At 52.7% G+C, this 461,373-nt stretch carries 386 protein-coding genes, 2 tRNA genes and 1 riboswitch (1 of these 389 only partly in view); of the genes, 181 read left to right on the top strand and 207 right to left on the bottom strand.

Annotation, left to right across the window (positions count from 1 at the left end; genetic code table 11):
* From F7231_RS13290 to F7231_RS13275, 4 genes are all read right to left on the bottom strand, one after another.
* Positions 1 to 544, bottom strand: the start of a protein-coding gene (locus F7231_RS13290; RefSeq protein ID WP_229369893.1) for a SusC/RagA family TonB-linked outer membrane protein. Its footprint begins 2,555 nt before the window's first position; the window shows 544 of its 3,099 coding nt (coding positions 1–544); the start codon lies at positions 542 to 544; the stop codon falls past the left edge of the window.
* 561 nt (positions 545 to 1,105) lie between these two features.
* A complete protein-coding gene (locus F7231_RS13285; protein ID WP_166692232.1) occupies positions 1,106 to 1,606 on the bottom strand; it encodes a hypothetical protein in 501 nt (166 codons plus the stop codon).
* Positions 1,607 to 1,639: 33 nt separating this feature from the next.
* A complete protein-coding gene (locus tag F7231_RS13280) occupies positions 1,640 to 2,860 on the bottom strand; it encodes a RagB/SusD family nutrient uptake outer membrane protein (protein ID WP_510186189.1) in 1,221 nt (406 codons plus the stop codon).
* A gap of 217 nt (positions 2,861 to 3,077) precedes the next feature.
* Positions 3,078 to 6,062 (bottom strand): SusC/RagA family TonB-linked outer membrane protein, encoded by a 2,985-nt coding sequence (locus F7231_RS13275; protein ID WP_166692230.1) that lies wholly within the window; start codon positions 6,060 to 6,062, stop codon positions 3,078 to 3,080.
* A gap of 142 nt (positions 6,063 to 6,204) precedes the next feature.
* Between F7231_RS13275 and F7231_RS13270 the strand changes: the two genes are divergently transcribed.
* A complete protein-coding gene (locus F7231_RS13270; RefSeq protein ID WP_229369890.1) occupies positions 6,205 to 7,533 on the top strand; it encodes an amidohydrolase in 1,329 nt (442 codons plus the stop codon).
* Between the two features lie 98 nt (positions 7,534 to 7,631).
* On the opposite strand, the gene F7231_RS13265 is transcribed toward F7231_RS13270, so the two are convergent.
* Positions 7,632 to 8,429, bottom strand: a complete 798-nt coding sequence (locus F7231_RS13265) for an SDR family oxidoreductase (protein WP_166692229.1) — start codon at positions 8,427 to 8,429, stop codon at positions 7,632 to 7,634.
* 82 nt (positions 8,430 to 8,511) lie between these two features.
* Positions 8,512 to 9,144, bottom strand: a complete 633-nt coding sequence (gene pyrE / locus F7231_RS13260; protein ID WP_208295595.1) for an orotate phosphoribosyltransferase — start codon at positions 9,142 to 9,144, stop codon at positions 8,512 to 8,514.
* Between the two features lie 148 nt (positions 9,145 to 9,292).
* On the opposite strand from pyrE, the gene F7231_RS13255 reads away from it, so the two are divergent.
* From F7231_RS13255 to rodA, 3 genes are all read left to right on the top strand, one after another.
* A complete protein-coding gene (locus F7231_RS13255) occupies positions 9,293 to 10,318 on the top strand; it encodes an SMP-30/gluconolactonase/LRE family protein (RefSeq protein WP_229369888.1) in 1,026 nt (341 codons plus the stop codon).
* A gap of 240 nt (positions 10,319 to 10,558) precedes the next feature.
* Positions 10,559 to 12,547 (top strand): peptidoglycan D,D-transpeptidase FtsI family protein, encoded by a 1,989-nt coding sequence (locus F7231_RS13250; RefSeq protein ID WP_166692228.1) that lies wholly within the window; start codon positions 10,559 to 10,561, stop codon positions 12,545 to 12,547.
* Between the two features lie 94 nt (positions 12,548 to 12,641).
* The gene (rodA, locus tag F7231_RS13245; protein WP_166692227.1) at positions 12,642 to 13,919 is read left to right on the top strand and encodes a rod shape-determining protein RodA; all 1,278 of its coding nucleotides are present in this window, start codon (positions 12,642 to 12,644) and stop codon (positions 13,917 to 13,919) included.
* On the opposite strand, the gene F7231_RS13240 is transcribed toward rodA, so the two are convergent.
* The 10 genes from F7231_RS13240 to lysA all read right to left on the bottom strand — a co-directional run bounded on the left by F7231_RS13240 (position 13,912) and on the right by lysA (position 23,727).
* Positions 13,912 to 14,133, bottom strand: a complete 222-nt coding sequence (locus tag F7231_RS13240; protein ID WP_085413425.1) for a cysteine-rich CWC family protein — start codon at positions 14,131 to 14,133, stop codon at positions 13,912 to 13,914. The two genes, rodA and F7231_RS13240, sit on opposite strands and share 8 nt — an antisense overlap.
* 8 nt (positions 14,134 to 14,141) lie before the next feature.
* Positions 14,142 to 14,840 carry a Dph6-related ATP pyrophosphatase gene (locus F7231_RS13235; protein WP_208295594.1) on the bottom strand — a complete coding sequence of 233 codons (699 nt, stop codon included), beginning with the start codon at positions 14,838 to 14,840 and terminating at the stop codon, positions 14,142 to 14,144.
* Between the two features lie 118 nt (positions 14,841 to 14,958).
* On the bottom strand, positions 14,959 to 16,059 hold the full coding sequence (locus F7231_RS13230; RefSeq protein ID WP_166692226.1) for a DUF5074 domain-containing protein: 1,101 nt from the start codon (positions 16,057 to 16,059) through the stop codon (positions 14,959 to 14,961).
* Positions 16,056 to 18,011 carry a TonB-dependent receptor plug domain-containing protein gene (locus F7231_RS13225; protein WP_166692225.1) on the bottom strand — a complete coding sequence of 652 codons (1,956 nt, stop codon included), beginning with the start codon at positions 18,009 to 18,011 and terminating at the stop codon, positions 16,056 to 16,058. Before F7231_RS13225 ends, F7231_RS13230 begins: the two co-directional genes overlap by 4 nt.
* A gap of 83 nt (positions 18,012 to 18,094) precedes the next feature.
* Positions 18,095 to 18,318, bottom strand: a riboswitch (cobalamin riboswitch).
* Between the two features lie 163 nt (positions 18,319 to 18,481).
* The gene (locus F7231_RS13220; protein ID WP_085413428.1) at positions 18,482 to 18,886 is read right to left on the bottom strand and encodes a hypothetical protein; all 405 of its coding nucleotides are present in this window, start codon (positions 18,884 to 18,886) and stop codon (positions 18,482 to 18,484) included.
* Between the two features lie 109 nt (positions 18,887 to 18,995).
* Positions 18,996 to 20,210 (bottom strand): alanine dehydrogenase, encoded by a 1,215-nt coding sequence (locus F7231_RS13215; RefSeq protein WP_166692224.1) that lies wholly within the window; start codon positions 20,208 to 20,210, stop codon positions 18,996 to 18,998.
* A gap of 16 nt (positions 20,211 to 20,226) precedes the next feature.
* The gene (gene tsaE, locus F7231_RS13210; protein ID WP_166692223.1) at positions 20,227 to 20,652 is read right to left on the bottom strand and encodes a tRNA (adenosine(37)-N6)-threonylcarbamoyltransferase complex ATPase subunit type 1 TsaE; all 426 of its coding nucleotides are present in this window, start codon (positions 20,650 to 20,652) and stop codon (positions 20,227 to 20,229) included.
* A 110-nt stretch (positions 20,653 to 20,762) separates the two neighbouring features.
* Positions 20,763 to 21,512 (bottom strand): hypothetical protein, encoded by a 750-nt coding sequence (locus F7231_RS13205; RefSeq protein ID WP_085413431.1) that lies wholly within the window; start codon positions 21,510 to 21,512, stop codon positions 20,763 to 20,765.
* A gap of 157 nt (positions 21,513 to 21,669) precedes the next feature.
* The gene (locus F7231_RS13200) at positions 21,670 to 22,383 is read right to left on the bottom strand and encodes a YebC/PmpR family DNA-binding transcriptional regulator (RefSeq protein WP_085413432.1); all 714 of its coding nucleotides are present in this window, start codon (positions 22,381 to 22,383) and stop codon (positions 21,670 to 21,672) included.
* Between the two features lie 99 nt (positions 22,384 to 22,482).
* Positions 22,483 to 23,727: a diaminopimelate decarboxylase gene (gene lysA, locus F7231_RS13195; protein WP_166692222.1), complete on the bottom strand. Its 1,245-nt coding sequence runs from the start codon at positions 23,725 to 23,727 to the stop codon at positions 22,483 to 22,485.
* A gap of 246 nt (positions 23,728 to 23,973) precedes the next feature.
* Between lysA and F7231_RS13190 the strand changes: the two genes are divergently transcribed.
* The 5 genes from F7231_RS13190 to F7231_RS13170 all read left to right on the top strand — a co-directional run bounded on the left by F7231_RS13190 (position 23,974) and on the right by F7231_RS13170 (position 28,690).
* Entirely contained in the window at positions 23,974 to 25,323 is a 1,350-nt protein-coding gene (locus F7231_RS13190) for an alkaline phosphatase D family protein (protein WP_229364910.1), read from the top strand.
* Positions 25,324 to 25,377: 54 nt separating this feature from the next.
* Positions 25,378 to 25,860, top strand: a complete 483-nt coding sequence (locus tag F7231_RS13185; protein ID WP_166692221.1) for an RNA polymerase sigma factor — start codon at positions 25,378 to 25,380, stop codon at positions 25,858 to 25,860.
* Entirely contained in the window at positions 25,857 to 26,681 is an 825-nt protein-coding gene (locus F7231_RS13180; protein ID WP_085413436.1) for an anti-sigma factor, read from the top strand. The genes F7231_RS13185 and F7231_RS13180 overlap by 4 nt, the downstream gene beginning before the upstream one ends.
* Before the next feature lie 112 nt (positions 26,682 to 26,793).
* On the top strand, positions 26,794 to 27,375 hold the full coding sequence (locus tag F7231_RS13175; RefSeq protein WP_166692220.1) for a PD-(D/E)XK nuclease family protein: 582 nt from the start codon (positions 26,794 to 26,796) through the stop codon (positions 27,373 to 27,375).
* A gap of 94 nt (positions 27,376 to 27,469) precedes the next feature.
* Positions 27,470 to 28,690, top strand: coding sequence for an MFS transporter (locus tag F7231_RS13170; RefSeq protein WP_166692219.1), 1,221 nt, complete (start codon positions 27,470 to 27,472; stop codon positions 28,688 to 28,690).
* On the opposite strand, the gene F7231_RS13165 is transcribed toward F7231_RS13170, so the two are convergent.
* The gene (locus F7231_RS13165; RefSeq protein ID WP_208295593.1) at positions 28,687 to 29,772 is read right to left on the bottom strand and encodes a hypothetical protein; all 1,086 of its coding nucleotides are present in this window, start codon (positions 29,770 to 29,772) and stop codon (positions 28,687 to 28,689) included. The two genes, F7231_RS13170 and F7231_RS13165, sit on opposite strands and share 4 nt — an antisense overlap.
* Before the next feature lie 120 nt (positions 29,773 to 29,892).
* Between F7231_RS13165 and F7231_RS13160 the strand changes: the two genes are divergently transcribed.
* Complete coding sequence (locus tag F7231_RS13160; protein WP_085413440.1) at positions 29,893 to 30,654, top strand: hypothetical protein; 762 nt, start codon at positions 29,893 to 29,895, stop codon at positions 30,652 to 30,654.
* A gap of 95 nt (positions 30,655 to 30,749) precedes the next feature.
* Here the strand turns inward: F7231_RS13160 and F7231_RS13155 are convergent, their stop codons facing one another.
* Complete coding sequence (locus F7231_RS13155; protein ID WP_229369886.1) at positions 30,750 to 31,895, bottom strand: spore photoproduct lyase family protein; 1,146 nt, start codon at positions 31,893 to 31,895, stop codon at positions 30,750 to 30,752.
* A gap of 215 nt (positions 31,896 to 32,110) precedes the next feature.
* Between F7231_RS13155 and F7231_RS13150 the strand changes: the two genes are divergently transcribed.
* The 4 genes from F7231_RS13150 to F7231_RS13135 are packed head-to-tail and all read left to right on the top strand — an operon-like array spanning position 32,111 to position 37,559.
* On the top strand, positions 32,111 to 34,222 hold the full coding sequence (locus F7231_RS13150; protein ID WP_166692218.1) for a TonB-dependent receptor family protein: 2,112 nt from the start codon (positions 32,111 to 32,113) through the stop codon (positions 34,220 to 34,222).
* Between the two features lie 49 nt (positions 34,223 to 34,271).
* Positions 34,272 to 35,276 carry a DUF8465 domain-containing protein gene (locus tag F7231_RS13145; RefSeq protein WP_085413442.1) on the top strand — a complete coding sequence of 335 codons (1,005 nt, stop codon included), beginning with the start codon at positions 34,272 to 34,274 and terminating at the stop codon, positions 35,274 to 35,276.
* Positions 35,224 to 36,696, top strand: a complete 1,473-nt coding sequence (locus F7231_RS13140; RefSeq protein ID WP_166692217.1) for a DUF4403 family protein — start codon at positions 35,224 to 35,226, stop codon at positions 36,694 to 36,696. Before F7231_RS13145 ends, F7231_RS13140 begins: the two co-directional genes overlap by 53 nt.
* A gap of 59 nt (positions 36,697 to 36,755) precedes the next feature.
* On the top strand, positions 36,756 to 37,559 hold the full coding sequence (locus F7231_RS13135; RefSeq protein WP_166692216.1) for an alpha/beta fold hydrolase: 804 nt from the start codon (positions 36,756 to 36,758) through the stop codon (positions 37,557 to 37,559).
* A gap of 197 nt (positions 37,560 to 37,756) precedes the next feature.
* On the opposite strand, the gene F7231_RS13130 is transcribed toward F7231_RS13135, so the two are convergent.
* Positions 37,757 to 38,209: a GNAT family N-acetyltransferase gene (locus F7231_RS13130; RefSeq protein ID WP_085413444.1), complete on the bottom strand. Its 453-nt coding sequence runs from the start codon at positions 38,207 to 38,209 to the stop codon at positions 37,757 to 37,759.
* The gene (locus F7231_RS13125; RefSeq protein ID WP_166692215.1) at positions 38,206 to 39,231 is read right to left on the bottom strand and encodes an RluA family pseudouridine synthase; all 1,026 of its coding nucleotides are present in this window, start codon (positions 39,229 to 39,231) and stop codon (positions 38,206 to 38,208) included. Before F7231_RS13125 ends, F7231_RS13130 begins: the two co-directional genes overlap by 4 nt.
* Before the next feature lie 35 nt (positions 39,232 to 39,266).
* Between F7231_RS13125 and F7231_RS13120 the strand changes: the two genes are divergently transcribed.
* The 3 genes from F7231_RS13120 to cobT all read left to right on the top strand — a co-directional run bounded on the left by F7231_RS13120 (position 39,267) and on the right by cobT (position 42,625).
* A complete protein-coding gene (locus F7231_RS13120) occupies positions 39,267 to 40,187 on the top strand; it encodes a 1-aminocyclopropane-1-carboxylate deaminase/D-cysteine desulfhydrase (RefSeq protein ID WP_166692214.1) in 921 nt (306 codons plus the stop codon).
* Between the two features lie 125 nt (positions 40,188 to 40,312).
* A complete protein-coding gene (locus F7231_RS13115) occupies positions 40,313 to 41,431 on the top strand; it encodes an ArsO family NAD(P)H-dependent flavin-containing monooxygenase (protein ID WP_166692213.1) in 1,119 nt (372 codons plus the stop codon).
* Positions 41,432 to 41,596: 165 nt separating this feature from the next.
* Positions 41,597 to 42,625, top strand: a complete 1,029-nt coding sequence (cobT, locus tag F7231_RS13110) for a nicotinate-nucleotide--dimethylbenzimidazole phosphoribosyltransferase (protein WP_166692212.1) — start codon at positions 41,597 to 41,599, stop codon at positions 42,623 to 42,625.
* A 33-nt stretch (positions 42,626 to 42,658) separates the two neighbouring features.
* Here the strand turns inward: cobT and F7231_RS13105 are convergent, their stop codons facing one another.
* Entirely contained in the window at positions 42,659 to 43,522 is an 864-nt protein-coding gene (locus tag F7231_RS13105) for a diacylglycerol/lipid kinase family protein (RefSeq protein ID WP_166692211.1), read from the bottom strand.
* A 59-nt stretch (positions 43,523 to 43,581) separates the two neighbouring features.
* On the opposite strand from F7231_RS13105, the gene F7231_RS13100 reads away from it, so the two are divergent.
* From F7231_RS13100 to F7231_RS13035, 14 genes are all read left to right on the top strand, one after another.
* Positions 43,582 to 44,655: an App1 family protein phosphatidate phosphatase gene (locus F7231_RS13100; protein ID WP_229369881.1), complete on the top strand. Its 1,074-nt coding sequence runs from the start codon at positions 43,582 to 43,584 to the stop codon at positions 44,653 to 44,655.
* A 38-nt stretch (positions 44,656 to 44,693) separates the two neighbouring features.
* Entirely contained in the window at positions 44,694 to 45,479 is a 786-nt protein-coding gene (locus F7231_RS13095) for an adenosylcobinamide-GDP ribazoletransferase (protein ID WP_166692210.1), read from the top strand.
* A gap of 87 nt (positions 45,480 to 45,566) precedes the next feature.
* Positions 45,567 to 46,358, top strand: a complete 792-nt coding sequence (locus tag F7231_RS13090; RefSeq protein WP_166692209.1) for a HipA family kinase — start codon at positions 45,567 to 45,569, stop codon at positions 46,356 to 46,358.
* Complete coding sequence (locus tag F7231_RS13085; RefSeq protein WP_085413453.1) at positions 46,336 to 46,719, top strand: DUF3037 domain-containing protein; 384 nt, start codon at positions 46,336 to 46,338, stop codon at positions 46,717 to 46,719. Before F7231_RS13090 ends, F7231_RS13085 begins: the two co-directional genes overlap by 23 nt.
* Entirely contained in the window at positions 46,719 to 47,312 is a 594-nt protein-coding gene (gene cobC / locus F7231_RS13080) for an alpha-ribazole phosphatase (RefSeq protein ID WP_229369878.1), read from the top strand. Before F7231_RS13085 ends, cobC begins: the two co-directional genes overlap by 1 nt.
* A gap of 55 nt (positions 47,313 to 47,367) precedes the next feature.
* Positions 47,368 to 47,910: a DUF6580 family putative transport protein gene (locus F7231_RS13075; RefSeq protein WP_166692208.1), complete on the top strand. Its 543-nt coding sequence runs from the start codon at positions 47,368 to 47,370 to the stop codon at positions 47,908 to 47,910.
* 392 nt (positions 47,911 to 48,302) lie between these two features.
* The gene (locus F7231_RS13070; protein WP_166692207.1) at positions 48,303 to 49,337 is read left to right on the top strand and encodes a glutamine synthetase beta-grasp domain-containing protein; all 1,035 of its coding nucleotides are present in this window, start codon (positions 48,303 to 48,305) and stop codon (positions 49,335 to 49,337) included.
* A gap of 183 nt (positions 49,338 to 49,520) precedes the next feature.
* The gene (locus tag F7231_RS13065; RefSeq protein ID WP_085413456.1) at positions 49,521 to 51,710 is read left to right on the top strand and encodes a glutamine synthetase III family protein; all 2,190 of its coding nucleotides are present in this window, start codon (positions 49,521 to 49,523) and stop codon (positions 51,708 to 51,710) included.
* 95 nt (positions 51,711 to 51,805) lie between these two features.
* Positions 51,806 to 53,014 (top strand): M28 family peptidase, encoded by a 1,209-nt coding sequence (locus tag F7231_RS13060; protein ID WP_229369875.1) that lies wholly within the window; start codon positions 51,806 to 51,808, stop codon positions 53,012 to 53,014.
* A gap of 27 nt (positions 53,015 to 53,041) precedes the next feature.
* Positions 53,042 to 53,605, top strand: a complete 564-nt coding sequence (locus F7231_RS13055; protein ID WP_085413457.1) for a hypothetical protein — start codon at positions 53,042 to 53,044, stop codon at positions 53,603 to 53,605.
* 131 nt (positions 53,606 to 53,736) lie between these two features.
* Positions 53,737 to 54,576: an AAA family ATPase gene (locus tag F7231_RS13050; RefSeq protein WP_085413458.1), complete on the top strand. Its 840-nt coding sequence runs from the start codon at positions 53,737 to 53,739 to the stop codon at positions 54,574 to 54,576.
* A gap of 55 nt (positions 54,577 to 54,631) precedes the next feature.
* Entirely contained in the window at positions 54,632 to 55,873 is a 1,242-nt protein-coding gene (locus F7231_RS13045; RefSeq protein ID WP_310589320.1) for a vWA domain-containing protein, read from the top strand.
* A 77-nt stretch (positions 55,874 to 55,950) separates the two neighbouring features.
* Positions 55,951 to 59,241, top strand: a complete 3,291-nt coding sequence (locus tag F7231_RS13040; protein WP_166692205.1) for a carboxypeptidase regulatory-like domain-containing protein — start codon at positions 55,951 to 55,953, stop codon at positions 59,239 to 59,241.
* A 118-nt stretch (positions 59,242 to 59,359) separates the two neighbouring features.
* The gene (locus F7231_RS13035) at positions 59,360 to 59,974 is read left to right on the top strand and encodes a deoxynucleoside kinase (protein ID WP_085413461.1); all 615 of its coding nucleotides are present in this window, start codon (positions 59,360 to 59,362) and stop codon (positions 59,972 to 59,974) included.
* 79 nt (positions 59,975 to 60,053) lie between these two features.
* Here F7231_RS13035 and F7231_RS13030 read toward each other — a convergent pair whose 3' ends face one another.
* From F7231_RS13030 to F7231_RS13005, 6 genes are all read right to left on the bottom strand, one after another.
* Positions 60,054 to 60,671 (bottom strand): AlbA family DNA-binding domain-containing protein, encoded by a 618-nt coding sequence (locus tag F7231_RS13030; protein ID WP_166692204.1) that lies wholly within the window; start codon positions 60,669 to 60,671, stop codon positions 60,054 to 60,056.
* A gap of 39 nt (positions 60,672 to 60,710) precedes the next feature.
* Positions 60,711 to 61,634, bottom strand: a complete 924-nt coding sequence (locus tag F7231_RS13025) for an EamA family transporter (protein ID WP_166692203.1) — start codon at positions 61,632 to 61,634, stop codon at positions 60,711 to 60,713.
* A 76-nt stretch (positions 61,635 to 61,710) separates the two neighbouring features.
* A complete protein-coding gene (locus tag F7231_RS13020; protein WP_166692202.1) occupies positions 61,711 to 64,041 on the bottom strand; it encodes a T9SS type A sorting domain-containing protein in 2,331 nt (776 codons plus the stop codon).
* Positions 64,042 to 64,202: 161 nt separating this feature from the next.
* Positions 64,203 to 67,628, bottom strand: coding sequence for a DUF7133 domain-containing protein (locus F7231_RS13015; RefSeq protein WP_166692201.1), 3,426 nt, complete (start codon positions 67,626 to 67,628; stop codon positions 64,203 to 64,205).
* Between the two features lie 374 nt (positions 67,629 to 68,002).
* Complete coding sequence (dnaK, locus tag F7231_RS13010) at positions 68,003 to 69,940, bottom strand: molecular chaperone DnaK (protein ID WP_085413466.1); 1,938 nt, start codon at positions 69,938 to 69,940, stop codon at positions 68,003 to 68,005.
* A 356-nt stretch (positions 69,941 to 70,296) separates the two neighbouring features.
* On the bottom strand, positions 70,297 to 70,848 hold the full coding sequence (locus F7231_RS13005; protein ID WP_085413468.1) for a DUF937 domain-containing protein: 552 nt from the start codon (positions 70,846 to 70,848) through the stop codon (positions 70,297 to 70,299).
* A 181-nt stretch (positions 70,849 to 71,029) separates the two neighbouring features.
* On the opposite strand from F7231_RS13005, the gene F7231_RS13000 reads away from it, so the two are divergent.
* On the top strand, positions 71,030 to 71,497 hold the full coding sequence (locus F7231_RS13000; protein WP_166692200.1) for a nuclease A inhibitor family protein: 468 nt from the start codon (positions 71,030 to 71,032) through the stop codon (positions 71,495 to 71,497).
* 54 nt (positions 71,498 to 71,551) lie between these two features.
* On the opposite strand, the gene rplT is transcribed toward F7231_RS13000, so the two are convergent.
* The 7 genes from rplT to rlmD form a co-directional block, all read right to left on the bottom strand.
* Complete coding sequence (rplT, locus tag F7231_RS12995) at positions 71,552 to 71,893, bottom strand: 50S ribosomal protein L20 (protein ID WP_085413470.1); 342 nt, start codon at positions 71,891 to 71,893, stop codon at positions 71,552 to 71,554.
* A 112-nt stretch (positions 71,894 to 72,005) separates the two neighbouring features.
* On the bottom strand, positions 72,006 to 72,203 hold the full coding sequence (gene rpmI / locus F7231_RS12990; RefSeq protein WP_085413471.1) for a 50S ribosomal protein L35: 198 nt from the start codon (positions 72,201 to 72,203) through the stop codon (positions 72,006 to 72,008).
* A gap of 148 nt (positions 72,204 to 72,351) precedes the next feature.
* Positions 72,352 to 72,909 carry a translation initiation factor IF-3 gene (gene infC, locus F7231_RS12985; protein ID WP_085413472.1) on the bottom strand — a complete coding sequence of 186 codons (558 nt, stop codon included), beginning with the start codon at positions 72,907 to 72,909 and terminating at the stop codon, positions 72,352 to 72,354.
* Positions 72,910 to 73,046: 137 nt separating this feature from the next.
* The gene (gene thrS, locus F7231_RS12980) at positions 73,047 to 75,005 is read right to left on the bottom strand and encodes a threonine--tRNA ligase (RefSeq protein ID WP_166692199.1); all 1,959 of its coding nucleotides are present in this window, start codon (positions 75,003 to 75,005) and stop codon (positions 73,047 to 73,049) included.
* A 93-nt stretch (positions 75,006 to 75,098) separates the two neighbouring features.
* On the bottom strand, positions 75,099 to 76,316 hold the full coding sequence (locus tag F7231_RS12975) for a tetratricopeptide repeat protein (protein WP_085413474.1): 1,218 nt from the start codon (positions 76,314 to 76,316) through the stop codon (positions 75,099 to 75,101).
* A gap of 126 nt (positions 76,317 to 76,442) precedes the next feature.
* A complete protein-coding gene (locus tag F7231_RS12970; RefSeq protein ID WP_166692198.1) occupies positions 76,443 to 77,330 on the bottom strand; it encodes a class I SAM-dependent rRNA methyltransferase in 888 nt (295 codons plus the stop codon).
* Between the two features lie 91 nt (positions 77,331 to 77,421).
* Positions 77,422 to 78,870, bottom strand: a complete 1,449-nt coding sequence (rlmD, locus tag F7231_RS12965; protein WP_166692197.1) for a 23S rRNA (uracil(1939)-C(5))-methyltransferase RlmD — start codon at positions 78,868 to 78,870, stop codon at positions 77,422 to 77,424.
* Positions 78,871 to 79,045: 175 nt separating this feature from the next.
* Between rlmD and F7231_RS12960 the strand changes: the two genes are divergently transcribed.
* The 3 genes from F7231_RS12960 (at position 79,046) to F7231_RS12950 (ending at position 85,992) form a co-directional block, all read left to right on the top strand.
* Positions 79,046 to 81,313, top strand: a complete 2,268-nt coding sequence (locus tag F7231_RS12960) for a T9SS type B sorting domain-containing protein (protein ID WP_166692196.1) — start codon at positions 79,046 to 79,048, stop codon at positions 81,311 to 81,313.
* 109 nt (positions 81,314 to 81,422) lie between these two features.
* Positions 81,423 to 82,484 (top strand): PepSY-associated TM helix domain-containing protein, encoded by a 1,062-nt coding sequence (locus tag F7231_RS12955; protein ID WP_166692195.1) that lies wholly within the window; start codon positions 81,423 to 81,425, stop codon positions 82,482 to 82,484.
* A gap of 151 nt (positions 82,485 to 82,635) precedes the next feature.
* Positions 82,636 to 85,992 carry a ThuA domain-containing protein gene (locus F7231_RS12950; protein WP_166692356.1) on the top strand — a complete coding sequence of 1,119 codons (3,357 nt, stop codon included), beginning with the start codon at positions 82,636 to 82,638 and terminating at the stop codon, positions 85,990 to 85,992.
* Positions 85,993 to 86,076: 84 nt separating this feature from the next.
* On the opposite strand, the gene F7231_RS12945 is transcribed toward F7231_RS12950, so the two are convergent.
* Positions 86,077 to 88,020, bottom strand: a complete 1,944-nt coding sequence (locus tag F7231_RS12945) for an alpha-amylase family protein (RefSeq protein WP_166692194.1) — start codon at positions 88,018 to 88,020, stop codon at positions 86,077 to 86,079.
* A 401-nt stretch (positions 88,021 to 88,421) separates the two neighbouring features.
* Here F7231_RS12945 and F7231_RS12940 point away from each other — a divergent pair, with 401 nt between their 5' ends.
* Positions 88,422 to 89,393 carry a trypsin-like serine peptidase gene (locus tag F7231_RS12940; RefSeq protein WP_198172098.1) on the top strand — a complete coding sequence of 324 codons (972 nt, stop codon included), beginning with the start codon at positions 88,422 to 88,424 and terminating at the stop codon, positions 89,391 to 89,393.
* 31 nt (positions 89,394 to 89,424) lie between these two features.
* Positions 89,425 to 89,667: a carboxypeptidase-like regulatory domain-containing protein gene (locus F7231_RS12935; protein WP_166692193.1), complete on the top strand. Its 243-nt coding sequence runs from the start codon at positions 89,425 to 89,427 to the stop codon at positions 89,665 to 89,667.
* A 52-nt stretch (positions 89,668 to 89,719) separates the two neighbouring features.
* On the opposite strand, the gene dnaB is transcribed toward F7231_RS12935, so the two are convergent.
* Positions 89,720 to 91,357 carry a replicative DNA helicase gene (gene dnaB / locus F7231_RS12930; RefSeq protein WP_085413482.1) on the bottom strand — a complete coding sequence of 546 codons (1,638 nt, stop codon included), beginning with the start codon at positions 91,355 to 91,357 and terminating at the stop codon, positions 89,720 to 89,722.
* Positions 91,358 to 91,758: 401 nt separating this feature from the next.
* Between dnaB and F7231_RS12925 the strand changes: the two genes are divergently transcribed.
* Genes F7231_RS12925 through F7231_RS12910 form a run of 4 tightly spaced genes read left to right on the top strand, consistent with a single transcriptional unit; the run spans position 91,759 to position 96,663 of the window.
* Complete coding sequence (locus F7231_RS12925) at positions 91,759 to 92,712, top strand: PhoH family protein (protein WP_085413483.1); 954 nt, start codon at positions 91,759 to 91,761, stop codon at positions 92,710 to 92,712.
* Positions 92,693 to 94,048 (top strand): T9SS type A sorting domain-containing protein, encoded by a 1,356-nt coding sequence (locus F7231_RS12920; RefSeq protein ID WP_085413484.1) that lies wholly within the window; start codon positions 92,693 to 92,695, stop codon positions 94,046 to 94,048. The genes F7231_RS12925 and F7231_RS12920 overlap by 20 nt, the downstream gene beginning before the upstream one ends.
* Before the next feature lie 21 nt (positions 94,049 to 94,069).
* Positions 94,070 to 94,540, top strand: a complete 471-nt coding sequence (locus tag F7231_RS12915) for a GNAT family N-acetyltransferase (protein ID WP_085413485.1) — start codon at positions 94,070 to 94,072, stop codon at positions 94,538 to 94,540.
* 2 nt (positions 94,541 to 94,542) lie between these two features.
* Positions 94,543 to 96,663 (top strand): ComEC/Rec2 family competence protein, encoded by a 2,121-nt coding sequence (locus F7231_RS12910; RefSeq protein WP_166692192.1) that lies wholly within the window; start codon positions 94,543 to 94,545, stop codon positions 96,661 to 96,663.
* Here the strand turns inward: F7231_RS12910 and F7231_RS12905 are convergent, their stop codons facing one another.
* On the bottom strand, positions 96,664 to 97,629 hold the full coding sequence (locus tag F7231_RS12905; RefSeq protein WP_085413487.1) for a lysylphosphatidylglycerol synthase domain-containing protein: 966 nt from the start codon (positions 97,627 to 97,629) through the stop codon (positions 96,664 to 96,666).
* Between the two features lie 32 nt (positions 97,630 to 97,661).
* Here F7231_RS12905 and ruvC point away from each other — a divergent pair, with 32 nt between their 5' ends.
* The 4 genes from ruvC (at position 97,662) to F7231_RS12885 (ending at position 102,611) form a co-directional block, all read left to right on the top strand.
* On the top strand, positions 97,662 to 98,240 hold the full coding sequence (gene ruvC, locus F7231_RS12900; RefSeq protein ID WP_085413488.1) for a crossover junction endodeoxyribonuclease RuvC: 579 nt from the start codon (positions 97,662 to 97,664) through the stop codon (positions 98,238 to 98,240).
* 399 nt (positions 98,241 to 98,639) lie between these two features.
* On the top strand, positions 98,640 to 99,674 hold the full coding sequence (locus F7231_RS12895; protein ID WP_166692191.1) for a glycoside hydrolase family 76 protein: 1,035 nt from the start codon (positions 98,640 to 98,642) through the stop codon (positions 99,672 to 99,674).
* 81 nt (positions 99,675 to 99,755) lie between these two features.
* Positions 99,756 to 101,174 (top strand): glycoside hydrolase family 125 protein, encoded by a 1,419-nt coding sequence (locus tag F7231_RS12890; RefSeq protein ID WP_085413490.1) that lies wholly within the window; start codon positions 99,756 to 99,758, stop codon positions 101,172 to 101,174.
* 93 nt (positions 101,175 to 101,267) lie between these two features.
* Positions 101,268 to 102,611, top strand: a complete 1,344-nt coding sequence (locus tag F7231_RS12885) for an alpha-L-fucosidase (protein WP_085413491.1) — start codon at positions 101,268 to 101,270, stop codon at positions 102,609 to 102,611.
* 33 nt (positions 102,612 to 102,644) lie between these two features.
* On the opposite strand, the gene F7231_RS12880 is transcribed toward F7231_RS12885, so the two are convergent.
* The 5 genes from F7231_RS12880 to F7231_RS12860 all read right to left on the bottom strand — a co-directional run bounded on the left by F7231_RS12880 (position 102,645) and on the right by F7231_RS12860 (position 108,097).
* Positions 102,645 to 103,703, bottom strand: coding sequence for a glycosyltransferase (locus F7231_RS12880; protein WP_166692190.1), 1,059 nt, complete (start codon positions 103,701 to 103,703; stop codon positions 102,645 to 102,647).
* Positions 103,697 to 104,674, bottom strand: coding sequence for a glycosyltransferase family 2 protein (locus tag F7231_RS12875; RefSeq protein WP_310589319.1), 978 nt, complete (start codon positions 104,672 to 104,674; stop codon positions 103,697 to 103,699). Before F7231_RS12875 ends, F7231_RS12880 begins: the two co-directional genes overlap by 7 nt.
* 322 nt (positions 104,675 to 104,996) lie before the next feature.
* A complete protein-coding gene (locus F7231_RS12870) occupies positions 104,997 to 105,950 on the bottom strand; it encodes a glycosyltransferase (protein WP_166692189.1) in 954 nt (317 codons plus the stop codon).
* A gap of 12 nt (positions 105,951 to 105,962) precedes the next feature.
* Entirely contained in the window at positions 105,963 to 107,231 is a 1,269-nt protein-coding gene (locus F7231_RS12865) for an ABC transporter ATP-binding protein (protein WP_166692188.1), read from the bottom strand.
* 5 nt (positions 107,232 to 107,236) lie between these two features.
* Complete coding sequence (locus tag F7231_RS12860) at positions 107,237 to 108,097, bottom strand: ABC transporter permease (RefSeq protein WP_166692187.1); 861 nt, start codon at positions 108,095 to 108,097, stop codon at positions 107,237 to 107,239.
* Between the two features lie 189 nt (positions 108,098 to 108,286).
* Here F7231_RS12860 and F7231_RS12855 point away from each other — a divergent pair, with 189 nt between their 5' ends.
* On the top strand, positions 108,287 to 109,009 hold the full coding sequence (locus tag F7231_RS12855) for an EcsC family protein (RefSeq protein ID WP_166692354.1): 723 nt from the start codon (positions 108,287 to 108,289) through the stop codon (positions 109,007 to 109,009).
* Between the two features lie 80 nt (positions 109,010 to 109,089).
* Here F7231_RS12855 and F7231_RS12850 read toward each other — a convergent pair whose 3' ends face one another.
* The gene (locus F7231_RS12850; protein WP_085413502.1) at positions 109,090 to 110,052 is read right to left on the bottom strand and encodes an alpha-E domain-containing protein; all 963 of its coding nucleotides are present in this window, start codon (positions 110,050 to 110,052) and stop codon (positions 109,090 to 109,092) included.
* A gap of 248 nt (positions 110,053 to 110,300) precedes the next feature.
* On the opposite strand from F7231_RS12850, the gene F7231_RS12845 reads away from it, so the two are divergent.
* Positions 110,301 to 111,062 (top strand): NIPSNAP family protein, encoded by a 762-nt coding sequence (locus tag F7231_RS12845; RefSeq protein WP_085413504.1) that lies wholly within the window; start codon positions 110,301 to 110,303, stop codon positions 111,060 to 111,062.
* A gap of 84 nt (positions 111,063 to 111,146) precedes the next feature.
* On the opposite strand, the gene F7231_RS12840 is transcribed toward F7231_RS12845, so the two are convergent.
* Both F7231_RS12840 and F7231_RS12835 read right to left on the bottom strand, forming a co-directional pair.
* Positions 111,147 to 112,676 carry a sulfatase family protein gene (locus tag F7231_RS12840; RefSeq protein ID WP_166692186.1) on the bottom strand — a complete coding sequence of 510 codons (1,530 nt, stop codon included), beginning with the start codon at positions 112,674 to 112,676 and terminating at the stop codon, positions 111,147 to 111,149.
* Between the two features lie 122 nt (positions 112,677 to 112,798).
* Positions 112,799 to 113,458: a DUF6766 family protein gene (locus tag F7231_RS12835; RefSeq protein ID WP_166692185.1), complete on the bottom strand. Its 660-nt coding sequence runs from the start codon at positions 113,456 to 113,458 to the stop codon at positions 112,799 to 112,801.
* A 603-nt stretch (positions 113,459 to 114,061) separates the two neighbouring features.
* On the opposite strand from F7231_RS12835, the gene F7231_RS12830 reads away from it, so the two are divergent.
* Together F7231_RS12830 and F7231_RS12825 are read left to right on the top strand one after the other, a co-directional pair.
* Positions 114,062 to 114,514, top strand: a complete 453-nt coding sequence (locus tag F7231_RS12830; protein WP_085413510.1) for a hypothetical protein — start codon at positions 114,062 to 114,064, stop codon at positions 114,512 to 114,514.
* Positions 114,515 to 114,772: 258 nt separating this feature from the next.
* Positions 114,773 to 116,839: an alpha-1,4-glucan--maltose-1-phosphate maltosyltransferase gene (locus F7231_RS12825; protein WP_166692184.1), complete on the top strand. Its 2,067-nt coding sequence runs from the start codon at positions 114,773 to 114,775 to the stop codon at positions 116,837 to 116,839.
* Between the two features lie 54 nt (positions 116,840 to 116,893).
* Here the strand turns inward: F7231_RS12825 and F7231_RS12820 are convergent, their stop codons facing one another.
* The 4 genes from F7231_RS12820 to F7231_RS12805 form a co-directional block, all read right to left on the bottom strand.
* A complete protein-coding gene (locus F7231_RS12820) occupies positions 116,894 to 117,136 on the bottom strand; it encodes a hypothetical protein (protein WP_085413513.1) in 243 nt (80 codons plus the stop codon).
* A 99-nt stretch (positions 117,137 to 117,235) separates the two neighbouring features.
* A complete protein-coding gene (locus F7231_RS12815; protein WP_166692183.1) occupies positions 117,236 to 118,708 on the bottom strand; it encodes a M48 family metalloprotease in 1,473 nt (490 codons plus the stop codon).
* A 12-nt stretch (positions 118,709 to 118,720) separates the two neighbouring features.
* Complete coding sequence (gene chrA, locus F7231_RS12810; RefSeq protein WP_166692182.1) at positions 118,721 to 119,920, bottom strand: chromate efflux transporter; 1,200 nt, start codon at positions 119,918 to 119,920, stop codon at positions 118,721 to 118,723.
* Positions 119,921 to 120,061: 141 nt separating this feature from the next.
* Positions 120,062 to 121,018, bottom strand: a complete 957-nt coding sequence (locus F7231_RS12805) for an isopenicillin N synthase family dioxygenase (protein WP_166692181.1) — start codon at positions 121,016 to 121,018, stop codon at positions 120,062 to 120,064.
* A gap of 222 nt (positions 121,019 to 121,240) precedes the next feature.
* Here F7231_RS12805 and F7231_RS12800 point away from each other — a divergent pair, with 222 nt between their 5' ends.
* Positions 121,241 to 122,761: a sensor histidine kinase gene (locus F7231_RS12800; RefSeq protein ID WP_229369872.1), complete on the top strand. Its 1,521-nt coding sequence runs from the start codon at positions 121,241 to 121,243 to the stop codon at positions 122,759 to 122,761.
* Positions 122,762 to 122,852: 91 nt separating this feature from the next.
* On the opposite strand, the gene F7231_RS12795 is transcribed toward F7231_RS12800, so the two are convergent.
* On the bottom strand, positions 122,853 to 123,539 hold the full coding sequence (locus F7231_RS12795) for a superoxide dismutase (protein WP_166692179.1): 687 nt from the start codon (positions 123,537 to 123,539) through the stop codon (positions 122,853 to 122,855).
* A gap of 161 nt (positions 123,540 to 123,700) precedes the next feature.
* Positions 123,701 to 124,450, bottom strand: coding sequence for a peptidoglycan editing factor PgeF (gene pgeF, locus F7231_RS12790; protein ID WP_166692178.1), 750 nt, complete (start codon positions 124,448 to 124,450; stop codon positions 123,701 to 123,703).
* Between the two features lie 118 nt (positions 124,451 to 124,568).
* On the opposite strand from pgeF, the gene F7231_RS12785 reads away from it, so the two are divergent.
* Entirely contained in the window at positions 124,569 to 125,456 is an 888-nt protein-coding gene (locus F7231_RS12785) for a LytR/AlgR family response regulator transcription factor (RefSeq protein WP_166692177.1), read from the top strand.
* 91 nt (positions 125,457 to 125,547) lie between these two features.
* Here F7231_RS12785 and F7231_RS12780 read toward each other — a convergent pair whose 3' ends face one another.
* From F7231_RS12780 to F7231_RS12755, 6 genes are all read right to left on the bottom strand, one after another.
* A complete protein-coding gene (locus F7231_RS12780; protein ID WP_085413525.1) occupies positions 125,548 to 126,471 on the bottom strand; it encodes an aspartate carbamoyltransferase catalytic subunit in 924 nt (307 codons plus the stop codon).
* A 132-nt stretch (positions 126,472 to 126,603) separates the two neighbouring features.
* Positions 126,604 to 128,148, bottom strand: coding sequence for an alpha-amylase family glycosyl hydrolase (locus tag F7231_RS12775; protein WP_166692176.1), 1,545 nt, complete (start codon positions 128,146 to 128,148; stop codon positions 126,604 to 126,606).
* 125 nt (positions 128,149 to 128,273) lie between these two features.
* Positions 128,274 to 129,584 carry a SusE domain-containing protein gene (locus F7231_RS12770; protein ID WP_166692175.1) on the bottom strand — a complete coding sequence of 437 codons (1,311 nt, stop codon included), beginning with the start codon at positions 129,582 to 129,584 and terminating at the stop codon, positions 128,274 to 128,276.
* Positions 129,585 to 129,706: 122 nt separating this feature from the next.
* Positions 129,707 to 131,281, bottom strand: coding sequence for a RagB/SusD family nutrient uptake outer membrane protein (locus F7231_RS12765; RefSeq protein ID WP_166692174.1), 1,575 nt, complete (start codon positions 131,279 to 131,281; stop codon positions 129,707 to 129,709).
* 104 nt (positions 131,282 to 131,385) lie between these two features.
* The gene (locus F7231_RS12760) at positions 131,386 to 134,445 is read right to left on the bottom strand and encodes a SusC/RagA family TonB-linked outer membrane protein (RefSeq protein WP_166692173.1); all 3,060 of its coding nucleotides are present in this window, start codon (positions 134,443 to 134,445) and stop codon (positions 131,386 to 131,388) included.
* A 254-nt stretch (positions 134,446 to 134,699) separates the two neighbouring features.
* Positions 134,700 to 136,367, bottom strand: coding sequence for a helix-turn-helix domain-containing protein (locus F7231_RS12755; RefSeq protein WP_166692172.1), 1,668 nt, complete (start codon positions 136,365 to 136,367; stop codon positions 134,700 to 134,702).
* A gap of 143 nt (positions 136,368 to 136,510) precedes the next feature.
* Between F7231_RS12755 and F7231_RS12750 the strand changes: the two genes are divergently transcribed.
* The 3 genes from F7231_RS12750 to F7231_RS12740 all read left to right on the top strand — a co-directional run bounded on the left by F7231_RS12750 (position 136,511) and on the right by F7231_RS12740 (position 138,356).
* Positions 136,511 to 136,876 (top strand): hypothetical protein, encoded by a 366-nt coding sequence (locus F7231_RS12750; protein WP_085413534.1) that lies wholly within the window; start codon positions 136,511 to 136,513, stop codon positions 136,874 to 136,876.
* A gap of 104 nt (positions 136,877 to 136,980) precedes the next feature.
* Positions 136,981 to 137,754 (top strand): hypothetical protein, encoded by a 774-nt coding sequence (locus tag F7231_RS12745; RefSeq protein WP_166692171.1) that lies wholly within the window; start codon positions 136,981 to 136,983, stop codon positions 137,752 to 137,754.
* A gap of 11 nt (positions 137,755 to 137,765) precedes the next feature.
* The gene (locus F7231_RS12740; RefSeq protein ID WP_166692170.1) at positions 137,766 to 138,356 is read left to right on the top strand and encodes a nucleotidyltransferase family protein; all 591 of its coding nucleotides are present in this window, start codon (positions 137,766 to 137,768) and stop codon (positions 138,354 to 138,356) included.
* 55 nt (positions 138,357 to 138,411) lie between these two features.
* Here the strand turns inward: F7231_RS12740 and F7231_RS12735 are convergent, their stop codons facing one another.
* From F7231_RS12735 to F7231_RS12720, 4 genes are all read right to left on the bottom strand, one after another.
* Positions 138,412 to 139,374 (bottom strand): AAA family ATPase, encoded by a 963-nt coding sequence (locus F7231_RS12735; RefSeq protein ID WP_085413538.1) that lies wholly within the window; start codon positions 139,372 to 139,374, stop codon positions 138,412 to 138,414.
* A gap of 92 nt (positions 139,375 to 139,466) precedes the next feature.
* Positions 139,467 to 140,915, bottom strand: coding sequence for a peptidylprolyl isomerase (locus tag F7231_RS12730; protein ID WP_085413540.1), 1,449 nt, complete (start codon positions 140,913 to 140,915; stop codon positions 139,467 to 139,469).
* Positions 140,916 to 140,978: 63 nt separating this feature from the next.
* Positions 140,979 to 143,357, bottom strand: coding sequence for a peptidylprolyl isomerase (locus F7231_RS12725; protein ID WP_166692169.1), 2,379 nt, complete (start codon positions 143,355 to 143,357; stop codon positions 140,979 to 140,981).
* Between the two features lie 72 nt (positions 143,358 to 143,429).
* Positions 143,430 to 144,107, bottom strand: a complete 678-nt coding sequence (locus F7231_RS12720; protein WP_166692168.1) for a hypothetical protein — start codon at positions 144,105 to 144,107, stop codon at positions 143,430 to 143,432.
* Between the two features lie 3 nt (positions 144,108 to 144,110).
* On the opposite strand from F7231_RS12720, the gene F7231_RS12715 reads away from it, so the two are divergent.
* The 4 genes from F7231_RS12715 to F7231_RS12700 are packed head-to-tail and all read left to right on the top strand — an operon-like array spanning position 144,111 to position 147,522.
* Positions 144,111 to 145,571 carry a TlpA family protein disulfide reductase gene (locus F7231_RS12715; RefSeq protein ID WP_166692167.1) on the top strand — a complete coding sequence of 487 codons (1,461 nt, stop codon included), beginning with the start codon at positions 144,111 to 144,113 and terminating at the stop codon, positions 145,569 to 145,571.
* Positions 145,572 to 145,595: 24 nt separating this feature from the next.
* On the top strand, positions 145,596 to 146,366 hold the full coding sequence (locus F7231_RS12710) for an exodeoxyribonuclease III (protein ID WP_166692166.1): 771 nt from the start codon (positions 145,596 to 145,598) through the stop codon (positions 146,364 to 146,366).
* Between the two features lie 48 nt (positions 146,367 to 146,414).
* Positions 146,415 to 147,041 carry a pseudouridine synthase gene (locus tag F7231_RS12705; RefSeq protein ID WP_085413547.1) on the top strand — a complete coding sequence of 209 codons (627 nt, stop codon included), beginning with the start codon at positions 146,415 to 146,417 and terminating at the stop codon, positions 147,039 to 147,041.
* Positions 146,992 to 147,522, top strand: coding sequence for an AAA family ATPase (locus F7231_RS12700; protein WP_166692165.1), 531 nt, complete (start codon positions 146,992 to 146,994; stop codon positions 147,520 to 147,522). The genes F7231_RS12705 and F7231_RS12700 overlap by 50 nt, the downstream gene beginning before the upstream one ends.
* On the opposite strand, the gene F7231_RS12695 is transcribed toward F7231_RS12700, so the two are convergent.
* From F7231_RS12695 to F7231_RS12665, 7 genes are all read right to left on the bottom strand, one after another.
* Positions 147,499 to 148,089 (bottom strand): phosphatase PAP2 family protein, encoded by a 591-nt coding sequence (locus F7231_RS12695; RefSeq protein ID WP_166692164.1) that lies wholly within the window; start codon positions 148,087 to 148,089, stop codon positions 147,499 to 147,501. The two genes, F7231_RS12700 and F7231_RS12695, sit on opposite strands and share 24 nt — an antisense overlap.
* The gene (locus F7231_RS12690; RefSeq protein ID WP_085413552.1) at positions 148,086 to 149,045 is read right to left on the bottom strand and encodes a methylenetetrahydrofolate reductase; all 960 of its coding nucleotides are present in this window, start codon (positions 149,043 to 149,045) and stop codon (positions 148,086 to 148,088) included. The genes F7231_RS12695 and F7231_RS12690 overlap by 4 nt, the downstream gene beginning before the upstream one ends.
* Before the next feature lie 28 nt (positions 149,046 to 149,073).
* Positions 149,074 to 149,979 carry a phosphatase PAP2 family protein gene (locus F7231_RS12685; RefSeq protein WP_166692163.1) on the bottom strand — a complete coding sequence of 302 codons (906 nt, stop codon included), beginning with the start codon at positions 149,977 to 149,979 and terminating at the stop codon, positions 149,074 to 149,076.
* Positions 149,976 to 153,344 carry a UvrD-helicase domain-containing protein gene (locus tag F7231_RS12680; RefSeq protein ID WP_166692162.1) on the bottom strand — a complete coding sequence of 1,123 codons (3,369 nt, stop codon included), beginning with the start codon at positions 153,342 to 153,344 and terminating at the stop codon, positions 149,976 to 149,978. Before F7231_RS12680 ends, F7231_RS12685 begins: the two co-directional genes overlap by 4 nt.
* Positions 153,345 to 153,438: 94 nt before the next feature.
* Entirely contained in the window at positions 153,439 to 153,972 is a 534-nt protein-coding gene (locus tag F7231_RS12675) for a hypothetical protein (RefSeq protein WP_085413556.1), read from the bottom strand.
* A gap of 86 nt (positions 153,973 to 154,058) precedes the next feature.
* Positions 154,059 to 155,126 carry a histidinol-phosphate transaminase gene (hisC, locus tag F7231_RS12670; RefSeq protein ID WP_166692161.1) on the bottom strand — a complete coding sequence of 356 codons (1,068 nt, stop codon included), beginning with the start codon at positions 155,124 to 155,126 and terminating at the stop codon, positions 154,059 to 154,061.
* Between the two features lie 197 nt (positions 155,127 to 155,323).
* The gene (locus F7231_RS12665; protein WP_166692160.1) at positions 155,324 to 157,591 is read right to left on the bottom strand and encodes an aconitate hydratase; all 2,268 of its coding nucleotides are present in this window, start codon (positions 157,589 to 157,591) and stop codon (positions 155,324 to 155,326) included.
* Between the two features lie 292 nt (positions 157,592 to 157,883).
* Here F7231_RS12665 and F7231_RS12660 point away from each other — a divergent pair, with 292 nt between their 5' ends.
* The 3 genes from F7231_RS12660 (at position 157,884) to F7231_RS12650 (ending at position 160,185) form a co-directional block, all read left to right on the top strand.
* Positions 157,884 to 158,555 carry a hypothetical protein gene (locus tag F7231_RS12660; RefSeq protein WP_085413560.1) on the top strand — a complete coding sequence of 224 codons (672 nt, stop codon included), beginning with the start codon at positions 157,884 to 157,886 and terminating at the stop codon, positions 158,553 to 158,555.
* Between the two features lie 181 nt (positions 158,556 to 158,736).
* Complete coding sequence (locus tag F7231_RS27730) at positions 158,737 to 159,537, top strand: CHRD domain-containing protein (RefSeq protein WP_166692159.1); 801 nt, start codon at positions 158,737 to 158,739, stop codon at positions 159,535 to 159,537.
* A gap of 165 nt (positions 159,538 to 159,702) precedes the next feature.
* The gene (locus tag F7231_RS12650; RefSeq protein WP_085413563.1) at positions 159,703 to 160,185 is read left to right on the top strand and encodes a CHRD domain-containing protein; all 483 of its coding nucleotides are present in this window, start codon (positions 159,703 to 159,705) and stop codon (positions 160,183 to 160,185) included.
* A gap of 117 nt (positions 160,186 to 160,302) precedes the next feature.
* Here the strand turns inward: F7231_RS12650 and hisB are convergent, their stop codons facing one another.
* Positions 160,303 to 161,451: a bifunctional histidinol-phosphatase/imidazoleglycerol-phosphate dehydratase HisB gene (gene hisB / locus F7231_RS12645; RefSeq protein ID WP_166692158.1), complete on the bottom strand. Its 1,149-nt coding sequence runs from the start codon at positions 161,449 to 161,451 to the stop codon at positions 160,303 to 160,305.
* A gap of 321 nt (positions 161,452 to 161,772) precedes the next feature.
* On the opposite strand from hisB, the gene F7231_RS12640 reads away from it, so the two are divergent.
* The 6 genes from F7231_RS12640 (at position 161,773) to F7231_RS12615 (ending at position 168,097) form a co-directional block, all read left to right on the top strand.
* Positions 161,773 to 162,813: an NYN domain-containing protein gene (locus F7231_RS12640; protein ID WP_085413567.1), complete on the top strand. Its 1,041-nt coding sequence runs from the start codon at positions 161,773 to 161,775 to the stop codon at positions 162,811 to 162,813.
* The gene (locus tag F7231_RS12635) at positions 162,810 to 164,123 is read left to right on the top strand and encodes an anthranilate synthase component I family protein (RefSeq protein ID WP_166692157.1); all 1,314 of its coding nucleotides are present in this window, start codon (positions 162,810 to 162,812) and stop codon (positions 164,121 to 164,123) included. Before F7231_RS12640 ends, F7231_RS12635 begins: the two co-directional genes overlap by 4 nt.
* A 42-nt stretch (positions 164,124 to 164,165) precedes the next feature.
* Positions 164,166 to 164,507 carry a DoxX family protein gene (locus F7231_RS12630; RefSeq protein WP_085413569.1) on the top strand — a complete coding sequence of 114 codons (342 nt, stop codon included), beginning with the start codon at positions 164,166 to 164,168 and terminating at the stop codon, positions 164,505 to 164,507.
* 139 nt (positions 164,508 to 164,646) lie between these two features.
* Positions 164,647 to 165,249: a DUF6992 family protein gene (locus tag F7231_RS12625; protein ID WP_085413570.1), complete on the top strand. Its 603-nt coding sequence runs from the start codon at positions 164,647 to 164,649 to the stop codon at positions 165,247 to 165,249.
* A 99-nt stretch (positions 165,250 to 165,348) separates the two neighbouring features.
* Positions 165,349 to 165,864, top strand: coding sequence for an acyl-CoA thioesterase (locus F7231_RS12620; RefSeq protein WP_085413572.1), 516 nt, complete (start codon positions 165,349 to 165,351; stop codon positions 165,862 to 165,864).
* A gap of 196 nt (positions 165,865 to 166,060) precedes the next feature.
* Positions 166,061 to 168,097, top strand: a complete 2,037-nt coding sequence (locus F7231_RS12615) for a M3 family metallopeptidase (RefSeq protein ID WP_374757377.1) — start codon at positions 166,061 to 166,063, stop codon at positions 168,095 to 168,097.
* Between the two features lie 112 nt (positions 168,098 to 168,209).
* Here the strand turns inward: F7231_RS12615 and F7231_RS12610 are convergent, their stop codons facing one another.
* Positions 168,210 to 168,758 (bottom strand): YceI family protein, encoded by a 549-nt coding sequence (locus F7231_RS12610; protein ID WP_166692155.1) that lies wholly within the window; start codon positions 168,756 to 168,758, stop codon positions 168,210 to 168,212.
* A gap of 254 nt (positions 168,759 to 169,012) precedes the next feature.
* On the opposite strand from F7231_RS12610, the gene F7231_RS12605 reads away from it, so the two are divergent.
* Complete coding sequence (locus tag F7231_RS12605) at positions 169,013 to 169,837, top strand: porin family protein (protein ID WP_166692154.1); 825 nt, start codon at positions 169,013 to 169,015, stop codon at positions 169,835 to 169,837.
* 66 nt (positions 169,838 to 169,903) lie between these two features.
* Here F7231_RS12605 and F7231_RS12600 read toward each other — a convergent pair whose 3' ends face one another.
* From F7231_RS12600 to cobA (F7231_RS12585), 4 genes are all read right to left on the bottom strand, one after another.
* Complete coding sequence (locus F7231_RS12600; RefSeq protein ID WP_166692153.1) at positions 169,904 to 171,361, bottom strand: rubredoxin domain-containing protein; 1,458 nt, start codon at positions 171,359 to 171,361, stop codon at positions 169,904 to 169,906.
* A 125-nt stretch (positions 171,362 to 171,486) separates the two neighbouring features.
* The gene (locus tag F7231_RS12595) at positions 171,487 to 175,056 is read right to left on the bottom strand and encodes a nitrate reductase (protein WP_166692152.1); all 3,570 of its coding nucleotides are present in this window, start codon (positions 175,054 to 175,056) and stop codon (positions 171,487 to 171,489) included.
* Between the two features lie 100 nt (positions 175,057 to 175,156).
* Complete coding sequence (locus tag F7231_RS12590; protein ID WP_166692151.1) at positions 175,157 to 176,470, bottom strand: NarK family nitrate/nitrite MFS transporter; 1,314 nt, start codon at positions 176,468 to 176,470, stop codon at positions 175,157 to 175,159.
* A 45-nt stretch (positions 176,471 to 176,515) separates the two neighbouring features.
* Positions 176,516 to 177,301, bottom strand: coding sequence for a uroporphyrinogen-III C-methyltransferase (cobA, locus tag F7231_RS12585; protein WP_085413580.1), 786 nt, complete (start codon positions 177,299 to 177,301; stop codon positions 176,516 to 176,518).
* A 260-nt stretch (positions 177,302 to 177,561) separates the two neighbouring features.
* Between cobA (F7231_RS12585) and nirB the strand changes: the two genes are divergently transcribed.
* The 9 genes from nirB (at position 177,562) to F7231_RS12540 (ending at position 191,629) form a co-directional block, all read left to right on the top strand.
* Complete coding sequence (gene nirB, locus F7231_RS12580) at positions 177,562 to 180,081, top strand: nitrite reductase large subunit NirB (protein WP_166692150.1); 2,520 nt, start codon at positions 177,562 to 177,564, stop codon at positions 180,079 to 180,081.
* A gap of 84 nt (positions 180,082 to 180,165) precedes the next feature.
* The gene (gene nirD, locus F7231_RS12575; protein ID WP_085413584.1) at positions 180,166 to 180,516 is read left to right on the top strand and encodes a nitrite reductase small subunit NirD; all 351 of its coding nucleotides are present in this window, start codon (positions 180,166 to 180,168) and stop codon (positions 180,514 to 180,516) included.
* Positions 180,517 to 180,644: 128 nt separating this feature from the next.
* On the top strand, positions 180,645 to 182,525 hold the full coding sequence (locus tag F7231_RS12570) for a glycoside hydrolase family 13 protein (protein WP_166692149.1): 1,881 nt from the start codon (positions 180,645 to 180,647) through the stop codon (positions 182,523 to 182,525).
* A gap of 418 nt (positions 182,526 to 182,943) precedes the next feature.
* Entirely contained in the window at positions 182,944 to 185,394 is a 2,451-nt protein-coding gene (locus F7231_RS12565; protein WP_166692148.1) for a TonB-dependent receptor, read from the top strand.
* 36 nt (positions 185,395 to 185,430) lie between these two features.
* The gene (locus F7231_RS12560) at positions 185,431 to 186,042 is read left to right on the top strand and encodes a hypothetical protein (RefSeq protein WP_166692147.1); all 612 of its coding nucleotides are present in this window, start codon (positions 185,431 to 185,433) and stop codon (positions 186,040 to 186,042) included.
* Between the two features lie 155 nt (positions 186,043 to 186,197).
* Positions 186,198 to 187,073 (top strand): PIG-L family deacetylase, encoded by an 876-nt coding sequence (locus F7231_RS12555; protein WP_085413590.1) that lies wholly within the window; start codon positions 186,198 to 186,200, stop codon positions 187,071 to 187,073.
* 109 nt (positions 187,074 to 187,182) lie between these two features.
* The gene (gene pgmB / locus F7231_RS12550; protein WP_166692146.1) at positions 187,183 to 187,869 is read left to right on the top strand and encodes a beta-phosphoglucomutase; all 687 of its coding nucleotides are present in this window, start codon (positions 187,183 to 187,185) and stop codon (positions 187,867 to 187,869) included.
* 68 nt (positions 187,870 to 187,937) lie between these two features.
* The gene (locus F7231_RS12545) at positions 187,938 to 190,271 is read left to right on the top strand and encodes a glycoside hydrolase family 65 protein (protein WP_085413593.1); all 2,334 of its coding nucleotides are present in this window, start codon (positions 187,938 to 187,940) and stop codon (positions 190,269 to 190,271) included.
* 113 nt (positions 190,272 to 190,384) lie between these two features.
* Complete coding sequence (locus F7231_RS12540) at positions 190,385 to 191,629, top strand: glycosyltransferase family 4 protein (protein ID WP_166692145.1); 1,245 nt, start codon at positions 190,385 to 190,387, stop codon at positions 191,627 to 191,629.
* On the opposite strand, the gene F7231_RS12535 is transcribed toward F7231_RS12540, so the two are convergent.
* The gene (locus F7231_RS12535; RefSeq protein WP_166692144.1) at positions 191,616 to 191,927 is read right to left on the bottom strand and encodes a GNAT family N-acetyltransferase; all 312 of its coding nucleotides are present in this window, start codon (positions 191,925 to 191,927) and stop codon (positions 191,616 to 191,618) included. The two genes, F7231_RS12540 and F7231_RS12535, sit on opposite strands and share 14 nt — an antisense overlap.
* Positions 191,928 to 192,055: 128 nt before the next feature.
* Between F7231_RS12535 and F7231_RS12530 the strand changes: the two genes are divergently transcribed.
* From F7231_RS12530 to F7231_RS12515, 4 genes are all read left to right on the top strand, one after another.
* Positions 192,056 to 192,499 (top strand): rhodanese-like domain-containing protein, encoded by a 444-nt coding sequence (locus F7231_RS12530; protein ID WP_166692143.1) that lies wholly within the window; start codon positions 192,056 to 192,058, stop codon positions 192,497 to 192,499.
* Positions 192,500 to 192,505: 6 nt separating this feature from the next.
* A complete protein-coding gene (locus F7231_RS12525; RefSeq protein WP_166692142.1) occupies positions 192,506 to 193,993 on the top strand; it encodes a S8 family peptidase in 1,488 nt (495 codons plus the stop codon).
* Between the two features lie 3 nt (positions 193,994 to 193,996).
* Positions 193,997 to 194,218 (top strand): hypothetical protein, encoded by a 222-nt coding sequence (locus tag F7231_RS12520; protein WP_166692141.1) that lies wholly within the window; start codon positions 193,997 to 193,999, stop codon positions 194,216 to 194,218.
* Positions 194,219 to 194,352: 134 nt separating this feature from the next.
* Positions 194,353 to 195,639: an OmpA family protein gene (locus F7231_RS12515; RefSeq protein ID WP_166692140.1), complete on the top strand. Its 1,287-nt coding sequence runs from the start codon at positions 194,353 to 194,355 to the stop codon at positions 195,637 to 195,639.
* A 112-nt stretch (positions 195,640 to 195,751) separates the two neighbouring features.
* Here F7231_RS12515 and F7231_RS12510 read toward each other — a convergent pair whose 3' ends face one another.
* The 5 genes from F7231_RS12510 to F7231_RS12495 all read right to left on the bottom strand — a co-directional run bounded on the left by F7231_RS12510 (position 195,752) and on the right by F7231_RS12495 (position 200,840).
* Entirely contained in the window at positions 195,752 to 197,398 is a 1,647-nt protein-coding gene (locus F7231_RS12510; protein ID WP_166692139.1) for a DUF8832 domain-containing protein, read from the bottom strand.
* 20 nt (positions 197,399 to 197,418) lie between these two features.
* Positions 197,419 to 198,648, bottom strand: coding sequence for a hypothetical protein (locus F7231_RS12505; RefSeq protein WP_166692138.1), 1,230 nt, complete (start codon positions 198,646 to 198,648; stop codon positions 197,419 to 197,421).
* A gap of 164 nt (positions 198,649 to 198,812) precedes the next feature.
* Positions 198,813 to 198,947, bottom strand: coding sequence for a hypothetical protein (locus F7231_RS27640; RefSeq protein WP_257788927.1), 135 nt, complete (start codon positions 198,945 to 198,947; stop codon positions 198,813 to 198,815).
* Positions 198,944 to 199,453: a hypothetical protein gene (locus F7231_RS12500; RefSeq protein ID WP_166692137.1), complete on the bottom strand. Its 510-nt coding sequence runs from the start codon at positions 199,451 to 199,453 to the stop codon at positions 198,944 to 198,946. The genes F7231_RS27640 and F7231_RS12500 overlap by 4 nt, the downstream gene beginning before the upstream one ends.
* 112 nt (positions 199,454 to 199,565) lie before the next feature.
* Positions 199,566 to 200,840, bottom strand: a complete 1,275-nt coding sequence (locus F7231_RS12495; protein ID WP_085415182.1) for an asparagine synthetase B — start codon at positions 200,838 to 200,840, stop codon at positions 199,566 to 199,568.
* A 195-nt stretch (positions 200,841 to 201,035) separates the two neighbouring features.
* Between F7231_RS12495 and F7231_RS12490 the strand changes: the two genes are divergently transcribed.
* Both F7231_RS12490 and F7231_RS12485 read left to right on the top strand, forming a co-directional pair.
* Positions 201,036 to 202,274, top strand: a complete 1,239-nt coding sequence (locus F7231_RS12490; protein WP_166692136.1) for an ABC transporter permease — start codon at positions 201,036 to 201,038, stop codon at positions 202,272 to 202,274.
* A gap of 267 nt (positions 202,275 to 202,541) precedes the next feature.
* Complete coding sequence (locus F7231_RS12485; RefSeq protein WP_229369866.1) at positions 202,542 to 205,280, top strand: TonB-dependent receptor; 2,739 nt, start codon at positions 202,542 to 202,544, stop codon at positions 205,278 to 205,280.
* A 65-nt stretch (positions 205,281 to 205,345) separates the two neighbouring features.
* On the opposite strand, the gene F7231_RS12480 is transcribed toward F7231_RS12485, so the two are convergent.
* On the bottom strand, positions 205,346 to 206,086 hold the full coding sequence (locus F7231_RS12480; protein ID WP_166692134.1) for a class I SAM-dependent methyltransferase: 741 nt from the start codon (positions 206,084 to 206,086) through the stop codon (positions 205,346 to 205,348).
* Positions 206,087 to 206,229: 143 nt separating this feature from the next.
* Here F7231_RS12480 and F7231_RS12475 point away from each other — a divergent pair.
* Positions 206,230 to 206,313 (top strand) — tRNA-Leu (locus tag F7231_RS12475).
* Positions 206,314 to 206,466: 153 nt separating this feature from the next.
* On the opposite strand, the gene F7231_RS12470 is transcribed toward F7231_RS12475, so the two are convergent.
* The 3 genes from F7231_RS12470 to F7231_RS12460 all read right to left on the bottom strand — a co-directional run bounded on the left by F7231_RS12470 (position 206,467) and on the right by F7231_RS12460 (position 211,348).
* The gene (locus F7231_RS12470) at positions 206,467 to 207,627 is read right to left on the bottom strand and encodes a glycoside hydrolase family 43 protein (RefSeq protein ID WP_166692133.1); all 1,161 of its coding nucleotides are present in this window, start codon (positions 207,625 to 207,627) and stop codon (positions 206,467 to 206,469) included.
* A 261-nt stretch (positions 207,628 to 207,888) separates the two neighbouring features.
* Positions 207,889 to 208,425, bottom strand: coding sequence for a pyridoxamine 5'-phosphate oxidase family protein (locus F7231_RS12465; protein WP_085413629.1), 537 nt, complete (start codon positions 208,423 to 208,425; stop codon positions 207,889 to 207,891).
* A gap of 160 nt (positions 208,426 to 208,585) precedes the next feature.
* Positions 208,586 to 211,348 (bottom strand): hypothetical protein, encoded by a 2,763-nt coding sequence (locus F7231_RS12460; RefSeq protein WP_166692132.1) that lies wholly within the window; start codon positions 211,346 to 211,348, stop codon positions 208,586 to 208,588.
* A gap of 296 nt (positions 211,349 to 211,644) precedes the next feature.
* Here F7231_RS12460 and F7231_RS12455 point away from each other — a divergent pair, with 296 nt between their 5' ends.
* The 9 genes from F7231_RS12455 (at position 211,645) to F7231_RS12415 (ending at position 220,717) form a co-directional block, all read left to right on the top strand.
* Positions 211,645 to 212,172, top strand: coding sequence for a hypothetical protein (locus F7231_RS12455; RefSeq protein WP_166692131.1), 528 nt, complete (start codon positions 211,645 to 211,647; stop codon positions 212,170 to 212,172).
* Between the two features lie 10 nt (positions 212,173 to 212,182).
* Positions 212,183 to 212,998: a fimbrial biogenesis chaperone gene (locus F7231_RS12450; protein ID WP_166692130.1), complete on the top strand. Its 816-nt coding sequence runs from the start codon at positions 212,183 to 212,185 to the stop codon at positions 212,996 to 212,998.
* Complete coding sequence (locus F7231_RS12445; protein WP_166692129.1) at positions 212,995 to 213,498, top strand: hypothetical protein; 504 nt, start codon at positions 212,995 to 212,997, stop codon at positions 213,496 to 213,498. The genes F7231_RS12450 and F7231_RS12445 overlap by 4 nt, the downstream gene beginning before the upstream one ends.
* A gap of 188 nt (positions 213,499 to 213,686) precedes the next feature.
* Positions 213,687 to 215,312 (top strand): aldehyde dehydrogenase family protein, encoded by a 1,626-nt coding sequence (locus F7231_RS12440; protein WP_166692128.1) that lies wholly within the window; start codon positions 213,687 to 213,689, stop codon positions 215,310 to 215,312.
* 110 nt (positions 215,313 to 215,422) lie between these two features.
* A complete protein-coding gene (locus tag F7231_RS12435) occupies positions 215,423 to 216,217 on the top strand; it encodes a DUF2490 domain-containing protein (protein WP_166692127.1) in 795 nt (264 codons plus the stop codon).
* Positions 216,218 to 216,339: 122 nt separating this feature from the next.
* Positions 216,340 to 216,885 carry a hypothetical protein gene (locus F7231_RS12430; RefSeq protein WP_166692126.1) on the top strand — a complete coding sequence of 182 codons (546 nt, stop codon included), beginning with the start codon at positions 216,340 to 216,342 and terminating at the stop codon, positions 216,883 to 216,885.
* Positions 216,886 to 217,115: 230 nt separating this feature from the next.
* On the top strand, positions 217,116 to 218,237 hold the full coding sequence (locus F7231_RS12425; RefSeq protein WP_166692125.1) for a hypothetical protein: 1,122 nt from the start codon (positions 217,116 to 217,118) through the stop codon (positions 218,235 to 218,237).
* Between the two features lie 3 nt (positions 218,238 to 218,240).
* On the top strand, positions 218,241 to 219,131 hold the full coding sequence (locus F7231_RS12420) for a hypothetical protein (RefSeq protein ID WP_166692124.1): 891 nt from the start codon (positions 218,241 to 218,243) through the stop codon (positions 219,129 to 219,131).
* Between the two features lie 50 nt (positions 219,132 to 219,181).
* Positions 219,182 to 220,717 carry a phosphatase PAP2 family protein gene (locus F7231_RS12415; protein ID WP_166692123.1) on the top strand — a complete coding sequence of 512 codons (1,536 nt, stop codon included), beginning with the start codon at positions 219,182 to 219,184 and terminating at the stop codon, positions 220,715 to 220,717.
* A 140-nt stretch (positions 220,718 to 220,857) separates the two neighbouring features.
* On the opposite strand, the gene F7231_RS12410 is transcribed toward F7231_RS12415, so the two are convergent.
* The 12 genes from F7231_RS12410 to F7231_RS12355 form a co-directional block, all read right to left on the bottom strand.
* Positions 220,858 to 222,132 carry a hypothetical protein gene (locus F7231_RS12410; RefSeq protein ID WP_166692122.1) on the bottom strand — a complete coding sequence of 425 codons (1,275 nt, stop codon included), beginning with the start codon at positions 222,130 to 222,132 and terminating at the stop codon, positions 220,858 to 220,860.
* Positions 222,133 to 222,164: 32 nt separating this feature from the next.
* Positions 222,165 to 222,836: a hypothetical protein gene (locus tag F7231_RS12405; RefSeq protein WP_166691992.1), complete on the bottom strand. Its 672-nt coding sequence runs from the start codon at positions 222,834 to 222,836 to the stop codon at positions 222,165 to 222,167.
* A 21-nt stretch (positions 222,837 to 222,857) separates the two neighbouring features.
* Positions 222,858 to 224,222, bottom strand: coding sequence for an ethanolamine permease (gene eat / locus F7231_RS12400; protein ID WP_166692121.1), 1,365 nt, complete (start codon positions 224,220 to 224,222; stop codon positions 222,858 to 222,860).
* Positions 224,213 to 224,953 carry a hypothetical protein gene (locus tag F7231_RS12395; protein ID WP_166692120.1) on the bottom strand — a complete coding sequence of 247 codons (741 nt, stop codon included), beginning with the start codon at positions 224,951 to 224,953 and terminating at the stop codon, positions 224,213 to 224,215. Before F7231_RS12395 ends, eat begins: the two co-directional genes overlap by 10 nt.
* An 81-nt stretch (positions 224,954 to 225,034) precedes the next feature.
* Positions 225,035 to 225,253, bottom strand: a complete 219-nt coding sequence (locus F7231_RS12390) for a YgaP family membrane protein (RefSeq protein WP_085413646.1) — start codon at positions 225,251 to 225,253, stop codon at positions 225,035 to 225,037.
* 104 nt (positions 225,254 to 225,357) lie between these two features.
* On the bottom strand, positions 225,358 to 226,236 hold the full coding sequence (locus F7231_RS12385; RefSeq protein ID WP_166692119.1) for an N-acetylmuramoyl-L-alanine amidase-like domain-containing protein: 879 nt from the start codon (positions 226,234 to 226,236) through the stop codon (positions 225,358 to 225,360).
* A 36-nt stretch (positions 226,237 to 226,272) separates the two neighbouring features.
* Positions 226,273 to 228,009 carry an alpha-amylase family glycosyl hydrolase gene (locus F7231_RS12380; RefSeq protein WP_166692118.1) on the bottom strand — a complete coding sequence of 579 codons (1,737 nt, stop codon included), beginning with the start codon at positions 228,007 to 228,009 and terminating at the stop codon, positions 226,273 to 226,275.
* Between the two features lie 120 nt (positions 228,010 to 228,129).
* Entirely contained in the window at positions 228,130 to 228,894 is a 765-nt protein-coding gene (locus F7231_RS12375; protein ID WP_166692117.1) for a GLPGLI family protein, read from the bottom strand.
* Positions 228,895 to 228,984: 90 nt separating this feature from the next.
* A complete protein-coding gene (locus tag F7231_RS12370) occupies positions 228,985 to 231,840 on the bottom strand; it encodes an outer membrane beta-barrel family protein (RefSeq protein ID WP_085413651.1) in 2,856 nt (951 codons plus the stop codon).
* 328 nt (positions 231,841 to 232,168) lie between these two features.
* Positions 232,169 to 233,128 carry an oxygen-dependent tRNA uridine(34) hydroxylase TrhO gene (trhO, locus tag F7231_RS12365; RefSeq protein ID WP_166692116.1) on the bottom strand — a complete coding sequence of 320 codons (960 nt, stop codon included), beginning with the start codon at positions 233,126 to 233,128 and terminating at the stop codon, positions 232,169 to 232,171.
* A gap of 19 nt (positions 233,129 to 233,147) precedes the next feature.
* Complete coding sequence (gene cobA, locus F7231_RS12360; RefSeq protein WP_166692115.1) at positions 233,148 to 233,906, bottom strand: uroporphyrinogen-III C-methyltransferase; 759 nt, start codon at positions 233,904 to 233,906, stop codon at positions 233,148 to 233,150.
* A gap of 99 nt (positions 233,907 to 234,005) precedes the next feature.
* Positions 234,006 to 236,147, bottom strand: a complete 2,142-nt coding sequence (locus tag F7231_RS12355; protein ID WP_166692114.1) for a nitrite/sulfite reductase — start codon at positions 236,145 to 236,147, stop codon at positions 234,006 to 234,008.
* Positions 236,148 to 236,520: 373 nt separating this feature from the next.
* On the opposite strand from F7231_RS12355, the gene F7231_RS12350 reads away from it, so the two are divergent.
* The 3 genes from F7231_RS12350 to F7231_RS12340 all read left to right on the top strand — a co-directional run bounded on the left by F7231_RS12350 (position 236,521) and on the right by F7231_RS12340 (position 240,484).
* Complete coding sequence (locus F7231_RS12350) at positions 236,521 to 237,054, top strand: (2Fe-2S)-binding protein (RefSeq protein ID WP_166692113.1); 534 nt, start codon at positions 236,521 to 236,523, stop codon at positions 237,052 to 237,054.
* Between the two features lie 44 nt (positions 237,055 to 237,098).
* Complete coding sequence (locus F7231_RS12345) at positions 237,099 to 238,130, top strand: FAD binding domain-containing protein (RefSeq protein ID WP_166692112.1); 1,032 nt, start codon at positions 237,099 to 237,101, stop codon at positions 238,128 to 238,130.
* A 104-nt stretch (positions 238,131 to 238,234) separates the two neighbouring features.
* Positions 238,235 to 240,484, top strand: coding sequence for a xanthine dehydrogenase family protein molybdopterin-binding subunit (locus F7231_RS12340; RefSeq protein ID WP_166692111.1), 2,250 nt, complete (start codon positions 238,235 to 238,237; stop codon positions 240,482 to 240,484).
* Between the two features lie 64 nt (positions 240,485 to 240,548).
* Here the strand turns inward: F7231_RS12340 and F7231_RS12335 are convergent, their stop codons facing one another.
* The 12 genes from F7231_RS12335 to F7231_RS12280 all read right to left on the bottom strand — a co-directional run bounded on the left by F7231_RS12335 (position 240,549) and on the right by F7231_RS12280 (position 253,903).
* Positions 240,549 to 241,136, bottom strand: a complete 588-nt coding sequence (locus tag F7231_RS12335; RefSeq protein WP_166692110.1) for a nucleotidyltransferase family protein — start codon at positions 241,134 to 241,136, stop codon at positions 240,549 to 240,551.
* A gap of 106 nt (positions 241,137 to 241,242) precedes the next feature.
* Positions 241,243 to 242,487 (bottom strand): sulfate adenylyltransferase subunit 1, encoded by a 1,245-nt coding sequence (locus F7231_RS12330; protein ID WP_166692109.1) that lies wholly within the window; start codon positions 242,485 to 242,487, stop codon positions 241,243 to 241,245.
* 91 nt (positions 242,488 to 242,578) lie between these two features.
* Complete coding sequence (cysD, locus tag F7231_RS12325; protein WP_262889663.1) at positions 242,579 to 243,559, bottom strand: sulfate adenylyltransferase subunit CysD; 981 nt, start codon at positions 243,557 to 243,559, stop codon at positions 242,579 to 242,581.
* A gap of 24 nt (positions 243,560 to 243,583) precedes the next feature.
* Positions 243,584 to 244,318, bottom strand: a complete 735-nt coding sequence (locus tag F7231_RS12320) for a phosphoadenylyl-sulfate reductase (RefSeq protein ID WP_166692107.1) — start codon at positions 244,316 to 244,318, stop codon at positions 243,584 to 243,586.
* Between the two features lie 46 nt (positions 244,319 to 244,364).
* Positions 244,365 to 245,459: a Gfo/Idh/MocA family protein gene (locus tag F7231_RS12315; RefSeq protein WP_085413664.1), complete on the bottom strand. Its 1,095-nt coding sequence runs from the start codon at positions 245,457 to 245,459 to the stop codon at positions 244,365 to 244,367.
* Between the two features lie 11 nt (positions 245,460 to 245,470).
* Positions 245,471 to 246,661, bottom strand: coding sequence for a trans-sulfuration enzyme family protein (locus F7231_RS12310; RefSeq protein ID WP_166692106.1), 1,191 nt, complete (start codon positions 246,659 to 246,661; stop codon positions 245,471 to 245,473).
* Positions 246,662 to 246,781: 120 nt separating this feature from the next.
* Positions 246,782 to 247,849, bottom strand: coding sequence for a sulfite exporter TauE/SafE family protein (locus tag F7231_RS12305; protein WP_085413667.1), 1,068 nt, complete (start codon positions 247,847 to 247,849; stop codon positions 246,782 to 246,784).
* Positions 247,850 to 248,071: 222 nt separating this feature from the next.
* Positions 248,072 to 249,190 carry a DUF819 family protein gene (locus tag F7231_RS12300; protein WP_166692105.1) on the bottom strand — a complete coding sequence of 373 codons (1,119 nt, stop codon included), beginning with the start codon at positions 249,188 to 249,190 and terminating at the stop codon, positions 248,072 to 248,074.
* An 81-nt stretch (positions 249,191 to 249,271) separates the two neighbouring features.
* Entirely contained in the window at positions 249,272 to 249,976 is a 705-nt protein-coding gene (locus F7231_RS12295; protein ID WP_166692104.1) for a uracil-DNA glycosylase family protein, read from the bottom strand.
* A 420-nt stretch (positions 249,977 to 250,396) separates the two neighbouring features.
* The gene (locus F7231_RS12290; protein ID WP_166692103.1) at positions 250,397 to 250,924 is read right to left on the bottom strand and encodes a GNAT family N-acetyltransferase; all 528 of its coding nucleotides are present in this window, start codon (positions 250,922 to 250,924) and stop codon (positions 250,397 to 250,399) included.
* Between the two features lie 120 nt (positions 250,925 to 251,044).
* Positions 251,045 to 252,283, bottom strand: coding sequence for an NCS2 family permease (locus F7231_RS12285; RefSeq protein WP_229369933.1), 1,239 nt, complete (start codon positions 252,281 to 252,283; stop codon positions 251,045 to 251,047).
* Between the two features lie 123 nt (positions 252,284 to 252,406).
* The gene (locus F7231_RS12280; RefSeq protein ID WP_166692101.1) at positions 252,407 to 253,903 is read right to left on the bottom strand and encodes a helix-turn-helix domain-containing protein; all 1,497 of its coding nucleotides are present in this window, start codon (positions 253,901 to 253,903) and stop codon (positions 252,407 to 252,409) included.
* Positions 253,904 to 254,060: 157 nt separating this feature from the next.
* Here F7231_RS12280 and F7231_RS12275 point away from each other — a divergent pair, with 157 nt between their 5' ends.
* On the top strand, positions 254,061 to 254,930 hold the full coding sequence (locus F7231_RS12275) for an SDR family oxidoreductase (RefSeq protein ID WP_085413676.1): 870 nt from the start codon (positions 254,061 to 254,063) through the stop codon (positions 254,928 to 254,930).
* Between the two features lie 191 nt (positions 254,931 to 255,121).
* Positions 255,122 to 255,796, top strand: a complete 675-nt coding sequence (locus tag F7231_RS12270; RefSeq protein WP_085413677.1) for a DUF3267 domain-containing protein — start codon at positions 255,122 to 255,124, stop codon at positions 255,794 to 255,796.
* An 88-nt stretch (positions 255,797 to 255,884) separates the two neighbouring features.
* Here the strand turns inward: F7231_RS12270 and F7231_RS12265 are convergent, their stop codons facing one another.
* From F7231_RS12265 to F7231_RS12250, 4 genes are all read right to left on the bottom strand, one after another.
* Positions 255,885 to 257,090: a dipeptidase gene (locus F7231_RS12265; RefSeq protein ID WP_166692100.1), complete on the bottom strand. Its 1,206-nt coding sequence runs from the start codon at positions 257,088 to 257,090 to the stop codon at positions 255,885 to 255,887.
* 225 nt (positions 257,091 to 257,315) lie between these two features.
* Positions 257,316 to 258,365, bottom strand: coding sequence for an SO2930 family diheme c-type cytochrome (locus F7231_RS12260; protein WP_166692099.1), 1,050 nt, complete (start codon positions 258,363 to 258,365; stop codon positions 257,316 to 257,318).
* A complete protein-coding gene (locus F7231_RS12255; protein ID WP_310589317.1) occupies positions 258,362 to 259,570 on the bottom strand; it encodes a parallel beta-helix domain-containing protein in 1,209 nt (402 codons plus the stop codon). The genes F7231_RS12260 and F7231_RS12255 overlap by 4 nt, the downstream gene beginning before the upstream one ends.
* 212 nt (positions 259,571 to 259,782) lie before the next feature.
* The gene (locus F7231_RS12250) at positions 259,783 to 260,667 is read right to left on the bottom strand and encodes a helix-turn-helix domain-containing protein (RefSeq protein WP_166692098.1); all 885 of its coding nucleotides are present in this window, start codon (positions 260,665 to 260,667) and stop codon (positions 259,783 to 259,785) included.
* 191 nt (positions 260,668 to 260,858) lie between these two features.
* Here F7231_RS12250 and F7231_RS12245 point away from each other — a divergent pair, with 191 nt between their 5' ends.
* The 3 genes from F7231_RS12245 to F7231_RS12235 all read left to right on the top strand — a co-directional run bounded on the left by F7231_RS12245 (position 260,859) and on the right by F7231_RS12235 (position 263,498).
* Positions 260,859 to 262,184, top strand: a complete 1,326-nt coding sequence (locus F7231_RS12245; RefSeq protein ID WP_166692097.1) for a neutral/alkaline non-lysosomal ceramidase N-terminal domain-containing protein — start codon at positions 260,859 to 260,861, stop codon at positions 262,182 to 262,184.
* A gap of 245 nt (positions 262,185 to 262,429) precedes the next feature.
* Positions 262,430 to 262,942: an RNA polymerase sigma factor gene (locus F7231_RS12240; protein WP_085413683.1), complete on the top strand. Its 513-nt coding sequence runs from the start codon at positions 262,430 to 262,432 to the stop codon at positions 262,940 to 262,942.
* A complete protein-coding gene (locus tag F7231_RS12235; RefSeq protein WP_166692096.1) occupies positions 262,932 to 263,498 on the top strand; it encodes a hypothetical protein in 567 nt (188 codons plus the stop codon). Before F7231_RS12240 ends, F7231_RS12235 begins: the two co-directional genes overlap by 11 nt.
* A 137-nt stretch (positions 263,499 to 263,635) precedes the next feature.
* On the opposite strand, the gene F7231_RS12230 is transcribed toward F7231_RS12235, so the two are convergent.
* The 9 genes from F7231_RS12230 to F7231_RS12190 form a co-directional block, all read right to left on the bottom strand.
* Positions 263,636 to 264,769, bottom strand: a complete 1,134-nt coding sequence (locus F7231_RS12230) for a glycoside hydrolase family 76 protein (protein ID WP_166692095.1) — start codon at positions 264,767 to 264,769, stop codon at positions 263,636 to 263,638.
* A gap of 195 nt (positions 264,770 to 264,964) precedes the next feature.
* On the bottom strand, positions 264,965 to 266,098 hold the full coding sequence (locus F7231_RS12225) for a SusE domain-containing protein (protein ID WP_166692094.1): 1,134 nt from the start codon (positions 266,096 to 266,098) through the stop codon (positions 264,965 to 264,967).
* A gap of 52 nt (positions 266,099 to 266,150) precedes the next feature.
* The gene (locus F7231_RS12220; RefSeq protein WP_166692093.1) at positions 266,151 to 267,770 is read right to left on the bottom strand and encodes a RagB/SusD family nutrient uptake outer membrane protein; all 1,620 of its coding nucleotides are present in this window, start codon (positions 267,768 to 267,770) and stop codon (positions 266,151 to 266,153) included.
* 14 nt (positions 267,771 to 267,784) lie between these two features.
* Positions 267,785 to 271,234 (bottom strand): SusC/RagA family TonB-linked outer membrane protein, encoded by a 3,450-nt coding sequence (locus F7231_RS12215; RefSeq protein WP_166692092.1) that lies wholly within the window; start codon positions 271,232 to 271,234, stop codon positions 267,785 to 267,787.
* A complete protein-coding gene (locus tag F7231_RS12210) occupies positions 271,231 to 272,229 on the bottom strand; it encodes a FecR family protein (RefSeq protein ID WP_166692091.1) in 999 nt (332 codons plus the stop codon). Before F7231_RS12210 ends, F7231_RS12215 begins: the two co-directional genes overlap by 4 nt.
* A gap of 64 nt (positions 272,230 to 272,293) precedes the next feature.
* Positions 272,294 to 272,965: an RNA polymerase sigma-70 factor gene (locus F7231_RS12205; RefSeq protein WP_229369863.1), complete on the bottom strand. Its 672-nt coding sequence runs from the start codon at positions 272,963 to 272,965 to the stop codon at positions 272,294 to 272,296.
* 267 nt (positions 272,966 to 273,232) lie between these two features.
* The gene (locus F7231_RS12200) at positions 273,233 to 273,694 is read right to left on the bottom strand and encodes a type II toxin-antitoxin system VapC family toxin (RefSeq protein ID WP_085413693.1); all 462 of its coding nucleotides are present in this window, start codon (positions 273,692 to 273,694) and stop codon (positions 273,233 to 273,235) included.
* On the bottom strand, positions 273,691 to 273,882 hold the full coding sequence (locus tag F7231_RS12195) for a hypothetical protein (RefSeq protein WP_085413694.1): 192 nt from the start codon (positions 273,880 to 273,882) through the stop codon (positions 273,691 to 273,693). Before F7231_RS12195 ends, F7231_RS12200 begins: the two co-directional genes overlap by 4 nt.
* Before the next feature lie 364 nt (positions 273,883 to 274,246).
* Positions 274,247 to 274,331, bottom strand: a tRNA-Ser gene (locus F7231_RS12190).
* A gap of 193 nt (positions 274,332 to 274,524) precedes the next feature.
* Here F7231_RS12190 and purL point away from each other — a divergent pair.
* The 3 genes from purL to F7231_RS12175 all read left to right on the top strand — a co-directional run bounded on the left by purL (position 274,525) and on the right by F7231_RS12175 (position 278,677).
* A complete protein-coding gene (purL, locus tag F7231_RS12185) occupies positions 274,525 to 276,816 on the top strand; it encodes a phosphoribosylformylglycinamidine synthase subunit PurL (protein ID WP_310589316.1) in 2,292 nt (763 codons plus the stop codon).
* A 124-nt stretch (positions 276,817 to 276,940) separates the two neighbouring features.
* Positions 276,941 to 277,708, top strand: coding sequence for a tRNA pseudouridine(38-40) synthase TruA (gene truA, locus F7231_RS12180; RefSeq protein WP_166692090.1), 768 nt, complete (start codon positions 276,941 to 276,943; stop codon positions 277,706 to 277,708).
* 78 nt (positions 277,709 to 277,786) lie between these two features.
* On the top strand, positions 277,787 to 278,677 hold the full coding sequence (locus tag F7231_RS12175) for a glycerophosphodiester phosphodiesterase family protein (protein ID WP_166692089.1): 891 nt from the start codon (positions 277,787 to 277,789) through the stop codon (positions 278,675 to 278,677).
* A gap of 62 nt (positions 278,678 to 278,739) precedes the next feature.
* On the opposite strand, the gene F7231_RS12170 is transcribed toward F7231_RS12175, so the two are convergent.
* On the bottom strand, positions 278,740 to 279,303 hold the full coding sequence (locus tag F7231_RS12170) for a PEGA domain-containing protein (RefSeq protein ID WP_085413697.1): 564 nt from the start codon (positions 279,301 to 279,303) through the stop codon (positions 278,740 to 278,742).
* 175 nt (positions 279,304 to 279,478) lie between these two features.
* Here F7231_RS12170 and F7231_RS27635 point away from each other — a divergent pair, with 175 nt between their 5' ends.
* Entirely contained in the window at positions 279,479 to 279,865 is a 387-nt protein-coding gene (locus F7231_RS27635; protein WP_229364921.1) for a ribosomal maturation YjgA family protein, read from the top strand.
* A gap of 906 nt (positions 279,866 to 280,771) precedes the next feature.
* Here the strand turns inward: F7231_RS27635 and F7231_RS12155 are convergent.
* Positions 280,772 to 282,361 (bottom strand): bifunctional GNAT family N-acetyltransferase/carbon-nitrogen hydrolase family protein, encoded by a 1,590-nt coding sequence (locus F7231_RS12155; RefSeq protein ID WP_166692087.1) that lies wholly within the window; start codon positions 282,359 to 282,361, stop codon positions 280,772 to 280,774.
* A 204-nt stretch (positions 282,362 to 282,565) separates the two neighbouring features.
* Here F7231_RS12155 and F7231_RS12150 point away from each other — a divergent pair, with 204 nt between their 5' ends.
* From F7231_RS12150 to F7231_RS12120, 7 genes are all read left to right on the top strand, one after another.
* Complete coding sequence (locus F7231_RS12150; RefSeq protein WP_166692086.1) at positions 282,566 to 283,006, top strand: OsmC family peroxiredoxin; 441 nt, start codon at positions 282,566 to 282,568, stop codon at positions 283,004 to 283,006.
* A gap of 98 nt (positions 283,007 to 283,104) precedes the next feature.
* The gene (locus F7231_RS12145) at positions 283,105 to 283,965 is read left to right on the top strand and encodes a sterol desaturase family protein (protein ID WP_166692085.1); all 861 of its coding nucleotides are present in this window, start codon (positions 283,105 to 283,107) and stop codon (positions 283,963 to 283,965) included.
* A 132-nt stretch (positions 283,966 to 284,097) separates the two neighbouring features.
* On the top strand, positions 284,098 to 284,373 hold the full coding sequence (gene rpsO / locus F7231_RS12140) for a 30S ribosomal protein S15 (protein WP_085413704.1): 276 nt from the start codon (positions 284,098 to 284,100) through the stop codon (positions 284,371 to 284,373).
* Positions 284,374 to 284,687: 314 nt separating this feature from the next.
* Entirely contained in the window at positions 284,688 to 286,823 is a 2,136-nt protein-coding gene (gene pnp, locus F7231_RS12135; protein WP_166692084.1) for a polyribonucleotide nucleotidyltransferase, read from the top strand.
* Positions 286,824 to 286,897: 74 nt separating this feature from the next.
* Positions 286,898 to 287,761, top strand: coding sequence for a sigma-70 family RNA polymerase sigma factor (locus F7231_RS12130; protein WP_085413706.1), 864 nt, complete (start codon positions 286,898 to 286,900; stop codon positions 287,759 to 287,761).
* Between the two features lie 109 nt (positions 287,762 to 287,870).
* Positions 287,871 to 288,224, top strand: coding sequence for a VOC family protein (locus F7231_RS12125; RefSeq protein ID WP_166692083.1), 354 nt, complete (start codon positions 287,871 to 287,873; stop codon positions 288,222 to 288,224).
* 92 nt (positions 288,225 to 288,316) lie between these two features.
* Positions 288,317 to 288,763 (top strand): hypothetical protein, encoded by a 447-nt coding sequence (locus F7231_RS12120; RefSeq protein ID WP_166692082.1) that lies wholly within the window; start codon positions 288,317 to 288,319, stop codon positions 288,761 to 288,763.
* Between the two features lie 53 nt (positions 288,764 to 288,816).
* On the opposite strand, the gene F7231_RS27240 is transcribed toward F7231_RS12120, so the two are convergent.
* The 8 genes from F7231_RS27240 to F7231_RS12075 form a co-directional block, all read right to left on the bottom strand.
* On the bottom strand, positions 288,817 to 289,881 hold the full coding sequence (locus F7231_RS27240; protein WP_208295592.1) for a carboxymuconolactone decarboxylase family protein: 1,065 nt from the start codon (positions 289,879 to 289,881) through the stop codon (positions 288,817 to 288,819).
* 73 nt (positions 289,882 to 289,954) lie between these two features.
* Positions 289,955 to 290,530: a DapH/DapD/GlmU-related protein gene (locus F7231_RS12105; protein ID WP_166692081.1), complete on the bottom strand. Its 576-nt coding sequence runs from the start codon at positions 290,528 to 290,530 to the stop codon at positions 289,955 to 289,957.
* 65 nt (positions 290,531 to 290,595) lie between these two features.
* Positions 290,596 to 292,026 carry a PQQ-dependent sugar dehydrogenase gene (locus F7231_RS12100; RefSeq protein WP_166692080.1) on the bottom strand — a complete coding sequence of 477 codons (1,431 nt, stop codon included), beginning with the start codon at positions 292,024 to 292,026 and terminating at the stop codon, positions 290,596 to 290,598.
* A 138-nt stretch (positions 292,027 to 292,164) separates the two neighbouring features.
* Positions 292,165 to 294,399: a xanthine dehydrogenase family protein molybdopterin-binding subunit gene (locus tag F7231_RS12095; RefSeq protein WP_208295591.1), complete on the bottom strand. Its 2,235-nt coding sequence runs from the start codon at positions 294,397 to 294,399 to the stop codon at positions 292,165 to 292,167.
* A gap of 2 nt (positions 294,400 to 294,401) precedes the next feature.
* A complete protein-coding gene (locus F7231_RS12090; RefSeq protein ID WP_166692079.1) occupies positions 294,402 to 295,421 on the bottom strand; it encodes an FAD binding domain-containing protein in 1,020 nt (339 codons plus the stop codon).
* Positions 295,418 to 296,062: a (2Fe-2S)-binding protein gene (locus F7231_RS12085; protein WP_166692078.1), complete on the bottom strand. Its 645-nt coding sequence runs from the start codon at positions 296,060 to 296,062 to the stop codon at positions 295,418 to 295,420. Before F7231_RS12085 ends, F7231_RS12090 begins: the two co-directional genes overlap by 4 nt.
* Positions 296,063 to 296,097: 35 nt before the next feature.
* Positions 296,098 to 296,289, bottom strand: coding sequence for a cyclophilin-like fold protein (locus F7231_RS27420; protein ID WP_229369861.1), 192 nt, complete (start codon positions 296,287 to 296,289; stop codon positions 296,098 to 296,100).
* A gap of 79 nt (positions 296,290 to 296,368) precedes the next feature.
* Positions 296,369 to 296,779, bottom strand: coding sequence for a cupin domain-containing protein (locus tag F7231_RS12075; RefSeq protein WP_208295590.1), 411 nt, complete (start codon positions 296,777 to 296,779; stop codon positions 296,369 to 296,371).
* A 339-nt stretch (positions 296,780 to 297,118) separates the two neighbouring features.
* Between F7231_RS12075 and F7231_RS12070 the strand changes: the two genes are divergently transcribed.
* Positions 297,119 to 298,093, top strand: coding sequence for an AraC family transcriptional regulator (locus tag F7231_RS12070; RefSeq protein WP_166692076.1), 975 nt, complete (start codon positions 297,119 to 297,121; stop codon positions 298,091 to 298,093).
* An 84-nt stretch (positions 298,094 to 298,177) separates the two neighbouring features.
* On the opposite strand, the gene F7231_RS12065 is transcribed toward F7231_RS12070, so the two are convergent.
* Positions 298,178 to 298,576, bottom strand: a complete 399-nt coding sequence (locus tag F7231_RS12065; RefSeq protein ID WP_085413720.1) for a hypothetical protein — start codon at positions 298,574 to 298,576, stop codon at positions 298,178 to 298,180.
* A gap of 196 nt (positions 298,577 to 298,772) precedes the next feature.
* Here F7231_RS12065 and F7231_RS12060 point away from each other — a divergent pair, with 196 nt between their 5' ends.
* Positions 298,773 to 299,138, top strand: a complete 366-nt coding sequence (locus F7231_RS12060; RefSeq protein ID WP_085413722.1) for a DUF1304 domain-containing protein — start codon at positions 298,773 to 298,775, stop codon at positions 299,136 to 299,138.
* A gap of 94 nt (positions 299,139 to 299,232) precedes the next feature.
* Positions 299,233 to 299,706: a helix-hairpin-helix domain-containing protein gene (locus F7231_RS12055; RefSeq protein WP_166692075.1), complete on the top strand. Its 474-nt coding sequence runs from the start codon at positions 299,233 to 299,235 to the stop codon at positions 299,704 to 299,706.
* Positions 299,707 to 299,714: 8 nt separating this feature from the next.
* Here the strand turns inward: F7231_RS12055 and uvrA are convergent, their stop codons facing one another.
* From uvrA to F7231_RS27830, 4 genes are all read right to left on the bottom strand, one after another.
* Complete coding sequence (uvrA, locus tag F7231_RS12050) at positions 299,715 to 302,249, bottom strand: excinuclease ABC subunit UvrA (RefSeq protein WP_166692074.1); 2,535 nt, start codon at positions 302,247 to 302,249, stop codon at positions 299,715 to 299,717.
* A gap of 94 nt (positions 302,250 to 302,343) precedes the next feature.
* A complete protein-coding gene (locus F7231_RS12045; RefSeq protein ID WP_166692073.1) occupies positions 302,344 to 303,564 on the bottom strand; it encodes a DUF1501 domain-containing protein in 1,221 nt (406 codons plus the stop codon).
* A 13-nt stretch (positions 303,565 to 303,577) separates the two neighbouring features.
* Complete coding sequence (locus tag F7231_RS12040; RefSeq protein ID WP_166692072.1) at positions 303,578 to 305,035, bottom strand: DUF1800 domain-containing protein; 1,458 nt, start codon at positions 305,033 to 305,035, stop codon at positions 303,578 to 303,580.
* 62 nt (positions 305,036 to 305,097) lie between these two features.
* Complete coding sequence (locus F7231_RS27830) at positions 305,098 to 305,418, bottom strand: hypothetical protein (RefSeq protein ID WP_166692071.1); 321 nt, start codon at positions 305,416 to 305,418, stop codon at positions 305,098 to 305,100.
* Positions 305,419 to 305,652: 234 nt separating this feature from the next.
* Between F7231_RS27830 and F7231_RS12030 the strand changes: the two genes are divergently transcribed.
* The 5 genes from F7231_RS12030 to aac(6') all read left to right on the top strand — a co-directional run bounded on the left by F7231_RS12030 (position 305,653) and on the right by aac(6') (position 308,431).
* Positions 305,653 to 306,258, top strand: coding sequence for an RNA polymerase sigma factor (locus F7231_RS12030; RefSeq protein ID WP_166692070.1), 606 nt, complete (start codon positions 305,653 to 305,655; stop codon positions 306,256 to 306,258).
* Positions 306,259 to 306,279: 21 nt separating this feature from the next.
* Positions 306,280 to 306,588 (top strand): hypothetical protein, encoded by a 309-nt coding sequence (locus F7231_RS12025; protein WP_157510658.1) that lies wholly within the window; start codon positions 306,280 to 306,282, stop codon positions 306,586 to 306,588.
* A 4-nt stretch (positions 306,589 to 306,592) separates the two neighbouring features.
* Complete coding sequence (locus F7231_RS12020; RefSeq protein ID WP_166692069.1) at positions 306,593 to 307,075, top strand: Spy/CpxP family protein refolding chaperone; 483 nt, start codon at positions 306,593 to 306,595, stop codon at positions 307,073 to 307,075.
* Positions 307,076 to 307,284: 209 nt separating this feature from the next.
* A complete protein-coding gene (locus F7231_RS12015) occupies positions 307,285 to 307,701 on the top strand; it encodes a DUF4890 domain-containing protein (protein WP_166692068.1) in 417 nt (138 codons plus the stop codon).
* Between the two features lie 289 nt (positions 307,702 to 307,990).
* Positions 307,991 to 308,431 carry an aminoglycoside 6'-N-acetyltransferase gene (gene aac(6'), locus F7231_RS12010; RefSeq protein WP_166692067.1) on the top strand — a complete coding sequence of 147 codons (441 nt, stop codon included), beginning with the start codon at positions 307,991 to 307,993 and terminating at the stop codon, positions 308,429 to 308,431.
* A 35-nt stretch (positions 308,432 to 308,466) separates the two neighbouring features.
* Here the strand turns inward: aac(6') and F7231_RS12005 are convergent, their stop codons facing one another.
* The 3 genes from F7231_RS12005 to proS all read right to left on the bottom strand — a co-directional run bounded on the left by F7231_RS12005 (position 308,467) and on the right by proS (position 312,598).
* Positions 308,467 to 310,338, bottom strand: a complete 1,872-nt coding sequence (locus F7231_RS12005; protein WP_166692066.1) for a TlpA disulfide reductase family protein — start codon at positions 310,336 to 310,338, stop codon at positions 308,467 to 308,469.
* 3 nt (positions 310,339 to 310,341) lie between these two features.
* Positions 310,342 to 310,998 (bottom strand): thioredoxin family protein, encoded by a 657-nt coding sequence (locus F7231_RS12000; RefSeq protein WP_166692065.1) that lies wholly within the window; start codon positions 310,996 to 310,998, stop codon positions 310,342 to 310,344.
* 127 nt (positions 310,999 to 311,125) lie between these two features.
* Positions 311,126 to 312,598: a proline--tRNA ligase gene (proS, locus tag F7231_RS11995; protein ID WP_166692064.1), complete on the bottom strand. Its 1,473-nt coding sequence runs from the start codon at positions 312,596 to 312,598 to the stop codon at positions 311,126 to 311,128.
* Between the two features lie 284 nt (positions 312,599 to 312,882).
* Between proS and F7231_RS11990 the strand changes: the two genes are divergently transcribed.
* The 4 genes from F7231_RS11990 (at position 312,883) to F7231_RS11975 (ending at position 317,396) form a co-directional block, all read left to right on the top strand.
* A complete protein-coding gene (locus F7231_RS11990) occupies positions 312,883 to 314,175 on the top strand; it encodes a hypothetical protein (RefSeq protein WP_166692063.1) in 1,293 nt (430 codons plus the stop codon).
* Between the two features lie 191 nt (positions 314,176 to 314,366).
* Positions 314,367 to 315,965 carry a hypothetical protein gene (locus F7231_RS11985; RefSeq protein WP_166692062.1) on the top strand — a complete coding sequence of 533 codons (1,599 nt, stop codon included), beginning with the start codon at positions 314,367 to 314,369 and terminating at the stop codon, positions 315,963 to 315,965.
* A 151-nt stretch (positions 315,966 to 316,116) separates the two neighbouring features.
* A complete protein-coding gene (locus F7231_RS11980) occupies positions 316,117 to 316,935 on the top strand; it encodes an aldo/keto reductase (RefSeq protein WP_166692061.1) in 819 nt (272 codons plus the stop codon).
* Positions 316,936 to 316,991: 56 nt separating this feature from the next.
* Positions 316,992 to 317,396 carry a glyoxalase gene (locus tag F7231_RS11975; protein ID WP_229369858.1) on the top strand — a complete coding sequence of 135 codons (405 nt, stop codon included), beginning with the start codon at positions 316,992 to 316,994 and terminating at the stop codon, positions 317,394 to 317,396.
* A 92-nt stretch (positions 317,397 to 317,488) separates the two neighbouring features.
* Here F7231_RS11975 and F7231_RS11970 read toward each other — a convergent pair whose 3' ends face one another.
* The 3 genes from F7231_RS11970 to argH form a co-directional block, all read right to left on the bottom strand.
* Positions 317,489 to 319,087 (bottom strand): hypothetical protein, encoded by a 1,599-nt coding sequence (locus tag F7231_RS11970; protein WP_166692060.1) that lies wholly within the window; start codon positions 319,085 to 319,087, stop codon positions 317,489 to 317,491.
* A gap of 127 nt (positions 319,088 to 319,214) precedes the next feature.
* Positions 319,215 to 320,090, bottom strand: a complete 876-nt coding sequence (locus F7231_RS11965; protein ID WP_085413748.1) for a carbon-nitrogen hydrolase — start codon at positions 320,088 to 320,090, stop codon at positions 319,215 to 319,217.
* A 122-nt stretch (positions 320,091 to 320,212) separates the two neighbouring features.
* Positions 320,213 to 321,472 carry an argininosuccinate lyase gene (argH, locus tag F7231_RS11960; RefSeq protein ID WP_229369927.1) on the bottom strand — a complete coding sequence of 420 codons (1,260 nt, stop codon included), beginning with the start codon at positions 321,470 to 321,472 and terminating at the stop codon, positions 320,213 to 320,215.
* Positions 321,473 to 321,781: 309 nt separating this feature from the next.
* On the opposite strand from argH, the gene F7231_RS11955 reads away from it, so the two are divergent.
* Complete coding sequence (locus F7231_RS11955) at positions 321,782 to 322,774, top strand: type I phosphomannose isomerase catalytic subunit (RefSeq protein WP_166692058.1); 993 nt, start codon at positions 321,782 to 321,784, stop codon at positions 322,772 to 322,774.
* Between the two features lie 105 nt (positions 322,775 to 322,879).
* Positions 322,880 to 323,707 carry an energy transducer TonB gene (locus F7231_RS11950; RefSeq protein ID WP_229369855.1) on the top strand — a complete coding sequence of 276 codons (828 nt, stop codon included), beginning with the start codon at positions 322,880 to 322,882 and terminating at the stop codon, positions 323,705 to 323,707.
* 36 nt (positions 323,708 to 323,743) lie between these two features.
* Here the strand turns inward: F7231_RS11950 and F7231_RS11945 are convergent, their stop codons facing one another.
* The 3 genes from F7231_RS11945 to F7231_RS11935 all read right to left on the bottom strand — a co-directional run bounded on the left by F7231_RS11945 (position 323,744) and on the right by F7231_RS11935 (position 326,004).
* Positions 323,744 to 324,577 carry a TIGR02757 family protein gene (locus F7231_RS11945; RefSeq protein ID WP_166692057.1) on the bottom strand — a complete coding sequence of 278 codons (834 nt, stop codon included), beginning with the start codon at positions 324,575 to 324,577 and terminating at the stop codon, positions 323,744 to 323,746.
* Complete coding sequence (locus F7231_RS11940; protein ID WP_085413754.1) at positions 324,574 to 324,786, bottom strand: hypothetical protein; 213 nt, start codon at positions 324,784 to 324,786, stop codon at positions 324,574 to 324,576. The genes F7231_RS11945 and F7231_RS11940 overlap by 4 nt, the downstream gene beginning before the upstream one ends.
* A 99-nt stretch (positions 324,787 to 324,885) precedes the next feature.
* Positions 324,886 to 326,004, bottom strand: coding sequence for a LysM peptidoglycan-binding domain-containing protein (locus tag F7231_RS11935; RefSeq protein WP_166692056.1), 1,119 nt, complete (start codon positions 326,002 to 326,004; stop codon positions 324,886 to 324,888).
* A gap of 93 nt (positions 326,005 to 326,097) precedes the next feature.
* Between F7231_RS11935 and kdsB the strand changes: the two genes are divergently transcribed.
* The 3 genes from kdsB to porX all read left to right on the top strand — a co-directional run bounded on the left by kdsB (position 326,098) and on the right by porX (position 329,588).
* Complete coding sequence (gene kdsB / locus F7231_RS11930) at positions 326,098 to 326,856, top strand: 3-deoxy-manno-octulosonate cytidylyltransferase (RefSeq protein WP_166692055.1); 759 nt, start codon at positions 326,098 to 326,100, stop codon at positions 326,854 to 326,856.
* Between the two features lie 114 nt (positions 326,857 to 326,970).
* Positions 326,971 to 327,855 (top strand): glutamate--tRNA ligase family protein, encoded by an 885-nt coding sequence (locus tag F7231_RS11925; RefSeq protein WP_166692054.1) that lies wholly within the window; start codon positions 326,971 to 326,973, stop codon positions 327,853 to 327,855.
* Positions 327,856 to 328,010: 155 nt separating this feature from the next.
* Positions 328,011 to 329,588, top strand: a complete 1,578-nt coding sequence (gene porX, locus F7231_RS11920) for a T9SS response regulator signal transducer PorX (protein ID WP_085413759.1) — start codon at positions 328,011 to 328,013, stop codon at positions 329,586 to 329,588.
* A 78-nt stretch (positions 329,589 to 329,666) separates the two neighbouring features.
* On the opposite strand, the gene F7231_RS11915 is transcribed toward porX, so the two are convergent.
* The 5 genes from F7231_RS11915 to F7231_RS11895 all read right to left on the bottom strand — a co-directional run bounded on the left by F7231_RS11915 (position 329,667) and on the right by F7231_RS11895 (position 335,844).
* Positions 329,667 to 330,404, bottom strand: coding sequence for a hypothetical protein (locus tag F7231_RS11915; RefSeq protein WP_166692053.1), 738 nt, complete (start codon positions 330,402 to 330,404; stop codon positions 329,667 to 329,669).
* A 182-nt stretch (positions 330,405 to 330,586) separates the two neighbouring features.
* Positions 330,587 to 330,985 (bottom strand): DUF2267 domain-containing protein, encoded by a 399-nt coding sequence (locus F7231_RS11910; protein WP_085413762.1) that lies wholly within the window; start codon positions 330,983 to 330,985, stop codon positions 330,587 to 330,589.
* A 125-nt stretch (positions 330,986 to 331,110) separates the two neighbouring features.
* Positions 331,111 to 332,190 carry a class II fructose-bisphosphate aldolase gene (fbaA, locus tag F7231_RS11905; RefSeq protein WP_085413763.1) on the bottom strand — a complete coding sequence of 360 codons (1,080 nt, stop codon included), beginning with the start codon at positions 332,188 to 332,190 and terminating at the stop codon, positions 331,111 to 331,113.
* A 200-nt stretch (positions 332,191 to 332,390) separates the two neighbouring features.
* Entirely contained in the window at positions 332,391 to 333,026 is a 636-nt protein-coding gene (locus F7231_RS11900) for a SanA/YdcF family protein (RefSeq protein WP_085415189.1), read from the bottom strand.
* A 175-nt stretch (positions 333,027 to 333,201) separates the two neighbouring features.
* A complete protein-coding gene (locus F7231_RS11895; protein WP_166692052.1) occupies positions 333,202 to 335,844 on the bottom strand; it encodes a DNA gyrase/topoisomerase IV subunit A in 2,643 nt (880 codons plus the stop codon).
* A gap of 306 nt (positions 335,845 to 336,150) precedes the next feature.
* Here F7231_RS11895 and F7231_RS11890 point away from each other — a divergent pair, with 306 nt between their 5' ends.
* Positions 336,151 to 337,983, top strand: a complete 1,833-nt coding sequence (locus tag F7231_RS11890; protein WP_166692051.1) for an ABC transporter ATP-binding protein — start codon at positions 336,151 to 336,153, stop codon at positions 337,981 to 337,983.
* A 7-nt stretch (positions 337,984 to 337,990) separates the two neighbouring features.
* Here the strand turns inward: F7231_RS11890 and F7231_RS11885 are convergent, their stop codons facing one another.
* The 4 genes from F7231_RS11885 to F7231_RS11870 all read right to left on the bottom strand — a co-directional run bounded on the left by F7231_RS11885 (position 337,991) and on the right by F7231_RS11870 (position 343,424).
* Positions 337,991 to 338,833, bottom strand: a complete 843-nt coding sequence (locus tag F7231_RS11885) for a M23 family metallopeptidase (RefSeq protein ID WP_085413767.1) — start codon at positions 338,831 to 338,833, stop codon at positions 337,991 to 337,993.
* A gap of 102 nt (positions 338,834 to 338,935) precedes the next feature.
* Entirely contained in the window at positions 338,936 to 339,856 is a 921-nt protein-coding gene (locus F7231_RS11880; RefSeq protein WP_166692050.1) for a PhzF family protein, read from the bottom strand.
* 44 nt (positions 339,857 to 339,900) lie between these two features.
* Positions 339,901 to 340,521, bottom strand: coding sequence for a hypothetical protein (locus tag F7231_RS11875; RefSeq protein WP_166692049.1), 621 nt, complete (start codon positions 340,519 to 340,521; stop codon positions 339,901 to 339,903).
* 197 nt (positions 340,522 to 340,718) lie between these two features.
* On the bottom strand, positions 340,719 to 343,424 hold the full coding sequence (locus F7231_RS11870) for a sodium-translocating pyrophosphatase (RefSeq protein WP_166692048.1): 2,706 nt from the start codon (positions 343,422 to 343,424) through the stop codon (positions 340,719 to 340,721).
* A 190-nt stretch (positions 343,425 to 343,614) separates the two neighbouring features.
* Here F7231_RS11870 and F7231_RS11865 point away from each other — a divergent pair, with 190 nt between their 5' ends.
* Both F7231_RS11865 and F7231_RS11860 read left to right on the top strand, forming a co-directional pair.
* A complete protein-coding gene (locus F7231_RS11865) occupies positions 343,615 to 344,889 on the top strand; it encodes an N-acetylmuramoyl-L-alanine amidase (RefSeq protein ID WP_166692047.1) in 1,275 nt (424 codons plus the stop codon).
* A gap of 118 nt (positions 344,890 to 345,007) precedes the next feature.
* The gene (locus tag F7231_RS11860) at positions 345,008 to 347,539 is read left to right on the top strand and encodes a PIG-L family deacetylase (RefSeq protein WP_166692046.1); all 2,532 of its coding nucleotides are present in this window, start codon (positions 345,008 to 345,010) and stop codon (positions 347,537 to 347,539) included.
* 132 nt (positions 347,540 to 347,671) lie between these two features.
* Here the strand turns inward: F7231_RS11860 and F7231_RS11855 are convergent, their stop codons facing one another.
* Positions 347,672 to 348,385 (bottom strand): DUF2461 domain-containing protein, encoded by a 714-nt coding sequence (locus tag F7231_RS11855; protein ID WP_208295588.1) that lies wholly within the window; start codon positions 348,383 to 348,385, stop codon positions 347,672 to 347,674.
* An 82-nt stretch (positions 348,386 to 348,467) separates the two neighbouring features.
* Here F7231_RS11855 and F7231_RS11850 point away from each other — a divergent pair, with 82 nt between their 5' ends.
* Together F7231_RS11850 and F7231_RS11845 are read left to right on the top strand one after the other, a co-directional pair.
* Positions 348,468 to 350,651 (top strand): TonB-dependent receptor plug domain-containing protein, encoded by a 2,184-nt coding sequence (locus F7231_RS11850; protein ID WP_166692045.1) that lies wholly within the window; start codon positions 348,468 to 348,470, stop codon positions 350,649 to 350,651.
* A 77-nt stretch (positions 350,652 to 350,728) separates the two neighbouring features.
* Entirely contained in the window at positions 350,729 to 350,932 is a 204-nt protein-coding gene (locus F7231_RS11845) for a hypothetical protein (protein WP_085413774.1), read from the top strand.
* Between the two features lie 81 nt (positions 350,933 to 351,013).
* Here F7231_RS11845 and recR read toward each other — a convergent pair whose 3' ends face one another.
* The gene (recR, locus tag F7231_RS11840; protein WP_085413775.1) at positions 351,014 to 351,631 is read right to left on the bottom strand and encodes a recombination mediator RecR; all 618 of its coding nucleotides are present in this window, start codon (positions 351,629 to 351,631) and stop codon (positions 351,014 to 351,016) included.
* A 107-nt stretch (positions 351,632 to 351,738) separates the two neighbouring features.
* Positions 351,739 to 352,017: an ATP-dependent Clp protease adaptor ClpS gene (locus F7231_RS11835; RefSeq protein WP_085413776.1), complete on the bottom strand. Its 279-nt coding sequence runs from the start codon at positions 352,015 to 352,017 to the stop codon at positions 351,739 to 351,741.
* 105 nt (positions 352,018 to 352,122) lie between these two features.
* Between F7231_RS11835 and F7231_RS11830 the strand changes: the two genes are divergently transcribed.
* The 9 genes from F7231_RS11830 (at position 352,123) to F7231_RS11790 (ending at position 361,473) form a co-directional block, all read left to right on the top strand.
* Positions 352,123 to 353,625, top strand: a complete 1,503-nt coding sequence (locus F7231_RS11830; RefSeq protein ID WP_085413777.1) for a sodium:solute symporter — start codon at positions 352,123 to 352,125, stop codon at positions 353,623 to 353,625.
* Positions 353,626 to 353,697: 72 nt separating this feature from the next.
* Positions 353,698 to 354,498: a hypothetical protein gene (locus F7231_RS11825; protein WP_166692044.1), complete on the top strand. Its 801-nt coding sequence runs from the start codon at positions 353,698 to 353,700 to the stop codon at positions 354,496 to 354,498.
* Positions 354,499 to 354,536: 38 nt separating this feature from the next.
* A complete protein-coding gene (locus F7231_RS11820) occupies positions 354,537 to 355,835 on the top strand; it encodes a glycerophosphodiester phosphodiesterase (protein WP_166692043.1) in 1,299 nt (432 codons plus the stop codon).
* Entirely contained in the window at positions 355,822 to 356,604 is a 783-nt protein-coding gene (locus F7231_RS11815; RefSeq protein WP_166692042.1) for a hypothetical protein, read from the top strand. The genes F7231_RS11820 and F7231_RS11815 overlap by 14 nt, the downstream gene beginning before the upstream one ends.
* Positions 356,605 to 356,741: 137 nt before the next feature.
* Positions 356,742 to 357,584: a metallophosphoesterase family protein gene (locus tag F7231_RS11810; protein ID WP_262889660.1), complete on the top strand. Its 843-nt coding sequence runs from the start codon at positions 356,742 to 356,744 to the stop codon at positions 357,582 to 357,584.
* 117 nt (positions 357,585 to 357,701) lie between these two features.
* Positions 357,702 to 358,622: an alpha/beta hydrolase gene (locus F7231_RS11805; protein WP_166692041.1), complete on the top strand. Its 921-nt coding sequence runs from the start codon at positions 357,702 to 357,704 to the stop codon at positions 358,620 to 358,622.
* A gap of 224 nt (positions 358,623 to 358,846) precedes the next feature.
* Positions 358,847 to 360,322 carry an META domain-containing protein gene (locus tag F7231_RS11800; RefSeq protein ID WP_166692040.1) on the top strand — a complete coding sequence of 492 codons (1,476 nt, stop codon included), beginning with the start codon at positions 358,847 to 358,849 and terminating at the stop codon, positions 360,320 to 360,322.
* Positions 360,323 to 360,364: 42 nt separating this feature from the next.
* Positions 360,365 to 360,820, top strand: coding sequence for a hypothetical protein (locus F7231_RS11795; protein WP_166692039.1), 456 nt, complete (start codon positions 360,365 to 360,367; stop codon positions 360,818 to 360,820).
* A 26-nt stretch (positions 360,821 to 360,846) separates the two neighbouring features.
* The gene (locus F7231_RS11790; protein WP_166692038.1) at positions 360,847 to 361,473 is read left to right on the top strand and encodes a hypothetical protein; all 627 of its coding nucleotides are present in this window, start codon (positions 360,847 to 360,849) and stop codon (positions 361,471 to 361,473) included.
* Positions 361,474 to 361,622: 149 nt separating this feature from the next.
* On the opposite strand, the gene F7231_RS11785 is transcribed toward F7231_RS11790, so the two are convergent.
* The 6 genes from F7231_RS11785 to F7231_RS11760 all read right to left on the bottom strand — a co-directional run bounded on the left by F7231_RS11785 (position 361,623) and on the right by F7231_RS11760 (position 373,483).
* Positions 361,623 to 364,307 (bottom strand): MGH1-like glycoside hydrolase domain-containing protein, encoded by a 2,685-nt coding sequence (locus F7231_RS11785; RefSeq protein WP_085413786.1) that lies wholly within the window; start codon positions 364,305 to 364,307, stop codon positions 361,623 to 361,625.
* Positions 364,308 to 364,428: 121 nt separating this feature from the next.
* Positions 364,429 to 367,488, bottom strand: a complete 3,060-nt coding sequence (gene polA, locus F7231_RS11780) for a DNA polymerase I (RefSeq protein WP_166692037.1) — start codon at positions 367,486 to 367,488, stop codon at positions 364,429 to 364,431.
* 220 nt (positions 367,489 to 367,708) lie between these two features.
* On the bottom strand, positions 367,709 to 368,662 hold the full coding sequence (locus F7231_RS11775; protein WP_229369850.1) for a fasciclin domain-containing protein: 954 nt from the start codon (positions 368,660 to 368,662) through the stop codon (positions 367,709 to 367,711).
* Between the two features lie 282 nt (positions 368,663 to 368,944).
* Positions 368,945 to 369,463: a Rad52/Rad22 family DNA repair protein gene (locus F7231_RS11770; RefSeq protein WP_085413788.1), complete on the bottom strand. Its 519-nt coding sequence runs from the start codon at positions 369,461 to 369,463 to the stop codon at positions 368,945 to 368,947.
* 150 nt (positions 369,464 to 369,613) lie between these two features.
* Positions 369,614 to 371,968, bottom strand: coding sequence for a glycoside hydrolase family 20 protein (locus F7231_RS11765; protein ID WP_166692036.1), 2,355 nt, complete (start codon positions 371,966 to 371,968; stop codon positions 369,614 to 369,616).
* 81 nt (positions 371,969 to 372,049) lie between these two features.
* Positions 372,050 to 373,483, bottom strand: coding sequence for a protoporphyrinogen/coproporphyrinogen oxidase (locus tag F7231_RS11760; RefSeq protein ID WP_310589314.1), 1,434 nt, complete (start codon positions 373,481 to 373,483; stop codon positions 372,050 to 372,052).
* A 110-nt stretch (positions 373,484 to 373,593) separates the two neighbouring features.
* Between F7231_RS11760 and F7231_RS11755 the strand changes: the two genes are divergently transcribed.
* The 7 genes from F7231_RS11755 (at position 373,594) to F7231_RS11725 (ending at position 379,519) form a co-directional block, all read left to right on the top strand.
* A complete protein-coding gene (locus F7231_RS11755) occupies positions 373,594 to 374,184 on the top strand; it encodes an anthranilate synthase component II (protein WP_166692035.1) in 591 nt (196 codons plus the stop codon).
* Positions 374,181 to 374,960 (top strand): alpha/beta fold hydrolase, encoded by a 780-nt coding sequence (locus F7231_RS11750; protein ID WP_085413791.1) that lies wholly within the window; start codon positions 374,181 to 374,183, stop codon positions 374,958 to 374,960. The genes F7231_RS11755 and F7231_RS11750 overlap by 4 nt, the downstream gene beginning before the upstream one ends.
* A 187-nt stretch (positions 374,961 to 375,147) precedes the next feature.
* Positions 375,148 to 375,816, top strand: a complete 669-nt coding sequence (locus F7231_RS11745) for a CBS domain-containing protein (RefSeq protein ID WP_085413792.1) — start codon at positions 375,148 to 375,150, stop codon at positions 375,814 to 375,816.
* A 99-nt stretch (positions 375,817 to 375,915) separates the two neighbouring features.
* Complete coding sequence (locus F7231_RS11740) at positions 375,916 to 376,791, top strand: NAD kinase (RefSeq protein WP_085413793.1); 876 nt, start codon at positions 375,916 to 375,918, stop codon at positions 376,789 to 376,791.
* Between the two features lie 142 nt (positions 376,792 to 376,933).
* Complete coding sequence (locus tag F7231_RS11735; protein ID WP_085413794.1) at positions 376,934 to 377,950, top strand: hypothetical protein; 1,017 nt, start codon at positions 376,934 to 376,936, stop codon at positions 377,948 to 377,950.
* Positions 377,951 to 377,953: 3 nt separating this feature from the next.
* Entirely contained in the window at positions 377,954 to 378,640 is a 687-nt protein-coding gene (porG, locus tag F7231_RS11730) for a type IX secretion system protein PorG (protein ID WP_310589313.1), read from the top strand.
* A gap of 93 nt (positions 378,641 to 378,733) precedes the next feature.
* A complete protein-coding gene (locus tag F7231_RS11725) occupies positions 378,734 to 379,519 on the top strand; it encodes a M23 family metallopeptidase (protein WP_208295587.1) in 786 nt (261 codons plus the stop codon).
* Between the two features lie 89 nt (positions 379,520 to 379,608).
* Here the strand turns inward: F7231_RS11725 and F7231_RS11720 are convergent, their stop codons facing one another.
* The 4 genes from F7231_RS11720 to F7231_RS11705 form a co-directional block, all read right to left on the bottom strand.
* Entirely contained in the window at positions 379,609 to 379,812 is a 204-nt protein-coding gene (locus F7231_RS11720) for a hypothetical protein (protein ID WP_085413795.1), read from the bottom strand.
* Positions 379,813 to 379,931: 119 nt separating this feature from the next.
* Positions 379,932 to 381,395, bottom strand: a complete 1,464-nt coding sequence (locus F7231_RS11715; RefSeq protein WP_166692034.1) for a CCA tRNA nucleotidyltransferase — start codon at positions 381,393 to 381,395, stop codon at positions 379,932 to 379,934.
* A 36-nt stretch (positions 381,396 to 381,431) separates the two neighbouring features.
* Positions 381,432 to 381,956 carry an L-threonylcarbamoyladenylate synthase gene (locus F7231_RS11710; protein WP_166692033.1) on the bottom strand — a complete coding sequence of 175 codons (525 nt, stop codon included), beginning with the start codon at positions 381,954 to 381,956 and terminating at the stop codon, positions 381,432 to 381,434.
* A gap of 61 nt (positions 381,957 to 382,017) precedes the next feature.
* The gene (locus F7231_RS11705) at positions 382,018 to 383,652 is read right to left on the bottom strand and encodes a hypothetical protein (RefSeq protein ID WP_166692032.1); all 1,635 of its coding nucleotides are present in this window, start codon (positions 383,650 to 383,652) and stop codon (positions 382,018 to 382,020) included.
* 158 nt (positions 383,653 to 383,810) lie between these two features.
* On the opposite strand from F7231_RS11705, the gene argS reads away from it, so the two are divergent.
* From argS to F7231_RS11680, 5 genes are all read left to right on the top strand, one after another.
* A complete protein-coding gene (argS, locus tag F7231_RS11700) occupies positions 383,811 to 385,613 on the top strand; it encodes an arginine--tRNA ligase (RefSeq protein ID WP_166692031.1) in 1,803 nt (600 codons plus the stop codon).
* 29 nt (positions 385,614 to 385,642) lie between these two features.
* Positions 385,643 to 386,263, top strand: coding sequence for a glutathione peroxidase (locus F7231_RS11695; RefSeq protein WP_166692030.1), 621 nt, complete (start codon positions 385,643 to 385,645; stop codon positions 386,261 to 386,263).
* Positions 386,264 to 386,369: 106 nt separating this feature from the next.
* Positions 386,370 to 387,263 (top strand): 1,4-dihydroxy-2-naphthoate polyprenyltransferase, encoded by an 894-nt coding sequence (locus F7231_RS11690; RefSeq protein WP_085413801.1) that lies wholly within the window; start codon positions 386,370 to 386,372, stop codon positions 387,261 to 387,263.
* A gap of 30 nt (positions 387,264 to 387,293) precedes the next feature.
* A complete protein-coding gene (locus tag F7231_RS11685) occupies positions 387,294 to 388,409 on the top strand; it encodes an efflux RND transporter periplasmic adaptor subunit (protein ID WP_085413802.1) in 1,116 nt (371 codons plus the stop codon).
* Positions 388,410 to 388,427: 18 nt separating this feature from the next.
* Positions 388,428 to 391,550: an efflux RND transporter permease subunit gene (locus F7231_RS11680; RefSeq protein WP_166692029.1), complete on the top strand. Its 3,123-nt coding sequence runs from the start codon at positions 388,428 to 388,430 to the stop codon at positions 391,548 to 391,550.
* 127 nt (positions 391,551 to 391,677) lie between these two features.
* On the opposite strand, the gene F7231_RS11675 is transcribed toward F7231_RS11680, so the two are convergent.
* Positions 391,678 to 392,937: an aspartate aminotransferase family protein gene (locus F7231_RS11675; RefSeq protein WP_166692028.1), complete on the bottom strand. Its 1,260-nt coding sequence runs from the start codon at positions 392,935 to 392,937 to the stop codon at positions 391,678 to 391,680.
* A gap of 128 nt (positions 392,938 to 393,065) precedes the next feature.
* Here F7231_RS11675 and F7231_RS11670 point away from each other — a divergent pair, with 128 nt between their 5' ends.
* On the top strand, positions 393,066 to 394,196 hold the full coding sequence (locus F7231_RS11670; protein WP_166692027.1) for a hypothetical protein: 1,131 nt from the start codon (positions 393,066 to 393,068) through the stop codon (positions 394,194 to 394,196).
* Here F7231_RS11670 and F7231_RS11665 read toward each other — a convergent pair whose 3' ends face one another.
* The 5 genes from F7231_RS11665 to F7231_RS11645 all read right to left on the bottom strand — a co-directional run bounded on the left by F7231_RS11665 (position 394,197) and on the right by F7231_RS11645 (position 398,932).
* Positions 394,197 to 395,414, bottom strand: a complete 1,218-nt coding sequence (locus F7231_RS11665; protein WP_166692026.1) for a hypothetical protein — start codon at positions 395,412 to 395,414, stop codon at positions 394,197 to 394,199. It abuts the gene before it with no gap.
* Between the two features lie 109 nt (positions 395,415 to 395,523).
* The gene (locus F7231_RS11660) at positions 395,524 to 396,330 is read right to left on the bottom strand and encodes a type 1 glutamine amidotransferase (RefSeq protein WP_166692025.1); all 807 of its coding nucleotides are present in this window, start codon (positions 396,328 to 396,330) and stop codon (positions 395,524 to 395,526) included.
* A gap of 14 nt (positions 396,331 to 396,344) precedes the next feature.
* Positions 396,345 to 397,445: a carboxylate-amine ligase gene (locus tag F7231_RS11655; RefSeq protein WP_085413808.1), complete on the bottom strand. Its 1,101-nt coding sequence runs from the start codon at positions 397,443 to 397,445 to the stop codon at positions 396,345 to 396,347.
* A 63-nt stretch (positions 397,446 to 397,508) separates the two neighbouring features.
* A complete protein-coding gene (locus F7231_RS11650; RefSeq protein ID WP_166692024.1) occupies positions 397,509 to 398,513 on the bottom strand; it encodes an ABC transporter ATP-binding protein in 1,005 nt (334 codons plus the stop codon).
* 26 nt (positions 398,514 to 398,539) lie between these two features.
* Entirely contained in the window at positions 398,540 to 398,932 is a 393-nt protein-coding gene (locus F7231_RS11645; RefSeq protein WP_085413810.1) for a hypothetical protein, read from the bottom strand.
* Positions 398,933 to 399,253: 321 nt separating this feature from the next.
* Between F7231_RS11645 and F7231_RS11640 the strand changes: the two genes are divergently transcribed.
* Genes F7231_RS11640 through F7231_RS11630 form a run of 3 tightly spaced genes read left to right on the top strand, consistent with a single transcriptional unit; the run spans position 399,254 to position 401,619 of the window.
* The gene (locus F7231_RS11640; protein WP_085413811.1) at positions 399,254 to 399,544 is read left to right on the top strand and encodes a PAAR domain-containing contractile injection system baseplate protein; all 291 of its coding nucleotides are present in this window, start codon (positions 399,254 to 399,256) and stop codon (positions 399,542 to 399,544) included.
* Positions 399,545 to 399,549: 5 nt separating this feature from the next.
* Positions 399,550 to 400,425: a TssN family type VI secretion system protein gene (locus F7231_RS11635; protein ID WP_166692023.1), complete on the top strand. Its 876-nt coding sequence runs from the start codon at positions 399,550 to 399,552 to the stop codon at positions 400,423 to 400,425.
* A gap of 42 nt (positions 400,426 to 400,467) precedes the next feature.
* Positions 400,468 to 401,619, top strand: a complete 1,152-nt coding sequence (locus F7231_RS11630; RefSeq protein WP_085413813.1) for a hypothetical protein — start codon at positions 400,468 to 400,470, stop codon at positions 401,617 to 401,619.
* Between the two features lie 46 nt (positions 401,620 to 401,665).
* On the opposite strand, the gene F7231_RS11625 is transcribed toward F7231_RS11630, so the two are convergent.
* The 13 genes from F7231_RS11625 to F7231_RS11565 form a co-directional block, all read right to left on the bottom strand.
* The gene (locus tag F7231_RS11625) at positions 401,666 to 402,052 is read right to left on the bottom strand and encodes a hypothetical protein (protein ID WP_157510663.1); all 387 of its coding nucleotides are present in this window, start codon (positions 402,050 to 402,052) and stop codon (positions 401,666 to 401,668) included.
* Between the two features lie 531 nt (positions 402,053 to 402,583).
* Positions 402,584 to 403,864 carry a hypothetical protein gene (locus tag F7231_RS11620; protein WP_166692022.1) on the bottom strand — a complete coding sequence of 427 codons (1,281 nt, stop codon included), beginning with the start codon at positions 403,862 to 403,864 and terminating at the stop codon, positions 402,584 to 402,586.
* 54 nt (positions 403,865 to 403,918) lie between these two features.
* Positions 403,919 to 404,116: a LapA family protein gene (locus F7231_RS11615; RefSeq protein WP_166692021.1), complete on the bottom strand. Its 198-nt coding sequence runs from the start codon at positions 404,114 to 404,116 to the stop codon at positions 403,919 to 403,921.
* A gap of 5 nt (positions 404,117 to 404,121) precedes the next feature.
* On the bottom strand, positions 404,122 to 404,607 hold the full coding sequence (locus F7231_RS11610) for a hypothetical protein (RefSeq protein WP_166692020.1): 486 nt from the start codon (positions 404,605 to 404,607) through the stop codon (positions 404,122 to 404,124).
* The gene (locus F7231_RS11605) at positions 404,608 to 405,480 is read right to left on the bottom strand and encodes an OmpA family protein (RefSeq protein WP_166692019.1); all 873 of its coding nucleotides are present in this window, start codon (positions 405,478 to 405,480) and stop codon (positions 404,608 to 404,610) included.
* Positions 405,481 to 405,510: 30 nt separating this feature from the next.
* Entirely contained in the window at positions 405,511 to 405,918 is a 408-nt protein-coding gene (tssD, locus tag F7231_RS11600) for a type VI secretion system tube protein TssD (protein ID WP_085413819.1), read from the bottom strand.
* A 34-nt stretch (positions 405,919 to 405,952) separates the two neighbouring features.
* Positions 405,953 to 407,332, bottom strand: coding sequence for a DUF5458 family protein (locus tag F7231_RS11595; RefSeq protein ID WP_085413820.1), 1,380 nt, complete (start codon positions 407,330 to 407,332; stop codon positions 405,953 to 405,955).
* A 52-nt stretch (positions 407,333 to 407,384) separates the two neighbouring features.
* Positions 407,385 to 407,837, bottom strand: coding sequence for a hypothetical protein (locus tag F7231_RS11590; RefSeq protein WP_085413821.1), 453 nt, complete (start codon positions 407,835 to 407,837; stop codon positions 407,385 to 407,387).
* Between the two features lie 180 nt (positions 407,838 to 408,017).
* Positions 408,018 to 410,585 (bottom strand): ATP-dependent Clp protease ATP-binding subunit, encoded by a 2,568-nt coding sequence (locus F7231_RS11585; RefSeq protein ID WP_166692018.1) that lies wholly within the window; start codon positions 410,583 to 410,585, stop codon positions 408,018 to 408,020.
* 47 nt (positions 410,586 to 410,632) lie between these two features.
* A complete protein-coding gene (gene tssR, locus F7231_RS11580; protein WP_166692017.1) occupies positions 410,633 to 413,059 on the bottom strand; it encodes a type VI secretion system protein TssR domain-containing protein in 2,427 nt (808 codons plus the stop codon).
* 13 nt (positions 413,060 to 413,072) lie between these two features.
* Positions 413,073 to 413,930 (bottom strand): PKD domain-containing protein, encoded by an 858-nt coding sequence (locus tag F7231_RS11575; RefSeq protein ID WP_085413824.1) that lies wholly within the window; start codon positions 413,928 to 413,930, stop codon positions 413,073 to 413,075.
* Positions 413,931 to 413,943: 13 nt separating this feature from the next.
* The gene (gene tssO, locus F7231_RS11570) at positions 413,944 to 414,480 is read right to left on the bottom strand and encodes a type VI secretion system TssO (protein WP_085413825.1); all 537 of its coding nucleotides are present in this window, start codon (positions 414,478 to 414,480) and stop codon (positions 413,944 to 413,946) included.
* Between the two features lie 57 nt (positions 414,481 to 414,537).
* A complete protein-coding gene (locus F7231_RS11565; RefSeq protein ID WP_085413826.1) occupies positions 414,538 to 415,011 on the bottom strand; it encodes a type VI secretion system TssO in 474 nt (157 codons plus the stop codon).
* Positions 415,012 to 415,115: 104 nt separating this feature from the next.
* Between F7231_RS11565 and F7231_RS11560 the strand changes: the two genes are divergently transcribed.
* On the top strand, positions 415,116 to 416,072 hold the full coding sequence (locus F7231_RS11560) for a type VI secretion system baseplate subunit TssG (RefSeq protein WP_085413827.1): 957 nt from the start codon (positions 415,116 to 415,118) through the stop codon (positions 416,070 to 416,072).
* 14 nt (positions 416,073 to 416,086) lie between these two features.
* On the opposite strand, the gene F7231_RS11555 is transcribed toward F7231_RS11560, so the two are convergent.
* Genes F7231_RS11555 through F7231_RS11545 form a run of 3 tightly spaced genes read right to left on the bottom strand, consistent with a single transcriptional unit; the run spans position 416,087 to position 420,109 of the window.
* Positions 416,087 to 417,679: a porin family protein gene (locus F7231_RS11555; protein WP_166692016.1), complete on the bottom strand. Its 1,593-nt coding sequence runs from the start codon at positions 417,677 to 417,679 to the stop codon at positions 416,087 to 416,089.
* On the bottom strand, positions 417,676 to 419,658 hold the full coding sequence (locus tag F7231_RS11550; protein ID WP_166692015.1) for a type VI secretion system baseplate subunit TssF: 1,983 nt from the start codon (positions 419,656 to 419,658) through the stop codon (positions 417,676 to 417,678). The genes F7231_RS11555 and F7231_RS11550 overlap by 4 nt, the downstream gene beginning before the upstream one ends.
* Before the next feature lie 19 nt (positions 419,659 to 419,677).
* Positions 419,678 to 420,109 (bottom strand): GPW/gp25 family protein, encoded by a 432-nt coding sequence (locus F7231_RS11545; protein ID WP_085413830.1) that lies wholly within the window; start codon positions 420,107 to 420,109, stop codon positions 419,678 to 419,680.
* 179 nt (positions 420,110 to 420,288) lie between these two features.
* On the opposite strand from F7231_RS11545, the gene F7231_RS11540 reads away from it, so the two are divergent.
* The 3 genes from F7231_RS11540 (at position 420,289) to F7231_RS11530 (ending at position 423,586) form a co-directional block, all read left to right on the top strand.
* Positions 420,289 to 422,037, top strand: a complete 1,749-nt coding sequence (locus F7231_RS11540) for a type VI secretion system Vgr family protein (RefSeq protein WP_085413831.1) — start codon at positions 420,289 to 420,291, stop codon at positions 422,035 to 422,037.
* A complete protein-coding gene (locus F7231_RS11535) occupies positions 422,037 to 422,678 on the top strand; it encodes a hypothetical protein (RefSeq protein ID WP_166692014.1) in 642 nt (213 codons plus the stop codon). The genes F7231_RS11540 and F7231_RS11535 overlap by 1 nt, the downstream gene beginning before the upstream one ends.
* 113 nt (positions 422,679 to 422,791) lie before the next feature.
* Positions 422,792 to 423,586, top strand: a complete 795-nt coding sequence (locus F7231_RS11530) for a DUF2490 domain-containing protein (RefSeq protein WP_085413833.1) — start codon at positions 422,792 to 422,794, stop codon at positions 423,584 to 423,586.
* A gap of 268 nt (positions 423,587 to 423,854) precedes the next feature.
* On the opposite strand, the gene F7231_RS11525 is transcribed toward F7231_RS11530, so the two are convergent.
* The 6 genes from F7231_RS11525 to F7231_RS11500 form a co-directional block, all read right to left on the bottom strand.
* Positions 423,855 to 424,670: a universal stress protein gene (locus F7231_RS11525; RefSeq protein WP_166692013.1), complete on the bottom strand. Its 816-nt coding sequence runs from the start codon at positions 424,668 to 424,670 to the stop codon at positions 423,855 to 423,857.
* 31 nt (positions 424,671 to 424,701) lie between these two features.
* Positions 424,702 to 427,200 carry a cation-translocating P-type ATPase gene (locus F7231_RS11520; RefSeq protein ID WP_166692012.1) on the bottom strand — a complete coding sequence of 833 codons (2,499 nt, stop codon included), beginning with the start codon at positions 427,198 to 427,200 and terminating at the stop codon, positions 424,702 to 424,704.
* A gap of 19 nt (positions 427,201 to 427,219) precedes the next feature.
* Positions 427,220 to 428,056 (bottom strand): universal stress protein, encoded by an 837-nt coding sequence (locus F7231_RS11515; protein WP_166692011.1) that lies wholly within the window; start codon positions 428,054 to 428,056, stop codon positions 427,220 to 427,222.
* A 220-nt stretch (positions 428,057 to 428,276) separates the two neighbouring features.
* Entirely contained in the window at positions 428,277 to 428,954 is a 678-nt protein-coding gene (locus F7231_RS11510; RefSeq protein WP_229369847.1) for a hypothetical protein, read from the bottom strand.
* A gap of 28 nt (positions 428,955 to 428,982) precedes the next feature.
* Positions 428,983 to 430,185, bottom strand: coding sequence for a THUMP-like domain-containing protein (locus tag F7231_RS11505; protein ID WP_166692010.1), 1,203 nt, complete (start codon positions 430,183 to 430,185; stop codon positions 428,983 to 428,985).
* Between the two features lie 27 nt (positions 430,186 to 430,212).
* Positions 430,213 to 431,133: an alpha/beta fold hydrolase gene (locus F7231_RS11500; RefSeq protein ID WP_229369846.1), complete on the bottom strand. Its 921-nt coding sequence runs from the start codon at positions 431,131 to 431,133 to the stop codon at positions 430,213 to 430,215.
* Positions 431,134 to 431,243: 110 nt separating this feature from the next.
* Here F7231_RS11500 and F7231_RS11495 point away from each other — a divergent pair, with 110 nt between their 5' ends.
* Positions 431,244 to 432,041, top strand: a complete 798-nt coding sequence (locus F7231_RS11495) for a sterol desaturase family protein (RefSeq protein ID WP_229369922.1) — start codon at positions 431,244 to 431,246, stop codon at positions 432,039 to 432,041.
* Between the two features lie 51 nt (positions 432,042 to 432,092).
* On the opposite strand, the gene F7231_RS11490 is transcribed toward F7231_RS11495, so the two are convergent.
* Together F7231_RS11490 and F7231_RS11485 are read right to left on the bottom strand one after the other, a co-directional pair.
* The gene (locus F7231_RS11490; RefSeq protein WP_166692008.1) at positions 432,093 to 432,584 is read right to left on the bottom strand and encodes a GyrI-like domain-containing protein; all 492 of its coding nucleotides are present in this window, start codon (positions 432,582 to 432,584) and stop codon (positions 432,093 to 432,095) included.
* 57 nt (positions 432,585 to 432,641) lie between these two features.
* The gene (locus F7231_RS11485; RefSeq protein WP_166692007.1) at positions 432,642 to 433,604 is read right to left on the bottom strand and encodes a helix-turn-helix transcriptional regulator; all 963 of its coding nucleotides are present in this window, start codon (positions 433,602 to 433,604) and stop codon (positions 432,642 to 432,644) included.
* 342 nt (positions 433,605 to 433,946) lie between these two features.
* Here F7231_RS11485 and F7231_RS11480 point away from each other — a divergent pair, with 342 nt between their 5' ends.
* Positions 433,947 to 435,329 carry a S8 family peptidase gene (locus F7231_RS11480; RefSeq protein WP_166692006.1) on the top strand — a complete coding sequence of 461 codons (1,383 nt, stop codon included), beginning with the start codon at positions 433,947 to 433,949 and terminating at the stop codon, positions 435,327 to 435,329.
* Positions 435,330 to 435,536: 207 nt separating this feature from the next.
* On the opposite strand, the gene F7231_RS11475 is transcribed toward F7231_RS11480, so the two are convergent.
* Positions 435,537 to 436,535, bottom strand: coding sequence for an MBL fold metallo-hydrolase (locus F7231_RS11475; RefSeq protein ID WP_085413843.1), 999 nt, complete (start codon positions 436,533 to 436,535; stop codon positions 435,537 to 435,539).
* A 70-nt stretch (positions 436,536 to 436,605) separates the two neighbouring features.
* Positions 436,606 to 438,228 (bottom strand): FG-GAP repeat domain-containing protein, encoded by a 1,623-nt coding sequence (locus tag F7231_RS11470; RefSeq protein WP_166692005.1) that lies wholly within the window; start codon positions 438,226 to 438,228, stop codon positions 436,606 to 436,608.
* A gap of 285 nt (positions 438,229 to 438,513) precedes the next feature.
* Between F7231_RS11470 and F7231_RS11465 the strand changes: the two genes are divergently transcribed.
* The 6 genes from F7231_RS11465 to acs all read left to right on the top strand — a co-directional run bounded on the left by F7231_RS11465 (position 438,514) and on the right by acs (position 446,046).
* A complete protein-coding gene (locus tag F7231_RS11465; RefSeq protein WP_166692339.1) occupies positions 438,514 to 438,933 on the top strand; it encodes an IS1/IS1595 family N-terminal zinc-binding domain-containing protein in 420 nt (139 codons plus the stop codon).
* Between the two features lie 308 nt (positions 438,934 to 439,241).
* Positions 439,242 to 440,825 carry an MFS transporter gene (locus F7231_RS11460; RefSeq protein ID WP_166692004.1) on the top strand — a complete coding sequence of 528 codons (1,584 nt, stop codon included), beginning with the start codon at positions 439,242 to 439,244 and terminating at the stop codon, positions 440,823 to 440,825.
* Positions 440,826 to 440,865: 40 nt separating this feature from the next.
* Complete coding sequence (locus tag F7231_RS11455) at positions 440,866 to 441,087, top strand: DUF6814 family protein (RefSeq protein WP_166692003.1); 222 nt, start codon at positions 440,866 to 440,868, stop codon at positions 441,085 to 441,087.
* Between the two features lie 570 nt (positions 441,088 to 441,657).
* The gene (locus F7231_RS11450) at positions 441,658 to 442,035 is read left to right on the top strand and encodes a response regulator transcription factor (RefSeq protein WP_166692002.1); all 378 of its coding nucleotides are present in this window, start codon (positions 441,658 to 441,660) and stop codon (positions 442,033 to 442,035) included.
* A 2-nt stretch (positions 442,036 to 442,037) separates the two neighbouring features.
* Positions 442,038 to 443,951 carry a propionyl-CoA synthetase gene (locus F7231_RS11445; protein WP_166692001.1) on the top strand — a complete coding sequence of 638 codons (1,914 nt, stop codon included), beginning with the start codon at positions 442,038 to 442,040 and terminating at the stop codon, positions 443,949 to 443,951.
* Positions 443,952 to 444,135: 184 nt separating this feature from the next.
* Positions 444,136 to 446,046 (top strand): acetate--CoA ligase, encoded by a 1,911-nt coding sequence (gene acs, locus F7231_RS11440; protein ID WP_085413850.1) that lies wholly within the window; start codon positions 444,136 to 444,138, stop codon positions 446,044 to 446,046.
* 91 nt (positions 446,047 to 446,137) lie between these two features.
* On the opposite strand, the gene F7231_RS11435 is transcribed toward acs, so the two are convergent.
* The 4 genes from F7231_RS11435 to F7231_RS11425 form a co-directional block, all read right to left on the bottom strand.
* Positions 446,138 to 446,617 carry a response regulator gene (locus F7231_RS11435; RefSeq protein ID WP_166692000.1) on the bottom strand — a complete coding sequence of 160 codons (480 nt, stop codon included), beginning with the start codon at positions 446,615 to 446,617 and terminating at the stop codon, positions 446,138 to 446,140.
* 425 nt (positions 446,618 to 447,042) lie between these two features.
* A complete protein-coding gene (locus F7231_RS27630) occupies positions 447,043 to 447,141 on the bottom strand; it encodes a DUF892 family protein (RefSeq protein WP_262889669.1) in 99 nt (32 codons plus the stop codon).
* Positions 447,142 to 447,151: 10 nt separating this feature from the next.
* Positions 447,152 to 447,277 carry a hypothetical protein gene (locus F7231_RS27625; RefSeq protein WP_262889658.1) on the bottom strand — a complete coding sequence of 42 codons (126 nt, stop codon included), beginning with the start codon at positions 447,275 to 447,277 and terminating at the stop codon, positions 447,152 to 447,154.
* Positions 447,270 to 447,848, bottom strand: coding sequence for a hypothetical protein (locus tag F7231_RS11425; RefSeq protein ID WP_166691999.1), 579 nt, complete (start codon positions 447,846 to 447,848; stop codon positions 447,270 to 447,272). The genes F7231_RS27625 and F7231_RS11425 overlap by 8 nt, the downstream gene beginning before the upstream one ends.
* A gap of 1,166 nt (positions 447,849 to 449,014) precedes the next feature.
* Between F7231_RS11425 and F7231_RS11420 the strand changes: the two genes are divergently transcribed.
* Both F7231_RS11420 and F7231_RS11415 read left to right on the top strand, forming a co-directional pair.
* Entirely contained in the window at positions 449,015 to 450,415 is a 1,401-nt protein-coding gene (locus F7231_RS11420) for a PQQ-dependent sugar dehydrogenase (RefSeq protein ID WP_166691998.1), read from the top strand.
* Positions 450,416 to 450,554: 139 nt separating this feature from the next.
* Positions 450,555 to 451,202 carry a Pycsar system effector family protein gene (locus F7231_RS11415; protein ID WP_229364927.1) on the top strand — a complete coding sequence of 216 codons (648 nt, stop codon included), beginning with the start codon at positions 450,555 to 450,557 and terminating at the stop codon, positions 451,200 to 451,202.
* Here the strand turns inward: F7231_RS11415 and F7231_RS11410 are convergent.
* From F7231_RS11410 to F7231_RS11400, 3 genes are all read right to left on the bottom strand, one after another.
* Positions 451,199 to 452,326, bottom strand: a complete 1,128-nt coding sequence (locus F7231_RS11410; protein ID WP_166691997.1) for a hypothetical protein — start codon at positions 452,324 to 452,326, stop codon at positions 451,199 to 451,201. The two genes, F7231_RS11415 and F7231_RS11410, sit on opposite strands and share 4 nt — an antisense overlap.
* A 14-nt stretch (positions 452,327 to 452,340) precedes the next feature.
* Positions 452,341 to 453,465: a hypothetical protein gene (locus tag F7231_RS11405; RefSeq protein ID WP_085413857.1), complete on the bottom strand. Its 1,125-nt coding sequence runs from the start codon at positions 453,463 to 453,465 to the stop codon at positions 452,341 to 452,343.
* 234 nt (positions 453,466 to 453,699) lie between these two features.
* Entirely contained in the window at positions 453,700 to 454,215 is a 516-nt protein-coding gene (locus F7231_RS11400) for an RNA polymerase sigma factor (RefSeq protein WP_310589324.1), read from the bottom strand.
* 304 nt (positions 454,216 to 454,519) lie between these two features.
* Here F7231_RS11400 and coaE point away from each other — a divergent pair, with 304 nt between their 5' ends.
* Positions 454,520 to 455,104, top strand: coding sequence for a dephospho-CoA kinase (coaE, locus tag F7231_RS11395; protein ID WP_166691996.1), 585 nt, complete (start codon positions 454,520 to 454,522; stop codon positions 455,102 to 455,104).
* Between the two features lie 112 nt (positions 455,105 to 455,216).
* On the opposite strand, the gene lgt is transcribed toward coaE, so the two are convergent.
* Entirely contained in the window at positions 455,217 to 456,065 is an 849-nt protein-coding gene (gene lgt, locus F7231_RS11390) for a prolipoprotein diacylglyceryl transferase (RefSeq protein WP_085413860.1), read from the bottom strand.
* 123 nt (positions 456,066 to 456,188) lie between these two features.
* Between lgt and yidD the strand changes: the two genes are divergently transcribed.
* The 7 genes from yidD to F7231_RS11355 form a co-directional block, all read left to right on the top strand.
* On the top strand, positions 456,189 to 456,398 hold the full coding sequence (gene yidD / locus F7231_RS11385) for a membrane protein insertion efficiency factor YidD (RefSeq protein WP_085413861.1): 210 nt from the start codon (positions 456,189 to 456,191) through the stop codon (positions 456,396 to 456,398).
* 98 nt (positions 456,399 to 456,496) lie between these two features.
* Entirely contained in the window at positions 456,497 to 456,877 is a 381-nt protein-coding gene (locus tag F7231_RS11380; RefSeq protein WP_085413862.1) for a co-chaperone GroES, read from the top strand.
* Positions 456,878 to 456,932: 55 nt separating this feature from the next.
* A complete protein-coding gene (locus tag F7231_RS11375; protein ID WP_166691995.1) occupies positions 456,933 to 457,373 on the top strand; it encodes a DUF4174 domain-containing protein in 441 nt (146 codons plus the stop codon).
* Positions 457,374 to 457,428: 55 nt separating this feature from the next.
* The gene (locus F7231_RS11370; RefSeq protein ID WP_085413864.1) at positions 457,429 to 458,118 is read left to right on the top strand and encodes a winged helix-turn-helix domain-containing protein; all 690 of its coding nucleotides are present in this window, start codon (positions 457,429 to 457,431) and stop codon (positions 458,116 to 458,118) included.
* 19 nt (positions 458,119 to 458,137) lie between these two features.
* Positions 458,138 to 459,502: a HAMP domain-containing sensor histidine kinase gene (locus F7231_RS11365; RefSeq protein WP_166691994.1), complete on the top strand. Its 1,365-nt coding sequence runs from the start codon at positions 458,138 to 458,140 to the stop codon at positions 459,500 to 459,502.
* A 116-nt stretch (positions 459,503 to 459,618) separates the two neighbouring features.
* Positions 459,619 to 459,996, top strand: coding sequence for a TerB family tellurite resistance protein (locus tag F7231_RS11360; protein WP_229369843.1), 378 nt, complete (start codon positions 459,619 to 459,621; stop codon positions 459,994 to 459,996).
* A gap of 756 nt (positions 459,997 to 460,752) precedes the next feature.
* Positions 460,753 to 461,373 (top strand): PKD domain-containing protein (locus F7231_RS11355; protein ID WP_208295586.1); only part of this gene is annotated, 621 nt, incomplete at its 3' end.

Genomic DNA, 461,373 nt, shown 5'->3' with positions numbered 1-461,373 from the left:
CGATATCGTTCGGGGCGATGTTGGCGATACTTGCCGTGTAAGGCACGCCGTCGACAACGTAAAGGGGATCGTTTGACGTAGAGATTGAGCCGAAACCACGAATACGAATATCTGGAGCACTACCTGGCTGTCCGCTACCTGCGGTTGTCTGCACACCAGCCGCTGAACCCGTCAGTGCCGAACCCAAGTTTGTAATTGGCCTAATTTCTAGGTCTTTCGCTGAAATAGAGGCGGCTGATCCGGTGAATGCAGCCCGCTTTTCCGAGCCGAACGTCGTCACAACGACTTCGTCAAGGTTGGCCACATCGGGCGCTAGTTCAATATTGATTGTTGTGCGGTTGCCAACGACTACCTCCTGAAGACCATAGCCAATAAAGCTGAATATTAACCTGGCACTGGGATTAGCGCTAATCTGATAGTTACCGGCGGCATCTGTCACCGAACCGCGCGTTGATCCTTTTACCTGCACACTCACACCGGGCAGTGGAGTCTTGTCATCTGATGATGTAATCTGGCCACGAATTGTAATGTCTTGTGCCAGCATGGGCAAGGACACTAACATCAGAAGTAACCAACATCCTGTAAAAAGTTTTCTCATGAATTTTTGTGATGAACTGGGTGATTAAGTTAAGTATTTTACGCGCGACCAATCAATAATTTGCCTAGTAACCTGGAAAAATCCCATCCAAAAAAATAGGACATATCGTACAATTCTTTGGCGACATTGATATGGACCAAAACAAAAATAAGGTTAACAGAAATATAATCAAACTTTAATTCTGTTTTATAAACAACAGCTGCAGCTGCTCATTTAGGCTCTTTAAATACCGTAATTCTACTTTCTTAAAAGTGGGGTTATTGTGGTCTGCTATAGTTCATAATTCATCTGTTAATTGTCTTATCAGTGGCGCTAATGGAATAGCAACCTTGAACGTTAGTAAACAGATAGCTGATTTCGTTTCAATACCATGGCTTGCTGTGATGGCATAAAAAAACCGTGACTGAATTCAGCCGCGGTTCTTTATAATAAAATAAACGGGTCTACTACCGGAAAGAATACAACTGCCAGAGATTAATCTATGGTAGTTGAAAAGGCAGTATGCATTTATTTAAGAATTGTGAATGTAAACGTTTTGTAGTTTTCACTAGGCAATGTGCCATCTGAACCAGTCAACGTCATAGCAAGACTAACAGTCTGCGTAGCAGGTGCGGCGGCCGGAATGCCAGCTAGAAACTGCGTGACGATATACGTAGAGCTACTGTTTGCTGGGATCACTACGCTGCCCTTAGTTCCGACAATAGAGTAGTTAACTCCCTCTACGGCTGTGCTTGTAGCTGCGATCGTGTAGCCAACGGTTGTTGGCGTAGAGCGCTGTGGGCCGACTAACTGCACCAGAATGCTATCCCGGCCAACTCCCTGACGAACTGTACGTGCCCGAATGGTATTCGCGACGTTGTTGGTAGGTTGGGTTGCGAAACCTGCTCTTGGATTTTTGAATTCAACTACAGGGGCACCTTCGTATATCCAGCTTGGACTTTCAAAACATCCCGTCAATGACAAGGCAAGCCCTATGAACAAAAGCAACAATGATGACTGCTTATACATGATTTTCTCTTTAGAGGTGGAGAGGTTATGTGGTTAATAACCTGGATTTTGTTGCAGTTTAGTGTTCAATTGAACCTGCGCAGTAGGAATTGGAGCCAGAATTCGGTAGTCGGTATAGGGGACAACTGCCGATAAGCTAGCCTTAGTGATCGTTAAGCCCCGGCGTTTCAGGTCGAAGAACCGATGTCCCTCAAGTACCAATTCAAGCCGACGTTCAGTCAGAATGGCATCGATGAGTGCCTGACCGGTTACGGTAGCAGCTACTGGCGTTACACCTGCACGAGCGCGAAGTGTATTGAGATCAGCCTGAGCCTTTACATTATCACCCGATGCTGCGTAAGCCTCAGCACGAATAAGCAGAAGTTCTGAATAACGCATTACAGGCACGTTGTCAGTGAAAGCTCCGCGTGCGCCAGAATATTTGCGGCTGAACGTAACAGCCTCTCCTGATTTCGTGGAAGCGTAGAAGGCCGCCCGCCGTGCATCAGCTGCATCATATAGATTCAGCAGTTCGGTCGTGAAAACTACATCCCCCCAGTTACCAGTCGTAACCGATGGGGGGTTTGTCAATGAATGCAACGACTCGTTCGATCCCAGTGATTCCGTTGCCTGAACATAGTTGATTTCGAACAACGATTCTGGATTGGGCGAAGCCGTGAACGCAGCAGCATACTGCGCCCCTGTTACCAGACGGGCAGCTGGACTGGCCATTGCATCAGTAGCAAGCTGAATACATTCTGGATATTTCTCCCAATACAGATACAAGCGTGATAACAAACCTTGGGCAGCCGCTTTATTGGCCCGCTGACGGTTGGTAGCAGCTGCCATAGCTGGTAATAGCTCGATGGCATCTTTCAAATCTTTTTCAATTTGTTGATACGTCTGTTCTACCGTAGCTCGTGCCTCAAACGTTGCCTTTGACGCATCATCGGTAGGCGTAGTGCGTAAGATTAGCCCTTTATCGAACCCATTTACTATTTTCTTTGGCTCATAGGCGAACACACGGGCCATATCGAAATATAGTAAAGCTCTGAGAAATAAAGCCTCTCCTTTTATCTGGGTTTTCTCTACACCTGTGGTGTTGGCCCCATCGATACCTGAAAGTATGAAGTTTGCTTCATTTATTCCGCCGTAGTTATCCCAGTACTGTTGCATGTGCGCATTGGGGGCATTTACGCGCTCATTGAAGTAACGGTTCGAATTTTGGTTGGCTAGTCTTACATTGTCAGCCATGATCTCCGGTGCAATCATCATTCGTTGACCATAGTATGTAGCTGGTTGAAGACGGTCATAAACGGAGATCAGCAATGATCGAAGACCAGTAATATCTGTTAGCGCAACCGCTGAACTGATGGACTGCTTAGGTTCAGTGACAAGCAGGTCAGAGCATGAGCTCGCCCCCAGTAGTACCAGTGAACCTGTAAGAACTAATTTATATGGCTTAAACATGAATGTTGCGAAGAGTTGTTGATTAGAAACCAATCTGAATGCCACCCGTGATTTGTTTGCTTTGTGGATAGCGCCCAATGTCGAACGTTACAATCTCCGGATCTAGGCCTGTGTAGGCTGTCCAGGTAAGCAGATTGATCGCCTGTGCAAAGAAACGTACCTGAGAAAGGCCAGCGCGGCTTACCAATGTGGTAGGTAGCGTGTAGCTCAACGTAACCTGCTTTAAACGGAGGTATGAACCATTCTCAATTTGCTTAGTAGAAAATGTCTGAATTGACTGGCTACCCGGTTCCGTGCCACCTTCATATGGGCGTGGAACCCGCGTAATTTGGCCAGGAGTAGTCCACCGCGCTAATTGGCTACTCATGTTGTTCCAGCCAGCTGAAGCTGAGCTTTCCATGAAGAAGCCACTATTGTTAAGGAATGTGTTGCCCCATTGGCTCTGGAAGAATACCTCTAACTCCAAACCTTTATAAGAGATCGAGTTGGTGACACCACCATATCCTTTAGGTAGTGGAGAGCCCTGGATGCGGGAATCCCTGCCTTGAAGCGTGTATGTAATATTATTCAGTGAATCCAACCACATAGACCGGCCATCGGCTGGGTTAACACCAGCGTAAGTAGGATACCAGTTGATAGAGATAGGAGAGCCAACGAAGTAATCATTGCCAATCCGATTCTGACCTGGTAACAATTCCAGGATTTTGCTCTTCAAGAATGTAGCGTTCCAGCGTGTTTCCCATTTAAAACCACCTTTATTAACGTTTACATGGTTGAACTGAAGTTCTAGGCCCGTGTTTTCAGCCTTACCTAGATTCTCGAAAATCGATCCAAACCCACTGTCAGAAGGCAGTGGACGGGCAAGCAGAAGCTTATCATTAACCTTTCGGAATACTTCAACAGTGCCACTAATACGGCCATTCCATAGCGAATAGTCTACACCTAAGTTTAGTGTACGAGCGACTTCCCATGATAGATTGTCGTTTCCTAGTTGAGAAGGCCTAATACCCGGTAAATCAAGGTACTGACCACCAAGCCCAAATAGAGCACGAGATGCAAAGTTGCTAATTAGGTTATTTCCTGCTTCACCATAACTAGCGCGGAGCTTAAGATCCGAAAGTACTGTCGATCCTTTAAGAAATGGTTCTTCGGAAATACGATAGCCAGCGGAGATAGCGGGAAATAAACCAAAACGAGTATTTGCTCCAAAACGAGAAGAACCATCATACCTCAGCGTACCACCTAGCAGAAACTTTTCCTTGTAAGCGTAGTTGCCCGATAAAAAGACACCGCCTATACGCCAGGTCGTATAATCACCAGTTGTGGTAATAGGACGGGCAGCAGCAGCTAACGTTCTGAACAAACCACTCGAGAAACCCTGACCAGTAGTACCCACTGTTTCACGAATCTCTTCACGATATTCACCTCCTAGAAGAGCTGTGATGTTGTGATCCGCGCCAAAGCTGTGGTTGAAGTTGAAAACCTGACTTGTGTTCCAGTTTAGTGTATAGCGGTTGTTAACTGTCAACGAACCACCGGTGCTTGTGTATTGTGGAGCTGTTGGATCACGATAGAAATCGTCACGGTTAGTAGCATAATCAAGACCATAGAAAGACCGAAAGCGAAGACCTGGGACAATCTCGTAGCTCGCTGCAAAATTACTGACCGTTTGAATCGTTGTATTCGCCCGTATCTCATATTCTGCATTCTGGACGGGATTATAACTAAACGAGCCAGGTAAGGGTGCATTATAAGTTCCATCAGCCTTGTAAATAGGCTGATTAGGTAAAATCAACGCAGCCGCAAAGAAGGGGCTGTTTATGTTTGCGCCATCGGCTATCGCACCGTTTTGTTTAACAAAAGATAGGCCTATGGTTGTTTCAAGCTTCAGTTTTTTGCTGGCTTGATGATCGAGGTTCAAACGGAAAGTACCTCGCTTAAAGTCGGATTTAATAACTTGTCCATCCTGAAAGTTGTACGAACCTCCCACATAAAAGTTGGTCTTCCCATCACCACCTCTTGCCGATAAATCATAATTGCGCAGTTGCCCACGACGGTAAACAGCGTCTTGCCAGTTTGTGTTTACAACTGTAGCTGGATCTCCATATTGTGCGATTGAAGCGGCCCGAGCTGCGTCTACGCCTTGGTTTGTAGCAATGGCGCGGTTCACGAAGCCTTCAATTTTTAGTTGAGCAAACTCAGCAGCGGTCAAGACATCGAGCTTTTTTATTACGTCAGTAAAGCCAGTCTGTACAGAGGCGTTAAACTTTGTACGACCTGCCTTTCCACGTTTAGTTGTAATAATCACTACACCGTTACCGCCTTGTGCCCCGTAAATGGCAGCTGCAGCTGCATCCTTCAAAACGTTGATTTCTTCAATATCATTTGGATTAATCGACGCTAAGACGTTTGAACTAGCAGCAGTTGATAAGCCGCCGTTGGCCACCTGTACACCATCTACAATGTAGAGTGGATCATTACCGGCATTGATTGATCCAACGCCGCGAACCCGAACGCTGATAGCACCACCAGGTGCTCCACTTGCTGCTGTAACCTGTACGCCAGCTGCTCGGCCTTGAAGGGCACGGTCGAAGCTTTGTAGAGGTAGATCTTCAATAGTCTTTCCACTTACATTTGAAACTGCACTTGTTACGTCACGGCGCTTGGTTTCACTACCATAAGCTGTCACAACAACCTCGTTGAGATCGTTGCCAGTCGCCACTAATGTAATGCTAACATTAGTACGGTTATTTAAGAGAACCTCTTGGGAAGTATACCCAATGAAGCTAAAAATCAACCGGCTATTAGCTGGGGCATTTATTCTGTAATTACCCATCGCATCCGTTGTAGCACCACGTGTAGTGCCCTTTACCTGTACACTGACGCCTGGCAAGGCTGAGTTATCATCGGATGAGGTTACCCGACCACTGATTGCTATGTCCTGTGCCAATGAAGGCAGTGTGACCAGCATTAACAGCAGCCAGCTTCCAAGTAAGAATTTTCTCATAGAAGTTTGACGATAGAATTGGTTTGTTGATTTTGATTAAACGGTTGCAAAATTATTTAAACTAACGTTAACACAGCAATTTTGTTCGGAAATATTTAATTTTCGTGACCATTTGTATGTTTCCTGTAAACCAAGGCCAAATATGACTATTTCAAGAAAATCGACCTTTTCATTGCGTACGATAGGATTAATTTGTGTTTGTGTAAATTGTGTGTATGCACAGACAATCCCGTTAAAGTCACAAATAGATAAAGCGGCAATATCCGTAGAGAGAAAAGTGGTTACGTGGCGACGCGATTTTCACCAAAACCCAGAGTTAGGCAACCGGGAAACAAGGACAGCTGGTATCATTGCCGCTCATCTTCATTCCTTAGGTATTGAAGTGAAGACGGGTGTTGGGAAAACAGGGGTCGTTGGTATTTTAAAGGGTGGAAAGCCTGGTCCGGTGGTTGCCCTACGGGCCGATATGGATGGCCTGCCTGTGACAGAGCGGGTAGACCTCCCGTTTAAATCGACGGTGACCACCGAGTATAACAATCAGCAAACCGGTGTTATGCATGCCTGCGGTCACGATACGCACGTAGCTATGCTCATGGGAGCGGCTGAGGTGCTGGCGTCGATGAAGGCTGATCTGAAGGGAACAGTGAAGTTCATTTTCCAGCCAGCCGAAGAGGGAGCGCCCGTTGGTGAAGAGGGGGGAGCGGCCCTGATGGTAAAAGAGGGTGTACTGGAAAACCCTAAAGTTGATGCGATTTTTGGGTTGCACATCAACTCCCAAACAGAGGTTGGCACCATTAAGTACCGACCAGGAGCCACCATGGCAGCCGTTGATCAGTACGCTATCAAAATTCGGGGTAAGCAGACGCATGGTGCTGCTCCCTGGTCAGGTGTCGATCCGATCGTGACTGGCGCACAGGTAGTAATGGGCCTGCAAACGATCGTCAGTCGAAATGTGGTGTTGACTGACAACGCCGCCGTCGTTACAGTTGGGGCTTTTCATGGTGGAATTCGGCAAAATATCATTCCGGAAGAGGCCAATATGATCGGTACCATCCGTACATTCAGCCCAGAGGCTCAGCAATTGATTCATCGTCGCATCAACGAAATCGCGACGGGCATTGCGGGGAGCGCTGGTGCCAAAGCCGATGTGAAGATCGATATCATGTATCCCGTCACCTACAATGACCCGGCCCTGACCGACCGTATGGTGCCAACGCTGGAGGCTATGGCGGGTAAGGCCAACATCAAACTGACGCCTGCCCAAACAGGTGCTGAAGACTTCTCATTCTATCAGCAGAAAGTACCCGGATTCTTTTATTTCCTGGGCGGCATGACAAAGGGTAAGAAACTGGAAGATGCTGCACCACACCATACGCCCGATTTTCAGATCGACGAGAGCTGCTTCACGCTGGGCGTTCGTTCACTCTGCCATCTGACAGTTGATTACATGGAGCAGAACAGTAAAAAATAGCCGATCGATTTGTAGGGAGCAGTCGGTGGCCGAAATATGAGTAGGGAACGTACCTGCGTAAGTAGTTGGCCAGTGGCTACTCCCGGCAAGTCGAAGTTTTAGGCTTCTACCGCCCTGTTGCGGAGTATGCGTGATAGTAGGCGGGGAAAGAACCGTTTCAGGTAGACACCTATGAGCTCGCGGCCGCCAATGTAGACTTCTTCTCGCTGGTTGACTACTGCTGTTATTAGCTTATGGGCAAACACCTCAACGGCCATGCCCTGTTCCTGATGCTTGTCTGACCGGCCGTATGCTCCGCCGGTGGCATCGAGGGCTGATTTGGAAATGGGCGTACGGATATAGCCGGGACATACCAGAGTAACGTGCAGTCCATCGCTGGCGACCTCAGCCCGCAACGAGTCGAAGAAGCCGTGTAAGGCGTGTTTAGACGCACAATAGCCCGACCGCTGTTTCACCCCGATCTTGCCCGAAACGCTGCTGGTGACCACAAAATGGCCACTTTTTTGCCCTAGCATTACTGGTAAAACAGCCTGTGTCAGGGCTACAACGCCAAAAAAATTAACCTCCATCAGTCGTCTGTAAACAGCGAAGTTGGTATCGTTGACGAAACTGCGCTGAGTGATGCCCGCATTCTGAAACACGTAGTCGATCCGGCCGAAGCGAACCAGCACAGCCGCTACAAGCGCGGGGATTGACGTCTCGTCAGTAACATCGAGCGGGAGAATCATAATCCGGTCTGAGGGTAAGCGGGTGGCGTCGGCTACCCGCTGTAATTCCCCCTCCCGACGTGCCGACAAGACAAGTCTGGCCCCTCGACGGGCTAACTCCAGAGCTAATGCCTCGCCAATGCCCGACGATGCGCCGGTGATCCAAGCTACTTTATCTTGAAAAGACATACTGTATAGTTTCAGCTGCGCTGCTGACTAATAAAGGGCAAGTTAGCAGCGCAGCTGAAACTTGAAACCTGACACAGTAAAGCTACTTTCCCCAGTCTGCGGGGTTTTTACGCCAGTCGGCCAGTGATTCCAGTGCATCAACTGGAATGTAGTGTAGCGTTTGAGCCTCCTGCACCAGCGTATCGTATTGGCTGAGACACACCAGTTTCACTCCTGCCTGGTTGAAGTTGTCATCGGCAATGGTAAAGCCGTAGGTGAAAATGGCGATCATGCCAATGACCTCAGCGCCTGCCTGTCGCAATGCCTCTACCACTTTGAGGGAACTGCCTCCCGTAGAAATCAGGTCTTCAACTACGACTACTTTCTGCTGATTGTCGAGTCGTCCTTCGATTTGATTGCCCATGCCGTGTTTTTTAGGCTCAGGGCGAACATAGCAGTAGGGGAGGTCTAACGCGTCGGCTACCAGCGCGCCTTGCGGAATTCCCGCCGTGGCTACGCCTGCAATGACCTGTACATCGGGAAACTGCTCCCTGACAACATCAGCCAGCGCCTGCTTGATGTAGGTACGTACCTGAGGATACGCCAGCGTGACCCGGTTGTCACAATAGATGGGCGATTTCCAACCCGAACTCCAGGTAAAGGGGTCGGCAGGGCGAAGGCGAACGGCCTGCACATCGAGTAAATGGCGGGCAACAGTTTGAGCAACGGATGACAAAATGGATGACTTGGCTTGATTGAACTGCAAACTTTGCCAAACTTCCTCGCTTTGACAAAAGTAGGTTATGGATGAACGCTATTTTTTACTTGGCCGACCAGACGCTGCGCCGTTCATAGCCTGGTCAACAACCTAGTCTTAAACCACCATGCTCAAGAAACTGATTCTTCTGGCTACCCTACCCGTAGCGTCACTTATGGCCCAACCGTATCCAACTATCGGTGAAATTGTCCGGCTCGATCCACGGCTGGATCAGTTACTGGCGAAAAACGCTAAAGTGGAGGTACTGGCATCCGGTTTCATGTGGGCCGAGGGTCCAGTCTGGGTTAAGGGCAAACCCGCAGGTTCATCCACAGGGGGCTTTCTTCTTTTCTCGGACGTACCCAAAAATACGATTTACCGCTGGACGGCGGCCGATGGTTGCCAGCCCTTTCTAATTCCCTCAGGCTATACGGGGCGGGGTGAGTATAGCGATGAACCAGGGTCAAACGGGTTAACGATCGATGCGCTGGGGCGGCTCATCATCTGTGAACATGGTGATCGGCGGATATCAGCCATGCCATTGCCGGGACCAGGCGGGAAGCTAACCCTGGCAGACCGGTATCAGGGGAAACGATTCAATAGTCCTAACGATGTAGTAACTCACCCTGACGGGAGCTACTATTTCACCGATCCGCCGTATGGGTTGGCGGGGAAGGAAAAAGACCCTTCCCGCGAGACACCACTGTTTGGCGTATATAGGGTGTCGGCAACGGGCGACGTATCGTTGCTAGTGAGTGATCTGGTTCGTCCGAACGGTCTGGCGTTTTCGCCTGATTATAAAACGCTTTACGTGGCACAATCAGACGAGAAACAGCCCATCATCCGGGCGTATCCGGTACTGGCCGATGGATCGGTTAGCACTGGCCGTACGATTTTCAACGCAACCGAACTTTGGAAACAGGGTTTACAGGGAGCTCCTGATGGCCTCAAAGTTGACCAACAGGGCAACCTATGGGCAACCGGACCGGGTGGTATACTGATACTATCTCCGCAGGGTACGTTGTTGGGGCGTATTCATACTGGTGTGGCTACGGCCAACTGTGCGTGGGGGGATGATGGCCGCACATTGTACATTACTGCCGACATGTATCTCTGCCGAATTCAGGTACTAACGAAAGGGGCAAACTTTTAATTAAAGTTGGGTTCAGTGACGCACACGTATCAACTTTTTAATGAAAGAATGGTGGGATAAAACAGGATTTTTGTTGCTGTACTAACCGTCTGGTAATGTAATCACGTAAACAACTCTCAAAACCCACAAACTTGTGTCTCATCCTGCGTTCTGATCGCGACGAACTTCGTAGATTTGTAGTACAATTCGGAAACCGTAATTCGAATTAGTTTAGGAGCGTGTCTCAGGAGTTGAGAACCAATGATTGAAAACCGGAAGTTTATTATTATCGGCGTCTTCTGCTTAGTGGGCCTGATTTACGCCGCCCGCCTGTTCTACCTGCAAATTCTGGATGATAGCTACTCCCTTGAATCCTCCAGCAATTCCATCAAGCGTGTTATCGAGATACCCTATCGCGGTCAAATATACGACCGGAATGGAGAGCTAATTGTTTATAATACACCCGTTTATGATCTGTACGTGACCCCCAAACGGGTGCGTATACCTGACACGCTGGCCTTTTGCCGCATGATGGATGTTACCCGTCCTGAATTTGATAGCATCATGGATCTGGCGAAAGCGTATTCGTACGTGAAGCCCTCGGTTTTTCTCCGACAATTATCCAAAGAAGACTACGCTCGCATCCAGGATGCGCTAGTCGATTACCGGGGGTTTGAACCGATGATGAGTTCCATGCGGACGTACCCGGCCCACACGCTCTCCAACGCGCTCGGGTACGTGTCGGAAATCAGTAAGAAGAAGCTGGAGAACCAGGAAATTCTCTATTACCGACAGGGCGATTATGTAGGGCATAACGGCCTGGAAGAGCAGTATGAAGAGCAATTGCGCGGGTTGAGGGGTATCAAGTACGTGATGCAGAACGTGCATGGCGTTGCAAAGGGGTCATTCAAAGGAGGTGAGTTCGACACCGCCGCTGTTGCCGGTAAAAACTTGTACACAGGTATCGATGTAGAGGTGCAGAAGTACGCCGACAGCCTGATGGTCAACAAGGTAGGGTCTATTCTGGCCATTGACCCATCGAGCGGCGAAATTCTGGTCTCGGTCTCGGCGCCTACCTATGATCCGAACCAGTTGTCATCGCGGTTTTTCTCGAAGAATTACCGAAAATTACTTAAAAACCCGTATAAACCGTTGATTAACAGGCCGATTATGGCTAGTTACCGACCCGGTTCTACGTTTAAGCTGATCCAGGCGTTGATCGCCCAGCAACAGGGGTCATTGTTTACTAATACCGTGTATGGCCACGCAGGATCGCCCATGCGTTGCCACTGTCATGGCGGAAACAACCTGACCGGTGCGGTGCGCTTCTCCTGTAATCCGTATTTCTATCAGGTATTTCGAAAATACATTTATCACAACGGTAATCCAAACACATTTAAAGCGTCAGCGGCGGGTTTAAAAGAATGGCATGACCATGTGGTGAAGTTTGGTGTTGGTCAGAAACTCGGTCTTGATTTGCCAAGCGAATTTCCAGGCAAATTACCGTCTGTTGAAACGTATAATAAGCTGTATAAAAGTGAGTTCAGCTGGAAGTTCTCTAATATTTACTCACTTAGTATTGGCGAGGGAGAGCTACTTATCAGTCCACTGAAACTAGCTAACCTGGCCGCCACTATTGCTAATCGGGGTTGGTACATTACGCCGCACTATGTAAAAGGCATTGGCAAACTGAACGAAGGGATACCGGCCGAATACAAGGAGAAGCATTATACGGATATTGATCCTAAATACTTTACACCGGTTATTGAAGGAATGCGGCTGGCAGTGATGGCCGGAACGGTAAAAAAGGATGCCGACATTCCAGGCATCGAGCTGTGCGGGAAAACAGGTACGTCGCAAAACGCTAAGTTTGGCCATGCCCATGACCACTCCATCTTTATCGGGTTTGCGCCGATGAACAACCCTAAAATTGCCGTAGCTGTGTTTGTTGAAAATGCAGGCTGGGGTGGCGTGGCTGCGGCATCGGTCGCTGCGCTGGTGGCCGAGCGGTACTTGAAGCGTAAGAATGAAGCGCAGGGCCTGAAATTACAGGAGTGGCTGATGAAGCAGAATTACATGCCGCCGCTCTCAATGCTGCCTAAGCCGAAGATTGTGGCTCCTAAGAAGCCGGATTCATCGGCTCGTAAGCCGTTAGGTAACGACACGATCCGTAAACCGGAAAGCCGTCCGGTTCGTCCACTGATGACCCGGGCAGAGGGCGCAACCAGAAGCACGGTAGGAGGAAATTAAAGACGTACCCAATAGGGAATTAAGATAGGTACAGGCACAGGTCAACCTGTGCTTGTGGCTGCCAGTCTGAATTCTGACTTTATATAGTAGACCAATGCCCCGTAACGCCGAATTAGCCAGAAACATTGACACCATCACGTTAGTCCTTTACATCAGTTGTGTGCTGATGGGATGGCTGAATGTGTATGCGGCAGTATACAGCCCGGAAGATCAAACTAGTCTGTTCGATTTTTCGAGCAATGCCGGCAAACAGCTTATCTGGATTGGCACTGCCGTGCTACTGATTATCTGCGTGCTGGTCATCGACCACAAATTTTACGACACGTTCGCCTTTGTTTTCTACCTGTTCATGATCGCCATGCTCTTGCTGGTAATGGTGGCGGGAACGAACATAAATGGGTCGCGGTCGTGGTTTAAATTTGGCTCGTTTACGCTTCAGCCGGCCGAATTTGCCAAACTGGCCACCAGTCTGGCGCTGGCCAAGTACATGGACCAGCCAGGCATTAACCTGACAAAACAGAAGGATTTGCTTTGGATCGGCGGCATCATTGGCCTGCCCGCCATCCTGATCATTCTGTCGAACGAAACAGGATCGACGCTGGTCTTCTCGTCATTCGTGATTATGCTTTACCGCGAAGGACTACCCGGCTGGATTCCGCTGACGGGGATTACGCTGGCCGTCTTGCTGATTTTAGCCTTGGTTGTACCGCCACTTTACCTGTTTGCCGGCATTGCGGTATTGTGCGTAGTGGTGATTCTATTGCTGCCACGCTATAACCGCACAGCCCGTAGCATGATAGGTATTGGCCTGATTGGGGGCGCCATGATGTTAACCGCCACCGGCGTCGACTTCTTCGTGAACAAGGTATTGCAGCCACACCAGCGGAACCGGATAAAAGTGCTGATCGACCCGAATTCTGACCCTCGGGGTGTTGGCTGGAACGTGATTCAGGCCAAGATCGCGATTGGATCGGGCCGGTTGGATGGGAAAGGATTTCTGGAAGGTACCCAGACGAAGTTCGACTTTGTTCCCGAACAAAGTACCGACTTTATTTTCTGTACTATTGGTGAAGAGCACGGCTTCATCGGTAGTGTTATCGTGATTGTGCTTTTTGTGTCACTCCTGACCCGCATTGTTATTCTGGCCGAAAAGCAGCGAAGTAAATTTGCGCGGATATACGGATATTGCGTGGCCGGAATCATGTTTTTCCACATGCTGGTCAACATCGGAATGACTATTGGCCTGATGCCCGTTATTGGTATTCCGTTGCCTTATTTCAGCTATGGCGGCTCGTCGCTATGGTCGTTTACGCTGCTCCTGTTCATCTTCCTGAAACTGGATTCCCGCCGGACCAACTCACTGTTTAATTAGCCGGAACTGCGTTCCGTTCAGCCTGTAAGTCGCGCAGGCACTTCACGCACAGGCATGTGTATTCGCCAAACGTGATCTCGGTGTACTCCCGGATGTAGGCGAGGTCGGCGGGCGCAAGGCTTAACCACATGCAGTCGCATTTCAACACTGAATTAACGCCGCAGGTAAACAGATTACCGCAACGGGGACAACTGGTTGAGGCGTGTTTTTCCATGGGTTGATTTACGAAGGAAGTAAGTCGGCAAAGTAATACGTCGATGTACGTTCCTGCTTGTCGGCATCGGTGAAGGTGTAGGTACGTTCCACCACGTCGCCCAGGGTGAAGCGAACCGGGCTGCTAAAATAAGGCGCATTGAAGACAAAGGTGTGAAACTCACCGTTCTCGCCGCACGGATCAACGCCGGCCGGTAAATCCGCCACAAACTGCTGATCGAGCACCCGTCCGCAGAAGGATTTGTCAAGCTGCTGGCCATTCACCGCCACAACGATGGTTTGGAAACCTGCCGCCCAGAATTCGTGTAATAGGGTCATTGAGGCAGTTTGCCAAAGCGGAAAAACGCCCGTCAGACCAATTGATGCCAGTTGTTCTTCGCGCCATTGCCGTAGGTCTTCCAGAAAAATATCACCAAAAACAGCCTGCTCAATGCCATTTTCTATCAGGAGGCGCAATGCGTCGTTCATCGTGGTCTGATACAATGCCATGCTGGCCGTTTCGGGGAGTCGCACGGTAGTCAGCGGTAAACCCAGTCGATCAGCCTGCGCCTGAATCAGTTCCTCACGAACACCGTGCATCGATACCCGGCCATAAGCCCCGTTGATGGTCGTCAATAGTTGGGTAACCGTACTCTGGCCCTGCTGTTGAATTCGATAAAGTGCCAGTGCCGAATCTTTACCACCCGACCAGTTTATAAGCGTTTGCATCGATTGTAGGTCAATAGAACAGTTGACCGACAAGCTGTGCAATACCTGAGGGTATAAGTCCCGCACCATCACACAGCCTGCCGGTCAGCAACATAGTCCGCGCCGATAGCGCATCAGGCTACTTGAAATAGAACTCGCTGGGGGCAATTTCAACCCGGACGGAATCGATCACCTGGCCGGTTGCCTGGTAGCGATACACGTACCCAGCCTGTTTGTAACTTGGTGTCACCCCGGCATAAATCGTGTTCGTAGCCGGATCGAAACCTAAGCCGGTGAATCCGGTGAATGAACGGTTGACGACGGGGGTGGTAGGGGTAATGGCCACATCGGAAATGCCAAACCGGTATAACTGGCCCACCACGTTATAACTGGCATCGTAGCCGGTATACTTATAATAGAACGACCGGCGGTCGGCACTTGCGGTAAGGTCACCAGGTGAACTCTGGTTAGTAGCCGCCCCTACCGGAATGGTAGCTTCAATTGAACGGGTATACGGGTTGATACGAACCGCGTTTTTACCGACGAATCCCCAAAGCTTAGTGTCAGCATCAGCAACAAGCTCGCTGATATCTGTGGGTACCGCCATGCTTCCGACGATGGCGTCAGTAGCTGTGTTGATGACCTGCACCAGTTTTTCGCCACCAGCGCCCGTCACAAATACTTCATTGCCGACTACCGTAATGCCCTCGGCACCCTTCTGTACCGCAATTTTTTTGGTAACGGTGTTCGAGGTTAAGTCAATGACTGCCACGTACCCGGGGTTGACGTAGAAGTTGGGATACGTTCCGGTTGCGCCCCAGCAGGTCACGTACACTTTGGTGTCGCTGATGCGCACGGCAGCTCGCGGGTTTTCGATGTCGGGTGCACCAAGGGTTTTGATCGACCGGAGTGAGTCGCTGGTCACGATTTCCACTTTATCGAGACCAGCCGACATGTTATCGACCAGAATAATGCCCCGGTTGCCTGCTTCTACATACCCCTCGACCAGCCCGGTGAGAGGCCGCCGGTTACGTGTTTGAAAAACGTCGGTTTGCGCAGTGCTGCCTGTCCGGGTTAGCCATGACAGGGTGCCATTATTGTCGGAGAAGTTACCGGCGTTCAGAACAAACACACCATTGGTAAAGGGACCTGTAGGTTGGGGTTCGGTTTCTTTGGTACAAGCTGCTAAAATCGACGCTGAAAGGAGCGCGCCGAAAAGGCTCACGCGGGTTGTTTTCATAAGTTGTGATCTGTTTTTGTCTTCGCCGTTAAAACAAGTGTTAACGCCACACTCCGGCCCGGCATGGCGTTTCGTTTTACATTAAGGTAAAATTCATTCAGCAGATTATCAACCTGCAGGATAGCCCTGCCCTGCCACCGTCCTGTACTGACGGTAGTCTGAAGCAATAGGTTAACCAATTGATAATCGGGAAGATACTGACTATTGTCGAATGTATAAGGCCTGCGGTCGGTACCTTGCCAGGTTAACGTCAGGCGGTGCGGACCATGCTGTAAAAAAGCATTGACCGAAGCTGTATGCAGGGGCAAATAGATGAGTTGCTTGCCAATTACGCTTAAGGCTGCCGGTGAATAAGTCGCCAATTGAAACGAACGGGTATAGGCATACTGGCCAAACCCGCCGAACTGCCAACTACCCAGCTTACGAGTAAATTGTCCCTGAATTTCCAGGCCCTTTGCCAGCACTTCCTGCAAATTTTCTACACGGTAGCCCTTTTCCGGATTCCAGTAAGTCCAGTCCATCACGTGATTGCGGAATACACTCATGCCGAGCGACGCCACCAGGCCGGGGACGTTCCGATTCCAGGTTAGCCCTGCATCCTGCGAAACGCCACGTTCAGGCCGCACATCGGGATTTCCCAGCGTTTTCCAGTACCGCTCGTTGAGGGTGGGCACCCGGTAGCTTCGGCCCAGGTTAGCCCGACCGACCAATCGCCACCGAAGCCGTTCGATCAGGCTGTATTCAATACCAACCGAGGGGGTAAAAGGCGGATTGTAGCGGGTAACAAATGCCTGACGGAGATTGAGTGACATAACCAGCCGACTTACCGGCTGATACCTCGTCAGTGCATATAGATCAGCCCGTTGTTCGTACAGAAGCCCGCCTGTATACCCGTCGACGCGGGCTGTGTAGTGGGCCCATTCGGCACCGGCGCGAACCGTCAACGTACCTGACCCAACGATTTGCTGTACTTCGTGTTCAGCGCGCACCAGTACTTTGTCGGTCTCGGCATGGCTGGGGTCGGTCTCAAACGTTTTTCCTTTGCCATAATCGGTAATGTCCCGGATAAAGCCCGCCCGGAGCAACGTGTGCCCCGACAGCCATCGACCGGACCGGGCTTCGCCTGTCTCAAAGCTGGTCAGGAAGCGATAAGCCTGGGTACGTGTGGTCTCGCGACCAACCGAATCGGCGGGCGAGGCGGTTAATTTGTTGTCAGTCAGCCAGATGTTAAGGGCCAGCTGTTGCTGTCGTTTATTCCGGTAAAAAAGATCTTGTATAAAGCCACGCTGGCCGGTTTCTGAGGGCTCAATCGGGTATCCGTCGCGCTCCCGGTAGTTGGGTACGTAGCGATTGGTACCACCGTAAACCAGCGTTTTTCCCGCCAGTTGCCCGCCACTCCCTGCCGTGCTGAACCGCGCGCCTACCTGTGCCTGTTCACTGCCCCAGGCTCCAAACTGGTACCCCGCTGTGGCTGTGAGGCCGGGTTGTGCCCAGCTGGGGGCCGAGTTGAGCAGAACGCTACCACCTACGGCATCGCTGCCAACTACCGAGGCAGCCGAACCATACTGGATACTGAGCTGGTCGAACCCATTGACCGGAATTGTTGAAAAATCGGTTTGACCCAGTGTGGGAGGATTGATGTTGATGCCATTCCACAACACGGCCGTATGGCTGGCCGACGTACCCCGCAGCCCGACTGTAGTGAGCTGGCCGGGGCCGTAACTTTTAAATTGCATCGGAGCCTGGAGCGCCAGCAGATCGGCCAGTGTCTGGTAGCGATACGCTTCGGTCAGGGCGGAGTCTATTCGTTGGACTTTTAGCCCAGCCATGAAGTGTAGGGGCACAAAACCACGCACAGTAACGGCTTGTAATTGCCTTACCGACGATGAGTCCTGAGCGTATGATGTACACAACGCGCTGAACCACAGCAAAGTAGCTGTGAAACGAAACATGGTAACTGGTCAATCAACAACGACCCTCCGGCGAATGGGTCTGGGTATTCGGGCGGTAGGTGGCACATCCTCCGTGTGGCCCCTGCAGCAGCGAATTAGGGGTAGGTCTCCTGGCTTCGCTCACCGATTTGCACCTTCCCAGACTGCATGAATCCAGTGGCGATGTAGATCAATCGGCTCGTACTAAGAGCGTTACAGTTGCGGGGACAGCCCCGGATTGACCATGTCTGGTTTCACCGATGTTCCCTATTAAGCCGTCGGGCCAGTACAGAGACTAGCATTGGGCACCCATAATCTGCTGCAAAAGTAGCGAGTTTTCAAGTAAACCCGCATACTTTCCGAAAATGGATTGGCAACGCGATTAACTTTTGGGCGGGCTCAGTAGAATGAACGGGCCGCCGCCGGTGCAAATAGACTCTGCATAAGACCTGTTCACTCTGCAAGCTTTGCCGGCAATGAGACAGCCGACGTTAATCTTCCGGGTAGGGAATGTAGATGAAGCCGGTGAACTCACCAATGAGCACGAACAGGCAGCAATACTCGTCGGGGTTCTTATAGTGCTCTTTCCACAGCTCATACGAGTCTTCGCCTATGAGTTCGCGTTGTACAAACTCATCGTAAAACGAGGCATTGTATGTAAATGAGTTGCCCAGATCACCTTCCGCATACAAAAGCTGGCCAATGGGTACCTCTTTTTTCGAGGCCACGAAAACCGGATAGTCTGAGAAACCCCGTTTGCGAATCTGATACGAGGCTTCCTTTAGCTGATCGGCGACCTTGACAAAATCGGTCGATACAATGCCCATCAATTTTTTATTCAGATCGGGCGAATTGGCATCGTCCAGCAGGACGTTTTCGTTGCTGTTGTTAATCAAAGCTGTATGTAGTTTGTCGTTTGAGGTTTATGGTTACGTTGCCTGTTTACGGATTGGTAATTTAGCAGCGCAACTATAGATGACAAACGACAAACCACGAACAAACCGTTCAAAACCTCGATGCGCCAAGCAACAGTTCCAGGTCTTTGAAGCGCATCCCGAATTTGCGGGCCATATACAGGTTTGTCAGTGAGCCTTTGTGGCAATATACTCCTTTCATAAACCACCGGTTGGCGTAGATCATCGCTTCGATTCCACCGTTGGTGCCCGTCTGTAGTAAAAAGGGTAGAAAAATGTTGCTGAGGGCTATGCTGGCGGTATGTGATACGCGCGCAGCAATATTGGGGACGCAGAAGTGAATGACATCATGCACCCGATACGTGGGATGCTTGTGTGATGTCATTCGCGAAGTTTCGAAATTTCCCCCCTGATCGATCGCCACGTCGATGATAACCGAGTTTGGTTTCATGCGGCTGACCATGGTGTCGGTCACTACAACCGGGCTATGTCCATCTTCGCCCCGCAATGCACCAATGACCACGTCGGCCCGTTCAATAGCCTCCGTCAGGGTATCTGAATCCAGAATAGAGGTGTACACCGATGTACCTACGGCATACTTGAACCGTTGTAGTTTATATAAGTCTTTGTCGAATACCTTCACATCGGCACCCATACCGAGTGCCGTGCGCGTGGCGTATTCGGTTACCGTTCCCGCCCCCAGAAACACAACTTTGGTGGGAGGCACCCCTGTGATACCGCCCAGAATGATACCCCGACCGTTGGCACTGCTGCTGAGGTATTCGCCCGCGATCAGCATGACAGTACTACCTGCCATCTCACTCATCGACCGAATGACGGGCATACCGCCCGCTTGATCTTCAATGTATTCGTAGCCGATACCGGTAACGTTACTGGCGTTTAGTTTCTCGAAGTACGCCCGTTCGCGTGCCGGTAGGTTAAGCGCTGAAATAACGGTTGTGCCATTTTTAAGATGCTGAAACTCATCGTCGACCAATGGTTCAATCTTCAGAATCAGGTTGGCTTCGAATACTTCTTTGGGCGAATAAGCGATCTGAGCGCCTGCCTCGCTATAATCTGAATCGCTGAATTTGGCTCCGACGCCCGCATTGGTTTCAACAATAACCTGATGACCATTCCGAACCAGAATAGCAACGGCTTCGGGGGTGAGTGCAATGCGATTTTCCTGCAGCGATACTTCTTTGGGCAGGCCAATCAGCAAACTGCTCTGGGTAGTTCTTACCGTGGCGGGAGACTCCTTTGTGTAAAGGGCTGTTTGCTTGGCTAATTCTTCAAAACCAGTCATAGTACGTGGGCAACTGCTACTTAAGTTGGGTTGTTACCGTACGAATGCCGGCAGGATCAGAGGATAAGCTGATGTGGTAATAGTGCGTGGGCCAAAGTGATTCGATGCGTTCGGGCCACTCGACGAAGCAATAGCTGCCCGAATCGAGGTACTCTTCCAGGCCAATGTCCATCGCTTCAGCTTCGTTCCGGAGGCGATAGCAGTCAAAGTGATAAACCGATTCTCCGGCGCGGGTAGTGTACTCATTAACCAGCCCATATGTGGGACTTTGTACCACGCTGACCACGCCAACAGCCCGGCAAAGCGCTTTAATTAATGTCGTTTTCCCTACGCCCATCTCGCCTTCGAAGAGCCATACGTGTTGATTCGCTGCTTCCTCAATGAGTTCTTGAGCTACGGTATTCAGTTCGTCGAGTTGAGCAAAGGTCTTTGTCACAGGCATTGTCGTTGGCCCGTAAAGATACAAAAATCGCTGGGCAGCTAAGCAGAGAGGCTCCGTATTTGACGGCAGGCTGGCAACTGCTTATGTACCGGTCGGTCAGCCCGGCGATGTTACGCGGTAAAGGAGCGTAGCAATTGCCGGATCGATGAGTGACCGAGCACCAAAAGGTATTTGCCCGTGATGAACCGCTTTTCACCCTCAACCCTAACCAGGCCCGCCTCGTAAACCAGCTCATTGTAATACTCATCCGTGGCTTTAAATAGGGTTGGCCACTGACTGCTGATATCGGCGCGAATAGGATTGCAATGCACCACCAGCTGATTGTCTACCGGCTCTTGAAACCGGCGAACCGTGCGAACAAACTGCTGGGCAAATTGCAGCACGTCGGGTGTCAGCAAGTCATTTTTATAATGCACTAGCTGGTGCTGTACTGCCAAAATCTGAATGAGCCTGGGCGTTGGTGTGCGGATGGCAAAAGCATACTTACGGAGAAAGAAGAACCTGCCAATCGTATGCTGCATGTAAAAGCGACTTAGTCGATAGCCTAGCCCACGGCCAGCTACAGAATTGTCCTGAAAGGCTAGTCCGCCGTAGATGAACGGTACAGATTTACGGAAAAAAGGTGTTTTTATCCGATAGGTATTGTATGACTGAAAACCAACCAGCTGTTGACCTTGATGTGCCAGCACGAGCGTTGGATTGTGCTCAAAATGCGCACGCTCCAGGTACCCGCTTTCCAGTGGAAATCCGGTTTGGCGGGCCAGATCGTACAAGCCCATGACCTCGTTAGGTGATAGGTCAGAGGCTAATTTGAGGGTAATCGTGAGCACGGTTAGCTGGTCGAGTAGATCAACCAACAATATACGAAAGTAGGTAATTCGTCACAGTTACCGTTTAATTAATTGATGTATACAACCAGCGGGAACGTTTAACAGGCAGACAAAAAAATGGCTGATGAACGTACCTGGCCCTACACATCCAGGTACGTTCATCAGCCAGCCAAAAACTGCGAATGGCTTACCGCATGTTGTGATAAACCATTTGCACATCGTCGTCTTCTTCGATCCGCTCAATGAGTTTCTCTACATCGGCAACCTGCTCGTCGGTCAGTTCTTTGTAGTCGGTTGGAATTCGTTCGAATTCAGCCCCTTTCAGTTCATACCCTTTTTCTTCCAGGTATTTTTGAAGGGCCCCGAAGGCTGTGAAATCGCCGTAAATGACAATCTGATTCGTTTCTTCGTCCAACTCCAGTTCGTCGGCACCCAGGTCAATCAGTTCCAGCTCCAGTTCCTCCATATCTATACCCTCGGCCGCAATGCGGAACACCGATTTCCGGGTAAACATAAAGTCGAGCATACCCTGCGTGCCTAGGCTACCGCCCAGTTTGTTGAGGTAGCTGCGGATGTTGGCTACAGTACGGTTCAGGTTATCGGTGGCCGTCTCAATGACCAGACCCACGCCATGAGGGGCATAGCCTTCGTATACGATCTCCTTGTAGTCTTCCTGCTCTTTCGATGATGCCTTTTTGATAGCCCGCTCCACATTCTCTTTGGGCATGTTGGCGGCCTTGGCATTTTGAATGATGGCCCGCAGACGTCCGTTGGTATCGGGGTCTGGACCACCTGCTTTTACAGCAATAACAATGTCTTTACCAATACGGGTGAAGGTTTTGGCCATTTGCCCCCACCGTTTCATTTTTCGGGCTTTCCGGTATTCAAATGCGCGTCCCATTTTTTTAGGAATAGTTTGTTGCCTGTATTTTTAGGGTTGTGGTTGTGCTGCTAAGAGCGAAGCAACTGCAGACCTCGAAAGACAAACTTCAAACCCTTTTTAAATTGTTTCAACAGTTGTAAATACATCAATATCCACCATGCCCCGTGTCAGATCCTCGAAGGTGTCACGCTGGCGAATCAGGTGTGCCTGGCCTTCATAGACCATTACTTCAGCCGGCCGTTCGCGGAGGTTATACGTTGAAGCCATACTGAATCCGTAGGCGCCGGCATTTTCAAACGATAGTACATCACCGGTACGTACCTCGGGTAACAGGCGGTCTGTGGCAAATGTGTCAGTTTCGCAAATGTAGCCCACTACGTCGTATAGAGTAGGCTCGCCATCTGGATTTGACACGTTGACAATATCATGCCAGGCGTCATACATCATCGGACGAATCAGGTGGTTCAGACCCGAATCGACCTGCACGAAGCGGCGGGTTGGATGCTGCTTCACTATGTTCACTTGCGTTAATAGATGGCCGGCTTCGCTCACCAGGTATTTGCCCGGTTCGAACCACAGTTCCAGTTCGCGGCCGTAGCGCTGGCAAAAAGCCTGAAAGGCCGCCGATACCCTGGTCCCCAAATCGGCAAGGTCAGTCACGATGTCACCTTCCCGGTAGGCCACTTTAAAACCGCTGCCAAAATCAATGAACTGAAGATCGGGGTAGTCGGCGGCCATATCAAACAGCACCGAAGCCCCCTTCAGGAACGTACCTGCATCTTTAAAGTCCGATCCGGTATGAATATGCAGGCCAATAACGACCATATCATATTGAGCCACCACAGCGGCAATACGGTCCCGGTAGTCATTAGGAATACCGAACTTCGAGTTGGCGTGCCCCGTCTGTATTTTAAAGTTACCACCATCGGCTACGCTTGGGTTGATGCGCAGGCAAACGGGCACACTGGCCCCGTAGTTCTGGCCAACCTGTTCGAGCAACGGCAGGCTGTCGACATTCAGTCGCAGCCCAAGCGAAATGGCTTCCTGAATTTCAGACCAGGCATTGCCGCTGGGCGTGTACATAATCTGTTGTGGCGTATAACCCGCCAGCATGGCCAGTCGCGCTTCATTGACCGACACTACATCGACGTCTACGCCCTGCGTGCGCATCAGCTTTAGGATCGACAGATTAGTGAGGGATTTTGCGGCATATTTTATTTTCAGATTGACCCCTGTGAACGAGGAACGAAACGTGTCGATCTGCCGGATGATCCGGTCAGCATCGTATAAATAAAGGGGCAGGCCAAATTGCTGAGCGATAGTCAGTGTATCGAGGCCTTGTATCTGATAAGGAGCGTGCATAGTCAGGCAAAAGAGATCGCAAATATACAATTTGATCGACGGAGGGCCAAGGTGCGGTGGCTATGGGGTTTGTTCTACCTGAACACACGGCGCCGGCGAGCGCTGCCTCACTAGGAAGAAAAAAAACTGACTTACATTTCAGTTATTATCGGTGACAATTGCCTAATCCTTTATTTTAGCCCGTCAACAAAGGTGAATCGTCTCATGCTTAATGCCAGTAGCTGGTTACTTTTTAGTTTATTTAGTGTGCAAACCCTTTGTGCACAGCCACTACGGGTCTCTGCTAAGCGATCCGATCGTACTACTACGAAGCAGGTCGGTTCACTGATTCAATCGGGACCAATGCTGGGGTATGCCGATATGCGGGAGGTAATGCTATGGGTACAAACTAGACAGCCTGCCCGGGTTCAGATCAGGTACGCTGAGCGCGGAACAAAAACCCCCGCCAAGGTGACGGCAGAGGTAGGCACCACGGCAGCTACATTTTTAACCGCTCACCTTGTGGCCGATGACCTGGAGCCGGGGAAGCAATATGACTATACTGTCCTGGTGAACGGAAAGGAGATAAAGCGGCCCTACCCAACTACGTTTAAGACACAACCGCTCTGGCAATTTCGCTCCGACCCGCCCAATTTTACGTTTGCCGTTGGCAGCTGCACATATGTGAATGAACCTCCCTACGACCGGCCTGGAACCCCATACGGCGATAAATATGGCATCTTTACCAGCATCAGCGCCCGAAAGCCTGACTTTATGCTTTGGACCGGCGATAACACCTATACCCGCGAAGTAGACTGGAATTCGCGAACAGGTGTGATGAAGCGGTATACGCACACCCGTTCACTGCCCGAGATGCAGCCCCTGCTTGCCAGCACACACAACTACGCCATCTGGGACGATCACGATTACGGCCCCGATGATTCGGATCGAAGTTTCTGGATGAAACCGGTCACGCTTGAAGCCTTTAAACTCTTCTGGGCGAATCCCAATTTTGCGTTTGACGAAGGGTGTGCCGGTACATTTACGTGGGGCGATTGCCAGTTTTTTATGCTTGATGACCGCACTTTCCGGGCACCAAATGCCCAGCCCGACGGGGGAGTCACTGGGGCGGCTAAGCCCTATTTCGGTAACCGGCAACTTGAGTGGCTGATCGATGCTCTTCGGTTCAGCAAGGCTACGTTTAAGTTTGTGGTCACGGGTGGGCAGATCATTAACCCGGCTGCTATTCATGAAAACTATGCTAACTACAGTGCTGAACGTACCCAATTGCTTACCAGACTGGCCGAAGCGCAGGTTCCGGGTGTACTGTTCATTACTGGTGACCGTCACCATAGTATTATCCACAAGTTGGCACGACCAGGTACGTATCCCCTCTACGACATCACTATCTCGCCACTGACCTCCGGGCCTGCGAAACCAACCGCCTCTGAATTGGCTCAGCCAACCGTTGTTGCCGGAACCCTGCTAACCGAACGCAATTTTGCCACAATGGAGCTGAGTGGCCCCATCAGTGCCCGTTTGCTAACGATTCGAGCCTATGACGTCAGCGGAAAAGAAATGTGGGTTCGTACCATTAAAGCCGATGACCTACGCTAATCAACCCCAAGAATTCGTTCATTTGGCTATATTTGACCACCATACCCACGTATCGTGAAGACTCAGGCATTTCTGGTACCAGAAGATTTATTGCTCCGTAAGCTGAGTAGGCGCGACGAAGTGGCCTTTCAATGGTTATACGATCAGTACGCTCATGTACTCTACGGGGTTATTCTTACGTCGTTGGGTGAACCAGCAGCCACTCAGGTTGTAGAAGACGTGTTTGTGAAAGCCTGGACTGAATTTGACCAGTTTAATCCGCGAAAAACAAGGCTGTTGACCTGGTTGTTGAATCGTGCCCGGGCAGAGATAGCCGCTACGCTGGCAAGGAGGGAACCAACAGCTGATGTCTCTACGATCGATTACGAAGTGATCGACAATCCAATTACAGAAGAACAACGTACTTTAATCAATGCAGTTTATTTTCGGGGAGAATCTGTCTCTCAATTAGCTGAGTCTGGACAGGAAACTGAACATTCACTACTTAATCGACTACGCACTGTTCTACAAGAACTTAAATTTTTATTTAGCCAATGAATATTCCCGACTACGTAACCTCCGGTATCCTGGAATCCTACGCATTAGGTGCCGTCAGTGATCAGGAACGGCGTGAGGTGGAGTGTCTGTCGGCGATTTATCCCGAGCTCCGTCAAGAACTCGATCGGTTGACCCTGGCGCTGGAAAACTATGCGCTTATGCACAGCGTAGCCCCCCCGGCTAGTTTGCAGGAGAAAATCCGGCAGCGGCTGACATTTGCCGATCAGGAACTGCCCGCTGTCTCGGCCGAAGAGACGAAAGTGATTCCCCTTCAGCGAGAGCGCCCCGTGTTTCAGATTGCGTGGGTTGCAGCAGCAGCGGTTGGCCTGGTGCTGATTGCCTTTGCTTACTTCCTGATAAATCAACTACAGCAAAAACGAGCGTTTGCCGACCAGATGGCTCAGACAAACGTACAGCTACAAGCTGAAATGGGGCTCTTACGTCAGCAGCAGAATCGCGATACGCAACTGCTGGCGCTGTTGCGGCAACCGGATGTTAAAACAATACGGCTGGCAGCAGCTCAACCAGACGGTGATCCTGCCGATGTAATTGTATACTGGGATCGTCAGAAAAAGCAGGTGACCCTGGAAGTAGAGCGTTTACCTGACCTGCCGGCCGATAAGCAATATCAGCTTTGGGCTTTGGTAGATGGAAAACCAGTAGATGCTGGTGTGTTTCAGAACCGGATAGAGCGGTACTCGCTCCAGCAGACCAATCGTCCTATTCAGTCAGCCGATACGTTCGCGATCACCGTTGAAAAATCAGGGGGCAGCCCGGTGCCTACCCTCACGGCCCTGGTGGCACTGGGTAAGGTCGGGTAACTTTGTAAGCTGGTTTCAGGTTTCAAGTAACAGGCTTCAGGTACTATGCTATTTACCTATTTGGTTGATCAGCATAGCACCTGAAGCCTGTTACTTGAAACCTGAAACTTTTATGCTGCCAACCTACCGGTTTTATCCTACGTTATTAAATACCTTTTCCCGTTTCCTGAACGGAGGCAACCTCACCGAGCAGCAGGTACTTGATGCGATCAATCGGGTGCCCTCACCCACAACACAAGCCCAACAGCGGGGGATTTCGTTTGAAGAGACGTTGATCAAAGGCACTGGCGAGGAACAGTTTGACGCGAGCATTCTTCAAAAAATGCGTAAGTTACTGCCTCGTCCCATTGTAGATACCCAGGTTTACTGTCAGTGGCAGATTGATGATGTACTTTTTTATGGGTACGTTGACCTAATCGGTAAATACAAAGCAGTTGACATAAAAACGACTAGCTCCTATCAGCCCGGCCGTTACTTGTTCAATCACCAGAATCTGTACCTGCACGCGCTGAAACGGCACGGAATAAAACTGATGGAGTACTTGGTTACCGACTTCAACGACGTATACGTGGAAAGTTACGCCCTTACCCATTCGATTGAGCGGCAGCTTGAGGAGATACGCCTTTTCAAAGCATTCATCGACGAACACCGGGAGCAGATCACAGATAAAAAGATTGTCAGCAATCAGCAATAATAAAATAGCACCCAACCTAATCTCGGTCGGTTCGAACCTGCTTGGTTATTGGTAGCCTTGTACGTTCTTCGCTGCTGGTTGATCGTTGTCTTATATGGTGCTACAACTTTATCGGAATGCGTATGCGGGGCTACCCCGGTCTGTCTGGCTGTTAGCAGGCGTAATGCTGATCAACCGGTCGGGTACGATGGTGTTGCCATTCCTATCGCTGTATCTGACCCAGCATCTTCACTTTTCGGTTGAGCAGACGGGTGTAGTGCTGGCCCTGTTTGGTATCGGTTCACTGCTGGGTACGTTTCTGGGGGGCAAGCTCACCGATCGAATCGGGTTTTACAGCATTCAGGTGGCCAGCCTGTTGTTTGGCGGGCTCATGCTGATCTTTCTCCAGTTTATCACTCAGTTTGAATGGCTGTGCGTTACCGTATTCATCTTTACCGCGCTCGGCGATGCGTTCAGACCCGCCAATTCAGCGGCTTTTGCCTATTACAGTACGCCCGACAACCGGACCAGAGCCTTTTCGCTAAACCGATTGGCCATCAACCTGGGTTGGGCCGTGGGTGGTGGCTTGGGTGGGCTGTTCGCCGGAATCGATTACCGACTTTTATTCTGGGTGGATGGGCTTACCTGCATTAGTGCGGCCGTATACATGCTTGCTGCCCTGCCTCGACCTAACCACGCTCAGACGGTTGCCAATGCGCGTGAGGCATACAGCACCGTTGCCCGATCTGCCTACCGCGATGGGGTCTATCTGGTATTTACCGCCTGTATGTTTCTGTATCTGACCGCTTTCATGCAGTTTTTCAGCCTCTTGCCGCTTTACTTCAAAAAGCAGCTGGGTGCTGGTGAAGGGCAGATCGGGTTGTTTATGGCGACTAATGGCCTGCTGATTGTAGCGCTGGAAATGGCTTTAGTTTATGGCCTGGAACGTCGTGTGCAACAGCAGCTGCTTATTTCGGTAGCGGGAGTTTTGCTCACCGGCGTATCACTATTTGTGCTGACGTTTACCCAGTGGCCCGGCATTGCCTGGGTGACCATTATACTAATCACGGTCGGCGAGATGCTGGCTATGCCTTTCCTGCTTACGTTCGCTGCGAATCGATCCGACGATCGAAATCGAGGGCAGTATCTGGGTTTGTATTCCATGGCCTGGGCATTGTCGCAAGTATGTAGCCCACTTGTTGGTACACAACTGGCCGAGCGGTTTGGCTTTCAAACATTATGGTCGGTCATGTTGGGGCTCACCATGGTGTCGGCATTAGGCCTGCTGTGGGTGAATAGACACGAATCAGCACTGCTTGCACCTGCTGAAGTTTAACTGGCTTGTACCAGTTGGCTCTTCCTGTTTGCCAGGCTACGCTGCAAAACGAGGTATTCCAGCAGTAATACACGGCAATGATCGTCGCAACGCCATTTGATATGCCAGAACGGACGATCTGCCCAGCGATGTAGCCAGGGCTGCGTATAGGCTGATAGCAGGCCTGCGATAAAAAATGAGAAATGGGCAAACTCATCCTCAATGCCCGGTATAGGCACGTCGGCTGGTGGTGTTTCACCCAAGTGCATCAGCGATATAGCCAGCAGCAGTTTATCAAGTCGGCTGGTCGTTTGCCCAAAATCGGTAAGCAGATCGGCAATGAGTTTTGGGCGGACTGATTGGAACGGAGCGGGATTAAACCTACCCACGAGCCGGGACAGATGATACTGGATTAGTGGAGCACGGGCGTAATTAGGCGCGCAGCGAAACGGATCGGTGCGGTAGCGGTCAGTCGCCAAAATATCGGCCAGATAAGCCAGACTATCCTGGGCGTGCACATCGAGCGGTAGACCATATTCATACACTACATACAGCATGTTGGCCATTGCACAGGCGTCGAATTCGATCGGCATATTGAGGCCAAACCAGGTTGAGTATGCACGCAAATTGCGGTAGTCCGGAAATGTAGTCTGACTAGTCAACCGGGTTCTGTTGGCGTGTTTACCTAGTTTTTCGGACAAAAACCGAAGCGCCTCGTCCGATGGCTGTGTGGTCAGGTACACCATTGCCGTATCATCGATATCGTCGGGAAGCTGAAAATGCCGCAGCCGGTGCATTAACCAGCCATTCGGGAAATGGTCAGTGGGGGTGGTGCCGTAGAAATTATACGTTTCCAGTCCATCCTTATTCTTAAAGCGCCCGAAGAGTGGCGTAGCTAACGTGCAGATAGGCCCGGCCAGTGCACGCTCATCGGGCGTTAGGAAGGGCATCAACCGTTGTAGGGCGAAAACGCTGATTGCCGTAAAAAACAGATTTGAGTCGGGCCGTACGTAGCTCCATGCTGGATTATAGCGGTAGGAAGGTAGTAAGCCTTTACTAAAAAAAGGGCTGTTATTCTGTTGATTATCAGATAGTAAAGTCAATATGTTGATGGTGTTGAGGGCAGGCATGGCAAGTGGGAAATCAACCGTCCGCTAATTGTGGCATTGCATTTGTGAAGAGTCTGGTACACTGGTATGTACAGTAACAAAACACGCTACTCGATGAAACGGACCTCTTTACTTTTTCTGATGATGTTGACCGCCTCAATGGCGATGGCGCAAAAAGCGTTTATTTTCAACACCCTCCAAAAGAACGGATTTATTTCTATTTCGGCAGGTATCAGCCAGCCGATGGGCACGTTTGGCAAGCTCACTGGTGAACAAAGCAGTGGTATGGCTATCCGTGGGCAAGTAATGAGCGTGTCGGGTGGGTACCGTATGGCCGGGCCACTTGGGCTGATGGCGCGGTACGAACAGACGGCCAACGGAATTGACCCTACTGCCATGCTTGGCCGCTATAGTCAGTTGCCAGGCGATCAATTGACTGTAGCTCCCGCCACCGGGCGTGCCGGTCAATGGCAAACGCGCAGTATCATGCTGGGGCCATACGTCACCATTCCAGTTGGTCGTGTTTCGCTTGACATCCATGCTTTAGCAGGACAGATCTGGGCTACCTGTCCCGAAACCTGCATACAGGGAAAACTCAATCAGCAGGCTACGATAATACGTGCCGACAACCAGGAATCAAAAACAATTTCGGCGGGTATTGGCCTCACAGCTCGCTACCGACTGACGCCAGCCATTGCGCTCCACATGAATGGTGACTACAGTTCGTCATCGTTTACGTTTGCAGACGTTCCACTGGAGTCAACAGTCGGGGCGGTAGCGAAGCAGACTACATTTACCAGCTCTAAAACGTTGAGCATGGCCACTGTATCACTCGGCCTGACCATTCAGTTCCGCGCCCGTAATTACGTGTTCTGAAAAGAGGAGTGAATCTAAGGCTGGCTGATCAGTCATCACGTAGGAATTATGCGAATCATATCCCTGCGAGATGGCTGATCAACTGCATATAGTGATTAGGTCCAGTACAGGATAGGGGCTGCCGGGAACCGCTTCGCCCACTCGTCGTAGAAGAACCGTTTCAACTCCTGCATGTCGGTAGGCTGATACACGTACTTGGTACCGCCGAATTTGTTGCGTTTCTGCGCTCGTCCTGCCTCATCCATATCGAGCGATGTATTCGGGTACCACTGCATGAGCACGTCCTTGGAACCGGGCGTGAAGCGATGGCTGATAAATTCCACGTTCAGGTCGAGTCTGGTGCCAATTTCGCCATAGTCGAGGGCTGCGTATAGGCGATCGAGCAGGCTGGTGTACTCTTCCCGCCAGTTCGGAATAGGCATGATGGGGGCTATTATTACACCGACCGGATAACCTCCGCCGCCCAATTCGCGGGGCACTGCCAGCTTGCGCAACGCCTGTAAGCGGGCTTCAACAGACGCCGTACCACCTTCCAGCTTCCGCGCTACCGACTCTGCGTTCAGGCTGAACCGGGCCCTTGTCTGTCCGTTATGCGGCAGGTCGATCAGGCTGTCAACCTGATCGTATTTGGTCACGAACCGAAGCTGCCCGTTGTCGCGGGTACCGTAATAGCGGATACACTCGGCCAGTCCGCCGGTCAGGTGTTCAATGCCCAGCACGTCGGTATAGCAGCTTACCTCGAATGTAGTTGGCCGATGCTGGTCTGTGGTCTGCCAGCTTTTGTTGGGTGGGTACGTGCCTTCGTAGGTAGCCGTGTGAGCCAGCATGGTAGGTAAATTAGCGTAGACCCGCACAACAGGTGGTCCCTGCAGACTACCCGCCAGGTAACAATACTGACAGTGGGCCGGGCAGCCTTCTGCCAGGTTCATTTGCCAGTCGGCCGAGGGGGGGATGGGCTGCAACCGCATGGCCGAGGGGGGCGCGTTCACAACCGCCAGCGTGTTCTTGGCAATCCGATATGTCTCGCGTTCGTCGGCACCGCGAAGGCCCGTAAGGCGGTTGTTCTTCATCACCTCGATGGGCAGATTCAGCGCCGATACCCGCTCATAAATCTGTTGACCAAAGGGCTCATTCAGGGCGTCGGGCGTAAATAACACCCGCTTTGGTATCCATATCCGCGCCGACCGACCGTCGGTTTTCAGCGCACTCTCCACACGATTCTCCAGCACGTTTTCCATCATATAAAAAACACCTGAATGGTGGTAAACGGTCCATTTTGGCCGATTTTAAGCTAAAATAATAAGGTTTAACAGCGGTTATCCGGGTAGCTCTCAATCGATAAGCGTGCGCGAAAATTGATCGGTGGCGGACCATAGGCGGGGATATCGTGTTACATAGGGAAAAAGAGTACCTCCTAAACGTACTTACAACTGGCTGGCTGTACTTTTACCGATCTATGACCACTTTACCTGTATTAAGCGGCTTATTACTCCTTGCCATCGCTCCTGCATTAGCCCAGTCACCCGTTGATGGGCTAGCCAATACGCAAGATACCCTAACAGCCCGGTCACTTGATGAAGTGGTAGTTCGGGCATATGAAAGTAACCGATCATTGCTCACAACGGCCGCATCGGTCGGCCTGCTGTCGCGGCGTGAACTGGTGCAGCGGTTCGCCACGCCCTCCCTCGTTTCGTCGATGAATACGCTGCCCGGTGTGCGCATGGACGAGCGGTCGCCGGGTAGTTACCGCCTATCGATTCGCGGCAGCCTGATTCGATCACCGTTTGGTATTCGAAATGTAAAAGTCTATTACCAGGACATTCCCCTGACCGACGCTGCGGGCAACACGCCATTGAACGCGCTCGATGTACGCATGTTGGGGCGGGTAGAAGTAATCAAGGGGCCGTCGGGTAGTCTGTACGGCGCCAACACAGGCGGAACCGTTCTGCTCAGCGGCCCGGCAGTAGCCCCCGGTACCAACCGCGTTGAAGTGAACGCCCTGGGCGGGAGCTATGGTCAGGTAGGCTACGGCGTACTCGCGCAGACGGCCACAGACCGGTCGGCAATCTCAGTCAGCGTAAATCATCTGCAGGCTACCGGCTATCGGGAGCATAGCGGGATGTCGCGCGATAATGTAGCGCTCTCGGGAAGCTTCCGGCCCGACGACCGGCAAACGCTGACAGCCCTGTTTATCTATTCTGATTTGGCCTACAAAACGCCCGGTGGCCTTACCGAAGCGCAGTTCAGGGCCAACCCGCAGGCATCGCGTCCAGCCACGCGCACCATACCCGGCAGCGCCGAACAGGGAGCCGGTATTTACCAGAAACTTGGTTACCTGGGATTGTCACACACAATGGCCTGGAACAGCCGCTGGCAAACTACCAACGTAATATACGGCTCATCTACTGAATTCAACAACCCATTCATCACCAACTACGAGCGCCGTACTGACCAGGGAATTGGGGTACGTTCGGTGACACGCTTTGCGCAGACAGACGCAAAAGGCAGTGTGCCGATGACGCTGGTATTCGGGGGTGAATGGCAAACGAACCGAACCAGCTCCCGCAATTTTGGCAACCGGCTGGGTAAACCTGATACCTTGCAAACCGATGATGAGCTACGGGCGAAGCAGTGGAACGTGTTTGTTCAGGAGGAGGTAACAATGACGCCACTTGGCCTGGTACTCACCGCTGGGTTAAGCCGCAACGAAACAAACTACGACTTCACCCGCTTCTCTGTTGCCGGTAAACCGGGTCCGGGACCACAGCAACGGTCCTTTACACCCGCTTGGTTGTTGCGGGTTTCGGCGCTGAAAACGCTGGGTCAGAACATGTCAGCATTTTTTAACGTCAGCAGCGGATACTCGGCCCCAACAAGTCAGGAGGTGTTGTCGTCGGCTGGTTTCTTCAACGCCAATCTGAATCCTGAGCGGGGCATACAGGCCGAACTGGGTCTGCGTGGTCGCCTAGCCAACCGTCTCCAGTTCGATCTGGTGGGCTACTCGTTGCAGTTGCGGGAAACGATCGTTCGTCGCTCGCAGGCCAATGGCGCCGAATTTTTCGTGAACGCGGGCAACACGCGGCAAACGGGTCTGGAGACATCGTTGCGCTATGACCTGCTCCGGCAGTCGGAAACGGGACAAGGGTCGCGCTTTACAGTTTGGCAAAGCCTGACGCTGGCCGACTATACGTACCTGAACTACCAGCAACTTGCCACTGATCTGTCGGGAAACAAGGTACCAGGGGTCGCGCCGTTCACCGGTGTTTGGGGTGGCGACTATGTGCATTCGAGTGGATTGTATGCGTATGTGACTTTCCAGTTCCTGCCCCCGTTTGCCCTGAACGATGCCAATTCTGCCATGGCCGACCCAACACGGTTGTTACAGGCTACGGCAGGTTATCGCCGCAGTCTGAGCAAGCATCTGGCCGCCGATCTGTACGTGGGCGGCGACAACCTGCTCGACCAGACGTACAGCCTGGGTTATGACCTCAACGCGGTTGGAAACCGTTATTACAATGCCGCCCCTCGCCGAAACTTTACGGTAGGGCTCCGGCTGGAAATTAAATAAGCAAACTGATTGGCGTATACGTCAGCCTGTTTGCCAACTACCAGAAACTATGAATATTGGAGATAGAGTCCGGATGATCCGGGCAAAAGAGCAGGGCGTAGTGGTCCGTTTTCTGAGCGGAAACCGCGTGGAAATTGAAATTGAGGATGGTTTCCGTATTCCGGTGATGCAGTCTGAATTGGTTGTAGTATCACCCATGGAGGCCGAGCGGTTCAAGCCCTCGGGGCAGGCGGCAGAGGTGCGCGAGACCTTCGCTCCGCAGCGAACAGCTGCGCCGCTGGGTACGTCGTCGGGGCAGATTCTGTCGAATGTGGGGCTGTATCTGGCTTACGTACCGCAGAACGATCGCGACATTGCTCTGCATATCGTGAACAACACCGACTGGGATATTCTGCTGACGGTAACGGAAGAGCGCGATAGTAAAACACGCGGTTTGCAAAGCGCCACACTTAAGGCTAAGACCCAGATCAAGCTCAACGAAATGTATTTGATTGAGCGGTTCGAGCAGTGGCCCACGTTGCTATTTCAGGCGCTTTATTTCCGGCCGGGTGCGGGTCAACCTCCGCGTGTACCGCTTGTAAAACGATTGAAGCCGCGTGCACAGACGTTCTTTAAAAGTAAACAGAACGTACCTGTGCTGGCCCAGCCGGGCCACCTCTTCCAGCTCGACGATGAGGCCAGCAACGCCTCCATGAACCCACAGGCCGACTCAATTAAAACAGCGCTGCTCGAACCTAAGTCGGAGCAGGGGACCGTCACCGTAGATAAGCCAGCTGCCGTGGTTGATCTGCATATTGAAAAACTGCTACCGGATGGACAGTTTGGTAAAACACCGGGCGACCTGGTGGATGTGCAGCTCCGGGCGTTTGAGAAAAACCTGGAGAATGCTATTGCCAGCGGGATGTCTGATATCACGTTTATTCATGGTGTCGGCACTGGCAAACTCCGGCAGGAATTACACCGGCATTTGAGCCGCCACCCTAATGTTCGTTTTTTTGAAGATGCCCAAAAACAAAAGTTTGGTTACGGTGCCACCAAGGTCACGCTTAAGTAACTGGCGGCAGGCACTATTGCTTGCGGGTTGCCTGCTGGCGATGGCCGCCTGCGAGCCCGGAAAACCAAATCGACTTAACCCCACCGCCCCAAAAGCGAACTACACCAACTCGAATATGGACGTACGAACCGATGCCCTTATTTCGACCGTCAACGTTCCGGTTGCCATATCTCTTGCCGACGTGGAGCGCCAACTCAATACACAAGTGAGCGGGCTCATTTATGAAGACAATACATTCGACGATGATGCGGGTGGTACGCCGTTTATGACCAAAGTATGGAAACGGGGTCCCATCAGCGTAAAAGCAGGAATGGTACAAGGCGACAGCCTGTTTTATTTCAACGTACCCCTGAAAATCTGGGCGAAAGCTGGTAAAAAGGTACTGGGTTTTATGCAGTCGGGCGAGACCACGTTCGAGATTGATCTGCGCTTTGCTACTAGGTTTTCTATCGAAAAAGATTGGACGGTGAGCACTAAAACAACCGCCGATGGCTTCGATTACATCACCAAACCAACCGTCCGCGTGGTGGGTATCGACATACCTATTACCGGCCTGGTGAGTAAGGCCATTACTAATAATCTGGGTACGATTACCCAAACGCTCGATAAGCAGGTACGGGAGAAGATTGACCTGAAAACGCCGGTACTGCGGGCCTGGAACCTCATTCGGGAGCCCTATAGCGTTTCTGATGAGTTCCGTACCTGGCTGCAGGTGGTGCCTCGTCGGGTGCTGATTACCCCCCTGCGGTTCGAACAGGGCGAAATCCGCACGACTATCGGATTGGAAGGGCACACCCTGACAACTGTTGGTGCAAAACCCGCCGTTCGGCCGGTTACCGATTTACCCGATCTGACGGTGGTATCGACTGTGAAGGATGATTTTCGGGTGGGTATCATTGGCGAAGCAACCTACCCGGAAGTGGCGGAACTGGCCAAAAAACAGCTGGTTGGTAAATCGTTCAACTTCAGCACGTATTCGATTACCATCACCGACCTGGATTTGTACGGCCAAAACGAAAACCTGATCATCAAAGCGGGCATTTCGGGCAGCGTTTCCGGCGATATTTACCTGCGTGGTCAACCGTATTACGATGTGCAGACCCGATCGGTGACGCTGCGGAATCTGACTTACGATCTGGAGACCAGAAACCTGTTGCAGAAAGCAGCCAGTTGGCTGCTAAAGAGTACACTGGCTAAAACCCTCGAGAAAAACCTGACTTTTCCCGTCGGCGATCAGATCGATGCCGTTCGACAGTCGATTCAGGAACGAATGGCGAATTACCCGTTGGCAAAAGGCGTCATGCTGTCAGGCAAGATTGATCAGGTAAGCCCGGATCAGGTGTACCTGACACCTACCGCGATGGTGGCCGTCGTTCATGCGAACGGTAAAGTAAATGTTCGCGTCCAGGGCCTTGAATAGAATGATTTGCAATTTTCATAATTACCGGAGCTGGAGCTTCGTCGCTACATAAAACGCCCATGAAAGCCGTATTTCTGGTACTCATACACTTGTTAATTGCCTCCGTGTCGGTTGCCCAATCTGACCGCGAGCCACTCTTTACAACCGCTGACGGGGTAAAAATCCATTACGACAAAATCGGTGCTGGGCCATCCGTTGTACTCATTCACGGGTTTATTGGAAACGGAGAATCGTGGAAACGCACCTCCCTCCGCACTATGCTGGCTGATTCCGGGCATACCGTTATCACGCTCGATCTGCGGGGTAATGGGCGTTCAGATAAGCCACATGAAGCCTCGGCCTACGAAAAAGATATCGAGGCGTATGATGTGATAGCTCTGATGAAGCATCTCGGGTTTTCGCATTACGATGTGGTTGGCTATTCGCGCGGGTCGATCGTTGCGGCGAAGCTGCTGGCCGTTGCGCCCGCCAATCAGGTACGTCGTGCGGTGCTGGGCGGAATGGGACTTGATTTCTCCGACCCAAACTGGATTCGTCGGCGTAATTTTTACGAAGCACTAGCCCGCCCCGGTAGTCATCCCGATTTGCAACCGGCTGTCGATTATGCGGTTAAATCGGGAGCCGATACGACGGCGTTGAAATATATGCAGCAGTTTCAGCCGGTGACGTTGCCGAGTGAATTGAAGCGGATCAAACAGCCGGTTCTGGTTATTTCGGGCGATCAGGATGAAGACAATGGCAAAGCCGTTGATCTGGCCAAAGTCCTGCCTAACGCCTCTCTGGCTACCGTTCCGGGAACACACAACTCAACGATGGGCACCGCCGAGTTCGCCAAACAAGTCGTGAGGTTTTTGAGAAAGTAGGGTGTAGGTACGTTGCTAAAAAAGGCTTCGTGCCCAGGCATTTCGACTCCGCCCAGGGTGACAATTCACATCCAGATGTTCATGACGAACCTGAGTGGGAGTGGGACGCTATCCCGGTGTCACCCCGAATCTGTGGAAGGGCCTAGAGCGCGAAGCTCTTTTTGTAATTTATACTGTAAAAGAGTCTATTACCCCCTTTAAAAGTCGAGGTGGCAGTTTGTCCAGCCGTCGTCGAAACGGGTGCCGAACTGTTTGTAGAAACCAATGGCGGGTTCATTCCAGTCGAGTACCTGCCACATCATACCGGTGCAGTTCAGCTCACGGGCTTTGGCGATCGTCGCGTCGAGCAACTCTTTGCCTAGACCCTGACCACGGTGGCTTTCCGTGATAATGATGTCTTCCAGATACAACCGCTTTCCTTTCCAGGTCGAGTAGCGGAAGTAATACAGCGAGATGCCAACGAGTTTCTTCGTTACATCATCTTCGGCAACCATAAAATGAAACAACGGGTTAGGCCCAAAGCCATCTTCGAGCAACTGCTCAACGCTGTTGGTTACCTGATCGGCAGCTTCTTCATAAACGGCCAGTTCAACAATCAGGTCAAACACTTGGGGGATATCGGCTTCGGTGCCGGTGCGGATCTTAATCATACTTTGTTGCGCCACTTGTCTAAAGCGGCCTGAAAATCAGCTGGTAGGGGTGAATCAAATTGATACCATTCCTGGGTACGTGGGTGCTCGAAGCCCAACGAGCGGGCATGCAGCGCCTGTCGGGGCAATAAGGCGAAGGCGTTGTCGACAAAGGCTTTGAAGGTGCCATTGGGGTTGCCGCGCAGAACACGGTCACCGCCATAGGTAGCGTCGTTGAACAGCGGGTGGCCAACGTGGCGGAAGTGCGCCCTGATTTGGTGGGTACGTCCCGTTTCCAGGTTACACTGCACCAGCGACACGTAATTCAACGCCTCCAGGGTCTTGTAATGCGATACCGACCATTTGCCTTTGGTCTCGTCGTCATACACGGTCATCACTTTCCGGTCGCTGGTCGAGCGGCCAATGTAGCCGGTAATCATGCCGTTTTCCGGGTCGGGCACCCCCCAGACAAGCGCATTGTAGGTACGTTCGATGGTGTGCTCAAAAAACTGGCGGGCCAGGTGACTCATGGCAAAATCCGTCTTGGCAATTACCATCAGGCCCGATGTGTCTTTGTCGATGCGGTGCACCAGACCGGGGCGGCCTTCACCGTTGCGGGTCGTTGGCAGGTTTTGGAGGTAATACACCAGCGCGTTCACCAGGGTGCCGTCCCAGTTGCCGTGGGCGGGGTGAACCACCATACCGGCGGGTTTATTGACAACCATGAGGTCGTCGTCTTCAAAGACAATATCGAGCGGAATATTCTGCGGGATAATATTGGTGTCGCGGGGCGGATGCGGAAGCGACACGGTAATTAAATCGACGGGTTTTACTTTGTAGCTGGCCTTAACAACCTGGCCATTCACTTTTACGCCGCCGGCATCAATGGCCGACTGTAGTTTGGTTCGAGACGTAGTCGCTAATTTCGTATCTAAAAACCGGTCGATTCGAAGCATTGCCTGACCCGCGTCGACGACGATTCGGTGATGTTCAAAAAGGTCATCGTCTTCTAGCTCGTCGGGCTGGGTGTCTTGATCGATCATAAGTAATTGGTACGTTTCCCGTAAAATTACGCAGCATGTCTGATTTACTGGCCCAACTGGCCCAGATTGTCGGGAAGTCGCCTCTCGTTTTTCTGCCCGACCCGTTTCCCGAGCCTGTTCCGATTCGCCTGTATCTGAAGCGCGATGATCTACTGCACCCGCTGGTATCGGGCAACAAATGGCGCAAGCTGAAACACAACCTGCTCGAAGCCAGGGAGCAGGCCCTGGGTACGTTGCTGACGTTTGGCGGGGCCTACTCCAACCACCTGTATGCCACAGCAGCAGCGGGACGCGTATTCGGGTTCAACACGATTGGTGTGGTGCGCGGCGATGAACTCGCCGGGAAGCCGCTGAATACTACGCTGGCCTTTTGCCGGGAGCAGGGCATGACGCTGCACTTCGTAGACCGGGCGACGTACCTGCGGGCCACCGAACCTGCTTTTCAAGCCGACTTACAGGAACGGTTTGGGCCATGTTATATCGTGCCCGAAGGCGGAACAAACGAACTGGCTATCCGGGGAACAGCCGACATACTGCCCGAAGTGCATGTGCAATTGGGTACGTGGCCCGATACCGTTGCCTGTGCCGTGGGTACGGGCGGCACACTGGCGGGGCTGATGCTGTCGGCTCCGGCGCGGGTGCAGGTGCTGGGTATTTCGGCCCTGAAAGTGCCCGATGCAGGGAACGCTCACTTTGCTGGATTGCCCGATTGCCTGCCCGACAATGTCGTGATCCGAACCGATTTTCATCAGGGCGGTTATGCCCGAACTACACCTGATTTGCTTCAGTTTATTCGGGATTTTGAGGTCAGAACGGGCATTTTGCTGGAACAGGTGTACACAGGGAAACTGCTCTTTGCCCTGTTCCAGCTAGCCCGTACCGGCTACTTCCCAAACCAGGCAACGGTGGTGGCAGTGCACACGGGTGGGCTACAGGGGCGTAGTACGCTGATCTGAGGGCGGCGGGCCTGATAACGATCAGCCGCCGCCATGACCGGCTTCGGTGACGTAATTACCTGGCGGTGTTACGTTTGTGGCGACGCTAGCAGGAGCGAAGTAAGAGGACAAAATCAGTTTGGAAGATGGTGCATGAGATAGACGTTGTGGTGATTGGCGGTGGGCAGAGCGGCCTGGCGGTCGGGTATTTTCTCCGTCGCACGCCCCATTCATTTGTAATTCTCGACGCGGCTCCCGAGCCGGGCGGTGCCTGGCTGCACGGCTGGAATTCGTTACGCCTGTTTTCTCCCGCCGAGGCATCGTCGCTGCCGGGCTGGCCAATGCCCCGACAGGTGGCAGCAGAGGACGACGGCTTTCCGAAAAAAGACGAAGTTGTTAACTACTTGACCGCCTATGAAACCCGCTATAGCCTGCCTGTTGAACGGCCGGTGCGGGTTGATTCGATTACCCGCGACCATGAGCACTACCTGATTCATACCGATGGGGGTGTATGGCGGGCCGGGGCGGTAATTTGCGCGACGGGCACCTGGACTAAGCCATATAGTCCCACGTACCCAGGCCTGGCAACGTACACCGGTTTTCAGGTTCACTCGGCTGCCTATACAGGTCCTGAACCCTTTGCTGGTCGGCGAGTGCTGATCGTTGGTGGCGGCAACTCAGGGGCTCAACTGCTGGCCGAGGTCTCGAAGGTAGCAACCACCGTTTGGGTAACGCTCACCGAACCCGCTTACCTGCCCGACGATGTAGATGGTCGGGTGCTGTTCAACCGCGCTTCCCAGCAGTATCAGGCAGTACAGGCTGGCGAAGCAACAACACCAATTCGTTCGCTGGGCGCTATTGTAATGGTGCCTGCCGTGAAAGAAGCACGTGATCGAGGTGTGTTGAAAGCTGTTCGCCCCTTCGAATCCTTTACCCTGACTGGCGTGCGCTGGGCCGATAGTTCGCCCAACGGCGCGCCCATCGGGAGGGAGGAGGCCTTTGATGCGATCATCTGGTGCACCGGATTTCAGCCGGCTACTGACTATCTGCGTCCGCTTGGGGTTGTAGACGAGGGCGGCCGTGTCGCCACAGACGGCACCAGAGCAACTCAGCTACCGGGCTTATGGCTGGTTGGCTTCGGAGCCTGGACGGGTTTTGCCTCGGCCACGATCATTGGCGTTGGCCGGTCGGCACGTGCCACCGTCGGGCAGGTGACGGCCTACCTTCAGCAACGTACCCAACCTGCCTCCGTTACACACAGCTAACACCACTGTCAGAAGTTTCCGCGCCCGTATTGGCAGCTATGTGACCAGAGCCGGGCGTCTTTTGGCGCGGTGCAGGCGCGATTGCCGCGCACCTATCGCACCCGGCAGCGCCGACAATCAAAGTAGTTTCGCCAACTTTGCAGGTACGTTCACTTTGTCATCAACATGCCTGCTTTATCACTCGACCGTTCACTACAAGCGCGTTTACAACACCTCATCGATCATAAAACCAAGCCGCTGGGTGCGCTTGGGCAGGTGGAAACCCTGGCCCTGCAAATCGGGCTGATTCAACAAACCGAAACGCCTGCGCTGATTAATCCGCATGTGCTGGTTTTTGCGGGAGACCACGGGATTGCTGCCGATGGGGTGAGCGCCTATCCTGCCGAAGTGACTTATCAGATGGTGCTGAACTTCATGAGTGGGGGGGCGGCTATCAACGCGTTTACCCGTCAAAATGGCCTGCGACTGGTTGTTTGCGACGTGGGCGTTCGGGGTACGTTCGAATCGAATACGCCTGAGTTTGTCAAGTTCAAGGTGCAGCCCGGCACACAGAATATGCGCCACCAGCCCGCCATGAGCTCCGATGATACCGACGCCGCCATGGACGCGGGCCGGTTACTGGTCGATGGGGTACATCATCGGGATTGCAACATCGTTGGTTTTGGCGAAATGGGCATCGGCAATACTTCATCGGCAGCCTTACTCATGCACCGGATGCTGCATATCCCACTGGCCGACTGTGTTGGGCGCGGTACCGGCCTGACCGACGAGCAACTGGCACACAAGCTGACCGTTCTGACCGAAGTGGCAGCCCGGTACGCCGACCTGACCGACCCAACGGCCATGCTGGCGGCGATGGGCGGGTTCGAAATAGCGGCGATTGTTGGTGGTATGCTGCGAGCCGCCGAAAACGGGATGGTTATTCTGGTCGATGGTTTTATTACAACCGCCGCCCTGCTGGTTGCCCGCGCCATTGACCCTGCTGTACTGGACTATTGCGTGTTTACGCACCAGTCAGACGAAGCCGGTCACCAGCTTATGTTGCACCACCTGCGGGCTACGCCGTTGCTGACTCTCGGCCTGCGTCTGGGTGAGGGTACTGGCTGCGCGCTGGCGTATCCGCTTGTACAAGCTGCCGTTACCATGCTGACCGATATGGCCTCGTTCGAATCGGCGGGCGTGTCGAACAAATAACCGGTGCCACTGGCGGATGAGCTGGTAGCGTTTTTAAGGCTCTACAAGTATTTTGATGGCGCCGGGCCGGATGCGGGCGATGAGTTTGGTGATGAGGCCCCGGTATTCACCGTCGACCTGGAAATAGGCCCGGCGCTGCGTCTCAATCTTGACCGACGTAGCCGTGAACACTTCAATGTGCCGTGGATCGAAAGGCCGGTACCGCCAGAATAGCTTCAACAGTCCCCAGAACGTCAGCTGCCGGAAAACGACAACTTCAAACTGCCCGTCAGACAGATCTCCGTCGGGATTGATGACGGCGCCGGTGCCGTACATACGTGCATTGGCCAGCACGATCATTAAGGCCTCCCGCTGAACACAATCCTCGCCTGTATCGATCTCTACCCGTAACCGGCGGCGTTTACGCAGCGCTTTCAGCACGCTACGCAGGTAGCCCGACATGCCGCGCCAGTTATTTTGCTCGTAGTGTTTCACGACCTGTGCGTTCAGGCCAATGTCGCTAAGGTGCAGGCAGATGTCATCGTTAATTGAGATCAGGTCTACCGGTTTTGGTTCACCATTCACCACCACATTCAGGCTGCCCTCCATGTCGGTGGGAATGTTCAGTTCGCGGGCCATACCGTTTGCCGAACCAGCGGGCAACACTCCGAGCGGAATGTTGGTGTCGAGTAGCTGCTCGGCTACAAGTTTAAGGGTGCCATCACCCCCAACGGCTACTACCCGGTCTGGTCTCAGATCGGCAAGCGCCTGGCGAAGCAACTCTTCGTCGTTTGTACCATCGAGGTACAATAACTCAGCTGTGTGGGGCAGGTTGGCAAAATGGGCCTCAATGCCATCGGTCCAGGTGGTTTTGTCTGTTCCGCCCGAAACAGGATTGATCACAAATAAAAATGTCAACTTATGTGTGGATTACAGGTTGTAGAATGGCGAGTGCTGAGTGAAGCACAGAAAACGGTATGACTAGTAACCCATCAACGTTCACTCCCAGACCAAACAAAGGTCTGATCGGACTGGTAAAGAAATATTTGTTAACGGGCATGCGACTGAGCGACCAGCCCACGGTAAAGCTATATCGTGGCTTTGGTAATGCAACCGAACTGACTATCCACGGGAGTGTGCTGCGCCGAAGTGCGTTGCCCCGCACCAAATACCGTAATTACGTATGGGTGAACATGCTGGCTGTTCTCCGACTCTTTATGGTCCGACCTTTTCCGAATGCTTCTGTGCGGGTACGTTTCGGTGACCAGACGGCCGACACAGAAACAGCCGAAGATGGCTATTTTCGGGTGACCTTACCCTTAGCGCAGCCGCTGTCGTCCGGCTGGCATCCGGTCGAAGCGGAACTACTGGCGGGGGAAACAACGGCTGAAACAGTACTGGCACAGGGTAGTAGCCAGGTGCTGGTGCCGCACCCAACGCAGATTGCCTGCATCTCCGACATCGACGATACATTTCTGGTATCGCACTCGGCCACTATTCTGAAACGATTACAGGTACTACTGACCCAAAACGCCTTCAGCCGACAGCCGTTTGAGGGCGTAGTGGCGCACTACCAGCTATTAGCTGAAGCGGATAGTGGTCCTGGTCAAACCAATCCGTTTTTCTTTGTGTCGAGTAGTGAGTGGAATCTATACGATTACATTCTGGATTTCTCAACCAAGTATGGCCTGCCCGACGGAGTCTATCTGCTCAGTCAGTTAAAACAGTTTAACGACCTGCTGAAGACGGGGCAAGGCAAGCATATTACTAAATTTGCCCGCATTGTTCGGATCATTGAAGCGTTTCCTGAACAGCAGTTTGTCCTGTTGGGTGACGATACGCAGGAAGATCCTTCCATTTACGCGTCGGTGGTCGAACATTTTCCCGGTCAGATACGCTGTGTCTATATCCGGCAGGTGCACCCAAAAAATCAGCCTCAAACCCGCGCTACCCTCGATCGGATAGAAGCGGCTGGCGTGCTTTGCTGTTACTTTGCCCACAGCGCCGATGCCCGTCAGCACTCGATCGACAATGGATTGGTAGCGAGTTGAGGGGGCTTGTCGGCTGATTTCCCACTATACCTGTAAAAATGCGTACACTTTTTTTTACTGCGTTGATGTTTTACACCCGATTGCCGGTGCCCAAAGACATCGATCATTCGGCTGACCTGCTAAACCGATCAACGCTTTTCTTTCCGCTTATCGGCTGGATTATTGGCGGCATCGGCGTAGGTACGTACTGGGTCGGCAGTATCCTATTTCCGCCCGAACTGGCCGTGCTGTTGAGCATGGTGTCAACCATCTGGGCCACGGGTGCCTTCCATGAAGATGGCTTTGGTGATGTGTGCGACGGGTTCGGCGGTGGCTGGACCAAAACCCAAATCCTGACCATTATGAAAGACAGTCGGCTGGGTACGTATGGCGTGGTCGGATTGGGGCTGTTGCTGGCGATCAAATTCTTTGCCCTGATGAAGCTTCTACCCGGCGAAGTATTCGGCTGGAAACTGGCGTTGAAATACATCTCGGCGCATACCCTGAGCCGGTGGGTGGCCACAACGCTCATTGCGAGTATGACCTACGCCCGCGAAGACGAAGAATCGAAGGCGAAGCCGATCGCGAAAGGCGGTATCACGGGCATGCCTCTGGCCGTTGCCACATTTTTCGGCCTGGCACCAACGCTGGCATTAGTTGCGCTGAGCGGCTTGTGGGTCTACCTCACCTTCCTGATCCCGCTCTGGTTGGTGCGCTGGCGGCTGATGCGCTTCTTCACCAAATGGCTCGGCGGCTACACCGGCGACTGCCTGGGGGCAACCCAGCAACTAACCGAAGTGGTCGTTTACCTGTCTTATGTGTCGCTGGTTTGGGTTAGTCTTTAACGAAACGTCATCTTGCTGTGCTGTCATTCGGGCGTCAGTATTGTCATTTCTGTTTGGCATACTCACCGAATGACCTGATCAATTACTATGAACGAACTACAGCTTAGAACTGTCAATGTAACCAGGTACGTCACTCCGCTGCGCGAGGGTGGATCGTTGCCGGCGCTGGTCGAGGCCGACGACGATTTTCTGTACGTCCTGAAATTCCGGGGAGCCGGGCAGGGGACAAAAGCCCTCATTGCTGAACTGATAGCTGGTGAACTGGCCCGAACGCTGGGGCTGCGGATTCCCGAATTGGTATTTGTGAACCTGGACCCTGCGTTTGGCCGTACCGAACCGGACGAAGAAATTCAGGACCTGCTGAAAGCCAGCGCCGGTCTGAATTTGGCCCTGCATTATTTGTCGGGAGCCATTACCTTCGACCCGCTGGTGACCAGCGTCGATGCCCGCCTGGCGTCGCAGATTGTCTGGCTCGATTGTTTCATCACCAACGTGGACCGCACTGCCCGCAACACCAACATGCTGATGTGGCATAAGGAACTGTGGCTGATCGATCATGGTGCAGCGCTGTATTTTCACCATAGCGGCCAACCCTGGGAAGAGCAGGCCCGCCGCCCGTTTGCGTCAGTAAAGGATCATGTACTACTGCCGCGTGCTGCTGAACTGACCGCTGTAGACGCTGAATATCGTGCAAAGCTGTCGACCGAACGCATTCAGGAAATTGTTGCCCTGATTCCCGATGACTGGCTGATGACCGAGGGGGCCGAGCTCTCGGCGGCCCAACAGCGGGATGTGTACATTCAGTTTTTAACGACCCGGCTTGCTGAGTCAGAACGATTCGTTAACGCCGCCAATGATGTCAGAAATGCACTTGTTTGAGTACGCCGTCATCCGCGTAGTGCCGCGCGTGGAGCGTGAAGAGTTTATCAATGTGGGGGTTATCGTGTACTGCGCCTCACAGGGATTCCTGCAAACTCGCTACACCCTGCCCACAGACCGCTTACTGGCGTTCCCGAACGTACCTGATCACACGGAGATTGCGGAGCGGCTGCAGGCGTTTGAGCGAATTTGCGGCGGCCGAAAAACAGGTGGCCCCATTGGGCAGTTACCCATTGCCTCCCGGTTTCGCTGGCTCACCGCCACCCGCAGCACGGTTGTGCAAACATCATCGGTTCATCCCGGCCTGTGCGCCGACCCACAACAAACCCTCGACCGGCTGTATGAGCAGTTGGTGCAATAATGATGACAATCTATCTGATTCGACATACTGAAGTGGCCGTTGGTAAATCGGTTTGCTATGGAAGTTCTGACGTGGAACTGGCCAGTACCTACCTGGAGCAGGTTAGTATGCTGATGAACAATATGCCTGTCTCCGCCCCCGATCTGATATTCTCCAGTCCGTTGACCCGTTGCCGTAAACTGGCAGAAGACCTATCGTTAGTCACAAAGCGGGATTACGTGCAGTACGACGACCGGCTGCGTGAATATAATTTTGGTGATTGGGAGATGCTGCCCTGGAGCGCTATTCCCCGCGATGCGCTCGACGTCTGGATGGCTGATTTCGTGAACCTGGCCCCGCACAACGGCGATTCGTTTCAGGCCGTATTTGATCGGGTACGTTTATTCTGGGAGGAGCGGGTACTGCCACTTGCCGCGTCTGAAACCCCCAAAACAGTATACATTGTCAGCCACGGGGGCGTAATCCGTGCTTTGCTGTGTTTATTCCTGGAGTTACCTTTGCAAAATGCCTACCGCCTCCATCTTGACTATGGGGCTGTTTCTAAGCTCACTGTTCAAAACGGAACATACACGGTAGCATACATCAATCGTTAAACAAAACAGCCCTTTCTGGGGCCTGAACGTAGATCTATAAACGTCACTTTTTTCTATGAAACCACTTCATATCCGCCTGACTACCACCGCTTCACTCGTGCTGCTTATTGCGCTCTCGCGGTTTTTACCCCACCCGCCCAACGCAACACCAGTAATGGCAATGGCCCTGTTTGGCGGTGCCCTGTTTGAGCGGAAATGGCTGGGTCTGGTGGTGCCTGTTCTGGCGATGTTATTAAGCGATGCCCTTATCGGTTTCCACGGTACAATGGGTGCCGTGTATGGTTCACTGGCCCTGGCCTGGCTGATTGGCGCGGTTGCCCTGCGCAAGCCAACGTTCGGTTGGGTTGTGGCGGGTTCTGTGAGCGCATCGATCCTGTTTTTCCTGATCACCAACTTTGCCGTCTGGTACGGCAGCAGCTATTACCCACAAACGGCGGCGGGCCTGCTTGGCTGTTACACCGCCGGTCTGGCATTCTATAACAATCAGTCGTTTTTCCTGAATGGGCTGGTTGGCGACCTGTTCTTTAGCGGCCTGCTGTTTGGCGGGTATGCTCTACTGCAACGCCGTTTCCCCGTGCTACGCCCTTCGCTGGCCTAGCACGTACCTGTATAATTTCTTGAAAAGCTCTGCCAGTAACTGGTAGAGCTTTTTTTATGAGGTGCGTCGGTTAATCAAGCCTATTCAATTTTTGGTGTACAGACCGCCAAAGCGAGTCATATGAAGTAAGGCTAGTTTGAGTTAGGCTCAACTTATTCAACAAAAGTGATTTTTACCGTAAAAACTGTTTCACTTAAATTGAGTAGTTAAACAGATAATAAATCGCATAAAATTGTATTTAACAAACAATAATTGTAATCTACTGTATAGACCTCTATAAAATCCTGCCGTTTACGATATTGGCCTTTTTTTATTTTGAAAAGAGGGGTCTATATTTGATGCCGACAGTATCTACCAGTACCGCAAAACAATAAAACGTCCTCTCCAAACACATGGCAAAGTCTAAATTAGAGTACATCTGGCTCGACGGTTACAAGCCCACCCAAAGCCTTCGGTCAAAAACTAAAATTGAAGATGATTTCTCAGGCAATCTGGAAGACTGTTCGATGTGGTCATTTGATGGCTCATCAACCGAGCAGGCTGCCGGTGGTTCATCAGACTGTTTGTTGAAGCCCGTTTACATTTGCCCAGACCCACAGCGTAAGAGTGCCTATCTGGTAATGTGTGAAGTGTTGAATGCCGATGGGACACCACACGAAACTAACGGCCGTGCCACAATTGAAGATGATGATAACGACTTCTGGTTCGGTTTCGAGCAGGAGTACTTCCTCTACGATACAGCGACAAACAAGCCACTGGGCTTCCCCGAAGAAGGCGATCCAGCTCCACAGGGTCCTTATTATTGCTCGGTAGGTGCCAACAACGCATTTGGCCGTAACATCATTGAAGAACACCTTGACGTATGCCTCGATGCAGGTCTGAACGTAGAAGGTATTAATGCCGAAGTAGCCCCAGGTCAGTGGGAATTCCAGATTTTTGCTAAAGGTGCCCGCGAAGCTGGCGACCAGATCTGGGTAGCCCGTTACCTGCTGGAGCGTATCGGCGAAAGCTACGACGTTGCCATCAACTGGCACTGCAAGCCCCTGGGCGTCGATGCTGACTGGAATGGTTCAGGTATGCACGCTAACTTCTCGAACACGGCCCTCCGTACGTCGGGTAGCAAAGAAGTGTACGATGCCATCTGCCAATCATTCTCGCCAGCCGAGGTAGTGAAAGCACATATTGACGTTTATGGCGCCGACAACCACCTACGGTTGACTGGTAAGCACGAAACGCAGTCGATCGACCAGTTCTCATACGGTATTTCTGACCGGGGTGCGTCGATTCGTATCCCTATCGCCACGGTTCAGCGCGGCTGGAAGGGCTGGCTGGAAGACCGTCGTCCAAACTCAGCGGCTGATCCATATAAAGTAGCTGCCGTAATCATCAAAACGGTTAAGTCGGCGGCTTTGCCTGAAGTAGCTTAATTTACAGCTCATTCCTATTTATTGCTAAAACGACCCGTCGGCAACGACGGGTCGTTTTTTTTGTATGTTTGGCAGGAAAAATGTTATTCTTTAGAGCGTAAAAGTGAAGCTTACGCTTCTTAGTACAGAACTCTAGACGCAGAGGGCAACTTTGCGACCTACTTCAACCACCAAACTGATCGAATGGCTTACTTACGATTTAATGCCCTTGAAACGGCGCAGGGCAGACAACCGCTGCCCGTGATTGCCCCCACCGAACGCCTCACCGACTATTATGGAGTACATACGTTCAGTAAAGAAGTTATGCGTGCCCTGCTCTCGCCGGAAGCGTACCTGCGCATCGCTGAAGCTATTGACACCGGTGGACGAATAGACCGGGATATTGCCGATGAGGTAGCTAACGCCCTGAAATCATGGGCGGTCAGCAAAGGAGCCACGCATTATACGCACTGGTTTCAGCCCCTGACAGGATCGACCGCCGAAAAGCACGATTCATTTTTTGATCTGGCCAGCGACGGAAAAGCCATCGAGAAATTCAAAGGCTCAGCGCTCGTGCAGCAGGAACCCGATGCGTCGTCTTTCCCGAGCGGTGGATTGCGCAACACATTCGAGGCGCGGGGCTACACCGGTTGGGACCCATCGTCGCCGGCATTTTTGATGGACAACGGGGCGGGAGGGAAGACTCTCTGCATTCCCTCGGTTTTTATCTCCTACACCGGCGAGGCGCTCGACTATAAAACGCCCCTGCTCAAATCACTGGCTGCCATCGATAAAGCTGCCACGGCTGTTTGCCAGTATTTCGATCGGAACATCGACAAAGTGACGCCCACGCTGGGTATCGAGCAGGAATATTTTCTGGTCGACAAAGCGTTATTTGTGGCCCGTCCCGATTTGGTTATGGCGGGGCGCACGCTGTTCGGGCATTCGCCGGCGCGGGGACAGCAGCTCGAAGACCATTATTTTGGTACCATTCCGCCGCGCGTTAATGCGTTTATGGTCGACTTTGAGTTTGAAGCGCTTAAGCTGGGTATTCCGGTACGTACCCGGCACAACGAAGTAGCGCCCGGCCAGTTTGAGGTTGCGCCGACGTTTGAAGAGGTTAACCTGGCGATCGATCATAACGCCCTGTTGATGGATCTGATGCAGAAAATTGCGGAGAAGCATGGGTTCAAAGTGCTGTTTCACGAGAAGCCTTTTGCCGGTATCAACGGGTCGGGTAAACATAACAACTGGTCGCTGGGCACCAATACGGGCGTAAACCTGCTGGGACCGAGTAGCAAACCAAAAGAGACGTTGCGCTTCATTGCGTTCATTGTCAATGTGGTAAAGGCCGTGCACGACCACGCCGATCTGCTGCGGGCCAGTATCGCGTCGGCGGGCAACGAACACCGGCTGGGGGCCAACGAAGCTCCACCGGCTATCATGTCGGTCTTTCTGGGCGATACGCTCACCAAAGCACTCGACGATCTGGAGAACAAATCAGAGATATCGCTGAGCAAGGGCGACAACGTGTATTACAAGCTGGGTCTGAACCGGATTCCGTCGCTCATACGCGATAATACCGACCGGAACCGGACCTCTCCCTTTGCCTTTACAGGCAACAAATTTGAGTTCCGGGCGGTGGGTGGAGGGGCCAATTCAGCCTCGACCATGATTGTACTGAACACGATCGTGGCCGATCAGCTTATCCAGTTCCGGCGCGACCTGGAAGCTCGGTTAGAGAACGGCGAGAAAAAAGAACTGGCCGTCGTCGAAGTGCTGAAACAGTACTACCGGGCCTCGAAACGTATCTTGTTTGAAGGTAATGGCTATTCCGACGAATGGGTGGCCGAAGCTGAGAAGCGCGGTTTGTCAAACATCAAATCGACTCCTGATGCGCTGAAGGTTTATTTAAAACCTGAATCGATCGATCTGTTTGCCCGGCTCAACGTAATGAACCATGCCGAGGTGGAAGCCCGCTACGAAATTGAACTGGAGAAATACATCAAAAATGTACAGATTGAGTCGCGCGTCATGGGCGATCTGGCGATCAACCACGTCGTATCAACTGCACTCAAGTACATGAACCAGCTGGCAACCACGGCGAAATCGCTGGTCGATCTGGATATGATCAACGAAGCACAGCCGGTGAAAGCCATTATCCGCGAGCTATCGGCCCGAGTAGTCGTAATCAAGAAAAACGTGGAGGCCATGATCGAGTCGCGGAAACGGGCTAATAACCTGACAAACTCGGCTGAAATGGCGCGCCAATATGCCACTGAAGTAAAAGACTACTTCGACGTGATTCGCTATGAGGTAGATAAGCTCGAACTGCTGATCGATGATGACGATTGGCCGCTGGTAAAATACCGTGAGATGCTCTTTGTGAAATAAGTCGTTGGCAGACAGACGGGAGCCGTAACCCTATCTGGCGCATCGTAGCGTTGGGTACGGTTACGGCTCCTCTGTTTATGCCTACTTTTACGGCCATGCATGCTCTACTTACTGCTCTTTGCCGATTACCACACCGGGGCGCGGCTACCCCCAATGAACGCGAAGCCGCCCGACTACTCGCTGAACACCTGAAAAGCCGGGGTGCCGCTGTTCGGCTTGACGCCTTCAGCACGCCGCAAACCTACGCCACGGTCATTTACTGGATCAACGGCCTGTTGCTGGCCGGCATCGGACTGGCACTTAGTGGCGGCTTTCTGGTGGGGCAGCTTGGTCTGTTTCTGGGTGGTTTTGCGCTGAGCCAGGCCTGGCTATACATCAATTGGCGCGAGGCATCCGTCACCCGTTTCCCCGGACAGCACCGAGCCGTTAATGTAACCGCCCAATGGCCACTACCGGCAACAGCATCGGCCGACGTGGATACGTCTACCCGGTTGCATGTTATCCTGATGGCTCATTACGACACAGCCCCCATTTCTGTCTTTCATGCCGTAAAGTGGCAAAAATCGCTACGTACTCTGTTCATAGCTACCCTGGCCATGATGACGTCGGGCGTTCTGCTCTCGGCGGTGTATACCTACGGGGGAAAAGCGCCGGTAATTTTCTGGTCGCTGGTCTCCATAGCCGTATACCTGATTGTGCAAACGGTTTTCACTACGATCGGCTACCGATCACGGGGATACGCCAATGGGGCCAGCGATAACGCAACAGGTGTAGTAGCTGCGATTGAAACGGCCGACCGCCTCCGTAAAGCCAGTCGGTCGGGGGCACTGCCGGGTACGTTGGTGGAGGTAGTGCTGCCCTCGGCAACAGCAGTCGGCTTGCTGGGATCGCTGGCCTATCTGAAAAAGAACCGCGCAAACTGGCCATTCAACGGTGAAAAAACCATTGTTATCAACTTCGATACGCTGGGGGTGGGTAAATTGTCCGTGATCGAACAAACGGGTACTGTCGAGGTTATTCGGTATACCAATGCCTTAACTAGCCTGGCCGGCCAACTGGTAGCTACTCCCGATTATTCAGCGCGTGTGCAACGCGCCAGTTGCCATAGCACTGGGTTCGATAGTGTCTGGTTCGAGCGGGCCGGTGTTCCCACGCTGGCTCTGAGCGCACTCGACGCTGACGGTACAATGCCGCGAAGCCATCGGCCCGACGACGTACCTGAGCGGGTCGACGAGCAGCCTATGGAGTTGGCTATTGAGTTGGCGGAGGCGGTAGTAAGACATTGGTACGAACAGTTTCACTAACTTGCAGGAAACGAAAGTTGCTTAGTCATGAATTACAAAAATGAAGGATATTCTCCCGACGAGATTGAAGGTCTTCGGGAAGAGTGCCGCGAAACAGGGCGCTCATTTATATATGTAGAAGATGAAGACCTCGACGTGCTGGAATCAGGCGAGTGCGCTCATATTCAGTTCGTCGGCAAAGATTTTGGTGATGAAGTAATCTACGACGGATTGGTGTATACCCTCCGGCTACATCACAGCAGCACCGTGTATGAAACGGCCGTTGAACAGATTCGCAAGACACATCCCGAATACGTACCACCCGAAGAGCGGCAACCCGGCTATTCAATCGACGGAGCCAAAGATGAGGAAATCGAGGAATTGCTCACGGAGCTAATCGAAGAACTCGAAGAGACCGAAGCGGTGAAAGTTCAGGAACACGTTGAATTGGAGCATGACTTCGAATATGGCATCGGCATTGATGTGTGCCTGAACGTAGAAGAAATCAACGACGAGGTGATCGAGAATTTCATTACTCAGTTCAATGCAGGTACGTTGAAACTCGATAAAACCATGTACTCGTTCACCAGCGACGAAGTAGACGAAGAGTAACCAACAATGATCAATTGGCCGTGATCGACGCCCCCATTTATCAGGTATAAATGGGGGCGTTGCGTCGCCAGTTCAGGCTGGGGCGCAGCGATTAGTTGTGCTGGTTGATCACGCCTAATTGATCATTGTATATGACCTTCCAGGGAACAGAATCCTACGTAGCCACGCGGGAACTGAGTGTCGCGGTCAATGCGGCCATTCAACTGCAAAAACCACTGCTGATTAAAGGCGAGCCCGGCACGGGGAAAACCCTGCTGGCGTTCGAAATTGCGCGTGCCCTGAACAAACCGCTGTTCACCTGGCATGTCAAATCAACGACCAATGCCCAGCAGGGGCTGTATGAATACGACGCCGTATCGCGCCTTCGCGATTCGCAACTGGGCGATAGAGAGGTGGGCGATATTTCGGCCTACATCAAAAAAGGCAAGCTGTGGGAAGCATTCGACACGGATGAATCGTCGGTGCTGCTGATCGACGAGATCGATAAGGCAGACATTGAATTTCCCAATGACCTGCTACAGGAAATCGACCGGATGGAGTTTTACTGCTACGAACTGCGGCAAACCATAGCGGCCAAACATCGGCCGGTGGTTATCATCACCTCGAATAACGAAAAAGAGTTACCCGATGCGTTCCTGCGCCGGTGTTTTTTCCATTACATCCGCTTTCCCGATCGCGAAACGATGCAAACCATCGTCGACGTGCATTTTCCCAACCTGCCAGCCGAATTGATGGTGAAAGCGCTGTCTGTGTTTTATGGCATTCGGGAGGTGAAAGCCTTGAAGAAGCGTCCGTCGACCAGCGAACTCATCGACTGGATTCGCCTGCTGATGGTTTCCGGCGTAACGCATGATGACCTCACTGATCTTGAAAATCTGCGGGAAGTGCCCCCGTACCTGGGTGCTCTGCTCAAGAATGAACAGGACGCCGACCTGCTGACAGCCCTACGCACCAAGGGGAGAAGCTATTAGCAGTCGTCGATGGTCCGGACCTGTTATCCGTAAACTGTTTAGCCGGGCAACAACTGTGAACGTTACCCGATCATTGCTATCTGCTATGTTTCTGCCATTCTTTCTGCTGCTCCGGCAGCACGCCATGCCGGTGACCCTGCCCGAATACCTGACCTTGCTCGACGCACTGCGGGGCGACGCAGGCTGCGTGACGATCGACGATTTTTACTACCTCAGCAAAACAACGTTGGTCAAGCGCGAACAGCATCTCGACTTGTTCGATAAGCTGTTTGGTGAATGGGTAGACGCTACACTAGGTACGTTGCCGCCAACCGCCGATGGCCTGTCTGAAGTACCGCCCGAGTGGCTGCGCAATGCATTGGCGCTAAATCTGACCGACGAAGAAAAAGCAGCGTTGGAAGCCGCTGGCGGCCTTGATGCGCTCTACGAGCGGCTACGCCAACTCCTGAACGAGCAAAACGAACGGCATGAAGGTGGATCTAAATGGATTGGCACCGGTGGTACATCCCCATTCGGTACAGGTGGATATGCGCCGGAAGGGGTCAAACTAGGCAATTCGGCCGAAGGGCAGGGCAATCGGCAGGCCTCGAAGGTTTGGGAAAACCGGACCTATAAAAACCTCGACGATGGTGTTGAACTGAACACCCGCAACATGAAAATGGCGATGCGGCTCCTTCGGATTCTTACCCGAGAAGGAGCCGCCAATGAACTGGACCTTGATGAGACCATCGCCGAAACCAGCCGGAATGGGGGGTATTTGGATATTAAGCTGCATCCGTCGAGACAGAACCGGGTTAAGGTGCTGATTTTATTTGATGTGGGCGGGTCTATGGACGAACATATCGACCTGTGCAGTCAGTTATTTTCGGCGGCGCGCTATCAGTTCAAGCATCTTGAATTCCTGTATTTCCATAACTGCGTGTATGAAACGCTCTGGAAGGACAACGCTCGCAGAAGTGCGCGGCTACCTACCTACGAAGTGCTGCATACGTACAACAAAGACTACAAGGTGATCTTTGTGGGCGATGCAGCGATGTCGCCCTACGAAATCACGCAACCGCGCGGTAGCGTGGAGCATTACAACGAGGAAGCGGGTATTGTCTGGCTCGATCGCTTCAAAAAACAGTATCCGCATCTGGTCTGGCTCAACCCCTCGCCGGCGGGTTACTGGCAGTACACGCACAGCACCAACATCATTCGCGAGTGGGCGGAGAATCGCATGTTCCCCCTTACGCTTGCCGGGTTAGGGCAGGCTATGAAATCCCTTAAAAATCCGAAGGTTACGTTCGAGGGCTGAGCGGTCTAATGGCGACAGGTCCGATCATGATGCAATGCTGAAGTTGGGCTGAAAATGGTTAAGTTGCTTCTGAATTTATGAGCACCATGCCTTTGCTTCGTCAAACCGGTTTACTTTTTTTCCTGCTCTTGCTCGGTAGCGGCAAGCTGATCGCGCAGGGGCCGGTCGCTGTACAACGGGCAACCCTCACCGGGCAGGTTACCAACGGCAGCGATGGTAGGCCTCTGCCGTTTGCCAGGGTATACCTGAACGGAACCACGCGCGGTACTACCGCCGATGAGAATGGGCAGTTTAGCTTGCCCGAAGTGCCTTACGGGGCTAACGAATTGGTAGTTTCCTATACCGGTTTTGCTGCCGTCCGGCAGGCAATTCGAATCGCCGAACTAAAGCCGCGCCCCCTGGCCATTGCGCTGCTACCAATAGCTAACCAACTCACCGATGTAGTGGTGACGGCTAAAAAAGATAAAATTTGGCTTCGGCAGGTCGAGCAATTCGAGCGTGGCCTGATCGGTACGTCGCCATTTGCCCGGCAGTGCGTGTTGACTAATCCTGACGTGCTTCAGTTCGAGGAAGTAAACGGCCTGCTGAGTGCTACAGCCCGCGCGCCACTGGTGATTGACAATCAGGCGCTGGGCTACCGGCTAACGTACACGCTGCACGCTTTTCGCAGCCAAAGCCGGACCGGGCGCGTAGTGTTTGGCGGCACAACGCTGTTTAGCGAACTCAAACCCGATTCACCGAAGCAGACTAAACTGTGGCAACGTAACCGGCAACAGGCTTATCAGGGGTCGCTGCGCCATCTGCTGGCCAGTCTGGCGGCGGGTACCCACGAGCAACAGGGTTTTTTAGTCTACCAGACCGATCCCGCCCGACCGCTGCTCAGCAACCCGCCACCCCTGCTTGCTTCCGAAGTAGGGCGACATCTGCGGCCGTTCGACGCAACTGTGCTAATTGCGCCGGGTACGTTGGCGCACGAACGCTGGCTGGTGAGTAATAGCCCGCTCGAGGTGTTCTACACGCGGGTTGTTTCTAACGAATCGCCCTACCGTGATGCGCAGTATGCCTTTTCGCAACTGGTGTTACCGCAGCAATCCATCGGCTTTACCCTTGCCGGTCAGATCACCGCCCCCCGGGGGTTCGATGCCATGGGGTATTTGAGCAACGACCGGCTGGCTACCACCTTACCCGACGACTGGGAGCAGGGTGCCATCGTCGCCGCTCGCCCCGATTCGACACGTACCCAGCCCACTCAGCGCCCCGGTGCCGATGCTTCGCTCGATTCGCTGATGAAGCGCTGGAACCGAGAGTCGGCAGGCCTGGCACCGGCAGTATTTGTGCATATTGATAAGCCGCTTTATCTAACAGGCGATCGCCTCTGGTTGAGTGGGTACGTGCTGGACCCCCAGACCCAGCGCTGCGACACTGCCTCGTTTGGCCCCGCGCTGGCTGTTGAGCTATGGTCATCGGCGAATAAGCTGATTCAACACCAGTGGCTGCCGGTCGAAGGGGGCCGAACGGCAGGTGCCTTTCAGTTGGCCGATTCGCTGACCAGCGGAACCTACTGGCTGCGAGCCTATACCGACGTGGATCGAAAATTACCTAAAGTAGCTTTTCAACGCCCGTTATGGATCGCTAACCGACAGGGTCAACCAACAACGTACACAGCAGGTGACCAGCCTCTTATGCTCCCACCAGGCACGCTGTCTTTTGAGGGCGGGTATGTGGAAGAGGCGCCGGGTGCACCGTACCGTATTCAACTGACAAGCGATAGTGCCCAGTTGATAGTAGCACTCGATTCGCGGTCAAAGACAAGGTTTCCGGCTGCTTTCATGCTGGTCGAAAGTCGTGGAAAATTGGTGCATGCCGCCCGAATATCCGCTCGTACTGCAAATCAGACAGTACGTTATTCAACGCTGACCTGGCCTTCCGGAACAGCCTGGCTATCACTAATGGACAGTACAGGCTGGGTGTGGGCAAAGCGCTCCGTACGGGTGCCCGATCGGGCTGGCTCAGTTGTAGCCAAGGTTACCCGCCGTTCTGCAGCAGCGGATGCAACACCCTTGGAAGGGGTGCTCATCACCTTGCAAGATCAGGCTGGCCGGCCTATCATGGCTGAGGTCTCAGCCGCCATTGTCGATGCCGATCAGGTGCCGGTCGATTCACTGGTCGACTCGTTTGCAGCCTATCTGATGTCGATGGAGAGCCGGCGGGTAACGTACCCAACAGCAGGGACAGTGGCCGCCGATATTACGCTCTACGGGAGGGTGCTGACTACTGAGAAGATGCCAGTCAATGTGCTGGTGCTTACGGCTGACCGGCAGGGTGTGGTCAGTCGGGCCACGCAAACAGATAGCAACGGGAATTTTCAGCTGAACCAGCTTGCCCTGCCTGATACCGCTCAGTTGATTGTGCAGGTAACAAACCGGCGCGGTAAGCCAATTAATGCCAGCATCTCGTTCGGGAATACGGCGTCTTCATTTGGCGCGTTGCCAAGCTGGCCGGATGCACCCCGATTGCTGGGGCAGTGGCGAACACAGATCGAAGCGGGGAAACAGCGACAACTTGCCGAAGCCACCCTGTACCGGCAAACGGAAGCCCGGCAGTTACAGGAAGTCGTTGTAAGAACTGCGCGGCCCATCGACGGCCGCCCCGCCGATGTGCGGCTTCGAAGCTTGCATAATCAGGTCGATCAAACAATTGTGCTCGACGAGCGGACCGTGCCGCTGGAGAACCTGTATTACCTGATTCAGGCTAGAGTGCCGGGTATTCGGGTAGAACCGGGGCTGGCAAACGGACGAGCGGCCTATTCCGTGAAGTTCCCGGGAGCCTCGTCGATCATGAATGCCAAAGTGGTTGCTCAGACCAGTTTTAGTCCACCACCGCCTAAAGCGCCGGCCGACGCCACGATGCAGAATCCGCTGTTCCTAATGGATGGTTTTCCGATCAACGACACAGATGGGACGCAACTACTGGCTTTTTCGCCGTCGTCGATCGAGCGCATCGAAGTGTTAAAATCAGGGTCTATTGCATCGATCTACGGGGCCAGTTCGAGTCGGGGTGTGATTGCTTTTTATACGAAAACGAATCGCGACCCGGCCAAATCGAAAGGCGTCAGCCGCCATACTGTTACGGGATATGCCAACCCCCAGCCGTTCCCGGCCGTGTCGGCCATGACCGACGCCCGGCTTAGCCTGCGTGATGTGTTGGCGTGGGAGCCGTTGGGCAGCACAAACGAACGTGGCCAGCTCACGCTTTCCGTTGTGATCCCCCAGCGCGTGCGTACGGTGCGTATAACCATCCAGGGCGTTTCTACAGATGGCCAGGCAATTTCCTGTGTGCAGACGCTGCCGGTTGCTGCGTTGAAATAAGTGGCCCGAATCATGTCGCTATTAATTCCCGATACGAAGCCATTGATTTAGGTTGCGAAAGCCGACGTAAAGCCAGAATTTTGATCCCTAACTTGTACCATCAATCGCCCCTGCATTCATGCACATTGCCATTACCGGAAATATTGGGGCCGGCAAAACCACGCTGGCCCAACTTTTAGCTGCTCATTACGGCTGGGACGTTCTATACGAAGCTGTTGAAGGGAACCCCTATCTGGCTGACTTTTACGGTGATATGGCTCGCTGGTCGTTTCATCTTCAGATCTACTTCTTAAATAGTCGTTTTGAGCAGGTTCAGAAAATCAGGGCGTCGGGGCGAAGCATCATTCAAGATCGAACCATCTATGAAGATGCCTACATATTTGCCAAGAACCTGTACGATACCGGAAAGATGATTCCCCGCGATTACGAAACTTACCGGAGTCTGTTCGATAACATGGTCGGTCTTGTGCGTCCTCCCGACCTGATGATTTATCTCCGCGCCGAACTGCCCAAGCTAACACGGCAGATCCAGAAGCGGGGGCGTGATTTTGAACAGTCGATCAGTCCCGATTACCTACAAAGTCTGAACGTGTTGTACGAAGAATTCGCCCACACGTATTCGGCTGGCGATATGGTCATTGTCGATGTGAATGATCTCGATTATGCCAACCGTCCTGATGATCTTCAGCATGTCATCTCTCTTATCGATAAGCAGTTGACCGTGAAAGTGTGATCGTAGTTTCAGGTTTTCTGTCTTGAGTGTCAAGTGCGCTGCCTGCTGATCGTCTGGCTGGTACCACTGCACTTGACACTTATTTTAACGAGTAACGGGCGGGGCGGGGTTTATCGACCATCAGCAATATACCCTGGGTGGTAAGTTCGCGCAGGAGCTTGGTGGCCCGATAGGCCGAAATGTTCACCAGCTTAGCCATACGGTCGGCGGTGATGCTGTCATTCTTACGCAGAAACTGAAGCAGATTTTTTACCATCGGCGTTTGCATCAGTTGCTTGTCTACAGCGTGAAAATCGAGCATCAGCCGGGTAGTGGGCACTGACTTGTCGCGCTGCCGAACGTAAATTGTCCGGTCGCCGCGTTCATTCAGGGCGGTGTGTGGCTTTTCATCACTTTCAGTAATAGTCAGCAACAACACTGTTTTGCCGTCTTGCCGCCGCACTTCATAGCTGACTGCAATGGGTGGTTCAATCAGGAAATCGGTGGCTCGTTCTATTTTCTGCATCTCCCGGTATTCGGAGTCGATACCAACTATTTTTCCATCATCGGCCACGCCAATCAGCAACGTACCCCCACTAGTGTTCGAGAACGCCGTGAGTGTTCGGGCAATTCGGTAGGGTGTCGATAGGGTACTTTTAAATTCGAGTTGTGTGCCTTCGCCCTGTGCAATCAGGTCAGCTAAAGAGGATGCAGCCATAGCTCTTAAACACGATCTGGCTGGCAGTGTTCCGCTGGCTTACCGTCTGCCCAGCGTCATCAGCGTAACGCCGACCAGGGCCACCGCCGCCCCAATCAGCGAACGGGCCGAGAACACTTCACCCGCAAAGGTAACGCCGAGTAAGACAGCAATAATGGGGTTCACGAAGGCGTAGGTAGCGAGTAAGGCTGGCGGCGCATGGCGGGCCAGCCAGGCATAGGCCGAGAAGCCAATGATACTGCCAAAAATGACCAGATACAGCATGGAGCCGAGGGCTTTTTGTGGCGCATCTACAATGCTCAGCAGATGCACTGGCTCGGTGGTCAGGCTAATGATCATCAGGAAGAAGCCGCCCATGAGCATCTGCATGCCGCTGGCCAGTGTCTGATTCGGTTGGTTGAGCCGTGGCGTCAGTAACGTACCTATGGCCCACGACAGGTTGCCAAGCGCCACCAGTGCAGTCCCGATCAGGTTGGCATCGGCACCGCCCGTGCCGACCATCCGATCGGGTTTTATCAGCAAATAAATGCCCGTAAAGCCAATAGCTACACCAATCAAAGATAGTTTCCTGGGACGTACCTGTCCGAACGAAACCCAGTTAAGCAGCAGCAGAAAGATAGGGAGCAGACCGCCAAGCAACGCGCCCACCCCCGACGGAATGTATTGTAGTGCCATCGTCAGTGCGCCGTTGGCAACGGTTAGCAGGAAAAAACCAATTAGCGAAGTTGACTTCCAATGGGCAATATTTGGCCGTTCGGTACCCGTAAAGCGAGCGTAAGCGTAGAGGATGCTACCGGCGACCAGATACCGCATCGATGCCATGTAGAGGGGGGGCATCTGCTCGGTCATGAAATGAATGAACAGGTACGTTGACCCCCATAATACGTAAACGGCTGCTAGTGATAGCCAGAGGCGCGTGCCGCTGGTTACGGTGGCTGGTGCCGAGTCAGAAGAAATAGCCATAGTACTTTACTAATGCACCTTTGTTCGTAATAGTGCCAGCGCCGGGCGGAATTGGCATTTTTTTAAGAACAGACCATCACGGCTGGCGCATAATCTTCTTGATGAATAAAGCTTCGCCGACTCGGATCTGAATAAAGAAGACGCCTGCCTGTTCGAGTTCTATCGGCAGTTTACCGGGGGTTGTTCCACCGCTAAACTGCCGCGTAAACACTTGACTGCCCCGACTGTCGAACACCTGAAGGGTAACCGATTCTGTTTCTTTCTGGAGGAAGTCAACCCATACCTGACTTGATGTAGGATTCGGATAAATTCGGATCCGGCGGTTATCGGGTTCAACAGCCGTCGGTAAAAGTCCGCTCAATTCACCGGCAGCGAGCACGGTACCTATCCCGCAGGTGTTTGACACGCTCGTTAGCCGGGTGATACCTACCGGAAGGGATGGAAACGTAATGATCGCCGGTTGAGTGGTTGCCGTGGCGGTAGTGCCATCTGAAAAAGTCAGTTGCCACGGCGCATCGCCCGTGAGGTTCACCGTAACCGAAGCGGGCTGGCCAATCAAAGCCGTAGTCGAGCCCGTTACTGATGCTGTTGGACCGCTACGTACACTAAAAGCAGGACCCGGTACACTTTCCGCGTAGGTTATCTCGCGGGGCACAACGCGCAGCCGATAGCCTGTGCCAGCACCAAGGTCGGCGGGCAGCCGTCCCGTCAGTGCCGATAACGTACCTGAGCCGATTACGCGTGGCGCTGTAAAGTTGCCTGCCGCATCCGATAGCTGAATGTCGTAAGTCCAACTGGCGGCGCGTGTGGTATTCTCGGGGGTGGCTGTCAGTGTGACTGTGTTGCCTGGGCAGTATGCCGGAGCCGCCAGCGCAGAAACGGTCAGTTTGGGGCGTGGCGCAACGGTCACGGTATACTCATCAGTGAGGCACCCCTTGCCATCAGTCACCCGGAACGTACCCGACTGGTTTACCGTCTTTATGGTGCGCCCCGTCTGCCCTGTCGACCAACTGTAGCCAGCCGCCGGACCATTACCGGCAACGGCGTTTCCTGGCCAGGACGCAGTCAGCGTCAGCGTGTCAGCATAGTTCAGCGTATATGATTGGCGTCGGTTTACATTCTTCACCATTGTGAACTGGTCAAGTGTGCCACTTGGGGCTACCCATTGCGCATCAAGTCGGTTTTCTGACGCATCGATCAGCATGGACCCGCCTTCGTCAGTATAGCTATACACCATAGCTTTGTGCGGATAGTTGGGTGATCGGCCCGTATTGGCGCCACCCGACCCGTTCACGATGTAAACCAGGCTTCCGTTTTTCTGAATAATCGGGCAGGAGTTAAGTGAACCATCGTAGCGTCCCGATGTAGTATCAACCGCATACAGCTTCTTGTCGAACGTCGTCGATAGGCCCCGGTGTCCCCGCATCTGGTAGGTACGTTCGTAGACATGGCTATGACCACTAATCACCAGATCGACGTTGTAGCGCTCAAAAATAGGCGTCAGGCGTTCGCGGTTCAGAATCAGATCCTGTTCGGTATCGGAGTTGCGTGACCCCTGCGTGTAAGGGGGATGGTGAAAGGCAATGATCGTCCAGGGGCGTTTGTTGGCGGCCAGGTCGCGCTTTAGCCATTGAATTTGCGTGCCGGTTGTATCCCAGATACGGTATTTGCCTTCCTCATTCCCATACGAGTCCATCGACACCAGATGAACCGGTCCGTAGTCAACGGAGTAATAGGAGGACGAACCTGAGGCAACTCCGCCTGCTTCAGCCTGCTTTGGCTGCGTAGTCAGGGCGTAGAAAGGCACGTTGAAATCATTGACATCGTCGTGGTAATCGTGATTACCGGGCAGTGCATAAAATGGCAGGTTGCGTAGGTACTCAGGTGCGTAATCGAAGACATGTTTCTGGTATTCGCTGTCGAAGCCGAACGTATAGGCATTGTCTCCGAGCCAAACCCACAAATCGGGTCGTTTACCCTGTGTGGCAGTTTTTATTGCATCGAAGGTTTGCCGCTGCCGATCCGAACTTGTACCAAAATCGCCCAGCATCCAAAGACGCACCGCGTCGGTAGACCCAAACGCAGGCGCCGTTTTGATGTAATAGGAGTCGTCGACCGGCGATAGATCGCCGGTCGACGTACCCACTACGTATGGATAGCGTGTGGCTGGCTGGAGGCCTACCAGTGTGATAACGTGCTCGGTAGTCGATTGAGGCTCTGTGATTTGCTGGGTAAGTCCTGCTCCGTAGCGTACCCGGCTGTCGGTGGGTTTATCGGTACGCCAGCGTACCACTACACTGGTTGGCGTAACCCGTTGCAGGTATGGGCCTCGAACGATCGTTTGTGCCAGGCAATAGTTAGCCGTCAGACAGAGACAAAGGAAAAAGAGACGTAGCGAGAACAGCATACACAGACAGTTGAAAACAGGCTATGTACAAAGGTAGGCGCAAACAAATAAGCCCGCCAACGAGAGTTAGCGGGCTTACCGAGTGTTGTGTGTTATGTGAGGCTGTCTATCAGCGAATTTATGGGTATAAATACACTTACAAACTCCGTGCCAGAATCTTTTTACCTACCACCTTTCAGGTTAGTAAGAAACTCAACAACGTCCCGGATTTCGCGTTTCGAGAGCAGATAGCCCATTGGCGGCATACTCGACGGCATATTTTCGCGCTTGGTAATCCGCGACACGGCTACTTTTAATGGTTCGGCTTCGGTCGTTTTCAGCACCAGTTCGCTGCCTGACTCCTGCATCAATACACCGCTGACGGTCTGCCCATCGGCCAGCGTCAACACCACTGAGCCGTATCCGGGCGACAACCGGGCGCTTGGCTCAATCAGCGCCTGCAACAGTTGATCGCGGGTGAGTACGTTGCCGATGTTCGTCAGCGAGGGACCTACTTCGCCACCCTGCCCGCCGATGGCGTGGCAACGCACGCATTGCCCGGTTGAGTTAGTCATAAAATAACGTCGTCCAGCCTGCCGGTCACCCCCAAACAGCGCATCCTGGTAATCGGCTACGGTCATGCCAGTAGAGCGGAATGGAGCCAGTTTTGCAATAAGGGCCGCCGATTTAGTTGAATCAACAGCTTCGTTCAACTCCAGCGCCAGGCTAGGCGGTAGCGATTTCGCCGCCATCCGATCGATCAGGCCAACGAGGATTGGCTCTGTATTTGCCAGCGGCATAGCCCCTAGTACCTGAATCAGTTGCTGTTGTTCCTTTTCAGTACCTTTCTCGAAAATCGTTTTCGACATCTCGGTCAGTGCCGCCGATGATAGGTTCTGGCCGCGCATCAACCCCAGCGCCACGGTGCGTACGTCTGCGTTCGAGTCGCTCATGCCCAGTTTCAACGCTGATTCCATGCCTGTGTACTTCAGCGTGTTCAAGGCCGTCAACATAGCTCCACGGACCTCGGCTGAACTGCTTTCCTGCTGGATGGCCGCCAGTTTGGTCGTTGCGCTTGTCAGCCCCAGATTACCTGCCATCTGTGCCGAAGCGATCAGAACGGCAGGTTCCGCGCTTTGCAGGAGGTCATTCAGGACTGGTTGCACGGCTTTCTGTACCGATGCCAGATCATGCTGCAGCGCTCCCCGATAGCGTCCGTCTACCCGGTCGAGTATCGACGGGTTTGCCCACGTACCTAGCGTCGCCAGGGCCTCTGCCCGTAGTGCCTTATCAACGTCGGTGCGCTTGGCGAAGGCCAGAAGCTGGCTGATCTGCTCAGGCCCACCCACCCGCAGGCAGGCGTTGATGGCGCGGCGCAGCAGCGGCTCCGACGTGAATCGGCTGTCGGCCAATGTACTTGCCAGTGCCGGTAATGCCGCCGGAATCGACTCATCGTCGTTGATGGCGCGGGCTGCTTCCGTCACGATGTATTCGTCGCTATCTTTCAGGAAGAGCGCTATCTTATCATTCTTCATACGACGCAGCACCAGCACAGAAGCAAGCCGTAAGGACTTGTCGGGGCTTTTCGCCAGCGCTGCAATGGGCTCTACCTGTCCAATACGCGACAGCGCAAGTACCGCCGCATGGCGCAGGTAAACGTCTTCGTCGTTGTTGGCCTTGATCATCGCCAGCAACGGCTCAACCGCAGCCTGGTGCTTCAGTCGACCCAAAGCCTGAGCACTGAAGAACTTGATGCGTGGCTGTTTGCTGGCCAGCAGTGGAACGAGCGTTGGCGCGGCTTCCGAAAGCATCTCGTCGCCAATTACTTTGGCCGCCTGTGCTACGATCTCAGGGTCATTGTCGGTCAGTAGACCCACCAGCGGTTTACCATAAGTTTTATCTTGACGGGCAAGCTGTCCTAAGCCCCAAATGCCGTGAATCCGGGCCAATTGACTGGTTGTCTGAGCGATGGCTTTGTTCAGCGATGCGGCACCGCTGGCTCCGCGAGCGGCTAGTTCGAACTGGGCTTTCAACCGAATGCGCATGTCCGGATTGCTCAACAAGCCATATAGCATGTCGACTGGTTGTGTCGAGTACGTCAACTGCATCAGCCGTTTTGTGTCAGCGCGCAATGCACTCAAATCATTTTTATCCGAGGTGACGTCCAGTTTCCAGACACGGCCATAGTTTTTTGTGTCCCAGCCGTTAATCCAGTCGGCTACGTACAGGGCGCCATCGGGGCCGAACCGGATGCCCGTTGGCAACAGACCAGCTAGAATGTTCTGTTCGCCATCCAGCACGAATGATGCGCCTTTCGGCTTCAGACCAAACGACCAGATTGGCGAACGGGCTGGGTTACCTACAAATTCAACCAGGAAAAACTTATTCTTCCAGGCAGAACCCAGAGCGGTGCCGGGGTTATAAACCATGCCGGTCGGGCCATTGTGGAAGTTCATGATGGGGGGAATAATATAAGCCGCCTGACCTTCCCAGCGGGGTTTGAACAGCTTCTCGTCCATCCATACCTTATACAGGTTGTTTTTCGGATCGGTGTATTTACCATACTGCCAATTTGACCGCCAGCCGGCGTCTGAACCCTCTACCACGTGCACTAACCGCTCGCTTTCGCCGGGGTGGTCGCCATCGTTGTCTGAGCTGATCAGGTTGCCGTACTCATCAAATACAAATTCGTGCGTATTGCGAAGACCACCGGCAAAGATCTCGAAGTTGGTGCCGTCTGGGTTCGACCGCGCAATGATGCCTTCGTTCGACCGCTTGTGATTGACACCTTCCGCCGTGGTGATGTTGGCACCGATGTCGCCGATGTTCCAGTAAATTTTTCCGTCCGGCCCTTCAATCGGGTTCGACATACCGTGGCCGCTGAAACCGACATGAACACCGTAGCCGTGGCTAATCGACGTCTTCTGGTCCAGTACGCCGTCACCATTAGTGTCCTTCAACCGCCACATATCGGGGGCAATGGCAATGAACGTGTCCTGCGCCCGTACCAGTATGCCACCTGCCACGTCGGTTATTTCGTCGAAGAAGTCGCTCAAAATGCGCATCGATACGTCGGCCAGGCCGTCGCCGTTCGTGTCTTCCAGTCGCCACACCTCGTCTTTTTCAACGGCCAGGTCGCGCCAGTCGTGGCTACCGTCTTCGTTGAGGTCTTTCAGCCACTCGTTCTGCTTGCTTTTGGCCGGGTCGAACGTCTTGCGTAAAAAAGCCCGTCGATCTTCCACCGTCTGCAAACCAATCGACTCAGTCATCCAGTCGCGGTGGCCGCGAATATCGAATTCAGAGTTTTTCTGGCGGTTCGTCCGTGTCAGATACACCCGTCCTTTATCGTCAATTGACATGGCAACCGGGTCGGGTGCCAGCGAGTCAGAGGCCCATAACGATACCTGAAGGCCATCGGCTACTTTCAGGGGCGTGTTGCCGCGAACTGTTTTCGCGTTGGCAAGTCCCTGCGCAGGGTCTTCCCGGATCACCAGGGCCGTTGACTTCGACGTCTTGGAAGCACCTCCGCCGGGTGCCATTTTTATGCAGGAGACAACGGCAATGGCCAGGAAAGCCAGCCAGAGTAGGGGTGTTTTGAGTGATTTCATTCGAAGAATGAGCAGCGATGTGTCTAAATAAGTTACTGTTTGAGCTAATACCAGCGCCCAGATGGCAACGTACCCAGTAAAGCGAAAACCACGCGATCCTTACCGTCTGCCCACGATCAATAACGAATATACCTTGCCATGTCTACTTAGGGTCGGCAACTACATTAATAGAAAACATAACCGTGAGTAAGTCTCAGGTGTTTGTCGGCTTCTACGGTGCAGGATACTACGGTTCAGTTCTGCTTATACGCGAATTCGACTTCTGCATTTGAAAAACGCTACATGCATAACCAGAATCGTGTATGTCAGCGATTTTTAGTACAAAAAAGCCCTGCCGAGTTTCCTCAGCAGGGCTACATATGGAGTACTTGAAATTACTTCACTTCTTCGTAGGGAACGTCTGACACGTCACCGTCGGTAGGCTGGTTCTGTGCGCCGTTTGGCTGACCACCGCCGGGTTGTCCGCCGAAGCCATCCATCGGGTTGGCACCGCCATCCTGACCTTGTGTGGCCGCGTAGATTTCCTGCGAAGCAGCGTTCCAGGCAGCGGTAATCGCTTCCATCGCCGTATCGATCGCAGCAACGTCACGCGAACCGTGGGCGGAGCGTAATTGCGTCAGGGCGCTTTCGATAGCTTCTTTATTACCAGCCGACAGTTTGTCGCCGTAGTCTTTCAGTTGCTTCTCGGTTTGGAAAATCATCGAGTCGGCGCTGTTCACCTTCTCAATTTTTTCGCGCTCTGCCTTATCCGATGCTTCGTTGGCTTTCGCTTCTTCACGCATCCGGGTAATCTCAGCGTCAGTGAGGCCACTGCTGGCTTCAATCCGAATTTTCTGCTCTTTACCAGTGCCTTTGTCGCGGGCCGTTACGTTCAGGATACCGTTGGCATCTACGTCGAAGGTCACTTCAATCTGCGGTACGCCACGTGGTGCTGGTGGAATGTCTGACAGGATAAACCGACCTAACTGACGGTTCTGAGCCGCCATCGGACGTTCGCCCTGCAACACATTGATTTCTACGCTTGGCTGGTTGTCAGATGCCGTTGAGAACGTTTCCGTTTTCTTGGTCGGAATCGTCGTGTTGGCTTCTACCATTTTGGTGAACACACCGTTCATGGTTTCGATACCCAGCGACAGCGGAATAACGTCGAGTAGCAGTACGTCTTTCACCTCACCCGTCAATACACCACCCTGAATAGCAGCACCAATGGCTACGGCTTCATCTGGGTTAACGGCTTTCGATGGCTTCCTGCCAAACAACTTCTCTACCTCTTCCTGTACTTTCGGAATCCGCGTTGAACCACCTACCAGAATCACCTCGTCGATCTGGCTGGCGTTCAAACCTGAGTTTTTCAAGGCACGACGGCAAGGCTCCAGGCTCCGCTGAATCAGCGAGTCGGCCAGTTGCTCAAACTTCGCCCGGCTCAGGGTGCGTACCAAGTGCTTAGGAATACCGTTTACCGGCATGATGTAGGGCAGATTGATCTCCGTCGACGATGAACTCGATAGCTCAATCTTCGCTTTCTCTGCGGCTTCCTTCAGGCGTTGGAGCGCCATTGGGTCTTTCCGCAGATCGATGTTTTCGTCGTTGATGAACTCCTGCGCCAACCAGCTAATGATCACCTGGTCGAAGTCGTCACCACCAAGGTGCGTATCACCGTCGGTCGATTTTACTTCGAAGATGCCATCGCCCAGTTCCAGGATCGAGATATCGAACGTACCACCGCCAAGGTCAAACACGGCGATTTTCATGTCCTTGCTGGTCTTATCCAGACCGTAGGCAAGGGCAGCTGCTGTTGGCTCGTTAATGATCCGCTTTACATCAAGACCGGCAATCTGACCAGCTTCTTTAGTGGCCTGACGCTCGGCATCGTTGAAGTAAGCTGGAACGGTGATAACGGCCTCCGTTACAGTTTGTCCCAGATAATCTTCAGCGGTCTGCTTCATCTTTTGAAGAATCAGCGCTGAAAGTTCCTGAGGTGTATATTGACGATCGCCAATACGTACCCGAGGGGTGTCATTTGGGCCACGCTCAACGGTGTACGGCATTTGGCTGGTTTCATTGGCCACGTCGTTGAAACGTTTGCCCATGAACCGCTTGATCGATGAAATAGTGTTTTGCGGGTTGGTAATGGCCTGGCGTTTGGCAGGGTCGCCAATTTTGCGCTCGCCATTGCCGTTATCCATAAACGCCACTACCGACGGGGTGGTACGACGGCCTTCGCTGTTTGGAATAACAACGGGCTCGTTCCCCTCCATCACGGCAACGCACGAGTTGGTGGTGCCTAAGTCAATACCTATGATCTTTCCCATATGTGATAAATTGAACTACTGGGCCAAAGCCCAACAGTCGGATGATGATTTAGCGATGTACTGTGGTTAATGATCGGCCAGTTACACTGTGAGCAACCGGTTATCCCTCTTATATCAAGCAAAATGCCAGTCGACTTTTTTGTTCTAATTTGTGACAGATTGGCAGAGAAAAACCACGCAGCGGGCCGCTTTGACAGAAAACGGATCGACTCATTGAACGACATGGCAGAGTGCGCCGGGTTAGCGAGCAAAAGCGTAGCCAGCTATCAATAAAAAAAGCTCACGATCGAAACCGTGAGCTTTTTGTCGGCTTCTACCAGACTGAACTGGTTCGAAGCCTATAGAATGGGGCGTGTTTATTTTCCGCCGAAAAGACCACCGAGCATACCGCCTAGTCCCCCAGTAGTACCGCCGCCTAATTGGCCACCAGCCACACGCATTAGGTCGTTCATATCAAGCTTACCATCGGCCATCGCTGAACCAGCCATGCCCATCCAATCCATGCCCTGTTTGCCTGTAGCAGCACCCATAATGCTGTTACCATCAATACTGGGGTCATTTGGATCAGCGGCCTTATTCATCATCTTACTGAGTACAATTGGGACCAACGTGCTGGCGATAGACATGGCTACCTGTGGTGAAATGCCAAGCTTCTGCATCAAGCTCTGCTCAACATTCTGCTGAACCCCCTGCGTTACCGGATTATCCTGTACATTACCGCCACCATTAACAACCATTCCAAGCAGATTACCGAGGCCTCCGCCCTGCGCTTGCTGGCTCAGACCACCCATCATACTTTGCACTACGGTTTCCATAGCCGTGTTGTTATGCTCATTTGGAATAGCCGGATTATTGATAATTGAGCTGCCCGCATTTTGCTGGACAAGGTTCATTAGGGTCTCGAACATAATCTTGGTTTGGAAAATTGAGATTGATTTGGATTTGGTTAAGCAGCTAAAAGTAATAGGTTGAGGATAATTGCTTAGTGAGCAAAACAAAATAACGGCTTGGTTACCCTGTCGACACTGATTACTGCTAACCAATGGTTATTGCACTATTACTTTACACGTACCTGATTAAAACACTGCTATGACGACCGAACAGCCAGATAGTAACGTACCTGAAACAAACTCACCCCCACAATCTGGGACAGAAGCCAGTGCTTTTGTCCAACAGGTAACCCCACTGCTCGCCGATTTGTTATACCCCAGCGAATCAGACGAGCCACTTGAGCCCGTAGAAACGTACCTGCGCATGGCTGAGCCATTAACGGTTAGCCACATGAAAGATTGGCTCATGCTGCCACCGTCTAATTATGTAGAGGAAATCACCGAAGCCAAGTTTTGGGAACCGGTAGTGACGATGGAAGAGTGGTTTGACGACGAAGAAAAAGCTAAAACGGCCCAATTTCAGAAGCTGAAAGAAACGCTGGAAGCTACCCTTACTGACCGCCAGGTGTTTCGCGTCGGCAAAACCGAAATTGACGTGTATCTATTGGGCAAACTAAAAGAAGGCGAGCCACGCGTTGGGGTAAAAACGCGGGTTATTGAAACATAGGGCAAACAAAAACCCCGACTGAGTCAGTCGGGGTTTTGCATGGGTAAGCTCTGTTTATTTAAGCTGGTCGACAACCGCTTTGAAGGCCTCTGGATGGTTCATGGCCAAATCGGCCAGAACCTTCCGGTTCAATTCGATACCTGATTTATTCAGGGCGCCCATGAATGCCGAGTACGACATACCATGTTGACGGGCACCCGCGTTGATCCGTTGAATCCAGAGACCGCGGAAGTCGCGTTTCTTGGCTTTCCGGTCACGGTAGGCATATACTAACGCTTTTTCTACCGCATTTTTGGCAACGGTCCAAACGTTTTTACGACGACCAAAGAACCCTTTGGCCAGTTTTAAAATTTTCTTGCGACGTGCCCGTGAGGCTACGTGATTGACTGAACGCATGTTACTTGCTTTTTTTGACGCGGGCGGGGTTCCAATTGAGGACTACTGATGCTCGACTGGTTGCCACTTAGTTGCCCTGAGTCGGGTGAAATAGATAACCGAAAAAAATAGACTAGCTCAAACGCAACAGCGCTTTGATCCGGGTCATGTTCGTCGGGTGTACCGTCGACGAATGAGCCAGATTCCGCTTCTGCTTCGTTGTTTTCTTAGTCAGAATGTGTGAGTGGAAGGCGTGCTTCCGCTTGAGTTTTCCGGTGCCGGTCAGCTTGAAACGCTTTTTGGCAGCCGAGTTTGTTTTTTGCTTTGGCATAATTGAAATGGGCCGGAACGCCGGTCGCGTTAAATAAACAGGCCGCAAAGGTACAAAAAAAGTTTGAGGTTTGTTGTTTGACGTTTATGGTTGCTTCGCTGACTTAGCATTGCAACTACAAACGTCAAATAACAAACCTCAAACTTTTTTATTTCTTCACCTGCACCACTTTCGGGGCAAGGAACATAATCATACGTTTGCCTTCGAGTTTGGGCTCCTGCTCAATTTTGCCTACTTCTTCCAGGCCTTTCGAGAAGCGCTCGAGGATCTGAAGACCCCGGTCTTTAAAAACAATCGAACGGCCAACGAAGTGTACGTACGCTTTCACCTTGGCACCTTCTTTCAGGAACGTCAGGGCGTGCTTCAGCTTAAATTCGAAGTCGTGATCATCCGTGTTCGGACCGAAACGGATTTCTTTGATCACCACTTTCTGGGCGTTCGACTTAATTTCTTTCTGCTTCTTCTTCTGCTCGTATTTGAATTTCGAGTAGTCGATGACGCGGCAAACCGGAGGGGTCGCGTTTGGTGAAATCTCCACCAGATCTAAGCTCTGGGCTTTAGCGATCGCTAAAGCCTGCTGGATACCAAAAATGCCTTGCTCGACGTTTTCGCCGACAACACGCACCTCGCGAGCTTGGATGCGTTCATTAATTCGGTAGGGTTCTTCCACCACGCGACGGGGTGGTCTCCGTTGGGGTAATGCCATATGGTTTGGTTAATGTGACTACTTGTTGGTTTGGTAAACGAATTGAAATGGGTAAAGTTTCAGCTTTTAGGTTTCGGGTTTGCCGGTTGACGTCGTTTCGTCAGATCATGAGTAACACAACAACAGCAAACCCGAAACTATATTTTTACTTGTTGCTGGAACAACGCCGTAAATTCGGCAACAGTCATGCTGCCCAGATCACCTTCGCCTTTACGACGAACCGATACCCGGCCTTCTGCCTGTTCTTTGTCGCCGACAATAAGCATGTACGGCACTTTTGCTACTTCAGCGTCGCGGATTTTACGGCCGATTTTTTCGTCACGCACATCCACAAACCCTCTGATGTCATTTTCCTGCAACGTCAAAAACAGCTCATTGGCATAGTCTTCGTATTTCTCTGAAATGGGCAACACGGCAATCTGATCGGGCGACAACCAGAGGGGGAAGTTACCGGCTGTGTTTTCAATCAGGATGGCAATGAAGCGTTCCATCGAACCGAAGGGGGCCCGGTGGATCATCACAGGCCGATGCTTTTGGTTATCGGCGCCGGTGTATTCGAGTTCGAAACGCTCGGGGAGGTTGTAATCGACCTGAATGGTGCCTAACTGCCATTTGCGGCCCAAGGCATCGCGTACCATGAAATCCAGCTTGGGACCGTAGAAAGCAGCTTCACCCTTCTCCATAACGGTGGGCAGCCCTTTCTCGTTCGCCGCATCGATGATGGCCGATTCGGCCTTCTCCCAGTTATCATCTGAACCAATGTACTTGGTGCCATTATCGGGGTCACGAAGCGATACCTGCGCACTGTAATCGTTGAAGCCCAAGGCTTTAAAGACGTACAATACCAGATCAATTACTTTCATGAACTCCTCACGTACCTGATCGGGACGGCAGAAAATGTGGGCATCGTCCTGCGTAAACCCACGTACCCGGGTCAGGCCATGCAGCTCGCCTGACTGCTCGTAGCGGTACACCGTTCCGAACTCGGCCAGCCGCAGTGGCAGGTCGCGGTACGAGCGGGGTTTTGTCTTGTAAATCTCGCAGTGGTGTGGGCAGTTCATTGGCTTCAGCAAAAACTCCTCGCCAGCATCGGGGGTCAGAATGGGCTTAAACGAATCTTCGCCGTACTTCTCCCAGTGTCCCGATGTTACGTACAATTGCTTGCTGCCAATATGGGGCGTTACTACCGGCGAATAGCCAGCACGTACCTGGGCTTTGCGCAGGAAGTTTTCGAGCCGTTCGCGGATGATGGCACCTTTAGGGAGCCACAGCGGCAAACCCTGACCCACTTTTTCTGAGAAGGCGAACAGTTCAAGTTCCTTACCGAGTTTGCGGTGGTCGCGTTTTTTGGCTTCTTCCAGTAAGGTCAGGTATTCTTCCAGTTCCTTCTGTTTCGGAAACGTGATCGCGTATATACGCGTCAGCATTTTGTTCTTCTCGTCGCCGCGCCAGTAGGCACCGGCCACGTTCATCACTTTTGCTGCTTTGATAAAGCCCGTGTTCGGAATGTGTGGTCCACGGCACAGGTCGGTAAAGTTACCCTGCGTATAGAAGGTGATGCTACCATCTTCGAGGCCCTGCAACAGGTCGATCTTATACGGATCACCCTTCTCTTCGAAATAAGCAATGGCGTCAGCTTTGCTTACCGCCTTGCGTTGGTACGTGTTTTTCTGCCGAGCCAGTTCCAGCATTTTGTCTTCAACTTTTTTGAAGTCATCCTGCGAGAAATGCTTGCCTTCAAAATCGACGTCATAGTAAAAGCCGTTTTCGATGGGTGGACCAATAGCGAATTTAGTGCCGGGGTAGAGAGCTTCCAGCGCCTCGGCCAGTAAGTGGGCCGATGAGTGCCAGAACGTCGATTTGCCTTCCAGATCATTCCAGGTTAGCAGTTGTACCGACACGGGGTTGCCATCGGCTGGCGTCTCAATGGGCAGGGTGGCGTCCTGCACTTTTCCGTTCACTTTAGCGGCCAGTACATTGCGGGCCAGTCCCTCGCTGATACCAAGGGCTACGTCGAGCCCCGATGAACCTGCCGGGTACTCACGGACACTGCCATCGGGCAGTGCTACCTGTAATTGTATATCCTGAGTTGTCATATTCTTATCTGGTTTGAGGTTTGGCGTTGCGCTGCTAAGTCGCTAATAGAGTGGCCAGCAACGCAACGCAAAAACAACAAACTTCAAACCATGTTAATCAATCTGTTTTACTTTAAAAGTCGAATCGTTGGTCGAATGAATCCGGGTTCGGGGCTGTATCGGGGCGATACGGATCCGACTTGTATCGAGGGTACGTCCACCGGGTGTTCGGGTCGACGGGGCTTGCAATAACCCGGTTTCAGGTGATTGTTGATTCAGAAAATAGTCATTGTATGATGAGGTGGCTTGTGCCTGTCGCCGTTGTACCCGCCAGACACCTATCTGGGCTGCCTGATCGGCTGGGTCTTTTTGCAGCGCACTGGTATACTGAGCCAACGCCCGATCCCATTGGTAGGTCATTTCGGCACCGTGCCCCACGTAAAAGTCAATACGTGGAAAGGTAGGCTTCCGTTTCTGAACCTGTTCAAAGTTTAGTAGCGCCAACCCATAGTTACGGAATCGGTCAAAAATCAGACCAGCCTGGAAATAAGCCTGTACATAGTCGGGCTGTAATTTTACCGTTTGCTGGTACGCAATCAGCGCACTATCGGCCCGGCCTGCATATTGGTAAATCATACCGCGCTGAAAGAGCAACTCGGCATTGATTGGAAAATACTGCATGGCTTTCTGGTTATATACCAGCGCCGTATTCAAGTCGCCCAACGACCGGTAAACAGCCGTCAATTGATTGTAAGTGGGCAGGAAGCGTGGCTTGAGTTGCAATGCCTGCTGATATTGAGCCAAAGCCCGCGTCGTGTCGCCTTGTTTGGCAGCCATCAGTCCACTATAAAAATGAGCTTCTCCATCATAGGGAGCCATCTGCAACGCCTTCGCCACGTAGAGTTGAGCTTTGGGGTACTGCGCCTGTTGCTGAAGCACATCGCCAATGAGCGTAAACAGTTCGGGGGAACTCACGCCCAGAATTTCGGCCCGTTGGGCATCGTCAAATGCCTGATCAGGTTTCTTCAGCGCGCGCATAACCTGAGCGCGGACAAGAAAGAAAAAGCCGGTGCTGTTGTTCCGTGATATGGCCTCGTCGATATCGTCGAGTGCTTCGGTCGTACGCCCTACAGACAGGAGTACTACCGCACGTTTGGCGTAGGCCGTGGCCGATGACGACTGGTTAATGGCGCGGGTAAGCGCCCGGAGCGTATTGGCTGTCTGGGCGCTGTCGGAAGCCTGGGGGAGAGGTGGGATGCGCGAAAGCCGCCGGTCGCCGCTACTGCACGACGCCAGTATGGCTACCACCAACAAAATCAATATGTACCGCAAAACGTCCCCAAGGCAATATAATGTTAGTTGTGAAATAAGTTTGATGTGTGTGGTTTGACGTTACGCTGCTGATTTACTATTCGGTGACTAGCAGCGCAACGTCAAACCACACACATCAAACTTATCTTACAAAGCTACGGAAGAAAAACGAGAGAAAACGCCCAGTGGAAGTCGTTTCTGGTGGGAATCGGTCAGGAAAAGCTCGCCTGACTGTCCGTTAGGTACGTTACCGAAGCATTGGGTCATCAGATTGTCAAGAATGAGCGCTGAGAAACCAAGCGAGTACAGGTTAATGATGAAGAAGAAATCCTGCCGGTCGAGCAGCGCAGCACAGCTCTTCAAGAGGTCATTCAGTTGTTCTTCCAACAGCCATTTTTCGCCATCGGGGCCACGGCCGTAGGCGGGCGGGTCGAGAATGATGCCATGATAGGTGTTACCCCGGCGCTCTTCCCGCCTGACAAACTTAACGGCATCTTCAACCACCCACCGAATGTTGTCGAGTTTGCTCATCTCCATACTCTCCCGCGACCAGGAGATGACCTGCTTCACCGAGTCGACATGTGTTACCTCGGCCCCGGCCTGGCGTGCAGCCAGCGAGGCGCCTCCCGTGTAGGCAAACAGATTGAGCATGCGGGGTTTTTCTACCGGCAACGCTTTTACCGCATCGTGAATGTAGGTCCAGTTGGCAGCCTGTTCGGGAAACAGCCCGACGTGCTTGAACGAAGTAAGGGCCAGTTTCAACGTCAGGTTGAGGCCCTGCTGGTTGAACCGAACGGTCCAGGGTTCCTGAATGGGCTTGAGCCGGAGCCAGTCGCCCCGCTCGGGTGATTGTTTGTCGCGCTTAAATGTAGCGTGGGCAAGCCGTTCCCATTCGCTTTCTGAAAGCGAGCAGTCCCAGATTGCCTGTGGTTCAGGTCGGGCCAGTACGTAGGCGCCAAACCGCTCTAATTTCATGAAATCGCCCGAATCGATCAGTTCGTAATCAGGCCAAGGATACGGAGTGAGGAGGGTCATATAAACGGGTTTGCGGTTTGTCGTTTGTGGTTGCGCTGCTAATCAAGCAATCCGCTGATTGGCAGCGCAACCACAAACGACAAAACACAAACTATTTTCTCGTAAGTAGCACCACATTTTCGACGTGGTGCGTGTGGGGGAACATATCAACGGGTTGTACGGCTTCAACGCGGTAGGCTTCGTCGAGCCAAGCAATGTCGCGGGCCTGCGTAGCGGTGTTACAACTCACGTAGACAATCTTCTGAGGGGCCGCTTTCAACAACTGCCGAACAACGGGCTCGTCCATGCCCGCGCGGGGCGGATCGGTGATGACCACGTCGGGTCGGCCGTGCTGGGCGAAGAACTCGTCGGTGAGCAACAGCTTCATATCGCCGGCAAAGAATGACGCGTTCGTAATGCCATTTACGTCGGCGTTGACGTGCGCATCGGCCACGGCGGCTTCGACGTACTCGACCCCAACAACGTGCTTAGCCTGCCGGGCTACGAATAGCGCAATGGTGCCCGTGCCCGTATAAAGGTCATACACCAGCTCGTTGCCCGTTAAGCCAGCCATGTCGCGGGCAATGCTATACAGGTTCTGGGCCTGAATGGCATTGGTTTGGTAAAAGGACTTGGCGTTGATCCGGAATGTGAGTGGCGGGTGGGTCGCCGACGACACCATCTGCTCTTCGATATACGGCGTTCCGGCGTAGTTAATTACTTCCTGATCGCCGTAGTTGTCGTTCTTCTTTTTGTTGATGATGTAGTTCAGCGACGTGATTTGCGGAAAACGCGCGCGGAGATGATCCAGCAGGGCGGCCAGCGTATCGGGATGGTCCTGCGCTACCTGCATCGTGACCATCACCTGACCGGTGGTATCGGCAGTGCGGATAATCAACGTCCGGAGGTAGCCTTCGTGGGTTTTCAGGTTATACGCCGCCAGGTTATGGGCAAACATATAATCAGACACGGCGAGGCGAATGTCGTTCGATGGGTCGGGCTGGAGGTAGCAATGGTTGATGGGCAATACCTTGTCGAACCGGCCGGGTACGTGGAAACCAACGGCTCGGAAGTCCATCCGCTCGCCGGCATCTACTTCAGTCTGGGTAAGCCAGCGACCGGCAGCCACGGTAAATTCGAGCTTGTTGCGGTAATACTGCGTGGGTTCGGCCGCAACAATCGGCTGAAACTCCGGCAACGGAACCTTGGCAATGCGCGTAAGGTGATCGATGACTTGTTGCTGCTTGAAGCGGAGCTGCTCGGTATACTGGATGTGCTGCCATTTACAGCCGCCACAAACGCCGAAGTGCTCGCAGAACGGCTGGGTACGTACCGCCGATGGTGTCACGATTCGTTCGATGACCGCTTCGCGATACTGCTTTTTTTGATTGACTACTTTAATATCAACCATATCGCCGGGGGCGGGCATCGGGTAACCGGGCCGACCCTCGACAAAGATGACACCTTCGTCGGTTTTGATTATGCATTTCCCTTCGGCGGCAACGTCGGCTACCAAAAGGTTGGCAATAAGCTGGGGTTGTTTGTGTTTATGACGGCGCATTAAAATGGAGGTCGCTGGAATGACCTGCTCGATGTGACTACTAACAAGTAGTTGATTTATAAAGGATTGTCTGGAAAGGGCAGTTTAGCGGCTGCTTCTACAGACCATTTATTTAAAGATAATCCGCTAAATTAAGCATCCGTTATCGGACCAAGTGCACCCTGCCCCAATTTGTATGACTCAACATTACCGTTCGTTTTTTCATTTCCTGCTGATGGTTGGCCTCTTCGGGCTGTTGCCGGGAATGGTGAAGGCTACCCACATTGTGGGGGGCGAAATAGAATTGCAGTACCTCGGCGCTGGCAGAAACTTTACGCACCGGGTTAACCTGAACTTGTACTTTGATCAGCTTACGGGTAACCCGGGTGCCGAAGATGCAACGGTGGTGCTGGGTGTTTTCCGGAAGCGCGACAACGTATTTCTGTCGGGTCTCGAACTGCCACGTACCGGCTCATCGCTGATCGCCTCGACCCTGCCCAACTGTACGCAGGCCTCACAAAGCACACGCGTTATACGCTACGGCCTTGACGTAACGCTGAACCCCCAGGCGTTTAATGATCCGGGTGGGTACTACATTACCTGGGAACGCTGCTGCCGGAATGGGGGCATTACCAACATTGTTGCCCCCGGCGATGCCGCGTCGACGTTTTACCTCGAATTTCCGGCCATTGCCGCTACAACACCCGCCCTGTACAACTCGTCGCCTGTTTTTAAAGCGCCAAAAGGGGATTACATCTGCCTGAACCGTCCGTTTGTCTTCGATTTTTCGGCTACCGATGCCGATGGTGATAGCCTCGTGTATTCAATGGCGACACCTTATAACGGGTTCAGTGACCGCAATAATCCGATTCCCGGTATTGGCACGCAACTGATTGCCCCCCGATTTTTCCCCGGCCCTTACCCATCAGTTGGCTGGAATACCGGTTACTCGGCCACCAACGCCATTCCAGGTAATGTACCGCTTCGGGTAGACCCCAAAACGGGTATTCTGAGCGTGACGGCCAACCGGGCGGGGCTATTTGTGTTTTCGGTGGAAGTTGTCGAATACCGGCGGGGTATAGCTATTGGGCGGGTTCGGCGCGACTACCAGCTTCAGGCGATCGATTGCCCTACCAACGATGCCCCCGTACTGCTGATGAAAGCACAGGGGGCCAGCAGCTTCTACAAAGAAGGGACTATTCTGACGCTGAACGATACCGATAATGTTTGCCTGAACCTGTTTGTGACCGATCCCAACGCCAACCAGCGCATTTCAATCACCAACGGGAGCGGCTCGCTGGCAGGCCTGGCGATTACGCCGGGTGTGTTGGTGTCGACAACCGGACGTGATACAACATCGGCTCAGTTCTGTTTCGATGCCTGCTCGCTGTATAATAACGGAAACCCAGTAACGCTGCGGATTCAGGCTACGGACGATGCCTGTCCGCAGGGACTTACTACAACCCTCAACGTATTGGTACGGGTAAATGCAACGCCTGCCACCAAACCCGCCGCCAGCACAGATCTGCGTAGTGCTCAGACAACCGTGACCGTGGGTACGTCCTTGACGTTCAATGGCATCGGAAAAGATTCGCAAAATGGGGCGGTGACTATTGAGGCTGTTGGGAGGGGCTTTAGCCTGGCGAGTGCAGGCATGACGTTTTCGCCCAAGTCGGGTACCGGAACCGTAGCGAGTGTATTTACCTGGAAACCCAACTGCACCCAGGCTACTCAGACGGAATACGTGGTTGACTTTATCGCCATTAACAAACGTTGTTCCATTGAACGGCGCGACACCACAACTGTTCGGCTGGTAGCGAGGGGCGTTTCCAGTCAACCACCCAGCATACGTACCTCGCTGCCCGGCCGGGTAGTTGAGGTGCTGGTGTCACCCTCCGATACCACATCGGGTGGCGTGCGGTTCACCGTGTTCGGCAATGACCCCGACAAGACCGATACGCTATTTCTGACAGGCCTCGGGCGGGGGTTCAACCTGGCTTCGACGGGCATGTTGTTTACTAACAAAACGGGAAGCCCGGAACTGCAATCGCCCTTTGCCTGGCAGGCCACCTGCGCCACTCTGCAGGGCAAGAATGAGGCGACCTTCACCCTCGACTTTGCCAATACTGATCGGAGCTGCCAGCCCAAAAATACCGATACCACCAGTGTTGTGTTGAAGCTGAGAACGCCGGAGATCAATTATGAGGAGATGAAAATTCCGAATACGATCACACCGAATAACGATGGGAAGAACGACTATTTTGCCTTGCTGAACGTACCCATCGAAAACTGCTCGGAACGGTTCGAGCGCGTATCGGTCTACAACCGCTGGGGTAAATCGGTTTTCGACTCGACTGATCGGACCTTCCGCTGGTACGCACCTGACTACCCGGCGGGTGTTTACTACTACACTGTCGTCTTCGGAAAGCAGACCTACAAAGGCATGCTCACCATCATGCGCTGACGAGGTATCTTTTTACACAGAGCCGCAACGACCGCATCGATTAGTAGGGTGCTGTGTTTGTTGCGGCTTTCTATTTTCCCCAGTTAACCTGTCGAATGCCACTTTTTTTATGACTTTTTTAGACAAGATTACGTACAAACTACACCGTATTTTCGGCCTCATCGGCGGGCTATTTGTGCTGATGCTGACCCTGACCGGCAGCATTCTGTTGTTCGATAATGCCATCGATGGCTGGCTGAATCCCTCGACCGTCAGCGTGACCCCCGGCACTACCCGACAGCCATACGATACGGTGCTGCAAACCCTGCAACGACACTATCCAACCGGCACAGTCAGGACAATGACGCTGTATGCCAATACCGATAACCGGGCCATTCGGGCCGAGGTCCGTGACGGCAAAAAACGCTTGTGGGCCTATGTAAACCCTTATACCGGCCAGTTTTTGGGCGACCGCGATTCAGAAGCCGCTTTTGTCAGAAAAGCCCGTCAACTGCATGAGCACCTCCTGATACCTCCCGTCGGCGACTGGATTCTGTTTATTGTTGGCATCTCCCTGATCGGCTCTGTGATTACGGGAACCTGGTATTACCGAAAATCGCTGTTGAGCGTTTTCTCGGTGGGTATTCGCTGGAATAAACCCAAACGAATTCTATATGGCGACCTGCATAAATACCTTGGTGTGGCTGCACTGGCTTTCCTGCTAATAATCAGTGTGTCAGGTACGTTCTTCCATTGGGAGCATATCGAACGCGCGTTTGGAGAGGGCAAACCGCGCGACGCTCGTCAGGAAGCCACCAGTATTGAACCTGTAAAAGCGATCGATGCCCTGATTGCACAAAGCCAAAGGCAACTAGCGGGTTTTATGCCCGAAGTGGTCGTTTTTCCCGATGAAACCGGTAAGCCGGTCGTAATTAGGGGCAATGGAGCCGACGCCAATCCGTTTCTGGGTAAGTTCACGTCGGCTGCCGAATTTGACGGGCAGACGGGTAAGCTGACAAAGGTTTTTCGGGCCAGCGAAGCCGATGCTGAGTACAAGGCGGAGCACGTGCTGGAGGAGCTGCATTTCGGCCGATTTGGAGGACTGGCCACGCGATTACTCTACGTTGTACTGGCCCTGGCTATGGCCGTTGTCACCGGCACTGGCCTGCTGATTTGGTGGGTAAAGCGTTGATGGGTACGCCTTACTGAAATGAATAGTTTTCAACAAGTTCTGTCTTTACTTTCTAAAGCACGTCTTTCCATTTATGTATACATCATCACTTTTTCAACGCTTACTCACTAAGCGCCAAACCGCACGCCGATTTGGGCCAACACTGGCGCTTATGGGAGGCTTGCTGGCAGCCTCCCTGGTGCCCGAGAGCTCGGTAATGGCTCAGACGCCTGCCGGTAAGCGGGTGCTCGTTTTTTCCCGGACGAAGGGATTTCGTCACCAGTCAATTCCAACGGGGCAACGTACCCTGATGGAGCTTGGCAAACAGAATGGATTTGCTGTCGATACCACCGAAGATGCCGCTAAATTCACCGAAGAAAATCTGAAGCGGTACAACGCCGTTATATTTCTTAGCACAACCGGCGATGTGCTGAATGATGCGCAGCAGGTCAATTTCGAGCGGTTTATTCAGTCGGGTGGTGGGTACGTTGGTATTCACGCGGCAACCGATACGGAGTACGACTGGCCTTGGTACAACAAATTGGCAGGAGCTCAGTTTGCCTCGCATCCGGGCAACCCGAACGTGCAGACGGGCGAGGCGTATGTGGTCAATAAAAACCACGCGTCGATGTTTGGTTTCCCCGACCGTTGGAAGATCAAGGATGAATTCTATGATTTCAAGAATGTCAACAAAGCGGTGAACGTCCTGGTCAAGCTCGACGAGAAGACGTACAAAGACGGAAAGATGGGCGACGACCACCCAATGTCGTGGTATCATGACTTCGACGGTGGCAAAGCCTTTTATACCGCCTTCGGTCACCCCGACGAAACGTTTGCTGAGCCGGTATTCCTGAAGCATTTGCTGGCGGGTCTGCAGTCGGTAATGGCTACCAAACTCGACTACGCGAAAGCCCGGTCAGTACCTGCACCGGAAGAGAATCGGTTTGAGCGCGAAGTACTAGTGAGCAGCCTCGACGAGCCAACTGAACTGGTGGTGTTGCCCGGTGGCAAAGTGCTGTTTGGGGAGCGGAAGGGAATGCTGAAAATGTATAACCCCGCCACCAAGAAGACCAAAATCGTAGCGCGGATGCCGGTCTATACCAAGTTCGAGTACGGACTGATGGGCGTCAATGCTGATCCAAACTACGCGGCCAACAAGCGGTTGTTTCTGTATTATTCGCCGGACGCAGCTTTATTTGGCGCCGACACCGCCCAGCACCTGTCGCAGTTTACCTACGACGATAAGCAGGATACGCTCCTGATGAATACCGAAAAAGTGCTGCTTCGCGTGCCGGTAAAACGGACTGGTTGCTGCCACACGGGTGGCTCAATTGCCTGGGATAAAAAAGGAAACCTCTACCTCTCGACGGGCGATGATACCAACCCATTTAACTCCGATGGTTTCTCGCCATCTGACAACCGGGAAGGTCGTCAGGGATGGGATGCCTTGAGCACGTCGTCGAATACCAACGATCTGCGCGGTAAGATTCTTCGGATTACTCCGAACGGAAACGGTGGTTACTCCATTCCGGCCGGAAACCTCTTTGGTGAGGGCAACCCGAAAGCACGCCCTGAAATTTATGTGATGGGCAACCGGAATCCATACCGGATTGCTGTTGATCAGCGGACTGGTTTCCTGTACTGGGGTGAAGTTGGCCCCGATGCTGGAGAGAATCGTGCGAAGCGTGGCCCGCGTGGACATGACGAAATGAACCAGGCCCGGAAAGCTGGTTTCTTTGGCTGGCCTATGTTTGTTGGCGACAACAAAGCGTACGAAGTCTTCAATTTCAAAGACAGCACATCAATGGGCATGGCCTATGATGCGGCTAAGCCAATGAACAACTCGCCCCATAACACGGGTCTGAATGAGTTGCCACCAGCGCAGAAAGCGTTCATTTACTACCCGTATGCCGATTCGCCTGAGTTTGGCTCAATTGTGGGCAAAGGTGGCCGTAACGCCATGGGTGGCCCGGTGTACTACTACGACGACTACGCCGCTGATTCGAAAGTAAAGTTTCCGCGTGCCTACGATGGTAAATTCTTCGCCTACGACTGGATGCGGGATTGGATCAACCCCGTTACGATGACGCCGGAGGGTGATTTCGTGAAGATGGAGCGTTTTGCCCCCAACATGAAGTTCTCGCACGTGATCGATATGCAGTTTGCGCAGGATGGTAGCCTTTACACCCTTGAGTACGGCCAGAACTGGTTTGCTGCCAACGATGATGCCCGCCTGTCGCGCATTACCTATACGGCCGGTAACCGCCGCCCCGTGGCTGTTGCTTCAGCAAACAAGCTGGTTGGCGCTGCTCCGCTAACGGTTGCCTTTAACACAAAAGGCAGCATGGACTACGATGGCGACGCACTGACCTATAGCTGGGACTTCGGCAAAGGCATGGCTAAAAGCACGCAGGCCAACCCAAGCATGACGTTTAGCAAGCCGGGTGTGTACACGCCAACCGTGACGGTTACGGATGCATCTGGTAACAAAGCCACCCAAACCCTGACTGTGAAAGTGGGCAACGACATGCCGAAAGTCGATCTGGCCATTAAGGGTAACAAATCGTTCTATTTCCCTAAGCAGCCGATCGCCTATCAAGCATCTGTAGCCGACAAAGAAGACGGTACGCTGGCTAAAGGCATTGACCCGCAGGACGTGACGATGACCATCAACTACATTGAAGGTTTCGACAAAACGGTGCTGGCTCAGGGCCACCAGGCCAACCTGGGCTTTTCGACTGGCAAACGCCTGATCGAGTTGAGCGACTGTAAATCGTGCCACGCCATCGAGAAGAAATCAATAGGACCGGCGTATATCGATGTAGCGAAGAAGTACAAAAGCGGCACGCGGTTACGTGCCCTGGCCCAGAAAGTGATTTCTGGTGGTGGTGGTGTTTGGGGCGAACAGGCCATGAGCGCACACCCACAATTGAAACTCGAAGAGGCCGAAGATATGGTACGGTATATTCTGTCGCTGGCCAATGAGAAAGCGCAGGATAAGCAGCCATTGCAGGGTAACTACATGACGCAGGACCACACAAAAGAGGGGTCATATGTGCTTACCGCTACGTATACAGACCGGGGTAACGGCCAGATTGGCCCGCTGACAGAGGTGAAGTCGATCGCCCTTCGCAGCCCTAAGTTCAAAGCGGTAAACTACGATGAGAAGAAAGATATCTCGAATGTGAAGATGCCGACTGGCAATGAGATTGCCATTGCCACGAAGAACGGAAGCTATCTAGTCTATAACGACATCGACCTGACGGGTATCTCTGGCCTAAGCGCTTCAGTAACGGCGAGGGCTGAGCGGTCGGCAGGGGGAAAAGTTGAGGTACGTGCCGATTCGCCAACGGGGGCCTTACTCGGTGACGCCAACGTGGCAGTAGGTACGTCGGGCCCAGTGAGTATCCCGTTCAAGAAGCCGATGTCGGGTACACATAAGCTCTTCTTGGTGTTTGTGAACCCCGATAACGCGAATAAATCGCTGATGGCTGTTGAAGACCTTACGGTTCAACAGAGTGGGATGTAACGAATAGCAGCAGCTTACAAACTAAAAGAGGCCCTTCCTGATCAGGAAGGGCCTCTTTTAGTTTGCCTGAACAGCGGAACGTACCTAGGAGATAGAAAGTACCAGTACGCCAAGCGGCGGCACCGCAACCGGAACCGTTGTTGTGCCGGTAATGAGGGTTTTTGTTCTGAAAATGTCCTTGTAGGTATATGTCTTTTTAGGTGCCATCTTCATGGCTTTCCACACGTCGGCCGGAATTTGAAGCTGGGTACGTATGGTTTCTTTTCGGTCGAAATTGCAGACGATGAGCAACTTCTGTTTGGCTGAGTAACGCAGGTAGCTAAACAACTGCTCTGGCTTGCCATATTGCTGCAGGTCATAAAACGCGCCTGTTTTAATGGCATCGCTGTTAGTGACGAGCTGGCCCAGTTGCGTGTAAAACAGACGTAGTTTCTTCTGATGGGCAGTAAGTTTACCCCCGTCGAATGCGCCGCCGTTGGTCCAGGCCTGGTATTCGGGTATGCCCCAATAATCAAAAATGGTAGTACGTCCGTCATCGCCCTGAAAGCCTTCGGCCTTTGTGGGATTTACCCCAACTTCCTGCCCAAAATACACCATCGCTGGACCCGTATGAAGTGTTGCAGACAACGTCATGGCCGGAACCGCCGTCCAGGGATCAGCGGCAAACTGCCGGGAAGCAATACGTTGCTCATCGTGGTTCTCAAGAAAACGGAGCATGTGCTTTCCCAACGTACCTGACTCCCCCTGACAAACCCGTGAAATCGCAATGGGGCTACCCTTGCCCTCTACCAGGGCGCGAACGGTATCATAGAGCCCTACCTTATCGTAGAGGTAATCGAACTTGCCGACGTTGATGTAGTTGGCATATTGTTGTGGATTGTAAATCTCGGCAATAAACACAATGGGCGTACTAGCTGGCGCAGCAACCGGGGTAGGCGCAACGCCCGGTTTTGCTTTTGCCGCCCCTGTCGATGCCACAGGTGTTTTTGCTGCAGGCGTTGCAGAGACAGCGTTTGCGTGGCTCGCCTTTATCTGCGGAATGACCCAGCCCCAAAACTCAACGGGCACCATTTCGGCCATATCGCAGCGAAAACCGTCGACACCCTTACTGGCCCAGAACAGCAGAATATCGCGCATCTTCGTCCAGGTACTCGGACGGTCTGACGTTGCGGTTGAACCGAAGTATGTTTTGCGATCATTCTGGTAATCAACGCCGTAGTTTAGCTTGATCGTTTCGTACCAGTCGTCGATGCTCGGTTGGGCTTTGAAGACGTCGTTACCGGTAGCCTTCGCCGGTGTTTCCTCGTAGGGTGGGGCCATTGTACCGTCGGGCACCGACGTACTCGCGGGTGGCTGAAAGGGTTGATCGGGAAGGTAGTAAAAGTTGTTTTGTGGGTCGAATGCCTTAGTTGTATCATCCGTTTCGCCCAAATCCTGAACGCCATCCGGCTTGGCGTCTGAGCTGTACTGCCGGGCAAGGTGATTGGGTACAAAATCAATGATAACCTTCAGGCCGTTGTCGTGCGATCGCTTAACGAGCGCCTCAAACTCCGCCATGCGTTTCCGAACATCGACTGCCAGATCGGGGGCCACATCGTAGTAATCCTTTATGGCGTATGGCGATCCGGCACGCCCCTTGACTACCAGCGGATTGTCGGGCGGAATACCCAGCGACGAATAGCCGGTCATGGTAGCGTGCTCGATTATACCGGTATACCAGACATGCGATACGCCCATTTTTCTGATCTCCTGAAGTGCCTTATCCGTGATATCGTTGAACTTGCCGACACCATTTTCGGCCAGGCTCCCCCAGGGCGTGTTTGCTGTTTGCTGATTACCAAAAAGCCTGGTGAAGATCTGGTAGATAACCAGCTTATCAGTTGGTGTAGCAGCCGGTAATTGCCCGTTTACCAACTGATCGATACGTCGGGCAGTAGCAAAGAGCGGGCTGAATAGCAGGCCAGTAGAAGCCAGACCGGCTGTAAAACGCCGCCTCGACAGGGTTAGCGATGACGAAGAATAGGACATGTAGTGAACAACTAGGAAATGCCTGAAAGCATGACTGGCCGCTTTCACAGGAGCAGCAATATACTAGTATTGCCGTCAACTACCGTGCGCCTGTCTGGTTGCCTCTATTGGTCGATAGATGCCCGTTAGCCGTGGGCTGAACTGGTTTTCAAGTGGATACTAGTAGAATATGTAGCCAACCGATACAATTTGTTCTAGAATGATATAATCAAAATTCTTAAATATGTAGCCAAGATATTTTGGTTAACCGGTTAATAACAAGCTAGTTATATATGTTACCGCTCCCTCAATACGTAAATAAACGCTACTCGATCAGCCTATACATTTGTTGCCGCTGTTAGCAACTAAGGGCCCGGTTGGTACAGCTATTCCTAATCGTATAACCATTAACAGTCACAACAATGGCAGAGGCATTAGTGAAACCTGCACCCGTGCGAAATGGGCGTTCAGGTCGGGCAGCTACTGAGGTAGAGCCTGAGAGCGGCTTCATAGGAAGCGAAGTTTTCGGTCGTAATGAAACAGAACAGGAGTTGGTTGAAACGTATATTAAGCCAGCCGATTTCAGTGCGATTACCTCAAATGGACGGCAGGAATCTGCTCAGGAAACACTTCTGGAGGATTCGGGCAGTGAGGCTGGTCAGGACGAGATGTTGCGCGAAGCCTTTTTCGCAAGCTATGATGTCGATGAAACCGTAAATGAGGTTATCATTGGCACCGATGACCGCGTGCGCATTACAAATACGACTGTTTATCCCTATCGGGCTATTTGCGCACTACGGATTACGGCCGCCGACGGTACCCGTTGGATTGGCACAGGCTGGATGGTTGGCCCGCGCACTGTAATTACAGCCGGTCACTGCGTATTCCTACATAACAATGGGGGTTGGGCGCGGTCAATCGAAGTAATACCCGGGTTGAATGATGCGGCGCGCCCGTATGGTTCGGCCACAGGTACTATGCTGCGGAGTGTAAAAGGCTGGACAGATAGCAAAAAGCGGGATTACGATTACGGGGCTATTATTTTACCCGCAAACAGCCGTCTTGGCGATCGGGTGGGTTACTTTGGCTATGCTGTACGGGACAACAGTTACCTGATGGGCTCTGTATTGAACCTGTCGGGTTACCCAGGCGACAAAGGCGGGAATCAGCAGTGGTTCATGGCCCGTACACCCAGAAGTTTAACCGATCGGGTAATTACGTATGAAATTGATACGATGGGTGGACAAAGTGGCGCGCCAGTTTGGATCAAAGTGGGCGAGCAGCGGTATTGTGTGGGTATTCATACTAATGGTCACAGCAGCGGCAATTCTGCTACCCGTATTGTACAGGACGTTTTCAACAATATCAAAAATTGGAAAGCAGAAGGCGCCTGACAGCTTGTTAGTGTCAAAACCACGTAAGCCAATGAACATCACGGTAGTGAATCAGCAGGGACAACCAATTGAAGGTGTCGTAATTATGGTTGTCGACGGCCCGGTTAGTGTTCCTGATATTGCATCGATGACCGATGCGACCGGAAAGGGTTCATTGGGCCAACTGTCAGTACCGGGTAACTACACACTTTTGTTGAGCTATCATCAGAATCAGCAAAGAGAGACCGTTCAGTTTCAGCCCGGGCAGTCGATTACGGTAAGAGTGAAGGAGTGAAGCCAATCGATAAAAACGCCTCGCCGAGTACTCGGCGAGGCGTTTTTATCGGCTAAAATGGTGTTTCCTGACTTGGGTCGGCGTTGCCGAAATTCGAGAGGTCATTGGCCCGACTGCGCAACGTACCCGGCGTTGGTGGGAGCGGAGGCATTGTGCCCGGTGGCGGAATAGCTCCTGACGACCCCGACCCATCGAAGCTACTCATGCCCGACACACCCTCAGGGAATGAACCCGGTGCGGGCGCGAAATACCCATCGAGGTCGCAGAACTTGGTGAACCGGTTTACAAAGCGCAGTTGGATCGTATCCAGCGATCCGGACCGGTTCTTCGCTACAATTACTTCGCCAACGCCTAGCGTTGAGTTGCCCGCTTCGTCCTGTGTAATGTTGTAGTATTCAGGACGATACAAGAACATAACCATGTCGGCATCCTGCTCGATTGATCCTGATTCACGAAGATCGGATAGTTGTGGTTTCTTGTCGCCACCACGCGTTTCAACGGCCCGGCTCAGCTGCGACAGGGCAATGACAGGTACGTTCAGCTCTTTCGCCAGGTTTTTTAGTGCCCGCGAAATCGAGGCAATCTCCTGTTCACGGTTAGAGCCCTTACTATTGTCGCCGGTCATCAATTGCAGGTAGTCGATCACGACAATCTGAATATCATGCTGCGCTTTCAGACGACGACATTTAGCCCGTAGTTCCAGAATAGATAGGGCAGGCGTGTCGTCAATATAGATCGGGGCTTCAGTGAGGCGCTGAATCTTATGGTGCAACTGTTGCCACTCGTGTGGAGCCAACTGACCTTTCCGGATCTTCTCCGAGTCGATCTCTGCCTCAGCTGAGATCAGACGATTCACCAACTGCACCGACGACATTTCGAGCGAGAAAATTGCAACCGGTTTGCCGTGGTCAACCGCCGCATTTCGGAGGGCCGACACCACAAATGCAGTTTTGCCCATCGCTGGCCTCGCCGCAATAATGACCAGTTCGGAAGGCTGCCAGCCGGAAGTTAAGCGGTCAAGCGCTGTGAAGCCGGAAGGTACCCCTGTGAGGCCTTCCTGATTCTTCTTGGTCTCCATTTCCTTCAAGGCTTCGCCCACGATGGAGCGCATGTCGGAAACTGTTTTGCGGATGTTCGACTCGGTCAGTTGAAACAGATCGCGCTCCGTTCGGTCGAGGAGCGTAAACACGTCGGTGGTATCTTCGTAGGCATCCCGCTGAATCTCCGATGACATCGTGATCAGCCCACGTTTTAGGGCCTGCTCGGTGATGATGCGGGCGTGGTATTCGATGTTGGCGGCTGAGTTTACCCGCAGCGTCAGTTCCGAAATATACCCCCCGCCACCTACCAGCTCAATTTCTCCGGTTTTACGCAGTTGTTGCGTAACCGTCAGCAGGTCAATGGGTTCTGAGTTGGCGAATAGGGTGAGAATCGCCTTATATACCCGTTGGTGTGCCTCTTTGTAGAACGTCTCAGGCTTGAGCAAATCCACTACGGCCGACAGCGCATCTTTCTCGATCATAAGCGCCCCCAACACCGCCTCTTCCAGATCTACCGCCTGCGGTGGCAGTTTACCGAGGCCTGTATCGAGGAATCGGTTAATGCCCGCCTGCTGCCGGTTTCCCGGTGCGTTGGTAGTATTCTTGCGAAAGTTGTTGTTTGGGCGGGGTGCTCCGCTGTTGGTATCCATGGTTAAGCAAAAATAGGCTGAAAGCACCAGTAAAGGCAAGCAATTGTAATGGTCTGAATCGCGGGATTAGTAACTTGGGGTAGCTAACTAGCTGATCACAAACCTGATGCTGACGGTCTAAAAAATGTGGTTGTCACCAAAATAATCAGTAGTCCAAAAATAGATTTTTTTCTTGCGAGACCGACCCGAGATACCCTTTTTATTGATCCGATTGAGCATCAGCAAGATAAGAGAGGCTATACGATTATTTTACCTTTTTGTTGCACCCTTATCATACGGTAGACTGTAGCGAATGTGAGCCAATTTTTTCCGAATCTTGTTGTGTAGGTAAGGCTATTCGGTATATTCAACCAACCAACGCCCGTTTCCCAAGGGAGTTCTCACTTAATCAGTTTACCAGTTTGGTCGAAAAAATCATAACACTCGACGGCGACGTTTCCCTCATCGATTTTCTGGGCGTCGAAAACACAAATATCAAGGAAGTAGCTGCGGCTTTTCCGATGAGTAAAATCATTTCGCGGGGCAACGAAATCCGCATCAAGGGTACTACGCCCGAAATTTCACGGATTACCGATATCCTGGAGTCGCTGATGCAGCATTACCAGCGGTATGGCAAGCTGACGCATGAAAATGTGCAAACATACCTGAGTGGCGGCAACGAATCGGATCAGAACAGCGTACCGGTGTCTGATGATGAAGTGCTGGTCTATGGGACTAAGGGCATTGTTGTGCGGGCAAAAACGGCCAACCAGAAACGGTTGGTTGAAGCCGCCGAGAAGAGTGACCTTGTATTTGCTATTGGTCCCGCTGGTACGGGTAAAACCTACACCGCTGTGGCCATTGCCGTACGGGCCCTGAAGAACAAGGAAGTACGCAAGATCATCATTACCCGCCCGGCGGTGGAAGCGGGCGAGAACCTCGGTTTCTTGCCTGGTGACCTGAAGGAAAAGATTGACCCGTATCTGCGCCCGATCTATGACGCTCTTGACGACATGATCCCGGCGGAGAAATTGAAGTACTACCTGGAGAACCGCACAATTGAGATCGCACCGCTAGCTTACATGCGCGGCCGAACGCTGAACAACGCATTTATTTTGCTCGATGAAGCGCAGAATACGACGGCCATGCAGATGAAGATGTTTCTGACCCGAATGGGACCTTCCTCGAAGGCCATTATCACCGGCGACCGTTCACAGGTCGATTTGCCGAAGCATCAGAAGTCAGGATTGTCGGAGTCAATCGGTATTTTGCGGGATATTCCAGGCATTGCCTTTGTTGAACTTGATGGGCGCGATGTGGTGCGTCACAGGCTGGTAAAAGCCATCATTAGTGCATATGAAAAAGCAGGACAATAACAGTGGTCCGTTAAAGGCCGGTCGGCTTGGGCTGACCGGCCTTTTTTTGTGGATGTCGATTGCCAGTGGGCTCGCTCAGTCAACAACGTTGCCAGATGATGACAGTCACAAGCAACGATGTGCTAATCCGCTCATCGAAGCACAGTTACAGCGTCTATCGCCGAAACGGCTGCAACAGATTAATACGCTGAACGAGCAGGTACGGGCGTTCGGTACATTCAACTCCAACGCCCGGGGCGCTGCAGCTACTGTGTACCGAATCCCGATTGTTGTTCATGTCATCCATAATCAGGCTAACAATGCCATTGGTGGGGCCAACAACCCAAATATTACGGAGGCTCAGATACTGTCGCAGATTCAGGTTCTCAACGAAGATTACCGTAAAGTAGCAGGCACACCGGGAGGGACGTCGACCAACCCCATTGCGGTAGACACAAACATTGAGTTTTACCTCGCCACCAAAGACCCGAACGGACAGTCGACAAATGGCATTGTCCGCACCTATTATTCGGCGCAAAGTTCATTCGATCTCTTCAATGACCTATTTCTACTCTCGAGCATAAGTTACTGGCCGTCTGATCGCTACCTAAATATTTGGGTGGTGGCCCTGTCGAACCGAAATTACCTGGGCTACGGTCAGTTCCCTACGGCTGCCGATACGCTGCAAGGACTGGGTGATACAGACGCGCGCATTGACGGCGTGGTGATCGACCACCGGTACTTTGGCCGCAGAACGGGTACCGTGACGAGCAGCCTATACTGTTGCGGACGAACGACCACCCATGAAGTAGGACACTGGCTGGGCCTGATTCACCCCAACGGCGACACGCGGTGTGGTGACGATTATGTAGCTGACACGCCACCCATCGAAGCGCTGAATGAGACCGACAAATGTGATGCGATCTTCTCGACCTGCCAACCTGGGGTACGCACGCGAAACCTGGTTGAAGACTACATGGATTACTCGCCCGATGCGTGTATGAACGTATTCACTGGCGGGCAGCGTGATCGGATGATGGCCGTTCTACAGCTAAGCCCACGTCGATTACAGCTTATTCAGGCGAACACGACGCTGCCTGAAACCGAGCAACTGACGGTGCTTGTTTACCCTAACCCAAGCAATACGCAGAGCACTGTTAGGGTGCAGTTTAAGGGGGCTCAGGCTTTCAGTACTGAGTTGATCGATGTAAGCGGCCGCACCATACAAACAGAGGCTTACCAGGCTACGTTGAGCCGAGAAATCACCCTGCCGGTTGCCGATTTACAGGCTGGAGTCTATATCTTTCGGGTCAAGACGCAAAACGAGACAGTGAGTCAGCGCGTGCTGATTCAGTAAAGCGCATTATGCTTCATCAATATGATTACTGTATCCACAATTCAATCGAAAGCTGATTTAGAGACCGTTTTTGCCATTCGTCGGGAGGTATTTGTCGAGGAACAAAACGTGCCTGCCGAGGACGAATACGATGAATTTGAAGAAACCAGCAATCATTTTCTAGCCTTGTTGGATGGTCAGCCCGTAGGCACAGCTCGTTGGCGCCGGACAAGCAAAGGCGTTAAACTAGAGCGTTTCGCAGTACGTGCCGCGGCCCGTGGAAAAGGGGCTGGTAAAGCACTGGTGCAGGCCGTTCTAAATGACGTGTTTGCCCAGCAGCCTGAGCCCATCGAAAGTATCTACCTGCACGCCCAAGTGTCAGCCATGCCGCTTTATGCCGAATTTGGCTTTGTGCCGGTAGGGCAACAATTCGACGAATGCGGCATTCAGCACTACAAAATGGTACTACCTGGCAAGCGGATGCCAAGTGAGCAGATGGCCGGTCCACAGTAGGCATGCGGGGCTATCCCTTTTTCAGGTACGTTGGTGCCATGCTAGTGGGCATTTTCGTAGCCGAGGCCTGGCCTGGTTCGTTCGGGTGGGTGGTAGGAATAGGGCTGCTGGCTACACTAGTGTTTGGCACGCTACTCTACCGAAATGAACAGCGGCTCGTCAGGCCCTTAAACGTGGCGCAAGGACTTGCCGGACTGGTATTGTTTGGAGTGGTAGGCTGGCTGGCCGTAGCCCTTCAGTCGCCGAAGCTCCAGCCTGATCACCTGGTCAACATCGGTCAGTTGCCGGTTGCCTACGAGGCTGTCGTGACCAACTTGCCCGAAGAGCGTGCCAAAACATATAAAGTTGAGCTGGTAATCAGGCGCGGACGACTAACCGACTCTGGTTCGTTTCAAGCATTGAGCGGTCGTGTACTGGTGTACCTCGACAAAGGAGACTCAGTACGCCCAACGCCTATGCCCCGCTACGGTGACGTGTGGCTCGTAGCAGGTAAACCACGTGTAGTAGATCCGCCACTGAACCCCGGCGAGTTTGATTTTAAACGCTTTTTAGCGCATCGGGGGATTTTCCACCAGCAGTACCTTCGAGCCTGGCAACGGACCGTCGTCGGCCATGCGCCACCAAACCGCCTCGTCGAATTAGCGTACAATACCAATCGCTGGTCTGATAGCGTACTCACGGCTCGTGTGGTGACAAAAGCGGAATTCGGCATCGTAAACGCCATGATTCTGGGTGTACGCGATGACCTCGATCCGGCCCAGTATCAGTCGTACGCGGCGGCTGGCGCAGTGCATATTCTGTCGGTGTCGGGCATGCACGTTGGTATTCTGTTTGTGGTGCTCAACTGGTTGTTAACATGGGTGGCCCGTGGAAAGGGCAACAGCTGGTGGGTAGTTAATATTAAACTGGCTGTTCTCTGGTTTTTTGCGCTCATGACCGGTTTCTCTGCCCCGGTACTTCGATCGGCGCTGATGTTCTCGTTTTTGCTCGTCGCCGGGTTAACCAACCGTACCCAGAGTTTATTAAACACCCTGGCGGCATCAGCATTGGTGCTGCTGTGTTACGATCCGTTCGCGGCATTTTCGGCGGGTTTTCAATTGTCGTACCTGGCGGTGGCAGGCATTGGCGCGTGGGTTCCGTATCTCAACCAACTGATGCGACCTACTTCCTGGATGGGTATCAAATTATGGCAGATGTCGGTTGTTGCCCTTGCCGCTCAACTCCTGACCTTCCCATTGGGGATCTACTACTTTCATTCGTTCCCGACCTACTTCTTGCTGGCAAACCCCGTTGTCATGGTGCTGTCTGCCATCCTGGTTCCCTTGTCGATCGCAACGCTGGCGTTCGGCTGGATACCCGTTCTGGGTGATTTGCTGGGCTGGTTGCTGCAAAAAACGGCCTGGTTGATGAATTACAGCGTAGAGGCTATTGGCCGGTTTCCCGGTGCCATGCCCGGTGCTATGTGGCTGTCGCTTGCCGGGTTGCTTGTTGTGTACGCCCTTATCTGGGCGGTCTGTCTATTGCTGCTCACCCGAAGCCGAACGTACCTAAACTTAACGCTGGTGCTGGCCTGCTGTTTTGCCTTATTAGTCATTTATGAGAAAAGGAAACAAGACAACCAGCAACGACTGACGGTTCATTTCCTACCCCGTAAAACAGCTGTGAGCCTGGTAAGCGGGCATCACGCTCTCGTTTTGACCGATGACGACTGGCAGGCCAACTCCCGTAACTACGACTTCTACCTCAAAAATACCTTTGGTCAGTGGGGAATCGACAGCCTGACTGTTGGTAGCCTTCGGGCCGATTCGCTGCCTGTTCCGTTGGCCTACCAGCACCAACCGGATTTAGCGCTGGCTGTCTGGCACGGACGAAGTATTTTGTTTGTCAATCGCTTGTCTGCTTGTCGGCAGTGGCAATTACCAAAACTTATCGACTACGTGGTGCTTCGCCGAACCGCCGTGCATGACTGGGCATCGCTGACCCGGCATGTGGTAGCGCGTCATATTATCCTCGACGACTCCAACGTTGCTGGCCCTACCGATAGCTTGCTGGCTCAAACCCCACCACCTGGTGTTGCCGTGCACGCCATTCGGCGAGACGGCGTGTTTACCGCCGAATGGTAGTTAATTCTGGCTAGCCACCCGCAGTCGCCAGAGCGAGAGTAGGCCAAGGCAAACAGGTAAACCAATATTTACAAGCCAGAGTGTCAGGGTGGCAGTAAGCAGAGGCGGAGCCGGTAAATTAAGGGGGGCAAATACCCAAAGAGCCGCAGCCTCCCGTACACCCAGGTCACTTAACCAGTTAAAGGCCGGCGCAATTGTTTTGACGAGATAAATTACGCCCACTCCAGCCGCTAGAAATGAGGGAGGGAGGTCAACGCCGTATAGTCTGAAAGCGGCGTACAACTGCAGCGAAAACGTCAGGTGCCGGAGCAACGCTAGCCCAAACACAACCGCCATGTCAGCGTGACTGTACTGGCCAATAAGCTGCCAATAGGCAACATACCTATTCAGTAAGGGCCAGCGCGTTGACCAACGGACAAACCGGTTTCGATAAAAATTGAGTACTACCCCCGCCATACTCAGGCCTGCCAGCAGCCAAAGCAGCGCATAGCCGCCAGCCGTTGCCCGGGCCGGTACGTGGGTCAGGTACGTTGCCCAGGCAACTGTGCCCACCACCAGTGCTACATAAAACTGCATACCCCCAGCTACCAGTGCGGCCCCTACGGCATTGGCCCGGTGACCAATCTGAATTGACATCACCCGACCAGCCGTATCGCCCACCATGCCCGGAACGGCCATACCCAGTGACAGACCGGCCAACACCCCGTTCAGTGCCTCACCAAACCCTACCGGCGACAGCCGTCTGACGAGCCACTGCCACTTAATTGCTTCAAACGACCAGTTTACGGGTGTTAGTAGCAGCAAGGCTATAGCCCAGCCCGACAGCCAGTCGGCCGATCGTAGCGGTTGGCGCAAATCAGTGATGCGAACGGTTTGTTGGCGCAACGTATAGAGGATGAAGCCGATGAGGACACAAAACGTAGCTGCCTTGGCCCAGAGCGTGATTTTTTTAGATACATCGGGCATGGAAACCGGTCTGAAAGCGTTACTTTGCACATATGGCCTCACAAACTCCCATTACCGAAAAAATCATCCTTGGCGTTGACCCCGGCACTGTAATCGCTGGCTATGGCGTCATTATGGTCCGGGCGGGTGTGATGCGGATGCTGCAGTATGGGGTGATCAACCTCTCCAAATATACGACCCATCAGCTCAAGCTTCAGAAGCTCCACGAAACCATGCACCGGCTCATCGAAGAGCATAAGCCCGATGAAATGGCTATTGAAGATCCCTTTTTCGGTAAGAATGTGCAGGTCATGCTGAAGTTAGGCCGGGCTCAGGGCGTGGTCATGGCCGCAGCACTATCCCGTGGTATTCCGATTGTTGAGTACGCGCCCCGGCGGGTTAAGCAGTCGGTGACGGGCAACGGGAACGCGTCAAAAGAGCAGGTGTCGCAAATGGTATCTTCGCTGCTAGCCGTTGATTTGAATCCCGAATTCTTTGATGCAACCGATGCGCTGGCTATTGCTATTTGCCATCATTTTCATGAAAATGCGCTGCCTGTCCGGTCAACAAAAAAGACAAAGAAAGGCGCCTGGGGGGCGTTCGTCAGTGAAAACGAAAGCCGGATAATGTAAAGCAGGAGTCCTGCTGAACTACCGGTCTTAACTGGATACACGATGTCATCACCTACGGGTGATGACATTTTTTTGTGGCTCTATCTTCTCCGAAGTGATGCATGAGGTAACTTATTTTTCCAGCCTGTGAAGAGGATATGTTCACTGGAAATTGCCTTTATCTACTCAAACACCCAAGTTGATTCATTTGCTTGTACTGTGCTGTCAGCCAGTATGAGCCAAAAATTGCAACTCTACTACAGTAACGTACCTACTTCAATCTGGCGTCTCAACATGCTGTTAACTAGACCTATACTTTCTTTTCGTAGTCATATACGCTGTGCTATTTTGATGGTTCTACTGGTCGCGACTGCCAGTCAGCGTGGCTTATGCCAGGCAAGGTCAGCCGTAAAAAAGTCGATGAGTTTAGAGTGGGCTTCCATTGCCGATAGCAGCACTAAGGCATTGAACACACAGTTTTTTAATGAAAGCGGCAAGTATTACAACGTCAACAATGGCGGTAAGACAGACTTTAATTACTGGCCGCAGGCCCATGCGCTGGACCTGCTCGTCGATGCATACACCCGTACCCGCAACAAGCAGTATTTGGCTTACATGAACGATTGGTTCGTTGGGGTTCGGGTTAAGAACGGCAATACATTTCTGAATACGTACTACGACGATATGCTCTGGAACGCGCTGGCAATGCTCAGGGCCTATGAAGCGACAAAAGATAAAAAGTGGCTCGAGGCTACGCAGGTGCTGTGGGAAGATATTAAGCTTGGCTGGAGCGACGTGCAGGGTGGTGGCATTGCTTGGCAAAAAAAGCAGCTTGACTATAAAAATACGCCGGCCAATGCCCCGGCGGTTATCCTGGCTGCCCGATTGTACAAACTCCTGAAGCGTCCGGCTGATCTGGACTGGGCAAAAAAAATCTACGACTGGCAAGTTAAAACCCTGGTCGATCCTGCCACTGGCTTCGTCTATGACGGAATAAATCGCCAAAAAGACGGTAAGATCGATTTGAACTGGAAATTCACCTATAATCAGGGCCTATTGATCGGAGCAGGGCTGGAAATGTACCGGATTACCAGCATGAATACGTACCTCGACAATGCCATGAAAACGGCTAATTTCAGTATGGCTGACCCCGCATTGTCGCCTTCGGGAATATTGAAAGCCGAAGGCAACGGTGATGGTGGGTTATTCAAAGCGGTACTCGTTCGCTATCTTGCCCTCCTGGCCACCGAAAAGGCAGTGCCTGCTGACATTCGCAAGCAGTACGTCGCTTTTTTAACCACGAATGCCGAAACGCTCTGGCAAAACGGGACGCAAAAACCCGCTATTCAATTTGGACCTAATTGGAAAACTAAGCCCATCAACGGAACGGCCGAACTGACAACTCAACTCAGCGGCGCTACCCTTATAGAGGCCATGACAAGAATTGCGAAATAAACTGATCCGGGTGAAATTTAGCTGAATGCCAATGGATTACGCTTTTAGTTGATCGAATACGAAGTGTACGTTATAAACTTTATGAACCGAAGAACTTTCATTCAAACCACCTCGCTGGGCGCTGCTGCCCTAACAACACAACCGATTTCGTTTGCTCGCGCTGCTGGTGATTTTCCCGTAGTACGCACGCCACTTGACCAGCGTAATTTTCGATCAGAAGCGGTGGAACGAGCAATCTATACCGTGAAAAGAGGGATAAAGAATCCTGAAATGGCCTGGCTGTTCGAGAACTGTTTCCCTAATACACTCGACACGACCGTTGATCATTCCACTATCGACGGAAAGCCAGATACTTATGTCATTACTGGTGATATCGATGCAATGTGGCTGCGCGACTCGACGGCCCAAGTATGGCCCTATCTGCCGTTGATGGCCCAGGATAAACCACTTCAGCAGTTGATTGCGGGGGTCATTTACAGACAGGCACGCTGCATTCGCTTTGATCCGTACGCCAATGCGTTCTACAAAGAACAAACAAAAACTGGCGAGTGGAAAGATGATGCCACCGATATGAAACCGGGGTTGCACGAACGCAAATGGGAAATAGATAGCCTTTGCTACCCCATTCGACTCGCTTACTTCTACTGGAAACGCTCGGGCGATCTGTCTCCTTTTGATGCCAACTGGCAGGAGGCCATGCGACTGGTGGTGCAAACTTTCCGGGAACAGCAGCGCAAAACTGGAAAAGGACCCTACAAGTTTGAACGCCGCACAACCTGGGCTACCGATGGCGTGCCGCTTGGTGGCTATGGGTATCCAGCAAAGCCAAACGGCCTGATCTGCTCTATGTTCAGGCCCAGCGATGATGCAACCATTTATCCGTATCTGATTCCGTCGAACTTCTTCGCGGTCACTTCACTCCGGCAACTGGCCGAATTACTGGTCGCACGCAAAGCCAACGCAACTTTAGCCGCCGATGCACGCGCATTGGCCGATGAGGTGGCTACCGCATTGGAACAGCATGCCGTCACTACCCATCCGCGTTATGGCAAGGTGTATGCCTACGAAGTGAATGGGTATGGCTCTTACAACCTGATGGACGATGCCAACGTGCCTAGCTTATTGGCAATGCCGTATCTGGGTGCTATGCCTGTCACAGACCCAATCTATCAGAACACACGCAAATTCCTTCTTAGCGACGATAATCCATTTTTCTTCAAGGGAAAAGCAGGGGAGGGAATCGGAGGACCACATGCCGGTATCGACATGATTTGGCCGCTGAGCATCATTGTGCGGGGATTAACGAGTACTAACGAAAACGAGATCAGGCAGTGTTTACAAACACTACAGCACGTAAATGCAGGTACTGGTTTCATGCACGAAGCCTTCCATAAAGATGACGCAAGCAAGTTTACCCGCAAATGGTTTGCCTGGGCAAATACTATATTTGGTGAATTCGTTTACAAAACGTTTCAGGAGCGACCTGCTTTATTGTCGTAAAACTGGCGTCGCTTTCCCGACATAGACTAAATGTCGGGAAAGAGGTCCTTATTTGACCCCCAACCTGATATTCACGCCCCAACTCGCTAGTCTATGCGCTTGCTGCTTTTTTGCTTATTGTTTGTAGTTACGTTCGCTCAGGTACGTGCACAGCCTAAACCAACGGCCCGTCAGCTTGCCTGGCAACAGCTTGAGACGACCGCTTTTCTTCACTTTACTGTCAACACGTTCACCGACAAGGAATGGGGGGATGGTACAGAAAGCCCGGCAATCTTTAACCCCACTAAACTCGATGCCCGGCAGTGGATAAAGGCGCTGAAGGATGGCGGTTTTAAAATGGCTATTCTGACGGCAAAACACCATGACGGCTTTTGCTTATGGCCATCGAAACTAACGGAGCATTCGGTTAAAAATAGTCCTTACAAAGGTGGAAAAGGCGATGTTGTGCGCGAAGTAGCTGAAGCCTGCCGCGAATATGGATTGAAATTCGGGGTCTACTTGTCGCCTTGGGATAGACATGAACCCCGCTATGGCACTGCTGACTACAACGATTACTACAAAGGCCAGCTACGCGAACTGTTAACAAATTATGGCCGCATTGATGAGGTATGGTTTGATGGCGCGAAAGGAGAAAATGCCAAAAACATGTCCTATGACTTTGCCGGTTATTGGGCAATGGTACGCAAATTACAGCCGCAGGCAGTCATGTTCTCTGATGCCGGTCCCGACATTCGCTGGGTAGGTAACGAGTCGGGCAACGCCGGCGAAACCTGTTGGTCAACTATCGATACAACTGGTTTGGCACCCGGTAAGGCAGATGCTGCTTATTTAAATAGGGGAGATGCCAACGGACCCGTGTGGATACCAGCTGAAACGGATGTCTCTATCCGCCCGGGTTGGTTTTATCATGCTACCGAAGACAGCAAGGTACGAACACCTGCTAATTTGGTTAAGCTGTATTACGAGTCAGTGGGACGCAACAGCTTGTTACTGCTCAATATTCCGCCAAATCGTGAGGGGCTTTTAGCTGAATCAGATGTAGCCAGTATCCGTAACTTCCGCCGTATTCTAAACGAGACGTTTCGCAAAAATTTAGTAGTTAAAACGTCTAGGTTGACCGACGGTAAGCTGAGTACGTTTGTAGACGTTGAGGCAGGAAAACCACTTGAAATTCAATTACTAGGCGAACAACTGATTGACCGAATTGCAATTCAGGAAAATATAGAAAATGGTCAGCAGATCATTAATGGTCAGGTTGAATACTGGGACGGACGTACCTGGCAACCACTCAAGACATTTACGACCGTAGGGTATAAGCGGCTGATCCGTTTTCCTGAAGTGCGCACCGCAAAATTGCGCTTGTTAATAAAGCAAGCAAAAGGACCTGTCCAACTTGCAGAAGTTGGGGCGTATAAAGCTGCCACTGGTGAGAACTAGCTGAATCAAAAGGACACGAACAGAATTGTTGTATCAACACGTAACATTCTGTTCGTGTCCTTTTAATTCGGCTAGCTTAGCGAAAGCAAGGCTATACTTCCCTGCTTCCAGAAAGTGGCCTTTCATTTCTTTAATGTATTTGTAAGAGCCTAATCGGGCTTTCAGGATATGTACCTTTATGGCTTTTGTCTTTTTATTTTCTATTCCTGGCAGAATAGATTTAAGAAGAAGAGTCCAGAGTAAGGAGCAAGTAAAATGCAATACTCGTCTGGTGATCGCGATGTAGAATACGAACAAACTGGTTGATCTGGTATTTAAAAATAGTTTATAGGGCTCTAGTACTATGAATGATAACGCATTGATTTTCATGTAGTTTACATAGTAAAGCCAGGTTAATCGTGTGGCCTGAATAAAATGCTTGAATCGCAAGTCATTGTCGTACCAAATTGAGTAATTTGCTATTGACAAAGCATAGCATAGTTCAGAGTCACCACCCGACGATAGCTGATTACCCAGACGGTCTGTAAGTTTAAATTGAAAGCCTGCTTCCCGAATAGCTAGGTAAGCTGATTTGCGTAGAACACTTCCAGCACCGTATACCGAGAAATGAGGAACTTCGCCAGTTGAGCGCGCCTGTGGTCCACCAGCGTGTATTCCTGGTGAAAAGGTAACTGCCCATTTTGGGGGGGGGACTTCATATACTAGCTCCGCATGACCTCCTAGCATACCTATATCTGGATGCTGTTCCATAATTGAGTAAGCCTTAGCGACATAATCTTTAAATAGCCAATTGTCATCGTCGCACAAGATGATATATGGATATTTAGCACTGACGAAGCCAAGTTCTCTGGCGAAGCTCAGACCTTGCCTAGGTTCGTGCAGAATATGGAATGTAGCTGTACACGTATACTTAGCCCATTCTGTTTCGGCAACCATTGCTGTGTTATCATCTGAGGCATTATCAACAATAATTAATTCCCAAGCTAAGTCGGAAGGAACTCGCTGATTGGCAATATGGCGCAGCGTTTCTGGCAAAAGAAGTGCTCCATTATAGGTACATAAAATGATAGATATGCCTTTATTTATTACCATAATGCGCTCATTTTACAATATAGCCAGATTACTTTTGCAACCATATATGCATCAGTATGCATTTTGAATGACTCTTTAATTTGTGAAGCCGTACTCTTCTTATTTCGAGAATTCTTCCAAATAAGACTAGCTGTACCCAAGCCATAATGTGCATAATGCTTCATAGCCAGCTTCTTTAATTTATAGCGACTTTCTTCCGGTAAGTAGTGTTGTATTTGATCAATGACCCACTGAAGATCACGAAGATTTTGGCCGCTGGTTAGTAAGTCGTGCGAGATTGAGGACTCGTGTATCCGATACTCGGCTAGAATCTCTGGCGTGTACGCAAATGAAAACTGTTCCGCTATGCGAGTCCACATTTCCCAATCTTCACCATATGTTACACCATAAAATCCACCAAGCTTTTCATAGACTTCTCGTCTGACTGTAATGCTACAATATTGAATCCGCTGTCTTTTGGCTAGTTTTGGTAGCCAGTTATGAAGCAAACCAGGTTGCTCCGATTCCTGAACCTCTTGACCAATTTTTTTGCCTTGGTTATTAATATAATTATGCCGGCAAAAAGCAGCTCCAGCCTGAGGGTATTTTTCGAAAAGAGACGTTATGGATTTATAATAGCCAGGAAGAACTATATCGTCTCCATGTAATAGATGAATTAGATAACCCGACGAGTGATTCAGGCAAGTTTCGAAATTTCGAAGACTCCCAACATTATAAGGTTGTCTGGTGTAAATTATTCGTCCATTCCCAATCTCTTTTACCAATGATTCTACATCAATATCGTTACTAGCATCATCAACAACCTCAATTTGCATTCGTCTAACTCCTATATCTTGTTTTAGAACACTGTTAAGTGTCTCCTTTAGATAGAACCCACAATTATAAACAGGAATCATCACCGACCAGAGTGGTCTATCGCCAGGTGCCGACGCTGCTTCAATTTTGGGAGGTGTGGTGGGAACACGAATCACAATGTAAAATAGATATGAACTATTGACGACCTGTAAATGTCGACAAATAAATGCTTTTTGTAATGTCTGTACAATATATGAGTAATGTCATATACCTGTACTTTAAACAAATGACAAATGAGAGCTAATTGATTGAGTGGAAAGTTAGTGTTTGTTTATCTATTTTCATTAAAAGTATTGCTTTTGTTTTAGGTTAGATGATTCATGGACACGGTTCATCTGACTAGTGAAAACAGATGAATAGATACGAGTGAGCTATATTCTGTTGAACTTGTGAGAAGGTGCTGAAATAAGTTATTTTTTATAAACGCACAGTAAAAAATTATCGTAATTTATAGCGGAATGATTTTACTATGGAAGAAGTGATTACTCGTTTTATATATGATTTTATAGGGAATACTCTGACTATATGGTATTTGAGGTATAATAAATAGTTTTCATTATAAAGAGTTTTTAAATAAGAATTTTTCCTCGATTCTGTAATAGATAATTGACTATTAACTAGTTGAAAGTACATCTGTCCACAATATAATTTCCCCCAAAAAGTAATTCCTCTCTTGTAAGCTTTCTTGTCAAGCGTATTTGTAAGAGAGTTCTCGTGCCGTTTTAAGACCTGATGAGCAAGCGTAAGCATTAGCACAGCGTCAGACGACATGTTACTTTGATGCTGCCTATATGCAGCAATAATGCACTGGTGATGAAGGACAGGATAGCGGGCCGATATACTCAAGTAAAGATCGTAATCTTCGCAGGCACGCAAGCTTGTGTCAAATTGGAACTTATCGAAAATATGACGGCGATATAGCACCGTGGCATGCATCCCAATATAATTCCACCGTAAAAAATGGCGATAGTGAGAATCCGCAACGATACGCTGCGTGGTCCAGAGAACAGTCAAATCATGATCTACTCCGTTGTGCCCACCCGATACGAAGGCCACATCAGGATGCTGAAGTAGCAGTTGCACATTAATGGCAATGGCATCTGGATATAACAGATCGTCAGCATCTAGAAACAGGAGGAAATCGCCGCTGCTATGGCGAATACCAGTGTTTCGAGCAGCAGACAATCCCTGATTCAGTTGAAAAATATAACGTACCTGCTGATTGGCTGCTGCTACTGATTTAGTTGAATCAACAGAGCCGTCGTCAACAACAATAAGTTCAATACGCTGATAAGTTTGGACATTTATACTGTCAATAGCTTGTTGTAAATATTGCCCGTGATTGTAACATGGAATTATAACAGAAACTAAGGGATCGGTAGTTGAAGACATTGTTCTACTTATTTAAACAAAGGTCTCCGTTAATACTGGCTGCCAGGTGAAGGGTAAATTCGGCCGGACCAGTCCCGGCCATTTACCATACCATTGCGTATTTTCCCGGTGATCTTCTACTCTAAACGACAAACATTCCTGATAATCGAAGAGAACGATTGACGCATCTTTTATAAAACTTAATGATAAGTAATACAGTCCGTCATTCAAGAAGTTGCCGGGAATCAGGCAATTTCCTTCAATTAATCCATGCTCACAAAACAGGTTCTGCGAGGGCATTGCGAATACGCATTCGCCCGTGTTTGTATATAGTTGCAAGGATGCGCTTAACGTTGTCCCCGCGATCAGGTTCCAGATACTGAAACGCACGCTGAGCGGTGTGCGAACGTCAATCAACGACTGGTCATCCAGAAATTGCGGAGCGATAGCGACAGAGTGGACCCGGATGTAGTCATTACCCGGTGCATTTACACTCTCGGTCCAGTGTTGGTGCAATTTGGGTTGCTGCATACTGCTCATAAATGAGTTAACAACTTCCCGAACACCACCAATTTCATTGACTTTTCCTTTTTGAAGCCATACCGCCTTTTGGCACAGGTAATTGACTGCCTGCATGTTATGACTGACAAACAGGATAGTCCGGCCTTTATCTTGAGACACTTCCTGCATCTTGCCCAGGCACTTCTTCTGGAAATCAATATCGCCAACTGCCAGTACTTCGTCCACAATCAAAATGTCAGGGTCAAGGTGAGCCGCTACTGCAAATGCAAGGCGCATATACATGCCCGATGAATAGCGCTTTGTTGGTGTATCGATGAATTTTTCAATACCAGAAAACGAAACAATTTCATCGAACTGCCGCTTAATGTCGGCTTTTCTCATGCCAAGCATGTAGCCGCTTATGTAGATATTTTCACGGCCAGTTAACTCGGGATGAAAACCGGTACCTACTTCAAGTAAGCTGCTGATTTTGCCTTTACCGCGAATACTTCCTTCGGTTGGACGAATTATTCGGGAAATAATTTTTAATAATGTCGATTTACCCGCTCCGTTCGAGCCCACGATTCCCCAAACTTCACCTTGCTTAATATCAAAACTAATATTGTCCAGTGCCCAGATTTCGGAATTGGATGCGTTAGTTGACCCGAAAAAACTGTCTTCCTGCTTACGAACAGATGTTGTCCACCACCGTTGTAAATCCTGACGAAATGACCCTGTGCCGATCGTGCCTAAACGGTATCGCTTTGATAGGTTTTCTAGTCGTACTACTGTATCGCTCATAGAAATTATATTACGTCCATTATTTTGTCGCCTTGTTTATTGAAAAAAACCATAGCCACGACAAATAATAAAGTTGTCATAGAAAGACTATAGATTAAGCTCGTAGCAGTGAATGTTCCTTCCCGCAATACCGCAAAACGACAAAGTTCGAATAGTGGAGTCAGTGGATTTAATTCAGCGAGCCAACGAACGTTGGCTGGGATTATCGATACTGAATAAATTACAGGGGTTACAAACATCATCAGTCTGATACCCAACACGGCCACATTGGTCAGATCCCGATATTTGGCCGTCAATACAGCAAACAGCAGTCCGGCAGAGAGGCCGTTCAGGCCAATAAGTAGAATGCAAAAGGGAGCCGCAAACAACCAATTATTAAATTCGATTGGTACGTTTTGGAAAAGACTGTAGTACACAATTAATGTTACCAGCAAGCTCGATTGGAGCAATAAACGCATAAAGTTGGCACTCATTACAGACAGGGGGATGATCAGTCTGGGGAAATATACCTTCTCAAATATGTGCACGTTATGTGTAAACGTATAGGATACGCTTGTGAAACTTTCACTGAAAAAAGTCCATAATATAATTCCTACAAGATAGAATAGTACCGGAGGAGTATTCCCTGTAGAAATGCCTACTATATTAGTAAAGACGAGTACATAAGTAGCGAGCGTCAATAGAGGCTGAAAAAGCATCCAGAGCGGGCCAAGGAGGGTTTGCTGATGATTGACTAAAAAGTCTCTGCGGACTAAACGGACTAATAAATTTCGGTATGTCCATACCTCAATCAATTTCCAGTCCCACCAACTAGTCTGATTTGTGATTTCCCAATCCCATTCATCCTGTTGTGTGTTGTGTTGCATATGGTAAAACGAAGTACTTTAATTGACCCTTCGTGATGAGTTCAACTAGTTAGTACCCGTAAACTTAACTAATTTTTACGGGTTGTCTTTTTAGCTTGTAGCCAGACACGCGAAGCCCATGTTGTAAATTTAGTAAATGGAAAGGCATTTTCTCTTTCGTTTCCCTGCACACCGATGTACACAAATTTGATGTCGCCATATGAGCAAAGCGCTCGAGAGGAACTACTCCGTTGGGCCGAGGAGATGCGCCGGAACCCATCGCTGGCAAATCGGATGGCGAAGTTGTTTCAAACAAAAATGAACCGGTTGATTCCTGATAAGGTCCACGCTGTTATTACGGGCGCGATCAAACACATGACTAGGGCGGTACTGCTGGGATCTGAATACACGGCTCCGAAGGTAGTGAGAGATCAACCGCTCGATCAGCGGGAGGCAGCGGTACATAATCGAATTGCGTGGTATAAGCGTGTTGGGGCGGCTGAAGGTGGCCTGACCGGCGCTGCCGGGTTGCTGGTAGGTCTAGCCGATTTTCCCTTGCTGCTCAGTTTGAAAATGAAAATGCTCTACGACATTGCCGCCCTCTACGGGTATGACGTATCAGATTATCGGGAGCGCCTGTATGTACTGCACGTGTTCCAACTGGCTTTTTCAAGCCAAAGCAGGCGACAAGCAATATTCGCTCAACTTGAAAACTGGACAGCCCATGCGCAAGCCTTACCCGAAGATATTAACGAATTTGATTGGCTGACGTTTCAGCAGGAGTACCGCGACTATATCGACCTCGCCAAAATGCTCCAGTTGGTACCTGGTATTGGCGCTGTTGTGGGTGTAGTAGCTAATTGGCGACTTCTCAATGAACTGGGAGACGTGGCTATTATGGCCTATCGAATGCGTCGTTTTGCGGATCAATGACTGGTTATCAACCCCCCACAGATGCGCCAGAGAACGTACCTGCGAAACGCTGACAATTGATAACCAGTCGTTAATCTGGGTTACGCCTCGACCGCCTTTAAATCGAAATAAGTCTTATAGATTTCCGTACCGATGTCGTTGGTCTGTGTCTGGAAATTATCGAGAAACTCATGTAAACCTGATTTGAAAATATCGTCGACAACGGTGAATTCAAGATCACTTCGAAGTTTGCTGATAGCTCGTTCGGCTGCATTGCCAAATCCCTGCGTAACCGACGTACCTGAGATTTCGTAAAGCGACAATTCGGCTTGGCGAATACAGTGAGCCGCCGCCCTTGGAAAGAGCTTATCCAATAGCAGGAATTCGACAATATTGGCTGGGGTGAGGCTTCGGTATTGCTGACGAAACATATTGTACGCTGATGCCGATTTCAAGACAGCAGCCCAAATAACCAAGTCAAGCGTAGTGCTGGCAGAACCGTCGGCGGGGAGCAGAGTGAAGTATTTTACATCGAGGAAGCGTGTTGTTTTATCGGCGCGTTCGGTGAAGCGTCCCACACGGGCGAAATGCCAGGCTTCATTGCGGGTAATCGTAGCGTCAATGATGCCGTAAAACAACTGTGCACCGTAGCTGATTTCGGTGAAAAAATCCTGGGTTTGGCTTAGGCTCCAGTCAGCGTGATTGCCTGTTCCCTGCACCATATGATACAACTCATTTAACTTTTCCCACATCTCTTTCGAGATTGTCTCACGGACCGTGCGTGCATTTTCGCGGGCAAAATTCAGGCTCGACACAATCGAACTTGGGTTTCGTTTGTCGAACGTCATGTACTCAATTACATTCTCGCGGGTAGCCTCCTGGTAGTGCTCATAAAAGCCGTAGTTGTTGGCGGTTGCAATCAGCAGAGGCTCCCATTGAGGCACAACATTAGGGGGAAGGTCCAGTGCCAGGTTGAAATTCACGCTCATAAACCGGGCATAATTTTCAGCCCGTTCAATGTAGCGATTCATCCAGTATATTGAGTTTGCAACGCGGCTAAGCATAATGTTGACGGGGGCTATGTATGAGTTCCCTCAAAAATAACCGCCCCATACGCCGATACAAGCATTTTCAGGAGAAAAGGCTGATGATTAAATCGCCAGCACGCCAAGTTGGCTGTTGATCGGCGTCAGTGAACCTGTCTGTGTTGCCGTAACGTACCTGGACCACTGACCTGTTACCTGCCTATTCACGTATCAGTATAATTTCAAAAAAAGTCTCCTTTGTCAGTATAATCCATTACAATACACTCATGAAAAAGCTCCGCTTTACTTTGTTTTTTGCCAGTTCGCTCGCTGCCCTTTGTTGCATTAATTCTGCGGCACTCGGACAGTCCTCAAAATACTACGAGGTACGTGTTTATCACCCAACCCCAGGGAAATACGCCGCCATTGTCGACCGGTTTCGGCAGTATACAACCAAGCTGTTTGAAAAACACGGCATGGAGAACATTGGCTATTGGACTCCTACCGATACGAGTCGCCAGGAGCTGGTTTATATTCTGGCCTACCCCAGCAAAGCTGCCCGAGACACATCCTGGAAACACTTTGGTGCCGATCCAGCTTGGCGTGAGGTAGTAGCAAAAACAGAAGCGAATGGAAAGCTGGTCAGCAAGGTCGATTCGTATTTCATGACAGAGTCTGACCTATCGCCTGCGATTAAATTGAAGAAAAAATCGCCCATGCGAACCTTCGAATTGCGTACCTACACGGCTCAACCCGATAAACTGCCCAACCTGCTTAGCCGTTTCCGCGACCACACCCGGAAGCTGTTTACTAAGCATGGCATGGAGAATATTGCTTATTGGGTAACCGCTGAAAAGGAAGGAGTTCAACCCAAACTAGTCTATATTCTGGCTCACCCAAGCGAAGCCGAGGGGAAGGCAAACTTTGATTTATTCCGCAAAGATCCCAAGTGGGAAAAAGTGAAAGCCGAGTCAGAAAAAGATGGCCCTCTTACGGTGAAAGTTGAATCCCTATATATGAAGCCAACCGATTATTCGCCGCTGCAATAATCACCGCTGTACCCATTAAAAAAGCCTGTCTAGATCTTGGACAGGCTTTTTTAATGGGTACAGCGGTGATTATTGCAGCGGCCATCAGTATGTTCCTTTATACCGGTGGTCAAAGCGCTTTTGCCGAACAGGATGGAGAGGAATCTGCAGCCCGTTGGTCGATTCAAGCCAGTTGAACACCTCATTCCGTAACTCCTTGGCAATCGCCTGGTGCGCATCGCTTCGAATCAAATTATTTACTTCCTGCGGGTCGGTCTGTAAATCATACAACTCATTGGCATCCCAGACACCATGATTGAATATGTACTTATACCGTCCCGTTCTGACGCCAAACATTGTGGGCGTTTGGGGGAAATCAGCCTCCCAGTAGTATTCGTAAAACGCCTGGTCACGCCACGGTACAGTTACACCTTTCAGAAGCGGTAAAAACGAATTCCCCTGCATCTGGGCTGGCTTCGAAAGCCCGGCATAAGCCAAAAAAGTGGGTGCAATGTCAACATTCTGAATCACCTGGTCGACGGTTGTGCTGGCTTTAATGATGGCCGGGCAGCGTACCAGTAAGGGTACCCGCATCGACTCTTCGTACATATGTCGTTTGTCGATTAAACCGCGTTCGCCAAAGCTGAAGCCGTTGTCACCCATGTACACGACCATTGTGGTTTCAGCCAAATTGTTATCGTCGAGCCACTGTAGTACGCGCCCTACGCTATCGTCGACACCCATCAGCGTTTCGCAGTATTGCCGGTAGAAATCATTAAAGCCAATTGCGCCGTGGTAGAGGTAGTCTACTCCATGCCAACTATACCGCTGCTGTTTCACCCAGTTAGGCATATCAGCAATATTAACCGGCACGGCTTTCGCCTCCGGACCCAGTACTGGTTTTGGCCCCCAAACCTTGCTGCTGTCAGAAGCCGTCAGGTACATCGACTGCGGATAATTGATTGGCATGGCCGCATTTACACCCCGATGCCGTCTGGCTGGCTGAAATTCTGCATGCACAGCCTTGTGAGACAGGTACATACAGAATGGCTTGTCTTTATTGAGCGAGTTGAGCCACTTCAGGGCGTAATCAGTCAGCAGATCGGTTATATAGCTGCTATCGCCATGGGCTACTTGTTTGCCGTTGATATTGAATGTCGGGTTATAGTAGATGCCTTGCCCTTTGAAACTGAGCCAGTAATCGAAGCCAGGTTGAGGCGCATCATCAGAATTCCCCATATGCCATTTTCCGAAAAAAGCGGTTCTATACCCCACTTGCTTCAGGTACTGAGGAAAGAATTTTAGGCCGGGTGTTTGCGGGGCAAAGTTATCGACTACTTTATGGGTATGTGCGTATTGACCGGTTAGTATGCTGGCCCGGCTGGGAGAGCAAAGGGCTGTACTAACAAACGCATTGCGTACGTGAGCCCCTTCACGAGCCAGCCGATCAAGGTTTGGGGTAGATAGACCCGCCACCTTACCTGTAAAACCCATGAAGTCATACCGATGGTCGTCGGCCAGGATGTAAATAATGTTTTTGGGTTTGGTTGGAGGTAAACCTACTTTCGGTCGAAACGAAACCAGTAAGGTGGTGAGCACCAGAGTCCCCACTATATAGAGTACGATCTGCTTCATGCGTAATGAAAAGTAAAATATAAAGTTTCTACCCATCTACGTACCCATACGATAACATGAGTAGTCTGACATAATCAGCTTAAATAGTTGGCTAGTAAGTAAGTTATCGAAGCAGCGCTGATTCATTCTCCGGTTTGAGAATGAGGTGCATCAACAGGCTTAGACTCTGGAGATCCTTTCTGGCGCAGAAAAATAGAAAGCACGACAATGGCAAGTACTGATAAAAACTCACTTTGCCAGTTTTGCAATGACTGAAACCAAAATTCAGTAGTGCCAAGGAATTGCCAAACGGTAAACAATTTATCTTTTCCTTTCATCAGCTGCTCTTCATTATACAGCCTCACTCCGCCAATAGCATGTAAGAAAAAAGAAAGTAGAAAAAGCAGAAAAAAAGCAAGGCTTAGCGAGTTTTCATAGAGTTTAAGCACCCATCCCCCTCGCTGAACAGGCCAGGGGGCATCTTTCCGAGCAGTTGAAGGAACACGATCAACCTCCTCTGATTCATCGGGGTCTTTCGATTCAGAAGAACCTTTCTGGTATAGAGAAACCGTAAGCAATACATAAACACCCATTTGCAGAAACTCACTTTCCCAATTCTCGAACACAGCTTCGATGCAGTGGCCGCTGGTTAAATAATGAACAAAGGAAAGCTGATGCCGACCAAAGTCACCAAGTTCATCGTTGTACTCATGCCAACCAACAACTAATTGACTAATCAATGTGAGCAGTGTAACGACCGCTAGTGCGAGTGAAAGACCATTTTCTTTGACTAATTTTTTCATAACGTTAGTAATGTGGGTTAGGCAGATGACTATTAATTATAACAAAGTAGTGCCAGGGTTAGTGTACTTACCTAAACTGATAGTGAGGCGGTAGAAGAACAACAGTAACCAAGTTCCAATGTGGATAAGCTTAACACGTAGCGCGAATACTGTAACGGCCTTTAGTGGGCGAGTCTCCCGTAAATAATTGTATAAAATTTTGTAATTAGCTACTCTCTAAGGTTGAATCGTATCTATAAAGCGTTGATTATTAGATAAATAATTGAAAAAGAGATAATGTCTTCAAGTGCAAACTATTGTAAGGGGATAGGTGGCTCTGAGAGGTAGACCAGCTAAAATTAAACTACATACTACTAAAAACAGCCGAAGGCATATCATTTGCCAGTATACTTAACTATAGATAATGACGTATAAATAGTTGCTTATTTTATGAACACTGGCTGATCGGCAAGCCTTAAAGAAGCGGCTTTGTCTGTTACGAAATGCAAAATAATTGTGAGCTTCGCTTAGTTTTTATTGAGACACCTCACTCTTTTTTGTGCCAAATTCTGTGACGGCTACAATTAATGTGTATGTTTGCACAGAACTTATTACTCCTATACTATGCAGACAGAAGAAATTCGCTTTTTTAGCCCATCGGAAAATACAGAAGAAGTCGCACCGAAAAAGCGGTCGAAAAAACCAGTTACGGTAACAGGGTATATCTCTGCGACGGGGAAATTGGTACTGCCAAATAAAAGTGTAGAGCAGTTGGGGATAAACCCAGCCGGTCTTGCGTTCAAAGTTGGCGCTCAGGCAGGGAAGCGTAAAGCGAAAATGCTATACCTTGTTCCAGCTTCTGCATCTGATTCAGCTTCGTTTGAGCTTGTGAAAGCAGCAAAGAGTTATAGTATTTCGTTGCCGTTCATCCTCCAGAAGAATGGTATCGATTACGTTGGCCAGAAATATACATTCGTGGTTAACTCATTCGATTTCGACGGCGGTGTGACTGGTTATATGCTAAAATTGAATAAGCCAGCTGAAAAATCAGGAAAAGTTGGTCGGCCAAAAGCATAACTCCTGCTGCATCCGTTTAGTAGGCATTAAACAATGTGTACGTAAATAAGCGGTTACAACCATAAAAGTTAATCGAACTAATCCCCCAGAATACTATTTTTTTAATAGTATTCCGGGGGATTGTTTTCTTAGTATAGCCTATAGTTTTAATAGGAATATAGCGGGATGATTTAATGCTGCACTTAGCTGATTAGCCCGTATCCTAAACCGAACTCTGGCCTAGGAGGTTATTTTTGTAGCTCAATCGTCGCTTCATTTATGAAAAAACAAGCATCGTCGACAAAATCTTCACCTAAACCTGATCCATCGCTGATCGACTTATCGGGTCAGACTCGTGTGCAAATAGAACGGGTTTCGCCCGAAATTGAAGCGGGGTATGATCGGCCTGGACGATACCCAATTAAAGCAATTATCGGTGATCTTATTCCAGTAGAGGCAGACATCATTTCGGATGGTCATGATGTGCTGGCAGCCCGGTTGCTCTACCGACGTGCCGAAGAAAAAGCCTGGCAGGAAGTGTCTATGAAACTGCTGGTTAATGACCGATGGGCTGGAACGTTCACTGTCGAAGCGCCTGGTCGTTATCAGTACACAATAGAAGCCTGGGTCGATCACGTTGCCTCGTGGCATCATGAGATAGAATTGAAGCTGGCCGATGGTCAGCGTATAAGTAGTGAACTGCTGGCTGGTGCGGTGCTGGTAGACGGGATGGCTCACCGTGCCGCAGCTGGCCCAACTGCAAATGCCCATGATGCGGCCGAGCTAATTCGCGCGGCTAGGCTCTTCCGGGAGGGAGCAGACCTAACCAATAGCGAGGTTTACCAGCAGGCTATTCATCTGGCTGAGAGCGAGCAGTTCCTTATGTGGGCTCAACGTTACCCTGAACGGCAACACCCTGCTCGTTATCCATATACCTTGAGTGTAGAAGTGGACCGGGCAAAAGCTGGTTTCAGCACATGGTATTGCCTGTTTCCGCGTTCGGCCAGTCAGGAGTTAGGGGCTGGCAACGTACCGTTACACGGTAGCTTTCGTGATGTAGAAAAACTCCTGCCTCGCATCGCCGGTATGGGGTTCGATGTGCTATATCTGCCACCCATTCATCCAATAGGAACGGCTCACCGAAAAGGGAAAAACAACTCAGTCACCTGCTTACCTGGCGAACCGGGTGTGCCCTACGGTATCGGCTCGGCTGAAGGTGGTCATGACACCATTCATGCCGAGTTAGGGACAGTCGACGACTTCAAACGGTTAATTGCGGAAGCTAAAATCTATGGTATTGAACTGGCTATGGACCTGGCCATTCAATGCTCGCCAGATCATCCATGGGCAGTAGAGCATCCTGACTGGTTCAAAAAACGGCCAGATGGTACTATTCAGTACGCCGAAAACCCACCTAAAAAATACCAGGATATTTATCCGGTCAATTTCGAAACGACAGACTGGCAAAACCTGTGGCTTGAACTGAAGCGGGTACTACTCCTTTGGGCTGATTGGGGCGTGAGGATTGTGCGTGTCGACAACCCACACACGAAGCCGTTTGGGTTTTGGGAGTGGGTAATCGCTGAAGTTAAAAAGCATCACCCGGACATGCTATTTCTGTCTGAGGCCTTTACGAAGCCTAAAGTGATGCAACAACTAGCCAAAGTTGGCTTTGCGCATTCGTACACATACTACACCTGGCGGACTACAAAGGCTGAATTGCAACAGTACATGACCGAGTTGACGGCAGGGGAGATGAAACAGTATTTCCGACCTAATTTCTGGCCCACAACCCACGATATCAATCCGGGAATTCTACAATCGGGTCATGAACCTCAATTCTTGATCCGTTATTTCCTAGCGGCTACTCTTTCGGCTAATTACGGCATCTACGGCCCATCATTTGAGTTGATGGAACACGTACCTGTACCAAACAAGGAAGAATTTTTGAATTCAGAAAAGTACGAAATACGCCATTGGGATTGGGAGCGGACAAATAAGTTAACGTACCTGATTGGTCTAACTAACCGGATTCGCCGCAATAATGCTGCTCTGCAACAAACTAACAACCTCACCTTCTGCCGCATCGACGATGACCACCTAATGGCTTACCTGAAAGTAACAGGGGATAATCGGTTACTGGTTGTGGTAAATATGGATGCTTACAATCGGCGTGCCGCTATGCTTCAGGTGCCCATCTGGGAGCTTGGTATAGGTGCAGAACAGCCGTACACCGTTCATGATTTGCTCACTGGAAACCGGTATACGTGGAACGGTGAATGGAATTTCATAGAACTGGATCCGTACATCATGCCTATGCATCTGTTCCGTATAGAGCTAGCCTGATTTGTTGGCCAAGTAATTCAATAAAAAAACGCCGGCCCTACAGCCGGCGTTTTTTTATTGAATTAAATGCCTGAGTAACTCTTGTAATAACTCGACCATGTCGGCAAGTCGATTGGCGAACCAATTAGCCACGCTAAAATTACCAACATTGGGTATACTCAGCGTTGGTCGCTGAAAGGAAGTAGGCAGCATGAACCGAAGCGCCACAACAGCAGCAATACACAGCGCATTCAGAAACACCGTTACGGTAAGCCGTAGGGTGGAATGATCACCGAGAAAACGCGGAAGGCGGCTCATGAGCGTGAGTGCTGTTTGTCCGTACAAAAATAAACAGACAAACGTATACATATTCACCCAGCACCTTAAATATTATGCCGACAAGTGTCAGTAAGTCAGTTATTTGGTAATAACCTTTAGCAACGTTCCCTTCTCTACCCGTTCGTCTGCCTTTAGACTATTAACAACGCCAAGCTCTTCAATCCGGCTAGCGGGCATATTCATTGCCGTCATTACTTCACGGAACGTACCGGCGCGGGGGGCCTGCCGAACGTATACGCGGTCGGGTTTACGATTTAACTTGTCGGGGTCTGTAAGTGTGCGGAAACCTTCTGACACGGATTTGAACGTAGGAAACGACTTTTGAAAGTCGGCCGCCGATGATAGACCGTGCAGAGCGTAAATATTACCGTTGTACTGAATCAGGTACGTACCGATCTGTAATGTGTTGGCGGCCGTTTGTTGTTGCTGAGGTTGTTGACCTTGCTGTTGTTGCTGAGGGAGTTGCTGCGAAATAATCACCATGGCCTGGTTCCCATTGACAGTCTGTTTGGCACTCTCGAGCACCTTCAGATTTAGCTCTTTCACCATAGCCTGGGCCGCTTCCTCCACCGAATTTCCCTTTGCCAGCATCATAATCATTGATGATTTGCCGTCTTTAGGCCCCATCTGAAACTGCGAAGGCGAGTTCTGGTGTTGCCAGCCAGTCGGCACCGGGAACTGAAATTTCAGCTCAGGGTGGTAGAACATATTGTTTTCAACAAACCCTTGCTTCGGGTCTTCGCCATACATGATGCCGTCAATCATGCGCAGGTACGTGTCACGATTTACCTGGTAGTTTCCCGGGTTCTTTGTCTGGTAGTCTTTCGCCATCTCGTGCACCTTCGTGTAGCGGTTACCCGGATCGGGGTGTGTCGATAGCATGTTGGGCACGCTTTGGCCCGAGTTATCCTGAATCCGTTTGATGGTGGCAAAGAAGTCGGCCATCTGGTTGGCATCGTAGCCAATCTTACTCGAATAGCCAACGCCAATTTCATCCGATTCCGATTCGTGGGCCCGGCTGTAACTTAACTGTAACAACTGTGCTCCCTGCATAAAGCTTTCGCCCAGTTGGGGCACCAGTATCGCTCCCGCAATGCCTGCCAGCGACGTCAACAGCTGACTGGATTGTTGCCGTACCGAGTGCCGGGCTGTGATATGGCCAATTTCGTGACCTAACACGCCGGCAAATTCGGCTTCGTTGTTGAAGTGAGCCAGAATCCCCCTGGTGAAATAAACATAGCCGCCCGGAACCGCAAAGGCATTCACAACGGGAGAATCAACGATGTAAAACTGGTAAGGCAAGTCGGGCCGGTGCGAAATGGCAGCCATGGCTTTCCCTTTCGTATTCATGAAGGCCTGTAACTTAGGGTCTTCGTACAGACCCATTGTCGCCACAATAGACGGGTGGGACTCTTTCCCAATAGCAATTTCCTGTTCCGTCGACATTAAGCTTAGCTCACGCTTGCCGGTAACGGGATTTTTAGCGCAGTTGCTCAGGCAAATTACCAGCGACACTGCAATGAGTCTGGATAAGGTAGGAGTGATTTTCATGTGTATGATGGATTATAACAGTAAGCCTAGCCCCAAACCACCGATAATCAACGCATAAGGTGGCAGTTTGGTAAGCTCAAGCAGCAAGATTGTACCTAATACAACAAGTACAAACGGCCAGTGTTGAGTCATAGGCTCGAAAAGTATAATTGCTGATGCTGCGGTAAGTCCTGTACTGGCTGCATTGATCCCTTCCAGCGACGCCCGGACTGGACGATGGCGCTTGAGTTGATCCCAAAATCGATACACAAAAAATATCAGGAACGTACCGGGCAAAAAGATGCCAACGGTAGACACCAGGCTACCCAGTAGCTGACCTTGCAAGCCGTCGTCCCGCATGGCCAGCGTGCCTATATAAGAGGCAAATGAGAAAACCGGACCTGGCATGGCCTGCACCAGGCCGAGCCCCGACAAGAATTCTTCGCGGGTGACGTACTCTTTAAATGCGACAAACTCATTATAAAGAATGGGAGTGAGCACCTGACCACCGCCAAAGACGAGGCTTCCGTTCCGGTAAAAATTTTCAAATAATCGGACTGGCAGCGATTGAGTGATAGCTCCAAGCAACGCAGCCCCGGCCAGCACACCGAACCAGAGAAAAAAATTCGACCATTGAATCCGCATGGGTTGATGTGCCATTTTCTCATGCTTCCGGTACGTAAGCGAGGTCGTTATGCCACCCACTAATATCACGATGGGGGTAAGAAACGGAGACCGGAATACATAGGCTGCCAGTGCCGCCACAATAGCCAGCACAAGGCCCGTCTGATTGTGAATCACCTTGCGCCCAATGCGGTAGCCTGCCACCACCAGAAAGCCCACGGCCATTGGTTGAATGTAACGTGCAAAAGCAAGGGAGCCGTTATTTTGCTCCAGGTAGTGCACCCCAATACCAGCAGCGGTCATGGCCAGCACCGCCGGGAGACACCAGATGAGCAGCGTGAGGTAGGCTAAATTGGCCCCCCCAATCTTGTACCCGAGCGCCGTAATTGTTTGGGTAGAAGTAGGGCCGGGGAGTAACTGACACAGGGCTGTCAACTCCATTACTTCCCCTTCTGTCAGGTAACGGCGTTTCGTGACCAGCAAATCAAGGAACATCGTTAAATGTACCTGCGGCCCGCCAAACGATGTCACAGCCAGAATCAGCACATCTTTCAAAAAGATGATATGCCGAATTTTTCGGACTGGAGTTAAGGTAGGTGGGCGTTTCAAAGGGAATTCGTGGTCATCGCAGTAGAAAGTCGGGAAAGTTGGCTGATGAACTTCGTGTATACTGCCGCCGGCTAGTTAGACCCGGCGACTACTTGTGCGAAAAGACAACTTTCCAGACCTCATACTAAGAGCGGGTCTGTACTATTTTTTCAGACCCAACTCCATTAGGCGCTCATTAAGAAACTCGCCGGCAGTCATGTCTGAGTAGAGCTTGGGATTTTGCGAATCGATGCAACTCTCCAAACTGGCCAGATTCATGTCAGCGCGTGGATGCATAAAGAACGGGATCGAATAGCGTGACGTACCCATTTTTTCCCTGGGCGGATTCACAACCCGGTGAATTGTCGATTTCAAACGATGGTTGGTCAATCGGTCGAGCATATCACCGACATTCACAATGATCTGATTGGGGAGTGCAGTAATGGCAATCCACTGACCATCGCGGCGAAGTACTTCGAGTCCGTCGGCTGAAGCACCCATCAGCAGCGTGATCAGATTTATGTCGCCATGAGCAGCAGCCCGAACAGCACCATCTGGCGTAGTGGCCGGGTCGAGCGGGAAGTAATGCAGGGCACGCAGAATGCTGTCTCCGTTCCGAACTTTAGCTTCGAAGTAATCTTCCGGTAGGTTCAAATACAGAGCAATGGCCCGCAAGAGCGTCTTTCCGGTTTGTTCCAGAATACGGTAGGTGTCGACTGAATATTTGCTAAAGTCGGGGTATTCTACGGGTAAAACATTGGCAGGCATATCGCCCTCAGGCTCGGGTTGGCCGATGTGGTAGAATTCCTTAAGATCGGCTACCTTGAAGCCTTTTGCTGTTTCGCGCCCCTTTCCGATATAGCCACGCTGACCATTCAATTCCAGATGTTCATACTTCTTTTTTACCTCATCGGATGCTGAGAAAAACGATTGCGTCGACGAATATAGACTGTTGGTCAACTCATCGCTGAGACCGTGATTTTGAATGGCAACAAAGCCAATATTGGTGAAGGCATTGCCTAAATCGGCCACAAACTGGTTGCGGCGAGCCTGATCACCGGAGGTGAAATCAGCCAGGTCGAGCGAAGGTATTTCGTTGTACTCTGATAAGTCGGTCATAACTAGTGACGAAGTTTTGCCGGGCGAAATTACGAAAAACGGTCGTCAAACGATGTAGTCTTCTTCCTAAGCCCCCGAACAGATAGTCCCGTTGACGTATTTTTTGAAACAGCCTCTTATCTGGCTACGTTACCAATCAAATTGCCTATAATTTTGCTAGGGTAGTTGATTAACTGTACGCGTTAGGGAATGCATTCTACGTCTTCTGAAACATCCACCATCTTGAACAGCTATTCTGATGGGCTTTTGCAATTAGCGTTAGATCAATCGGCCAGTGGTATAGTTGTCTACGAAGCCGTTGAAGAAGAAAGCCGCAATGCTGGCCAAAGCTTTCGACTTGTTTTGATGAATCGGCGTGCCGAACAGATTACGGGCCTTAACCGGGATCAAGTCAAAGGCGAACTGGTTGAGAAACTGTTTCCTGATACGCTTAAGACCGATTTGTGGGTGAAGGTGATCCAGGTAATTGAGTCTGGAATCCCCCACCGTCAAGATTTTTTCTACCACATCCGGCGTACCGATACCGCTTCCTGGTTCGATCTCACTATTGAAGCAGTGGGTGACGGAAAGCGGGCTATTGTGGCGTTTACCGACATCTCAGAATTACGGCTGGCCCAGGAAACGATGTTGAGCGACTCCATCCTGTTTAAGGCGCTCTCGTCTACTGTGCCCGAAGTGGGGGTCATCGTAACCAATTATTTCAAGAAGGTGCTCATTGCCAGCGGAACGTTACCCGGTTTGCTGATCAACACCGACCCCGAAGAACTAACGGGGGGGCTGCTGGAGAATAATGTATTACCCGATTTCAGGGAAGATTGGCGCAATTACCTCGGCACGGCGCTCACCGGAGAGTCACACTTTTTCTCTGATCACTGGGGCGGCTGGCGTAGCGAAGTATACATTGGACCGGTGCGCAATGCGAAGGGGGATGTTGTCATGATTCTGATCGTTTTCCGAAACGTCACTGAGCAATACCGGCAACAGCAGGCATTAATTCAAAGCAACACCGCCCTCCAGCAATCCAACCAAAGCCTGGAGCAATTCGCTTATGTTGCCAGCCATGACTTGCAGGAGCCACTACGCAAGATCAGGGCGTTTGGCGAATTATTGAAGGCCCATTATGGGCCTACGATTGGCCACGAAGGGATTGGGATGATTGATCGGATGCAGGCTGCATCTGATCGAATGAGTACGCTTATCCAATCATTGCTATCGTATGCCCGGCTTAGCAATGAACAAAAACCTCAGGGTGTTGTGCACCTGGAAGATCTCTTCAATGAGCTTATTCTCGATCTGAGCGTTCTCATACAGGAACGAAACGGAATTGTGCGTCTGAAGCCGCCCGTACCGATTATTCCCGGTGATGAGCAGCAGCTTCGTCAACTCTTCCAAAATCTGCTAACCAATGCCTTGAAATTTGTACCTGCCGATCGAACACCACTTATTACTATATCGGCACGGGTGGTAGAGGGCCCTAACGTACCTAACCTGGCAACGTCGGCCGATTCGATTTACGCTCAGATCTCGATTAGAGACAACGGTATCGGTATTGACCCTAATAACCACGAAACTATTTTCGGCCTGTTTAACCGGTTACATGGCCGTCGGCAATTTGAAGGGTCCGGCATCGGGCTTGCCACTACCCGAAAGGTAGTTGAGAATCATAAAGGGGTAATTACCCTGGACAGTGAAGTAGGTAAGGGCACCGAATTCCACGTATACCTCCCGATGAATCAAGTGTAAATCTTGACGCCGTTTACTATAAAAGCGGCGGTATCTAATCACAAATCAGTGACTAGATACCGCCGCTTTTTGTTGCTCCTATGCAGCCTTACTAAGCGAACGCTTTAGACGCCTTATCCCAATCGTATAGGTTCCAGGCGGCAGTTACGTAGTCTGGCCGTTTGTTTTGGTATTTCAGGTAGTAGGCATGTTCCCAGACATCCAGGCCAATGAGGGGCGTACCCGACGTGCCAGCTAGTTTCATCAGCGGGTTGTCCTGATTGGGAGTCGATACAATGTCGACTCCGTTGCCCGTTTTGATCAACCATACCCAGCCAGAACCGAATCGGCCGGTAGCCGCCTTGGCCCACTCTTCTTTGAACTTATCGAAGGAGCCAAATTTTTTGTTGATTGCGTCGGCCAAGGCTCCTTTGGGTTGTCCACCGCCTTTTGGCGACAAGGTGTTCCAGAAGAAGGTATGGTTCCAGTGGCCACCGCCGTTGTTACGCACTGCGGCGGGCGTTTTCTCATCGATGCTCCGAACCAGTTGGTCGATAGTCATACTGGCCATTGGTGTGCCTGCAACTGCTTTGTTCAGATTGTCGACATACGCTTTATGGTGCCGGTCATGGTGAATTTCCATGGTCATTTTGTCGATATGTGGCTCCAGAGCAGCGGCGTCGTAGGGCAGAGGTGCTAACGTAAAAGGACCAGCCTGCTGAGCGAATAAACGGCCTGGGGTCAGCGTAAGCCCGGCAGCCGTTCCAAAAGCTAATTTCAGGAATTCTGAACGATTCATGATAATGAGATTATTTAAGTACAAAAGAGCAGCAAAGGAGCTCCGCTACCCGGTACTGGCAAGTAACAATGTTTTTGACGGACAGCCAAACCTTCGTGAATAGCCTTAGCACACGGGAATAGTTGCCGGAATTTTATTGCATTGCACAGGAGCTGTTAGACTCATCGACAACCAATGACCGCCAGCATCCGTCCGGTTACTCCGCGTTCAAGTCTGTGCGAGAAATAGTCTGCATTATGTAGCACTGTAGAATAGGTTGAGAGTTCAAGTTGGTTGTCAGCGAGCCCGAATGCCCGTAGCTGATCGGCGTTTGCCTGTTTCAGGTCAACCAGTGCCTTGCCGGTAGCGGGATCGATTGTGATTCGGCTGGGGTTGAACTGCGCCGCCACTTCCATTCCCACGTCAAAGGAGCAGGCGTCGATACACGTGCCTATGTAAGCAAGGCAATCAGCGGGCTGAGTGCCATATTGTTGTTGCATGGTTAGCAGTGTTTTGGTGACAATGGCACCCACTGTGCCCCGCCACCCTGCATGTATGGCGGCCACGGCCCGGTTTAGGCGGTCGTAAACGAGAATGGGTGTGCAGTCGGCTACGGTTACACCCACAAGTAAGCCAGGTACGTTGGTGATTAGGGCGTCGAAGCCAGAGGTGCGCCCCGGTTCGGTAACTACCTGAACCGACGTGCCGTGAACCTGATAGGAGGTGGCCACGTTCGCTTCGGTCAGGCCCCAGTTAGCAAACCAAATCCGCCGGTTTTCGGCAACGTTTTCGGGCAAATCGTCGGTGTTAATTCCCAGGTTCAGCGAATTATATGGAGTCGGGCTGATGCCGCCATGACGCGTACTTTCAGCGGCAATCAGCTCTGGGTAAGAAGCAAATAGGGTAGGGGTCCGAAAGGAGGCGTTCTGCATACGACAAAAATAGGGGCAAAACCAACGGTCGGCATCACCAGATCCACCTGCGTTTACTTAATTCGGCTAATCGTAGATGGCCTAGCCAGTGAGGATGCTTTGAGCTTACTTTTGTCGTATGATTGAACGGATAAATCGATGGCTAAACAGGCCATTAGCCGAGGATTTCAGCTGGCAAAATCAGGGTCGGCTGGCCATGATGGCGGCGGTGTACATCTTTGTCCTGCTGAACCTGTTGAATATTGGCCGCTACAATTGGCCCGATCGTCTCTTTTTGCATGGGTTATTCGGTCTGGCTTGCGGTGTGTCTTCGCTGCTGGTAAATCTACTGGCACCGCGCTTGTTCCCCGGCTGGTACGACGAAGATAAGTGGACTGTTGGTCGCCATATCCTGCATAGTCTGTTTGTGCTTTTGGGAGTAACGGTTGGCAATCAGTTGGTATTAGTCGCGCTCAAGCTGCCGGGGCTACCTTTTCTGTCGATGTACGCGTTGGTTACCGGATTTGGCTTTTTCCCGATTCTGCTGGGTGTAATGGCCGCAGAACGTCGTCGGTTGAGCCGCAATCTGGCCCATGCCCAACAGCTCAACAAGCAGCTTGGGCAACTTCACCGGCCCAACGTACCCACAACGCCGGTCGAACCCGTGTTGCCAAGAGGGATTTTGCTAACGGGTGAAACGGGAAACGAACAGTTAAGCCTGTTGCCCAATCAGTTAATTTATGTTGAGGCGGTAGGCAATTATGTGGAGGTGCATTGGCTGAACTTCATGTTTCCCCAGAAGACTCTGTTGCGCAGCACCCTGAAAGATGTAGAGGCCGCTGTGGCGCATAACCCGCAGTTTTTTCGGTGTCATCGGTCGTATCTGATCAACCTTCGGGCAGTTAGCCACACTACCGGAAACAGCCGCGGCTACCAGCTGACCATGAGCGGCTCGAAGCGGGAGATACCCGTCTCACGGACTTACCTGGCCGCTTTCGATGCCCACATGGCAGGGCAGATTTTATAGTTTGCTGTGTGTGGTTTGACGTTGTACTGCCAGATCACCATACTTGTTGAGAAGCAGCGTAACGTCAAACCGCACACAGCAAACCCAAAAATTACCTTTCCTGCGCCAGGAGGTACAGCACCGCCATGCGAACGGCTACTCCATTTTCTACCTGATCGAGGATGATGCTGTGGGGCGAATCGGCCGCGTCGGAGGTAAGTTCGACCCCCCGGTTTATTGGCCCCGGGTGCATCAGCACGATCGGCCGGTCAAGTTCGTCTAGCATTTGCTTACTAATGCCGTAGTAGAGGCTGTATTCGCGTAGGCTGGGGAAATACTTGATCTGCTGCCGCTCCAGCTGGATACGAAGCACGTTGGCCACATCGCACCACTGCAGAGCTTCGCGCACATCGTGTCCGATACGCACCCCAAGTGCGGCCATGTGTTTTGGAATCAGGGTCGTAGGGCCGCAAACCATTACGTCGGCACCTTGCTTCTGTAAGCAGAAAATATTGGACAGGGCCACCCGCGAGTGAGTGATATCGCCAATAATCGCCACCCGTTTCCCCGCCAGATCACCCAGTTTTTCGCGCATTGAAAACGAGTCGAGCAGGGCCTGCGTCGGGTGCTCGTGGGTGCCATCGCCTGCATTCACCACATTGGCCGGTATGCGTGTCGACAGGTAATGCGGTGCACCGGGACTGCTATGGCGCATCACAATCATATCGACCTTCATGGCCAAAATGTTGTTGACGGTATCGAGCAGTGTCTCACCTTTTTTTACGGAACTACCCGACGCCGAAAAGTTAACAACATCGGCCGAAAGGCGCTTTTCGGCCAGTTCGAACGACAGGCGGGTACGGGTCGAATTTTCAAAAAAGACGTTGGCAATCGTGATGTCCCGTAGCGACGGGACCTTCTTGATCGGCCGGTTAATAACGTCTTTGAATTGCGTTGCTGTCTCCAGAATAAGCTGAATGTCGTTCTGGTTCAGGTCTTTAATGCCAAGCAGGTGGCGCGTACTAAGTTGCGGCATGGGGCGCGGCGGGGGCGACGATTTGGCAAATGTACTTCCTAAATGGGTAAATGGGTAATTGAATACGGCTGGGAGTTGGGAGTGTTGCTGGCTACAGGCACTACTTTGGTCCTGTTGCCAGCAACCCCCTTGTTAGCCCAATACCGCCAGGCCAAAGGCAGGAAGTGCCAGGGTGCCTTTAGTCAGCAACGTACTTGGAAGGGTATGAAATTGAACAGCGTCAACGGCTTGCTCAGCGGCCGATAACACCACATTGATCGGCGACTTGCTCAAATTTTGCACAATCCAAACGCTTCCCTGGGCATTCTGCCGGCCAAAGGCAATGATCCCTTTCTGCCGGATACCACTTAACCGCAGGCGGCTGCGGTTATCAGTCAGAATTGGATGCCCATTCCGAAAGGCGATCAGCCGTTTGTAATGTTGAAACAGCGACGTGGGATCGGTCTGTTGCTGTGCCAGGGGCCGCACTGTGCGGCTGGTTGAGTAGCGGGCGGGCATCCACCGGGCGCGGTTGGGATCGTTTTTGCCGACGTTCCAGATGAACGGTTCACGGATATGCTCATCGGGCTTCATGCCAAGCATGCCGATCTCTTCGCCATAATACAGATAGGGATTGCCGGGCAGTGTGAGCAGCAGGTTGGCGGCCACTTTCAGTTTATTCTGGTCACCTTTCAGCAGGCTACCAATCCGGTTCTGGTCATGGTTCGATAAAATCAGCGCGTCGATAAATTGATCGTTGACTTCCCCGTAGGCCAACTGGGTTTCATGCAGAAAGGCCATTACGTCGTTCTCGTCGTTACCCCGCCGAATGATTTCTTCCAACTCAAGTGCCAGGTCAAAGTTGAAGTTTGCCTGTAAGCCCCGGAAATAAGGAGCCACCTTACTGGGGCGGGTCCAGACTTCACCGACCAAGTATGCGCCGGGCTTCGCCGCCTGCACTACCTGCCCGAATTCCTCCCAAAACTGGTGATTCTTGGGCTCTTCGGCTTCGCGGTATAAATGCCGGGCGGCATCGAGCCGGAACCCGTCGACGCCGACCTCCGTGAGCCAGTAGCGCACGATCTTATAGATTTCTTCGCGCAGCGGCCGATGGTCGAAGTTCAGGTCAGGCATGCCGCTCCAGAACATGCCGTAGTATTTTTCGGTAGCGGGATTTTTGGTGTTAGCTCCAGGTACATAGTGCCAGGGGCTGCGCTCGTTCGAGTCGGCGGTGATGTCTCGGGTGGCCAGATTCCGGCGTTTTATCTCATCTGGAAGCATCCATTTGTAGAAGGAGCGATACGGATTATCGGGCCCTTTAGCCGCCTCCTGAAACCAGTGGTGTTTGATGCTGGTATGGTGAATGACCAGGTCCATTAGTACCGCAATATCCCGTTTGTGCGCCTCTTCGATCAAGCGCCGAAAGTCAGCCAACGTACCGTAGTCGGGGTCAATACCGTAGAAGTCGGTGATATCGTATTTATGGTAGGTCGGCGAGGGGTTGATGGGCATGAGCCAGATGGCCGAAATGCCCAGATCGCGCAGGTAATCCAGTTTTTGGGTAACGCCGTTCAGGTCGCCGATACCGTCGTTATTACTATCGGCAAAGGCACGGACAAACAACTCGTAATGTACGCCGGAAGCGCCGACGATTTTGGTGCCAACGGTAGGCGTATGGGTAAGAACTTCGGGTGTCAAGGTGGCAAGCGTTGTTGATTATTACCGTATAAGGTCTCTGAGACCGTATAGGTTTGATTTGCCACAAAAAAACTCGCCAAACAGAAGTCTGGCGAGGTGTCAATGAAGTGTGGTTCAATCAATTTCTATTTTTTCGTAATGGTAATCTTTGGGGCGGTTGCATTCGAGAAGTCAAGCAGGATATCGTACGTACCTGCGGCGGCCACTTTTAGGTTAGCACCGTTCAATTCCAGCGTACCATTAGCTCCATCGTCGCCGTAGTTGGTATCCCATTTGTTGTCGGCCCGAACTTTCATCTCGCCCACTTTAAGCTTTACACCGGTTAGAGTCCAGACGCCGTCTTTCGACAAGTCTGGCCGGAATGCCTGATCGGGACCGTCCCAACCATTTGGCGTAGCATCACCTACCAAGCCCCAGACTTTAGTTGCAGTCAGCGTGTATTTCAGACCAGTTGGCTTCAGATCGGCCACAATCAGGTATGTACCTGGTGTGGTGATCTTAATGTTGTCGCCGCCAGCAGACAGCTTACCAGCTGAGCCACCGTAGTTGACCGCCCAGTCGTTATTTTGGCGAATTTTGATGTCGCCGGCTTTCAGGGTAGTCAGCGTGAACCACTGATCGGTCGAAGGGTCGTAAGTCAGGTTCTGATCGGGCCCGTTCCAGCCGTTTAGGGTTGCATCACCAACAACACCCCATGAGAATTTCTCAACAGCGTAGGAAGATGCGTTTAGATTGAAGGTCACTTTATACGTACCTGCCGTTACTTTGATATTATCGCCACCAGCGGATAGCTTACCAGCCGAACCACCGTAGTTTACCTCCCATTTATTGTCTTGACGGATTTTGATGTCACCGTCAATCAGGTTTACATAAGCGACAAATATGCCCGGTGTTTCTGTCTTGTAAAAGGGCTGATCGGGGCCATCCCAGCCGTTGGCCGTAGCACTACCTACCAGGCCCCAGGGCGAGCTTAGGTCGAGGCGGTCGAGGTAAGGTGTTGTTTTCACTGTAGCCAGTGCCGACGATAAAATAGTGCGGCCACCTAACGCCGACATTACCTTCACGTCGATATCAGCCGCTGTAGCCGGAGTTAGTCCCAGACCCAGTAGCAGACTATTGAGTTCGGCTCCTTTGAATGTTTTTGACAAACCTGTGCCAACATTCATTGATGCAGCTTTTGAAAAATCACCACCCTTCTTATCGATCATGATCGTGTAGTTGGCGGCGGCATTATAGCCGTAATTTGGCTTGGGCCAGCTAATGGTCAGGGCATCTTTATCGGCGTTCTCTTTAACCAGTACAACCGATGGAGCTGACACGCTCACAACGGGGACTGCCGAAAAATCGAGAATGAGTTTTTCCTCTTCTTTCTGACAGGCTGCAAACACCAGCAACGCTGACGCGGCAACCACAAAGCGTTTAAGTAGCGATTTCATATCAATAGAGTTGATTTTTAGTTGGGTTTATGGCTTGTCGTTTGTCGTTTCTAGTTGTGTTGCTACTCCAGGAATTAGTACTCAGTGGCGGCACAACCAAAAACGACAAACGTCAAATTAATTTAATAGCCTGCGTTATTCTGCTTCAACGTGGGGTTGGCCACCAGGTCTGTTGCCGGAATTGGGTACAGATTAAACCGGGCATCAACGGCACGGCCTTCTTTTGTACCACCTTTAAATGGCCACAGATACACATTCGTCGTAAACCGGTCGTAGCGAATCAGATCGGTGCGGCGGTAGCCTTCCCAATACAGCTCGCGGGCACGCTCGGCCAGGATGAATTCGAGGTTAATCGATGTCACCGTTGCTGCTTTAGCCCGAGTGCGAAGCAGATTCACGTAGCTGATCGCCGTTGCCTGATCGCCACCCGTTCCGCCGCGCAATACGGCTTCGGCGTAGGTCAGGTACATATCGGCCAGACGAATCAACGGGAAATCGGTATCAACAAACTGAAGATCAGAACCAGCCCTACCCGTCGACGTAACGTTCTTGTATTTCGAAACGGCAAAGCCATCTGTGAACGTACCCAGGTCGTTTACTTCGCGCTGCTGCCCATCTGTGTAGAACGTACCCCGCTTGTCGGCCGTGGCAGTCACGTCGGGGAATACATCAGCCAGCTTCTGGGTAGAGCGAATGCCTGCCCAGCCACCGTTGACGCCGTAGTTGTTCACGTTCATTGAGCCACCTACCTGCGCATGCACCAGGAACGTCATGCCGCCGTAGGTCTGGGTACGTGTACCGTCGAACGCAATCGGGAAAATGATCTCTTTCGACAGGTTGTTATCCGCCGTAAACAGGTTCTGATACGTTGGTTCGAGTTTGTAGACACCCGAATCGATCACCTTCTTGGCGTACGTGATAGCCTCCGTGAACTTGGGTTGAGCAATGTATACCTGTGCGTTCAGGTACATACGAGCCAGAATAGCCTGTGCAGCGGCGCGATCAGCGCGACCATACTCAGCAGCACCGGGAGCCGCCAGTTCGGTCTCAATCGCTTTCAGTTCGCTTTCTACATAGTTGAACAGCTCCACGCGCGTTGCCTGACGGGGCAGGAATGAACCTGGTGCATCAGCCTCAGTCACGAATGGCACCGTACCGAACATATCGATGGCGTGGAAGTACGCCATAGCACGCAGAAAGCGAGCTTCAGCCCGGTACGTTTTGGCATCGGCCGCATTTTGACCGGTGATGCCCCGTTCGCTCAGTTTGGCGTCAGACGTTTCCCGGATGAACTCATTTGACAGTGAGATCATGTAGAAAATCCGGTTGTACATGGCCGTGATAAAGCCGTCGCTCGAGGTCCAGGTCATCTTGTTGATGTCCTGAATGGTGGCATCGTTCCAGGCAATTTTAGCCTCGTCGGTGGGTAGCTCCTGTAGTTTCCAGAGTAACCGCATGTAGTTGGACGTGCCCTCATCGATGCCCGAAATGTCGGGCTTACCCGAAGGCCCCTGCTGACCGCTAACGGCCAGGGTGGCATACAGACGAGCCAGTACCGGCTTGTAGTTTGCGAAATCGGCGTATACCGAAGCCGACGTCACTTCGTATTTAGGTACGCGGTCGAGGTCATTGACACACGACGCAGCCATCGCCATGGCGGCAACCAGCATACCTGCTTTTATCGTTAATTTAAACATATCAGTAGTTGGTTTACCCCCAACCCCCTAGAAGGGGGTTAGTGCTTCGCGCGATAAATAAGCAGCGCATTAGCCCCCTTTAGAGGGTTGGGGATATTTGTCGTTTAGAAGTCAAGAGTGAGACCCAGCGTGCCAATCCGTGGACGTGGGTAGAAGTTGTTGTCGATACCACCCGAAATCTCCGGATCAAGGCCCGAGTATTTCGTGATCACAAACAAGTTCTGGAACGTCGCATTCAGGCGCAGACTGGCCCGGCTGTCGATAACCCGACCAAAATTATAGCCGAAGTTCAGGTTGTCGAGCCGCAGGAACGACGCATTCTCTACGTAGTAATCCGAGAAGAACTGCTGCGAACGGAAACGCGTATCGAGCACATTGGCCGAACCATTCGACAAGAAGCCGAGTGAGTTCACCAGGCTTTGCGTCGTACCGGTGTTGGCGCGAACGTTATTATACACGTAGTTGCCAGCCGTTCCGCGCAGTACCAGACCCGCGTTGAACTTACCAACGGTCAGGTTTGTGGTGAAACCGAACAGTTGAACCGGGTTCGACGATTTGTAGCGATACCGGTCATCGATGGTAATTGATCCGCTGTTATTAGCGTCTTCATACACCCCTTCGATTGGCTGACCGTTGGCGTTGTACACCTGCCGGTTCACGTAGAACGTATTGGTTGGGTAACCTACCGTCTGAATCTGGATGGTGTTGCCCGTACCTCCCGAAATACCACCGACCAGAATACCCGGATCGTTTGGTGTTGGTACCTTGGTCAGCTTGGTGATCTTGTTCTCGTTGTACGTGTAGTTGAATCCAACGTCCAGGGTTAGCCCTTCGCGCTGAATAGGCGTAGTGTTTACCAGGAATTCGATACCTCGGTTTTGCAACGTACCCACGTTGGTCAGAATCTGGTTGGTCAGGTTTGAGCCAGCCGCTACTGGAATCGTAGCCAGCAGGTCTTTAGACAGCTTGTTGTACACGTCGATGCTACCCGAAATACGGCCGTTGAGCAGGGCATAGTCTAAACCGGCATTGACCGACTCCGTCTCCTCCCACTTAATGTTAGCGTCATAACCACCCGCCCGCAGAGTACGGATAAATGTGTTGCCGAACTGATATTGAGCCGTAGGATCCGAGATCAGGTACGTTGGCAGGTATGGGTAGTTACTCACACCAGCCGGAAAATCCTGCTGACCCGTTACACCGTACCCAACACGCAGTTTCAGAGCCGAGATCGTTTTTGAATCTTTCAGGAAGTTCTCATCCTTAATGCTCCACGATGCTCCCAGCGACGGGAACCAACCCCAACGGGCGTTCTGACCAAAACGAGAAGTAGCGTCGCGGCGAATGGTACCTGTTATCACATACTTATCGTTGAACGTGTAGTTTACCCGACCAAAGAAGGCGAGCAATGTATACTGAGTGTTGAATGGGTTACCGGCCGGATTGTACTGAGCACCGTTGGCGATGTTGTCGGCATAGGCTGGTTCGTCGCGCACAAAATCCTGGTATGAGTAACCACCCGTTGCATCAATGCGGCTCCGGATGCTCTTCAGATCTTTAGCATAGTTGAGGTAAAACTCCAGGGTTTTGCCCGTGCGGGTTTGCGAGTAAACGCGGTCGATACCACCCGTTGTGGCAAAATCACCGGTAATGCCCGGACGACCCTGACCACGACCGTAGTTGGAAGCAGCAAAAGCAGGCACCTGAATGCGGCCGTCGGTCGACGAGATGTCGAGACCTAAGTTCAGGTTGGCCCGTAGCTCGCGCAGGAATGGCATACGGTAATCGAGCTGCACGTTACCAACCAGCCGGTTGATCTGGTTACGGTCTTCTTTGTCGTACAGCAAGCCCAGTGGATTGCGGGTAGCCTGCCCGTTTGGACGGCCTGTTGTCGGATCGAGCCATTCGTATAAACCGCCGTAGTTAGCGTTGCCGCTTAACACGGGTTTGGTTGGGTCGAAGCTGATCGCCGCACCAATGGCACCCTGATCAGCAAATCGGTTGTTTACAATCGATCCTTTCGCGCTCACTTCAACCCGCAGGTCGTTGTTCAGGAACCGGGGCGAGAGGTTAATTGCCACTGAATGACGCTGAAAGTTCGACGTCTTCAAAATGCCGTTTTGTGTCGTGTATCCGTACGATACGCGGTAGGGGATATTTAGGTACGAGCCAGCTACCGCTACGTTGTTATCATTGCTGATACCCAACTGATAAATCTGGTCTTGCCAGTCAGTGCTGGTCGTGCCGCTAGTCAGTGAGCGTTGCTCAGGCGTGGTAAAGCCAGTGGCAGGCGTTACGTCATTGATAAGCGACCGAAACTGCTCGCCATTTAACACAGCCACCTTTTTCGCAATTTTAGAAATCGACACTTGCGAGTTAAAGCTGATCTTTGGTGCACCCGTTGCCCCTTTCTTTGTCGTGATCAGGATAACGCCATTGGCAGCACGAGCCCCGTAGATAGCCGCCGCCGAGGCATCTTTCAACACCGTAAAGGTTTCGATATCATTCGGGTTAATCAGGCTAAGCGGGTTGGCAGCGCCCGAAATTCCCGTGTTATCGACAGGTACGTTATCAATAACCACAAGCGGATCGTTACTGGCGTTGAGCGATGAACCGCCCCGAATACGAATGGTGCTACCACCGCCGGGCTGGCCGCTTGGTGGCGTAATTGACACACCAGCCAGTTTACCGGCAATGAGTTGCTCTGGCGCTACGATATTACCCCTTTGGAATTCCTCCGACGAAATCGAAGCGATCGAGCCTGTCAGGTCTTTACGGCGTTGCGTACCGTAACCCGTAACAACAACCTCCTGCAGCGATTTTGAATCATCGGCCAGCGTTACGTTGATAGTTGTCTTGTTGCCAATGACTACTTCTTGTGGGGTCTTGCCCACAAAACTAAATACCAGCGTACCGGTGGCTGGAGCCTGAATACGGAATGAACCCGTGGCGTCCGTATTCGCACCGCGAGTCGTTCCTTTCAGCGCAACTGTTACACCGGGTAGGGGTGAGCCATCAACTTCCGAGACTGTTCCTGTTATCGTTTGGTCCTGCGCAAGTGCCGGGAATGTTCCCAGTAGCAACAGCACCACAAACGCGTTGAACGAACTGCTACAGGTCGCTACTGCCGTTTGGAAAAACCTTCTGACAGAGAGGTTATTCATAGGTGAAAATATTATTTGTTGGTAGAAAAAATGCAGCCAGCCCGGTTGAGTATTCAGAGCCAACTTATTCTTGCAAAAATAATATAATGCCTACCCTCGTGTCGTTCCAGTTTATTGTCAGATTCGTATAGTGCTACGGAATCACCAAACAATCATGTAATTGATTGACTAATAGCGGGTTATGGATAAAAAAGGCGTGCCGCTTTCTTAAAAAGGCACGCCTGGTACTTATTTATTTTTGAGAAAGGCCACGCTTACTCAACGAGTTCAGGGCGGCTGGTGTGAATACTCAGGTATTCACTTGGTGTTTGATTTGTCAGCTTTTTAAACGACCTGTTAAAGGCGGTTTTTGAGTTGAAGCCTACTTCATAAGCCATACTCAATACGGTATACGACCGAAATCCGGGATCATCTAGTCGACGTTTCAACTCTTCGATGCGGTGGTAATTAATGAAGTCGAAGAAGTTCTTATTATACTCTTCATTGAGCACCTTTGAAAGAACGTGGGGTGGAATCCTAAGTCGTATGGCCAACTCAGCCAGCGTGAGGTTCGGGTTCGTGTAGGGTTTATGGCGTTTAATATAAGCGTCTACTTGCTGGCGCAGTGCGGTAGGCGATTCAGCTTGTCCGGCTGTTGGGGGATCGGGTGCTGTTATATCAGGAATTGCCTGATTAACTGGCTGTGACAGTTGCTGAGGCACCGGCATGCTGGTAACCTGCTCTACTGAAACCGGAATAACCAGGCTCCGTTCGGGTTCCGTGTCGGGAAGTTTAAATATCTCCGGCTGATGGATCGCATAATAGCCCAACAGGTAAATAATGCTGGAGAAAGTAAGCCAGATCAGATCGACGTTTTTCTCAGCAATAGAAATGCCGTCTGCACCGGCGGCCAGACTTCCGATTGTAACCAGACCAAAGAAAAAGAACCATAGACCCAGGCAAACAGCCTGCACCGTCAATACCGTGTTCAGGTAATGCACCTGCGGCTCGGTCGATAGGTTCATTTGGTGTTGTTCCTGGTAGGTACGTATAGTCCGGCGGCACAGCAACCAGTAGCTGACATTGTAGACCAGCCCCAGCAAACCAGCTAGCAGAAATAATCCCGACAGCCAGGGGTCTCGGTTCACAATCTTTAATTGCAGTAGCTTACTGTCACTCAGCAAATAAGGCATGTAGACGATCACCTGCACCACTGCGGGCACAAAATGCCGCCACCATCCCGCCGCCGGAATACTTGTGTTAAATAGTAGTTTGCGCAGATAGATATAGAAGATCGGCGCGTATAGAAAGAGAATCAGATCGGGCAATAACAGCAGTTTTGTGTATGCCTGCGCTACATCCCGGTAGGTAGCTACTGTTCTAACGAAGAGTAACAGCGAGGAAAGGCCCAGCAGCAGGACCAGCCACCGGTTCGCCGAGCGGTTATAATTCTGAATGCTGGGAATAGCGATCAGCAGTAAAAGGCCCTGAAAGGCCGAGAACAACATGAGGAGGTCATAGATAGAATAGAAGTGGAACGTACCTGACAGATCTTCCCAGCTGAGAATGGCAACATCCACTTCCCTCACGCCCGTTTGATTGGTCTGGTATAACACGCGGTTGGTACGAGCTTTACCACTTTCTCTCCCTTCGACGGATTCCCAATTACCCCGGGTTACTTTGTATTCCAAACGAGGTAATGCACTCCTGATTGTGAGTTGATAGGAGCCATCAGGCATGTGTTGAAACTGATAATCAGGGTGCGCTGAGTTCCATTTTGTGAAATTACCACTTAAAAAAAGCTGTGCATCGTGCGGGGTGTTTTCGGGTAGTTCGGTAATAACAAAGTGGTAGGTAAACGCTTTGGTCGGTTGTGCCTGTCCATTCACCTGAAAGCTGCTCAGGCAGAGGAACAGCCACAGCAGTAGCCAATTTGTTTTCATACGTTGATGAATTGACGATAAACGAATGACCAGCCAAAGGCCGGGGCCTCGTAAAATGAGTAAATAGGGTAGCTTGCGCTATAGAAAGCTAACACTTGTTGGGTTGTTTACGTTACTAAATTACGAATCTAACGCTCAGCGAAATGAAAATTAAGGTAGAAGAAGGTCTGGATAAACCCTTCCTGACAGATGGTCGGCATGAGGTTGAAATCACGCATATTGACGAAGGTAAAAGCGAATACAAGGGTATCCCGTTCATTGCCTGCCGCTTTGAAAATGAGGAGGGGTTTGTCTCTCAGCGTTTCTATATCTCTCCCGCCGGTATGCCCATCCTAATGGAGCTCTGCCAAGCAGCTGGTATTGAAGCGGAGGCCAAAAAAGAGTTGGATACAAACCGGTTGATGGGTAAGAAGGTCTCAATCGAAGTGGGTGACTACACGTACAACGACCCTGAATCGGGTGCAGAGCGCACGTTGAAGCAAGCTTCGGCTTTTGAGCCACTGGCCTAACGCATACCTGCTTTGGCAGTTATTGACCCTTATATTTGCAGTTGACTACACAGCCGTCAGAGGTTGGCCTTCCCGGCCTTAACCTCTGACTTTTTTTTATGACCATGAACACACTACGTATCCTTTTAATTTGTTTACTCCCGTTGGCTTCGATGGCCCAGTCGCCCGTATCAACCCGGCTTAGTTCGGGGCTTGATCTGGGAGCTGGTTTCCGGAAGGATCAGGTTAGTCCTTCGCTTTCTTACTACCAATTGCTGAGTGTGACCAAGAGTAAGTTTCTGTCGGTAGGCTGGCAAACAACGTTTCGAACCTTTTATGCTAGTAATGTTGACTACATCACAGCGCCGGCTGACCTGTCGCGTGGCGGAAAGACCGGCTTCTACGCCCTGGGTGCACCACTCGTGCCGGCCCGACTCGACACGTTGAGTATGTCATCGGCGTCAGGTACGTCGCTGAACCTGGGTGTGCGCGCTGAGATCCACCTCAAGTTTGTAGACATCGGTGCCAGCGCCGACATCCTGGGCATTACCATCGGCCGGAAACGGATCGGTCAGTATCGCTCATCTACCGGCTCGTTTATTGGCAAGACCAGTGCCGGAGTTGATTCGACGCAACGATTCACCGGGAGCAATGTAAATCAGTCGGCCCGGCCAACTATTGCCAATTTACAGTTGCTGGGTGATAATGCCATCGGCACCCTGGCGACAGAAGTATATGCCCGTGCACTGGTAGGTCAACGAGTCGGTATTAAGGTTGGGTACCAGTGGCTGACTACGGAGTACACGGCTTCAGTAAAAAATGTGCTGGATGACAATAACCGTTTCAGAAGTCATTCAGGCCTTACCTACGTTGCCGTTACGATTCCATTTTTCAGGTGATCAGACACGTTATGAAAACAGGCATTATTGTCCTCGCCGCGGGGGCTTCCAAACGCTTCGGGGGCATAGCCAAGCAGTTACTGACCGTAAATGGCACTTCACTGGTTCGGAATGCAGCCGACATTGCGCTGGCAGCAGAATTAGGTGGTCCGGTTGTTGTCGTATTGGGCGATCGGCGTGAACAGGTAGCTCCTGAATTGGATGGTCTCGGCGTTACGCTTATCGACAATCCTACTTACAGCGACGGCATCTCTTCGTCGGTGAAAATTGGTCTGGCGGGATTGTTCCTCATGCAGCCAACTATCGACACGTTTATTATCATGCCCTGTGATCAACCGTTTCTCACGCCTGCGTTGTTGCGGCAACTGGTAGCTACACAGGAGGAAACAGGTAAAGGGATTGTTGCCACACGCTTTGCCGACCAGGTACACATGCCCGCTTTATTTACCCGTCAGTATGCCGAGCCGCTCTCTAAACTGACGGAGGATAAAGCACCAAAGTGGGTTATCATAAAACATAAAACCGACCTCGCAGAAGTCGGTTTCGAACCTGCCGCCATCGATCTTGATTTCTGGGCGCAGGTAGAAGAGTTGACAAAGTAAGCGCTTAAAAAAAGAAGCGTTCCCAGATCGGGGACGCTTCTTTTTTGATTGTGAACTACATCATTTTCGTGATGAGCTGCTCAACGGTGATGCCTTCTGCTTCGGCTTTAAAGTTGCGGACAACCCGGTGACGCAGGATAGGCATGGCAACGGCCCGAACATCTTCAATATCAGGCGAATACTTACCAGCCAGCAGTGCATTACATTTAGCGGCCAGAATTAGGGCCTGCGAAGCACGGGGACCAGCGCCCCACTCCAGGTATTGGCTGGCTTCGGTTGAGGCCATCTCTGTATTCGGGCGGGTCTTATGTACCAGCTTAACGGCATATTCAACTACATTGTCGGCCACGGGTACACGGCGAACCAAATGCTGAAACTCTGCAATTTGTTCACCCGTAATCACCTGCTGCACCTGATACCGCTGGTCATTAGTCGTGCTCTTCACGATCGCAACTTCTGACTGGTATGAGGGGTAATCGAGGTAAATGTTGAACATAAACCGGTCGAGCTGGGCTTCAGGTAGTGGGTACGTTCCTTCCTGCTCGATGGGGTTTTGTGTGGCCAACACGAAAAACGGACGGCCTAAGGAATAATTCTGACCGGCAATTGTCACCTTGTACTCCTGCATTGCTTCAAGCAGGGCCGATTGAGTTTTGGGCGGCGTCCGATTGATTTCATCAGCCAAAATGATGTTGGCGAAAATCGGGCCTTTGATAAACTTGAAATTACGATCCTGATCCAGTGTTTCAGAACCCAAGATATCCGAAGGCATCAAGTCGGGCGTAAACTGGATACGATTGAAGTTAAGGTCAAGCGCCCCGGCAATAGTTTGGATCAGCAATGTCTTGGCCAATCCTGGAACACCTACCAGCAGACAGTGCCCCTGGCAAAAGATAGCCGTGAGTAGTAGTCTGACCGTCTCGTCCTGACCAATAATGACTTTACCGATTTCTGTACTTAATTTCTTGTAAGCGTCTTTCAGGGCTTCTGCAGCCTCCACGTCGGATGTATAAGGCATTAGGGAATTAGGAAGAAAGAATTGAGTTTGATGACTTATGAATCAAGAATGGGCAATCTAATCGATTAATTCTTATTCTTAATCCATACTCGTTAATTACTAGCCTGCGCGCCACTGTTCTGCGTAGTCCCAAATATGCGGCAACTTGTATACTCAGGATCAACCGTGATGTACACGTCGCCAACCGACCGCTTGAACCACTCGTCAATTGCCTTGTTCTTCTTGTTTTGCAGCACAATGTTCTGCAGCTTTTCGAAATCCAGCTTATAGTCGGCGGTGTGAGGCGCAATCTTCGTTTTGTAGTACAAAATCCGTACCCCAGTCTTGCCATCATCTGACCGATAAGGCAGAACAGGCGTCATTTTTCCGACCGTCATTGTATCCAGAATTGAAAACATCGCGTAGTCCATGGTACCGTCCATCGCCATCCGTGAGCTACCCGACTGAGGATCACGCAATAGGCCGCCGGCATCGGCAGTAGCTTTGTCTTCTGAAAAATCTTTAGCGGCCTTTTCGAATTTGAGGCTGTCAGACATAATCAGCGTACGCAGGCTGTCGAGAAACCGGGTTGGCTCGGTTACTTCAAGGCGGTTGTACTCGGGGCGGAGCAGAATGTGCCGGGCGTGGTACTCAGCGCCCCGCGTTTCAATGAGTTGGATCAGGTGAAAACCAAAGTCCGATTCAACGATGTCCGACATTTCGCCTGGCTTCAGCTTCAGGGCTGCGCCTTCGAATGGAGCAACCATCATACCGCGCTTGGCATACCCCAGATCACCCCCTTTTTCGCCCGAACCAACGTCTTCCGAATTGGCTTTCGCCAGTTCAGCAAAATCGGCACCCCGGGTAATGCTGTCTTTCAGGGCCTGCAGCCGCTTGCGTAATGTTTCCTTTTGGGCCTTGGTCACAATCGCGTAGCGCACGATCTGTCCCACCTCCACTTCGGCCGGCATGTAAGGCAGGCTGTCTTTAGGAATAGTGTTAAAAAACTTCAGCACGTCGCGGGGAGTCACCTTTGTCTTCTCTGTAATGGTCTCCTGCATTTTACGGGTCAACATCTGGTCACGTACCTGCACCCGTACTTCGCCTTTCAGCATTTCAAGGCTCTTGCCAAATTGCTCGACGATGTTTTTCTCGTTGCCATATTGCTGCACCATGTACGACATCCGGTTATCTAACTGGCTATCGACCTGCTTTTCGTCAACCACAACGGAGTCGATCTCTGCTTTGGCGAGCATCATTTTGTTGATGACCAGACTCTCGAGCAGCTGACACTTCTGCGGAGCCTGCTGGCCGTTGGCAGCATAGGATTGCAATGCCTCTTCCAGGTCTGACTTCAACACGTAATAGTTGTCGACCTTGGCAATGATCTTGTTCAGAACTACCGCTTCATTGTCCTGAAGGGTGTCAGAAGCTGCCACAGCCGACCGAACCGGCTGAGGCAACGAGGCGGTGCGGGTAGCAAATCCGCCAGTGCTGAATGCCTGCGCAAGGCCCAGGGTAAGCCCTAGTAAACTCAGCGAAGCCGTTTTTAATTTATCCATATTGTTTAAAAAGGTCTTTCGTCTAATGGTACCTGGCTAGCAGGACGACACTAAACTGTGAACTCATTTAAGTAGTCGTTTCAACTCGTCCTCGTTCACCTGAACGGGGTATTTCTGACGCAGTTCAGCCAAAAATTGCCGTTCCAGGTAGGCTTGATAATCGTTGATAACCGTCCCCCTGGCTTCGGCAAATGTTCGCTGACGCGCTGGCTCAAGACGGCTGATCGTAACCTGCACAACCCGGTTACCCTTAGCAAAGGTGTTGGTGCCGGTTTGCCAGGGTAGTTCGTCCACATAGGTGTTCTGCCCTTTGGCGAAGATCCCTTCAGTCACCGTAACCGCGTCGGTAGCAGTACCACTTAGCACCCGGGCAACATCCTGTTTGGATGTGGTCAAGTACGTAAACGAAACCCGCCGGGCTGCATCACCGCTGGCAACACGGGCACCCTGCAAGTCTTTTTCGTTAATACGGGCCAACTGTACGCCGTTGCTTGTCAAGTACCGAACCACCGACCGTAGTCGGCCCGCCGATGTGCTGTCTTTTTCCTGCGCATCGTGCGAAGCCGTCAGGTCGAGTACGTACGCCGGATTTTTTACCATTGCTACCAATACTTCATACAGGGCATCGCGGCCAGCTGTTGAGAGGGCCGTTTGATTTGGTTCGAACAGCAGATCGGGCGACGACCGTTTCAGGGCATACGGACTTGTTGCCAGACGGGCCTTCATCTCGGTGAGCAACTTGTCGTCGGCAGCGTCAATGATGGTAGCGACGGCTCTGGCTGGGTACGTATACTTCGCCCGATTTTGGTCATAAAACTGTTTCTGCCCCGTTGAATCGGTCAACGAACGTTCCCATACCCGTTCTTCCATCACCTGCGACAGGAGTACACCATCGCGCACTTCGGTGAGCAGGTTCCGAAATTCAGGGTATTTTTTCTCCAAGTTCGCTTCTTCAGCAACTAACAACTGATCGCCAACAAAGCGAGCGTAGAGCCGTTGCATGATCAGCTGACCGGTAAGACCCGTTTCGGCACGCGGCAGTTGCTTTTGTTGAACGTAAGTGAAAAATTTTGACGCCGGTACGGTCAACGGCGATCCACCCGCGCTGCCAATTGTCAGCAGCGTTTGGGCATTCAACGGGTCGGTAGGGGCTGGTAGGCGCCACCGGCCCTGAACCAGACTTGAGTCAGCGCGGGCCAGCGTTGCCTGTTTAGTTGCTTGATCTTCTGTGACGGTATAGTCACGGCTAAGGCGCTGAATCATGACCTGCCTGATCACCTCGGCGCGTGAGTCGGTCACTACCTTCTGCCGGATAGCCGGTGCCAGTTCGGCAAACGATTCGATCGGCCGGCGATTAATAAGTTTCAGGATGTGCCAGCCGTAGTTTGTTTTCACGGGTGGGCTATAACTGCCGGGGGTGGTAAGGGCAAACGCGGCTTCTTCCAGCGCCGGGGCATTTTGGCCGGTGGCAAAAGGCGGTAGTTTACCCCCTGCGTTTTTGCTGTTTACATCGTCGGAGTATGTACGGGCCAACGCTTCGAACGATTCGCCTGCTTTCAGCTTTGCATATACTTCGTCGATCCGGGCTTTGGCAGCCACGACCCCGGCGGGTTCGGCAGAAGGGGAGAGGCGTACCAGGATATGGGCCACCTGAATTTTCCCGCGCGATGGCCGACGGTCTTTGACCTGAATAAGATGGTAGCCAAACCGGGTACGTACCGGGGTTGAGAGGCTACCCACCGGAATAGTGTAGGCAGCATTCTCGAACGGATATATTGTCTGGAAGGCAGAGAAATAACCCAGATCGCCCCCATTCTGGGCTACGGTCGGGTCTTTCGATACTTCTTTGGCCACCGTGGCAAACGGTTCACCACTCAATAGCCGACCCCGAACGGCAAGAATTTGCTGGTAAGCAGCCAGTGTATCCGCAGGAAGGGCTTCTTCTGAAATGGGTATCAGGATATGCGAGGCCCGCACCTCCTGCTGCATGCGTTGGTAGGCTTCATTGGTCAATTGCTCAACCAGCGTCTTGTCGGTCAGGTACGTCTGCGCGAGTTGCTTACGGTAGGTAGCCATTTCTTCGCGAAAGGCCTCTGTAGTGTCGCGCCCGGATTGCTCGGCGGCCAGCACCTTCAGTTTCAGGTTGGTGTACAGATCGAGGTAGCTGCGGATATCAGTGCGCTGCGATGAGTCGGCCGAAAGCTGGTTCTTGGCGAATGAATCAAAGAATTCGTCGCTGGTAAACACTTTATTGGTCCCAAGGGCCAGTACAACCGGTTTGGCTGGCGCCGCCGGTGTTGTAGTGGCTACAGGAGCCGCTGTTTTGCAGGCGGTGACGAACCAGAGCAATAAGGCCGATCCCGTTAACCGATACGCTGCCGGGGTGCCGAAAGAAGACGATTTGAGCCGTGGGAACAAGGAAATAGAAACAGGTAAACGCATGTACAAGTTGCTACGTTCAGAACAATCGACCAGCGGGGAATAGTGCCGACGGAGAACCAACAAAGATAGAAGTTATTGAGCAGAAGGCCCTATTTTAACGTTTTTTAGGGCCAGATCGTACGTCAATTCGTAGTTGTACGAATCGCGGAGGTGCTGCCCCGTAAAGCTGGCCGGAATGCGCATAAACCGCTTCCCCGACTTTTTCAGAGACGCATCGGTAACTTCAACGCTGCTTTGGCCCAACACATCGTCGTCATCGAGTTGATTGGTAAATTGGATTCCCATGCCAGCCGCTGCCAGCCCTGCCGACACGTATTTCAGCGGTGTCAACGCTTCAACTCCGGCCAGGAGTAAACCCGCCGGTACGCTGATGACCGTATTTACTTTCTGAATTTTACTGACCATGTCGGCCGCCTTAGTATAATCGTCAACTTCGATCAGCACCATAGAGGCCACAATGCGTCCGTTTTTAGGCATTGGCAACCGAACAGGTATCGCCTGGCTCAGATCGGCCGAGGTGCCTTTACTCATCGCCTGAACCCCCCAGCCCCCATTTACCACGCCAACGGGTTTGTTCGCGGCGTCGTAGCTCACCAGCGAATAAGCCAGCATAACCTCATCGCGGCGACTAAGCGTTTCTTCCAGGTTGTTGGCTCTAAGGGAGTTCGGTTTTAATTCGGCCGTGAGTGGGCGTGGGGCCGCGCAGGAAGTAAGTAGCAGAAGCGAAAAGCCGCAAAGCGGAAGTTTCATAAATTGGAGCAGATCTTTTGGTTACAACGGTTTCGCGAAAAGAAAAGTCTTTTCTTTGTTCAAAGCGAACAGCCTCCCCTGATGTCTAATCTCAACTGCTCACTCATGAAAAAAATTCTGAGGTACGTTCTGCTGCTGCTTATCTGCAATGTGCAAGTTTTACAAGGCCTGGCAGCGGATACGCTACGGGTTAAAACGAGGCTGTCGTTCAACCCGAAAAACCGGATACAAATATCTACAGTTCCGACAGTTAAAATTCTCCACAGGCCTGAATACCAAGGTTATCCGCGTTGCGATACGTCGTCTTTTACGGTCATTGTATTAGATAGAGATCAACAATTTTTTGGATCGTACAAGGATAAACGACGTACCCTGGCGCAATTTCTGGAAATCCAGAAACAGTATGGTATTGACACCACTCAACTAGTGCCCCGGCGGATAAAAAGCTACGTATCCGTATTTACAGGACTGAAGGGGCCGAAAAAAATTATTATCGTCGATGCCAATAATAATAACGATTTCTCGGATGATTCCGCCTACGAGTTTGATACACTGACGATGGAGCGAAACTACAGAGGTGATACCACTGAACTCGCTCCCCTGGTTCGGGTGAACTATGAAAGAGCCATGAAACAGGGCATACAGCAAGCACATACGTATCTACGCCTACTGCCATATAATGAGGCTTACGGTTACCAGAACGATATGGAACGACGTTTGGCCGTGTATATCCAGACCCAGGTATACCGGGAAGGTAATTTCATAGTGGATGGTCAGGAGTACAAAGTGAGTATATCGCCAGCTAGCTGGGAACAAATTGACAATTACGCTAGACCTGATCTGAAGATACAACTGGCCGATCAGCTATACGACGCTAATAAGGAGGTTCGTATTTCAATTGGTAAAAACATGCTAGCAGGGAATCACTTATTTACCTTTTTGTCTAGTACGAAAGACGGTGAGTTGACGCTGGTGGCCGAACGGTATGATCCAAATCGGGTAGGCGGACGCGTTCGTAATCTGGCTCCGGTGCTGGTGGGAAGAACAGATAAAAATGAAGAGCTGGTAATTAGCCAGTTATTGAAAAAAGGAAGTTATGTGCTGCTTGATTTCTGGGGCTCCTGGTGTGGGCCTTGCATAGCGGGCATACCTGCGTTGAAAGCGTTGCATCAGCAGGTGAAGCCTGATAAAATTCAGTTTGTCGGCGTCGACTACGAATACAACGAGGCGGGCCGCGTGCAGGCCCGGAAACTAGAAGCCGACAAGCAGCTCAACTGGCAACAAGTGATCGAGTATTCCAGCAAACAAACTGACGCTAGCATTCCCCGGCAGCTTGGCGTACAAGTATATCCCACCTATATGCTGCTATCGCCTGAAGGACGCATTCTGATGAGGGAAGTAGGTGAAACGGGTCTGGCTGCGGTAAAAGCGAAGCTGTCGCAGTTAGGGTTACTCACGCGGTAGCAGGTCGCATTGTATATTTGCCGGATGCGCTTAGTTACCTATAACGTGAATGGCATCCGGGCGGCCATCAAAAACGGCCTGATCGACTGGCTGCGCGAGAACCCGGTTGATGTGCTCTGTTTACAGGAAGTGAAAGCAACGCACGATGTGGTCGATCTGACCCTGCTCGATGAGCTTGGCTACACCTACCACTGGCATGCCGCCGAAAAGAAAGGGTATTCCGGCGTAGCTACCTTCGCCAAAATACCTGCCGATAATGCCGTGTTGGGCTGCGGACTGGCGCATTATGACTGCGAAGGACGGATTCTACGTACCGATTTCGATGATCTGACGATCCTGAACTGCTATTTCCCGTCGGGTACGTCGGGTGATCTTCGGCAGGGTTTCAAAATGCAGTTTTTGGACGAATTTTTCGACTATGCCCACAACCTTCGGCAGTCGCGGCCAAACCTGATCGTGGTGGGCGATTACAACATTGCACATACGGCAACTGACATTCACGACCCCGTTCGAAATAAGTACACGACCGGTTTTCTGCCCGAAGAACGTGCCTGGATGACGAAGTGGTTTGAAAGTGGGTTTATCGATGCCTTCCGGGAAAAAAATCCCGATTCTGTTGAGTATAGCTGGTGGAGCTACCGGGCTGGCGCGCGGGCTACCAACAAAGGCTGGCGGATCGACTACATCTCCCTAGCCGAACCCCTCCGCGATCGTTTACTAGCCGCCGGTCATCACCCCAACGCTGTTCATTCCGACCATGGCCCGGTTTGGGCGGAAATCGTAACACGGCCTTAAGTCCGGTTTGTATCTTGAAAAACGGACTTAAGGCCGTGTTACGTACCCATGCATTACCTGATTTATAAGCCCTTCGGTATGTTGTCGCAGTTCTCGAAAGAGGGCGATAAGGCCACGCTGGGCGATCTGTCGTTTGCTTTCGAGCGGGATGTGTATCCCGTTGGGCGGCTCGACGCCGACAGTGAGGGCTTACTCTTACTGACCAACGATAAGTCGATCAACCACCGCCTGCTCGATCCCCGTTTTGCCCACGAACGCACCTACTACGTGCAGGTCGACGGGGCGATTACCGATGAGGCGCTACAGCAACTGGCCGAGGGCGTGACGATTACTGTCGATGGGAAGCCGCACCATACGCTTCCTGCCATTGCCCGGCGGCTGAACGAGCCGGATTTGCCGCCCCGTAATCCGCCCATTCGCTTTCGGGCCAACATCCCGACTACCTGGATTTCGCTTACACTGACCGAAGGCAAAAACCGCCAGGTACGTAAAATGACCGCTGCTGTGGGCTTTCCTACCCTGCGGCTGGTACGCTGGGCTATTGGGCACCTCACTGCCGAAGGACTCGCCCCCGCTGATATACGTACCCTGCTCGAATCGGACATCACCCAACTTCTGACTACGAATGGCTCAGCCACTGCGCGTTTGCCTCTACGGCCCCGAAAGCGTCGGTAAAACGACAATGGCCCGGAAACTGGCCAAGCACTACCAGACGATATACGTACCCGAAGTGGCCCGCGATCTGATTACGTCCAACGACCTGACAAGCGACGATTACGCCCGCATTGCCGTTGCTCAGACGGCTGCCGTGGAGCGTGCGATTCCACTGGCGAATCGCGTCTTGATTTGTGATACTGACTTGATTACGACGCAGTTATATGCCACCATATACGGGGTAACGCACCCGGCTGTTCTGACTGAATTGGCGGACCGCGAGCAATTTGATGCCTATTTTCTGCTTAATACCGACGTGCCCTGGATAGCCGATGGCCTTCGCGATCTGGGTCACCGCCGGGCCGAAATGTACTCGCTGTTCGAGCAGGCGCTAACAGAACGAGGCATTCCGTTCGTGGTCGTGTCAGGCGCTAACTATGAAGACCGGACACAGCAGGTGATCGACGTAATTGACAAGCTATTGGGCGAGGTAAAAGAGTAAATAGCCGAACGTCAGACCAATAACCCCGCCCGTTATAATTTCTGGTAACGTATGCCTGTTTAGTTGACGTCTAGACCAGCCAATTAGAGGAAGGAAGGTTAGCCACAGCATTCCGATCTTTACGTCTACAAGCAGTAGCAAAAACGCTAAGAACGTATTTAGCGAAACGTGTAAGGAGCTTTTGATGAATTGATTAACGAATTGCGATGTGATTAGCAGCAACGTTGCCAGCAGGAAGCTGAGGCGGACTATGAAGGACTGATCCGTCAGGTAAACCAGGGCCGTGACGCCTACCAGCAAACTGACGACTAGGTAATACCAGGTCTGGCGCTGCCGCTGATCTGAAACGTCAAAATTGGTGTGAACACCCTTTGCCTGCTTTCGGTACATGCTAACGGCGAGCGGCACAACAAGGCAGCCTACAAGAAGTAGCGCCAATACCGATGCGTTGGCAACCGGTTCATAGCGAAACAGAATCGCCAATGAACAGACAGGAAGCGTGAGCAACGGGTGGCTGGCAACGGATATGTACCGAGCCAGCGTGTTCGACAGTGGCCGTTTCGTCAAAACAACTCCCGCGCAATTTTCTGTACGTTGTCGCCTTTGCCCATCGTGTAGAAATGGAGTACGGGTGCACCGGCGGCAATCAGTTCGCGCCCCTGCTGGATGCTCCATTCAATGCCTACTTGCCGGGCCTGAGCGTCGTTTTCGCAGGCAGCAACGGCGTTTACCAGATCGTCGGGCATGTGGAGGTGGAACAGGCGGGGAAGAATTTCCAGTTGCTTGCGGGTGCTTATTGGTTTTAGGCCGGGAATAATTGGAATGTGAATGTCGTGTTCGCGGCAGCGCGTTACAAAATCGAAGTAGCGCGCATTGTCGAAAAACATTTGCGTGACAATGTAATCGGCACCTCTGGCTACTTTCTGTTTCAAGTATTCAAAATCGATGTCGTGGTTTTCGGCTTCGAAATGTTTCTCCGGATAAGCTGCCACACCCACGCAGAAATTGCTGGGCGTCATGGCCGTATCTTCTTCGTGTAAATACTGACCCTTGTTCATGTTGGCTACCTGCTCTACCAGTTCGCTGGCATACGAGTAGCCGTTCTCTTTAGCCTTGAACGTTTTGAACGGTTTGGCCGGGTCGCCACGTAATACCAGCACATTATCGATGCCGAGGTAATTCAGATCGATCAGGAAATCTTCGGTTTCGTCGCGCGAGAAGCCGCCACACAACACGTGTGGTACCGGGTCTACGTTGAACCGGTGCATGATAGCCGAACAGATACCCACCGTGCCGGGCCGTTTGCGGGTTACGATCTTGCGAATGGTACCGTCGGGCTGGGGTTGCTCAATGTATTCTTCGCGGTGATAGGTAACGTCAATAAATGGGGGCTTGAACTCCATCAATGGCTCGATGTTGTCGAGCAGATTTTTCAGATTATCACCCTTAATCGGCGGAATTACTTCAATCGAGAAAATGGGTTTGCCATTGGCCTGGCGAATATGGTCGGTAATCTTGGTCATCGGGTGGGTGTCGTTAAGAAAGCTAACTCTACTCAGTAACAAAACTTGGGCTTGACAGACTCCAGCGGAACGAGACGCCACTGGCCAGTCCGTTGCTCCAGGGAGTAACCGAAAGACTGGCCGACTGGTGCCGGTTTTCGTGAAGTTTTGGAATACCCCAGCCTGCCAGCGACCCTACGGCCGCCCCAACGAGCAGATCGCTGGGAAAATGCTGTCCCGCTTCGTAGCGAAGGTAAGCCGTACCGGAAGCCAGGCCAAGTGAGCTGACCCAGACCCAGGGTTTAGCCTTGGAGGTGGGGTGGTAATGGCGAAAGATTTCAGCGGCAAAAACTGCCGTTGCAAATGCATTGGAAGCATGCCCCGAATAAAAGGAGCGTTGCGTGTCTTTATCGAGCTTTTCGTCGAGGGGAACGGCGGGATTGTAGGCCAGCGGACGGGTACGTTCAACCGCGTTTTTAACGGTGCTTTTCACGCCGTTTGTGAGCAGCATGGTTTCAACGTACATAACGCCAACGGTAAAGAGCTCACTACTGACAAACGAAAAGCTGGGCTCGGTGGTGGATCCATCTGTGTTGGTCCGGATACGTCCGGGTATGGCGTTGACCGGGGCTTTTGCCGACAGAATAACCAGTCCCGTCAGGCCAATTCCCGTGCCGAGGGTGAGGTCGCTGAGCCGGGCGGCTTTGGGTGAATAGTGGTCGAGCGCCGACCGATCGAGGCTGGGTACGTTGGCGCGGTTCAAGTTCTGAACGCCATCGATTGTCAGCGGCTTTAGATCCCGATTGAAGGCATAAGCCGTTCCGTACGAAGCTAGTCCTGCGCCCAGTAAGGTCACCTCACGCCCTGTTTTTAGCGAATAAGGCGACAGGTTCTGGGCCTGAACCTGAATGGTCAGCGAAAGGCCAAGCAGCAGGCCAATACTACGTTTCTTCATAGGCGTTCAACAACAGGTACGTTCCCAAGCCAGACAATCCGGCCTTCGACGGTTGGGTACCCCATTTCTTTGTATAGGTCAATAAAGGTAGACAGGTACGACTCGGACTGCTCGCTTTGGCTTTCGTACTGAACCAGCACAACGCCGCCGTCGGGCTGGTGAACCACCCGGTGGGGGGCACCCTTTGCCTGTTTTTGGGTTAAAATGCTCCGGTCTGTATCAATGCGCCGATCATAGCCGAATACATCGAGTAAGTCGGCATGAGTCACGATGGCGGTGAGTCCTTCGCGCAGATCGGCCACTTCAACCGAGCGGATAACGCCCTCACGAACCAGCCGGGCGAGCGTTTTGTCGATGCAGTCAACGCCTTTGATCAGGCTGAGCGCAGCGCAGAGCTTGCGGTCACGTTCGCGGTTTTGTTCAAAGGTACGGGTGTCAAAAACACGCTCGGCCATACGGCGCAACTGCATATTCTGTCCACGCGAGCCACTTTTGATAACCTGTAGGTCAATGTCCTGTTTTTCGTTGGACTGGTCGTCGCTTCCCGTATGCTGGTTTGTTGCCCGCGGACCAGTGCCCGGAACGAGAATGTACTGGTGTCGGCCATCTTCCCAGCAACAGTCAGACAGTCTGGCGGAATCTGAGCTGGTCAGGAAGCTGTAGAGCCAGTATGCGGCTGTGGCTTGCCCGCGTTGGGTCGTAAATTCTTTCCGTTCAGAGATGATATAAAGCCGATCGGTTGGTCGGGTAAAGGCAACGTACAGCAGGTTCATATTTTCGATGAACGTACGGCTGATCTCATTGGTGTACTGATCCCTGACGTCATCGGGGGTTGCATCGAGCTGTTTGGTCAGCGCTACCTGTGCGTTCATCAGCCTGCTGAGACTGCCATCGGGCAAGGCTACCGATAGGGGTGTTGTGTCTACGGTGGCCAGGTCGACCCAGATTGTGTCGCGATGACTCGGGTCAACAGTCCAGTCGGCGAAGGGAATAATGACAACGGGGTATTCCAGCCCCTTTGCTTTGTGGATCGTCTGAATCGTGACGGCATCGGTGGTAAGCCCTTCGCTGACCGACACTTTCGTTCGGGCCGTTTCCCAATGCGTCAGAAAATCGGCCAGATGCCCACTCTCGCGGCTTGAAAACGTCAGAATTTCGTCGAGGAACCGGAACAGAAACGGCTGGTCATGTGGCCGGTCGAACAGGTGGAAGCAGTGCGCCAGCTTCTCGGCCAGTTCATACACGTTCAACTGCACCAGGCCGGTGGGGTTCAGGTCATACCCGTCGTTGGCCAGGTAATCGAAAATAGGTGCTTCGTCCGGCGCACTGGCTACCTGACGAAGCACCTCCGTTTGGGCATCGTTGGGCACGCAGTTGTGTACCACACTGTGGTAGAGATACAGCAGCTCGTAACGTACCTGCGGTTGACCGGGGCGGCTCAGCATGGTGAGCATGGCGATGAGCAGGCGGACCGGTTCTGAGAACTGGAGTGATAGCGAATCGGCCGATGAAAGGGGAATTCCCAACCGGTTCAGCTCATTGGCGACCAGTTGGGCGTTTTTACGGCTGCGAGTCAATACGGCCATGTCGCCATACGTGTACCCATCCGCTTTTGCCTGCCGAATGTGTTCGATGGTCAGTTTCACCATCTCATTAGCCACTTTGCTATCGGTGCCCAAATCGTCGGCGCCGATGAAGTCGACCTGAATATGCGCCAGCGCGGAGGCGCCGGGGGCGGGCTGCTGGTGAAACTGCTTTAGCGCATCATACACCTCGTCGATACGCTGATTTGCGGATGCGTATTGGCGGGCAACGAACTCAAAAAACTGATTATTGAATTCGACGATGGGTTGCGCCGATCGCCAGTTTGTGTCGAGCGTTTTCGGAACCAGCTGTCCGTTCAGCGCGTCGATTCGTTCGGCCGTCCAGGTAGTGGGGCCGTGTAGTCGCTGCAATTTAGTCAGGTTGCCCCGATGCAACGCCACAATCTGATCCATGTCGCCACCCCTGAATCGGTAAATCGCCTGTTTGCCATCGCCCACAGCCAGGTTGAAGTACCCGCTCCCCAAGGCGTTTTCAATCAACGGCATCAAGTTCGCAAACTGAAGCTGCGAGGTGTCTTGAAATTCATCGATGAGAATGTGGTTGTATTTGCTCCCAAGTCGTTCGAACAGAAACGGCACCGGTTCGGTCTCTACAATGGCTTTAATGCGTTTGTTGAATTCCGAAATGTGTACCCGGTTGTCTTTACGCAGCAGGTCGACAAACTCATCGCGAATCTGCTTCAGTAAGGCCATTTTCTGCAAGTGCGGATCAATCGCCCTGTACAACGTCAGCAGCTTTGTGGTGGCCTCCCGCTCGTCGCGGATGGCGTTGAAACAGTCGCAGAGGGCGTCGGCGAGGCCATCGATGGCGGCTTGTGTAGGGAGGGGTGTAGTTTTGGCACTGTACCAGTTGCTTTCGTCAACAGCTGCCAGATGGTAGCTATTGATTTTCTTGTCAACCTCCCCAAGTGCCACCGACTTGAAAAAATTACCGATTCCCGTTGATTTACGGTTGAAATCCTGCTCGCTTAATCCGGCACCCGTAATCAGCGACCAGGCGGTTTTACCATGATCCTGAATGCGATTGGCAACTTCCACGTCAAAAGCCCGTAGCTGTGCACGGACGGTACGAATCTGACCGGGCGTCAGGTCGGCAATGCGGCCAACAGCTTCGTAATGCTGGTCGGAAGTGAGTACGTTTCCGAATTCGCGAAGGGCGTCGGCGATCTGGTTCCAGCTCCGGCCTTCGCGGGCCGTCTCCTCAAAAATCTGGTGCAGGATCGTCGTGATGTCGGCCATCTCATCGGTGCCTACGCGCTCGATGAGGTTATCGACCGCTACCTCCAGTACCCGCTCGGTGTCCATTTCGACCTCAAACGAATAGGGGAGGCCCAACTCATCGGTAAACGCCATAACGAGCCGCTGCGTGAACGAGTCGATGGTCGTCACCGAAAAGTCGGAGTACCGGTGCAGGATCGATTTGAACAGCCGTTTACAGCGTTCCCTGATGGTTTCTGTAAGGGCCGGAAAATCGGGATGATCAGGTGATTGCTCAGTTAGATCGGCAGTTAGTTCGGCCAGGAATCGATCTGATTTGGGGTTATTTTGCGCAATACCTGATACTTCGCGCAAAATCCGCTCCTTCATTTCGTTGGCCGCCGCATTCGTAAACGTAATGGCCAGGATGTTCCGAAAATACGTGCCTTTAAACGTGTCGGTTACCTTCACCACCCGACCTTCCCCCAATGCTAATTTGAGGTACTCTTTGGTAAGCGTATAGGTTTTGCCTGACCCGGCAGAAGCACTGTAAACGTTGAACATGAATCAATTAAGCCTCAGATTTCAGCTTTCGCATGTGCTGTCGTTCCATAACGGAAGTAGGCAGCACATGCGAAAGCTGAAACTCAAAACTCCATTACAAATTGAATCGGATACCGACTCCTGAACTAAGACTAAGGAAAAGGGGGGCGGGTAGAACTTCGGCGTATAAACCTGTTTCCAGAAAGAACGAATATTGCTTGTTGGGGACAAAGTATTCCAGGCCAGCTACACCTGACCCACCAAGCGCAATGCCCGTTTCGTAATCGTTTGTTGCTGCAAACCGATCAGGGTAATACCGCCGGCTATTGATCTGCCCACCAAATCCGTAGTATCCGCGGATGTTATCTTTACCAAACAGCCGGTCGTGCCACAGGTAATGACCTTGAACACTGAGGCCAATCGTTTTGTAATACCCACTCCGGTACGAGCGATTATTGCCGTACAAACCACCATACGTACCTATGTTAAGGTCGAAAGCATGGTTTTCGCCAAAATATTTACGGACGTTCACGCCCGACGGTTCGCCGAGGCGGAAACCGAATGCCCAGTTATTGTACTGTGCCGCTGCTTGCCTTGGCATGGCAACAAGGGCGGTAAGAATAGCAATGAGTAAGCTGATACGACGCATAAAGCAGGTACGGCAGAAGGTTGGTAAGGCGGAGTTTAGTCCGCTTTTGGCACTTGGAAAGCGGACTAAACTCCGCCTTTCGTAAGTTAGATAGCTACAGCAATGGCCTGGAGTACTTCCAGCAGTCGCTCGTTCTCGGCTTCGGTACCAACGGTAATCCGTAGGCAGTCTTCGCAACGCGTCACACTCGATCGGTCACGAACAATGACTTTGCTATCAATGAGTTGCTCAAAAACGGCCTGGGCCTCGTCGAATCGGACAAGCAGGAAATTGGCATCTGATGGGAATATATGCTGCACGTTGGGCAACGTACCCAACTGGGTTGCCAGCCGGTCGCGTTCGGTGAGAGTCTGCGCCACCATCGATTCTTTGTCGGCAACGTGCTCCAGTGCCTCGAGAGCCAGCGCCTGCGAAGGTGCCGAGATATTGTAAGGAGGCTTAATGACGTTCATCACCCGGATTAGCTCGGCCGATGCAAAGCACATACCCAACCGCAAGGCGGCAAGTCCCCACGCTTTAGAGAATGTCTGCAAAACAACCAGGTTCGGGTACGTATCCAGGTACGTTGTCCAGGACGAGTAGCCCGGTCCGGCAAAATCAATGTAAGCTTCATCAACCACGACCAGGGCAGTTTTGGCCGCTTCGATCACCGCCCGAATATCGGCCGGATCGAGCAGGTTGCCGGATGGATTGTTGGGCGAACAGATCCAGATAATCTTCGTCTGTGCATCGATGGCACTCAGAACGGCGGGCAAATCCAACTGGTAATCTGTTGTGAGGGGCACCTTTTTAACGGTGACATCATTAAGGCGCGCCGATACTTCGTACATGCCGTAGGTGGGCGGAAGCAGCAACACATTGTCTATACCCGGCCGGCAGGTGGCGCGCACCAGCAAATCGATAGGCTCGTCGGAGCCGTTACCCAAAAATAGCTGACTGGTCTGTACGCCTTTCAACGGCGCCAACCGGGCTTTTATGGCCGACTGGTGCGGATCAGGGTAGCGGTTATACTGACCCGAATGGGTTGTTGAACCAAGGGCATTTTCGTTGGCATCCAGAAATACACCTTCGGTACCCGTGTACTCGTCGCGGGCCGATGAATAAGGTGTCAGTGAAGCAATGTGTGGCCGTAAAACGGCAGCTAAATCAAACATAATACGAAGGCGAACTGGTCACTCAGCAAAGGTAACGCCACAGCCCCAAAGTTTGGTGCCGTAAACAGGGTGGGGGCGGCTGTATTTACGCCATATATACCAGATAGGGAGCAAGTAATGCCCGGTAAAGCAAAACGCCCCGGCGGCCATTGACCACCGGGGCGTTTATAAACCAATTGGGTAACGCAATACTGGCCTTACGCCTGTACCTGCATTTTGATCAGGTTCAGAGCTGAGCCCGCTTTGAACCACTCAATCTGGCCCTGGTTATAGGTATGATTCACCGGGAACTCGTCGGTTGTACCATCGGCGTGGTGCAGCACAACAGTCAGTTGCTGCCCAGGCGCGAAGGTTGTCAGACCATTGATGTCGATGCTGTCGTCTTCCTGTACCTTGTCATAGTCGGCGGGGTTGGCGAACGTTAGAGCCAGCATACCCTGCTTTTTCAGGTTGGTTTCGTGAATACGAGCAAATGAACGCACTAAAATGGCGCGAACACCCAGGAAACGTGGCTCCATGGCGGCATGCTCACGTGATGAACCTTCACCGTAATTTTCGTCGCCAACAACTACTGAACCGATACCCGCTGCTTTGTAAGCACGTTGTACGGCCGGTACTTCGCCATATTCACCGGTCAGCTGGTTCTTCACGGCGTTGGTTTTCTCCGTGTAGAAGTTCACCGCACCAATCAGCATGTTGTTCGAAATGTTGTCGAGGTGACCACGGAATTTCAGCCAGGGACCAGCCATTGAAATATGGTCGGTCGTACACTTGCCTTTCGCTTTGATCAGCAGTTTCAGGCCGCTTAGGTCGGTACCTTCCCAAACCGGGAACGACTCCAGCAATTGCAGACGGTCCGATGAAGGCGATACGGCAATCTGTACAGTCGATCCGTCTTCGGCCGGGGCCTGGTAGCCCGCGTCGTCTACGGCATACCCCTGTACGGGCTGCTCGATGCCCTGTGGCTCGTCGAGCATGACTTGCTCACCGGCTTCATTGGTCAGCGTGTCGGTCATTGGGTTGAACGTCAGGTCACCGGCGATGGCCAGGGCGGTCACGATTTCGGGCGAGGCCACGAAGGCGTGTGTGCTGGCGTTACCGTCGTTTCGCTTGGCGAAGTTCCGGTTGAACGAGGTGATGATCGAGTTCTTACGGGTTGGGTCGTCCATGTGACGGGCCCATTGCCCGATGCAGGGTCCACAGGCGTTGGCCAGAACTACTCCACCAATATTCTCGAACGTAGTCAGTAGACCATCGCGCTGGGCCGTGAACCGAACCAGTTCTGAACCAGGCGTCACGGTGTACTCGGATTTCGTTTTCAGATTTTTCGTAGCCGCCTGCGCCGCAATCGAAGCGGCGCGGGTCATGTCTTCGTAGCTCGAGTTGGTGCATGAACCAATCAAACCTACGTCCAGCTTGGCAGGCCAGTTGTTCTCTTTAACGGCTTTGGCAAAGTTCGACAGCGGCCAGGCAAGATCGGGCGTGAAGGGACCGTTGATGTGCGGCTCCAGCGTGTTCAGATCGATTTCGATCACCTGATCGTAGTACGTAGCCGGGTCAGCATATACTTCGTCGTCTGAGCGCAGGTGCTGCTTCACGGCTTCGGCGGCGTCGGCGATGTCGGCGCGGCTGGTGGCCCGAAGGTAATCGGCCATTTTCTCGTCATACGCGAAGATCGATGTGGTTGCACCGATCTCGGCGCCCATGTTACAGATCGTGCCTTTACCCGTGGCAGAAAGGCTTTCGGCTCCTTCGCCAAAATACTCAACGATACAGCCCGTACCACCTTTTACGGTCAGGATACCGGCTACACGCAGGATAACATCTTTGGCAGATGCCCAACCCGACAGTTTGCCGGTCAGTTTCACCCCAATCAGTTTAGGCATTTTCAGCTCCCAGGCCAGACCTGCCATTACGTCGCAGGCGTCTGCACCACCAACACCGATAGCGATCATACCAAGACCACCCGCGTTTGGCGTATGCGAGTCAGTACCAATCATCATACCGCCGGGGAACGCGTAGTTCTCAATCACTACCTGGTGAATGATACCCGCGCCGGGCTTCCAGAAACCGATGCCGTATTTATTCGAAATGGACGACAGGAAATCGTATACCTCTTTGTTCTTGCTATTGGCCGTAGCTAAGTCAGTTGTCGCACCGATCTCAGCCTGGATCAGGTGATCACAGTGTACCGTCGATGGAACAGCCACGCGTGGCCGACCCGCCTGCATAAACTGCAACAGGGCCATCTGAGCCGTGGCATCCTGCATGGCTACGCGGTCGGGTGCAAAGTCGACGTAGGCTTTTCCCCGCTCGAACGCCTGGGTAGCCGAACCTGCCGAGAGGTGCGTGTATAAAATTTTCTCCGACAACGTCAGTGGTTTACCCACTGCCTGACGGGCTGCTTCGACACGTTCGCCTAGTTGGGCGTACACGTGCTGAATCATATCTAAGTCAAAAGCCATAATAAAAAGAGATAACGATTACTGAATAAGGGGATTCTCTTAAACAACCAACGATTTACAGGAATGAATTCCGATTGGTGCGCCAAAATTAGGTGATTCTAATTCGTCTTGGAAATATTCTGTTGGCTAGTCCGGATAAGTGGCAGTTAGGCGTCCATACACAGGGTCCATTGGCTCATAATTTTGGCAATCTTGTGCCAGGTAGCTCCAAAAAGGGCGTTTGACAGATAATCGGTTTCTATAGCAAGCCTGTAGAATAAATATTTATTGTCCAACTAAGTCGAATCAACTTATGAAAAAAGGAATCTTAATCGTTCTGGGTTTGCTCAGTTCGTACGCATTTTATGCCTGTAAGAATGGCAACGAAGGCGTGATTACAGCGCCAATTCCCACTACGCAAGTAGGAGCGACCCTGACCAACCAGGTCACCTCAGGGTCGGCAACTACGGGTTCTGGTACATTCAGCGGGAGTATCAGCAGCATTACGTCGGGATCGGGGGTACTGAGCTACACCGTAACGTACGCTAACGTAACGCCTACGGGCATTACAATCGACCCAATCTCGTCTACGGGCACGTCAGGTACTGCTACGACTGGCACAAATTACGCCACTAGTATTTTGCTGGCTGGTACGTTCCCCACAACGATTTCGAATCCTGGCAGCGGCACGGTGACAAACCCAGGCAGTGGCACAGTAACCAATCCCGGTAGTGGTACGAGTACTAACCCCGGTAGCGGCACTACAACCACTCCGGGAAGTGGCACGGGCAGCACACCCATAAGCGGTACATCGACCCTGCCCGGTAGCAGCACGCTGACGGTACCAATAACCAGTCCGTTTAGTGGAACTACAACTATTTCGCAAGCGCGGGCCGACAGTATGGTAAGAGGGCTTTATAGAATAAACATACGTACCTCGGCCAATCCTGGTGGTGCTGTTAGCGGAATAATTCAAACCCGTTAATCAGCTTCATAGATCAAAAGCAATTTGTAGTGAAAGGCGGTCTCAGCAATGAGTACCGCCTTTTTTAGTAGAAAATAACTACCGCACCGTAAAATTGCTGACAAATAACCCTTAGGTCACGCATCCTTTGGCTTAAGAACTACGTACATTGGGGTCAAAGCTGTAAAAACTCATCTTCATTATGACGCTCAAATCTGTACTTTTTTCGCTGGCAACTTTGTTAGTTCTGGCTAGTGTGATTGTGGCCTGCGATGACCATCGCCTATTTCCAAACGATGCAAAAATACGGCTGGTAGCTACGTTGAGCGGTTCTGCTGAACGACCAACACCAGTTGTGTCAGCGGCTACAGGTTCGTTTGTCGGAATGCTTGACCGGGCCACGCGTGTACTTAGCTATACGGTAACGTATTCTGGGCTTACACCCGTAGCTGGCCACCTACACCGGATTAACGCTGCTAACGGCAATGGTCCCGTCGAAATTCCATTTGCCAGCCTGGGGTCACCAATCATAGGTACAACTACACTGACAACAGATACTCGTGTCGACAGTCTAATCAACGGGTTCTACTATGCTAACCTGCACACGGCGGCTTATCCGGGTGGTGAAATCAGGGGAAATGTCCGGGTCGATGGCCCGATCCGACTGGACGCTACTTTATCCGGCGCTCAGGAGAAGCCAACCCCCAACGCCTCAACGGCCACAGGTACGTTTGTCGGCGTTGTAGATCCTGCTACGCGGGTACTTAGCTATACCGTGACCTACTCGGGACTGGCGCCAACGGCCGGGCACTTGCATCGGGTTACGGCGGCCAACGGTACTGGCGGCGTTGAAATTCCGTTTGCCAGTCTGGCGTCGCCCATCATCGGAACGGCCACTTTAACTACAGCTACCCGGGTGGATAGCCTGTTAAATGGATTTTACTACGCTAATTTGCATACACCAGCATTCCCGGCTGGCGAAATTCGCGGCGATATTAAATAAACGAGTTTCCTTATTTACACCTACGCCAGTCTACGTTTTCCGTCACGCGGAAAGCATGGACTGGCGTACTTGTTTATAACTATTGATACCGCAGATGCGGGAAAGTTGCAACAATTCAGGTGTATATCTGCTTATTTAGCCGTGACCAACCAAATAAATACGATCATGTTTGCAACCCGACAACGTTTCACTCTCATTGCCACCCTGCTTGTTGGCTCAGTTTTGGGACTTAGCAGCTGCTACGAAAATACGCCTGCGACAAACCCAGGCCCCGTTACTCCCGTTCAGCAACAGCCGATCCAGTTAACGGCTACGCTTAACGGTGCCCAGGAGAAGCCAACTTCGACTACGTCGACGGCTACAGGTACGTTTACTGGAAGCCTGGATCAGAACTCACGTGTGTTGAGCTATACAGTAACGTACTCGGGCATTACGCCAATTGCGGGTCACTTGCATCGGATCACCGAAACGAATGGTACCGGTGGGGTAGCTGTTCCATTTGCTTCACTGACTTCGCCAATCATTGGTTCTACCTCTACGCTTCGCCAAACACAGATAGACAGCATGAAGAATGGTTTCTTCTATGCCAACCTGCACACAAGTCTGTATCCGGCCGGTGAAATCCGTGGTGATATTCGGGTGAAGTAAAGAGTCAGGTTTCAAGTCTCAGGTCTCAAGTCCTGGCATTCAAGTGTGCTGCCGATCTACCGAAACACGGTGATTGGGCAGCACACTTGAATGCCAGGACTTGAGACCTGAAGCTTTTTAAAGAACCCCCTTTGTACTTGGGAGGCTGTCTAACGCTTTAATGTCACGTTTTACGGCCATTTTGATGGCTTTTGCGAAGGCCTTAAAGATCGCCTCGATCTTGTGGTGTTCGTTATCACCCTCCACTTTAATGTTAACATTAGCCTGGGCTGTATCGGCAAACGACTTAAAGAAGTGGAAGAACATTTCGGTGGGCATCTCGCCGATTTTCTCCCGTTTGAATTCCGCGTCCCATACCAGCCAGGGACGGCCCGAAAAGTCGATGGCTACCTGCGCTAGGGCTTCGTCCATGGGTAGCAGAAACCCGTAGCGGCTAATTCCCCGCTTGTTACCGAGTGCCTGCCGGTACGCTTCGCCGAGTGCTAATGCCGTGTCTTCGATGGTATGGTGTTCATCAATGTGCAGATCACCGTTCACGTGGACGCGCAGATCGGCCCCTGAGTGTTTTGCCAACTGATCGAGCATGTGGTCAAAAAAGCCCAGGCCCGTGTGCATGTCGGCCACGCCTGTTCCGTCGAGGTTTAGCTCAATCTTGATTTTCGTTTCGTTCGTATTCCGTTCAACGGTGGCGGTACGGGCCGGAAGACGCAAAAAGGTGTAAATCTCGTTCCAGTCGCTGGTTGTCAGGGCAATTGCCTGTTTCATCTCATCGGTTAGTCCATCCGTATCAGCCGCCTGCGTATCGGGATTGATATTGGGCGGGATAAACAGGATCGCCTTTGCACCAAGGTTCAGCGCCAGTTTTACGTCGGTTAGCCGGTCGCCAATTACGTAGCTGTTTGACAGGTCATAACCGTCGGTAAAGTAAGCCGTGAGCATACCGGTACCCGGCTTTCGGGTAGGTACGTTGTCGGCAGGAAACGTGCGGTCAATGTGTTGAGCGGCAAAGTGAATCGACTCGTTTTCCAGCGTACGCATCATTTTGTTGTGCGCAGGCCAGAAGGTGTCTTCAGGGAACGCGGACGTACCCAGTCCATCTTGGTTGGTGACCATCACCAGTTCGTAGGGCGTTTCTTCGGCAATTTTACGTAGTGCAGAGAGTACGTTTGGGACGAATTCGAGCTTCTCGAGCGAATCGATCTGGAAGTCAGACTGCGGTTCGATGATCAGCGTACCGTCGCGGTCTATAAATAATACTGGTTGCATAGCCGCAAGTTAATGGGTGAACGAGAAGAAATTGGTCTCAACACCGTTCAAACCGGTTTATGCGCTATATTTGGGCAAAAAAACAGCGTGAGCCGAGCAGCTACGTCGGCTATAATTAGCTCCGTATACATATTGAATTGAGTTTAGTACAGCGATTGAAGTAGGTATTTGACATACATAGAATCAAAGAGGTTAAGCGCTCGTTACTTACTTTTCAAGTCAACGGTCTACTCACCCCGCGAGTAGCAAATCTTACTAAGCTGAAATCCCTGGTTGTGCCCTGTTTACTTAATTTTCATATATAATTTTTTCGTACAAAAAATGCAGCATTTAAGGCGTACTAAACTAACCCGTATAGGGGTGTTCTATGATGGTAATTATTTTCTTCATGTAAGTAACTACTACAATTATTCGCACGAACGTCGTAGTCGTATTAGCATATCAGGTCTTCACCAATTTATCCGCAGTCAGGTAGCGGATATGGAAGATAGTGATATGAACTTATGCCAGATTGTTGATGCTCACTACTTCAGAGGTCGACTGAACGCGCACGAAGCCAGTCAGCGCGGTAACCAACTGTTTTATGATCGCCTGTTCGACGATATCCTGATGTCGGAAGGGGTGGTAACGCATTACCTGCCCGTAAAGACTTACCAGGGCTACCGCCAGGAGAAAGGAATTGATGTATGGCTGGCGCTTGAAACCTACGAACTGGCGACGTACAAAGAGTTTGATGTGGTGGTATTGATCACGGCTGATGGCGACTATGTGCCGTTGATCCGTAAACTGAACACGCTGGGGACACGGGTCATGGTGCTGAGTTGGGATTTCGAGTACCTCAATGATGAAGGCGAGAAAATGGTGACCCGCACGTCGCAGGATCTGCTGGAGGAGGTATCGTACCCTGTTCCAATGCACGAAATCATCGATAACCGGCTGAAAAAGAACGACACCATGATTCGGGATCTGTTCGTGAAACAGCAGCCCCGTACCGATGCGCCACCCCGCCAGTTTTATCAGAACAATGCCGCCAGCGCAAATGGCAACGGCAGTACATACCAGAACCCCGGCTTCCCGGCCGAAAACGTGCAACTGTTGCCCGGTGAAAGTGAAGGGGACGATGATTTACAGCCTGACTTTGAACACTCAGACGAACGGCTTGTCAGCACAGTGCGCAGCCTGAAAACGGGCTACGGTTTCATTAACTGGCCACCCAACAACCTGTTCTTCCACTATACCAGTGTCACTTCGGGCGATTTCAATGACTTTCAGGTAGACGACGAAGTATCGTTCCGGCTGGGTAAAAACAACGAGGGTAAAGACATTGCCATTGATGTACAGGTGGTTGAATACCAGCCATGAATCGATTTAGCTTTGCCGTTGCCGATCTAATCCCTGCCGGTTTTTCCAACTGGCATTGGGCACTGGTGGCCGCCGCAGAAGCTACATTTGATCAGGTCGTTTACCTCACCAATAACGAACTGACGTACCCGAACGACCCGTTTCCCAACCGGCTTTACGCTGGTGCGAAACGGGTCGTTTCCTTTACCGGACAGCACGACCTGCAGACGCTGGCCGAGTTCCACCGGCAACAGCCGTGTCACCTGGTTGGGTACATTGGTTATGACGTAAAGAATCAGCTCGAAGACCTGCAAAGCCGCCATGCCGATGAATTGGGGTTCTCCGCTATCTGGTTCATGGAGCCAATGTACCTGATCGAGTTCGAGGGTGCCAACGTGACGGTGCTAACAGATCGAGCCGATGCTGGCCCCTGGGCCGAGTGGTTGACCAATCCAGGTACGTTGCCGAAGCCAGCTACCGGACCGACCAGACCAGGTATTGTTCAGGCGCGGGTCGGGGAAGCAACGTATGTTGACAATGTGGAGCGGATCCGGGACTTGATCGAGGCGGGCGATGTGTATGAGTTAAACTACTGCATTGAGTTTGTGGCCGAGCAATGCAACCTGTTGCCGGTTGAGGCGTACCAAGCACTGTGTCACCGATCACCCATGCCGTTCTCTGCCTTTCTCAAACAGGGCAACAGGTACGTGCTGGGCGCATCGCCCGAGCGGTTTCTGAAAAAAACAGGTAACCGACTGGTGTCGCAACCCATCAAGGGGACCATTCGACGAGGGCAAACAGACGGGGAAGATGACGAGTTGAAAAGGCAGTTGCGAACCAGCGAGAAAGAACAGGCTGAGAACCTGATGATCGTTGATCTCGTTCGCAATGACTTGGCCCGCTCGGCCGAAACCGGTAGCATTGCCGTTGATGAACTGTTCGGGATTTATACCTTCCGGCAGGTGCACCAGATGATCTCGACCGTGTCAGCTATCCAGCGGCAGGATGTTTCGCTGGCCGATGTGCTGGGCAATGCCTTTCCGATGGGCAGTATGACAGGGGCACCGAAAATCCGGGCCATGCAACGTATCGACGAGTTAGAAACTAGCCGTCGGGGGGTGTATTCAGGCGCCATCGGCTACATTACCCCTAGTGGTGACTTCGATTTTAACGTGGTGATTCGAAGTATTCTTTACAATGCCACACAGCAGCGTGCCAGTTTTACGGTTGGTAGCGCTATCACTTATGATGCCGATCCCGTGCAGGAGTACGCCGAATGTCTGCTAAAGGCCAGTGCCATGCGGGCAGTACTGGAAGGCGAGCGTAGTTAATGTACGTACCTTGCCAGCGATTTGTTCTAAATCCCCAGTCTTATGTCTGTTTACTTCATGGCCGCCATTTACATCCTGGCAGGAATAGGGCACTTTGTCCGCCCTACATTTTACCTGACGATCATGCCGCCCTATCTGCCTGCGCATACTGCGCTGGTTTTTTGGAGTGGGGTGGCTGAAGTAGCCGTGGGGATTGGCCTGCTATTTCCGGCAACCCGCGTTTGGGCCGCCTGGGGATTGATAGCCTTGCTGATCGCAGTGTTTCCGGCTAACTACTACATGGCTGTCGGCGATAAATTCCAGCAGCTGTCGCCCTGGATCCGGTGGGGCCGATTGCCTCTACAGGGCGTACTCATCTGGTGGGCATATCAGTACACGAAATAGGGTAGGGACCGGTCATCGCGTTGCTTGGCAGGGTTAGTTGCCACCGCTACTGACTGGGATTAATTAAGCGCCTGATCTAACAAAAACCGTCCTTCATTACTTAGGTTCTTAGACTGACTGGTCACTAAAACAGCACTTCATGAACCGTTTTCTCCTTACCCTGGGTGCCTCCCTGCTGGGCCCGTTTGTACAGGCACAATCAACGCCTGTTTCTCCCGCCGACCGGCTGCAATTCAGTCAAGAGCGCTACACCCATACCCGCACGCTGGGCCTGACGCTGGGGGGCTATGCGCTGGCCAATCTGGCTGTCAGTGGGGTTGCCATCGGGCAAACCTCTGGCGAAACGAAATACATTCATCAGATGAATTTGTACTGGAACGCAGTGAACCTGGGGATTGCCGGCCTGGGCCTACTGGGCCTCCGCAAGCAACGCCCCGACTCAGAGACGCTGGGCGAGGCGGTGCAGAAACAGGAGTCGATAAAGCGCACCTTGCTGTTCAACGCGGGGCTCGATATCGCCTACATCGCGGGTGGACTTTACCTGACCGAACGGGCTAATTCGCGTCCCGATCAGGCTGATAAGCTGCGGGGATATGGCAAAGCAGTCATGGCTCAGGGCGCTTTTCTACTGGCGTTTGATGTGGTCAACTACCTCATTTTCAAGAAACGGGGTGACCCACAGCAACTTCAGCTTATTGGTCAATCGCCGATGGGCGTCGGTGTAACTATTCCGATCAGGTAGTAATCAGGGTTTAGTCTGCTAATTTTGTGGTGCTGGCAACTGAACTTGCCAGTACGCTACATTCCATCAATCAGCAGACGTTGACCGTCAACTCTAGTAATGCCGCAACCCAAACGCGCTAGCGAATCCCACACCATCATGACCGAAATGGTGTTGCCCAACGATACCAACACACTCAACAACCTGATGGGCGGTCGCCTTCTCCACTTCATGGACATTGCCGCCGCTATTGCTGCTCAGAAACATTCGAATCGGGTGGTCGTGACGGCTTCGGTCGACAACGTATCTTTTGCCGAACCCATTAAGCTGGGCAACATTGTTACCATGAAAGCTCAGGTGACACGCGCGTTCAGTTCATCGATGGAAGTGTTTATTGAAGTGTGGGCCGAAGATATTCCGGCGGGCGTGCGGGTGAGCACCAACAGTGCATACTACACGTTTGTGGCGGTCGACCAAAGCGGTCGCCCCATCGAAGTCCCCCCCGTCATTGCCGAATCAGAAGCTGAGAAAGCCCGCTTTGAGTCGGCGTTGCGGCGGCGACAGCTCCGCCTGGTGCTGGCCGGCCGGATGAAGCCGCAGGAAGCTACTGAGCTACGGGCCCTCTTCGAAATGTAGTTTGCGTTCAACAGGCATTCGGTTGTATTTTAGAGTAAAATTCAGGGCAACTGCCCCTGTTTATACGCTGTTGAACGAGATTCAAATGTACTTGTCCTCACAACTCCTTGGGCTTGCCGCACTATCGCTTTGCGCGGGTGCAGCCGTAGCCCAGTCGACGGCTCAGCCTAAGTCGACATCAACACCAACTATGACAATGACTAACCCGTTACTGAAGCCGTTTCAGACACTCCACGAAACGGCTCCATTCCCGCTCATCAGGAATGAGCATTTCCTGCCTGCTATTACCGAAGGTATTGCGGCGGGCCGGAAAGAAGTAGCCGCTATTGCCAATAACAAAGAGAAGCCAACGTTTGCCAACACGGTTGTGGCCCTCGAGCGGGGTGGCGATCAGTTGAGCCGCGCCACGTCGGTACTCTTTAATCTGAACGCTGCCGAAACGAATCCGGAGTTACAGAAAATTGTGAAAGAGGTGTCGCCGATGTTGACCGAGTACGGCAATGACATCACCCTGAACGATAAACTCTTTGCCCGTATCAAAGCCGTGTATGAGCAAAGGGCCAGCCTTAAACTGGATGGCGAAAGCCAGATGCTGCTCGAGAAAACGTACAAGCGGTTTGCCCGTAACGGCGCTAATCTGACTGATGCGGATAAAACGAAGCTGCGGGCGATTGATAAGGAACTGTCGCAGTTGTCAATTCAATTTGGCGAAAACGTGCTCAACGAGACCAACGAGTACGTAATGAACGTAACGGACGAGGAAGAACTGAGTGGGCTGCCCGATTTTGCCAAAGAAGCAGCGAAGAAGGTGGCGCAGGAGAAAAAGATGACCGGCTGGGCGTTCACGCTTCAAGCCCCGAGCTACGGCCCCTTCATGCAATACGCCGACAACCGGGGACTTCGCGAGAAACTGTACCGCGCATATAATGGCCGGGGTTTTCACGGCGACAAGAACGATAACCAGACAAATATCACTCGGATGGTTCAGCTGCGCTACGACCGGGCGAACCTGCTGGGTTACAAGACACATGCCGACTTTGTGCTGGAAGAAAGCATGGCCGGTTCAAGCCAGAAAGTGAAGTCGTTTCTAGATGAACTCGTGCAGTACGCCCGCCCGGCTGCCGAACGCCAGTTGAACGAACTGACCACCTTTGCCAAGTCATATGGCTTTACGGCCGACAAGATTGAGCAGTGGGACTACAGTTATTATGCCGAGAAGCTGAAAAAGAAGCAGCTTGACTTGGATGATGAAACGCTCCGGCCCTACTTCAAACTGGAAAACGTGTTGCAGGGCGTATTCACGGTGGCGAATAAGTTGTACGGGATCACGTTCAAAGAAAACAACACGATTCCGGTCTACAACCCGGAGGTGAAGGCCTACGAAGTATTTGATCAGAACGGCAAGTTCCTGGCGGTCTTCTATGGCGATTACTTTCCCCGGGCAGGCAAGCGCAGTGGTGCCTGGATGAATGATGTGCAGGGACAGAAAATTGTGAATGGTGTGAACCTGCGCCCGCACATTGTGAACGTGTGCAACTTCACGCGGCCTACGGATACCCGCCCGTCGCTGCTGACGTTTTATGAAGTAACCACGCTCTTCCACGAATTTGGCCATGCACTGCATGGTATGCTGGCCAACGGGCAGTACGAAAGCCTGAGCGGCACCAGCGTACCCCGCGATTTTGTGGAACTGCCTTCGCAGGTGATGGAAAACTGGTGCTACACCCCTGAAGCGCTGAACCTGTTTGCCAAGCATTACAAAACGGGCGAGGTGATTCCACAGTCACTGGTTGAGAAAATACGCGCGAGTCAGAATTTCATGGCGGGTATCGCCAACTTGCGTCAGCTGCGTTTTGGCCTTACTGATATGTATTTCCACGATCGCAAACCGACTGGCGAATCGATCACTGACGTTGAGAACCACGCCGATTCACTGGTGAATCTGTTTCCACGCGTAAAAGGTACATCGTTCAGCACGGCATTCTCGCACATTTTTGCTGGTGGCTATTCGGCGGGCTATTACAGCTACAAATGGAGTGAGGTGCTCGATGCCGATGCGTTCGAGTATTTCCAGGAAAACGGTGGACTCGGCGCAAAAGAGGTGGCTCAGAAATTCCGGCAAAACGTACTGGAGAAAGGCGGAAGCGAGAAGCCAATGGAGTTGTACAAGAAGTTTCGGGGCCGTGAACCGTCGCCCCAGGCTATGTTGCGCCGCAGTGGATTAGCCCTGTAGCAAAACAAGTTTGTATTGACAAATACGAAAAGCCCCACCGGAAAATCCAGTGGGGCTTTTTATGTTAAAAATGTCAACAGAGGTGATGGTGGGGTACTAGTATAAGGCTGAATTAAGCCTGCTTGGTCACTTGAATGTTCAGCACCAGCCGAACATCATCGCTGACCACGACGCCACCCGCTTCGGTAACAGCGTCCCAGCTAAGGCCAAACTCTTTGCGCTTGATAACGCCGGCAATTTCGAAACCGGCTTTTGTCTGACCGTAGAAGTCACCCATCTGTCCGCCGTATTCGGCTTTCAACGTTACGGGCTTCGTTACGCCGCGCATCGTCAGATCTCCCGCTACCGAGTAGGTGTCGTCGCCGGTTTTAGTCATGCTGGTCGACTTAAACGTTAGCTGAGGAAATTCGTCGGCATTGAAAAAGTCGGCTGATTTGAGGTGCCCATCGCGCTGTTCGTTGCCGGTGCTGATGCTGGCGATGTTGGCCGAAAAGCTTACCTGAGCGCCTTCGAAATCGTCACCAACTTGCGTCACCTGCCCTTCGTAGTCGCTGAACGAGCCAGTCACAGTCGACACCATCAGGTGCTTAACTTTGAAATGAACTTCTGAGTGAGATGGATCAATGGTCCAGATAGTAGCGGTGTTAGCTTGAGCTTCCATGAGAGAATGTATGGTTTATTGTATGTGTATTTAATGTACATACACGTAAATGGTTGGTAAAGGTTCGTCCTCGCTAAATTTTTTTTTGCCTATTTGCACCATCCAGTAGCTGCGGCTAACACAATGGCTCCAGCGCATGAACTGGCCGGTACGTGGGCCGTTCGGTCGTGCAGACACAATAAAGCAGGCAGGATCGGGGTTTGAACAATGGCAGGGATTCACGTCCACATATGCCTATGCAGATCCAACTTTCCATGAAAATTCTCCCCGTTGTGTTGTTGCTGGGGTTGAATAGCCCCGTCTTTGCGCAAGGTACATCCCGATTTGTTCGTTCAGACGAACCAGGTCAGCTAGCTATTACGGTGGGGGCCGGCGTAGCCAATTACCTCGGCGACCTGAATGACCGGACTGCCTTTCGCCGGGGCGAGATAGGCGTTGCGCTGGCGGCGGGCATCACCTACCGGCTTTCTGATCATGTATCGACGCGGGCTGAGGTACGTGTTGTGCAGCTAAAGGGCTCACAACAGGGTACCCGGCAGGAAACCAACAATCTGTCGTTTCGGAGTATGAATCCTGAACTTACGGGCGGACTTGTATTCGATCTATTGCCCGCCTCATCACGGCCGGTGATAAATCCGTATCTGGCTCTGGGTGTTGGCTTCACGTACCTGTCACCGGCCGCGCGCTATCAGGATCGATGGGTGCGTTTGCCGGCTCTGGAAACGGAAGGGGAAAACTATAGTCGGCTGGCTGTACTGGCTTCGGGTGGAGCCGGACTTGCGGTTCGGTTACCCCGGCGGGTACTCCTGGCCCTTGAACTGTCCTATACGCTCCCCAGCAGTGATTATATAGATGATGTAAGCACGGTGTACCCCTTTGGAAGCTCGCTTCGGGGAAGCGAAGCCATTGCCTTATCTGACCGCCGGCCTGAACTGGGATTACCTGTTAATGAGCCGGGGACGCAGCGTGGTTTCAGGAGCGGAAAGGACACGTACCTGACCGGCCTGCTTCGGTTGACGATTCCACTCTCATCGGCCAAAGAACGGCAGTACCGCCGGGATGTAAACTGCGTTCGCTAGGCGGGTGGGTACGCTATAGCGTAGGGCTATAAACTGGCGCCCCGAAGTTCAGCACAGCTGCCCTCGCTACGCCATCCACGCTTCCTGCATCGCAATCCACTCTTCTTTAGGCGTATCGCAGGTGGGGCAGGTAAAGCTGTCAGGTACGTTGCTGAAAGAGGTGCCCGCTGCAATGCCGTTCCGGTCATCGCCAAACTGCGGGTCGTAGGCGGTATAGCAGTGTGGACACTGATGCAGCGTGGGCTGGACTGGTGCGGGGGCTGTAGCTTCAGGTTCGTCGGCGGGCATCTGTTCATACTGCGCTTTGAGCCGCTGGGCGCTGAACTGCCGGCAAAGGCGGTGTACCTGAAAGGGAAGGCTGTAACCAAGTAAACCTTTGTCGAATAGAAAGTACGTTCGGCTGTTGGGGTTGAAATGTTCGGTGAAATACAGGTCGTAGACACTCAACAGCGGCAGAGTGCCGATGCGCAGCAAGGCGCGTTTACGAATCAGGACCGAACCGAACACTTCCGATTTAGGCTTCGTTTGCACGCCGAAACACAGACCGAAGGTGCGGGTATCGTACTTCTCAAAATAGCGAACCACCCGCTGTTTAATGGTCATGCCTTCATCAGTATGATCCTCCGTCTGCCAGGCGAGTTCGTTGGCTGCGTGGCGCACATTGATGTTGTGCTTGCCCAGCACCATCGACCAGGCGGGCCTGTCTTCTTCAGCGATATTTTTGATAATCAGTGATTTCCAGGCAGTCACGCAGATTTCGCCGACGCGCGTTTTGAGGCAAAGTGTGCAAAGATCGAGCAGAAAGTCGATGGTGAACTGTTCATCCTGCCGGTAAAGTCCCAACCAGGTACGTTGGCCGTAGCGGTTAAAGCCTTCGTAATAAGGCAACGAAAATTCGGGTAGCTGTACAGGTTGCGTGGCCGGTTGCGTAATAAACGTTTCCCGGTTCATAACCGCCGTGTACAACGCATCTGGCGCAGTTAATTCCTGGTTCAGCATAGCGCTTTCTACCTGCCTGGCCAATCGGCCTACATCGTTGGTATAGATCAGATCACGCCACTGAAAAACGGTGTTTGACTGCCTTGGTCTGACGTAGAGGTACCAGAAGTGCGGCTCGGGCGAGGCAATGAAATTGAGATTACCCGTGAAAAAAGGCGTAAAGCTTTGATCCGAGTCAGAGAGGTTGATCTTCAGTCGGGGCTGGTAATCGAACTGATCGAGGATGGTGTGGTACTCGCCTTCGCGCAGCCACGAGCCGGTACGGAATACTTCTTCGCCACAGTAGGACGAAATAATGTTGGGATATTGATCGGTATTTAGTTCGTAGACAATCTGCTGCTGACGAAGCGTTTTCTCAAAAGCCCGCATTTCTTCATAGTGCACAACCAGTAGCAGTTGTTGCCGCGCCCCGAAACGTACCCGACGCACCCGGGCTTCATAAGCGGCACGCAGAATAACCTGCAGGGCGGCCGGAGAAACGATGCCAGCTGGCATATTGATCTTGACGGTATAGTAATCGCGCATCTGGATTAAGGTTACTGTTTTCCGTTTACTGTCTTTCGATTTTCTGCCTTCGGTGGCGCTGCTTATGGGTAATTACGCTTCCCTAATTGCTACTGCGAGAGGCAACAAGCTGGTGTTTGAACAGACTAAGCTGGTACTTCTTCCAGTATACCGGCCAGTATGCTGCGCACTTCAGGACGGCAGGAGCCGCAGCCGGTACCGGCCCCGGTTTGCTGACACAACTTCTGAAAATCGGTACAGCCGTTTTGAATAGCCCGTTCCAGGTTGCCCTGACCAACTGTATTGCACGAACAGACCAGCTTACCCATGACCGGGTCGGCGGGTTTGCTGGCGCGCAGGAGTTCGAGGCGTTTTTGGGAGAGTTCGAGCCCGCCGTCGATAAGATCACGGAACTCGCGGAATTCGTTTTTATCACCTACCAGCGTGGCCCCTACCAGCTTGTCCTGATACACGATACACTTCTTGTAGTACCGCTTGGCTTTGTCGACAAAAACGATTTCTTCGTAAGCGTTGCGTTCCGGCGTGCCCATGTTGGCAGGTACGTCGGGCAGGCCCATGCTTACCAGGTGCAGCCCTTCCATCTTTAAAATGCTGACCGACAGACTACCCGTGTAGGGCTGGAGCAGATCGCCCGCAATGAAGCGGGCAGCTACAGTGGCTTGCTGTTCGGCGGCGGTGGTGATGCCCCACATCTGCCCGCGCCACTGTGCCAGTTCGCCCGCGGCGAAGATGGCGGGGTCGTTGGTTTGCATGTAGTCATTGACCACTACACCCCGGTTGCAGGTGAGATCGGCCTGCTGCGCCAGTTCAATGTTAGGTACCGTTCCGATGGCCATTACTACGGCCTCGCACGCCAGGAGTTTGCCCGATTTGAGCCGAACGCCCGTTACCTGTTCGTGGCCTTCGAAGGTCTGAACCTCTTCATTAAAATACACCTCGATGCCTCGGTCCAGCAGGTCCTGATAAAGCAAATCGCTGGCTAGCGGGTCGAGCTGGCGTTCCATGAACCGGCCAATTCGCTGAATGACCGACACTCGCACGTCGATCTGCCGGAGCGAAGCGGCCAGTTCGAGGCCGAGCAGGCCACCGCCCACAATGACGACGTGTGACGCTGCCCCGTGCAGGCGCGGTAGCAGCGCATCGGCGTCGGTACGTGAGCGGAGGTTGACAATACCCGGCAGCCGCGGAACACCTTTGGGCATAAACGCCCGACTGCCCATGCCGAGGAACAGTTTATCGTAGGCATGTTCCTGACCCGTTTCGTCAATGATGCATTTACGCACCCGATCGATCCGGACAATACCTATTCCCGCATGCACCTGAATACCCGCTTCGGCAAACTCATCGGGCCGCAGGCGAATCAACTGCTCCCAGGGCTGTGCGCCGCTGATGTAGTCGGGGAGGAGCACGCGGTTGTAGAACGGGTGAATTTCCTTCGAAAACACGTGGATGCTGTCGGTCTGGTTCAGGCTACGATACGCGTTGATAAAACCCAGCCCGGCAGCACCCGCCCCGATGATGATAATTTTTTCTGCCGGCTTCACATACGGAGCCACTTCGACCGCCGAAAATTTAAAGTCCGGCTCTTTTGAGCGTGGATCGATTAGGTTGTTGGTCAGGTTGTTAGCGCGGCCAATGGCGTTGTTGGGTGTGTGAATGTCCATAGCCGCCAGCCGACCCCAATGCATGGGTAGGAAGCATAGGCCGGGGCGTATGTCATCGCTGAGCTGCGCATTTACCCGAACGAGGCCGCGTCGGTTGCTGACCGTAATCAGTTGGCCGTCGCTGATGTTTCGTTGGCGGGCATCGTCGGGGTGAAGCTGCAGAAATGGCTGTGGGCTATGCTGGTTCAGGCGGGCCACCCGACCCGTTTTGGTCATTGTATGCCACTGGTCGCGGATGCGGCCGGTAGTGAGAACGAGCGGAAAGTCGGGGCTGGTTGGCTCAGAGCTGTTTTCGTCGGGAACAGTATGGATCTGCGCCCGGCCGTTTGCCGTAAAGAACCGATGGTCGGCAAACAGTCGTTTTGTACCCTTGGCGGTAGCTGGGTACGTTGGCTCAGCGGTTCGTTGCCGATCGGCAGTCGAGAACGGCCACTGCACCGAGCGCTGTTTATCGAGCAAACCGTAGGTCACTCCGGTTACATCAATGTTGGTACCGGCCGTGAGCTGGGTGTATTCCTGATACACATCAGCGGCAGACTGATAAGCAAACGACTCACCGAATCCCAGTTTAGCGGCAAACCGCCAGATGATTTCCGCATCGGGCAGGGCTTCGCCGGGGGCATCGAGCAGTTTGGGAAGGTGGGTAATCCGGCGTTCAGCGTTGGTCATGGTACCTTCTTTTTCCAGCCAGCCTGCCGCAGGTAAGACCACATCGGCAAAGGCTACGGTATCGGCCCGGTTGGAAATATCCTGCACCACCACGAACCGTCCGTTTTTCAGGGCTTTCTCCACCTGATTCACGTCGGGCATGCTCACCATTGGATTGGTGTTAATGATCCAGATCGCTTTCAGGCGGTCGTCGGCCAGGGCGTCGAACAGCTCGGTGGCTGTTAGGCCGGGTTTGTCGGCAATCGATACCGGGCCTTTCCAGAACGCTTCCACTTCAGCGCGGTGTTTGGCATTGACCACGTCGCGGTGACCGGGCAGCGCGTTGGCCAAGCCGCCCACTTCGCGACCACCCATGGCGTTGGGCTGACCGGTTAGGGAAAACGGTCCATTTCCCGGTGTGCCGATCCGGCCCGTTATCAGGTGCAGGTTAATCAGCGACAAGTTCTTATTCACGCCCACCACTGATTGGTTCAGGCCCATTGTCCAGAGCGACATGAACCCGGTTGACTGACCAATCCAGTCGGCCGCCAGCCGGATGTCGGCGGCAGGTACGTCGCAAAGGTCCGCGGCTTCGTCGACGGTGCGTTGCATGGCTTGCTCACGGAAGTTAGCAAAACCGTCGGCATGGTTGGCGATAAAGTCGTAATCGATCTGATCGGATTCGATAAGCAGCCGGGCAAGGGCGTAGTTTAGCACAATATCGGTACCGGGCCTGATGGGTAGGTGCAGGTCACTGGCCCGGGCGGTATCGGTACGGCGGGGGTCAACGCAGATCAGGCGGGTAGCGGGGTGGGCAGCCTTGCGTGCTTCGATTCGCCGCCAGATGATCGGGTGGCACCAGGCGGGGTTAGCCCCCTGCACCATAAACAGGTCGGCTTCTTCAATATCGTCGTAACAGACTGGCACGGAGTCTTCGCCCAGCGAGAGCTTGTAGCCCATCACCGCCGACGACATGCAGAGCCGCGAGTTGGTGTCGATGTTGTTGGAGCCAATAAAGCCTTTGATCAACTTATTGACCAGGTAATACTCTTCGGTAAGGCACTGACCTGACACATAAAACCCAACCGAATCGGGCCCATATTTCTGGATAAACGTCTTGAAAACTGCTGCCGTGCGTTCCAGGGCTTTGTCCCAACTGACGCGCTGCAACGGCATATTTCGGTTCAGGCGCATCTGCGGGTAGAGCAGCCGGTCTGACTGATCCATCACCGTATAATGCAGGTTAAGGCCTTTCGAGCAAAGCATGCCCTTGTTGCTGGGATGCTCTTTATCGCCTTCCACAGTCAGCTGACCGTTGGGCTCTTTCGTTACCGCCACGCCGCAGCCGACACCGCAGTAACAACAAGTGGTTTTGTGCGTCATTTTTTTGTGGCTCTCTTAACTGAACTGACTCTCAGTCTTCAGTTCTCGGTGGCTTCGTTCAGATGCGTTTTGTGCTCTGGCAGCGTAATAGGGGCCTGTTCTATGCCGCCTGGAGTTCGGCTTCCAGTGTTTCGGCAACGGCCGTACGGTTGAAATTGACCAGGAAGAGCAACGTGCCAATGATGGCTACAGCGCAGCCGATGTACACAAACGCCTGGCTGTACGTAATTGACTGCGATTTGAAGAGGAAACCCATCAGCATACCGCCGAGGTTACCACCCGCCCCCACAATGCCCGACACCATGCCTACGGCTTTGGGATTCACAAATGGTGTGATGGCAAAGGTGGTACCGTTTGCCATTTTCAGGAACATGGCAAACGTCAACATTGACCCGATGGCCAGACCAAGGTTACCCGTTTGAGCAAACAATACGATTCCCGCGCCTTCAAAAACAAGCATCGACGCAAGCAGTACGCCTTTACCCCGCATGCCGTAGCGTTTGCCGACCCGGTCGGCCACGATACCACCCACGGCCCGCGCAAATAGATTCATGCCCCCAAACAGCATGGCCCAGAAGCCCGCCTCAGTTTCGGTTAGGCCGAAATTGTCGAAGAAGTACAGCGCAGCAACGCCATCGAAGGTAATTTCCATGCCAAAGCAGGCGGCATAGGCCAGGGCCAACGCCCACACCCGCACATCGGCGGCAGCTTTCCAGAAGCTTACCGAGGCTGTTTTCGGCTGGGTACCCCGCCCGGTGGGGTCAAGCTGTTGACGGTCTTCGTAGTTGCCTGCGGGCGTGTCCTGGGTGTACCGGAAATAGATATACGCCATTATCAGCATCAGTACACCCGGCACGATCATCGCCAGCCGCCACGCGTCGCTTTTCACGTACCCAAAGCCAACGATCGTCATCATAATGAGCGGCATGGCCAGTTGTGTAACGCCACCGCCGAGGTTGCCCCAGCCGCCCGCGACTGCATTGGCGGTGCCTTTAATAGAGGGGGCAAACATCATGGAGGTGTGAAACTGCGTGATCACAAATGAGGCCCCGATGATGCCGATAGCCAGTCTGAACAGTAGAAATGTGGTGTAATCATGCGCCAGACCGACCAGCATGACCGGAAGCGAACCCACCAGCAGCAGGGCTGTGTACGTTTTACGCGGTCCCCAGGTGTCGCAGAGGCGGCCGATGAGCAGGCGGGCGAAAATCGTAGCCGACACCGCCGCAATAATGGTGTTACCAACCTGGGGTTTTGTCAGGTTCAGGTCGGCCCGAATGGCGGGCATGAGGGGAGCCAGACCGAACCAGCCGAAAAAGCAAACAAAAAACGTGAGCCACGTAATGTGGAAGGTGCGCATCTGCACACCGCTGAATGAGAAGATATTCAGCGAGTTGAGTGGTTGGTTCGTCATTAGTAACTGGAAATTATTCAGGTTGTATAGAAGGAAATGCGAGCGCTAGAGGCTATCTGCTACGGATATAGCCCGTGCGTAGTTCATCAGGTACGTTGGGTGCAGGCGAACAACTTCGCCGATGATAAGCACGGCGGGGGCACCAATCTGAGCCTGCTCTATAAGGCCGGGCATTTCCCAGACCTGCCCCACTACACATCGTTCGTTGGGTCGGCTGCCGTTCTGGATGACCGCCATTGGCAGGTCGCCCCGGCCAAGGCTATCGTAGAGGGCACAGATCTGATCAAGTTTACCAAGACCCATCAGCAGGACTACCGTCGCGTTCGACTGCGCGGCCAGTTTCAGGTCGTCGGCCAGTTCATGGTGGCGGGTTGTGCCCGTAATTACCCAAAAACTCTGGCTTACCCCCCGGCTGGTGACGGGTATGCCCTGCATGGCCGGTACCGCAATGCAACTCGATATACCGGGGACTACCTGTGTCGGAATACCATGTTGTCGGGCATAGGCAATCTCTTCATAGCCCCGGCCAAACACGAAGGGATCGCCTCCCTTCAGCCGCACTACATGACCATACTGCCGGGCCATATCTACGCAAAGCTGATTGATATCATCCTGTGTCCAGGAGGGTTGACCTGCCCGTTTGCCTACATACTGTCGGATGGCCTGAGCCGGGGAAAAGCTGAGCAATTCGGCATTGGCGAGGTCGTCATAGAGCACAACACTGGCTTGCTGAAGGGCTTTCATCCCCTTTAGTGTAATCAATTCTGCATCTCCGGGACCAGCTCCTACGAGGGTCAGCTGAGGAGGGTTTTTTGAGATAGTACTTACCATGAGTAGTGTAAGAAAAATACTAATTATAAGTATTTGTGCTTATTCTATTTTCTGGTTCAAAAGTAGGGGTGTTATTTGGTAAAACAAACGAAAAACAGAAATACAGATATTAAATTTACCCAAATGCGAAAGTAAAATTGTGTTTTTAGGGATTTATCAGTTTAAATTTGACCCAGCGATTACTCAGTGCATTACTCAGTAATCTTAGATATGTGCAATTATAAAACCTTGTAGTTATAACTGAGTAAAAACCACTTACTATGAAGAAAGGTACATTGATCCGGGTCGTCGTAATTGGCAACGGCATGGCGGGCTACAAGTTTTGCGAGAAGCTAGTAGCCAAACGTCAGCCCAATGACGCCTTTTCAATTACAGTTTTTGGGGAAGAGCCCCGCGCCGCTTACGACCGGGTTCACCTCAGCGGCTATTTCGCTGGCAAGTCAGCTGCGGATCTGGCGCTTGCTCCCCTTAGTTGGTATGCTGAACAGGGTATTCGCCTGCATCTGTCAGACCCCGTTGTCGATGTTGATCGCGACCAGAAGGTTGTGCGTTCGCACCACGGCGAGGTCGTTCCTTACGATTATCTGGTGTTTGCTACAGGGTCGGGGGCGTTTGTTCCGCCAATTCCGGGCATGGAGAAAGACGGCGTTTTTGTGTACCGCACGCTCGAAGACCTTGACCTGATCCGTGATTATGCCCGGCGGGTTACGAAAGGGGCCGTCATGGGGGGAGGGTTATTGGGTCTGGAGGCGGCCGGTGCCTTACTTGATCTGGGTCCGCAGGAAGCTCACGTTATTGAGTTCGCCCCACGCCTGATGCCCCGGCAGGTCGATGCGGCTGGTTCGTCGGTACTCCAGCAAAAGCTGGAAGAGATGGGCCTCCAGATTCACCTTGGCAAAAACACACAGGAAATCACGGGTGGCGATAAAATGGATGGCCTGCTCTTTGCCGATGGGTCGCGCCTGGATGTTGAAATGCTGATCGTATCGGCGGGTATACGCCCCCGCGATGAACTGGCCAAAGTAGTTGGTCTGGACACGCATCCACGCGGCGGTATAGTAGTGAACGAGTACCTGCAAACGGCCGACCCAACCATTTTTGCCATTGGCGAATGTGCGCTGGTCCATTCCATGATCTATGGGCTGGTGGCCCCGGCCTACGAAATGGCGGCGGTCGTGGTGGATCAGTTGCTCGGTACGCCCCGCACGTTCAACCCGTACGATATGTCGACGAAGCTAAAGCTGATCGGCGTCGACGTAGCCAGTTTCGGCGATGCGTTCGCAGAGACTCCGGCTCGTTCCATTCAGTACGAGAACCGGGCCAAGGGCATCTACAAACGGATCAACGTATCGGCTGATGGGCGCGAATTACTGGGCGGTATTCTGGTGGGCGACGCCGCCGACTACAACATGCTACTCCAGATTTGCAAGAACAAGACCGTGTTGCCGCCCGACCCTGAAGACCTGATTCTTGGCAATCGTGGCGGGGGTGAGCTGGAAGGTGCGGGCGTAATGAGCCTGCCCGACGAGGCACTGATCTGTTCGTGCGAGGCCGTAACAAAAGCCGCGATCTGCCATGAGATTACCGAAAATGGGCATACATCCGTTGATGCCCTTAAGAAGGCAACCAAAGCCTGTACGGGTTGCGGGGGCTGTACGCCGCTGGTGAAAGACCTGCTGCAGGGCGTGCTGAAACAGCAGGGACAGTACGTGCGCAATGTCATCTGCGAACACTTCGACTTCTCGCGTCAGGAGATGCTCGATCTGGTGAAAATGAATGGGCTACGTACCTACGGTGCCGTACTCGACCAGTTTGGCCGGGGCGATGGCTGTGAGGTGTGTAAGCCCGTTGTAGCCAGTGTACTGGCCAGCTTATGGAACGAAAACATCCTCGAAAAAGACCGCGCTACCGTTCAGGATTCAAACGACCGCTTCTTGGCCAATATCCAGAAAGGCGGTACCTATTCGGTGGTGCCGCGCATTGCCGGGGGCGAGATCACGCCTCAGAAGCTGATCGTGATTGGGCAGGTGGCGCAGAAATACGGCCTCTATACCAAGATCACGGGTGGTCAGCGAATCGATATGTTTGGTGCTCACGTGAGTGACCTGCCGGCCATCTGGGAAGAACTGATTGCCGCAGGTTTCGAGAGTGGACATGCCTACGGCAAATCGCTGCGCACGGTAAAAAGCTGCGTGGGATCGACCTGGTGCCGGTTCGGTGTGCAGGACTCCGTGTCGTTTGCCATCGAGGTAGAAGAGCGTTACAAAGGGCTTCGGTCGCCGCATAAGCTAAAATCGGGCGTGTCGGGGTGCATTCGCGAATGTGCCGAAGCCCAGAGTAAAGACTTTGGCATTATTGCCACCGAAAAAGGCTGGAACCTCTATGTCTGCGGTAATGGCGGGGCCAAACCACAGCATGCCCAACTGCTGGCGACCGACGTCGACAAGGAAACCTGCCTTCGCCTGATCGACCGGTTTTTGATGTTCTACATCCGCACCGCCGACCCGCTGATGCGTACGGCCACCTGGCTCAACAAAATGGAAGGTGGCATGACGTACCTGAAAGCCGTGGTGGTCGACGATGTGCTGGGTATTGCCGGGGAACTGGAAGCAGAGATGCAGTCGCTGGTCGATGCCTATGCCTGCGAATGGAAAGAAGTCGTTGACAAACCCGAACTCCGGAAACGGTTTGCCCACTTCGTGAATGCACCTGCTGAGAAAGACCCCTCGGTCGCCTTCGAACCCATGCGAGACCAGATTCAGGCAAAAAACTGGCTCTGAGTGGGTCGGGGGTATACGCCAGCGCACCGTCAAACCGTAAACGCCAAACTCCGAAAACATACAACCTGAAAATTCTGATATACGATGACTATCACAGAAACCTCAATTACCTGGCATCGGGCCTGTGCCACCAGCGATATTCCTGTCGACGGTGGCGGTTGTGTATTGCTGGAAGGACGCCAGATCGCCGTGTTCAATTTTGCCCGGCGGGCAACCTGGTATGCGACCGATAACCAATGTCCGCACCGCCAGCAGATGGCCTTGGCGCGGGGCATGATCGGGTCGGAGCAGGACGAACCCAAAGTAGCCTGTCCGTTTCATAAAAAGACGTTTTCGCTCGAAACGGGGAACTGCCTCAACGACGAAGCCTACCAGATCAACACATACCCGGTGCGCGTAGACGGTGGCTGGGTGTATGTTGGAATCGACGCCTAAACAGGCGCTTTGGATAGCAGGCCCACCAGCGCTTCTTATCGACCGGTAAGGTCAGAGTGGGGCTGGTGGGCCTGCTATATTCTGGACAGGCCAGTAATACGAACGCTAAGAATAGTGTATTTTTGGGAATGAAAAAGCCATTTTTCCTTCTAATAATTCTATTCTGGTGTGGGCTGGCGGCGGCTCAGACGCCACAAATTCAGCGTGTTGACCCGACCAACTGGTGGGTGGGTATGAAAAACCCCAACTTGCAACTGCTCGTTTATGGCCCTAACGCCGGGTCGCTGACGTACTCGATCAAATATCCCGGCGTCAAGCTTGTGAAGAGCCATACAGTCGAGAATAAAAATTACGCGTTTCTTGACCTGAGCATTGCCGCGGGGACGAAGCCGGGGACCGTTCAGATCGTTGGAAAAAGCGGCAGCCAGACCATCACTCGTGCCTACGAATTGAAAGCCCGTGACAACCAACCCAAAGGGCAGGGGCTTACGTCGGCCGATTTTATCTACCTGCTTATGCCCGACCGGTTCAGTGGAGCCGATCCGGCCAACGATAAATTTGCCGATATGGCCGACAAAGATTCAGACCGGTCGAACCCTTTCTTACGGCATGGCGGCGATCTGAAAGGCGTAGGCAATCACCTCGATTACCTGAAAGAACTAGGCGTAACGGCCCTCTGGATGACGCCCGTAGTTGAAAACAATCAACCTCAGACGAACGAAGGCGGCGTGATGCGCTCGGCGTACCACGGCTACGGGTTCACCGATCATTACAACGTAGACAAGCGGCTGGGGACCAACGACGAATACAAGGCGCTGAACCGGAAACTGCACGACATGGGCATGCGGGTGGTTCAGGATGCGGTGTATAACCATGTGGGGATCAACCACTGGTTCCTGACCGATATGCCCATGAAAAACTGGCTGCATGAGTGGCCCACTTATACCAACACGTCGTATAAATACCAACCCATCACCGACCCCCATTCGTCGGCTATCGACCGGAAAGTGACGCTCAACGGCTGGTTTGTTCCCTTCCTGCCCGATCTGAACCAAAGCAACCCATTTGTGGCAAACTACCTGATTCAGAACGCAGTCTGGAGTACCGAGGAATTTGGCGTCGATGCCTGGCGGATCGATACGTATATGTACAACGATCAGGCATTTATGAACCGCTGTAACGCCGCCCTGCAGGCCGAGTATCCGAACATGTACACCTTCGGTGAGTCGTGGGTCAACAACACTGTCGATCAGGCGTATTACACGAAGAACAGAATCAATTTCCCGTTCAAATCGAACCAAACGGGCGGGTTGGATTTTGTGCTGTATTCGGCCATCAACGCTGCCCTGAATGAAGGCGAAGGCTGGGATAGTGGCGCTAACCGTGTGCAGCAGGCACTGGCGCAGGATGCCGTGTATGAAGACCCGATGAAGCTGGTTACGTTTCTCGATAACCACGATACCGACCGCTTTCTGTCGGTGGTGAAAGAAGACATCAACAGCTACAAAATGGGCCTGACCTGGCTGCTCACCACGCGGGGGATTCCACATCTGTACTATGGCACCGAGATTCTGATGAAAAACTTCAAGAACCCATCAGATGCCGAGGTACGTCGCGATTTCCCCGGCGGTTTCCCGGGCGATAAGGAGAATAAATTTACCGCTGCGGGTCGCAACAAGGCGGAGAATGACGCGTTCGAGTTCGTGAAAAAGCTGGCTACGTACCGGAAAAATACGCCGGCCCTACACTCGGGTAAGCTGATGCAGTACCTGCCGCAGAACGGTACGTATGTGTACTTCCGCTACAACGACAACGCCACGGTGATGGTGGCCACCAACCAGACCGACAAGCCTGTTGCGCTGGACATGGTGCGTTTTCAGGAACGTGTCAGTGGCTTCTACAGCGCAAAAAATGTGCTGACCGGCGAGGTGATCAGCGACCTGAAAACGGTTAATCTGCCCGCCAAAACCGCGCTTGTACTGGAACTACAACGTACCCAGCTAAAATAGCAGCCTGTTGCGTGTGGAATGACCATGAAGTGGCTGACGGCCAATTACCACGACGCATCACGCAGGGGTAGATCATGGCACGTTCGGCACAAGTACAACCACGTAGTACCGTAGCAGCGTCCATAGTGGACACATTGGTAGGGCATAGCGCAACGATAAGCTAATTCCTGTTGTGCCAGCGTGATAGGGGGTGGCCTTTTCCCCGAAGCGAGGTAAGCGAGAAAGTAGGATGTGATCGGTCAGTCTATAGCGACGGCTCAACAATATCAATATGGTATTGAGCTGTCGCTATAGACCGACCGATCTGTTTGTTGTGGTCTGGCACGGTTAGTAAACTATGGCTGGTAACCTGCAAAGGTTTTCCGTACTTACCGCCTGTCTTTTTGGTCAACTTCGATCCAGAATTTAGCCATGCACCATGCCGGTACGTCTCCTCCTTCTCTGTCTGTTGCTACCACTGTATAGCCAGGCTCAACTCAGCCAAACTATTCGGGGCCGGGTCGTCGACAAAGAGTCGAAATACGCGTTGGTGGGGGCTACCGTTCAGGTTGTCGATGTCGCGCTGGGCAACCTCTCCGACACGCTGGGTGCGTACCGGATCACGAACGTACCTGTGGGACGTCGTACCGTTCGTGTGGCGCTGGTAGGCTATAAAGAGGTATTGCTCAATAACATCATTGTCGATGCCGGGCGCGAAACGATCCTTGACGTTGAACTGGAAGAAAGCATCCGTCAATTGGGAACCGTTACCGTCAAAGCTCAGCGGACGGGTGAGGCTCGTAATGATATGGCGGTGGTGTCTGCCCGGCAGTTCACCGTCGATGAAGCCGACCGATACGCTGGCAGTAGGGGCGAACCCGCCCGCATGGCGTCGAACTTTGCGGGAGTGCAGGGGGCTGACGATTCCCGAAATGACATTGTGATTCGTGGCAATTCGCCGCAGGGCGTACTCTGGCGGCTGGAAGGGGTCAGCATTCCCAATCCCAACCACTTCGCCATTGCCGGTACGTCGGGCGGGCCGGTGAGCATCATCAACAACCGCTATTTAGCCAACTCCGATTTTTTCACGGGGGCTTTTCCGGCTGAATTCGGCAACACTGTGGCTGGTGTGTTCGATCTGAAACTACGGAACGGGAATAATGAGCGGCATGAAAAAACAATTCAATTTGGCTTTCTCGGCACAGAGGCCATGGTCGAAGGTCCCTTGTCACGCCAGTCGGGATCGTCGTACATGGCTTCTTTTCGGTACGCTAATCTGGGGTTATTCAACAAACTGGGGCTCGACATCGGTACACAGGCCATTCCGGCCTATCAGGATGCTTTCTTTCGGCTGAATTTTCCGCTGAAAAACCGCGACGGGGCACCGGCCGGAAGTATTGCGCTTTGGGCATTGGGTGGAACCAGCACTGTAGATATTCTGATCAGCGAGCAGAAAGCCGATGATCGCAATATTTTTGGTCAGAATGACCGCGACCAGTACTTCACCTCGCGGATGGGTGTGGCAGGCCTGACCTACACACGTCCGGTGAGCCGGCAAACGTTCTGGAAAACTACCCTCTCGGTATCGGGCAACTCACAGGCAGCCCGCGACAATTACCTGTTTCTGCGGAAAGACGCTGCCGGAAATCCGCTCGTGCAGTCAAACAGGTTTGTGATCGATTCGCTACGGCCCACACTCGATTATCAGTTCCGGGAGACGCGGTACACGCTTTCATCGGTAGTTAACCATAAGCTGAGCGCCCGTAGTACCCTGAAAATTGGTATTAATGCCGACCTGATCCGGTTCGTCGCGTACGACAGTGTGCGCACGCTGGAGACCCCGACGGCTACCCGATTCACCCGCTGGCGCAGTCGCTGGAATGCCGATGAAACGTTTGCGCTGATTCAGCCCTATATTAGTTACCGCAGCCGCCTGACCGATAACCTTACCCTGACGGCCGGGCTAAATGCCCTGGTGCTCACCCTGAACACCGCCAGCGTTTCGCCAATTGAACCTCGGCTTGGCCTGAGCTACGACTTGCCAAATCGCCAGAAAGTAAGCGTAGCTGTTGGCTTGCACAGTCAGATGCAGCCGACGTATACCTATTTTTTCAAAACACCAGACTACACCTCCTCCAAGTTTCCAACTCCCTTGCTGGAAGAGAACCGAGCGGTGGGCTTAACGAAGAGCTGGCATTACGTGGCGAGTTACAACCGGCTGATTGGTAGAAATATACGGCTGTTGCTGGAAACGTATTACCAGCAGTTGACCAACGTACCTGTCGAGCGAATTCGGTCGTCGTTTTCAATGGTAAATACCGGAGCGGCGTTCTCCCGAATTTTTCCTGGTCCGCTGGTCAACACGGGGGAGGGGCGCAACTATGGGGCCGAGTTGACGTTGGAAAAATTTTTCAGCAACAGTTATTATTTCCTAATCACAGGCTCACTTTTCGATGCCAGGTACAAAGGCTCCGACGACGTGTGGCGGAATACGGATTTCAACGGAAAGTACGCGTTTAATGTACTGGTTGCCAAAGAGATTCAGTTTACACGTTCCAGTCTGAGCCTGGGCGCGAAGTTTACCACAACGGGCGGGCGGTGGTACGGGCCGGTGAATGAAACGGCATCGCGCCAAAACCAGGAGATCGTGTATGCGAGTGATACCCGCAACTCGGTTCAGTTTGCGCCTTACCGCCGGTTCGATGTTAAACTGGATTACAAAATCAACCGGAAGCGCCTGACCCACACCATTGCCTTCGATCTGGTCAATGTGCTGGCCATTCAGAATCTGCTCTCGCTAAGCTACGCCCCGCAACCCAACGGCACGTTTGTGAAGCAGGAATACCAACTCGGGTTCTTGCCAATCTTCTATTACAGAGTCAATTTTTGACAGGGCATTCGGTAACTCACTCTAACGATAATTCGTATGAAACTCGTCGCGATTATAGCCCTATCTGTGGGGGTAACGGCCAGTTGTGCTGCGCAGGTGCAACTGGTAAATGGTTCCGTGGATTTTGCAACTCTTCGCCAGTACGTGACCACAGTTCGACCGGTCGGGGGCACGAAAGCGGCATCGGGTATTCTGTTTGCGGTGACCGATTCAGCGGTTGTGCTAGCCTCCGTTGCTGGTCTGAAGGCCAAACTGAAAGCGATACTGAGTGAGCATAACGGCACGTTACCACCAATTGATTCACTGAGGGTGCGTTTGCAGTTGCAGACAATTCCATATAGCGGCATCCGCCGGCTGTCAATTCACCGGCGTGGCACGGCGGTAAAAGGAGTGCTACTTGGTATAGGATTGGGAGCTATCGTTGGGGTTGTGCAGGGAAGTGACGAACCTGGCTGGTTTTCTTTTTCGGCGGGCGATAAAGCAGTTGTGTTTGGACTGATTGGTGCCTTGGTTGGGCTGGTGTCCGGAGTAGCGAGCACCAAAAGTGTGAATGCGAGGCAGCAGGCCGTAGCGGCCGAACTACAGGGTCCATTTCGAAAACAGGCGATTGTGGAGCAGTTAAAAGTCGCCAACTTGTATCAGTACTAAAGGTACACTTTGCTTGGCCGCCTCTGGCGTTGACGACTTGCCTTCATAGCCTGTTGGGGACGCTGGGTGGGTTGGCCCATACGCTTGATAATAAAGGAACCCGCTTCGCAGTTGGTTAAGGTGTGTACCTTTGTTCTTCAACCAAAAACGGGATAATGCGATCGATTCGTAGCTTATTGTTTATTTTCATTGTCGCATCATTCGCGCAGGTAAACGCGCAATCGCTTAAAACGCTGATCGTTACGGCGCACCCCGACGACGAAACGATGTTTCCGGTAACGGTCTTCAAGCTCATCCGCGAACTGGGCGGTTCGGCCGATCTGGCGCTGGTGACCGATGCTTCCGGCGGGTACAACGGCATGGTAGCCTCGAAATATTATGGCATGAACCTGCTTGATACGGCCGTGGGGCGGCGTGTATTGCCGGCCATTCGTAAGAAAGAACTTATGAAAGCAGGTGAGGTTATGGGTATTACCAATTTCTATTTCTTCGACCAGGTCGATGACGTATACTCCACTGATCCGGCTCCGTATCTGGGAGGACGCCGATGGAACAAAGATCTCGTTGAAAAACAGCTCGATGAGGTACTCGCAAAAGGTCGGTACGATCTGATCCTGTGTCTGGTACCGTCTGCTGAGCAGCACGCTCACCACAAGGCTGCCACGGTGCTTGCCCTGCGCGCCGTAGCACGAATGTCAGGTAAAAAACCCATTGTATTGGGAGGACGAACTATTAGCCGGGCCACTACTTTCTCGTTCAGCGAACTCCCCGGTTATCCCGAAACGAAGGTGTTGCCAAGCGCGCCCGTGTATGAGGTCGATGTGTCGCATACGTTTGGCGAGGGCGGCAAGCATAGCTACCAGATCGTAGCTGACTGGGTAAAGGCTGAACATAAATCTCAGTCGGGCGACATGAACGTAGCCATGCACCGGGGTGATGTGGAGGTGTTCTATTATTTTGCTCAAAATGGCCCCAACGGCCTCGAACCAATCAAAAAACTGTTCACTGCCCTCAAAGCGAGTGGATTCTAAAACGGTTTATAGTTTGTCGTTTGTGGTTTGATGTTGCGCTGCTACGTCACGATACGTACCCAAGCAGCGCAACATCAAACCACAAACGACAAACCGTAAACGAACCCCTATGATAAAAGCATTCCTATTTGACCTCGACGGCGTGTTGGTCGATACTGCCGTTTTTCATTACCAGGCATGGCGGCGGATGGCCAATTCGCTGGGTTTTGATTTTACCCACGAGTTCAACGAAACGCTGAAAGGCGTGAGTCGAATGGACTCGCTCGATCGTATTCTGGCGCTCGGCGGCGTAACCCTGCCGGCAGAACGAAAGCTGGAACTAGCCGCAGAAAAGAACGCCTGGTACCTGGAACTGGTACAACAAATGACTCCCGATGATATTTTGCCCGGTGTTAACGCGTTTCTGGCGCAGATCAGGCAGGCGGGAGAGCAGGGGCACCCGATTAAAATTGCGCTTGGGTCAGTCTCGAAAAATGCGCCGCTGATTCTGGAACGTGTTGGCTTGTCGCATATCTTCGATGCCGTTATCGATGGCTCGAAAATCACGCATAGCAAACCCGATCCGGAAGTGTTTTTGATGGGCGCTGCCGAGCTAAACGTCTCGCCCGACGAGTGTATCGTCTTTGAAGATGCTGTGGCGGGCATTGAAGCGGCCAAACGTGGTCATATGTTTGCGCTCGGCATTGGTTCGCCCGATGTGCTCACGCAGGCTGATCTGGTTGTGCCGTCATTTGAACACATCACCGTTGCCGAGTTATTTGCCGCTGTTGAACGCGTGCGGGGGCTGGGATATTAGTTATTGGTTTCAGGCTTAATTGGGTTGATGCCAAACCAATTTAGCCTGAAACCCATTTTTAATCCTCTATGAAACAGTATCTTACGAATGATCCGTGGTGCGTGGTCGAAGACGGCTTCCACCCTCAGTATAACGAAGTTACCGAAAGCCTGATGTCGCTCGGCAATGGGCGGTTGGGTGGCCGGGGTAATTTTGAAGAGAAATTTACCGGTAAAACGTTGCCCGGTAATTACGTAGCGGGCGTGTATTACCCCGATAAAACCCGCGTTGGCTGGTGGAAAAACGGGTACCCCGAGTATTTTGCCAAAGTGCTCAACGCCGCCAACTGGATTGGTATCGACATTGACATCGAATACGAATCGCTCGATCTGAATACCTGCGAGGTACGTGATTTTCGTCGCGTGCTGAACATGCAGGAGGGCTACCTCGAACGTCAGTTCGTGGCCAAACTGAAGAGCGGTAAAGAGCTGAAGGTAAGCTCAAAGCGTTTCTGCTCGATCGTCGACGATGAGGCCGGGGCCATTCGGTACAGCATCACGCCGCTGAACTTCGACGCCAAAATCACCATTACGCCCTACATCGACGGGGCTATCCGCAACAAGGACGCTAACTACGACGAAACGTTTTGGGATGAAGTGCGGAAAGAGACTGCTTATGGCGAGGCATTTATTGAACTACGTACCCGGAAGACCGGCTTCCACGTGGTTTCGGGTATGTGCGTTGAGGTAGAGCAGAACGGTGCCCGCCTCGACTACCAGTCGCAACCGATCAAGTACGAGAAATACGTCGCCAACCGCATTTCGCTCGACTGCCGGCAGGGGCAGGAAACTGTGATTTACAAATACGGCGTAAACCTGTCGTCGCTCAACTACGACCCAGATGAACTCCTGAAAGAGGCGCATCAGTACATGCAGCGCATCACCCGCAAGGGCTTCGATAAAATGCTGTTCGAGCAGCAGCAGGCCTGGGCTGATAAGTGGAAGATGAACGATATCATCATCGACGGCGACATTGCCGCCCAGCAGGGTATCCGCTTCAATATTTTCCAGCTCAATCAGACCTATACCGGTGAAGATGAGCGCCTAAACATTGGTCCGAAAGGGTTTACCGGCGAAAAATATGGCGGGTCGACCTACTGGGACACCGAGGCGTACTGCCTGCCGTTCTACCTGGCTACGGCCGATCAGAAAGTAGCGCGTAACCTGCTCGTATACCGCTACAAGCACCTCGAAAAAGCCATCGAAAACGCGCAGAAGCTGGGCTTTAGGGCTGGTGCTGCGCTGTACCCGATGGTGACCATGAACGGGGAAGAGTGCCACAACGAATGGGAAATTACGTTTGAGGAAATTCACCGCAACGGGGCCATCGCCTACGCCATCTACGACTACGTGCGCTACACCGGCGACGAGACGTACCTGGCCGAGTACGGGCTGGAAGTACTCATCGCTATCAGCCGGTTCTGGAGCCAGCGCGTCAACTGGTCGGAAGCTAAACAGCAGTATGTGATGCTGGGTGTTACGGGCCCGAACGAGTACGAAAACAACGTCAACAACAACTGGTACACCAACTACATCGCCGCCTGGACACTCCGATACACTCTTCAGGCAGTAGAAACGGTGAAGCGCCTGAACCCCGACGCCTTTGCTGAACTGGCCGACCGCATTCATTTCCGCGAGGAAAAAGAAATTGCCAAAGCCAAACACATCGTCGATAACATGCACTACCCATTCGATGAGACGCGGCAGGTGTTTCTGCAACAGAGCGACTTCCTCGACAAGGAGATCATGCCTGTTTCCGAGATCCCGAAAGGGCAGCGGCCACTGAACCAGAACTGGTCGTGGGACCGGATCCTGCGCTCGTGCTTCATCAAACAAGCCGACGTATTGCAGGGGCTTTATTTCTTTGAAGATGAGTTTGATGCCGAAACGCTGAAACGCAACTTCGACTTCTACGAGCCGATGACCGTGCACGAGTCGTCTTTGTCGCCCTGCGTACACAGCATTCAGGCGGCAAAACTGGGCATGAAAGAAAAGGCGTACGAAATGTACCTCCGCACCGCCCGCCTTGACCTCGACGATTACAACAACGATACCGAAGACGGTTGCCACATCACCAGTATGGCTGGTACATGGCTGGCCGTGGTGAAAGGATTTGGCGGTATGCGCGTTGAGCAGGACCAACTGCTGTTCGCTCCGTACTGCCCCGACGGCTGGACTTCGTTTGCCTTCAAAATTCGGTTCCGGGGGGCTTTGCTTCAGATTACTACCACCCAGCAGGAGGTAACGATCGAGAATTTCTCGGCTGAACCCGTTACCCTTCGGGTGCATGGTGAAGCCTTGACGGTAGCGGCCAACGCAAAACAGGTGGCTCCGCTGAATAAAGTTGCCACCTTGGACAAGTAACGTACCTGGGTCTGTTTGGGCAGAGAAAATGGCCCCGACAGACCCAGCCTTTTTAGTATTCCGTGGTGGCAAAGCCACGTTAGATTCGGGTATCGCCACCTATTCTTCGTCACATGAACATTGCCGTTTGGCATAATCTTCCCAGCGGTGGAGCCAGCCGCGCCTTGCATCAACACATCAGGGGCCTAGCCGAACGGGGGCACACGATTACGGTGTACACCACTGCGCTGGCCGATAGTGCCTACCTGGACGTTGACCAGTTTGCGGGTGCGCCCAAGGTGGTCCCGCTCAACATGACCGTCCGCATCCGGCATCAGTACCGCGACCGGGTACGTTCGCTGGCGCTACTGCCCGACACACAAATTGAGTGGATGCTGGAAGCCTGCCGGCAGTCGGCCGCGCAGATCATGGCGGGTGGACATGATGTGCTGTTTGCCAACTCGTGTCAGCATTTCATGATGCCATACATCGGCCGGTTTGTCAACTTGCCGAAAGCGCTGTATCTGGGTGAGCCAAACCGGTCGTTGTTTGAGGCTTTCCCGACACAGCGGTGGGCGGCCCTGCCACCGGCAACGGATAAGTGGCGCGAAGCGGCGTATCGAACCGCCTTCTGGCGGGATATTTTCGAACAGCGGCAGGCGCGGGTTCGTGTTCGCGAAGAGATTGCCAATTACCACTCCTTCGACAAAGTCCTGCTAAACTCTTATTTCAGCAACGAGAGCGTGGTGAAAGCCTATGGTGGTGGCGGCGACGTATGTTATCTGGGTATCGACACCGGATTATTCCCGCACCTGAATAAAGCCAGAAAACCCTTCGTGATGGGTCTGGGGGCCTTCTTCCCGCACAAACGCCCCGATACGGCCATTCAAACGCTGGCGAAACTACCCGCCTCGCAGCGCCCATCGCTGGTCTGGGTCGGCAACATGGGTAATGAGGCCTACGTAGCTGATCTGAAACGGCTGGCCGCTAACCTTGGCGTCGATTTTCAGCCCCGCGAGCGGGTACCACAGGCCGAACTGGTTGACTTACTGAACACAGCTACCTGCCTGTTGTACACTTCTGAACTCGAGCCGTTTGGTTTTGCCCCGCTGGAGGCTAATGCGTGTGGATTGCCCGCTGTGGCCGTAGCTGAAGGCGGCATTCGGGAAACGGTTATCGACGGCAAAAACGGCCTGCTTGCCCCCCGCGATCCGGAGCAGTTAGCGGCGGCTGTTCAACGGCTGCTAACAAATCCCGACCTGCAACACCGGCTGTCGGAGCAGGGACGGACCTGGGTAGCCGAAAGATGGAGCATCGACGCCGCCATCGATCGGTTAGAAAACGCGCTTATGCAGGTAGTAGCGGCTAAAAATCACTAGCCGGGTGTTCAGTTGACACGATACGCTGCCACTCCGGATGCCGTTTGATGTACACCGCCACAAACGGGCAAAGCGGTACAATTTTCTGATTATGCTCGTCGACGTAGGTTAACACCTGCTTCACCAGATTCGAACCTACTCCCTGGCCTTCCAGACTGGGGTCCACTTCGGTATGGGTCAGGGCCAGCGTTTGCTCATCGGGCTGAAAAAACTCAACCAGCGAGAGTTTACCATCTGTAAGGAGTTCGAACCGTTTTTCGGCGCTGTTCAGCGTAATTTTTGGGTCAGTAGGGGTCATAAATGAAGGGAGTTAACCGTCGTTGCATTGATCAAATGACTATATTCCCTACGAAAATGTTCACCGCACTGGCCGATTAGCCATAAATCGGAGCGGTGGTCAAACTGTACCCTCAGCGCTCCTGAACCATGCCTACCCCACTACGCCACCTGGCTATTGCAGCCTTCGTTACGCTCGCCTGGATCTGTACCCCGGATAATCCGTGCAACGGCACGCCGTTTACACGCTCAGGCGCCGTGGCAGATACTACCGAAAAGGATCTCGATGCCCAACAGGCGCTGGCGTTCATTCAGGCACACCCCCAGGCTATTATCCTTGATGTGCGAACGCCCGATGAATATGCGGCTGGTCATATTAACAAATCAAGGAATATAAATGTATATGATACTACATTCGCTGCACAGGTAGCGGCACTCGATCGATCAAAAACGTATGTGGTGCATTGTGCGGCAGGGCCACGTAGCCGGAAAGCGGTGGCTATTATGGAGAGCTTAGGTTTCAAACATATACATCATCTCAACGGAGGGTTTAACGGATGGAAACAGGCCGGACAACCCGTTGTTAAACAGTAACTCAGCATGGCCAGCCCAATCGTGCGTAATTACCTGATCTTACCGTCGACCGGTATTCGGTTGACTGATAACCGCCCCGATACGACTACAGAAGCGCTCTTCAGCAAGCTTAGTGTTGATGTACAACTGGGCCAATTGCTTGATCACGAACAGCCAACCGGCGCCGTTGTGGTCGATACGATCGGTAATACGGGCATCAAGCTGGTGCAAATTGCCGACAACGAACTGGCGCAGGTACGTGCCCAGCTGCCCGGTGTACGGCTGGTGCCTGAGGTGTTTTATTACCGGCAATGGCAGCGCGAAACCATTCTGGAGCCTTTTCGGGTGCAGCAGGGACAGCCAAGAGTAGGCGTACGAATTAAGCTGGCCGAGGCCAAGACCGGCAAACCGGTTGCGGGCGTTACAGTGGTCGCGTTCACCAATTTTGAGCAACGGCAAGGAGAACAGGCCACGTCGAATGCCCAGGGGATCGTGGCGTTCAAAAACATCGGTGGACAGCGCATCGACCAATTGTTTGGTTATCCCAAAACGGGCTACTGGAGTCTATGGCGCAAGAACCTGACGCTTATCCCCGATCAGGTGATTGAGCTACAGCCGCTCAAACTGGACTACATCGATTCGAAGCAGTTTTTTTACCCATCGTCGAAAACGGACCTGACTGCGGGGAACGGCGTTAAAGTAGGCGTTATTGATACAGGTGCCGGACCACATCCCGATTTGCAGATTTCGGGCGGAGCCTGCACGGTAACAGGTGAAAGCCCGACGGATTATGGCGATGTAGACGAGCATGGCACGCATGTGTCGGGTATTGTGGCTGCGCGGGGTACGTCGCCTACGGGCGTTCGGGGGGCGGCGCCCGGCGTTGAACTGCGGGCCTACCGGGTGTTCGGCAAGAACGCCAACGGAGCATCGAATTTTGCCATTATCAAGGCGATTGAACAGGCGGTTGCTGATGGCTGTGACCTCATTAACATGAGCCTGGGCGGTGGGCCGGCCGATGACGCCACCAAAGACGCGATCACCTTTGCGCGCGATCACGGCACTATCTGCTTTGTGGCGACGGGCAACGACGATCGTTCGCCGGTAAGTTTCCCGGCAGCTTTTTCGCTGTCGCTGGCGGTAGGGGCATTAGGCCGGAAAGGGACGTTCCCCGCCAACACGACCGACGCGCCGTATGCGGTTGCTCCCTACGGAACCGACAAGAAGAATTTTGTGGCTGGTTTCTCAAACATTGGTCCCGAAGTCGACTTTATCGCTCCAGGCGTGGGCATCATTTCCACTGTTCCGGGCGGGTACGCGCCGTTGAGTGGCACGTCGATGGCCTGTCCGCTGGCAACCGGTGTGGCGGCCCGACTCCTTGCCACGCAGCCGTCTATTCTGGCCATGCCGCGCACAGCAGCCCGCGCTGAAGCCATGATTGCGTTTCTGCACACCAAGGTAAAGAGCATGGGATTTGGGCCTATTTTCGAAGGAACGGGACAGTTTTTTCTCTAAAACATGGCCCGCTATGTCCTCCATACGAGCAATCCGGACGGCCCAACGTCCGACGAACTTGACCTGATTGGGCAACAAACGACAGTGCTCGACAAAAGCCGCCGCGCCCTGCTGGTTGAGGTCGATGAACCGAATGCTGACAAACTGGCCCGGCAACTACCGGGGTGGACTGTTCAGCCAGAAGTCATTCTCCCAATTCCGGATACAAAGCAGAAGCTGAAATAGGTGTGTACCCGTAATGAATGGCCGAAACGAAATACGGGCTAAAGTCCGTGGTATGAGCCTTTCTGTGCTGTGGTTCTTGATTGGCTGGGAAAAGTTGTACTTTCCCGCCAACATACCGTAACGCACTGACCAGCATGATTACTCGTTTACTACTCTTTCTATGCCTGCCGATAGCCTTGTCGGGCTGTCTTGATATGCTGCCTCAAACAGGTAGCGGTGGGAGTGGGGGCTCAACCGGCGGAGGAACCTACGGCACCGGCGATGATACCTACGGTCGGACTTCACCGGGTGGTGGCCCAAGGCCGGCGGAGCCTAACGTTCAGGTGAACAATATTCGACTTACGCCTAATTACACCATTCTGTACCTGACCTATACCGAACGCGGCCAGCGCAGGATAGATAACCGGACGGGCCAGGTGACACCTACCGCGTTCATTTCGTTCGATTCCCGGGCGAGGCTGGTTGCCGCTAACGGGGCTCGTGTATTTCAGTTCGTTAAGGCAGAGAATATCCCAGTCCGCCCGGAGCAGCAGGGTACGACATCGGGTCAACAGTATTCGTTTGCGGTCTATTTCGAACGGCTGGATAAAGGGCTGGAGAACTTCGATCTGTTCGAGTGTAACGATTATGACCAGATCGTTTGCTGGAACATCTACAACATGTATGTCCGGAATCCAGCGGATGCCGTTGGACCACCCGTACAAACGCAGCCAACGCCAGCACCCGGCAATCCAAACCGGATTCCGGGCGAAACGCCATTGCCAACTACGCCGAAGCCAACCGAAACGTCTGTTGTTCAGCCTGTTTTTATTTCCGGTGTCGTTAGTAATTCATTGACTAACAAACCGGTCACGGCCACCATCGACTATCAGTTGTCGAACAAATCTACGCCGATCGATTCGGTGCAAAGCTTTGCGTCGGATGGCTTATACCGGATGTATTTGAACCGGGGCCAGGTTTACACCTACGTGGCTTCGGCAAAAGGGTATCTGACCGCCAGTGGGGTGCTCGACTTAACAAAGGCGGCCAGCAATCAGAAGATCACGCGGAACATTGTGCTGAAACCACTCACCGTTGGGGCAAAGATTACGCTACAGAACATCTATTTCGCCATGTCGAAGTCGGAACTGCTGCCTGCTTCGTACGCTGAACTGGACAGGCTGGTAACCATGATGCAGGACAATCCGCAGTTGCGAATCCGGCTGGAAGGACATACCGACATTGTAGGCGATAAAGCAGCTAACCTCCAGCTATCGCGCGATCGGGTGTTGTCCTGTCAGAGTTACCTCGTCAGGAAACGGATCGATGTTGACCGGATCGAGACAATTGGCTTTGGTGATACCCGGCCAATTACGACCAAAGGAACCGACGAAGACAGAAAAGTAAATCGCCGTGTCGAGTTCGCCATCCTATCATTGTAAGGAGGAAGTGTTTGGTTTGAGGTTTGTCGTTTGAAGTTGCGCTGCTTCAGCACCATACTTGCTAAGAAGCAGCGCAACTTCAAACGACAAACCTCAAACCACAAACCCATACTTATTTCACCTCCGTATCGAAGGCACCGGTGAGGACCTTACCGTTGCGTTTCACCTGCACCCAGATGCGGTAATTACCAGCTTTGGGAAACGCGTACGGAAACGTGACCATGTTGTTGGTCGTTTGCGTGTGGTTCATACCGGTCATTTCCGGTGCCAGGGCCGCGTACTGTTCGGAGATTGGCTTCGTCTTTAGCGAACTCAGGTACGTATCGATGCTATCGCGGAAGCGGGCACCATTTAGCCGGGGCACCGTCCGCGACGTATCGGCAATCCGATCGACCAGCATGGTTTCTGAGGCCATCGAGTACGTACCTACCGGGTGTAGGTGGATGTAAACAGACCCATCGGAACGCAGGATAGCCGCGTGACCGCTCATGCCCAAGTAAGGCTCCAGCTTCGTGGCTTTCCCTTTCGGGTCGGCTACCGCAAATTTCAACGTGTACAGTTGCCCGGCGTCGAGTACTGGCGAGGGTTTATCGGTCCAGATCATGGTCGACCCATCAGCCAGTTTTGTGCTGGCACCCGGTTTTCCGCAGGCGGCCATGTCACGATCCAGCGTTAACGGTCCTGACTGCGCTGGTTTGCCACCCATAGGTTCGGTCAGCAGATAACTGTCGTCGGCATCCAGTACGCGAAGGCTGGCCTGAGCGGCCGAAACTTTTAGCGAGGGAATATCGACGGTGTCGGTCAGGGTTTCGGCGTAGCCCGACCGGTACACCACATCTGTATACAGCAGGTAGCGGCCACCCGGCAGGTTAGGTAACCGGGCTTCAAAGTCCAGCGAGTCGCGGCGGGTGGGGTGAAGGTGTGCAAACGCATCCAGGTCCGGTAGCCTCACCAGAAATGTGTGCATCAACTTGCCATGATCGGGTACCAGTAGGTTGAAGTCACGACGGCGGCGCCAGTTATTGGCAAAGCCGGTAGTATCTGGTCGCATCGACAGCAACACCTGCCCGTTTTCTGGCCTGGCGTTACTAATCAGAGGTGGTGCTTTATAGAGCTGGTAAGTGCGGTACTGATCAGCCCAACTGTTCCACCACATTCGGCCGCCGGTCATGACCAGCAGGAGAACGACGCCCCCTACAGCCATACCAATGAGCCGGCGCCGCTGAAACGATTTATGAACGGGAGCGCCGGGAGCAAGAACGCCATCGGCATTACTAGCCCCGATAATGGTAATCATCATCACCAGCAGCAACAGCCCCATCACGGCTAGGCCAGCGCCCGTGCCAGCGGGCATTTCGCGGGTGGCGGTCGAGGTAGCCAACACCGGTATCACCACGTCTACGTTCCCATCCGGACCGTTCAGGGTGAGCTGAATACTCGTGGAGCCTGATTCCATCAACCAGATGGCACCCTCGAACCGGTTAGTGCCAACAGCCGTTAGCGGATCGGCTTCGGGCGCGCCTTCATCACCTTCAAAAAAATAAACGGGTCGGCCCTGAATGCTGGCCGGGTTGCCTTTCTCCACGAAAACGGTAACCTGAGCCGTTCCGGGAACTACGTCGGGCGGCTGAACACTAACCAGCAGTTGATACTTGCCCACTTGCTTTTGCACAATGACCCCCGCGCTGCCGATATGAGCCGAGGCAATGAAGGAGTGAGCAAGGAGAAGGAAGGTAAAAAAGACGAGGCGGAGTTTCATGTTGGGAAGTTTGGAATCAGTTAGCGAACAACACGACGCATCCAGCCGCCCCAGAGCAGGCCAACGCGGGCAGATACAATGGCAATCAGGATTGCTTTCCCAAACCCGAGTGCAAACTGGGCAGGTGATTGCAGCAGCCGAGGACTGAATTTAAACCGGTATTCCCAGTTTGGGTCGCTATCGTAGGTCCAGGAGTCGCTCATGAAGAACCAGTTACGGGCATACGGCGATTCGTGCAGAAACCCGCCAAACGGCCACTGAACAGCCAGTAAGACCAGCATGAACACCGTACCCGTTAAGGCCGCCAGCAACCAGTCGTTGAGGGGTTTGTCAGTGCGACCGGCGGCAAATCGGTTCATGAGCCGATCGAGTGCGTAGCCGGGAATTACCAGCACGAGCGGAAAAATAAAGGCCTGGTAATGGGTGATCGGGTTGGCTACGGGGCCGAGTTTCGGTACAGCAGGAAAAAGGGGCAATACCCAGCTTGGTATGGCAATCGCCAGCATATACACCGCCGTGACGGCTGTAATCGGGTACCTGAACGAGGCATCGCCCGACGCGGCCCGGCCAATAGCCAGTAATAAAAAGGGGAAGGCGATGGCCCCCGTTACATAATAGGATGAGTTATGCGACTCGTAGCGCCCCATGCTCTCGGACAGGAGCACAAACAAAACGCTCAGGATGAACGCACTTGACAACACAAAAAGTAACCGAATACGGGATGCCTGTTGCGGGGTCGATTGGCTTGCCGACTGGTTCTGCAGCGACAACACGGCTACGATCGCCCCGAACTGAACCATCATCATGCCAACCAGCAAGATCGTGTGCGGCGGCGTCAGAATCTGGACATCGAGGCCGTAGGTGTTGTGCCACCAATCATCGAACGGGGCCGAGGTAAGCATGGCTAATGCCCCCCATACGCAATACATGGCCCCCAGCGACCCGTAGAAGATGCCCCAGAACCTAACAGACCGGGCCCGCTCGGGGTGATTTTTGCGGAGGGTCAGTGACAGTATCTGGTAACCTGAGAATAGCCCGGACACGAGCGCACCCACATACATAACAACGTGCGGAGCTGAGAACAACCCGTCGCGGCCGATGCTCATGTGCCACATGATGTCCCAAAGGAGACCCATGATGATACAGAACGAGGCAAAAACAACGGCGTAGGCGTAGGTGGGCAGGCCCAGTCGCCAGTCAGTAGCGATTGGCCGGGAAACAGAGTAGGAGGAAGGCAGAGCTGATTGCATACGTTAGGGAGCGTTGAAAGCAATGCCCTAAAGATGCAAAAAAGCGGAAGTTGTTTCCAGTAAAATTCAATGAGCGGTAGGTGCTTGACCCTGAACCGGTATAATTGCCGAACTAACCGCCGAACAAAGCTGAATCGGGTATCGACGTACCTGTGCCGATACCGCTAGTTTGACCAAAACCCTTTCGCAATCAGGTAGGGGATCAGCAACCAGAGTAGTCCTTTTATCAGGAAGAAAAAGAACCCAGCCCAGCCCATTCGCTTCAGCCAGAATTTGAATTTGTTGTTGGTGTCACTCATGCCGGAGAAACGGGATTTGCTATCGACCGGTTCAACAAAAAGGCCTTGAGTTCGTCAGGGCGCTGCGTACCCAGCAGAATGCTACCCCCAGTTTTCTTCTCTATCTGAAGCCCAAAAAGGCCGTATTGTGGCGCGTATGCAAACCCACCCGGGCCCTGTCGTAACCCCATCATGCCTTTTGGGTACTCGCCGAACAAGGCGTATTCACGAACGAAAATACGGTCAATTTCATGCCAGCCAATGTGTTGCCACTTCGCCCAGCTAAGTGGTGCCTTGAAATGCACACCCTCCTTGTCAAGTCTGGTCTCGAGTCGTTGAAAAAGCATAAAACTAACGCCCAGCAAGTAAATCAGTCCGGCCGACAGGTACAGGACGATTGTAAAAGAAGGATTGGGGTCTACTGGCGCAAATCGGTTATACAGATAACTGAAAAAGATCGTAAGCGCAGCTACGCTTAAAACCAGAAGAACCCATCGGGTTTTGTTTTGCTGGACTTCAGTATACATTAGCAGGCTGGCAGTGAGTCTGCTAATGTAGCAGATGAACCTCTACACAGATGTCAGTGCCAGGCACCGAGGCTTATTATTTTCCTGAAAAGCCGGATAAACCGAGTCCGCCCTATGTTTTCTGTTTCTTCTTTTTCGCCGCCGGGAAGAGGATATTATTTAGAATCAGGCGGTAGCCAGCCGAATTGGGATGCAGGTTCAGATCGGTTGGTTCCTCGCCAATTTCGTGGCGGTAGTCTTCCGGATCGTGCCCGCCGTAGAACGTAAAGAACCCTTTGCCATAGGGCGCGTGAATGTAGCGGGCTTCGCCGGCGGCACGGTTCTCGGCCAGCACATCGACCTGTGGTTTCAGGTACGCCTTTTTAAACGCCGTGGTTTGTCCCATAAAGCCCTTGATCGTTCCCTGGTGATTCTGGGTCAGCATCGTTGGAATCGGATTCCATTTGGCTGAGAACTGAAAGAGCGTGAAATAATCATTATGCTCGGCCAGTCCCCTTTCTTCCGGCTGGTTGTCGATGTTCGAAAACTCGATCATGTACGGGTTGGTGTACACCTGAAAGTCCTTGAACGCCATGGTCTGGCTGAAATCCAGCTTCCGGTTGCATTGCGGATCATACGGGTCGCCGTCGTAAAAAGAATCCACGATATCGGTATTCTGAGCTGCCAGCGCGATGTCGTAGGTATCGGTTGCGTTGCACATGGCAAACATATAGCCGCCACCCAGCGCGAAATCACGGATTTTTTTTACGACGGCCAGCTTCATCTGCGGCACCTTACTATAACCAAATTTCTGGCTGATCTGCTCGGCCTCGCGGCGCTGAGCAATGTACCAGGGCTGGTCTTTCATATGGAAAAACTTACCAAACTGGCCGGTAAAGTCTTCGTGGTGTAAATGCAGCCAGTCGTATTCGGGTAATTTGCCGTTCAATACTTCTTCGTCGAAAACGACATCGTAAGGGATTTCGGCATAGGCCATGACCATCGTTACGGCATCATCCCAGGGTTGTTTGGTCTTGGGTGAATACACGGCCACTTTAGGGGCCTTCTGCAACTTCACCGCGTCCATATTGGCATTTGGTGAAGCAATCTCAGCCAGAATGTTCGCTGCGTCGGCGTCTGAAATCACTTCATAGGTGACGCCCCGAACCAGCATCTCGTTGGTGAAGGCAGGCGACTGCGGAAGCAGGAACGCGCCGCCCCGGTAGTTGAGCAACCAGTCGATTTCAGTTTCGTGGGTTTTAAGCACCCAATATGCAATTCCGTAGGCCTTCAGGTGGTTTTTCTGAGCGTCGTCCATTGGCACCAGAATCTTCGATGCCAGAGCCGACGTGATCACACCCGGAAGGGTCAGTAGAAATAGGATAAGCGGTAGCAGCAGGCGTTTCATTGGCTGTATGTCGAGTGCGTCAGGTTGTAGCTTTGTAACGAAGAAAATGTGTATCGAATGTACGATGAACTCTGTATTATCGGTCTGCCGATACGGCACAATATACCATGGCTGAGTAGCTAACGTACCTGAAGCGGATAAAGTCTCCTCAACCACCAGCATTGTGTCGTATACCTCATTTTTGCCCTTTAGCTTATGAACATCTTAGAAAATATCCGGGAAGGCATCCGTTCTATTCTGAGCAATCGCCTCCGCACCATTCTGACTGCACTCATCATTGCCATCGGCATCACTTCGCTGGTGGGTACCCTCACGGCGATCGATGGTATTCAGGTGTCGTTGAACAGCAGTTTCGAAGGCCTGGGCGCTAATACGTTCAGCGTGGTTGCCCGTCAGGAGGTACGTCGCTTTGGCGGTCGGGTCATTCAGAAAGACGAACCGATCGATTACCACGATGCCATCACCTTCCGTCGTCGCTACAAATACGGGGCCACTATTGCACTATCATCTGTCGTTAATGGCGCGGGTCAGGTGAAATACGGCTCTACCAAGACCAACCCAAACGTCCAGGTCGTCGGAATCGACGATGCCTATCTGACGGTGAAAAATTATAAAGTGTCTACGGGAAGAGCTATCAACGCCAATGACCTGGTCAACTCGCTGAATGTGGCGCTTATTGGCAGTGAATTGGCAGGTACGTTGTTCAAGGGGAAAATCAACCCCATCAATCAGGTGGTTCGGGTGTCGGGCGGGCAGTTTCGAATTGTAGGTGTGCTGGAAAAGAAAGGCTCGCTAACCGGTGGGGGGGATGATCGAGTCATGCTGATTCCCCTCGAAAATGCCCGTCAGTTGGCAGGGCAGCGTCAGCTTACGTTTGATATTACCGCTTCCGTTACCGAGATCGGTGATCAGGATATGGCCGTTGGTGAGGCAATTGGCCTGATGCGGCAGATCCGGCAGGATAGGCTGGGGCAACCCGATTCATTCGACGTTGAAAAGGCTGATGCGCTTGTCAAAGATATTGAAGAAACAACGGGCTATCTGCGTTGGGGCGGTTTCGGTATCGGGGCTATTACGCTGCTTGGGGCAGCCATTGCATTGATGAATATCATGCTCGTTTCGGTTACGGAACGTACCCGCGAGATAGGTATCCGGAAATCGCTGGGAGCAACCCCAACGTTGATTCGGCAACAATTTCTGATCGAGGCCATTGTTATCTGCATCCTCGGTGGACTGGGAGGCATTCTGATGAGCCTGGCCATTGGCAACCTCATTGCGATGGGTGTCAGCAGCGGCAGTGGCAAGTTTGTTGTGCCCTGGCTCTGGATGGGTATGGGCCTGGTGGTGTGCATTGCCGTTGGCCTTTTCTCTGGTATCTACCCCGCTGTCCGTGCCTCTAAACTAGACCCAATCGATGCGTTACGGTATGAATAACCCACAAATCGATCAAATATGTATAGTTAATACACGGGCTATAGGGTGACTACCAGTAGTCATCACGCATGTTGTATTAAATTTATAGTTAATTGTACTTAATTATTATTAAGCTGATTTTATCGGCACAAGCATAGGTTTATCAAGTTTCGTAGACTTATTTAGGGAAAGTTAACTGTTTTCCAGTTTCACCATTTACCCAAATAATCTATGTTGAAATGCTACAAAGTCAGTAGTTTTCTACTGAACACCGTACTTCTCTTAATTTTGGCTTCAGCCGGTGCATTTGCTCAGCGGACGATCAAAGGCACCGTTAAAGACGACAAAAATGAGCCCCTGGTTGGCGTAACCGTCGTTATCGCAGGTACAAGCAACGGTGTTTCGACCGATGCAACGGGTAATTATTCGCTCAAAGTTGCCGACGGAGCTTACAAAATCAATTATTCATTCATCGGTTTTGGTGCACTGACAAAGGACGTTACCGTGTCAGGAAGCGACGTGGTGCTCGATGTGCAATTGGAGACATCCGCTGCGGTGTTGTCAGAAGTAGTGGTAGTCGGTAGCCGGGCATCACAACGGTCAGTCGTCGATTCACCCCTGCCTGTCGACATCCTGTCGGCGGCGGATTTGCGAACTACGGGCCAGCCTACATTTGACAAATCGCTGCAGTACCGGGTGCCCTCGTTCAACACGGTAAATACCCCGGTCAATGACGCCACCACGCTGCTTGATCCCTGGGAGCTGCGCAACATGGGTCCGAGCCGGACGTTGATCCTGATCAACGGAAAGCGCAAAAATCTGAGTTCACTGCTCTACGTACAGTTTTCGCCTGGTCGCGGTGAAACAGGGGTCGATATTTCGGCCATTCCTCAGCAGGCCATCAAGCGGGTCGAAATTCTGCGTGACGGCGCCTCGGCACAGTATGGTTCAGATGCAATTGCCGGTGTCATGAACATCATTCTGAAAGACAAATTCGATTACACCAGCCTGAATGTAAATACCGGCATCACCTCAAAGGGCGATGGGGGAATGTACAACGTTAGCTTGAATGGGGGCAGTAACCTAAATGGGAAAGGATTCGTAAACTACACCGTCGAACTGCAGCAGCAGAATAACGCCATCCGGTCGGGTATCGTCGACGTACCCACCGAGATTGCCACATTCGGCGGCAGCCCCGCACAGGATGCGCTGATCACCACGTACCTGAAAGATTTTCCGACGGCCAATAACGTGAATGGTACTGGTGAAACATCGGCGGGCCGGTTCCTGATCAATACAGGCTTATCACTGGGCGGAACAAGTCAATTATACGCCAACGCAGCAATGGTGGTGAAGCGTGTAGCTAGCTTTGCCAACTACCGGCCCGCCTACTGGCGTCAGGACCGTGGGCTGCTCCACAGTGTGACAGACAACGGTGGCAAAAACTACCTGACCCAGGCCACGCTAGCCTTCCCAACAGAAGATAATGTTGCCCTGTACAGAGGGTATGTTGGTTACCAGCCAACGTTTGAAGGAAACCTGCTCGACTACAACGCCACAGTTGGTGTGAAGGGTGAAAACAATGGCTGGAGACATGATGTCAGTCTGACGACCGGGTATAACGACCAGACGTACACGGTTGAAAACACCGTTAACCGTTCCCTTGGTAAAGCCAGTCCAACCCGTTTCAAGCCCGGTGGCTATGAATTTGGGCATCTGGTAGGCAACATCGACGTATCGAAACAAGTGACTGACAAGCTGGGCCTGGCGCTTGGTATGGAAGCCCGTTCGGAGAAATACACCATTCTGGCCGGTGATGATGCTTCTTATGAAGGCGAAGGGGCAAACTCGTTTCCCGGTATCAACCAACTCAACGCAGGGTCGAACCAGCGATTCAACATCGGTGCGTACGTCGACCTGAGCTATGATGTGACGAAAGATTTCTTGCTGAACGGTACCTTCCGGACCGAGAACTACAGCGATTTCGGAAATGCTAACGTCTGGAAGCTATCCTCACGCTATAAACTGGCCGACGACAAAATCATTCTGCGCGCTTCGGCATCAACCGGTTTCCGGGCACCTACCCTGCACCAGATTTACGCCCAGTCGGTACAGGCTGCTTTTGTGGGTGGTACCATTCAGCTGTCGGGCCTCTTTAACAACCGCAGTTCACAGGCCCGGTTACTGGGTATTCCACCGCTGAAACCTGAGAAGTCAATGAACTACACGGCGGGTGTCGCTATTAATCCAAGCCGTAATTTCAGCGTTACGCTCGACTATTACAGCATCGACGTATCGGACCGGATCGTGTATAGTTCGTCCATCTCATCGTCGGACCCCACCAGTACGCTGGGCGGTATTTTAAGTCAGGCGGGAGTGCGGACCGTTCAATTCTTTATCAACGGTATCGAAACCAATACATCGGGCCTCGATTACGTAGTGGCCTATCGCAACCTGGTGCTTGGAAGCGGAAAGTTGGGCTTCAGTCTGGCCGGTAACTTTGTGTTGAATAACGAGATCGTGGGTACGCCCGCTGACCCACCAGCGATCAAGGCCGCCGGGTCAAGCATTCTGAATACGCAGATCAAATCACTGCTGACCGAGAGCCGCCCAAAGTACAAGTCGATCCTGGGTGTTGAATACACGCTGGGCAAATTGAACGTCAATCTGTACAACACGCTCTTTGGCTCAACGTCGTTCCAGGACCTAGACAACGGCGGGTCTGCGATGGAAAATATCAAAGCAACTTTCACCCCGGCGGTAGTGACCGATCTGAGTGTGGGCTACGCGTTCACGAGCAAAATATCGGCCACTGTAAACGTGAACAACCTGCTCAACGTGTTGCCCAAATGGGATCTGGTCGCTCTGAACGCCGAAGGGCAGAAAGCCATCGCCAACCCGGCCGACAAGTCACTGCTGCGGGGCTTCCTGGGTTTCAGCGGCCGGTATGATATCCTTGGCTACAATGGCTCACAGTTCAGCCAGTTGGGTACCATGTTCAACGCAAACCTGAATATCAAGTTCTAATCGGTAATCCGCTGAGACAGAACGAGCTACTAAAAAAATCCCCGTCAGTAACTGACGGGGATTTTTTATGCCTTCCCGGCTGACACAACCCAGGTATCGAAGGCATAGGTTGGTTGCTGCCGCTCAGCCAGTACTGTCAGGCCAGCCAGTTGGAGCAACAAACGGATTTCTGCGGGCAAAAAAGACCGTAAGGTGGCATCGTCGGTAGCAATCGGCTGCAACTGCCCGTCTGGTTGGTCGATGAAGAACTCAGAGTGCCAGTCCCAGGTGAAGCCTGTCCCCAGATTGGATTGGTATCGGCTTCTTCTCAGGTACGTTTCCGTAGCGACGGCAGCACGGTGTTCAACTATGGCGGCTGCATCCAATGCCGGTATAAACGTTGTGGCGTCGATGAAATCAAAGTGCAACGTACCTGATTGGGCAAGGTGAGCCGCCAGTTGCCTGAACGTACCCAGTACATCGGCATTGGTCAGAATATAGCTGAGGCTGCGGGCGGTGATCAGGACCGCATCGAATTGCTGATTGAGTTGCAGAGTTCGCATATCGGCCTGTTCGAACTGTGCGGCAGGGCAGCGTTGCCGGGCCAACGCAAGCATCTGCGGGCTAACGTCAACTCCGGTATAGCGATACCCTGCCGTTATAAAACGACTGGCCAGATGACCACTACCGCAGCCTATCTCCAGAATTGACGTTGCCTGGTACGGGCTAAAGCAGGACTGATAAAGACTGAACTCAGCATCATAATCGATAAAGGTCTGGTAGAGGGCGTCGTAGAGATAAGCCAGGTCACTGTATAGTTTCGTCATGGCGACAAGATACGGCCTGATGGTAAGTCTGTTAGGCATTTTTTCGCAGTCGATACCAGCGAATTCACACCCAGATGTTGCTTTTAGGAACCGGAAACACTACTTTTGCCCCATGTTCAACTGAACACTACTGAGTCAAACCTGCCGGGTTGGCGGAACCGGTAGACGCGATGGTCTCAAACACCATTGTTCGCAAGGACATGCCGGTTCGAGTCCGGCACCCGGTACATTGATAACCCCTGATTTTCTGAAGTACAGAAGATCAGGGGTATTTTTTTTCCTGTGCAAAACGAGCTGATTGGTACTGCCTACTCATGCGCTTGGTAGAACATGACGTAATTGGCAGTACCAATCAGATTGGTCAATAAAGCGTCTGAGTGCTATTTAGCGGGCTGTTTTGTCGTGCCTGAAGGACGCTGTTGGGGCGTAGTAGTGGGGCCCTGAACAGTAATTTGCCCGTTACTCACCTGCATACGGTCGATAAAGACGACTCGTTCATCCCCCGTTTTGTCTGTCCGACCATGATAGACGCAGAACATATCTTTCCCGTCGGGCGAATAGGCAATGCTGTTGTGCCCCGTGCCGGTCACCGACCCTCCCTGATCACTATTACGCTGGAGAATTGGATTGTTGGCGGCCTTTGTGAAGGGGCCCAACGGCGACTTGGCGGTGGCATACCCGATGGCATAGTGTTGCCCCCCGAAATGGTTGGCTGAGTACATGATGTAGTAGGTCTTGTCTTTTTTGAACGTGACAGACCCTTCCGTCCACCGTCGGTTTACTTCGCGGGCAGTCACCGACCGGCTCTCCCATTCGGCCTGCTTGTCGCTTAGCTTCACAGGGGGGCGTAACACCAACACCGGCTGACCAATCACGCCGGAAAAATCTGGTTTAAGCTCAATGCCATACACCCAGCTTTCTTCGATCTCGGTAAACCAGCCTTTTTTACGAGCCAGGTCTGCTACTTCGCTGTCGACGGGATGTTTGTAGCAGCAACGCGAAAAGTATAAGTACCATTTGCCATTTGAGTCAGCAAACACGTTGGCATCAATGATTGGGTAACCGGGATCAAAAATGGGCTTCTTGGCCAGATCGATAAACGGGCCGGTCGGTTTATCGGCAACCGCTACGCCAATCCGGAAATTCTCAGCCTCTTTGGTCGGGTTCACGTTCCATTGGGCACTGTAGAATAAATAGTATTTGCCCTTCACTTCGTAAACTTCAGGCGCCCAGTAGGCGCCGCCCCAATTCGCTTTTGGATCGCTCCAGCCATTTTTATTATCGTGAAAGTAGACCTGGCCTTCAGCCTTCCAGTTCACCATGTCCGGAGACGAGTAGGTTACAAATCCCTTGTTTGCCCCGCCCCCGGTACCATACATATAATAGGTACCCTTGGTGTGTAAAACATACGGATCCCCCAGCGCTACGGGTAGCGGATTGGTATACGTGGGTTTGGTGGTAGCCTGGCCTGTTTGCGTCTGAGCCAGACAAGGTCGCACCAGCAGCATGCTGATAAGAAGCGGAAACGCTAATTTTTTCATAACAACGATTTTTCGAAACGCTGGCGTACGCTACCAGCGTCTACGGGCCATGCCGTTTGACCCAAAGGTATCAGGTGTCGGCGGTTGATCCAGTCGTTCAGTTGACTGTCGGTGATTTTCTTGCTGATCTGCCCAATCTATCGACTAAACGCAGGAAGGAGGCACTTTCTGACCTGACCGTAGAGCCGGCACCAGAAAACACCTCCTTCCTTTATTTGTCAGCTGGTATAACCAGTTGATCATCAATAGACTGGTCTGAGATTAGATCGTCAGCGTTCCTTCGATAGAATCGTCGAGGGTTTTGCCTAAAATGGCACCAGCCGCCATCTTTACCAACGCAATGGCATTGCCATGCTTATTGTCCCAGTAGTAGCCTTCTTTAGTCACTACTTCAATCACCGTTATCCGCGGATCATCTACCCCTTCGGTAAACCACGTTTTCAGAATAGGCTCCCACAACTCCTTGATGAGCGCCTTATCGGTCGAAATACTTGCCTCGCCATAAATGCTAAGAAAATCAGAGTAGTCAGATCCTTGAAACAGGAGTTGAACTCGATTGTCGGTCTGAATAGCTGCGTTCTTGTGGCTGTCATTGGCACTCAGAAACCAGAAACGGCCTCTATTGTCTACTTTTTGCACCGACATTGGTCTGGTTGTCAGCGGTTGTCCGGTGGTAATAGTGGTGCAGAAATAGCACGTGTTGGTTTTGTCGACCAGTTCTTTGATCTTTTCTCCGGCCTCGGTTCCTACCAGATCCAGGTGATTTTGTTCGGGTTGCTCTCTGTTAATGCTATCCATTGAGTTAATCGGGATGATAACGGGTTCGATGGCTTAACTAAAAAGAACCGCCAACCCTCTTTCAAATCCGATTAAATGAAGTGCTTATCTGTGGAACAGACGATCAATTGTCTGTGTCAGGGTGGGTGACCAGCCAATGGCAATAAATTAGATAACGTACCTACTTCTTGCCGAATCGTTTCACATCTACCGATCGGGTAGAGCCGTCGACAGTCCAGTCGAGCGGGGGGTGTTCACCGGTTTGACTAAGGATAATTGCGGTTGTCTTAAGCGTTGCCTGCACCTGACGAGCGTAGTCGTGCACCAGAATGGTGTAGGGTCCGGGCGAAAGATGTACCGAGAAGGTGCCGTCGGGCAGTGGCGAAGTGGTAATCAATTTCTCATCACCCCGGCGAACCTCGATGACAAAACGGTCAAACTCACACGGCTTTTGGTCATACGTGTGTAACTGACACTGAATACGCCCACTCACCCGAAACGTTTTGCGAATGGGCACCAGCTTATTTATCGAACGCCCCACTACTAAATCTTCCTGATATAAAACCGGGTCGCCCGGTTGTCCAGTGCTCAGGGCTGAAACAGTATACGTACCTGCAGGAACCTGCTTGTAGGTAATTGTGCCTTTTTCGTTGGTTATCAGTGTATTGTCATTTATCCGAACCAGCAGTCCGTCCAGCCACCGCTCTCCCGGATCAAGCCGGCCGTTGCCGTTCGAATCGCCATAAAAGTGGAGTTGTAGTCGATTATTTCCCTTGAACTTCAGCTGATCGAATCGCTTCACTACCTCCATGCGGTATTGGGTGTAGGCAAATTGATTCTCCTGAGCATAAGGGGTGCCGTTGCCTTCAAGTCGTACCCATAAGGTGGGGGTCGCATCAAACTGAACCCGACCAACGGCAATAAATCGAGATTGCAGGTGCTGGGCATCGTGGGCATCATAGAGGTAATTCAGGCCTGCAGAGCCGGTCAGGCGCTGTTCGGGAACGGAGAAATTAACCATAGGGGTAACGGAGGCTGTCCTGATCTGCCCAGGTCGCTCGGTTCGTAGGTCATTCAGGAAGTAAGGCCCCTGTTGCCAGTACCCCCATAGGGAAAAGTGTCCCAGACTGGCCGATGAGATAATCCGATGGCTGAGTAGGCCCGGTTGGGTAGCCACCACTGTCTGGTAGCTGAATAGCCCAACATCGTAGCCCAGCATAAACTGCTTATTGGTTTGCTGATAGGTAACAGACGGCGCAACCCGATACGAGTTGGCTTGCTGACTAAATGGATTGGAGGAATCAGTTTGCTGTTGCCAGTAGGGTCGAAGATTCAGCAGGAGTGGCCCCGCCAATTTCGTCACGTTCAACTCGGCAACTGAATTGCCAAAAACGTATCGATAGTAGGTTGTCGGTGAAACGTACCTGACTTGGTTATAATACACGTGATTGAGCCTGACGAGTAGCGACAGTTTGTTTTCAAGCAGCCAGCTAGCCTGACTGGTGATCAGATTGGCACCTCGATGGAGACCGGCGTACACGGGTGAACTAACATACGAATGCAGGTACCACGCAAAGGTAGGTCGCTCATAGTCGTAGTCGAACTGCCCGGCCCACCCCTGGGTACGTGCCGCGGCAGGGCCTTGCTGGGCATATTCTGTACTTTGGCCGAGCAGCAGATTTAGATTGGCCCGATCTGACTTTCGGTAGCGAAACGAGGCGTAATTGAGGTAACCGGCGCGACTAACACCCGGCATGGTAAAATAGCTGCTGCTTACCGACAGGGCAGCGCCCGGTAGCCTGGTAAGTTCCTGGTCGTAGCGCACTGAAGCTATGTTGCCCGTCCAGGCATTTTCGCCTGAGTACAACCAGTTTGGGTTTACGTTGACACCCCAGAAAGTCCATTGGTGACCAGGTCTGGTTAAACTGAATTTCGCACCACGGCCCAGTAGCGGTAACTCATGGTAGTCGTGCAACGTACCCACGTGGAGCAGCGTCCGGTTCGTGCGCAAAGAGATGAACGAACTTTGTAGTTGCTTGAAGTTTGAGGACGCATAATCGAGGTAATTCAGTTGAAAAGAGAGGCGGGCTGCACCAACGGAGTCGGTTCCCCAGACACGTGCTTCGCGTGCCCACTGGTTGTTGCTCAACTTCGTTAGGGCTGCACTTGCGCCATACCCTTCGCCACTGCCCATATCTTGCCTTTCAAACTGCTTTGAGGCGGTGGCTACCACTACCTTATACATGACATTGCCGACAATCGACCCGGTTGAGTCCCGCACGGTTACGGAGAGTTGATAGGGTTTATGGACAGACCAGTATCGGAGCGGCATTACCAGCAGTCGCATCGTTGTATCCTGCATTGACCTGAGCGCAATGGACGCCGGAAACGCACGTCGATCAATGGCAGCCGGTATCGACTGAACGTCTATCGTATAGCGTTGCCGGCGCAACTCGTTATGAACCAAACGTAACGTAGGGCGTGCCGGCTCGGTAGCACTATAAAGAATGATCGACTCGTCGGGTACGTAAAGGGAGAGAACTGGTTTGTGTCGGGTACTAACGACGTTCAGCTTAAATAATCCTGATGTGAGCAGTTTTCCGGTTGTGTCGCTAATGTGTACAACGGTTTTCAACGAAACGGAATTGGGCTGTTCATAGACGATGCCCTTCATCAGGAGGAGTTCGTGCTTGCCCGCCGGGATCGACAGCCGCTGAGGGGTAGATGAGACCCAGTGAACTGACTTGGGCGTCTGCACCAGTATTTGGAAGTTGGCCGTCCGGGAACTGTTGTTCGTAATCGTCAGCCGATTGATAAAGGTTGATCCTACCGCTACACGTAACGTATCGCGCCAGAAAGAAACGGTTAGCTCCTGTGCCTGTACCGAGACAGGTACGTATAGAGCTACCACACAAATGAGTATGATCCTGAACAGTGCTGTCATGTAGCGAGAGGACGCCAGTGACTACGAACTATGACGTATGACCATATTATCAATTTTGGTGCCTGATGAAAATATAAGTCACTAGAAACCAGTAGGTAAGGTGGTATATAAATCTATGAAAATAATGTAATACGTTGATAATTAAGACCTAACAAACGCGCAGGGCCAAATCGGTCTTAAGGTTTAAAATCGATTAAATTTTTTAAACGTCAGGTTTGACAAATGGCTTGAAAGTTGTCTTGTATGCAGTTGATAATCAAATTAATAACGTATACTTTCTCAAATAATCAGTTACTATGAAAAAACTCGACAAATGGATTCCGGCAGTAGTATTAACTGCCCTGTGCTCGCTGGTAGGGGCCAACTCTGCCCACGCGCAACTAACCTCAGGAAATGCGATCGTTACCCTTACGCTGGTCGATGTGATGTCGCTGGCTGTATCAGTACCGGCTGTACCGTTAACATATGGCACATCGGATGACTATGTGACGGGGACAAACACCACAATTACCGGACAGTTACTGGTCAACAGCAACCGGCCATATGATTTGAAAGTGCGGGCGGCTGGTGATCTGACATCCGGAATTGGTCAATCGGCCACAACTATTCCGATCGGGAACCTTACTGTGCAGGCAATGAGCGTTGGGCTTGGGACAACGCCCGCTGTAAACTTATCGACTGTCGATCAGACTATCGCTTCGAACGCACCGGGCGCTATGGTGAAGCTGGTTGACATCAAATACTCGACGCCGGCCAACAGCCAGGATTTTATCAAATCAGGTATTTACACGTCGACTTTAACGTATTCTATTTCTGCCCACTGATCCGCTTACAATGCACCAATTAATGAGCTGCTGGATAAAAGCCTGGCGCTTGTTGCTGTTTCTGTGTCTGGCAACGTTTTCTGTTTGCCAGGCACAGATCGGTTTTCAGGTGTCTCCTGCCAAACTATTTATCAACCACAGTAAAACTGCCTCGCAAACCGTTCGTATTCATATCATCAACCCAATGGATACCCGTTTGGTGCTGCAGGCAACCTGTGCTGACTGGCGGCGCGACACGGTAGGCGCCAAAGTGTATTACCCGGCCGGAACACTACCCGGCTCGTGCTGTTCAATTGTCAGTATTACGCCGAATGTTATTGAGTTGGCGCCACATCAGGAAACCGACGTGCTGATTACGGTACGTGCTGATGCGGCGGCAGGTACGTTGCGCAACGGAATGATTCTGTTCACGCAGGTCAACGAGCAGGAAACGGCGCGGGCCAAGGCGGGTTCGCTGATCCTGATAAAAGTGCAGATTGGCGTCCACATTTATGTACTTCCTGATGAGAGCCGTCAGCCTGAAATTGGCATTACAAACATGGAGGTTGCCCGGTCTGGAAAGAAAGCGCAGCTGACGGTCGAAATCGCTAACACGGGCGGTACACTATTGGAGAGTAACCTACGCCTCGAGTACCTGAATCTGGCTACTATGCAAGAGCTAAAAACAGATCCTGTTCCTGTCAACACCATGCCTAAAGACCAGTTTAAAGTCAGCTCCCTGATACCGGAAACACTGGCGGCGGGTAAGTACCTCATCGTTGCAATTCTGGACAGCGGGCCGGGACAGACCTTGAAAGTGGCGGAGCTAGAAACAGTCCTGAAATGAGTGGTTATCGTGTCTTTTTTATCCTGTTGAGTGTATGGGCACTGCCGTTGGCGATGTTGGCACAGCCTTATGCGGCAGATGACCGAGGACTGGAACCCGTTGAAAACGCGGCGGCCATTGGGCTAACAATCCTGAGTAATCCGACATTGAGCGTATCGACTGTTGATCAGTATCGAAACGGTATCACAGTTGATCATACTACACTTCAGCTAAGCATTTCGCTCGGCTTGACTTGGTCATTGCAAGTCAGGCTCACCGACAATCTACGGTATCAAACCAATTCAATTCCAGCCTCGGCGCTGGGTATCCGGGCACTCAACCTAAGCAACCGCCCGGAGGTGCTGCTGAGCACGGCCGATCAGATGATAGCGTCAGGGTTGGCAAACCTGCCCATTTCGTTAGGAACGACCTTTCGCTACCGTCTGCAGGGAGGAAACGCGTTGCTAAAACCGGGTGGATCGTATACGACTACGTTGGTTTTTAGCTGTACAGGTCTGTAATGGCATTGAGCTTTAGTAGTAGCCATCAACACATGACACGTACCTGATACAGCCGATCAGTAGTTGCCTGCTGGTAACTAACTTGCCTGGATTTACCAATTGAAGTTGTTTTTTGACGTCTGTTATCGATTGGGCTGTGGTTGTCAGGATAATAGTCAACTTTGCGGCCAAACAAACGTCAACGCAAGATGACCACCATTGATTTGACCGCTCTTTTCCCAACCGACCTCACTCAAATTCCGGCCGACTACCGTATCGAGCCTATCCACCAGCGCGAGTACCTGCTTGACGGCGAAATGAAACCCTGGACAGGAAACGTGTCCGACGTATATTCACCGGTTTGCGTGCCCGACGAACCGGGTATATTGCAACGTCAGTTGCTTGGTTCTTACCCCGTAGCTGGGCCAACTGAAGCAATGGCTGCCCTCGATGCCGCCGTAGCTGCCTATGATAATGGTCGTGGCGAATGGCCCCAGATGGCCGTAGCCGACCGGATCGCCTGCATGGAAACTTTCGTAGGCAAAATGCTGGCTCAACGTACCTTAGTCATTAACCTGATCATGTGGGAGATAGGCAAGAATCTGGCCGACTCGACCAAGGAGTTTGATCGCACGGTAAAGTACATCTACGACACCATCGATGCCTTAAAAACGATGGACCGCAATTCGTCGCGGTTCCGGATCGAAGAGGGTATTATTGGTCAGATACGCCGCTCACCGATGGGCGTTGTACTGTCGATGGGACCATTCAACTACCCGCTCAACGAAACTTACACGACGCTAATTCCGGCTATTTTGATGGGTAACACAATCCTGTTCAAAACGCCCAAGCACGGTTCTCTGCTGCATTACCCCATGCTGGAAGCCTTCCGGACCAGTTTCCCGAAAGGCGTCGTTAACTCGCTATACGGTCGTGGGGCCGATGTGATTCCGCCCGTGATGCAGTCGGGCAAGGTCAACGTGCTGACCTTGATTGGTTCGAGCCGGGTAGCCGACCAGCTTCAGCGCCAGCACCCAAAACTAAACCGGCTCCGGTCTGTGATGAGCCTCGATGCCAAGAATGCGGCCATCATCCTGCCCGATGCTGACCTGGAGGTAGCGGCTCAGGAATGCCTGCTGGGTTCGCTTTCCTTCAACGGGCAGCGGTGTACGGCAATTAAAATTATCTGGGCGCACCGCAGCATCGTCGATCAGTTTCTGGAAAAATTCTGTCCGGCTGTCAGCAACCTGCAACTCGGCATGCCCTGGGCCAAAGGCGCTCAGATTACACCGCTGCCGGAAGCTGGAAAAACCAGCCAGATGACCGATTATATTCAGGATGCGGTGGCGCAGGGAGCAGCGGTGATGAATGAAGGTGGCGGAGAGACGGAAGCGTCTATTTTCCGTCCGGCGGTGGTGTACCCGGTAAAAGAGGGTATGAAACTCTACCGCGATGAGCAGTTCGGCCCTGTGGTGCCGGTCGTGGTATACGATGATGTGGAGGAGTTTATCGAGTACCTGATCACCGACGACCACGGCATGCAGGCTAGTATCTTCGGCACCGATACCACCACGATCTCAGCCCTTATTGACCCACTGGTGAACCTTGTCAGCCGCGTGAACATCAATGCACAGTGCCAGCGCGGACCGGATACGTTTCCTTTCACCGGCCGTAAAGACTCGGCCGAAGGAACACTGTCTGTTGAAGATGCCATCCGGTCATTCTCGATCCGTTCGGCGGTGGCGACGAAAGACACGCCGGCCAATAAAGAAATACTGAACGAGATCGTCGGTGATCATAAGTCGGTATTCCTGAGCACGAATTTCATTTTCTAAGCAGTACCTGACTATCTGGAAGCAGCTCGTTGTCAGGTACGTAGTTGTTGTGGCTGGCATACATATTGTATAGTGTGGTCAAGTGGTTTATAGCGCCACTTGACCCACTTATGACGAACTGGCTACGCATCACCACGCTCTTGACGCTCATTGCCTGCTGGTCTTGCCCTGCCGTTGCCCAGAGTTGGACTTTTTTTGGTGTGTACCCTCAATATTCGCAAACCGGCCCCCTCACCAAAAGGCTGGGCTATGCCATTTTTCTGTCGGCAACCAGTCACGAAACGGCACAAAAACCGGAGTACGCTGCCGGTAGTCTACTGGGCTTGCAGTACTATGCGCAGCCTAGTCTGACCTATAAGGTTACGGATGCGCTGCAGGTTGGCCTCGGTTACGCCTATGTTCGACACAACCTGTTCGGAATTCGGGTAAACGAAAACCGGTTATGGGCGCAAACTGTACTCGCACATGGTATCGGAAGCAGTCGGGTACGCATGAGCCATCGATTGCGGTACGAAGAACGGTATCCACTTCGGCTGTCGACCGACAAGTGGTCACTTGCCCAGTTAGGGCGGTATCATGTAGGGGCAACGATTCCATTTTTCGACCCCAAACAGCAAAAAACGGGATGGTACGCAACCGTAAACAACGAGGCATTCTTCTGCTTCTCCGGTGCAAAAAACAGCCCGATTAGCGCCAAAAATGCTTTTTATGGTGAAAACTGGAGCTACGGAGGCATTGGTTATGCGACCGGTCGGTGGGGGAAAGTCGAGCTTGGCTACCAATACCAGGAGTTGATTCGAAATCCGGCTCAGGATCACCGGCATCTCCATCTGCTTCAGGTTCAGTGGGCAACCAATTTCAACCTCGATGGAATAGCAACATGGCTATTAATCCCACCATTCTGAATCAGTAGCCTGACTTTTGCTACTTTTCTGCGTAGTACAGCGGCGTAAACTGTATTTTGCTATATTTGTTCTGTATTTTATTTCAAAAAAGGAGTTCGCTTTCTCCGACCTAGTAACAAACCATGAAACGCCTGCTAAGTCTTAGCTTATTGGCCCTACTGCTCTATCATACGCTGGCAACAGTGTGGGTAGCGGTTGGTGTCTGGTGGCAGGACCAGCATGACCTGACTGAGCGTCTCACGGTGTACTCGTCGGTGGATAGCATGGTTGAGTTTCAGGTGGTGCTTGGGTCAGGACAGGCGCAGACGCTGGCAAAGCAAACAACGGAAGATGGGTTTGCCTACCACGGTCGCTTCTATGATGTGATTAGTGTTGAACTGCATGGCGATACGCTTCGCATTTCGGGCATAGAAGATACACAGGCAGGCTTCTGGCAGCAGGACCTGCTCTCCTTCGTAAAGAAAACAATCAGCGATACATCCGGTGACGATTCACAGCGTAAAGCGGGTCATTGGCTAAAGCTGCTCCTGAAAGAATACCAGCTGGCCGATCGATTAGTGCTTACCCCTTCGCTTACATCCTGGCTGGTCGATGTTCGCATTGGCGACTCGCCTTTTGTCCTGCTTGCCCGCTGTCTGGCGGTGCTGTCTCCGCCTCCGCGCGGCTAAATGAGTTTTACTGTATAGCTGTCTCCGGCACAACCGTAGCGTATCAGGTACGTTCCTGAACGTTATAACGTGCTCAATGGGGGCTGTTTAACAATCAGTTACTCAATTTACTGGTCCATTCCTGCTTTCCGGTACGCGGTGCTAACCACGCAGTCTGTTGTTGCCCGTAATTCGTTACGCGCTACACACGGCTTGCCGCGTACCCAGGTTGGATTGACCTACAGTCAACCATGATTTCATCTCTAAAATATACCGTACTAGCCCTGCTAGGCCTGGCACTGAGTACCCAATTGGCAACAGCACAGGGCTGTGTTGCCGTTCGTCACATGAGCTGTGCGGCTCCTTCAGGCTCATCGGCGGCCTTCTTCAAGCAACGCACAGGACACTGGCAGGTGTCAGCCGGTTACCGGTTCTTCCAATCCTATAAGCATTTTGTCGGTGACGTCGAGCAAAAGCAGCGGGTGGAACAGGGAACGCAGGTGATCAATAAATCGCACGCCCTTGATCTGGGAATCACCTACATGCCCTCGTTACGCTGGTCGGTGTCGGTAAACCTGCCGGTGCAGTTCAACGATCGGTCGTCGCTATATGAGCACTACGGAAATGCGGTGGCGGGGAATCCGGATCAGCTTCGGTTCCACACAGGTTCGCAGGGAATAGGCGATATCAGAATCTCAACGAGCTATTGGCTGATCAATCCGGCGAGGTTGCCAAAAACGAATCTGGCGGTTGGGGTTGGCGTGAAGCTGCCAACGGGCAACTATCAGGCAACCGATACCTTTCATAAACGCACTAAAGAAGGCGCTGATTATACCGTTACTCTGCCCGTTGACCAGTCGATTCAGCTAGGCGACGGCGGTGTGGGAGCTAGCCTTGAACTGCAGGGCTACTCGCAGTTAACGGCGGGGTTAACGGCCTATGCCAATGGGTTTTATCTGTTTAATCCACGGGAAACTAACGGTGTTAAGCGCAACCCTACGGCCACAACGATCGATCTGGTAACCGGCGAATTTTCGGTGGCTGACCAGTTTGCAGCCCGGTTGGGATTGAGTCAGTCGCTGGGTTTTGTGCCTGGGCTGGCCGTCATGCTGGGTGGTCGGGTAGAGGGTGTACCGGCTAAAGATGCCATTGGTAGCAGCGTTGGATTCCGTCGGCCGGGCTATATCGTGTCGGTCGAGCCTGGTTTCTCGTACATGAAGCATGGCTATGCGGCGGCGCTGACCGTACCGGTTGCTGTTTACCGAAATCGGACAAAAAGCTACGCCGATCAGCTTGATCCGCTGGGGGTCCGGCACGGTGACGCCGCCTTTGCCGATTACCTGATCTCCTTCAATGTAAGTCGCTCATTTTAAGCCATGAAAAATCAATTACTACTTGGTGCGCTTATGCTCATAAGTGTGGCCAAAAGCTGGGCGCAGATGCCTCAGGATGCCATTTATATGCCCAAAAAGACCATCTGTGCGGCGGCTATGTATGGCCGCAGCCAGTGGAACACTTATTGGGAAAATACCCTGAAACGCGAAAACTTCAACATCGGTACCCACACCACCCAAAGTGCATCGCTCATGGCGGCCGTTGGGCTAAGCGATCGGGTGAACCTGATTGTCAATGTTCCATATGTCTGGACGGGCACGAGCGCGGGCAACCTGATGGGCCAGAAAGGGTTTCAGGACGTTTCTGGCTGGCTGAAAGTTAATGCCCTGCAATACAAAGGACTTTCGCTGCACGGTATGCTTGGGGCTTCTGTACCGATGAGCAGCTACGTGGCCAGCTTCCAGCCGATGTCGATCGGGATGGGAGCCCGCTCGGTGGCAGGAAGGGTGCTGCTCAACTACAAGCACCCGCAAACAGGCGTGTACCTGACGGCTCATGGGTCATACATCTGGCGGGGCACCATTCGTATCGACCAGGATGCCTATCAGGCCGACGGACGGGTCTATAACACCAACGAGGTGGCAGTACCCAACGCAACAGATGCCGCCGTTCGGCTGGGGGTACTGCGTCGTACGTTTCAGACCGAAGTATTTGCCGAGCGGTTTGCCTGCACATCGGGCGACAACATCCGGCGGAACGATATGCCTTTTCCGACCAATAATATGCGGGCAACAACGGTTGGCTGGTATGGTAAATACCAGCCTCATAACGTGGGGATCAATGCGCGGGTTGGGTACGTTACCGACGGACTCAACATGGGCCAGAGCACCTCATACACGATTGGCCTGCTTTACCAGATCAACCTGAAATAAACTACCTGCCTGATCCTGAGAACCGGGCAGCTATCATCGAATCAAGTATCATGAAGTCTATACATAAACTCTTCTTTTTCAGCGTACTGAGCCTTGCGCTGGTTGCCTGCGATAAATCCATTGAAGAACCGCAGCGAGTAGGCTACGTGCCGGCTAGTGTTGATGAGAAGGCAGGTACGTGGAAAACGTACCTGCTGACCAGCCCCGCCGATGTGACAATTGCCGCCCCGGCCGCTACGACATCGCCGGAATACCAGTCCGAATTAATCGATCTGAAGTCGAAAGCGGCCAACTTATCGCTTTCTCAACAGGAAGCGGTTGTGTACTGGGGGGCGGGTGCTGCCTACCGGTGGAACGAAATTGCCCGTGAACTGGCAGCCCGATACAACACGGCGCCCGCTTCTACGGCTGCTGGCGTATATCCTGTTCCCGACGCGGCGAACCCACTCGCTGATCCGAAATTTCCGTTTGCTAATCCACCGTATACGGCTCGGATGCTGGCCAGCCTGAGCGTAGCTCAGTATGACGCACTGGTGGCGGCCTGGAACTACAAGTATGCTTTCAAGCGGCCGGCCCCATCAAAAGTAGATGCGACGGTACTTGCTGCGCTGCCGGTTTCGGCGTTGCCATCGTACCCATCCGAAGATGCGGTTGTAGCGGCGGCTTCGGCGGTAATTCTCAAAGCGATGTTTCCGGGTGAGGTAGCGTTCATCGACCAGAAAGTGGCCGAGCATATCAACGCCCGGCAGTGGGCGGGCATGAATGTCAAAAGCGAGTTGGAGGCCGGAACTAGCTTAGGAAGTCAGGTAGCTGCCAAAGTAATGGCCCGCGCCCGTACCGACGGCATGAGCACGGCCAATAACCAGACGCTGACTACGGGCATGATCGAAGCAGCTAAAAGTCGGGGACAAGTAGAGGTGTGGGCAAGCCAGGAAACTCCGGCCCGTCCGCCCATGCTGCCCAACTATGGGGCGGTATCGACCTGGAATTTCGACCGGGCAACGCTGGTGAAGCTTCGTCCCGGCATGGCTCCGCAACCTGGGTCTGAGCAATTCAATAAAGAACTGGAAGAACTGCGGGAGATCAATAAAAACCAGACCCGTGAGCAGGCCCGGATCGCCAACTACTGGGCCGATGGGGCAGGCAGTTATACGCCTCCCGGCCACTGGCTGCGCTCGGCCGCAGATGCCGCGCACGAAGCAAAATTCAGTGAGGTACGTATGGCCCGGACGTTGGCCCTGGTGGCTACGGCTCTGCAAGATGCCAGTGTGTGCTGCTGGGAAACCAAGTTTTACTACTACACCCCACGGCCACAGCAGTACGGCATTAAAACATCGGTTGGACTTCCCAACTTCCCCAGTTATACGTCGGGGCACTCTACCTTCTCGGGTGCGGCGGCAACGGTGCTGGGCAGCATCTTCCCCGAGCGGGCCGATGAGTTCTGGGTGCGGGCGCAAGAGGCTTCGGTCTCCCGTATTTATGGCATGATCCACTTCCGGTCCGATTGTGAGGTGGGGCTGGTATGTGGTAAAAATATTGGCAGTTACAGCGTAGCGCGCGGAAAGGCCGATGGCTCGGGTCTCTGAGGAACGTTAGTTCTTTGCCTCTGTGTATAAACAGGACAGTACGTCGGTAGTGTACTGACGGATAGAACAACGCGATTTTTCTGCCAACAGCCAATACAACAACGCCACCGGTTGATTTACCGGTGGCGTTGTTGTATTGGCTACTCGGCTTTTTCGATGCTGTCTCGAAGCAGTTGCCGGATTGCTTCATGCGGACGGAGCTGCGCCAATCGATTACCTGTTTTCGGCTGAGCGTGCCGGTCGCTGCTGCCGTTCGAATAGCCGTCGTTATACTGCGCAATACGCCGGTCGGTCAGGGCCAGGCGATGTTCATTGCCAAGTTCTATAAGGGTAGTAAGGAGTTGGGTACGTTGGTGTTGGAGCGACTCGGCAAGGGGTAAGCTGTCGAGCTGCTGCTCAATCAACTGTTGTTGCATAGCGTGTTCATTCAATGTTTGATCAGCGGGGTCTAGCTCGGCGAGTACCGGCTTTTCCCGGCGGCGAAGCACCCACAACCGGCGATCGACCTGGAGCCAGCGAAACCAGAAGGCCGAGATCACCGGCAGGCCAATACCCAGGCAGACAGCCCCCGCCAGCGCAAATAACAGCCCGCTCAACACAAACGAGAGCATAGCCCAGGGGCTGCTTACAAGTGCGATATTCAATTCGCCCGATTGCTGCAACTGCTGCTCAATCTTGGTCAATACCGCTGCATCGATCGGGGCCGACGAGCCGTCGAGCGGGGTGGCCTGCTGTTGCAACTGACGAATACTACGGTTGATGGCGGCTTTTAGCTGATCGGTTCGGTAGGCTTCGTACCGGAACCAGCCTAGAACAGCCAGGGTCAGCAGGGCAAATGCAGCCAGCGACAGTTTGAACCGTTCGTACCGTACCTGATGTCGGGCCGGGTCGGCCTGATAGGGTCGCTCGAGCAACCGGTCGTAAGCTGGCTTCAGCAAAACGGTCACCATGGCCAGGCCAAACGCAAAGGCCCACGCCTCCATGTTGTCGCGGATGTTGAGGGCATAGGCTACAATTTCATGCGAGATAATCAGGTCGCCAAACACGAACGACAAGCCCGCTACCAGGAAGAACAACCCACCAATCAGCGAGTATTCGGGGGTAACAGCCTGCCGACGGGCGCGCAGGTCGGCCTGCTCGGTCCGGATAGCCGACAACTGCTCGCGAAGCCGGGCAACCCGCCCCGTTAGTGAACTGATTGCGGTCAAGTGGCTGTACCGTTGCTGCTCGAGCGTTTGACGTGTCGCGGTCGTGGTGGCAATAGTGGCGTCGACAAGATCAAGGTCGCGCTGGTACCGGGCAAGCTGACTGGCTAAAAACGCTTCGTTTTCCTGGCTCGATACGTAGCTTTCAAAATGGTCGCGCTGGGCCTGCTCCTGTCCACTGTCGTAGCCGTGCTGAAAGTCAGATTGCATAAGGGTAGGTGATTGATACGGGTAGTGGTAGACTAGAGATCAACATATCGGTCGCGTAACTGATGGCGAAGACTACGGGCCAAATCAAACTCGCTTTCGAACAGCCGGATCAGTAAGTCGCGCCGGGCATTTTGCCGATTCAGTTCGGCTTCAACCAGGTAGACATGATCAACCTCACTTTGTTTCTGCTGTTGCCAGACCACCTGATTAGCGGCTTGCTGTTTATGGAGTTCGTCAGCCTGGCTGTGGCTATTCCTGCGGACAGTGGCAGCTTCACGATAGCTGGCCTGACAAACCAGCAGCGAGACCAGACAGCCGCTACTGCCAGTCAGACCTGCCAGCAACAGGGCTATTGGTGTGTCTATAACTGGTAACGTACCCAGGTACGTACCTATGGTCAGGAGTGATGTAGCCAGAAAGCCAACCAGAAATTTGCCAACCGGCCACCCGCCCGACCAGTCTACTGCGGCGGGAGGGGGTGGTGCCTGGGCCGCTGTTGCTTCTAATAATAGGGTCAGACGGTCGATTGCATCGTGGTGCTGCTCAATCTGCTTCTCAAGGGGAGCGGTCAGGGCCGCAAAGGCCAGCCTGATAGCAGCAATCTTTTCATCGGGCCGGGCTTCAGACAGGCCAAACAACACCGCTTCATCGCGGAGCTGTTGTTCGTCGGCAAGCCAGACAGGCAGTGTATAGGCGGGGTACATCACGTAAATCAGTATCGACGGCTAAGGGGCCTCATCGGTGGCAGGCTGTTCGTTCAACACGTGAAGTTTGACCGCCACCTGCCGCCGACCAACCAGCCTGAACAGGCTCATCGAGAGCAGGCCCAATAGCACGAAGAGCGCGCTCAGCGCTGGGTTAAAATAGACAATGGCAAGTAAGCAAATTACCGATAGAACCAGTGCCAGAAGGGGCAGGAGTGGATAAAAAGGCGTTTGAAAGGGCCGTTCGAGCGTAGGTTCATTTTTACGAAGGGCCAGTAAACTTAGCAAACTGATCGCGTACATCATCATGGCACCCAGCACTGACAGGATAATAATCTGGTCGGTGCTGCCCGTAAACAGCGCGATCAAACCAACCAGGCCACCCACCAGCAACGCCCAGTGCGGCGTACGGAATCGCTCATTTACCTGAGCCAGGAAAGCGGGGAGGTAGCCGTTTCGGGCCAGTACATAGATTTGCCGGGAGTAGCTCAGGGTATTGCAATGGAACGAGGCAATCAGGCCAAATAACCCCAGGCTGGCGAAGAAGCGGGTCCAGAGGTGGCCCCGTCCCAGTACCATGGCCAGGGTCTCGGGTAACGGGTAATCGATTCCGGACAGAGTGCGCCAGTCGCCCGCACCAGCGCAAAGCAACATGGTACCTACCGCCAGTATCACCAGTGTGCCAATGCTCAGCAGGTAAGCGCGCGGGATGGTCCGCCTCGGATCTTTTACTTCTTCGGCCATCATCGCGGCTCCTTCGATGGCCAGGTAGAACCAGATGGCAAACGGGAGAGCCGCAAAAACGCCCTGCCAGCCAAACGTATCGGTGTGTGCCACCACGTTTTCCAGTTTGAACGCCGGTACCACCAGGATCATGAAGACGAGTAGCTCAGCTACCGAAAGAATAGTGATGATAAGCGAAAAATTGGCTGACTCACGGATACCGAACATGTTGAAGCCCACAAAAACAACGTAGGCCACAACCCCTATCCACAATGGCGAAAGAGCCGGGTTCAGAAAGTGAGCGTAGGCACCCAATGCGGCGGCAATGGCGGGTGGTGCTAATAGAAAATCAACCAGGGTGGCGAAACCAGCCAGAAACCCGCCCATTGGACCGAAGGCTCTGTACGCATAAGCAAACGGGCCACCCGCGTCGGGAATAGCCGTAGTTAATTCTGTGTAGCTGAAAATAAAGGCGATGTAAAACACCGTGACAATGGCCGTCGCCACGCCGAACCCCAGCGTACCGGCAACAGCCCAGCCGTAGTTCCAACCGAAATATTCACCGGAAATGACCAGACCAACGGCAATCCCCCAGAGTTGAGGCGTGGTCAGAACGCGGCGGAGTGAACGGCCTGTGCTTTCGGCGGGCTCGTTCATCGCCATAGAAATACCTTTTTAAGCGATTCCCAAAGCTTCTTCTTCAACGCCACATCGGCCTCGATGGCAGGTAACGGATCAGCCATTAAGAATGTGATACCTTCAAACCGGACCGGATGGTAGCGGTCCATCATAATGTCGAGATTGAGGCGGCTGAATGGCACGCCGAAGGTGAAAAAGTGATGAATGTATTTGCCCGCCAGCAATTCAGCAAAATTGATAGTCTTGGTGCCATGAACATTCAGTAGGTCAACCCCGTCGATATCCAGATGAACCGCTTTGAGGATCTTCTCCAGGAAGAGCAGATCACTTGGCAGCAGGTCTTCATCCACCAGAATCAGCACTTTCTGACTAATCAGCGGCGTTGCCGGACGGAGTGGCGTTGGTAGCGGTGGCGTAGCTGCGGGTTTGACTGATGGCTCTGGGCCTGGTGCAGGTACGTCGACAAGTGCCTGCGCTGGTTCAGGTGAGGCGGCGGGTGCTAACGCCTCGTCGAGGGCTGGTTGGCTCACTTCGGCCGCTGGAGCAGGAATGACTGGGTCGACAATGAGTACTGTAGGGGCGCTTGCCGGAACGTCATTGGCCGACTCAGGAAGTATACCATTGGCTACTAACTGTTCGATTGTATCCAGGTCTGGCGTCAAACCAGCCCGGGCGGGGAACGTCATAACGTCGTCGGCCCGGCGAAAGAGTTGTTCGGTTTGGAAAAATGTCTGGTAAAACGCTTTGTGCGACATAAGCCAAAGATACAGCCCTTAGACACAAAATTGCCCCGCTTTGTGGTAAAACGGGGCAATTTTGGTAGGAACTGAGTAAGGTTACGGCTCTGTACGCTGTCGGCTGTTTCGACCGAGTACCGAATAAATGGGACAATGACCAGTTGCGCCGCTATAGGCTAAAAAAGCAACCAGCACCAGAGAGATTAGAACGGCCAGGCCGTTGATGAAGGAACTAAGGCATAAAGCCAATAAATCGACCGCCAGCAATCCACGCACAAGTCGGTCAATAAAGCCAACGTTTTGATTATGATCAGGCATCTCACGAAGTAGGTTAGATTGCCAAGATACATTGTTTTGCTAAACCAGTAACAATTAATTTATAATTACTTAAGTATGTTGGATTTTATCAAGACTAACTAGCGTCAATGCGCTAAGATCACTGTGGCAGGAATCGGGCTGCCGCTCGCCAGTGTCGCCGATTTTAACCGGGCGACCCTGACGCCTGACAGGCGTTTGTTGGCCATTAGATACTCAGCTAATGGCTGGTTGGTCAGCATCACTTTTTTATGATCCGACGAGGCGTGCAGTAGGTACAGTTTTCCCTCGCGCCAGGTAGCATAGCCGACATGCCGCATGTCGAGGCCGGGTCGGGCGGCGGTAAGCATAACAATATCGCCCTCCCGAAATTTGGTTTCCAGCGACTTGAACAGTTTGGTTGGGATGAAGTAAAAAGGCTGTTGACTGATGGCTGTCTGTACTTCATTCATCTGTTTGAATACAGCCGGATCGGCCAGCGCAGGGTATTTGTGGACGGCAGCGGTCATGTAATTCACCGTCTTCTGCACCTGTATACCGCCAATATCGCGGGTAACATCCTGCAAAATGCCCTTGCGTTCGTTATCCCTGAGCCAGTCAGACAGGTAATGCAGGCGGCTGGCGTAGCCGTCGATCTGCCCGTTCCGATAGCGCAGTTTGGTCAGATAGCGCCGAAAGGTCGTTTCGATCTGGGCAGGCGTGTACCTGGCGGGTAACTCGTGCTGAGCGAGCGCCAGCGCCAGCGTGGTTTCAATAAAGGTAGTGCAGTCGAACTCGTGCAGGTTCACGACCAGCTGCTCGGTTTGGTTGCCTTCCAGTGTGTGGTACACATAGGGCTTCCCCAGAAACGTACCCGCTGCCTGAACGGCCGTTTCAGCCACCGTTCGGGAAGGGGTACTCGTAAGTTGGCGCCACTCGTCTATAGTCTGAGCCGACACCAGCAGGGGAGAGGCCATGAGCCCCAGCCAAAGCAGTCCGTATTTCATGTACGTTAGACGTCGTTCTTCCAAAAAGTAGCTAATTTAACTTGTCTCAAGTGTGAAAATCCGCACGCTCCCCGCTGGCAGGCTAAGCTGAAAACCTGTTACGCCACGTCCCGTACTGGTATCGTTGCTGCCTAACAGATCGCTCAGGTGTAACGTTGTTTCGCCCGAAATATGCATCAATGACAAGGCATGATCGGGGATACACAACACCACATTGAGGGGAGCGGTTTGGTCAAAGTTACATACAATCAACAGCTTTTGCCCGTCGGTGTAGCGCAGGTAGCTGTACACCCGGTGCTGATTGTAGCCGGGCGTGGCCTGATTAGCCCACTGTAAATCGTAAAAAGCCCCCGTTCGAATGGCGTCTGACTGGTTAACCAACGTACCCAGTTTTTCGTAAAATGCCCGTAATTTCCGTTGCTCCGGCGTTAGCCCTGTGCCGTCGTATCGATGCTCGTTAACGTAGCCTTGCCAATCGGTAATGCCCCAGTAATCGAAGATGGTGGTTCGGCCGTCATGACCGCTGAACCCTTCAGCGTCTTCGGCTCGAACGCCAATTTCCTGACCAAAATAAATCAGGTACGGACCCGTATGCATGGTGGCCGTCACCACCATTGCGGGTAGCGCCTTCATCGGATCTGTTGCAAAAAACGATGAAGCAATTCGTTGTTCGTCATGCGTTTCCAGGAACCGGAGCATGTGCTCGGCGAAGTCGCCCGACTCCTGTTGCCACACGCGGGTGAGGTCATAACAACTGCCGTGGCCTTCGATAAGTCGCCTCAGGGAGTCGTAGAGGCCTACTTTATCGTAGAGGTAATCAAATCCGCCCTCAAAAATAAACGGCCGGTAGAGGCCCGGGTCGTAAATCTCGGCGATGAAAATATGGGTTGGGTACGTTGCCCGCACTTTTGCTGTTACCCATTGCCAGAACGCCACCGGCACCAGGTGGGCCATGTCGCACCGGAACCCGTCAACGCCTTTGGCTGCCCAATACAGCATGATGTCAAGCATCTTCTGCCAGGTGTCGGGGTGGTCGGCTGTGGCAGTGGGGCCGGTATATAACGTACCTTCGAAGACGTTGTAGCCGTAGTTGAGTTTGATGGTCTCGTACCAGTCGTCGAGGTGCGGCGCTTCAGTGATCGAACCCGACCCGGTCACTTTCGCCGGGGCTTCGTGGATAGGCGGGGCTGAGTTGGCCAGCGGCGTAGCGGCGTCGACGCTACCGGGCGTAAACGGAGCGACGAACGTGGTGCCGGGTAAGTAGTAAAAGTTATTCTGTGACGAAAATGCCTGCCGAACATCATCGCCTTCACCGAGGTCAGGTACGTTGGCCGGTTGGGCATCAGAGCCATATTGTCGGGCTACATGGTTCGGCACAATGTCGATAATGACCTTCAGGCCGTGTGCGTGGGTACGTGCTACCAACGCCTCGAACTCCGCCATGCGGTCGGGCACCGACTGGGCAAAGTCGGGGACTACGTCGTAGTAATCCTTAATCGCGTAGGGTGAACCTGCGCGCCCTTTCACCACGGCCGGATCGTCGGGGGTAATGCCCTGCGCCGAGTAGTCGGTCATGGTGGCATGTTCGGGCACACCGGTGTACCAGATATGGGTAGCGCCCAGCGTTTTTATACTCTCAAGAGCCGCCTCATTGATGTCGGCGAACGTACCTGAACCGTTTTCGGCCAATGTTCCCCAGACGCGGTTGGTCGTATTGGTATTACCAAACAGCCGGGGCAGCAGTTGGTATATAATCAGTTTGTCGAATGCCATTGGGCAAAAATAAGGCTAAACTGTAAAGACCGGGCCCTGGAAGTAGGCTGCTGGCTCACAATTGGTGAATCGGCAGCCTACTTCCAGGGCCCGGTCTTTACAGTTTAGCCTGGCTCTTCCCTAGTACCGAATCTCCCAGTACGGGTTTTGCTGCTCTTTGATCTGCTCGGCAATGTAGGTTTTGAGCATGCTTTCGTACCCCTTCTCGTCTAATTTTTTGGGCTTCTTGATCTTGGGAAGTTTAATGTCAGCGGCTACCGGTTTAAAGGTGATACTGGCCGTTTCGATGATGACATCGCCATTGTTAATGTCGAGTTCCAGGATGAGGCCGGGTAGGCCACAAATGCGCTCAGGGCCAGCCGAAACGGGAATGTCCTGTGCAAACCAGGCGGTCAATACCTGATCTTTCACGGGGTCGGTCGTGGTGGCGTTGATGCACATATGGCCGGCTATCTCCCGAACCTGATTACCAATCTTCCAGGAAGGGATACGTAATGAGTCTTCTATAACGTATACCTTACCCAGCATTTCCTCAATATCGACCTGCTTTTCGTTGGCAAAATCGCGAAAAAAAGCCAGCTCCCGGTTGCGCCAGGTATACCGCCCATCTTCCGACTCGCCCGATTCACTGGCGTACCCATACAAGCTGGTGTTTGGGGTGAAGCTGAGCTTCATTTTTTCTTTACTACCTTCTTCATTCTTCCAGGTATTGGCTGCCCGGTCCTTTTGCTCCTGGCTCAGGTACGTCATTCGGGCTGTAATTTTTGGCCAGAAGGTGCGCCGGGTATACACGACAACGCCCTCGGTTTGGTTGGCCTGGGCCTGAGCCAACTGGCCTGTTACTAGCAGAAGGGCAAAAAGAATGGGTTTGAGTAATTTGGTCATAGCGTTTTGGGGATATAGCCCCGAAGCTCCAGCTTCGGTAGTAATTGATGCGCTTACACTACCGAAGCTGGAGCTTCGGGGCTATATCGTTTAATCCCAGCCATTAGTTTGACGTACGCTGGCTTTGATACCGCGCATATTGTACGTCATACTGAACATAAAGTAGCGAGCCAGTGTACGTGTCCGTTCCGACGAAACCGAGTTTTGGCCTGCATACTGCGAAACGTTTATATTCCGGTTCAGCATATCGTAGGCCGACAACCGTACTTCCATGCGCTTTGCTTTGCCGATGAGCCGGTACACTGCCGAGTTCCAGAGCGGAATCCCCTGATTGAACCCAAACCGCTGATTACGATACAACTGGTAATCGAACGATGTACTCACATAAATGTCGCCGGGTAGTTTCACGTTGGCATCGGCCTGGTAGCTATTGTTGATCGTCTGGGCATTCTGTGCCGTGTTGATCGAGTAGCGTGCGTTATTGATGCCGACCTGGGTGCTTCCGTAGAACGTAAACCAGTCGACCGGCGTGAGGCTTAGTTTCAGGTTAACGTTGTAATTGGTCGTGTTCGTCTGGTTGTTGACACCATTGATAGGCGTGATCAGCTGACCGAAGTTCAGGTTTCCGCCCAGATCCAGGGTGGCTTTCGTTTTCTTCAGCGGGAAGCTCAGGTAACTATAGTAACCAAAGTTGTAGCCCCCCGTGATATTCTGTGGCCGCGTGCTGGTGATCAGCGTACGCGTATCGATCGTCTGCGCGTAAACAATCTGATTGATGTTGTAGCCGTAATTGACGCCGCCGTAGAAGTTGGTAAACGAACCTGGATTGAAGTAGTTGAAACCCAGGTTTAACCGGTGCGTGATGGCTGGCAACAGGTCTGGATTACCCTGGGTGATAAACAGCGGGTTACTATTGTCGACGATTGGCTGCAATTGACGTGAGGTTGGCGTCTGAACACCGACGTTATACCCACCATACATGTACTTATTGTTTTTCAGGTCGAAGTTGACCGACATGTTTGGCACGAACGTGGTAAACGTGCGATCGATTCGACCAAGGATTGGAAGCGATTGATCTGACGCGTACTGACCGTTGATCTGGAACTGCTGCACAGCGCCGCCAATCCCCAGGTTCAGGCCCTTATTGGTATAGCGCAGACTGGTTCCCAATCGGTTATACAGGTACGTGTTCGTATAATACCGGCTCAGCGAATCATTGCGGGTCGGGGTGTCCGATTGCGTGTTCAAGACGTTCCGGTCAACTTCGTCGTAACGGAGGCTGAAGTTGTAGAACGACTCCCAGAAGAACTTCTTCGACAGCGGCTCGACAAATAACAGGCTGGCTTTGTACTGTGATACATTACTGTTGGTCGACTGCAACTGGCTAATGATTCGAAGCTGATCGTTGATGTCAGTTGCTTCAAAAAAAGCGTTTCTGGCTTCCAGGTCCAACGTACCGTCGCTACTGCTTAATTCGTAGTTAGCACTGGCGGCGAAACTGCGCCCCTTCTTCATGAACTTATGCCGGTAAATCAGCGCATTAGATAGCCCAAACGACTGACCAGTTCGGCTATTGACGGTCGTGTTCGAGGTGGTCGGTGTGGTGGCCGTGTTCAGAATTCGACGAATATCGCGGTTGCTTAGCAATAAGGCATTACTGGTATTGTAACGGCCACTAGTCGAAAAAACCAGCGTGTTCAAGGTATCAAGCTCCTTTTCGAGGCGGAAGCTAAACCGGTGACTGCTGTTCTTCGTGGTCTGATTCGAAGCGGTGATCGTATTCAGGTCACCCGATGGGATAAAGTTGGTTACCTCGCCCAGGCTTTCAGTGCGCAGCTTTGTCTGGCTGAAATAGTAGTTGCTGCTGACCTTCGTTTTCTTGGTGTCGTAGTTGTAGTTGGCTCCCCCCGCCACGTTGTCGGAGAGGCCTCTGCCCCGGTCGCCACCCGTGATAGGAATGGAGAAGCTTTCATCGTCGCCACCACCAATGATGTAGTAGTTACCACTGCTGAAACCAAAGTCGGCGTTGTCGTTCCAGTTGAAGGAGTTGCTACCCCGGAAATCCTGATAATCAGCCCAGGAGAGACCTGTCTGGTTGGTATTGTTGGCGAGACCAATCAGCGACAGCTGCTGTTTCTTATCGAATTTGTTGTAACTACCACGTACCTCGGCGCGGGCGGGTAGGTTGGACGCTGGCCCGGCACCACCCGTAATTTTACCGAATCCCCCTTTCTTGAATTCTTCTTTCAATTCAAGGTTCATCGTCTTCTCCTTCGTACCGTCGTCAACACCCGTCAGCTTGGCTTTCTCGGTTTTGTCGCTAAAGACCTGCACTTTCGAGATGGCCTCGGCTTGTAGGTTTTTAGTAGCCGTCTTCGGATCATCGCTGAAAAACTGCTTGCCATCCACCGTTACGCGTTTCACTTCCTGCCCCTGGGCCCGAATGTTGCCTTCGCGGTCAACAATTACACCGGGTAATTTCCGAAGTAGATCTTCCACAGATGATCCTGGTGGCACCTTAAACGCTCTGGTGTCATATTCGACCGTATCGCCGCGGATCGTCAGGGGGGCTCGGGCCGCTTTAACCACTACTTCATATAATTCTTTGGCAATTGGCTTTAGCTTAATGGTACCCAAATCAACGTTCGGTTCAGTATCCAGGCTGATCGTCTGATTGAGCGGCATCATTCCCACGTAGGTGATCTTCAGAATATACGTGCCCTTCCGTACTCCTTTCAACGAAAATTTACCCGCTTCGTCGGTGCGGCCGTAGTTAGTCAGGACAGAGTCTTTTGCCGTCTGGAGCATGACGGTTACACCGTTCAATTTGGCACCAAGCGTGTCGGTGACGGTTGCCTGAAGGGCGAAGCGGGAGGGTGCCGTCTGAGCGAACGCCGACGCTGTACATAGACACCAGAGGAAGAGAACAAGTAATCTGTTTTTCATACGCAGTAGAATGATAGCTAATCAATTGAGGCAAATGTATACACGTAATCAACTAATCGGAGTTGGTTAAGAAAAATTAACTATAATATTAGTTGAGCGGTAATTATAAACGACGAGTGGTCGCGAGGTAGATGCAATTCGGTGCCGAATTGCACAAGAGATTCAAAAAAACTCACTTACGTTGCATTGAATGGGCATAAAAAAACCGGAAAAGGTTACTGCCTTTCCGGTTTGATAAACGCGTCTCTTTTAATCTCAGTATAATTCAGGTGGTGACTTACAGACGTACCTGTCTGAAAATCAACTGAGCGGTAGCTCGACCGATAATTTATGCTTCCAACTGGCTGCGCTGACGGCTCTTGTACCCTTGTTCTGGTGTATAGCCAACCGACTTTTTGCTGTAATAGCCGGTTCCGTCATAGGGGCGGAGCAAGGGGTCTTGTTTGCACTCGTCGGCACACGTACCCGCGTGGGTATCGCCGCAGGTTTCGCAAAGCGGCACATGGTTGTTGCAGGCCGGGCTGGCGCAGTTGACCATCCGGCTGGTGGTTGTACCGCAGCGGAAACAGGTCGAAATAACTGTTGGGTTAACATGGTTAACGTCAACGGCCAGGCGGTTGTCGAACACGTAGCACTGGCCGTCGAACCCTTCACCTTCGGCTTCCAGACCGTATTTGATAATGCCGCCGTGTAACTGATACACATTCTCAAACCCCTGCGACAGCAGGTAAGCCGAGGCCTTCTCGCACTTGATACCACCCGTGCAATACGTGATGATTTTCTTATCTTTCAGATGTGCGATCTCGCCAACATGATCGGGCAACTCGCGGAGGTTCTCCATGTCGAATGTCACAGCGCCGCTGAACTTGCCAACGCTATGTTCGTAGTTCGACCGCATATCGACGAGCACCACGTTTGGGTCGTCTTTCATTGCTTTGAACTCGTCGGGTTCCAGGTATGTACCTGTACGCTCCAGCGGATTAACCGGTAAGTCTGAGTGCACGATCTCGGGTTTTACGCGGACGTGTAACTTCTGAAACGCGTGGCCATCGTGCGTGTCGACCTTGAATTCGATGCCTGCAAACCGGGAATCGGCCCGAACGGCGGCCATATACGCATCGCAATCGGCGGGTAGCCCCGAAACAGTGCCATTCAGGCCTTCGGGTGCCACAATGATCCGACCCAATAAATTCAGCTCAAGACACAGCCGGTGTTGCTCTTCCCGATAAGCTTCGGGATCGGCAATGGGCGTGTAATAGTAGTATAAGAGTACGCGGTATGGTTTCATAGCATCTGCGGGGCACCGGTTATGCCCGATCAGACTGCAAATTTACGAAAAAACGGGCGTTTTCGGGTGCAACTGCCAACGCAGCCACTGCGCCAATCACAATCACGGCCGGATTGTCGATGCCTGATTTAGTTACTTCATCGACAATGCTGCCGATCGTGCCGACCACAACACGTTGCTGCGGTGTGGTACCGTTCTGTATAACTGCGATGGGCGTGTCTGTCTTCCCTTCCTTACTGAACAGATCGGCAATCTCGAGTAGTTTGTGCATACCCATCAGGATAACCACGGTTGCCGACGATTGAGCCGCTAATTGCAGGTCTTTCGACAGTTTCCCGGCTTTTGTAGTACCCGTAACCACCCAGAAGCTTTCAGACATACCGCGTGAGGTGAGCGGAACACCCGCCGCCGCCGGTACCGCGTAGCTGCTCGAAATGCCCGGAATAACCTCAACTTCCAGCCCGTGTTGGCGGGCGTAGTCAAGTTCCTCGTAGCCACGGCCAAACACAAAGGAGTCACCACCTTTCAGCCGTACCACATGACCGTAATTCTGGGCATAGTGTACAATAAGGGGGTTGATATCTTCCTGCATGCACGAATACGCCCCACGCCGTTTACCAACGTATACTTTTAAGGCATCGGGTCGGCAATGGTCAAGCAGTTCTTCAGCAACAAGGGCGTCGTACATGACCACGTCGGCCGATTGCAGCGCCTTTATCCCTTTTAATGTAATCAGTTCCGGGTCACCAGGACCCGCGCCGATGAGGGTTACCTTCATAGGTGAAGGAGCGAAAGAACAAGCAAACGATTGACCTGGCTCCTGCATGTCAGCATGAGGCTGGTCGCCCGTTTACTCATTCGCATTTCACTCTTTATATTATGAATCTTGTGCCTGTACGAGTTCTGTCAATGCAGGCAGGCCGTCAAGCTGAATTTGTTGTTCGCGGTACGCCCGCACAGCAGCCAAAAACTCATTGGCCTGGTTTACGAAGGTCGTAGCGTAGGCTTCTGACGGTTCGTTTTTATTGATGCCGAACACCAACGTTTTAAAGGCCGACTCTGTGTCATGGAAACCGGCTACTCCTGCAAACTCACGGTCGAAGTCAGACACAATACCATGTTGGGTATTCGTGGGTACATCGCGGCTCATAAGGGCTGCTTTAGCACCGGTGATGAACACGTTGTAGGCATGATAAATCGCGTCGGCCCAACGGCTTTCGCTCAGGGATTCGGCTGCCCAACTGTATTTGTCGGTGGCTTCGTCGATGGTGGTTGCTACCAGGTCGATCATGACCCCGGCGCATTCGCCAACACCCACCTCGGTTGCATACTGCTCGGTATGATCCCAGTCCACATAGTCGCTGTCGGTCACCGTTTTCAGATCAGCCAGCGGTTTCAGCAACGTGTAGAAGTAATTTTTCCCCTGCCGACCGTAATAGTTATTGTAATACTCACCGTCGAAGGCGTTTGCTTCATAGTCCTGGAATAGAGCCCGTAGGGCCTGTGGACCACGTTTGGTTGGCAACTTAATGACTTTGTCGCCAATCTGCCCAACACCCTCGGCATTGAAACCGCCACCCAGCAATACCTGTAGGGCAGGCAACACATACGCGCCGTTTTTGATCGACGAACCGTGGAAACCAATATTGGCCACCGAATGCTGACCACAACCGTTCATACAGCCGCTGATCTTGATCTTAATGTCAGTGTTATACACGATATCCGGAAACTCGTCCTTCATCAGCGTTTCCAGCGCGCGAGTGATTCCGTAGCTGCTGGTAATCGCCAGATTACAGGTATCAGTACCGGGGCAGGTCGTAATATCGGCGGTGGTGTCGAAACCGGGTTCGGCAAGGCCGAGGGCGTCGAGGGCAGCATGCAGGGCAGGTAAATCTTCAGGGCGAACGTACCTGAGCAGGTAGCCCTGGTTCACGGTCACCCGAATGTCGTCGCCCGCATATTGTTTCACTACCTGCGCCAATGCCCGAGCCGTATCTGACGACATGTCGCCAAGCAGCACCCGTAACTGAACGCCGTACCAACCAGCCTGCTTCTGTTCAAATACGTTGGTAGCAAACCAGGTCTTGAACTTCGCATCCGCCGTTTCAGGGACGTACCCGGCAACTTCCGGGCGCGGTTCCTGCGAGACAACAGCAAACGGCAGCTCAGAAACAGCAAACTCCTTTGATTTCAGGGCGGTCCATTCTGTCTGAACACGGCTAAGGAATTCTTCCAGGCCGATGTCGTTCAGAAGGTATTTCATCCGGGCCTTGTGTCGCTTGGTCCGCTCACCGTAGCGGTCGAACACGCGGATGACTGCTTCAATGAAAGGAATGACCTGCTCTTCAGCAATGAATTCAGTGGCGCTTTGAGCGGCAAATGGCTGCGCACCCAGACCGCCAGCCAGCAGGACTTTAAAACCCCGTTTTCCATCCTGCATCCGTGGAATCAGACCGATGTCGTGCATGTAGCCATAGGCCGAATCCCGCTCGGAAGATGACAGGGCAATCTTGAATTTACGACCCATATCCTGACAGATCGGGTTACGCAGAAAGTACGCATAAATGGCGTGCGCGTAGGGTGACACGTCGAACGGTTCTTCCGGGTCAATGCCCGCCCGGGCCGAACCAGTGACATTTCGAACCGTGTTACCACAAGCTTCTTTCAAGGTGATGCCCACCTCTTCCAGATCAGCCCAGAGCTGAGGCGAATCGGCCAGCTTCACAAAGTGTAATTGAATATCCTGACGAGTAGTTGCGTGCAAATTACCCGTGGCGTAGCGGTCCGATACGTCGGCGATACGCACAAGCTGGTCTGCTGTGATACGTCCGTAGGGCAGTTTGATGCGGATCATCTGCACCCCAGCCTGCCGTTGACCGTACACGCCCCGAGCCAGACGAAACTTACGGAACTGCTCGTCGGTCATCTGCCCTGATTGGAAGGCATCGACTTTTTGCTGGAGGTCGTTGATGTCACGTTGAGCCGCTCGGCTGACGCTTGGAGAGAAGGCAATCGACATATAACTATTACTCTATAGAGTTTATATACTGACTAATTAAAACAAATGCCGGAGGTGAGATCCGGCTTAGTCGTTGTGGAGTGAACGTATCCGAATAAGCCAAAACCGTCAAAAATCGTTCCTCGTAAATTGAATTTCATGGGTTTAGAGCGGCTAAAGGCCTTTTTTGTCCATTCCGGCCACCCTAAGCGGTCATGCGGAAGAGCCCCGTGTGCCGGTTAATCAGGCAATAGGTTACACAGCTGTCCATTTTTTCAAAACAAACGGTATACATATGCTAACCTACTTAATTGTAGGCGGTCATATACTGGCTTTTTTTGAACACGATACTAACCACGTAGTTCTGTCAATATACTCGACTTCATACGTGTCTATGCAAACGACCCTGTCACCGCCCTCGCCCAATGTGGCTACATCTGCTGCCCTGGCTGCTCCCGGTACTGTTCAGCTAACGGTAAACGGAGAAACCAAAACCCTGCAAATTGCTCCCTGGACATCACTACTTGATGCACTTCGGGAATATATGAACCTGACTGGTACCAAAAAAGGCTGTGACCACGGTCAGTGTGGTGCCTGTACCGTATTAGTCAATGGAAAACGCGTTAACTCATGCCTCACCCTGGCAGTGATGCACGATGATCATGAGATCACGACTATCGAAGGGTTAGCCAGCCCGGATGGAACGTTGCACCCCCTGCAAATGGCTTTTATTGACCACGATGCCTTCCAATGTGGCTATTGCACACCGGGTCAGATCTGCTCGGCAGTTGGGCTGATCAACGAAGGACAGGCAAAAACAGAAGGGGAAGTACGTGAACTGATGAGCGGAAATATCTGCCGATGTGGTGCTTACACGCACATTGTCGACGCGGTGATGGACGTGGTTTCAGGAGCTGACCATAAGTGAAGCTGACTAACATCTGAAACCGGATACTCGAAACAAACGATACTATGAATCCATTTGCCTATTCCCGACCCGATTCGGTCGACTCAGCCATTGATGAACTGGTGACCGAGCCAGCTGCTAAATTCATTGGGGGCGGTACCAACCTTATCGACCTGATGAAGGAGAACATCGAAAAGCCATCGCGGCTTGTCGATATCAACCGCTTACCCCTGACGGATATTGTTGACTTGCCCGATGGTGGGTTAAGGCTGGGTGCTCTGGCTACAAACGCCGATACAGCCTACAATGCGCTCGTGAAAGACCGCTACCCCTTGCTGTCACAAACGATCTTAGCGGGTGCATCGCCGCAACTTCGGAACATGGCTACCAATGGGGGCAACCTCTTCCAGCGTACCCGCTGCTATTACTTCTACGACAAAGCCATGCCCTGCAACAAGCGGGAGCCCGGTAGCGGTTGCGGTGCTATCGGCGGCTACAACCGGATACACGCCATTCTGGGCACCGAATCGGCGGGCAGTAGCAGTGACAATCTTCAGACGGCCTGCATCGCTACGCATCCGTCAGATATGTGCGTTGCCCTGGCTGCACTTGAAGCCGTTGTGCGGGTAGAAGGCCCTGATGGTGAGCGTACCGTGCCTTTCGCCGATTTTCACCGGCTTCCCGACAACCAGCCTCAATACGACAACACGCTGCAACCCGGCGAGATTGTCACGGCGATCGATTTGCCCGCCAACGGATTCTCGCAGCACTACAATTACCTGAAATTGCGTGATCGGGCTTCGTATGCGTTCGCGCTGGTATCAGTGGCGGTTGGTCTTGAGCTAGAGGGAAACACTGTCACCAATGTCCGCATTGCACTGGGTGGTGTGGCCCACAAACCGTGGCGTAAACCTGAAGCTGAAGCCCTGCTGGTTGGCAAAGAAGCCATTGCCGATAATTTCTGGCCGGTAGCAGAAAGCCTGTTGGCTGGCGCAAAAGGCTACGGGCATAATACGTTCAAGATCGACCTGGCCAAACGGGCGATCGTTCGGGCATTGACTGAGGCCGTAACCGGTCAGAAAGCTACGCCACAGTGATCAATCACTAATCAATCAAGGATCAATGGTCTTGAGCTATAGAGGGGCTGGTGCAACAGTCCGATGCTCAATGAGCACGGAGAATTGATCAAACGACTCAACACATGACTTATATTGGACAACCCGTCAAGCGTGTCGACGGGATAGAGAAAGTGACCGGCAAAGCGAAATACGCGGCCGAGTTCAACGTACCCGGCCTCACGTACGGGTACGTCGTATCGAGCGGTATCGTTAAGGGAACGATCACCAGCATCGATACGTCCGAAGCGTTGGCCCTACCCGGTGTGCTGGAAGTATTTACGCACGAAAACCGGCCCAAAACGGCTTGGTTCGACATGAATTACAAGGACCAGGATGCGCCTCCGGGCTCGCCTTTCCGTCCGCTTCACGATGCGACCATCAAATACAGTGGGCAGCCGATAGCGCTGGTTGTAGCCGAGACATTCGAGATGGCCCGTTACGGAGCTTCGTTGATCAAGGTGACCTACGAGCAGGAACCTCACGAGACGGATCTGGAAGCACATTTGACAGAAGCCCGCGATCCGGAACCCGGCATTTCGCATTTTCTGAAGCCACTACCGCCAAAACCACGAGGCAATGCCGACGAGGCCATGGCTGCAGCGCCGGTATCCATCAAAGCACGGCATGTACATGGCGCGCAGCACCACAATCCGATGGAAATGTTCGGGACGACGGTCGAATACGGAAAAGAGGATAAAGATGGAAAACCGTACCTGACGATCTACGACAAAACGCAGGGGGCACCTAACAGCCAAATGTACGTGGCCCAGATTTTTGATCTGCCTTTTAGCCATGTTCGGGTAATATCGCCTTACGTCGGTGGTGGATTTGGTTCGGGTCTACGGCCACAGTACCAGTTGTTTCTGGCGGTGATGGCGGCCAAGGCGTTGAAGCGCTCGGTTCGGGTTACGCTCACCCGGCAGCAGATGTTCACGTTCGGTCACCGGCCCAATACGGTGCAGGAGGTGGAACTCGGCGCCTCGACAAATGGGACTATCACAGCCATAAAGCATGATGCCAAGGCGGCTACTTCCCAGTTTGAAGATTACACCGAAGTGGTAGTAAACTGGACCGGTATTCTGTACGACGTACCTGATACCACGCTGACGTACAAGGTGAAGTCGCTGGATATTTATTCGCCCCTCGATATGCGTGCCCCCGGTGGCGTAACGGGTGACCATGCCATTGAAACGGCGATGGATGCGTTGGCTTACGAACTGGGTATGGACCCCATCGAGCTTCGCCTGAAGAATTATTCGGAGAAGGACTGGACAGAAGGCGACAAGCCTTTTTCGAGCAAAGAACTACGCGCCTGTTTTTATCAGGGTGCCGAACGCTTTGGCTGGAAAGAACGCAACCCTGAACCACGTTCGATGAAGCGGGGACATAATCTGGTAGGCTGGGGCATGGCGACCGGTATCTGGGATGCCAGCCGGATGTTTGCCCGTGCCGAGGCTGTGTTGACCGTCAACGGGAAACTGCGGGTCAGCAGCGCCACTGCCGATATCGGTACAGGTACGTATACAGTTATGACCCAGATTGCCGCTGATACGCTCGGGATGCCTATCGACGATGTGATCTTCAAACTGGGTGATACCGACATGCCCATGGCGCCAATTCAAGGTGGATCCTGGACGGCCTCGACGGTTGGATCAGCGGTAAAACAAGTCTGCGAAGACTTGGGTAAGAAGCTGTTCAAAATGGCTGCTAAGGACGCAAAATCTCCTTTTTATGACGCTACTTGGCAGGAAGTTATGTTTGCCGATGGTGAACTTCGTCTGAAAAAAGAACCTTCTGTGTCAATAAAACTGATCGACATCGTGGCCTTGAATGGTGGGCGGGCCGTGAGCGAAACCTCAACGTCGATGCCGAACCCGCTGGAACTGAAAAAATACTCGCGGCACACGCATGCAGCTGCTTTCGTGGAAGTCGAAGTCGATGAGGATTTAGGGACGGTGACGGTAAAGCGGGCGGTAACGGCCGTAGCAGGTGGCCGCATCCTGAACCCACGCACGGCACGTAGCCAGATCATCGGTGGTATGGTGTGGGGTATCAGCAGCGCCCTCGAGGAAGACAGCAAAATGGATCACCGGTTTGGGCGCTTCATGAACCACAACCTGGCTGAATACCACGTAGCGGTTGCTGCCGATATTCATGACCTGGACGTGATTTTCGTGGAAGAGCACGACGATATCGTAAACCCGCTGGGCGCGAAAGGGCTTGGCGAGATTGGCATCGTAGGTATGCCTGCCGCCGTTGCCAATGCTGTTTTCCACGCTACCGGCAAACGAATTTACGATCTTCCGATCACCATCGATCGGGTACTGTATTAGTGATTGAGTAACGGTTTTGTACTGCTTCGCAGGTTGTGCGAAGCAGTACAAAACGCGTATAGCTTTACTCGTTGGCAGCTTGCCAGTTAGCTACGTCTTCGGGCGTATCCAGATCAATAGCTCCCTGTTCAAACGGCACCCCGGCAACATCGTCGGGGTGTTTTTGTACCAGCTTACGGGCACCTGTATCCCCTTCCAGTGATTTCAAAGCCTCGAAAAATTCGGGTCGGAACAGGACAGGTACGCCCAGTGTGTCGCCGTATTCACTGGCGATAATACCTTTATGGGTCGACGTGGCCGTTTCGATGAGTTGCTCTATCAGCGCCCGGCTCACATAAGGCTGGTCGGTCAGTAAGACCAGAATTGCTTCGGGGAACGTCTTTTCCAATAGCTCAACGCCAACCCGAAGTGAGCTGGCCATGCCCGTTTTCCAGTCGGGATTGGGCAAAATACGTACCTGAATATCATGGAGTGCCTCTTTGATAGGTTCGGCATTAGCGCCAACTACCACCACAACGGGACCCGTATTAAGGTCGTGAGCCAGTTGGGCCATATGGCGGACAAGTGGTTGTCCATTCTTCTCCAGTAATTGTTTGGGCTGTCCCAGCCGCGATGATTCGCCCGCCGCTAGAATTAGGGTACCAATGGTCATTTGTCTGTAGTTTGATGTTTGTAATGTGATGTTGTCCAGCCACTCAACCATCCGGCAAGAGTGCAGCGCAACCACGAACCACAGACATCAAACTACAAACAAATGACTAATGTTGAAGCATAAGCGCGCCGACTGTCACGTTGCTGGTTTCGTCGATCAGAATGGCTCCGCCGTTGGCCCGGTTCTGACCATATGGATCAAACGCGACGGGCTGAGCCGTGCGTAAAACAACTCGGGCCAAGTCGTTCAACTTCAATGTATCTATTCCCTCGATCTGTTCGTAGGTCTCAATATTCAGTTGGTAAGGGATTGCTCGTACCGAACAGCGGGTACGTGACGTACCTACCTGCAACACATATTTACTGCCCAGCGACAGGCTTTTGGTGTCCATCCAGCACAGCATGGCTTCTACGTCCTGACTCAGTAACGGTTGGTTCGCCGATGGCACGATCAAGTCACCCCGGCTGATATCAATATTGTCGGCCAGATGCAGAATAACCGATTGATTCACGTGCGCTTCCTCAACGCTCTGCTCGTTGGTTTCGATGCGCGAAATCGTTGAGCTCTCACCGGATGGAAGCACCGTTACGGCTTCGCCAACGCGGAATGAACCGCTGTTTATTTTCCCCGCATAGCCACGGTAGTCAGGCAGTTCAGCCGTTTGCGGCCGAATCACCAACTGCACCGGCATACGTCCCAAAGTCTGATTGTCGTCTTCGTTGATCTCAATCGTTTCCAGATGATTGAGCAGAGTAGTGCCTTCATACCAGGGCATGGCCTCTGACCGATCGACCACATTGTCGCCGTTGAGCGCACTCATGGGGATGTAAGTGATGTCTGGAATGGTCAGTTTTTGCGCCAGTTCGGTATACTGAATACAAATGTTGGCAAACACATCTTCTGAGAAATCAACCAGATCCATCTTGTTCACCGCAACAACCACGTGCTTGATGCCCAGCATGCTGGCAATCAGCGAGTGCCGGCGGGTCTGCTCGACTACACCGTGGCGGGCATCGATCAGGACGATCGCCAACTGGCAGTTTGAGGCTCCCGTCACCATGTTGCGGGTATACTGAATGTGGCCCGGCGCATCAACGATGATAAACTTGCGCGCCGTAGTCTGAAAATAGCGGTATGCCACGTCGATGGTAATTCCCTGTTCGCGTTCCGAGCGGAGTCCGTCGGTGAGCAGAGCCAGATCGACCTCGCCATTATCGCGGCTTTTGCTGGCTTTCTCGATGGCTTCGAGCTGGTCAGCCAGAATTGATTTGGAATCGTACAGCAGACGGCCAATCAGGGTACTTTTCCCGTCATCGACGCTCCCGCAGGTTATAAAACGTAGTAAATCCATTTACTAAAGAGTGAACGTGTGAATGAGTGAATAGGGGAGAGATTGTGCTGGCATGTGTTAGTCAGGTTTCAATGTCTCCTCCGTTCGTTCTTTAAAAATAGCCTCCCTTTTTACGGTCTTCCATGGCCGCTTCAGACAGTTGATCATCCATGCGGGTTTCACCCCGTTCAGACACACGCGTCGCCTGTATCTCGGCAATGACGTCGTCGAGCGTGTCGGCGCCTGACTCAGAGGCGGCGGTACAGGAAATGTCCCCCACGGTGCGGAAACGTACCCGACGGGTGACGCGCTGATCGCCTTCGTCCTGCTGAATGACGTTGCCAGCAGTTGCCATCAACTTGCCGTCGCGCAGCAACAGCTCGCGGTCATGCGCAAAATACAGACTTGGCAGGGCTATTTTCTCCCGCCGGATGTAATTCCAAACGTCGAGTTCCGTCCAGTTCGAGATGGGGAATACGCGCACATTTTCGCCTTTATGGATACGCCCATTATACATGTTCCAGAGTTCAGGACGCTGGCGCTTGGGGTCCCATGAGCCGAATTCGTCGCGTACCGAGAAAACACGCTCTTTAGCCCGGGCCTTTTCTTCGTCGCGACGGGCCCCACCGATACAGGCATCGAACTCAAACTCTTCGATGGTGTCGAGCAGGGTGAACGTTTGCAGACCATTGCGGGTAGCATTCCGGCCGGTGGGCTCTTTCAGCTTGCGGGTACGGATCGTGTCTTCAACGTACCTGACAATCAGCCGTTCGCCAAGGCTATCGGCCAGCCAGTCGCGGAAATCAAGGGCTTCCTGAAAGTTATGTCCCGTGTCGATATGCACGAGCGGGAATGGGAATTTGCCGGGACGAAACGCTTTGCGAGCCAGATGAACGAGCGTAATCGAATCTTTACCGCCCGAAAACAACAGCGCGGGACGTTCAAATTGCCCGGCTACTTCCCGCATAATGTGAATCGCTTCCGATTCGAGTTGATCTAAATAATCCATACTATAGGTTGAACCGTCAACAGTTTTGCCTCCTCTGTCTAGTGCTGATTCGCTAACGTATCTGAATGGAGTATAGCATCGCAAAAGAAGCCGACAAACCTGTTGACATTACGGTTTAAATACTTCTTCGTGCGTGTGTAAACCGCATTCTTTCTTGGAGTTGTCTTCCCACCACCAGCGGCCGGCACGGAAATCTTCGCCGGGTTGAATAGCGCGTGTACAGGGCTGGCAGCCGATGCTCACATACCCTTTGTCGTGCAGTGGATTGTACGGGACGTTATGGTCCTTCACATACGCTTTCACCTCATCAAACGTCCAGTCCATCAAGGGGTGGAATTTGAAGAGTTGGTGCGCTTCGTCCCACTCCAGCCGGGTCATCTCGTGGCGGTTCGCCGACTGCTCGGCGCGAATGCCGGTAATCCAGATCTTTTGGCCGGCCAATGCCCGGTTCAGCGGCTCCACTTTGCGAATAAAGCAGCATTCCTTGCGATTTTCCACGCTTTCATACATACTGTACGGCCCTTTGGCGGTCATCAGCTGCTCAACGGATCCCTGCTTTGGGTACATCGTTTCGATGGGCAGGCCGTAGCGGCTCAGTGTCTTGTTCCAGACCGAATACGATTCGCCAAACATCCGGCCGGTGTCGAGCGTAAACAGGCGAACAGGCAGTTCGTTGGTCGCAATCAGATCGGTTATGACCTGGTCTTCGTATCCCAGACTGGTCGAGAAAACGACCTGACCCGGGAAAAGGTCCGTCAATTTCCGAATAGCATCGATCTCGTTCAGGCCCTCAAGTTGGGCCGTCAGCGATTCGTAAGAGTGTGTGGTAAGTTCGGTATGCATAGTAGTGGGTGAGTGGAAGAGCAGGCTCCGCGGCGCGCGTACCTGCTCATTTTGCACTCTTTAGTTCTATTGCTTTGCCCGTTTTGGCAGACTGGCGGGCGGCGTCTAAAATTTCGACAACAATCAGGTTATTCTCCAGTGATGTGAGTGCATCGGGTTTTGTTTCGCCGCGCAGCAACCGGGCCAGGTACGTAAACGGATCTTTTGCCGGCGCGTCGGTTTGGGGGGCTTCCATCGGCCGCTCCGCCTTTTCGCCCGTCAGGCGGACCCGCATGCGCGTGGCGTCGACGGTGTTCACGTAACCGGTCTTGCCATACACCTCCATGTCCTTCCGGCTAAATGGCCAGTTCCACGACGCCTGAATGATGGCCTGTGCCGTTGGGTACGTCAATAAAACGGTAGCTTCATCATCAACGTTCGGATACACAGCCGGCTTGATCTGTTGCGTCACGGCCCGTACGGTCGTTGGGCGCTGGCCCTGCATCAACCAGGTGGCCAGATTAGCGCCGTAGCAGCCAAAGTCGAACAAAGCGCCTGCTCCGTTGGCAACGGGATCGGTGAGCCAGGCCAGGAATTCGGGGTTGCAGCCAATTTCTTTAGGCCCTTCATGCCCATCGTGGACTACAATCTTCCGGATGTCGCCAATGGCCTTGTTCGTGTTCGCCACCGCGTAGGCCCGGTGGTTACTGCCGTACCAGGTTGTTTCGTAATTGGTGAGCAACTGCGTGTTGTGCTTTCTGGCCAGGGCGGCCATCTGAACGGCATCAGCGTAGGTCGTGGCGAGTGGCTTTTCAACCATGACGTGAATACCGCGCGGGGCACAACCCTTCACCGTTTTTACATGATCGGCGATGGCCCCAAAATCGAGAACTGCCTCTGGTTTGCCTTTCGTCAGCATCTCGTCGAGCGAGGGGTACACCAGCGCCATGTCGAATCCATATTGTTTGGCCAGCCGACCAGCCAGATCGCGGTTTGGCTCGGACACGCCAACCAGCACCAGATCACCTTGTTTCAGTCGCCCCAGAATTTGATGCACGTGTGCATGCGTCAGACCCGCAATGCCAACCCGCAACGGCTTGGGGGCTGTTTGCGCAATTGAGAGCTGAGCCAGAAGGAGACAAAAAAAGAGTAGTCGGTACATGGTGATTGGGGCTATACGCTTTCGTTTACTACCGCTGCACTGACAGTTGCAGCCTGCTCGAAGTCGGCGACCAGATCGTCGATATGTTCCAGACCAACCGAGATACGAATGAGGCCCGGCGTAATGCCCAGCGCCTCTTTTTCGTCGGGTTTCAGTTTGGCGTGGGTAGTGGTGTTGGGGTTAGTTACAATAGTCCGTGAGTCGCCCAGGTTCGACGAGAGCGTTGGAATCTGCAGCGCTTCCATAAAGGCCTGAACGCGGTCGAAACCACCTTCCAGTTCAATGGTAACGATGGCTCCACCAGCGCTCATCTGCGATTTTGCCAGGTCATACTGCGGGTGTGAGGGCAGAAACGGGTACTTCACAACGGCAACGTCCGGGTGACTCTCCAGCGCTTCGGCCAGTGCCAGTGCATTGGAGCAATGGCGTTCCATTCGCAGGTCGAGCGTTTCCAGACTTTTTGATAACGTCCAGGCGTTGAACGGCGATAAGGATGGGCCGGTGTGGCGCGCGAAGAAACGGATCGGTGCGATCAGATCGGCACGACCCACGACGATGCCGCCTAATACGCGGCCCTGCCCATCGAAAAACTTGGTGGCTGAGTGCACCGACAGATCGGCTCCGAAGTCGATCGGCGTCTGAAGGATGGGCGTGGCGAAGCAGTTGTCAACGTTCAGAATGAAGCCGTACTTCTCTTTCAGCCGACCCAGCATGGCCAGATCAACCAGTTCAAGGCCGGGATTTGAGGGCGTTTCCAGGTACACCATCCGGGTGTTGGGTTGCATAGCGGCTTCCCACTCGGCCTCGGTGGCGGTGGCGTCGACGTAGGTGTGCGTGATGCCCCACTTACTGAGAATCTGCGTGATGATCTGGTGGGCTGAGCCGAACAGTGCCCGGCAGGCTACCAGGTGATCGCCCGATTTCAACAGTCCAGCCATCGACGCGAATACCGCAGCCATACCCGTTGCTGTGGCAATGCCCTCTTCAGCTCCTTCCAGCATACAGACTTTATCCACGAACTCCGTTACGTTGGGGTTCGAGAACCGGCTGTAGATGTTGCCTTCAATCGACTCTTCGAAGAGCTCTTTTCCTTGTTCGGCGCTTTCGAACGTGAAACTAGACGTCAGAAACAGCGGGGTTGAATGTTCCCGATACTGCGTCTTTTTCGTCTGGGTACGTATGGCTTTGGTCTGCTTTTTCATAAGAACGTAGCGTCTGAGCAGTCGTTGTGAACTGAGTGCCCTGGCTCGAAAGTCACCCAAGACGAGGCTAGACTTTCAGGGCTCTGGACAACTTTCCCAGCGACTATCAAGACTTAATAATCAAAAGAACATGATAATTTTTCGCAAACTTACGATGATGACGACGATGCCGACTAACACCATCATTGTTTTAACGGGTAAACGCTGCGCCAGATGAGCAGCGATCGGTGCTGCGATGCTGCCGCCCAGGATAAGGCCGAGAATAACCAGACCGTAATTGCCGAGGCCAACGTACAGGGCGAAAACCACCGACGAGGCAAACGAAACAAAGAATTCGGCCAGGTTTACCGAGCCGATCGTGTACCGCGGGTGGCGGCCACTGGCAATCAGGGTTGAGTTCACAATTGGTCCCCAGCCGCCACCGCCGATCGAATCCAGAAAACCACCGGTCCAGGCAAGCAGTCCGATTCGTCGGATCGGTTTTTTCTCAATCCGTTTTACCAGTGCCTTGCGAATGATCAGGATACCTAGAAATGCGGTGTAGACCGAAATGATGGGCTGCAACGCTTTGGCGTACGACTCAAAAGACGACAATTCAGAGATAACCCAGGCACCAAGCGCCGCACCGATCACGCCCGGAATCAGCACGGCCTTGAAGAGCTTGCTGTTGATGTTGCCAAACTTCAGGTGCATGTAGCCCGACACGCCCGACGTGAAAATCTCGGAGCTGTGTACACTGGCGGTTGCGTGCAGGGGACTGATGCCAACGCTCATCAGAAAGGTCGTCGCCGTGACACCGTACGCCATCCCCAGGGCACCGTCGATCATCTGGGCCACAAAACCGGCCATCAGGAAATAGAAAAATTCAGGCTCGATTCGCACCGAAGTAGCCAGCACCGTAATCCGGTCAAGGGTAAAATAGCTGAACAGCAGGTGCCCGACAATCATCAAGGACAGGGATGCTGTGAGGTAAATGGCAATCTCGGTCCGGGTACGTCGCCGCCAGATGGGTTGCGGGGATTCGGTCGTGACTTTAGCTGTCGGAAAGGCCTGCCGGAGCGTAGCCGCCTGTTGTTCGGCCTGTTTGCCCTGCACCAGGACAGTAAGCCCGTTTAGGTCGAACGAGGGAGGAAATGACGGAGTGGATACTGGTTCGGAAACAGGCTCTGCCTGATTGTCGATTTGCATAATGTATTAACTATATCGACTTAATAGATTAGTGCTTTTATGAAAAACGCCACAGCAATTGTGGCGTTTTTGGCGTGTTGATGTAGCGCAAAGGTAAAAGAAATATTCAGTCAGCATAGTTCACCGATCGCGCCTTTTTGTATGAACTACTCAGTAATCTGGAAAACTACGCCAGTGCGCACTCAGTCCAACTGGCCATCGGCGCGGCACGCAGACAGACATTTACCGCAGCGCTTCGGCGACTAGTATGCCCAGGTACGTGCCAATCGCATTGCCCAGCGAGCCAACCAACACGGCGGGGAGTTGCAGGTCGGGGCGGTTGAGGCTACGCGCCAGAGCCAGCGCCGAGGTGGCCCCGCCAATATTGGCCTGTGAAGCAATGCCAAGCATGTCCCAATCCAGTTTGAAGAGAGCCCCCACGCCAAAGACAATTAACGCGTGGATGAGTACGATGGCACAGATCATTCCGAATAATACGATGGCCAGTTGCCCATCGCGAAGCAGAGCCGCGAGATCGCAGTAAGCGCCAATGACCGCCAGAAAGAGGTAGATGCCGAGTAGCCCCAGCAACCGGCTCCCCCGCAGCCGGTTGACCGCCCGAAATTGGGCGAGGACAAGGGCGATGGTAGTCAGGCCAAGCACGAATGGGATAGCGGGCCATAATGCCGAAAGACTGGTTGCCGCAAAAATAGCCCCCGTTCCTAAAGCGATAAGCAGGGCCAGGTGCAGCGGCGAAACGGTTTCTTCATCATGCGCCGGCAGGTGAGCAGTTGCCGATACGGGTGTACTGACCAGCCGCCGGGGACGAAGACGCTGCAATACTTGGGGTAGTAGCAGGGTCGCTGCCATCCAGATTGCCGTCATGATATTGTCGGCTGCCGTGGCGGCTACAAATAGGTTACCGGCTTTTGATACCCCGTAGTGAAGCGCAATGGCGTGAAAATTGATGCTCCCGCCGATGTACGTACCCGTAAACATCCCCGCCAGGGCATAATACAGTTTCCCGATTGTTTGCGGACCACTAAACAGCCACACACTGCTAACGACGCCGATGATGGTACCCAGCGACCCGATGAGAAACATAGTCAGCATAGGCAGACCAGCCCGGCGGAGATCGTTGAGGTTAACCTGAAGCAACAGGGTGAAGAGCGAGAACGGCGCTACGTAGCTAAAAATGCCGTCGTAGAGTGGTGTGTCGGTCGTTGGAATGAGGCCGAGATTGGCTTCGATGGCGGTCAGAATGATAACCAGTAAGGCCGTGCCGAGCGACTGAAAGTACGGCTTCGTTGCTACCCATTCACAGATAACGACGTTTAGAAACAGGATGGATAGTATCAGCAAGGGGAGGAGTGGAGCCGTTAGAAGCGACCAATTGGCAACATAACGTCTTTTCGCGGCTAAGGCAAGCTCCTGCGGCCTGTATCAGGCAGTAAATGAGCCGGGTAGGCAATCAGTCAGGGCCTGTAGGTACGTATCGACATACTGCTCCAGAAATTTCGATCGGTATTGCAGGATATAGCGCGGGTGATCTACGGTGATGATCCGCCCGAAGAAGCCCTGTTCGTCATTCAGTTTTTTCAGGAATCCTTCGTTTTTGCGTCCCAGGCAGATCGCCGTGTTCCGATCGCAGCCAAACGTTTGCTGTTGCCGGAGGCTCTCGATCATCACTGGCCAAAGCGCCTTTGTGGTGGCTTTGTCGTCGTAGAAATTGTAGTTTTTCCCCTCCTTCACCAACGCCAGCGGATAGAGCGATGAGAGAAAGAAGCGGCCGTAAAACGCGTCGACGCCACCGAATGCCTCAATGACTTTGTAAATGAATCGACTGGAGAGCTCCGGCGTGGGTGGCAGGTTGTTTGGGATGCCGCAATACCGCGCCAGATTCTGTGGGGTGGTGAACGAAAGCCCCGTAACGCCTGCCCCAAACCGACCAGGATTGATACCGAGGATAAACACCCGTGGCTGCTGGTCGCTGTAGAACTTCGTGTAGAATTTGGTGACGATATCCTGCACCACCGGTCCGGCGTAGGGGTTCATGGCCGACACACCGGGCGGCAGGTTATCCGGTTCGCGTTGATCGAGGTAAAACTGAATGGCCCGGCTGGCAAATGAATCGTTTTGATTGGTCATTGGGAAGGAACAGTGGGTTCTCCGTGAAACCGTGGTCTACTGTGCAACAGACGAACTGTTCTATTATTCTGAAACGACTCATACTTCTTTTTATGCGGGGGGGCTGCCCGTCTATTCACAAAGCAGTCTGCGCTAACTCGCCAATCGCCTGAGCAGACCGTCAATTGAAATTGCTGGATCTGCCTAGATGCGCTTATCGGGGTAACCAAAAGCCCCGTAAGCGGACAGGTGTCGTTACAGCGGGGTGCCCATCCCGTCGAAATCGACTTTATTGAAGGCGGTGGCGGGTACACACTTAAACTGACCTACAGCCTGAACGGATCAGTACCGGCACCAATACCGGACAGCTGGTTCAGCCACTGAGACGCCTGAGCTACTAGCCGCCGCCTAGACCGGGTACGTTCCTGAACAGAGTTACGGTCAACGCTCGATCCGGTACTTAATCAGCGTAAGGTCCTGACCCATGCCGCCGGTATCGTCGTACTGACTGATGATCGCCGCGCCCAGCGACTCGGGGATTTTGCGGCTGGAAATATTGCGCGAATCGACGGGGTAGATCAGGTATTCGTAGGGAATGTGCTCATCGGCCCATCGTTTCAGCGTGTGAATCGCTTCCCGGCCGTACCCGTGCATATGGGCTGACTGTTTCACCCAGATGCCAAACTCAGGCCGTTTATCGGCTAATTTATGCAGGCCCACACAGCCGAGAAAATCGCCGGATTGCCGTTCGGTAATCACCATGTTCAGGCTACTGCCTTCCCGGTTTGCCGCTTTGGCTGCGTCGACAAACAGTGCTGTCTCTAACCGCTCGGTGGCTGGCCGGGGGTGCATGTACGTAGCAACCTCCGGGGTGAATTCACGAAAAATCAGGTCGGTATAGGCCTCGCTGATGGGCAGTAGGCGCAGCCGTTCCGAGTCGAGGATGAGGGTGGTCAGGTCGGGAAGCATGGTTATTGGAAGTAGAGGCAACGGGCAAGTAGACGAATATACACGAAAGCGACTGCGGCGGCTCGGTTCCGGTGGTTTTGTAAACGAACTTTTCGCGGGAGAAAGCTTGAGCCAACGTACCTATAACAGGAGCGAGGCGACGCAAAACGCATCGACAACCAGCAGGCCCACCGGTACATCTTCCCGCTTACCAACGGCTAGTTTAATCACTGTCCAACTGAGAAAGCCCCAGATAATCCCCTGCGTAATCGAGTAGCTGAAGGGGATGAGCACAAGGGCCAGAAAGCACGGAATGGCTTCGTCGAGTTCAGTCCAGCGAATACGGGTGACGGGCTGGATCATGAACGTACCCACGAGCACCAGCGCGGGGGCCGTTGCCAGGGCGGGAATGACGGATAGGAGGGGCGACAGAAACAGAAACGGCAGGAACAGACAGCCCGCCACAACGGCCACAACGCCCGTGCGTCCGCCCTGCGCAATCCCTACTGCCGACTCGATATAGGCCGTGCCCGGACTAGTGCCCAGTACCCCGGCCAGGGTTGTGGCAACGGCGTCGGTCAGCAGCGAGCGATTCAGGTTCTGCGGTTCGCCCTGCTCGTCCTGCAAGCCGGCAGCTTCGGCAACGCCCACAAACGTGGAAATGCTATCGAAGAGGTCGGTGAAGGCAAAAGCGAAAATAACCGGTCCGAGCGACCATTTTAGTGAACCGACCAGATCGAGTTTCCCGATTAGGCTGAAGTCGGGAGCCGAAAAGATACCTCGCCAGCTCACCAGCGTTGCCTGTCCGAAATTAATGGCAGAGGCATCGCCCCACCAGCGGCCGATTGGCCAGGCCAGCGCCGTGGTGAGCGCAATGCCGAGGATGATAGCGCCGGGTACGTTACGGGCCACCAGCGCCGCCGTGAGCAATAAACCTGCCATGAAGGTGATCACGATGGGGTCGTGAAAACTAGCCATCTGTACCAGTGTGGCGGGACTGGCAACGATAAAATGGGCGTTCTCGAAGCCAATCAGCGTGATGAACAACCCAATGCCCGCCGCAATAGCGTAACGGAGTGGTCTGGGAATGGCGCGCACCAGCGCCGTTCGGATGTTGAAAACGGTGAGGAGTAAAAACAGAACGCCCGCCCAGAACACCGCGCCCAACGCCACCTCGGGCTGAATGCCCATGCCCTTCACCGCCGAAAACGTGAAGAACGCGTTCAATCCCATCCCCGGTGCCACCACAATTGGGTTGCGGGCATACAGGCCCATCATCAGACTGCAGAAAAACGACAGTAAAACGGTGGCAGTTACTACGCCGGAGAACGGTAACCCGCTTTGGCTGAGGATGGACGGATTGACCACAATAATGTACATTGTGGCAATGAACGTTGAAATGCCCGCGAGGATCTCGGTTCGGGTAGACGGTTTGGTTGAGTTCACTGGAAAGTGGCTGAGTTCCGACGCCCAATATCGGCAATCCAGTCACGAATCGCCAGCCTAGAGTGAATCAAGCGCCCCTTTCATGGCTTCGAGCTGCCGTTTTTTCTGAAGCACCGTTGGGGAAGCAACCCGCTCGCGGCAATCGAAAATACCGCAGCGTTCGCAGGCTTCGTTGACCACCCGGTGCGGAATACCTGCATCGGGGTTATTGAGAAACCGCATTTTACTGCGCAGCGTATCATTCACGGCGAAGCACATCGATACGCTCATGTTCTGCTCAGTACTGCCATCCGTCCGGTCTGACCGGTGCGGGTGGGCTACCGACACGATCAGAAACGTTTGGCCCGTATCGGCATAGGTCGACAGTTGAGCCCGGCAGAGTGAGCCACTGAAATCCTTGTGGTGCTGTAAAAACCCCAGTTCCTGTAGGCTGGTGAGCGCTACCCAACGTCGGCAAAAATGCTCGTCGACCATCCCGCTAGGTCCCTGCTGCCGCGAGAGGTGCATCTCTTTGGTCAGTGCAAACGTGGTTTGGCCGGGTGTGTGGTTGAACCGGTAAAAGAAGAGCTGATCGATCCCAAAATCGCGCGGCAGGATGTTGCTTAGCCGGTAAAAGAACCGTTCGGGCGTAGCGCCAAAGTCCTGAATGATGGCCAGTAATGCGTCGTTGTTCCAGGTGTCGCGGGCGAACAGGTCGTTGAGGCGGGCCACCATCGCATCGCGGCGAATGAGCACGGCTCCCGCGAAATACGAGGCCTTATAGTTGTTCAGAATCTGCTCGAACGACTCGGCTTCAACGTAGGTATAGGTATACGGCCTAACCTTCAGATTCATGTAGTGAAAGCCCACTTCGCGCGCCAGCACGTACGTGCGTTGCGGGTCCGACAGTGTGCTGTTCAGGTGCAGCGTACGCGACTCGGGCCGGTATACCGACCGCAACGACGCCAGCTCAGGCCGCTGAAGCGGGTCGAACGTGACAAGCTTAACCGTGTAGCGGGTTTTCAGCAGGTTTGTAAGCAGGGCTGAATCGGCGGGCAGACCAGGCGAGCCAAACTCATCGAGGAAGCGGGCGGCATCTGCCTCCAGCTCTTCGAAGTGGTTGTCGTTGATCTCCTGATACGACCGCAGCATGGTCAGGTAGAGCCGTTCTACGCTCATGTTATAGCTCACGGCAATGTCCATAAACGTGCGGATCATGGCGCTGACCTTGTCGGGAGCGCCCGCCAGCAGGTCGAGTAGGTCCGACGGGTCGATACCGAAGAGTTCGAGCGGAATTTCAGTCAGGAACTTCGAGCGGAGCAAATCAGCAATGGGAGCCAGTTTCTTGTTGACCTTCAGCGAAACCAGCGTGTCATAATCGACATCGAGGGCGCGGGCTAGTCCCGAAATCTTGTCGGCTTTGGGGTACTTGCGCCCTTTTTCAATCTCGGAAATATAGGAAATAGCCAGCCCTGAGCGCAAGGCCAGTTCGCTGACAGAAATACCTCTTTCCTGACGGAGTTGACGGAGCTTGAGCCCAAATAACAGGCGAATATGATCGGAAGAAAGCGACACGGAGGATGATTTAGACCTGTAAAGATAACATTCTCCAGCGGATGCCCGATAAATAGGCCGTTGAGGCGTAATGCCGAAACATTACCGGGCTTTCAGGGCTCCTAGATAGGTGTCGGCGTTGTCGAACTAACATACTGTCAACAGATTCTTTAAATCTATGGAACAAGAAGTGAAACGCCCGGAAAGCGGCGAATTGAAGAGTGAGGTGCAGGATTTTCCGGCTATTCAGGCCAAAATGACGCCGGAGCCGCAGAGCGACCTGTCGAGCTACAACGCCGCAGGCAAGCTGGCTGGTAAGGTGGCGATCATTACGGGTGGTGATAGTGGCATTGGCCGGGCCGTAGCCGTTGCGTTTGCCAAGGAGGGCGCAAACGTTGCCATTCTATATCTGGACGAAGAGCAGGAAGATGCTGACGAAACCAAGCGCTTAGCCGAACAGTTTGGGACCAAATGCCTGCTGATCCCGTCGGATGTACGGAGTAAGGCGAAGTGCCAGGAAGCTGTTGAGCAGACTGTTGCTGAGTTTGGAAAGCTTAATATTCTGGTTAATAATGCCGCGTATCAGCATATCGTCGAGAAGATTACTGATATCACGGAAGAGCAATTGCGCCGTACGTTCGACACGAACATTCTTGGCTACTTCTTCATGGTACAGGCGGCGCTGCCCCATCTGCATGAAAATGACGTTATCATTAACACCGGAAGTATCGTAGGCAAAATGGGGCAGCCTAAACTGGTCGATTATGCGTCGACAAAAGGAGCCATTCATGCGTTTACGATGTCGTTGGCCACGCAGTTAGGCGAGCAAAAAATTCGCGTGAATGCGGTACTGCCTGGGCCGATCTACACGCCGTTCCTGCCGGGTGCCGGTATGGGTCCGGAAGGGGTAGAGGAAGCGGCGAGCAAAACGATTCTGCAACGCCCCGGCCAACCCGACGAACTTGCCCCGGCTTACGTGCTGCTGGCGTCGAGCGATGGGTCGTACATCACTGGTAGTTTGCTGGACGTAAACGGCGGCAATGCCTAGTTGAAACGTTTCATGTTAAGGACAAAAGCCCGACTGGTTGTCAAACGACCAATCGGGCTTTTGGTTTAGACGTCAGTCCTGCGACCGCTGGCATCTGGTTTCATTTTTCGCCGCGATCTCAGGCATGATCTGACGAAACTTGACGCGTGATAAAGGCGTTATGCCTGAAATTCCCTACCAGTTTCCACCGCATGAAACCTACCATCGATGCCCTGCACGAATCGGGCGAGTACCGCCTTGTCGAGTCGTTCAGGATTGACGAAATGATGCATTTTCTGGCTCGTGAATTGGGCATGGCTCCGTCTGGTCAGACGTCACTACCCGCTAAAACGTCGAGTAACAAAGTCAAAGCCGGACTGCGTTTTGCAATCATCTTCATCGGATCGCTGGTCTTCGGCTGGTTAGTTGGTACGGGTATATCGACGTGGCTATCGAAAGACACGCTGGTGCATGGCGGTGCTCAGTTCCTGATCGGTTTTCTGTTGTTCTTTCCACTGATTACGGTCCATGAATTTATCCACGGCATTTTCTTCAAACGGGTTGGCGCGCCCCGCGTTGGCTATGGGTGGTCGTGGAAAGGCATGATGGCCTACGCCTATGCCCAGAAGTATGTGATGAACCTGCGCGAAGTGGCTTATGTAGCGGCAATGCCTTTTCTGGTTATCACGCCCGCCCTGATCGTCGCCTGGATTGTATTCCCGGCCTACGGGCTGGTATGGGGATTGTTGCTGTTTCTCCATACAACCGGCTGTATCGGCGATTTTGTGCTGATCAACTTCTGGCGCAAAAATCAGCATCGCCTGATGTATACGTACGATGATGTCGACGGCGAAAGTAGAACGTACTTCTTCGAGCGAATAGGGTAATGATGGGAGTAGCCTTACTAGGGACGGCGCGCCAAGCAGAGCATTGGATGAAACTGATAGGCACCTATCCCGGCCAACTTTTCAACGCTTATCGGTGACCTGTTGTGGCAGCATCGAACACACGGCAGAAATTACTACTCCCGATTTTGCTGATTTCGGTTTCAGTGAAGCCGACTTTTAACAGTGAATCTACAATGGCGTAGTAGAATCCAACCTGCTGATCCTGCCAGGCTTCGTTGGTGCGCTCGCCAACCCGTCCGCGATTTTGACCACCAGGGCCATTCGTTCCCTGGGCTTCACGTGGAGGCCCACCGCCCGGCTGATTGCCGGAGTTACCACCAGGTCTATAGGTCGGGGTCATTTTGGTATCGGTGCCAAGGCAAACATGGTCAATGCCGACGACATCAACCAACGCCCGAATATTCTGAGCATACTCCAGTGGACTGTCGGCCAGGTGGGTCCAGACGCCAAGCACACCGCCCGCGCCGGCCACGATTTTTGCCTGTTCTTTATTGATGAGTCTGGGCCGCATCATCGTCGCCATAGCCGGATTGCTGCCCAGCCTGGAGTCGAGACCGGTATGCGTGATAACGACCGGCTTGGTGGCTACCTTCAGGGCCGCGTTTACCGTTTCATTGCTGGCATGTGTCAGATCAACCAGAATGCCTAGCCGGTTGCACTCCCTGATTACGTCAGCGCCAAACTTGGTTAGTCCGCCCCACTGTGGCGGGTTAGTGTAAATGTCGCCCAGCGGCACCGATGCGTCATTGTCGTGGAGTAGCCCGAGCAGGCGCAGGCCACCTTTGTAGGCTTCGGCCAACCGTTCTAGATGCCCTTCCAGAAAATGGCCACCTTCAACTGACTGGATAACGGTCGGCTGCCGTTTCTTATGGGCTGCGCGTAGGTCTGCCAGATTCAGGGAGCGTTTGACACCGTTTTGGATCAGTTGCTTGTCCATCGATGCCATCGCATTCTTGAAGCGCTCGTAAGCATCTCCAGGATTGACCAACGCTGGACGGTCAACGGCGAATGTCATACAGATGGCCGATAAGCCTGACCGTTTCATGTCGCTGACCAGATCAAGTGGTGGACCGGGTACGTCGGCGGCGGCAAATGGGACATCGATGTGATTGTGCGAATCGATACCGATCGTGTTGGCTACGATTGCGGCTACCCGTGGGTCAACGTCGCCGACCGCCCATGAAATTAATGGATGTAACACTAGCGCGACACCTGCGCCGGTTAGGGTGTACATAAAAGACCGACGCGAGTATTCCTGTTTTGACCTGTTCATACGACGCTAAATGTAGCCAGAGACCTGATGGCCTGGTTGGGTATGTTCTAAAAGTAGCTGACGTAGATCGATTCGTATCGGTAAACGAACGGTTGACTGGGTTGTCATAGCGACTCCCAGCCCCTTTAGGTTTCTACCGACGCTACGCTGTGTAATCCCTATGCGAGAAGTTGCAGAGCGATCATCCAGACGCTCCGGGAAACTTTCCGGCTAGCTTAACAAGTATCATTTCAACGCCGCAATCCAGGCGCGAAGCAACTCCAGACTTTCGGTATGTACTGTTTTACGGCCTAGTTCGGGCATCATTACGCCGGGGTCGGTGGAGTGTAAGCGGTAGATGAGGATCGACTCATCGGGATTACCGGGCACGATATCGTACGATCGCCCACCCGATCCGCGACCAGCGGCAACAGGTGTTTTCATCAGGCCAATGGCTGTAGGGTCTTTGGCCGACACACTGAGATCTAAACCAGATGTCATGGCTGGCCCCTTCGGATTGTGGCAGTGCGCACAGTTGATGTCAAGCCAGGTACGTGCCCGGTCGTTGAGCGAACCGGTAGTCGGGTCGTTCCAGACAGGCGCTTTCGGGCAGTTGGCCAGCGCAGGCATACCCGTTAGCATGGCCGTTTGCTGCCAATGCAGTAACTGATTCTTCAGACCATTTCCGTACGCCAGCGCGCCATTCAGTTGGCGCGCCGACGGCCCGATCGGGGTCATCGCTTCGTTTCGATTATGGCAGCCCTTGCATTGGTTCAGGTTTGGAATGACATAGGGGTGTTGCCGACTTGTGCCCGCCTTGTCGATGTAGCTCACCGTTCTGGTGTCGCCCGCTACTTCCAGAAACGCATCGGTTTGCTCGTCGTTCCAGACGTAGTCCAGTGCTTTCCAGCCTTCCGGCAGGTGAACGAGCAGCCGTGTTTCGATCAGCCGACGACCTTTTGCCGGATCGCGAAAATCGACGGGGTAATAGAATGTTTTGATGAGCGTGGTGCCAACTGGAAAGGCTAGTACGGCTGAGTCATTATAGGCAACCGCTTTTCCGTCAGGTAGCTTCACGAAACGTAACTTTTCAGCATAGTCGGTGAAGAGCGGGGTGTTCAAGGCATACGGGATTACCCCGGATGCCGGGTGCTGGTCAGCTGGCTTACCGGCGAAAAAACCGTAGTCGCTTAACTTTTCGGGAATGGCTACCGTCCGCCATCCAGTTGACACAAACCAGATCGCAGCCAGTAGTGAGGCAACAGTCAGGTACGTGTAGGTGCGGCTGGCATTCATTTTGACGCCGTTGTTTTGATAGGAGCCAACTGACAATCAAACTGAGCCGCGTTGAGTGAGGCATTCTTGAACCCACGTCCGGCATCGAGATTGATCACACTCTGGTTCGTGTTGTTGCGAATACAGATACGCCGGTCGGGGAGGGGATTCCCAGCTTTGTCTAACGTACCTGAATCAACGATGCCGTCGTACAGAATGTGCGGGATTGACTGCCCTTCCTTCAGCACGGCTTTGAAAATGCTATTGTACCGTCCGCGCGAACTGGGTGGGCCGGGGTTCCGCTCGTATACGTTATCATGGATGGAAATGGCGGTTGGGAACGGGTAGTATCCTTTGTCAGTAATTGGCCGTTCGGTAATGAGGTAGCTGATAATGCCCGTCCCCATTGTCTGGTTGCGAATAAACCGGTTGTTGAATACCTCGACGTGGTTGGTGGCCAGAATCAGCAAGCCCGTCCCGTCCGACACGCTTGCTACGATATTGCCCGCCGGAGCGAAGTTGGGCAGGTTATTGTCGTGTACATAATTGTTGAATACCCGCACATTGCCGCCCTGTTTCTGTACCAGATCGGGCAGGTCGAACACCAGTATGCCGCCCGTGTTGTCGTACGCCTCATTGCCGAACACATCGGCATCGCGCGAGTTTTCGATCTCGATCCCCGCCACGTTATGATGCGCCACACAGTTCTTTACCACTATATTCCGCGACTGCCCAACGTAAATGCCCGCATCGGACGCCCCGATCGAAATGCACTGGTCGATCATGACATTATCGCATTGTACCGGGTACAGACCATAGCTGCCGTTTTCAGGGCTGGGCGGCCCGGTCCACGCTACTTTGACATTGCGAAACGTAATGCCTTTCACGTTCATGGTTTTGATGGCATCCCCTTTCGTATCCTGAATGGTCATGTCTTCGATCACAATCTCTTCGGCGTTCGATACGCGCAGCCCCTCGGCGCCATCGGTCTGCCCTTTGAAGCTGAGGATGGTCTTGTCGATACCCTTTCCGCGAATGACAATGCGTTTCTTGTCTTCCATCGACAGGCTGCCCGTGAAGGTGAACGTACCTGCGTCAAGGTCGATTGTGCTGCCGTTATCAGCCAGGATGAGCTGGGTCTGAATGCGCTTCTGTGCAGCCGGTTGCGCCCAACTTTCCGTCCAACACAAACAGACAACCAGAAGGATGTTTATACGTTTCATCATTCAGGGATCTAGGTAGTTAAGGTAGAAGAATAGCTACTGCATGGCATACTCACGAGAGCCGTTTAATCGAGTGAGGGACCAACATGAATAGTTAGTGAACTTAGTTTTCATGGGTATCGATGACATCTTTTGGGCCTGTTTTTGAACGAGACATGGTACAGAAGGCTATTGCTTAAAGTTACGATTGATTGGCTGAACTATCCTTTAACCGACTACTGCCTGCTACGATAGGCCCTGGGTGAGAGCCCTACTTTATTGCGGAAAAATTTACCGAAAGCGGCCTGCGTACCAAACTGTAAATAATCGGCAATCTGAGAAATACTTGAGTTGGTCTGACTCAATAGAACTTGCGCTTCCTGCACCACCATCGCATCAATCCAGGCGCTGGCGGGCTTGCCGGTCTGCTGCTTGACCGTCTCACTCAGATGTTTAGCTGTCACCGCCAACTGGTCGGCGTAGTCTGTGAGGGTACGCTTCGATATATATTGCTCAACAACGAGTTGACGAAATCGAGTTGTTAACTCAGCAGGTCGATTTTTTGAGTCTGAACTGGTCGTGTCTACGCTATTGTTTCGATTAATTTGATGCAGGTCGGTCAAAATTGCCTGTACCAGATGGCCGACAGGTAAGAGTAAACCCCGTTCGATGGGCCAGTAATGTTGCTCGATGATATCAACTATAGCAGTAAGCCGCTGCCACTCTTCACCGCTCAGGGTAATTACCGCAGGGGCTAACGGCTGAAAAATAGATCGTGTAGCCAGTTGACTGGTATCCCGCAGGATAGCAGCCAGGAAAGCATCTGTAAAAAACAGCGTGCGCATCGTGAAATCGGGGCTGCAGCGCAGAATTTGGTGAATCTGTTGCGGAGCTATGACCATCAACTGCCCTGGACGTACCTGAAACGTATCCAGATTCAAACTGCCTTCTAACCAACCCGAAACAGGTACGCCTACCGCGTACCCCTGGATGCGGTAGGGGTGGGGAATGAGCTTATCCTGCCCCGTAAAATGGCTCAGGTAAAACGTGTAATCGCCAATGATTTGCCCGGTTATGCCTGTAAGCAACTGAGCAAGCGAGTAAGTGTGAAATGAAGCCATTCGTTGTGTGTGTATCAGGAAGGACCTCGTAGTGGCTTATTGGTGGTCTTCGGACAATGCGAGTGTCAAAAAAGCTAAAGGCAAAAATCCGTAATTTGGACGAATTATGCCGTGTATTGGGCGTGATTAGCGGCGTATTACCGGCTATTTTTGCTAGTAGAAATTAGATAAGTACGTTGCCCCAAACTCCCATGCGTCGTCTCGGAATTATAGCTTATGCAGTGATCATCCTGGTGATCAGCGCGGTTGGCCTTTGTTTTACTGTTGTAAACAAGGGTAGCTACAAAAACTCGCTTTATTATCGCTTCACCCGGCAACGTTTTGCCTGGATTGTGAGCGACCCGTTTCCGAAACATGCTATTGAGGCTGGGTGGGCTAAAGCAGCTATCGCACCGGTAAACATGGCGGCTTCGGGTGATGCGTCATTGCCGGAAAAAGGAGATTCTATTCAGACCCGGGCGTTGATACTCGACAATGGCACAACACGTGCGGTACTGATTACTGTAGACCTTCAGAAGGTGCCACCGGCAGTGGCTCAAGCGCTGGAAAAACGGCTACCCAAGCTTGGCTTCCCCTGGAAAAATGTTTACCTGGCGGCTACCTATTCACAACCAGGTGTAGGGGGGTGGGCTAAAGATCGCATCAGTCAACGGACGCTTGGTCCCTATAATGAGCAATTAATCAACCAGTTAACGGAGGCGGTTGTCAACGTGGTTGTACTGGCACAAAAAAATGTGGCTACCACCCAAATTGGCTCTGCCACTGTTGACCTAAACGACCAGCAAGGTGCGGCTGGCGCGGGCGACGAGCTAAAAAACGATCCGGTCCATCTGCTGCAGCTTCGTAAACTTACGGGCGAAACAGCCCTTGTTTTCGCGAGAAATAGCCTCGTTATCCCACCAGATAAGGCCGCTGGTGCGTCTGCTATAAACGTTCTCAGCCGGTTAACACAGCGGATCGAAAAGCAGACGCATTCGTTTGCAATGGGTATGGTCGGCGCTATAGAATTTTCAGAAAACCCGGCTGTTCGGGCCAACCGATCAACGAACGAAGACCAGCAGATAGACCAGATCGTTAGCCGAATCGCCTCGGTGATTGGTCATCAGGGACTGCGTACAGATAGTACGTTGGTTGTCCAGACAGCTCCGCTCATTCAGAACGATCCTCAAATTCGGATTAGTCAAAGTTGGCGATTGAAGCCCTGGCTGGCCAAAACACTCTACGGTGATTACCCAGCTGAATTGAAAGCGCTTCGTATTGGTCAAACCGTTTTCGTCGGCTGTCCCGGCGGATTATCGTCCCAACTGGCCACTGATCTACAGGAGCTTCCCGCCGTGTCGAATAGGAAATTGATCCTAACCAGCTATAATGGTGGAGATATTGGCCAGATTGCTCCTGATCGCTTTTATTACGCGAAACAAAGCCCATATGCAATTGATCAAATGAATCGATTTGGACCGCATACGGCCGAGTTCTTCGAAGATATGACCCAAAGTCTGGTCAGCAGTTTATACTAGTTTAGAAGCTGGCAAACTTTTATACTCCGGAATACCTAGCTCATGTAGAAAATGCAATGTCCGGCGCCACCATGAAGGGTGGGTTAGTCATCGTGTTTTGATTGCCATTTTCTTTACGAGTAGGCAATTGAACGCCTTTTTGTACGCGCATTCGCCCGAGAGCAGACGTACAAGAAGGCGTTATTTTTCTGTGCCTGTAAGAAATTGTCAGCTGTTTGGTACTAATAGTGTAAACAGCGAATGGCATGAGTGAAACAGAGCAGAATCAAACGTTTACCGACTGGCTTAGTCAGTATAAAGCGCTGCTTTTTAAGGTGGTACGTGCTTATGCTGTTCCGGTCATGGATCAGGATGATCTGCTGCAGGAAATTCTGATTCAGGTGTGGCACTCTATCCCGACGTTCCGGCAGCAATCATCGCCAACCACCTGGATCTATCGCATCGCGTTAAATACAGCTATCAAATGGTCGACGAAAGAACGGAAGCACACCGACGCCAGAGAGCCAATCGATGGACTACAACCGTTGTTAGAGCAGCCCGCCAGTCAGCCTGATGAGCGAATTGCCTGGCTCTACGAGGAAATCCATCAGCTCAATGAAGTGGACCGCTCCCTGTGCCTGCTGCTGCTCGACGGCTTCAGCTACAAGGAAATGGCGACGATACTGGGCATCTCGGAATCGAACATCGGCGTGAAAATCAACCGAATCAAAAAGCAACTGATCACCAAATCAAGACAACCCGATCATCATGGAATTTGACGAACTACAAAAAATCTGGGATGCCCAGACGAATCAGCCGCTTTGGGCAATCAACGAAACCGCCCTGCACCACCGCATTCAGGCCAAAAAGAATCAGGCGTTCCACATCACCCGAATCAGTGAACTGCTGAGCATTATTGTAAATGTGGTTGCTGGAAGCGTCGTGCTGGCGGTTAATCTGACTAAAACTCCGGCAAATCTGGCTATGTACGGGATGGCCGCCTGGATGTTTGCCACCGCCCTCTACGTGCTGGTAAGTCGTATTCGAAGGCTAAACGGCCAAAAAACGTTCGACCGGACGATACTTGGTGAGCTGACTCACGCCATTTCGATGGCTACCTATCAGGTACGTCTCTCGCGCCTACTCCGCTGGAATATGCTGCCGATCGTGGGGCTAAGTCTGCTGGGGGTATGGCAAGGCGGAAAATCTGTCTGGCTGCTGCTTGGCTTGATCGCCTTCTTCGCGTTGGCATACATGGCCAGTGGCTGGGAGCATGGCCTTTACGCGGCCAAAAAACGTGAGCTTGAGGTACTGCGGGAGAGGTTACAGCAGTAGTGTATAAGGTCGGTAGTGTGGCGATTAGGCTTCGCGAACTGGAAATAAACCGCCTGGTTATTTGTGTAGGGCTACGCGCCCCAGTCCGCCGCTAAGGGGGCCGGGGCGCGTAGCCTAGAGCAAAAGGCAAATTGTTACTAGTTCAGCCGCGTCATGGCTTCCAGCATCGTGGCGCCGCTGAGCTGGGTAGTCAGGTCCGTTTTACCGTCGGTGGGGCGGTTACCCCAAAAAACGCCATAGACAACCTGCGGCTTCTGCGTGCCTGTACGCCATAGGGTCTCAGCGTTGAACTTCAGGTAGTTGACATAACGAGTGCGCGTGTCGGCAGGAACAGCGGGTTCGGTAGCCAGCAATGTAAGGTACCGAACGAGCACAGCTTTGAACAGGCCGCCGTCGCCATTTCCTTCGGCGCGCATCAGGCCGCCGTTGGTCAGTTCGGGGTCGGCGATGGTGAAGTTTGCGGTTTTGGTGGCGTCGCTCAGGTACGTCTGATTTTGGGTAGCACGGAACATCTCCAGACCGGCCCCAATCATAAGGCCCTGGTTGTAGGTGAATTTCCAGGTCAGGTCAATCTTGCCATCGTTCTGCCGGTTGATGCCGTCATAGGTGTATCCGGTAGCTGGTTCGACAAGCGTTTTTAGCTGCCAGTCGTAAATCTTTTTGGCCCAATCCAGGTCCTCAGGACGTTTCAGGCGCTGGTAGAGGCGGGCGGCCAGGATAATGGCGGGCGCGTTGGCCGGCGTATTCTTATAATACCGCTGCCCCTTCCGCCAGGCAATGCCACCGCCCATGGTGTCGTTCCAGCCAAGCTTGATATCATTCCAGAGCAGTTGCGATACGTCGAGCCATTTCTTGTCGCCGGTAGCGTCGTAGGCTCGTAGCGTGGCCAGTGCATTCCAGAGCATATCATCGTAATACTCGTTCAGGAATCCGCCGTTGTTTTTAACGGGAACACCGCCGTACCAGTCATTCATGTAGGTCAGGTAGCGGCTGTCTTTGGTGCGCACGTAGGCATCCACCAGCACATCGAGGGCATGCGCCTGTGGCCAGTAGTTGAACTGCGTACTACCGCTGTTATTCTCGTTGAAATAACGGCCCTGTTCGTTGAAAAACTGCCGGGTCAGGGCCTGCGTGCTGCTGTCGGCAATGACTGTCCAGTTAAAAACGTAGGGTTTGGTTGCAGGCCCGGCACCCTGCCCAATGCTGTTGTCTTTGCAGGCAATAAACAGGGTTAGGGTGAGCAGGGCAAGTAATTTATTAAGTGACGACATCGACGTTGAGGGATGAAATTTGGAATGATAGCTCAGTTGTTAAATTGGTGCTCCGTGTTGGTTGGCTTCGCGAGTCAGGCTTAGGGTGAACGGAAACGCAGGTACGTTCGCTTAATTTCTAGCTATCGTTGTCGCTTGCCTGTGGCGAGTGACAACGATAGCGAAGTCCACATACGAAGCAATTAACGCTACGCTTTACTTAATCGTAACCTTATGCGTGTAAGGGGCCGTGGGAGCCAGCGACACCATGATGTCGGCGTTCTTGTTATCAACGGCTCCGTCAAACTTATAGGTGTAGTCCCACTGACTTTCGCCGATGGGCAACAAGTAGAAATAACTCGCCGGGGTGTTGGCATCGGCGCGGGAGTTGTCGGCTTTGCTGCTGCCCAGCCATTCGTAGGCGTCTTTACCGTCGGCGCCGACCGTGGTGAGGCGGAACTTGTAGCGTTCATCCCGGCCCCATGAAAACTGAACGAACTCCACTTTGTAGTTCGGCAGCATCCAGACGCCCCCGCCTACGTATGGCAACGTGGTGCGCACAGCGTTGTCGCCAGCAACCCACAGACCCACCGACTTAATCTCGGTTACTCGGGCGGCAGCATTGTTGAAGTCCAGCACAATACGGTAGGTCTTGGTCGCTCCGGTCACGGTGGTCGTTCCGCTCTCGCCAATGTTCGTGCCGTTGACGTTGAATGATTTAGCCGTGCCGGTGGTGCGGTCAACGAACGAATACGTACCTGGCTTGAGCGAGGTGTAGACCTCAAACACACCCGAGCTCGTACTCTTTAGCTTGATCGCTTTGGTCAGGTCGGTGCCCGCTTCGGTAGCGTCGCCTGTCAGGAATACCTCCGCCGGAACTTCAGCGAAACCAGCCGGGCGTTCTACGTTTAGCATCCGGCTTTGGCTAGCCTGCTTCACGTTCGTACCGCGCGAAGCCTGCACGGTCCACTTCAGTTTACCCTGCCCCAACGAGCCGATCCCGGCCAGCGCGGCAATCCGGTTCAGGGTGGCGTGAGTGACGGTCGCTTTATTCATCACGCCGTTCTGGTCGGACGTAATCTTGTAGATCGGCTTCGAGAAATCACCAGCTTCTTTGTCGAACGCCAGTTCATACAGCACCAGGGTGCCGTCTTCAGCGCGCGCCTGATCCCATTCAAACACCACTGTAGCCGGGGTGGCAGGCAGCAGTTTTATGGACTGATTATCGTTGGGCGAAAAGAACGAGGTAACGTCGCTGATGTTCGTGTTAATGTCACGACCAGCGTCTTTGCACTGCATCAGCAATCCCGCGAGGCAAAGGCATAGAACGGAAAGAAGGGTCTGTTTCATGGAGAGTGTAGGTTCGATGACTACGGAAGAATAGCCTCAAACCTGTTGAGGTTTACCAGTTCGGATTTTGTGTTAAGCTTTGATTGAGGTCACGCTCGATTTGTGGAATGGGCCAGAGGTACTGTTTGGCGGGGTCGAACGTGCGGCGATCTACTCGGACGTACCCGTTATCAATAGCGGGGTCGCCAAAGCGCGCGCCGTGGGCAAACCCGTTCAGCACCGTTTCGGCGATGCGCCACCGACGAATGTCGAACACACGCAGCCCTTCCAGCGCCAGTTCGATGCGACGTTCACGGCGGACAATGTCGCGCAGACTCGCCTGATTGCCACCGGTTGGGAACGCCAGTGCGTTGGCGTCGGTGAAGCCCGCCCGGCGACGCAGCGCACCAATGGTTTTGTCCCAGATAGCGGCGGTCAGTTGGCCCTGCTCGTTTTTGGCTTCGGCATACATCAGCAGCACGTCAGCGTAGCGGATCAGCATCAAATCGAGTCCAGACTGGAAACTAGCGTTGGCCGTTGGGTCGTAGTATTTACGAACGTAATAGCCGGTTGTCGACGCGTTTTGCTTGCCAAACTCATTGCGGGCATCCACATTGGCGGGCGTTGAACCCGGCCGGATGTAGATGGTACTGGTTGACCCGTTGGGCCGACGCCAGAGATAGCCGTCGTATACAATCGTTGCCGCCAGACGGGGGTCGCGGTTGGTGTAGGGTGTGGTTTCTGAATAGCCGGAGCCTGTTTCGGTAATGGCTCTGCCGTTGCTGGTCAGGTAGTCGTTGACTAGTTCCTGCGTGGGGGCAATGTTATTGACCCGCTCGCCAATCGTGATGGGCACAAAGTCGCGGAAATTGCCGTGGGTACGTAGTTCCGGCACAAAACCGAGGCTCAGTATGCTTTCCTGACTGTTTTCGGCGGCGGGCAAAAACAGACCTTCGTAGCTGGGGTACAACCCGTAGGTTCCGTTGGTCGTGTTATCAATCAACTGCTCACAGACCGTGGCCACCTCGGCCCAGCGGCTTTCATACAGCAACACCCGCGCCTTCAGGGCCAATGCCGCGCCTTTGGTGATGCGTCCCTTGTCGGCCGCGGCATACTGCACATTCGTTGGGAGATTGGCCGTTACCGCATCCAGTTCCGACAGCACAAAGGCCAGTACCTCAGCGCGTGGTGTACGGGGAATCGAGCGCGCTTCAGCAATCCCAATGTCCTGCGTGAACAGCGGAACATCGCCGTACCAGGTCAGCAACTGGAAATAGTGAAACGCTCGGATAAACCGTGTTTCCGCCAGAATGCGCGCCTTCAGCGTGGCATCGATCGCCGGAATCCGGTCAATGTTGGCTAGCAGAATATGTGTGGTCTTGATGCCGCCGTAGTGAAAATCCCATTCGCCTTTGATGCGTCCCAACGCCGGGTCATACGCGCCCCGGGCAATGGAATTGGCCCCCTGAAAGTCGCCCAGTTGGTTGTAGGCGTTATCGGATAGAGCATCGTTGGCGAAAAAATAGTCGGGCGAGTACATCCCCGCGTAGGCCGTGTTGAGCACACTGAGTGCCCGGTCGGCAGAGGTCCAGTACGTAGCCTCGGTGAACCGGTCGGTGGGGGCCAGGTCAAGGGATTTACACCCACCTACCCACAACGCCGCCGCCAGCAAGGCGATATATGCATGTTTCATAATCTGATCGGTGCTTAAAACGTTACATCGAGCCCAATGCCGTTGAACTGTGGGTTGGGATACACCCGCCCTGAGTTCACGTTGCCGCGTGTGGACACTAAACTGTTATTGAATTCGGTGGCTTCGGGGTCGATACCGACCTGCATGGGCGTAAGCGTCAGCATGTTTTGGCCGGTGTAGTACACGCGTAGCTTGCTGATGCCCAGCTTGTTCGTGAGGCGACCCGGCAGGGTGTAGCCCACCTGCAGGTTTTTCAGGCGCACGTACGAGGCATCCTGCAAGAACCTGTCAGAGCCAACGCCCCAGTTATTCCGCGACGCCCCACCGAGGGTCAGCCGCGGGTAGGCAGCATCGGGGTTTGTCGGTGTCCAGTAGTCGCTTTGGTGTTTGAAAATGGCGTCCTGGAAGGGGCCGTGGAACGGTTCAACGGCTTCACCCCGCAGGAACAGCGCTCGCTTGCCAACGCCCTGCACAAAGAGGTTCAGGTCAAATCCTTTCCAGCTTGCCGTGTACGTCGCCCCGAAGGTGTAGCGCGGGAAAGGGTTGCCCAATATTACCCGGTCGGCCTCGTCGATGATGTTGTCGCCATTCTGGTCAACGTACCTGACATCGCCGGGACGAAGATCACCGGGGGCCACAAACGTCGGGCGCGGACCGGCCGAAAGCTGCTCCAGGTTCTGGAAATAGCCATTGCTCTGGTAGCCGTAGTACGACCGAACCGGCAGCCCTTCCCGCAGAATCACGGCCAGTTCGCCTAGGTAGTTGATGTTCGTTTTTCCGTCGATCGATACCACCTTGTTGTAGCTGTCGGCCAGATTCAGCGACAGGGTATGACGTACCTGACCGGTGTTGTGGCGAACCATAGCCGACGCCTCCCAGCCCTGATTACGTACCTGCGCCGCATTGTAGTCGCCGATCGACCCGCCGAAAATGCCCGGTACCGACGGTGCAATCAGGATGTCTTTGGTCAGTTTATTAAAATAGTCGAGCGAGAACGTCACCTTGTTGCGCCACACCGACGCGTCGAGGCCGAGGTTGAAGGTCTGCGCCCGTTCCCAGGTGATGTCGGGGTTCGCTAGCGTCAGGCCGGTGCCGGCAGCGCTGGTGTTGTTGAACCCGTAGGCGTTGGCGAAGTTGAAATAGGTACTCTGATACTGGAAATCACCCACGTTCTGATTGCCCAGTACACCATACGACGTGCGGAGTTTCCAGTCGCCAAACGTGTTGCGGAAATTGGAGGCAAACGCCTCTTCGGTGATGCGCCAGGCCAGCGCCGCCGACGGGAAAAAGCCCCAGCGGTTGGCTTTGGCAAAGCGTGACGAGCCATCGTAACGGAAGTTCAGCTCGGCAATGTACTTATCGGCAAACGTATAGTTGACCCGCCCAAACACGCTGGAAATGGCATTCTGGCTGGTCCGCTGGTTCGACGTGTACGATGCCGTCTGAATGATCGTCCGCGAAATATCGGTGCCCAGGTCATTGTCGACATCCCGCTTGAAAATGCCGTTCCCCTGCGAGGTGAAGCCTTCGTTGGAGAAGCCAACCAGCGCCGTAACGTTGCTTTTGCCGAACGTTTTGGTGTAATCGGCCAGCGCCTGAATGTTGGTGTAGAGCGACTTGTAGTTTTCGTCTTTCACCGTCGCCACATTGTCGGTACCACCCGTGTAGGGGAAGTAGTTGATCGACCGGCGGAACTCATACTGGTGGTTGGCGTTCAGTTCGCCGCCGAAAATACCCCGGAGCCGGAATCCGCTGAACACTTCCCATTCGGCCGTGAGGTTACCAAACACGTTGTCGTTGTCGTAACGCCGGTAGCCGCCCTGTTCCAGCCGCGCCAGCGGGTTGCTTTCCGACAAAATCGGGGAGAGAACGTACCTGCCGAGCGAGTCGGTGATGGGGTAGGTGCGGGGCATCCGGGCCGCGTCCAGAATCAGGCCATCGGTGGCATAGGCGTGTTCCTTGATCTCGTTGCGCGAATAGGCCAGAATACCGGTGAACTTGACCTTATCGATCTGGTGGGTCAGGTTCATGCGGTAGTTATAGCGTTTCAAACCAAAATCGGGGCCTTTCAGCAAGTTAGACTGGTTCAGATAACCTACCGAGACGTGGTACGTGGTCTGCGCATTTCCGCCCGATACGCTCAGGTTGTGGTTCTGCTGCGGTGCCTGTTTCTTCAGAATTTCGGTCAGAAACCAGGGGTACGATCCCTGCTGTTTGAACTGGGCGATCTGCCCCGGCGTAAACTGCGGCGAGAGGCCCGAATTCACCAGTGCCTCGTTCTTAAACATAGCGTATTCCCACGCCTCGTTCGATTCGCGTAGCAGCGTGGGCGTTTGCGCGCCGAACGTGCCGTTGTAGGTCACGGTCGTTTTGCCAGATTTGGCGCCTTTTTTAGTTGTCACCAGAATAACACCGTTGGCCGACCGTGATCCGTAAATAGCGGCCGATCCGGCATCTTTTAGCACCGATATCGACTCGATATCCGACGGATTCAGCACGTCGAGCGACCCCGGAATACCATCGACGATCACCAGCGGACTGTTGTTGCCCAGCGTACTGACGCCCCGAATGTTAATATTCAGTCCGGCACCCGGCTCGCCGGAACCCTGCTGCACCACCAGGTTCGGCGACACACCCTGCAATGCCTGCGACACGGTAGTCACGGGCCGCCCTTCCAGCGCCTGCTGCCCTACCTGATCAACCGCCCCCGTCACGCTCGACCGGCGTTGGGTACCGTAGGCCACCACCACCACCTCGCCCAGCGACTTAGTGTCGGGTGTGAGTTTCAGGTCGAACGCACTGCGGTTGCCCACTTCCTGCTGTTGGGTAACGTACCCGATAAAGCTGAACACCAGCACCGACTGCGGCCCGGCTACGCTGAGTGAAAAGCGGCCATCCGCGTTGGTTGTGGTGCCGTTTGACGTACCCCGTTCAATGACGCTGACGCCCACCAGTGGTCCGCCGTTTTCGTCGGTAATCGTGCCGGTAACGGTCTGCACGGCTTTGTCGGCCGAAAAAGTCAGGCTGGTCAGGTCGCGCTCAGGTACGTTGCCCGATGAGGGAGTCCGCAGCGACAGCAACGACCCGTCGGTGAGGCGTGACGGCAGCACACCGGTTGGACGGCTGTTGTCGACCACGATCGAGTAGTACCGGTCTGCCATCCGTTGCGAGCGCAGATTTACCGGATTCAGTAGCTGCTGAAGTGTAGCGTCGAGGCTGGTTGTCGATGGCAGTTCGGCGCTGACTTTGATGTTGCGGACCAGCTTACTTTCGTACGAGAAAAACACCTTATGCTTGCGTTCCAGGTCGATCAGCACATCGCGCAGGGGGCGCTGACGGGCCGATGAGGGCCGTTCGAGCCGGTTTTTGACCGAGGCTGTTTCCTGGCTATGGACCGGCAATTGGTACAATAAAGCGATACCAAGCAGGCCGTAGCGGAGTTGTTTGTGGAGTTGTCTTTTCATTGCGGTTTGAGTATCACCTGATTCGGCTGGCGGTCGACGGCCAGATTATACGATAACGAGAGGGTGCGCAGCACAACGGTCAGGTCGTTGTTGGGCAACGTACCTGTCAGCTCGCGGCGGGCCAGATCGCGGTTCGGAACCACGACCTTGATGCCGTAGTATTCCTCGATGCGCTGCGCCACCAGACTCAGCGGCGTATCGGCAAAAACGAGCTGGTTCTGGCGGTAGGGTGCCACCTGATCGGGCCGAATTGTCAGCTTGCGCTGGAATGCCGTGTCGCCCGCCATGAGCGTCACCTGATCGCCGGGCTTCATCGTCAGCGGGCGCTTGTCTACCGCATTGGGTTTCACCAATTCCACTTTTCCTTCACTGAGTACCACCTCGGTGCGGCTGGCGCGGGTGTCGACGTTGAATTTGGTGCCCAGTACCCGGATGTCCAGGTTGCTGGTGTGGACCGTGAACCGGTGATCGTTCACCGTGTGCCGGACGTTGAAATAGCCTTCGCCCGTCATCCAGACCTCGCGGTCGCTGTTGCCAAAGCCAAAGCGCGGCACCCGCAGCACTGAGTGGGCATTGAGAATCACGTCGGAGCCATCGGCCAGGGTAAACGTGCGGGTTTGTCCGTAGGGTGCCGTCAGCGATTCGTAGCCCCACCAGTCGTAGGTAACGTACCCAAGGCCCAGCAGCAGCACCATGGAAGCCGCAATGCTCAGCAGCCAGCGCGGACTTTGCCGTACGGGTAGGGGGCGCACGCTGGTGTCGGTGGTTCGACGTGGGTACGCATTCCCCTTTATAAATGACTGGTAGTCGGCAAGCGACGTGGTCAGGTCAGGTACGTACTGGGTGTTCTCGGCTTCGTAGCGGGCCAGGCACTGGTAATACAGTTCCTGATTGTCGGGCGTCCGCAGCCAGACCTCGACCGTCTTTTTTTGAAGCGGCGTGGCTCGACCGGCAAACAGGTCATTCAGGGTACGTTCAATAGATGGTCCGTCCATAAGGTCAATCGTGAGCAGGGGAGGTCGGGAAGTTTACAGGTAGACAAGCGGGCGGCACTTTACCCTATATGAGGTCGGTGGCCAGCAGCAGGGCCACTACAAATTCGGTACGGAGCATTTTTCGCAGGGCCGCCAGCGCCCGGCTGATGTTGGCTTCGACGGCTTTCACGGAGATGCCCATTTCCTGGGCAATGTCCCGGTAGGGCTTCTGCTCAAAGCGCGATAGCAAAAACGACCGGCGGCATTGCGGCGGCAACTCGGCAATGGTCTCGTTGATTTTCTGGTATAATTCGTCGAACTGAACCACCTCGGCAGGCGTGTGCAGGTCGGTGGCCACAACGGCGGTGTCTGCCTCGCCAAACGCATCGTTTCCAACGGCCGACCGGTCTAACTCCCAGCGCAGGTAATTCAGCGACTTGTTGCGAACCGCCACAAACAGGTAGGCCCGGTACGACGTGGTGATGGACTCATACAGGCGGTTGGTCCAGAGCGTGCAGAAGACCTCGCCCACAATATCCTCGGCCACTTCCCGCGAGTAGACGTACCGGAGCGCATGATTGCATAGCAGGGTATAGTACCGCCGGAACAGCCAGGAACAACCCTGTTCAGGATCGGTTTTCATTAGTTGACCAACCAGTACTTCATCGTCGAGCATAAGCGGCTGCGCAATCGTATCGACCTGCTGCACGCCGTTTGGTACGAGTGGTGTCGGGCTACTTGGTATCAGAGAAGGCATAAAAGGGCTCAACCAGGTCGTAAACTACGTATAACGATTTGAAGACAAGATTGCACCGCACTACCCTATATGCCCACCCAGAAAAAGTTGAAATCTATCGTGTGTATCTATTTTTATGGACAGTCCAAAGGGTTATCGTTACCTGGAGCCTAAGCGCTCAGGTACGTTGATATGGCGATTAGTTGTTTGCGGGGTTTTGTTGCCGAAATAGGGCGCATAAAAAAGCCCACCAGGGACCGGGCGGGCTGCATTTAATAAATCGTCAAATCAAGCTTTACGTCGAACGCTAAGGAGCAACTGGGTGTAATTGTCTGGTTTATAGAGTACAATGCCAGGTACTCGCTCAAAGTGCTTAGGGTTCAGCGTGAAAACAGGTACGTCGAAAACCAACGCCGTAGCTATCGTATAACAATCGCCAACACCTGTGTCTGGCCAGCGTCTGGCAATGTGTATAGCTTGCTCGCTTACACTGTCGCTATTTAAGATCAGATATGTATCCAGACTTTTACGAAATCGCTCATAATCTGGCCGGCTTATAGGTTCCTTAACGAGTCCACGCTGCAATACTAACCAGTGTTGTAACTCAATGTAAACAGCTGTGCTGATAACGGGTTGACTAATGGCAACAACCTCTTCAAAAGCTTCCAGAAACGGTGCGTTTCTACTAATAGCTCGGCTTAAGATACCCGTGTCACACAGAATGGTAGAAGGAACTGCACGCAAATTCATTTAGAAACGACGCTTGGTACAAGGTGCTTGTACTTGCCGCCCAACTCACGAGCCAGCTTGAGTGTTGGGTCTTCGTCTGGGAACTTCCCAGCCATGATAATCCCCTTAATTTCTTTTCCTGACGCATTAATCAGGTTAACAGTCAGCGGCTTCTTAGGGCGAGTTAGTTTTTTTTCCTGCGTTTTCATTGCCGTTTGGGGTCTTTACAGTAGCTAAATGTACAACAAGTATAGTGACCAACCTTGTTCATTGGTCAGTAGCTTACGGTCATAGCTCATCCGCTATCCTCAGTTTACAGGTCTGATACTTACTGTCTAATGGGTGACTTACTCTGTTGGGATGAGTTTATAACCGTTTTGGCTGTCTGCTTCCGTGCACGGATGGTTGCGCTGATTTCTGCTAGCTCGTTCACAGTGGGTTTCGAGCTGTTAACCTGTAGATCAGCTGCATCCATCAATTCAGGCCTTATTTTCATAGGTAAAAAAGTGGACGATTGAATAATTAGCTATATAAGCACAAAAAAAGCCCGCTTGTCAGCGGGCTTAGAATTTGCAGAGAGAGAGGGATTCGAACCCCCGGACCTGTTACAGTCAGCGGTTTTCAAGACCGCCGCAATCGACCACTCTGCCATCTCTCTGTGGATTCGATGATGCAAAAGTAGGGGTATTCCGGGTATTTGTCAAGCACTATGTTGAAAAAAATGGCCCCGAACGGGCAAAAAAGGCTATTTTTGCCCTGTCAAGTACGAGCTGTTTTGGCTTACTGACTTGATACTGAACGGATATAGCCATCCTGCTCAGCTCGTTATCATCTTCCATTTTTCTCCCTTTGTGGTACGCACTGTGAACGCTCCCGAACAACCGCAGACTAGTCTAGATCCCATTCCAACCGTCGAAACCGCCCGCAAGCTGGGGGTGCTACCCGAAGAATTTGACCGGATTGTCGCCATTCTCGGCCGTCAACCCAACTTTACCGAACTCAGCATCTTCTCGGTGATGTGGTCGGAACACTGTTCGTATAAAAACTCGATCGTCTGGCTGAAAACGCTTCCACGCGACTCAGACCGGATGCTGGCCAAAGCCGGTGACGAAAACGCGGGTCTGGTCGATATCGGCGACGGACTGGCCTGTTCGTTCAAGATCGAATCGCACAACCACCCCTCGGCACTGGAACCCTACCAGGGTGCTGCCACGGGTGTGGGCGGGATCAACCGCGATATTTTCACGATGGGTGCCCGGCCCATTGCCCAACTGAACTCACTCCGCTTTGGTGATCTGAGCCTGCCCAAAACCCGTCGGCTGTTGCGCGGTGTAGTGAAAGGCATCGGCGACTATGGTAATGCCTTTGGTATTCCTACCGTTGGCGGCGAAATCTATTTCGATGAGTGCTACAACACCAATCCGCTGGTAAATGCCTTCTCGGCGGGTATCGTAGAAGTGGGCAAAAGCGCCAAAGCAACGAGCTACGGCGTCGGTAATCCGGTGTTCATCGTCGGCTCGGCAACAGGTAAAGACGGTATCCACGGGGCCACGTTCGCCTCGGAAGACATCACCGCCGCTTCGACCGACAAGCTGCCCGCCGTACAGGTAGGTGATCCGTTCATGGAGAAACTGCTGCTCGAAGCCACGCTCGAAATCATTGCTACTGGGTACGTGATTGGTATTCAGGACATGGGTGCCGCCGGTATCATCTGCTCGACCTCAGAAATGAGCGCGAAGGGTGAACACGGTATGATCATCGACCTCGACAAAGTACCGACGCGTCAGCAAAACATGGCGCCGTTCGAAATTCTGCTGTCAGAGTCGCAGGAGAGGATGCTGGTGGTAGTCGAAAAAGGTAAAGAGAGCATCATCCAGGGGATTTTCGACAAGTGGGATCTGCACTGCGCCCAGATCGGTGAAGTAACCGCCGCGCCGGAAGATGGCGTTGGTCGGCTGCATTTCTATCGCTACGGTAAACTGGTTGCCGACGTACCTGCGCATGACCTAGTGCTGGGTGGTGGTGCACCCCAATACCGCCGCGAATACACAGAACCGGCGTACATCAAGGAGTTCGAAAAATTCCGCATCTCAAGTGTCGCTGACGTTACAGCCGATGAACTGAGCGCGGTGGCCAAACACTTGCTGAGTCACCCGAATATCTGTTCACGGCAGTGGGTGTCGCAGCAGTACGATTCGATGGTCGGTACCAGCAACCGGACCACCAACGCTCCGTCTGATGCCGCCGTGGTGCGGGTGAAAGGCGCGGGTATTCCCAAGTCGGAGAAATCGATCGTGATCACTGTCGATTGCAACAGCCGGTACGTGAACGCTAACCCCTATGTGGGTGCGCAGATCGCCGTGGCCGAAGCCTGCCGGAACGTAGTGTGTACGGGTGGCGAGCCACTGGCCGTGACCAACAACCTGAACTTCGGTAATCCCTACGTACCTGAAGTATACTGGCATTTTGTGGAAGCCGTAAAAGGCATGGGTGAAGCCTGCCGCCGCTTCGAAACGCCGGTGACGGGTGGTAACGTGAGCTTCTACAACCAGTCGTCGGACGACGGACCAGTGTTCCCAACGCCAACGATTGGTATGCTGGGCCTGATGGAAAAGCCGGATAACCGCATGACGCTGAACTTCCGTCAGGTCGGTGATTCGATCTACCTGATTGGTTCGTCACAAAACGACATTGCTTCGTCGGAATACCTATATTCATACCGGGGTGTGAAGGCGTCGCCAGCCCCCGCGTTCGACATCGATCAGGAGCTGACGCTTCAATCGGTGGTGAAGCAGTTGATCACGAAGAAACTGATTTCATCGGCCCACGACATTTCGGATGGCGGCCTGTTCGTTGCCGTTGCTGAGTCAGCCATGGCGGGCGGTACCGGTTTTGCCATCACGACCGACGCCGATTATCGGAAAGATGCCTACCTGTTCGGCGAAAGCCAGAGTCGCGTTGTGGTATCGGTATCAGCCGATCAGCAGGCTGCCTTCGAGCAATTTATGGGCCATGCCCGCGTCGCTTTCAGCAAGATCGGTGATGTTACCGCCGCTGATTTCGTGGTCGACGGACAAACCGTTACCGCTACCGCCGAGGCATCAGATCTGTACAACAACGCCCTGGGTAAGATCATGGCGTAAGGGTATTGTTTCACTATGCGCTTCGCGAGCCTGTCGGGCACGCCTTGTCGACGGCCCAGCTCGCGGCTTGCGAAGCGCACAGTAAAGCAGTACAACGTACCTGCCAAGTACCATACAGCACTACATGCAGCGTTATTTTATTGAACTGAGTTATAAGGGCACGGACTTCCACGGCTGGCAATTTCAGCCAAATGGTATTTCGGTGCAGCAGGTGCTGGAAGAAACGCTGACCAAACGGCTCAGTCAGCCAATTTACATTGTCGGGAGCGGACGAACCGATGCGGGGGTTCATGCCCGACAACAATACGCCCATTTCGAGATGGCCGGCGAACTGCCCGAGCATGATCTGCTGGTGCATTCGCTGAACAACATGCTGCCCGACGGTATCGCGATCTACCGCATTTTCTCCGTTGGCCCCACCGACCACGCCCGGTTTTCGGCCAAAGCGCGGTATTATCAGTATTATATCCGTCGGCAGAAAAGTGCCTTCCTGACGAATCAGAGCTATATCTTCCGGCCCGATCTGGATGTGCCGCTGATGAATGAAGCGGCTGCTATGCTGCTGACGTTCAGTAATTTCAAGAGTTTCAGCAAAGTCCGGACGAACGTAAATCACTACCACTGCCAGCTGATGCGGGCTGAGTGGGAGCAGACCCCCGAAGCGCTGATTTTCCATATTAAGGCCGACCGGTTTCTCTACGGCATGGTTCGCTGCATCGTCGGCACCATGGTCGATATCGGTCAGCACCGCATGACGCTGGATCAGTTCGAAACCATCATTCGGGCCGAAGATCGCACCAAGGCCAGCCGCGCCGCCCCTGCCAGCGGTTTGTTCTTAACCGAAGTCAGCTACCCGGAGACGGTGCTGGCACGTCGGTTTGAGAATGGCTAGGTACGTTCTCAGCGTAGCCCCCTTCAGGGGGTTGGGGGTAGAACCAACTAAAAAGCACCTCATCACAACCGCATTTCCATGAATCGTTTCCAAACATCATTCCTTTACACCCTTACCCTTGCCAGCCTCTTCACGAGTTGTTCGCCGAAAACGACGCCCACCAACTCATCGATTCGGGCGACTGAACGATTCAGGTACGTGGCTGGTCGGCACCCGCTCATTTCCGTACACCGGGGTGGGGGTGATTTGCGGGGATTTCCCGAAAATTGCATCGAATCGTTCGATTATGTGACTGGGCAGATCGAGCGACCCGACGCGCCAGCGGTCATCGAGTGCGACATCGACCTGACCAAAGACAGCGTACTGGTTATGATGCACGACGCCACGCTCGACCGCACCACGACCGGTACCGGCAAGCTGATCGAACGTACCTATGCGGAGGTGCAGCAGGTAAAGCTGGAAGATAATCAGGGAAATCCAACGGCGTTCCGAGTGCCAACGCTGGAAGAAACGCTGAACTGGGGTCGGAAACGGGGGGCGATGTTTACGCTCGATGTAAAGCGGAACGTGTCGTTTGCAAAGGTGGTTGAGCACGTGCGGAAGACGAAAACGCAAAACAACGTCGCCATCATTACCTACAATGCCAAAGATGCCGCGCTGGTGAATAAATTGGCCCCTGAGCTGATGATCTCCGTCACGATCCGTAACCAGGCCGAATATAACCAACTGCACCAACTGGGCATTCCCGATAACCGGATGTTTGCGTTTGTGGGTGTGAAAGCGCCGGACCCCAACCTGTACACGTTCCTGCATGCCAAAAGCATCGCTACCATTCTGGGTACGTTAGGCAACCTCGATAAACAGGCCGCCGCTAAAGGAGATAACCTGTACAACGAGTGGACCGCCGCCGGTGCCGACATGGTGTCGACCGACCGTCCGCTGGAGGTAGCACGAGCACTCAGCAACTAATTGGACTGACGACAGTCGGGAGATATTCAGGATGTCCAGACTGTCGTCAGTTGAAGTGCTACTCAATCATTACTATCTAGAATTTTTTTCTTCTCGGCTTCGTACTCCTTTTCTGTCAGGATCTTTTCATCGTAGAGTTTCTTGATCTCACGCAGACGATCGGCCTTAGACGAAGAACTTACGGTCTGTGGCGCTGTTGCGTTAGGCACTCCATATAGCGGGACAGCCGTTGACGCAGGCGATGTAGGTATTGATCGACCAGTATCGGGCAATGGACGTAACTGGTAGGTATGGTCCGGGTCATATTTCATCGTCCAGAGAAATGGGAAAAGCAAGAAGACACCGCCGACAATAGCGCCGGCATCAGCCCGTTCGTTACGTACCAATGGAACCTGGAGAGGTTCAAAGCCGTCTTTTTCGAGTCGTAGATCGGTGGTACTGCCTACAATTTTGGTATCACTGTACTCATAAGGCGTAGTGCCTTTATACTGCCCATTTACGAAGAGCTTGGCCCCCGCTGGCTGGCTGCTAATAAGGGTAGAGCTGCTACAACTGCTAAGCAATGCCACGCCAGCTGCTAGCAGAGCCAGGCCTTCTGCGGGTTTTCTAGCGATATGAATAAACATGTCTACTATGCGTTTGAAGTTTGTTTCGGGCACCGTTGCCCGGCAGTATGCCGGTTGGATAGTGCCCCGGGAGAAAGGATTAACGCAAGTAAATAAAAAACCTATTAGTGTTCTTTTATGTATATTAAATGGCTTATTTATTAACAAAAAGTTAACACTTAAAAGAAGGGGGAATGTGAAGCGAACTCGGCTAGTTTATAGTGGCCTTACCGCAGGAGTTCTACTACTAGGGCTAGCTTCGAGGCGACTGGGCACGTACCTGCCCGAGTTCGTCAACGCCTACATCGGCGATACGCTCTGGGCACTGATGGTTTTTTTTGGGTTTGCTATATTGTTTAATCGGCGGTCGACGCACTATATCGCGTTACTGGCGCTACTATTCTCGTTTGGCATCGAGTTCAGCCAACTGTACCACGCGCCCTGGATCGATTCGGTACGGGCAACCCAGTTGGGCGGCCTGGTGCTAGGCTTCGGCTTTCTGTGGACCGACCTACTATGTTACAGTGTTGGTATTCTGGTTGGCGCGTGGGTTGACCAGCGCATAAATTCACATAAACGATAACCTGTGGCAATACTATTGCTTGGCAAATGAAAATTTCAACAACGACGAGGTACTTGACTGTTGCCATATTCTCAGCACTAACCGCTTGCCAATCGGACTCGGACATGTTAAACGAGAATATTCCCCGTCTAGAGACGCCTACTGCTCAGTTTGCTACCATCAGGATAATGAAATTTAACGGCAGACATGTACAAACCGCTTTCTTGGATGACCAGAGTCGGCTACTGGAGGCTTTTGATTTTGGCTTATCCTGTGGTAAGCTAATCAACCACTATGAAGGCGATCGTAAGACATGGTCAATGAATTATCTGCATGGTGACAGTGACTCGCCTGAACACGTGTCTACCCGCCGGGTCAGGTATGAGTACGATCAATCGGGTAGACTCCTGGCGGAACACCGTACCGATAAAGACTGGAACTATGATGATATTCAGCTGATTCGCTATAGTTATACACCACAGGGTGACACACTTAAGCAAAAAACGCATGCTAAACCTGACCTGCGCACCAGAGTAGATATTGACGAGTGGAGAGTAAATGCGCGTGGCCTTCCTACAATGAATTATCGGCTATGGGTTGACCAACATCCAAGGAGACATGGACCTGACACGATCATACTATCAAGGAGACGATTCAGCTACCTTGCCGATGGTAAGCTGTCAATGGTTTGCCACGATTCTGCATTTAACCGTTCATCATACGGCGTTGCCGGCCCTGATACTGTTCTATACACGTATGATCAGGCAGGGCGGCTAGCCAGTAAAACGTATCGTTACTTAACTGTATTGTCTGACATTGACCGACCTAGGACGGACCGTATGCAGTACCACTACGAACGGTTCGATCCGGATCGGCACATGCCGCTAGCGATTCCCTCTACTAACTGGTGGTAGATAAACGCAGTTGTTACTCTGATACGATAATCACTGGCGCAACATGCTCAGGGTCATTGTCGTGCGAGGCTTTCTTGGCAGTCCGACGAGATGGCCGTTTCATTGAGACTTCGTACAAATCCGTCCGGCGGTCTTTCAGGTTTTGGACTGACCCGTATTCGTGCAGCTCTTTCAGCAACGATACGTCAACGTCTGCGAAGAGCACCATCTCGGTGTTGGTCGTCGCTTCAGCTTTGATGGCGTTGTTGGGAAACTGGAAATCAGACGGGGTAAATACGGCCGACTGTGCATAGTGAATATCCGTATTGGGTACATTCGGCAGGTTACCCACACAGCCCGAAATGGCCACATAGCATTCGTTTTCAATGGCCCGCGCCTGCGCACAGTTCCGCACCCGGTAGTAGCCATTCTGCGTGTCGGTCAGGAAAGGAACAAAGATGATCTGTGCCCCCTGAGCGGCCAATGCACGGCCCAGTTCGGGGAACTCGACGTCGTAGCAGATCATCATCCCGATCTTGCCGCAGTCGGTATCGTAAGTACGTACCTCGTAGCCACCCACCATGCCGTAGAATTTCACTTCGTTGGGCGTGATGTGAATTTTCCGGTATTCTTCAAACGACCCATCGCGGCGACAGAGGTACGACACATTGTAGAGCTTACCCTCGTCCATGAGCGGCATGGAGCCCGCAATGATATTTACGTTATAGGAGATGGCAAAGGAGCACATCTTCTCACGTACTTCTTCCGTATACTTGGCCAGCTCGCGGATCGCTTGCGGTTCTGGCATGTCTTTAAACTGAGCCATCAATGGCGTGTTAAAGAATTCGGGAAGCACCAGGAAGTCGGCTTTGTAATCAGAGACTACATCGGTGAAAAATTCTACCTGATCGAAAAACGCCTGCAGATTCGGGAAGTGGCGCATCTGCCACTGCACTACGCCCAATCGAATGATCGAATCGGTATGGGGCTTCCGGTTCTTCTCGGCCACGTAGTAAATGTTGTTCCACTCCAGCAACGTCGCGTATTCCTTTGATTCCGTATCGCCGGGCAGGTACCCACGCAGGACTTTCTTAACGTGAAAGTCATTCGATAGCTGGAACGTTAGCGTCGGGTCGTAAATGTCTTTTTGCTTCACCCGTGTAATGAATTCGCGGGGCGATAGCTCATCGGCGTACTTCCGGTAATTAGGAATGCGGCCACCTGCCAGAATACCTTTCAGGTTCAGCTGTTCGCAAAGCTCCTTGCGGGCGTCGTAGAGGCGTCGACCTAGGCGCAGGTCGCGGTAGTCGGGGTGTACAAATACCTCAATGCCGTAGAGCCAGTCCCCTTTGCTGGTGTGGGTATCGAAGGTGTATTCGCCGGTGATTTCTTCGAAGGTGTGGTTATCGCCAAAATCGGCGTACTTCACCCGAATGGCCAACGCGCAGGCAACGACCTTATCGTCGACCTCCACGCAAAACTGCCCATCAGGGAAAATATTGACTAGTTTATCGATCAGGTTTTTCTCCCAATAGTCGCCACCGATCCCACTGTACGACTCGATCATCGCCTCTTTCAGATCGGCATAATCACTCTTTTTGAGATTCCTGCTTACAATACGCATTGAGAATGGAGTAGTTGACGTTTCGTTTCATCCCTAACAAGCGCCGGGGACGGCTTGGTTTCGAACTTGCTAAAAAGTGGCGGTACGAACTGTACCGTTGATCGGTGATCGAAAAAGTCGATGAGCAGTCGAAACAAACCGTGGTAGCAGGCTGGTTGTAGAGGCATACGTTGCACATCAAACGTTAATTGTCAAACAAAAACTATGGCACAAGCAAAACGCAGAGCATCGGCTACCTGGTCGGGAAGCCTGCAGGAAGGCACTGGCTCACTATCGGCCACCGGAGGTGTATTGAATAACACCCCATTCTCATTTAAGACCCGTTTCCAAAGTGAAGACGGCAGCGCAGGGACTAACCCGGAAGAGCTGCTCGCCGCCGCCCACGCGGGTTGTTTTACCATGGCCACCGGTGCTACGATGGGTCAGCAGGGATTCACACCTACTAACCTGGAAACAAAGGCTGTACTGACTATGGATATGGACACACTGACGATCACCGCCGTAGACCTGGTATTAACTGGTAGCGTACCCGGCCTCGATCAGGCCAAATTTGACGAAATCGCCAACGATGCCAAGAAAAACTGCATCATCTCGCGCGCTCTTTCACCAGACATTAAACTAACGCTGACGGCCACACTGGTTTAGCTTCGTTCGGTTTCCTGAAACAGCCCGGTCAACAACACTGTTGACCGGGCTGTTTTTTGTTGGATGACCAGTAAATTTGTATCTTTCATTGATAAATTATGAAGGATCTGGTTAATTACTCCATTCCTGCGTTTGTGTTGCTGATCGCTGCAGAGGTTGCGATAACGGCCTGGCATAAACGTGACCATTACGAAGCCAAAGACAGCGCTAGTAGTATCACAATGGGCATTGGCAGTGTGATCGTCGGTTTCGTGGGAAAAGCGTTTGCCCTGGCGGCCTACACGCTCTTCTACCAGTTTCGGCTGTTCACGATCGACATGGCGCAGGTGTGGCCGTGGGTGGTGCTGTTTTTTGCCGACGATGTCAGCTACTACTGGTTTCATCGCATCAGCCACGGAAGCCGCTGGTTCTGGGCGTCGCACGTGGTGCATCATTCCTCGCAGAAGTATAATCTGAGCACGGCTGTGCGCCAAACCTGGACAGGTACGTTGACCGGTTCATTCATTTTCTGGCTATGGCTGCCACTACTCGGTTTCTCGCCGCTGGCCATCATGACCATGCAGTCGATCAGCCTGTTGTATCAGTTCTGGATTCATACGGAACTGATCAATCGCCTACCCGCACCGATCGAGTGGGTATTCAACACGCCGTCGCACCACCGCGTCCACCACGGGTCTGATCTGGCTTACCTGGACAAGAACCACGCTGGTGTGCTGATCATCTGGGATCGACTGTTTGGCACGTTTCAGGCCGAGGAGCACCGGCCTACGTACGGACTCACTAAAAATGTAGGCTCCTACAATCCCGTCCGGATCGCCTTTCATGAATGGGATGAGATTGCCCGTGACCTGCGCCACGCTAGTTCGTTTCGAAACGCGATGGGCTATCTGTTTGGGCCCCCCGGCTGGAGCCACGACGGGTCGCGAAAAACAACGAAGCAATTACGGGTGAAGCCTTGAGCGCGACGTGTTGGTCACCGACCGTTTACTCAAGGCTGGACTAACTCTTCCCGCTTATTTCTTCGCTCTTAGCTCTTTTTTTCTTACCTTTGCGGCTGTAAAATCATTTTGTAAACAAAAAGCTGTCTGACGATGTATTTACCATCAGAAAAAAAGCAAGAAATTTTCGCTGCACAGGGTGCCCAAAAAAGTCCGGGGGACACTGGCTCAGCAGAATCTCAGATTGCGTTGTTTACGTACCGGATCTCTCACTTGACTGAGCACCTCAAAGCGCACAAGCATGATTACAGCACCCGTCAGGGACTGCTGAAACTGGTAGGTAAGCGTCGTAGCATGTTGGATTACCTCCAACGTAAAGATATCAACCGCTATCGGGCCGTATTAGCCGCCCTTGGCATCCGTAAGTAAGCGGACAGGTTGTCAAAAAACAGGGAACTCGCTAGCGAGTTCCCTGTTTTTCTTATGTGCCCATTCGTTGAATTAGTCGTCTAAGTTGTAGTGCAGAGGCTAGCGTCAGTGTTACGCCCCTCTGGCTGCTCGAAGTCGTGATCAAGAATACCCAGTAGCAGGTTGTCGTAGGCAGTAAGTCTGCCTTGTGAAGGTCATAACCTTCCAGTTTATGGACCGGGTTGTCTGGCGTTGTTCTTTTTTGTGGTGAAAGCGGTAGGAGTGAGTTCAAGTGATGTTTTAAAGCTGTTGTAGCGAGAATCTAAATCTGTTGTATGTTTCAAGTCACCACGCAAACGGTTGCACTTCCCGATGGTCGGGAAATTACCATTGAAACCGGCAAGCTGGCCCGTCAGGCCGACGGAGCCGTTGTTGTTCGGTTAGGCGACACCATGTTGTTAGCCACCGTCGTAGCGAGTAAAGAGGCCCGCGAGGGTATCGATTTCCTGCCTCTATCTGTTGATTATCAGGAAAAATTCGCGTCAGCGGGTCGTATCCCCGGTAGTTTCCAGCGTCGTGAAGGCCGGTTGTCGGATTATGAAATTCTGATTTCCCGTCTGGTTGACCGTGCCTTGCGGCCCACCTTCCCCGAAGATTTCCACGGCGATACCCAGGTGATGATCACCATGATCTCGGCCGATCCCGAGGTGCTGCCCGACCAACTGGCTGCCCTGGCGGCTTCAGCGGCCCTTGCCGTGTCGGATATCCCCTTCAACGGACCAATTTCGGAGGTTCGCGTTGCCAAAATCGACGGACAATATAAAATTAACCCGCTTGCTTCAGAACTGGAGCGCGCCACCCTCGACCTGATCGTAGCGGCCAACGCCAACGATATCAACATGGTTGAAGGTGAAATGAAAGAGTGTCAGGAAGCTGAAGTAGTAGAGGCCCTGAAGATTGCTCATGACGTCATCAAGGCGCAGTGTGCAGCTCAGAAAGAACTCGAAGCAAAAGTTGGCAAAACCGAGAAACGTACCTACAACCACGAAACGCATGACGAAGAACTTCGGAAAGCGGTTCATGCAGCTACGTACGACAAGGTATATGAAGTAGCGCTGAAAGGCCAGGCGAGCAAAAAAGCGCGTTCTGAAGGCTTCAAGGCTGTTCGCGAAGAATACCTTGCCTTACTGCCAGAAGGTACAGAGGTAAATACCTCGCTGGTGAAGACGTACTTCAGCGACGTGGTTTGGGAAGCTTCCCGGAACCTGGTGCTGAACGAACGCTACCGTCTGGATAGCCGTAAGCTCGACGAGATCCGCCCCATCCAGTGCGAAGTAGACTACCTTCCGCGCGCTCACGGTTCAGCCGTGTTCACCCGTGGCGAAACGCAGTCGATGACGACCGTTACGCTGGGCACCAAGCTCGATGAGCAAATTGTTGACCAGGCATTGTCGCAGGGTTACAACAAATTCCTGTTGCACTACAACTTCCCCGGTTTCTCTACGGGTGAAGTAAAACCAAACCGGGGCGCCAGCCGTCGCGAAATTGGTCATGGTAACCTGGCTCACCGCGCGCTGAAAGGCATGCTGCCCGAAGGTGCCGACAACCCATACACAATCCGTATCGTATCTGACATCCTGGAATCAAACGGTTCGTCGTCGATGGCAACGGTTTGTGCAGGTACGTTAGCCCTGATGGACGCCGGTATCAAAATCAAAGCACCCGTAGCCGGTATCGCCATGGGCTTGATTTCTGACGAAGCCACGGGTAAATACGCCGTACTGTCTGACATCCTGGGTGATGAAGACCACCTGGGTGATATGGACTTCAAAGTAACAGGTACGGAGAAAGGAATCACCGCGGTTCAGATGGACATGAAGGTGAACGGCCTGTCGTACGAAATCCTGACTGAAGCTCTGAATCAGGCGCGTGCCGGTCGGTTACACATCCTGGGTGAAATGAAGAAAGGTCTTGAGGCGGTTAAGCCAGATCTGAAGCCATTCGCGCCACGGGCCTACGTGATCAAGATTGCGCAGGATCAGATCGGTTCAGTAATCGGACCCGGTGGTAAAGTTGTTCAGGAGATTCAGCGCGAATCGGGGGCTACGGTCAACATCGAAGAGCGTGAAGGATCGGGCTTCGTTAGCATCTATGCGACCAACAAAGAGAGCATGGATAAAGCGGTTAGCCGCGTGAAAGGCATTACGGCCACGGCTGAAGTAGGCGAAATTTATGACGGTAAGGTGAAGACGATTCAGCCATTTGGCGCCTTCGTTGAATTCCTGCCGGGTAAAGATGGTCTGCTGCACATCTCTGAGGTGAAGTGGGAGCGTCTGGAAACAATGGATGGCGTGTTCCAGGTGGGCGAAGTTGTTCGGGTTAAGTTAGTTGAGATTGACAAAAAGACGGGAAAATACCGTTTATCTCGTAAAGCACTCTTACCTCGCCCAGAGAACAATACCAAAGCATAGATTGTTGACAAGATAAGCACGTGTGCCCGTTGTATAGGTTTATATGCCTATACAGCACCATCCTCAGCAGATACATGAGACAGCTAAAAATTTCAAAACAGATTACCAACCGTGAATCCCAGTCCCTGGATAAGTACCTTCAGGAAATTGGTAAGGTTGACCTGCTGACACCAGACGAAGAAGTAACCCTCGCCCAGAAGATTCGGGAAGGGGATCAGCTTTCACTGGAACGATTAACAAAGGCCAACTTACGTTTCGTAGTGTCGGTTGCCAAGCAATACCAAAACCAGGGTCTCTCCCTGGGTGATTTGATCAACGAGGGTAACCTCGGCCTGATCAAAGCCGCTCAGCGCTTTGACGAGACGCGTGGCTTTAAATTTATTTCGTACGCAGTTTGGTGGATTCGTCAGTCGATTTTGCAGGCCCTGGCAGAGCAGTCTCGTATTGTTCGTCTGCCGTTGAACCGGGTCGGTTCGCTCAACAAAATCTCGAAAACCTTCTCTGACCTGGAGCAGAAATTCGAGCGCGAGCCATCACCGGAAGAGCTAGCCGCTGTACTGGAGATCTCACCGGCAGAAGTTGTTGACACTCTCAAGATTTCGGGCCGGCACGTATCCATGGATGCGCCGTTCGTGCAGGGTGAAGAAAACAGCCTGCTCGACGTACTCGAAAACGACGGTGAAGACAAGCCTGATTCGGGCCTGATCAACGATTCACTCCGTAAGGAAGTGCAACGCGCCCTCTCAACGCTAACCCAGCGTGAAGCCGACGTGATCACGCTCTACTTCGGTCTGAACGGTGAACACGCGATGACGCTGGAAGAGATTGGTGAGAAATTTAACCTGACCCGTGAGCGCGTTCGTCAGATTAAAGAGAAAGCCATTCGCCGCCTGCGCCATACGTCACGCTCGAAAGCGCTGAAGACGTACCTAGGTTAAGGTACTCGCGTACACAGGTTACAAAAAAGCTCGCTTCGGCGGGCTTTTTTTATGCAGTAGTTGGATAACAAAGGCTGAATGCACAGCTTCGCGTTTAAATAAAATATAGATGATTCAATTCAAACGCCTGGACCATGTGCTGGTGGCAATTCCCGAACGGAAGACTGACGAAGCGCGGGCTTTTTATGCGCAGGTACTTGGGCTAACCGAGATTCCGGGCGATCATCCGGCAGGGGCAATCTGGTTCGAGATTGCCGACGTTCAGTTGCATTTGCGCGAGGAGGCTGGCGGCAGTTTGTCATTACGGCATCCCGCTTTTGAGGTTACCGACCTGGAAGAAGCTAAGAGGGAACTACTGGCAAAAGGGATAGAAATAAGTTACTCATCTGTTATTGAAGGGCGTGACCGCTTCTTTATTCGCGATCCCTTCGGCAATCGGATGGAGTTTATTCAATACGAGTAGGAAGCAGTATATGGCTTGCCTGCCTACGTTGAGATGAGCACTTACGCTTTCGAATTTCCCGAATACCTATCTATTCTTAAATCAATAAATGTATGAAATTCAGTGCTTTACTAGCTTTTTTTGTTGCCTTCTTATTGTTCGGTTGTTCATCCGCCCCGACAGCTAATTCACTGGTTGGTACCTGGGAATTAGTCGATGCTTCCAGCACGGAAGCGGGAAAAACAACCTCTACGTTCGACCCTAAACGCAAGATGATCAAGATCATTAACGCGACCCACTTTGCGTTTTTGAACCACGACACCGGTACGGCCACCGATTCAACAGCCGCCCCGTTTAGCGCCGGTGGCGGTAAATACACGCTGACTGGCGATAACTATACCGAATATTTGGACTATTTCGGCGACAAGCGATGGGAGGGAAATAAGTTTGATTTCACCATTACGTTCGCCAACGACACTTTAATTCAACGTGGCGTCGAAAAGGTAGAGAAGGCAGGCGTCGACCACATCATCATCGAAAAATATAAGCGCGTCAACTAGCGTGCTTGTGGCTAACTGCACAAAGAAAATCTGATTTCACCTGTGGGCAGCCGTTAGTTCAGCTTTTTAAAAAGCTCCGTCATTAAGTCAGGAGTGACGCTACTCATCTCAATCAGCTTCAGCGATTTCACCATCTTCTGAGTCGAGGTTTTATACCGTTGAAAATGTGGTGTTTTTAGATGTGATTCATAGGCAGCTTTGGTAGCGTATATTTCAACCAGTTTGAATCGGGTTGGCTGCTCCTGCTCGTACATTGGAAAAATGACCAGTACACCTGGCTCAATTTTTACGGATGCTGTCGCTTCTTCTGCCAGGATAGCTTTGTACTCGTCCAGGTAATCCGGCACAATCTCGATTTCGGCAATGCGTACCATCATGTCCGGCTCAATGATGGGGGAAGTAGGTGTTGCCAGCAGTTTTCTCAACGTGTTAGCCTGAGTTCGACTGATGAGCGTGTCAATCAAGTCGGCAACCTGTACTAATTGGCGCTCGGTCAGGCCAACATTCCTACCCATTTTCAGGTGCGATTCCAGTTGCGGCACAACGCCTGACATGGCTGTAAGTGCAGCTATAGTGATCAGTTCCCGTTGCTGATACGTAAGTACATCACTGTCGAATACATCAGCGAACAGATGCTCTTTCAAAAAGGCATCAATTCGGGGCGCGAATTCGCCGAAACCAGGCGCAGGCTTCGACTGAGGGGTTTTAGTTAACGTTTCCAACACTTTCCGGCCTTTTTCGTACGTGTCGGGGCGGTGGTTCGGTAACTGAATGTCCTTTCCCGGCGGATCCTTAATGCCTTTCTTTCGGCGTTCGTCCAGCACCGTCATGAATGTATGTATGCCGTTCAGACTTCTGGGAAAGCCGCAGTAAGCATAGAGTTGTACCAGTTGCTCTTTGATCTCATTTACCGTCAGTCCAGCATCTAACCCTGTGGCGAGCTGCACTTTCAGGCGTTCCAAATCACCAGTGGCTGTTAACGCAGAGATAGCCACAGTACTCTGCTGTCGGGCGCTCAATGTCTGACTAGTGGCTGTAAATGACTGGGCATTCATGTCTGTAGTCGGCAATAGTGCACTAAATAGCACCAGCGTTTGCCAAAAGGTAGTTTTGCTCATTAACGGTATCGATCTGGGAGTAGCAACTCCATAGTACTCCTTTTGCGAATATCACTTGTGTAGTCGGCAACTCTCAGAGTGTCTTGACAACTTTCGCCGGTACACCCGCTACGACGGTGTTCGGGGGTACGTCGCGGCTCACCACTGCGCCAGCGGCTACAACTGCATTTTCGCCAACTGTCACGCCGGGTAAAATAGTGGCCCCCGCCCCAATCCAGGCGTTGCGTTTGATGACGATGGGCTGTGGGATCAGCGTCGTACGGTCGGTGGGGTCCAGCGGGTGATTTTCGGACGTGAGATTGACGCGCGGGCCTAGCTGTACATCGTCCTCAATAGTGATGCCGCCAATGTCCAGAAAGGAGCAGGCATGGTTGATAAAGATGTTTTTGCCAAGCCGAATCGATCGGCCAAAGTTGGTATGAAAGGGCGGAAAGATCGTGGTCGACGGGTCGATCTGGGTACCGATGATAGTGCTTAGTTGGGTACGTACCTGATCGGTATCAGTAGCCGTTGCGTTCATTAACACGCAAAGCCGGATGGTACGCGAAACGACCTCGCTAAACCGGCCGTATTCCGGATCATCCTTGCGGAGTAGCTCACCAGCTTGAAGTCGTTGAAAAATAGGGCTGTCAGGTAATTGAGTAGTCATTTTGAACGTAAGATAAAATGAACGCTGCGTAGGCTTTCCCGCCTAGCTCAATGCCGCTGTGACTGTTACTCAGGCGTGATCCGCAGGAGCGCATCCGGACTGTTGGTAAGTACGTATAGAGCGCCGTCGGGCCCGATTTTTAAGTCCCGCACCCGGCCATACCCTTTCAGCAATACCTCCTGCTCGGTTACCTTGTCGCCATCGACAACCAGTCGCCTGATCTCTTCAAACTTGAGCGCGGTCACCAGCAGGTTGTTTTGCCAGCGCGGAAAACGCTTACCGGTCACGAACTCGATGGCGCTAACGGCAATGGACGGCGTCCAGTAGGTTATAGGTTGCTCCATGCCTTCCCGCTGGGTTTCGTTGGTAATGATACTACCGTTGTAGTCGATGCCGTAGGTGATCACCGGCCACCCGTAGTTAGCCCCCTTTTTCAGTATATTCAACTCGTCGCCTCCCTGCGGTCCGTGTTCGCTGGCGTAAACAATGCCGGTTACGGGGTGCTGGGCGAGGCCCTGCGCGTTGCGATTCCCCCAACTGTAGATAGCCTGCAAGGCAGTCGACTGGCCATAGAGTGGGTTGTCGTTGGGAATGGAGCCGTCGGCGTTGATTCGGTAAATCTTGCCCGATGGTTTCGATACTATCTGGGCATCGTTGGCGCGGTTCATATCGCCAATGGTAAAAAAGAGATGCCCCTGCCTGTCGAAAAGAAAACGGCATCCCCAGCGTGTGCCACCCGTTACCAGCAACGAGTCCGGCACCTGAAACAAGGTTTGTTCGTTTACCCATTGATGCGACTGCACCTTACCCCGAACGATTTTGGTCATGCCCGGTGTCTTCTTGTCCGTACTGTTCTGCGGATTATGACTGAATCCGATGTATATCCAGCCGTTGGTTTTGTAGTCGGGGTCAAGCGCTAGGTCCATCATGCCCCCAACCAGATCTGTTCCGTATACTTTTGGCAGGCCGGTTATTGGCTGATTGTCCAGTTTGCCGTTTACCAGCGAGAAAAGCTCGCCATTCTTGCCGGTGATGTAAGCCTGATTCGAATCGACGAATTCAATGCCCCAGGGACTAAGCAGCCCTTCAGTTACCAGTTTCTCAATCCTGAGCTTATACCGTTTAGTATCGACATGCAGAGGTAAATCTGTTTTTCTGACCAGTTCCGGCGATGTCTGCGCGTTGAGAATAAAATCGGTGACCGCTTCGATCTCTTTCGCCGACAACACCCCGTCGAATTTGCTCATTTCGGTCGACGGAATCCCGTTCCGAATCGTAGTGAGCAATGAGGCCCGGTCACCACCGTGTTTCCATTCTTTTTTGATAAGTGCGGGGCCTGCGCTGCCTTTCAGTTGCGCGCCATGACAACCGGCACAGTAGTTTTTGTAGACGATTTGTCCATTTTGCGCTAGTGTCTGAACTGACAGCGTCAGGCATAAACCGGCGAGGGCCACTAACTTTCCGGGGGGCAACATGGCCGCAAATGACTTAGGCATGACTCTCTTGATGTAGGTCTATTTCCGATTTCCTGCGTGGCAATTTACACGCTAGGCGTTCATTCTGGCGGCCATACTGTTAACGCAGCATGACCCGTCTTGGGAGCTAATCAGTGTCGATTAGCTCCCAAAGCTGATCTATACCGTTCGAAGTAGCTTGTCCGGGGTAATCGGTAAATCACGAACGCGCTGGCCGGTGGCGTTGAAGACCGCGTTGGCAACCGCGCCGGCAAAACCGATCAGAGCTATTTCGCCCATGCCTTTAGCCCCCATCGGGTTGATGATCGGGTCGGGCTTGTCGATCATAATCGTTTCAATGGCAGGTACGTCGGCGTGAACCGCTACGTGATAATCGGCGAGGTTGTTGTTCACGAAGCGGCCGAAGCGGTGGTCGATAATGGCTTCTTCAGTCAGGGCCATGCCAATACCTCCGGCTACTCCGCCGATCATCTGGCTCGCGGCCGTTTTAGGACTGACGATCCGACCCGAATCGGCGACACTAACGGCTTTTGAGACGCGCACCACGCCCGTCAGCGGATTGACACGTACCTGCACGAAATGCACTGAAAACGAGTACATGGAATACTTCGCCTGTTCTGGCCCACCCTTCGAGTCGGCACTTTTATCAATCACTGTCAGGTTGTTGGTCCGCATCAGATCACGCATCGCCGTTTTTCGGTTGGGTTCCTTCTCCACCGACAGCATCCCATCGGTCATAGTCAGCTCATCGGCCTGCCGACCAGCCAGTGCACCACCCTCTTTAGTGGCGAGTTCAATCAGCTGTTTTTTGATTTTCGTGCACGCGTCGTACACCGCTGACCCTACCGCCGATACAATGGCCGAACCGCCCTGGGTGGGTGCTTTAGGCAACGACGTGTCGCCGTACTCGACTTTGATCTGGTTGATAGGCACGCCAAGTACGTTGTGGGCAATCATGGTCAGGGCCGTTCCGGTACCCGGTCCAATGTCGGTTACGGCGCTTTGAATCGTCAGCGAACCGTCGGCGTTGAGCAGGGCGCGGGCCGACGCTTCCCACCGGAATGCGTTGAACGTACCCGTACTCATGCCGTAGCCGATGAGCCAGTCGCCCTCGCGCTGGCTGGCAGGTTCGTTTTTGCGCTTGCTCCAGCCGATAGCCTCGGCTCCACGCTGGTAGGCTTCTTTGAGATTTTTGCTCGAATAAGGCCGGTTATGTTCGGGGTCTGTTTCGGTATAGTTGCGCAGCCGGAATTCGATCGGATCGAGCCCCAGTTTATGCGCCATTTCGTCCATCGCCGATTCGAGGGCAAAGGCCCCCGACGCTTCGCCCGGCCCGCGCATCCAGATGGGTACGCTCCGGTCGAGTCGTACGATACGGTATCGTGTGCTGACGTTCGGGCAGTCGTACATGAACTTGGTCATGTTAACGGTCGCTTCTGTAAAGTCTTCGTAACTGGCCGTTTCGGCCGTCGCCGCGTGGGCAATGCCAACCAGCTTGCCGCTGGTGTCGGCTCCCATATTGATGGTCTGTACCGTATACGGGCGGTGGCCCACCAGAGTGAACATTTGTGAGCGGTTAACCACCAGCTTTAGCGGCCGGCCAATCTTCCGGGCAACTGCCACGACCGCCGTTTCCTGCGGCCAGGTACGTAGGCCCATGCCAAAGCCGCCGCCCATAAACTCCGTATGCACGCGAATTTTCTTCGGATCAATCTTAAACGCCTGTGCCATAGCCTGCTGCGTGGCGTTGACACCCTGCGTTTTGGCGTAGATCATCAACGTGTCAGCGCCCGTCCAGTGGGCCACGATACCGTGAAGTTCCATAGGGTTATGCACCTCAATGGGAATCGTATAATTGGCTTCCAGCGTGACCGGGGCCGACTTGTATCCATCGGCCTTACCCCGCAGGTAATTGCCGCCATCGGCTCCCTTCGGTGCTACGCCGTCGGCCAGGTGTTTTTCCAGCTTGGTCCGGGTTGCCTGTTTGGCGTAGGTGGCCTTCACGAGGGATGCCGCGTAGGTCGCCCGCTCGAGGCTGTTGGCCACTACCATCGCGATGGGCTGCCCGTCGAACAGGATTTTGGGGCTACTCAGAATTCGGTAGGTTTCTTCGGTTTTCGGCTTGGGCGCTGGGCCGTCGGCTTCTCCGCCCACAGGCGCGTCCCAGCCTGGAATGGGCGGCATATTCTGGTGCGTGAACACGCCGAGTACCCCCGGTGCGTTCTGCGCCTTTTTGGTGTCCATGCTGGTGATAGTGCCGCGGCCAATGTCACTCCCGACCAGCACGCAATAGGCCATGTTGGGCAGTTCGAAATCGGCGAAGTAGTTTGCCCCGCCGGTCACTTTCAACCGGCCATCGATCCGATCGATAGGCGGATTTTTCAGGTCTTTCATGATCAGGCGATTTTAGTGGCGGTTTTTAGCGCGTCGATAAGTGAGTTGGGTGCCAGCGTTAATTTGAAATCATTTTCGCCGTAGCCTTTGGCCCCGGCCATCGCCAGCGTAGCGGCCTGCCTGAAATTGGCTTCCGTAGCGGCTTTGCCCCGCAGAAATTGCTCGGCCTCAGTCAACCGCCAAGGTTTGTGGGCCACCCCGCCCATCGCCAGCCTGATATCCTGGATGATGTCTTTTTTAAGGTCAACCGCAACGCCTACCGAGATTAGCGCAAAGGCATACGAAGCCCGGTCACGTACTTTCAGGTAGTGCGAGTTGTCAGCAAACTTGTTGATCGGAATGTCGACCGATAGAATCAGTTCGCCAGGCAGCAGCGTATTGTCTTTTTGGGGCGTGTCGCCGGGGAGCCGGTGAAAATCGCCGAAAGGAATGATACGATCACCCTTTGGCCCCGATACGTTCACCGTTGCATCCAGGGCTGCCAGTGCAATGCACATATCGCTGGGGTGAACGGCGATGCACTTCGTCGAGGCACCAAAAATGGCGTGCATCCGGTTGATACCGCCGATGGCTCCGCAGCCTGAAGGCCCATTTGGTTGCCCTTTGTCGGGGCCTGCCTGCACGGGACTCCGTTTGTTGCAGGGCATGGAATTGTCGTAAAAATAGGCGCAGCGGGTACGTTGCATCATGTTGCCACCCACCGTTGCCATGTTGCGGAGCTGGGCCGATGCGCCCGCATTGAGCGCCATGGCCAGCAGCGGTGCATGCTTTTTCACCAGCGCGTGCTCGGCTACGGCCGAGTTTTTGGCCATAGCGCCAATGCGCAGACCTGCACTTGTTTTCTCGATGGTTGCCAGCGGTAGTTTGTTGATATCGACCAGCCGCTCAGGCACCACTACGTCGCGCTTCATCAGGTCGATGAGGTTGGTGCCGCCCGCCAGAAAGTACGAGCCGCTTTCCTGCGAGAGGGCCGATACCGCGGCTTTGGGGGTTGTCACCCGCGTATATTGAAATTGGTTCATACTCTGGCTCCTCCTTTTTTAACGTCCATGATCGCATCGACAATGTTGGCGTAAGCTCCGCACCGGCAGATGTTGCCGCTCATATACTCCCGAACCTCTTCGGGGCTGTTGGCATGCCCTTCGCGAATACAGGCCACCGCCGACATGATTTGTCCGGGTGTGCAGTACCCGCACTGGAAACCATCGTGTTTAATAAAAGCGTCCTGCATGGGATGCAGAGGCGCAGTGGGGCCACCGGCTGACAGCCCTTCGATGGTCGTGACTTTACTGCCTTCGGTGGTCATCGCCAGCGTCAGACACGAGTTCACGCGCTGCCCATCGACATGTACCGTACAGGCTCCACACTGACCGTGGTCGCAGCCTTTCTTGGTTCCCGTCAAATGCAGTTGCTCGCGCAGCAGATCGAGCAGCGTGACACGCGGTTCGATGGAGAGCGTGCGCACCGTCCCGTTAATCTCGAGCTGTAGCGGCATCTGTTCGATAGCCGTGGCCAGTTTTTCGTCCAGCCCGTTCTCGATGGCAGCGCTGGCAGCTACAGGCGTCAGGGCCATTGCCGCCAGCGCCGACGATTGTTTCAGGAAATTGCGTCGGGATGAGTTGGATTGATCGAACTCGTCCCCGATGTTGGTAGGCTCAGTCATACACGTTGATTTAGTGGCCAAGAAAAGCTATTGGTTTAAAGCACGAAACACGCCGATTGCTTTAGCTCGAACGTGACTGGTGTGCTTCCGGCACCCAGCGCAGCCGCGAGACCTGCCGGATTAACGACACGTCCCAGCTTGGTATAACTGTAGGATGTCGGAAACGTTTTGTAGAACAGCACCAGCGAAGCGGAGCCGTACAGCATCAGCTCGCCGTTGTGGATCATTCCGGGGTTTGCTGCACTTGGTGGGCAGGTCGGCTGGCAGCTGCTGATTTTGCCATAGACAGGTGGGTGAGCGATCCCGTTACTGCGCGTCTGTGTACGCCTCATCCGTGACGGCCTCCAGCCAGTTGACAGCCCCCCCCTTGCTCACGTTGGGATTGATGGCGATGTGCGTAAACGGACCGTTAGGCCCTGCGCCATGCCAATGCTCAACCATCGGTGGAATGGTTACCGATTCGCCTTCTCGAATTACTCGGGCGGGCTTTCCTTTTTCCTGATAAAAGCCGGTCCCCTGCGTTACGACGAGGAGTTGACCAGCAGGGTGCGTATGCCAATGCGTCCGCGCTCGTGGGGTGAATTCAACGCTGCTCACGATGCAGTCGGTTTCAGTGTTGGGCCCTACGAGAGTGGTAACCCAAACGGTTTCGCTAAAGCTGGTAGCAGGTCCCTGAGTAGCCTGATTCATAGTAGGCGTTTTCATTTGTTGAGCCATGATCATTTGTGTTGTTGCTGATAAGATCCCGACCAGAAAGTAAAACGTAAGCAGGTTGATTGATAACTTCATATACTTACGAACGGTATAAAGTCTATTCACTAATAAGCGGCGAATGAAGCTGCAAACGTACCTGGAACGACAAGGTTACTTTATAGTAAAATCAGTGCATTTTTTATGAAAACCGCACATTTAGCATAAAGTAATTATCAGTGAAATTGGCTGCCACGTGGATTAGGCGAAATATTATACTGTTGACTGACAATAGTTTAGCTAACTATTTTCTGCTTTTTGCCGCATGTAGGCACTTTTATGAGTGGAGAGTTGTCTCTACCAATTATGAAAACGCAATCGCATGGTTCATGGGAACGACGGAGCGGCGACGTCCTGCCCATCACGATGGTATATGATATACCATCTGTTCTGCCGCCTGGCACCACACCGGTAAGCCGACTTTATTACGAAGACTGGACTATCAAAGTTGTCGATCGCGAGAAAACCGGTTGTGACAATTACCTCACGCCAAATCGCCGTGACTTTTACAAGATCATGTTCATGACCAGCGGCACGGGCATGAAAACCATGGGGAAAGCCAATTACTTCATCGACGAGCGTACGATTCTATTCTTACATCCCAATGAAATAGTATGCTGGCGCAATGCGTCACCCAAGTCGGGCGGTGGCATTTTTTGCCTGTTTAAAAAACGATACCTGGATCAGCACCCGTCGCTGAAACTGATTATCGACCGCTATAAATTTTTCACGGAGAAGAAGATACTGCGTTTATCCGAAGAGTCGGCCGGGATGATTCATCGCCTGTTGACCCAAATGAAAGCCGAAGCGGCAGCGGGGGGCGACCTGGCCGAAGAAGCGATGCAGGCCTATGTGCAGCTGATCCTTGTTGAAAGCTTAAAAGGTGCTGATTATGAGCCAGTAGGAGAGATTACTAACGATTACCGGCATGTGTATGATTTCTTCGAATTACTGGAGAAAGAAACCAATCTCGCCAATATTGACAACCCTATCCGGATGCGATCGGCTAAAGACTATGCCGAGAAGTTAAGCCTGAATCCGAACTATCTGAATGGATTAGTGAAAAAGCATACCGGGCAACCCGTAAGCACACTGATAAAAAACCGACTTCTGGAAGAAAGCAAAGCCCTGCTGGTGCAAACTAACTGGACCTTGCAGGACATCAGTCAGATCATTGGCTTTGCCGATCAACCCAACTTCAGCCAGTTTTTTAAAAAATACGTGGGTATCACGCCCACTGAGTTCCGGCGTTCGCCCATCTCGCCCGATTACGAGGGGTGATCGGCAAACCTGGCGAGAAGAAGTGGTCGCTTACAGGCTTTCGTAGCCCCTGTACAACGAAAGCCTGTAAGCGACTTTTCACCACTACTCAACTGTTATGACGCGGGTTCGCTCGATTGGCTGAACGGTGGTGATCTTGATATCGCGAGTGATCATTTCCAGCCCATTCGACACTTTCAGCACATAGTCATTAGCCGACAGGTGACTCAGATCCATGCTGAGCCGGATCAACTCTTCGTCGGCATATAACGTACGATTGAAGTACACATGGCCCGCGCGATTCATGAGCTGAATGTAAACGAGGCCACCCAGTTCCTTGTCGACGTTAACGCGCAGTTTGCCGGTTGCGGAGACCAGCGCACTAACATCGAAGTGAACCAGTTTTGTGGGTTGATTACGTTTCGTGCTTTGCCGGATTGGCCCGGATACTGACGTGAGGCTGACGGTAGAAGCCAGCAGGAGCGAAAAGACAATCGTTTTCATTGTGTTTAACCGTTTGTGAGTCAGGAAAAGGCCAGCCGACCGAAAGCCCACTGGCCCGACAAAGACGGTCTGTCAGCGAAGGAGTTGCGTGAGCAGGACAAACGGTTAAAAAAAAGGTCAGGCGGAGAATGACGAAATAGGTGGCAACGTACCTATTGGATTATTCACCAACTTAGCCGGCTAAACCACCCTCGCTATGACGCTCGTTGCTTCTATCCTGATCGGCCTTGTTGCCCTGGAACACCTGTATATTTTGTGGTTCGAGATGTTTGCCTGGGAAACAAAAGGCAAAGCCATCTTCAAGGGAGCGATGCCCGCGGACCTGTTCAAGCCAACCAGAAAACTCGCCGCCAATCAGGGGCTTTACAACGGGTTTCTGGCTGCTGGTCTCATCTGGACGTTTTTTATCGACGAAGAGCCCTGGAAGACTTATATCGCCATCTTTTTCCTGAGCTGCGTCATGATTGCGGGCATTTACGGGGCACTAACGGCCAGCCGGAAAATCTTTGTTGTGCAGGCACTCCCGGCTATCCTGGCACTCATCGCGGTGCATATCCGGTAACGTACCTGCCCCGTCAGAGTCCGCTCCATAGGTAACGTGAACAGCTTGGTTGCTGGGTTGGTAGAAGCAGTAACAAATAAACCCGCTGACCGACATGCTCGACCAACCGCAGGCAGCCGACGATGCCGAAGAACCAGATGACTCGCTGGTCATCGATGCCAACACGACGCTCGATATTTTTATCGGCCCTAACAATTCAATCACCGAACTGGCCGACACCTTCGACGAGATGGATGGGGTGCAGGCCGAGACCATTGATATTACCAACGAGAAAGACGGCACCCATTTGGAGGTGATCTCGCTGGAAGAGCCCTCGCCCGATCAGCCGAACATCAACGTAGTCGACAACTTTGTTACGGTCGAAGGCATTGGACCGGAAGTAGCGGCGTTGCTCATTGCGGGGGGGATTCGCACGTTCAAGCAACTGGCCAATACACCCGTAGAACGCATCCGGGCCATTCTGGAAGTGGCCGGGCCGCGGTTCCGGATTCACGACGCGCACGAATGGCCGGAACGCGCCAGCAGGTTGCAGGTGCAACAACCAGGGCGCCGGACTCCGATCGAATAGAAAGCGGCCTAGCCCATAAATCGCTTCAGGTACGTTGCCGTGCGGCTTTTTGTTGATCTGGCCACTTCGGCTGGAGGGCCTGCCGCCACTACCTGACCGCCTTGTTCGCCCGCACCGGGGCCAACATCGATCACCCAGTCGCTGCCCGCTACCACACGCATGTCGTGCTCGACCACGATAACTGTATTACCGGCGTCGACCAGTCCGTCGAGTTGGGCGCTAAGGCGCTCTACGTCGGCCGGGTGAAGGCCGGTGGTGGGTTCATCGAGAATGTACAGCGTGTTGCCATGGCCCACGCGCTGCAGTTCGGTAGCCAGTTTGATGCGCTGTGCTTCCCCGCCCGACAGTTCGGTGGCGGGTTGGCCCAGACGCAAGTAGCCGAGACCCACTTCGCGAAGCACCGCTAACGAACGGCGAACGGCGGGTTCACTGTCGAAGAAGTCATAGGCTTCGTCAACCGTCAAGTGCAGCACATCGGCGATGTTTTTGTCCAGGTACGTCACTTCGAGGGTTTTGGCGTTGTAGCGGGCGCCGTGGCAGACGGGACAGGGCGTATACACACTGGGTAGAAATAGCAACTCAACCATCACGAAGCCTTCGCCCTGGCACTTTTCGCAGCGCCCTTTTGCTACGTTGAACGAAAACCGACCGGCATCATACCGACGGGCTTTGGCCAGTTTCGTGGTGGCAAACAGCTTGCGAACGTGGTCGAACAGACCGGTGTAGGTGGCCAGATTAGACCGCGGGGTGCGACCAATTGGTTTCTGATCGACCTGCACCAGCCGTTTTATTCGCTCCATACCCGCCGTAATGGAGCCACCCAGCGTAACCGGGGCCACATCCTGCAGGGGATCGCCTTCGTCCTCAGCTACGGCCTGACTTCCCAGCGCACCAGCCACCAGATCGACCAGCACCTGACTGACCAGACTCGACTTGCCGGAGCCCGATACCCCCGTGACCGTGGTGAGTACGCCGAGGGGAAAAGCTACATCGAGCTTGTTCAGGTTGTTGCGGGTGACACCCTCCAGCCGCAGCCAGCCTTGAGCGGGTCGTTGCTCGGGGCGGTGAAAGGGTCGGTCGCCAAACAGGTACGGCCGTGTTTTCGACGCCTGGATCTGGGCTAGCCCCGCCGGTGGACCACTGTACAGAATTTGCCCGCCTTTTTCGCCAGCGTCTGGTCCAACATCAATTATCCAGTCGGCCTGCCGGATAACGTCCAGTTCATGTTCCACTACGAAAAGTGAATTTCCCGAGGCTTTCAGTCGGTTGAGTGCCCGCAGGAGCGCTTCCGTATCGGCCGGGTGTAGCCCCGCTGATGGTTCGTCGAGCACGTATACCACGCCAAACAGGTTGGAACGTACCTGCGTGGCCAGCCGCAGCCGCTGATGCTCGCCCGGCGACAGGGTAGGGGTACTGCGTTCCAGCGATAGGTAACCCAGCCCCAGATCGAGCATGACATCGAGCCGGGCGACAAGATCCGCCGCGATCCGCTGCACAACCAGGACTTTCTCGGGGGCCTCTTCACCCAAACGGGCCATTTTACCCGTAGTCTGTTCCGCGTACGGCCGCATGATGCGGGTGAGTTGGTCGAGCGAAATTCGGGAAATATCGGCAATATCGTGTCCGGCAAAGGTGATCGACAGCGATTCCTGCCGGAGCCGTTTGCCCTTGCAGAGCGGGCATTCGGTGCTGCGCATGTATTGCGCCACCCGCTTCTTCATCAGCGGGCTTGTGGTGTTGGCAAACGTTTGGCGAACGTACCTGCGCGCCCCCGTAAACGTGCCCATGTAGCTGGGCGTCAGGTTCCGTTTGATGGCCTGTTGCACCTGATCGCGTTCCCAACCCGAGTACACGGGCACCACCGGTTGTTCCTCGGTGAACAGAATCCAGTCGCGGTCCTTTTTAGGCAACTCGCGCCAAGGCGTGTCAATGTCGTAGCCTAGTGTAATCAGGATCTCACGCAGGTTCTGGCCGTGCCAGGCGGTTGGCCAGGCGGCAATGGCCCGTTCGCGAATCGACAGTGTATCGTCGGGAACCATGGTCTGCTCGGTAACCTCGTAAATCCGACCCAGACCGTGGCATTCCGGGCAGGCACCTTCGGGTGTGTTAGGCGAAAATGATTCCGCGTACAGGATCGACTGGCCCTTCGGGTACTCACCCGCCCGCGAGTACAGCATGCGAAGCAGGTTCGACAAGGTCGTGACGCTACCCACTGATGAGCGAGTCGTTGGCGCGCCGCGCTGCTGTTGCAGGGCAACCGCCGGGGGCAAACCGTCGATCTCGTCGACTTCTGGTACGGCCATCTGATTGAATAGCCGCCGGGCGTAGGGCGACACCGACTCCAGATAGCGCCGCTGGGCTTCGGCGTATAAGGTGCCGAAGGCCAGCGATGATTTGCCCGACCCCGACACCCCGGTAAACACCACCAGCGCATCGCGCGGAATAGTTAGCGAGACGTTTTTAAGGTTGTTCTCCCGCGCCCCCGATACACGTACCTGACCGGGCGGCTGAGTGGCATCTGTTTGGTTCGATTCGTTCTGCATGTAAATCGATTAACCCAAAACCGGCCGATCTGCTTCCCGTACGTGACCATTACGGCCGTAAGTTTAGCCACTGGCTTGCGCTGACCCGCTGCGGCTAGACAAACCCCAGCGTGTCGAATTTGCGGCCCAGAATAGCTGTGTCGTCGGTTTTTAGCCAGTCGCGGAGCAGGGTAGCGTAGATATTCCGGAAATCGACGGTGTATTTCAGGTCGCCCTCGTCGAGATTGGTGAGGTTGGGTGCTTCGTTGAAAACCTTGCCGGGCGTAAGGCCACCGCCAATCAGAAAGACATTATTGGCGGTGCCATGGTCGGTGCCGTTGCTGGCGTTCTGCTTTACCCGACGGCCAAATTCCGAGAAGGTCATCAGCAATACATCATTCTGGCGATCGGTCGCCTTCATATCGCCCATGAACGCCTTTACCGCGTCGGCGTATTGCCGCAGCAGGCGCTCCTGCTGGTTTGGCTGGTTGATGTGCGTGTCGAAGCCAGAAATGGAGATGTAGTACACGCTCGTACTAACGCCCGATTGAATCAGTTCCGACACGGTCTTCAGCCGACTGCCCAGTTCAGTGGTTGGGTACGTTCCCCGGGTAGCGCTCACCGGACTAGCCGATTTTGCCGATTTGTCGTAGACGTATGCCGCCGATGATACGGTTTCGGCCAGTGTTTTGTAGAGGTACGACACGTTGTTATGCTCGTTGTCATGGCGCGATTTGGCCAGCCCCTCCATCAGGTTACCCCGCGTCTGGTTGTACAGCTTTTGCGGATTCAGCATCGCCAGGCCATTCACGTTGGTGCCTTTCAAGGCCAGGCTCAGCGTATCGTCGACCTCTACAGCGCGGTGGGGCTGGCAGGCGGCGGCACCTATGCAGTTGGCGTCGAGGTAGCGGCCGAGCCAGCCGGTGGCCAGGTACTTGTCGGAGTCGCTGGCAGTTTGCCAGATGTCCATCGACCGGAAGTGCGACCGATCGGGATTTGGATACCCTACGTTGTTGATGACCGTTACCAGCCCATCGTCATACAGCGATTTTAGCGATTCCAGTGCGGGGTTAAAGCCGATCTCGTCGTTGAGCGACAGAACTTTATCGCGCGGAATGGCCAGGGTTGGGCGTTCGCGGTAGTAGATATCATTGCGGAAGGGGACCACCGTGTTTAGCCCGTCATTGCCGCCCGACAACTGCACAATCACCAGCGTTTTGCCCGTTGCCGGGGCCATGCCCAACTGGTTCAACTCGTACGCCTTCAGGAAGTGCGGAATCAGCATCGTTCCGGCAGTGGTGAGGGCCGATTTCTTTAAAAAGTTTCTGCGTTGCATGTCAGTACCGGGATTAACACAGTTGATATTCGGGGAGGGCCATCAGGGAGGCCGTCAAGACTTTGATCTGTTCGCTCCGGGAGCTGTCAGGTTTGAGCCGCTTTATAACCGCTGCCCGCTGGGTAGCCCCAAGCGGCTGCTGCAACAGAAAATGAGCTAGTTCGTCGGGGAGTTTATCCGTACTGACAGGAGCGAAAGCGGCTTCAAACGCCTGCCAGTCGGCGGTGGCTTGCAACGACCCTTTGCCCCGTTTCGAGAGCAGTTCGGTGTTTACGTCGCCATCTTCCTTGGGTCGGGTGGTCACCTGGCCTGCCTGCAAAAGCAAATCGGGGAGTTTCATACGGAACAGTAAACTCGAGCTATCGATCCAGTTCCGACCACCGGGCCAGCCCGCAACATTTGGCGGGTACAGCAATACCTGCCCCAGCGTACGCTGAATAAAAATAACCGATTGCTGCTGGTCGAACCGGATGCCCAGTGCGTGTTGCATACCCGCCAGCAGCTCTACCGGCGACTTGATCCGGTTGCCCACTACGGCCGGTTCATAGAACCAGTCGGCGGTGAAGATGGTCTCCAGCAGGTCGCTGATATTATAGCCTTTACTGTAAAAGCGGTCGGCGAGGGTATTGATGCGGGCCATTGCCGTGGCGTCGGTAGCCTGTTCATCGACCAGAAACCGGTAGATTTTGCCGGTCACAAAGCGGGCCGTCTGTTTGCGCTCCAGCAGCAGCCGGATCACATCGTCGCCCGTAAACGCACCCGACTGGCCAAAAATCGTTTTAGGCCCGTTGTCGTGCTGATTTGGCCGAAACAGAAACGCGCCGTCGGCATTGAATCCCCAGCCCGTAAAGGCGCGGGCAGCATCTTTTACGTCAGCTTCAGTATAATTGGCTGTTGTACCGTCGGTGCGCCCGAGTGTGAACAGTTCCATCACCTCGCGGGCGAAATTCTCGTTGGGCGCGTTCTTCTTGTTCTGCTGATTATTCAGAAATTGAAGCATGGCGGGCTCTTTCGATACCGCCATCACCAGGTCGCTGAACGTACCAAGAGCGTGCTGCCGAATAGTGTTCAGGTATTGCTGCATCGCCACCGGATTGAGCACGCGGCAGGCAAAATGACCATGCCAGAACAAGGCCATCTTTTCGCGGAGCATATCCTGGCCGGCTGCCATTTGTCCCACCCACAGCACATTCAAATCCCGAATATGCTCGGCGTTTTCTTTGAGGCGCTGTTTCAGCATGTCCCGGTCAATCATGCCGGTGCGTGCCATGCCACGCAGACCTTTCCGGTCAACGAGTTGGGTCGACTCCATCACCGTCAGAGGCGCAAAGGACGTATCGGGATGCAGCAGGTCGCGCACTACTTTCTTGATAGACCGGCTGCTCTCACGCTGCACTACGGCGGGCGTTGCGCCAAAACCGGCCCGCCAGTACAGATGTTGTAGTTGCTGTTGCTTGCTAATGGAACGCATAGTTGAGTGAGTGAACTGTCTGGGTAGAAATTAATAGGAACCTGACTACGTACGAATCTATATTATCGCAACCGGTAAACCCGACGTGGAGCGACATATACCCGACGGGGAGGCGCATACCTAATTGGTCGTGGCGTAACGTATACTGGTCTCGGCGCAATGTAAACAGGGCGAGGTGCCACGTAAACGGGACGGGGGGCGATGTAAACGGGGCGAGGTGCCACGTAGACAGGGCGAGGCGCTACATAAACCGGTCTGGGAGCTACGTAGACAGGACGCGGACGCGAATTCAACCTGACAACAACGCGTTGCGCGTTGGCAAACTGGGTAAAAAAGAGGCTACTTCCCAGCAAAAGTAACAAGGCAGTTTGTGCAGTTTTCATCAGTTTTATGGCCTTAACGTTGTGTACTTAGTTCACTATCAGCCCTTGCGTATGCCAGTAAAGGCTTGTTCTATGACCAGCTTCAACCAGAGAAGTTTAACGGACATTCAGTCATAGAATGCCATTGTCCGGTAAAACTTGCGGGGGGGCGACAAAAAATAAAATCTTTTTTACCCGCCCCGCAAGTTTCACGGCCCTTTCCGCATTTACTAACTAGAAGCCAAGCCAGTCACATTGGACGTACCTGAACTCATTGCCGGATTACAGCAGGGCAACCCCGATGCCTTTCGGCAGTTGGTGCTGACCTATCAGAGTCGTGTGTACAACACGGTGCTGGCCATTGTACGGCAACCCGAAGAGGCCGAAGATGTAGCGCAGGAGGTGTTTGTTCAGGTCTTCGAGTCGATTAAATCGTTTGGTGGCGATGGTAAGCTGACGGCCTGGATTTACCGGATCGCCACCACCAAAGCATTGGAAGCGTACCGGAAACGACATGCCCGCAAACGGTGGGGCGGCATTCCGTTCTCGTTTTTCACGTCGTTTTTTGGGGGTGATGGGGCCAAAGATGGGTTAGCCGAGCGACATCACCCGGTTGATTTTGCGCATCCGGGGGTGAAACTGGAGCAGCAGGAACGATCGAAGGTGCTTTTTGCCGCCATAGCCCGGCTCGTCGACCAACAGAAGATTGCGTTTACCCTGTTTCATATCGAAGGGCTTTCTTATCAGGAAATTGCCGACGTGATGCAGGTATCGGTATCCGCCGTGGAGTCACTGCTTCACCGGGCTAAGGCAAACCTTCGAAAGTGGCTACGAGCGTACTACGAGACAGAAATGGATTGATATTGACAGGATACAGACAACATGAAGAAGCAACGAATTGAGGAAGAGGTCGACAAAACGCTTGGGTCTGTTGCAGGCATGGAGCGGGCCGAACCGAACCCGTTTTTCCTGACGCGGGTGGAAGGGCGACTGGCGCAGCGGCAATCGGTGGGCCCAACGGCCTGGCTGTTTCGTCCGGTCTGGGCAGTGGCTTCGCTGGGCCTGGTACTGGTGCTGAATCTGTCGGCGGTGCTTTACGTTCGTGAGCAGCTCGACCGGCACGAACAGGAGCAGGAGTCTGTCGGCCTCACGTCGGAGTGGGGGCTCGATGCCACCTTGTTGGACTGGTAAACGGATGGAGACGAAAAAGCGATTTTATTGGCTTTGGGCTGCCATCGGGCTATTGCTCTGCCTGAACCTGCTCACGATTGGCTGGGTGGTGCGAAAGACAAATACGGTGCGCACTGCCCGGCCGCTGGCCGAAGGGGCGCTGGTACGGCGGCTGGGATTTTCGCCCGACCAGATGAAGCAATACCGAAAAAGCCGGGTACAGCTTCGCCAGCAAAGTAAACCGCACGAAGACAGCCTCCGCCGTTTCCGAACCCGCTTGCTCGAACAGGTGAAGCAACCAGCTGTGTCAGATGAGCAGTTGGATGAGCTGATTGCGCAGCTATCGCAGCAAAACCGGCAGATCACCCGGTTTCGGTTTAGGCACTGGCAACAGGTACGTGCCATCTGTACGCCCGACCAGCAAGCACAGTTCGATCAGCTCATTGGCCGAATGGGGCAGGGACTGAACAGTCCGGGGCTTCGCGCCCGACTTCGACAGGAAAATTGAAGCGTAGAACCCTTCCTGGTCGTGCGCTTGTGCGGGCATTGAGATGGGCATAATTCGCAGAGCTACAGGTTAATGTGTTTTAACTGGCCGCTCTACGTAAAAAAATATAGCTTGCTGCCGCAAGTTTCCGAGGGAAAAAGCATCTAACCAGTTACTACCGGGTTGTTGCAGGAAATAACCCTACAAACCAATCAAAATCAGTATTCATCATGAAAAATAACATCATGCTTGCCCTGCTTGTCAGCGCATTTGTATCTGTTCAAAGCTTTGCACAGGACGCACCAGCTCAAGACGCCAACCGGGCCGAACGTCGTGGGGGTATGGCCTCAATGACGCCCGAGCAGCGGGCCGAGCGGCAGACTGCGCAGATGAAAAAAGAACTGACGCTGACCGCCGAACAGGAAACGACAATTACGGCGCTTAACCTGAAATTTGCGCAGCAACAGCAGAAGATGATGGCCTCGGGCGAGCGGAATCCGGAAGCTATGAAGCAGGCAATGGATGCCCGCGATGCTGAATTGAAAGCAGTGCTGACTAAAGACCAGTTCGGTCAATACGAAAAGATGCGGGAAGAGCAGCGGAACCGGATGCGTGAAGGCCGTGGCCCACGTAATAACCGCAAATAGGATCAGAGCGTAGGCTGTGTTCAGCCGGTTATTCGGTGATGCCGGCAAAAGCTGTAGACCAGCAAAAAAGGAAGGTGCCGGGATTACAAAATCTGGCTACCTTCCTTTTTTTGCTGGTTACCATCCCGAATCGAGGCACATTCACTCGCAAGGTCAGGCCATCAGAGCAACCCATTATGCGTAAGTTTGAGCGCTACTTCCGCTTGTTCGTCTACGTACCGTAAGCGCGTACTAGCAGAGTGGGTGACGTACCTACGGCACACTGGATAGAGTCACAAGCGTTTAGTCGATGAGTATCAGGGAAGTAACCCGTTCAGATTTTCAGGAATGGTTTGAGATGGCGCAACAACTCTGGCCGAATTATGACACCAACGAGATGACGGATGCCCTGATGGCGATTCTGCGTTCCTCCATCGAAGCCGCGTTTCTGTTGCGTAATGACGACAACGTCGCCGTCGGCTTCATTAACCTCTCGCTCCGATACGATCCCATTCCGGGGGCTACCCGGAAACCCGTTGCCTACGTAGAGGGCGTTTTCACCCGGCCCGAATTCCGGCAACAGGGACTGGGCAAGCTCCTGATCGAACAGGCTGAAGAATGGACCAGACTACAGGGCTGTGCCGAACTCACCGCCGATGTGGAGACGGATAATCAGGCAAGCCACGCCTTTCATAAGCGGATGGGCTTCGAAGAGGCCGGCCGGGTCGTCACCTTCATCAAGTACGTGTAAAGTGCCGATCGGACTACGGCTCTAAGTCACGACACTTATTCCTTGAGTGCTTCGATCACCAGGGTTATCTCTTCGGCAGTAGCATCGGCATTGCCTGAGTAACCAAGGCTTCGGTAACGTACCCGGCCTTTAGGATCAATGATCACTTTGGTCGGAATACCCTGCACACCGTAGGAATCAGACACCTTCTGGTTCATGTCGAGCGGCACAACGCCTGTATAGGGCTGTTTGGCCATAAACGACTGAACCCGGCTCAGCGGGCCTCCCTCGCGGGTGTTCACAAACAGAAACAACACGTTGGGGTCGTTTTTGAAATAATCCCGCGCTTGTCGCATGGCCGGAAACGACGCTATACAGGGCCCACACCAGGTAGCCCAAAAATCGAGAACAACCACTTTGCCGCGTAGCGCCGCCAGTGACACCTTGCCTCCGTCGAGGGTAGTCAGGGTGAAACCGGGTGCTGGCTCGTTGACAAACGTTTCGGCTAGATCGGCCCGGCGATCGGCCCGGTAATTGACTTCCAGCTTCCGTAGATACGCCTCGGCCTGAGCGGTGCCGCCCATTCGTTTGGCCTGCCAGTCGCGGAGATTACTCCGAAGCCGGGGTGTAACTCGGCCTGCTTTCACTACTCGCTCAATATAAGGCAGCACAGAGTCGGCACGGGTGGCCTGAATGGCGCACTGCCATAGTCGCTCACTGGTTCGCGGATCGGTGTTGTCGTCCTCGAGGCCATCGACCGATTGCTTAAACGTAGCCAGCGCCTGGGGCGTGCGTTTCTGGAGGGCATACGCATAGGCTAAGGTGGCCTGGTAGGCCCTGATCTGCGCGGCTCGTTCGGCGGCGTCTGCTTTGGGCTGGGTACGTTGCTGCAGGGCGCTCATGGCGCGGGAAGCTACCCAGTCGGCCTGTGGAACGCCGCGTTCTTCGTCGGTCATCTGCTGTGCAAAGCTGTGGAGCAGGGCCGGGTCGGTATCTTTCAGCGGCTGCTGGCCTAAAAAGGTAACCAACTCCCGAAACTGACCTGCTTTGAAATACCCTTCAGCCAGCGAGCTAACCAGCATGGGTCGATAGGCCGATGTCGGGAACGATTGCGTAAAGGACGTGAAGCTGGTCAGTTTCTTCGTTAGATCGGCTTCTGCCCGAATGGCACCAGCGCGTGCTTTCTGGGCTGCGTCGCCGGTGGGGTCAACTGTTCTGATCCGGTCACGGGCGGCCTGCGCCAGAGTGGGTTCGATAAGCTGGTCGTACAGGCGGGCAGCGTTGTTAAGATCCTCGGGTGTAAGGCCGGTCTGACGGCTTTTCAGGTACGCATCGATGTTGGCCAATGCCGTTTTCTTCGCATTGGGTTTTTGCTGACGAATCTGCACCGAAATAATGTCGGCCCAGTACTGAGGTCGGTTGGCCGGGTATTTCTGAATTTCCTGCTCGTATTTCTGAATGGCCCACGTCCAGTCTGGCGTTATTTTCAGCGCATAGGGAAAAGCGGTTCGCACCAGTACCGACGCCTGCCCGCCGACAGCATGCGGGCGAACTGTGCCCGTTGAGTCGTAAAGCAGAATTGGGAAGAAATGACCGTTGTTATGGTCGATCAGCGTGGGGTTGGTTTTACTTCTGAAGGTCATGGCCAGCCCCGCGATGGTCTTTTTGGGCAAGGTAAGCTCACCCGTTACGGTATTCCCCTGCCGGACAGCCGTTGCCGTTGTGGGCTGGCTGAGGCGCATGGCCGATGGGCCGGCATACGGAACGTACCTGCCTTCGATCTGTGCTTCACTGCCCAGGGTTGGGCCGGGTGTATACGTAAACGAAACCACATCGCCTGGTACCGGCCGTTCGGGAACATACCTGAACTGCTGGGCGAAGAGGGAAAGCGTGAGAAGCGAAAAGAGGAGTGTGAGGCTGCTTTTCATCGTTTATTCGGTAGGGAGACGTGAATCAACAGGCGATCCCGCCCATGCCCTAATCTGCGTAGCCAGTTCAGTCTGCGTGTGCTGCGTGTGATCTTTGGCGTACCAGCCGTGCGCCCGCTCAATCACCTCCTCGAAGGGAAGATTCTGAGTTTTCCAGACGTCCATTTCTGCTTGCAACGCCTGTGGGCGTGGCCCCCACGTACCCAGCTCGCGGAGGGTATCGGCCTCCAGACAAATCAGCTTTGGAATAGATCGTCCCCCGTTGGTTCGGTACGCATCGATCACATCGATGTGCTGGTCGCGTAGCAGGAGGCGCAGTTCAATTTTTCCTGAAAAATCGGCAATATGTTTCATGACCGGTAGTGTCTGGGCCACGTCGCCACACCATGACTCTACCAGCACCAGCCATACCCAGGTACGTTGTTGGGCAGCCAGGGCCGTTTTTATCGATTCGGTCAGCAGTACCGTTTTTTCGAGCCGCCGAATTCGGGCAAAATTCACGTTGGTAAACCCCAGAATCTGCTCCGTGTTGTAGTGCGGGTCGTCGGAGGTGGTCAGTTTGTCAGCAAACCGCTGCTTCGCCAGACTCATGTACTGCGCATAAGTCATCGACTCGGCTATGAGTGCAGGCGTGATAGGGGGGATGGTTGTTGGTTGCATAGGTAGTCAGATAAGCAACGAAAAGCGACGTTCGTTTGTGTAAAAAAAGGGCAGTATTGCAGCACGTTGTCAACCCAACAACGTTCCGTAATACTGCCCTTTGGCAGCTACATCACTCTACTTCAAATTAATACGCCCGGGCAAAGACCACGCGCTTAGTCGATGGTTTACCGGAGTATACACACGTACCCGCTTCTTCAGGCGCATCCAGCGGGATACACCGGATCGTGGCTTTCGTAGCGTCTTTTATCGCATCTTCCGTTTCGGAGGTGCCATCCCAGTGGGCCATGATAAAGCCGCCTTTTTCGATTTGCGCTTTGAACTCGTCGAAGGTATCCACCCGGAACGTATTCGCCTCGCGGAACGCCAGGGCTTTCTGGTAAATCGACTTCTGGATATCGTCGAGCAAATTCTTAATGTGCTCGGGCAGACCGTCGAAGGCGACGGTTTCTTTCGTCTTCAGGTCACGACGGGCAATCTCCACGGTTCCGTTCTCCAGATCGCGCGCCCCCATTGCCAACCGGACGGGGACACCGCGCAGTTCGTATTCGGCAAATTTCCAGCCCGGCTTGTTGGCGTCCGAGTTGTCGTATTTCACGGAAATGCCAGCCTTTTTCAACTCCGCCATCAGTGGCTTCACCTTGTCAGTAATTGCGTCTAGCTGCTCCTCAGAACGGTAGATAGGCACGATTACTACCTGAATAGGGGCAAGCTTTGGTGGAATAACCAGACCAGCGTCATCTGAATGAGCCATAACCAGGGCACCCATCATCCGCGTCGAGAGGCCCCATGACGTACCCCATACGTACTCGAGTGTATTCTGCTTGTTCAGAAACTGCACGTCGAACGCCTTGGCGAAGTTTTGACCCAGGAAGTGCGACGTACCTGCCTGTAAGGCTTTGCCATCCTGCATCATTGCCTCGATGCAAAGCGTATCATCTGCACCTGCAAAACGCTCGTTGGCCGACTTGGTACCACGAATAACGGGCATGGCCATCCACTCTTCAGCGAAGGTGGCGTACACTTCCAGCATCTGCCGGGTTTCCTCCTGCGCTTCCTGCGCCGTAGCATGGGCCGTGTGGCCTTCCTGCCATAGGAATTCGGCTGTACGGAGAAACAAACGGGTCCGCATTTCCCAGCGAACTACGTTGGCCCATTGGTTAATCAGTAGCGGCAGATCGCGGTAACTCTGGATCCAGTTTTTGTACGTGCTCCAGATAACCGTTTCCGACGTTGGCCGTACGATCAATTCTTCTTCGAGTTTAGCGTCCGGATCAACGATAATTCCGGAGCCATCTTCGGCATTTTTGAGCCGGTAATGGGTCACTACGGCGCACTCTTTGGCGAAGCCCGCCACGTGCGATGCTTCCTTACTCAGGTATGATTTGGGGATAAACAGCGGGAAGTACGCGTTCTGGTGGCCGGTTTCCTTGAACATATCGTCCAGGGCCCGTTGCATCTTTTCCCAGATCGAAAAACCGTAGGGTTTGATGACCATGCAGCCCCGAACGGCTGAATTTTCGGCCAAATCAGCCCGTTTGACCAGTTCGTTGTACCATTCCGAGTAATCCTCGGCCCGCGTCGGTAATGCTTTAGCCATTAGTTGCCAGTTTATCGGTCACAACTCGCTGCTTTCTGTATCGCTATCTGTGTACCCGGTTGTAGGCCAGGAGCGTAACTGAAAACGGCAAACAGTAAACGGTAAACTATTTTTTAAAAAGATTAAACCTTGATTAGATCACCTTGTCTAAGTAAATAGAAAGGGTTGCAAAGATAGGTTTTAATCCTATTTTTGTAATCAAACAGCCACCATTCTGGTTATAATGGCAGCTTGATACTTTCTTTCTGCTTGAACCCTCACACTAGTATTAACCGCTTGGTTTTATGAGACTAAATAAGACGTGGCAATATCTGGCAATGGTCGCTCTGCTAGGTACGGGAGCTTGTAGCTCCAGCCGTCAGGTTGCCCAAAATGCCGGTGAGGTCGATGACCTCTATGGTAACTCAGGCGACGCGGCCGTATTTGCCGGCGACGACCGGAAAACGACGCAGCAGGATGTTCGTCAAGCCTCACGGCTCGACCGTCGTCAGCTGCAGCAGCGTGGCGCCAACCTGAACCCAGATTATGTGGACGGGCAGCAGGGCGAAGCCGACGCTGATTATTACACTGAATTAAGCGCCCGTCAGGTACAGCGTGGTATCTCACCCGATCCGGGTTGGGGAACCAGCTACAACGACGGTTTCGTAAACGGATATAACCAGGGTCTGTACGGTGCCAATAGCTGGAACCGCTGGGGGCTGGGTAACTCCGGCTTTTTGGGCGGCATGAGCTTAGGCTTTGGCATTGGCTCAGCGTTTGGATACAGCCCATTCGGTTACAGTCCGTTTGGCTATAACTCGTACGCTTTCGGTAGCCCATTCGGGTACAATCCGTATGCGTACGGTGGCGGGTTCTACGATCCGTTCTATAGCTCGTTCGGCTACGGTGGATTTGGTGGCTTCGGTTACAATCCTTACGCGTATTATGGTGCTGGTCTGTACGGTGGTGGCGCATATTACGGCCGCCCAACAGTTGTTAACAACAACTATATTGTAACCGGCGCTGACCCATACCGGAATAACCGGACATATGGCCCTCGTGGTAGCAGCACGTCGGCACGTTACAGTGGTGATTTCAACAACTCATCGCCAACTGGTGGTCGTCGGTCGGGTAACTACAGTTCGTCGTACAACAACTCGTCTACAGCCAGCGGTAACTATTACAGCACGCCGAACTCGGGTCGTGGGTCGAGCCGTGGTGCCGGATCGTACAACAATTCGTCGTCACCAAGCGGCGGTCGTACATCAGGTAACTACTCGCCATCAACGGGGTCTGCATCGGCAGGTACGTATTATGAGCGTCCGTCATCGAACAGCAGCCGGTCGTACACACAGCCTTACAGCAGTGGTGGTGGCAGCAGCCGTGGTAGCTACACGCAGCCATCACAGCAGCGGTCGTCATACCAGCAGCCCTCGCAGCCGAGCTACAGCAATAGCCGTAGCAGCCAGACCTACAGCACGCCAAGTTACAGTGCACCTAGCACGCCTAGTTATAGTGCGCCAAGCGCACCAAGCAGCTCAGGTAGCAGCGGCGGTGGTTACTCAAGCGGAAGCGGTAGCTCACGTGGTCCAAGATAAGTTGACCTGATTTTTTTATCGAATAATCCCCGTTGGAAAGACTTCTGGCGGGGATTATTTGTTATAGCTGGGATTCATGTTCGAAAGTTGTCTTTTGTCGTTAAACCAATAGTGGGGTTTGCGCTCTAAGACCAATACACCAGTTGCGTGTAAAACGGACTTGCATTCACTTATCATACTCCTATACGCACATGAAACGCCTTTTAGCCGGTCTTTTGCTGGCTCTCCCCACATCATCGCTTCTGGCACAGGGAAGCGCAGCGGAATATGCCGACGATGCCTTTCGGTACAATGATTTTGTTCAGCAGGGCTCGGCCCGTTTTCGGGGTGTAGGTGGTAACCACACCGCGCTGGGTGGTGATGCCAGCAACATTGCCGGTAACCCCGCAGGCCTTGGCTTCTACAATCGCTCAGAGTTCACGCTTAGTCCGTCAATCAACCTTTCTTCGTCGAAAAGCGGGTTTTTAGGGTCGAACACAAACGCCAACAAGACGAACGTAAACATCGGTCAGTTAGGCTTGGTGTTTGCGGGTGAATCGTCGCGCAATAGCCGGTGGCGGCGGTCGTCATTCGGTATTTCGTATTCGCAGTCGCAAAACTTCTCCGATAGCTTTGACGCGCAGGGCCGGAACAATAACATCAACTCGTCATTCCTGAACGAATACCTTCCGGGGTTGAACAGCGGCGGACCTGGTAGCGTAAAAGAGGGGGCGCTTAACAGCGATTTTGACGATAGAACGAATACCGCTCGTACACCTGAAGCGGCGCTATACGGGTTGTTTCTGTTGAATCCAACCGTCTATGGGGCTACGCCTGCTAACCCATCCGGAACGATTGACACGAACGGATCGCCTTTTTTTAGTAATGATCTGGACGTGCTTCGGAATCAGCGTATAACGGCCAACCGGTCGGGTGCCAATTCGCAGTGGACATTTGGCTACGGCAGCAATTTCGATGATAAGCTGTATCTGGGTATCTCAGCTAACATTTCCAGCATTCGCTATAATTCAGAAATTACAACTCGCGAGTTGCCAATCAATGGGGATTTTGATAATTACGGTCGTACCAACAACCTGACAGTATCAGGTACCGGTTTTGGGGTGAAAGTTGGGGCTATTTACCGGCCCGTGCAAAGCTTCCAGATCGGTGTCGATGCGGCTTCGCCAACGTTCTACAGCATGAAGGAAACGTTCCAGCAAACATTTTTTGCCTTTGGCCGAAATCCAAGCCTGATAAGTCAAATGGGTACGAACAGTGTATCGGTAGACCCCAACGATTTTGAGTATTCGATGACATCACCGTTCCGGGCATCGGGTGGGTTTACTTACTTCCTTGGTGCGGGTAAAATTGGTTTCATCACAGCTACCGCCGACTATGTGAACTACAGCAGCATGCGGATTGGTACCGATGTGTTTAACACAAGCCAGGGAAACCAGGATTTTAAGAACGACGTAACGGCTGAAGTGAAGAACACCTACCAGAATGTGGTGAATGTACGGGCAGGTGCTGAAATTCGGGCTAGTATGTTTCGTATTCGGGGTGGTGTAGCATACCTGCCTTCAGCGTACAAAATTGATCTTGACCGGGTAAACCGGGATGATCGGGCGCGGGTATTATTCTCGGGTGGTGTTGGTCTACGTTCTGACCGGTTCTTCGCCGACGTATCTGCCTCGTACTATGGACAGAAGTCAGGAGTCTCTCCCTACATCCTGAACGACTCCGATACGCCAACAGTGTCAACCACGTCACAGCGGACCAACGCAATGCTGTCTATCGGGTTCTTCTTCTAAATACAGTTTGTATCAATAGTAAAAAGTCTGTTCATCGGTGATGGGCAGACTTTTCTGCGTTTACTGGGGTTTACACAGCAGGCAGGTTGTTTCTCTCCGGACTCATTGCTGCTGTTTACAGGCAACACGCCACTTTCGTTTAGTTTTAACCATGAATTCACCAACCGTTAAGCTCAATAATGGGGTCGTCATGCCCATGCTGGGGCTGGGCGTATACGCGCCCAATCACAACAACGAAGTACAACAAGCCGTAGAAGCTGCGTTGGAGCTAGGCTGTCGCCTAATCGATACGGCGGCAGGCTACGCCAATGAGCGCGAGGTAGCGCTGGCGCTTTCCGCAAGTGGCGTGCCCCGAAATGAGGTGTTTATCACGACTAAGCTCTGGAACGACGATCAGGGTTACGAAACCACACTAAGGGCATTCGATCGGAGCCTGGCCGAGTTGCAGCTCGATGTCGTGGACCTTTACCTCATTCATTGGCCCAATGGCCCCGACCGGCTGGGTACGTGGCGGGCGATGGAGAAACTATATGCCGAGGGGCGTATGCGGGCCATTGGGGTGTCGAATTACTACCAGCCCCATCTGGATGAGCTCTTCAATATAGCAACGGTAATCCCCACCGTGAATCAGATTGAGTTTAGTCCGTATTGCTACCGGCCCGATGTGGTCGAGTACTGCCGGGCAAGGGGCATTCAGATAGAAGGCTACGCGCCGCTTATTCGTGGACTTAAGCAGAACGACCCGAAACTTCTAGCCATCGCTGAAACATACGGCAAAACGACCTACCAGATTCTGGTGCGCTGGTCGCTCCAACATGGCGCGGTGACCATTCCGAAATCGGTGAAAAAAGATCGGATTAAGGCCAACTTCGACGTACTTGATTTTGAGCTGTCGGTCGCCGATATGGCGGAACTGAACACCTTTTACGACAACACGCGGATTGCCACCGACCCGTCTGAGATCGCCTAACTACGTATTGCTGCCAATTGGTGGAATAGGCGGGCGGTATTTGCTGTTGTACTGGTATGAGAGATACCGCTTTGCTGGCCCTCCGGCCTGAAATTGCTACCGAATCCACGACGTCGAACCCCGCCGAGACATTTCAAAACCAGACGCTACGGCCACTGTTGAAGCTGCAAAATGAACTGTTGCTGGCTCTGTTCCGGCATTACCTCGTCAAGCGAAAGCAACTTGGCCCTGATGCGCGTTTTGCCAAAATGGGGCAAACCGAACAGGAGACTTATATCGAGCACACCATTCAAACCGATCAGAAGTTCAGAAATCTGCTGGTCGGCGTGATCGTCGGGCAGTTTACAAGCGAGGAGTGGACCCTTTTTCTAGCTGATGAGGCCGAACTGACCCGTCGCTTGGGCAACATGCTGATACAACGCATACAGAGCCAGCGGCAGCAGCTGGTACGTGGGGAGTAGGTGCAGATTTTACTATGCTGCTGGATGGCGTTGATGCGTGTTGCTTCGTGATAGAGCGTATCGCTGTCCAAGGGCCACGCGTCAGCGATACACTACATCGTGGCTCGGCCTAAATAGATTTCGTCACCATTCAGCCGGATGGTAGTGTAGAATTGCTTGCCATTTGCAACGTACCTGACCATCATTGAGGTTTGCTGGCCGGGTTTTGCATATGGCATCGTGGCGGCAATCAGAATCTGGCTGCCATTTACAATGGCGCGGGCAAAGGGCAATTGACGCGTTTTAAGCTGGTTTGCATTGTATTTGTACCACGTTCTGCCATTGTCAAATGAACATTCGGTATCCTGATTCAGGTACGTTTCGTTTCCGTCAAACAGGTCACTGTGGTGTTTAAAAAGCCGCCACAGGCCGTGTATGTAGTGTTCATAACAGGCGTATACCCGGTCGTTTCCGGTACCGACCTGGGCCGGATCGCTGGGAGTAGGCTGGTCGGGTTTAAGCTCCACGAAGTCGTCCCAGAAAACTACCCCGCTGCCGCCGGTAAACCAGTAGAAAATTGCCATCCCTTCGGCCACTGCCGGTGGGGCCGGGTTCGATGACTTCTCACTTCGGTTGAATGGCCCCTGCGTGTTGAACACCCAATGGTAGGCCATGCGCTTCTTATTGGTCAGCCGAATGTTGTATTCCTGCTCTGACAGCAAGCCCGCCAGCCAGTGCCGCGCGGCATCGGCGTTGTGCGGAATCGTGTAATCGAAATCAGGATAGTAGAAGTACGTACCCGGCATGTGGAAGTCGGCGTAATCGGAATACGACTTACCGACAATATCGTCGGGCATGCCTCGCTTGCGCGAGGTAGCCGTGTGGCGGGCAGGCATATTAAACAGCCACTCGATGCCTGCATTATAGCTGTCGGCCCGCGAGTAGCCAAACCCGTTGTGCGCACTCGGGCCAATGCCTCCAATGTCGGTGTGCCTGCCTGCTACGTCGGGGGTCACATCGCGGGTGGCCTTGATGAAATACGTGTATAAGTTGGCGTGTTCCTGCCGTTTGCCATCGCTAATTCCTTCATTCTCAATGTCGAAGAAGATTTTGCTATACCCGCTGCTTCGAACGCCATCTGGGCAATCGCCAAACAACACGCAGCTACCTGCCAGCCCCTGAATGGCCGAATAGATATTCTGAATGGATTTTGGGTTGTTGGCTGGTGGGCGGAAGTAGGTCTCCGGCGCCAGTTCGCTGTTGCCTGCCCAGGGAATATTGTACGGTTCAACCCTGAAATGATGCTGCCCAACGGCGTCGGCCCGCTGTTCGAAGGTGAGGCGGCTTTTCCAGCCTCGCGGCATTTTGGCCAAATCGCTGGCGATTTCCTGATCAAACACCATACGGGTTCGGTCAATGGCCGTAAAGCCACGCCGGAACAGAATACTCCAATCTTTCAGGTACAAGTTTCGCCCCGCCCCGGAAAAGGTAACCGACTTGGTTTTAGGCATCGTAAAGTCGTCGACCACATTTGCGTTCCAGTACCCTTTGCGCGTTGTTGGGGTAAACGTACTGCGGGGGGTGGGGCTCAGGGCCGTCACTGCTGGCAGTGGCCCATCTACTTCCGCTCCTTTGGTGTGTACCATTTTATCGGTGCTGGTCACCAGCAGTCCGCCGGTCACGCTGGCCGCCAGGGCAACGAGTAATCGCATAGTGGTTTTGGTCATGAATGGGAGTACCGGACGGCTAACCGCCCGGCTTATGTAACGCGCCGCGCTCATGAACATTGTTCGACCTATTGTCAGGTGGACGAACGCATGAGCGCAGCGCGCTGATCACTTAGGCCTCGTCGAGGTACCGCTTTGTAATTGGCTGGTACGAATCGATGCGACGGTCGCGGAAATACGGCCAGGTAGTACGGTACTTTTCGCCCGCTTCCAGGTCGATTTCCTGCACGTGTACCACCTCCTGGTCATGCGGCGCCAGGTAGAGCAGCGAGCCAAAGGGATTCGACACAAACGAACCGCCCCAAAACTGCTGATCGGCTTCACGGCCAACACGGTTTACCGACACCACGTGCAGCCCGTTGGCGATGGCGTGGCTGCGCTGAATGGTTTGCCAGGCGTTGTACTGCTCTGTGTTCTGAGCCGGGTCGGGTTCGTTGGTATCCCAGCCAATGGCAGTCGGGTAAACCAGCAAATCGGCACCCATCAGCGCCGTAATGCGGGCTGCTTCAGGGTACCACTGATCCCAGCAAATAAGCACACCTACGCGGGCAAATTTGGTGTCGAACACTTTATACCCCAGATCACCGGGGGTGAAATAAAATTTCTCGTAATAACCCGGATCATCGGGAATGTGCATTTTCCGGTACTTGCCCAAGTACGTCCCGTCGGCGTCGAGCACGGCGGTCGTATTGTGGTACAGGCCCTGCGCCCGCTTCTCGAACAGCGACGCCACGATCACCACACCCAGTTCGGCGGCCAGTGCGCCCATGCGGTTGGTCGTGGGGCCGGGAATGGCCTCGGCCAGGCTGAAATTATGGTGGTCTTCAACATCGCAGAAGTACAGCGACGTGAATAATTCCTGCAGACAGACGATCTGAGCCCCTTTTTGCGCTGCTTCACGAATGCGTTCTTCTGCTTTCAGAATGTTGGCTTCTACGTCGGCAGAGCAACTCATCTGCACCAGACCAATATTGATTTTTTTAGACATAGTGGCTGTAAAGCCGAAGTTCCAGCTTCGGTAGTGTAAAAATTGTAGTAGCACCTAAGCTTCAGCCTGGGTGCTACCCTAAAAACGGTAAATGGCCCTGTCCTGTTCCGGGTTAATTTGACCTAAGCCAGCAGCGCCTGCTCAGCGGCCAGAGCTTTATCGGCCCCAAAGCCAGCCATTGCCTGTTCCATCGCGGCCACAATTTGCTCGTTCATCAGGTTGCCAATGCTGCCTTCGTGCGTATGGTGTAGCGCGCGGGGGGGCAGGTACGTATGCTCGGCGATCTCTTTACCTACTGTGCGGTAGGCCTCGCGGAACGGTATGCCGCTCAGCACCAGCTCATTGACGCGCTCGACGCTGAACAGCAGATCATACTTGCTGTCGTCGAGCAGGTTGGGTTTCACCTGAATGTGTTCGAGCATGTAATCGGCAATGTCGAGGCAATCGAGCAGATCGTTGAAAGCAGGCATCAACACCTCTTTCAGCAGTTGCATATCGCGGTGGTAGCCGGAGGGCAGGTTACTCATCACGAGCGTCACCTCCATCGGCAGGGCCTTCAGTCGGTTGCACTTACCCCGCAAAAGCTCAGCTACGTCGGGGTTTTTCTTATGCGGCATGATGCTGCTGCCGGTTGTGAGGGCATCCGGGAGCGTCAGGAACGCGAAGTTCTGGCTGTTATACAGACAGATATCCATGGCCAGCCGGGCCAGGGTAGTCGCTACTGTCGCCAGGGCGTTCAGGGCCGTTTGTTCGGTTTTTCCCCGGCTCATCTGCGCATACACGACGTTCACGTGGAGGCCCTCGAAACCAAGTAGTTCAGTGGTAAGGGTGCGGTTCAGCGGGAACGACGAGCCATAGCCGGCGCCCGACCCCAGCGGGTTCCGATTAGCAAACCGATAAGCCGTTTGCAGCGTCAGCATATCGTCGGAGAGGGCTTCGGCGTAGGCACCAAACCACAACCCAAACGACGAAGGCATGGCGATCTGTAGATGCGTATAGCCGGGAAGCAGATCGTTTTTGTGCTCGTCGGACCGGGCAATTAGGCGGTCGAACACCCGGCGGGTGGCTTCGGCTACCTGCCACAGCCGCGAGCGGGTAAAGAGCTTCAGGTCAACCAGCACCTGATCGTTGCGCGACCGGCCCGAGTGAATTTTTTTGCCGACATCGCCCAGCGCCCGTGTCAGCATAAGCTCGACCTGTGAGTGCACGTCTTCCACGTCGTCTTCGATCCGAAAGTCGCCCGACTGCGTCTGTGGATAAATGCGCTTCAATTCAGTGGCAAGCTGCTCAAAGTCAGTAGGAGAGAGCAGGCCGATCGTTTCGAGCATCTGCGCATGGGCCAGGTTGCCCAGCACATCGAAGGGAGCGAGGTGCAGGTCCATCTCACGGTCGCGGCCAACGGTGAACCGATCTATTTCAGCGGCGGTAGAGACGCCTTCTTTTTGCCAGAGCTTAGTCAACAGAGTAAAAGAATGAAAGAGTGGAAATGATCAACAGGTGGCCGAATGCACTGATCGGCCCGGTTAACTCCCCAAAATTAGGCACTATCGGGCGCTTTCGGTCGTTTGGCGAGCTACTCTTTCGTGTCTGAGATATGTTCGTTTTGTCATTCAAGGGATGACGCATTGCAACATCACCCTTAACTTGCCGGTTGTTAGGATAAACGATGCTTACTACAACTATCTTTTTTTATGCTGTACCCGCTTACATTCACGCCGCTCTTCAAAGATAAAATCTGGGGTGGTCATAAGATAAAATCTATTCTCGGAAAAGACTTTCCGGCTGGTCCCGACGGGCCATTACCAAACTGCGGCGAAACCTGGGAAATATCAGGTGTTCCGGGTAATATATCGGTAGTTAAAGAAGGCGCGCTGGTTGGTGAAAATCTACAGGCTATTCTGGAGAAATTCGGTCCCGAACTGGTGGGCAAACACGTATATGAGCGCTATGGCAACGAGTTTCCGCTGCTGGTGAAGTTCATCGATGCCAATGACGACCTGAGTATTCAGGTTCACCCGAATGATGCACTGGCGCGCGCCCGGCATAATAGCTTCGGCAAAACCGAAATGTGGTACATCATGCAGGCCGATCCCGGCGCTAAACTAAACTCAGGTTTCAACCGGGAAGTGACAAAAGAAGAATACGTTCAGGCGGTTGCTGATAACACGATTACCGATATCCTGAATATTGAAGAAGCACAACCCGGTGATGTGTTCTTCCTGCCGGCTGGTCGGGTGCACTACATCGGCAAGGGCCTGCTACTGGCCGAGATTCAGCAGACGTCCGACGTGACGTACCGCATTTACGATTTCGATCGGAAAGACGATAAAGGCAACACCCGTGAACTGCACACCGAGCAGGCCGTTGATGCCATTGACTACACGTATCACGCTGACTACAAGACGCTGTACGACAAAAAGCTGAATGAAAGCGTGAATGCCGTAACAAGCGACTACTTCGTGACCAACGTGCTCCGTTTCGATCAGGAAGTGCTGCACGATTACACGCATCTCGATTCGTTCGTTATCCTAGTCTGTGTTGATGGGTCATTGACCATTCAGGCGACGGGCGGCTACTCGGTCAGCCTTAAAATGGGTGAGTGCGCACTCATTCCTGCCTCCGTTACCTCCGTTACGCTTGTTCCCAACGGCAGCATGACGGTACTGGAATCGTATGTTCCTTAAGTAACGTGTCATGTTTCAAGTTTCCGGTGCGCTGCTCATCAACCAAATGGAGAATGAGCAGCGTACCGGAAACTTGAACTACCAGCTTATGCATTCTTTGGCCATATGCATCTACACGTCAAACTAAACGGTGTAGACATGGCTAACTTCGATGACATTCTTTTTGCAAACCGCAACCAGGCCTACGGGGCTTTCGCGTTGCGTCAGGCATATCGCCACACCCTGGGCCGGGCGCTGGTGCTGGGTACGTTGGTATTTGTAGGTGCCCTGCAACTGCCCGCGCTCTACAATTGGGTGAAGCCCGACAAGCAGGAATACATGCGCGAACTAGTGCTGGAAGATGTTAAGCTGGAAGTGCCTCCAGAAGAAAAAGTCATTGTGCCGCCTAAACAGGAAATTGCGCCAGTGGTGGCAACAGTGAAGAATCTGGTGCCCGACGTGGTGGCCGATGCTCCTGAAGATAACTCGGTCGCTACGATCGAGGAACTGCAAACCGCCACATCGGGCCCAACCACGCAGGAGGGTACCGGCGACGTTGAAATGATTCTGGCGCCCGAAGCAGCCACCGGACCAACGGCAATTGAACAGGCGATCGAAACCCCACCTGCCAAAGATGACGCTCCCTTTCTGGCGGTCGAACAAATGCCGGAATTTCCCGGTGGGCAAGCTGCGCTCCTCAACTATCTGCAACGTACCCTGCGCTATCCGGCAGCGGCCAGCAGCGCCAATATTTCGGGGCGGGTAGTGGTTGGCTTTATCGTAAATGCCGATGGTAGCCTCGCCGATTTTCAGTTGATGAAAGGGCTGGGCTTTGGTACCGACGAAGAAGCATTGCGGGTGCTGAAAGCCATGCCAAAATGGAAACCGGGTCGCCAGTCGGGTCGTCCTGTGCGGGTTCGGTTCAACCTGCCCATCTGGTTCACGCTGGAATAAACAAGTCGGCTTCGGTTACTAAACCGAAGCCGACTCTTACATTTCTCCTTCAACGCCCAGCCCAAAGAGCGCAAAGTCGTACCGGACGGGATCGATGGGGTCGAATTCGCGAAGCACATTGGTTAGGGCCGTGGCCGCTTTCCAGTCGGTTTTAGGCGTCTCGTCGTTTTTAAGTGCCAGCAGGCCCAGCTTACTGGCTACCCGACCAACATGAACATCAATAGGAATCACCAGTTGGTCAGGCCGGATGCGCTGCCAGATGCCGAAATCAACGCCGGCATTGTCGCGTCGGACCATCCAGCGCAAAAACATGTTGAGGCGCTTGCAGCCCGAGTTGCGCGCGGGCGTGGCAATGTGTTTCCGGGTACGTTCGGGGAAAAACAACTCATGGTCGCCCGATTGTCCGCAGAACCGATCGTGAAAAATGCGGAGGTGTGGTTCAACGGTCGGGCTGTCTGCACCGGCGGGCGGCAGAAACGCATCTTCCAGTGACTCGTGCTTCAGGTAATACTGCTTCAGAAAATGCAGGAAATACAGTGTGTCGGTCGTGTTGAAAGTGCGGTGCTTGAAGTTCAGAAAACGGCGCAGGTCTGAATCTTCGTGGTACCGGACAAAGTCGTGTGGAACCCCTTCCATCAACGTAACTAACTCATTCGCTTTTTGCAAAATAACCGGACGTTGACCCCAGGCTAGTACGGCCGCCCAGAAGCCCATAATCTCAATGTCTTGCGGGCGGGTAAAGCGGTGAGGAATACTGATCGGATCGCGCTCGATGAACGCGGGTTGATTGTATTGGCTGGCTTTCTGGTCCAGAAACACACGTACCTGCTCAGGAGAGAACGTACCTGACAATGCAACGGGTGACCTCATTTGCTCTTACCGCCAGTAGCAAGCCAGGCCCCGGCCCGCGAAACGCCCGACATAACGGCCAATAACGACGAGATGACGAAGGTGAACGTGGCAATAAACGGGTAAGAAAGTATAAAGAGCACATTGAAGGTTTTAAAACCTGCTGAAGCTCTCATCTTTGCGTCCCGTTCTTTGTGTCGGCGGGCAACCCGTTCTTCTTTTGTTTCCATTTCAGACTTGTTGTAGATCAGGAAGTTGGCTACACTAACCGGGCCTAAAACAGGCCCTGATTGACTAACGATTAGCCTGTTACCTGGTTTTGGCTATAGCTAATTTGAATAACTAACCTCAGCCCGAAAACGCTGCCCATTGGGTGAAAGTTTCTCGAATGCCCGTCCGGATAATCGAATCAGCACCTGGTTGTTGATGCCTGTGTCGGGGAGTTTGCCGATCACTTTCACATAAAGGCTCTGGTTGGTAATGTCGTTACGTACCTGAACCAGCGTACCAACCGGGGCTGATCGATGCAGGGCGAGGTACTTGGTCGAAGCATCGTTGCCGTTGATCAATTCAGCAAAACCAATTTCTGATTTCACGTTGCCTTTTGTCGTCACCGGTGCTGGGTCGTTTTCGGCAGCGCGCGTATCAGCCGGCTTCGATTCGGCCACTTTGGGTTTTGGTTTGGTGCCCGGCGTTGCTACTGGCTCGGGCGTAATGATAGGCTTCGCTTCCAGCTTAACGGGCTCAGGCTCGGTGGGTTTAGGTTTAGTTTTGTTGGCAGTTGTTGAGGTTGTTGCGCCATTGGTGTTACGCTTTGCCTCATACGCTTTTTCAGAAACGATCAATGATTGGCCTACCTGAATGCCGTCGGCTCCCAGTTCGTTCCACCGGCGCAGGTCGGCCATGGTTACGCTGTAGCGAACGGCTAGACTGTACAGCGTCTGTCCTGACTCAACTACGTGAACTCCGTTGGTGGCCGCAGCAGCGGTTCGGGCTGGCTTTTCCAGAGATTTTTCGGGCCGGGCCGTCGGTTTTTGCTCCTGCTTGGTTGCAACCTTGTCGGCTTCTTCTTCCGCCGCTTTCGTAGCTTTTTGCTTTTCTTTTTCCTCTTTTTTCAGCGCTTTTTCTGCCTCACGCTGTTCCCGGCGAGAGAGTGATGCGTCGGCGACGGGGGCCGATAGAGGCACGCGAAGAAGCTGGTCGTACCGAAGTGTATTGTCGACGAGGTCTGGGTTTGCCGATTTGATGGCATCAACAGTCGAATTGTAGCGGCGGGCAACGGCGTAAAGCGTCTGGCCCTGGTCAACGCGGTGCAGGGCAAATCGCTTACCATCGCGCCGTTCAACACCCACAGAATCAACGAGCGAGGCAGGGTATATGGGCGCGGCAACTGTGGCCTGGGTGAGCAATAGAATAGCGGGTATGGCGGCGGTTACTAAACGATTCATGGGATCAGAGGAGGCTGGAGTGCAAAAAATAGCAGAAGGCCTTTAACGTAAAACTAAATAGAAAAGCACTCATATTTGCAAGAAAACGCCTTTATGGACATTCTTGGTATTATTCCGGCTCGGTATGCCTCTACCCGATTTCCGGCAAAAGCGCTGGTCAATATCAACGGGAAAAGCATGATTCAGCGCGTTGTCGAGCAGGCCCGGCAGGCGGCTTCACTGACGGCTGTGGTAGTGGCTACCGACGACGCCCGTATCTACGATCATGTACGCTCGTTTGGAGGCGAAGTAGTGATGACCGGGATGCACCACCAGAGTGGTACTGATCGTTGCCAGGAAGTAGTTGAAAAGCTGGGCGGAACGTACCCGTATGTGGTGAACATACAAGGCGATGAACCGTTTATCCAACCCCGGCAAATCGATCTGCTAACCTCCGTACTCGATGGCGCTACCGAACTGGCAACATTAGTGAAGGCCATTACCGACCCGGCAGTGCTGATGAACCCGAACTCGCCGAAAGTAGTGGTCAGTCAAACCCATGGGGTGCTTCGCGAAGCCCTGTATTTCAGTCGGCAGCCCATTCCGTATCAGCGTAGTCGACCAACCGATGTGGCCAGTTGGCTTCAGAACCATACCTACTGGAAACACATCGGCCTGTATGCGTACCGCACTGATATCCTGGCCCGAATCACTCAACTCCCCCCGTCGCTGCTCGAGAATGCCGAAGCGCTGGAACAACTCCGCTGGATCGAGAACGGCTACCGCATCCGTGTGGTTGAAACCGATCTGGAAAGCTACGGTATCGACTCGCCGGAAGACCTGATACAGGTTACAGCACTCAACCTCCACTGATCGATTCGTAAGCTCTTGTGGTGCTGGGTACGTTGCGTTGATTTCAGTGTATGAATGAATTCCTACACAACACCACCCTGACTTTTCCGGATCTGGTACCTGATCCTCGTTACCATGCTTTTCAGAATTGCTCCGACCCCTTCCGGCTATCTGCACCTCGGCAATGCCGTGAATTTTGTGCTGACGTGGCTGGCTGCTCGGCAGCGGGGCGCAAAACTGTTGTTACGGATCGATGACCTCGACGACGCCCGCAAACGCCCCGAATATGTCGACGATATTTTCAGGACTATCGATTTCTTAGGGTTAGATTATGATTTGGGTCCAGGTTCCCCCGACGATTTCGAAGCCAATTGGTCGCAGCAGCACCGGCTCGACCGGTACGCCGATGCACTTGAGCAGTTACGGGCTACTGGCCGCGTGTACGCCTGTGGGCTGTCGCGTCGCGAATTAAGAGCTTACGCTACAACCCCGCGAAGTCAGGGCGACGTGTACCCGGCCGAAGGCCGCGCGCAGCAGCTTTCGCTTGATGCACCGGGCGTTACCTGGCGTTTTTGGGCTGAGGGGAACGGTGAGGGTGATTTTGTCGTGCGTCGGCGCGAGGGACTGCCGGCCTATCAGATCGCCTCGTTGACAGATGATTATGATTTCGGCGTAACGCACCTGATTCGCGGGCAAGACCTGTATGAATCGACTGATCGGCAGCGTCAATTAGCCCTCGCCCTGGGTTGGACCGATTTCCTGACTGCCAGCGTTTGGCATCACCCGTTACTGGTCAGTTCAACCGGACGGAAACTGTCAAAGTCGGCGGGAGACGGGCAAATTGCGCAAACGTCTGTTCGGAATGTGCGCGAACGGGGAATCATTCCCGAAGTCATTTTTGGGCAGGTGGCGCGGCTATTAAGTGCCCCCAAAGAAGTGGGGCATACGCTGAAGGACTTACTCGACTGGGGCGTTTCTGATGATCTGTTTACGGCCGTTCAGACTGTTAAACTATCATAAATACGAACTGAGTGAACAGACCGGGTCGTTAGAAGTTAATTACATGAAAGTCGGAAGAGGCCGATGGTCAGCTGCCTGAACAGTTATAGCAGCTCAGTATACGAACTATCCAGACCTGGTATTCTTCACGACGACTTTCCAGATTACAAGTCTCTATGCAAAACTACACTATACTCTGGGCCGACGACGAGATCGATCTGCTGAAGCCACACTTGCTTTTTCTGAAGAACAAGGGCTACGATGTCACACCAGTGAATTCGGGTGCCGATGCGCTTGATAAAGTCGAAAATGAGCAATATGACCTTGTGCTGCTCGACGAAATGATGCCTGGTATGACCGGTCTCGAAACGCTGGCACAGATTAAACAGATGCGTCCCAATTTACCCGTGGTTATGGTAACCAAGAGTGAAGAAGAGCACATCATGGAAGAGGCCATCGGCTCGAAGATTGCCGATTACCTGATCAAACCGATCAACCCCAGTCAGCTACTGCTGTCGCTGAAGAAGAACCTCGACAACAAGCGTCTGGTGACTGAGCGCACCAACATTGGCTATCAGCAGGATTTCCGAAACCTCGCTATGCAATTCGGGGACCGGATGGATCACAATGAATGGGCCGATGTGTATAAGAAGCTCATCTATTGGGAGCTTGAACTCGACAGCGCACAGGATAACAGCATGATTGAGGTGCTGAACATGCAGAAAAGTGAAGCCAATTCGAATTTCTGTAAATTCATCATCGAGAATTACGAAGACTGGCTCAACGATCCTAAAGCGGACAAGCCGGTTCTGTCGAACCAGTTGATGCGTAAAAAAGTATTTCCGCTGCTGAACACGACTGAAACCGGACCACCAACGGCACCGCTCTTCTTTATACTGGTCGATAACCTTCGGTATGATCAGTGGAAGATCATTGAACCGATTATCAACGATTTCTTCACCGTACAGGAAGAGTCATCGTACTACTCGATTCTGCCAACCACCACAAGCTTTGCCCGTAACTCGATTTTCTCGGGACTGATGCCCAGTGAAATGGAAAAGCAGCACCCCGATATCTGGGTGAACGACGACAACGAAGAAGCCGGACTTAATAACCACGAAGACGAGTTTCTGAAACGCCAGCTCGATAAAGCGCGGGTCAACGTGAAGACGTCGTACAACAAAATTCTGAACGTAGGGCAGGGGAAAGCACTGGTTGATAACGTGAATAACCTGATGCAGAATCAGTTGAACGTGGTTGTCTACAACTTCGTGGATATGCTCAGCCACGCCCGTACTGACATGGCGATGATCAAGGAACTGGCTCCCGATGAAGCCGGTTACCGCAGCCTGACCCGGTCGTGGTTCCTGCACTCCCCGCTGTTTGAACTTATCAAGAAGATCGCCGACAAAGGTGGCCGCCTTGTTATCACCACCGACCACGGCATGATTCGCGTGCAAAAACCCGCCAAGATTGTGGGTTACCGCGAAACCAACACCAACCTGCGCTACAAGCAAGGCAAAAACCTTGGCTTCGACGATGACCACCTGTACGTAGCGCGCAAGCCGGAGCGTCTGTTCCTGCCCAAGCCAAACGTATCGACAGCCTACGTATTCACGACGGAGTATTACTTCTTCGCGTATCCGAACAACTACAATTACTACGTCAACTACTACCGCGACACGTTCCAGCACGGTGGTGTCTCGCTCGAAGAGGTGATTATTCCCTTCGTGTACCTTACACCGAAGAAATAGGGACGTACCTGAATTACAGTAAAAATGCCCGACTCAGGTATGAGTCGGGCATTTTTACTGTAATTCAGGTATCAAATATCAAAGTCGATTCAACGCAACAAGATCGTTTACTACGGCTGCATAGTCATCTTTCATCTTCACAAGAAAGTGGGCTCTGATTTCCTTTGGAAATACTAGAGCAGACATCTTGTCGCTATATGGACCAGTGGCTGTAGTATCGCTCAGACTGGTAATCTCTTTCTCAATGAGGACTTTCCGCCGTTCTGCCGCTCCGATCGAGGCAGTTTTCATCGCCATAAACTGGTTGGGTGGCAGGTGGTGTTTTAGCTTTTTCAGGGCAGCAGCTAGGGTTGCTGAATCGTATGACCTGGCCTCGATAAGTTGCTGGGTGAGGTAGGTGATCTGTGCGTAATCCGACCCGTCAAGAATGCCATATTTGGTCAGCAAAATCTTGGGATAAAGCTGTTTAAATACGCTTATGATAGGCTCACCTGCGTAATCCGTAAGAAAGGCGCGATAGCGATCAATGGCGTTGCTGGTCGATATAGTCTGGCCCACTCCCGGTTGAGGAACCGGAATCGGGTCCAGAACCATCAGTTGGGCCAGCATTAGTTGAAAGGACTTTGTGCAATTGCCACTCGCCGGAGTTGGACAGAACGCTGAATTGTCGATTGGAATTTCTTCAAACGACTTCCGGATCTCTACCTGTTCAGGATGATCAATAGTTGGTAGTTCAGTTTTCTTGTCAGCCACCTGATAGTCAGTACAGCTTAATGTGCTCAGCGTGATAGCGGTAGATAAGATAAACTGCTTCATGTGGATTGATCATTTCTTTACGGGATGAAGAAAGATAGTAATTTCCACAGCTCATGCTGGACAAATGCTTTTGATTGGTAAGCGAGCACTCTCTCTGGTTAAGCACAGAGCCAGAGCCACAGAGGACATATTGTTTTTTGTCCCTGTGCCGTCTGTGATTCTGACTCTGTGTTTGCCGTCACTTACAGGCTTCCTGCTGTTTCAAACAGTGGTGCGTAATCATCTGACAACGTACCTGCAATTTTTCGGAGTTCATCGGCAGTGATCATCTGACTCAGTAACTGAACAAACTGGTGTGTGTACCGCTTGCCTGTCTCATCATCGACCCCCGCCCGGTCGGCAACCCGCTCGTAAAACTCGGTCAGTTTGAAGCGCTGACCCTGATCGCGGTCTTCCGGACCGATCTCACGGATGATGTCCAGGAGTTGAGCGGGAAGCTGGGCTCCCATGTTGTCGGCGGCATTGCCTGCCAAATGATCAGTGAGCGTATGTAAAAACGCCCGGCTGATGGTTAATACGTCGGTTTCGGTAGTCACGCCAAATTGTTGCTTGGCGGCGTGCACAAATTCAGGATACTGCATAACGTTGGTCGACTAAATAGGTTTATTCTATCAACCCGGCAGCCTGGAAAGGGTTTGTGTAAATGGCATAAAAAAGCCCATCAGCCGGTAAAGACTGATGGGCTTTCAGGTACGTACCTGGTAACCTAGGCCAGGCGGTTGATGCAGTTCAAGTCTTCGAAAGCCGTTTTGAGGCGGGCAATCATCGACTCTTCGCCTTTACGCAGCCACACCCGTGGATCGTAGTATTTCTTGTTTGGCGAATCTGGACCTTCGGGGTTGCCCAACTGTGATTGCAGGTACCCTTCTTTCGACTTGTAGTAGTTCAATACACCTTCCCAAGTAGACCACTGCACGTCGGTGTCGATGTTCATTTTTACGGCGCCGTACTGGATCGCCTCCCGGATTTCGGCACGGGTTGAGCCCGAACCACCATGGAATACGAAGTTTACTGGCAGGGGACCCGTACCGAACTGCTCAACGATGTAATCCTGCGAGTTCTTCAGGATAATCGGTGACAGTTTCACGTTGCCTGGCTTGTACACACCGTGTACGTTACCAAAGGCAGCGGCGATGGTGAAGTTGGGTGAAATCTTGCTCAGGTGTTCGTAGGCATACGCTACCTCTGAAGGCTGCGTATACAGTTTCGAATCATCTACATCCGAGTTGTCAACGCCATCTTCTTCGCCGCCGGTTACGCCCAGCTCAATTTCCAGCGTCATGCCCATTTTGGCCATCCGCTCGAAGTACTTGCACGAAATCTCGATGTTCTCTTCGATTGGCTCTTCCGATAGGTCGAGCATGTGCGATGAGAACAGCGGCTTGCCCGTTTGGTCGAAGTGTTTTTCTGAAGCCGTCAGCAGGCCGTCGATCCAGGGGAGAAGTTTCTTGGCGCAGTGGTCGGTGTGCAGAATCACCGGAACACCGTAGAGCTCAGCGATATTATGGATGTGCAGGGCACCTGATACAGAACCGGCAATGGCAGCGCGTTGACCTTCGTTCGAGAGCGATTTGCCCGCGTAGAAAATACCGCCGCCGTTCGAGAACTGAATGATAACTGGCGAGTTCACGGCTTTTGCCGTTTCCAGCACGGCGTTCACCGAATTGGTACCAACCACATTGACAGCCGGAAGGGCGTAGTCATTTTCATTAGCGTGGCGGAAAATTTCAGAAACACCATCACCGGTAATGACACCTGGTGAAAAACGGGTGGCTACTTCGCTCATAGAGGAGATTTTTTGAACTTTAATAAGAAAAAATTATGTCAAAGGTAGCAGTGACAAAGTGTAGGCTTTTCGGCACCGCAAAGTACAATTTCTGTCGTGATAAATTGCTGACCCCCGCTTTGTTACCCGAACCTCTGTTCGTAGTCTGACCTAGCACCCGACCGATTAAGGCGCAAACGAAACAGGAGAAAAAGGGAGGCTTACAAGCGCTTATTGCCCGTTTCGGGTTGCGGCCGGAGGAAGTGAACATCGAGCATGGCGAGGGGCCGTGCCATGTACTCCCGCACCAGTGTTTTCAACGAGTACCCATCAGGTACGTCCTGTGCAGCAAAAGCGACCCCGTTGATGCCTTCGTAGTTGCCGATGTATAGGGCGCGGGCGTTATGGAAATTCTGCGAAATGATGGTAATGTGGTGCTGTTTAAACACCTCTTTGCACCGAAGAATAGAGTCGAACGTTCGATAGCCCGCATAATCGGGAATCATCACGTCAGATGGGACACCGAGCTTCAGCAATGCTTTTTGCATGTCTTCGGGCTCGTTATAAAACTCTGAATCGTTATTTCCGCTGAGAATCAAAAACTTGACTTTCCCTTCTTTCCAAAGACGGGCGGTCGCCTCCATCCGGTAGCGGAAAAACAGGTTCTCGTTTCCGTTCTTCACGTATTTGCTCGTACCAAGTACAAGGCCGACATCATTGGCAGGCAGCTTGTTCAGGTCAAAATAGATCTGTGACTTGGTACTGTAAACGACCCACCAGTTACACAGCAGTATCACGAGTACGCCCGTAAACGCCGTACCGATGCCCACTTTCGCTGCACGCTTCCAGGCCCGCATCGAGAGGCGGTGTGAGAGGCGGCGGCGTGCGGCGGCACGGTCGATATGACGAGCTGTTATCATTCGTTTGTCATTCAAGGTCTAAAGTGTAAAGTCTACTATTTTACTGACAGCGGCTTGAGATTTGCTCAAGCTCGGTGCCCGTTGACGGTACACTTTAGACCCCTGAACATCCTTAAAACAAACCTAGTTGAACAACACCTTCCGGTTCTTCCTCAATGGTCGGTTTGTCAACCACAGTCACTTTCGGCGCATCGGGCAGTGACTCCACAACTTTCGGCGCGAGTAGTTTACTTTCTTTCACCTTTACATACGGCAATTTGGTGCCGAGCGCTTTCCAGCCACGAATATCTACCGTTTCGGCTGGCTCAAGCACCGTTTTTTCGAGCGGTCCGCGATCCTTAAGTTGGTACTGAACTTCAATACGCGGAAACGCATCGGCCGTTGCAGTCAGCAGCTTTGAGCCTTTGATATCCCCGATCAGACTAAACTTCTTGTCGATCGTGGTCGTCTCCACTTTGAATCGTTTAACGTAGTACAATTTTTGGGCCGCCTCGTAGTAAAGGGCCGAAATAACTGTTTCGGGGTCAAATTTCTGAAGCACCAGGATGTCAGACGGTTCATACCGGTTGGTCAGATCGAAACTGGTGAGTTCGTACTCGCCGTTTTTGTACACCACCAGAATGCTGTCTTTAGCGTCGAAGTTGCCGAGCAGACGGCCCCGTTCGTCGCGGTTAAGGCGCCCCATATGGTCGTCGTACCAGATATCGGTGCCGCCCAGCGTAGATGAGCCCGCCGTTTTTTGAACGATCTTCCGAACCGAGTACTTAGTCAGGATATTGCCTTGCGCCGACCGGTTTTTGATGCCAATCGTTGCGAAATCAAAATCGAACTGTTTCAGTTTCGCTGCACTTTGAGCCGTGAGGTTCACCGTGATTACCTCCGCTTCGCCGTTATCATTGGCGGTGAAGTAGGTAATCTTCGACTTGGGGTTGCCCATTGTCAGGTCATACTCGCGGTCGCGGGTAACGGCGGTGACGGGGAATCGCTTGGCCATCGAAATCCCCGACTTGCCATCGAGGTAAATCAGGTTGTAGACCTTCCGTTCGTCGTTTTTCTTGAACACCGACACATGAATAACGTCTTTGCCCACGAATGTCTTCTCCTGAATTCGGGTAACCAGGCATTTGCCATCGCGCCGGAAAATAATCACATCGTCGATGTCGGAGCAGTCGCTGACAAACTCGTCTTTCTTAAGGCCGTACCCGATAAAGCCACCCTCCCGATCGACATATAGTTTCTGGTTGGCCGCTGCCACAACATTGGCGGCAATGGTGTTGAACGCCCTGATTTCGGTGCGGCGTTCGCGTCCCTTGCCATACTTCTTTTGCAGGTCTTTGAAGTAGCTTATGGCGTAGCGGGTCAGGTTAGCCAGGTTATCTTCTACATCGGCCAGTTCTGCCTCCAGGCGCCGCATGAGCTCATCGGCCTTGAATCCGTCGTATTTCGAAATACGCTTGATGCGGATCTCGGTCAACCGGATGAGGTCGTCCTGCGTGATTTCGCGGTAAAACAGCTTCTTATGCGGCTTCAGCCCTTTGTCGATGGTTTCGAGTACCGCCTCAAACGTTTCGCACTCTTCAATCTTCCGGTAAATCCGGTTTTCAATAAAAATCTTCTCCAGCGACGCGTAAAGTTGCTTTTCCATCAACTCGCTCCGGCGAATGTCAAGCTCCTGCTTCAGCAGCGCCACCGTTTGCTGGGTATTGTACTTCAATATCTCCGATACGCTCACGAAATGCGGCTTGTCGCCGATGATAACGCAGGCGTTGGGGGAGATGCTGACCTCGCAATCGGTAAAGGCATAGAGGGCGTCGATCGTCACATCGGGCGAAACACCAGGCTGCAGGTGCACCACGATTTCTACATCCTTCGCGGTGTTATCGACTACCGCCGGTATGTTTTTGCCGGGCGACTTAATCCGGATTTTGCCTACTTCTGCGGCTTTGACAATCGAGTCGCAAAGTGAGGTGGTCGTCACACCGTAGGGCACATCCCGAATGGCAAGCGTCTTTTTATCGATCTCTTCAATGCGGGCACGTACCCGGACTTTACCGCCCCGGTGACCATCATTGTAGTTGCTGACATCGATGTAGCCGCCCGTCTGAAAATCAGGGAAAAGCGTAAAGGGTTTGTCCTTCAAAATCGCAATCGACGCCTCGATCAGCTCGTTGAAATTATGCGGTAAAATCTTGGTCGAGAGGCCAACGGCAATACCATCAACACCCATTGCCAGCAGCAGCGGGAATTTGACGGGGAGCGTTACGGGCTCTTTCTTCCGGCCATCATACGAAAGCTGCCATTCGGTGGTGTCGTTGTTGAAGACAACGTCGGCTCCAAACTTAGACAGACGTACCTCGATGTAACGTGCCGCTGCCGCTCCGTCGCCGGTACGCACGTCGCCCCAGCTTCCCTGCGTGTCAAAAACCAATTCTTTCTGCCCGATATTAACCAAGGCTTCATTGATGGAAGCATCACCATGAGGGTGATACTGCATCGTTTGCCCGATCACATTGGCTACTTTGTTAAAGCGGCCATCATCCATTTCTTTCAGGGCGTGCAGAATCCGTCGCTGGACGGGTTTAAGCCCGTCTTCTATGGCTGGGACAGCCCGCTCCAGAATAACGTAGGAGGCGTAATCGAGAAAGTACGTTTCGTAGAGGCCCGATACCACGGTTTGGTCGTGGAGGACCGCTTCGGTTTCATGAGTGTTTGTTGTTGTGTCGTCAGACGGTTCCTGATATTCGTCGTTCACCATGTAGCAGCGAGGTGTTAAAAATACCCAGACGTACTTAGCGCAAGCATGTCAGTGGGGTGGCGTATTCTGGCAATTGTTTACCCCCTAAAGATACAAAAAAACGGCCATAAATCCACGTAGAGGCCTAATTAGTCTGTATAGAGCCACTAAACTGGAAAATTGACCTGCTGCGAATACCAGAGCAGATACCATATATGTGACTAGTTTAATATGAGATTAATTTTATTCGAAGACAGCCCGATTCTATAGTGAAAATGATAAGTTCTCGCCATCTTCGTCATACCGTAACAAGACTAGTACTCTTTCATGAAAAATCCCTACGTAGCACTACTGCGCACTGCGTGGCAGTATGCTCGTAACCAAAAAGGACGCTACCTGGGCGTCTATGCGTTGTTTATATGCGCCAACCTGGTTGGTGCCGCCCACCCACTGCTGTTTGGCTGGTTTGTTGATCGTATTCAGCGCGATGCCAGCGCGGTACTCCCCGTTACGTTGCAATATGGTGGCCTGTTCCTGGCCCTGAAACTCATTGAGTGGGCATTTCACGGACCTGCCCGAATCCTGGAGCGCCAACTGGCATTTGATGTCAGCCGCAACTTTTTGCAGGAGCTCTACCACCAGACCCTGCACCTGCCCATTTCGTGGCATAAGCAACACCATAGCGGGGCAACCATCAACCGAATCAACAAGGCATACGGTGCGTTGAAATCATTTTTTCAGAACGGATTCACGTACCTGCACGTGGTGGCCAAATTCACGCTCTCCTTTGGGGCTATGCTGTATTTCGCGCCGCTCTACGGCATTATCGGTCTGGCATTGGGTGCATTCACGGTCTGGGTGATTCGCCGATTTGACAAGCCATTTGTTAAAGCCCTTGAGGAAACCAACGAACGCGAGCACAGTTCAGCCTCGTCGCTGTTCGACAGCCTGTCGAATATTGTAACCGTGATCACGCTGCGGCTTGAAGAACGCATGGAAGAACGACTGCTCGATAAGGTGTCGGCGGTTCGGGTCCCGTTTCGCCGTGAGATTCGCATCAATGAATGGAAGTGGTTTGTGGCGACCATGCTCATTGCGCTGGTCTATATCGTCATCACGGTTGGGTACGTTCACGAGCACCACGTACCTGGTGCGGTCTTCTATGTGGGTGGCCTGGTTACGCTGCTTGGTTACGTCAACCAGTTTACCAGTGTGTTCAGCGATGTGGCCTGGCAATACACGCAGATCGTACAATACAATACTGATGTGCAAACCGCTCGTACAATTGGCGACACATTCCGGGAACACTGTGGTAGCACGGGCGAAGAAAAGGGTGCTTTGCCCGCCAACTGGACAACGCTGAGCATCCAAAACCTGTCGTTTGAACACGCAGCCAGCAACGTACCCATCGAAGAAACCGCCAATGGTCCGGTGCTTCGTCGGCCAGCCTCGCTTAAAAACCTGTCCGTTCAGATTCACCGCGGCAAGCGTGTCGCCTTCATTGGCGAAAGTGGCTCCGGCAAAAGTACACTCCTGACCCTCCTGCGGGGGTTATATGCTCCCACTGAGGCCGCCACGTGGCTGGTCGACGGTCAGCAGCAGCACGATTGGTCAGCCATTGGCAACCGGGTTACGCTGTTGCCACAGGAGCCGGAGATTTTTGAGAACACGGTGGCCTATAACATTACGCTTGGTCTGCCGTTCCCGGAAGAGGATGTAGTGGAGGTGTGCCGGTTAGCCCATTTTGCCGATGTAGCTGCTCATTTGCCCAATGGGCTTGACACCCCAATTCAGGAAAAAGGTGTGAACCTCTCGGGCGGACAGAAACAGCGGCTGGCGTTGGCCCGGGGTATCCTGGCCGCGCGCGAGAGTGATATCGTGCTCATGGACGAACCCACCAGCAGCGTAGACCCTAAAACAGAGTACCACATTTACCACAACCTGCTGGCCGCCTTTGCCGATAAAGCCGTGGTCTCGTCGCTGCACCGGCTGCACCTGCTGCCCATGTTCGATTACATCTACATCCTGCGGGATGGGATGATCGCCGATGAGGGCACATTCGTTGAGTTACGACAGCGGTCTGTGCTTTTCAAGGAAATGTGGCGGCATCAGGCCGATGCTGTCAACCGGGTGCGCGATGACGCCGAGGTGGTGCATTAAGCCGAAACTATTTCACCTGCGGCATATCTGACGGGTCCATAAGCAGAAAACCGGGGTTAATTTTCTCGCCATGCCAGCGGGCACCGAAGTGAAGGTGAGGGCCGGTGGTACGTCCCGTTTCGCCAACGATGCCGATTTTCTGGCCTTTGGTAACCGTCTGATTCGGCTTAACATCGATTGATTTTAAGTGAAAATATTCGGTTAGCAGGCCGTTGCCGTGATCGATGTACACCGAGTTGCCGCTGAAAAAGTGATTGGCAGCCAGAACGACTTTACCATTACCGGCGCTCAATACGTCTTTACCCGTAGGTACTGCGTAGTCGGTGCCTGTGTGCCGATCGGCTCCCTGCCCTGAGAATGTTCGGCAGTTACCGAAGCCTTCACCGTTGGGTAAGCTACTGAGCGGCTTGCCAACGGGGAGGTCGAATACCGCTGGTTGCTCCACGTTCTTGGCAATCAGTATCGGGTTCAGGACATCCATCTCTTTGCGGTGACGAGCTTGGTTTGCCGCCGACACATTGACGTACTCCATTTTTTTGAAGTTCTTGATATCCTCGGTCTTGCAGGGCTTTTCGGCCACAACCAGTTTGGCGCTTTCCAGCTTACCGCCCGTAGTGCGGCGTGAGAGCGTATACGTACCTGGCTTTTTCTCCATGTCGATGGCATAGTAACAGGTGCCATTGACGGGGTCCCAGGCTTTATCTTCGAGGCTGCACCGTTTACAGTTTCCGGGCCACCGCACTACTGAACCCTGGGTTGCGGAGACCGAGCGGGCCGGTGTAGTGGTTTGTGAAAAGACGTATGTGCCCGATAAGGCAAAGAAGAAAAGAAGGCCAAGGCGCTGATTCATTGTCGTTGAGTTGATGTCGGATGAGATGACCTCTATCAAACCAACTTAGTGGTAGGTTGTTCGGTTTGCGCGGTAACGGACAGCGGATGCCCGTTCAAGACTTTACGCCAGATGCCAACTACCCTCGGCAATTAATTGGGTCTGTCCGCCAACATTCAGTTCATATTGTTGGGCCGTACGATTGCCGCGCAGCTGAATGTAAGATTTTCTGCCCATCTGAAACCCCTGCTCAACGGTGGCGTCAACCACACCCTCCCGGTGGGTGAGGAGATAAGCCAGAAAACATCCGTTGGCGCTACCCGTTGCGGCGTCCTCCGATAAGCGGCCATTTTCGAGTAAACACATCCGCGTATTAAATGAATTACCCGGCTCGTAGGTCTCTGTAGTAAAGAAAAATAAAGAGGTCGAATGCCCCAACTGGCTATTCGTTCTATACTTAAATCGCTTCACTAAAAAATCCCGGAACGAATTGTATTGAAGCGCGAGGTTTTCCATGGCCTCCAGATTGGTCAGTGGAATAATAATGTAGGGAAGTCCCGTACTTATTTCCTGAATGGGCCATGAACGATCCAGATATGCCGGGTTTACGCCCAACTCAGCGGCCACTTCGTCGTGTCGAAAAAACTCGCGGAAATCGGGTTGTGCCTGCCGCATAAAAATTGCGCTTTCGTTGAGAACGGCAGGCTGTAAAATGGTAATATCAATTGAGCCAATGGGTAGCTCCAGCACCAGGTGATCAGGTACGTTCGGAAGCAGGAATTTGGCAATGATGTAGCTGGTGCCAACGGAAGGGTGCCCCGCAAAGGGCACCTCATGTTCAGGCGTAAAAATCCTGACCGCAAACCGTGTGTTATTCCAATTGGCCTTAATGAATGTCGTTTCAGCGAAGTTTATTTCCTTCGCAATTTGCTGCATCTGTTTGTCTGAAACCAAGTTGTCGAGATCAACAAAAACAGCTAACTGGTTACCCTCGTATTGATTAGCCGCGAAAACGTCTACGATGTAATAGGGTATTCGATGCATCGACGGCGCGCTGGTATGCAAACGGGCGGTGATGTAGCGGCTGGCTACACCATGCTATAACCCATTGCTTTGAAAATGTGCAATTTGATTGAACTCAGCTTTTTATCGTCTGGGTTCAGGGCACTCATTACGTCGAGCAGCCGTTCAATGGCGATCTGGTTCAGGTAATTGTAGCCCATCTTGCCCGGCTTTTTATCCTTTGGCAACGACTTGGTAATTTCTGACGGAACACTCAGGTTAACACGATTTTCCAGGAAGTGGATATGCTTGACAAGCGATTTAATATTTGTCTCCATATCTTCTTGCATTGTATCAATTGGTGATTTTACGCGCTCTTTTTTGAAGGTCGGAAATGCATAAAAGCCAACGATGTATGTATTGCCGTCATGCCAGTCTTTGGCTTTCAGGATAATTATTTTTACTGTTCTTGACTTTTCGAGATCAGGCGTCTTGGCAAACAAATGGGGGAGGAAGCCACGATAATAACCGTTTTCGTCAGCCGGAAATACGGTATGTCCGAAATTTAGACTAGCGTTTGTAATATCATTTTCTTTTACAAAAGTGAAATTAGCTTTCTCTAAATCTTCCGGGGTCGATGGTCCCTGCCACTCGTTGGAGTTCCAATCTATTGCTGCCAGGATTCCGTAAGACGTCTCTTTAGTCATAAGTAGTTCTTTTAAAAAGTACATATCTGAGGTGCTTTGAGTTCACCACCTGGGTAAACCCGACACTGAAGGAACCGGGGTTGCAGCAGTTTGTATGTACTTTGTGCCACGAAGCTACAACTAATCAACGCAAAGTAAGAAAATAGACCAGCCTCCTCGCGGAAGCTGGTCTACCCGAATCCCTGAAAACAGGTGATTTACTTCTTTGTTACCCGAACGGAAATCCGACGATTTTGGGCGCGGCCCGCCTCTGTATCATTCGAGGCCACCGGATGTTCCTGGCCGTAGCCTTCAGCTTCCAGGCGGCTGTCAGCAATGCCCATGCCTACTAATTCCTTCTTCACCGACTGAGCCCGATCACAAGATAGTTTCAGGTTTTTGTCGGCACTGCCAGTGTTATCGGTGTAGCCACCTAGCTTGATACTCACCGCTGGGTATGCTTTCAGAATCTCGGCAATATTTTTCAACTGTTCCTGTGATTCTGGCTTTAACGTGGCCTTACCCGTTTCAAAAGTCAGGCGGTCGAAATCGAACCAGGTCGTTTTATCAACTGGTTTATCCGATTTGATGAACGTAACCAGATTAGCCTCGATACCATCGACATCAACACCAGTTAGCGAGACATCGCCCAGGTTAATATCGATCGGTGTGAACTGTGCCGTTGCGCCGTCGCGATTTGGTGTGCTGACCTTGTTGTTGTCGGCGGCAGTCGACTGTTCGAGGGGTACCTCAGTACCGGCGGCTATTTTGCCCTCCTTGTTGAACCCCTCTACATCCGATGATTTGATGGCGATGTAAGGCGCAATAACCAGCGATACGATCGACATCAGTTTGATCAGAATGTTCATCGATGGGCCCGACGTGTCTTTAAACGGGTCACCCACGGTATCGCCCGTCACTGACGCCTTGTGAGGCTCCGATTTTTTGTAGAACATCTCACCGTTGATGAGTACGCCTTTTTCGAACGACTTTTTAGCGTTGTCCCAGGCCCCACCGGCGTTGTTCATGAAGATACCCATCAACACACCTGACACCGTTACCCCAGCCAGCAAACCACCCAGCACCTCAGGGCCGAAAATGAAGCCCACAATAATGGGAACTGACAGCGCAATGGCACCCGGCAGAATCATTTCGCGGATCGACGCCTGCGTTGAAATGGCCACACACTTTTCATATTCCGGTTTGCCGGTGCCTTCCATGATGCCCGGAATTTCGCGGAACTGGCGCCGAACTTCTTCTACCATCGCCATGGCCGCACGACCAACGGCCGCAATGGCCAGCGACGAGAATATGTACGGAATCATGGCGCCGACGAACAATCCGGCGAGTACATCGGCCTTGTAGATATCAATTGCCGAAATGCCTGAGATACCAACGAACGCAGCAAACAGCGCGAGGGCCGTCAGCGCTGCCGAGGCAATGGCAAATCCTTTACCACTGGCCGCCGTTGTGTTACCAACCGCATCCAGAATATCGGTCCGGCCACGTACTTCTTCGGGCAGGTAACTCATTTCGGCAATACCACCGGCGTTATCGGCAATAGGACCAAAGGCATCAATAGCCAGCTGCATAGCTGTGGTGGCCATCATACCCGCTGCTGAGATAGCCACGCCGTACAGACCAGCGAAGTGGTAGGAGGTGTAGATACCGGCGGCGAGTACCAGAATTGGCAGCACCGTCGATTCCATACCCACGGCCAAACCGCCAATAATGTTGGTGGCAGCCCCCGTAGCCGACTGCCGGATGATCGACATAACCGGACGCCGACCCATAGCCGTGTAGTACTCTGTAATGATCGACATCAACGCTCCTACGATCAGTCCCGTTACAATGGCGAAGAACACATCCATGCGGGTGAACTCAACGCCCCGAATTTCCATCGTGCCCTCTGGCAGCACCGCGTTGACCAGGAAGTACGAAGCCACCACAGTCATAATGATCGAACCCCAGTTACCCAGGTTCAGCGCACCCTGCACATTTCCGTTATCATCTTTCACACGAACCAGGTAACAGGCCAGAATCGAGAAGATCAAGCCCATGCCAGCGATCAGAACGGGCAATACAATGGGAGCGTGCCCGACAATATTGCTGGCCTCCGGAATAGCAATTTCGCGACCCAGCACCATCGTGGCCAGGATCGTGGCCACATACGAGCCAAATAAGTCGGCACCCATACCAGCTACATCACCTACGTTATCACCCACGTTGTCGGCGATGGTAGCGGGGTTACGTGGATCATCTTCCGGAATACCGGCCTCTACCTTACCCACCAGGTCAGCGCCCACGTCGGCCGCTTTAGTGTAAATACCGCCACCCACCCGGGCAAACAGAGCAATAGACTCGGCGCCTAGTGAGAAACCCGCCAGTACTTCCAGCGCACGCTCCATCGGAACACCGTTGACATCGCCAAAGGCGCCGCCAGAACCGGCTACGAAAAAATTATAGAGTAAAATGAATAATACGCTCAGGCCAAGTACGGCCAGGCCCGCTACACCGATACCCATCACCGAGCCGCCTGTGAACGAGACGTCGAGGGCGCGGGTGAGGCTGGTACGTGCAGCATGCGCTGTGCGTACGTTCGCTTTAGTCGCCACTTTCATGCCGATGTACCCGGCAAAGGCTGAGGTAAATGCACCGATGGCAAAGGCTACGCCAATGAACCAATGTGAATTTTCGACCTGTGAACCGGCGAAGGCCAGTACAGCGGCAACCACAGTACCGAAAACGATAAGTACCCGCCATTCTGCTCGCAGGAAGGCAATGGCTCCGTCGGCAATGTAGCCGGCGATTTCCTGCATACGGGCGTCGCCGGCTTCCTGCCGGTTCACCCAACTAAACTTGGCGATCATGACCACCAGTCCTACTAAACCTAACAGCGGTACGATGTAAAGACTATTATTCATATTGACTAGGAAAAGGTTGTTTGAATGCTCGCAAAGATAGAATTTGCCGTTGCATAACCATGCCCATCGGGCCTTATTCTTGACTTTTTACGGGTTTATTTTGGTTATTTTTGATATAAAACACCTCATTTTGGTGCGTTGTGTGATCCTATTTCCACTATTTGCTGGCTTACTGGCCTGATTGTCACCGATGAAAGCTTCTTTAGTATACATTCTGCTGCTGCTATCGGGCTGGGCATCGGCCCAAACAGTCCGGCAAACCGACCGTCGAACGGTTGTTGTGCTGCCAAATCAGGAGCTGCGTGTGACCTACGATCAGCCGTATAGCAGCGTGCTTTTTCAGGCACTATCGGGGCAAACGTTAGCTACAACGTACCTGGTTGCCGCAGGTGATACCATCCGACTTCAGCCCGATCCCCATGCACCCGACGGACAGATTGCCTCGGTGCTTTGCGTGTTCCAGCGCCCCGTTGCCGACTTTATATTGCAAACTGGTTCGCTGACGGGTGAAGTGAGCATGGTGACAGTATACGTGCCGCCCCTGCCGGCCGGGTACGTGCAGGCGCAGCTACGGGCATCGGCAAGGCAACGGGCCGACTGTGACAAACCCATCGTGGTGCCGGCCTCGGTTTGGCGAACTGGACTAACGCCACCCAAAGAAAAACCGGTGCAGACAAAGGTGCAGTTTGTGATCGTGCACCATTCGGCGGGGAGCAACACCACAACGGATTTCGCCGAAGAGGTACGCAACATTTATGTACAGCACACCCAGATCAACGGCTGGAATGATGTCGGCTATAATTTTTTGATTGGGCGCGACGGGGTCATTTATGAAGGCCGTGACGGGCAGGGGCTAATGGATGGCGACAATGTGCTGGGGGCGCATTTCTGTGCGCAGAACTCGGGTACGATGGGCATCTGCCTGATGGGAAATTTTAACGACGTTCAGCCCAGCGCGGTCTCCGTAGCCTCCCTCGATCAGTTGATCGGCTGGAAGCTAAAGAAGGAAGGGCTGCAGCCGATCGGTATGGCGTTTCATCCCGGCTCGGCGAAGCAACTCAACCTGATTTCGGGGCATCGCGACGGGGTGTGCGCCACCGAGTGCCCGGGTAACAACCTGTATGCGGCCCTGCCAACCATCCGGCAGGCGGTCAGTCAAAGTTGCTCATTTACTTCAGCAGTAGAGCCTACGCCGCTGGCCACCGAACCGGGCACCGCCGACTGGACAGTATACCCCAATCCATCGCGGGGTGAGTTGTTTGTTCAACATGCCGCTACCGATCCTGCTCAGGTACGTTTTGAGGTGACAGATGTAGTTGGACGTACCCGGTCAGTGAAGGCAGTACAGACGGCCTTCGATCGCTGGCGTATCGATAGTGATCCGCAACTGACCGGTCTCTTCTGGCTTCGATGTACGGAGGGGACAAGTACGGCTGTTCGCCAGATATGGCGCATTCCGTATTAAATAAGGGGCGCAATGCTTACAGAATTGGTGTCAGTGAACGCCATCATTGTCAATTGGGTTGACGTTTTATCGAACAAACTGTTTTATTTGTTCTGAAACCCCATTGATAATTCATCCTGTGAGATCTATCCGTTTACTAGTTCTGACCGCATTTGTCGGTTTGTCATCACTACAGACCCAGGCGCAGGTTCCCTTCGGAAAGCCCCGAACTGCAACGCCCGGTGATATTCAACAAGGCATCCGTCGATTAAATGTGTTGGGCAGCGTGCTGTACATTGCCGCTCACCCCGACGATGAAAACACTCTCTTTCTAACGTACCTGCACAACGAACGAAACATCCGGACCGCCTACCTTTCGCTGACGCGGGGCGATGGCGGTCAGAACCTGATTGGGGCCGAGCAGGGTGAGTACATTGGCGTAATCCGTACGCAGGAACTCCTGGCCGCCCGCCGCATCGACGGGCCAGAGCAACTGTTTAGCCGAGCCTACGATTTCGGTTTCTCCAAGTCGACCGACGAAGCCGTGAAGATGTGGGGCCGCGATCAGGTGCTGAGCGATATTGTTTACCTGATCCGAAAATTCCAGCCCGACGTGATCGTTACCCGGTTCCCGCCCGATAGCCGCGCCGGACATGGGCACCACTCGGCATCGGGGTACCTGGCCGAAGAAGCCTTTAGACTGTCGAACGACCCAAAAGCGTATCCTGAGCAACTCAAGCTGGTAAAACCCTGGCAGGCACGTCGACTGTTCTGGAATGCGTTTATTCCCAATCAGTTCCAGACCAACAACCGGCCTAATGAAGCAGGTACGTTGCTGGGTATTGAAACGGGGTTGTACAACCCGCTGCTAGGAAAATCGTATGGTGAACTGGCCGCAGAGAGTCGTAGTCAGCATAAAAGCCAGGGCTTCGGCGTTGCGGCCAACCGGGGTAACAAGATCGATTACCTGCTGTTGAAAGAAGGCGATAAACCACAGGCCGATCTGCTCGAAGGCATCGACATGAGCTGGAATCGGGTGCCCAACAGCGAGCGAATTCAGGAGCAGGTATATAGGCTAGGCAACCAGTTTAACCCGCTTCAGCCGGCCGCCAGTATACCTGCACTGGTTGCGTTGCACCGCGAAATCAGGCAGTTGGATACCACGCAGGTGTACGTAAAAACGAAACTGGCCGAGGTAGAAACGATCATTCAGCAATGCCTGGGTTTGGTTTTCGAAGCCTTGCCAACCGATTATGCCGCTACGCCCGGTGGTCAGATCGACGTTCGCCTCAATGCCATCAACCGAATCAACTTCCCGGTGAAGCTCATCAAGGTACGGTTGCCACAGGCTGGTCGCGACACGACGATGAATCTGCTGATGAAGCCCAACGAGCAGCTTTCGTTTACCTTCCCGGCCAAATTACCCGCCAGTCTGGCGTATTCGCAGCCCTACTGGCTCGAAAAACCGCTTCAGAAAGGCCTGTTCACCGTAACTGATCAGCGGAAGATTGGTCTGCCGGAAAATCCGCCGCAACTGACCGCCGAATTCACCATTGAACTAGATGGCCTGCCCTTTACCTACACCCGGCCGTGGCTCTACAAATACACCGATCCGGTGGAAGGTGAACTGTACCGTTCGTTTGAAGTCCGCCCCGACGTGACCGTCAATCTGACCGAGCGCGTATATGCGTTCGCCGACAACGTACCTAAAACGGTCGACGTACTTGTGAAAGCAAACCGACCCGGCGTAAAAGGAACTATCAACCTCGATCTGCCGGCAGGCTGGCGCGCCACCCCGGCAACAATTCCTTTTTCGTTGACCGATAAGCAGCAGGAACAGCGCGTAACCTTCACGCTGATACCCCAGACAGCAAAAGCCGAAACCGGGAAACTCAAGGCCGTAGCCACTACCGACGCGGGTCGCTTTACAACAGGCATTCGCACCGTGAGCTACCCGCACATTCCACCACAAACGTTGTTCCCGGCCGCTGAAGCCACCGTTGAACGCTTGAATGTGATCGTGAAGGCCAAAAACGTAGGCTACATCGCCGGGGCGGGCGACGACGTACCTGCCGCCCTTCGGCAGATGGGCTGCACTGTGTCACTCCTCGATGAAGCCGAATTGGGCAAAGACCTCTCCCGTTTCGACGCCATTGTGGTGGGCATTAGGGCCTACAATACGGAGGAGTATCTAAAAAATGTGCAGAGTAAGCTGATGGAGTATGTGCAGAAGGGGGGCACCATGGTTGTGCAGTATCTAACGCCCGGTAGCGCCGTGTTACAGTCGGGCCTGAAGGTCAACCAGATCGGGCCGTTCCCGTTTGCCATTGGTCGCGATCGCGTTGCCGAGGAAGATGCCACCATCACGGTGCTGAACCCCAATCAGTTCCTGCTGAACAAACCGAACAAAATCACGGAAGAAGACTTTAAAGGCTGGGTGCAGGAGCGGGGCATTTACTTCGCTCAGGATTACGGCCAGCCCTACGAATCGCTCTTCTCGATGAACGACACAGGCGAAGCGCCTAAGCTTGGCAGCCTGATCTACGCGCCCTACGGAAAAGGCCACTTCATCTATACGGGCATCGCATTCTTCCGTCAACTGCCAAACGGCGTTCCCGGTGCGTATCGCCTTTTCGCCAACCTGATCTCGGCCAGTTCAAGCAACAAATAAGATAGAGTATCGAAAAAAGGCTGGGTACGTTGCGATTGGTTTCGGCAACGTACCCATCCTTTTTTGTGGGTGGTTAATAGGCTGTGTGTCGTGCAAGTGTTGCCGACAATGCAACCAGATGACAATGCGTTCCTACAACTGAATATCCTGCGGTTCCTGTGCGAAGAACAGTTCGTTCAGGTAATCGCAGTAGGGTTTGATCAGTCGGCAGCCGCGTAGCACCTCATCGGCGAAATTGGCTTTTAGCACCTCCTTGTCGGTGTAGCGATGCATGAAAAATAACTGCTTCCGCTTCAGCAGCGCAATATCGGGATGGTCGGCCGAATAGCCTTTCGGGGCGGTTTTGGTGCTTTCGCCCGAAATCTCCGGGAAATAGGCCCGAAACTCAGGGGCGTCGATAATGGCTTTCAGCGTATCGGCGTTGTAGTCGATTTCCTGCCTGAAAGCGGCCAGTTGCGCGGGCGTTGCCTGCCACATACCCGCCCCCAGAAATGATTCGTTGCCGGGCTGAATGTGCAGGTAGAAATCAATCTGTCCCGAATGCCGCCCACCGGGGCCAATAGCAACGGCAAAATTCGACTTGTACGGTGCCTTGTCTTTTGAGAATCGGATATCGCGATTGATCCGGAAAATACAATCGCGTGGATTTGTATTGGGGAGCGGATGAAACGCTGAGGCACCATCGATGAGGCGGGCGGCGAGGGCTTCTACTTCTGCTTTAGCCGCATCGTACCGGGCTCGGTTGGCGTGAAACCATTCACGATGATTGTTTTGAACTAGATCGGTGAGAAAGGTGAGTGTTGCTGCTGTCAGGGCAGCGGAACGATTACTGGATTGACTTGCCATAGTATATCAAATATACAGGATTCTGATGCGACCACGGCCATAGCGGGTTTATATTGCCTGTTCCTTCAGTAAACCGGTTTATATGCGTTACACCTACCTGCTTCTTTGCCTTCTTCCAGTAGCGGCATCGGCCCAGAACGACACGATCCAACTCCGGGAGGTGTCGGTCTCAGCCACCCGCTTTGAGCAACCACTGCGCCGATCTCCGTTTCAGATTCAAACCATATCGAGAGAGGATATCGCGTTCCGAAACCAACAAAACACGGCCGATCTGTTGGCGCAGACGGGCAACGTCTTTGTGCAGAAAAGTCAGGGTGGGGGAGGCAGCCCTGTACTGCGGGGCTTCGAAGCGAGCCGAGTGCTGCTCGTGATCGACGGTGTTCGGATGAACAATGCAATTTATCGGGCCGGTCACCTGCAGAATGTGCTGCGTATTGATCCGGCCCTTATTGAGCGGGCCGAAGTGCTTTTTGGCCCCGGCTCAACGCTCTACGGCTCCGATGCGCTGGGGGGCGTGCTGTATTTCCAGAGCCGCAACCCCGAGTTGTCGAGGAATGACAAGACGCTTGTTCGGCCGGGAGCATACCTGCGCTATGCGACCGCTACGGGTGAGCGCACGGCCCACGCCGACGTGAGCATCGGTACGCGCCGCTGGGGCTTTCTGAGCAGCATTACCACCTCATCGTTCGGTGATGTGATTCAGGGCAACAACCGCCGCCAGGCGTATCCCGATTTTGGGAAACAGACCCAGTACGTCGCGATCGACCCGGCGGGTGGAGCCGATCAGGTGCTTGTTAACGACAATCCGAATAAACAGATCGGGTCTGCTTACAGTCAGCTCGATCTGTTCCAGAAGGTGATCTTTCAACCTGTAGCCGGGGTTCGGCACGTGCTGAACGTGCAATATTCGACCAGCTCCGACGTACCCCGCTACGACCGCCTGAGTGAGGTGTCGGCGGGTAAGCCAACCTTTGCGCAATGGTATTATGGGCCCGAAAAACGGTTGCTTACTGCCTACCGGCTGGAAGTAAGCCGCCCTACCGCCTGGTTCGATCAGTTGCAGTTGACCGCCGCTTACCAGCAACTGGAAGAGAGCCGAAATAGCCGTCGGCTGAATGCCGCGTCGCTGAAAAGTCAGGTTGAGCAGGTAGGTGTCTGGTCACTCAACGCCGACTTGCAGAAACGGCTCGGCATTCACCAGCTTCAATACGGCCTCGAACTGACGCATAATGATGTGAACAGTAGCGCCACGTTCAAAAATGTGAAAACGCAGGTGGTAACCCCCGCCGATACCCGCTACCCGAATGGTGGCAGCTCGCTGCAAACGGCTGCTTTCTACCTTACCGACGCCGTTGCACTGTCGCGACTTGCCCAGCTGACCGGTGGGGTACGTTACAGTGCTACAAACCTGCACGCCCGTTTTGGCGATAAAACGTTCTTCCCATTCCCGTTCGATGAAATTCGGCAATCGCCCGCCGGTTTTTCTGGGCATCTGGGTCTGGTGCTCACCCCGGCCGATCGCTCAAAAATCAGTTTACTGGGCTCTACCGGCTTTCGAGCACCCAACGTGGATGATTTGACCAAAGTGTTTGAATCGAAAGCTGGTTCACTGATCGTGCCAAACCCGTCTATTCAACCGGAGCTGACCTACAACGTTGAACTGACGGTAAATCAATGGCTGGGTGACCGGGTACGTCTCGATGGTACGGTATATCACACCTGGTTCAACAACGCCATTGTGGTCGACGCGTTTACGCTCAACGGCCTGTCGGTGGTTGACTATGCCGGCCAGTCGAGCAAGGTCACGGCGTCGCAGAACAAGCGGCGGGCTACCGTGCAGGGATTCAACGTCAACGCGCTGGTGCGGCTTACCAATCGGCTCACCTTTAGCGGTTCGATCAACGGCACGGCGGGCCACATCCGGGATGATAAAAACACTCCTCTCGACCATATTCCACCCACCTACGGCCGTGCCTCGTTGCTCTACCGCACGGCTCGTTTCCAGGTAGAGGCCTTCAGCCTGTTCAGTGGCTGGAAACGGCTGCCCGACTATAATCCGGAAGGGGAAGACAACGCCCAGTATGCAACCGTCGACGGCATGCCCGGTTGGGCAACGGCCAATGTTCGGGGCAGTGTTCGGTTGTCGCGCGTGCTGACGGCCCAGCTTGCCGTTGATAACCTGCTCGACCGGAACTACCGCACCTTTGCCAGCGGAATCAGCGCACCGGGCCGTAACCTCATGCTGACCCTGCGGGCCGGGCTGTAGATTGACTGTATTTGACAGACTGCTCAAACACTCTACTCGTTGACTTGGTTAATGCGGTAACTTTACCAACTACCGTTATGGCAACGAAAAACGAAAAAGCACTCGAGCAGGTCGAGAAAGAACTTCAGGACGTACCCGCAGGCAACAAGGCCGACAACGGCCCTAACCACGGAAGTGCAGCCGGTGGTCGCAATGCCCAGTCGCACAAGAGCAGCAACAAAGGCAGTAAAAGTGCCGGCAGCTCAACCGGCGGCAGCAAGGGCGGGCACGGTAACTCATAATCAATCCTGCGTTACGTACCCACAAAAAATCCCGACCTCATCAGGTCGGGATTTTTTGTGGGTACGTGGCTGTGTAGCCGGTTATTCGTAAGCAATCCGGCTCAGAATGCTCCGGCCAAGCGTTACTTCGTCGGCATATTCCAAATCCCCGCCAATCGGGATACCCCGTGCAATGGTCGAGATTTTGAGTTGGAACGGCCGTAACTTCTTTTGCAGGTAAAACGCCGTGGTGTCGCCTTCCATCGTTGGGCTGAGCGCCAGGATGATTTCTTTCACCGGTTCGTCTGCTTCGTTTTGCTGCGTCAGCCGTTGGATGAGTGAGTCGATATGCAGATCGCTGGGCCCGATCCCTTCAACGGGCGAGATAATGCCGCCCAGCACATGGTACAGGCCCTTGTATTGCGCTGTGTTCTCTACAGCCAACACGTCGCGTGTATCCTCGACCACACAGATAATGGAGCCGTCGCGGCGGGGGTTGGCGCAGATACCGCAGAGCGTATCGTCGGAAAGATTATGGCATTTTTTGCAATACTGAACCTTCAGGCGCATCTCTGTCAGTGAGTGTGCCAGCGTCTGTGTTTGTTCTTCGTCGCGTTTCAGCAGGTGAAGCACCAGCCGCAGGGCAGTTTTCTTGCCAATGCCCGGCAGCTTGGCTACCTCCGTTACCGCATCTTCAATAAGCTTCGAGGGAAACTCCAAGTGATTTGTGATTTATGACGGCGGATACTGGATTGTCATGCTGAAGAGAGCACCTGGCGGCACACCGGCCGTCCGGAAACCCCACAGTCGCAATCCTGATTCCGAAATCAGTTAAGGACTTCCGCTGAAATGCCACGACGGCAAATCTCGTTGCGGAGGGGGACCAATTCCTCGAAACCGCCATTCTTGACGGTACACTTGCCTTTGTAATGAATCAGCAACGTACACTGTTCGGCTTGCTCCGGGGAATGGTCACAAACTTCGATCAGCGTATCGATGACGTATTCGAAGGTGTTGACCTCGTCATTGAAGACAACGAGGTTATATACCTCAGTTTCTACAACTTCTTCCAGTACGGTCACTTCGGGTTCAAAAAACGGCATCATAAGAACAGAGCTTGGTAGTTGATTCTTTGGCAAATTTACGGAAATTTGACCGGTTATTGTCCGTTAAAATAACCCCGCCAGCCTGCTAAAAGTTGCCCGTTTCGAATGAATTCAACCATCGCACTCGTCATTCTCATTGCCTATTTTGCCATGCTCATCACGGTGTCGTTCTACACCTCGCGTGGGGCAGATACCAATACATTCTTCACCGCAAACCGGCAGTCGCCCTGGTACCTGGTTGCCTTCGCCATGATCGGCACATCGCTGTCGGGCGTTACGTTTATATCAGTTCCAGGGGCTGTAGGGGGCATTTTTAAGGGGTTCGAGGGCTATAAAGGCTTCTTCTATTTTCAGGTTGTTCTGGGCTATATTATTGGTTACTACGTCATCGCCACCGTCCTGATGCCGATGTACTACCGCCTCAACCTGATTTCGATCTACGGCTACCTCGAAAAGCGGTTTGGCTTCTGGTCATACAAGACTGGAGCGGGCTTCTTCTTGCTGGCCCGTACAGTAGGTTCTGCCGTGCGGCTCTACGTGGCGGCGGGCGTTTTGCAGCTGGCTATCTTCAATGACCTGGGCATTCCGTTCTCTGCCTCGGTGGCCATTACCATTCTGTTGATCTGGCTTTACACGTTTAAAGGGGGGGTAAAAACGATCATTATCACCGATACGCTCCAGACCACGTTTCTGGTCACGGCCGTAATGCTAACCATCGTACTGATCTCCCGAGACCTGAATATGAGCTTCAGCGAGGTGACAACGGCGATCAAAACAAGCCCGTATTCGCAGATCTTTTATTTCGAGAATATCAACGATCCGCGCCATTTTCTGAAGCAGTTCATCTCAGGTATCTTCATCGCCATTGTCATGACCGGGCTGGATCAGGACCTGATGCAGAAAAACCTGACCTGCAAAAACATCGGCGAGGCACAGAAAAACATGTTCTGGTTTACCATCACCCTCACGATCGTGAACTTCATGTTCCTCTGCCTGGGCGCTCTGCTCTACATCTACGCTACCACCCGGGGCATTGCCCTGCCCGCCAAAACAGATGAGCTTTACCCTTTGCTGGCCTTGAACCACTTCGGGCCAATCGTCGGTATCACGTTCCTGCTGGGCATCACCGCTGCTACCTATGCCTCATCTGACTCGGCCCTGACGGCGCTGACAACTTCATTCTGCATTGATTTCATGGACGTTGAGAAAAAGCCGGAAACCGAACGGGCCCGTATTAAACACTGGGTACATATCGGCTTCTCGGTGCTGTTCTGGATCGTCATCGTGATCTTCAATCGGCTGAATAGCGGCGACGTCATTACTGCCGTATTCGACCTCGCAGGCTACACCTACGGGCCACTGCTGGGGTTATACACGTTTGGTTTGTTCAACAACCGACCTGTACGTGACCGGTGGGTACCGCTTGTTTGCGTATTGTCGCCCCTGGTAACCTACTACGTAAATGCCCATTCGGCTGCCTGGTTCAACGGCTATACGTTCAGCTTTGAGCGGCTGCTACTGAATGGTCTGTTCACGTACCTGGGCCTGTGGGTGCTATCTATAAATGCTCCTGATCGTGTGCCCAAAGTGGCGGCGTCCGTACGTTAGGACAGACCAACTTTTTCGGAGTGATGGAGTTATAGGAATACTTAGTTACAAAAGAATACTCCATTCACAGTCATGATGCGTTTTTTTACTCTACTGCTGGTCCTAGCCGGGCTTGGCCTGTCGACTGCATTTGGACAGGTGCGAACACCACGCCGGACGCCAAAGCCAGTTAATCCGTACCGGAAGACGTATCAGAAAGGCGAATTTGTTCTCCCCGTCGACTCAACGTCGCCCCGGGTGCCGTATGTCCATTTCCCGTATCCGCTGGCTAAAGGAACAGGGCGGGCAACGCTGGGCGTTACGTTTACCACCTCGCCCCGCGACATCACCGAAGAGTTGCAGATCAACGTACCTGCCGGTGACCTTATCGCGTTGCATGGTATCACTAACAACCTGGCACTGACGGGTCGGTTTACATTTCAGTTTCTACAGAATCACGCCTCGGTTGGGTTGCGTTACAGCGTGCCGATCAAAGGCCGATTCTATGCATCAGCTGGAGCCGATGTAGGGGCCTGGTTCGGTTCATTACAGCTCGCTCAATTCGACAATCGGGGATTTGGCGTGCAGTCAATGCCCAACGTTGCCATTGGTTTCCGATCCTCGCGCGATCTGCTGGTAACGTTACGCGGAGAGGTAGATCTTGGCTTATACTATCGCTCGAGGGTGGGTAAGACGGTAACCGAACGCGGACAAGTTTTACTTAACGGTTATGGAGCAACTGTCACACTGGAGCAGGCCTTTTTCGGACGGCGGCATATTGCCGTGGGCTTCCGGGCGTTATACACAAACTTCAATTGGCAGTTCTGGTCACTCTACGACACCTTCGACCGCAACATTTTTTACCCCGAAGCTACAATTGGTTTCTTTCTGTAAGATACTGCCGGTAGTTGAGGACCTCAACGACAACAAATATGACCTTCACACGTCTGCTTATCTGTAGCATACTCATCGCCCTGACAGGCTACCTGATTGGGTGTCGACCCAACGAAAATGAAACGGTTGAAATTCCGGCTATCATCGACAATGGCTTGAACGTACCTGGAGCCAAACTGCTCTATAGCCAAACACGTAAAGCCTGCGAAGGGGTGTATAGCGTTACGGAAGGTGCCCCGGCATTTGGGCAGGAGGTAGCCGCCAAGTGGAGTTATCTGGTTAAGAAACCGGGCGACACCACATACTACATGTCAATTTTCTGTGAGCCACAGGCTGCTTTCTTTGTGCTGGAGGGCCGTCAACTAGGCGATTCGCTGGTGTTTGAGGGTTTCTGGCGCCGCCTGGTCAATTCAGAGACGGGTACCGCTCGTTTCGTAGTGCTGAGTGCCAATGGTGCCAGTGCACTCCTGGCACCAGACTGCTGTAAAGCCATCACGAAAGGAGGCGTTATTTTTAAAGGTGTATATGGCGATGGACAACTGGCACGCAGCAGGCCACTGGTCCTGTCATTCGACCGCCCGTTAAACAAGAAGCCCTTCCAGATTCTGGCCCATCGGGGTGGGGGACGTACCTCTGATCTGCTTCCAGCTTCGGAAAACAGCGTTGAAATCATTCGGCTGGCCGAACGGTTGGGAGCAACCGGTGTTGAAATAGACATTCGCCAAACGAAAGACGGCACGCCGATTATCTACCACGATAATAACCTGAACTTACGCCTGGTTCAGAAAACAGGTCTGATTGGCGCGGTCGAAAATTATACCTACGATCAGCTCTCCGCCTTTGTACGGTTGGTAGACGGCGAGAAAATTCCGAAACTGACAGAGGCCCTCGACGCAGTTTTGAATGATACAAACCTCGAAACCGTCTGGCTCGATTCAAAGGATGTACGTGACATGCCGCTGGTCCGGAGCATTCAGCAGACGTACCTGCAACGGGCGGCGCAGCAGGGTCGACGTTTGGATATCTACATCGGATTGCCCGCTGAAGAGCGTGTAACCCAGTTTGAGCAATTGCCTGACCATACCCAACTCCCTTCGATCTGTGAGTTGGACACCAGCGTGGCCAAACGGATTAACGCGAAGGTGTGGGCGCCCCGCTGGACATTGGGCGAGCAGATCCCGTCGACGTTAGCCATGCAGCAGCAGGGCCGTAAAGTATTTGTCTGGACGCTGGACGTACCTGAGTTTGTTCAGCAGTTTGTGCAAAACGACACCTTCGACGGAATTCTTTCTAATTACGCGCCCATTGTAGCTTACTACCACTATGTCCAGAAATAATACATTCAGGCTTTTCAATTGGCTGGTAATCACGCTCTTGTGGCTTGGTTCGGTTTCGCTGGTGTCAGCACAGCAACCCACCAAACCCGCTAAAACCAGAGTGGGAGTCCGAAAATCGAATCGAACAAAGCGGCCGCGCCGCGTGGTAAGTATACCAAACGCCTATAAACCGGCCTACACCAAAAAGGGTGAAGTGCGTAAGCTAAGCCCCGATCAGCTGTGGGACAGTAAGCCCGACTCGACCCGCCCCACTCGCGGACCATTCCGGTTGCTGATCTACGCTGGTTTAGGTACCTCTCTCTACTCAACGTCTATTCAGCCGCCGGGTAGCCTGTCGAACCTGCAGCAAAGTAGGGTAGGTATACCGGCTACACTACGCATTATGTGGCAAACCGATCACCGTTTGCGAATGGGTATTGAAACAGGCTACGTGAGTATGTATACTTACCGGGGTATTGTTCAGGATAAAGATGCCCGAATCCGTGTGTCGGCTATTCCCATTATTCCCGTGTTCTCGATGTCGGTCGTGAAGCGATTTGCTGTATACGCAGGCACAGGACCATTCCTGGTCAACTCGCACCTGTATTACGACGGAACTACGCGGGGAACAACCTTAAGCTTGGGCTGGATGGCCGCCGCAACCTACACCCAACCCCTCACCAAGAACCTCGGCCTGGCCGCTGAAGTGAAGTGGTACGATGCTTCTCAAACCGATGACTCGTGCCTGATTGCGCAGGCAACGCTCGTGTGGCGAGCATTAACCTGGTAAAACTTTCATCGTACGTTTCAGGTTTCAAATCTCAAGTTTCAAGTGTTACACTAAGTTACCAGATTGGTTGATGAGTGAAGCATATGAAACGTGAGACTTGAAACCTGAAACTGATTACCTGAAACCCGTTACTTATTTTGGATTCTCCTCTTTTAGCTTTTCTTGCCGATACACAGGCCCCTATGTGGATTGAGGCGCTGTTTCTGAAGCAACGAAACAACGTTAAAGCCACGCAGGCTATCTTCCGTGAAATCCTTCAGCGGCAACCCCAAACGCTTTACTGGCTTGGCGACATTGTAGTGCTTGGTTACAAAAACGCCGCCTGGCCTATGGTCGACACGTTTCTGGCTAATTGCGAAGAAGCAGGTGTGGATGTGAAAGCCATCATGGGTAATCACGACGTGATGGGTCGCCCTAAAAAAGGCCAGCGAAATTTTCAAAAGCGATTCCCTGACCACGTACCTACCGGCTATGCACACGTGACCGATGGGGTGGGGGTCATTCTGCTGAACTCGAATTTTAGTACGCTCACCGTTCAGCAACAAGCTGAGCAGCAGACTTTCTACGAGGATACGCTACGGGCCTACGATGATGATCCCGAGATTCGGGCGGTGATCGTAACCACCCATTATGCCCCATTTTCGAACAGCCGGCTGGTGGGATCGAGCAAGCCGGTGCAGCAGCGCTTTGTGATGCCGTATCAGGCCTCGAAGAAGGCGAAGCTGTTCATTACCGGGCATGCACACGCTTTTGAGAAATTCGAGGTAGGTGGTAAGGTATTTCTGGTAATTGGTGGTGGTGGCGGATTGCATCAGCCATTGCATAGAAATCCCTTTAAGTACGAAGACCGGGCCATCGACTATAAACCGATGTTTCATTACCTGACCGTGTGGCGCGAGGAGGATGATCTGCACGTATGTTCGCACCGGCTGAACGATGATCAAAAAGGGTTCACGGATGGCTATGGGTTTGTCATTTAGCGAAGCCCTTAATGATTCGCATCGGCTTATCGGGGGAATAAGACTAGTTGAAAGCTGGTAATTGAGTAATGAGGGCTAGCTTCGCAGTTACACAATTTGTGTCTAATACACCAATCTATGCTGGCTGCCCGTCTTCTGTTTTTTTTGCTTGTACTAGCTACTAGTGCTGCGTTCGGGCAGGCATTTTTGCCGCTCTGGCCGAGTGGTAAAATGCCTAACTCGAAGGGATTGACACTTACCGATAGCATTGCCAACGAGCGTATTTATCGCGTAGGCACGCCCGGTATGTATACTTTTTTTCCATCGGTACAGGAGAACAAGGGCGCGGCAGTAATTATCTGCCCCGGTGGTGGCTATGAACGACTGGCGTACATGATCAGCGGCATTCAGTTGGCCAAGTGGTTCAACACCATGGGAATTAGCGCCTTTGTATTGAACTATCGCCTGCCCAACTCGCCTGACCTGAAACAACGGGAAATTGGCCCTTTACAGGATGCGCAACGAGCCATTAAACTGATCCGGGCCAACGCTGGCAAGTGGGGTATAAAGTCAGACAAAGTAGGGATCATGGGTACGTCGGCGGGTGGGCATCTGGCCGCTCATCTGGCAACAGCTACTACAGACGTATCGGCCATTGGTGACTCGGTGAGTAAACAGCCGTATCGCCCCGATTTTGCCTTGCTGATCTCGCCTGTAATCACCATGGGGCAGTATACCCACGCCAGCAGCCGCAAAAACCTGTTAGGGCCCAATCCGTCTGCTGAGTTACAGAAGGCCTATTCGCTGGAAAACGCCGTAACGGCCAACACATCCCCCTGCTTTCTCGTCCACGCGTTCAACGATACGGGCGTCGACCAGCGGAACAGCCTGTTGTTTTATCAGGCATTGGTCGACAGGAAAATTACGTCCAGTTTGCACATTTTCCCGCAGGGAGGACATGCCATCGCGTTGCGTAGCAATCCCGGTTCTACCCAACAATGGGTCGGCCTTTGCGAGAGCTGGCTGCGTGAGATGAATGTTCTCACAGATGCCAGGTAAATCAACGTCAGTCAACGGATTCGTAGGCTAGATTCGCTACCGTCGGTCTGATGGGACACAGTAGGTATACCCCCATGCCAGGTGGACCTGGCTGCACGTATAGTTGTGTCATACCGGTGAATAGACCAATTGCTTTGCAGGCTGTTGCTGCTAAGAGCCAAACAATGGAATAGGTTTTCTGTTACGTTTTCACAGTCAGTACCTTACCAGTCATCGCTCTACGTATGAACTACATCTTTCGTGCCACCCTGGGTACGTTAGTCGGCTTGACAGCGCTTAGCTATCCGGCAACAGCCCAATCTCTACAACCCGGTTTCGATAAGGCTGAGTACATTGATCTGATGAAAGTGTCGGCCCGGTTCGGCGACTCATCCTATGTCGCCAGCTTCCCGAAGCCGCAACGGTATAAATCCGTGTATCGATCACCCATCGTTGGGCTCGACAACATGTGGGACTTGTGGGCCGATGACAAGGGGACAGCCGTCATTAGTTTGCGCGGTACAACGGCCAACAGTGTGAGCTGGCTCAGTAACTTCTATGCCGCAATGGTGCCAGCCAAAGGCGAACTCCGACTGTCAGATAAAGAAAAGTTTACCTATCACTTAGCCGATAATCCCAGAGCGGCGGTGCATGTAGGGTGGCTGGTCAGTACGGCTTTTCTTGCCAAAGATATTCTTCCTAAACTTGATTCCTGCTACCGCAAAGGCATCAGAAATATGCTGATCATGGGCCACAGTCAGGGCGGGGCTATTGCATTCCTGCTCACAGCCCACCTCTATAATCTGCAGAAAGAGGGTAAACTTCCCGCTGACATTCGATTCAAAACCTACTGTAGTGCGGGACCAAAACCGGGTAACCTGTACTTTGCCTACGAATACGAAGCCATGACGCAGGACGGCTGGGCTTACAACGTAGTGAACTCGGCCGACTGGGTACCAGAAGTGCCTTTTTCGATACAGACGGTGAACGACATGAATGTAACAAACCCGTTCGCCGGCGCCAATCTGGTGATCAAAAAACAACCATTTCTGAAACGCCTTGTGCTGCGCCGGGTGTACAGCGATCTAAGTAAACCAGCGCTCAAAGCACAAAAAAATTACGAGAAGTACCTGGGAAGGATTGCCTCGAATACGGTTAAGAAAAATCTGACCGGCTATATGCCACCCGATTATTACAAGAGTAATCACTACGTGCGTACAGGAACAACCGTTGTGTTGCTGGCCGATTCGGCCTACTACAGGCGGTATCCCGACAGTAAAGAGAAAATTTTTGCGCATCATTTCCATCCGCCTTATCTGTATCTGGCCGAAAATAAGTTGTCGCTGGGTACCCAGACTGCAACTGCAACAGCACCCACATCTCCGGCAGTGACCGGAACCTGGGAGTTGGACTACATGGCTTCAACAAGCACCGACCTCGCTACGCTTTACCCTGATCGTAGACCCACGCTGACGTTTGATCCGGCTGCCCAACGGCTGTCTGGTAACTCAGGCTGTAACTCGTTCAATGGGCCAATGCCCATTAGCGGGTCGGCATTTCGCTTTCCTGATGCAGTAGCTATGACGCGGAAAATGTGTCCGGGAAGTGGGGAGGAAACGTTTTTATCGGCGATCAAACGAGTAAATCGATTTGCTGTTTCCGGTGATATATTGACCTTGCTGACTGGCGACATTGCTGTTATGCGGTTTGTTCGTAAGTAGCGGTATCGGGATACAAAAAGTTAAACCAGACATCTGTACACTATGAAATTGACCCCCCTTTGGCTAGCCATCTGCTTGGTTGGCGGCGTCTGGGCTGCTTGCCAGTCGAACCAACAAGCCACCGCTGATCAGCAGCAGCCAGCCAGTACTGTCAAGGTATGTTACGCCTATCTGTCGGCATCTGACACCGTTCAACTGATGCTGGTCAAAAATGATACGGTGATGACCGGCGAGTTACTGTATCAACTCGCAGAAAAAGACAGAAATTCCGGCACGTTGACTGGCCGTATGCGGGGCGACACGCTGATTGCTACTTACAAGTTTCAGTCGGAGGGAGTTGAATCGGAGCGCGAAGTCGCCTTTCTTCTTCAAGACAATAAAGCCATAGAAGGCTTCGGCCCGGTAGTGGAACGGGCCGGGAAGATGCTTTTCGTCCCCTCGTCGAGACTCACTTTCACCGATAACCGACCATTGGGTAAAGTTGCCTGTACGGAATAATCCATCCCCGTAAACTCTCAACGAAGATGAAATTAGTAGTGATTGGGCATCTGCTAATACACCTCGCTATAGGCCACGCTATGGGTCAGGTGGCATCGACAGGTAGCGCCGAAAAGCGGGTATTCCTGACGAGCGTGTTAGGGATTGCAGTGCCCGGCTTGTCTGAGTTGACTACAGAATTGAACCGTGCCGGTTATCTGTCGTTACCGAGTACGTTCCTGACGCGTGGAGCCGGGTTGGTAACTACGTTCCCGAAGGTCCGGCTAGCCACTCTTGTCACGTTTACCTCTTACAGCGGTACCACCACTGACCTGAATCGGAGTAGCTGGGCGCGGGGCACCCAGGTCGGTACGTCGCTGGGTGTATTTCTAAGCCGAAGCGAACGCGTGCAGTTCATTCCGTACGTAGGATTGGCTTACTCTTTTTTTGGTACTCGGGTATCGGAGACAGCGCCCGCCAGTACCGTATTTCCAGGGTATCTGGCAGGCCCGGCTAACCAGCAATATGTGGGTGCCGAGCAGTTTATGGGCAACGTAGGACTGCATCTGGCCAAGTCGGGGTTAGGGCAGGGGGCGTTATCACAAAAACTGATTCTTGGACTCCGGGCAGGATATATGCTGCCCGGAGTCCAACCCAAAGTGGCAGACCAATAACGTATCGCTTAGTGATGGTCCCGATGCGAATCCTGGAGGTACGTACCTGCACGTTATTTTTGGCAGTGCGTTATAATGGGCAGTCCCAACAACCAGAACGCCCCGACATTTTTGCCGGGGCGTTCTGGTTGTTGGGACGGTCGTACTCGTTATTTCTCGATTGCAGCTGCTTCTTTCAACGTTGACTGCGAGACATACTCGATCAGATCGGCAACGAGGCCTGTCCAGCCAGTTTGGTGGCTGGCGCCGAGGCCACTGCCATTGTCGCCGTTGAAATATTCGTAAAAGAGCATCAAACCCTTAAAGTGGGGATCGGTGCCAAATCGGTTTAAGTCGCCTAAGGCGGGTACGTTACCTGTTTCGTCGGCCTTGAAGAGACTGATCAGCCGTTCGGCCACCAGGAGGGCGGCGTCTTTAATGCTCATCACATGCCCTGAATGCGTGGGGTATTCGACTTCGTAATCGTCGCCATAATACTGGTAGAACTTCAACAGCGAATCAACCAGCAGGAAATTCAACGGGAACCAGATCGGTCCGCGCCAGTTTGAATTGCCACCAAAAATGCTCGTTTCCGACTCAGCAGGTACGTATTTTACGCGTAACAACTCGCCGTTCATGTGCAACTCGTACGGATTCTGTTCGTGGAATTTCGAGAGCGCCCTAATGCCGTAGTCCGACAGGAATTCGGATTCATCGAACATACGGCGCATCAGCATTTTCATCCGGTGGCCCCGTAGCAGACTAAGCAGGTGGGTAGACCCTTTGCCCGGCTCGTGCCAGCGCGACACCAGCGAAGCCAGATCGGGCCGGTTAGTCAGTACCCATTCCAGTCGGCGGCGGAAATCGGGTAGTTTCGAAAGCAGTTCATCGTCGATGATCTCAACGGCAAACAGCGGAATCAAGCCTACCATCGACCGTATTTTCAAGAGACGTGCCTGTTTGTCGGGCGTGTGCAGAATATCGTAGTAAAACTGATCCTGCTCATCCCAGAGACTGATATGCTGTTTGCCCAGGTTGTTCATCGCCGAGGCAATGTGCAGGAAGTGCTCGAAGAACTTGCTGGCCATATCTTGATACGACGGACGAACCAGCGATATTTCCAGGGCAATCCGCAGCATGTTCAGCGTGTACATGGCCATCCAACCTGTACCGTCGGCCTGCTCAATACGGCCACCCATCGGGAGCGGTTGACTCCGATCAAACACCCCGATGTTGTCGAGGCCTAGGAAACCGCCGCCAAAGATGTTGTTACCTTCCACATCTTTGCGGTTGACCCACCAGGTGAAGTTCAGCAACAGTTTGTGGAATACACGTTCCAGGAAGTTTACATCGCCGACACCGTTCATTTGCTTGTCGATCTCATAGACCTTCCAGCAAGCCCAGGCATGAACGGGTGGGTTCACATCCGAGAAGTTCCACTCGTAGGCCGGAATCTGCCCGTTCGGATGCATGTAGTACTCGCGCAGAATAACGGCAAGCTGTCGTTTGGCAAAATGGGGGTCGAGGCGGGCCAGCGTGAGGGTGTGAAACGCCAGATCCCAGGCAGCAAACCAGGGATACTCCCACTTGTCGGGCATACTCAGAATGTTGGCTGTATACATATGCCGCCACGACTCGTTGCGGGCATACACGCGCCCCTGAAACGGAATGGGCATTTTGGGGTCACCCTTCAGCCATTCGTTTACGTTGTAATAATAGAACTGCTTGCTCCAGAGCATGCCGGCGTAGGCTTGACGCTGAATGTTCGTCAGTTCAGGATTGGCATTCGGTCCGCTGGTTGTGCTGGTTTGCAACTGTGAGTAGAAACCGTCGGCTTCGGCGTGGCGCTGGTTAAACAGCGCATCAAAATCGGCGAAGGGCTGAGTTTGGTGCGTCTGATCGCTAAACCGCAACCGAACACTGACACTGCCTCCCGCAGGTACGTTACGGGTGTAGCGCGCCGATGCTTTCGTGCCAATCCGGTTGGGGTTTACATGTTCCGGCTTGCCCGTAACAATGTAATTATTGATGCTATCTTTCGGATAGGGCGTCGTGTTGGGACGTCCATACAACCGCTCGGTATTCGTTTCGTTCTCGCAGAAAATAAGTTCGTCGGCCGCGTCGCAGTAAAGTTTATACTTGCCTAACTGCTTGTGATTCACTTCGATCTGGCTGGTCGAGATGCCCGTGAGCATCGGGCGCGTGCTGTATTGTTCATAACCCCAAGACCAAGTATTACGGAACCAGATGGTAGGCAGCAACGTAAGTGGCGCATCGACTGCCCCCCGGTTATGGGCCGTTACCTGCACGAGCCAGTCGTTTTGGTCAGCCTTGGCATACTCGATTTCGATGTCGAAGTACTCATTCGAGTCAAAAACGCCGGTATCGAGCAGTTCGTATTCGGGATCCTGCCGCGACCGGCGCATGGTTTCTATGACCAGCTTATTGTACGGAAACTCCTGCTGTGGGTACTTGTACAGCATTTTCATGTACGAATGCGTGGGTGTACTATCCAGGTAGTAGTACAATTCCTTCACATCTTCGCCATGATTTCCTTCCGGGCCGGTCAACCCAAAAAAGCGCTCCTTCAGGATATTGTCGCGGTGGTTCCAGAACGCGAGGGCAAAGCAGATATGACCTTTGTTGTCGGAAATACCCCCAATGCCTTCGTCGCCCCAGCGATATGCTTTCGACCGGGCCATCTCGTGACTAACGTAGTTCCAGGCGTCACCGTAAGGACTGTAATCTTCACGAACAGTACCCCAGGCGCGGTCAGACAAATACGGGCCCCACTTTTTCCAGCCTTTATTATCGGCCCGGTCATATATACGTAATTTCTCGGCTTCGGCAGGCATATAGTCCCCTGAAGACCTGCCGGATTAGGTGTTTTCGACAGATCAAGACCTAAAAATACGTGTCTCGACGTTCTCTGACCACTAATCCCGGAAAAGTCATATAAAAGGATTCTGATTTCCTTTAATGTGCTACTAACCAGTTCGCTCCGAAACCCACACCAGTTTCCATTGCCACGGCCATGGGTATCGCGGTCTTCATGATTCGGTCTACATTTTCTTTCAGGTAGTCGAGCTCCGATTTATGCGCGTCGAACACCAATTCATCATGCACGGTCAGAATCATTTTCGACTTTAACTGCTCGCGGCTCATGAATTCGTGAATACGGATCATGGCAATCTTCAGCATATCGGCCGCGCTGCCCTGGATGGGGGCATTCACGGCGTTGCGCTCGGCAAACATCCGATCGGTCACGTTGCGTGAGTTGATATCGCGGAGGTAGCGCCGGCGACCAAGTATCGTTTCGGCGTACCCGAAACCGCGGGCTTTCTCGATGCTCTGATCCATGTAGGCTTTTACCGCCGAGAATTCTTGGAAGTATTCTTCGATGATCTGACCAGCTTCTTTGCGCGGAATCTTGAGACGCTGCGAAAGGCCAAATGACGATATGCCGTAAATAATGCCAAAATTGATGGTCTTGGCCTTCCGGCGCATGTCGCTCGTCACCTCCGAGATAGGTACGTGAAAGACTTTGCTGGCCGTTTGGGTATGAATATCGATGTTGTTGTTGAACGCATCGAGCATGGTCTGGTCGCCACTAAACGCCGCCATAATCCGGAGTTCGATCTGCGAATAGTCAGCCGACATAATCAGAAAGTCGTCGGAACGGGGCACAAAGGCTTTCCGTATTTCCTGACCACGGGGGGTGCGGATCGGGATGTTCTGCAGGTTCGGGTTGGTCGATGATAACCGCCCAGTCGAGGCGACGGCCTGGTTGAACGAGGTATGTACGCGGCCCGTTTTAGGCGAGATCAGGAGCGGCAGTGCATCAACGTAGGTGTTCTTAAGCTTGATCAGTTCACGGTAATCCAGGATTTTACCAATAATCGGGTTTTCCGCTTCCAGCTTAGAGAGCACCTCTTCGCCCGTAGCATATTGCCCAGTTTTGGTCTTTTTGGCGTTCTTGTCGAGGTTTAGTTTATCGAAGAGAATCTCGCCCAATTGCTTGGGTGACCCGATGTTGAACGATCCGCCCGCAATCTCGAAGATTTCGCTTTGCACCTGCTTCATGTCGATTTCCAATGTGGCCGATAATTCAGACAAAGCGTTGGTATCGAGCGTGATGCCCTCCAACTCAATATCGGCCAGCACCTGAACGAGCGGCATCTCAACCTGGTCGAACAGCTTGTGCAGGTTATCTTTGTTGAGCATCGGTGCAAAGGTATCGCGCAGTTGTAGCGTCACGTCAGCATCCTCGGCGGCGTATTCGACTACCCGCTGAATGTCCACTTCGCGCATTGTCAACTGTCCCTTGCCCTTTTTGCCAATCAGCGACTCGATGGCCACAGGCTGGTAGTTGAGGTACACCTCGGCCATGACGTCCATGTTGTGTCGTTGTTCGGGCTCAATCAGATAATGAGCCAGCATCGTATCGAATAGGGGGCCACGTACCTGAACACCGTATTTCTTCAGCATCAGCAGGTCATATTTGAGATTTTGTCCGACTTTTTCAATCGATTCATTCTCAAAAAACGGCTTGAACAGGTCAACAATGGACTGAGCCTCTGCCCGGTTGGAAGGGACGGGTACGTAGAAGGCCTCGCCTTTGGTGTAGGCAAATGACAACCCAACCAGATCGGCCTCCACAGGGTCGATGGCTGTCGTTTCGGAGTCGAAACAAACGCTGGTTTGCTGGTTCAGGTACGTTACCAGGCTGGCACGCAGTTCGGGGGTATCAACAAGTCGGTAATCGTGCACCACTGAGTGGATGGTTTTACGGCGCTCGGTCGAGAATGACTCATCGACTTCATATTCGTGGGCATCGTCTCCCCAGGTGGCCACTCCCGCCGCTGCCGGTACGTCGGCACCAGGCGCAGCTTCCGCTCCGGCAGAATCGGTAACCAGTCCGGGGGTAGCCGACTCGCCAGAGGCTGTGGGTACTGTTACGGGTGTCGATTTCTTGGCGCGGGTCTTCTTGGCTGGTTCACCTGTCGCTGCGGGGCTATCACCAAAAATAAAGGGCAGGTCGTCGGCGCCGCTTGGCGTTGCGGCAGGCATTGGCATAAACGCCGGCGACGGATCAAACAAGCCCATCTGCCCAGTCGACTGCCGGGTGAACTCGCTTTTGAGCGGGGTAGGCGCATCACCAAGCAGGCGGGTCTTCATCTGCCTGAACTCCAGTTCGTCGAGCAGCGCGCCCAAGCGTTCTTTGTCGTAGTCGCTATGGATAAGTGCGCTTTCGTTGAACTCGATTGGCACTTCCATATGAATAGTCGCCAACTCTTTCGACAATAAGCCCTGCTGTCCGTACTGCACCACGTTTTCTTTCAGCTTGCCTTTAAGTTGATCAGCGTTGGCAATCAGATTTTCAACGCTGCCGAATTCAGTGATCAGCTTCTGCGCCGTTTTCTCGCCAATGCCGGGAATGCCGGGAATATTGTCGACGGCATCGCCAACCAGCCCGAGCATGTCGACAACCTGGCTAATCTTTTCAATGCCCCATCGTTCGCAGATTTCTTTAACGCCGAGTTTTTCGGCGGCTTTGCCCATGAAGGCTGGCTTGTAAATGAATACGCAATCGTTGACCAACTGCCCGTAATCTTTATCGGGCGTCATCATGTACGTTTCAAACTCACCCGTGGCGCAGGCGCGGTGGGCAAGGGTGCCAATAATGTCATCGGCTTCGTATCCCGGCATGATCAGCATCGGAATATTCATGGCCTCGATGATTTGTTTAATGTAAGGAATAGCCACCGAAATATCTTCGGGCTGCGACTGGCGCGTAGCTTTATACATTGGAAACTGTTCGTGCCGGAAGGTCTTTTTTGAGTGGTCGAAGGCCACGCCGATGTGGGTCGGTTTTTCTTTTTGTAGTACCTCCATCATTGAGTTCATGAACCCGAATATGGCACTGGTATTGACGCCCTTACTGGAAATGCGCGGGTTTTTATTGAAGGCGAAATGGGCCCGGTAAATCAGCGCCAGCGCGTCTAATAGGAATAGTTTCTTCTGTGGTTTTGCCATTGGAAATCGCATAAAAAAGCCGGAGACAGCCCCGGCTTGCCTGACAAGTATACGCGATAAATGAGTGTATACGCCTATAAAAATAACAGTCAGGGACAGATTTTGATTCCTGTTCGGACGGTTTCCCAACGGCAAAAATCCCTGGTTTAGCCTACGCGCTACTAAAGGCAGCTGCGCAGACCAAACCAGGGATTTTAGTCACTATCTATCACTCAATCAATCACGGTGGCGGTAGTAATACGCGGTTAATGCCATGAATGACCGCATTGCTTGTGAGGTTATTTGCGCTAACAACAGTGGCGGCATTAGTGCCATTACCCTGACCGGTTACGGTTACGCCAGCACTCGATACATTGACACGTACTGTTGGGCCAAGCAGCGTAGCCGGTGTGACACCGTCAGTTAACAAAGTAGAAAATACCCGGCCCGGCACCACATGATAAGACAACACCCGTGCCAGAACAGCTGGGTCTGTGGCATTGATAGCCGTAGCTGAAAGACCTGCATCAATAAACGCCTGATTTGTTGGTGCAAACACGGTAGCTGCTGTCGTTGACTGGAGCGCTGTGATTACACCTGCCCCGGCTCGTTGTACAGCCTGGGCCAACAGGCTGAAGTTTTGTGGGTTTCCTATCACAGCCGCTACTACATCACCGCTGGGCGGTATTAACACGCCGTCTATTACATGCACAATGCCATTATCAGCAGCCACATCGGCAGTAGTTACCCGGCGACCGTTAACTGATACGTTGCTACCCACTTTGCTCACATACAGCGTTCCATTTGTAGTCAGCAGTGATGGAACCGCGGTATTTTGGGCAGCAGGTATGTTCGCGGCCGTGATGCGGCTGCCCACAACGTGATACTGAAGAAGACTGGTCAAACTTGCGACTGACGCTGCATTAATGGCTGCCACATCAGCATAGCCAGCAGCCCTGAAAGCCGCGTCTGTTGGAGCAAAGACGGTTAATGAACCACCTCTCAAGGCGTCGGCCAACCCAGCACGCTGAACAGCGGCACGCAGCAATGTGAAGTCATTGTTGGTTAAAACGATGTCTGTGATCGTGTTAGTTGTGACAGGGGTGTCATCTTTCTTACACGAAGAGAATAGAACTGTACTGAGCACAAAGCAAGCCCCAAGCAAGAGCCGCATTGGTTGAAATGATACGTGCATAGTTAGTCGTGTTAGGATTGAGTGATTGATAAGCTGTCTGTAAAGCAGACACACTACACTAACTTCGACTAATAAATTTTGTTTAATCTTGATGCATTAATCCTAAACAAGATTAAAAGTTTTAATCTCACACCTGATCTGTCTTTGTAGACGTAAAATGATAAAAGTCGCTCATTACTACCTAAATGGACGTAAATGAGCGACTTTTATCAGAAAAAAACCTATGCACAGCTTTACTCGAACTGTGTATTTAGCTTAAACAAAATAGTAAGCCTGTAGGGATTAGGCCTTCTGGTAAGAAGCACGCAGTGTGACCATGTCGCCCCCTTTGTAGCTACCATCGTTAATCTTTTTAACCAGCATTTCCAGTTGAGGGTGTGCCCAATCAGGGATGAATTTGTCTGGTGTGTCGATGAACACACGAGGATAGTTGTATAAGTCACGACCTAACCCAAACTGTACGGCACATCGCTTCATCGCATCGGAGATACCGCCTTTCACCGGTTCGATGTCCGTACGGCTGGCACCGTCGGTCTTTGAAAGAACCTGAGCGGGTGAGGAATGCGTAGCAGGAACGGTAACGGTGATTTTACAGAGAAAGCCCCCTTGAATTTCCGTAATCTCATTCTGCCAGCCAAACCAGCCGAATTGTTTGTCGAAACGGTCCATGACGCAACGGTTAGTGATGTAGGGTACTACGATCAATTTACCGGTTTTAGTTTGCATCTGAACGCGCCACTCAATCTCATCGGGTTGAATTGGCTGGGTCAGTTTATCTAGAGTAGTTGCTGTTTGTTCCATAATTTTAAAACAAAAAAACGCTTGATTTCATTCGTCAAAAAGGGGCTAAAACACGGAGTTTCACAGGTCTAACACGGAGTTACGCAAAGAAATTGAATAGCTATTTGCAACTCCATGTGCGCTCGGTGTCACTCTATGTTTTGCCTCTTCTTACTCGACGATGATTTCATCGACGGCCAGTGAAGCGGGCTTGCCGGAGCGCTCGTTTTCACTACTCTCGGGTACAGTGCCGAAGTTCTTGACCGTCACCCGAACGTACCTGGCGCGGGCTGTCTTAAAATCGGCTACCACCGGAACAATACGCCATGGCCCTTCGAGCGGCTCGTTGATTGGCTGGGCGATAGCCTCTTTGAACGAATCGCCTTCTTTCGAGAGCGCCACCTCAACCGATTTGGGCGGCATGATGCCGAACATTACTTTTTTCAGGAAGGAGGCAGTCACTTTAGTAACTGGCTTCACTTCGCCCAGATCAATGGTCAAAGTGATGTCGTTGCCGCTATACACCTGCACCCAGGGTCGGTCGTCGCGTGGGCTGGCGGCTACCTGGCCGTCGGTGAGGCGTTTGCGCTCCTGGTCGGCGGCTTCTGCTTTCGGAGTGGCGTAAGTGTATGGTTTGCCTTTTGCCCGATGGATATAAAAAGTTTCGGCGTAGGGCTTATCATTTGCCGGCACTGTTACGGCCTTGATCGTGGTCGTTTTTGTCAGCGTGATCGGGGCGATGTATTCGGTAGCCGCTGGCGAAGCGTCGCGGCTATTGGTGGTGAAGTAAATCTTGCCGTCCGAATCCAGCTTGCTCAAACGTACCTGCAACTGTCGGTCTGCCGAGCCATCCTCGCCGGTAAACTGCGTTTCAGCGCGCACATCGAGTAAGCGTTTGGCGTAATTAATTCCGAGCTTGTCGAAGCGTTTTACATGTGTTTTCAGGCGGGCGGCAAAATCTTCGAAGTTACGGGGACCAGCGGGCAGCCAGCCAATTTCGGCCAGAGCAGAGGCACGGGGGAACGCCATATACTCCACCTCGGCGGGGTTATGAATGTACTCAGTCCAGATGTTTCCCTGCACACCCAGAATGTACTTCTGCTCGTCAGCCGTCAGTTCAGATGGCGTTGGCTCATAGCTATACACTTTCTCGATAGGCAGGTAGCCGCCAATGGCAATCGGCTCTGTGGCCGGATCAGCCTGGTACTTGTCCAGATAGCAGAACGTACCCGGCGTCATCACCACCGTATGCTTCTGTTTGGCTGCCTCTATGCCGCCGGCAATGCCCCGCCAGCTCATGACGGTGGCGTTGGGTGCCAGGCCACCTTCCAGAATCTCGTCCCAGCCAATGATAGCACGGCCTTTGCTGTTCACAAATTTCTCGACCCGACGGATTACATAACTCTGCAGTTCATCTTCATTCTTCAGCTTCAGTTTCTTGATCAGGTCCTGACAAAAAGCGCTTTGTTTCCAGGCATCTTTGGGGCACTCGTCACCGCCAATATGAATGTATTTGCCGGGGAAAAGCGCCATTACTTCCGTCAACACGTCCTGAATGAACGTGAATGTCTTTTCGCTCGGGCAGTACACATCCCGGATGATACCCCAGCGGGTGCCAACGGCGTAGCCTTTAGCCGGGTCGCAGCCCAGTTCCGGGTAAGCAGCCAGGGCCGCCAACCCATGACCGGGCATTTCAATCTCAGGGATGATGGTTACGTGCCGGGCGGCGGCGTAGCGCACAATATCTTTAATCTGCTCCTGCGTGTAGAACCCACCATGCGGTTCGCCGTCGTACTGCTGCGGGTAGTTTTCGGCATAATGGCCTACCAGCGTTTGCTTGCGGGTAGCTCCCACCTGCGTTAGTTTAGGGTATTTTTTAATCTCGATCCGCCAGCCCTGATCGTCGGTCAGGTGCCAATGGAAAGTATTCATCTTGTGCATGGCCAGCAGGTCGATGAATTTCTTGACGAAGGGGGCGGGCATAAAATGGCGGCTTACGTCGAGCATCAGGCCCCGGTACGAATAGCGCGGCCGGTCGAGCAGATCGCAGGCGGGCATCGACCAGTTAGCTGTGGTAGCGCGCGTGTTGCCGTACACGTCGGCGGGTAACAACTGCATGAGCGTCTGTACGCCGTAGAAATAGCCTTTTGGCGTTTCGGCCCCCAACCGAACCCCCTCCGGAGTGACGCGCAGGGTGTATCCTTCGGGCCCGCAGCGACCCGCCGTATGCTTTTCGAAGATGATGTGTTTGCCTTTGGCCAGCGCCGGGGTAGATGGGGTCACCGTAATGGGGAGACCGCTGGTCAATTTCAATTGGCTGGCCAATAACTGAGCAGCGGCCAACTGAGCCGGGTCTTTGGCGACGGTCAGGATCCGGGTTGAAGGCGAGAGCTCGAAACGACCTGACAGACCCGTAAACCGGGCAGGAAACGGAATGAGGTTGTACTCGTTGTCGGCGGTTTGGGCCGCTGCATGCAGGCTGACAAAAAAGAGGGAGGTAAGCAGGGCAACGAAAATACGAGGCATGGAAGAGCGTGAAGGATGTAAAAAAGACAAGCAAGGTAATCGACTGATCGTATAACGAAGGCAACGGTTGATTCTGACGTACTAGGGCTTATTTACCAGTATTTCGGCCACCTGCCGACCGGTTTGCATGGCGGCGTTCAACGAGGGGTAGGCGGTTTGGTCGCCACACTGGAATAGCCCTTCGGCTAGCTGAAGCGGACTGTGGCCGGCACTGGGGCCATAGGTGGGTAAGGCTTCGGGAAGGTGATCAGTCCGTAAATGCCGCCAACCCTGCACCGATTCGCCAAACCAAGCCGTTAGCTCCGTCTTGATGCGGGTGGTGAGTGCAGCAATATCGACTTGCATAAGCCCCTGGGTACTCACTGAAATGAGGGTCTGACCCGCGGGAGCATAGGCCGGCGCCACGTCGCTCATGATGGCCATATTGTGGACTGACGACGATCGTTTCGTGTTCAGCAACAGCAGTTTATCGGCCTTCATGCTATCGGGACGGTCAGCGGTCGGCGCGGCAAAGTACGTACAGGTGGTATGGTTGAACTCAGTGGCCCCAGGAGCCTTTTTGCCGAGCAACTGCGCCGCCGAGCGGGCATCAACAGCCATCACAACCGCCTCTGCCTGAATTGATTCGCCCGAGGCCAGCTGTACCGTTTTACCAGTAATGCGGTCAACCGGCGTGTTCAGGCGCAGGGCACCTGCCGGTAGCCGGTTGGCCAACTGCTTTGGGATTTCGCCGATACCGAGCGCCGGTACGGCGGCGTCGCCCAGAAAGAAGTTTTTAAAGCAGAATTCAAAGAAATTGCTCGAGGTGGTCAGGTCGTCCTCCAGGAATACGCCGCCAAAAAACGGCCGGAAGAACCGCTCGATCATCTGTTCTGAAAAGCCCATGTTGCGCAGGTACGTTGCCGTGGTAGTGGCAGGCTGGTCGAACAATTGTTGTGTCGACATGCCCTGTACGTGCCGGATGAGGTCGGCAATTCGCAGCTTGTCGGCCAACGTACCCACAGGTGATACCAGCGTTTGAAACACACTGAACGGCTCGCTGAATGGGTTAAGCAGTTTCATCCATTTGTCGGTCGCCAACTCCTCATGATGTATAGCTGCACCTGAGCGAAATAATTGGAGATCCAGGGCCGTGTAATTCAACAGGCGCTGTGCTTCGGGGTAAGCCGTCAATAGTATCTGAAAGCCCCGATCGAGCCGAAACCCGTTGACTACATCGGTGCGGACCCGTCCGCCTACCTGGTCCTGGTTATCGAGTAGCAGTATGTCACGACCCTGCAGATGGAGGTAATTCGCACAAGTCAGGCCGGCCATACCGGCGCCGATAATCACAATTGGCATAAAAAACGTATGGGGAGTGGGAAGCCTTTGGCAAAGAAAGGTGTTCTTCCACTTAGATGCACGGTCAAACTGCGGGTGCTGCCGAATTACTAGTACCTTAAGTGTCCAGCGAAACGACCTGATAGCCAGTACGCGCTCGATAAACGGATATGGTTTTTTGAGGATAAATTGCATTTAAGCGAGTTAACTATAAAATAACATGTTGACTATTAAGAACTTAAATATTATAGTTTGACAATTATTCTTAGATATGCCTATTTTGTCCCTGGTTCTTCATCACGCCAATGCGGTTATTACTGCTCGATAATTTCGATTCATTCACGTATACCCTTGTCGATTACCTACATCAGGCAGGGGCCGAGTGCATTGTCCGCCGAAACAACGTGCCGCTTGCTACGTTGACTAAAGAAAGGTACGACGCAGTAGTGCTGTCACCCGGTCCGGGCATGCCTACCCAGGCTGGCTGTTTGATGGAGGTGGTTCAGTATTACCACAACCGCTTGCCGATGCTGGGGGTCTGTTTAGGGCAACAGGCTATTGGGCATTTTTTCGGGGCTACCTTAGCCCGCAGTCCAAAGCCTATGCACGGTAAGGTGTCGGCCATCCGCGTAGATCAGGCAGATCCGTTGTTTCGGGGTATGCCAGCTACTTTTCGGGTGACGCGTTATCACTCGCTGGCATTGACCAACTTGCCACCAGAACTAGTCTCGCTGGCAGTGAGTATGTCGGAAAATAATGAAGAAGTGATGGCAATCCGTCATCAAAAATGGCCAGTCTGGGGGGTGCAGTTTCATCCGGAGGCCGTATTGACTGAATTTGGATTATCTCTTTTGCGCAACTTTATTCATACAACAAAACCAGTTTCAACCCTATGACTATTACCGTACATCAGGAAGGCGAATTTCGCTATATTGACGAAGGACAGGGCGATTGCCTGCTCCTGTTGCATGGGCTTTTTGGGGCGCTTAGTAACTGGGACGACGTGATCAACACGTTTTCGCCTACCTATCGGGTCGTCATTCCGGTATTACCTATTTACGACATGCCTATGCGCGAGGCTAGTCTGGATGGGTTGGTCTCCTTTGTGGAACGCTTTGTGGCTTACCGTAAGCTGTCAGATCTGACTTTACTTGGTAACTCGCTGGGCGGGCATGTAGGACTTCTCTATACATTTAAGCACCCCGACCAGGTAAAACGACTGGTCCTAACCGGGAGCTCCGGCCTGTTCGAGAACGGCATGGGGGGGTCGTTCCCTAAGCGGGGCAGCTATGATTTTGTTGCCGAACGGGTAGCATACACCTTTTATGACCCGACCGTAGCGACCAAAGAACTGATCGACGAAGTGTTTGATGTGACGAGCAGCATTCCCAAGTGCCTTAACATTGTTCAGATTGCCAAATCGGCCCAACGGACCAACATCGCCAAAGAACTGTACAAGATTCAGGTGCCCACATTGCTGGTTTGGGGGTTGAACGACACAATAACGCCGCCGCATGTTGCCCATGAATTTGATCGATTAATCGCCGATACAGAACTTCATTTCATTGATAAGTGCTGCCACGCGCCCATGATGGAGCATCCGGCTCGATTCAATGCATTGCTGAGCCAGTGGCTGGAAAAACATCCGATCCAATCAGTGGTATCCGCCTGATGAGCGACGCAAAAGCTGCGTGACCCTATCCGATGAAGCTGCTCTAAAGTTGGCTGGCATCATTGTTGGGTTTGCCTGACCGGCCATGCATAAAGTAGTGTTTATTATACGTTATGTATGCAAACTAAAATTTCCGAACTATCGGAATTTCTTCTTAGTTTTCACTCGACACTTATTCCCCCCAAGTATGCTAGCTGCTGAACTCATCGATCCAATGATTCCCGCTCTTAAACCGAGTGATTCCGTTGCTGAAGCCATCGATTGGATGCAGGAACATCACCTGGTACAATTAGCCGTGGTGGATAGCAGCCAATACCTTGGCGTGGTTAGTGAAGACCTGTTGCTGAACTTACCCGACGACGACCGGCCAATTAGCGACGTGATGCGCCTGTCAGAGACCGTGTTCGCCACAGAAAACCAGCACTTGCTGGAGTTGATTGCCCTCACTACCGAGCACCGGCTCGATGTACTGGCCATTGTGAATGCGGGCAACGAGTTTATGGGCAGCGTAGGTACCACCGATCTGTTACGTCAGTTCTCGCGTGAACTCGGTATTCAGGAGTCAGGCGCTATTCTGGTGATCGCCCTCGACGAACACGACTATTCAATGGCCGAAATCAGTCGACTTGTTGAGACAAACAATGTAAAGATTATCAGCAGCTATTACAGCAGCCCAACCTACGGGCTCACAGACCGGGCCAGACTGACACTTAAATTGAACCGCCGCGACATCACATCGGTGGTCTCTACCCTCGAACGGTTCGGCTATACCATCGACGCTGCTTTTGCCAGTGCGCCCATCGATAACCTCGATCAGGAACGCCTCAACGCGCTGATGCGCTTTTTGAATACATAGACTATAACGGTTTGCCGTTTGCTACTTGCCGTTTGAAGTTGCTTCGTTGATCTGGCAGCGTAACATCAAACCATAACTAGTAAACGGCAAACGGATTTCATGAAAATCGCCATTCACGGACGTACCTTCCAGGAAGCTGCCCGCCCTTTTGTTCAGTCAATGTTTGATACACTGGCGGCGCGCGGTGCGGAAGTTCAATTATCAGAAACATACCGTCAGTTCCTGGATACGGCTGGTGTTACCCATAACAGTCAGCTTACTTACCAGACAACGCAGGACATCTTCGACGCTGATTTTGCGTTTAGCCTGGGTGGTGACGGTACACTGCTCGATGTCGTTTCACAAGTCGGGCCGCGCCAAATCCCTATTGTTGGCATCAATATCGGGCGGCTCGGGTTTCTGGCGACCGTGTCACCGGGGGGGATTCAGTTTATGCTCCATGCCTTGATCCATAAGAAATTCAGCATTGACGAACGGTCACTGGTTAGCGTACAGGCTGATACCGATATTTTTGAGGGGATCCCGTTTGGGCTTAATGACTTCACCATCACGCGTACCCAAAGCTCATCGATGATCACCGTACACACGTACCTGGACGGTGAGTTTCTGAATTCGTACTGGGCAGATGGAATTATCATTTCTACCCCTAGCGGATCAACTGGTTACTCGCTTAGTTGCGGTGGGCCTGTGCTGCTGCCGCAAACCAACAACTTTATTATCACCCCCATTAGCCCGCACAATCTGAATGTTCGTCCTATGGTCATCATGGATTCGTGCAAGCTTTCATTCGAAGTAGAAAGCCGAAGTGGCAATTTTCTGGTAGCACTCGATTCCCGTTCTAAGACCGTCGACGCTGCCACGAAACTACACGTTCAGCGTGCCGAGTTTTCGGCCCGGCTGGTAAAACTGAGCGATGATAATTTCCTGAACACACTCCGAAGCAAATTGAATTGGGGGTTCGATGTGCGTAACTAACCTACTGGAGAAAAACAGTGTGTGGCCCAATATTTTATTCGGAAGGCCGTTCTGAATGAAGAACAGCGGTACAAAGGCTTGTGCCCTTGTATTGGTTGGTAATTCAGTGACAGGCTAACCAGTTTATTTCGTAATCAACTACATGACTTATAGACCCATTTTTACGCTGGGGATTCTGTCGGCACTGCTGGTAGGCGGAAGCAGACACGAGGGGTACGCGCAGCGTCGATCGAATCCCCAATTTTTACCGTATTCGTCGGTCGGTTTTGGTGTAGGTACGTCTACGTACTTTGGTGATCTGGCGGGCTATGGCCGTCCGTTTAAATCGCTGACTACATTGCCGCGCTGGAATGCCGGACTAATGTTTTCGCGCCAGTTTACACCGCGCATTGGCGCACGGGCCTCATTTACCTGGGCCCGTATAACAGGCGACGATTACACCTACGCCAAGAGTGATCCGGTTCTGTATTCGCCGCAGTACATACGGAACCTGCACTTTCGGAACGATTTGAAAGAATTTGCGCTCATTGGTACGTATGATTTCATTCCTGGTGGCCGCACACCCCGCGATCGCCCAAAGGTGACGCCCTACGCATTACTTGGTGTCGCCTTGGTAGCCCACAACCCGAAAGCACTAACGGGACGCGCCGCAGAAGGACAACGTGACAGCACCCAGCAGTGGGTAGCGTTGCAACCCCTTGGTACCGAAGGTCAGGGACAGCCGGGTTATGCCAAACCCTATTCGCTGGTTACCATATCAATTCCGGTTGGTTTGGGCGTTCGTTACAAGCTGAGTGAGTACCTGAGTTTAGCAGCTGAAGTCCGGCTGACACCGACGTTCTCTGATTATCTGGATGACGTTGGGGGGCCTTACCCAAACCCTGCCGACCTGGCGACGCCTTTGGCTCGTGATTTCTCGAACCGTGGTTTCGTAGATAACGGGGGCGGTAATGTCACGTTCAAAGAGACAATTGCCGCTCGTACCGGCGATAATCGGCAGGCTGGTCTTAATCAGATCACCTCATCAGGGACCAGCTTCGATTTGCTAACGCAACGTGGTGGCCAGAGCCGAATACCGTTGAGAGACTCGTATTTGCTTACCAGCTTCCAGATACACTATATTATCCCTGCCAAAATAAAGTGTCCCCCGATTCGCTAACCTGTGAACACTACTCCGAACGGTACTTTAGCCCGACTGCTTATAGTCGGGCTTTTTCTAAGCCCACTACTTGGCATAGGGCAAAAAGTTGAAATTGGTGCCGCCGCTGGTGGAATGCTCTATACCGGCGATGTAGCTCCTACGCTCAACCCTAAGTTCGTTCGTCCAGGCGGCGGGCTATTTTTCAGGTACAATGTTTCGCGGGCTTTTGCTGCCCGGGCGCAGGTGTCCCTTGGCCGTATCATAGGCACAGACAGTATTACAACCGACGCCTATCAGATTGCGCGCGGTGCTGCGTTTAGAAATACGATACGGGAAGTAGCTCTACTGGGTGAATATAAATTTCGTAATTACACGCCGCTCCGGAATGTAAAGAACTGGACACCTTACGTATTTGGGGGGCTCGCGGTGTTCTCGCATGGGTTACGCCAGCCCGGCGATAAACCTGTTGAGATTGCATTTCCATTAGGCGTGGGTGTCAAGTACGAGATAGCCCGTCCGTGGAGTATTGGACTGGAATACACGACCCGGTTCACGACAACCGATAACCTGGATGGCCTCGGCATTCCACCTGCCGGCGCCACTAAACTCAACCAGAGTGATCCGGATCGCAAAGACCATTACACAATGGTCTTTCTGACGGTCAGCTACACGTTTTACCGCATCTTCTGCCCACCGGGTAGTAATTGATACACTACAACTGGGCTGAGGCCAGCTCTCTATTCGTTATTTTTGGCAAAAAGTTTCTCTGTTTTGCTGCTAATACTCACCCCCGCTTACATCTTGAGGCGTTCTGTTGCTGTACTGATTGCCCTATTAATAGGTGGGCTTAACATTGCCTCGTCGCAGGTGTTGTTAACAACTGGTACAGATACTACTCCCTACAGTTATTGTCAGCAATTCAATACGCTTTACACCCAGATTAGGGAGAAAACTATTCAGCCCGATACAGCAAGGGCCACTTTCGGCCGCATAATGACAGGGTTGCACGACCGCTACCGACTGAATAATGACTTCCCGACAGACACGGTTTCTGAAGCAGGTCGGGCCAGAACTGCCTTGTGGTTTCCGCTGAAGGGTTATTCAACCAGCGCAATTGGCGGATCGCATGGTGAAGGATACCGGAGCAAAGGATTTGACCTCTTCGACTATACTGTACGGGGGAGCCACCCAGCCCAGGATATTTTTATCCGGGACAGGAATCAGGATGCCGTTGATGACCAAAGCGGTAAGCCCGTCGACGTATTATCCATGTCAGAAGGGTTAGTGCTCGCTATAGAAACAGGTTGGAAACCGGTTCAGGAGTATCGGGGTGGCAACTGGATCTGGATATATGATCCTGTTCGGAATGGCCTGTTTTACTACGCCCACAATAACGTGGTGGCCGTAGAAATGGGAGAATGGGTCCAGGCAGGTCAAAAAATAGCCGAGGTGGGCCGAAGCGGCTATAATGCCTATCAAACCCGGTCACCGACGCACTTACACCTGATGTACCTGCAGCTTCTGCCCAACGGATTGCCACAGCCGCAAAATACGTACGCCTGGCTGCTTGGGGCAAAGAAAGAGTAGCCTCCGAAGGTGCCTGGCTATACCAAAAACGGCTCTGTTTACCATTCGAAAGACTGGTAAACAGAGCCGTTTTACGTTACTGCCGTTACCTAGGAGTTATTGATCAGATTGATGCCAGCGCCGAAGAAAATCAGACCAACAAAAAAAGGGGCTGCGGCTTCACCCCGGCTTACCTCAAGGCCCAACGTGGGCTTTCCATCAGACAGAAATGCCACGCAGGCAAACAGAATGACGGCGGAACCAAGAATGGTCAGGCCCGCACCGAACGAGCGACGAAAGTTATTTTTATCCATATCAGCAGTAAAAATACGTATGTGTGGTCAGTTGGCAATTACAAAGAGAACTGGAAATAGGCTGTAAAGATCAGGTACGGGTTGATTATGTAATTCAGCGGCCTTATATGGTACCCTTATCACTGAGCCGTTACCGCCGTCAGTCCCCGCTTTTGTCCTTCGGCCAGCATAAACGGGAAGGCTGCTTCATAGGTATTCGGAATGACCCCCTCCAGAATTGCTTCGCGTACGGCAATTTTGATCTCGCCCACCTCTTTTGATGGCTTCAATCCAAAGGTTTCCATGATGAGTTCACCCGTGATGATCGGCTGAAAATTACGGAGCTGATCACGGGCTTCCAGGTCGTGCAGCTTTTGCTCTACCTGATCGAACCGGCTCAGGTGCCGCTGTACCTTGTCGTGGTTCTTGGATGTGATATCGGCCCGGCAGAGCGTCAGGAGTAACTCAAGGTCGGGTCCCGCTTCAAAAAGCAGCCGTCGAAGTGCCGAGTCCGTGATGCTTTCTTTCACCAATGGAATGGGCCGCATGTGCAGGCGTACCAGTTTCTGAACCTGTTTCATATGCTCGTTGAGGGGCAGTTTTAGCCGCCGAAACAGGGCTGGTACCAGCCGTGCACCTACCTCTTCATGGCCATGAAATGTCCAGCCAACCCGCTTGTCGAAGCGTTTGGTATGCGTTTTGGCAATGTCGTGCAAAATCGCCGACCACCGTAGCCACAGGTCATTGCTCATGCGGGCTACATTATCAAGCACCTGCAGCGTGTGGAAGAAGTTGTCTTTATGGCCTTTCCCGTCAACCGTTTCTACGCCTTTCAGGGCCACTAGCTCCGGCAAAATCAGGTCGAGTAACCCGGCGTGGTAAAGCAGCTTGAAGCCATATGAGGGGGTAGGGGCCAGGATAATCTTGTTCATCTCATCGATAACCCGTTCCATCGACACAATGCCCAGCCGGTCTTTCATCCGGATGATGCCATCGAATGTATCCGGGTCAATGTCGAAGTTAAGCTGCGTAGCAAACCGGATGGCCCGCATCATGCGCAGTGGATCGTCGGAGAAGGTCAGGTCGGGGGCCAGCGGGGTACGTATTAACCGCCGTTTCAAATCGGTCAGTCCGTCAAACGGGTCAATAAGATCACCGTATGCTACTCCGGAAGTGCCTGGGTTGCCTGTATCGGTATGGTTCAGGCTAATACTCATTGCGTTGATTGTGAGGTCGCGGCGGTTCTGATCGTCAGCCAGCGTTCCGTCTTCTACAATCGGCTTCCGCGAATCGGCCCGGTACGATTCTTTCCGGGCTCCCACAAACTCAACCTCAACGTACCCATCCACCGGGTCGTCGATCCGCAGCATGGCCGTACCAAAGTTCTGAAAAACGGCTACGTGTACACCCGCTGCCTTGCCCACTGCTTCGGCCAGCGCAATGCCGCTGCCCAGGCAAACAATGTCGACATCCTTTGAGGGGCGTTTAAGAATCAGGTCACGAACGTACCCACCCACCACATAAGCCGGAATGTCCAGCGTCTGGGCTGACTCGGCTATGCGGGCAAAAACAGGCTTGGTATGCAGGAAATCAGCGAAATTCATTCGATAACACGAGGCAGCAGAAACTGCCAACGCTACTTATTTGCGTAAGAATTCAATTTCTCCGCCCATGCCCAGCCGAAGAATGCGGGGTTTGCGGAAGTTGCGTGACGGTTCACCCAGGGTAAAACTAACCGCTTTTTTAGCTGCTTCCGGTAGCGCAAAACTCTCAAAAGGCAGCGTGATCAGGCCTTTCCCAAAGCCGCCCAGCAAGAACTGCACATCTTCGTTCAACGATTTGCGAATGGCAATTTCTGCCTCGCCAATGCCGCCTGCCACGTTTTTGCCTTTCTGAAACAGCACCGTCAGCGGAATATCGGTAAACTCGACCAGGTCAAAGGCAACGTCGGGCATTTTGTGCACATACATCACCACCTGATCGGTATTGCGGGCCAAAACGGTTAGCTCATACGGATTCTTTGTCGCCGCTTTCAGCGCAATGAGCTGTTGCACAGCCGCTTCATTTTGTGGGTCGGCGGCAACGCACCAGCCTGATTCGTCGGCAATACCGAGGAGCTGGCCTTGCCTGAGGGCATATACTAGTTCGCGATTATTGGGTATCATAAGCTACATGAACCCACAATTTCGGGGCTGGGTTCCGAACTAAGATAACTCACCTGCCGAGTCAGCGGTCAGTTCGGGCCGATTTTATATCCCCCTTTTTAGGTTTGGTGGTGGCAGGCGTTGGTGGCGAAAAGGCGTTGTAAATCAGTTTGTTCAGGTAAAATAGTTCCCGCGCCTGACTGGTGTAACCGCGTTCGGCAACGAGTTTCTGATAGCCAGTTGCCAGGAAATAAGGACCGTACCAAGCTATCAGGCCTTCCTCGGCCGCCGACTGTACTTTCTCTTTGTCGGTCGGGGCAGGCAGCTTGAATGGTTCGCTCGAGGCCAGCACCGAGTCGCGCTCGATCACGGTGGTATACACGTCACTATCCTGAACATACGCCATGGCCAGCCGACTGCCCTGCGCCGATACCTCTACTTTCTGGGTGGGGTCAACATCGGTCAGATCGCTGATCGGTAAGCAGTTGTCCCATAGTAAATTGCCCTGCTGGTCGAACTCGCAGACAAACGCATGGGTATACCGGTAGCCATCTGAGTACGATGTCGTGCTACCCATGGGCACCGTTACTGGTGATCGCGACGGGGTAGGCGTAGCGGGCTGAGCCCGCCACGACCGAGACGAGTAGGAAGAAATCGATCCTCTGAATTGGGGATAGTAGACTTCTGCCACTAGCCTGAGTCCATTGGGTGTTGGCGTCAGATCGTGCACCAGCAGCCGATACCTGAATTTATATTCTTTGCCCAGCCGTTTTTGTTCAGCCAGCCGCTCCTGCATTTTCTTCTGCCGTTTAGGCTTCAGGTAGTTGAAGAAATTCTTGAGCGACGAAAAGTCAACGTACCTGATCGCATCGCCCTTATCGGTCGTAACGGTCAATTTTCCCGTTTCGTTATGCTGAATCCGGGTGATGAACAGTCCTTGCGAATAGGGGGTGCAATCCGTAGAGTAATTGCCAACCAGCAGGGATTCATCGGCGCTGATGGGCAGAATCTTACCCGAAACCAGGCTGTATTGCGTGCCGCTATATTCGATTACCCGAAGCGGGCGGCCATCGGGCGAGTAGGAGCGGAGCGTGAATTCACAATCTTTCTTCAGCGTATGCGTCACCACGTGTACTTCCTGCCTGTATTCGTCGACTTCCATACTGCCCAGCTCTACGTTGTTGATGTACAGCCCCTGAAACACCCGGATGCTGCTATCGAACAGCGAATAGGCCATCACAACCGGTCTGGAGCGGTAATACCCGGCTAGGTAGGCCACATTGCCCATCGTCTTGAAATCGGTAATGGTCAGGCTCGACGGGAGTTTGCCGGAATAGGTATCCAGCGTGCCATCGTACAGGCTCAGGCGAACCAGACTAAAGTTGTCTGTATCCGGTTGGGTAAATAGATGAAATACGTACCTGGCGTTTTCGAAGCTGTGCGATGGTGAAAAGTTTTCGGGCACCGTATACTCCACTTTCCAGCGCGTGGCAAGCGTGGTGTCTAACCGGGTGAAGGTGTAGCTATGTGGCGTACGGCGTGCGTAGTCGTCGTGTTTGTAATAAGTGAGCAATACGCCTTGTTCGCCGAGTGCCAATACCTGATAATCTTCGTCGACCGTTTCGGAAACGGGATAATCAACCCGCTTGACCGGTGTCAGTTGGGCCAGCATGGGTGCCGTGGTCAGAAAAAGGCAAAAAAGCAGAAACTGTCGCATAGTTAACAGGGTACCGCTACCATAATTGAGCAGCCCGATACTCCGAAAGCTACATCTTCTGGCCGAATTGCCCAAATGCGTAGCCCTTTCGTACTTTTGCGTTAACAATACTACCGCATCGGCGGATCGTTCCGGCCCAACACAGGGGCCCTACAGCAATGGATTTACAGGCAGACTTAAAAGCGGCTATTCAACAAGCCATTCAATCGCTCTACAACACTTCAGCAGGCGACATTACGCTTCAGTTAACCAAGAAGGAATTTGAAGGCACCTATACATTCGTATTTTTCCCGTTAGTCAAAACATTGCGAAAGTCGCCCGTTGAAATCGGGCAGGCGTTGGGTACGTGGCTACAGGAAAATTCGCCGGTGGTAAGCGGGTTCAACGTCGTACAGGGGTTTTTGAACATCAGCCTGTCGGATGCGGCCTATGTTAAGGTGCTGAACGCCATTGTAGCGGAACCGGATTTCGGCGTCAGCCCCGCCAATGGGCAGTCGGTCATGGTCGAGTTTTCGTCACCAAACACCAACAAGCCGCTCCACCTGGGCCACCTGCGCAATAACTTTCTAGGTGACTCTATTAGCCGTATCCTGACGGCAAACGGGTTTGCCGTAACAAAGGCCTGTCTGGTTAACGATCGGGGCATACATATCTGCAAGTCCATGCTGGCTTATCAGAAGTTCGGTCAGCAGCCCGACGGTTCGTTCGACACGCCCGAATCGGCCAACATGAAAGGCGACCACCTGATTGGCAAGTACTATGTACTCTTCGATAAGGCATACAAAGCCGAGGTGCAGGCACTGGTAGCAGACGGTATGGCGCAGGAAGTAGCCGAGAAAAAAGCCCCGCTGATGCAGGAAGCGCAGGAAATGCTGCGCAAGTGGGAGCAGGGCGACGCCGAAACAGTGGCCCTTTGGCAGCAAATGAATAGTTGGGTGTATGCCGGTTTTGCCGATACCTACAACAAAATTGGGGTTAGCTTCGATAAGACGTACTACGAATCGAATACGTACCTGCTCGGCAAAGACGTAGTTGAGGAGGGCCTTGCGTCGGGGGTGTTCTACCAGAAAGAAGATAAGTCGATCTGGATCGACCTGACCGAAGAGGGCCTCGATCATAAACTCGTGTTGCGGGGTGATGGCACCTCCGTTTATATCACGCAAGATTTGGGAACGACCGATCTGAAATTCAGTGATTTCCATGCCAACCGGTCTATATGGGTGGTAGGGAATGAACAGGACTACCACTTTAAGGTGCTGTTTGCCATCATGAAGCGGTTAGGCCGGCCCTACGCCGACGGCTGTTACCATCTGAGCTACGGCATGGTTGATCTGCCAACGGGTAAGATGAAATCGCGCGAAGGCACTGTTGTTGATGCCGACGATCTGGTGAGTGAAGTAACGAACGTGGCGGCAGCAGCGGCCGATCAAGCAGCTAAGGGTAAACTCGATGAATTTACAGCGGCCGAAAAGCAGGACCTGTTCCGGATGATTGGCCTTGGCGCGCTTAAATATTACCTGCTGAAAGTAGACCCGCAACGTCGGATGCTCTTTAATCCGGAGGAGTCGGTCGACGTGCATGGGCATACCGGCCCATTTGTGCAGTACACCCACGCCCGTATCCGGTCGGTGCTGCGAAAGGCGCGGGAGGCTGGTCTGGTAACCGACGGACTTGCCAACGAAACCGTTGCCCTCCACGAAACGGAGCAGGAAGTAATTATCCTGTTGAGCCAATATCCGCAGCGTGTGCGGGAGGCGGGCGACAACTTTGCCCCGTCCCTGTTGGCTCAGTATGTGTACGATCTGGCCAAAGCGTATAACCGGTTATTTGCCGATCTATCTATACTATCTGAGCCTGATCCGGTTAAAACGGAACTCCGCCTAACTCTATCGACGCAGGTGGTTGAAACCATCCGGAAGGGCATGGGTTTATTAGGTATCGACGTACCTGAGAAAATGTAGATTAATCTGTTCATTCATTTCTACTTACAATGAAGAAGCCAGTACAAGTTGCCCTCGTGGCAGTAAGCGTCATCACCCTACTAGTTACCATGTCATTTTCGCGATTAGTTAAACACGTTTTTAGCGACAAAACGGCGGCCCACTCGGCGCCTGAAACGCTGACAACCGCCCCGGCCAAGTCACTCTACGACTTTACCATGAATAGCCTTGACGGCAAGTCGGTAAATCTGAGCCAGTACAAAGGCAAGAAGGTTATTATTCTGAATACGGCGTCGGAGTGCGGCTATACACCACAGTATGCCGATTGGGAGGCGTTTTACAAACAGCATAAAGACAAAGTAGTAGTACTGGGCTTTCCGGCCAACAACTTCGGTGGTCAGGAACCCGGCACCAGTACGCAAATCGCGTCGTTCTGCCAGAAGAACTATGGCGTAACCTTCCCGCTGTTCGAGAAAATCGACGTCGTGGGCGAGAAGCAGGCGCCACTTTACAAATGGCTGACCACCAAAAGCCTCAATGGCTGGAATGATCAGGCACCTGGCTGGAACTTCTGCAAGTATGTAGTTGACGAAAACGGGAAGCTAACTCACTTCTTTGCTTCAGGTGTCAAGCCCGGTGATGCAGCGTTCAAAAAGGCGGTAGGCATTTAAAGCGTGAACGAGTAAAAGCGTGAATGAGTGATTACTGCGGCCGGTTGTTTGGCTGGACCAGCGAATCACTCGTTCACGCTTTTGCGCGTTCAGTCATTCACTGTTTATGAAAGCCTGGATTGCGGCAGCTCGGCCGCGCACATTACCACTGGCATTGGCCAGTATTATTCTCGGAAGTTTCCTGGCTGCGTCGGTAGGACGATTTAGCTGGCTAACATTCACCCTGGCTGCCCTCACAACCATATTCCTGCAGATCCTGTCCAATTTTGCCAATGACTATGGTGACGCCGTATCGGGCAAGGACACACCCGACCGCGTTGGCCCACGCCGGGCGGTTGCCACTGGTGATCTGACCAAAGAAGCCATGTTCAAAGCCATTCTGGTAACGGCACTATTGTCGCTTGTATCAGGTGTTTGGCTGTTAATTGAGGCTACCCGCGAATCTGGTGCCTGGTTATTTTGGGTATTCCTGATCCTTGGTTTGCTTTGCATAGCAGCGGCAGTAGCATACACGAACGGTAAGCGTCCGTATGGCTATGCTGGCTATGGCGATATTGCGGTGTTGGTTTTCTTTGGCTGGGTTGGTGTGTTGGGTACGTATTTCCTACATACTCAATCGTTGGGTACGTGGTTGCTGTTGCCTGCCAGCGCCGTGGGCTTCTTCGCTACGGGCGTGCTAAACATCAATAATGTACGCGACATTGAAACCGATGCCAAAACCGGTAAGCACTCCATTCCGGTCCGGTTGGGTCGAAAAAGAGCCGTACGCTACCATTGGTTGTTACTTATCAGCGGAATGGCCTGTGCGCTCGTATATTCATTGCTCACTGCCAGTGATTGGAGTGCCTATTTGTACGTGTTGTCGTTCCCTTTATTTGTGCTCAACGGCCGAGCCGTTGAAAACCACACAAATCCTGCGGAATTAAATCCCAGATTAGGTCAGCTGGCATTGTCTACGTTGGTATTTGTGCTGTTGTTTGGCTTGGGAGTTGTGCTATAAAATTGATTACATCTAACCTGAATACAAATTTTGAAACGCTGGATTGCTATTGTTCTCGTCGTACTGGTCCTGGGTGGCCTTATTTTTTACAATAAAGTCCTTCATCCGGCACCCGGTGCGGGCGGTGGTGGCGGTAGCGGCGGCGGTGCTCCTGCTGCCGGTGGCGGCGGCGGAAAAGCAGGCGGCGGTGCTGCTGGTGGCGGCGGACCCACGTCTGTAGTCGGGTACATTGTAAAAACATCAGTGATTGCTAATTCCGTGGTGGCTACCGGTTCGCTGGTGGCAAATGAGCAGGTTGAGATTTTTCCGGAAATCAGCGGCCGAATCGTAGCTATGAATATCCGCGAAGGGCAACCTGTGGCAAAGGGAGCGTTGCTAATTAAACTGTATGACGTTGATTTGCAGGCACAACTTCAGAAGTTTCGGGTACTGGAAGAAAACGCCCGCCGCACCGAAGAACGGAACAAACAACTGCTGGAGCGTGGCGGTATCAGTCAGCAGGAGTACGATATCATCGTGACTAACCTGAAGGGTGCCCTTGCCGATATCGAGTTGACGCGGGCGTCGCTGCGCCGGACTGAGATCAGAGCACCGTTTGCCGGCACGATCGGCATTCGGAACGTTAGCCCGGGTGCCGTAGTTACCCCGCAAACGCTGATTGCAACGCTTCAGCAACTTAATCCACTTAAACTCGACTTCACAGTACCTGAACGTTACAGCTCATCGGTGAAAAATGGGGAACGGGTAAATTTTACACTCGACGGTGTGCAGCAGCGCTTTTCGGGACAGATATATGCTATTGAACCCAATGTTGATGTAGCTACGCGCAGCCTGCGTATTCGGGCACGGGTGCCAAATACAAGCAGTGACCTGCGCCCCGGTGCATTCGCTAAGATTAACCTCGTTTTCCGGGAAGATCAGGCACTGACAATTCCTTCACAGGCGTTACTACCTCAGACACGTGGCAAGCAGGTTGTTGTAGTTCGCAACGGGAAGGCAACCTTCGTTGAGGTGGAGACAGGTATTCGCGAAAAAAGCAATATTCAGATCACCAAAGGACTTAGCGTGGGCGATACGGTAGTGACAACAGGTCTGCTTTTCGTTAAGAAGGATGGGCCTGTTAAAGTGACAAAAATCAGCAGCTAAACCTGTAAACTCAACAGAATGAGTCTTTCCTCTCTTTCATTAAAACGGCCGGTCTTTGCAATGGTAATGTCCATTGTCATTGTGCTGTTTGGCGTAATCGGGTACACCTTCCTGGGTGTACGTGAGTACCCGGCCATTGACCCGCCCGTTATTTCGGTCCGTACCAGTTATACCGGTGCCAACCCCGAAATTATCGAGTCGCAGATTACCGAGCCTATCGAGAAGACCCTCAATAGTATCGAAGGTATCCGTACGATCTCGTCAAACTCGGCACTAGGTGTTAGTAACATTACGGTTGAATTCAACCTCGATACTGACCTCGAACGAGCCGCCAACGATGTACGCGACAAGGTATCGCAGGCGCAACGGCAGCTTCCGCAGGATATCGATGCGCCGCCGGTTGTAACCAAGGCCGACGCCAACTCGGATCCGATTATTTTCATGCCGGTTCAGAGTACTACGCGGAACCCCATGCAACTGTCAGACTACGCAGAGAACGTGTTGCAGGAGCGGCTCCAGACGATTCCCGGCGTATCGCAGGTGAGCATTTACGGGCTTAAGCGCTACGCCATGCGGATGTGGCTTGACCCGGCGAAACTGGCTGCTTATCGCCTGACCGTGCAGGATATTCAGGCCGCCCTGGTGGCTCAGAACGTAGAGCTGCCCGGTGGTAAAATCTATGGAAACAATACCGAACTGACCGTGAAATCGGTGGGTCGACTAACGACCGAAGCCGATTTCAACAATCTGATTATACGGCAGACGGGCAACCAGATCTTGCGGCTCCGTGATATTGGATATGCCACCCTTGGCCCGGAAAATGAAGAGACCTCATCCAAGCAGAACGGTGTTCAAGGCGTTATTCTGGTGCTGATTCCGCAGCCGGGGGCCAACTATGTGAGCATCGCCGATGAATTCTATAAGCGGTTTGACGAAATCAAGAAGGAACTACCTAAAGACCTGATCGTCAGCGTAGGCATCGACCGAAGTACGTTTATCCGGAAGGCGATCGAGGAAGTAGAAGAAACGCTGCTGATCTCCTTTGTGCTGGTTGTACTGGTTATTTACTTCTTCTTCCGCGACTGGCTCATCGCATTCCGGCCATTGATCGATATCCCGGTCTCGCTGATTGGTGCCTTCTTTATTATGTATGTTGCCGACTTCAGTATCAACATCCTAACACTGTTAGGAATCGTGCTGGCAACGGGTCTTGTGGTCGATGACGGTATTGTTGTGACCGAAAACATTTATAAGAAAGTAGAACGGGGCATGGACCCGAAACGCGCCGCCGAAGAAGGATCAGAAGAGATATTCTTCGCCGTTATCGCTACGTCGATTACCCTGGCCATTGTGTTCCTGCCCATTATCTTCCTACAGGGATTCGTGGGGCGTCTGTTCCGTGAATTTGGTATTGTGGTTGCCGGAGCCGTATTGATCTCGGCCTTTGTGTCGCTTTCACTTACGCCGGTACTCAGCGTGAAAATGACCTCGAAGAACCCGGACAAGCGGTCGTGGTTCTACGAGAAAACAGAACCATTCTTTGTCTGGCTCGACACGACGTATCGGTCCTCACTGGGCAACTTCCTGCAGAAACGCCGTTGGGCCTGGTTTATGATGGCAGCCTGTCTGGCCCTCGTATTTGGTCTTGGCGCTACGTTGAAATCAGAGTTGGCACCGCTCGAAGACCGGGGTCGGATTCGTATTCCTATCACGTCACCAGAAGGAACCAGTTATGAGGCAATGAGTGCCATCACCGACCGCGTTACAAAGCTGGTACTCGATTCTGTCCCTGAAACGCAGCTGACATTCAGCGTAGTGGCGCCTGGCTTCTCGGGTGCCGGGGCGGTTAACTCCGGTTTCGTGTTCATCAATATGGTGGATCCGCAAGACCGGAAACGTACCCAACAGCAAGTGGTAGACAACCTCACTAAAAACTTTAAAAACTTCACCGATGCCCGAATGTTCCCTACTCAGGAACAAACGATCTCAACCGGTGGGCGTTCTGGTTCGTCATTGCCCGTACAGTTTGTGTTACAGAATCTAAGTTTCGATAAACTGCGTGATAAGCTGCCTCAGTTCCTGGAGGAAGTTCGTAAAGATCCTACCTTCCAGAACTCCGACGTTGACCTCAAATTCAATAAGCCTGAACTGAACATCAGTGTCGATCGGGAAAAAGCAACTGATCTTGGCGTGTCTGTACTCGACGTATCGAATACCCTTCAGCTAGCCTTAAGTAATCGTCGTCTGGCCTACTTCCTGATGAATGGAAAACAGTACCAGGTGATTGGCCAGGTAGACCGGGAGAACCGGGATGAACCCACGGATCTGCGCACATTCTACGTGCGTAACAACCGGGAGGAACTGATACCGCTCGATAACGTAGTGAAGTTTCAGGAAGTTAGTAGTCCGCCCAGCGTGTACCATTATAACCGCTTCAAGTCGGCTACAATATCGGCGGGTCTGGCGCCTGGCAAAACCATTGGCGACGGTGTCGCATCAATGAATGCCATTGCCGCCCGGGTGCTCGATAACACATTCCAAACATCACTGTCTGGCTCATCGCGTGACTTCTCTGAGAGTTCGTCTAACACGCTGTTTGCCTTCGCGTTGGCCCTGATTCTGGTTTATCTGATTCTGGCCGCTCAGTTTGACTCGTTCGTCGACCCGTTCATTATCATGTTAACAGTGCCACTGGCTCTGGCTGGTGCGGTGTTCTCGCTCTGGCTGTTTAACCAGACGCTGAACATTTTTAGCCAGATTGGGATCATTGTACTCGTGGGACTGGTAACTAAAAACGGCATTTTGATTGTTGAGTTTGCCAATGAACAGATGGCCGAGGGCAAAGAAAAAGTGGCGGCGGCTCTTGAAGCGGCAGCTATGCGTCTTCGTCCCATCCTGATGACAACGCTCGTTGCGGCGTTCGGTGCCTTACCACTTGCGCTGGCACTAGGATCGGCGTCGAAAAGCCGGGTACCACTGGGGGTTGTGATCGTGGGCGGTCTGATGTTCTCACTCGTGCTTACTCTTTTTGTGATTCCGGCTATGTACATCTTCATGTCGCGGCGCAAACCAGGCCAACATCTGGATGAGTCGCCAGATCAGAAGAAACTGGAGGAGCAGTCAGCCGAGGCGATGGCTTAGCTACAATTAATTGGGCATATAATTAGCTATATTCCAATAAAGCAGAACAGGTATACGATGGCGCTATGATCGCCATCGTATACCTGTTCTGCTTTATTGGAATATAGCCTAGTTGAGGTAGCCGAGATCAGGCTTCTACTTCCAATGGCTGGTGAAGCGCCACACTGTCGATGCTGGTTAGAATGGTCTGGCAGGCTAGCCTGATTTCGTTGTCGGTGATGGTCAGGGGCGGGGCAATGCGCATGGAGTTATTGCAGAATAGAAACCAGTCGGTGATGATGCCTAATTCACCGTTCCGCGATTCGATGGCCCGGTCGATGACTGGCTTGAGCACGTCGAATGAATCGAATTCGGCGGCCAGCATCAGGCCTTTACCACGTACCTGTCGAATTAGCGGGTGTACCAGCAGTGAGCGAATTAATTGCCCTTTACGTTCCGCGTCGGCATACAACTGGCCGGTGCGAATCGTTTGTAGCGTAGCCAGCGAAGCCGCACACGATACCGGGTGACCACCAAATGTAGTGATGTGGCCGAGCATCGGGTTGTTCTTGATCACGGCCATCAGGGGCTCGGGCGCCATAAACGCGCCGATCGGCATACCGCCGCCCATCCCTTTGGCGCTCAACAGTATGTCGGGAACTACGGCCTTTCCTGATGGATCAATCCCCTGAAAAGCCCAAAAGGAGCCGGTTCGTCCAAAGCCAGTCTGTATTTCGTCGAAGATGAGCAACGTACCTGTTGCGGTGCAACGCTCGCGAACGGCGTGCAGGTAGGCGGGGTCTGGTACACGAACACCTGCTTCGCCCTGTATTACTTCCATGATAACGGCCGCTGTACGTGTAGTTATCCGGTCAATATCAGCCCATTCGCCATGCTGAATGTGCCGGATGTCGGGGAGGAGAGGGCGGTAGTTGCGCTTAAAATTTTCGTCGCCGCTTAGAGATAACGCACCCTGCGTTGATCCATGGTAGGCATTGTGGCAGGCGATTAGCTCAGTTCTACCGGTAAATCGCTTGGCAACCTTCATGGCCCCCTCAACGGCTTCGGCCCCTGAGTTGGTGAAGTACACGTTGTCAATCCGGCCATAGGGAGTAACTGCACCGTCGAGCGAATCGACCAGGGCGTGGGCGAGCTCGGCCTGCGGGCCCTGAACATACTCACCATATACCATCAGGTGCATGTACTTATCGAGTTGCGCCTGAATGGCTGCCAACACGGCCGGGTGTCGATGCCCGACGTTGCTCACACCAATACCGGAAATCAGATCCAGGTACGTTTCGCCGTTGGGGCCGTATAGATAAACACCTTCAGCCCGCTCAATTTCCAACGCTAAAGGGAAATCGGTGGTCTGTGCAATGTGCTGAAAGAATAGTTGTCGATGTGTCACGCTTTTAGTCGCAATAGAAGTAGTTTGGCGTCACAAATAAGGTCATTCTTATGGCCGATCTGGTGGCGTCTCTGTTCGGGAAACGGTGCCAGATTGGCTGCTCCCTCTTCCTTTAAACCAAGCTCTTGATGAAAACAGTTCTTCTTTTCGTTCTTCTGCTGGTATCTGTTATCAGCCGGGTCGATGCCCAGCAGATACCGGTTGATACAACCAATGGTAAATCGTATTTCATTTTGTTGAAGGACGGCTCGCACATTCAGGGCCGAATTGTGAAACGGGATAGTACGATTTATACTGTACGTATGAGAAACGGGCAACTCACGTATGTAGAGAAAGAGTTGTTTGGGCGGATCAGTAATATTGCCCCCGTAACCGGTGATTCGCTGATGTATATTCAGCAGCCAGGGTACGGGGCTGCGCTAGCGTCACAGCCTGCACAGAGTACAGTGTCGCCCAGCCAGTATGTGGTCACACTTGCTGATGGGACAACGTTGAACGGGGAAGTCCTCAGCCAGGATGCCAGCCGGGTAGTACTCAAAACGACGACCATCGGCACTGTATACGTACCTGCCGATCAGGTGATTCGTATGGAGCGTGTTACCTCGGCCCGTACGTCGACCAATGTTCGTACTGGTGGGTCGATGACCAATCCGAATATTTTTCCGCAATACCTGAATTTCTTGCCAACGGCTTATCAGGCAGAGCGCGGACGTGTATATTATCGAAACTCGTTCGTCTATGTTAGCCAGTTCGATGTGGGACTGACTGATAACTGGAGCATTGGTGCAAGTTTCTTTACGTTCTTGCCCAGCCTGTTTGGCTCACTGTCAACGAAAGTATCACTTCCCCTTTCGCCCCGGATTCGCGTCGGTGTCCAGGCCCAGCTTGTGTATGGATCACTCTTTAACCGTACCGCTTCGACGGGCCTTCTGCAAGGCATCGTGTCGGTTGGCGACTCGCAAAACAACGTAACAGTGGGCGTGGGGTCTGGTACCAGTGCCGACTCGTTCGGCCAGCTAATATCAGTCAGTGTAGTTCGGAAATTACGGCCATCACTTTCTTTTATCACCGAAAACTTAGTCATCGTCGAACGATACGGATTGTCGCTGGGAAAGTTAGGGGCAGGTATTCGGTTCGATCGGGCACGTCACTCGTTCGACCTCTCATTAAACATACCGTTTGGTCCCGACGGAATTACGTCGAGTTCGTCTCTATTCATCCTCCCATCTGTTAGCTACCAGATACGCCTGGGAAGGTAACTAGCGTTCGAAATAAGCAATGGTGCCACCTACCCAATCAAAGTCTTTGTTAAAGCGCACACCGATCATCTCACCCCGGCTTAATCGAGCTAAATTGGTGATCAATTGGGGCTTGTCCTCATTATCGGGCCAGATAAAGAGCAGGCGGATTTCGCATTTTACCTGACCATCGGGGGCCGTGATAACCGGCTCATAGCGTACTTTTCGCTGTAACAGATAGTTGCCGCGCTCCGACTCAGGAATGGCGTCAATGTCAGTTGCCGTGACGTTAATTTTCACGCCGCTACCTGCAAACGAGAAGAGCGGTTTCAAGACGTAATTTTCCAGATCGGATGGTACGCCGCCTTCTGAGTCTGTGAGATCGCTGAGGTAATGGCTTTTGGGTACGTATGGGCTGTCTATCAACGGCAGGGTAAATTTGCTGATCCGGAAAAACCAGTTTGGGTGACCGACCCAGTCTACATCCACGTCGTCTGTGAGCCTGAACTCCGTTTTCAGATCGGGCATGGCGGTCAGTTCGTCAAAAATCAGGCGATTGTAGATGCGGCGAATGGTAATTTCTCGTCCGTCTTTTTCGTAAAACAGCTGGCGTCCCCGCTTTCGGATCTTGGTCAGGCAAACAGCGTCAATGCCAATGTACTGTTTCGTCAGGGCAAAATCGATGCGGGTTTTCTGTTTTTCCGGATAAATTTCCAGTAAGATCACTTCTTCAGGGTCACAATCGCCAACGATCAGCTCGCGCAGCTGGGCAATGTAATCGGCGTTTGTTGCCACCCCAAATAAATGGCTGACGGTTTCGGGTATGGTAAAATGCGCCCTGAAACTATCTGACAGATAGGGCTGAAAACCGTAGAGAGACGGAAAACCCTGAAGTTCGATTAACTGTGGCTCAAGCTCACCCGTTTCCGCATCCCGGCACACGGCGAAATCGACCGCCATGAAGGTGGTGTGGCTCCCTGTTCGTTCGCCGGGTACGTACTGATCGGCCGGAATAGCTGCTTCCGTTTTCTGCTTAAAGTCAGGCTGCGTAATCGTACGAACGATATCATCACAGGCGATCAGCATTTTTTCGGTAAGCTGCCTGGGCACAAACACCGGTGTTTCGGCTACTCTGAAATCCAGCTGGCCCGGGTGGGCGGCGTGAATATGATTCAGGAACGCCTCGTAGCGATCAGGGCTGAATTGCGCGTTGTAGGCAGTGCGGATGGAGTCAATCATAACAGTATCGATAACCCTGCTGTGGGTAATGAAGTACACTTTTCACCAGGAGATCGGGCATGTAGCACTAAAAAGGCCGGTAATGCTATCCCGAAGTAACCTGTTTACGTTAAGCAAGGGAAAACTCCCGGATGGCGTGCCGCAGAAAACCGGGTAGAATGACCGATTCAGTTAGGGCGATCTTCTGCGGATCTTGCAGGTAAGCAACCATCTCGTCGTATTTAGCCTGACCGTAGTTGGCAATTATCTGGGTACGTTTCTCTTCCTGCAAAAAATAACGAAGCATCCCCTCGTCATCGGCCTCAGGGTGAAACTGCGTGCCAATAATTTCATCGGTAAACCGGATCGCCATAACTGCTCGTTCCAGATTGACGTGTGGACGAATTTTTTCGAGACATAGGAGGCGTGCTCCCTGGGCTTCAAATTCGTCCATCTTAGGCTCTGTCAACTGGTAGTCCCGGGAATCGACAGCGTAGAATGGCTCGGCAAGTGCGCTGAACAAAGGCTCATTCATGCCTTCATCAGTGCGATGCATTGGGAAAATCCCAAACGACGTTGATTTTCGTCTGCTGATTGTACCCAGGTGCATATGCCCTGCCACTAGCTGAAACGAATGACAGATCAGAAACAGATGCTTCTTAGACTCGTGCGTAAGGTTGTGTTCAAAAATGGAGTCGATCAGCTCGAAATACGGAATTTCCCAGGCCTCACCTAATGGAAGGGGAATGCCCGGGCCACCCGTCGAAATATACGCGTCGTATGACAGATCGGGCAGTTCATTGTTGGCCCGAACGTTAAAAACCGTGTAAGGTAATGACACACCGTCGGTAGTTGCTACCGTCTGAATGGCGTGTAAAATACAACGCATGCCTTCGTTGGCTACGTTGTCGTACATATCTAAAATGGCAATTTTCATCGTATAGACTCTAACTACCTGACGCCGAATGAAGTTTCCCGCACGATGTAATCAACGACTGCTTTAAGGTCATTGGTCTCATTGTAGACGGCCAGCTGACGGTCGGCACCAGTGCCATTCTTGATTATTTCATGCACATACGCACATTCTTCACGGCTACCCAATTCGTCAACAACATCATCGACAAACTCCAGCAATTCGTAGATCAACTGGTGGGTTGGCACTTCTTCCTGCTTGCCAAAATCGATCAGTTTTCCTTCAATGCCGTATCGGGCTGCCCGCCATTTGTTCTCGGCAATCAGCACCCGGCGATAGGGGCGAAAATTGAGGTTAGCTCGCTGTAGCTTATAAATCTTTGCCACCAGCGCCTGCATGATGGCCGCCAGACAAATCGTTTCGTCGACTCGCATGGGTACGTCGCAGATCCGGAACTCGATGGTATCGAAGAAGGGGTGAAGGCGGATATCCCACCAGATCTTCTTGCCATTGTCGATACAGCCCGTTTTTACCAGCAGGGCAATGTATTCGTCGTACTCGGCGGCGCTGCTGAAATAGTCGGGAATACCGGTGCGGGGAAATTTGTCGAACACTTTGGAACGGTACGACTTAAAACCGGTATTACGACCGCACCAGAACGGTGAGTTGGTCGACAGCGCGTAGATGTGCGGCAAAAAATACCGTACAGCATTCATAATCTGAATGCCTTCATTGCGGCTGGCGATACCGACGTGCACGTGCATGCCAAATATCAGGTTGGAACGGGCCACATCGCGCATTTCTTCGATAAGCCGGTCATACCGTTCGTTGGGCGTGATAAGCTGGTGTTGCCAATCAGAAAAAGGGTGTGTGCCCGCCGAGGCGACGTGTAGGTTTTGCCGATCGGCCAGCTCGATTATCTCGCGCCGGAGAAAGGTTACTTCCTGCCGGGCCTCCTGGATGTTGTGACAAATATTGGTGCCCACTTCCACAACAGCCTGGTGCATTTCAGCCTTAACACGTTCCTGAAGGATTATCTGCCCACCATCAACAAGTTTCGACATGTGCGAGCGGAGCTCGCGGGTTTCGGGATCAATGGTCTGGAATTCTTCTTCAATCCCAAGCGTGAATTCGGGCATAGTTTCCTAATTAGTGTATAAAGGGAAAGTTAAGCGATTCAACCCAAACGACCAATCTTAACATTAGCCTATGGGCATAAGTCGGTCACCGGCTAGGCACATACGTACCTCATCGCCAATCTGCACATCGTCGCGTTCGGTTAGCAGGCGAAGGGAGACGTACCGGTTAATCTTTACATCCAGCTCGCTTTGCCGTCCCTGAAAAAATACGCCCTTTACTTCACCCATCACGGTCCCATCACTGGTTAGACTGATATGCTCGGGGCGGAGGCCGAAATAGGCTTCGGGGTCACTGACGGGGGGTAAGCCGAGCGCGGCCAGGTGTTTACCCCGTATGGTGTTTACCGGCCCGGTCATCCGGGCGGCGTAAATGGTTTTAGGGGTAAAATACACTTCGCGGGGCGTGCCTACCTGCTTCAATTGCCCTTGCTGGATAATACCGATCTGGTCGGCAATAGATAGGGCGTCGGTGGCATCGTGGGTCACAAAAAGGCAGGCAGGTGGAGGTTGCGAACCCGTAGGCTGCCGAACCAGTTCGAACAGTAAGTCGCGAATAATAAGCCGGTTGGGTAAGTCAAGGTGGCTAAACGGCTCGTCGAGCAGCAACACGCGGGCGGGTTCGGCAATGGCGCGGGCAATGGCCGTACGCTGCTTTTCGCCGCCCGATGCTTCGCGCGGTTTGTGGTGTTGCACCGATTCCAGCCGACAGAGCTTCAGTAGTTCATCAACGCGGGCGGTTCGGTAGGTACGTTCGTAGAAGCGAAGGGCGTAGTTGATGTTTTCACGAATAGAGACGTTCGGCATCAGTTGATATTCCTGCGGCACCACCCGAATCTGTGGGTGCCCGGCTACCAGCACGTCCTTAGGGCCGGCAATGCGCTCACCGTCCAGCCGGACTTCGCCCCGGTCGGGGTCGAGCAGCGCGGCAATCAGGTTCAGCAGGGTGCTTTTACCGGAGCCGCTGGCGCCTACGAGGGCCATAATCTGTCCGGCGGCCAGTGTCAGTGACACATTTCGAACGGCAGGCAGGTCGGCAAACGATTTGGAAAGATGGGTAGCTGTCAGCATATCGGGGCAAGTTAAGCCCGGATTGCTTATTGTACGTAGGGGGTAATGAACGCGTAGAACTGCTGACGGACAGTGATGAACTGCTGTTCCAGCATCTGGTAGCCACTCCGCATGCGCCGGTGCCGCTCGTCGATCTCTTGGCGACGCTGCCAGTTGGGGATCCCTTTAGCCGTCGATTGTTCCTCCATTTCGATCAGCTCGGTAAGTTGGGCCATCTGTGACCGTAAACCAGTGAACCACTGGCGAAATGAACCGGAACGACTCACAATCTCGTAGTCGGCCGTGCTGTCACATACATACGACAACAGGGAGTTGAAATACGATTCCTGATCTGAGTACAGGGCAAGTGCCTGTAACCACTGTTGATGTTCGTGCTGATAAAGCGAGAATCGTTCTGTGGGTTGTTGAGTAGCCGTCATGACAAGTTGCCCTTACTATGGCTGTAAGTTGGACGATTATTTTAAAAAGAGGAAGGATAAGTAAAGCTATATAATAAAAGGACTATTCGGTAAATTTCTATAAAATCTCCCGTTTTTATAATCTAACGGTACCCTCGTTAACAGCTGTAGACTTATCAACGGGAGACAGTACCCGGTCCAAGGGCTTTCAGACAGGCGAAGTGTAGCGCGTCTAGTAAATATTTGAGATACAAATAAACTAACTATTTAACTTGCTGAATACGTAAATGAACAATACGTTACACTTCCTCTTACGCTTTATGTCTTAACAGACCCGCTGCAATGCCACCAGCTGCCCGATTAACTGATCTGACCACATGCCCCATGACAACCGGCCCGGTACCGCATGTTGGTGGGCCTATATCTGGCCCAGGCGCACCAACAGTGCTCATTGGTAAACTGCCTGCTGCCTGCCTGGGTGACATGTCTGTCTGTGTGGGTCCACCGGCGGCAATCATCAAAGGGTCGGCTACAGTGCTTATCTCGGGTCGTCCGGCGGCACGAATGGGGGACAATACTGCGCATGGAGGCGTCATTGTCTCTGGATTACCAACCGTGATGATAGGCGGTTAACGAGTATGGGGTCTCCAGTTCAATTTTTCCTGACGTACCTGCTGATACCCATCGCCACGTTGGTAATGGCTACGATACTGGCTGCTATCAACCAGAAGAAGGCTCTACTGAGTGGTCGTAAGTTGTTGATCAGCGTAGCGCAGTTTACGCTTCCAATGGCGCTGGCAGGGTTGTTCGGCATGATCGATCTGTGGTTTATGCCACTTTATTATTTGCTGATGGCCGTTGTGTTTTTGGTCGAAGGGATGTTGTATGTGCGGCAGTTGCGCTCGCTGATGGGCGATGAACATCGTACAGAGCCGCTCTTTGTCAGTCTGTTAACCATTCTCATCCTGCTGATGGGCGGCTACGCGTTTGGGTGGGTGTTCAATTACTTCAGCACGCTTAAGTACGGCTTCTGGGCGGCCACCTGTGTCATTCCTTTCGCTGTACCGCTCGTGTTTGCCCGCACCTATGATGCCATGCTCGCTATACCCAATGAAGTGCACAAAGTATGGTATTACCCACGACAGGCCAGAGAAATCGAATTTGAGGGGGTGGATTATTACCGGCTTATGATCCTGGAAGTGGAACTGCGAAAAGACCCGGCTAACCTGACCGAAGGCCCCGTAAAAGTAAAGGCACGGGCCACTCAGGAACTGTCTTTCGGACTCTGGTTTCAAAAGTTTATTGACGACTATAATTACAAGTTTCCGAACGATCCAATCATTACCGAGACGCCAGATAAGGTAACATATGGTTGGCTGTTTTATTATGTGCGTCCATCGCTGTTTAGCCTGCGACGGTATATTGATTTTGATGTGAGTGTGGCAAAGAACCGACTAAACGAACGGCACACCATCCAGGCCAAACGGGTAGAGGTCCACCAACAATCTGCGTAGCCTTGTCTTTATCCGCTATTTACCAACTTAGCCCTTTTTCCGATGCTCGTTGCCCGCACCTACCACCCCGTTAACTGGGTAAATGGGATGAAGCTTTCGCAAAGCCATTTCTTGGATACCGATCAGAACGTTCAGGATATGGTCCGGGACGCACTATCTCTGTTTCTGACCAATTATAACTACGGTCTACTGCCACCCGAGCGAGGCAGTGTATCGTCGAACGAGATTGAAATCCTGGAGAAGATCGGCAACCATGTCGAGGTGCGTCTACTTCGGTGTAACGCCATCACGTCGGGCGGGTGTCGGGTGGCCATCAATCCGGAGGTTCTGCGTTTTCGGACGCTGACGGCTTCTTTTGCCGTAGAAACCGAGCTAGATGATGTCGATCGGCCACCGTATGACATTGTGCTGCTGGTAAATCCTTTCGAGCGGGTGCCCATGGGTGAGCCCGATCCCGAAGAGTCGCCCCTGAGACATCCGTTTACCGACACACATTATCAGCTACAAGCTATCCCGACGGCCCAACTGAATGCTGATGAACTAGGGCAGCATTACCTGACCATCGGCCGGGTAGTTTGCCGGGAGGGTAGGTACATTGTCGAAGAAGGATTTATTCCACCCTGCACCAGCCTGGCCAGTCATCCGCGTCTGATGGCCTATTATAAAGCGTTTGGCTGGAGTCTCAACGATCTGCAAATCAGTTCGTTTAAGATTGTCAGGAAGGTATTCGACCGGCATCAGCCATCAGATATTGCCAAAAACGTGCAGATGTTATGCGTTAAACTGCTGGACTCACTTGGGCAACTGTTTTTTGAGTACCGGAACCTGGATTATCAACACCCACCAGTAAAAATTCTCGACTATTTTGCCAACCTTACCAGTTTGGTCTATACCAATCTGTATTGCATACCAACGCGCGAGAAAGAGGAATTACTTCATTATTTCTACGAGTGGACCGATGTGACGCCGAATCACTTTGAGGGGATGCTACTTAGTCTGCTCGAACTGGATTACAACCACAATCGGATTGGCGAGGCTATGCAGCGTGTTGAAACATTCCTGGAAGTGATGACCCGCCTCTGGAACAAGCTGAGCACGCTCGAATACATTGGTCAGCGGAAAGACAATATTGTCGTCCGGGAAGAAGCGGGTGACCGCCCGGCCATCCGTCGCGGTTGGAGCGTACTCGACTAGAGGTAGTGCTTCTTAGTCAACAGCCGGTGGTACACGTTGCTTACGATCAGTAAGTTGCCCGGAACGATGCCGTAGTGCCAGTAGTTTGTCCACCCGAGAAATGCACTTCAGCGCGGCGACACCAATCCTTTATCTTGACCAGTTCGTTTGCTTGCCAGGAATCCGGGTTTTGCAGGCGCTCGTGCAGTTTATCCTGCGTAAGCATGGCTGCCTTCAGCAAGGGCTTTTTTTCTGGCTCAGGCAAATTAGCAATAGAAATTGCCAGATTTGTTAACCGTCTGGACACGCCGTCCCACAGGTTGAGTTTCACCGCAAACGCGTAGATCTCGGTTGGCTTCCATAGGTCCGGGTTTTGCTGACGACGAAGTTTTGAGTTACCGTAAAGGCCGGTAATCCGGCCAAATTCAGCCTTAGACATTGATTCAAAGGCCATAGATCGTAAAACAGCTGCCTGAAAGTTGTAGTATGACTGTAAGATCTGATAAATCTGTTGCATAGGTCTACTGCAGTAAAAACGGTGGTTGACATAACTGATTATAACGAATGCTGTACCTGGCGCATCGGAAACCGTGCTACAGGCATACCGAAGAAGTGCTTACGTAGAAGTACACCTCTATGTAGCAAAATCGTACAGATTCGATTATATCAACAACCACGCCGTTTTACATCGGCAGAGAACGCTCAAGCATAATAAATGTAAAAAATAGACACTTGTAGCCTTGAATCTGGTATTGAGGTAAGGGCTTGCTTAGGCATGTATATACTGAAAATCGGACGCTTATTCGTTGTAATATGCTGATAATCTGCTGTATATATTAAGGTAGGCTTTGCTTGATTGCCGGTACCTTCGGCGAAACCAGCAGTAAGTAGGTAAGGTAAAGAAAGCGCCGTCGGATATGGATAACGCAACCCTTATTCCGTTGGGAGTAACTGACTAACCTGATCTGAAACAGTTAACACGAGGTTAGAAGTCAACTACGGTGTGGCGATCACCCGTGTTGATGTTGTGCGCAAAACGATACATCCGCAAAGCGTAGTCTTTCCAGTTTCGATAGGGCAATATGGCTTGACGCGCCCTGAACTCAATAATAACGCCCTGATGGTCAGTACCACCGTAGTGGATCGTATCCGTAACGTTACCTAGCCCGGCTAGTCCGCGAAGCCGATGACCAAGCCCGGGGTTACTATCCAGGAAATGGGCGATATTTTCGGGGTGAAGCGCGTCAACGGGGTTTTCTTCGGCGCTGAACAAGTCCCTGTTCTGGGTCATGCCAACAAGCCAGTTCTTTCGTTTTATCGGTATCTGGACTTCTGACCCGGAAGGCAGATTGTCCCGGTCACTTATTTTGTAATCGATGATGAGCCCTTCCGGATCAACCGCTCTACCGTGCACCAGGGTCATCAAATCAGTACAGATATAGGATACCCAGTGATCAGGATGCAGACGATAGTATGCCTGTTCGATGGCAGGTAACTGATTAAACAACGTCGAGAATTTGGTTCTCGACATCATAACGAACATATACTTTACTGCGCCGATCTTGTTTTGATTGGGCGAAATTCCTCGTTTCAGGTACGTTAAAATGAGGGTCAACAGCCCTCTCATCACCGCACTCGGTTTATGCGTGGGCCAGTTCGAATCCCTCATGGCGGCGTGGTGTAAGGTTACCCGCTGGGTGGTTAGGGCGTAGCCTGTTTTCCATTGGCTAAACATCTGATCGGCAGCCGCAGTGGTTGGGTCACCGAGTAATCGCCACAAGTTGCGGATACGCCCCAGCCTGAAGCCCAAACTGGCCTGAGGAATGGCTGCAACATCGATGTCTGACAACTGACAGTAAATCACAAACGGAATCTGGACCTGGTTGAATGAGAAGGCCCCTGACAGGAACTTCAGATCAGCAGATCGGAGGATGAGGGTATTCCGGGCATTATGGCTCAGTCCAGGCCGCCAGGTCTGGTAAGTGAAGGCCCAACTCGACCGCATCGTTCTGAAGGCCGTCACAATCCGGTCGACGAAGGCAGTAAGCTCATCCATCCGCAGGCCAAGGATGGTTTCGCCCGAATCGTTTTCGGGGACGGCATCAACCACAAATTCAACTTCGTCGCCATCGACGGTCATCTTCCAGCCTGGCCTCGTCAGCAACACAGCTGCTTTGGGTAGGAGGGGTGGATGCTGGGCACCGTTCATGATTGGTGCATCACTGTATACTTTCCAGCCGGTTGCGAATTCAAATCCCGCTGCCATTTTTGTTAAAAGGTTAAGTGTAAACGAGGGATAAGCGTATTGATCGACTCCGTATTACTTACCGACTTGAACTGCCGGTTGCTGGCGGTTCTCCAAATCGTCTAAATCCCGTTTGGCTTCCCGAATGCTGTTTTTTACGCGCCTCAAGGCCGCGCGGGCACGTACCCAGGCAATGCTATAGCCAATCAGGAAAGCAGCCAACAGCAGCAGGCTTATTTCGGCGAAGGCCACCCAGGGCGAAAGTGGATTCATGAGCGTCAGAATTGTGTACGTTCGGCTTCGACCAGGCCCCGGCGCATTCGTCCCTGCCAGGCACGTAGCTCACCCCACTGCCCTTCATGGGCCAGCCGTGCCTGTGCTGGCCATGTAGCCGGGTCAAACGGGTGCATTAGTGGGCCGTTATCCGTCAGTATTCGCTGAATTGTTGCCGGCGACTGCCGGGCCAGATGGGCAAACGTACGAATCCCCGTGTGGTGCAGAATTTGTTCAACGGGCAGTGTGATGCCCAGCAACTCGGTGAGCCGGTCACTGCCAGGGAGACTGTCTAAATCAACCTCAGCCCTACGTTCTTTCCGGCGTTTGTCAATCAGCCGTTGAAGGCGCTGCAGTTCCTGGAGAAAGGCTAATTGCTGCTGTTTGTAGACTTGTTTTCCAATGAAATAGCCAAGCACCAGAGCGCCCTGAAGCATCAGGAAATGCAGCAGGCTGGCATGAAGTAGGTGAAAAGGATTGAGCTGAAACATTTAGTACCGTTTTACCACAACCGTTACGCGTCGGTTGGCCAGACGACCCTCTGGGGTTGCATTCGAGGCAATTGGCTCGGTGGCACCACGTCCCTGCGGAAGAATACGGCTGGCTTTGGCACCCGCTCTCACCAGAAACTGACGGACCGCCGCCGCCCGCCGGGCCGATAATCGCTGGTTGGCCTGCAACGAACCCACACTGTCGGTATGGCCCGTAACGCGCAATGCTGGTCCCCGTGGCTGGCGCAGGTACGTTACCGCATCGGCCATAAATTTGTCGGTTTCTGCGGTACGAATAAAGGTGGTCTGACCGCTCTCGAAGTACAACTCCATAGGGTGAAAGAGATCGATATACCGCTGGGCATCGGCCAGTGAACGGGCTGTGGTTGGCGACGCTTTTGCGAAAACAAGCGTTAAACCACCCGTTGAATCCGCCACATACCTGAGGCCCGGTACTCGCTCGCTGCCCATTTGTACCTGTCCCGCCCCAACACCATGAGCTAGTAAACGCTCAGACAAGGCCTGGGCGCGGGCTTTACCCAGGTCGGGAGCTACCGTGGCGGAGGCTTCATCGAGGGTATACTGACCCGTAATGGCAATGGCTAGACCCGGATTGGCAAGCAGATAAAGACTAAGCCGGTCAATACCGGTAGCAGACGACTGGCTTAGCTCGCTGCCCGCCCGGCTAAATAAAGCGCCTGGAAACGTAGTTTGCCAGTCGGTGCCGTGCTGAAGCAGGAGAGGCGGTAACGGCTCTACCAACTGCTGACCCACCCGCTTAATATACAACAGGTGTACCGCCGCTGACCCAGCCCACCAAATACCAACCAGGAACCACAAGGCGGTCAGGCGGGAAATGAAAGGCTGGGTCATTGGGGTAACTGAAAGGGAGTAATTCGCGGTCTATTTGAACGTATCTACCGGCCAGTCATTCACCTGCTCAGCTTCACCGTTCTTAATTTTCTGGGCGTGTACCGTGATGCCAAGTGTAATATTGTCGCCTCCGAATGCCGAGAAGCTCTCGCTATAACCCGTCAGGAAACCATCGGTGAAGACGATATCTTTCAGCTTGCCGCCATCCTCTTCGCTCTTGCTGATCGTGATGGTACCCGTGGGAATGGGAATATGCCCCTTGTTCACCATCTGAACGGCCAGATCGGTGGTGTAAGGCGCGTCGATGGTCATGTTCAACTCACCACCCTGTACGTTACCACCGGGACGACCTTTGCTGTCTACACCACGATTGTATCCAATGCTATACGACAGAACGTCGTACTTTGTGCCGGCGATATCTAAAACTGCTTTTGCCATTTTTTTATAAAAGTTAAAGTGAATAGGTTATTTGTTAGGCCATTACGCCGTAGTCAGATACCCACTCCGGGCTGTCTACGTCGTCGCCCCGGCGTCCGTCGAGACGAATAACGAAGCTCTTGGCTGGGAAATAGGGTTTGATGAACAGATCGAGGTGAATCAGGTCTTTGATGTGCTTATCGCGTTCGAAACGCATGATGCTGTGCTTCTCGATCAACCGGTCGGGCCCCATGATACCATCGAGAAACTGCACGATCTGACGGCGCAGATCGGCTTCCATACGAGGTGTCCAGTTTTCGAACGCCCGGCGGTTCAGGAAGTCGAACAACACTTTCACCACGTGGTCGAATACCCGCACTACCGAGTAAGTTTGCAAACCCGGGTTGTCGCCGTTGAACAGGGTTTTGGCCGAGAACGCCATCACTTTTCCGTACTCGAACACCATGGGCACCAGACCCAGCCGCTCCAGATGCGAGATTTCGCTTTTCTTCAGCGGGAAACGTACCCCGTCCACTTCGTTCATACCGCCGTGCTTCTTACCCGCTGTCACCTGCGACATCAGCGTGTAGTAGATCTTGCCGGCCAGTGCCGCCGAGGGTGGTACATACAGGTTGTCGGTTTCGCCAACCTCAGCTACCTTACCCCGGCCCACCATCCAGTTACAGGCCATGATCACATTAGAGCTGTGCAGGTCACCGCTGCTCATGTTGGCCGTGCTGAAGAGCTCAATTGTATCCTCCGGCGACTCCAGGTCGGCAAAGTCAGTAATGAGCATCACCTTGTTGTTGTGCGCCAGCCGGGCCCATTTATCCAGGATGCCGTTGGTCCGCATGAAACCGGGCACTACCAGCAACGAGTAGTTGGAGCGCAGGTCTAGGCGGTCGTAATTCTGCTTAAATTCAGCGGCAACGTGGTCAATAAATATCGGGTTGTCGAGGTCGGTTAGCTGAGCCAGCGAGGCATTCAGCACCGTTACGTTCGGCACCTTGTCGAGGTCGGTATTTTTGTAGAACAGCGACAGCGCGCGGTAGCTGCGTTCCAGCTCGCGGGTGCTATTGAGGGCACGGAGTAGATTTTTGCGGAGCTGCGCATTCGACAGGTTTGCTTTCTCTTCCGTTTTTTCCAGCATTTCCGTCTGGTTATTGCTCGACTCGAGGAGTTCGATCCAGAGGTTCAGCTTCTGCTTCAGCATCATCCGCTCCACCTTCTTGTTCTCGTCGGTCATGAAGATGTTTTTGCGGGCTTTTCGCTCAGGACTAATGTTCTGAATGCCGTCGATGAAGCTTTCAACGAACGGGAAGCCGCCGTATGCCGCCAGGGCATTTAAGCCGGGAAGACCGGTTGAGGGGGTGGCAACGGCCACCTCGGCGTGTGCAGCTTCGTCAGCCGATGCTGCTTTTTGTTCTTTTGCCATGAGGCAGGAATAGTTTAACCGTTAACGATTGGGGAAGATCAGATATAAGGGATTACTCGGTGTCGGCGGCGTCCAGCTCGCTGACAAGGGCTTTCAATGCCGACACAAGGGCCGCTTTCGCATCAGGATTATCGAGTGCCGTTTGCAGGATCCGGTGCCCTTTCAACCGACGGCTGATCTGGGTGTACTCGCTGTACTGACCGTCGAGCGAGCGCAGGAATGGGCTTTGCAGGCTAAGCGACTTAGCGCGGAAGTCAGCAATGCTACCAAACTTCAGATTCTCTTGTACGGGCGTGCCGTTCTCATCTTCAAACTCAACATTTACGTTGGGTTGGTAGCGATTGAAGACATCCTCTACCGTTTTCAGGCCCGTAACCAGCTCGGGAGTGACCGGTTCGTTGTCGGTGAGTTGCAGGGCCAGCAGGGTTCGGTTGAACGGAATATCGGCAATGCCTTCCGAGGCCATCGGCTTGATCTCGTTCCCGCCAATCTCATAGTTAAACATAGCAGTGACTGTTAAATTGTTGAAATACAGGTTAAATCTATATTCCCTACCAACGTACTGCAACACACTATCTTGACGTGTCTACCATTCAGTATATTTAATGTTTCCAAATATATTAAATGGTAAAATATTGATACGTCCAGTAAATATCTCAGGAAAAGATTTTGCCAGACTTGACAGTTACGCTTTTGTCGGTATCAGCCATTCAATCTGTCCGGCCTGCACCAGGTCGGGTATTTCGGGGTCTTTCACCACCTGCCAACTCAGTTCTCCATCGGGTCGAGCGGTGACACGCAGCCACTCCCCGGCATGGATTTGACCGGCAATGATCATTCGGGAGATAGGGCGCCGCAGTCGATTGCGGATCACACCAGCCAGCGGGCGAGCGCCATATTGCGGGGTGTAGCCACTGAAAGCAAGTTGCTGACGAGCCGCCGCATCGAGTTCGAGCCGGATGCCCTGCCGATGCAGGCTATCGGTCAGCTGGCGTAGCTGAATATCAAAGATGTGTAGTACGTGCTGCTCGGTGATGGGGCTGAAAGGAACGATCTCGGTGATGCGCGCCAGAAATTCGGGTCTGAACTTACCGCTCATGCGTTCCATCAGTTGTTGCGAGCTGGGAAGGCGTCCCTGCTGGAATTCCTGACTGATCCATTCGCTCCCAATGTTGGACGTGAAAATGAGCAGAGCGTTCGAGAAGTCACCTTCTTTGCCAAGCTTATCGTGTAGTCGACCTTCGTCCATGATCTGGAGAAACACGTCGAATATTGAGGAGTGGGCTTTCTCAATTTCGTCGAAGAGGACCACCGCATAGGGCTGCTGCCGGATTCGGTTAACCAGCAAGCCCCCTTCCTCGTAGCCAACGTACCCGGGAGGGGCACCATACAGCAATGCAGCGGCATGTTCTTCTTTAAACTCCGACATATCGAAGCGGATCATGGCGTGCTCGTCGTTGAACAGAAAATCGGCCAGTGATTTCGACAGTTCGGTTTTACCCGTGCCGGTTGGGCCCAGTAAAAAGAACGTGCCAATGGGCTGACCGGCCTTTTGTAACCCCGATCTTGATTCAAGAATCGCGTCGGAAAGGGCTTTGAGAGCGTGGTCCTGTCCCACCACCCGCTGCCGGAGGTGATCTTCCATTGCCAGCAATTTCTCTTTTTCGCGTTCCTGTACCTTACCCATCGGGATCCCAGTTTTGTAGGCCACCACGGCGGCCAGATCGGTTTTGGTGACGTGTGCCTGCCGGGCGTCGGCCAATTCGTGGAGGCGGGTCAGCTTGGCAGTCAGGTAAGGTAGGTAGGTGTCGGGCGTAACCAGCTCGGTAGGATCAACGGGGTCTTCCCATTGCCCCATCAAAACGGGACTGATTTGCTGCTGTAGCTGTTGATCGAACCAGCGGTAATCATCGAGGCGTTCTTCCGGGCTCAACTCGCTTTCATTGATCTCGGTCAGTGCTTTGTCAAACTGGCTCAGGTCAGAGCCGGCCAATTCGGTAACCGTACGGATGGCCGCCATGGTCCGGTCGAGCAGGTCGAGCGCGGCATCGGGTAGGCGGCGATCTTTTACGTATCGTTTAGCCAGCCGAACGCATTCGGGTACTACATCGGAGTCGACGGTAAGCTGGTGGTGCTTTTCGTACAGCCCAACTAGGCCACGAATCATTCGTTCAGCCACATTGACGGGCGGTTCGTCTACATTCAACAACTCAAAGCGGCGGCTCAGTGCCTGGTCGGGTTCGATCAGCTTACGAAATTCGTCACGTGTGGTGGCTCCGATCAGGGTAAGTTCACCCCGCGCCAGTTCCGGTTTGAGCAGATTAGCCGCGCCACCCCCTGCGCCCCCTTTCGGGTCAAGCAGCACGTGGATCTCGTCGATAAAGAGAATGCATTTCTCAAAGGCTTTCACTTCGCGTATCACGTTTTTGAGGCGGTCTTCTACTTCTCCTTTGTACGAAGCGCCCGCCAGCAGAGCACCGGGGTCCAGTTCGAGCAGGGTCGCACCTTTGAGCCAGCCAGGCACCAGCCCGGTAATAAGCAGCTGGGCCAGACCATCAATCAGGGCCGATTTCCCCACGCCGGGATCGCCGGTGAGCATAACATTGGGCTTGCTGCGACGCCCCAGAATCTCTACCATCATGCGCAACTCGCGTTCGCGGCCGACAATAGGGTCGAAATGCCCGCCCCGTGCCAGGGCCGTTTTGTCAGTGCAGTACTTTTGCAATACCCCGGCCGTAGCGCCTTCTGCTGCGGTGGCTGGAGTGGCGGTCCCTTCTAGCGTAACCGTTTTGGCCCCATCGCCGGGTGTCAGGGGTTTCATCTCGTTGAGGTATAGCCCCAGCAGATCGCGCTCCTGCAAGGGTAACGACCGTAGTTGTTCCGACGGGAAGCCGAGTCCGGGTTTGGTTAAAGCGGTTAGCACGCAGATAGGCTCCACTTTGTCGAGGCCCAGCCGTACCCGCACCACATCGGCTTCCTCCATCACCCGTTCTACCGAGGTATCACCCGATGGCTCATCGGGTGGAATGGCGACGCGTGTCGATTCTTCCATTCGTACTTCGGCCCACTCGCGCAGGTAGGGAACGTCTTTGTGCAGTGACGTCAGCAGCGTAGCCCCGGCTGAGTCGTTGTGAACAAGCGCCCGGAGCAGGTGTGCCGCCGAATACCGTTCGTTTCGGTACTCGCGGGCCAGGGATTGTGAGACGTGCAGGGCGGTTTGAACGGCTTCGGAAAGGAGGAATGAAGGAAGCATGGTGACGGTATAGTTAAAAGGGAGGTGTTAGGTATACTTCTTGGTAGTCAGTTGAATAGATCGCTGCTGAGCCAGTAATACGTGTGTCCGTTCGAGTTGAATCGGCTGTTCGGGAACGTTGGCAACCTGGCCAGGTAATCGCGGCGTTCGCGAAGCAGGTAGAGCAACCGGAGCCAAACGCCTTCACTGACCAGATCGGGGTCGGCCAGGGCGCGAACCGACAGACTGTTTAGGAGCTGGTGCCGACAGGGGAGGCCGGTCAGCGTGGTGAGCAAGTCCGCAATCGTAGCAGTGTCAGTTGCCGCCTGGCCCTGCTGTTCGGCCAGTTCATCGTACCGGCGAATCAGCTTCAGGCGGTCTTTCCCGGCCATAGGGTCCAGCTCGTCAGCCGCCAGGTGGTTGACCCACAGGTTGATTCGGTTTAATTCAGCCAGCGAAAGCAGGCGGACGGGCCGGAAGGCATTGGGGAGCGAATCACCCGTACGCACGTAGGCTTGTCCGTAGAAGGGGTACGCCCGATGGGCAAATAAGGCCGGATCGACACCCGCCAACGTTGGCTCCTGCCGGGCTTTCAGCGTCCGGTTCACCACTGGATTCAACCGACTTCTGAACAGTGACTGGTGCTGAAACGCCTCGTTCAACGCAGCGTCAACGCGGCGCGTGTCGAACCGCATTTGCTTGAGCAGGCTGTCGGTGACGGTATGCAACAGGCTGAATGGCAACTGTTGCCGCTTGCGGGGGAAAAGCACCCAACCCGGTGACATGCTGCCATTGGGGAACGCGAGCCGATAAATATTCGACTGGCCGTAGGTGAGGTCGTAACCAGGTCGGGGCACAACGAGGGCCGGGCTAACCAGCCGTTCGCGTTTGGGTTGGCTGGCTTCAATTGCCGATTGGAATACTAGCTGTTCGGCCTGCAACACATAGTTGTTGGCTACAGTATCGGCCGGTGCCTCTACCTGAAATGAAAGCAACCGGGCTTCCGATGCCTGCAAGCCATTTCGGATATCACTCAACTGAGAAATATCCCTGGTATCGCCACCAATGCCAACCAGCACAATGGCGTTGTTCTCGCCGGGATGGGCCGCCAGCATAGTCAATGCCCGCTCCAGCCCCGACCGAACGGGTTGGGCGTAGCCTTCGTAACTGGGTACGTTCACCGGCCTGGCCCGGCTCAGAAAATCGACCGACCGGGCAATATCGCGGCTGATGGGCAAGCTGTTGACGTACCCCGTGCGCGTGCCCGCCGCCGACTCGCCGGGCCGGTAGATCACGATGCCGACGCTGCCTTGCCGCTGATTGGTGGAATCGGCCAGTAGGAGGGCTGTGGCCTGAACGGTATTGACCAGATCACCCCAGTAGGGCAGCATAGCACGCGTTCCTTCTATGACGTACACCACGTTCTCTTGCCGCGACCGGGTACGCCAGTTTTGGTATTGCCGGTAGGTGAGACGCTGCCCGTTTACGTTCATTACGGCGCTATCGGTCTGAAAAAGAGGTAATAACGTACCCAGTTGCCACACCGTTTGTTTCCCGTTGGTGCTACAGGCCTGGAGCACCGGAAACTTAACGCCAGTTTGCTGCCAGGGGACTGATCCAAACCGGATGCTGCTTCGGTTCGGGCCGTTCTGCGACGAGTCAGGTCGGTTTTGCCAGGCGGCTTCGGCTGTGCTAAAGAACGGAAAAGCAGGCGGGTTGGGTAACAGGCTATCACTCTCCCAGAATAACCCGTTCCCCATGGGTTGCAGTGCTTCCGTGGGTGCCCAGCCCAGCAGGTGGTCGGTCACGCTATCGGCCGGAAACCAGGGCGACCGGCCCACCAGCGCATGCTGGCGACTATCCGAGAATTTATAGATATAGGCCAGATCGTAGAGCTTAAGCCCACGCCCAACGGGCTGCTGACCACCCGGCTCGGTATATAACCGAAGCGTGTCATGCGCCAGAAAAGGGGTCGGTTTTGTCAGCACATTACCGCTGGTGAGGGCGGCGCAGTACAGGGCTGGCTGGTTGCCGGTGGGGTCGGTCTGGGCTTTTGTGGTAGTCAGAAAAGCTGATTTAGGTGCCCAGCCATAGGCAACGGCCGACTTTCGATCCTTCAGCAACCGGGGGGTATACCACGTACCTACCTTCAGAGCAGGATCGTATTTTATCAGCTCCAGGTAGCCGTTTTTTTCGTCCAGCACATAAAAAGCGTCCCGAAAATTGATCTGCTTGTAGCGGGTGTTAGGTCGTGGATACCGATACGTGGCTATATTATTCCGGTCCGCATACACGATCCAGGGGCCAGCGCCCAACTCCGGTGGTTGAGCCAGCGTCGATTTCCCCCGGTCAAGTGCGGTCTGAGTTTGGGGTGAACGGGCAGGGGTTGGTAAAGCAGGTGTGCGCTTAAGCGTGGCAAAGGGGGGCAATACTCCCTGTGCCTGCCCGGTAAAGCCAGTAGTCAGCAAGAAGAGTATCAGGCAAAAAAGGCGCATACAGGCCGTGTGGTTATTTTTGGTGTTGAGTAACGGTCATTTTAGTCAGGCAACTGCCGTTGAGGCCACCCTCCAGCGCTACTGCGTCGATCTGGTTACGCCCCTCAAACTGGAGCGCCATGCAGTAGGAGTAGAAATCACGCACGGGCTGCCCATTGGCGACCACCGGGAAATCGGGATTGCCGCAGAGATAATGGCTGACCAGGTAGCTGTACTGCGCGTTGACCTGCTGCCCATTGGCGATCCGCTGCAACCGCCAGCGGATGTCTTCAGCCGTGGTATCGACGGGCATGGTGAAACGGCTGTATCGGGGCAGCACCCGAACGGTCTGGATTAGCGGTCGCTGGGTAATGTCGGTCGTCAGCGACACGGTGTACGTACCCGGTTTGACGTACGTATAAATGGCCGTTGGCTCCCGGGAGTCTACTAAACCGGTTTCGCCAAATTGCCAGGCGAATTTGCCTGCACTGGCCCCAAACGTGGTAAAACTCAGCTTTTCGTCCTGATACGCCACCGTCGGACCCAGCAGGCGGATCAGCGAGTCGCGGCGGGTGGGCGCGGGACGTACCCGAACGGCAAAGGTCTGCTGCTGCTTCCCATCAACCGTGAGCCGAATCTGATACAAACCGGGCTGGCTGTAAAAAAACTGCCCTTTAGCCTCGCCCGACTCCGAGCCCTGCCCAAACTCCCAGCGCCAGCTCGACGCGCCGTTGGTGCTGTCGGCAAAAAAGATCGGCTGGTTGACCATCACGCCCAACGGACTAACCCCCGCCCGAACCACTGGCCCCCGGTTATACCAGTAGAGCAGCCCGAGCAGCAGCGCTGTTACCACGAACGTGGCGCCGGTCAGTATCCATTTGCGTTCAAGCATAGTCGTTTACAACTTAGCGGGCGGGAAAACGGGGAAGCTGGCTGGCGGGTGCGGCAGCGGGGGCCGAGGCTGCCCCCGCCGCTACAGGCTGAAAGCCCACTTCGCATTCTTCCAGCTGCTTACTGAACAGGATTACGTTATCCTGCTTGGTCCAGAGTACGCGTTTGTCATCGTACATCATCCGGTAGAAATCTGCTGCCTGCGCAAATGCCCGGTACGAGGCCACGTCGGTGTTCTGGCTGTAGATTCGCCGGATGTCGTCAATCTGGTTATCAATGTCAGCCTCCACAAACAGGGCGGTCATGGCGGGGCGATAAGTGGCGATGGTACGGTGAGCCGAATCGAGGAGGGGCAGGTACCGTTCCTGTTGCTGAAGAATGGTCTGCTGCCGCCGTATCCGGTCGGCCAGGTACACGGCGTTACTGGTCGGGAAATCGTAGGAGCGGTACAGCACCCACCCGGCCAGCCCGCCCAGCAGCAACGTACCTGCCAGCAGATAGGCAAAGAGGAATTGCCGTTCGTTCACCCTGAATCCGAAAATGGTTATCATTCGTTGTTAAAGTCGTTAGGTAGCTAGTGGGTAATGGAATGCCTCTTTTTGTGACTGTCAGCGTGAAATCCGTTCCCGCTGTTCACAATTCGAGAGCTCGCGGCGGACACCCTGCACATTGGTCTCTACGCTCCGGATCGAGTCTTTCAGTAACAGCATCTGGTTGACGTACCCGTTAAGCTTCTGGTACACGGCAAATGCCTTTTCGTTGCCGGGATGGTCGGTAATCAGCTTACCGATTGATTCTTTCTGCTGGCTGATCAGCCGCTGCATGGGGCGGTCGTACCGGATCAGGTTGGTGTTGAGCAACCGCATGTGTTTATATAGGGAGTCGGTTTGTTCGGCCAGCTGACGCTGCACGTACAGTACTTCATCGTAGCGGGCCTTGTCGGCGCTGAGTTGGTTGATCTGCTGCGACAAGGCCCGTAAAAAGCCGTAGACACTGGCCAGCACCACGCCGATCAGCAGCACGAACCGCCAGAGAAAATGCCAGTAGGCCTTCATGATGGCCTGGTTATTTAATGCACGCATAGACCGTTTAGCGAATAATGCCCGTCGGCAGGTACGTCCTGCTGGTGGAATGGGCTTGTTGACTGTATTTTTAGTTCGGTAACTACCTGATTGGCCCGCCCTGTATGACTCACCCCGCCTCTGCCCAGACGCCGCAACCCGACTACGTTCTCGATCAGCTTGACCTCGATCTGCGGGCCGACCTTGTCGCCGCTGATCTGTTGAGTCGAATGTTGCCGCTCGATAAGCTGATTATGAACCCGACCGGTCCCGATGCCCGGGCCTATTCGAAGGATCATAACCCGCTGACCTCCTGGTTGATCGACGGATCGGTGGCGCCTTACTGGCGGCTCGATACGCCCCGCGAAGGGATTTATGACCAGTTGCCGCCCTACCTCTTTCACGCGCCGGGCCCGGGTGATGCCCGTACAATGCGCGAAGCGTTCGACGTAGACAGCATTTTGGAGTCGGTGCAACGTACCCACGAGATTGAGCGGGAAGCGCGTCAGTTTTTCCTCCCGTTCGATACCGAGCTGAACTACCTGCGCGTGCTCCGCGCCCTGCGCGATCAGCAGCATGACCGGCTCGAGCATGCCGACACGCTCGTTGATCAGTTTGCCGTGGCCTGGCCGATCATTAACAGCCTCGACCCGTTGCACCGGGGGTTGTTTGTGCAGTTGTTGCCGCTTATTCACCAACTTCGCAGTAACCTGAGCTGGGTGAGCCAACTGATGAGCATGCTGTTTGTGGTACCCATGTACCTCGAAAGCAGCCGCCACCTGAACCGGCCCGCCGTTGCCGACGATGTGGCCTCGCTCGATGGCTGCCGCCTCGGTATCGACGCCATCATGGGCAACACCTTCGACGACGGCCGCAACGGCATCCGCCTGACCATTGGCCCCGTTCCCGATGACCGGGTGGCCGAGTTTCTGCCCCACACCACTACCATCCGTCTCATCGACGATCTGCTGGCCTATTTTCTGCCAGCTGGCAATGACATCGTTCGGGTAGTGCTGACTGAGCGTGCCGATACCCCGTCTGCGAGCCACGTTGATTACCTTGGATTCAATAGCTATCTGTAACATACGGCTCGTGATCACTTGGTTGCCGGTGGAAGGGAAGCCTGCACAGCCTTACGCAGCCACTGGGTACGTTCTACATCGGTCATGACCCGAATGGTGCCCGGCATGCCCGGCGTAACCAGTAAGTTGTAGCGCCCCTCGATGGCACCCGATTCCGTACGCAGCACGTAGAGATAAAGCGTTGGCTTTTCGGGGTACGGAATACCGGAGGGCCAAACAACGTCGTTGCGGCGTGAGACTTCCCGGTAAATCAACACATCAACGGTTGGGGGAGCGGCCTGAACCACCGAAACTGCTGTTGGCCTGGTGGGCACCTTGGCCTTTACTGATCCGCGCTTTTTAGTCACTACCGGCGCTTTCCGGCGGGCCGCCGATGGACCTGTCACAGGTTTGGGAACTGCCGTTCCTGATTTAGCCAGCCGCACCTCATAAATATCGATTGTCAGCGGTGCCCGTTCCCGCACTACATTCACGCGAACGGCTTCCTGCTTATAAAACCGCATCGAGCCAGTGGCAACCGGGCTTACACAACTCTGGCCGGTCTGGTCGCGCCGCGAGGCCTGAATGGTATAGTAGAATTGGGCGGTAGAGTCGGGGACTTTCATGCCCTGTAACCAGGGGAGCATACGACCATCGGTGCTGCGTTCGTCAATCAGCTTGTTACCGGGTAGTGCGTACAGCCGGAAGGTAAACACCTCGTCGGTGGTATATACGGGGGCGCCGCTATGCCAAGTGAACACGGGTTGTGGTTGCTTATCTACGTCATAGGTAATAGCCTGCTCGGGCAGAATGGGCGTATAACAGCCCGGCAATATGGCTGGTACGGCGCTGGACCGTCGGTTGCGAATTGTGACCGACGCACTTACCTGCACTGTATAGCCAACCAGCGCTCTGGAAAAGACAAAAAAGGCACCCTCTGGCCCGTCGACGTTATACGACAGTTTGCTCAGGAAACCACCGGCCCGTAGCCCCAGCCGCACCGATGGCCCCATTGTACGTTCCAGGGCTGCAGAGGCCGTGAGGCCGGGTCGGAAGCGGTCAGCAGCGGGCGAAAAGCGGAAAAGTAGTCGTTCACTGGTTTTGTCGAAAGCACCGGTGATCGGCGCATCATTAAAGAAAACTCCCGCCCGGATGTTGCCCGAACCGGTAAGTCGCCTGCCCAGTGATACCCGAACAACCGGACCCGCCACCAGGTGGAACGAGTGCAGATTGGCTGGTTCCAGCAATCCCGCCTGATCGAGCGGGAGCTTCAAAAGCGTCAGGGCTTCCCGGATGTATGCTTCATTTTGCCGCTGGAGGCTAAACCCGAAGTAACCTGCCTGGAGACCCAGACCGACATGCCGTTTCAGGAAATAGTCGGCCGAAAAGGAAACCCAGGGGCCCGGCGCGCCGAAAAATTTATTACTGTAGATCGTTCGCTGGTACTGATTGCTGATCCCAGCCGACAAACCTAATTCCCAGTGGCCTTGATACGGAGGAAGAACGGCCGTTGTGATCGTAGGTAGCTGTCGGCAGCACGTATCAGTCGAAAACTGGGCCGATGCCGCCGTTATAAACCCCAGCCAGCAGGCTACCAGGAGCAGGTGGCTACACGCGTATGGTTTCATTGGGCTGCGGCGGGTTCGGTTACGAAAAAGCGGTACTGGTTGACCTGCCCGGAGCGACTAATAAGCTTGGCCTTCAGACTGGTGTTCAGTACATGCCAGTCGCTCAGGGTAAGCTGGCAGTTTGCCGCCGGAGTCAGGTACAGGTCAATCGTGCGGAGCAGGCCTTCTTTCGGTTGCGTACCCACGGCCACCCCCTTGCGAATACTAACATCGGCCAGCAGGTCGGCCAGCTCAGCTTTGATAAACGATCGGATGTCTTCCAGCGTCACTACCCGATCGCGGCTCATGAGAGCATAGCGGTACGCGTCGAGCTGGTTGGCGGCTTTCAACTGGCTGCGTCCACCCAGGGTAGCCGTCAGCAGGCGACAATGATCTACCAGCAGGTCGGCCATGTTGTGCGGCAGTAGGGCCGTGCCGGCAGGAATATTGTTGGCGGGTTCTCCGTCGATCGTCCAGTAGCTGACCTCCAGTGTGTCCCCTTCTTCCTGCGGCTTCACCAGCAGGTAGTGGGGCAGTTCACGGGCGGTGCCTTCCTGCTGGTTCAGCAGCATTTCAAGCTGAGTCAGCCGTTCGTTGAGGTCGCGGGCATGCAGCAAGACCGCGTCCTGCCCATAGGCCGTAAACGCCACTGATTCGTCGCGTAGCACTTCGAGCAGGTAATGCAGGTGTTCGCGGGCATCACGGGCATCGAACCGTTCGACCCCTCCACGACGCAGGGCGTAGCAGCCTGTCGGCAGGCGGTCGGCTTGTCGGAAAGGGAAGGGCGTAAAGACGCGGTTGCGGCTGTCGATCAGCGAACGCACGGCCAGAAAGGTCTCATTCGGCAAGACAGGCAACGGCAAAATATTATGCACGATTCGGGTGCGGTAGGTCAGCCGGTTGAGTTTTCGGTTCATAACCGGAAATGCGTTGAGGCATACCTCCACCGTTCGGAGGGTATCCTCGTCGAACAGCGCGGGGAGGGTCACCGAGAGCCAGACAATCGTCGGGTCGTTGAGGGCCATCAGGGTTTCGGGTGGAAAGCAGTTCGCAAACGCTGCCGGGTACATCTGGCGAGCCGCGTTGATCTGGTCTGACTGATCGTCGGGCGGTTGACGCAGGTGAATAAAGCGGCTGTGGTAGGTACGTTTTACGTCCATTTCCAGGAGCTGGTCAACCTCAAACGGTGCCAGGAGCCGGTCGGGCTGGTCGGCCATTGGCCGGTGGTCAAAACTGGACGTACCCGCCACTTCAACCCCCGGAATTTCCATGCCGGGGGTGACTAGGTTTGGGGCCGGATCGTAGCAGAAGCCTGCTTCCGACATCACCCGTTGCCCATTGATGTACCAGTGGCTCAGGGCCAGCAGGTCGTATACGGTGTCTGTGCGAACTGGCCCGGTTTGGTCGGGCCAGTTCAGGTAGAACGTCAGCCGGTCGAGCGTGGTCAGGTCGGTCGTCAGGCGCAGGCCCAGCCAGAGCGTATGCGCCGGCAGACGCTGCCGGCCAGCCCCCGATCGGGCCAGCAGCATTTTGCCCACCTCCGGGTCATTCTTAAACAGGCAGTCGGCCGCGGCGATGTACTGCACTGCGCCATCGACAAGTTTAACAGTGCCGGCCGGGCTAAAGAAAATGTCCTGCCGACTGTCGAGTTCGCCGTAGGGTTTCGACGCAAAGCGTTTCGACGTATAGAAGTGATGATCGGGCAACAGGTAGCCCACCGCTTCGGCGGGCTGGGCTTGCATAATGGCGTAGGCGGGCCTTGGTACCGTCAGCAGATCGGGAGTAAGCAGCGAGGCCAGTTTGTTGAGGAGCCCTACTTCCGAGTCGAGGTATTCATTACTGATTTTGTTTAGTTCATTGGCCAGGGTATCCATCAGCAGGCGAACAAACGGATCGAGATGGCTCAGGCTACGCACACCCCAAATGTGCATAACGTGCTGGAGCATCCGTTGCCGAATGGCTTCTTTCGTGAACTGGTCGCGGTAGGTACTGAACGGCATACGACAAACAGAAAATCAGCTACCGACCCGACAGGGTACCCAGCAGCAGACGGGTGGTAAAGCGAAAAGGTTCGTTGGTCATCTGCACCGTGGCCGACACGCTCACGTCGGCCAGGCGGCGGGTGTTGCCGGGCAGCCCATCAATACCCGCCGCCGATTGGATGATAACCCGAACCGACACGTCGCGGAGCCGCGGCTCCTGCTGTTTAACGGCCTCGGTAAGCGATAGGGTCAACTGTGATTCCCAGGTATACTGATTCATGGTATGGTCGAACTCCGTATCCCAGATCGAACAGCCAAAGCTGGGGTCGCTCCGCAACTCGTTGAAGCGTGAGTGAAGCAGCATGTTCAGGAATTGAGCGATCGAGGCGCCAATGTCACACGTTGGCAAATCGGCACCCGTCATCAGGCTGTTCAGCCGAATCGGGTAGCGGTAATACACATGGCTCATAAGTAGGCTATTGACTGGTTACGGACTGGTAAGTAGCCAGATTGAATAGACTAATTTGGGCTATTTCCAGTCAATACACTTGACATGTTACTGATATATATTGGACGGTATGTTAGTATATACTGAGCGGTTTATTTGGGATATAAGGGCATCAGAAATAAGGTGAACTTTGTTCTGCTATGAGTAAAACCGCAACCATCTCCATCGAGGGGACCCGCATTGAGGGGCTTCGTCATCTGATCATCGAGCAGTCGATTCATACCTACCATTCGTTCGAGGTGGCCATTGAACATGAGCGGTTGAATGAACACTTTTCGATCAAGCCGAAATTTGGTCCATTCCTGGGGAAGAACATTTCGATCGTCATTGCCGGGGAGGGGAATATGCCTAAGCTCACGTTTGAAGGGATCATTGCCGAAGAGGGGCTGCATCAGCCTGAAGATGGGTTTCGCGGCGAGATCGTTTTTCGTGGTCACGGGCAACCGTATCAACTCGATAGCCTGCCGGGAATCAGTATGTACGTTGATAAATCGCCGACCGACATTGCCAATACCTGCCTGGCTGGTTACAAAAAGACTAAAAAGGTAGTATCGGTAGTTGGTCCGGCCAGCGTCATTCCCTATTGCGTTCGGTACCAGGAGACGTACTGGAATTTCTTGCGGCGAATGGCCTACGACTATGGTGCGTGGTTTTTTTATGATGGTCAGACGCTGCATTTTACACAGTCGCCGGGGTCACCGCAGCCCGTACAACTCGTATTTGGGGCCGACCTCACTTCGTTGAGAACAGGTACGCGCGTGGTAGCTACACACCACAAGCAGATCGACTATTTTTCGGAGACGCATACCAATCAAACAGCAACCGGACCCGCAAACCCGCCGCTGTTTGCCACCATGGATGAGCTAAACCAGACGGGCCGACGGAAGGCAAATCTGGCTGCCGATGTGGCCCCACTAGCCCAGAACCGATCTGAATCGCAGAAAACCATGACCCAGTTCACCCAGGGGCGAACGGTCATTCCTGGTATCTCGCCAGGTACGTCGCTGCAAATTAGTGCCAGCCTGTCGAGTGATCAGATTGGCGAGTTACACGTGCTGTCGGTCCGGCATGTCATGGACCAGATGGGCGACTACTACAACGAGTTTGTGGCCACATCGGCCGATTTTAAACGGATGCCGCCTGCCGATCTTTATCGGCCCCAGGTTGGCCCGCAGTTGGGCGAGGTAACGGACAACAAAGACCCCAAGAACCTGGGTCGGGTGAAAGTCCGGCTGGAGTGGATGGAAAGTGGAACCACGCCCTGGATACGCACCGTGATGCCGAGCTTTGGGAAAGGTGACCGCCCAGTCAAAAACCGGGGATTTCAATTTGTGCCCGATGTGGGCGATCAGGTGTTGGTGGCTTACGAACAGAACGACCCCGACCGGCCGGTGATCATGGGCGCCTTGCCCCATTATGGCAATGCCGCTCTGGATACGCCCGCTATAAAAGAGCATCATATCAGCGTGAAAAGCGGTAGCATCCTCCGGTTCGTCGACACGGCTACGGTGCACGAGTTTCATATGGAAGTGAACCCGCAGAACACCGTGTTTATCAAGGTCGACAATAATCTGGGTACGATCACGATCAAGTCAAATGACAAAATCAGGATCGAGGCAACCAACGAGATATCACTGGAAGCCACTACGATCAACATCAATGGCAAGAATGTCAACATCGAAGGAACCATCAAGGTCGACGTAAAGGGCGGCGAGATTGCTGAGAAAGCAACGGGGAAAGCCTCTTTTGAAGGTGCAATGGTCGACGTAAAAGCAACCGGGACGCTCAATGCCACGGGAGCCATGACCAAAGTGGCGGGCACCGGGATGGCCACGGTCGAGTCGTCGGGCATCACTACGGTGAAAGGGTCAATGGTGATGATCAACTGATGGAACCGGCAACGTACCCAACTGCCGTTGCGGCCTTGCAACAGGCAATTGAATCCGGCCATGAATCGGCCATTCGGCAGGCAGTCAGTCAATGCCTGCTAAGTGGGGAGGTGATTGCCTATCCGGTGCTGGCTGGGGGCGTTTACCTCACGGCGGGGCATTATTTTTTGCAGACAAAGCAGTACGTACAGGCTCGAACGCTGTATCAACAGGGGCAGCATGTATTCTGTGAAGCCCTGGCTGCGAACGTACCTGGTGCCGAGTGGTTGCGGGTGCAGGCCATGTTGTGTGAAGCCCAGACCTACGACCGGGCTGGCAAACGCCCGCAGGCACTGCTTGTCTGGCAACAGACGCATCAATATGCCAGCACGCTGCCTGACCCATCGCCTCTGGCTGTAGAAGTCGCCATCAGACTGGCCGAAGCCTACCTGCGTGACGGTCAACGACGGCAGGCCAGTATACGCTTCGAGGAAGCCATGACCCTCGCTGCCGAATTGCCGAGGCCATTGTGCCCAGTACCGCTCCTTGCAGTACTGGACAAAAAATACCTCCCTTTACTTGATACAACCCCCGATCGCCGCCGCTTTCAGGAACGTATGCAGGCGTTGTTGGCCATGTCACCGACACATCCGTCCGCTTAAGTGTTAACCTCCGGTAGGGCCCATTGCTAAACAATCCGAAAAAGAGGCTGTTCCGATTGAGAAGCCACAACTCCATTGGTTTTTGAATCGCCGTGCATAACGGATTTGTTTAAATGAGTGTAAACCGATTTGGGTGGGCCCGCAGTGGCCTGATTGTTTTTTTCTGTATGCTGATTGGCCGGGTAAGTGCCCAGAGCCGTGTGCTGGATCATCAGGCAATTGGCTGGTACGTCTATAACGGGGATCACAAAGTCAGCGAGAAGTGGGCGATCCATACTGAATACCAATGGCGGCGCATTGAACTGATCCGTGCCTGGCAGCAGTCGCTGGCCCGGCTGGGCGTAGTGCGTACCCTGACTGACCGCGTAAAGCTGGGCGCTGGCTACACCTATTTTACCACGTTCCCGTATGGCCGTTACCCGCAGGCCGACGCCGGTGTGCCGTACTCGGAACACCGGCTCCATGAAGACATTCAATTAAAAGAAACCTACGGCCGACTAAGTCTTACACATCGGTTCAGGCTGGAGCAGCGATGGCTCGCCACCCTGGCCGAGCAAAACCCCCGGCAGGTAGCCGACTGGGAATTTCAGCACCGAATCCGCTACCAGGTTGCCGGAGAACTCCCATTACATGGACAAACAATCGATGATAAGGAGTTGTACGTCAACTTCTTTGATGAAGTCTTTGTTGGTTTTGGGCAAAACGTCGGACAAAATGTATTTAATCAGAACCGACTGTCGGCTGGGCTGGGGTACCAATTCAGTGAGAATTGTCAACTCGAACTAAACTACCTCAATCAGGTAGTACAACATGCCGACCTTGATCCGGATACGGGAAAACCTGTTTTTGAGCTTAATAATGGCTTTCGGCTCAATCTGATTTACAACATTGATTTTACGAAGCGGTAAGCAACCTGAAGCTCGTTTACGTGCGTAATCCATCGTCGTTGGCGGGTACGTTGCTGTCGGGGTGCCAGTGTATTGCCGTTTTTTATGTCCAGCATACAGCTGGAAAAATTCAGAGAATAACCGTGCGAATGGTGTAGCGTATTGAGGGTCCAGTAGGGTGTACCGGCTTCATGCGAGCAACTTGGTCCCGGCGCTGCACATCGCGTAAGGCGGATGGAGCGCTTGCCAGCTTACCGCCTGTTTTGACACTCAACCTCAGGCTTATTCGTCAAACGGCGGCTAAAACCGGAATGGTGGTCAGACGCGCAACCTCCTGCGTAGTTGACTCAAGCAGGTACGTTCGAAGCAGGCTATGCGCCCGGGGAAGCATAACTAGTAAGTTGGATTTGTACGCTGCTACAAAGTTTTCCAGCGCTATAGACACGTCATAACCAGGAATAAAAGTAAACGTGTGAGGCTGATGACGGAGTAGGTCACGAATCTGCCCCGCCGCTTTTTTTTCTTGGTCATCGGGCTCGTCTTCAACGCACACTACATCAAGTGAGCCGTGCAGCAGGTGCGCGAACCGAAGTACGGTTGTCATTGCTCCCGCATTGATTGAACTGGAAAGGTCGATAGCCAGCAGCATATGCCGGGGCGGACGAAACAGAGCACCGGGCGGAATCAATAACATCGGCAGTTTTGTACGGGGAATCATGTCAGTGGCTAAACTCCCATCCAGTCGGTCTTCCAGTGGGTTGGCTCCGGCCAAACTCATTACCAGCAAGTCGGCGTGCTGAGCGGCGACTTCGGCAGCTAATTCGGTTGCAGGAGAACCGGGGCGGGCAACAACCGTGATCGTAACAGTGCCGTCGCTGCGCTTCGTCAGTTCATTGCTAAGCTGTTGAAGTTGGTGAATGGCCCGAAAATACTGGCTTTCTGCCGTTGAGGTAAGCCACTCCTGTGCAGGCGTTATCGCAGGCAGTGGATCATATATATGGACGAGTATCAGGCGGGTATGTAACTGGCGGGCTAGCTCGAGCGCGTAGTCGGTAGCCCAGTGGGATCCGTCGGTGAAATCGGTGGCAACAGCAAGGGTTTTCATGACTGTTTCTGTTAAGTAGCACCTGTCTGTGCTACCGGACTAGTTTGTAAAGTTCGATCCAGCCCACGCCGATCAGGGCACTTAGTGCACACCACCCCAGCGAGGAGGCTGGTAAAGGGGCAAAGCCAAATAACTGCTGCACGGGAGCGAAAAACAGCGTAGTCAGTAAAAGGCCTAGTGTGAGACTAAGCAGGAGCCAGAGCAGCCTGTTGGGCGTAGGCAGCGTACTGAACACTGAGCTTGTAAATGATCGGTTGACAAGCGCCAGCAGGATATTGCTACACACAAGCGTAGCAAAGACCAACGTTCTGACCACCTCAATCGATTGCCCTTCCTGCATGCTGACGTAGTACATTCCTAACACAGCCCCGGTAATACCCAATCCCTGCAACAGGCTACGGATCAGCTCCCGACCACCCAGAAACGTAGCCGTCAGCGGACGGGGTGGTTGCTGCATCTGGCCGCCTTCGGCCGGCTCGTTTTCAAATGCAATGGAGCAGGTTGGCCCCATGACCAACTCCAGAAATATGACGTGAACCGGCGTAAAGAGGTTTGCAAATGACCAATTGGCCAGGAGCGGAACGGCAACAGTCAGTATAATCGGGATATGGATAGAAACGATATAAGCAACGGCTTTCTTTAAGTTTTGGTAGATCCGCCGTCCCTGGGCAATGGCATCGATCATGCTGGTCAGGTCATCGTTTACCAATACCAGAGAAGCTGCCTGCCGAGCCACCTCAGTACCCCGTTTGCCCATTGCCACGCCAATATGAGCGGCTTTGAGAGCTGGCCCATCATTGACCCCATCGCCAGTCATCGCCACTACCTCGCCAGCTAGTTTCAGGGCATTGACCACCCGGAGCTTGGCTTCGGGAAACATGCGGGCAAAGATTGATTGGGTGGTGGCATAATATTGAAGTGTCGAGTCGTTCATGCCCATTAGCTGCTGGCCGGTCACAAACGTATCTGCACCGGGAAGCCCAACCTGACGGGCAATGGCCTGCGCTGTTTCGGGAAAATCACCCGTAATCAGTTTTACCTTGATACCGGCCTCCGTAAATGCACCGATGACAGCCTTTGCATTGGGCTTGGGTGGATTTTCGAGCGCTATAAGCCCTAACAGCGACCAGTTGAAGTCGTCCTGTTCGGCCGGAAAATCGGGGCCTGCGTGCGAAGCCGCTGCCACGCCCAATACCCGTAGCCCCTTGGCCGACAACTGGCTGGTGATAAGCCGAATTTGATCTGAAACGGCTGCTTCCGGGTGGCAAACTGCAACTATATGCTCAACAGCCCCTTTGCCAGCTACCAATAGCTCGCCATCGGGCGACTGACGAGCGTGCGTCATCATGGGCGGAGTGCCTGCCAACGGATACTCGTGTATCAACGGGTGCGTATCGGCTAAACTCAGCGGCAGAGCTTGGCAAGCTGCCACAATGGCCTTTTCCATTGGGTCAAACGGGGCGGTTTCGCTGGCCCAACGTGCATAGGCAAGTACGTGCAGGGCAGAATCAGACATATGCCCCGCAGGAGTAGCCGCCAATGGGTCGGCTACCGAACAGAGTTGACCCTGCATAGCGTCGTATACGTACCTGACCACCATGCCGTCCTGAGTAATCGTTCCGGTTTTGTCGGTACAGATAACCGTTGCTGACCCCAGGCTTTCCACTGTCTGCGGCTGTTTGGTGAGTACACCCAGCTGACTTAACCGGGCTGCGCCAAGGGCCATAAAGCTGCTAAAGGCGACCGGAATTTCTTCGGGTAGAATAGACATCGCCAGCGTCAGTGCGAACAGGAGGGCCGTCATCCAATTGCCGGAGTGGCTGTAGTTTACAGCCCACACCAGGATAAATTCTCCGGCGCCAATCCAGGCCATCCACCAGATAAACTGGCTGATTTGCCGTTGAAGGGGAGTTTTCTCGTCGTGAATTTCCCCAATGCGGTGCCCTATTTGACCTAGTTCGGTTTGCTGGCCAACAGCTGTAACGGTAAACCAGGCACTGCCAGCTACAACGCTTGTTCCTGCATATACCGGTTCTCCGACCACTTTGGCAACAGCCACCGATTCACCGGTAAGCGTGGCTTCATCGACGGCAAAATCGCTGGTTACGTTGAGCTGCCCATCGGCGGGAAGTTGCTGTCCTTCGGCCACCAGTACAGCATCACCAACAACAATTTCTTCGGTAGGAAGTAAGGTTAGTTTACCATTTCGGTGTACCTGCGCCTGGGGTTGGGTCAGCTTATGCAGCGCACCCAGCGCCTGGTTGCTTCGAACGGATTGATAAACCGAGATGCCCGCCACCAGCACGAGTGCCACAATGAGTGTAATCGCTTCTTCTAGCTGACCCAGCACGAAGTAGAGGGTGCAGGCCACCAGGAGGAGTAGAAACATGGGTTCCGTGGCCACCTCTTTTACCGTTGAAAACAGCTCTGAACGGCCATCGCTGGGTAAGGTATTTGGCCCATACTGTTTCCGCGACCTATAAACGGCTCGGCTGGATAACCCGTGAATTACCTGGCTGGTTGCTTGCATGCGGGTCTATAGAGTTGAACTACTGAGATTTAGCGAAAACGAGAAGTGGTGTGGTTGTTGAAAAGCTGTAGTCTACAGCATTGCCGGAAAAGAAGAGTTGGTGAAAAAAGCCCTGGTCCTGTTTAGTGAACAGGACCACAATCGATGGTTTCAACTGTTGCACAGCGGCGTCGATGTTGCCGATCATTGTTTGGTTTAGATCAGCCGGTTGTAAGTGAAGGTCAACCGGGAGGTGCGCAGACCGTTCAGCAGCCAGGTCGATTATATCTGCCTCAATGACAGGTTCGCCGGGTGAGGTAACATGAAGCAGGCTGATTGACGCCCCAAGCAGCCGGGCAAAATCGGCAACGCGGGCAACCTCCTGTTTTAAACAGCGCAGGTCTGACGCATAGGCAATGCTGGTTAGCCGGGTGGGTTGGTAATTACCCGGAACGGCAATGACCGGCACTGTAGATTGATTAATGAGGTTTGCAGTGGTGGTGCCCATGATCTTTTCCAGTAAACCAGCACCCCGTGTACTGATACAGATGAAATCAACTGATTGCTCGGCAGCATAGCCCATAATCACATAATCGGCAACGGGTGATACCTTCACTTTGCAGCTGTAATCAGCCGGACTGGCGGCCAACTCATTGTAGAGGCGGCTAACAAAGTCGTTAAGGCTGGCTCTGGCTTTGGCGATCTCCTGCCGCTCATAGGTCAGGTACGTCGATTCATGCCAGGCTGTAGGCCGAACCACGTGTAGCACATGCAAAAAGGTCAGACTAGCCGCACACTGCGATGCTACCTGGATAGCGAACCGGATGGCCGCTTTTGAGTTGTCTGAAAAGTCAGTGGTAACGAGGAGCTTCATCATCGCACAAGCTATCGGTTTGGGATGCTCGTCTACAAAAGTGAGTATAGCCCTACTGGAATTAGCTGAGCGAAGTCAGTTGAGTTACTGATAAAAAATGCTCCGTTTCACTATTGGCGCGGCTGAGGTACGTTGTAGCGGTAGGTACAACGGAAAAAGTCTCCCGCGCAGCCATTGGTGAGGCGCTACAGGAGACTGTCAAGATAAGGTTGGTTACAGCTGGTTACTGTTTCTTTGCTTTTACCGTTTCTACGTTTTTGCGTTTGTTGTCCATATCGGTCTGGGCGGTCGTCTGGTCAACTTTGTTTGTTTCAGTATCTCTTAGCAACTGTTCCAGTTCTTTTGCGTTTTCTTCGATCTTCCGCTGGAGCCTTTCTTTCTCTTTGCGGTTGTTCTCGATATCGCGCGCGAGTGTTTCGCCTTTCCTAACCATTTTCTGGTGATTCTTCTGCGATTCTGTAAAGCCTTCTTCAGCTACGCGCACTTCATCAATAAACAGGGCTCTGGCTGCAAAATCTTTTAGCAGTTTGTCGGCTGCGTCATAATTGCCGTTGCCTGCGCTGACATAATTGCCGCCGCCCAAATCGTAGGCTGTAAATACTGTAGTCGACTTCTTATTCCCTTTAATCTGGCTGGTGAAGTTGATTGGCTCGGCCGAAATGTCTTTTATGTCAGCGGTCGTAATGCGGTACGTGCCCCGTGACGTTGATATTCGGCCGAAAGGCTTTACAAACTCCTCCCATTCCTTCTCAACCTGCTTGTCACTGAGGGGGATGGTCAGGAACAGGCCCTTGTAGAGTTGTTTGTCAATTGTCTGTTCACCCGCGTAAACGGTTTGCGCCTGGGTGTTCATAACGATCAGCAATAAGCTGATACTTAACAGGATGTTACGGAAATTCATAGTTCGTAAAAATGGTTGAAATCAGGTTCTATATTACTGCTTTGTGCGTTACAATCAAGCGTTTATCCCCATTTGTCAACGTGGTGGCGAAGAGATAGACGTCGCTGCCCTCGCGCAGGTTTAATTGCTTACGCAGTACATCAACTGGCTGTGGAAAGTTGCGTACCGTGAGATTGGCCTGCCCGCCAGGTACGTGGACCTGCAGCGACTTCCGGTCGGCACGGCACAGGGCGTTGATAATGAAAACTCGTCCCGGAAAGGTGGGTAAGTATTCGGCCGAGGTATACAGGTGGCTGTGCGGGGCCAGCTTAGCCAAGCCGAAACGTACCCCGGCCAAGCGGAAAGCGCCGGCCTTTAACAGAGCAGCGTTTGGTTCGTACAGGTACGTTTGTGGATCGGCGAGGGTGACGCTTGCCGTTGCTTCATCACCGCGCCGGTAGGCAAATGTCTGCATCTCGCCCGTATCCCGCAGGTTGATGGCGGTCATCTGCACATCAGCCAGCGCAACGGGCTCCCGCCTGAGTACGAACAGCGTCTCTTTGACCTCGCCCTGCACGGCCACCACATGCACCTCCCGAGTCGTGGGCAATTGGCGCAGTGTAGCCTCAATGTCGAGAAGGGGCGAGGTCTTCAGCAGCAGGTTATGTGCTTTTTGCAGCAGTAGCGGCAGGTACGTCAGCACGTCGGGTTCGCAGTCGGCAAGGCCCACAACACGCCCTCCCCGGCTATCGCGGCGGGCGGGGTCTAGGTACAGCCAGTCGAAGGTGTCGGGTTGGTTAGCAAGCCATGCCAGGCCGTCACCAACGTTCACCGTCACATTGAGTAGGCCCAACAACTGCATATTCCGGGCGGTAAGTTCGGCGAGCGGCTGGTTCCGTTCAACGTAGTTAACCCGGTTTACCTGCCGGGCAAACGCCGCCGTATCGACGCCCATTCCCCCGGTCAGGTCAGCCAGTAACGACCCGGAGACCAACGATGCCTTGTACGCGGCAGCACGTTCCGACGAGGCCTGTTCGACAGATAGGGCTGCCGGAAACGTAAGCATCGGGTGAGCATACCAGCCGGGTAATTTGCCTTTTGCTTTTTGCCGTGCCCTGATCTGTTCGGCAATCTCGCGTACCTGTAACCTAGCCAGGCTAGCTGGTGGTCGAAGCACCAGCGTTTGCACATCGGCGGTGAGGTTACTGAGTATAAAAGCCCGGTCGGCGTCCGTTAAGTCAGGGAATGGCATAAGCAAAGGTAAATAGCCCGGCTACGTTTATCGTACCGTAGCCATTCGTATCGCAATGAACAGGCCAGCAACGATAACCGCCGTGCCGACACCAATCAGCAGTGTATCAGGCTGTTTGGTAGTGGGTCGCAGCGGTGTTTCTGATTCGGATTCCTGCGGTACATAAGTGCCATCGGTCACTGCCAGTATGAGGTCAACGGTTTGTTCAGGTACGTCAAGCTGAGGGAAATGTCCGCATTTTTCAAACCAGTGTAACTGCGCATCGGGGAACAAAGTCAGTGCCCGCTTTGCCTGACCGGGCAAACAGACGCGGTCCTGCCGTCCCCAGCCAATCACCAGCGGTTCCTGGAGCGTACCAGCTGGTGCTCCGCGCTGTTTCTCGCCATGTGCCAGATTGTCGAGCAGTTCCGCGAAGGTTGGCGTTGGCGTAAACGTACGAAGTTCCTGCAATGCGATGGGCGACGGGAGTGCCCAGGGGCGGGCCGAAAACTGGGCAAATAACAGAGATCGGGTAATGGGATTGTCGGTCAGGCTGGGGAGCACGGGTTGCAGGCTGTCAACCAGTTGGGCAGACAGACGCACCGAGTAGTAGAAGAACGGAATTTCCCAGCCTTCCCAGAAACCACCTGGGTCCAGGGAGACCACCGCCCCGAGCACACCACCCCGTCGGGCGAGTTCAAGCACCAGCCGGGCGCCCATTGAACTGCCCACGGCATCGATACCGAGTAAGTCTTTTTCGCGCAGGAAATCGGTGACGGCATCGGCCAGCGTCCGGATGCTAGTTTCGCCGTCAAGGGGGGCAGTATCGCCAAAACCGGGGAGGTCAATAGCCAGTACGTCGCGGTGAGTAGCCAGATCGTTGATGATCAGGTCCCAACTGTGGTGGCTGCTGCCGATGCCGTGAATCAGCAGCAGGGGTTTACCGCTGCCGGTGCGGGTGAAGTTCATGTTCATCTAGCTGAAACTACCTGCCGGGCAATCCGTTCGAAAATCCGCTTCAGCTACGGAAACTGACACCTGTCAGCGTGTGTTTCGGGGATATGTACAGTTTGCTGAAAATGTATCCCGGCTGGGGGATGGTGGCCGTCTGGCTTACGCACCTGCTGCGTTATCTGGTGGTAGCGGGTATCTTTTTTGCCATCTTTTACGGTTGGCGACGCGCTTCGGCTGCGTCGAAAAAGATTCAGCCTCGCTTCCCGAAATCGTCCGATTACCGGCGGGAAGTGCTGTACTCGATCAGCACCACCCTGGTTTTTGCGGGCGTCACCTGGCTGATGGTCGCCACGGGAATGCGCAACTATAATTTGCTGTATCTCAATTGGGCCGACTATGGTACGGCGTATGGAGTCGTGTCGTTTGTACTGCTTATACTGCTGCACGATACCTATTTCTACTGGACGCACCGGGCCATGCACCACCCCCGGCTGTTCAAGGCCACGCACCTGGTGCATCACAAATCGACCAATCCATCGCCCTGGGCCGCCTACGCGTTTCATCCGCTTGAGGCAATTGTAGAGGCCGCTATTGTACCACTGGCTACGTTTGTGTTGCCACTACACCCCATTACGATCCTGGCTTTCCTGTTTTTTATGATCGTGTATAACGTATACGGCCATTTGGGCTGGGAGTTGTTTCCTGCCCGCTGGAACCAGCACTGGCTGGCGCGGTGGCTCAATACCTCCGTCAACCACAACCAGCACCACCAGTATTTTAAAGGAAATTACGGGCTGTACTTCCGCTTCTGGGACGAATGGATGGGTACCACCCGTGCCGATTATGACGCCGCCTTTGCCAGGGCAACGGCTAAACAAACGCTAGTGCCCCACCAGCAGCTTGTCGAGGCTGACCGGCAGTAGCAACGTACCCAGCCAGTTGTCTATTAGGCGTATGGCTGGGTACGTTCACCGTTAGGCAATGCCAATTTGAATATCCAGTACACAACGCGCTGGACTATCCCGATCGACCACCCGAAACACTTCACGTACACGACCATCGTAGACCCGATCGACGGCATAGAATTGCTCGAAAATCTCGTCGTACTCCTCTTTTAGTCGATTCCACGGGCCGCAATACGTATGCTGCGCACAATGAAACGCAGGGATATGCCGAACCGAAAATGGGTTGCCGGGCGTCCCCAGAATGACTGACTCGATTGGTAATATGATTTGCAACGTAAACTCATCGTCGGGATGTCCCGATAGGCCGGTGTAGTGCCACTGTATCGGCTGTGTGTTGGGTAAGCCTAGTCGGGCTGCTTCGGCCATCAGTTGCCGGTTGGCTGCTCCACCGCTGGCTGCCAGTTCGGGAAGGTAGGTTTGCAATCCGATCGTGAGGCCTAGAAAGGGCTCGGTCTGCTTCACGATCAGGGCATTGGTTGGAGTTAGAACGGTAGTTGTCATTAGTAGTTTGGGTTTAATAGACGACCAAACCGAAGGTAAACGTACCTGGTGACAACCCTATGTCAGTAGGGGTTGAGCCGCTGTATAATGTGCTTTTAGTTCGTCGGCGAAGTTCAGGATCATCGCCTTCAGGCTGTCGGGCTGCTCGATCGATACCGAGCTAGCGAACATCATCAGCCAGCGGGCCAGCCCTTCCGGATGCTGTGTCAGAAACAACATCTTCACGCGCGCTCCCTGCGCCTCCTCCGACATAAAGCCGTAGGCGTACCGTTGCTGGTGGGTAAATCGAGCGGCTCGTTTGTCGAACCAGACAATGGCTTCGGTCAGCGCTCTGGTCTGTTTAAAGCGATTCAGGTAGTCGTGTAGTGACAGCAGAGATTGGCGCGAGAACAATTGACCAGTAACCTTGAGTTGACGGATTCGATCGGTGCGGAAATCGCGGTAATCCTGCCGAAGTCGACAGAACGTAATCAGGTGCCAGCCTGTGCTGTAGTAGTACAGGCCAATGGGTTCTACCTCACGGGTAGTGGTCTGCTCCTCATAGGGGGCCTGGTAATCGAGCAGAAGCACCTGCTGCTGAACGCAGGCCGATTGCAGTTGATCCAGTAACTGGTCAGAAAAAGGGGTAGGTCGGGGGTAGTCGGAAATGCCGATAAGTGGTTCCAACTGATCGAGGTGGTCTTTCTCGGCACGTTTAAGCACTGATTTTACTTTGTACAGGGCCGAATCGAACGGTTCCCGCAGCGACATATCCGCCATTCGCTCCACCAGCTTGGCGCCAAACACCAGTGCGGAGGCTTCGGCATTGGTAAACATTACCGGCGGCAGGTGATACCCGTCCAGAAAATAGCCAACCCCTGCCTCGGCCCCAATCGGCACACCGGCTTCTTCGAGTGCCCGAATATCGCGGTATACGGTGCGCAGGCTGATCCTGAATCGATCGGCTAGGTCCTGTGCTCTGACAAGCCGTTTACTCTGAAGGTGAATCAGAATGGCCGTCAGGCGGTCGATACGGTTCATGATGAATTAGAAGAAGGTGCCCGGCAAATATACGGCACCTCGATGAGCAGGAATCAGCTTAAATGGCAAACTATGCAAGCCGCTGGCTCGCTGGATTAGCTTGTAAATTAAGTAAGTATTACTACGACATAAGTAACTAACTATAAATTTTTAGAGACGATATCATGTCCTACTTGTGATCATGTCGAAATAAACAATATTATTGGAAATCAATACCTGACTGTTAAGTTAGCGATCTGTTTATCGACGTCGTATTCCGGATCATGGCCTGATTGGCTTGACATTGCGTTTACGTTGTTTTATGAGTATTTTTTCCTTTACCAAACATCTGTTTACCGAATTATGAGCAATTCTAAAACGTTTTTAACCACCAGGGCCGTTGCAGTCGGCTTGTTACTCTCAACCGTTTGGGTCGGTTGCCAACCAGCAGAGATTACAACGTCGGATTCTGTAACGCTGTCAAACGCCAGGTCAGGGGATGATGCCGAGTATGTAGAGGGCGAGCTGGTTGTTCAGTTTGCCGAAGGCGTTTCTGACGATGTGCGCAAGCAAGCGCTCAACAAAGTCCAAGGGAAAGCCGCCGAGCGGATCCTGACCAAAGCCATGGAGAAGGCCGGTAAGAAAGAAGGGCTGCTTCTATTGAAGGTGAAGAATGTGATGCAAGCCGTTGCTGATCTAGCTAATACACCGGGAGTTGAGTTTGCCGAGCCTAACTATATTTACCACCATACTGCTGTTTCGACTGATCCTTTCTTTACCAATACTTCACTCTGGGGCATGTATGGTCCCAGTACTTCGCCGGCCAATCAGTTTGGTAGTAATGCTGCTGCGGCCTGGGCAGCTGGCTATACGGGTTCGTCTACCGTATATGTGGGTATCATTGATGAGGGTATTCAGTACACTCATCCCGACCTGGATGGTCAGGTTGGCAATCCGCTTGATCCAGCGGGGAATGGTGACGATGATGGTAATGGCTTAGTTGATGACACGTACGGCTGGGACTTCGCCAACAACGATGCAACTGTTTATGATGGCGGTAGTGGAGGCACACTGGATAACCATGGAACACATGTATCTGGCACCATTGGCGGAAAATCTAATAGTGTAGGTGTAGTAGGTGTCAACTGGAACGTGAAGCTGATCTCTGGTAAATTCCTGGGGGCAAGTGGGGGTACATTGGCCAACGCTGTAAAAGCCATTGACTACTTCACCAACCTGAAAACAAAGGGGCTAAATATTGTTGCTACGAATAATTCGTGGGGTGGGGGGAGCTTTTCACAGGCGCTTCTGGATGCGATTACCCGCGCTAATGCTCAAAATATCCTGTTTGTCGCTGCAGCCGGAAATAGCGGGACCAACAATGATCGGAAGGCTAGTTACCCGTCAAATTACAATGTGGCGAATGTGATTGCCGTAGCTGCCATTGATAAAACGGGTGCACTTGCCAGCTTCTCACAATACGGTGCAACTACCGTTGATCTAGGTGCGCCTGGGGTGGCCATCAATTCAACAACGGCCTACAATACTTACTCGTCGTATAGTGGTACATCAATGGCTACGCCACATGTAACGGGTGCTGTAGCACTTTATGCATCCGTGAAACCAGGTGCAACAGCCAGTCAAATAAAAGCAGCTATATTAAATAGTGCAGTACCCACCACGTCACTGGCTAGAAAGACAGTGACAGGCGGGCGTCTGGATGTTAATGCAGCGCTGGCCAGGTAGGTAAGTAGGTACAAAAAAATATGCACGAAACAGAGTATAAGTACTCTGTTTCGTGCATATTTTTTTGTACCTACTATTCTGGAGAAACTTTACGTAAGTGACTGTATGTAAGTATCTTATAACTTGGTCAGGCCCGTTGACAGACTTAGAATAGGCAAACATAATATGAATCAGCAGTTTGATGATATCATTAACTGCGAGTCATATTTATCTGTGTTTCACAGACCTGATCAAGCCCCAAACCAGACCAACCGCCAGGCCAATGCCGATAGCCCGGGCGATGTTGTAAGATGTTGGCTCGGGCATCGATACAATGCCATGCTCGTCAGTAACGGCGGCTTCTTTTACGTACCTGCCGTTGGACGGAATTGACCGTTTCCGGAATTCACTGACCAGCCGACCGAGTTCGAGTTGCAGATCCAGCCCACGCATCGATACGCCGTGGCCCGTTCCTACTTTCGTTGGGTTGAGCAGCGCCAGCTTTTTAACCGACTCTTCGGCGGCCTCCCAGTCGCAGGTGAAATAGGCAGGTGGTCCGTGTACTTCCTCCGTTTGGTTGATCACCGCTGATATGGAGTTCTGGTCAGTCGTTATGAATGCATCACCGGCGATCAACGTACGATCTTTGTTCCGAAACAGCGAAATATGACCGGGCGCATGACCAGGCGTATGAACTACCCGCCAGTCGGGGAGTTCAGGAAGTTGCAGGGTTGCCGGAATGTCGGTTAGGACGTCGCTGAAATCTTCGGGACCAATTGGGAAAATCCACGACATCAGCGACATACCTCCGCCGCCAATGGCTGGGTCGGGTGGTGGGTAGCTGGAAACACCAGTCAGGTATGGGCGTTCAAGGCGGTGGGCATACACAGGTACGTTTCCCCACTGCGTCAGCAATGTGTGTAGCGACCCGATATGGTCGGCATGACCATGCGTTAAGATAATGGCGTTGGGCGGGTTGTCTGCCCCGTATAATTGCTCGGCGCGCTGGCGAATGGCGTCGGTGTAGCCATAAAAACCTGCATCGACCAGTGTCCAGGGGTTGCCATCACCGGGTTTGCCAATGAAAAAAACGTTAACAAATAACGTCTTAATGCCAAATACGTCGTCGGTGACGTCGTAGGGGGTTGCGCGGTCTGGCGTTGTGTAAGCCGATAGGTCGTCGGGGCTGGTTTGGTCGACTGACCGTTCCAAAAATTGAGTTTCCATACTGTTGAGCGTTTTAAGACTACTAAACCTATGGAAATGAAAGCTGTTTCCGCTCCTTAGCTAACGAACCTCATTTTAGCGAAACATGTGCGACGGGCGTAAGGACGGTCTTCTGTTTCGTTGTCTGATTTTTGAGTAGCAGAATCCCTTTTCCAGCGGTGAACCACTGTGTCAGTAAGGGCTTTGGGGTGGGGGTAATCGCCCTGAAAAAAGAGCCAAGCAAGAGGTCGTCGTCGCCATCCTGATCTATGTCGCCTACTTCCATCACCATCCAATGGCCCTGCTCGGGATGCGGAAACGTACGTGCTTTCAGCTTGAAGTTTCCCTGGTTTTCCAGATACACAAACGACTCTACGGGGCTTTTATCGTAGTTTGGAAAAAAGGAAATGGCGGCGATATCCAGATCGCCATCCTGGTCAAAATCACGGGCTATTGCCTGCTGAGCGCCGTATAGTGGATAAAACAGGGTCTGTTTGAACTTGAAGTGCCCATCGTTTATGAATACCCGGACCCCGTGGAACGCCTTCAGCGAATAGGACTTATCGCCATTGTCGCCGTTGGTGTAGAGAATATCCAGATCGCCGTCTCGATCCATATCTGTCAGGTCGAAATAGCTGGAACCGTACACCGACGGAAAGCGCAGGGCTACCATTTTGGTAAACCGGCCACCACCATCATTATAATATACGGCAATCTGCTCATCCCCCTGCGATAGCAGGGCCACGATATCAGGGCGTCCGTCGTTATTCACATCAGTTATCAGGGCTCGCCGGGCACCCGGAACGGGATCAAGTAGATGCTGGAAATACCGTGATCCGCGCCGCTCATACCAACTGAGTTTGCCGGTATAGTTGCCGAACTGACAGATAACGACATCCTCCTGCCCATCCTGATTCAGGTCAGCCACCGCTACCGAAACCGGACGGCCCAGCGAATCGATATGAGTCCCAACGGATGGGTTTTTCGACGTACCTGGGTGACCAGGAAAGGTTACAGGTTGCCACCTTCCGGTCAGCTGATCGTTGGGTTCCATGTTGCCGGCTGCCAATACGTGTACTGAGCCATCGGCTGATGCCCGAACATCCAATGGAGGCGAGCCAACCGGCACCGAATCCAGTACCTGTAAATTCTGATCAAGCATAAACAGGTTACCCTGCCCGTTGCCTGCCAGAATTCGCTGACCGGCCTTATCGTACCGCAGCAGGGTAGTGGCTGCGGTAAAGCGGCGGGGTGGGTATTGCAGCTTAAAGAGCGGTAGGCCAACCTCAGGGGCTGGTTTGGCCGGTTGCGGCAGGGGCTGAGCGGGCGCGTTGTCCGTGTAGTAGCGGACAATCTTTGTCCAGTCATCAGTATGAATGACCGGAGAGCCGGGGAATGCACTCGACTGAATCACCCGATTGATTTCCTGGGCATCATCCATCATCGCGTATGGCGAGATGGAGTCGATGGAGAAGCCGAGCCGCAGGGCCATTTGGGGCAGTACCCGGTCACGCCAGATGGGTTTGGGCAGTAACGACGGGTCAGGCAGGAGGTGGCAGTTGCCGCAATAAGTGGCGGCGAGTTGCTTGCCAGTCAGGTGTGAGGCCGTCAGCGGGGCCGCAGGCGTGGTTGATGCAGGCTGACCAGACTGACAGGCCATAAATTGGCTCACCAGCAGGACGAGAAACGTGGTAGAAAAGTACGTACGGAGCATAAGGGCAGTAGACCGTATAAAAATACGGGCAAATAGAAGGAGCTACAACTGCGCAGGTCGGTAAAGTTGGCAGATTAGCGCCGGATGAGCTGTTGTTTACAACTCACCATCGTCAGGTAGCGCAATGAATGCAAGTGTTTACGTCTTTGGCGGGACGGGTAGTTGATTAGCGTCGGTTTGTTCGGTAGGGTAAGAGGGCTAGTTTAACTATTCAAAGATGTTTTTGATGGAAAACAGTAAGTTTCTATATATTTGCTAAATCACTATAGATACGTTTGCGTTCGTATGGCTATTCGAAAATGCCCTAAGTGTCAAAGCACTACAGCTGTTCGGAATGGCATTATTGCCGGACGCCAGCGCTTCAGGTGCAAGCAGTGTACGTACAATTTTACCGTCGACAAAGTGGGGCGGAGTACCAGCACGTATTACGTCGTAAAGGCATTGCAACTGTACCTTGAAGGAATCAGCCTGCGGGAGATCGAGCGGCTTCTGGGCGTAAGCCATGTGTCGGTGATGAACTGGATAAAAAAGTACCAGATTAAAGTGCCCGAAAACATGGCGTACAATCCTACCTACACGATTGTCAATCACAGTGAATTGACGGACTATATGAGTAAGCCGGAAAACATTGCCGGCGCGGGCATAATCGTCACTGAGCTTGGTGATAAATTTATGCTGATTCGGTGGGAACGCTACAGAACCTGATTGCATCAGTTAGTCTGATTCCCATACCCAGACAGATCAACATACGGGTGACACCCACAGTAGGCGGATTAGCCAGTCAGTCGAACTGGTATAGCTGCACGAACACGGGTAGCCGCCGGCTAAATGATTGGTCACTTTGTTTGCCATAGGCGCTGAGTATGAATACACAGTCATCGCCTTCGATACATCGACAAATAACTCTACAGACAGCTATCCCAGATAAATCGGTGGATCTGGCAACATAGTCGTAACAGTCTTTTCATCCCAACTCTATACCCCTTCTTTTTTGGCCTTTTCGCTACTTTCTCATGACAACAGAATCAAGTAGTCCTACAACCACCAGCACGCGCTCACTCATCAGTGTGATCGGTGCTTCATCGGTCGGGACACTCATTGAATGGTACGATTTCTACATCTTCGGCTCACTCGCGGTAGTGCTGTCGACAAAATTCTTTCCCGAGGGAAACCCAACGGCCGCCTTCCTGTCGACGCTTGCCACCTTCGCGGCGGGTTTTGTCGTTCGGCCTTTCGGCGCGCTGTTCTTCGGACGTCTGGGTGACCTCATTGGCAGGAAATATACCTTCATGGTAACGCTGATGCTGATGGGCGGGGCTACGTTTCTGATCGGCCTGATTCCGGCCTACGAAACCATTGGGTTCTGGGCACCGCTGCTGGTACTTATTTTACGCTTGCTGCAGGGACTTGCACTGGGGGGCGAATACGGTGGGGCAGCTACCTACGTAGCCGAACATTCGCCGACAAACCGACGTGGCTTCTGGACATCGTGGATTCAGACTACCGCCACTGTTGGTCTGTTTGTCTCGTTGCTAGTCATCCTGATCACGCGTAAATCGCTGTCGAAGGAAGAGTTCGACGAATGGGGCTGGCGCGTGCCGTTCCTGGTGTCTATTTTGATGGTGCTTATCTCCTACATCATTCGCAAGAATATGCATGAGTCGCCACTGTTTGCCAAAGTAAAGGCAGAGGGGAAGGGCTCTACGAACCCGCTTAAAGAGAGCTTTGGCAACAAGTACAACTTCAAATTTGTACTGCTGGCCCTGTTTGGTGCCACAATGGGCCAGGGCGTCGTTTGGTACACGGGTCAGTTCTACGCCATGAGTTTCATTAAAACGGTCTGCAATGTCGATGCGCTTCAATCGGATGAACTGATGGCCATCGCCTTGCTGATGGGTACGCCGTTCTTTGTGCTCTTTGGCTGGCTGTCGGATCGCATTGGCCGCAAAGGCATAATGATGGCAGGGATGTTCATTGCTATCCTCTCGTACCGAACGATCTACGAGAAGATGTACCAGACTACAAATCTGGCGACCAAACAGGAGGTGGTGTCAAAGACGACAACAGACGAAAAGACGGTGGCTGATCCGAAAGTGACGGGTGGCCAGATCAAGACAATAACGGTCTCGAAGGAATACACAGACGGCACGAAACTAACCGAGGTAACCAAATCCAAAATGGGGGCCTCTGCAACCGATGCTGTGCCAGTACCAGAAGTGAAAAAGACCGTTTTGATCAACGACGCCGACCGCTGGCTGCTGATCTGGCTGGTCTTCATCCAGGTTATCTTTGTTACGATGGTGTATGGGCCGATCGCAGCGTTTCTGGTGGAAATGTTTCCAACCAAAATTCGCTACACGTCGATGTCATTACCGTATCACATTGGTAACGGCGTGTTCGGAGGGCTGCTGCCTGCCGTAGCGACGTACCTGGCCACCGGGGCCAAAGAAGCCAACGCCACAGCCGTAAAAATGGGTGAGACAGTACCTTACGCGGCGCCTTACCTGGAGGGTTTATGGTATCCCATTGTCATTGCGGGTGTCAGCCTGGCCATTGGCCTGATCTACATTAGCAGCTCCCGCCGGGTGGCCGATTAATTCATCTTGTTTTGACTCTCTCCTTAAACCAAATTGAAATATGGACGCGATACGGCGTTATCTGGGTGTTGTCTGGTTGGCTTTAGCCGCTCTGTGCGGCTACTATGGCGTAATGTATTTTGGGTTGCCTAAGCTGGCATCCGGTAAGTCAGACGACCTGGTGTTCGGGATCATCATCCTGTTTGTGTTGCTTCCGCTCATCGTGGGTGGCCTGGTACGCTTTGGCCTGTACGCACTACAGGGCGAGTACGACGAGGAGTGAGCCGTCGTTGATCAGGTTGCAGGCTTGACCCGCCTGCAACCTGAACGTACCCAGTTATTCGGTTGGACAGCAACAAATCGCCCCATTGTCCTGATCTGGGGGGTAGCCTATTCTGCCAGTGAAGAAAATGGATCATCGATCACAAAATGGTCGTTGCCTGTGACCGAGTTGCTAACGTTCTGCATGATGCTAGGCTTATCTGTGAAAGGGTAGAAGTAGCCGATCCACACCGTGTAGGTTCTTGCTGAAGACTGTCTGGCGCCAATGGGAGTCGTATGGTGTGTGTTAATAGTCATTCCGACGAAAACAGAACGTTTAGCTTACTGGAAATCAGGAATAGGCAGTACTGATAAACCGAATAACGAGGGCGGGTGGTTTGCACCCCGTCAGTAGGTACGTTCTGTTTGTCAGTCCACTACGCGGAGGTGTAGTCATTGACTATTAACCATTGACTTTTGTCTAAACAAATTAGGTACGTAGCCGATCTGAAGCTAGTGTAACCTGTTTACGCCAACTACCCTTAGCTTCACCAGATTACCCGTTGCGTACCCTGTTCAGCACGGCGAAACCATGCCTACAATCTTACTGGCTGACGACGAGCCCAGTACGCTACTGTCGCTTGAATTTCTGATGAAGAAGGAAGGCCACCGCGTTTTTATTGCCCGAGACGGACAGGAAGCGCACCACCTGATTCAACAGGAACTGCCCGACGTACTGCTGATCAACGCTATGAGGCCCCGCATGAATGGACCGGAACTGTGCCGGTTTGTGCGGGCAGAACCAGCCTGCCTTGGCATGAAAGTAATCGTTCTGAGTGCGAAAAGTGAGGAAGTTGGCATGCGGGCGGGCTACGAGGCTGGGGCTGATCTATGCCTGACTAAACCCTTTTCGCCCCGCAGACTACTGAAAAAGATGAACGAGCTACTCATAACAACCAAACCGGACTGACTATGAAAACCACCGAATCCTACGCCCAGCTTCATCATCGTAGCCTGACCGATCCTGCCGGGTTCTGGCGCGAGCAGGCCTTCCGGATTCCGTGGTTTCGATTTCCTAACCATATCTTGACCACCGATGCCGAGGGGTTAACCCGCTGGTATGCCGATGGGTTACTGAATACCTGTTACGCGGCCGTTGATTACCATGTCGAAAACGGACGAGCCCAACAGCCCGCCCTGATCTACGACTCGCCGGTGACCGGTCAGATACGCTCGTATACGTACCTGGAATTGCGCGATGAGGTAGCCAGCGTAGCAGGTATGTTGCGTGGGCTGGGTGTTGAAAAAGGTGATACCGTCGTGATTTACATGCCGATGGTGCCCGAAGCAGTATTCGCCATGCTGGCCTGCGCCCGGATTGGCGCCATTCATTCGGTGGTATTTGGTGGATTTGCCCCGCGTGAACTGGCGGTTCGCATTGATGATGTCCGGCCAACGGTGGTGCTGTCGGCCAGTTGCGGCATCGAGTTCGACAAAACGGTCCCTTACAAACCTCTGCTCGACGCTGCCCTGGAGCTGGCCCGGCATGAGCCCGATCATTGCGTGCTGCTGCAGCGGCCGCAGTGCCAGGCTGACCTATACCTACCCCGCGACCATGACTGGGCAGTGTTGCTGGCTCAGGCCAGTCCGGTTGCGCCGGTGCCGGTTAGTGCCACTGACCCGCTGTACGTGCTCTACACGTCGGGGACTACGGGGAAGCCCAAAGGAATCGTGCGCGACAACGGCGGGCATGCTGTTGCTATGGCCTACAGCATAGAGGCGGTTTACAACGTAAAACCGGGCGAGGTGTTCTGGGCCGCTTCTGACCTGGGCTGGGCGGTAGGCCACAGTTACATTGTGTACGCGCCACTCATTCTTGGCTGTACCACCGTTCTCTTCGAGGGTAAGCCCGTTCGCACTCCCGACGCAGGTACGTTCTGGCGGGTGATTGCTCAACATAACGTCGCGACGTTCTTTACCGCACCTACCGCGTTTCGGGCTATACGAAAGGAGGACCCCGACGGCAGATTACGCTTATCATACGATCTGTCTTCATTAAGGGCGTTGTTTGTGGCGGGTGAACGCTGTGATCCGCCTACGCTCAACTGGTTGCAGGAACGTCTGAACGTACCGGTTATCGATCATTGGTGGCAAACGGAATCGGGCTGGCCGATGGTGGCGAACCAGTTGGGTATCGAGCCTGTACCAATAAAACCCGGATCATCGTCGAAGCCGGTATGTGGCTATGAGCTACAGATTCTCGACGAAGATGGGCAGCCACTCGGGCCAAATCAGGAAGGGTACGTTTGCCTGAAACTACCCCTGCCACCGGGTTGCCTGCCTACCCTCTGGAACGATACCCCCCGGTTCATGGCCTCGTACCTGAGCCGCTTTCCCGGTTACTACCTCACCGGCGACGGTGGGTACGTTGATGAGGACGGGTACGTGTTCATCATGGGGCGGGTCGACGACGTCATCAATGTAGCGGGCCATCGCCTGTCGACGGGGGAGATGGAAGAAATCGTGGGTGCCCATCCCGCCGTTGCCGAGTGTGCTGTGGTGGGCATAGCCTGCCCGTTACGTGGGCAGCGACCCGTTGGGTTGGTGGTCTTGACGGATGGACAGACCATCAGTGCTGACCAACTCAGCGATGAGCTAGTCAAGCTAATTCGCGACAACATCGGGGCTGTGGCGAGTTTTAGAACCGCGGTGATCGTAAAGCGACTGCCGAAGACCCGATCGGGCAAGATTCTTCGTAAGACCATTCGTCAGCTGGCCGACGGAGAGGTAATTGACACGCCCCCCACGATCGATGATCCCGCCAGTATCGATGAAATCAGTGCGGTGCTGACCGCGCACCGAATCGGGATTCGGTTTGATAGCTGAGCAATCTTGTTTCCTGGTAATCAGTGCTGAAGCCAGCCAAGGGTAATCGAATTAGCCAACAGGCAGTGAGGCGTCTGGTATGAATTCAAGAATCGTCTATACTAATTAAGCAACTTTGATAGGATAGATCAAAAGTAAAGTCGGCCTACGCTTGTACTTTTAACCCATTAATCAGCTATTACCCATGCGCATTCAAACCTACGACCAGTACCAGACCGCTTATCAGAAGAGTGTTGATGATCCCGAAGCTTTTTGGGCTGAGATTGCTCAGGAGTTTCAATGGCGCAAGCCGTGGACGAAAACGCTCCAGTGGAACTTCGACGAACCCAGCATAAAGTGGTTTGTGGGTGGTAAAATGAACATTACCGAAAATTGCCTCGACCGTCATCTGGCAACCCGTGGCGATCAGCCGGCGTTGATTTGGGAGCCGAACGACCCCGCAGAGACTGGCGTAACGCTGACCTATAAGATGCTGCACGAGCAGGTTTGCCGGATGGCGAACGTGCTCAAACGGAATGGCGTAGTGAAAGGCGATCGGGTGTGTATCTATATGCCGATGGTGCCCGAACTGGCGATTGCCGTGCTGGCCTGCGCCCGGATCGGAGCGGTTCACTCGGTTGTATTCGGCGGATTTTCGGCCCAGAGCATTGCCGACCGGATCAATGATGCCCAGTGCAAACTGATCATTACGGCCGACGGGTCGTACCGGGGAAATAAAGAAATTTCGCTTAAAGGCACCGTCGATGATGCGCTCATTGGTTGTCCATCGGTTGAGCGTGTGATCGTGATGACACGTACCCGCACCCCGGTAGCCATGCTGAAAGGCCGCGACGTGTGGATGGAACAGGAGTTAAAACAGGTTACGTCCGATTGCCCCGCCGAAGAAATGGATGCTGAAGATATGCTGTTCATTCTTTACACGTCGGGCAGTACGGGCAAGCCCAAGGGCGTGGTGCACACCTGTGGTGGGTATATGGTGTATACTGCTTACACGTTTCAGACGGTGTTTCAATACGATGCCCCGCTGGGCGAGCGGGCTCCGGTCCATTTTTGTACCGCCGATATTGGCTGGATCACCGGCCATAGTTATATTGTATACGGCCCGCTGGCCTGCGGCGCCACTACGTTGCTGTTCGAAGGCGTACCTACCTGGCCCGATGCTGGTCGGATGTGGGATGTGGTCGACAAGCACGACGTGAATGTGCTGTACACGGCCCCAACGGCCATTCGGTCGCTGATGGGCTTCGGTCTTGATCCGTTGAAAGGCAAGAATCTGAGCAGTTTGAAAGTACTTGGCTCAGTAGGTGAACCTATCAACGAAGAAGCCTGGCACTGGTACGACGATAACATCGGCAAAAACCGCTGCCCGATCGTGGATACCTGGTGGCAGACTGAAACAGGCGGTATTCTGATTTCACCGATCGCGGGCGTCACCAAAACGAAACCCGCCTACGCTACTTTACCGCTGCCCGGTATACAGCCAATACTGGTAGATGAAAACGGTCAGGAAATTGTGGGAAACGGCGTGAGTGGTAACCTCTGCATCAAGTTTCCGTGGCCCGGCATTATTCGCACTACCTACGGCGACCACGAACGCTGCCGTCAGACGTATTTTGCTACCTATCCGGGACTGTACTTCACTGGCGACGGATGCCTGCGTGACGAAGACGGCTATTACCGCATCACGGGTCGGGTCGACGACGTGCTGAACGTATCGGGCCACCGGATTGGCACAGCTGAAGTTGAAAATGCGATCAATATGCACACAGGCGTGGTAGAAAGCGCCGTAGTGGGGTATCCGCATGATATTAAGGGGCAGGGCATATACGCCTACGTCATTGCCGATCAGTTCCCGGCTGACCATGATGCCGACCTGACCAAACGCGATATTCTGGCCACCGTTAGCCGGGTGATCGGACCCATTGCCAAGCCCGACAAGATACAGTTTGTTACGGGTCTGCCTAAAACGCGTTCGGGCAAGATTATGCGCCGTATCCTGCGGAAAATCGCGGAAGGAGATACCGGAAATTTGGGCGACATCTCTACGTTGCTGGATCCCGCCGTTGTTGACGAGATCAAGGGGGGAGCGATCTAGTAAGCGCCTCTATCTACCTGGCAAAAAGGGAACCCATTCAGATGATGGGTTCCCTTTTCGTGTTACCGGCCAACCAGCCTGGCATTTGACTTTACAGATTGGTTGCTTCGGGCAGCGTCACCGTTTCGAGCCAGTAGGTTCTCAATAGATCGAAATAAGTAAGCCAGGCGTCGGGATTAAGCGGCTTGGCGAAGTAGGACGAGCAACCCCGATCATAAGCTTCGGTAATATCGGATCGGCAGGTGGAGTAGCTGAGTAGCACCACGGGTAGTTTTCCCAGAATGCTTAACCGGGTCCGTATGTGGTCAAGCACCCGCCAGCCTGTCTCACGGGTAGGCAAATAAAGATCGAGCAGAATCAGCCGGGGTATCTTATGCGTATCGGTCTCACAATCGCTGAGGTAGGCAACGGCCTCGGCTTCGCTCTGGGCAAACACCGGCGTAACCAGGGGCATACACTGCGCGATCGTCCGTTTGATAAGCTGTAAGTGATCGGGGTTGTCGTCGATAACCAGCAGGCGCGTTTCTTTACGCCTACGACCCGCGGCATCGCGTTGGTAGAAGGTAGTCATTTTTTCAAACGTACAGAGTTAGGTGATTTACAAATATAAAATCTATGAATTAAATAGAGTATATCTTAACCTACTTTATAGTAACGAATTCGGAAATTAAGGCAACTGGTAAACCAAGGGTCTCATTCACTTTTTTCGTTTGTCCTTGTCAGCTACTAAGTTTGAGCATGTCCTTGCGGGAAACTGTTTGGAATCGGCACTACCCCCGTATGTTGCTATGGCCCGGTTCTTCCAGCAGAGCCAGCCATTATTTATACTGGTGCACGGTGTCTCGGACAACCAGAAACGAAAGCGTATTCTTCATACCCGCTGTAGTTATGCGTTTGCCACTTTCATGTTCGCTTCACCGGTGGCAAAGCGGTGAGTTTCTAATTGGTTGCTTTTTCCCCTTCGAGGTTTTATTTGAGCAGTTCGGCAGCTTTGGTTTATCCAGCCTGCCGGGTCAGTGTTCTGGCGGTGTCGTAAGCCGCAACCTCATAGTGCTCCAGTTTCTGGGCTGACCCAAAAATGGCTGCATCGGCCAGTTCGCCAGGCTCAAGCTAGGAGTGAGGCTACCGGCCGACTGGTTGCCAATTGGCGGAGCATGTCAGCCAGTTCGGTGGCTACGGGCCGACCGCTGTGCAGGCTGAACGCGCCGGGTGAGCAGGCAATGTCAGTCATAGAGATTCAGTAGCGCCCAGGCCGTGACTGCCAGTACGTCGGCGCCTTCCCGGATGACTGCTTTGGCCTGTTGCCAAGCCTCGCCCAACCAGCGCTTTTGCTCGTCGACACAGTCGCCCAAATGAACTTCCGTAGCGCCAATGGGCAGGTAGTACCGTTTCCAGGCCTGCATCACTAATTTTTTACGCTCAGGAGCTGCCCTCACGACTTCCCTATCTACATACGAGTGTGTGCCGTTGCTGGCAAACAGATACGCTGGATAGGCGGCAATGTTGTCGTTGAGAAAGCGCTCGCTCGTGACGTAATGGTTTATGCCCAGCGCCGACGGAGGGCAGGGATTTTCGATATACAACCATAGCTCCCGTTCAGTTGCCCCAGCGTGGCACAGGTACGTCCGCAGGTCATGGATACTGACAAACTCGCGGTCTGCCCAGCTTTGGCTGTGTGGATACAAAATGCCGTTCAGACCCGCAAACCAGGCGGTGGTCAATGGCTCATTGACAGGCGTATAGGCACGTACCCACGAATACCGTTGGGCCACCCCGTTTGGTAAGCGAACGAGACCACTCAAATCATCTTGTATGACATAATATTCATAAATACGTTTCTATCTAAGTGAATTCTTTATCTAAATCACTTAACGTGTGCGATCCCGAAAAGCCGTAGCGAGCAGATTGGTTCGTGACTGACAGTCGAACTTAACCTAGTCAGCCAGCCTGCCACTTAGTAAAATTACCTGTCCCCGCGTATCAATCGAGTGCAATACGTTCACCAAATTCTAATATTGATTAACTTTAAAGTAAAAAGACTTCCTGCTTGCTACATACGTGAATGTTAACCCGTCACTAGTTGGGCTACATTAGGTCACAACTTATTGAGTATTCACACCTCCAACCATTAGTAGAATGAACCCATACCACGGAGCTATAAGGCTCAACAGAAGCCATTTGGCTACGCAACTTCTCATCGAATTCGCTAATCTTAAGGCGTATAACCATACCACATTAGTACTACAAACCAAGATTTGGGCAAAATTAAACGGCCTGGACGAGGCGAGGGAACTAACTCGCATGCGAAAAAAATCAACAAGCAGACTGATGCTAACCTTAGAGATATATGGGAGGTGCTAGGCGGGGTGCTGGTAGACGAACTAGCCCAGGTCGGTTGACGTCCAGCCTCTATTTTAAGCAGGAGCGTGCGGATCAGGGGTCAGTTACGTTGTACTTTTCTTTGCGTATAGCTTCCAGTTTAACTACCACAAAGTCCGGTCAATTTGACCGGACTTTGTTCGTTTATACCCCCCTTTGCTTGTAGGAACTCCACGCCCTCCCCTTGGCAGGCAGGCAAGTAAAGGCTTCTGATCCTGAACTGACCGACGGCCTCAAGGCCACCTGCTTACTCGTTTGGATGCTCATACGATCTACATAATTTGTTGGAAGTGGACAGGTACCGAAGAGACATTGTTAGGCATTGATTGTGACCGATTTCAGGTCGGTTGATCCGGGCTTGCCGGTTGCCCGTGCCAATCAATGCCCGCCAACGCTGCCCGGACTAAATGGTGGGCGACCCACCCGTTACCTGTACAGTATTGCCGGTGATGTAACTTGAGTCTTCGCCTGCCAGCAGCACATAAATAGCGGCCAGTTCGGCTGGTTAGCCGGCCCGTTTCAGGGGTACCTACGGCAACATCAGTAGAAAATGAGTAGTACGTTTGTTTTACAGCAAACAGACACATTCATGTTAAAGTATACCATTGGGGCCGCTTTTTTGGCCGTATTCTGCCTGAGTAGTTTTCTAACCGATCCCACCCCCGCAGCTAAAACAGCCCGTGAGAATTATGAACAGTATTGCTCGTCCTGCCATGGCGAAAAAGTAGAGGCTTTTGTAGACCGGAACTGGAAGCACGGAAAGGCCAAGAGTGATCTGACAAAAAGTATTTCGGGTGGGTACCCCGACTTGGGTATGCCAACCTGGAGCGGTATACTGAACGCCAAAGAGATCGACGAACTGTCCGACCTGATAGTAGAGAGCCTGAAAAACGTTGACCAGTACAAATTTGCCACCAAGCCAACCTCTAATGTGTTTACGACGGAAGGCCTGACTGTGAAACTGGATACGGTGGCTAGTGGCCTGAAATCGCCCTGGGGACTGGCTTTTTTGCCGGGTGGTAGTATGCTGGTCAGCGACCGGTCGGGCGAGGTGTACCGGGTGGATAAAAACAACACTAAGACGAAGCTAACCGGTGGACCAACGGTATTAGTTGAGGGGCAGGGCGGTCTGCTGGACGTAGAAGTTCACCCCGACTTTGCCAAAAATCAATTGGTTTACCTGTCGTATTCGGCGGTGAAGCAGGAGGGTGCCGACAAACTGTCGACCACGGCCGTAATGCGCGCTAAACTCGTTGGCGATCAACTGACTGAGCAGAAAGTTATTTTTGAAGCCCTGCCTTACTCGAAAACGCGCCACCATTACGGATCACGACTGAAGTTCGACAAACAGAATTACCTGTACGTAACGGTAGGCGACCGGGGCAATGAAAAACAGAATCCACAGTCGCTGGAGAGTGATTGCGGCAAAGTACACCGCCTGCACGACGACGGACGAATTCCGGCCGACAACCCGTTTTCGAACGCAAGCAAGGCACGTACCTCGGTTTATTCATACGGTCACCGCAATCCGCAGGGTATGGCCCTGCATCCAACCACGGGCGCCATCTGGACAAACGAGCACGGTCCACGCGGCGGCGATGAGGTAAATATTATTAAGAAATCGGCCAATTACGGCTGGCCGGTGATCTGTTACGGCATCAACTACGATGGCAAACCCATCACGAACCTGTCGGCCAAAGAGGGGATGGAGCAGCCACTGACGTACTGGCTACCGTCGATTGCGCCGAGCGGCATGGCCTTTGTGGAAGGGTCGAAATACCCCGGCTGGAAAGACAACCTGATGGTTGGTTCACTGCGTTTTCAGTACCTTAACCGCTGCGTGGTAGAGGGCGGTAAGATTGTGAAGCAGGAAAATATCCTCAAAAACATTGGACGACTGCGCAACGTAGACATGGGTCCCGACGGCTATCTCTACGTGTCGGTCGAAGATCCTGGGTACGTATTCCGGTTACAGCCGGTTAATCAATAGATAAAAAAGCCGGGCATGCGCCCGGCTTTTCTTTTGCCCCCTAAACTGACCGTATATCCACTAAGTGGGGCCACTTGTCCCATTATAACCTGCAACCCACAGGCCCTTTTTGCTATCTTTGAGTCAAAGCTCCGCGCTCATGAATCCGACCGAGACCACTCTGACTATCGACGAATCGCAACCTGTGATGCCCTTCGACGAGGCTGCCGAGAAAAAGGCCAAAAAAGAGAAGAAGAAAAAGAAAAAGGCCAGTAAAGGTGTTGAAACGATGTTTCGTACCACGTTAGCTAACCACCTGAGGTTGAGCGAAATGGCCGACCGAAAGGCCAATCTGATGATCTCGATCAACGCCATTCTGATTTCGATCACCATGTCGTCGTTTCTGAAACCTGTGAATGGTATGGAACGGCTATTGATCCCTGAGATTCTGTTGCTGATCGTATCGCTGGTTACCGTCGTGATCTCTATTTTTGCCACCAAGCCTACCTATTCCTTAAAAAAGAAAATGGCTCCCGACGCGGTTGACGATCCCGCCAGCAAACGCCCCGTCGACCTGTTATTCTTTGGTGATTACACTCAGTTGACCGCCGCCGAGTACCGGAAGCAACTACGCGACCTGATCGACGATGATAAACGCCTGTACAATAGCCTGATCGACAATATCTACGCGCAGGGGCGTGTGCTGGTGAAAAAATACCGGCTACTCACGATCGCCTACAGCTTCTTCATGATCGGTTTCTCGGTGGTAGTGGTCTGCTGCGTGATCGTGCTCCTGCTGAACCGCTAGTGGTTTAATCCTTTGATCTGAACGCCCCGGCCGGTGGGGTCCTGAAACACCGCCCGCGCCTTTTGCGGATCGTTGATCAAGGCATAAAAGTCATCCAGGTACGCCAGTGTCTGCTTAACGTACCCACGCTCCACCCGCTTCTCCGATTCGTAGAGGGCATAAATCTGGGGCTTTACCGCATTGAACCGCGCAATAACCTTGTTGAGCACCGAATTAGGATAAATCGGCCCCCGATACAGGCGGGTCTTCACCGATTCAAGTTCCAGTTGTTCCGCTGGTCGGGCATACGGAGCCCCCACAATGCCCGAATGGTCAAAATCGTAGGCCACCGGTAGGGGCCGGGCGCGGGTCGAGTCGATAATGAGCCGAACATTGTGCCGGTAAACCACCGACCAGTCGGTATTACCAATCATGTATTCAAACATGGCCATTGTTGCCGTGGCAATGGTGTCGCAGTGTTCGGCGCGGTACCGGCTCTTGTACATCTTCGCCCGATTACGCTTGGCCATGTCACTGTCTTCCTCCAGCAAAATCCCCCAGCGCGTGATGGTCGACTGTTTCTTTGCCGAGTCGGAGTAGGTCACCTGGGCCAGTCTGGCGCGTAAACTGAGATCGGTAATCAGGTTGTACATGCGATACACCAGGTATTCATTCACAACAAATGCCTCGTTGTTACAGTGAGTGACCAGTTTCAGGTCCGACTGTTTGGCCAGTGGCGTGCCTTTCGTTACCTGTTTGGGTAAGGTCAGGTACAGCGGCGGAAAAATACAGTTTGCGGCGCTACGCCGAAAATGGCCTCGTACCTGTAGGCCCACGGGTAATGCGGCTACATTCCCCGATTCGTCAGCAACGGCCAGTGAGGCCGGATGCGTACGCCCTTTTTCGTCTGCTTTTGGTGGAATACGGTCCCGAAGAATGGGCTGCATGCGGGCCGTCAGTGTGAGCGACAGCACTTCATTTGTTGCAAAGAGGGGTTTTACGGTCGGGGCTTCCTTAGACGCTTTAGCTTGTTTCTTATTGCTTTTACCTAGTGAGTCGGGTTGGCCGGTAGCGAGGAGCGATGTGAGCGTGAGCAAACTAATCAGCAGCAGGCAACGGGTAGAGTAGGTGAGAGATGAGTTCATGGGGTGTGGGTTGGTTAATGGAAGCTACTGAAGAGCCGACCTTTTTCATCGCCGTTGAAGAAGTTACTCTTGACGGCGGCGGGATCGTTGATCAGCGCGTAAAATGCGTCGAGGAATTTGAGCGTCTGTTTCACGTATGCCCTGTTTAATCGTTTCTCTGATTCGTACAGGCCATAAAACGTTGGCTTCAGGGTATTGAATTCAGTAAACACCTTCTTGAGCAGCCAGCCGGGATAGAGTGGACCGCGATAGTATCGTTCGGGCACCCCTGTTGTATTGTCGGGTTCGAGTGCCTGGGCATAGGGGGCATCGACCAGCGCGGCATGATCGAAGTCGTAGGGAACAACGACGGGTTTGGTGTAGCCGGGGCCACTTAGGATGCGGATGTTGTGGCGGTAGACCGATGACCAGTCGATGTTACCAATCATAAATTCAAATACGGCCAACCGGGCCATCGATAGTGAATCGGCGGCTCCGGTTTCAATGCCCTGTTTTACTTCCACTAACTTATTTCGTTTGGCCACATCGTCTTCATCCTCAATCAGAAAACCCCAACGAGTCTCCGTAGGGCGTTTTCTGAGCGAGTCAACGTAACTCACCCGAGCCAGTCTGGCTCTAAAACTCAGGTTAGTAAGCTGGTTGTACAGTTTGTAGATCAGGTACTCGCGTACGACGTAATCTTCGGCCTGACAATGGGTGACCAGCTTCAGTTTGTTTTGTTTAGCAAACTGGGTATTCTTCGTTTTTTTCTTGGGAAAGTCGAGGTACAATGGTGGAAAGTCGCAGTTGTTGGCATTGCGACGAAAATTACCTCGTACAATCAGTGAGAGTGGTAGGGCTGTTGATTCACCCTTCGTCTGGTCATAATAAGTGAGCAGGGCAGGGTGTTTTACCGCCAGAGAATCAGTCTTGGGTTTCGTACGGTCGGTTACAATACGCTGCATCCGGGCTGTAAGCGTAAACGTAAGTGGGTCTTCACGACCGAATAAGTCTGGGTTTTTACTCGTGGCTGCGGCACTGTCGGCAGCAGTTGGCAGCCCGGGAAGATGGCTGTTTTGGGTAGATTGGGCAACAAGCAGGCCCGGCCAAACCAGCAGGAAAAGACAACTATGCAGACGGAGTTGGGCGGTCAGTTTCATAGGTGCTCAAGTTACAGCACAAGCCGTAAATGAACGCAACATACCAACCAAAGGGCACTTGAATAATTACTCGTTCGGCAGCCAGTACATAAAGCCACCTTACCTGCCCCGCCAGTTGACGAGGTGTGGGGAGGAGTTAATTTGCAGGGCTACGTTCTCCGCCCGATCTGTGAAGGAGGCTTGTGCCAGCTTATCGGCACACAACACAAATCACGGAGGCACGTTCTGGACTACTTATAGATTCAGACGGTATGTGTATTGGTCTCGAATCTTATCTCGGGTACGTTTCAGGCGCATCTTTACTGCGCTGTCTTTTAAGTTGTACCGCTCGGCAATTTCTTTAATGTCAAGGTCCTGCTCGTATTTTAGCTGGATCAACTTGATCTCTTCAGCAGTGATTGTCTGAATGGCGAGTGTAAGGACTTGAAGCTGTTCTTCCCGGTTGTCGGTCTCCGACTCGTCGGCAATCAATTGGGCCAGTTCTTCGTCAATAGTTACTGTTGGCAATCGGTTACCTTGTCTGATTTGATCCATACAATAGTTGTAGGAAATAGAATACAGCCAGGTTGAAAAAGTAGAGCGTTCTTTGAAGTTGTTGAGGTTTGAGTGAACTCGTAGAAAAATGTCGTGTGTAAAATCTTCCGCTTTGGCGCTGCACTTGGTGAGTGAGTAACATCGTCGGAAGACTTTATTCGCGTACCGCTGATACAGCGTTTCAAAGTACTTGTTTTTTTGAGTTGACAGATACATACGTATCAGGTCTTCATCTTTGGCGACTGAGGCTGTCATAATCACATAGTAGAATGAGTTAGTTTGGTGAAAGTACGAAGTAAACCAATGGACACATATCGTAAAAGGGTTTTGCGAAGTTTGTTTATAGACTGGAAGTAATATTAATTGAGAGGTAGTAACTCTATAATCTGTATATGCTTCTAAGTTTATAGCTAAATCGAACTGAATCAAATGATTATCTAAAATCGATTTATCCATCGGTGCTTAAATTACACATTCGTAGAAGTAGGTATATTTTTAATGCAATCGACTAGTCATTTTTATGAAAAAGATTGGAGTGACAGGAGGGATTGGCGCTGGTAAAAGTGTTGTCTGCCAATTGTTCAAGCTGCTGGGTATTCCTGTCTATGAAGCCGATGAGCGGGCCAAGTGGCTGACGCAGCACGATCCAATCCTTAAATCAGCTATTATTCGGCTACTGGGGAAGGATGCCTACGATGTAGCTGGCCGGTATAATCGTTCGTTTGTAGCGTCACAAGTATTCAATAATCCCGATCGGCTGGCTGCTCTAAACGCGTTGGTTCACCCCCGCGTCTTCGCCGATACTGATCGCTGGGTACGTCAGCAGTCGGCACCGTATGTGTTGAAAGAAGCCGCATTGATGCGGGCAGCTGGTGATCAAAATGACCTGGATGCCGTAATCGTAGTCACTGCACCGCTCAGTCTCCGGGTTGAACGGATACGAGAACGTGACCCACAACGGAGCGAGGCTGAAATACGGGCCATCATCGACCGGCAGATCACCGACGAGGCCCGCCTTCAACTGGCCGACTACGTTGTGGATAATGGCGAAACACGGCTACTCATTCCCCAGGTTCTTGACCTGGACAGACAGCTACGGAGCTAGGTGACCAAAGGCCAGGCACCTGTTCGAACAAGCCAACTCTATCAGTAAAAGGTAGGATACAAAAAATCCGGACCAAGATAGCCTCGGTCCGGATAGTTCACTTAGGTATGGGTTAGGCTACGGGTAACTTGTTGCGACGACTTTGCAGCACAAAGAAAATTCCTAACAATACCGCCGGTATGCTCAAAATCTGCCCCATGTTCAATGGCAATGTGTTCTCGAATGCCACCTGGTTTTCTTTCAGGTATTCATAGAAGAACCGGAGGCTAAACACCCAGATCAGAAAAATCCCGAGTAGCAGGCCCCTTGGTGTTTTCTCTTTCATACGATTCCAGAGGGTGAACAGGATGAAGAATAAAACCAGACATGACATCGATTCGTAGAGTTGCGATGGATGGCGCGGCTGACCCACCGGGAATTCGTTGTTGTACTTGAAGATAAAGCCCCAGGGCACCGTAGTAGGCAACCCCACAATTTCGTGGTTCATCAGGTTACCCATACGAATGCACGCGCCAGCCAGCGCAACAACAATAACGATTCGATCGGCTGTCCACAAAAAAGTCTGGCCGGTGAGCTGGCTCGATTTACGACGCGAATAGAGCCACAGTGCGGTGATAATACTGATGATCGCGCCATGACTGGCCAGCCCGCGATAAGGTGGCATAATTACCTCCAGCGGATTACGGAACAGCACTTCGGGTTCATAAAACAGGTAATGGCCAATTCGGGCACCAAGTACGGTTGAAATAACCATGAAGATCAGCAGCGCGTCGAGATCTTCCTGGGGCTTGCGCTCTTTTCGGAAGATATGGGTCATGATTTGCATGCCAAGTAAGAAGCCGGCGGCGAAGAGTAGTCCGTACCAGCGAATTTCGAACGGGCCGAAATTGATGCCAAAGAGGGTGAACGCATCGACAGCGAATAATACCGGATCGGCGTCCCAGAGGATATAGGAAAGCATTCGTATGAGAAGTGAGGAATCTAACTCGCTTTTTATTGTTATGGGCAAAGATAGACAGATTTTAATCCCCGCTATGGTACGCGCCCTGTAGGAATTGCCAAAACGGGTGAACTAGTCACTACCATGAAATACCTCCTTGTTGGCCTGGTACGTTTATACCAGGGCGCCATTTCTCCTTTCTTGCCCAATGCCTGCCGTCATACGCCTACCTGCTCGCAGTATATGATCGAGGCCGTGCAGAAACACGGTGCACTTCAGGGAGGCTGGCTTGGTTTAAAACGCATTGCCCGTTGCCATCCGTGGGGAACTCATGGCTATGACCCGGTCCCATGATAAAAGGGTCAGGTTCAGGTGGCGTTGCTGATCTCTCTGCTGGCAGCTCATTCTGCTGGTTATGACCTGACACTGAGTACGTGAAACTTAAAAAGAGTATGCTAAATATCACACCTGACAATAAATTGACTCGCCTGCTGGTTGTAGGCGACCGTGTGCTGATTAAACCCAAATCGGCGAGTGAACGTACCTCTTCGGGCCTGTACTTACCACCTACTGTTCAGGAAAAAGAGCAGGTGCAGTCTGGGTACGTAGTGAAAGTAGGGCCCGGCTATCCGATTCCGGCGGCGGTTGATGATGAACCCTGGAAAGAAACTGAAGAACGGGTAAAATACATGCCGTTGCAGGCGCAGGAGGGCGACGTGGCCATTTACCTGCAACGCAATGCCATTGAGCTGAGTTATGAGGGAACCGCCTATGTGATTGTGCCGCAGTCGTCTATACTGATGCTGGAGCGGTCAGAAAGTTTATTCGATTAGTTGTCTGTTTACTTGCCCACGGGTTGTTCAGTACCCTATTGTCTGTCTGTTAGTTATGGCCCACGCTTCCATTTTCCTCGTTACCCTGTTTATGAGCTTTTTCGGTAAGAGCCCGGCATCCGACCCCACAACACTTGAAGCAAACGTAGTGTCCAACCGGTGGAAGCACCGGGTTATCCTGGTCTATGCCCAAACGAATGGGGCCGCCGATCTACAAAAGCAACGAAAACTCCTGGCTGAACAGCAAAAGGGATTAGCTGAACGTGATTTTGAGCTGATTATCGCAGTGGGTGCTGATCTGTTGGCGGTCGACAAACAGTACCTGCGTGGTGGCGACCGGCAGCTACCTGCATCGGCCCGGTTTATGACGTACCTGATTGGGAAAGACGGTGGTGTAAAGCAACGCTTTGCAACGCCGGTTGGCCCCGCTGAGTTGTTTCGCATCGTTGATTCTATGCCGATGCGACAGAGTGAGATGCGTCGGCGAGGTGAGTAGTTTGTGGTTTTGAATCGGTTCAACAATCAATATACGTTCGTGAACTGTCGTGATTATGCCCATTAAACCGCACCTGCTTGTTGTAGAAGATGAAGTTAAAGTAGCCACCGCGCTGAAAAGAGGGCTTGAAACGCAAAACTATTTTGTCGACGTGGCCCACGATGGTCGCGAGGGAAAGCGGCTGATTGGCGAGAATCGCTACGACTTGCTGATTCTGGATGTCAATCTACCCATATTGAGTGGCCTCGACTTGGCTGAATATGCCCGCATTAAGCACGAGCGTATCCCTATCTTGATGCTGACCGCCCTTGATTCGACCAACGACAAGCTGTTGGGCTTTGAAGCCGGTGCCGACGATTATTTGGCTAAGCCATTTGAGTTTATGGAGCTCTTTGCCCGGATTAAAGCCCTCTTGCGCCGGTCGGCTTCTACTGAAATTACAGAACCTATCCTCCGCTTGGCCGATCTGGAACTAGACCGGTCAGCAAAAGTGGCTCGTCGACAGGGGCAAACGATCGAGTTGACAGCCCGCGAGTATGCCCTGCTCGATTACCTGATGCGCAACGCAGGCCGGGTGTTGTCGCGACTCGATATTGCCGAACACGTCTGGGATATAAATTTTGATACCGGAACGAATGTAATCGACGTGTATATCAACTACCTGCGAAATAAAATTGATAAGCCTTATGCCAATAAACTCCTGCACACGGTCATTGGAATGGGCTACACGCTGAAGGAAAAATAAGCCTTAAAAGTCGGCCAGCATGACCATACGTCTCCGCCTTACGGTCTGGTTCACGGGCATTGTTTCAGTGTTGTTGCTTGTCTTTTGCCTGGTAATCTACGTGGTAGCGGGGCAACTTCGACAACGTGAATTTCATGAACGACTACGTGAAGAAGCACTCTCTTCTGCTGAGTTGCTTTTTGGACGAAAAACCATCGACGCCAACCTATTTAAACTACTCGATCTGAATCACCTCACGGTACTCAACGAAGAGGAGATCATTATCTATGACCAGACAAATCAGATACGCTACGAAAGTGGCACAGACTATCTGGCTATCAACAAGGCAACCCTCGATCGGGTCCGCCAGGAGAAAGAATACTACTGGCGTGAAGGCGATCGCGAAATTGTGGGTACTGTCTTTGTCAATAAGCAAGCGAGTTTCGTAGTATTTGCGTCTGGTGTTGATAAATACGGGTTCACCAAACAGTATAATTTCAGGCGGCTGCTCGCCATAGGTTGCCTGTTGGCCATAGTGGCCACGTTTGCCGCAGGCTGGCTTTTTGCCGGGCGTAGCTTACAGCCTCTACGCCGGGTGATTGGTCAGATTGATGGCATTACTGCCACGAACCTGGGCGAACGGTTACCCATCGGTACGGATGAGGATGAGATCGACCAGCTATCGGGCCGATTCAATCAAATGCTTGACCGGCTACAGGATGCATTCCAGACACAGCAGGCTTTTGTGTCTCACGCTTCGCATGAATTACGTACCCCGCTTACCGCTATCTCTGGACAACTGGAGGTGTCGCTGATGGCCGACGAAGATCCTGCTGAACTACGGAGTACTATCGCCTCGGTGCTCGATGATGTGCGGGGATTGGCTCGGTTGGCAAATGGGTTGCTGTCGCTGGCTCAAATTGGTGTCGATGTGTCGGCCGTGCGGGTGGCTCCGTTTGCGCTTGACGAGTTGCTCTGGAAAGCCAGAGCGGAGGTACTGCGTGTTCATCCTGACTATCAGATCGTAGTGATGCTCGATGACGTACCTGACCAAACTGCTGATTGGCAACTTACGGGAAGCGAGTCGCTCCTGTATACTGTACTCATCAACCTGTTTGAGAACGGCGGTAAATTCTCGCCCGATCATCGGGTGCTGGTGCATCTTGGTCATCACAAAAACGCTGTCGTGATTCGGCTTCATAATCAGGGAAAAACGATTGGGGCCGACGAGTTGCCACACTTGTTCAAACCGTTCTGGCGTGGCACCAACGCTAAGGGCGTGGCTGGTCATGGCGTCGGTTTATCACTCACCCAGCGAATTGTTCATCTACACCAGGGCCAGATCGAAGTAGAATCGGAGGATGGTTTTGGTACGATGTTCAAGATCACGTTACCCCAACGATAAGGTGCTGCCCGTTCTAATTGCGTTCTAACATAAGCCTAATTCAGGCCTAACCTGTTCATCTAATCTTTGTGAGGTAGCAGCCAGTCATAAACAAATGAACAGGCTGAGCACACTAAATGGAATTACAGATGAACACTGAGACCGAAAATCCTGACCTGTATCTAGGCCTTGGCAGTATGATCTATGCCCTCGCCAAGGCTGATGGTCGCCTACAGTTGGAAGAAATGCAATTGGCCAAGGAAATTTTGGTCAATGAACCGCACGGTTCATTGGCGCTCTACGCACTAATGCTTCGGGAAGATTATGACGAAACTGTTGAGGAAGCGTATGCTTTTGCAATGCGCCGATTTGCTCACCAGCGTCATCAGTTGACGGAAGGGACAAAAAAGCATTTTGTATCTATTCTGCAACAAATTGCTACTGCACACGATGATACATCGCAGAAAGAACACGCGATGATTCAACGTTTTCGACGCGATTTACGCCGTTTATAGCTACTATTCAGCTGCTAGTAGGTAGCTAAGACTGTACGGTTTTGCCGGGGTGGCCTACCAATATGCATGAACAGTTAGGCTGTTTTATACACGTGGTAAAACGTTTACAATAAATAAGCTGATTAATTAGAAAAAAAGGGATAAACAAGTAGCCATCTTCGCCAAATTTTTAGCTAACAGTATACCTTTTCGCGGAAAAATAATTCATGAATAAAGGGGTTTATGGTCACTTAATTAGTAAGTGACCATAAACCCCTTTATTCATGAATTATGATATGATAAACTAAGTATTTGTTGACTTTTTATGAAAGTATTGTAAATTATGTAACCCAAGTATGACATGTCAAAACATTGAAATATAGGTAATTATGATACCGTATATAGATTATGATAAACGTTGCCGCTTAGTAAAGCCAGTTCTCAAAACTTAGAATAATACTTAAACTTTGATGCTAGTAAAACTGCTCATGGTTTTAAACTAAACATGTCTAAGTTATGAAATACGTGAACCCTCCATCCTTGTGGACTGTACTGAATCAGGTACACTTGAGTAGCTACAAATTCAGGCGAGTAGCTACATGTCTATTTATTTTATGTTGCTTCATTAGTAGTGTTTTCTCCAATGTAGCCTATGGCCAATCTGCCTGTTCAAACTGTACATCTAATGATATCTCTGTAAAGACAGTGGTATTAGTTGATGAGCAGGGTAATTTATTAACGCCCGGTTGCACACCGGGAACAACTGTAACGGCATATATGAAGATTACAGTTGATGTAAATGCGAATGAACGGTACGGCTTTTACATCACCGGTGATATTTATCTGGGTGGCGCAAAAATTGGTGCTATCGAAGAATGTATTGATCGTACATTCACTTCTGGGTTACAGAGCATACTTATTGCTCAGCCGATTCACTACACCTGCGGGACGAACATCTCTCTGAGTAATGTATTTACAGCCTGGTCTTCCAGGCAGGAGAAGAACGTTGGGGTGAGCGTCTGTAGCTATTATAAAAACAGCGATGGGTCAATCAATTGTACGGATATCACGCCCAAATGTTTTTATTACCCATTACCGATAGATATCGTAGAACCACTCACGGCCAATTTTAGCTTCGCAGGAGCTTGCCCCGCCGCTAATGGATCTCAGGTATTTTCGTTTTCAAGTTCTACAACGGGTGGTACACCTCCAGTAACTTACTCCTGGAATTTTGGTGACGGATCGCCCGCTGGGAGTGGTGCCACACCCACGCATACCTATGCCGGTCTGGGTACGTATACGGTTACATTGACGGTTACGGATTCAGGTAATCCAACACAGGTTGATACGCAGTCATACAACGTCACCGTTACTTCACCCGCAACGGCAGGCATCAGT

The sequence above is a fragment of the Fibrivirga algicola genome, assembly GCF_011742925.1.
In the GTDB taxonomy this organism is placed as follows: Bacteria; Bacteroidota; Bacteroidia; order Cytophagales; family Spirosomataceae; genus Fibrella; species Fibrella algicola.
Note: the sequence above shows the minus strand (reverse complement) of the source record. Positions and strands in the feature narration are given on the sequence as shown.

Coding starts and splice junctions, on each gene's coding strand:
- F7231_RS13285 (WP_166692232.1), bottom strand. CDS start 1,606: ATGTATAAGCAGTCATCATTGTTGCTTTTGTTCATAGGGCTTGCCTTG.
- F7231_RS13280 (WP_510186189.1), bottom strand. CDS start 2,860: ATGATGATTGCACCGGAGATCATGGCTGACAATGTAAGACTAGCCAAC.
- F7231_RS13275 (WP_166692230.1), bottom strand. CDS start 6,062: ATGAGAAAATTCTTACTTGGAAGCTGGCTGCTGTTAATGCTGGTCACA.
- F7231_RS13270 (WP_229369890.1), top strand. CDS start 6,205: ATGACTATTTCAAGAAAATCGACCTTTTCATTGCGTACGATAGGATTA.
- F7231_RS13265 (WP_166692229.1), bottom strand. CDS start 8,429: ATGTCTTTTCAAGATAAAGTAGCTTGGATCACCGGCGCATCGTCGGGC.
- F7231_RS13255 (WP_229369888.1), top strand. CDS start 9,293: ATGCTCAAGAAACTGATTCTTCTGGCTACCCTACCCGTAGCGTCACTT.
- F7231_RS13250 (WP_166692228.1), top strand. CDS start 10,559: ATGATTGAAAACCGGAAGTTTATTATTATCGGCGTCTTCTGCTTAGTG.
- rodA (WP_166692227.1), top strand. CDS start 12,642: ATGCCCCGTAACGCCGAATTAGCCAGAAACATTGACACCATCACGTTA.
- F7231_RS13240 (WP_085413425.1), bottom strand. CDS start 14,133: ATGGAAAAACACGCCTCAACCAGTTGTCCCCGTTGCGGTAATCTGTTT.
- F7231_RS13235 (WP_208295594.1), bottom strand. CDS start 14,840: ATGCAAACGCTTATAAACTGGTCGGGTGGTAAAGATTCGGCACTGGCA.
- F7231_RS13230 (WP_166692226.1), bottom strand. CDS start 16,059: ATGAAAACAACCCGCGTGAGCCTTTTCGGCGCGCTCCTTTCAGCGTCG.
- F7231_RS13225 (WP_166692225.1), bottom strand. CDS start 18,011: ATGTTTCGTTTCACAGCTACTTTGCTGTGGTTCAGCGCGTTGTGTACA.
- F7231_RS13215 (WP_166692224.1), bottom strand. CDS start 20,210: ATGACTGGTTTTGAAGAATTAGCCAAGCAAACAGCCCTTTACACAAAG.
- tsaE (WP_166692223.1), bottom strand. CDS start 20,652: ATGCCTGTGACAAAGACCTTTGCTCAACTCGACGAACTGAATACCGTA.
- F7231_RS13200 (WP_085413432.1), bottom strand. CDS start 22,383: ATGGGACGCGCATTTGAATACCGGAAAGCCCGAAAAATGAAACGGTGG.
- lysA (WP_166692222.1), bottom strand. CDS start 23,727: ATGCACGCTCCTTATCAGATACAAGGCCTCGATACACTGACTATCGCT.
- F7231_RS13180 (WP_085413436.1), top strand. CDS start 25,857: ATGAATATTCCCGACTACGTAACCTCCGGTATCCTGGAATCCTACGCA.
- F7231_RS13175 (WP_166692220.1), top strand. CDS start 26,794: ATGCTGCCAACCTACCGGTTTTATCCTACGTTATTAAATACCTTTTCC.
- F7231_RS13170 (WP_166692219.1), top strand. CDS start 27,470: ATGGTGCTACAACTTTATCGGAATGCGTATGCGGGGCTACCCCGGTCT.
- F7231_RS13160 (WP_085413440.1), top strand. CDS start 29,893: ATGAAACGGACCTCTTTACTTTTTCTGATGATGTTGACCGCCTCAATG.
- F7231_RS13155 (WP_229369886.1), bottom strand. CDS start 31,895: ATGATGGAAAACGTGCTGGAGAATCGTGTGGAGAGTGCGCTGAAAACC.
- F7231_RS13150 (WP_166692218.1), top strand. CDS start 32,111: ATGACCACTTTACCTGTATTAAGCGGCTTATTACTCCTTGCCATCGCT.
- F7231_RS13145 (WP_085413442.1), top strand. CDS start 34,272: ATGAATATTGGAGATAGAGTCCGGATGATCCGGGCAAAAGAGCAGGGC.
- F7231_RS13140 (WP_166692217.1), top strand. CDS start 35,224: ATGCCCAAAAACAAAAGTTTGGTTACGGTGCCACCAAGGTCACGCTTA.
- F7231_RS13135 (WP_166692216.1), top strand. CDS start 36,756: ATGAAAGCCGTATTTCTGGTACTCATACACTTGTTAATTGCCTCCGTG.
- F7231_RS13130 (WP_085413444.1), bottom strand. CDS start 38,209: ATGATTAAGATCCGCACCGGCACCGAAGCCGATATCCCCCAAGTGTTT.
- F7231_RS13125 (WP_166692215.1), bottom strand. CDS start 39,231: ATGATCGATCAAGACACCCAGCCCGACGAGCTAGAAGACGATGACCTT.
- F7231_RS13120 (WP_166692214.1), top strand. CDS start 39,267: ATGTCTGATTTACTGGCCCAACTGGCCCAGATTGTCGGGAAGTCGCCT.
- F7231_RS13115 (WP_166692213.1), top strand. CDS start 40,313: ATGGTGCATGAGATAGACGTTGTGGTGATTGGCGGTGGGCAGAGCGGC.
- cobT (WP_166692212.1), top strand. CDS start 41,597: ATGCCTGCTTTATCACTCGACCGTTCACTACAAGCGCGTTTACAACAC.
- F7231_RS13100 (WP_229369881.1), top strand. CDS start 43,582: ATGACTAGTAACCCATCAACGTTCACTCCCAGACCAAACAAAGGTCTG.
- F7231_RS13095 (WP_166692210.1), top strand. CDS start 44,694: ATGCGTACACTTTTTTTTACTGCGTTGATGTTTTACACCCGATTGCCG.
- F7231_RS13090 (WP_166692209.1), top strand. CDS start 45,567: ATGAACGAACTACAGCTTAGAACTGTCAATGTAACCAGGTACGTCACT.
- F7231_RS13085 (WP_085413453.1), top strand. CDS start 46,336: ATGTCAGAAATGCACTTGTTTGAGTACGCCGTCATCCGCGTAGTGCCG.
- cobC (WP_229369878.1), top strand. CDS start 46,719: ATGATGACAATCTATCTGATTCGACATACTGAAGTGGCCGTTGGTAAA.
- F7231_RS13075 (WP_166692208.1), top strand. CDS start 47,368: ATGAAACCACTTCATATCCGCCTGACTACCACCGCTTCACTCGTGCTG.
- F7231_RS13070 (WP_166692207.1), top strand. CDS start 48,303: ATGGCAAAGTCTAAATTAGAGTACATCTGGCTCGACGGTTACAAGCCC.
- F7231_RS13065 (WP_085413456.1), top strand. CDS start 49,521: ATGGCTTACTTACGATTTAATGCCCTTGAAACGGCGCAGGGCAGACAA.
- F7231_RS13060 (WP_229369875.1), top strand. CDS start 51,806: ATGCATGCTCTACTTACTGCTCTTTGCCGATTACCACACCGGGGCGCG.
- F7231_RS13055 (WP_085413457.1), top strand. CDS start 53,042: ATGAATTACAAAAATGAAGGATATTCTCCCGACGAGATTGAAGGTCTT.
- F7231_RS13050 (WP_085413458.1), top strand. CDS start 53,737: ATGACCTTCCAGGGAACAGAATCCTACGTAGCCACGCGGGAACTGAGT.
- F7231_RS13040 (WP_166692205.1), top strand. CDS start 55,951: ATGAGCACCATGCCTTTGCTTCGTCAAACCGGTTTACTTTTTTTCCTG.
- F7231_RS13035 (WP_085413461.1), top strand. CDS start 59,360: ATGCACATTGCCATTACCGGAAATATTGGGGCCGGCAAAACCACGCTG.
- F7231_RS13030 (WP_166692204.1), bottom strand. CDS start 60,671: ATGGCTGCATCCTCTTTAGCTGACCTGATTGCACAGGGCGAAGGCACA.
- F7231_RS13025 (WP_166692203.1), bottom strand. CDS start 61,634: ATGGCTATTTCTTCTGACTCGGCACCAGCCACCGTAACCAGCGGCACG.
- F7231_RS13020 (WP_166692202.1), bottom strand. CDS start 64,041: ATGCTGTTCTCGCTACGTCTCTTTTTCCTTTGTCTCTGTCTGACGGCT.
- F7231_RS13015 (WP_166692201.1), bottom strand. CDS start 67,628: ATGAAATCACTCAAAACACCCCTACTCTGGCTGGCTTTCCTGGCCATT.
- dnaK (WP_085413466.1), bottom strand. CDS start 69,940: ATGGGAAAGATCATAGGTATTGACTTAGGCACCACCAACTCGTGCGTT.
- F7231_RS13005 (WP_085413468.1), bottom strand. CDS start 70,848: ATGTTCGAGACCCTAATGAACCTTGTCCAGCAAAATGCGGGCAGCTCA.
- F7231_RS13000 (WP_166692200.1), top strand. CDS start 71,030: ATGACGACCGAACAGCCAGATAGTAACGTACCTGAAACAAACTCACCC.
- rplT (WP_085413470.1), bottom strand. CDS start 71,893: ATGCGTTCAGTCAATCACGTAGCCTCACGGGCACGTCGCAAGAAAATT.
- rpmI (WP_085413471.1), bottom strand. CDS start 72,203: ATGCCAAAGCAAAAAACAAACTCGGCTGCCAAAAAGCGTTTCAAGCTG.
- infC (WP_085413472.1), bottom strand. CDS start 72,909: ATGGCATTACCCCAACGGAGACCACCCCGTCGCGTGGTGGAAGAACCC.
- thrS (WP_166692199.1), bottom strand. CDS start 75,005: ATGACAACTCAGGATATACAATTACAGGTAGCACTGCCCGATGGCAGT.
- F7231_RS12970 (WP_166692198.1), bottom strand. CDS start 77,330: ATGACCCTCCTCACTCCGTATCCTTGGCCTGATTACGAACTGATCGAT.
- rlmD (WP_166692197.1), bottom strand. CDS start 78,870: ATGCGCCGTCATAAACACAAACAACCCCAGCTTATTGCCAACCTTTTG.
- F7231_RS12960 (WP_166692196.1), top strand. CDS start 79,046: ATGACTCAACATTACCGTTCGTTTTTTCATTTCCTGCTGATGGTTGGC.
- F7231_RS12955 (WP_166692195.1), top strand. CDS start 81,423: ATGACTTTTTTAGACAAGATTACGTACAAACTACACCGTATTTTCGGC.
- F7231_RS12950 (WP_166692356.1), top strand. CDS start 82,636: ATGGGAGGCTTGCTGGCAGCCTCCCTGGTGCCCGAGAGCTCGGTAATG.
- F7231_RS12945 (WP_166692194.1), bottom strand. CDS start 88,020: ATGTCCTATTCTTCGTCATCGCTAACCCTGTCGAGGCGGCGTTTTACA.
- F7231_RS12940 (WP_198172098.1), top strand. CDS start 88,422: ATGGCAGAGGCATTAGTGAAACCTGCACCCGTGCGAAATGGGCGTTCA.
- F7231_RS12935 (WP_166692193.1), top strand. CDS start 89,425: ATGAACATCACGGTAGTGAATCAGCAGGGACAACCAATTGAAGGTGTC.
- dnaB (WP_085413482.1), bottom strand. CDS start 91,357: ATGGATACCAACAGCGGAGCACCCCGCCCAAACAACAACTTTCGCAAG.
- F7231_RS12920 (WP_085413484.1), top strand. CDS start 92,693: ATGAAAAAGCAGGACAATAACAGTGGTCCGTTAAAGGCCGGTCGGCTT.
- F7231_RS12915 (WP_085413485.1), top strand. CDS start 94,070: ATGATTACTGTATCCACAATTCAATCGAAAGCTGATTTAGAGACCGTT.
- F7231_RS12910 (WP_166692192.1), top strand. CDS start 94,543: ATGCGGGGCTATCCCTTTTTCAGGTACGTTGGTGCCATGCTAGTGGGC.
- F7231_RS12905 (WP_085413487.1), bottom strand. CDS start 97,629: ATGCCCGATGTATCTAAAAAAATCACGCTCTGGGCCAAGGCAGCTACG.
- ruvC (WP_085413488.1), top strand. CDS start 97,662: ATGGCCTCACAAACTCCCATTACCGAAAAAATCATCCTTGGCGTTGAC.
- F7231_RS12895 (WP_166692191.1), top strand. CDS start 98,640: ATGAGTTTAGAGTGGGCTTCCATTGCCGATAGCAGCACTAAGGCATTG.
- F7231_RS12890 (WP_085413490.1), top strand. CDS start 99,756: ATGAACCGAAGAACTTTCATTCAAACCACCTCGCTGGGCGCTGCTGCC.
- F7231_RS12885 (WP_085413491.1), top strand. CDS start 101,268: ATGCGCTTGCTGCTTTTTTGCTTATTGTTTGTAGTTACGTTCGCTCAG.
- F7231_RS12880 (WP_166692190.1), bottom strand. CDS start 103,703: ATGGTAATAAATAAAGGCATATCTATCATTTTATGTACCTATAATGGA.
- F7231_RS12870 (WP_166692189.1), bottom strand. CDS start 105,950: ATGTCTTCAACTACCGATCCCTTAGTTTCTGTTATAATTCCATGTTAC.
- F7231_RS12865 (WP_166692188.1), bottom strand. CDS start 107,231: ATGAGCGATACAGTAGTACGACTAGAAAACCTATCAAAGCGATACCGT.
- F7231_RS12860 (WP_166692187.1), bottom strand. CDS start 108,097: ATGCAACACAACACACAACAGGATGAATGGGATTGGGAAATCACAAAT.
- F7231_RS12855 (WP_166692354.1), top strand. CDS start 108,287: ATGTCGCCATATGAGCAAAGCGCTCGAGAGGAACTACTCCGTTGGGCC.
- F7231_RS12850 (WP_085413502.1), bottom strand. CDS start 110,052: ATGCTTAGCCGCGTTGCAAACTCAATATACTGGATGAATCGCTACATT.
- F7231_RS12845 (WP_085413504.1), top strand. CDS start 110,301: ATGAAAAAGCTCCGCTTTACTTTGTTTTTTGCCAGTTCGCTCGCTGCC.
- F7231_RS12840 (WP_166692186.1), bottom strand. CDS start 112,676: ATGAAGCAGATCGTACTCTATATAGTGGGGACTCTGGTGCTCACCACC.
- F7231_RS12835 (WP_166692185.1), bottom strand. CDS start 113,458: ATGAAAAAATTAGTCAAAGAAAATGGTCTTTCACTCGCACTAGCGGTC.
- F7231_RS12830 (WP_085413510.1), top strand. CDS start 114,062: ATGCAGACAGAAGAAATTCGCTTTTTTAGCCCATCGGAAAATACAGAA.
- F7231_RS12825 (WP_166692184.1), top strand. CDS start 114,773: ATGAAAAAACAAGCATCGTCGACAAAATCTTCACCTAAACCTGATCCA.
- F7231_RS12820 (WP_085413513.1), bottom strand. CDS start 117,136: ATGAGCCGCCTTCCGCGTTTTCTCGGTGATCATTCCACCCTACGGCTT.
- F7231_RS12815 (WP_166692183.1), bottom strand. CDS start 118,708: ATGAAAATCACTCCTACCTTATCCAGACTCATTGCAGTGTCGCTGGTA.
- F7231_RS12805 (WP_166692181.1), bottom strand. CDS start 121,018: ATGACCGACTTATCAGAGTACAACGAAATACCTTCGCTCGACCTGGCT.
- F7231_RS12795 (WP_166692179.1), bottom strand. CDS start 123,539: ATGAATCGTTCAGAATTCCTGAAATTAGCTTTTGGAACGGCTGCCGGG.
- pgeF (WP_166692178.1), bottom strand. CDS start 124,450: ATGCAGAACGCCTCCTTTCGGACCCCTACCCTATTTGCTTCTTACCCA.
- F7231_RS12785 (WP_166692177.1), top strand. CDS start 124,569: ATGATTGAACGGATAAATCGATGGCTAAACAGGCCATTAGCCGAGGAT.
- F7231_RS12780 (WP_085413525.1), bottom strand. CDS start 126,471: ATGCCGCAACTTAGTACGCGCCACCTGCTTGGCATTAAAGACCTGAAC.
- F7231_RS12770 (WP_166692175.1), bottom strand. CDS start 129,584: ATGAAATCGCTACTTAAACGCTTTGTGGTTGCCGCGTCAGCGTTGCTG.
- F7231_RS12765 (WP_166692174.1), bottom strand. CDS start 131,281: ATGTTTAAATTAACGATAAAAGCAGGTATGCTGGTTGCCGCCATGGCG.
- F7231_RS12760 (WP_166692173.1), bottom strand. CDS start 134,445: ATGAATAACCTCTCTGTCAGAAGGTTTTTCCAAACGGCAGTAGCGACC.
- F7231_RS12755 (WP_166692172.1), bottom strand. CDS start 136,367: ATGAAAACAAATTGGCTACTGCTGTGGCTGTTCCTCTGCCTGAGCAGC.
- F7231_RS12750 (WP_085413534.1), top strand. CDS start 136,511: ATGAAAATTAAGGTAGAAGAAGGTCTGGATAAACCCTTCCTGACAGAT.
- F7231_RS12745 (WP_166692171.1), top strand. CDS start 136,981: ATGAACACACTACGTATCCTTTTAATTTGTTTACTCCCGTTGGCTTCG.
- F7231_RS12740 (WP_166692170.1), top strand. CDS start 137,766: ATGAAAACAGGCATTATTGTCCTCGCCGCGGGGGCTTCCAAACGCTTC.
- F7231_RS12735 (WP_085413538.1), bottom strand. CDS start 139,374: ATGCCTTATACATCCGACGTGGAGGCTGCAGAAGCCCTGAAAGACGCT.
- F7231_RS12730 (WP_085413540.1), bottom strand. CDS start 140,915: ATGGATAAATTAAAAACGGCTTCGCTGAGTTTACTAGGGCTTACCCTG.
- F7231_RS12725 (WP_166692169.1), bottom strand. CDS start 143,357: ATGCGTTTACCTGTTTCTATTTCCTTGTTCCCACGGCTCAAATCGTCT.
- F7231_RS12720 (WP_166692168.1), bottom strand. CDS start 144,107: ATGAAACTTCCGCTTTGCGGCTTTTCGCTTCTGCTACTTACTTCCTGC.
- F7231_RS12710 (WP_166692166.1), top strand. CDS start 145,596: ATGCGCTTAGTTACCTATAACGTGAATGGCATCCGGGCGGCCATCAAA.
- F7231_RS12705 (WP_085413547.1), top strand. CDS start 146,415: ATGCATTACCTGATTTATAAGCCCTTCGGTATGTTGTCGCAGTTCTCG.
- F7231_RS12700 (WP_166692165.1), top strand. CDS start 146,992: ATGGCTCAGCCACTGCGCGTTTGCCTCTACGGCCCCGAAAGCGTCGGT.
- F7231_RS12690 (WP_085413552.1), bottom strand. CDS start 149,045: ATGACCAAGATTACCGACCATATTCGCCAGGCCAATGGCAAACCCATT.
- F7231_RS12685 (WP_166692163.1), bottom strand. CDS start 149,979: ATGAAGAAACGTAGTATTGGCCTGCTGCTTGGCCTTTCGCTGACCATT.
- F7231_RS12680 (WP_166692162.1), bottom strand. CDS start 153,344: ATGTTCAACGTTTACAGTGCTTCTGCCGGGTCAGGCAAAACCTATACG.
- F7231_RS12675 (WP_085413556.1), bottom strand. CDS start 153,972: ATGCGTCGTATCAGCTTACTCATTGCTATTCTTACCGCCCTTGTTGCC.
- hisC (WP_166692161.1), bottom strand. CDS start 155,126: ATGTTTGATTTAGCTGCCGTTTTACGGCCACACATTGCTTCACTGACA.
- F7231_RS12665 (WP_166692160.1), bottom strand. CDS start 157,591: ATGGCTTTTGACTTAGATATGATTCAGCACGTGTACGCCCAACTAGGC.
- F7231_RS12660 (WP_085413560.1), top strand. CDS start 157,884: ATGAAAAAAGGAATCTTAATCGTTCTGGGTTTGCTCAGTTCGTACGCA.
- F7231_RS27730 (WP_166692159.1), top strand. CDS start 158,737: ATGACGCTCAAATCTGTACTTTTTTCGCTGGCAACTTTGTTAGTTCTG.
- F7231_RS12650 (WP_085413563.1), top strand. CDS start 159,703: ATGTTTGCAACCCGACAACGTTTCACTCTCATTGCCACCCTGCTTGTT.
- hisB (WP_166692158.1), bottom strand. CDS start 161,451: ATGCAACCAGTATTATTTATAGACCGCGACGGTACGCTGATCATCGAA.
- F7231_RS12640 (WP_085413567.1), top strand. CDS start 161,773: ATGCAGCATTTAAGGCGTACTAAACTAACCCGTATAGGGGTGTTCTAT.
- F7231_RS12635 (WP_166692157.1), top strand. CDS start 162,810: ATGAATCGATTTAGCTTTGCCGTTGCCGATCTAATCCCTGCCGGTTTT.
- F7231_RS12630 (WP_085413569.1), top strand. CDS start 164,166: ATGTCTGTTTACTTCATGGCCGCCATTTACATCCTGGCAGGAATAGGG.
- F7231_RS12625 (WP_085413570.1), top strand. CDS start 164,647: ATGAACCGTTTTCTCCTTACCCTGGGTGCCTCCCTGCTGGGCCCGTTT.
- F7231_RS12620 (WP_085413572.1), top strand. CDS start 165,349: ATGCCGCAACCCAAACGCGCTAGCGAATCCCACACCATCATGACCGAA.
- F7231_RS12615 (WP_374757377.1), top strand. CDS start 166,061: ATGACTAACCCGTTACTGAAGCCGTTTCAGACACTCCACGAAACGGCT.
- F7231_RS12610 (WP_166692155.1), bottom strand. CDS start 168,758: ATGGAAGCTCAAGCTAACACCGCTACTATCTGGACCATTGATCCATCT.
- F7231_RS12605 (WP_166692154.1), top strand. CDS start 169,013: ATGAAAATTCTCCCCGTTGTGTTGTTGCTGGGGTTGAATAGCCCCGTC.
- F7231_RS12600 (WP_166692153.1), bottom strand. CDS start 171,361: ATGCGCGATTACTATACCGTCAAGATCAATATGCCAGCTGGCATCGTT.
- F7231_RS12595 (WP_166692152.1), bottom strand. CDS start 175,056: ATGACGCACAAAACCACTTGTTGTTACTGCGGTGTCGGCTGCGGCGTG.
- F7231_RS12590 (WP_166692151.1), bottom strand. CDS start 176,470: ATGACGAACCAACCACTCAACTCGCTGAATATCTTCTCATTCAGCGGT.
- cobA (WP_085413580.1), bottom strand. CDS start 177,301: ATGGTAAGTACTATCTCAAAAAACCCTCCTCAGCTGACCCTCGTAGGA.
- nirB (WP_166692150.1), top strand. CDS start 177,562: ATGAAGAAAGGTACATTGATCCGGGTCGTCGTAATTGGCAACGGCATG.
- nirD (WP_085413584.1), top strand. CDS start 180,166: ATGACTATCACAGAAACCTCAATTACCTGGCATCGGGCCTGTGCCACC.
- F7231_RS12570 (WP_166692149.1), top strand. CDS start 180,645: ATGAAAAAGCCATTTTTCCTTCTAATAATTCTATTCTGGTGTGGGCTG.
- F7231_RS12565 (WP_166692148.1), top strand. CDS start 182,944: ATGCCGGTACGTCTCCTCCTTCTCTGTCTGTTGCTACCACTGTATAGC.
- F7231_RS12560 (WP_166692147.1), top strand. CDS start 185,431: ATGAAACTCGTCGCGATTATAGCCCTATCTGTGGGGGTAACGGCCAGT.
- F7231_RS12555 (WP_085413590.1), top strand. CDS start 186,198: ATGCGATCGATTCGTAGCTTATTGTTTATTTTCATTGTCGCATCATTC.
- pgmB (WP_166692146.1), top strand. CDS start 187,183: ATGATAAAAGCATTCCTATTTGACCTCGACGGCGTGTTGGTCGATACT.
- F7231_RS12545 (WP_085413593.1), top strand. CDS start 187,938: ATGAAACAGTATCTTACGAATGATCCGTGGTGCGTGGTCGAAGACGGC.
- F7231_RS12540 (WP_166692145.1), top strand. CDS start 190,385: ATGAACATTGCCGTTTGGCATAATCTTCCCAGCGGTGGAGCCAGCCGC.
- F7231_RS12535 (WP_166692144.1), bottom strand. CDS start 191,927: ATGACCCCTACTGACCCAAAAATTACGCTGAACAGCGCCGAAAAACGG.
- F7231_RS12530 (WP_166692143.1), top strand. CDS start 192,056: ATGCCTACCCCACTACGCCACCTGGCTATTGCAGCCTTCGTTACGCTC.
- F7231_RS12525 (WP_166692142.1), top strand. CDS start 192,506: ATGGCCAGCCCAATCGTGCGTAATTACCTGATCTTACCGTCGACCGGT.
- F7231_RS12520 (WP_166692141.1), top strand. CDS start 193,997: ATGGCCCGCTATGTCCTCCATACGAGCAATCCGGACGGCCCAACGTCC.
- F7231_RS12515 (WP_166692140.1), top strand. CDS start 194,353: ATGATTACTCGTTTACTACTCTTTCTATGCCTGCCGATAGCCTTGTCG.
- F7231_RS12510 (WP_166692139.1), bottom strand. CDS start 197,398: ATGAAACTCCGCCTCGTCTTTTTTACCTTCCTTCTCCTTGCTCACTCC.
- F7231_RS12505 (WP_166692138.1), bottom strand. CDS start 198,648: ATGCAATCAGCTCTGCCTTCCTCCTACTCTGTTTCCCGGCCAATCGCT.
- F7231_RS27640 (WP_257788927.1), bottom strand. CDS start 198,947: ATGAGTGACACCAACAACAAATTCAAATTCTGGCTGAAGCGAATGGGC.
- F7231_RS12500 (WP_166692137.1), bottom strand. CDS start 199,453: ATGTATACTGAAGTCCAGCAAAACAAAACCCGATGGGTTCTTCTGGTT.
- F7231_RS12495 (WP_085415182.1), bottom strand. CDS start 200,840: ATGAAACGCCTGCTGCTACCGCTTATCCTATTTCTACTGACCCTTCCG.
- F7231_RS12490 (WP_166692136.1), top strand. CDS start 201,036: ATGAACATCTTAGAAAATATCCGGGAAGGCATCCGTTCTATTCTGAGC.
- F7231_RS12480 (WP_166692134.1), bottom strand. CDS start 206,086: ATGACGAAACTATACAGTGACCTGGCTTATCTCTACGACGCCCTCTAC.
- F7231_RS12470 (WP_166692133.1), bottom strand. CDS start 207,627: ATGAAAAAATTAGCGTTTCCGCTTCTTATCAGCATGCTGCTGGTGCGA.
- F7231_RS12465 (WP_085413629.1), bottom strand. CDS start 208,425: ATGGATAGCATTAACAGAGAGCAACCCGAACAAAATCACCTGGATCTG.
- F7231_RS12460 (WP_166692132.1), bottom strand. CDS start 211,348: ATGACAGCACTGTTCAGGATCATACTCATTTGTGTGGTAGCTCTATAC.
- F7231_RS12455 (WP_166692131.1), top strand. CDS start 211,645: ATGAAAAAACTCGACAAATGGATTCCGGCAGTAGTATTAACTGCCCTG.
- F7231_RS12450 (WP_166692130.1), top strand. CDS start 212,183: ATGCACCAATTAATGAGCTGCTGGATAAAAGCCTGGCGCTTGTTGCTG.
- F7231_RS12445 (WP_166692129.1), top strand. CDS start 212,995: ATGAGTGGTTATCGTGTCTTTTTTATCCTGTTGAGTGTATGGGCACTG.
- F7231_RS12440 (WP_166692128.1), top strand. CDS start 213,687: ATGACCACCATTGATTTGACCGCTCTTTTCCCAACCGACCTCACTCAA.
- F7231_RS12435 (WP_166692127.1), top strand. CDS start 215,423: ATGACGAACTGGCTACGCATCACCACGCTCTTGACGCTCATTGCCTGC.
- F7231_RS12430 (WP_166692126.1), top strand. CDS start 216,340: ATGAAACGCCTGCTAAGTCTTAGCTTATTGGCCCTACTGCTCTATCAT.
- F7231_RS12425 (WP_166692125.1), top strand. CDS start 217,116: ATGATTTCATCTCTAAAATATACCGTACTAGCCCTGCTAGGCCTGGCA.
- F7231_RS12420 (WP_166692124.1), top strand. CDS start 218,241: ATGAAAAATCAATTACTACTTGGTGCGCTTATGCTCATAAGTGTGGCC.
- F7231_RS12415 (WP_166692123.1), top strand. CDS start 219,182: ATGAAGTCTATACATAAACTCTTCTTTTTCAGCGTACTGAGCCTTGCG.
- F7231_RS12410 (WP_166692122.1), bottom strand. CDS start 222,132: ATGCAATCTGACTTTCAGCACGGCTACGACAGTGGACAGGAGCAGGCC.
- F7231_RS12405 (WP_166691992.1), bottom strand. CDS start 222,836: ATGTACCCCGCCTATACACTGCCTGTCTGGCTTGCCGACGAACAACAG.
- eat (WP_166692121.1), bottom strand. CDS start 224,222: ATGGCGATGAACGAGCCCGCCGAAAGCACAGGCCGTTCACTCCGCCGC.
- F7231_RS12395 (WP_166692120.1), bottom strand. CDS start 224,953: ATGTCGCACAAAGCGTTTTACCAGACATTTTTCCAAACCGAACAACTC.
- F7231_RS12390 (WP_085413646.1), bottom strand. CDS start 225,253: ATGCCTGATCATAATCAAAACGTTGGCTTTATTGACCGACTTGTGCGT.
- F7231_RS12385 (WP_166692119.1), bottom strand. CDS start 226,236: ATGAAATACGGACTGCTTTGGCTGGGGCTCATGGCCTCTCCCCTGCTG.
- F7231_RS12380 (WP_166692118.1), bottom strand. CDS start 228,009: ATGGCATTCGACAAACTGATTATATACCAACTGCTGCCCCGGCTGTTT.
- F7231_RS12375 (WP_166692117.1), bottom strand. CDS start 228,894: ATGACCAAATTACTCAAACCCATTCTTTTTGCCCTTCTGCTAGTAACA.
- F7231_RS12370 (WP_085413651.1), bottom strand. CDS start 231,840: ATGAAAAACAGATTACTTGTTCTCTTCCTCTGGTGTCTATGTACAGCG.
- trhO (WP_166692116.1), bottom strand. CDS start 233,128: ATGAAACCATACCGCGTACTCTTATACTACTATTACACGCCCATTGCC.
- cobA (WP_166692115.1), bottom strand. CDS start 233,906: ATGAAGGTAACCCTCATCGGCGCGGGTCCTGGTGACCCGGAACTGATT.
- F7231_RS12355 (WP_166692114.1), bottom strand. CDS start 236,147: ATGTCGATTGCCTTCTCTCCAAGCGTCAGCCGAGCGGCTCAACGTGAC.
- F7231_RS12350 (WP_166692113.1), top strand. CDS start 236,521: ATGCAAACGACCCTGTCACCGCCCTCGCCCAATGTGGCTACATCTGCT.
- F7231_RS12345 (WP_166692112.1), top strand. CDS start 237,099: ATGAATCCATTTGCCTATTCCCGACCCGATTCGGTCGACTCAGCCATT.
- F7231_RS12340 (WP_166692111.1), top strand. CDS start 238,235: ATGACTTATATTGGACAACCCGTCAAGCGTGTCGACGGGATAGAGAAA.
- F7231_RS12335 (WP_166692110.1), bottom strand. CDS start 241,136: ATGACCATTGGTACCCTAATTCTAGCGGCGGGCGAATCATCGCGGCTG.
- F7231_RS12330 (WP_166692109.1), bottom strand. CDS start 242,487: ATGGATTTACTACGTTTTATAACCTGCGGGAGCGTCGATGACGGGAAA.
- F7231_RS12320 (WP_166692107.1), bottom strand. CDS start 244,318: ATGCATACCGAACTTACCACACACTCTTACGAATCGCTGACGGCCCAA.
- F7231_RS12315 (WP_085413664.1), bottom strand. CDS start 245,459: ATGTACCGACTACTCTTTTTTTGTCTCCTTCTGGCTCAGCTCTCAATT.
- F7231_RS12310 (WP_166692106.1), bottom strand. CDS start 246,661: ATGAAAAAGCAGACCAAAGCCATACGTACCCAGACGAAAAAGACGCAG.
- F7231_RS12305 (WP_085413667.1), bottom strand. CDS start 247,849: ATGCAAATCGACAATCAGGCAGAGCCTGTTTCCGAACCAGTATCCACT.
- F7231_RS12295 (WP_166692104.1), bottom strand. CDS start 249,976: ATGACCAATCAAAACGATTCATTTGCCAGCCGGGCCATTCAGTTTTAC.
- F7231_RS12290 (WP_166692103.1), bottom strand. CDS start 250,924: ATGCTTCCCGACCTGACCACCCTCATCCTCGACTCGGAACGGCTGCGC.
- F7231_RS12285 (WP_229369933.1), bottom strand. CDS start 252,283: ATGTACATTATTGTGGTCAATCCGTCCATCCTCAGCCAAAGCGGGTTA.
- F7231_RS12275 (WP_085413676.1), top strand. CDS start 254,061: ATGGAACAAGAAGTGAAACGCCCGGAAAGCGGCGAATTGAAGAGTGAG.
- F7231_RS12270 (WP_085413677.1), top strand. CDS start 255,122: ATGAAACCTACCATCGATGCCCTGCACGAATCGGGCGAGTACCGCCTT.
- F7231_RS12265 (WP_166692100.1), bottom strand. CDS start 257,090: ATGAACAGGTCAAAACAGGAATACTCGCGTCGGTCTTTTATGTACACC.
- F7231_RS12260 (WP_166692099.1), bottom strand. CDS start 258,365: ATGAATGCCAGCCGCACCTACACGTACCTGACTGTTGCCTCACTACTG.
- F7231_RS12255 (WP_310589317.1), bottom strand. CDS start 259,570: ATGATGAAACGTATAAACATCCTTCTGGTTGTCTGTTTGTGTTGGACG.
- F7231_RS12250 (WP_166692098.1), bottom strand. CDS start 260,667: ATGGCTTCATTTCACACTTACTCGCTTGCTCAGTTGCTTACAGGCATA.
- F7231_RS12245 (WP_166692097.1), top strand. CDS start 260,859: ATGCGTCGTCTCGGAATTATAGCTTATGCAGTGATCATCCTGGTGATC.
- F7231_RS12240 (WP_085413683.1), top strand. CDS start 262,430: ATGAGTGAAACAGAGCAGAATCAAACGTTTACCGACTGGCTTAGTCAG.
- F7231_RS12235 (WP_166692096.1), top strand. CDS start 262,932: ATGGAATTTGACGAACTACAAAAAATCTGGGATGCCCAGACGAATCAG.
- F7231_RS12230 (WP_166692095.1), bottom strand. CDS start 264,769: ATGTCGTCACTTAATAAATTACTTGCCCTGCTCACCCTAACCCTGTTT.
- F7231_RS12225 (WP_166692094.1), bottom strand. CDS start 266,098: ATGAAACAGACCCTTCTTTCCGTTCTATGCCTTTGCCTCGCGGGATTG.
- F7231_RS12220 (WP_166692093.1), bottom strand. CDS start 267,770: ATGAAACATGCATATATCGCCTTGCTGGCGGCGGCGTTGTGGGTAGGT.
- F7231_RS12215 (WP_166692092.1), bottom strand. CDS start 271,234: ATGAAAAGACAACTCCACAAACAACTCCGCTACGGCCTGCTTGGTATC.
- F7231_RS12210 (WP_166692091.1), bottom strand. CDS start 272,229: ATGGACGGACCATCTATTGAACGTACCCTGAATGACCTGTTTGCCGGT.
- F7231_RS12205 (WP_229369863.1), bottom strand. CDS start 272,965: ATGCCTTCTCTGATACCAAGTAGCCCGACACCACTCGTACCAAACGGC.
- F7231_RS12200 (WP_085413693.1), bottom strand. CDS start 273,694: ATGAATTTGCGTGCAGTTCCTTCTACCATTCTGTGTGACACGGGTATC.
- F7231_RS12195 (WP_085413694.1), bottom strand. CDS start 273,882: ATGAAAACGCAGGAAAAAAAACTAACTCGCCCTAAGAAGCCGCTGACT.
- truA (WP_166692090.1), top strand. CDS start 276,941: ATGCAGCGTTATTTTATTGAACTGAGTTATAAGGGCACGGACTTCCAC.
- F7231_RS12175 (WP_166692089.1), top strand. CDS start 277,787: ATGAATCGTTTCCAAACATCATTCCTTTACACCCTTACCCTTGCCAGC.
- F7231_RS12170 (WP_085413697.1), bottom strand. CDS start 279,303: ATGTTTATTCATATCGCTAGAAAACCCGCAGAAGGCCTGGCTCTGCTA.
- F7231_RS12155 (WP_166692087.1), bottom strand. CDS start 282,361: ATGCGTATTGTAAGCAGGAATCTCAAAAAGAGTGATTATGCCGATCTG.
- F7231_RS12150 (WP_166692086.1), top strand. CDS start 282,566: ATGGCACAAGCAAAACGCAGAGCATCGGCTACCTGGTCGGGAAGCCTG.
- F7231_RS12145 (WP_166692085.1), top strand. CDS start 283,105: ATGAAGGATCTGGTTAATTACTCCATTCCTGCGTTTGTGTTGCTGATC.
- rpsO (WP_085413704.1), top strand. CDS start 284,098: ATGTATTTACCATCAGAAAAAAAGCAAGAAATTTTCGCTGCACAGGGT.
- pnp (WP_166692084.1), top strand. CDS start 284,688: ATGTTTCAAGTCACCACGCAAACGGTTGCACTTCCCGATGGTCGGGAA.
- F7231_RS12130 (WP_085413706.1), top strand. CDS start 286,898: ATGAGACAGCTAAAAATTTCAAAACAGATTACCAACCGTGAATCCCAG.
- F7231_RS12125 (WP_166692083.1), top strand. CDS start 287,871: ATGATTCAATTCAAACGCCTGGACCATGTGCTGGTGGCAATTCCCGAA.
- F7231_RS12120 (WP_166692082.1), top strand. CDS start 288,317: ATGAAATTCAGTGCTTTACTAGCTTTTTTTGTTGCCTTCTTATTGTTC.
- F7231_RS27240 (WP_208295592.1), bottom strand. CDS start 289,881: ATGAGCAAAACTACCTTTTGGCAAACGCTGGTGCTATTTAGTGCACTA.
- F7231_RS12105 (WP_166692081.1), bottom strand. CDS start 290,530: ATGACTACTCAATTACCTGACAGCCCTATTTTTCAACGACTTCAAGCT.
- F7231_RS12100 (WP_166692080.1), bottom strand. CDS start 292,026: ATGCCTAAGTCATTTGCGGCCATGTTGCCCCCCGGAAAGTTAGTGGCC.
- F7231_RS12095 (WP_208295591.1), bottom strand. CDS start 294,399: ATGAAAGACCTGAAAAATCCGCCTATCGATCGGATCGATGGCCGGTTG.
- F7231_RS12090 (WP_166692079.1), bottom strand. CDS start 295,421: ATGAACCAATTTCAATATACGCGGGTGACAACCCCCAAAGCCGCGGTA.
- F7231_RS12085 (WP_166692078.1), bottom strand. CDS start 296,062: ATGACTGAGCCTACCAACATCGGGGACGAGTTCGATCAATCCAACTCA.
- F7231_RS27420 (WP_229369861.1), bottom strand. CDS start 296,289: ATGATCCACAACGGCGAGCTGATGCTGTACGGCTCCGCTTCGCTGGTG.
- F7231_RS12075 (WP_208295590.1), bottom strand. CDS start 296,779: ATGGCTCAACAAATGAAAACGCCTACTATGAATCAGGCTACTCAGGGA.
- F7231_RS12070 (WP_166692076.1), top strand. CDS start 297,119: ATGAAAACGCAATCGCATGGTTCATGGGAACGACGGAGCGGCGACGTC.
- F7231_RS12065 (WP_085413720.1), bottom strand. CDS start 298,576: ATGAAAACGATTGTCTTTTCGCTCCTGCTGGCTTCTACCGTCAGCCTC.
- F7231_RS12060 (WP_085413722.1), top strand. CDS start 298,773: ATGACGCTCGTTGCTTCTATCCTGATCGGCCTTGTTGCCCTGGAACAC.
- F7231_RS12055 (WP_166692075.1), top strand. CDS start 299,233: ATGCTCGACCAACCGCAGGCAGCCGACGATGCCGAAGAACCAGATGAC.
- uvrA (WP_166692074.1), bottom strand. CDS start 302,249: ATGCAGAACGAATCGAACCAAACAGATGCCACTCAGCCGCCCGGTCAG.
- F7231_RS12045 (WP_166692073.1), bottom strand. CDS start 303,564: ATGCAACGCAGAAACTTTTTAAAGAAATCGGCCCTCACCACTGCCGGA.
- F7231_RS12040 (WP_166692072.1), bottom strand. CDS start 305,035: ATGCGTTCCATTAGCAAGCAACAGCAACTACAACATCTGTACTGGCGG.
- F7231_RS27830 (WP_166692071.1), bottom strand. CDS start 305,418: ATGAAAACTGCACAAACTGCCTTGTTACTTTTGCTGGGAAGTAGCCTC.
- F7231_RS12025 (WP_157510658.1), top strand. CDS start 306,280: ATGAAGAAGCAACGAATTGAGGAAGAGGTCGACAAAACGCTTGGGTCT.
- F7231_RS12020 (WP_166692069.1), top strand. CDS start 306,593: ATGGAGACGAAAAAGCGATTTTATTGGCTTTGGGCTGCCATCGGGCTA.
- F7231_RS12015 (WP_166692068.1), top strand. CDS start 307,285: ATGAAAAATAACATCATGCTTGCCCTGCTTGTCAGCGCATTTGTATCT.
- F7231_RS12005 (WP_166692066.1), bottom strand. CDS start 310,338: ATGAAAAGCAGCCTCACACTCCTCTTTTCGCTTCTCACGCTTTCCCTC.
- F7231_RS12000 (WP_166692065.1), bottom strand. CDS start 310,998: ATGCAACCAACAACCATCCCCCCTATCACGCCTGCACTCATAGCCGAG.
- proS (WP_166692064.1), bottom strand. CDS start 312,598: ATGGCTAAAGCATTACCGACGCGGGCCGAGGATTACTCGGAATGGTAC.
- F7231_RS11990 (WP_166692063.1), top strand. CDS start 312,883: ATGAGACTAAATAAGACGTGGCAATATCTGGCAATGGTCGCTCTGCTA.
- F7231_RS11985 (WP_166692062.1), top strand. CDS start 314,367: ATGAAACGCCTTTTAGCCGGTCTTTTGCTGGCTCTCCCCACATCATCG.
- F7231_RS11980 (WP_166692061.1), top strand. CDS start 316,117: ATGAATTCACCAACCGTTAAGCTCAATAATGGGGTCGTCATGCCCATG.
- F7231_RS11975 (WP_229369858.1), top strand. CDS start 316,992: ATGAGAGATACCGCTTTGCTGGCCCTCCGGCCTGAAATTGCTACCGAA.
- F7231_RS11970 (WP_166692060.1), bottom strand. CDS start 319,087: ATGCGATTACTCGTTGCCCTGGCGGCCAGCGTGACCGGCGGACTGCTG.
- F7231_RS11965 (WP_085413748.1), bottom strand. CDS start 320,090: ATGTCTAAAAAAATCAATATTGGTCTGGTGCAGATGAGTTGCTCTGCC.
- argH (WP_229369927.1), bottom strand. CDS start 321,472: ATGGACCTGCACCTCGCTCCCTTCGATGTGCTGGGCAACCTGGCCCAT.
- F7231_RS11955 (WP_166692058.1), top strand. CDS start 321,782: ATGCTGTACCCGCTTACATTCACGCCGCTCTTCAAAGATAAAATCTGG.
- F7231_RS11950 (WP_229369855.1), top strand. CDS start 322,880: ATGCATCTACACGTCAAACTAAACGGTGTAGACATGGCTAACTTCGAT.
- F7231_RS11945 (WP_166692057.1), bottom strand. CDS start 324,577: ATGAGGTCACCCGTTGCATTGTCAGGTACGTTCTCTCCTGAGCAGGTA.
- F7231_RS11940 (WP_085413754.1), bottom strand. CDS start 324,786: ATGGAAACAAAAGAAGAACGGGTTGCCCGCCGACACAAAGAACGGGAC.
- F7231_RS11935 (WP_166692056.1), bottom strand. CDS start 326,004: ATGAATCGTTTAGTAACCGCCGCCATACCCGCTATTCTATTGCTCACC.
- kdsB (WP_166692055.1), top strand. CDS start 326,098: ATGGACATTCTTGGTATTATTCCGGCTCGGTATGCCTCTACCCGATTT.
- F7231_RS11925 (WP_166692054.1), top strand. CDS start 326,971: ATGCTTTTCAGAATTGCTCCGACCCCTTCCGGCTATCTGCACCTCGGC.
- porX (WP_085413759.1), top strand. CDS start 328,011: ATGCAAAACTACACTATACTCTGGGCCGACGACGAGATCGATCTGCTG.
- F7231_RS11915 (WP_166692053.1), bottom strand. CDS start 330,404: ATGAAGCAGTTTATCTTATCTACCGCTATCACGCTGAGCACATTAAGC.
- F7231_RS11910 (WP_085413762.1), bottom strand. CDS start 330,985: ATGCAGTATCCTGAATTTGTGCACGCCGCCAAGCAACAATTTGGCGTG.
- fbaA (WP_085413763.1), bottom strand. CDS start 332,190: ATGAGCGAAGTAGCCACCCGTTTTTCACCAGGTGTCATTACCGGTGAT.
- F7231_RS11900 (WP_085415189.1), bottom strand. CDS start 333,026: ATGCGGGCCTGGAAGCGTGCAGCGAAAGTGGGCATCGGTACGGCGTTT.
- F7231_RS11895 (WP_166692052.1), bottom strand. CDS start 335,844: ATGGTGAACGACGAATATCAGGAACCGTCTGACGACACAACAACAAAC.
- F7231_RS11890 (WP_166692051.1), top strand. CDS start 336,151: ATGAAAAATCCCTACGTAGCACTACTGCGCACTGCGTGGCAGTATGCT.
- F7231_RS11885 (WP_085413767.1), bottom strand. CDS start 338,833: ATGAATCAGCGCCTTGGCCTTCTTTTCTTCTTTGCCTTATCGGGCACA.
- F7231_RS11880 (WP_166692050.1), bottom strand. CDS start 339,856: ATGCATCGAATACCCTATTACATCGTAGACGTTTTCGCGGCTAATCAA.
- F7231_RS11875 (WP_166692049.1), bottom strand. CDS start 340,521: ATGACTAAAGAGACGTCTTACGGAATCCTGGCAGCAATAGATTGGAAC.
- F7231_RS11870 (WP_166692048.1), bottom strand. CDS start 343,424: ATGAATAATAGTCTTTACATCGTACCGCTGTTAGGTTTAGTAGGACTG.
- F7231_RS11865 (WP_166692047.1), top strand. CDS start 343,615: ATGAAAGCTTCTTTAGTATACATTCTGCTGCTGCTATCGGGCTGGGCA.
- F7231_RS11855 (WP_208295588.1), bottom strand. CDS start 348,385: ATGGCAAGTCAATCCAGTAATCGTTCCGCTGCCCTGACAGCAGCAACA.
- F7231_RS11850 (WP_166692045.1), top strand. CDS start 348,468: ATGCGTTACACCTACCTGCTTCTTTGCCTTCTTCCAGTAGCGGCATCG.
- F7231_RS11845 (WP_085413774.1), top strand. CDS start 350,729: ATGGCAACGAAAAACGAAAAAGCACTCGAGCAGGTCGAGAAAGAACTT.
- F7231_RS11835 (WP_085413776.1), bottom strand. CDS start 352,017: ATGATGCCGTTTTTTGAACCCGAAGTGACCGTACTGGAAGAAGTTGTA.
- F7231_RS11830 (WP_085413777.1), top strand. CDS start 352,123: ATGAATTCAACCATCGCACTCGTCATTCTCATTGCCTATTTTGCCATG.
- F7231_RS11825 (WP_166692044.1), top strand. CDS start 353,698: ATGATGCGTTTTTTTACTCTACTGCTGGTCCTAGCCGGGCTTGGCCTG.
- F7231_RS11820 (WP_166692043.1), top strand. CDS start 354,537: ATGACCTTCACACGTCTGCTTATCTGTAGCATACTCATCGCCCTGACA.
- F7231_RS11815 (WP_166692042.1), top strand. CDS start 355,822: ATGTCCAGAAATAATACATTCAGGCTTTTCAATTGGCTGGTAATCACG.
- F7231_RS11805 (WP_166692041.1), top strand. CDS start 357,702: ATGCTGGCTGCCCGTCTTCTGTTTTTTTTGCTTGTACTAGCTACTAGT.
- F7231_RS11800 (WP_166692040.1), top strand. CDS start 358,847: ATGAACTACATCTTTCGTGCCACCCTGGGTACGTTAGTCGGCTTGACA.
- F7231_RS11795 (WP_166692039.1), top strand. CDS start 360,365: ATGAAATTGACCCCCCTTTGGCTAGCCATCTGCTTGGTTGGCGGCGTC.
- F7231_RS11790 (WP_166692038.1), top strand. CDS start 360,847: ATGAAATTAGTAGTGATTGGGCATCTGCTAATACACCTCGCTATAGGC.
- F7231_RS11785 (WP_085413786.1), bottom strand. CDS start 364,307: ATGCCTGCCGAAGCCGAGAAATTACGTATATATGACCGGGCCGATAAT.
- polA (WP_166692037.1), bottom strand. CDS start 367,488: ATGGCAAAACCACAGAAGAAACTATTCCTATTAGACGCGCTGGCGCTG.
- F7231_RS11775 (WP_229369850.1), bottom strand. CDS start 368,662: ATGCACGTATCATTTCAACCAATGCGGCTCTTGCTTGGGGCTTGCTTT.
- F7231_RS11770 (WP_085413788.1), bottom strand. CDS start 369,463: ATGGAACAAACAGCAACTACTCTAGATAAACTGACCCAGCCAATTCAA.
- F7231_RS11765 (WP_166692036.1), bottom strand. CDS start 371,968: ATGCCTCGTATTTTCGTTGCCCTGCTTACCTCCCTCTTTTTTGTCAGC.
- F7231_RS11760 (WP_310589314.1), bottom strand. CDS start 373,483: ATGCAATTTATCCTCAAAAAACCATATCCGTTTATCGAGCGCGTACTG.
- F7231_RS11755 (WP_166692035.1), top strand. CDS start 373,594: ATGCGGTTATTACTGCTCGATAATTTCGATTCATTCACGTATACCCTT.
- F7231_RS11750 (WP_085413791.1), top strand. CDS start 374,181: ATGACTATTACCGTACATCAGGAAGGCGAATTTCGCTATATTGACGAA.
- F7231_RS11745 (WP_085413792.1), top strand. CDS start 375,148: ATGCTAGCTGCTGAACTCATCGATCCAATGATTCCCGCTCTTAAACCG.
- F7231_RS11740 (WP_085413793.1), top strand. CDS start 375,916: ATGAAAATCGCCATTCACGGACGTACCTTCCAGGAAGCTGCCCGCCCT.
- F7231_RS11735 (WP_085413794.1), top strand. CDS start 376,934: ATGACTTATAGACCCATTTTTACGCTGGGGATTCTGTCGGCACTGCTG.
- F7231_RS11720 (WP_085413795.1), bottom strand. CDS start 379,812: ATGGATAAAAATAACTTTCGTCGCTCGTTCGGTGCGGGCCTGACCATT.
- F7231_RS11715 (WP_166692034.1), bottom strand. CDS start 381,395: ATGAATTTCGCTGATTTCCTGCATACCAAGCCTGTTTTTGCCCGCATA.
- F7231_RS11710 (WP_166692033.1), bottom strand. CDS start 381,956: ATGATACCCAATAATCGCGAACTAGTATATGCCCTCAGGCAAGGCCAG.
- F7231_RS11705 (WP_166692032.1), bottom strand. CDS start 383,652: ATGCGACAGTTTCTGCTTTTTTGCCTTTTTCTGACCACGGCACCCATG.
- argS (WP_166692031.1), top strand. CDS start 383,811: ATGGATTTACAGGCAGACTTAAAAGCGGCTATTCAACAAGCCATTCAA.
- F7231_RS11695 (WP_166692030.1), top strand. CDS start 385,643: ATGAAGAAGCCAGTACAAGTTGCCCTCGTGGCAGTAAGCGTCATCACC.
- F7231_RS11690 (WP_085413801.1), top strand. CDS start 386,370: ATGAAAGCCTGGATTGCGGCAGCTCGGCCGCGCACATTACCACTGGCA.
- F7231_RS11680 (WP_166692029.1), top strand. CDS start 388,428: ATGAGTCTTTCCTCTCTTTCATTAAAACGGCCGGTCTTTGCAATGGTA.
- F7231_RS11670 (WP_166692027.1), top strand. CDS start 393,066: ATGAAAACAGTTCTTCTTTTCGTTCTTCTGCTGGTATCTGTTATCAGC.
- F7231_RS11665 (WP_166692026.1), bottom strand. CDS start 395,414: ATGATTGACTCCATCCGCACTGCCTACAACGCGCAATTCAGCCCTGAT.
- F7231_RS11660 (WP_166692025.1), bottom strand. CDS start 396,330: ATGAAAATTGCCATTTTAGATATGTACGACAACGTAGCCAACGAAGGC.
- F7231_RS11655 (WP_085413808.1), bottom strand. CDS start 397,445: ATGCCCGAATTCACGCTTGGGATTGAAGAAGAATTCCAGACCATTGAT.
- F7231_RS11650 (WP_166692024.1), bottom strand. CDS start 398,513: ATGCTGACAGCTACCCATCTTTCCAAATCGTTTGCCGACCTGCCTGCC.
- F7231_RS11645 (WP_085413810.1), bottom strand. CDS start 398,932: ATGACGGCTACTCAACAACCCACAGAACGATTCTCGCTTTATCAGCAC.
- F7231_RS11640 (WP_085413811.1), top strand. CDS start 399,254: ATGCCACCAGCTGCCCGATTAACTGATCTGACCACATGCCCCATGACA.
- F7231_RS11635 (WP_166692023.1), top strand. CDS start 399,550: ATGGGGTCTCCAGTTCAATTTTTCCTGACGTACCTGCTGATACCCATC.
- F7231_RS11630 (WP_085413813.1), top strand. CDS start 400,468: ATGCTCGTTGCCCGCACCTACCACCCCGTTAACTGGGTAAATGGGATG.
- F7231_RS11625 (WP_157510663.1), bottom strand. CDS start 402,052: ATGGCCTTTGAATCAATGTCTAAGGCTGAATTTGGCCGGATTACCGGC.
- F7231_RS11620 (WP_166692022.1), bottom strand. CDS start 403,864: ATGGCAGCGGGATTTGAATTCGCAACCGGCTGGAAAGTATACAGTGAT.
- F7231_RS11615 (WP_166692021.1), bottom strand. CDS start 404,116: ATGAATCCACTTTCGCCCTGGGTGGCCTTCGCCGAAATAAGCCTGCTG.
- F7231_RS11610 (WP_166692020.1), bottom strand. CDS start 404,607: ATGTTTCAGCTCAATCCTTTTCACCTACTTCATGCCAGCCTGCTGCAT.
- F7231_RS11605 (WP_166692019.1), bottom strand. CDS start 405,480: ATGACCCAGCCTTTCATTTCCCGCCTGACCGCCTTGTGGTTCCTGGTT.
- tssD (WP_085413819.1), bottom strand. CDS start 405,918: ATGGCAAAAGCAGTTTTAGATATCGCCGGCACAAAGTACGACGTTCTG.
- F7231_RS11595 (WP_085413820.1), bottom strand. CDS start 407,332: ATGGCAAAAGAACAAAAAGCAGCATCGGCTGACGAAGCTGCACACGCC.
- F7231_RS11590 (WP_085413821.1), bottom strand. CDS start 407,837: ATGTTTAACTATGAGATTGGCGGGAACGAGATCAAGCCGATGGCCTCG.
- F7231_RS11585 (WP_166692018.1), bottom strand. CDS start 410,585: ATGCTTCCTTCATTCCTCCTTTCCGAAGCCGTTCAAACCGCCCTGCAC.
- tssR (WP_166692017.1), bottom strand. CDS start 413,059: ATGCGCCTTTTTTGCCTGATACTCTTCTTGCTGACTACTGGCTTTACC.
- F7231_RS11575 (WP_085413824.1), bottom strand. CDS start 413,930: ATGCTTGAACGCAAATGGATACTGACCGGCGCCACGTTCGTGGTAACA.
- tssO (WP_085413825.1), bottom strand. CDS start 414,480: ATGATAACCATTTTCGGATTCAGGGTGAACGAACGGCAATTCCTCTTT.
- F7231_RS11565 (WP_085413826.1), bottom strand. CDS start 415,011: ATGCGTGCATTAAATAACCAGGCCATCATGAAGGCCTACTGGCATTTT.
- F7231_RS11560 (WP_085413827.1), top strand. CDS start 415,116: ATGACTCACCCCGCCTCTGCCCAGACGCCGCAACCCGACTACGTTCTC.
- F7231_RS11555 (WP_166692016.1), bottom strand. CDS start 417,679: ATGAAACCATACGCGTGTAGCCACCTGCTCCTGGTAGCCTGCTGGCTG.
- F7231_RS11550 (WP_166692015.1), bottom strand. CDS start 419,658: ATGCCGTTCAGTACCTACCGCGACCAGTTCACGAAAGAAGCCATTCGG.
- F7231_RS11545 (WP_085413830.1), bottom strand. CDS start 420,109: ATGAGCCATGTGTATTACCGCTACCCGATTCGGCTGAACAGCCTGATG.
- F7231_RS11540 (WP_085413831.1), top strand. CDS start 420,289: ATGAGTAAAACCGCAACCATCTCCATCGAGGGGACCCGCATTGAGGGG.
- F7231_RS11535 (WP_166692014.1), top strand. CDS start 422,037: ATGGAACCGGCAACGTACCCAACTGCCGTTGCGGCCTTGCAACAGGCA.
- F7231_RS11530 (WP_085413833.1), top strand. CDS start 422,792: ATGAGTGTAAACCGATTTGGGTGGGCCCGCAGTGGCCTGATTGTTTTT.
- F7231_RS11525 (WP_166692013.1), bottom strand. CDS start 424,670: ATGAAAACCCTTGCTGTTGCCACCGATTTCACCGACGGATCCCACTGG.
- F7231_RS11520 (WP_166692012.1), bottom strand. CDS start 427,200: ATGCAAGCAACCAGCCAGGTAATTCACGGGTTATCCAGCCGAGCCGTT.
- F7231_RS11515 (WP_166692011.1), bottom strand. CDS start 428,056: ATGATGAAGCTCCTCGTTACCACTGACTTTTCAGACAACTCAAAAGCG.
- F7231_RS11510 (WP_229369847.1), bottom strand. CDS start 428,954: ATGAATTTCCGTAACATCCTGTTAAGTATCAGCTTATTGCTGATCGTT.
- F7231_RS11505 (WP_166692010.1), bottom strand. CDS start 430,185: ATGCCATTCCCTGACTTAACGGACGCCGACCGGGCTTTTATACTCAGT.
- F7231_RS11500 (WP_229369846.1), bottom strand. CDS start 431,133: ATGAACTTCACCCGCACCGGCAGCGGTAAACCCCTGCTGCTGATTCAC.
- F7231_RS11495 (WP_229369922.1), top strand. CDS start 431,244: ATGTATCCCGGCTGGGGGATGGTGGCCGTCTGGCTTACGCACCTGCTG.
- F7231_RS11490 (WP_166692008.1), bottom strand. CDS start 432,584: ATGACAACTACCGTTCTAACTCCAACCAATGCCCTGATCGTGAAGCAG.
- F7231_RS11485 (WP_166692007.1), bottom strand. CDS start 433,604: ATGAACCGTATCGACCGCCTGACGGCCATTCTGATTCACCTTCAGAGT.
- F7231_RS11480 (WP_166692006.1), top strand. CDS start 433,947: ATGAGCAATTCTAAAACGTTTTTAACCACCAGGGCCGTTGCAGTCGGC.
- F7231_RS11475 (WP_085413843.1), bottom strand. CDS start 436,535: ATGGAAACTCAATTTTTGGAACGGTCAGTCGACCAAACCAGCCCCGAC.
- F7231_RS11470 (WP_166692005.1), bottom strand. CDS start 438,228: ATGCTCCGTACGTACTTTTCTACCACGTTTCTCGTCCTGCTGGTGAGC.
- F7231_RS11465 (WP_166692339.1), top strand. CDS start 438,514: ATGGCTATTCGAAAATGCCCTAAGTGTCAAAGCACTACAGCTGTTCGG.
- F7231_RS11460 (WP_166692004.1), top strand. CDS start 439,242: ATGACAACAGAATCAAGTAGTCCTACAACCACCAGCACGCGCTCACTC.
- F7231_RS11455 (WP_166692003.1), top strand. CDS start 440,866: ATGGACGCGATACGGCGTTATCTGGGTGTTGTCTGGTTGGCTTTAGCC.
- F7231_RS11450 (WP_166692002.1), top strand. CDS start 441,658: ATGCCTACAATCTTACTGGCTGACGACGAGCCCAGTACGCTACTGTCG.
- F7231_RS11445 (WP_166692001.1), top strand. CDS start 442,038: ATGAAAACCACCGAATCCTACGCCCAGCTTCATCATCGTAGCCTGACC.
- acs (WP_085413850.1), top strand. CDS start 444,136: ATGCGCATTCAAACCTACGACCAGTACCAGACCGCTTATCAGAAGAGT.
- F7231_RS11435 (WP_166692000.1), bottom strand. CDS start 446,617: ATGACTACCTTCTACCAACGCGATGCCGCGGGTCGTAGGCGTAAAGAA.
- F7231_RS27625 (WP_262889658.1), bottom strand. CDS start 447,277: ATGACTGACATTGCCTGCTCACCCGGCGCGTTCAGCCTGCACAGCGGT.
- F7231_RS11420 (WP_166691998.1), top strand. CDS start 449,015: ATGTTAAAGTATACCATTGGGGCCGCTTTTTTGGCCGTATTCTGCCTG.
- F7231_RS11415 (WP_229364927.1), top strand. CDS start 450,555: ATGAATCCGACCGAGACCACTCTGACTATCGACGAATCGCAACCTGTG.
- F7231_RS11410 (WP_166691997.1), bottom strand. CDS start 452,326: ATGAACTCATCTCTCACCTACTCTACCCGTTGCCTGCTGCTGATTAGT.
- F7231_RS11405 (WP_085413857.1), bottom strand. CDS start 453,465: ATGAAACTGACCGCCCAACTCCGTCTGCATAGTTGTCTTTTCCTGCTG.
- F7231_RS11400 (WP_310589324.1), bottom strand. CDS start 454,215: ATGTATCTGTCAACTCAAAAAAACAAGTACTTTGAAACGCTGTATCAG.
- coaE (WP_166691996.1), top strand. CDS start 454,520: ATGAAAAAGATTGGAGTGACAGGAGGGATTGGCGCTGGTAAAAGTGTT.
- lgt (WP_085413860.1), bottom strand. CDS start 456,065: ATGCTTTCCTATATCCTCTGGGACGCCGATCCGGTATTATTCGCTGTC.
- yidD (WP_085413861.1), top strand. CDS start 456,189: ATGAAATACCTCCTTGTTGGCCTGGTACGTTTATACCAGGGCGCCATT.
- F7231_RS11380 (WP_085413862.1), top strand. CDS start 456,497: ATGCTAAATATCACACCTGACAATAAATTGACTCGCCTGCTGGTTGTA.
- F7231_RS11375 (WP_166691995.1), top strand. CDS start 456,933: ATGGCCCACGCTTCCATTTTCCTCGTTACCCTGTTTATGAGCTTTTTC.
- F7231_RS11370 (WP_085413864.1), top strand. CDS start 457,429: ATGCCCATTAAACCGCACCTGCTTGTTGTAGAAGATGAAGTTAAAGTA.
- F7231_RS11365 (WP_166691994.1), top strand. CDS start 458,138: ATGACCATACGTCTCCGCCTTACGGTCTGGTTCACGGGCATTGTTTCA.
- F7231_RS11360 (WP_229369843.1), top strand. CDS start 459,619: ATGGAATTACAGATGAACACTGAGACCGAAAATCCTGACCTGTATCTA.